This is a genomic window from Ensifer sp. 38_S197 (genome assembly GCF_056924495.1).
Genome location: NZ_JBXOVZ010000002.1, coordinates 2,811,895 through 3,254,843, shown reverse-complemented (window position 1 = coordinate 3,254,843; position 442,949 = coordinate 2,811,895). Strand labels below are relative to the sequence as shown.

General features: G+C 63.2%; 424 protein-coding genes, 2 tRNA genes, 7 pseudogenes and 3 riboswitches (2 of these 436 only partly in view). Of the genes and pseudogenes, 242 read left to right on the top strand and 191 right to left on the bottom strand.

Going from position 1 to position 442,949, the window contains the following annotated elements:
• Both AC1Z3V_RS28855 and ftsZ read left to right on the top strand, forming a co-directional pair.
• Nucleotides 1-220 carry the 3' portion of a glutathione S-transferase family protein gene (locus AC1Z3V_RS28855; RefSeq protein ID WP_429807057.1) on the top strand. The gene continues 389 nt to the left of window position 1, outside the view, so only the last 220 of its 609 coding nucleotides appear in the window; its start codon lies beyond the left edge, outside the window; it ends in the stop codon at nt 218-220.
• A 469-nt stretch (nt 221-689) separates the two neighbouring features.
• Entirely contained in the window at nt 690-1,724 is a 1,035-nt protein-coding gene (ftsZ, locus tag AC1Z3V_RS28850) for a cell division protein FtsZ (protein WP_483503214.1), read from the top strand.
• A 358-nt stretch (nt 1,725-2,082) separates the two neighbouring features.
• Here ftsZ and AC1Z3V_RS28845 read toward each other — a convergent pair whose 3' ends face one another.
• From AC1Z3V_RS28845 to AC1Z3V_RS28810, 8 genes are all read right to left on the bottom strand, one after another.
• Nucleotides 2,083-3,069 carry a transposase gene (locus AC1Z3V_RS28845; protein ID WP_483497889.1) on the bottom strand — a complete coding sequence of 329 codons (987 nt, stop codon included), beginning with the start codon at nt 3,067-3,069 and terminating at the stop codon, nt 2,083-2,085.
• A 390-nt stretch (nt 3,070-3,459) separates the two neighbouring features.
• The gene (locus AC1Z3V_RS28840; RefSeq protein ID WP_483503212.1) at nt 3,460-5,055 is read right to left on the bottom strand and encodes an ArnT family glycosyltransferase; all 1,596 of its coding nucleotides are present in this window, start codon (nt 5,053-5,055) and stop codon (nt 3,460-3,462) included.
• A 549-nt stretch (nt 5,056-5,604) separates the two neighbouring features.
• Entirely contained in the window at nt 5,605-5,982 is a 378-nt protein-coding gene (locus AC1Z3V_RS28835) for a hypothetical protein (RefSeq protein WP_483503210.1), read from the bottom strand.
• A gap of 424 nt (nt 5,983-6,406) precedes the next feature.
• On the bottom strand, nt 6,407-6,538 hold the full coding sequence (locus tag AC1Z3V_RS28830; protein WP_483503208.1) for a hypothetical protein: 132 nt from the start codon (nt 6,536-6,538) through the stop codon (nt 6,407-6,409).
• A gap of 490 nt (nt 6,539-7,028) precedes the next feature.
• Entirely contained in the window at nt 7,029-7,151 is a 123-nt protein-coding gene (locus AC1Z3V_RS28825) for a hypothetical protein (protein WP_429807068.1), read from the bottom strand.
• A gap of 282 nt (nt 7,152-7,433) precedes the next feature.
• Nucleotides 7,434-7,649: a hypothetical protein gene (locus AC1Z3V_RS28820; protein WP_483503206.1), complete on the bottom strand. Its 216-nt coding sequence runs from the start codon at nt 7,647-7,649 to the stop codon at nt 7,434-7,436.
• A 280-nt stretch (nt 7,650-7,929) separates the two neighbouring features.
• Nucleotides 7,930-8,580, bottom strand: coding sequence for a hypothetical protein (locus tag AC1Z3V_RS28815; protein WP_483503205.1), 651 nt, complete (start codon nt 8,578-8,580; stop codon nt 7,930-7,932).
• Between the two features lie 124 nt (nt 8,581-8,704).
• Nucleotides 8,705-10,987, bottom strand: coding sequence for a mechanosensitive ion channel family protein (locus tag AC1Z3V_RS28810; RefSeq protein WP_483503203.1), 2,283 nt, complete (start codon nt 10,985-10,987; stop codon nt 8,705-8,707).
• Nucleotides 10,988-11,456: 469 nt separating this feature from the next.
• Between AC1Z3V_RS28810 and AC1Z3V_RS28805 the strand changes: the two genes are divergently transcribed.
• On the top strand, nt 11,457-11,951 hold the full coding sequence (locus AC1Z3V_RS28805) for a nucleoside deaminase (RefSeq protein WP_483503201.1): 495 nt from the start codon (nt 11,457-11,459) through the stop codon (nt 11,949-11,951).
• Between the two features lie 341 nt (nt 11,952-12,292).
• Here AC1Z3V_RS28805 and AC1Z3V_RS28800 read toward each other — a convergent pair whose 3' ends face one another.
• Nucleotides 12,293-13,066, bottom strand: coding sequence for an SDR family oxidoreductase (locus AC1Z3V_RS28800; RefSeq protein ID WP_472955413.1), 774 nt, complete (start codon nt 13,064-13,066; stop codon nt 12,293-12,295).
• A 255-nt stretch (nt 13,067-13,321) separates the two neighbouring features.
• Here AC1Z3V_RS28800 and AC1Z3V_RS28795 point away from each other — a divergent pair, with 255 nt between their 5' ends.
• Entirely contained in the window at nt 13,322-14,224 is a 903-nt protein-coding gene (locus AC1Z3V_RS28795; RefSeq protein WP_483503199.1) for a LysR family transcriptional regulator, read from the top strand.
• Between the two features lie 185 nt (nt 14,225-14,409).
• Here AC1Z3V_RS28795 and AC1Z3V_RS28790 read toward each other — a convergent pair whose 3' ends face one another.
• Nucleotides 14,410-15,654 carry a lipase family protein gene (locus tag AC1Z3V_RS28790; RefSeq protein ID WP_483503197.1) on the bottom strand — a complete coding sequence of 415 codons (1,245 nt, stop codon included), beginning with the start codon at nt 15,652-15,654 and terminating at the stop codon, nt 14,410-14,412.
• 325 nt (nt 15,655-15,979) lie between these two features.
• Nucleotides 15,980-16,687, bottom strand: a complete 708-nt coding sequence (locus AC1Z3V_RS28785) for an SDR family oxidoreductase (RefSeq protein WP_483503195.1) — start codon at nt 16,685-16,687, stop codon at nt 15,980-15,982.
• Nucleotides 16,688-16,812: 125 nt separating this feature from the next.
• Here AC1Z3V_RS28785 and gcvA point away from each other — a divergent pair, with 125 nt between their 5' ends.
• Nucleotides 16,813-17,721, top strand: a complete 909-nt coding sequence (gcvA, locus tag AC1Z3V_RS28780) for a transcriptional regulator GcvA (protein ID WP_483503193.1) — start codon at nt 16,813-16,815, stop codon at nt 17,719-17,721.
• Between the two features lie 24 nt (nt 17,722-17,745).
• On the opposite strand, the gene AC1Z3V_RS28775 is transcribed toward gcvA, so the two are convergent.
• The 3 genes from AC1Z3V_RS28775 to AC1Z3V_RS28765 form a co-directional block, all read right to left on the bottom strand.
• Nucleotides 17,746-18,279, bottom strand: coding sequence for a putative immunity protein (locus tag AC1Z3V_RS28775; RefSeq protein WP_483503191.1), 534 nt, complete (start codon nt 18,277-18,279; stop codon nt 17,746-17,748).
• 63 nt (nt 18,280-18,342) lie between these two features.
• Nucleotides 18,343-18,603 (bottom strand): hypothetical protein, encoded by a 261-nt coding sequence (locus tag AC1Z3V_RS28770; RefSeq protein WP_483503189.1) that lies wholly within the window; start codon nt 18,601-18,603, stop codon nt 18,343-18,345.
• A 263-nt stretch (nt 18,604-18,866) separates the two neighbouring features.
• Nucleotides 18,867-19,520: a glutathione S-transferase family protein gene (locus AC1Z3V_RS28765; RefSeq protein ID WP_483503187.1), complete on the bottom strand. Its 654-nt coding sequence runs from the start codon at nt 19,518-19,520 to the stop codon at nt 18,867-18,869.
• A 285-nt stretch (nt 19,521-19,805) separates the two neighbouring features.
• Here AC1Z3V_RS28765 and AC1Z3V_RS28760 point away from each other — a divergent pair, with 285 nt between their 5' ends.
• The 3 genes from AC1Z3V_RS28760 (at nt 19,806) to AC1Z3V_RS28750 (ending at nt 22,071) form a co-directional block, all read left to right on the top strand.
• Nucleotides 19,806-20,180, top strand: coding sequence for a DUF7674 family protein (locus AC1Z3V_RS28760; protein WP_483503185.1), 375 nt, complete (start codon nt 19,806-19,808; stop codon nt 20,178-20,180).
• A 143-nt stretch (nt 20,181-20,323) separates the two neighbouring features.
• Nucleotides 20,324-20,806: a transcription elongation factor GreA gene (gene greA, locus AC1Z3V_RS28755; protein WP_483503183.1), complete on the top strand. Its 483-nt coding sequence runs from the start codon at nt 20,324-20,326 to the stop codon at nt 20,804-20,806.
• A gap of 236 nt (nt 20,807-21,042) precedes the next feature.
• Nucleotides 21,043-22,071 (top strand): DUF3095 family protein, encoded by a 1,029-nt coding sequence (locus AC1Z3V_RS28750; RefSeq protein WP_483503181.1) that lies wholly within the window; start codon nt 21,043-21,045, stop codon nt 22,069-22,071.
• Nucleotides 22,072-22,220: 149 nt separating this feature from the next.
• Here AC1Z3V_RS28750 and AC1Z3V_RS28745 read toward each other — a convergent pair whose 3' ends face one another.
• Complete coding sequence (locus tag AC1Z3V_RS28745; RefSeq protein WP_483503179.1) at nt 22,221-22,709, bottom strand: MarR family winged helix-turn-helix transcriptional regulator; 489 nt, start codon at nt 22,707-22,709, stop codon at nt 22,221-22,223.
• A 156-nt stretch (nt 22,710-22,865) separates the two neighbouring features.
• Between AC1Z3V_RS28745 and AC1Z3V_RS28740 the strand changes: the two genes are divergently transcribed.
• Nucleotides 22,866-23,261, top strand: a complete 396-nt coding sequence (locus tag AC1Z3V_RS28740; RefSeq protein ID WP_429807114.1) for an Ohr family peroxiredoxin — start codon at nt 22,866-22,868, stop codon at nt 23,259-23,261.
• Between the two features lie 119 nt (nt 23,262-23,380).
• Here the strand turns inward: AC1Z3V_RS28740 and AC1Z3V_RS28735 are convergent, their stop codons facing one another.
• Nucleotides 23,381-23,563: a nickel-binding protein gene (locus AC1Z3V_RS28735; RefSeq protein WP_483503177.1), complete on the bottom strand. Its 183-nt coding sequence runs from the start codon at nt 23,561-23,563 to the stop codon at nt 23,381-23,383.
• Nucleotides 23,564-23,769: 206 nt separating this feature from the next.
• On the opposite strand from AC1Z3V_RS28735, the gene AC1Z3V_RS28730 reads away from it, so the two are divergent.
• The 5 genes from AC1Z3V_RS28730 to dapA all read left to right on the top strand — a co-directional run bounded on the left by AC1Z3V_RS28730 (nt 23,770) and on the right by dapA (nt 29,546).
• Complete coding sequence (locus AC1Z3V_RS28730; RefSeq protein ID WP_483503175.1) at nt 23,770-24,720, top strand: hypothetical protein; 951 nt, start codon at nt 23,770-23,772, stop codon at nt 24,718-24,720.
• Nucleotides 24,721-25,030: 310 nt separating this feature from the next.
• Entirely contained in the window at nt 25,031-25,486 is a 456-nt protein-coding gene (locus tag AC1Z3V_RS28725; protein ID WP_429807126.1) for a (2Fe-2S)-binding protein, read from the top strand.
• A gap of 4 nt (nt 25,487-25,490) precedes the next feature.
• Nucleotides 25,491-27,644 carry a xanthine dehydrogenase family protein molybdopterin-binding subunit gene (locus AC1Z3V_RS28720; RefSeq protein ID WP_483503173.1) on the top strand — a complete coding sequence of 718 codons (2,154 nt, stop codon included), beginning with the start codon at nt 25,491-25,493 and terminating at the stop codon, nt 27,642-27,644.
• A 2-nt stretch (nt 27,645-27,646) separates the two neighbouring features.
• Entirely contained in the window at nt 27,647-28,288 is a 642-nt protein-coding gene (locus AC1Z3V_RS28715) for an Isoquinoline 1-oxidoreductase subunit (protein WP_483503171.1), read from the top strand.
• 343 nt (nt 28,289-28,631) lie between these two features.
• The gene (gene dapA, locus AC1Z3V_RS28710; protein ID WP_483503169.1) at nt 28,632-29,546 is read left to right on the top strand and encodes a 4-hydroxy-tetrahydrodipicolinate synthase; all 915 of its coding nucleotides are present in this window, start codon (nt 28,632-28,634) and stop codon (nt 29,544-29,546) included.
• A 30-nt stretch (nt 29,547-29,576) separates the two neighbouring features.
• On the opposite strand, the gene AC1Z3V_RS28705 is transcribed toward dapA, so the two are convergent.
• The gene (locus AC1Z3V_RS28705) at nt 29,577-31,028 is read right to left on the bottom strand and encodes a CYTH and CHAD domain-containing protein (protein ID WP_483503167.1); all 1,452 of its coding nucleotides are present in this window, start codon (nt 31,026-31,028) and stop codon (nt 29,577-29,579) included.
• 438 nt (nt 31,029-31,466) lie between these two features.
• Between AC1Z3V_RS28705 and AC1Z3V_RS28700 the strand changes: the two genes are divergently transcribed.
• The 3 genes from AC1Z3V_RS28700 (at nt 31,467) to AC1Z3V_RS28690 (ending at nt 34,473) form a co-directional block, all read left to right on the top strand.
• Entirely contained in the window at nt 31,467-32,573 is a 1,107-nt protein-coding gene (locus AC1Z3V_RS28700) for an endonuclease/exonuclease/phosphatase family protein (RefSeq protein WP_483503165.1), read from the top strand.
• A 2-nt stretch (nt 32,574-32,575) separates the two neighbouring features.
• Nucleotides 32,576-33,316 (top strand): NUDIX hydrolase, encoded by a 741-nt coding sequence (locus AC1Z3V_RS28695; RefSeq protein ID WP_483503163.1) that lies wholly within the window; start codon nt 32,576-32,578, stop codon nt 33,314-33,316.
• 239 nt (nt 33,317-33,555) lie between these two features.
• Nucleotides 33,556-34,473 carry a PhzF family phenazine biosynthesis protein gene (locus tag AC1Z3V_RS28690; RefSeq protein WP_483503161.1) on the top strand — a complete coding sequence of 306 codons (918 nt, stop codon included), beginning with the start codon at nt 33,556-33,558 and terminating at the stop codon, nt 34,471-34,473.
• Nucleotides 34,474-34,550: 77 nt separating this feature from the next.
• Here the strand turns inward: AC1Z3V_RS28690 and AC1Z3V_RS28685 are convergent.
• A tRNA-Lys gene (locus tag AC1Z3V_RS28685) sits at nt 34,551-34,626 on the bottom strand.
• A gap of 363 nt (nt 34,627-34,989) precedes the next feature.
• Here AC1Z3V_RS28685 and AC1Z3V_RS28680 point away from each other — a divergent pair.
• A tRNA-Lys gene (locus AC1Z3V_RS28680) sits at nt 34,990-35,065 on the top strand.
• A gap of 45 nt (nt 35,066-35,110) precedes the next feature.
• Here AC1Z3V_RS28680 and AC1Z3V_RS28675 read toward each other — a convergent pair.
• A complete protein-coding gene (locus tag AC1Z3V_RS28675; protein WP_483503159.1) occupies nt 35,111-35,368 on the bottom strand; it encodes a hypothetical protein in 258 nt (85 codons plus the stop codon).
• Between the two features lie 601 nt (nt 35,369-35,969).
• On the opposite strand from AC1Z3V_RS28675, the gene AC1Z3V_RS28670 reads away from it, so the two are divergent.
• Nucleotides 35,970-36,230: a DUF1127 domain-containing protein gene (locus AC1Z3V_RS28670; protein ID WP_483503157.1), complete on the top strand. Its 261-nt coding sequence runs from the start codon at nt 35,970-35,972 to the stop codon at nt 36,228-36,230.
• A 141-nt stretch (nt 36,231-36,371) separates the two neighbouring features.
• Here AC1Z3V_RS28670 and AC1Z3V_RS28665 read toward each other — a convergent pair whose 3' ends face one another.
• Nucleotides 36,372-36,623: a hypothetical protein gene (locus tag AC1Z3V_RS28665; protein WP_483504197.1), complete on the bottom strand. Its 252-nt coding sequence runs from the start codon at nt 36,621-36,623 to the stop codon at nt 36,372-36,374.
• On the opposite strand from AC1Z3V_RS28665, the gene AC1Z3V_RS28660 reads away from it, so the two are divergent.
• Nucleotides 36,529-37,014, top strand: a complete 486-nt coding sequence (locus AC1Z3V_RS28660; protein WP_483504172.1) for an Imm8 family immunity protein — start codon at nt 36,529-36,531, stop codon at nt 37,012-37,014. The two genes, AC1Z3V_RS28665 and AC1Z3V_RS28660, sit on opposite strands and share 95 nt — an antisense overlap.
• A 142-nt stretch (nt 37,015-37,156) precedes the next feature.
• Here the strand turns inward: AC1Z3V_RS28660 and AC1Z3V_RS28655 are convergent, their stop codons facing one another.
• Both AC1Z3V_RS28655 and AC1Z3V_RS28650 read right to left on the bottom strand, forming a co-directional pair.
• On the bottom strand, nt 37,157-37,423 hold the full coding sequence (locus tag AC1Z3V_RS28655) for a hypothetical protein (RefSeq protein WP_483503155.1): 267 nt from the start codon (nt 37,421-37,423) through the stop codon (nt 37,157-37,159).
• Between the two features lie 278 nt (nt 37,424-37,701).
• Entirely contained in the window at nt 37,702-38,679 is a 978-nt protein-coding gene (locus tag AC1Z3V_RS28650) for a glycosyltransferase family 2 protein (protein WP_483504171.1), read from the bottom strand.
• 269 nt (nt 38,680-38,948) lie between these two features.
• Between AC1Z3V_RS28650 and AC1Z3V_RS28645 the strand changes: the two genes are divergently transcribed.
• The 4 genes from AC1Z3V_RS28645 to AC1Z3V_RS28630 all read left to right on the top strand — a co-directional run bounded on the left by AC1Z3V_RS28645 (nt 38,949) and on the right by AC1Z3V_RS28630 (nt 41,387).
• On the top strand, nt 38,949-39,656 hold the full coding sequence (locus AC1Z3V_RS28645) for an FkbM family methyltransferase (protein ID WP_483503153.1): 708 nt from the start codon (nt 38,949-38,951) through the stop codon (nt 39,654-39,656).
• A gap of 130 nt (nt 39,657-39,786) precedes the next feature.
• The gene (locus AC1Z3V_RS28640; RefSeq protein WP_429807164.1) at nt 39,787-40,137 is read left to right on the top strand and encodes a hypothetical protein; all 351 of its coding nucleotides are present in this window, start codon (nt 39,787-39,789) and stop codon (nt 40,135-40,137) included.
• A gap of 262 nt (nt 40,138-40,399) precedes the next feature.
• Nucleotides 40,400-40,816, top strand: a complete 417-nt coding sequence (locus tag AC1Z3V_RS28635; protein ID WP_483503151.1) for a hypothetical protein — start codon at nt 40,400-40,402, stop codon at nt 40,814-40,816.
• Nucleotides 40,817-41,234: 418 nt separating this feature from the next.
• Complete coding sequence (locus AC1Z3V_RS28630; protein ID WP_429807170.1) at nt 41,235-41,387, top strand: entericidin; 153 nt, start codon at nt 41,235-41,237, stop codon at nt 41,385-41,387.
• A 150-nt stretch (nt 41,388-41,537) separates the two neighbouring features.
• Here AC1Z3V_RS28630 and AC1Z3V_RS28625 read toward each other — a convergent pair whose 3' ends face one another.
• From AC1Z3V_RS28625 to AC1Z3V_RS28615, 3 genes are all read right to left on the bottom strand, one after another.
• Nucleotides 41,538-41,942, bottom strand: a complete 405-nt coding sequence (locus AC1Z3V_RS28625) for a hypothetical protein (RefSeq protein WP_483503149.1) — start codon at nt 41,940-41,942, stop codon at nt 41,538-41,540.
• A 125-nt stretch (nt 41,943-42,067) separates the two neighbouring features.
• Complete coding sequence (locus tag AC1Z3V_RS28620; RefSeq protein WP_483503147.1) at nt 42,068-42,277, bottom strand: hypothetical protein; 210 nt, start codon at nt 42,275-42,277, stop codon at nt 42,068-42,070.
• The gene (locus AC1Z3V_RS28615) at nt 42,274-42,699 is read right to left on the bottom strand and encodes a hypothetical protein (protein ID WP_483503145.1); all 426 of its coding nucleotides are present in this window, start codon (nt 42,697-42,699) and stop codon (nt 42,274-42,276) included. The genes AC1Z3V_RS28620 and AC1Z3V_RS28615 overlap by 4 nt, the downstream gene beginning before the upstream one ends.
• Nucleotides 42,700-42,947: 248 nt before the next feature.
• On the opposite strand from AC1Z3V_RS28615, the gene AC1Z3V_RS28610 reads away from it, so the two are divergent.
• Nucleotides 42,948-43,196 (top strand): hypothetical protein, encoded by a 249-nt coding sequence (locus AC1Z3V_RS28610; RefSeq protein WP_483503143.1) that lies wholly within the window; start codon nt 42,948-42,950, stop codon nt 43,194-43,196.
• A gap of 358 nt (nt 43,197-43,554) precedes the next feature.
• Here the strand turns inward: AC1Z3V_RS28610 and AC1Z3V_RS28605 are convergent, their stop codons facing one another.
• Nucleotides 43,555-44,205, bottom strand: coding sequence for a S24 family peptidase (locus tag AC1Z3V_RS28605; protein ID WP_483503141.1), 651 nt, complete (start codon nt 44,203-44,205; stop codon nt 43,555-43,557).
• Between the two features lie 382 nt (nt 44,206-44,587).
• On the opposite strand from AC1Z3V_RS28605, the gene AC1Z3V_RS28600 reads away from it, so the two are divergent.
• The 7 genes from AC1Z3V_RS28600 to AC1Z3V_RS28570 all read left to right on the top strand — a co-directional run bounded on the left by AC1Z3V_RS28600 (nt 44,588) and on the right by AC1Z3V_RS28570 (nt 49,448).
• Nucleotides 44,588-45,358, top strand: coding sequence for a hypothetical protein (locus AC1Z3V_RS28600; protein ID WP_483503139.1), 771 nt, complete (start codon nt 44,588-44,590; stop codon nt 45,356-45,358).
• Nucleotides 45,279-45,815 (top strand): hypothetical protein, encoded by a 537-nt coding sequence (locus tag AC1Z3V_RS28595; protein WP_483503137.1) that lies wholly within the window; start codon nt 45,279-45,281, stop codon nt 45,813-45,815. The genes AC1Z3V_RS28600 and AC1Z3V_RS28595 overlap by 80 nt, the downstream gene beginning before the upstream one ends.
• Entirely contained in the window at nt 45,805-46,503 is a 699-nt protein-coding gene (locus AC1Z3V_RS28590; RefSeq protein ID WP_483503135.1) for a helix-turn-helix domain-containing protein, read from the top strand. Before AC1Z3V_RS28595 ends, AC1Z3V_RS28590 begins: the two co-directional genes overlap by 11 nt.
• A gap of 97 nt (nt 46,504-46,600) precedes the next feature.
• The gene (locus AC1Z3V_RS28585; RefSeq protein ID WP_483503133.1) at nt 46,601-47,206 is read left to right on the top strand and encodes a hypothetical protein; all 606 of its coding nucleotides are present in this window, start codon (nt 46,601-46,603) and stop codon (nt 47,204-47,206) included.
• A gap of 294 nt (nt 47,207-47,500) precedes the next feature.
• Nucleotides 47,501-48,337, top strand: coding sequence for a HipA family kinase (locus AC1Z3V_RS28580; RefSeq protein ID WP_483503131.1), 837 nt, complete (start codon nt 47,501-47,503; stop codon nt 48,335-48,337).
• Nucleotides 48,334-49,266, top strand: coding sequence for a hypothetical protein (locus AC1Z3V_RS28575; RefSeq protein WP_483503129.1), 933 nt, complete (start codon nt 48,334-48,336; stop codon nt 49,264-49,266). Before AC1Z3V_RS28580 ends, AC1Z3V_RS28575 begins: the two co-directional genes overlap by 4 nt.
• Entirely contained in the window at nt 49,263-49,448 is a 186-nt protein-coding gene (locus AC1Z3V_RS28570; protein ID WP_483503127.1) for a hypothetical protein, read from the top strand. The genes AC1Z3V_RS28575 and AC1Z3V_RS28570 overlap by 4 nt, the downstream gene beginning before the upstream one ends.
• 127 nt (nt 49,449-49,575) lie before the next feature.
• Here AC1Z3V_RS28570 and AC1Z3V_RS28565 read toward each other — a convergent pair whose 3' ends face one another.
• The 3 genes from AC1Z3V_RS28565 to AC1Z3V_RS28555 form a co-directional block, all read right to left on the bottom strand.
• Nucleotides 49,576-49,878 (bottom strand): cupin domain-containing protein, encoded by a 303-nt coding sequence (locus AC1Z3V_RS28565; RefSeq protein WP_483503125.1) that lies wholly within the window; start codon nt 49,876-49,878, stop codon nt 49,576-49,578.
• A 132-nt stretch (nt 49,879-50,010) separates the two neighbouring features.
• Nucleotides 50,011-50,148 carry a hypothetical protein gene (locus AC1Z3V_RS28560; RefSeq protein WP_483503123.1) on the bottom strand — a complete coding sequence of 46 codons (138 nt, stop codon included), beginning with the start codon at nt 50,146-50,148 and terminating at the stop codon, nt 50,011-50,013.
• A 365-nt stretch (nt 50,149-50,513) separates the two neighbouring features.
• Nucleotides 50,514-51,464, bottom strand: a complete 951-nt coding sequence (locus AC1Z3V_RS28555) for a hypothetical protein (RefSeq protein ID WP_483503121.1) — start codon at nt 51,462-51,464, stop codon at nt 50,514-50,516.
• Between the two features lie 306 nt (nt 51,465-51,770).
• Between AC1Z3V_RS28555 and AC1Z3V_RS28550 the strand changes: the two genes are divergently transcribed.
• The gene (locus AC1Z3V_RS28550) at nt 51,771-52,019 is read left to right on the top strand and encodes a hypothetical protein (RefSeq protein ID WP_483503119.1); all 249 of its coding nucleotides are present in this window, start codon (nt 51,771-51,773) and stop codon (nt 52,017-52,019) included.
• Between the two features lie 231 nt (nt 52,020-52,250).
• Here AC1Z3V_RS28550 and AC1Z3V_RS28545 read toward each other — a convergent pair.
• Together AC1Z3V_RS28545 and AC1Z3V_RS28540 are read right to left on the bottom strand one after the other, a co-directional pair.
• Nucleotides 52,251-52,745 (bottom strand): annotated as a pseudogene (locus AC1Z3V_RS28545) (ZIP family metal transporter); the annotation flags it as partial.
• Nucleotides 52,746-52,846: 101 nt separating this feature from the next.
• On the bottom strand, nt 52,847-53,428 hold the full coding sequence (locus tag AC1Z3V_RS28540) for a dienelactone hydrolase family protein (protein WP_483503117.1): 582 nt from the start codon (nt 53,426-53,428) through the stop codon (nt 52,847-52,849).
• A 193-nt stretch (nt 53,429-53,621) separates the two neighbouring features.
• On the opposite strand from AC1Z3V_RS28540, the gene AC1Z3V_RS28535 reads away from it, so the two are divergent.
• The 3 genes from AC1Z3V_RS28535 (at nt 53,622) to tnpA (ending at nt 55,927) form a co-directional block, all read left to right on the top strand.
• Entirely contained in the window at nt 53,622-54,704 is a 1,083-nt protein-coding gene (locus AC1Z3V_RS28535) for a D-alanine--D-alanine ligase family protein (RefSeq protein ID WP_483503115.1), read from the top strand.
• Between the two features lie 114 nt (nt 54,705-54,818).
• The gene (locus tag AC1Z3V_RS28530; protein ID WP_483503113.1) at nt 54,819-55,322 is read left to right on the top strand and encodes a BA14K family protein; all 504 of its coding nucleotides are present in this window, start codon (nt 54,819-54,821) and stop codon (nt 55,320-55,322) included.
• A 170-nt stretch (nt 55,323-55,492) separates the two neighbouring features.
• Entirely contained in the window at nt 55,493-55,927 is a 435-nt protein-coding gene (tnpA, locus tag AC1Z3V_RS28525) for an IS200/IS605 family transposase (protein ID WP_483500592.1), read from the top strand.
• Between the two features lie 370 nt (nt 55,928-56,297).
• Here tnpA and AC1Z3V_RS28520 read toward each other — a convergent pair whose 3' ends face one another.
• The 4 genes from AC1Z3V_RS28520 to AC1Z3V_RS28505 all read right to left on the bottom strand — a co-directional run bounded on the left by AC1Z3V_RS28520 (nt 56,298) and on the right by AC1Z3V_RS28505 (nt 58,333).
• Nucleotides 56,298-56,600, bottom strand: coding sequence for a hypothetical protein (locus AC1Z3V_RS28520; RefSeq protein ID WP_429807225.1), 303 nt, complete (start codon nt 56,598-56,600; stop codon nt 56,298-56,300).
• Between the two features lie 261 nt (nt 56,601-56,861).
• The gene (locus AC1Z3V_RS28515) at nt 56,862-56,993 is read right to left on the bottom strand and encodes a hypothetical protein (RefSeq protein ID WP_280137725.1); all 132 of its coding nucleotides are present in this window, start codon (nt 56,991-56,993) and stop codon (nt 56,862-56,864) included.
• Nucleotides 56,994-57,392: 399 nt separating this feature from the next.
• On the bottom strand, nt 57,393-57,563 hold the full coding sequence (locus AC1Z3V_RS28510) for a hypothetical protein (RefSeq protein WP_483503111.1): 171 nt from the start codon (nt 57,561-57,563) through the stop codon (nt 57,393-57,395).
• Nucleotides 57,564-58,153: 590 nt separating this feature from the next.
• A complete protein-coding gene (locus tag AC1Z3V_RS28505; protein ID WP_483503109.1) occupies nt 58,154-58,333 on the bottom strand; it encodes a hypothetical protein in 180 nt (59 codons plus the stop codon).
• Nucleotides 58,334-58,753: 420 nt separating this feature from the next.
• Here AC1Z3V_RS28505 and AC1Z3V_RS28500 point away from each other — a divergent pair, with 420 nt between their 5' ends.
• From AC1Z3V_RS28500 to AC1Z3V_RS28460, 9 genes and pseudogenes are all read left to right on the top strand, one after another.
• Nucleotides 58,754-59,143 carry a hypothetical protein gene (locus AC1Z3V_RS28500; protein ID WP_483503107.1) on the top strand — a complete coding sequence of 130 codons (390 nt, stop codon included), beginning with the start codon at nt 58,754-58,756 and terminating at the stop codon, nt 59,141-59,143.
• Nucleotides 59,028-59,831: pseudogene (locus AC1Z3V_RS28495) on the top strand (terminase large subunit domain-containing protein); the annotation flags it as partial. The gene AC1Z3V_RS28500 and the pseudogene AC1Z3V_RS28495, both read left to right, overlap by 116 nt.
• A 185-nt stretch (nt 59,832-60,016) precedes the next feature.
• A complete protein-coding gene (locus AC1Z3V_RS28490) occupies nt 60,017-61,549 on the top strand; it encodes a tail fiber domain-containing protein (protein ID WP_483503105.1) in 1,533 nt (510 codons plus the stop codon).
• 166 nt (nt 61,550-61,715) lie between these two features.
• Nucleotides 61,716-63,398 (top strand): hypothetical protein, encoded by a 1,683-nt coding sequence (locus AC1Z3V_RS28485; RefSeq protein WP_483503103.1) that lies wholly within the window; start codon nt 61,716-61,718, stop codon nt 63,396-63,398.
• Nucleotides 63,398-63,874: a hypothetical protein gene (locus AC1Z3V_RS28480; RefSeq protein WP_483503101.1), complete on the top strand. Its 477-nt coding sequence runs from the start codon at nt 63,398-63,400 to the stop codon at nt 63,872-63,874. Before AC1Z3V_RS28485 ends, AC1Z3V_RS28480 begins: the two co-directional genes overlap by 1 nt.
• A 25-nt stretch (nt 63,875-63,899) precedes the next feature.
• Nucleotides 63,900-64,748 carry a hypothetical protein gene (locus AC1Z3V_RS28475; protein WP_483503099.1) on the top strand — a complete coding sequence of 283 codons (849 nt, stop codon included), beginning with the start codon at nt 63,900-63,902 and terminating at the stop codon, nt 64,746-64,748.
• Nucleotides 64,745-64,948 carry a hypothetical protein gene (locus AC1Z3V_RS28470; protein ID WP_429807315.1) on the top strand — a complete coding sequence of 68 codons (204 nt, stop codon included), beginning with the start codon at nt 64,745-64,747 and terminating at the stop codon, nt 64,946-64,948. Before AC1Z3V_RS28475 ends, AC1Z3V_RS28470 begins: the two co-directional genes overlap by 4 nt.
• Nucleotides 64,949-65,068: 120 nt before the next feature.
• Complete coding sequence (locus tag AC1Z3V_RS28465; protein ID WP_483503097.1) at nt 65,069-65,326, top strand: hypothetical protein; 258 nt, start codon at nt 65,069-65,071, stop codon at nt 65,324-65,326.
• Nucleotides 65,313-65,687: a DUF1515 family protein gene (locus AC1Z3V_RS28460; RefSeq protein WP_483503095.1), complete on the top strand. Its 375-nt coding sequence runs from the start codon at nt 65,313-65,315 to the stop codon at nt 65,685-65,687. The genes AC1Z3V_RS28465 and AC1Z3V_RS28460 overlap by 14 nt, the downstream gene beginning before the upstream one ends.
• 107 nt (nt 65,688-65,794) lie before the next feature.
• Here the strand turns inward: AC1Z3V_RS28460 and AC1Z3V_RS28455 are convergent, their stop codons facing one another.
• Nucleotides 65,795-65,971: a hypothetical protein gene (locus tag AC1Z3V_RS28455; protein WP_483503093.1), complete on the bottom strand. Its 177-nt coding sequence runs from the start codon at nt 65,969-65,971 to the stop codon at nt 65,795-65,797.
• Nucleotides 65,972-66,079: 108 nt separating this feature from the next.
• Complete coding sequence (locus AC1Z3V_RS28450; RefSeq protein ID WP_483503091.1) at nt 66,080-67,111, bottom strand: GlxA family transcriptional regulator; 1,032 nt, start codon at nt 67,109-67,111, stop codon at nt 66,080-66,082.
• Nucleotides 67,112-67,228: 117 nt separating this feature from the next.
• Between AC1Z3V_RS28450 and AC1Z3V_RS28445 the strand changes: the two genes are divergently transcribed.
• Together AC1Z3V_RS28445 and AC1Z3V_RS28440 are read left to right on the top strand one after the other, a co-directional pair.
• Complete coding sequence (locus AC1Z3V_RS28445) at nt 67,229-68,245, top strand: alpha/beta fold hydrolase (protein WP_483503089.1); 1,017 nt, start codon at nt 67,229-67,231, stop codon at nt 68,243-68,245.
• A gap of 88 nt (nt 68,246-68,333) precedes the next feature.
• Nucleotides 68,334-69,299, top strand: a complete 966-nt coding sequence (locus AC1Z3V_RS28440; protein WP_483503087.1) for an MBL fold metallo-hydrolase — start codon at nt 68,334-68,336, stop codon at nt 69,297-69,299.
• Nucleotides 69,300-69,380: 81 nt separating this feature from the next.
• Here the strand turns inward: AC1Z3V_RS28440 and AC1Z3V_RS28435 are convergent, their stop codons facing one another.
• Together AC1Z3V_RS28435 and AC1Z3V_RS28430 are read right to left on the bottom strand one after the other, a co-directional pair.
• Entirely contained in the window at nt 69,381-70,493 is a 1,113-nt protein-coding gene (locus AC1Z3V_RS28435; RefSeq protein ID WP_483503085.1) for an NADH:flavin oxidoreductase, read from the bottom strand.
• A 1-nt stretch (nt 70,494) separates the two neighbouring features.
• Nucleotides 70,495-70,887, bottom strand: coding sequence for a RidA family protein (locus AC1Z3V_RS28430; RefSeq protein WP_483503083.1), 393 nt, complete (start codon nt 70,885-70,887; stop codon nt 70,495-70,497).
• Nucleotides 70,888-71,018: 131 nt separating this feature from the next.
• Between AC1Z3V_RS28430 and AC1Z3V_RS28425 the strand changes: the two genes are divergently transcribed.
• Nucleotides 71,019-71,942, top strand: a complete 924-nt coding sequence (locus AC1Z3V_RS28425; protein ID WP_483503082.1) for a LysR substrate-binding domain-containing protein — start codon at nt 71,019-71,021, stop codon at nt 71,940-71,942.
• Nucleotides 71,943-71,997: 55 nt separating this feature from the next.
• On the opposite strand, the gene AC1Z3V_RS28420 is transcribed toward AC1Z3V_RS28425, so the two are convergent.
• Nucleotides 71,998-72,288: a hypothetical protein gene (locus AC1Z3V_RS28420; RefSeq protein WP_483503080.1), complete on the bottom strand. Its 291-nt coding sequence runs from the start codon at nt 72,286-72,288 to the stop codon at nt 71,998-72,000.
• Nucleotides 72,289-72,759: 471 nt separating this feature from the next.
• Between AC1Z3V_RS28420 and AC1Z3V_RS28415 the strand changes: the two genes are divergently transcribed.
• The gene (locus AC1Z3V_RS28415; RefSeq protein WP_429807345.1) at nt 72,760-74,535 is read left to right on the top strand and encodes an SLC13 family permease; all 1,776 of its coding nucleotides are present in this window, start codon (nt 72,760-72,762) and stop codon (nt 74,533-74,535) included.
• Nucleotides 74,536-74,590: 55 nt separating this feature from the next.
• Here the strand turns inward: AC1Z3V_RS28415 and AC1Z3V_RS28410 are convergent, their stop codons facing one another.
• The 4 genes from AC1Z3V_RS28410 to AC1Z3V_RS28395 form a co-directional block, all read right to left on the bottom strand.
• Nucleotides 74,591-76,270 carry an aspartate:alanine exchanger family transporter gene (locus AC1Z3V_RS28410; RefSeq protein WP_483503078.1) on the bottom strand — a complete coding sequence of 560 codons (1,680 nt, stop codon included), beginning with the start codon at nt 76,268-76,270 and terminating at the stop codon, nt 74,591-74,593.
• Between the two features lie 225 nt (nt 76,271-76,495).
• Nucleotides 76,496-78,148: a bifunctional aspartate transaminase/aspartate 4-decarboxylase gene (locus tag AC1Z3V_RS28405; RefSeq protein WP_429807352.1), complete on the bottom strand. Its 1,653-nt coding sequence runs from the start codon at nt 78,146-78,148 to the stop codon at nt 76,496-76,498.
• Between the two features lie 50 nt (nt 78,149-78,198).
• On the bottom strand, nt 78,199-79,887 hold the full coding sequence (aspT, locus tag AC1Z3V_RS28400; protein WP_483503076.1) for an aspartate-alanine antiporter: 1,689 nt from the start codon (nt 79,885-79,887) through the stop codon (nt 78,199-78,201).
• Between the two features lie 437 nt (nt 79,888-80,324).
• Nucleotides 80,325-80,618, bottom strand: a complete 294-nt coding sequence (locus tag AC1Z3V_RS28395; protein WP_483503074.1) for a DUF1330 domain-containing protein — start codon at nt 80,616-80,618, stop codon at nt 80,325-80,327.
• A 216-nt stretch (nt 80,619-80,834) separates the two neighbouring features.
• A riboswitch (cobalamin riboswitch) is annotated at nt 80,835-81,050 on the top strand.
• A 105-nt stretch (nt 81,051-81,155) separates the two neighbouring features.
• On the opposite strand from AC1Z3V_RS28395, the gene AC1Z3V_RS28390 reads away from it, so the two are divergent.
• From AC1Z3V_RS28390 to AC1Z3V_RS28355, 8 genes are all read left to right on the top strand, one after another.
• Entirely contained in the window at nt 81,156-81,569 is a 414-nt protein-coding gene (locus tag AC1Z3V_RS28390; RefSeq protein ID WP_483503072.1) for a DUF1636 family protein, read from the top strand.
• A gap of 22 nt (nt 81,570-81,591) precedes the next feature.
• Nucleotides 81,592-82,398, top strand: a complete 807-nt coding sequence (locus AC1Z3V_RS28385; protein WP_483503070.1) for an ABC transporter ATP-binding protein — start codon at nt 81,592-81,594, stop codon at nt 82,396-82,398.
• The gene (locus AC1Z3V_RS28380) at nt 82,395-83,348 is read left to right on the top strand and encodes an ABC transporter substrate-binding protein (RefSeq protein ID WP_483503068.1); all 954 of its coding nucleotides are present in this window, start codon (nt 82,395-82,397) and stop codon (nt 83,346-83,348) included. Before AC1Z3V_RS28385 ends, AC1Z3V_RS28380 begins: the two co-directional genes overlap by 4 nt.
• 3 nt (nt 83,349-83,351) lie before the next feature.
• A complete protein-coding gene (locus AC1Z3V_RS28375) occupies nt 83,352-84,419 on the top strand; it encodes a FecCD family ABC transporter permease (RefSeq protein ID WP_483503066.1) in 1,068 nt (355 codons plus the stop codon).
• 129 nt (nt 84,420-84,548) lie between these two features.
• Complete coding sequence (locus AC1Z3V_RS28370) at nt 84,549-85,109, top strand: DUF924 family protein (protein ID WP_483503064.1); 561 nt, start codon at nt 84,549-84,551, stop codon at nt 85,107-85,109.
• A gap of 202 nt (nt 85,110-85,311) precedes the next feature.
• Complete coding sequence (locus tag AC1Z3V_RS28365; protein ID WP_483504170.1) at nt 85,312-88,050, top strand: mechanosensitive ion channel family protein; 2,739 nt, start codon at nt 85,312-85,314, stop codon at nt 88,048-88,050.
• A gap of 273 nt (nt 88,051-88,323) precedes the next feature.
• The gene (locus AC1Z3V_RS28360) at nt 88,324-88,602 is read left to right on the top strand and encodes a hypothetical protein (protein ID WP_173516883.1); all 279 of its coding nucleotides are present in this window, start codon (nt 88,324-88,326) and stop codon (nt 88,600-88,602) included.
• Nucleotides 88,603-88,949: 347 nt separating this feature from the next.
• Nucleotides 88,950-90,503, top strand: coding sequence for a caspase family protein (locus tag AC1Z3V_RS28355; protein ID WP_483503062.1), 1,554 nt, complete (start codon nt 88,950-88,952; stop codon nt 90,501-90,503).
• A 127-nt stretch (nt 90,504-90,630) separates the two neighbouring features.
• Here AC1Z3V_RS28355 and AC1Z3V_RS28350 read toward each other — a convergent pair whose 3' ends face one another.
• Nucleotides 90,631-91,356: a hypothetical protein gene (locus AC1Z3V_RS28350; RefSeq protein ID WP_483503060.1), complete on the bottom strand. Its 726-nt coding sequence runs from the start codon at nt 91,354-91,356 to the stop codon at nt 90,631-90,633.
• 205 nt (nt 91,357-91,561) lie between these two features.
• Between AC1Z3V_RS28350 and AC1Z3V_RS28345 the strand changes: the two genes are divergently transcribed.
• Nucleotides 91,562-92,323: an MBL fold metallo-hydrolase gene (locus AC1Z3V_RS28345; protein ID WP_483503058.1), complete on the top strand. Its 762-nt coding sequence runs from the start codon at nt 91,562-91,564 to the stop codon at nt 92,321-92,323.
• Between the two features lie 114 nt (nt 92,324-92,437).
• Here the strand turns inward: AC1Z3V_RS28345 and AC1Z3V_RS28340 are convergent, their stop codons facing one another.
• Entirely contained in the window at nt 92,438-93,847 is a 1,410-nt protein-coding gene (locus AC1Z3V_RS28340) for a DUF5939 domain-containing protein (RefSeq protein ID WP_483503056.1), read from the bottom strand.
• A gap of 170 nt (nt 93,848-94,017) precedes the next feature.
• Nucleotides 94,018-94,431 carry a nuclear transport factor 2 family protein gene (locus AC1Z3V_RS28335; protein WP_483503054.1) on the bottom strand — a complete coding sequence of 138 codons (414 nt, stop codon included), beginning with the start codon at nt 94,429-94,431 and terminating at the stop codon, nt 94,018-94,020.
• Nucleotides 94,432-94,622: 191 nt separating this feature from the next.
• On the opposite strand from AC1Z3V_RS28335, the gene AC1Z3V_RS28330 reads away from it, so the two are divergent.
• The 5 genes from AC1Z3V_RS28330 to AC1Z3V_RS28310 all read left to right on the top strand — a co-directional run bounded on the left by AC1Z3V_RS28330 (nt 94,623) and on the right by AC1Z3V_RS28310 (nt 99,693).
• On the top strand, nt 94,623-94,997 hold the full coding sequence (locus tag AC1Z3V_RS28330; protein ID WP_483503052.1) for a GFA family protein: 375 nt from the start codon (nt 94,623-94,625) through the stop codon (nt 94,995-94,997).
• A gap of 303 nt (nt 94,998-95,300) precedes the next feature.
• Nucleotides 95,301-96,374, top strand: coding sequence for a cyclic nucleotide-gated ion channel (locus tag AC1Z3V_RS28325; RefSeq protein WP_483503050.1), 1,074 nt, complete (start codon nt 95,301-95,303; stop codon nt 96,372-96,374).
• Nucleotides 96,375-96,561: 187 nt separating this feature from the next.
• Nucleotides 96,562-97,407, top strand: a complete 846-nt coding sequence (locus tag AC1Z3V_RS28320; RefSeq protein ID WP_483503048.1) for a response regulator — start codon at nt 96,562-96,564, stop codon at nt 97,405-97,407.
• 281 nt (nt 97,408-97,688) lie between these two features.
• On the top strand, nt 97,689-98,981 hold the full coding sequence (locus AC1Z3V_RS28315; RefSeq protein WP_483503046.1) for a GGDEF domain-containing protein: 1,293 nt from the start codon (nt 97,689-97,691) through the stop codon (nt 98,979-98,981).
• Between the two features lie 229 nt (nt 98,982-99,210).
• Entirely contained in the window at nt 99,211-99,693 is a 483-nt protein-coding gene (locus AC1Z3V_RS28310; RefSeq protein ID WP_483503044.1) for a VOC family protein, read from the top strand.
• Nucleotides 99,694-99,751: 58 nt separating this feature from the next.
• On the opposite strand, the pseudogene AC1Z3V_RS28305 reads toward AC1Z3V_RS28310, so the two are convergent.
• The 3 genes and pseudogenes from AC1Z3V_RS28305 to AC1Z3V_RS28295 form a co-directional block, all read right to left on the bottom strand.
• Nucleotides 99,752-100,350, bottom strand: a pseudogene (locus AC1Z3V_RS28305) (YdeI/OmpD-associated family protein).
• A 103-nt stretch (nt 100,351-100,453) separates the two neighbouring features.
• Nucleotides 100,454-101,404 (bottom strand): phosphatase PAP2 family protein, encoded by a 951-nt coding sequence (locus tag AC1Z3V_RS28300; protein ID WP_483503042.1) that lies wholly within the window; start codon nt 101,402-101,404, stop codon nt 100,454-100,456.
• Nucleotides 101,405-101,586: 182 nt separating this feature from the next.
• Nucleotides 101,587-102,591 carry a GlxA family transcriptional regulator gene (locus AC1Z3V_RS28295; RefSeq protein WP_429807409.1) on the bottom strand — a complete coding sequence of 335 codons (1,005 nt, stop codon included), beginning with the start codon at nt 102,589-102,591 and terminating at the stop codon, nt 101,587-101,589.
• 645 nt (nt 102,592-103,236) lie between these two features.
• Here AC1Z3V_RS28295 and AC1Z3V_RS28290 point away from each other — a divergent pair.
• Nucleotides 103,237-103,863: an imm11 family protein gene (locus tag AC1Z3V_RS28290; protein ID WP_483503040.1), complete on the top strand. Its 627-nt coding sequence runs from the start codon at nt 103,237-103,239 to the stop codon at nt 103,861-103,863.
• 120 nt (nt 103,864-103,983) lie between these two features.
• Here the strand turns inward: AC1Z3V_RS28290 and AC1Z3V_RS28285 are convergent, their stop codons facing one another.
• Entirely contained in the window at nt 103,984-104,187 is a 204-nt protein-coding gene (locus tag AC1Z3V_RS28285) for a hypothetical protein (protein ID WP_429807414.1), read from the bottom strand.
• 99 nt (nt 104,188-104,286) lie between these two features.
• The gene (locus AC1Z3V_RS28280) at nt 104,287-104,565 is read right to left on the bottom strand and encodes a hypothetical protein (RefSeq protein WP_483503037.1); all 279 of its coding nucleotides are present in this window, start codon (nt 104,563-104,565) and stop codon (nt 104,287-104,289) included.
• A 112-nt stretch (nt 104,566-104,677) separates the two neighbouring features.
• Between AC1Z3V_RS28280 and AC1Z3V_RS28275 the strand changes: the two genes are divergently transcribed.
• The 4 genes from AC1Z3V_RS28275 to AC1Z3V_RS28260 all read left to right on the top strand — a co-directional run bounded on the left by AC1Z3V_RS28275 (nt 104,678) and on the right by AC1Z3V_RS28260 (nt 107,256).
• Entirely contained in the window at nt 104,678-105,568 is an 891-nt protein-coding gene (locus AC1Z3V_RS28275; protein ID WP_173516868.1) for a LysR substrate-binding domain-containing protein, read from the top strand.
• A gap of 72 nt (nt 105,569-105,640) precedes the next feature.
• Nucleotides 105,641-106,288, top strand: a complete 648-nt coding sequence (locus AC1Z3V_RS28270) for a VIT1/CCC1 transporter family protein (RefSeq protein ID WP_483503035.1) — start codon at nt 105,641-105,643, stop codon at nt 106,286-106,288.
• Nucleotides 106,289-106,377: 89 nt separating this feature from the next.
• Nucleotides 106,378-106,827, top strand: a complete 450-nt coding sequence (locus AC1Z3V_RS28265; protein ID WP_483503033.1) for a VOC family protein — start codon at nt 106,378-106,380, stop codon at nt 106,825-106,827.
• Between the two features lie 192 nt (nt 106,828-107,019).
• Entirely contained in the window at nt 107,020-107,256 is a 237-nt protein-coding gene (locus tag AC1Z3V_RS28260) for a hypothetical protein (RefSeq protein WP_173421042.1), read from the top strand.
• 181 nt (nt 107,257-107,437) lie between these two features.
• Here the strand turns inward: AC1Z3V_RS28260 and AC1Z3V_RS28255 are convergent, their stop codons facing one another.
• On the bottom strand, nt 107,438-108,094 hold the full coding sequence (locus AC1Z3V_RS28255; protein WP_483503031.1) for a GntR family transcriptional regulator: 657 nt from the start codon (nt 108,092-108,094) through the stop codon (nt 107,438-107,440).
• Between the two features lie 263 nt (nt 108,095-108,357).
• On the opposite strand from AC1Z3V_RS28255, the gene AC1Z3V_RS28250 reads away from it, so the two are divergent.
• From AC1Z3V_RS28250 to AC1Z3V_RS28205, 10 genes are all read left to right on the top strand, one after another.
• Nucleotides 108,358-109,782 carry a M20 family metallopeptidase gene (locus AC1Z3V_RS28250; protein ID WP_483503029.1) on the top strand — a complete coding sequence of 475 codons (1,425 nt, stop codon included), beginning with the start codon at nt 108,358-108,360 and terminating at the stop codon, nt 109,780-109,782.
• Nucleotides 109,775-111,466 carry a M28 family peptidase gene (locus AC1Z3V_RS28245; RefSeq protein WP_483503027.1) on the top strand — a complete coding sequence of 564 codons (1,692 nt, stop codon included), beginning with the start codon at nt 109,775-109,777 and terminating at the stop codon, nt 111,464-111,466. The genes AC1Z3V_RS28250 and AC1Z3V_RS28245 overlap by 8 nt, the downstream gene beginning before the upstream one ends.
• Before the next feature lie 67 nt (nt 111,467-111,533).
• Nucleotides 111,534-112,379: a transporter substrate-binding domain-containing protein gene (locus AC1Z3V_RS28240; protein WP_483503025.1), complete on the top strand. Its 846-nt coding sequence runs from the start codon at nt 111,534-111,536 to the stop codon at nt 112,377-112,379.
• Between the two features lie 108 nt (nt 112,380-112,487).
• The gene (locus tag AC1Z3V_RS28235) at nt 112,488-113,207 is read left to right on the top strand and encodes an ABC transporter permease (protein ID WP_429807439.1); all 720 of its coding nucleotides are present in this window, start codon (nt 112,488-112,490) and stop codon (nt 113,205-113,207) included.
• The gene (locus tag AC1Z3V_RS28230) at nt 113,207-113,929 is read left to right on the top strand and encodes an ABC transporter permease (protein ID WP_429807442.1); all 723 of its coding nucleotides are present in this window, start codon (nt 113,207-113,209) and stop codon (nt 113,927-113,929) included. The genes AC1Z3V_RS28235 and AC1Z3V_RS28230 overlap by 1 nt, the downstream gene beginning before the upstream one ends.
• Before the next feature lie 2 nt (nt 113,930-113,931).
• On the top strand, nt 113,932-114,708 hold the full coding sequence (locus AC1Z3V_RS28225) for an ABC transporter ATP-binding protein (RefSeq protein WP_483504169.1): 777 nt from the start codon (nt 113,932-113,934) through the stop codon (nt 114,706-114,708).
• A gap of 71 nt (nt 114,709-114,779) precedes the next feature.
• The gene (locus AC1Z3V_RS28220) at nt 114,780-115,637 is read left to right on the top strand and encodes a transporter substrate-binding domain-containing protein (protein WP_483503023.1); all 858 of its coding nucleotides are present in this window, start codon (nt 114,780-114,782) and stop codon (nt 115,635-115,637) included.
• A gap of 110 nt (nt 115,638-115,747) precedes the next feature.
• Nucleotides 115,748-116,086: an ArsR/SmtB family transcription factor gene (locus AC1Z3V_RS28215; RefSeq protein ID WP_483503021.1), complete on the top strand. Its 339-nt coding sequence runs from the start codon at nt 115,748-115,750 to the stop codon at nt 116,084-116,086.
• A 60-nt stretch (nt 116,087-116,146) separates the two neighbouring features.
• A complete protein-coding gene (locus tag AC1Z3V_RS28210) occupies nt 116,147-116,614 on the top strand; it encodes an SRPBCC family protein (RefSeq protein WP_483503019.1) in 468 nt (155 codons plus the stop codon).
• Between the two features lie 368 nt (nt 116,615-116,982).
• Nucleotides 116,983-117,453 (top strand): BA14K family protein, encoded by a 471-nt coding sequence (locus tag AC1Z3V_RS28205; protein WP_483503017.1) that lies wholly within the window; start codon nt 116,983-116,985, stop codon nt 117,451-117,453.
• 337 nt (nt 117,454-117,790) lie between these two features.
• Here AC1Z3V_RS28205 and AC1Z3V_RS28200 read toward each other — a convergent pair whose 3' ends face one another.
• On the bottom strand, nt 117,791-118,102 hold the full coding sequence (locus AC1Z3V_RS28200) for a hypothetical protein (RefSeq protein ID WP_429807457.1): 312 nt from the start codon (nt 118,100-118,102) through the stop codon (nt 117,791-117,793).
• A gap of 463 nt (nt 118,103-118,565) precedes the next feature.
• Between AC1Z3V_RS28200 and AC1Z3V_RS28195 the strand changes: the two genes are divergently transcribed.
• Nucleotides 118,566-118,964, top strand: a complete 399-nt coding sequence (locus AC1Z3V_RS28195) for a hypothetical protein (RefSeq protein WP_483503015.1) — start codon at nt 118,566-118,568, stop codon at nt 118,962-118,964.
• 32 nt (nt 118,965-118,996) lie between these two features.
• Here the strand turns inward: AC1Z3V_RS28195 and AC1Z3V_RS28190 are convergent, their stop codons facing one another.
• The 14 genes from AC1Z3V_RS28190 to AC1Z3V_RS28125 form a co-directional block, all read right to left on the bottom strand.
• Nucleotides 118,997-121,069, bottom strand: coding sequence for an ASKHA domain-containing protein (locus AC1Z3V_RS28190; protein WP_483503013.1), 2,073 nt, complete (start codon nt 121,067-121,069; stop codon nt 118,997-118,999).
• A gap of 188 nt (nt 121,070-121,257) precedes the next feature.
• On the bottom strand, nt 121,258-121,596 hold the full coding sequence (locus AC1Z3V_RS28185) for a hypothetical protein (RefSeq protein WP_429807463.1): 339 nt from the start codon (nt 121,594-121,596) through the stop codon (nt 121,258-121,260).
• On the bottom strand, nt 121,593-121,952 hold the full coding sequence (locus AC1Z3V_RS28180; RefSeq protein WP_483503011.1) for a hypothetical protein: 360 nt from the start codon (nt 121,950-121,952) through the stop codon (nt 121,593-121,595). The genes AC1Z3V_RS28185 and AC1Z3V_RS28180 overlap by 4 nt, the downstream gene beginning before the upstream one ends.
• A gap of 42 nt (nt 121,953-121,994) precedes the next feature.
• On the bottom strand, nt 121,995-122,960 hold the full coding sequence (locus AC1Z3V_RS28175; protein WP_483503009.1) for a methyltetrahydrofolate cobalamin methyltransferase: 966 nt from the start codon (nt 122,958-122,960) through the stop codon (nt 121,995-121,997).
• A gap of 98 nt (nt 122,961-123,058) precedes the next feature.
• Entirely contained in the window at nt 123,059-124,150 is a 1,092-nt protein-coding gene (locus AC1Z3V_RS28170; protein WP_483503007.1) for a methylenetetrahydrofolate reductase, read from the bottom strand.
• Complete coding sequence (locus AC1Z3V_RS28165) at nt 124,147-124,749, bottom strand: methylenetetrahydrofolate reductase C-terminal domain-containing protein (RefSeq protein ID WP_429807471.1); 603 nt, start codon at nt 124,747-124,749, stop codon at nt 124,147-124,149. Before AC1Z3V_RS28165 ends, AC1Z3V_RS28170 begins: the two co-directional genes overlap by 4 nt.
• Nucleotides 124,742-125,044, bottom strand: coding sequence for a virulence factor (locus AC1Z3V_RS28160; RefSeq protein ID WP_429807473.1), 303 nt, complete (start codon nt 125,042-125,044; stop codon nt 124,742-124,744). Before AC1Z3V_RS28160 ends, AC1Z3V_RS28165 begins: the two co-directional genes overlap by 8 nt.
• 340 nt (nt 125,045-125,384) lie before the next feature.
• Complete coding sequence (locus AC1Z3V_RS28155) at nt 125,385-126,188, bottom strand: formyl transferase (protein ID WP_483503004.1); 804 nt, start codon at nt 126,186-126,188, stop codon at nt 125,385-125,387.
• 45 nt (nt 126,189-126,233) lie between these two features.
• Entirely contained in the window at nt 126,234-126,413 is a 180-nt protein-coding gene (locus AC1Z3V_RS28150) for a hypothetical protein (RefSeq protein ID WP_483503002.1), read from the bottom strand.
• 266 nt (nt 126,414-126,679) lie between these two features.
• Nucleotides 126,680-127,453, bottom strand: a complete 774-nt coding sequence (locus tag AC1Z3V_RS28145; RefSeq protein WP_483503000.1) for a pyrroline-5-carboxylate reductase — start codon at nt 127,451-127,453, stop codon at nt 126,680-126,682.
• A 183-nt stretch (nt 127,454-127,636) separates the two neighbouring features.
• Complete coding sequence (locus AC1Z3V_RS28140; protein ID WP_173516842.1) at nt 127,637-127,912, bottom strand: metal/formaldehyde-sensitive transcriptional repressor; 276 nt, start codon at nt 127,910-127,912, stop codon at nt 127,637-127,639.
• Between the two features lie 27 nt (nt 127,913-127,939).
• A complete protein-coding gene (gene dmeF / locus AC1Z3V_RS28135) occupies nt 127,940-128,929 on the bottom strand; it encodes a CDF family Co(II)/Ni(II) efflux transporter DmeF (protein WP_483502998.1) in 990 nt (329 codons plus the stop codon).
• Between the two features lie 237 nt (nt 128,930-129,166).
• Nucleotides 129,167-129,760 carry a hypothetical protein gene (locus AC1Z3V_RS28130; protein ID WP_483502996.1) on the bottom strand — a complete coding sequence of 198 codons (594 nt, stop codon included), beginning with the start codon at nt 129,758-129,760 and terminating at the stop codon, nt 129,167-129,169.
• 216 nt (nt 129,761-129,976) lie between these two features.
• Complete coding sequence (locus AC1Z3V_RS28125; RefSeq protein ID WP_483502994.1) at nt 129,977-130,597, bottom strand: DUF1638 domain-containing protein; 621 nt, start codon at nt 130,595-130,597, stop codon at nt 129,977-129,979.
• An 82-nt stretch (nt 130,598-130,679) separates the two neighbouring features.
• On the opposite strand from AC1Z3V_RS28125, the gene AC1Z3V_RS28120 reads away from it, so the two are divergent.
• The gene (locus tag AC1Z3V_RS28120; RefSeq protein ID WP_429807674.1) at nt 130,680-130,793 is read left to right on the top strand and encodes an entericidin domain-containing protein; all 114 of its coding nucleotides are present in this window, start codon (nt 130,680-130,682) and stop codon (nt 130,791-130,793) included.
• A 109-nt stretch (nt 130,794-130,902) separates the two neighbouring features.
• On the opposite strand, the gene AC1Z3V_RS28115 is transcribed toward AC1Z3V_RS28120, so the two are convergent.
• A complete protein-coding gene (locus tag AC1Z3V_RS28115; protein WP_429807494.1) occupies nt 130,903-131,601 on the bottom strand; it encodes a corrinoid protein in 699 nt (232 codons plus the stop codon).
• Nucleotides 131,602-131,936: 335 nt separating this feature from the next.
• Here AC1Z3V_RS28115 and AC1Z3V_RS28110 point away from each other — a divergent pair, with 335 nt between their 5' ends.
• The 6 genes from AC1Z3V_RS28110 to AC1Z3V_RS28085 all read left to right on the top strand — a co-directional run bounded on the left by AC1Z3V_RS28110 (nt 131,937) and on the right by AC1Z3V_RS28085 (nt 138,578).
• Nucleotides 131,937-133,511 (top strand): trimethylamine methyltransferase family protein, encoded by a 1,575-nt coding sequence (locus AC1Z3V_RS28110; RefSeq protein ID WP_483502991.1) that lies wholly within the window; start codon nt 131,937-131,939, stop codon nt 133,509-133,511.
• 107 nt (nt 133,512-133,618) lie between these two features.
• A complete protein-coding gene (locus AC1Z3V_RS28105) occupies nt 133,619-134,323 on the top strand; it encodes a ferredoxin (protein WP_483502989.1) in 705 nt (234 codons plus the stop codon).
• 182 nt (nt 134,324-134,505) lie between these two features.
• Nucleotides 134,506-135,057, top strand: coding sequence for a hypothetical protein (locus tag AC1Z3V_RS28100; protein ID WP_483502987.1), 552 nt, complete (start codon nt 134,506-134,508; stop codon nt 135,055-135,057).
• 84 nt (nt 135,058-135,141) lie between these two features.
• The gene (locus tag AC1Z3V_RS28095; protein ID WP_483502985.1) at nt 135,142-135,891 is read left to right on the top strand and encodes a phosphodiester glycosidase family protein; all 750 of its coding nucleotides are present in this window, start codon (nt 135,142-135,144) and stop codon (nt 135,889-135,891) included.
• Nucleotides 135,892-136,026: 135 nt separating this feature from the next.
• The gene (locus AC1Z3V_RS28090; RefSeq protein ID WP_429807511.1) at nt 136,027-136,554 is read left to right on the top strand and encodes an RNA polymerase sigma factor; all 528 of its coding nucleotides are present in this window, start codon (nt 136,027-136,029) and stop codon (nt 136,552-136,554) included.
• A gap of 2 nt (nt 136,555-136,556) precedes the next feature.
• Entirely contained in the window at nt 136,557-138,578 is a 2,022-nt protein-coding gene (locus tag AC1Z3V_RS28085) for a vWA domain-containing protein (RefSeq protein WP_483502982.1), read from the top strand.
• Nucleotides 138,579-138,894: 316 nt separating this feature from the next.
• On the opposite strand, the gene AC1Z3V_RS28080 is transcribed toward AC1Z3V_RS28085, so the two are convergent.
• On the bottom strand, nt 138,895-139,242 hold the full coding sequence (locus tag AC1Z3V_RS28080) for a hypothetical protein (RefSeq protein WP_483502980.1): 348 nt from the start codon (nt 139,240-139,242) through the stop codon (nt 138,895-138,897).
• A gap of 188 nt (nt 139,243-139,430) precedes the next feature.
• On the opposite strand from AC1Z3V_RS28080, the gene AC1Z3V_RS28075 reads away from it, so the two are divergent.
• The 3 genes from AC1Z3V_RS28075 to AC1Z3V_RS28065 all read left to right on the top strand — a co-directional run bounded on the left by AC1Z3V_RS28075 (nt 139,431) and on the right by AC1Z3V_RS28065 (nt 143,455).
• Complete coding sequence (locus AC1Z3V_RS28075) at nt 139,431-140,066, top strand: helix-turn-helix transcriptional regulator (protein WP_483502978.1); 636 nt, start codon at nt 139,431-139,433, stop codon at nt 140,064-140,066.
• 103 nt (nt 140,067-140,169) lie between these two features.
• Nucleotides 140,170-141,315: an aminotransferase class I/II-fold pyridoxal phosphate-dependent enzyme gene (locus AC1Z3V_RS28070; RefSeq protein ID WP_483502976.1), complete on the top strand. Its 1,146-nt coding sequence runs from the start codon at nt 140,170-140,172 to the stop codon at nt 141,313-141,315.
• A gap of 169 nt (nt 141,316-141,484) precedes the next feature.
• Nucleotides 141,485-143,455 (top strand): acyltransferase family protein, encoded by a 1,971-nt coding sequence (locus AC1Z3V_RS28065; protein WP_483502974.1) that lies wholly within the window; start codon nt 141,485-141,487, stop codon nt 143,453-143,455.
• Between the two features lie 202 nt (nt 143,456-143,657).
• Here the strand turns inward: AC1Z3V_RS28065 and bmt are convergent, their stop codons facing one another.
• The gene (gene bmt, locus AC1Z3V_RS28060) at nt 143,658-144,674 is read right to left on the bottom strand and encodes a betaine--homocysteine S-methyltransferase (protein ID WP_429807526.1); all 1,017 of its coding nucleotides are present in this window, start codon (nt 144,672-144,674) and stop codon (nt 143,658-143,660) included.
• 176 nt (nt 144,675-144,850) lie between these two features.
• Nucleotides 144,851-146,245, bottom strand: coding sequence for an O-antigen ligase family protein (locus tag AC1Z3V_RS28055; protein ID WP_483502972.1), 1,395 nt, complete (start codon nt 146,243-146,245; stop codon nt 144,851-144,853).
• A gap of 360 nt (nt 146,246-146,605) precedes the next feature.
• On the opposite strand from AC1Z3V_RS28055, the gene AC1Z3V_RS28050 reads away from it, so the two are divergent.
• Entirely contained in the window at nt 146,606-147,478 is an 873-nt protein-coding gene (locus AC1Z3V_RS28050) for a D-alanyl-D-alanine carboxypeptidase family protein (RefSeq protein ID WP_429807531.1), read from the top strand.
• Nucleotides 147,479-147,735: 257 nt separating this feature from the next.
• On the opposite strand, the gene AC1Z3V_RS28045 is transcribed toward AC1Z3V_RS28050, so the two are convergent.
• The 4 genes from AC1Z3V_RS28045 to AC1Z3V_RS28030 all read right to left on the bottom strand — a co-directional run bounded on the left by AC1Z3V_RS28045 (nt 147,736) and on the right by AC1Z3V_RS28030 (nt 151,908).
• Nucleotides 147,736-148,782: a quaternary amine ABC transporter ATP-binding protein gene (locus tag AC1Z3V_RS28045; RefSeq protein ID WP_483502969.1), complete on the bottom strand. Its 1,047-nt coding sequence runs from the start codon at nt 148,780-148,782 to the stop codon at nt 147,736-147,738.
• The gene (locus AC1Z3V_RS28040; RefSeq protein ID WP_429807535.1) at nt 148,775-149,686 is read right to left on the bottom strand and encodes an ABC transporter permease; all 912 of its coding nucleotides are present in this window, start codon (nt 149,684-149,686) and stop codon (nt 148,775-148,777) included. Before AC1Z3V_RS28040 ends, AC1Z3V_RS28045 begins: the two co-directional genes overlap by 8 nt.
• 293 nt (nt 149,687-149,979) lie before the next feature.
• On the bottom strand, nt 149,980-150,978 hold the full coding sequence (locus AC1Z3V_RS28035; protein ID WP_429807538.1) for an ABC transporter substrate-binding protein: 999 nt from the start codon (nt 150,976-150,978) through the stop codon (nt 149,980-149,982).
• Nucleotides 150,979-151,764: 786 nt separating this feature from the next.
• Nucleotides 151,765-151,908, bottom strand: a complete 144-nt coding sequence (locus AC1Z3V_RS28030; RefSeq protein WP_429807542.1) for a hypothetical protein — start codon at nt 151,906-151,908, stop codon at nt 151,765-151,767.
• A gap of 249 nt (nt 151,909-152,157) precedes the next feature.
• On the opposite strand from AC1Z3V_RS28030, the gene AC1Z3V_RS28025 reads away from it, so the two are divergent.
• Nucleotides 152,158-153,615 (top strand): cobyric acid synthase, encoded by a 1,458-nt coding sequence (locus AC1Z3V_RS28025; RefSeq protein ID WP_483502966.1) that lies wholly within the window; start codon nt 152,158-152,160, stop codon nt 153,613-153,615.
• Nucleotides 153,616-153,801: 186 nt separating this feature from the next.
• Complete coding sequence (locus tag AC1Z3V_RS28020) at nt 153,802-154,425, top strand: class I SAM-dependent methyltransferase (protein WP_483502964.1); 624 nt, start codon at nt 153,802-153,804, stop codon at nt 154,423-154,425.
• Between the two features lie 132 nt (nt 154,426-154,557).
• Here AC1Z3V_RS28020 and AC1Z3V_RS28015 read toward each other — a convergent pair whose 3' ends face one another.
• Entirely contained in the window at nt 154,558-155,385 is an 828-nt protein-coding gene (locus tag AC1Z3V_RS28015) for an oxidoreductase (protein WP_483502962.1), read from the bottom strand.
• Between the two features lie 186 nt (nt 155,386-155,571).
• Complete coding sequence (locus AC1Z3V_RS28010) at nt 155,572-156,591, bottom strand: helix-turn-helix transcriptional regulator (RefSeq protein WP_483502960.1); 1,020 nt, start codon at nt 156,589-156,591, stop codon at nt 155,572-155,574.
• Between the two features lie 245 nt (nt 156,592-156,836).
• Nucleotides 156,837-156,985: riboswitch (cobalamin riboswitch) on the top strand.
• A 445-nt stretch (nt 156,986-157,430) separates the two neighbouring features.
• Between AC1Z3V_RS28010 and cobU the strand changes: the two genes are divergently transcribed.
• From cobU to AC1Z3V_RS27980, 6 genes and pseudogenes are all read left to right on the top strand, one after another.
• Complete coding sequence (cobU, locus tag AC1Z3V_RS28005) at nt 157,431-157,955, top strand: bifunctional adenosylcobinamide kinase/adenosylcobinamide-phosphate guanylyltransferase (RefSeq protein ID WP_483502958.1); 525 nt, start codon at nt 157,431-157,433, stop codon at nt 157,953-157,955.
• A 3-nt stretch (nt 157,956-157,958) separates the two neighbouring features.
• Nucleotides 157,959-159,023, top strand: coding sequence for a cobalamin biosynthesis protein CobW (gene cobW, locus AC1Z3V_RS28000; protein ID WP_483502956.1), 1,065 nt, complete (start codon nt 157,959-157,961; stop codon nt 159,021-159,023).
• A gap of 102 nt (nt 159,024-159,125) precedes the next feature.
• A pseudogene (locus AC1Z3V_RS27995) lies at nt 159,126-159,799 on the top strand (cobaltochelatase subunit CobN); the annotation flags it as partial.
• An 84-nt stretch (nt 159,800-159,883) separates the two neighbouring features.
• Nucleotides 159,884-163,081, top strand: coding sequence for a cobaltochelatase subunit CobN (gene cobN / locus AC1Z3V_RS27990; protein WP_483504168.1), 3,198 nt, complete (start codon nt 159,884-159,886; stop codon nt 163,079-163,081).
• Nucleotides 163,082-163,241: 160 nt separating this feature from the next.
• The gene (gene cobO / locus AC1Z3V_RS27985) at nt 163,242-163,886 is read left to right on the top strand and encodes a cob(I)yrinic acid a,c-diamide adenosyltransferase (protein WP_483502954.1); all 645 of its coding nucleotides are present in this window, start codon (nt 163,242-163,244) and stop codon (nt 163,884-163,886) included.
• On the top strand, nt 163,886-164,311 hold the full coding sequence (locus AC1Z3V_RS27980) for an EamA family transporter (protein ID WP_429807562.1): 426 nt from the start codon (nt 163,886-163,888) through the stop codon (nt 164,309-164,311). Before cobO ends, AC1Z3V_RS27980 begins: the two co-directional genes overlap by 1 nt.
• A gap of 677 nt (nt 164,312-164,988) precedes the next feature.
• Here AC1Z3V_RS27980 and AC1Z3V_RS27975 read toward each other — a convergent pair.
• Nucleotides 164,989-165,774, bottom strand: a complete 786-nt coding sequence (locus AC1Z3V_RS27975; RefSeq protein WP_429807566.1) for a TSUP family transporter — start codon at nt 165,772-165,774, stop codon at nt 164,989-164,991.
• A 457-nt stretch (nt 165,775-166,231) separates the two neighbouring features.
• Between AC1Z3V_RS27975 and AC1Z3V_RS27970 the strand changes: the two genes are divergently transcribed.
• The 6 genes from AC1Z3V_RS27970 (at nt 166,232) to AC1Z3V_RS27945 (ending at nt 171,605) form a co-directional block, all read left to right on the top strand.
• Entirely contained in the window at nt 166,232-166,759 is a 528-nt protein-coding gene (locus tag AC1Z3V_RS27970) for a cobalamin biosynthesis protein (protein ID WP_483502951.1), read from the top strand.
• Between the two features lie 130 nt (nt 166,760-166,889).
• Nucleotides 166,890-167,729 (top strand): uroporphyrinogen-III C-methyltransferase, encoded by an 840-nt coding sequence (gene cobA / locus AC1Z3V_RS27965; RefSeq protein WP_483504167.1) that lies wholly within the window; start codon nt 166,890-166,892, stop codon nt 167,727-167,729.
• On the top strand, nt 167,726-169,027 hold the full coding sequence (locus AC1Z3V_RS27960; RefSeq protein WP_483502949.1) for a cobyrinic acid a,c-diamide synthase CobB: 1,302 nt from the start codon (nt 167,726-167,728) through the stop codon (nt 169,025-169,027). The genes cobA and AC1Z3V_RS27960 overlap by 4 nt, the downstream gene beginning before the upstream one ends.
• A complete protein-coding gene (gene cobD / locus AC1Z3V_RS27955) occupies nt 169,024-170,055 on the top strand; it encodes a threonine-phosphate decarboxylase CobD (protein WP_483502947.1) in 1,032 nt (343 codons plus the stop codon). Before AC1Z3V_RS27960 ends, cobD begins: the two co-directional genes overlap by 4 nt.
• Nucleotides 170,056-171,027 (top strand): adenosylcobinamide-phosphate synthase CbiB, encoded by a 972-nt coding sequence (gene cbiB, locus AC1Z3V_RS27950; RefSeq protein ID WP_483502945.1) that lies wholly within the window; start codon nt 170,056-170,058, stop codon nt 171,025-171,027.
• Between the two features lie 188 nt (nt 171,028-171,215).
• Entirely contained in the window at nt 171,216-171,605 is a 390-nt protein-coding gene (locus tag AC1Z3V_RS27945; protein ID WP_483504166.1) for a L,D-transpeptidase, read from the top strand.
• Between the two features lie 100 nt (nt 171,606-171,705).
• Here the strand turns inward: AC1Z3V_RS27945 and AC1Z3V_RS27940 are convergent, their stop codons facing one another.
• Nucleotides 171,706-172,443 carry a Crp/Fnr family transcriptional regulator gene (locus tag AC1Z3V_RS27940; protein ID WP_429807580.1) on the bottom strand — a complete coding sequence of 246 codons (738 nt, stop codon included), beginning with the start codon at nt 172,441-172,443 and terminating at the stop codon, nt 171,706-171,708.
• A gap of 303 nt (nt 172,444-172,746) precedes the next feature.
• Here AC1Z3V_RS27940 and hemN point away from each other — a divergent pair, with 303 nt between their 5' ends.
• The 8 genes from hemN (at nt 172,747) to AC1Z3V_RS27900 (ending at nt 180,924) form a co-directional block, all read left to right on the top strand.
• A complete protein-coding gene (hemN, locus tag AC1Z3V_RS27935) occupies nt 172,747-174,096 on the top strand; it encodes an oxygen-independent coproporphyrinogen III oxidase (RefSeq protein ID WP_483502942.1) in 1,350 nt (449 codons plus the stop codon).
• Nucleotides 174,097-174,211: 115 nt separating this feature from the next.
• The gene (locus tag AC1Z3V_RS27930) at nt 174,212-174,496 is read left to right on the top strand and encodes an acyl carrier protein (RefSeq protein ID WP_089044188.1); all 285 of its coding nucleotides are present in this window, start codon (nt 174,212-174,214) and stop codon (nt 174,494-174,496) included.
• A 115-nt stretch (nt 174,497-174,611) separates the two neighbouring features.
• Nucleotides 174,612-175,097, top strand: coding sequence for a 3-hydroxyacyl-ACP dehydratase FabZ family protein (locus tag AC1Z3V_RS27925; protein WP_173516803.1), 486 nt, complete (start codon nt 174,612-174,614; stop codon nt 175,095-175,097).
• A gap of 1 nt (nt 175,098) precedes the next feature.
• On the top strand, nt 175,099-176,301 hold the full coding sequence (locus AC1Z3V_RS27920; protein WP_483502939.1) for a beta-ketoacyl-ACP synthase: 1,203 nt from the start codon (nt 175,099-175,101) through the stop codon (nt 176,299-176,301).
• 12 nt (nt 176,302-176,313) lie between these two features.
• Nucleotides 176,314-177,597: a beta-ketoacyl-ACP synthase gene (locus AC1Z3V_RS27915; protein ID WP_483502937.1), complete on the top strand. Its 1,284-nt coding sequence runs from the start codon at nt 176,314-176,316 to the stop codon at nt 177,595-177,597.
• 278 nt (nt 177,598-177,875) lie between these two features.
• Nucleotides 177,876-178,904: a zinc-binding dehydrogenase gene (locus tag AC1Z3V_RS27910; protein ID WP_483502935.1), complete on the top strand. Its 1,029-nt coding sequence runs from the start codon at nt 177,876-177,878 to the stop codon at nt 178,902-178,904.
• An 11-nt stretch (nt 178,905-178,915) separates the two neighbouring features.
• Complete coding sequence (locus AC1Z3V_RS27905; RefSeq protein WP_483504165.1) at nt 178,916-179,845, top strand: lipid A biosynthesis lauroyl acyltransferase; 930 nt, start codon at nt 178,916-178,918, stop codon at nt 179,843-179,845.
• Nucleotides 179,846-180,213: 368 nt separating this feature from the next.
• Nucleotides 180,214-180,924 (top strand): PAS domain-containing protein, encoded by a 711-nt coding sequence (locus AC1Z3V_RS27900; protein ID WP_429807592.1) that lies wholly within the window; start codon nt 180,214-180,216, stop codon nt 180,922-180,924.
• A 131-nt stretch (nt 180,925-181,055) separates the two neighbouring features.
• Here AC1Z3V_RS27900 and AC1Z3V_RS27895 read toward each other — a convergent pair whose 3' ends face one another.
• Complete coding sequence (locus AC1Z3V_RS27895) at nt 181,056-181,556, bottom strand: hemerythrin domain-containing protein (RefSeq protein WP_429807595.1); 501 nt, start codon at nt 181,554-181,556, stop codon at nt 181,056-181,058.
• A 188-nt stretch (nt 181,557-181,744) separates the two neighbouring features.
• On the opposite strand from AC1Z3V_RS27895, the gene ccoN reads away from it, so the two are divergent.
• From ccoN to ccoP, 4 genes and pseudogenes are all read left to right on the top strand, one after another.
• Nucleotides 181,745-183,373, top strand: a complete 1,629-nt coding sequence (gene ccoN / locus AC1Z3V_RS27890; protein ID WP_483502932.1) for a cytochrome-c oxidase, cbb3-type subunit I — start codon at nt 181,745-181,747, stop codon at nt 183,371-183,373.
• A 13-nt stretch (nt 183,374-183,386) separates the two neighbouring features.
• Nucleotides 183,387-184,118, top strand: coding sequence for a cytochrome-c oxidase, cbb3-type subunit II (gene ccoO / locus AC1Z3V_RS27885; protein WP_483502930.1), 732 nt, complete (start codon nt 183,387-183,389; stop codon nt 184,116-184,118).
• 11 nt (nt 184,119-184,129) lie between these two features.
• Nucleotides 184,130-184,279, top strand: a pseudogene (locus AC1Z3V_RS27880) (cbb3-type cytochrome c oxidase subunit 3); the annotation flags it as partial.
• A gap of 88 nt (nt 184,280-184,367) precedes the next feature.
• Entirely contained in the window at nt 184,368-185,231 is an 864-nt protein-coding gene (gene ccoP / locus AC1Z3V_RS27875) for a cytochrome-c oxidase, cbb3-type subunit III (RefSeq protein ID WP_483502928.1), read from the top strand.
• 182 nt (nt 185,232-185,413) lie between these two features.
• On the opposite strand, the gene AC1Z3V_RS27870 is transcribed toward ccoP, so the two are convergent.
• From AC1Z3V_RS27870 to AC1Z3V_RS27855, 4 genes and pseudogenes are all read right to left on the bottom strand, one after another.
• Entirely contained in the window at nt 185,414-185,767 is a 354-nt protein-coding gene (locus AC1Z3V_RS27870) for a VOC family protein (protein WP_429807608.1), read from the bottom strand.
• Nucleotides 185,760-186,182 (bottom strand): SRPBCC family protein, encoded by a 423-nt coding sequence (locus tag AC1Z3V_RS27865; protein ID WP_483502926.1) that lies wholly within the window; start codon nt 186,180-186,182, stop codon nt 185,760-185,762. The genes AC1Z3V_RS27870 and AC1Z3V_RS27865 overlap by 8 nt, the downstream gene beginning before the upstream one ends.
• Before the next feature lie 64 nt (nt 186,183-186,246).
• Nucleotides 186,247-187,047 carry an AraC family transcriptional regulator gene (locus AC1Z3V_RS27860; RefSeq protein ID WP_483502924.1) on the bottom strand — a complete coding sequence of 267 codons (801 nt, stop codon included), beginning with the start codon at nt 187,045-187,047 and terminating at the stop codon, nt 186,247-186,249.
• A gap of 38 nt (nt 187,048-187,085) precedes the next feature.
• Nucleotides 187,086-187,231 (bottom strand): annotated as a pseudogene (locus tag AC1Z3V_RS27855) (sodium:alanine symporter family protein); the annotation flags it as partial.
• Between the two features lie 162 nt (nt 187,232-187,393).
• On the opposite strand from AC1Z3V_RS27855, the gene ccoG reads away from it, so the two are divergent.
• The 5 genes from ccoG to gndA all read left to right on the top strand — a co-directional run bounded on the left by ccoG (nt 187,394) and on the right by gndA (nt 193,524).
• Entirely contained in the window at nt 187,394-188,968 is a 1,575-nt protein-coding gene (ccoG, locus tag AC1Z3V_RS27850; protein WP_483502922.1) for a cytochrome c oxidase accessory protein CcoG, read from the top strand.
• Complete coding sequence (locus AC1Z3V_RS27845) at nt 188,965-189,477, top strand: FixH family protein (protein ID WP_483502921.1); 513 nt, start codon at nt 188,965-188,967, stop codon at nt 189,475-189,477. The genes ccoG and AC1Z3V_RS27845 overlap by 4 nt, the downstream gene beginning before the upstream one ends.
• The gene (locus tag AC1Z3V_RS27840) at nt 189,474-191,759 is read left to right on the top strand and encodes a cation-translocating P-type ATPase (RefSeq protein ID WP_483502920.1); all 2,286 of its coding nucleotides are present in this window, start codon (nt 189,474-189,476) and stop codon (nt 191,757-191,759) included. The genes AC1Z3V_RS27845 and AC1Z3V_RS27840 overlap by 4 nt, the downstream gene beginning before the upstream one ends.
• Nucleotides 191,756-191,914, top strand: coding sequence for a cbb3-type cytochrome oxidase assembly protein CcoS (gene ccoS, locus AC1Z3V_RS27835; RefSeq protein ID WP_034788403.1), 159 nt, complete (start codon nt 191,756-191,758; stop codon nt 191,912-191,914). The genes AC1Z3V_RS27840 and ccoS overlap by 4 nt, the downstream gene beginning before the upstream one ends.
• Nucleotides 191,915-192,093: 179 nt before the next feature.
• A complete protein-coding gene (gndA, locus tag AC1Z3V_RS27830) occupies nt 192,094-193,524 on the top strand; it encodes an NADP-dependent phosphogluconate dehydrogenase (RefSeq protein ID WP_483502919.1) in 1,431 nt (476 codons plus the stop codon).
• A 742-nt stretch (nt 193,525-194,266) separates the two neighbouring features.
• Here gndA and AC1Z3V_RS27825 read toward each other — a convergent pair.
• Entirely contained in the window at nt 194,267-195,265 is a 999-nt protein-coding gene (locus AC1Z3V_RS27825; RefSeq protein WP_483502918.1) for a chemotaxis protein CheB, read from the bottom strand.
• Nucleotides 195,266-195,504: 239 nt separating this feature from the next.
• Between AC1Z3V_RS27825 and AC1Z3V_RS27820 the strand changes: the two genes are divergently transcribed.
• Together AC1Z3V_RS27820 and AC1Z3V_RS27815 are read left to right on the top strand one after the other, a co-directional pair.
• The gene (locus AC1Z3V_RS27820) at nt 195,505-198,996 is read left to right on the top strand and encodes a chemotaxis protein CheB (RefSeq protein ID WP_483502917.1); all 3,492 of its coding nucleotides are present in this window, start codon (nt 195,505-195,507) and stop codon (nt 198,994-198,996) included.
• Nucleotides 198,971-199,420, top strand: a complete 450-nt coding sequence (locus tag AC1Z3V_RS27815) for a response regulator (RefSeq protein ID WP_483502916.1) — start codon at nt 198,971-198,973, stop codon at nt 199,418-199,420. The genes AC1Z3V_RS27820 and AC1Z3V_RS27815 overlap by 26 nt, the downstream gene beginning before the upstream one ends.
• Nucleotides 199,421-199,465: 45 nt before the next feature.
• Here the strand turns inward: AC1Z3V_RS27815 and AC1Z3V_RS27810 are convergent, their stop codons facing one another.
• The 3 genes from AC1Z3V_RS27810 to AC1Z3V_RS27800 form a co-directional block, all read right to left on the bottom strand.
• On the bottom strand, nt 199,466-199,654 hold the full coding sequence (locus AC1Z3V_RS27810) for a hypothetical protein (protein WP_483502915.1): 189 nt from the start codon (nt 199,652-199,654) through the stop codon (nt 199,466-199,468).
• 196 nt (nt 199,655-199,850) lie between these two features.
• Entirely contained in the window at nt 199,851-201,473 is a 1,623-nt protein-coding gene (locus AC1Z3V_RS27805; RefSeq protein WP_483502914.1) for an ABC-F family ATP-binding cassette domain-containing protein, read from the bottom strand.
• A 309-nt stretch (nt 201,474-201,782) separates the two neighbouring features.
• Entirely contained in the window at nt 201,783-202,841 is a 1,059-nt protein-coding gene (locus tag AC1Z3V_RS27800) for a LacI family transcriptional regulator (protein ID WP_429815922.1), read from the bottom strand.
• Between the two features lie 520 nt (nt 202,842-203,361).
• Here AC1Z3V_RS27800 and AC1Z3V_RS27795 point away from each other — a divergent pair.
• The 11 genes from AC1Z3V_RS27795 to AC1Z3V_RS27745 all read left to right on the top strand — a co-directional run bounded on the left by AC1Z3V_RS27795 (nt 203,362) and on the right by AC1Z3V_RS27745 (nt 216,127).
• Nucleotides 203,362-204,597, top strand: a complete 1,236-nt coding sequence (locus tag AC1Z3V_RS27795) for an ABC transporter substrate-binding protein (RefSeq protein ID WP_483502913.1) — start codon at nt 203,362-203,364, stop codon at nt 204,595-204,597.
• 190 nt (nt 204,598-204,787) lie between these two features.
• Complete coding sequence (locus AC1Z3V_RS27790) at nt 204,788-205,696, top strand: carbohydrate ABC transporter permease (protein ID WP_429815917.1); 909 nt, start codon at nt 204,788-204,790, stop codon at nt 205,694-205,696.
• Nucleotides 205,697-205,715: 19 nt separating this feature from the next.
• Nucleotides 205,716-206,639 (top strand): carbohydrate ABC transporter permease, encoded by a 924-nt coding sequence (locus AC1Z3V_RS27785; protein ID WP_429815966.1) that lies wholly within the window; start codon nt 205,716-205,718, stop codon nt 206,637-206,639.
• A 4-nt stretch (nt 206,640-206,643) separates the two neighbouring features.
• Nucleotides 206,644-207,738, top strand: a complete 1,095-nt coding sequence (locus tag AC1Z3V_RS27780) for an ABC transporter ATP-binding protein (RefSeq protein WP_483502912.1) — start codon at nt 206,644-206,646, stop codon at nt 207,736-207,738.
• A gap of 148 nt (nt 207,739-207,886) precedes the next feature.
• Complete coding sequence (locus AC1Z3V_RS27775) at nt 207,887-210,361, top strand: beta-mannosidase (protein WP_483502911.1); 2,475 nt, start codon at nt 207,887-207,889, stop codon at nt 210,359-210,361.
• 5 nt (nt 210,362-210,366) lie between these two features.
• Nucleotides 210,367-211,056: a D-lyxose/D-mannose family sugar isomerase gene (locus AC1Z3V_RS27770; protein ID WP_483502910.1), complete on the top strand. Its 690-nt coding sequence runs from the start codon at nt 210,367-210,369 to the stop codon at nt 211,054-211,056.
• Nucleotides 211,057-211,082: 26 nt separating this feature from the next.
• Entirely contained in the window at nt 211,083-211,844 is a 762-nt protein-coding gene (locus tag AC1Z3V_RS27765; RefSeq protein ID WP_483502909.1) for a sugar phosphate isomerase/epimerase family protein, read from the top strand.
• A 15-nt stretch (nt 211,845-211,859) separates the two neighbouring features.
• Entirely contained in the window at nt 211,860-213,038 is a 1,179-nt protein-coding gene (locus tag AC1Z3V_RS27760) for a Gfo/Idh/MocA family protein (RefSeq protein WP_483502908.1), read from the top strand.
• Between the two features lie 128 nt (nt 213,039-213,166).
• Nucleotides 213,167-214,195, top strand: a complete 1,029-nt coding sequence (mgrA, locus tag AC1Z3V_RS27755; protein WP_483502907.1) for an L-glyceraldehyde 3-phosphate reductase — start codon at nt 213,167-213,169, stop codon at nt 214,193-214,195.
• A gap of 275 nt (nt 214,196-214,470) precedes the next feature.
• Nucleotides 214,471-215,577: a TRAP transporter substrate-binding protein gene (locus AC1Z3V_RS27750; protein ID WP_429815896.1), complete on the top strand. Its 1,107-nt coding sequence runs from the start codon at nt 214,471-214,473 to the stop codon at nt 215,575-215,577.
• 136 nt (nt 215,578-215,713) lie between these two features.
• Nucleotides 215,714-216,127, top strand: coding sequence for a cupin domain-containing protein (locus AC1Z3V_RS27745; protein ID WP_483502906.1), 414 nt, complete (start codon nt 215,714-215,716; stop codon nt 216,125-216,127).
• A gap of 331 nt (nt 216,128-216,458) precedes the next feature.
• Here the strand turns inward: AC1Z3V_RS27745 and AC1Z3V_RS27740 are convergent, their stop codons facing one another.
• Together AC1Z3V_RS27740 and AC1Z3V_RS27735 are read right to left on the bottom strand one after the other, a co-directional pair.
• Nucleotides 216,459-218,279 carry a TRAP transporter large permease gene (locus tag AC1Z3V_RS27740; RefSeq protein WP_483502905.1) on the bottom strand — a complete coding sequence of 607 codons (1,821 nt, stop codon included), beginning with the start codon at nt 218,277-218,279 and terminating at the stop codon, nt 216,459-216,461.
• Complete coding sequence (locus tag AC1Z3V_RS27735) at nt 218,276-218,851, bottom strand: TRAP transporter small permease subunit (RefSeq protein ID WP_429815887.1); 576 nt, start codon at nt 218,849-218,851, stop codon at nt 218,276-218,278. Before AC1Z3V_RS27735 ends, AC1Z3V_RS27740 begins: the two co-directional genes overlap by 4 nt.
• Nucleotides 218,852-219,207: 356 nt before the next feature.
• On the opposite strand from AC1Z3V_RS27735, the gene AC1Z3V_RS27730 reads away from it, so the two are divergent.
• Both AC1Z3V_RS27730 and AC1Z3V_RS27725 read left to right on the top strand, forming a co-directional pair.
• Entirely contained in the window at nt 219,208-220,827 is a 1,620-nt protein-coding gene (locus AC1Z3V_RS27730) for a glycoside hydrolase family 43 protein (protein WP_483504164.1), read from the top strand.
• A gap of 124 nt (nt 220,828-220,951) precedes the next feature.
• Nucleotides 220,952-221,329 (top strand): RcnB family protein, encoded by a 378-nt coding sequence (locus AC1Z3V_RS27725; protein ID WP_483502904.1) that lies wholly within the window; start codon nt 220,952-220,954, stop codon nt 221,327-221,329.
• Nucleotides 221,330-221,631: 302 nt separating this feature from the next.
• On the opposite strand, the gene AC1Z3V_RS27720 is transcribed toward AC1Z3V_RS27725, so the two are convergent.
• From AC1Z3V_RS27720 to znuA, 3 genes are all read right to left on the bottom strand, one after another.
• Nucleotides 221,632-221,844, bottom strand: a complete 213-nt coding sequence (locus tag AC1Z3V_RS27720) for a hypothetical protein (RefSeq protein ID WP_483502903.1) — start codon at nt 221,842-221,844, stop codon at nt 221,632-221,634.
• A complete protein-coding gene (zigA, locus tag AC1Z3V_RS27715) occupies nt 221,844-223,046 on the bottom strand; it encodes a zinc metallochaperone GTPase ZigA (RefSeq protein ID WP_483502902.1) in 1,203 nt (400 codons plus the stop codon). The genes AC1Z3V_RS27720 and zigA overlap by 1 nt, the downstream gene beginning before the upstream one ends.
• A gap of 342 nt (nt 223,047-223,388) precedes the next feature.
• Complete coding sequence (znuA, locus tag AC1Z3V_RS27710) at nt 223,389-224,420, bottom strand: zinc ABC transporter substrate-binding protein ZnuA (RefSeq protein ID WP_483502901.1); 1,032 nt, start codon at nt 224,418-224,420, stop codon at nt 223,389-223,391.
• 182 nt (nt 224,421-224,602) lie between these two features.
• On the opposite strand from znuA, the gene AC1Z3V_RS27705 reads away from it, so the two are divergent.
• Genes AC1Z3V_RS27705 through AC1Z3V_RS27695 form a run of 3 tightly spaced genes read left to right on the top strand, consistent with a single transcriptional unit; the run spans nt 224,603 to nt 226,726 of the window.
• The gene (locus AC1Z3V_RS27705; protein ID WP_483502900.1) at nt 224,603-225,508 is read left to right on the top strand and encodes an ATP-binding cassette domain-containing protein; all 906 of its coding nucleotides are present in this window, start codon (nt 224,603-224,605) and stop codon (nt 225,506-225,508) included.
• Entirely contained in the window at nt 225,501-226,331 is an 831-nt protein-coding gene (gene znuB / locus AC1Z3V_RS27700) for a zinc ABC transporter permease subunit ZnuB (RefSeq protein WP_429815866.1), read from the top strand. Before AC1Z3V_RS27705 ends, znuB begins: the two co-directional genes overlap by 8 nt.
• Nucleotides 226,331-226,726 carry a Fur family transcriptional regulator gene (locus AC1Z3V_RS27695; RefSeq protein ID WP_483502899.1) on the top strand — a complete coding sequence of 132 codons (396 nt, stop codon included), beginning with the start codon at nt 226,331-226,333 and terminating at the stop codon, nt 226,724-226,726. Before znuB ends, AC1Z3V_RS27695 begins: the two co-directional genes overlap by 1 nt.
• Before the next feature lie 45 nt (nt 226,727-226,771).
• Here the strand turns inward: AC1Z3V_RS27695 and AC1Z3V_RS27690 are convergent, their stop codons facing one another.
• From AC1Z3V_RS27690 to AC1Z3V_RS27660, 7 genes are all read right to left on the bottom strand, one after another.
• Nucleotides 226,772-227,302, bottom strand: a complete 531-nt coding sequence (locus AC1Z3V_RS27690; RefSeq protein WP_483502898.1) for a gamma carbonic anhydrase family protein — start codon at nt 227,300-227,302, stop codon at nt 226,772-226,774.
• A 75-nt stretch (nt 227,303-227,377) separates the two neighbouring features.
• Nucleotides 227,378-228,064: a fumarylacetoacetate hydrolase family protein gene (locus AC1Z3V_RS27685; RefSeq protein WP_483502897.1), complete on the bottom strand. Its 687-nt coding sequence runs from the start codon at nt 228,062-228,064 to the stop codon at nt 227,378-227,380.
• A gap of 252 nt (nt 228,065-228,316) precedes the next feature.
• The gene (locus AC1Z3V_RS27680) at nt 228,317-228,523 is read right to left on the bottom strand and encodes a hypothetical protein (RefSeq protein ID WP_173516759.1); all 207 of its coding nucleotides are present in this window, start codon (nt 228,521-228,523) and stop codon (nt 228,317-228,319) included.
• A 323-nt stretch (nt 228,524-228,846) separates the two neighbouring features.
• Entirely contained in the window at nt 228,847-229,083 is a 237-nt protein-coding gene (locus tag AC1Z3V_RS27675) for a DUF982 domain-containing protein (protein WP_429815854.1), read from the bottom strand.
• 196 nt (nt 229,084-229,279) lie between these two features.
• Nucleotides 229,280-229,516: a hypothetical protein gene (locus AC1Z3V_RS27670; protein WP_483502896.1), complete on the bottom strand. Its 237-nt coding sequence runs from the start codon at nt 229,514-229,516 to the stop codon at nt 229,280-229,282.
• Between the two features lie 104 nt (nt 229,517-229,620).
• Nucleotides 229,621-230,013: a hypothetical protein gene (locus tag AC1Z3V_RS27665; RefSeq protein ID WP_429815849.1), complete on the bottom strand. Its 393-nt coding sequence runs from the start codon at nt 230,011-230,013 to the stop codon at nt 229,621-229,623.
• 235 nt (nt 230,014-230,248) lie between these two features.
• Nucleotides 230,249-230,371, bottom strand: coding sequence for a hypothetical protein (locus tag AC1Z3V_RS27660; RefSeq protein ID WP_429815846.1), 123 nt, complete (start codon nt 230,369-230,371; stop codon nt 230,249-230,251).
• 377 nt (nt 230,372-230,748) lie between these two features.
• On the opposite strand from AC1Z3V_RS27660, the gene dusA reads away from it, so the two are divergent.
• Together dusA and AC1Z3V_RS27650 are read left to right on the top strand one after the other, a co-directional pair.
• The gene (dusA, locus tag AC1Z3V_RS27655; RefSeq protein ID WP_483502895.1) at nt 230,749-231,846 is read left to right on the top strand and encodes a tRNA dihydrouridine(20/20a) synthase DusA; all 1,098 of its coding nucleotides are present in this window, start codon (nt 230,749-230,751) and stop codon (nt 231,844-231,846) included.
• 377 nt (nt 231,847-232,223) lie between these two features.
• Nucleotides 232,224-233,203 (top strand): annotated as a pseudogene (locus AC1Z3V_RS27650) (DUF4372 domain-containing protein).
• 147 nt (nt 233,204-233,350) lie between these two features.
• Here AC1Z3V_RS27650 and AC1Z3V_RS27645 read toward each other — a convergent pair.
• Complete coding sequence (locus AC1Z3V_RS27645; RefSeq protein WP_173516754.1) at nt 233,351-233,563, bottom strand: cold-shock protein; 213 nt, start codon at nt 233,561-233,563, stop codon at nt 233,351-233,353.
• Nucleotides 233,564-234,373: 810 nt separating this feature from the next.
• On the opposite strand from AC1Z3V_RS27645, the gene AC1Z3V_RS27640 reads away from it, so the two are divergent.
• Nucleotides 234,374-235,015: a DnaJ domain-containing protein gene (locus AC1Z3V_RS27640; protein ID WP_483502894.1), complete on the top strand. Its 642-nt coding sequence runs from the start codon at nt 234,374-234,376 to the stop codon at nt 235,013-235,015.
• Nucleotides 235,016-235,090: 75 nt separating this feature from the next.
• Here the strand turns inward: AC1Z3V_RS27640 and tyrS (AC1Z3V_RS27635) are convergent, their stop codons facing one another.
• Complete coding sequence (tyrS, locus tag AC1Z3V_RS27635) at nt 235,091-236,353, bottom strand: tyrosine--tRNA ligase (RefSeq protein ID WP_483502893.1); 1,263 nt, start codon at nt 236,351-236,353, stop codon at nt 235,091-235,093.
• 627 nt (nt 236,354-236,980) lie between these two features.
• Here tyrS (AC1Z3V_RS27635) and AC1Z3V_RS27630 point away from each other — a divergent pair.
• Both AC1Z3V_RS27630 and AC1Z3V_RS27625 read left to right on the top strand, forming a co-directional pair.
• A complete protein-coding gene (locus AC1Z3V_RS27630) occupies nt 236,981-238,084 on the top strand; it encodes a hypothetical protein (RefSeq protein ID WP_483502892.1) in 1,104 nt (367 codons plus the stop codon).
• A 437-nt stretch (nt 238,085-238,521) separates the two neighbouring features.
• On the top strand, nt 238,522-239,187 hold the full coding sequence (locus tag AC1Z3V_RS27625; RefSeq protein WP_483502891.1) for a uracil-DNA glycosylase: 666 nt from the start codon (nt 238,522-238,524) through the stop codon (nt 239,185-239,187).
• Nucleotides 239,188-239,195: 8 nt separating this feature from the next.
• Here the strand turns inward: AC1Z3V_RS27625 and uvrB are convergent, their stop codons facing one another.
• Nucleotides 239,196-242,267 (bottom strand): excinuclease ABC subunit UvrB, encoded by a 3,072-nt coding sequence (gene uvrB, locus AC1Z3V_RS27620; protein ID WP_483502890.1) that lies wholly within the window; start codon nt 242,265-242,267, stop codon nt 239,196-239,198.
• A 319-nt stretch (nt 242,268-242,586) separates the two neighbouring features.
• Here uvrB and AC1Z3V_RS27615 point away from each other — a divergent pair, with 319 nt between their 5' ends.
• A complete protein-coding gene (locus tag AC1Z3V_RS27615) occupies nt 242,587-243,537 on the top strand; it encodes a FecR family protein (RefSeq protein ID WP_483502889.1) in 951 nt (316 codons plus the stop codon).
• Between the two features lie 184 nt (nt 243,538-243,721).
• Nucleotides 243,722-244,471, top strand: a complete 750-nt coding sequence (locus AC1Z3V_RS27610; RefSeq protein WP_483502888.1) for a FecR family protein — start codon at nt 243,722-243,724, stop codon at nt 244,469-244,471.
• Between the two features lie 414 nt (nt 244,472-244,885).
• Here AC1Z3V_RS27610 and AC1Z3V_RS27605 read toward each other — a convergent pair whose 3' ends face one another.
• Together AC1Z3V_RS27605 and AC1Z3V_RS27600 are read right to left on the bottom strand one after the other, a co-directional pair.
• Entirely contained in the window at nt 244,886-247,057 is a 2,172-nt protein-coding gene (locus tag AC1Z3V_RS27605; RefSeq protein WP_483502887.1) for a CHASE2 domain-containing protein, read from the bottom strand.
• A gap of 6 nt (nt 247,058-247,063) precedes the next feature.
• Nucleotides 247,064-248,818 carry an adenylate/guanylate cyclase domain-containing protein gene (locus tag AC1Z3V_RS27600; RefSeq protein WP_483502886.1) on the bottom strand — a complete coding sequence of 585 codons (1,755 nt, stop codon included), beginning with the start codon at nt 248,816-248,818 and terminating at the stop codon, nt 247,064-247,066.
• Between the two features lie 169 nt (nt 248,819-248,987).
• Between AC1Z3V_RS27600 and AC1Z3V_RS27595 the strand changes: the two genes are divergently transcribed.
• Both AC1Z3V_RS27595 and AC1Z3V_RS27590 read left to right on the top strand, forming a co-directional pair.
• Entirely contained in the window at nt 248,988-249,143 is a 156-nt protein-coding gene (locus AC1Z3V_RS27595) for a hypothetical protein (RefSeq protein ID WP_429815803.1), read from the top strand.
• A 156-nt stretch (nt 249,144-249,299) separates the two neighbouring features.
• On the top strand, nt 249,300-249,845 hold the full coding sequence (locus AC1Z3V_RS27590; RefSeq protein WP_429815800.1) for a GNAT family N-acetyltransferase: 546 nt from the start codon (nt 249,300-249,302) through the stop codon (nt 249,843-249,845).
• A gap of 30 nt (nt 249,846-249,875) precedes the next feature.
• Here the strand turns inward: AC1Z3V_RS27590 and AC1Z3V_RS27585 are convergent, their stop codons facing one another.
• Nucleotides 249,876-250,319, bottom strand: coding sequence for a TIGR02594 family protein (locus AC1Z3V_RS27585; RefSeq protein WP_483502885.1), 444 nt, complete (start codon nt 250,317-250,319; stop codon nt 249,876-249,878).
• Between the two features lie 578 nt (nt 250,320-250,897).
• On the opposite strand from AC1Z3V_RS27585, the gene AC1Z3V_RS27580 reads away from it, so the two are divergent.
• Entirely contained in the window at nt 250,898-251,251 is a 354-nt protein-coding gene (locus AC1Z3V_RS27580) for a DMT family protein (RefSeq protein WP_429815794.1), read from the top strand.
• A 101-nt stretch (nt 251,252-251,352) separates the two neighbouring features.
• Here the strand turns inward: AC1Z3V_RS27580 and AC1Z3V_RS27575 are convergent, their stop codons facing one another.
• The 3 genes from AC1Z3V_RS27575 to AC1Z3V_RS27565 form a co-directional block, all read right to left on the bottom strand.
• Nucleotides 251,353-251,988, bottom strand: coding sequence for a TerC family protein (locus AC1Z3V_RS27575; RefSeq protein ID WP_429815791.1), 636 nt, complete (start codon nt 251,986-251,988; stop codon nt 251,353-251,355).
• A gap of 133 nt (nt 251,989-252,121) precedes the next feature.
• The gene (locus AC1Z3V_RS27570) at nt 252,122-252,655 is read right to left on the bottom strand and encodes a hypothetical protein (RefSeq protein ID WP_483504163.1); all 534 of its coding nucleotides are present in this window, start codon (nt 252,653-252,655) and stop codon (nt 252,122-252,124) included.
• 68 nt (nt 252,656-252,723) lie between these two features.
• Nucleotides 252,724-253,113: an acyl-CoA thioesterase gene (locus tag AC1Z3V_RS27565; RefSeq protein ID WP_429815789.1), complete on the bottom strand. Its 390-nt coding sequence runs from the start codon at nt 253,111-253,113 to the stop codon at nt 252,724-252,726.
• Between the two features lie 266 nt (nt 253,114-253,379).
• On the opposite strand from AC1Z3V_RS27565, the gene AC1Z3V_RS27560 reads away from it, so the two are divergent.
• The 8 genes from AC1Z3V_RS27560 (at nt 253,380) to AC1Z3V_RS27525 (ending at nt 261,314) form a co-directional block, all read left to right on the top strand.
• Nucleotides 253,380-255,194 carry a methyl-accepting chemotaxis protein gene (locus AC1Z3V_RS27560; protein WP_483502884.1) on the top strand — a complete coding sequence of 605 codons (1,815 nt, stop codon included), beginning with the start codon at nt 253,380-253,382 and terminating at the stop codon, nt 255,192-255,194.
• A gap of 376 nt (nt 255,195-255,570) precedes the next feature.
• Nucleotides 255,571-256,122, top strand: coding sequence for a Kazal-type serine protease inhibitor family protein (locus AC1Z3V_RS27555; RefSeq protein WP_483502883.1), 552 nt, complete (start codon nt 255,571-255,573; stop codon nt 256,120-256,122).
• Nucleotides 256,123-256,442: 320 nt separating this feature from the next.
• Entirely contained in the window at nt 256,443-257,699 is a 1,257-nt protein-coding gene (locus AC1Z3V_RS27550) for an extensin-like domain-containing protein (protein ID WP_483502882.1), read from the top strand.
• 608 nt (nt 257,700-258,307) lie between these two features.
• Entirely contained in the window at nt 258,308-258,640 is a 333-nt protein-coding gene (locus AC1Z3V_RS27545) for a metalloregulator ArsR/SmtB family transcription factor (protein ID WP_429815780.1), read from the top strand.
• A complete protein-coding gene (locus tag AC1Z3V_RS27540; RefSeq protein ID WP_483502881.1) occupies nt 258,637-259,044 on the top strand; it encodes a YeeE/YedE family protein in 408 nt (135 codons plus the stop codon). Before AC1Z3V_RS27545 ends, AC1Z3V_RS27540 begins: the two co-directional genes overlap by 4 nt.
• Nucleotides 259,041-259,523 (top strand): DUF6691 family protein, encoded by a 483-nt coding sequence (locus tag AC1Z3V_RS27535; RefSeq protein WP_483502880.1) that lies wholly within the window; start codon nt 259,041-259,043, stop codon nt 259,521-259,523. Before AC1Z3V_RS27540 ends, AC1Z3V_RS27535 begins: the two co-directional genes overlap by 4 nt.
• 106 nt (nt 259,524-259,629) lie before the next feature.
• Nucleotides 259,630-260,556, top strand: coding sequence for an ABC transporter ATP-binding protein (locus AC1Z3V_RS27530; RefSeq protein ID WP_483502879.1), 927 nt, complete (start codon nt 259,630-259,632; stop codon nt 260,554-260,556).
• Nucleotides 260,553-261,314 (top strand): ABC transporter permease, encoded by a 762-nt coding sequence (locus AC1Z3V_RS27525; protein ID WP_429815770.1) that lies wholly within the window; start codon nt 260,553-260,555, stop codon nt 261,312-261,314. The genes AC1Z3V_RS27530 and AC1Z3V_RS27525 overlap by 4 nt, the downstream gene beginning before the upstream one ends.
• 13 nt (nt 261,315-261,327) lie before the next feature.
• Here the strand turns inward: AC1Z3V_RS27525 and AC1Z3V_RS27520 are convergent, their stop codons facing one another.
• The 4 genes from AC1Z3V_RS27520 to AC1Z3V_RS27505 all read right to left on the bottom strand — a co-directional run bounded on the left by AC1Z3V_RS27520 (nt 261,328) and on the right by AC1Z3V_RS27505 (nt 263,854).
• Nucleotides 261,328-262,017, bottom strand: coding sequence for a permease (locus AC1Z3V_RS27520; protein WP_483502878.1), 690 nt, complete (start codon nt 262,015-262,017; stop codon nt 261,328-261,330).
• A gap of 92 nt (nt 262,018-262,109) precedes the next feature.
• Nucleotides 262,110-262,811 (bottom strand): retropepsin-like aspartic protease family protein, encoded by a 702-nt coding sequence (locus tag AC1Z3V_RS27515; RefSeq protein ID WP_429815767.1) that lies wholly within the window; start codon nt 262,809-262,811, stop codon nt 262,110-262,112.
• Entirely contained in the window at nt 262,808-263,029 is a 222-nt protein-coding gene (locus AC1Z3V_RS27510) for a DUF1289 domain-containing protein (protein ID WP_429815765.1), read from the bottom strand. The genes AC1Z3V_RS27515 and AC1Z3V_RS27510 overlap by 4 nt, the downstream gene beginning before the upstream one ends.
• Nucleotides 263,030-263,065: 36 nt before the next feature.
• Nucleotides 263,066-263,854, bottom strand: coding sequence for an adenosylcobinamide-GDP ribazoletransferase (locus AC1Z3V_RS27505; RefSeq protein ID WP_483502877.1), 789 nt, complete (start codon nt 263,852-263,854; stop codon nt 263,066-263,068).
• Nucleotides 263,855-264,067: 213 nt separating this feature from the next.
• Here AC1Z3V_RS27505 and cobT point away from each other — a divergent pair, with 213 nt between their 5' ends.
• Both cobT and AC1Z3V_RS27495 read left to right on the top strand, forming a co-directional pair.
• Nucleotides 264,068-265,084: a nicotinate-nucleotide--dimethylbenzimidazole phosphoribosyltransferase gene (gene cobT, locus AC1Z3V_RS27500; RefSeq protein ID WP_429815761.1), complete on the top strand. Its 1,017-nt coding sequence runs from the start codon at nt 264,068-264,070 to the stop codon at nt 265,082-265,084.
• A 329-nt stretch (nt 265,085-265,413) separates the two neighbouring features.
• Nucleotides 265,414-265,827, top strand: coding sequence for a diacylglycerol kinase (locus AC1Z3V_RS27495; protein ID WP_173516722.1), 414 nt, complete (start codon nt 265,414-265,416; stop codon nt 265,825-265,827).
• Between the two features lie 73 nt (nt 265,828-265,900).
• On the opposite strand, the gene petA (AC1Z3V_RS27490) is transcribed toward AC1Z3V_RS27495, so the two are convergent.
• Together petA (AC1Z3V_RS27490) and AC1Z3V_RS27485 are read right to left on the bottom strand one after the other, a co-directional pair.
• Complete coding sequence (petA, locus tag AC1Z3V_RS27490; RefSeq protein WP_483502876.1) at nt 265,901-266,470, bottom strand: ubiquinol-cytochrome c reductase iron-sulfur subunit; 570 nt, start codon at nt 266,468-266,470, stop codon at nt 265,901-265,903.
• Nucleotides 266,471-266,702: 232 nt separating this feature from the next.
• The gene (locus tag AC1Z3V_RS27485) at nt 266,703-268,238 is read right to left on the bottom strand and encodes a sensor histidine kinase (RefSeq protein WP_483502875.1); all 1,536 of its coding nucleotides are present in this window, start codon (nt 268,236-268,238) and stop codon (nt 266,703-266,705) included.
• A 173-nt stretch (nt 268,239-268,411) separates the two neighbouring features.
• Here AC1Z3V_RS27485 and AC1Z3V_RS27480 point away from each other — a divergent pair, with 173 nt between their 5' ends.
• The 3 genes from AC1Z3V_RS27480 to AC1Z3V_RS27470 all read left to right on the top strand — a co-directional run bounded on the left by AC1Z3V_RS27480 (nt 268,412) and on the right by AC1Z3V_RS27470 (nt 270,322).
• On the top strand, nt 268,412-269,137 hold the full coding sequence (locus AC1Z3V_RS27480; RefSeq protein ID WP_483504162.1) for a thermonuclease family protein: 726 nt from the start codon (nt 268,412-268,414) through the stop codon (nt 269,135-269,137).
• Complete coding sequence (locus AC1Z3V_RS27475; protein WP_483502873.1) at nt 269,130-269,768, top strand: uracil-DNA glycosylase family protein; 639 nt, start codon at nt 269,130-269,132, stop codon at nt 269,766-269,768. The genes AC1Z3V_RS27480 and AC1Z3V_RS27475 overlap by 8 nt, the downstream gene beginning before the upstream one ends.
• Before the next feature lie 65 nt (nt 269,769-269,833).
• Nucleotides 269,834-270,322: an Lrp/AsnC family transcriptional regulator gene (locus tag AC1Z3V_RS27470; RefSeq protein ID WP_173516716.1), complete on the top strand. Its 489-nt coding sequence runs from the start codon at nt 269,834-269,836 to the stop codon at nt 270,320-270,322.
• Nucleotides 270,323-270,332: 10 nt separating this feature from the next.
• Here the strand turns inward: AC1Z3V_RS27470 and AC1Z3V_RS27465 are convergent, their stop codons facing one another.
• The 3 genes from AC1Z3V_RS27465 to AC1Z3V_RS27455 form a co-directional block, all read right to left on the bottom strand.
• On the bottom strand, nt 270,333-271,043 hold the full coding sequence (locus AC1Z3V_RS27465; protein ID WP_483502871.1) for a DNA alkylation repair protein: 711 nt from the start codon (nt 271,041-271,043) through the stop codon (nt 270,333-270,335).
• Nucleotides 271,040-271,909, bottom strand: coding sequence for an NAD(P)-dependent oxidoreductase (locus AC1Z3V_RS27460; RefSeq protein WP_483502869.1), 870 nt, complete (start codon nt 271,907-271,909; stop codon nt 271,040-271,042). The genes AC1Z3V_RS27465 and AC1Z3V_RS27460 overlap by 4 nt, the downstream gene beginning before the upstream one ends.
• 208 nt (nt 271,910-272,117) lie before the next feature.
• Nucleotides 272,118-272,945, bottom strand: coding sequence for a methyltransferase (locus AC1Z3V_RS27455; protein WP_483502867.1), 828 nt, complete (start codon nt 272,943-272,945; stop codon nt 272,118-272,120).
• A 203-nt stretch (nt 272,946-273,148) separates the two neighbouring features.
• Here AC1Z3V_RS27455 and AC1Z3V_RS27450 point away from each other — a divergent pair, with 203 nt between their 5' ends.
• A complete protein-coding gene (locus tag AC1Z3V_RS27450; protein WP_483502866.1) occupies nt 273,149-273,874 on the top strand; it encodes a DUF2270 domain-containing protein in 726 nt (241 codons plus the stop codon).
• Between the two features lie 120 nt (nt 273,875-273,994).
• On the opposite strand, the gene AC1Z3V_RS27445 is transcribed toward AC1Z3V_RS27450, so the two are convergent.
• The 4 genes from AC1Z3V_RS27445 to AC1Z3V_RS27430 form a co-directional block, all read right to left on the bottom strand.
• Nucleotides 273,995-274,261, bottom strand: a complete 267-nt coding sequence (locus tag AC1Z3V_RS27445) for an usg protein (RefSeq protein WP_173516711.1) — start codon at nt 274,259-274,261, stop codon at nt 273,995-273,997.
• Between the two features lie 252 nt (nt 274,262-274,513).
• On the bottom strand, nt 274,514-275,344 hold the full coding sequence (locus AC1Z3V_RS27440) for an ABC transporter permease (RefSeq protein ID WP_483502865.1): 831 nt from the start codon (nt 275,342-275,344) through the stop codon (nt 274,514-274,516).
• A complete protein-coding gene (locus AC1Z3V_RS27435; RefSeq protein ID WP_483502863.1) occupies nt 275,341-276,144 on the bottom strand; it encodes an ABC transporter permease in 804 nt (267 codons plus the stop codon). Before AC1Z3V_RS27435 ends, AC1Z3V_RS27440 begins: the two co-directional genes overlap by 4 nt.
• 168 nt (nt 276,145-276,312) lie before the next feature.
• Entirely contained in the window at nt 276,313-277,095 is a 783-nt protein-coding gene (locus tag AC1Z3V_RS27430; RefSeq protein ID WP_429815730.1) for an ABC transporter substrate-binding protein, read from the bottom strand.
• Nucleotides 277,096-277,511: 416 nt separating this feature from the next.
• Between AC1Z3V_RS27430 and AC1Z3V_RS27425 the strand changes: the two genes are divergently transcribed.
• The 4 genes from AC1Z3V_RS27425 to AC1Z3V_RS27410 all read left to right on the top strand — a co-directional run bounded on the left by AC1Z3V_RS27425 (nt 277,512) and on the right by AC1Z3V_RS27410 (nt 283,835).
• The gene (locus tag AC1Z3V_RS27425; RefSeq protein WP_483502862.1) at nt 277,512-279,896 is read left to right on the top strand and encodes an OmpA family protein; all 2,385 of its coding nucleotides are present in this window, start codon (nt 277,512-277,514) and stop codon (nt 279,894-279,896) included.
• A 150-nt stretch (nt 279,897-280,046) separates the two neighbouring features.
• The gene (locus AC1Z3V_RS27420) at nt 280,047-280,790 is read left to right on the top strand and encodes a polysaccharide deacetylase family protein (protein ID WP_483502861.1); all 744 of its coding nucleotides are present in this window, start codon (nt 280,047-280,049) and stop codon (nt 280,788-280,790) included.
• Between the two features lie 53 nt (nt 280,791-280,843).
• Entirely contained in the window at nt 280,844-282,088 is a 1,245-nt protein-coding gene (locus tag AC1Z3V_RS27415; protein WP_483502860.1) for a tetratricopeptide repeat protein, read from the top strand.
• A gap of 145 nt (nt 282,089-282,233) precedes the next feature.
• Nucleotides 282,234-283,835, top strand: a complete 1,602-nt coding sequence (locus AC1Z3V_RS27410; protein WP_483502859.1) for a tetratricopeptide repeat protein — start codon at nt 282,234-282,236, stop codon at nt 283,833-283,835.
• Nucleotides 283,836-283,863: 28 nt separating this feature from the next.
• On the opposite strand, the gene mobB is transcribed toward AC1Z3V_RS27410, so the two are convergent.
• The 3 genes from mobB to AC1Z3V_RS27395 are packed head-to-tail and all read right to left on the bottom strand — an operon-like array spanning nt 283,864 to nt 285,972.
• Nucleotides 283,864-284,391, bottom strand: a complete 528-nt coding sequence (gene mobB, locus AC1Z3V_RS27405; protein ID WP_483502857.1) for a molybdopterin-guanine dinucleotide biosynthesis protein B — start codon at nt 284,389-284,391, stop codon at nt 283,864-283,866.
• Nucleotides 284,388-285,053 (bottom strand): molybdenum cofactor guanylyltransferase MobA, encoded by a 666-nt coding sequence (gene mobA, locus AC1Z3V_RS27400; protein ID WP_483502856.1) that lies wholly within the window; start codon nt 285,051-285,053, stop codon nt 284,388-284,390. The genes mobB and mobA overlap by 4 nt, the downstream gene beginning before the upstream one ends.
• Nucleotides 285,054-285,063: 10 nt before the next feature.
• Nucleotides 285,064-285,972 (bottom strand): DMT family transporter, encoded by a 909-nt coding sequence (locus AC1Z3V_RS27395; RefSeq protein WP_483502855.1) that lies wholly within the window; start codon nt 285,970-285,972, stop codon nt 285,064-285,066.
• Between the two features lie 409 nt (nt 285,973-286,381).
• Between AC1Z3V_RS27395 and AC1Z3V_RS27390 the strand changes: the two genes are divergently transcribed.
• The gene (locus tag AC1Z3V_RS27390) at nt 286,382-288,925 is read left to right on the top strand and encodes a methyl-accepting chemotaxis protein (protein WP_483502854.1); all 2,544 of its coding nucleotides are present in this window, start codon (nt 286,382-286,384) and stop codon (nt 288,923-288,925) included.
• A 307-nt stretch (nt 288,926-289,232) separates the two neighbouring features.
• On the opposite strand, the gene moaA is transcribed toward AC1Z3V_RS27390, so the two are convergent.
• Nucleotides 289,233-290,282 (bottom strand): GTP 3',8-cyclase MoaA, encoded by a 1,050-nt coding sequence (gene moaA, locus AC1Z3V_RS27385; protein WP_429815708.1) that lies wholly within the window; start codon nt 290,280-290,282, stop codon nt 289,233-289,235.
• Between the two features lie 206 nt (nt 290,283-290,488).
• Between moaA and AC1Z3V_RS27380 the strand changes: the two genes are divergently transcribed.
• Nucleotides 290,489-290,863 (top strand): gamma-butyrobetaine hydroxylase family protein, encoded by a 375-nt coding sequence (locus AC1Z3V_RS27380; RefSeq protein ID WP_483502852.1) that lies wholly within the window; start codon nt 290,489-290,491, stop codon nt 290,861-290,863.
• Between the two features lie 113 nt (nt 290,864-290,976).
• Here the strand turns inward: AC1Z3V_RS27380 and AC1Z3V_RS27375 are convergent, their stop codons facing one another.
• Complete coding sequence (locus AC1Z3V_RS27375) at nt 290,977-291,459, bottom strand: MarR family winged helix-turn-helix transcriptional regulator (protein ID WP_429815702.1); 483 nt, start codon at nt 291,457-291,459, stop codon at nt 290,977-290,979.
• Nucleotides 291,460-291,506: 47 nt separating this feature from the next.
• Here AC1Z3V_RS27375 and AC1Z3V_RS27370 point away from each other — a divergent pair, with 47 nt between their 5' ends.
• The 3 genes from AC1Z3V_RS27370 to AC1Z3V_RS27360 all read left to right on the top strand — a co-directional run bounded on the left by AC1Z3V_RS27370 (nt 291,507) and on the right by AC1Z3V_RS27360 (nt 293,978).
• Nucleotides 291,507-292,415 carry an alpha/beta fold hydrolase gene (locus AC1Z3V_RS27370; RefSeq protein ID WP_483502851.1) on the top strand — a complete coding sequence of 303 codons (909 nt, stop codon included), beginning with the start codon at nt 291,507-291,509 and terminating at the stop codon, nt 292,413-292,415.
• Between the two features lie 86 nt (nt 292,416-292,501).
• Nucleotides 292,502-293,110, top strand: coding sequence for a pyridoxamine 5'-phosphate oxidase family protein (locus tag AC1Z3V_RS27365; protein ID WP_483502849.1), 609 nt, complete (start codon nt 292,502-292,504; stop codon nt 293,108-293,110).
• A gap of 61 nt (nt 293,111-293,171) precedes the next feature.
• A complete protein-coding gene (locus AC1Z3V_RS27360) occupies nt 293,172-293,978 on the top strand; it encodes a M15 family metallopeptidase (RefSeq protein ID WP_483502848.1) in 807 nt (268 codons plus the stop codon).
• A 23-nt stretch (nt 293,979-294,001) separates the two neighbouring features.
• Here AC1Z3V_RS27360 and AC1Z3V_RS27355 read toward each other — a convergent pair whose 3' ends face one another.
• From AC1Z3V_RS27355 to fumC, 3 genes are all read right to left on the bottom strand, one after another.
• Nucleotides 294,002-294,646: a L,D-transpeptidase gene (locus AC1Z3V_RS27355; protein WP_483502846.1), complete on the bottom strand. Its 645-nt coding sequence runs from the start codon at nt 294,644-294,646 to the stop codon at nt 294,002-294,004.
• Nucleotides 294,647-294,820: 174 nt separating this feature from the next.
• The gene (locus AC1Z3V_RS27350) at nt 294,821-295,891 is read right to left on the bottom strand and encodes a GGDEF domain-containing protein (protein WP_483502844.1); all 1,071 of its coding nucleotides are present in this window, start codon (nt 295,889-295,891) and stop codon (nt 294,821-294,823) included.
• 190 nt (nt 295,892-296,081) lie between these two features.
• Nucleotides 296,082-297,473, bottom strand: a complete 1,392-nt coding sequence (gene fumC, locus AC1Z3V_RS27345) for a class II fumarate hydratase (RefSeq protein WP_483502842.1) — start codon at nt 297,471-297,473, stop codon at nt 296,082-296,084.
• Nucleotides 297,474-297,984: 511 nt separating this feature from the next.
• Between fumC and AC1Z3V_RS27340 the strand changes: the two genes are divergently transcribed.
• A complete protein-coding gene (locus AC1Z3V_RS27340; RefSeq protein ID WP_483502840.1) occupies nt 297,985-299,883 on the top strand; it encodes a L,D-transpeptidase family protein in 1,899 nt (632 codons plus the stop codon).
• Between the two features lie 46 nt (nt 299,884-299,929).
• Here AC1Z3V_RS27340 and AC1Z3V_RS27335 read toward each other — a convergent pair whose 3' ends face one another.
• Nucleotides 299,930-300,607 carry an HAD family hydrolase gene (locus AC1Z3V_RS27335; protein WP_429815679.1) on the bottom strand — a complete coding sequence of 226 codons (678 nt, stop codon included), beginning with the start codon at nt 300,605-300,607 and terminating at the stop codon, nt 299,930-299,932.
• A gap of 224 nt (nt 300,608-300,831) precedes the next feature.
• On the opposite strand from AC1Z3V_RS27335, the gene rpiA reads away from it, so the two are divergent.
• The 5 genes from rpiA to AC1Z3V_RS27310 all read left to right on the top strand — a co-directional run bounded on the left by rpiA (nt 300,832) and on the right by AC1Z3V_RS27310 (nt 306,250).
• On the top strand, nt 300,832-301,527 hold the full coding sequence (rpiA, locus tag AC1Z3V_RS27330; RefSeq protein ID WP_483502838.1) for a ribose-5-phosphate isomerase RpiA: 696 nt from the start codon (nt 300,832-300,834) through the stop codon (nt 301,525-301,527).
• A 122-nt stretch (nt 301,528-301,649) separates the two neighbouring features.
• Nucleotides 301,650-302,195, top strand: a complete 546-nt coding sequence (locus tag AC1Z3V_RS27325) for a DUF2059 domain-containing protein (protein WP_483502836.1) — start codon at nt 301,650-301,652, stop codon at nt 302,193-302,195.
• 192 nt (nt 302,196-302,387) lie between these two features.
• A complete protein-coding gene (gene gor / locus AC1Z3V_RS27320; protein WP_483502835.1) occupies nt 302,388-303,776 on the top strand; it encodes a glutathione-disulfide reductase in 1,389 nt (462 codons plus the stop codon).
• A 515-nt stretch (nt 303,777-304,291) separates the two neighbouring features.
• Nucleotides 304,292-305,665, top strand: a complete 1,374-nt coding sequence (locus AC1Z3V_RS27315; protein ID WP_429815668.1) for a class II 3-deoxy-7-phosphoheptulonate synthase — start codon at nt 304,292-304,294, stop codon at nt 305,663-305,665.
• Nucleotides 305,666-305,851: 186 nt separating this feature from the next.
• Nucleotides 305,852-306,250 (top strand): GFA family protein, encoded by a 399-nt coding sequence (locus tag AC1Z3V_RS27310; RefSeq protein ID WP_483504161.1) that lies wholly within the window; start codon nt 305,852-305,854, stop codon nt 306,248-306,250.
• A 4-nt stretch (nt 306,251-306,254) separates the two neighbouring features.
• Here the strand turns inward: AC1Z3V_RS27310 and AC1Z3V_RS27305 are convergent, their stop codons facing one another.
• The 5 genes from AC1Z3V_RS27305 to AC1Z3V_RS27285 all read right to left on the bottom strand — a co-directional run bounded on the left by AC1Z3V_RS27305 (nt 306,255) and on the right by AC1Z3V_RS27285 (nt 312,416).
• Nucleotides 306,255-307,172, bottom strand: a complete 918-nt coding sequence (locus tag AC1Z3V_RS27305; protein ID WP_429815666.1) for a hypothetical protein — start codon at nt 307,170-307,172, stop codon at nt 306,255-306,257.
• Nucleotides 307,173-307,365: 193 nt separating this feature from the next.
• On the bottom strand, nt 307,366-309,105 hold the full coding sequence (locus AC1Z3V_RS27300; RefSeq protein WP_483502834.1) for a TadG family pilus assembly protein: 1,740 nt from the start codon (nt 309,103-309,105) through the stop codon (nt 307,366-307,368).
• A 1-nt stretch (nt 309,106) separates the two neighbouring features.
• Nucleotides 309,107-309,529 (bottom strand): TadE/TadG family type IV pilus assembly protein, encoded by a 423-nt coding sequence (locus AC1Z3V_RS27295; RefSeq protein WP_429815662.1) that lies wholly within the window; start codon nt 309,527-309,529, stop codon nt 309,107-309,109.
• Between the two features lie 287 nt (nt 309,530-309,816).
• Nucleotides 309,817-310,365: a DUF1003 domain-containing protein gene (locus AC1Z3V_RS27290; RefSeq protein ID WP_483502833.1), complete on the bottom strand. Its 549-nt coding sequence runs from the start codon at nt 310,363-310,365 to the stop codon at nt 309,817-309,819.
• 119 nt (nt 310,366-310,484) lie between these two features.
• Nucleotides 310,485-312,416 carry an LTA synthase family protein gene (locus AC1Z3V_RS27285; RefSeq protein WP_483502831.1) on the bottom strand — a complete coding sequence of 644 codons (1,932 nt, stop codon included), beginning with the start codon at nt 312,414-312,416 and terminating at the stop codon, nt 310,485-310,487.
• Nucleotides 312,417-312,683: 267 nt separating this feature from the next.
• Here AC1Z3V_RS27285 and AC1Z3V_RS27280 point away from each other — a divergent pair, with 267 nt between their 5' ends.
• The 4 genes from AC1Z3V_RS27280 to AC1Z3V_RS27265 all read left to right on the top strand — a co-directional run bounded on the left by AC1Z3V_RS27280 (nt 312,684) and on the right by AC1Z3V_RS27265 (nt 317,693).
• Nucleotides 312,684-314,366, top strand: a complete 1,683-nt coding sequence (locus tag AC1Z3V_RS27280) for an NAD+ synthase (RefSeq protein ID WP_483502830.1) — start codon at nt 312,684-312,686, stop codon at nt 314,364-314,366.
• Nucleotides 314,367-314,440: 74 nt separating this feature from the next.
• Entirely contained in the window at nt 314,441-314,644 is a 204-nt protein-coding gene (locus tag AC1Z3V_RS27275; RefSeq protein WP_483502828.1) for a hypothetical protein, read from the top strand.
• Between the two features lie 85 nt (nt 314,645-314,729).
• Nucleotides 314,730-315,557, top strand: coding sequence for a TolB family protein (locus AC1Z3V_RS27270; protein ID WP_483502826.1), 828 nt, complete (start codon nt 314,730-314,732; stop codon nt 315,555-315,557).
• 594 nt (nt 315,558-316,151) lie between these two features.
• Entirely contained in the window at nt 316,152-317,693 is a 1,542-nt protein-coding gene (locus AC1Z3V_RS27265; protein WP_483502825.1) for a sensor domain-containing diguanylate cyclase, read from the top strand.
• Here the strand turns inward: AC1Z3V_RS27265 and AC1Z3V_RS27260 are convergent.
• Nucleotides 317,668-318,687 (bottom strand): LacI family DNA-binding transcriptional regulator, encoded by a 1,020-nt coding sequence (locus tag AC1Z3V_RS27260; RefSeq protein WP_483502823.1) that lies wholly within the window; start codon nt 318,685-318,687, stop codon nt 317,668-317,670. The two genes, AC1Z3V_RS27265 and AC1Z3V_RS27260, sit on opposite strands and share 26 nt — an antisense overlap.
• A gap of 104 nt (nt 318,688-318,791) precedes the next feature.
• On the opposite strand from AC1Z3V_RS27260, the gene AC1Z3V_RS27255 reads away from it, so the two are divergent.
• The 3 genes from AC1Z3V_RS27255 to bluB all read left to right on the top strand — a co-directional run bounded on the left by AC1Z3V_RS27255 (nt 318,792) and on the right by bluB (nt 321,994).
• On the top strand, nt 318,792-319,985 hold the full coding sequence (locus tag AC1Z3V_RS27255) for a phytanoyl-CoA dioxygenase family protein (RefSeq protein WP_483502821.1): 1,194 nt from the start codon (nt 318,792-318,794) through the stop codon (nt 319,983-319,985).
• 89 nt (nt 319,986-320,074) lie between these two features.
• The gene (locus tag AC1Z3V_RS27250) at nt 320,075-320,887 is read left to right on the top strand and encodes an SDR family oxidoreductase (RefSeq protein ID WP_483502819.1); all 813 of its coding nucleotides are present in this window, start codon (nt 320,075-320,077) and stop codon (nt 320,885-320,887) included.
• 105 nt (nt 320,888-320,992) lie between these two features.
• Nucleotides 320,993-321,204: riboswitch (cobalamin riboswitch) on the top strand.
• Nucleotides 321,205-321,250: 46 nt separating this feature from the next.
• Nucleotides 321,251-321,994 carry a 5,6-dimethylbenzimidazole synthase gene (gene bluB / locus AC1Z3V_RS27245; protein ID WP_483502817.1) on the top strand — a complete coding sequence of 248 codons (744 nt, stop codon included), beginning with the start codon at nt 321,251-321,253 and terminating at the stop codon, nt 321,992-321,994.
• On the opposite strand, the gene AC1Z3V_RS27240 is transcribed toward bluB, so the two are convergent.
• The 4 genes from AC1Z3V_RS27240 to AC1Z3V_RS27225 all read right to left on the bottom strand — a co-directional run bounded on the left by AC1Z3V_RS27240 (nt 321,951) and on the right by AC1Z3V_RS27225 (nt 327,299).
• Nucleotides 321,951-323,057: a DUF2865 domain-containing protein gene (locus AC1Z3V_RS27240; RefSeq protein ID WP_483502815.1), complete on the bottom strand. Its 1,107-nt coding sequence runs from the start codon at nt 323,055-323,057 to the stop codon at nt 321,951-321,953. The genes bluB and AC1Z3V_RS27240 overlap by 44 nt on opposite strands.
• A gap of 127 nt (nt 323,058-323,184) precedes the next feature.
• Nucleotides 323,185-323,829: an acyl-homoserine-lactone synthase gene (locus AC1Z3V_RS27235; protein WP_483502813.1), complete on the bottom strand. Its 645-nt coding sequence runs from the start codon at nt 323,827-323,829 to the stop codon at nt 323,185-323,187.
• A gap of 143 nt (nt 323,830-323,972) precedes the next feature.
• Entirely contained in the window at nt 323,973-324,707 is a 735-nt protein-coding gene (locus AC1Z3V_RS27230) for a helix-turn-helix transcriptional regulator (protein WP_429815623.1), read from the bottom strand.
• Between the two features lie 279 nt (nt 324,708-324,986).
• The gene (locus AC1Z3V_RS27225; RefSeq protein WP_483502812.1) at nt 324,987-327,299 is read right to left on the bottom strand and encodes an NADP-dependent malic enzyme; all 2,313 of its coding nucleotides are present in this window, start codon (nt 327,297-327,299) and stop codon (nt 324,987-324,989) included.
• A gap of 172 nt (nt 327,300-327,471) precedes the next feature.
• Here AC1Z3V_RS27225 and AC1Z3V_RS27220 point away from each other — a divergent pair, with 172 nt between their 5' ends.
• Both AC1Z3V_RS27220 and AC1Z3V_RS27215 read left to right on the top strand, forming a co-directional pair.
• Nucleotides 327,472-328,308, top strand: a complete 837-nt coding sequence (locus AC1Z3V_RS27220; protein ID WP_483502810.1) for a UDP-2,3-diacylglucosamine diphosphatase — start codon at nt 327,472-327,474, stop codon at nt 328,306-328,308.
• Between the two features lie 97 nt (nt 328,309-328,405).
• Nucleotides 328,406-329,626 carry an MFS transporter gene (locus AC1Z3V_RS27215; RefSeq protein ID WP_483502808.1) on the top strand — a complete coding sequence of 407 codons (1,221 nt, stop codon included), beginning with the start codon at nt 328,406-328,408 and terminating at the stop codon, nt 329,624-329,626.
• On the opposite strand, the gene dgcA is transcribed toward AC1Z3V_RS27215, so the two are convergent.
• Complete coding sequence (dgcA, locus tag AC1Z3V_RS27210; RefSeq protein WP_483502806.1) at nt 329,578-330,561, bottom strand: N-acetyl-D-Glu racemase DgcA; 984 nt, start codon at nt 330,559-330,561, stop codon at nt 329,578-329,580. The genes AC1Z3V_RS27215 and dgcA overlap by 49 nt on opposite strands.
• A 236-nt stretch (nt 330,562-330,797) precedes the next feature.
• On the opposite strand from dgcA, the gene AC1Z3V_RS27205 reads away from it, so the two are divergent.
• The 4 genes from AC1Z3V_RS27205 to AC1Z3V_RS27190 all read left to right on the top strand — a co-directional run bounded on the left by AC1Z3V_RS27205 (nt 330,798) and on the right by AC1Z3V_RS27190 (nt 335,038).
• A complete protein-coding gene (locus AC1Z3V_RS27205; RefSeq protein WP_483502804.1) occupies nt 330,798-331,946 on the top strand; it encodes an ABC transporter permease in 1,149 nt (382 codons plus the stop codon).
• A gap of 23 nt (nt 331,947-331,969) precedes the next feature.
• On the top strand, nt 331,970-332,779 hold the full coding sequence (locus AC1Z3V_RS27200) for an ABC transporter ATP-binding protein (protein ID WP_483504160.1): 810 nt from the start codon (nt 331,970-331,972) through the stop codon (nt 332,777-332,779).
• A 182-nt stretch (nt 332,780-332,961) separates the two neighbouring features.
• Nucleotides 332,962-334,332, top strand: a complete 1,371-nt coding sequence (locus AC1Z3V_RS27195) for an MlaD family protein (RefSeq protein WP_429815607.1) — start codon at nt 332,962-332,964, stop codon at nt 334,330-334,332.
• A gap of 88 nt (nt 334,333-334,420) precedes the next feature.
• Complete coding sequence (locus AC1Z3V_RS27190) at nt 334,421-335,038, top strand: ABC-type transport auxiliary lipoprotein family protein (RefSeq protein WP_483502802.1); 618 nt, start codon at nt 334,421-334,423, stop codon at nt 335,036-335,038.
• Nucleotides 335,039-335,044: 6 nt separating this feature from the next.
• Here AC1Z3V_RS27190 and AC1Z3V_RS27185 read toward each other — a convergent pair whose 3' ends face one another.
• The gene (locus tag AC1Z3V_RS27185; RefSeq protein ID WP_429815602.1) at nt 335,045-335,317 is read right to left on the bottom strand and encodes a BON domain-containing protein; all 273 of its coding nucleotides are present in this window, start codon (nt 335,315-335,317) and stop codon (nt 335,045-335,047) included.
• A gap of 155 nt (nt 335,318-335,472) precedes the next feature.
• On the opposite strand from AC1Z3V_RS27185, the gene AC1Z3V_RS27180 reads away from it, so the two are divergent.
• On the top strand, nt 335,473-335,649 hold the full coding sequence (locus AC1Z3V_RS27180; RefSeq protein WP_483502800.1) for a hypothetical protein: 177 nt from the start codon (nt 335,473-335,475) through the stop codon (nt 335,647-335,649).
• Between the two features lie 48 nt (nt 335,650-335,697).
• Here the strand turns inward: AC1Z3V_RS27180 and hemF are convergent, their stop codons facing one another.
• Nucleotides 335,698-336,609, bottom strand: coding sequence for an oxygen-dependent coproporphyrinogen oxidase (hemF, locus tag AC1Z3V_RS27175; protein WP_483502798.1), 912 nt, complete (start codon nt 336,607-336,609; stop codon nt 335,698-335,700).
• A 307-nt stretch (nt 336,610-336,916) separates the two neighbouring features.
• Between hemF and AC1Z3V_RS27170 the strand changes: the two genes are divergently transcribed.
• Nucleotides 336,917-337,177: a hypothetical protein gene (locus tag AC1Z3V_RS27170; RefSeq protein WP_173516665.1), complete on the top strand. Its 261-nt coding sequence runs from the start codon at nt 336,917-336,919 to the stop codon at nt 337,175-337,177.
• An 18-nt stretch (nt 337,178-337,195) separates the two neighbouring features.
• On the opposite strand, the gene soxR is transcribed toward AC1Z3V_RS27170, so the two are convergent.
• Entirely contained in the window at nt 337,196-337,666 is a 471-nt protein-coding gene (soxR, locus tag AC1Z3V_RS27165; RefSeq protein ID WP_483502796.1) for a redox-sensitive transcriptional activator SoxR, read from the bottom strand.
• A 76-nt stretch (nt 337,667-337,742) separates the two neighbouring features.
• Between soxR and AC1Z3V_RS27160 the strand changes: the two genes are divergently transcribed.
• Nucleotides 337,743-338,318 (top strand): NADPH-dependent FMN reductase, encoded by a 576-nt coding sequence (locus tag AC1Z3V_RS27160; RefSeq protein ID WP_429815589.1) that lies wholly within the window; start codon nt 337,743-337,745, stop codon nt 338,316-338,318.
• Between the two features lie 88 nt (nt 338,319-338,406).
• On the opposite strand, the gene AC1Z3V_RS27155 is transcribed toward AC1Z3V_RS27160, so the two are convergent.
• Both AC1Z3V_RS27155 and AC1Z3V_RS27150 read right to left on the bottom strand, forming a co-directional pair.
• Complete coding sequence (locus AC1Z3V_RS27155) at nt 338,407-338,868, bottom strand: tRNA (cytidine(34)-2'-O)-methyltransferase (protein ID WP_483502794.1); 462 nt, start codon at nt 338,866-338,868, stop codon at nt 338,407-338,409.
• A gap of 6 nt (nt 338,869-338,874) precedes the next feature.
• A complete protein-coding gene (locus tag AC1Z3V_RS27150; protein ID WP_483502792.1) occupies nt 338,875-339,447 on the bottom strand; it encodes a GNAT family N-acetyltransferase in 573 nt (190 codons plus the stop codon).
• Between AC1Z3V_RS27150 and AC1Z3V_RS27145 the strand changes: the two genes are divergently transcribed.
• The 7 genes from AC1Z3V_RS27145 to AC1Z3V_RS27115 all read left to right on the top strand — a co-directional run bounded on the left by AC1Z3V_RS27145 (nt 339,435) and on the right by AC1Z3V_RS27115 (nt 348,844).
• Nucleotides 339,435-339,872, top strand: coding sequence for a hypothetical protein (locus tag AC1Z3V_RS27145; protein ID WP_483502790.1), 438 nt, complete (start codon nt 339,435-339,437; stop codon nt 339,870-339,872). The two genes, AC1Z3V_RS27150 and AC1Z3V_RS27145, sit on opposite strands and share 13 nt — an antisense overlap.
• Entirely contained in the window at nt 339,856-341,709 is a 1,854-nt protein-coding gene (locus AC1Z3V_RS27140; protein WP_483502788.1) for an ABC transporter ATP-binding protein, read from the top strand. Before AC1Z3V_RS27145 ends, AC1Z3V_RS27140 begins: the two co-directional genes overlap by 17 nt.
• Before the next feature lie 120 nt (nt 341,710-341,829).
• Nucleotides 341,830-343,695, top strand: coding sequence for an ABC transporter ATP-binding protein (locus AC1Z3V_RS27135; protein ID WP_483502786.1), 1,866 nt, complete (start codon nt 341,830-341,832; stop codon nt 343,693-343,695).
• 369 nt (nt 343,696-344,064) lie between these two features.
• Nucleotides 344,065-344,643 carry a ubiquinol-cytochrome c reductase iron-sulfur subunit gene (gene petA, locus AC1Z3V_RS27130; RefSeq protein WP_173516657.1) on the top strand — a complete coding sequence of 193 codons (579 nt, stop codon included), beginning with the start codon at nt 344,065-344,067 and terminating at the stop codon, nt 344,641-344,643.
• Nucleotides 344,644-344,657: 14 nt separating this feature from the next.
• Complete coding sequence (locus tag AC1Z3V_RS27125) at nt 344,658-345,938, top strand: cytochrome b (RefSeq protein WP_483502784.1); 1,281 nt, start codon at nt 344,658-344,660, stop codon at nt 345,936-345,938.
• 32 nt (nt 345,939-345,970) lie between these two features.
• On the top strand, nt 345,971-346,840 hold the full coding sequence (locus tag AC1Z3V_RS27120) for a cytochrome c1 (RefSeq protein WP_429815569.1): 870 nt from the start codon (nt 345,971-345,973) through the stop codon (nt 346,838-346,840).
• A gap of 198 nt (nt 346,841-347,038) precedes the next feature.
• Entirely contained in the window at nt 347,039-348,844 is a 1,806-nt protein-coding gene (locus AC1Z3V_RS27115; protein WP_483502782.1) for an ATP-dependent nuclease, read from the top strand.
• 233 nt (nt 348,845-349,077) lie between these two features.
• Here AC1Z3V_RS27115 and AC1Z3V_RS27110 read toward each other — a convergent pair whose 3' ends face one another.
• Both AC1Z3V_RS27110 and AC1Z3V_RS27105 read right to left on the bottom strand, forming a co-directional pair.
• On the bottom strand, nt 349,078-349,500 hold the full coding sequence (locus AC1Z3V_RS27110; protein WP_483502781.1) for a VOC family protein: 423 nt from the start codon (nt 349,498-349,500) through the stop codon (nt 349,078-349,080).
• A gap of 329 nt (nt 349,501-349,829) precedes the next feature.
• Nucleotides 349,830-356,483, bottom strand: coding sequence for an apolipoprotein A-IV repeat region-like domain-containing protein (locus tag AC1Z3V_RS27105; protein WP_483502779.1), 6,654 nt, complete (start codon nt 356,481-356,483; stop codon nt 349,830-349,832).
• Nucleotides 356,484-357,022: 539 nt separating this feature from the next.
• Here AC1Z3V_RS27105 and AC1Z3V_RS27100 point away from each other — a divergent pair.
• Nucleotides 357,023-357,391 (top strand): Hpt domain-containing protein, encoded by a 369-nt coding sequence (locus AC1Z3V_RS27100; protein ID WP_483502778.1) that lies wholly within the window; start codon nt 357,023-357,025, stop codon nt 357,389-357,391.
• 225 nt (nt 357,392-357,616) lie between these two features.
• Complete coding sequence (locus tag AC1Z3V_RS27095; protein ID WP_173516650.1) at nt 357,617-357,937, top strand: 2Fe-2S iron-sulfur cluster-binding protein; 321 nt, start codon at nt 357,617-357,619, stop codon at nt 357,935-357,937.
• 534 nt (nt 357,938-358,471) lie between these two features.
• Here AC1Z3V_RS27095 and AC1Z3V_RS27090 read toward each other — a convergent pair.
• The gene (locus AC1Z3V_RS27090) at nt 358,472-359,101 is read right to left on the bottom strand and encodes a DUF922 domain-containing Zn-dependent protease (protein ID WP_483502776.1); all 630 of its coding nucleotides are present in this window, start codon (nt 359,099-359,101) and stop codon (nt 358,472-358,474) included.
• 107 nt (nt 359,102-359,208) lie between these two features.
• On the opposite strand from AC1Z3V_RS27090, the gene folP reads away from it, so the two are divergent.
• The 3 genes from folP (at nt 359,209) to folK (ending at nt 361,069) form a co-directional block, all read left to right on the top strand.
• Nucleotides 359,209-360,060, top strand: a complete 852-nt coding sequence (gene folP, locus AC1Z3V_RS27085; RefSeq protein ID WP_483502775.1) for a dihydropteroate synthase — start codon at nt 359,209-359,211, stop codon at nt 360,058-360,060.
• A 126-nt stretch (nt 360,061-360,186) separates the two neighbouring features.
• A complete protein-coding gene (gene folB, locus AC1Z3V_RS27080) occupies nt 360,187-360,555 on the top strand; it encodes a dihydroneopterin aldolase (protein WP_057248908.1) in 369 nt (122 codons plus the stop codon).
• Nucleotides 360,545-361,069: a 2-amino-4-hydroxy-6-hydroxymethyldihydropteridine diphosphokinase gene (gene folK, locus AC1Z3V_RS27075; protein ID WP_483502773.1), complete on the top strand. Its 525-nt coding sequence runs from the start codon at nt 360,545-360,547 to the stop codon at nt 361,067-361,069. Before folB ends, folK begins: the two co-directional genes overlap by 11 nt.
• 87 nt (nt 361,070-361,156) lie before the next feature.
• On the opposite strand, the gene AC1Z3V_RS27070 is transcribed toward folK, so the two are convergent.
• From AC1Z3V_RS27070 to AC1Z3V_RS27055, 4 genes are all read right to left on the bottom strand, one after another.
• Nucleotides 361,157-361,708, bottom strand: a complete 552-nt coding sequence (locus AC1Z3V_RS27070; RefSeq protein WP_483502772.1) for a hypothetical protein — start codon at nt 361,706-361,708, stop codon at nt 361,157-361,159.
• A gap of 207 nt (nt 361,709-361,915) precedes the next feature.
• A complete protein-coding gene (locus AC1Z3V_RS27065; RefSeq protein ID WP_483502770.1) occupies nt 361,916-363,004 on the bottom strand; it encodes a YcjF family protein in 1,089 nt (362 codons plus the stop codon).
• A complete protein-coding gene (locus AC1Z3V_RS27060; protein WP_483502769.1) occupies nt 363,001-364,497 on the bottom strand; it encodes a YcjX family GTP-binding protein in 1,497 nt (498 codons plus the stop codon). Before AC1Z3V_RS27060 ends, AC1Z3V_RS27065 begins: the two co-directional genes overlap by 4 nt.
• Before the next feature lie 130 nt (nt 364,498-364,627).
• A complete protein-coding gene (locus tag AC1Z3V_RS27055; RefSeq protein WP_483502767.1) occupies nt 364,628-365,143 on the bottom strand; it encodes a SixA phosphatase family protein in 516 nt (171 codons plus the stop codon).
• Between the two features lie 415 nt (nt 365,144-365,558).
• Here AC1Z3V_RS27055 and dksA point away from each other — a divergent pair, with 415 nt between their 5' ends.
• Complete coding sequence (dksA, locus tag AC1Z3V_RS27050; RefSeq protein ID WP_043614592.1) at nt 365,559-365,978, top strand: RNA polymerase-binding protein DksA; 420 nt, start codon at nt 365,559-365,561, stop codon at nt 365,976-365,978.
• Between the two features lie 129 nt (nt 365,979-366,107).
• Here the strand turns inward: dksA and AC1Z3V_RS27045 are convergent, their stop codons facing one another.
• Entirely contained in the window at nt 366,108-367,091 is a 984-nt protein-coding gene (locus AC1Z3V_RS27045; RefSeq protein WP_483502765.1) for a flagellar biosynthetic protein FliO, read from the bottom strand.
• Between the two features lie 268 nt (nt 367,092-367,359).
• On the opposite strand from AC1Z3V_RS27045, the gene cckA reads away from it, so the two are divergent.
• Nucleotides 367,360-369,984 carry a cell cycle histidine kinase CckA gene (cckA, locus tag AC1Z3V_RS27040; protein ID WP_483502763.1) on the top strand — a complete coding sequence of 875 codons (2,625 nt, stop codon included), beginning with the start codon at nt 367,360-367,362 and terminating at the stop codon, nt 369,982-369,984.
• A gap of 426 nt (nt 369,985-370,410) precedes the next feature.
• Here cckA and AC1Z3V_RS27035 read toward each other — a convergent pair whose 3' ends face one another.
• The gene (locus AC1Z3V_RS27035) at nt 370,411-371,340 is read right to left on the bottom strand and encodes a pseudouridine-5'-phosphate glycosidase (protein ID WP_429815533.1); all 930 of its coding nucleotides are present in this window, start codon (nt 371,338-371,340) and stop codon (nt 370,411-370,413) included.
• A 31-nt stretch (nt 371,341-371,371) separates the two neighbouring features.
• Nucleotides 371,372-372,319 (bottom strand): carbohydrate kinase family protein, encoded by a 948-nt coding sequence (locus AC1Z3V_RS27030; protein ID WP_483502761.1) that lies wholly within the window; start codon nt 372,317-372,319, stop codon nt 371,372-371,374.
• A 321-nt stretch (nt 372,320-372,640) separates the two neighbouring features.
• Between AC1Z3V_RS27030 and recA the strand changes: the two genes are divergently transcribed.
• Both recA and alaS read left to right on the top strand, forming a co-directional pair.
• On the top strand, nt 372,641-373,729 hold the full coding sequence (recA, locus tag AC1Z3V_RS27025) for a recombinase RecA (protein WP_173516638.1): 1,089 nt from the start codon (nt 372,641-372,643) through the stop codon (nt 373,727-373,729).
• A gap of 229 nt (nt 373,730-373,958) precedes the next feature.
• Entirely contained in the window at nt 373,959-376,622 is a 2,664-nt protein-coding gene (gene alaS / locus AC1Z3V_RS27020; protein ID WP_483502760.1) for an alanine--tRNA ligase, read from the top strand.
• Nucleotides 376,623-376,664: 42 nt separating this feature from the next.
• On the opposite strand, the gene AC1Z3V_RS27015 is transcribed toward alaS, so the two are convergent.
• A complete protein-coding gene (locus tag AC1Z3V_RS27015; protein ID WP_483502758.1) occupies nt 376,665-378,338 on the bottom strand; it encodes a SulP family inorganic anion transporter in 1,674 nt (557 codons plus the stop codon).
• A gap of 173 nt (nt 378,339-378,511) precedes the next feature.
• Here AC1Z3V_RS27015 and AC1Z3V_RS27010 point away from each other — a divergent pair, with 173 nt between their 5' ends.
• Nucleotides 378,512-379,363, top strand: a complete 852-nt coding sequence (locus tag AC1Z3V_RS27010; protein WP_483502756.1) for an AraC family transcriptional regulator — start codon at nt 378,512-378,514, stop codon at nt 379,361-379,363.
• Here the strand turns inward: AC1Z3V_RS27010 and AC1Z3V_RS27005 are convergent.
• Both AC1Z3V_RS27005 and AC1Z3V_RS27000 read right to left on the bottom strand, forming a co-directional pair.
• Nucleotides 379,360-379,944, bottom strand: a complete 585-nt coding sequence (locus AC1Z3V_RS27005; RefSeq protein WP_483502754.1) for a demethoxyubiquinone hydroxylase family protein — start codon at nt 379,942-379,944, stop codon at nt 379,360-379,362. The two genes, AC1Z3V_RS27010 and AC1Z3V_RS27005, sit on opposite strands and share 4 nt — an antisense overlap.
• A gap of 22 nt (nt 379,945-379,966) precedes the next feature.
• Complete coding sequence (locus tag AC1Z3V_RS27000) at nt 379,967-381,181, bottom strand: NADP-dependent isocitrate dehydrogenase (protein WP_429815515.1); 1,215 nt, start codon at nt 381,179-381,181, stop codon at nt 379,967-379,969.
• A gap of 278 nt (nt 381,182-381,459) precedes the next feature.
• On the opposite strand from AC1Z3V_RS27000, the gene AC1Z3V_RS26995 reads away from it, so the two are divergent.
• The 4 genes from AC1Z3V_RS26995 to AC1Z3V_RS26980 all read left to right on the top strand — a co-directional run bounded on the left by AC1Z3V_RS26995 (nt 381,460) and on the right by AC1Z3V_RS26980 (nt 386,915).
• Nucleotides 381,460-383,436 carry an FUSC family protein gene (locus tag AC1Z3V_RS26995; RefSeq protein ID WP_483502752.1) on the top strand — a complete coding sequence of 659 codons (1,977 nt, stop codon included), beginning with the start codon at nt 381,460-381,462 and terminating at the stop codon, nt 383,434-383,436.
• Between the two features lie 85 nt (nt 383,437-383,521).
• The gene (locus AC1Z3V_RS26990; protein WP_483502750.1) at nt 383,522-384,367 is read left to right on the top strand and encodes an RNA methyltransferase; all 846 of its coding nucleotides are present in this window, start codon (nt 383,522-383,524) and stop codon (nt 384,365-384,367) included.
• Nucleotides 384,354-385,199, top strand: coding sequence for a glutamate racemase (gene murI, locus AC1Z3V_RS26985; RefSeq protein ID WP_483502749.1), 846 nt, complete (start codon nt 384,354-384,356; stop codon nt 385,197-385,199). The genes AC1Z3V_RS26990 and murI overlap by 14 nt, the downstream gene beginning before the upstream one ends.
• Before the next feature lie 198 nt (nt 385,200-385,397).
• Nucleotides 385,398-386,915, top strand: coding sequence for a helicase HerA domain-containing protein (locus AC1Z3V_RS26980; RefSeq protein ID WP_483502747.1), 1,518 nt, complete (start codon nt 385,398-385,400; stop codon nt 386,913-386,915).
• Nucleotides 386,916-386,966: 51 nt separating this feature from the next.
• On the opposite strand, the gene AC1Z3V_RS26975 is transcribed toward AC1Z3V_RS26980, so the two are convergent.
• Entirely contained in the window at nt 386,967-387,302 is a 336-nt protein-coding gene (locus AC1Z3V_RS26975; RefSeq protein WP_483502745.1) for a cupin domain-containing protein, read from the bottom strand.
• 117 nt (nt 387,303-387,419) lie between these two features.
• On the opposite strand from AC1Z3V_RS26975, the gene AC1Z3V_RS26970 reads away from it, so the two are divergent.
• The 5 genes from AC1Z3V_RS26970 (at nt 387,420) to AC1Z3V_RS26950 (ending at nt 391,751) form a co-directional block, all read left to right on the top strand.
• Nucleotides 387,420-387,947: a MarR family winged helix-turn-helix transcriptional regulator gene (locus AC1Z3V_RS26970; protein WP_483502743.1), complete on the top strand. Its 528-nt coding sequence runs from the start codon at nt 387,420-387,422 to the stop codon at nt 387,945-387,947.
• Nucleotides 387,948-388,174: 227 nt separating this feature from the next.
• Nucleotides 388,175-388,792, top strand: coding sequence for a 30S ribosomal protein S4 (gene rpsD / locus AC1Z3V_RS26965; protein ID WP_429815498.1), 618 nt, complete (start codon nt 388,175-388,177; stop codon nt 388,790-388,792).
• Between the two features lie 173 nt (nt 388,793-388,965).
• A complete protein-coding gene (locus tag AC1Z3V_RS26960) occupies nt 388,966-389,913 on the top strand; it encodes a glutaminase (RefSeq protein WP_429815496.1) in 948 nt (315 codons plus the stop codon).
• A 132-nt stretch (nt 389,914-390,045) separates the two neighbouring features.
• The gene (gene ttcA / locus AC1Z3V_RS26955; RefSeq protein ID WP_483502742.1) at nt 390,046-390,930 is read left to right on the top strand and encodes a tRNA 2-thiocytidine(32) synthetase TtcA; all 885 of its coding nucleotides are present in this window, start codon (nt 390,046-390,048) and stop codon (nt 390,928-390,930) included.
• Entirely contained in the window at nt 390,927-391,751 is an 825-nt protein-coding gene (locus AC1Z3V_RS26950; RefSeq protein ID WP_483502740.1) for an inositol monophosphatase family protein, read from the top strand. The genes ttcA and AC1Z3V_RS26950 overlap by 4 nt, the downstream gene beginning before the upstream one ends.
• Before the next feature lie 116 nt (nt 391,752-391,867).
• Here the strand turns inward: AC1Z3V_RS26950 and AC1Z3V_RS26945 are convergent, their stop codons facing one another.
• From AC1Z3V_RS26945 to AC1Z3V_RS26925, 5 genes are all read right to left on the bottom strand, one after another.
• Nucleotides 391,868-393,160: a multidrug effflux MFS transporter gene (locus AC1Z3V_RS26945; RefSeq protein WP_483502739.1), complete on the bottom strand. Its 1,293-nt coding sequence runs from the start codon at nt 393,158-393,160 to the stop codon at nt 391,868-391,870.
• Between the two features lie 164 nt (nt 393,161-393,324).
• A complete protein-coding gene (locus AC1Z3V_RS26940) occupies nt 393,325-394,563 on the bottom strand; it encodes a multidrug effflux MFS transporter (protein WP_429815485.1) in 1,239 nt (412 codons plus the stop codon).
• A gap of 475 nt (nt 394,564-395,038) precedes the next feature.
• On the bottom strand, nt 395,039-395,377 hold the full coding sequence (gene grxD / locus AC1Z3V_RS26935; protein ID WP_173516619.1) for a Grx4 family monothiol glutaredoxin: 339 nt from the start codon (nt 395,375-395,377) through the stop codon (nt 395,039-395,041).
• Nucleotides 395,378-395,603: 226 nt separating this feature from the next.
• Nucleotides 395,604-395,852, bottom strand: a complete 249-nt coding sequence (locus AC1Z3V_RS26930; RefSeq protein ID WP_173516618.1) for a hypothetical protein — start codon at nt 395,850-395,852, stop codon at nt 395,604-395,606.
• A gap of 6 nt (nt 395,853-395,858) precedes the next feature.
• Nucleotides 395,859-396,092: a BolA family protein gene (locus tag AC1Z3V_RS26925; protein WP_057248940.1), complete on the bottom strand. Its 234-nt coding sequence runs from the start codon at nt 396,090-396,092 to the stop codon at nt 395,859-395,861.
• A gap of 301 nt (nt 396,093-396,393) precedes the next feature.
• Between AC1Z3V_RS26925 and AC1Z3V_RS26920 the strand changes: the two genes are divergently transcribed.
• A complete protein-coding gene (locus AC1Z3V_RS26920) occupies nt 396,394-396,849 on the top strand; it encodes an ester cyclase (protein WP_483502737.1) in 456 nt (151 codons plus the stop codon).
• Here the strand turns inward: AC1Z3V_RS26920 and AC1Z3V_RS26915 are convergent.
• Nucleotides 396,846-397,757, bottom strand: coding sequence for a LysR family transcriptional regulator (locus tag AC1Z3V_RS26915; protein WP_483502736.1), 912 nt, complete (start codon nt 397,755-397,757; stop codon nt 396,846-396,848). The genes AC1Z3V_RS26920 and AC1Z3V_RS26915 overlap by 4 nt on opposite strands.
• A 45-nt stretch (nt 397,758-397,802) precedes the next feature.
• Complete coding sequence (purL, locus tag AC1Z3V_RS26910) at nt 397,803-400,034, bottom strand: phosphoribosylformylglycinamidine synthase subunit PurL (protein ID WP_483502735.1); 2,232 nt, start codon at nt 400,032-400,034, stop codon at nt 397,803-397,805.
• On the opposite strand from purL, the gene AC1Z3V_RS26905 reads away from it, so the two are divergent.
• Nucleotides 400,021-400,188 carry a hypothetical protein gene (locus AC1Z3V_RS26905; protein ID WP_483502734.1) on the top strand — a complete coding sequence of 56 codons (168 nt, stop codon included), beginning with the start codon at nt 400,021-400,023 and terminating at the stop codon, nt 400,186-400,188. The two genes, purL and AC1Z3V_RS26905, sit on opposite strands and share 14 nt — an antisense overlap.
• Nucleotides 400,189-400,233: 45 nt before the next feature.
• Here the strand turns inward: AC1Z3V_RS26905 and AC1Z3V_RS26900 are convergent, their stop codons facing one another.
• Nucleotides 400,234-400,752 carry an acyloxyacyl hydrolase gene (locus tag AC1Z3V_RS26900; protein WP_483502733.1) on the bottom strand — a complete coding sequence of 173 codons (519 nt, stop codon included), beginning with the start codon at nt 400,750-400,752 and terminating at the stop codon, nt 400,234-400,236.
• Between the two features lie 155 nt (nt 400,753-400,907).
• A complete protein-coding gene (locus AC1Z3V_RS26895) occupies nt 400,908-402,326 on the bottom strand; it encodes an aminotransferase-like domain-containing protein (RefSeq protein ID WP_483502731.1) in 1,419 nt (472 codons plus the stop codon).
• Between the two features lie 82 nt (nt 402,327-402,408).
• Between AC1Z3V_RS26895 and AC1Z3V_RS26890 the strand changes: the two genes are divergently transcribed.
• On the top strand, nt 402,409-402,663 hold the full coding sequence (locus AC1Z3V_RS26890) for a DUF1127 domain-containing protein (RefSeq protein WP_483502729.1): 255 nt from the start codon (nt 402,409-402,411) through the stop codon (nt 402,661-402,663).
• A 147-nt stretch (nt 402,664-402,810) separates the two neighbouring features.
• On the opposite strand, the gene AC1Z3V_RS26885 is transcribed toward AC1Z3V_RS26890, so the two are convergent.
• The 4 genes from AC1Z3V_RS26885 to purC form a co-directional block, all read right to left on the bottom strand.
• Nucleotides 402,811-403,218, bottom strand: a complete 408-nt coding sequence (locus AC1Z3V_RS26885; protein WP_429815466.1) for a hypothetical protein — start codon at nt 403,216-403,218, stop codon at nt 402,811-402,813.
• Nucleotides 403,219-403,273: 55 nt separating this feature from the next.
• Complete coding sequence (purQ, locus tag AC1Z3V_RS26880) at nt 403,274-403,945, bottom strand: phosphoribosylformylglycinamidine synthase subunit PurQ (protein WP_173516609.1); 672 nt, start codon at nt 403,943-403,945, stop codon at nt 403,274-403,276.
• 170 nt (nt 403,946-404,115) lie between these two features.
• Nucleotides 404,116-404,358 (bottom strand): phosphoribosylformylglycinamidine synthase subunit PurS, encoded by a 243-nt coding sequence (gene purS / locus AC1Z3V_RS26875; protein WP_034794427.1) that lies wholly within the window; start codon nt 404,356-404,358, stop codon nt 404,116-404,118.
• Between the two features lie 17 nt (nt 404,359-404,375).
• On the bottom strand, nt 404,376-405,140 hold the full coding sequence (gene purC / locus AC1Z3V_RS26870) for a phosphoribosylaminoimidazolesuccinocarboxamide synthase (protein ID WP_173516607.1): 765 nt from the start codon (nt 405,138-405,140) through the stop codon (nt 404,376-404,378).
• A gap of 230 nt (nt 405,141-405,370) precedes the next feature.
• Between purC and AC1Z3V_RS26865 the strand changes: the two genes are divergently transcribed.
• Complete coding sequence (locus AC1Z3V_RS26865; protein ID WP_429815461.1) at nt 405,371-405,685, top strand: DUF1476 domain-containing protein; 315 nt, start codon at nt 405,371-405,373, stop codon at nt 405,683-405,685.
• A gap of 43 nt (nt 405,686-405,728) precedes the next feature.
• On the opposite strand, the gene AC1Z3V_RS26860 is transcribed toward AC1Z3V_RS26865, so the two are convergent.
• Together AC1Z3V_RS26860 and AC1Z3V_RS26855 are read right to left on the bottom strand one after the other, a co-directional pair.
• Nucleotides 405,729-408,263, bottom strand: a complete 2,535-nt coding sequence (locus AC1Z3V_RS26860; protein WP_483502728.1) for an EAL domain-containing protein — start codon at nt 408,261-408,263, stop codon at nt 405,729-405,731.
• Between the two features lie 204 nt (nt 408,264-408,467).
• Entirely contained in the window at nt 408,468-409,022 is a 555-nt protein-coding gene (locus tag AC1Z3V_RS26855) for an RBBP9/YdeN family alpha/beta hydrolase (protein ID WP_483502726.1), read from the bottom strand.
• A 259-nt stretch (nt 409,023-409,281) separates the two neighbouring features.
• On the opposite strand from AC1Z3V_RS26855, the gene AC1Z3V_RS26850 reads away from it, so the two are divergent.
• Nucleotides 409,282-410,097, top strand: a complete 816-nt coding sequence (locus AC1Z3V_RS26850; protein WP_429815453.1) for a DUF2189 domain-containing protein — start codon at nt 409,282-409,284, stop codon at nt 410,095-410,097.
• A gap of 106 nt (nt 410,098-410,203) precedes the next feature.
• On the opposite strand, the gene AC1Z3V_RS26845 is transcribed toward AC1Z3V_RS26850, so the two are convergent.
• The 7 genes from AC1Z3V_RS26845 to AC1Z3V_RS26815 all read right to left on the bottom strand — a co-directional run bounded on the left by AC1Z3V_RS26845 (nt 410,204) and on the right by AC1Z3V_RS26815 (nt 416,270).
• A complete protein-coding gene (locus tag AC1Z3V_RS26845) occupies nt 410,204-410,509 on the bottom strand; it encodes a PilZ domain-containing protein (protein WP_429815452.1) in 306 nt (101 codons plus the stop codon).
• A 257-nt stretch (nt 410,510-410,766) separates the two neighbouring features.
• On the bottom strand, nt 410,767-412,068 hold the full coding sequence (purB, locus tag AC1Z3V_RS26840) for an adenylosuccinate lyase (RefSeq protein WP_483502725.1): 1,302 nt from the start codon (nt 412,066-412,068) through the stop codon (nt 410,767-410,769).
• A gap of 62 nt (nt 412,069-412,130) precedes the next feature.
• Nucleotides 412,131-412,688 (bottom strand): hypothetical protein, encoded by a 558-nt coding sequence (locus AC1Z3V_RS26835; RefSeq protein WP_483502723.1) that lies wholly within the window; start codon nt 412,686-412,688, stop codon nt 412,131-412,133.
• On the bottom strand, nt 412,685-413,428 hold the full coding sequence (locus tag AC1Z3V_RS26830; RefSeq protein WP_483502721.1) for a DUF2259 domain-containing protein: 744 nt from the start codon (nt 413,426-413,428) through the stop codon (nt 412,685-412,687). The genes AC1Z3V_RS26835 and AC1Z3V_RS26830 overlap by 4 nt, the downstream gene beginning before the upstream one ends.
• A complete protein-coding gene (gene rpe, locus AC1Z3V_RS26825) occupies nt 413,425-414,102 on the bottom strand; it encodes a ribulose-phosphate 3-epimerase (protein ID WP_483502720.1) in 678 nt (225 codons plus the stop codon). Before rpe ends, AC1Z3V_RS26830 begins: the two co-directional genes overlap by 4 nt.
• A gap of 75 nt (nt 414,103-414,177) precedes the next feature.
• Entirely contained in the window at nt 414,178-415,185 is a 1,008-nt protein-coding gene (locus AC1Z3V_RS26820; protein ID WP_483502718.1) for a P1 family peptidase, read from the bottom strand.
• Nucleotides 415,182-416,270 carry a branched-chain amino acid ABC transporter substrate-binding protein gene (locus AC1Z3V_RS26815; protein WP_483502716.1) on the bottom strand — a complete coding sequence of 363 codons (1,089 nt, stop codon included), beginning with the start codon at nt 416,268-416,270 and terminating at the stop codon, nt 415,182-415,184. The genes AC1Z3V_RS26820 and AC1Z3V_RS26815 overlap by 4 nt, the downstream gene beginning before the upstream one ends.
• A 330-nt stretch (nt 416,271-416,600) precedes the next feature.
• On the opposite strand from AC1Z3V_RS26815, the gene AC1Z3V_RS26810 reads away from it, so the two are divergent.
• The 7 genes from AC1Z3V_RS26810 (at nt 416,601) to AC1Z3V_RS26780 (ending at nt 422,367) form a co-directional block, all read left to right on the top strand.
• Nucleotides 416,601-417,050, top strand: a complete 450-nt coding sequence (locus tag AC1Z3V_RS26810) for a flavin reductase family protein (RefSeq protein WP_429815951.1) — start codon at nt 416,601-416,603, stop codon at nt 417,048-417,050.
• A gap of 127 nt (nt 417,051-417,177) precedes the next feature.
• Nucleotides 417,178-418,107 (top strand): AAA family ATPase, encoded by a 930-nt coding sequence (locus tag AC1Z3V_RS26805; RefSeq protein WP_483502714.1) that lies wholly within the window; start codon nt 417,178-417,180, stop codon nt 418,105-418,107.
• Nucleotide 418,108: 1 nt separating this feature from the next.
• Complete coding sequence (locus AC1Z3V_RS26800) at nt 418,109-419,365, top strand: vWA domain-containing protein (RefSeq protein ID WP_483502712.1); 1,257 nt, start codon at nt 418,109-418,111, stop codon at nt 419,363-419,365.
• 24 nt (nt 419,366-419,389) lie between these two features.
• Nucleotides 419,390-419,722, top strand: coding sequence for an XdhC family protein (locus AC1Z3V_RS26795; RefSeq protein WP_483502710.1), 333 nt, complete (start codon nt 419,390-419,392; stop codon nt 419,720-419,722).
• 2 nt (nt 419,723-419,724) lie between these two features.
• Nucleotides 419,725-420,432, top strand: a complete 708-nt coding sequence (locus AC1Z3V_RS26790) for an XdhC family protein (protein WP_483502708.1) — start codon at nt 419,725-419,727, stop codon at nt 420,430-420,432.
• Nucleotides 420,429-422,045: an NTP transferase domain-containing protein gene (locus AC1Z3V_RS26785; RefSeq protein ID WP_483502706.1), complete on the top strand. Its 1,617-nt coding sequence runs from the start codon at nt 420,429-420,431 to the stop codon at nt 422,043-422,045. Before AC1Z3V_RS26790 ends, AC1Z3V_RS26785 begins: the two co-directional genes overlap by 4 nt.
• A gap of 4 nt (nt 422,046-422,049) precedes the next feature.
• Nucleotides 422,050-422,367 (top strand): TfoX/Sxy family protein, encoded by a 318-nt coding sequence (locus tag AC1Z3V_RS26780; RefSeq protein WP_483502704.1) that lies wholly within the window; start codon nt 422,050-422,052, stop codon nt 422,365-422,367.
• Nucleotides 422,368-422,434: 67 nt separating this feature from the next.
• Here AC1Z3V_RS26780 and AC1Z3V_RS26775 read toward each other — a convergent pair whose 3' ends face one another.
• From AC1Z3V_RS26775 to AC1Z3V_RS26755, 5 genes are all read right to left on the bottom strand, one after another.
• Entirely contained in the window at nt 422,435-422,866 is a 432-nt protein-coding gene (locus tag AC1Z3V_RS26775; protein WP_483502702.1) for an NUDIX domain-containing protein, read from the bottom strand.
• 8 nt (nt 422,867-422,874) lie between these two features.
• Entirely contained in the window at nt 422,875-424,383 is a 1,509-nt protein-coding gene (locus tag AC1Z3V_RS26770) for a DEAD/DEAH box helicase (RefSeq protein WP_483502701.1), read from the bottom strand.
• Between the two features lie 200 nt (nt 424,384-424,583).
• A complete protein-coding gene (locus AC1Z3V_RS26765) occupies nt 424,584-425,918 on the bottom strand; it encodes a M23 family metallopeptidase (protein WP_483502699.1) in 1,335 nt (444 codons plus the stop codon).
• Between the two features lie 102 nt (nt 425,919-426,020).
• Complete coding sequence (locus tag AC1Z3V_RS26760) at nt 426,021-426,848, bottom strand: ferritin-like domain-containing protein (RefSeq protein WP_483502697.1); 828 nt, start codon at nt 426,846-426,848, stop codon at nt 426,021-426,023.
• 8 nt (nt 426,849-426,856) lie between these two features.
• Nucleotides 426,857-427,324 (bottom strand): peroxiredoxin, encoded by a 468-nt coding sequence (locus tag AC1Z3V_RS26755; protein ID WP_483502695.1) that lies wholly within the window; start codon nt 427,322-427,324, stop codon nt 426,857-426,859.
• 408 nt (nt 427,325-427,732) lie between these two features.
• Here AC1Z3V_RS26755 and AC1Z3V_RS26750 point away from each other — a divergent pair, with 408 nt between their 5' ends.
• On the top strand, nt 427,733-431,125 hold the full coding sequence (locus AC1Z3V_RS26750; RefSeq protein WP_483502693.1) for a YhdP family protein: 3,393 nt from the start codon (nt 427,733-427,735) through the stop codon (nt 431,123-431,125).
• Nucleotides 431,126-431,278: 153 nt separating this feature from the next.
• Here AC1Z3V_RS26750 and tyrS (AC1Z3V_RS26745) read toward each other — a convergent pair whose 3' ends face one another.
• On the bottom strand, nt 431,279-432,532 hold the full coding sequence (gene tyrS, locus AC1Z3V_RS26745; protein ID WP_483502691.1) for a tyrosine--tRNA ligase: 1,254 nt from the start codon (nt 432,530-432,532) through the stop codon (nt 431,279-431,281).
• Between the two features lie 98 nt (nt 432,533-432,630).
• On the opposite strand from tyrS (AC1Z3V_RS26745), the gene AC1Z3V_RS26740 reads away from it, so the two are divergent.
• Together AC1Z3V_RS26740 and AC1Z3V_RS26735 are read left to right on the top strand one after the other, a co-directional pair.
• Nucleotides 432,631-433,758 (top strand): anhydro-N-acetylmuramic acid kinase, encoded by a 1,128-nt coding sequence (locus tag AC1Z3V_RS26740; protein WP_483502689.1) that lies wholly within the window; start codon nt 432,631-432,633, stop codon nt 433,756-433,758.
• A gap of 137 nt (nt 433,759-433,895) precedes the next feature.
• A complete protein-coding gene (locus AC1Z3V_RS26735; RefSeq protein ID WP_483502687.1) occupies nt 433,896-435,101 on the top strand; it encodes a GGDEF domain-containing protein in 1,206 nt (401 codons plus the stop codon).
• Nucleotides 435,102-435,166: 65 nt separating this feature from the next.
• Here the strand turns inward: AC1Z3V_RS26735 and AC1Z3V_RS26730 are convergent, their stop codons facing one another.
• A complete protein-coding gene (locus AC1Z3V_RS26730; RefSeq protein WP_429815396.1) occupies nt 435,167-435,844 on the bottom strand; it encodes an alpha/beta hydrolase in 678 nt (225 codons plus the stop codon).
• Between the two features lie 224 nt (nt 435,845-436,068).
• On the opposite strand from AC1Z3V_RS26730, the gene AC1Z3V_RS26725 reads away from it, so the two are divergent.
• The 7 genes from AC1Z3V_RS26725 to sufA all read left to right on the top strand — a co-directional run.
• Complete coding sequence (locus AC1Z3V_RS26725) at nt 436,069-437,235, top strand: cysteine desulfurase family protein (protein ID WP_483502685.1); 1,167 nt, start codon at nt 436,069-436,071, stop codon at nt 437,233-437,235.
• A 152-nt stretch (nt 437,236-437,387) separates the two neighbouring features.
• Nucleotides 437,388-438,857, top strand: a complete 1,470-nt coding sequence (gene sufB / locus AC1Z3V_RS26720) for a Fe-S cluster assembly protein SufB (protein ID WP_429815391.1) — start codon at nt 437,388-437,390, stop codon at nt 438,855-438,857.
• A 78-nt stretch (nt 438,858-438,935) separates the two neighbouring features.
• Nucleotides 438,936-439,691, top strand: coding sequence for a Fe-S cluster assembly ATPase SufC (gene sufC, locus AC1Z3V_RS26715; RefSeq protein WP_483502683.1), 756 nt, complete (start codon nt 438,936-438,938; stop codon nt 439,689-439,691).
• A 22-nt stretch (nt 439,692-439,713) separates the two neighbouring features.
• Nucleotides 439,714-440,994: a Fe-S cluster assembly protein SufD gene (sufD, locus tag AC1Z3V_RS26710; RefSeq protein ID WP_483502681.1), complete on the top strand. Its 1,281-nt coding sequence runs from the start codon at nt 439,714-439,716 to the stop codon at nt 440,992-440,994.
• A 130-nt stretch (nt 440,995-441,124) separates the two neighbouring features.
• Nucleotides 441,125-442,366: a cysteine desulfurase gene (locus tag AC1Z3V_RS26705; RefSeq protein WP_483502679.1), complete on the top strand. Its 1,242-nt coding sequence runs from the start codon at nt 441,125-441,127 to the stop codon at nt 442,364-442,366.
• 69 nt (nt 442,367-442,435) lie between these two features.
• Nucleotides 442,436-442,816, top strand: a complete 381-nt coding sequence (locus AC1Z3V_RS26700) for an SUF system Fe-S cluster assembly protein (protein ID WP_173516578.1) — start codon at nt 442,436-442,438, stop codon at nt 442,814-442,816.
• A gap of 95 nt (nt 442,817-442,911) precedes the next feature.
• Nucleotides 442,912-442,949, top strand: the 5' portion of a protein-coding gene (gene sufA / locus AC1Z3V_RS26695; protein ID WP_483502676.1) for a Fe-S cluster assembly scaffold SufA. 355 nt of this gene lie beyond the right edge of the window; 38 of the gene's 393 nt are visible here — the first part of the coding sequence; it begins with the start codon at nt 442,912-442,914; its stop codon lies off the right edge, out of view.

Sequence of the window (442,949 nt, the reverse complement as noted above, 5' to 3'; positions counted from 1 at the left end):
GGCCGAGCGGCTGGCGGTGCCGAAGAAATGGGGCTGGCTCGACGACGAGCTTTCGGATGGGCGGCCGTTCCTCGCCGGTGACGCATTCTCGATCGCCGACATCACCGCCGGCGTCACCGCCTGGCTCTGCGACGTCTTCGGCATGGAGATCCCGGCTTCGGCGAAAAACGTCCAGCGCTGGCTGGAGCGGGTGCGCTCGCGGCCAAGTTTTGAAGCTTAGCGGTTCAACAAGGGTAGGCGGACTTCGTCTGTCTGGCTCATGGGGAATGCCCCTCATCCGGCCTGCCGGCCACCTTCTCCCCGCGGGCGGGGCGAAGGAGACTCGCGGGCGGCCGCTCGCCCCACGTCGACGATTGTCGGTTGCGATGTCCGTCAGCAGCTCCCCGGTTGGCGGCGCAGCCGTGGTCCTCGTCCCCTCGCCCCGCCTGCGGGGAGAGGGTTAGTCCTCGGGTTGAACCCGGGGCCGATACGCCCCTTAGAGCTTTGATTGTTTGGCAGATTTGTTCATTCTGCGGCCGAGGTTTGGAGCCTGATTTACCGCCTTTGCGGCCCCGCTAAAATACTTATGTGGATAGCGCATACGTCCTTTTTTCTTGCCTTCTCCATGGCTTTTTTCAATTCCTAAAATAATAGCTGCCCGATTCGCCCGCCGTCGGCGCCTGCAGGGCGTCGGCTCTAGGAGACAAGCCATGAACGATTTCAAGAAGCCCACGATCACCGAAATGCGCCCGAAGATCACCGTCATCGGGGTCGGCGGCGGTGGCGGCAACGCCATCAACAACATGATCAACGAAGGGCTTCAGGGCGTCGATTTCGTGGTGGCGAATACGGACGCGCAGGCGCTCGCCATGTCGAAGTCGTCGCGCATCATCCAGCTTGGCGCCGCCGTCACCGAGGGCCTCGGCGCCGGCTCGCTGCCGGATGTCGGCCGGGCGGCGGCGGAAGAATTGATCGACGAGATCATGGATCATCTCGGCGGCACGCATATGTGCTTCGTCACCGCCGGCATGGGCGGCGGCACGGGCACGGGTGCGGCTCCGGTGATCGCGGCAGCGGCGCGCAAGGCCGGCATCCTCACCGTCGGCGTCGTCACCAAGCCCTTCAGCTTCGAAGGCAAGCGCCGCATGGAAACGGCCGAGCAGGGCATCGAGCGGCTGCGCGAGGCGGCCGACACCGTGATCGTCATTCCCAACCAGAACCTCTTCCGCATCGCCGATGCCAAGACCACCTTTGCCGATGCCTTCGTGATCGCCGACCGGGTGCTTTACTCCGGCGTCGGCTGCATCACCGACCTGATCGTCAAGGAAGGCCTGATCAACCTCGACTTCGCCGACGTCAAATCGGTCATGAAGGGCATGGGCCGGGCGATGATGGGCACCGGCGAGGCGACCGGCGAGGGCCGCGCGCTGAAGGCTGCGGAAGCGGCGATCGCCAATCCGCTGCTCGACGAAGTGTCGATGCGCGGCGCCAAGGGTGTGCTGATCTCGATCTCCGGCGGCATGGACATGACGCTGTTCGAGGTGGACGAGGCTGCGACCCGCATCCGCGAAGAGGTCTATGACGAAGCCGACATCGTCGTCGGCTCGATCTTCGACCGCACGCTCGATGGCACCTTCCGCGTCTCCGTCGTCGCAACCGGCCTCGATTCCGCCCGCTCGGCCAACAATGCCGCGGGTGCAGCCGCCGGCCAGCCCGCACCGGCGCCGACCCGCACCCTGCAGTAAGGCTTCATCGCCCCATATAAAAACAAAGCGCCATGCGTTGATCGGAACGCATGGCGATTTTTGTTGCTGCCCCTCATCCGGCCTGCCGGCCACCTTCTCCCCGTCGTGACGGGGAGAAGGGGCGGTGCGGCACGCGCGTCGCTCCCCCGCGCTCCGTTCGTGAAGGAAGGGCGGCGAGGGGTGCCATTCCCATATGCGCTAACTTAAGGGTTGTCTGACTGGGATGGCCGCAGCGAACTGGCTTTTTCGCTTTCGTGGCGGATCGCAAAGATGACGAATTATATCAGGCAAGAGCACGGAGATTTTCCTGCGCCGCAAGGGGCGTAAAATGGCTGCGAGGATTGTGCACTTCAGCAGCTTAAACAATCTCCAGAGCGAAGGTACTCTGGTTTTTTCCTGTGTCTTCCTCACAGGGGGGAGAGTCGAGAACCTCGTTCATGGTCTCGTCAATCATCAGCGCCAGGATCAGGTGAGCCATCAGCCAACTTCGGCCGAGGCGTTGATCGCGGGCTGGAAGCCTGTGTATGCCCAATCCGCTCTTGAGCCGCTTGAATGCAAGCTCGACCTGCCATCGGATCCGATAGGTTTGAAGGATATGTTCAGCACCCATTTCCTTCACAGGGATAGACGTCAGCAACATGACGAAGCCGGCCGCTGTCATGGTCATCGGTTGCATTTCTCCGTTGTTTCGGCGTCGCTGAAACCCCTTTCTGGCGACCCTCTGGGCCTTCTCGGTCGCCCCCGCGTTCTTACGCATGACAATGAGCCGAGCTTGGAAGATCGGCTTACCCCAACCTTTGCTTTTGCGCCCTGCATGCTCGACGAGAACGTCGATGTCGCAAGCCTCTCCGGGCTGCATCGGCTTGTAAATAGCGTCCCAATCCACCAGTTGACCATCCAGTGTTGTCAACCGTACGTTCGCCCAACCCGTGCGGACGATGAAGTCGCCTCCAGCCGAAACCACCTTTTCCAGCGATGGGGCGCGGGCATAGCCCCTGTCCCCGATAATGATGTCGCCTTGATGGATTGGAACGCGAGAGAAACCTTCGCCGCCATGAGCATCGGTGAGCTCCAGATGCGTGAAACGCGCAAGTGCAGGCTCGTATGTGGCATGAAGCCGAAAGTCCGTGCCAGCGCTACCGGGGCACGAGATCGAACTGCCGTCCGTGATACGTAAGCGGCGACCCGTCATCGAAGGGCTTGTTCTGGAAACGTTTGCGAGAAGAGCCCCCGCAATGCTTCCCAGCCACTCGGCTGACCCCCGAAGGCGTTTTAAAAGAGCGACATCGGAAAGCTTCGCCACATCGTTCAACCCCGCCCATGCGGCCGCCGAACGCAGGCTCATCCCGCCAGGACCATAGGCTAACGCCAGTCGCAGCAAAGTCGACGAATTACCGATGCAGCGACGCCGCACAAGTGCGCCCGACGCACGTGCTGTCGCCTCGAGGTCAATAACATTCGACAGTCTCGAGACCAGAGACTGCCAGTCCGTTTCGATGGAATCAGTTGCTCGCATCTCACTGAGGAATCACACAACGATTCCTCGTGTCGAGCCTTAAGTTAGCGCATATGGGGTGCCATTCCCTCTCCCCGCGAGCGGGGAGAGGGAAAGTCCTCGGGTTAAACCCGAGGAGAGGGGCAGAGCCAACCGGGAAGTTATCCGTCACGGCTGTTGCGATAAGCCACGCCGCGTTTCCATGAGGGCGCGTGCTGCGGTCGGGCGAAGCCCAGCCGTTCAATTCGACGCCGCTGCATTTACCCGCGGCGTCAGCCGATAGATCAGCATCGTGTCGTCGTCGACGACACGCTCGGCCGTGCGGTCGAGATGGGCGATCAGGCCCTTGTTGTATTCGAGGAACTTGCGCCGCTGCATGTCGCGGGCGTTCTTGGTGATGCCGAACCAGGTGGCGTTGCGGGCGCGCAGTTCCTCCAGCGCCTCGATCGCGTCGTCGTCCTCCAGCAGCATCGACCATTCGGTCTCGCCGCCGCCGAGCGGGAAGACCCAGCCGCGGCGGCGGCTGTAAAAGATCGCGACGGGATCGCCGATCGTCGGCGTCGCGGTGATGACGAGCTCGCCGGGGCGGCTGAGCTCGCTGAGCTTCGTGCCGAGCTTTTCGCCGTGGTCGGCATAGGGCGTCTTCATCAGTGAGAGGCCGGGGAGGCTGCCGCCGATGACGACGACGGCGGCGATCGCGGCAAGCCGCAGCGCACGCGTGAGGAACCCGCGTTCGCGGCCGATGCCGACGAGCAGGATCAGCCCGCGGCCGGCAAGTGCTGCCATCGGCACATTGAAGATATGGAAGTTCCAGGGGTTGGTCTTGATCTCGCGGGCGGCGAGGACATAGACGAGGGACGCGCCCAGCAACCAGACATGGAAGAACCAGGGCGCACGAGCGGAGCCCGCCTGCGTCTCCGCATCGCTTGCCGCCGGCGGCGCGGTCAGCAGCGCGATGCCCGCGAGCACGACCACCGGCAGGGTGAAGAGCCAGTTGCTGGCGATCTTCCAGGTGGCGGGAATGTAGAAGCCTTCGTCGAGGAACTTCGAAAGCCCGTCGCTCCAGAGATAGCCGCTGCCGGCGACATGGTAAGGCGGATAGTTGGTGCCGAGATAGTGCGCCCACCAGTAATAGCTGAGGATGAGCGCACCGGCGGCGAGGGCGACCGGCAGGATTGCCAGGAGGCGGCCAAGGCCGAGCTTGCCGCGCTGCTGCAGGATGGCGAAGGTCGCGTAGGTCATCGGCACGACCACCGCGATGCCCGGCAGCTTGGCAAGCACGCCCGTGGTGGTGAGGAGGCCTGCGACGATCAGAAGCGACAGGCGATCGCTCTGCAGATAGGCGACATAGGCCCAGGCGCCTGTCGTCACCAGCGCCAGCATGGCCGGATCCGGCAGGAAGGAGCGGTCGATCATTACCGCGCCCGGCATGATCGCCAGCAGCAGCGCCCCGGCATGGGCATGGGCCTCGTCCCAGAGCCGCGCGATCAGCCGATGCAGCGCGAGGACGCCAAGGACGCCGAAGGCAATGGCAACGAGCCGGCCCCAGGTTTCGTCCCAGCCGAAGGCGGCATAGAGAAGGGCGGTGATATAGGAGACGACCTGCAGCTCGCGGCCCTGATAGGAGGGGTCGGGTCCGGTCCAGCTTACCTCCGGAAAGAAGATGTTCCAGCTACGCAGGAAGAAATTGTCGGCCATCATCGCCGTACTCGCCTCGCGCCAGCTAAAGGCATCGACGAGCGGCTGCTGGACGTCATGCAGGCGGAAGAGGGCGGCGAGCACCAGGATCGCGGCGAGCGCCGCAGCATTCATGTGGCTGTGATCGAACCCCGACATATGCCTCCCCAGGCGCGCCGAACGACCCTGACGACGACCGCGAGCGGGACGGTGCCCTGCGGATGGCCTCGCCAGGCGCCGGCCGCTGCACCAGTCCAGAGCATCCCGCTTTCAAGTGAAGTCACCTGAAGCGGAAAGAGGCTCTGGAAACAAAGCGCTGCAGCGACCTGTGCGCGTCCCATAAGACGCGCGGCGCTGTCGGACGACTATAATTAAGTATTCGCTGATTGTCTTGGCGTGAAAAGCCGGAAACCGACACTGTTTTTCGGCCTCGATGCGGGGCCAAAACTAATCCCCGGCCTGTGCCGTAGCCCAAAGGGACAGCTTGTCGAGAAACGTGCCCGGTCCTATAACTTCAATATAAGCAAACTGCTGAGCGCGACGCTCGCAGTCGCAAGCTGCTTTCGACTTTGACCACGGATGTACTGGCACAAGTTTTGAGAGCGAAAGAAAAGGAAGGCCGGAGCCGCGCGCGCTCCGGCCTTTTTGTTGCGGCGGGGGGAGGTCGCCCCCTCTGCAGTCCGCAGGCGCGGCGCTTCGAGATTGCCGTCATCGCGGGAAGCGCGGTTTCCGCCGCTCGGCTTCCTCGAGCACCGAAAGCGGAAGACGGCCCAGGTTGATCTCCGCAAGCGTAAGCCTGCCGTCAATCACCACGGCAAAATAGCGCCGGCAGAGGTCCAGCGCCATCTCGGCCCGGCTGGAATAGGACGTCTCCTTGAGGTCCGACTCCTTGAATTCCGCTTCGACTTCCGGCACGCACATCTCTACGAATTCCCGCTCGGCACCGGGGCGCTTGCGCAGGGCGGCGATCCCCCACTCGTACCTGCCATAGCCGATGAGGGGATCAGGCCGGGGCGCGAACAGAATGATTGCGATTGCGCACAACAGCGCGACGGCCATGCCGCCGGCGACGAAACGAACGTTCATGATGGTGATCGTATAAATTGTTTATCCCGCTATTCTATCGCAACTTTACCGTTAGGCAAGGCGCCTGAATATCGCTCGCGCGTTGCGATCTTCAGCTTCGCTCCCTGCGCCTTAAGCCTTTGATCCTTCGCGATGCCGTCATCGCAAGACCGCAGCGCACTTCTGGGCCGACGGGGCGAGGAGGCGTGAACTTGGGCCGGTCGACCGCCAAGTCTCGCATGGTTCGCTTTCACGAATTGTTCCTCACCCATTTGGGCGAGGCGAGTGAGATGAGACCGCTTTCGTGCTTGGAGCGTTCCCTCATCGTTCGTCGCTTATTAGCGGTTGCGCAATTGGGCGCGACCAATTTCGCGCAGCGGGAGAGTGAGAGACGGGGGAAGAGAGAGACGGGTGCCGCCGTTTCGCCGGGAACCGTCCGCCAGGGTCACAGGCCCAGCACCCAGAAGAGCGCGCCGAAAACAAGGATGAAGGCGAGGACGGCGCCGATGAACCGCAGCATGCCGGTGTTGGTGTCGCGGGTGCCGACAAGACAGTACCAGAGGTTGTCATTGTTCACGTTGCAGCGCTCCGTCATGCGTGTTCCGGTTTTACCAGAACCAGCCGGAGATGGAAGCGCGAACCGGGGGACGGTTGGGAGCGCGCGGCAGCCGAAGACGTACTCCGGCTGCTGTCTGCCGGGACGGTCGGGAGCGCTTCCGGCTCCCGATCCGGGGATGGCCGCACCGGCGCTGCCGGCTACTCGACGGGAGCCTCCCTCAACTTCGGCAATGCGCAGAGGATGGCGTCCGAAAATGAGGTGGATTGCGCCGACGACGAGGGAGAGCGCCGGCAAGCCGCTGGTGATGAAAAGCGCTACCGCCATCGTGACGGCGATGATGGCGCGATACGCGTGCATGACGCGATGATTGCAAAAGACGATGGCGGCTGCAGGCCGGAATGAAACTTATGCGGGAGGGAAGGGTCGACTTTCGCTGTTGGCGATCGGGCGGTTTGCGCTGTTCCGCGTCGTCGAGAGCGGGTGGCGAACCGCTGCCGCGGGAGCGCGGTCAGAGGGCGGCGAGCTCTTCGGCCGTTGCGACGATCTGCGTGTTTCCGAGCGAATGATCGGCGTATTTGAACGCCAGGATGCTCATGACTGATGCGACGAGGGCTACCAGGACGATACGCATGCGGGCGCTCCAAGCTCTTCCTGCCTGACCATGTTCCTTCGTTTGGCCGGGCGGTGGGTTGAACCGGAAAGCCGATGCTCCCGGCCGAAAGGCCTTTGGCCTTTGTGAGCCTGTTCTAGCAGGGGAGCCGCGCGTCCGTTGTTCCCGCGGAGACAGCGAAGGGCGGCGCCTTGCCGTCGGATGCGCTTGTGATTTGCGGTGGTGGAGGGGGAGGATCGGTCGTGCCGGTTTCGACAGAATGCCGGGAGAACTCAGGGCGGCCAGCGCCGCCCCGAGCGAGGCTTAGCGGCCGTTGAACTCTTTTCCGCCCGGTGCGCCCTTGTTGCTCGACCTGACACCGGCGCTGCGGTTTGGTCCCCAGGCCAGTTCGACCTGGTGTTCCGTCTTGAGAACGGTCTTCTTTTCGGCCTTGGGCACGACAGCGTCGGCCTTGGGCACGGCGGCAAAGGCGGACGTCGCGAAGGCGAGCGATGCCGCAGCGGCAATGATGATTTTCATGGGGTATCTCCTCGGTTCGATCCACGCGCAGTAAGCGCGGGACCGCCTGGCCTAGCCGCATCGACGGCAAGGCGACATACGGCATCTGCCGTAGTTCGTGAGGAGGACGACCCGCGAAATTTCGGGATGGTTACGAAAGGGCTGAGGGTGGCGGCCGTAGGCGCGTGGTGATCCGTGACTGCGTTTTAATCAGGGCGACCAGAGGAAACATGCGGTTAGGGTTTCGCAGGCGGGTTCCGTGAAGGTTGCAGCCGGCGTCAGCGCCAGCCTGGAACCGTGGTTACGGTGCCTGGTAGCGCAACAGCAGCGTGCCGAGCCGTGGGTACCTGCGCAGGACCAACTCGATTGCGACGCCGCCATGGTCGCGACCCTCGAAGATGTCGACTTTCTCGCAGGTGCCGCAATATGTTCGGCGTTCGCCATAGCCAAGCGAGCATTCACGCTCGCGGCAGGTGATCTCAATTTCGTTTTTCCGCCTGCTCAGCTTGAAGGTCATCTTGCTTTCGGGGGACGGCGTGAACTCGCACGGCTCCCCGACGACACAGGCGACTTCGCCTGCCACGGGATCCTCACCGTCGAGCATCAGCGCATAGCGCAACGCGTAGGTGGGCGGTTCGGCGTGGACGGTGGCCAAGGGCAGAAGCGAACGGGCAAGGGCAGACAGGACAACAGATGGGGCGAGACGCATGGATTGCGTCAGGAGCATCATCGGTAGCAGCGACGACATGGCAGCGTCGGCAGGGTGCTGCAGCGCCTGAGCCTCGTCTGTGCGCTTGAGGTAATCCAACAATGATGCCGAAACTGTAGCGGGTGCTGCCAGCCTGATGCGCTTTTTACTTGCGCGGCCCTGCTTGACCTGATCGGCCCTGCCTCGTCGGCTTGACCAGCGAGATGACCCGCAGCTTTGCGGGCGTCCAACCAGTCGATCCATTTGTCGCGTTCCAACGGCAGCAAGCCGGATGGACGGTCGCTTCCATTGGGATCGTCGACCGTGAAACACATGCCCACTACAGCGCGACGAAGACAGGAAGTCTGTCGCCGCGCCGGATTGACCGTTACCCTTCCGCGTCCGCTGCCTCTGTCGCCACCGGCTTCTTCGCCAGCGCCAGGTTTGCCGCCGCGGCTTCTGCTTCCGCGGCACCGGCCGGGCCGGAACGGACGGTGACGGCGTTGGAGGCGAGGTCGAGGCCGGCTTGGCGAAGCGCCGACAGCAGGCGCTTCATCGCCTCGCGCTGGAGGATGCTGGGGTTGCCGGGCCGCGCGGTGAACTTGAGGCGGACGACGAGGGAGCTTTCGGTGATGTCCTGGATGCCTTGCATCTTCAGGGGCTCGAGGAATTCTCCGCCGATCTCCGGATCTTCCAGCATGGCGAGCCCGACCTTCTTGATGGTCTTGCGGATCTGTTCCGGATCGGCATCGCGCTCGAATTTCAGCTCGAACTTCACCGTGCTCCAGTCGCGGCTGTAATTGGTCACCGCCTGAAGCTGGCCATAGGGGACGGTGTGGATCTGGCCGTTCTGGTGGCGCAGCCTCAGCGAGCGCAGCGAGATGCGCTCGACCGTGCCCTTGAGCTTGCCGGTATCGACATATTCGCCGACGCGGAAGGCATCGTCGGCGATGAAGAAGATGCCGGAAACGACATCCTTCACCAGCGTCTGCGAGCCGAAGGAAAGGGCGAGGCCGAGCACGCCGAAGCCGGCCAGCAGCGGCGCGATGTTGATGCCGAGTGCGGAGAGGATGACGAGGCTGGTGACGGCGAAGATGCCGCCGAAGATGAGGTTGCGGACGAGCGGCAGGATGGTCGAGAGCCGGCTTGCCTGATGGGTCACCATCTCGTTTTCGCTGTCGCCGGGCAAGGCGACGCGGGCCGACGGGGCGAGGGCCTCGAAGCTCCGCCAGAGGAAGCTGCAGATCACCCAGGCGGCCACGATCGCAAGGCTGATGCGCTCGAGGATGACGATCCAGCCGACGGCGGCGGCCGTATCGTGCTGGATCATCACCGGGCGCCAGAGTTCGATGATGATGTGCAGGCCGATCAGCCAGGTGGCGCCGGCCAGCGCCGTCTGGATGCTGCCGGAGATCGCCGCATGCAGCCTGGAGGAGGCGGGCGTGCGCCGGCGCTCGGCCGCAGCCCCGGCCAGCGAATGGATGCCGAAGGCAAGGATCGGCAAGGCGAGCAGGATGATCTGCGTGGTGCCGCCGGCGAAGCTCCACGCCGCGCTGTTGGGGCTGCCGGCGACGATGACGGTCATCAGCCAGAGCACGATGGCGCTCAGGGCATAGAACTCCGGCACGCCGAAGGCGATGGCGCGGCGCACCGGGCCGGGGTTCTCGCCGGCAAAGAGCGCGCGAATATCGGCAGCACCCGCGATGAACCAGTGGAGCTTGACGAGCGTGAGGATGCTGACGCCGATCAGCAGCCAGCCGTCGGTGGCGGCAAGCTCCAGCCCGCGCAGGTGGGCGAAGCGCAGGCTGGCGCCGACGACGGCGCTGAGCGCGCCATAGACGGTGAGCATGGTGGCGTGGAAGCGCGGATGGGCGATGTCGAGCAGGCGGATCTCGGGCCGCGTCGGCGCAAAGAGGAAGCGGGCGCCGACGGCATAGACGGCCGAGACGACGGCGATGGTGATCAGGGCACGGGCAAGCTCGGCCGAAGCCGTGCCCGGCGTCAGGAACAGGCGAGCAAGGGCATGGGCGAGCGCGGCGAAGATCGCCAGATAGGCGATGTCGAAGCCGAGCCGGATCAAGGAGGCGCGCATGCGGTGCAGGAGGTCGACGACCTCGAAGGAGGCGCCGAACAGCCGATGGGTGAGAAAGCGGCTGGCGAAGGCGGCGGCCAGGCCGGCGACGACCGCAAGCCCGGCGATGGCCGCAACCGAGACGACCGACCAGCCTTCGGCGCGGATGCCTGCCGCAACGTCAGCCATGACGCGGGCGATGCCGGACATGCCCTCAAGCCCCATCTGCAAACCATTGAGAAACCGGGCAGAAAGCGTGCCGAAGGAGTCCTCCGGGTCGGCGGCTGGAGCGGCTTGCTGCGGCGTGCCGGCTGCCGGTGTCGCGGCGACGGCCGGTGCCGAGGCGGGGCCACTCTCCGATGTCGCCGCGCTGCCCGGCGTTGCGGCCTGATGTGTCGCGTCGCGCCACTCGACCGTGACCGGCCCGCCGGCCTTTGCGGCGGCGCGCAAGGTTTCCTCGATCTCGGCAGCACTTTGGCCGGGCGTGAGGATGACGGTGATCGGCGGTGGGGTGGTCTGGGCAGAAGCGGGCAGGGCGACCCCCAGAAGCAGCGCCAGGCCAATGAGCAGATGACGGCAGAAAAAGCGGATATATGCCATGAACTTCACCCATCGAGCCCCGTTCGCGCGCCATGCGCTGATAAGCATCACATTACACAACGTTCCAAAATTACAATCTATCTTGAAGGGTGCGGCGGATGAGGCGCGGCCCCCGTGATCAAGGCTTGCGCAGTCCGGCTGCAAGCGTGGCCAGCCCGATCGTCCGCTGGCGAGTGGGCGGCGTCCGGCGGCCTTGCTGACGGGGCCAAAGGGGGTCAAGATCGATCGCTGAAACCGGTTCATCGGGGGAATGCCAGATAACCGGCGCCGGGAAACCGGCAACTTTCCGCTGTTTCCTTTGATCGTAGCCGATTGAAGGACGGAACATGCAGCCATTCAAAGTGATACGGCGACCTTTGCGCCTCCGATAGCGCTCGGCGCCGCAGGTGGCGGAGAATGCAGGTACCCGCTTCGTTGCTGGGAAGGAACGGTGGCGAACGGGCGGCGACAATCCTCAGGAGCTGACGAAATGGCAAACACCAAACGGCCCTATGACGAGTCACTCTTGCGGAAGGCCTTCGATGTGGCGCGGCGTTCGCGCGAGGGCGGGGATCATCCCTTCGGCTCCCTTCTCGCAGACCGTGACGGCAATGTCCTGCTGGAACAGTGCAACGGCTACAGTTCGGAAGGCGGCGACCGCACGGCCCATGCGGAACGGCTTCTCGCCACGCGCGCCGGCAAGGCCTATGCCTTGGATTTTCTGGCCGAATGCACGATGTACACCTCCGCCGAGCCCTGCGCCATGTGCTCCGGCGCGATCTATTGGGCAGGGATCGGGCGCGTCGTGTTTGGCCTGTCCGAGCGGGAGATGAAACAGCAGATCGGCGCAAGCGAGGAAAATCCGACGCTCGATCTTCCCTGCCACATCGTGTTCGCCGCCGGCCAGCGCCCGACGGAAGTGGTCGGCCCCTTGCTTGCGAACGAGGCGGCGAAGCTCCACGAGGAATACTGGTCAAACCGCTGACGCCTTTTCGCCGGCCGCTCTCGGTCCGGTTCCGCTTCAATGCAGCAGCCATATGCGAACACTCCGCAGGATCGTGACGATCGGATCGATGGTTGAAGTCTGGCGGCGGCGTGACGACCGCAGGCGGGGAGAGGGGACGCGTCGAGGGCGCGGCCCGCTCATCCTTGCCCTCGATTTACGATTGCCGGAGGCGCCCCTCCCGAGTGCGGCGGGCGCCATTCCTCAGGGGCAGGGAGCGCGCCGCACGTTCCTTCGCCCTGCCTGCGGGGAGAAGGTGCCGGCAGGCGGACAAGGGGGCTTCCCCTCACCGTGGGGATGAGGGGCGAAACGCGCGAGCGCTTTCACTTCGTCGTGTAGCCGCCGTTGACGAGGATCGTCTGGCCGGTCATCCACCAGCCGTCGGAAACGAGGAAGCGGATATAGGGAACGATGTCCTCGATGTCGGTAAGGCCGGTCTTGGAGAAGGCCGAGAGCGCGGAAGCGGTCTTGTGGTAGGCGACGGCGTCGGCCCCTTCGGCCGGGTAGAAGAAGGGCGTATCCATCGGGCCGGGGCCGATGGCAGTAACGGAGATGCCGCGCTCGCCGAATTCCTTGGCGGCCGCCCGGGTGAAGTGCTCGACCGGCGCCTTGGTGCCGGCATAGGCCGCATAGAAGGGCGTGAAGGCGCCGAGCAGCGAGGTGACGAGCGTGCAGATCTTGCCGTTGTCGCTGACATGCCTGCCCGCCTCGCGCAGGAAGAAGAAGGCGGACTTGGAATTGACCGCGCTCATCTCGTCATATTCGGCCTCGGTGATCTCGACGAAAGGCTTCTTCAAGACCTTGCCGACGGTGTTGACGGCGATGTCGATGCCGCCGAGTGCGGCCTTGGCATCGGCAAAGAGCTTTTCGACATTGGCCGCGCTGGTGAGATCGCCCGAGAAGGCGTGGGCCGCGGCCCCGGCCGCCTTGATCGCCGCGACGGTCTCGTCCGCCGAAGATTTGGTGGCGGCGCTGTTGTAGTGGATCGCGACGCCGCGGGCGCCGTGTTCGGCGAGATCGCGTGCCAAGAGGCCGCCGAGGTTCTTCGCGCCGCCGGCGATGAGAACGGATTTACCTTTGATGCTGTGGTCTGCCATGGGTTTCTCCTGTTGTCGGCCGCTCGCGGGGCCGGGCTTTGAATGGGGCGGGATCAGAGCCGGGCGCGGCACACGCGCACCCTGCCTCTGGCGCGGCGCGCCCGTGTTTCAGATAGCGCGCGCCTTGCCGCCGCCCACGCGAGAGGCGGGCGCGACAGGCATCGCAGGGTTGAGAATATCGTCCGTCCCGCTGGTATAAAGGGCCCGTTCGTGACATGACTTGTCAGAACAGGCGAACAATGGGCGTGACCGTGCATGGACAGGATCGAGCTTTTCCGCATCTTCGCCCGCGTCGTCGAAAGCACGAGCTTTACCCGTGCTGCCGATACGCTGGGGCTGCCGCGCTCCTCCGTTTCGGCGGCGGTGCAGACACTCGAAACCCGGCTCGGCACAAGGCTCCTGCACCGCACGACCCGCAAGGTGGCGCCGACGCAGGATGGTGCCGCCTTCTACGAGCGCTGCCTGCGGCTGATCCAGGACGTGGAGGAGGCGGAGAACCTGTTTCGCCGCGGGGCTTCCGGTCCGGCCGGGCGGCTGCGCGTCGACCTGCCGAGCCGCATCGGCCGGCTGATCGTGGCGCCGGCGCTGCCGGAGTTCCTGGCGCGCTACCCCGGCATCGACATCGACCTCGGCATGACCGACCGGGCGGTGCACCTGATCGAGGAGAGCGTCGACTGTGCGCTGCGCGTCGGGCCGCTCGAGGATTCCAGCCTGATCGCCCGGCCGTTGGGCACGCTCCGGCTGATCAATGTCGCAAGCCCCGACTATCTCGCGCGGTATGGCACGCCAAGGACGCCCGCCGATCTCGCCGGTCATTTCGCCGTCAACTATGCCTCGCCCTCAAGCGGCCGGGTGGAGGACTGGGAGTGGATCGAAGACGGCGCGGCGCGCACGGTGAGCGTGCCGGGCCGCATCAGCGTCAACAGCGCCGAAGGCAGCATCGCCTGCTGCCTCGCCGGCCTCGGCCTCATCCAGATCCCGGCCTATGACGTGACCGACCACCTGAGGGAAGGGCGGCTCGTGGCGGTGATGCCCGATCATACCGCCGCGCCGATGCCGATGGCGCTGCTCTATCCGCACCGCCAGCATTTGTCGCGCCGGCTCAAGGTGTTCGCCGACTGGCTGGAGGGGCTGATGCGAGGGGTGATAACGGCGTGAGGGGATGTTCGATTCGGCGTTGCGCCCCGAGCCGCGAGGGCTACAGCCAGTCTTTACAGCGGCCTCGAGGACGGGCGGATCATGTGATCCGTCCGTCGGGTACGTTATGGCGGCGGTGAGCCGGGTGCTTTTGAGCGAACGCAATTCCGGGCGGAAAACCGCCTCAGACTTTTCCTGGAATTGCTCTAATTGAGAGTTGAGCAGGTGTTGGCGGGCTCTTTCCCTTCGAAGCGTTCGCCGAACCAGGCGGGCAGCGCGGCCGCCGCGACCGGGACGATGTTTTCGTGGTCCAGGCCAGGGCTCAAACGGTAGTCTACTGCGGTCGACTGGGCGCAGATATCCTGCACCACCCTACGGGTCAGGCTTTCCGGCACGGCATCGTCCTTGTCGCCCTGGAAGAAGACGAAGGGAACGTTGCTGACCGGGAGGAACTTGTCGTTTTCTTCGAGGCGGACCCGCCAGGGCTTGCCCGGCGCGAGGCCTTCCTGATTGGCAAACTCGGGCGTCGGATGGCCGGCGGTGGCGGCGGCGATGTCCCAGCAGCCGGCGCTCATCTTCTCGAGCATTTCAAGACCGTCGACGGAGAGCACGTCGCGCAGCTTCAGCTCGGGGTGGCCGACATTCAGGCCGGCCATGCGCGAGATGTAGTAGCCGCCGGTGACCGTGGTCGTCAGATCGTATTCGGTGAGGTCCCAGTGGCGGGAGGCAGGCGCAATCTCGCCGACGCCGAGAAGCTCAAGCTCCGGAGCGTATTGCTCCTGGAGATGTGCGACCCAGAGCGACGTCTGGCCGCCTTGTGACCAGCCATAGGTAGTGAAGCGGTTGCCGGCATTCGCGCCCGGGAATTTCAGGGCGACGCGGGCAGCATCGAGCGACGCGTGCGCCTGGGCCGGGCCGTTCAGATAGGCCGTTGCGCCGGGGGTGCCGAGGCCCTGATAGTCGCTGCCGACGACGACATAGCCGCGGGCCAGAAGGCCTTCGAGCGCGGGAATGCGCGGCCCATAGGCGCTGACGAGGCTGCGGCGCGACGGCGCACAACTATCCTGTGTGCCTGCCGTTTCATGGTTCCACAATACGAGCGGCCGTGGCCCGTCGCCGGCATGGTCGGGAATGTAGATCTCTCCGGAAACATAGGTGAGCGCGCCGTCTGCTCCCTCCGTCACGTAGATCAGGTTCCACCCCCGCGATCCCTCCGGAGCATCCTGCCGCGGCTGCACCCAGTAGATGTCGCCGCGCTTGGCATCAGCAGTAACCTCCGCCGGCACGTCGTCCCAGAAGGTCGAGCCTTGCGGCCCGTCCTTGATATCAGGGGCGAGGCTTTGCGCGGCAGCGCCGTTCAACCCCATCAGCGTAGCGGCCAGCATGAGGCCGGCGGTGAATGTCGTGCGCGGCCATGTCGGAGCCGGCGATTTCCGAAGAGAATTGAGCATTCATGTTCCTCCCAAAGATGCGTTCCGGAGAGCCGCTGGGGCTCTTCGCGACGCGACGGGAGAATGTTTCCTTCTTACTGCTATCGAGGACAAATGGGATTTAGCGGGCGCCACATAAGCGTCGGGTTATCAATCGCGCCATTGCCTTGCCGAAAGCGCGGCGACCGCAGTCGCGCTGCGGCTTCCGTTCGGAGGGCGCCGCCGGTGTCAGGCTGCGGCCGGGGCCGGCGGCCGCCGAACAGGGCGTCGGCTCGACGCCTGCGGACACGCCCCCCGCCCAAGGGCAGGGAGAGCTACGATGATCGTGCGCGGGCGCTGCCGCCCCTCACACCGAACGCGTGAGCCCGCCATCCACCTTAATGTTCTGGCCGGTGATGTAGCCGGCGCCGTCGGAGGCGAGGAAGGCGATCGTTGCGGCGATTTCGGCGCTGGTGCCGTAGCGCTTCATCGGCACGGCGTCGCGGCGCTCTTCGGTTGCCGGCAGGCTGTCGATCCAGCCGGGCAGAACGTTGTTCATGCGCACATTGTCGGCGGCGTAGGTGTCGGCGAAGATCTTGGTGTAGGAGGCAAGGCCGGCGCGGAAGACGGCGGAGGTCGGGAACATCGGCGAGGGTTCGAAGGCCCAGGCGGTGGAGATGTTGACGATCGAGCCGGACTTCTGCTTCTGCATGATCGGCGCGACGAGGCGGACCGGGCGGATGACGTTCATCAGGTAGACGTCGAGGCCGGTGTGCCACTGTTCGTCCGTGATTTCGAGGATCTGGGCGCGCGGACCGTGGCCGGCGCTGTTGACCAGCACGTCGATCCGGCCCCACTTTTCCATGGCCGCGTCCACGAGGCGCTTCAGATCGTCATTTACCTGGTTGGAGCCGGTGACGCCGATGCCGCCGAGCTCGGCGGCGAGCGCCTCGCCCTTGCCGGAGGATGACAGGATCGCGACCTTGAAGCCGTCGGCGGCGAGGCGCCTTGCGCTTTCGGCGCCCATGCCGCTGCCGCCGGCGGTGATAACTGCCACTTTTTCTACTACTGCCATGGTTCTATCCTCTCTCGTCGCATCCGGACTGGTGCCGATTGTGCTGGTATTGCACTTGAAATACCATCTCCGGGATGCAACGACGAAGCAGTTTCGCTTTCCTATGCCAGTAGAAAAACTATCGGATGATTGACGCACCCGGAAAGCTCCCTTCGCTGAATGGATTGAAAGTGTTCGAGGTGGCCGCGCGCCATCTGAACTTTCGGCTGGCGGCCGAGGAGCTTGGCGTCACGCAAGGGGCGGTGGCGCAGCAGATCCGCGGGCTGGAAGCCGAACTCGGGGTGAAACTCTTCGAACGGCTGCCGCGCATGCTGGCGCTGACGGGCGAGGGGCGCGGCTATATCGCCGATATCAGGCGCGCGCTCGAGATCATCGCCCGGGCGACGGATGGGCTGAAGCCGCAGCCGGTGCGGCTGACGATCAGCACCACGCCATCCTTCGCCTCCAAATGGCTGATCCCGCGCCTGCCGGATTTCACCGCGCGCCACCCGGATCTCGACCTGCATATTCTCGCGACCGACCGCATGTCGAACTTCCAGGCCGATGGCGTGGACCTGGCGGTGCGTTACGGGCGGCCGCCCTTCGGGCCGGGACTGGCGGTGGAACTGCTGTTCGAGCAGGAGATCGTCGCGGTCTGCAGCCCGATGCTGATGGCCGGCCGGGCGGTGCCCGAGACGGCGGACGAGCTTGCCGGCTACACGCTGCTGCACGACGCGCACAACTTCTGGCCCGAATTCATCGAGCGGCATTTCGGCGAGAGCCGACAGGCCTCGTTCAAGGGCATCAGCTTCAACCAGACCTCACACGCCATCGAGGCGGCGATCGCCGGCCAGGGGATCGTGCTCGCCAACGGCGATTTCGTGGCGCAGGACATCGCCGAAGGGCGGCTCGTCCGCATTTTCGCGGGGTCGATGTCCGGGCCTTCGGACTTCTATCTCGTCTGGCCGCGCTATCGCAAATCGCCGGCGCTCCAGACGGTCATCGCCTGGATCAGCGAGGAGGCAGGCAAGGGGCGCGAGCGGGCTCTGGCGTGATCTCCTGTTCCGCCACCGGGGCCGTCACCCCCGCAGGGCGGTATCGAGCCGGTAGAGCAGCGCGTGAAAGGCGCCCTTGCTGGGCTTGCGCCCCGGCATCTTGCGGATAATGCGCCGGATTTCGTCCGATGCGGCGGCGATCGCCCGGCGCAGTTCGGTTTCGATGGCCAAGGCTTCGTGTTCCTTGCCGAGCGAGAGCGCCTGGATGGCATAGGCGGCGGGACCAAGGATGTGGTTGATCTGATGCGGCGTTTCGATCGGGTGGGTGTAGGGCGCACCGGCGGCGGCGATGGCCGCGCGGGCGGCCGCCTTGGCGGCGGGATCGCTGACCGCGCGCGCCGCTCGTTGAGCGCCCCACGCGGCCTTGCGCAGATGGGCAGTGCGCGCGCCGCCTCCAGCAAAGGCAACAGCCGCAGCGATCGCCTCACGCGGGCGGTTGTCGCCCGGCGCGGCCGCCTCGTAGACCGGGAGCGCGCGTTCGGCCGAGAGCACCGCCCAGCGCGTGATGTGGCGCAGGTCGTCTTCGGTGAGCAGGGGCAGGGCGATGTCATCGTGCATGATTGAAGATCCTTGCGGCTGCGGCGGACGGCAACGTCTGGTTCGTGGCGGCGGCACGCGTTTTTACGAATTGGGAGGCTCCCAGGTGGTTCTCGCCGTGATGACGGTGCTGCCGCAAGGGCCGACAAGCGATGAGAACGACGCGTCGCCAAAGCTGACTTCCACCCGATAGAGGTGCAGGTTGTCGTGCGGATCGGCATCCTTCGGCCGCTGGAAGGACGGCTGCCAGATGGTCCAGAGGCCATCTTCGGCCTTCTTATCGGTGCTCGCCGGGGCGAAGGAACCTCTGCACGTCTTCGACCACGAGGGCCTTGATCTCTTCATCGGACAGATCGACATCACAGCCCAGCCCAGCCCAGCCCAGCCCAGCCCCGGCGGCAGGTAAGGGATCAATGCCATCAAGACGAGTGGCCGATCGATACCAGCAAGCCATAGAAGGTTAGAAGCACGCAAAGCGCAATCAGCAACCGCCGTTTGATCCCTTGTCCCATCGGTTTCCCGGTGCCTGCCGGCGGCTGTTGACGATACCCCGCATCTGGCAACGATGACGAAATCACTTGAAGTCGTACGCCTCTTGCGTTGGAGGTTTAACGCTCCCAGCCCGGCGAAAACGGAAAGCGCTCGGCCCACAGCGTCGCCAGCCGGGGATCGGCGTCGACGCGGCGGACGATGTCCGCGAGCGCAGGCGCGACCTCATAGAAGCGGCGCCGGCCGGGCGACCAGCGCGACACGGTCGCCACGTAGAGGTCAAGCACCGACAGGTCCTCGCCGAGGAGGTATTTGCCGGGCTGCAACTGTGCCCCCATCTGCTCCCAGCAGCGCGCGATGCGGTCGAACAGGCGCGCCCTGACGGCCGCGTGGTCCTCCTCCCGCTCGGCGACGCGCGCCGGGCCGTCGGCAATCCAAAAGAGGGCATAGATGGCCGAGGACACGAACATCATCCATCTGAGGAACGCCGGCCGTCTTGCGTCGGTCAGCGCCGGCGCCAGCCGGGCGTCAGGATAGGCATCGGCCAGAAAGATCAGGATCGCCGCACTTTCGGTCATCAATTCGCCCGTCGGGAGCGCCAGGGCTGGAACCTGCCGAAGGGGATTGATGCGAGCGAGCTTGTTCGCCGCCTCCTGTCCCTCCCAGGGGGCGGATTCCTCGACGCGATAGGGCAATTCGAGAAGGCTGAGCGCCGCCTCGATCGGAACGGAGCCCGAGCCTGACGCTCCAAAGACAACAAATGGTTCGGCCAAAGATTCTCTCCTCCGCATGTGGCAGCCTGGGCTCGATCCCTGCTGCTCTCATTCAATGCTCGGGGTTGTCGCATAGATCGTCGTCTTCGCGCTATAGGCGATTCGCTCGAATTTAAAAGGGAATCGTATATCGGGTCGGCGGGCGCGCAGACACGCTTATGGCCGCATGGGGACAGCCCATTCCGATACAGACCTCGGCTTGCAACAGACGCTCAATGCGGGCAGAACGACTCGATGCCAAAGGATAGTACCGACGCACCTTCGTTCGAGTTCGAGCGCTCGAACATGTTTGAGCCGCTTTTGCGGGCCGACCCGTCCTTTGGCGAAACATGGGTGGCGTTCCAGGACGACTACCGTGACGACGACGAGCCGCCGCTTTACCTGGCATTGGCGGAGCTTGCTCGTCACCTCATAGAGAATCTTGAGGCGGGCGACACGCTTCGTTTCGGGGCGGTCTTCGAAGTGGTCGAACGCTGGCACACCAGCGGCGACACCTATGTCAAAGAGGCGGCAACGGTAGGGCTTCTCGAGGACTTACAGAATGGAAACCTTCATCGCGGGACCAGCCCCGACGATTTTGTCCCATGGCTTGGGCCGGAAACTCTTGTCTGGTGGATCCGGGTTCGCGAATTCTGGGCTGATGGAAAACCGACCGCTTGAGCGCCTCTGGTGAGCGGAGGGACCGCCAGCGCCGTTCTTCTCACACTGGCTGAGCGAAAATGCGATAGAGTTGATCGGCCGGCGATGGACCGGTATTGGACGCGGCGCCGAAAGCCGATTGCAGTCAGACGGAGTTCTCAGGATTGAGCGTTGCCTTCACCAAGGAAGAAAGTGCCGAAACCGCCGCGGAAACCCTGTTGCCGGATCGCCCGATTTCGCCGCATCCGAACCTGGTGACGGAAGCCGGGCTGAAGGCGCTGGAGGCGCAGCTTCACGCGGCCCGCGTGGCCTACGAGGCGGCGGCGGCGGTCGAGGACGTCAACGAGAAACGCCGCCAGCAGGCGGGGCCCTTGCGCGATCTGCGCTATCTGAACGAGCGGCTGCGCACCGCCCAGCTCATGCCGGAGCCGATCTCGGCCGAGATCGTCGCCTTCGGCAGCACGGTCACCTTCAGCCGCGATGATGGCCGGGTGCAGACGTATCGCATCGTCGGCGAGGACGAGGCGGACCCCAAGGCGGGATCGATCTCCTATGTCTCGCCGGTGGCGCGCATCCTCATGGGCAAGGCGGTGGGCGACGTCATGAGCGTCGGCGACCAGGAACTCGAGATCGTCGCGATCGCGTAAAGCCATTCCCGGAAGAGATGAGGGCGAGGGTGGTTTACGCCCTGGCTGCGTCATTCCAGATGGTCGGGCCATCACTCAGGAGATGCGTCGACCTAATATGATCGCATGCGATTAAATTGCTTCCTATTGACATTGACGCGCATCGGCATTTATATCGCATCCGATTTAATGCGGTGGCATAGGTTGGCGGGTGGACGACATCGGCCGCGCCGGGCCCCGTCGACGAGGAAAAGCGCATGCATGATGGCGACGCCCGACACGCTCAGACTTATCGCGAGTTTTCGTGCGTGCTCGATCCCGAGGTCTACGAGCCGCTGCCCGGCGACTGGGTGATCGGGATCACCGATGTGGTGAATTCGACCGGGGCGATCCGGTCCGGGCGCTACGAGGACGTCAACTACACCGGCGCATCGGCCATTGCCGCCATCGGCAACGCCCGGGGCAATTTCGATTTCCCCTTCGTCTTTCGCGGCGATGGCGCGGCCTTTGCCCTGCCGCCGGAGGGCGCGGTGACTGCGGCCACGGCACTGCGGCAGGTCGCGGCCTTCGTGAAGGATCGGTTCGGCCTCGACCTTCGTATCGGTCTGCTGACGGTTCAGGAGATCCGCGCCAACGGGCAGGACGTGCGGATCGCCCGCTATGCTGCTTCGCAAGACGCCACTTATGCGATGTTTGCCGGTGGCGGGCTCAAATGGGCGGAACGGCAGCTCAAGAAGGGGCACTATCGACTGGCGCCGGACATGGATGGCGGCGAACCCGATCTCACGGGGCTTGCCTGCGAGTGGCGGCCGTTTCCGAGCCGGCAGGGCCAGATTCTCTCGCTGCTGGTCGAGCCCACCGACCGCGTGACGCCCGAACGCTTCGCGGCGCTGGCGAGAGACGTGATCGCTGTTTTCGACGAAGGGCCGCGGCAGTCGCATCCCCTGCCGGGCGAAATGGGCGTGCCGAAAGACGAGCGCGTGCCGATTGCACCCGAGCGCTGGGCAGGCGTTGCCGCCAATTCCGACTTTCGCAAATATGACGATGGCCTGCGCCTGACGGTGGATTGCGCGGCCGAACAGATCGATCGGGTGGAAGCGATCCTCGTTGCGGCGCGGGCGCGTGGCGAGGTCATCTTCGGGCTGCACCGGCAATCGCACGCGCTGATGACCTGCCTGGTGCCATCGGCCCGGCCGGATGCGCATCTGCACTTTCTCGACGGCGTGGATGGCGGCTATGCCAAGGCGGCGGAGATGATGGCGGCTACCTTGGCCGCAGCCGCATAACGGCAGCCTCTCAAAGAACGGCGGCAGTGCCTGCTGCCGAGCGACACTTACGTCTCAGGTGAGGGCGCCCGGCGAAACGGCATTCGCCGGAGCCGAAAAGGGGCGGCCATCGACGCCCCACGTGTCCATCATTGCCATCTCGCCCGCGTCTATGCCTTCCGCGATTCCGGCTGCGTCGAACGCAGAAGGCTGTCGCGCAATTTTGAAACCGACTGCTGGAGGACCGCGAAGTCGTCTCCGAGCCCGGTGGCCTCGATGAGCGCCGAACCCGGTTCCGCATCCACCAGTTCGCGGCCGGCCGGCGTGAGCGTGAGGCGCACCTGCCGCTCGTCGGCGGGATCGCGCCGGCGCTGCAGGTAACCCTCCGCCTCAAGCTTCTTGAGGATCGGCGTCAGCGTGTTCGATTCCAGGAAGAGCTTTTCGCCGAGCATGCTGACCGTCTGCTCGTCCTCTTCCGAGAGGGCCACCAGGGTCACGTATTGCGTATAGGTCAAGCCCAGCTTGTCGAGCAGGGGCTTGTAGGCGCGGCCGAAGGCGAGGTTTGCCGAATAGATCGCAAAGCACAGGAAGTTGGAGAGCTTCTTGCCGCCCTTTGCCGGCGTGGTCTCAGGGGCTTTCGCTGTCTTGGACGTAGGCATGGGGGTGTCCTTCTTTTTTCTCTTTCCGTATCTGCACTTAATATAAATCGCATCCGATTAAATCGCAATGGTGTTGACGCCGCGTCCGGCTTCATCTATATACATCGCATCCGATTGAAGCGGATGCGATTAAAAGCGAACAGAGAGGAAAATGACATGACCGAGAAGCTCCTTTTCACCGGCACGACCCACAATACCGGCGGCCGCAACGGCGGCACCGTGAGCCGCGACGGCACGCTGGAACTGAAGCTGTCGCAGCCGCATCCGGCTGCGGAAAACCTGTTCGGCGCCGCCTGGTCCGCCTGTTACATCGGCGCGATCGAGCTGGCTGCGCTGCAGCGCAAGGTCAAGCTTCCGGCCGGCCCCGAGGTCGATACCGAGATCGACCTGAACGTCAACGACGGTTCCTACTTCCTGCGCGCCCGGATGAACGTTCGCCTGGAAGGCCTCGACCGCGACGTCGCCCACGAAATCATCCATGCCGCCCACGAGATCTGTCCTTACTCCAAGGCGACGCGCGGCAATATCGACGTCGAGACCAATCTTGTCTGAGATCGCCTGAAAAATTCTCCTTGATTATCATCGGGATGTGCCGGACCTGGACCACCAGCCGCGGCGCATCCCGATACCTTCAGGTGTTCGGCGATATCGGACGGGTGTCGCTGACGATTTCACGCCAGATCGTCGGCGGCGATGCGAGCAACTTCGACAATGCGCTGCATCGGAAGTCGGGCCAATTCGGTTGCTTCCCTCACGCGCTCGGCGGACGGGGCATCGAGAAGGCAAAAAGACTTCTCCTCCGAGGGAACGAATGGCGAGCGACGGTAGCGGATGGGCTTGCCCTGTTGCGCCATCTCTGCGGTAACGGTTTCCGCACGGCTGGCGGGGGCGATGCTGCGATCTCAAACATCACCTTCGGAACATCCCGCCGGCGCGACAATCCCGATTTCGTGTGGACGAGACTGCGATCACACAGCTTCCCGCAAAAGCGCTTGTGAGAGCGGAATCACCGCTGAGGACGAGAATTGGCGCTCGGGGGGCAGACGGTACCGGATGATGCTTGTTCCTTTTCCAGCAGGAGCCGATCACGCTCTTCCTTGTGAATGGAAAAGTTGGCTTCAAAGGTCGCCAGCAATTTACTGGCGATCCCCGTGCTGCACCCGATTTCCTGAAGGTGGTCGATAATGCGGCGTTGGTTAGATACGTGCCGCGCGGCCTCTTCGACGTGCCTTTCGTTCAGGGCCAGATGCTTTTCAATGATCTCAAGGTCAACCATGCGGTCACCTCTCAAGACATCATTTCACCCCCGTCAGTTGTTACGCGGCACGGCAAGAGGCGCGCGACAACCAAGACAGGAGAGAAACGGCGGTCGCCCATCAAAGTTCCCCGCGAGGTCGGTTGCCTTATTGCCAGATCGGCCCATATTGGTCGTATCGTTGGGCAGTTCTACGGGCCCCATCGGCTGGAAGATAATTCGCGCTTTCGCCCCAGTTCAGGAGGTCGAGCGATGAATTCCACGGCCAATCCCAAGGCACTTCTTCCTCACGAAATGAATGAGATCGCGCGGATTTTTAGCGAAATCCTGAGCGAACGCGGGCTGCCGCGCGATTGTGAGGCGGCCGAAGCGATCGCAGCCCGCCTTATCAGTTGCTACCAAACGGGTATTCGCGAGAGCGGAGCATTAAAGTACACCATCGGTCTCGACCTGCGATCTGTTTCAACCGAAAATGCTGACATCGTCGACGCCGGAAGCCCTGAGGTTTCGATGCGGCAGATCGCAGGCGCTTCAGATAGCGAGATTGGTCCCGACGATCTCGAAATGCTCCAGCGCACTTTCGACCGCGTGTGCATCTGGTGCGACATTCCGCGCTTCGGGAAGCGGGCTGATCGATTGGCCCGCTCTCTGACGGATCAATTCCGAAAGGGAATGTCTGACGAGACGTCTCTGTTTGAACATGCGATGTGGCTGGAGCAGCGCTCCGACCCGAGCCGTCACCGCCCGGACGCGTAGGCACGCCGATCATTCTCTCCAGGTCAGCGACACGATCGAATGAGAGCATGCTAAGTTCTTGTGAAGCCAAGTGTTGGACGCACCGGGCTCGCGGCTGTCGTCCCCCCATTGGCGTTTCCGGACGAAGCCGGATGACGGCTCACACGCGGCGCTATAGGCGAACGGGCAGGGGAAATGCCACGCCAGGGGCCGCCGGCATCCAGCAATTATTCCACCTCGACCTCACAAGAATGTAATTTGGCCGATCGCCACCCTTGCTGGTATTTTCGCGCCTTCGCATGTACAGGGGACGGCTCCGGCCGGTGGACACATGCCTTACAATCTCACGGTCAATGGAAAGAACTATGCCGTCGATGTGGACGGCGATATCCCGCTGCTTTGGGTCCTGCGCGACACGATAGGCCTTACCGGAACCAAGTTCGGCTGCGGCATCGCCATGTGCGGCGCCTGCACGGTGCATGTGGACGGCCAGGCGGTGCGTTCCTGCGTGACGCCGGTTGCCGACGCCGCCGCAAAACAGATCACCACGATCGAAGCCATCGGCGACACGCCCGAGGGCAAGCGGGTGCAGCAGGCCTGGCTCGATATCGACGTGGTCCAGTGCGGCTACTGTCAGTCCGGGCAGATCATGTCCGCGACCGCGCTGCTCGCCGCCAATCCGAAGCCCAGCGACGACGACATCGATGCGGTCATGGCCGGGAACATCTGTCGATGCGGCACCTATCCGCGCATTCGCGCCGCCATCAAGCTGGCAGCACAGGGGTGATGAGATGTCCATCTTCGACAGGGCCAACCTTGCCTTATCGCGCCGCCAGCTTCTGATCGGCGCATCCTTGACGGGGGCCGGACTGGTGATCGGCCTCAGGCCGCAGCCGTCGGCCGCAGCCACGGAATCCTTCGCGCCGAACGCCTTCATCCGCATCCCGCCGGAAGGCAAGATCGCCTTCATCATGCCGTCGGTGGAAATGGGGCAGGGCATCTATACCGCGGTCGCCATGATGCTCGCCGAAGAGCTGGAGGTCGGCCTCGACCAGGTGGTGCTGGAGCATGCGCCCGCCGATCCCAAGCACTATGCCAATCCGCTGCTTGGCGACCAGATCACCGGCGGCTCGTTCGCCATTCGCGGCGTCTACGAGCAGATGCGCAAGGCCGGTGCCGCCGCCCGCATCATGCTGGTGAGTGCCGCGGCCGCCGACTGGGGCATTTCGCCCGACGCCTGCAAGGCAGAGGCCGGCCATGTGGTCGAGACCGGAGGCAGCCGGCGGGCCGCCTATGGCAGCCTGATTGCGGCGGCGGCATCGCAGGCCGTGCCGCAGGAGGTGCCGCTGAAACCGGCATCGAGCTACCGGGTGATCGGAAAGCCGGCGCACCGCCTCGACAGTCCGGAAAAGGTCAACGGCACCGCGAAGTTCGGCATCGACGCCCGGCCGGAGGGTGTGTCCTATGCGGCGATCGCGATCTGTCCGCATTTCAACGGCAAGCTCCGCGCGGTCGACGAGGCTCCGGCGATGGCGGTCAAGGGTGTCAGCCAGGTCGTACGCATCGACGAGGCCGTCGCGGTCGTCGCCAACAACACCGGTGCGGCGCGAAAAGGGCTTGCGGCGCTTTCGATCGAATGGGATCCGGGGCCAAGCGCCACGGTCTCGCAGGCGGAACTCGAGCGCCGGATGGACGCGGCGATCGACGGTGAGGCCTTGCGGCACATCCATGAGGGCGACGTGGCGAAGGCCGAGGCCGAGCACGGGCCGGTGCATGAATTCATCTACCGCATGCCGATCCTCACCCATTCCGCCATGGAGCCGATGAACTGTACGGTGCATGTTCGCCCCGATAGTTGCGAGGTCTGGGTGGGAACCCAGATCATGGGGCGGACGAGACAGGTGGCCGCCGAGGTCACCGGCCTGCCGGTCGAAAAGGTCGTCGTCCACAACCATCTGCTCGGCGGCGGCTTCGGCCGGCGGCTCGATGTCGACGGCGTGATCCTGGCGACGAAGATCGCCAAAGAGGTCAACGGCCCGGTGAAGGTGACCTGGAGCCGCGAGGAAGACATCCGCCACGACTGCTATCGCTACCTCAACTACAGCAAGGTCACGGCGACGCTCGGTCCCGACGGCCTGCCGGTTTCCTGGCGTCACCGGGTCATCGGGCCCTCTGTCATGGCGCGCTGGATGCCGGCCTTTACCAAGGACGGCATCGACCTCGACCAGATGGCCGGGGCAGAATCGCCCTATCAGATCCCCAACCGGTACACGGACTTCGCCCGCCACGAGGCGCCGGACGGCATGCTGACGGGCAACTGGCGCGGCGTCGGGGCGACGCGCAACATCCCGCCGATCGAAGGCGCCATCGATGAACTGGCCAACGCCGCAGGCATCGATCCGCTCGACTATCGAAGGCGGCTGCTGCAGCACAAGCCACGGCTTCTTGCCGCGCTGAACCTCGTCGCCGAAAAGGCCTCCTGGTCGACGGCGCTTCCCGAAGGCAAGGGAAGGGGCATCGCGCTCACGGAGGACTTCGGCAGCTTCGCCGCGATGATCGCCGAGGTCAGCATCGGCGAGGACGGCCGGTTCCGGACGGAGCGGATCGTCTGCGCGATCGATTGCGGCCAGGTGATCAATCCGGACACGGTGGAGGCACAGATCCAGAGCGGTGTCGTCTATGGCCTGAGCGCCGCGCTCTACGGCCGCATCACCGTCGAAAACGGCGCCGTGGTCGAGGGCAATTTCGACGATTCGCCCGTCCTGCGCATTCATGAGACGCCGCCGATCGAGGTGCACATCGTGCCGAGCACCGAGGCGCCCGGCGGCATCGGCGAGCTGGGGACGCCGGGTGTGGCGCCGGCGCTCATCAATGCGATCCATGCCGCGACCGGCAAGCGGCTCAGGACTTTGCCGATCGGCCAGACCGATCTCAGGAGGGTGTGACCGTGACCAAGCGAACGCTCGCCCTATCGCTTGCCGCCGCTCTCGCTGCGGCCGGTCTCGTTGCCGCCCTTGCGCCAATCACCGGTTATGCCGAAACATCCGGTGGCGGCCCGCTGAAGGCGGCCTCCGAATTCTCGTCGATCGCCGATGCCAAGGAGCGCTCGAAGGCGATCTTTGCTGAAGCAAGCCGCGTGCTGACGCATCCGCGCTGCATCAACTGCCATCCGGCGACGCGGAGCCCGACCCAGGGCGAGGACATGCATCCGCATGTGCCGCTGATGATCGCGGCCGACAGTTCGATGGGGCCGGCCGGCCTTGCCTGCAGCACCTGTCATGGTGCGGAGAACCGCGGGATCGTCGGCAGCCGTCTTAAATCCATTCCCGGCAACGCCCATTGGCAACTGGCGCCCGAAAGCATGGCCTGGCAGGGCCTCACCGTCGGCGAAATCTGTCGGCAGGTGAAGGACACGGAACGCAACGGCAACCGCTCCCATGCCGATCTCATCAAGCACATGGGCGAGGACCACTTGGTCGGCTGGGCCTGGCACCCGGGCGAGGGCCGCAGCCCGCCGCCCGGGTCTCAGCCGGAGTTGGCCGCGCTGATCGCCGCCTGGGTGGATACGGGTGCGGAGTGCCCGGACTGAGCGGCAGCTCATGTCCGGACTGAGCCGCAGCTCATGTCCGGAGTGAGCGGCGTCTGAGATCGCTGAGCCGTTTCGCGGCGTGCGGCAAGCTCCGGCCTGATGGATGCTGTCGCCTGTCGGTCGATGCCTCCCGTCGCGGCTTGACAAAGGTCCGGGACTGTTCGACCTTCGCGCCATGACCTGCCGCCTCGCCAAACTGACGACCTCGAAAAAAGCCCCGTGCCCGGGGCTTTCGGTCGTTGCGCGCAGAGCATAGCAAGCACAAGGATCAGATCGACCCCGCCGGTTCGGACGGGGTTTTTGCTTGCGCTCCGTCTCCGGTCCTTTGAAGGAGATGGAATTCATGGAAACCACAGGTTCAACATGGCCGTCGGCGCTTGGTGGTCTCTGGCTGCCGCTGATCACGCCCTTTCGCGACGGCGAACTCGACGAAGGTTCGCTGCGCCGGCTCGTAAAGCACTATGCCGGCGAGCCGATCGACGGCTTCATTCTCGGTGCGACCACCGGCGAGGGCATGGCGCTCGACGAGGCGGAATGCGAGCGGCTGGTTGCGGTCACCCATGAGGCGCTGTCTGCGGCGGGCCGGCGCATTCCGGTCTATTTCGGCCTTTCCGGCAGCGATACGCTGAAGACGGTGAAGGCGCTTGCGCGGACCGAGGCGTGGGATGTCGCGGGCTATCTGATTGCCTGCCCCTATTATACGCGGCCGTCGCAGCGCGGGCTATTCGCCCATTTCTCGGCGCTTGCCGACGCCACCGGCCGGCCGATCCTGATCTACAACATTCCGTACCGGACCGGCGTGAACCTCGGCAACGAGACGATGCTGCAACTGGCGGAACGGGAAAACATCGTCGGCGTCAAGGATTGTTCGGCGGATGCGACGCAATCCTTCGATCTGCTGCGCCACAAGCCCCGGGATTTCGCGGTGCTGACCGGCGAAGATCCGCTGTTCTACACGGCGCTGACGCAAGGGGCGGAAGGCGGGATCACGGCTTCCGCCCATGTGCAGACGGCAGCCTTCGCCGCTGTTCGCAACAGGCTGATAGCCGGCGATCAGGCCGACGCGCTTTCCGACTGGCAGCGTCTTGCCGATCTGCCGCGGCTGCTGTTTGCCGAGCCGAGCCCGGGGCCGATCAAGCACTGGCTCTGGCGTTCAGGGCTGATCGACAGCCCGGAAATGCGCCTGCCGATGGTGCCGGTGAGCGACGGGCTGGCAGCACGGATCGACCAGGCGATGGCGGCGCAGCGGCAGGGGTAGCCACGCCATCGGGCGCGAGGGGGCCGATAGTCACCGCCAGAAGAGCTTGGCGTCGATCACGTCGTCGAGCGCGTTCTGCGCGTGGTCGATCAGCCTGTCCTTGTCGGTGTGCACGACCAGCGTTTCGGCGTCCGGGTGATCATCGAGGCCGATCTCGCCGAGCACCAGCGGCCCGGAGACGAGATCGTTCAACGTGCCGAGCCGGCCCTGCAATGCGGTCATGGCATCGATGAAGCGCTTGTAGCGCCTCGCGCCCCGCTTGTCGTCAAACAGTGCGGCAAAGAACTCGGCGGCATAGCGCAGTTTCTTCGCATCCTTGCGGGCCTCGTGCCGCTGCTCGTCGCTGACCTTGGCGAGCGCGCGGCCGTGCTTCTTCAGCTTCCGCCGCGCCCGGTCGAGAACGGATTCGGCAAAATCGGCCACCGGCCGGTCGCGAAGCTCGGCGGGCGGCGTCGACAGGTAGTCGCCGCAGTGCAGCCATTGCTGGAGATCGAAAAGAAGCGCACGGCCGCGTCCGCTGTCGAGCGCCTCGAAGGCTTCGGCATAGCGGGCGGCGCGCGCCGTCTTCAACTGGTCACGCAATTCCGGCTCCGGGTCGCGCGTCAGGAGAACATCGACGTCGCGGGCCTTGCCGAGGACGCCGGCCAGCCATTTCAGCTCACCCTTGATGCGCTGGCTCTCTTGGTCGCCGAGCAAATCCTTGTAGAGCGAGATGGCCGAGCGCAGGCGGCGAAGGGCGACGCGGGACTGGTGCAGCGCCTCCGGGTTCCGGCGTTCACGCAGCACGTCCTCGTTCAGGCGGTAGTGCCTAAGACAGGCAAGCGCGATGGTGCGGAAGCTCTTCGTCACCCGCATCTCGCGGTCGAGCTCGACCGGCTCCGCCTTGAAGACGACCGGCTGGGCGTCGATCAGGTGGAAGCCGCGCTCGGCCTTGGAAAGAACGCCGAAGCGGACGGGAACGATCGCCTCGATGCGGCGGGCGAGGGTGAAAAGCGCCTCAGGATCGCCGTCCTTCAGCTCAAGTTCGATCTCGCCGACGGCGGTCTGGCGGCTGCCCGCGGTGACCATGCCGCGGTCGAGCACCGCTTCGATCCTCGTGCCGTCCTGATCGACCTCCCAGGTGCTGCGCTCGACCTCGACGGTAAAGTGCGGCTCCAGGTCGTCGGGCTCCAGGCCGAACTCGGCGGCAAGCGGGGTGGTGCGATCGACGACCGGCTCGTCGGCGGAAAGCGGCTGCTCCCATTCCGCACGGGCAAAGACCGAGGCGCCGGGGCCGGTCGCCTTGATCGTCTGGATGCGCGCCGCGCCGATCGTGCGGATGCGCAGCGTGAAGCCCGACTGGTAGAGATCACGGCCGCGGGTATCGAAATAGACGGACCGTTGTTGCTCTACCCGCGCCGACTCCCCGAGGAGGCGGGACTCGGCGAAGCGGGCGAGATCTTCGGCAGAGAGCTCGAGCTTGAGTTCGATTTCCGTTTTCAAACCATCCTCCATGAGCGCAGGGGCGATGTACCCAACCCCATTTGAGCACAATGGTTCATGGTTTGAATGACATGGATCATATGGCGCGAACCTTGGGGCCGCCGGAAATCTCTCTTACGGAGATGTAAGTGCGCGGCGAGCGAAAGTCCGGCCCGACATTTGCGGCCCAGCAACTGATTGGAGTGCCGCAATTCCGGACGGAAAACCGCTTCGCACTTTTCCTGGAATTGCTGTTTGTAATACCGCAATTCCGCACGGAAAACCGTTTCACACTTTTCCTGGAATTGTTGTTTGTAATACCGCAATTCCGGACGGAAAACCGTTTCACACTTTCCTGGAATTGTTGTTTGTAATGCCGCAATTCCGGACGGAAAACCGTTTCACACTTTTCCTGGAATTGCTTTAAGCTCCCGGCATTTCATGCCACGGAATTGATAAATGTCGCTTCGCCTTGCCACCTTCAACATCGAAAACCTGTTGAGCCGCTTCGATTTTTCCGGTTTTCGCAACCAGCTCAAACAGGATCGGGTGCTGAGGCTCTTCGACGTGAAGAGCGAGGCGGAATATCAGCGGCTGGAGGAGGCGCGCACCATCGCGCATACGGATGATACGCGGCAGATGTCGGCCTTGGCGATTGCCGATTGCGACGCGGATATCCTCTGCCTGCAGGAAGCCGACAACATGGCCTCGCTGCAGGCCTTCGAATACAACTATCTGTTCCGCATGGTCGGCAACGGCTACCGGCAGAAATACCTGATCGAGGGCAATGATTCGCGCGGGATCGACGTCGCGGTGCTGATGCGCGAGGAGACGCGCGACGGCCAGCCGATCGAGTGCCTGGACGTGAAGAGCCATGCGGGACTGACCTATGAGGATCTCGACCTCTTCAACGACCAGATCGCGCTGACCAACCGGCCGGCCGACCGCATCTTCAAGCGCGATTGCCTGGAACTGGATCTCAGGATCGGCGGGCGGCCGCTGACGCTCTATGTCGTGCATTTCAAATCGATGGGGCCGGCGCGCGAAGGGCTCGACGGCCGGCAGGCGACGATGCCGCTCCGCGTGGCCGAGGCAAGCGCCGTGCGCCACATCATCGAAAGCCGCTTCGGCCGCGGGCGCACCGCCGACAAGATGTTCGCGATCTGCGGCGACATGAACGACTACCAGGAGAAGGTGAACATTCTCGGCGACCGGCGCAACGGCTACCAGTTCGTGCCGCACGAGGAGGAGACGAGCTCGCTCGACGTCTTCAGCCATGACGGCTTCGTGGAAAACCCGATGCTGCGGCGGCCGGTGATGGATCGCTGGACGCTGTTTCACAGCCGCGGGCCGCAGGAGCGCCATCTCTGCCAGCTCGACTATATCTGGCTGTCGCCGGCGCTTGCCAAGCGCAATCACGCCCAGGTGCCCGAGGTCATCCGCGGCGGCCAGCCCTTCCGCACAATCTTTCCGCCGGGGCTGGAAGTGGAGCGCTACCCGCGCACCGGCTGGGACCGGCCGAAGGCGTCGGATCATTGCCCCGTGGCCATTACGCTGGACGTGTGACCATGGGCGCTCTTGAAAGCAATACGGCGCTCTGGCCGGCCGAAGGCGTCATCATCCCGATCGACGACGTCGAGATCCGCGTCAACGGCGCCGCGCATCCGTTTCATCTTGGTGAGGTCGAGCGCGCGCAGGAGAACTGGCAACGGGAAATCGCCGCCAATCCGCATCTCTTCGATGGCCGCATGGTGCTGCAGCGGGCGCTCAGGATCGAGGACGGGCGGATCCGCGGCGAGGGGCACGTCGTGCCCTATTCGACCTTTCTCTGGTGGCGGAAGACGCGGGCCGAGGGTGCCTTCCATCTCTTTGCCATGCCGGCGATCCTGTCTTCCGACGGCGCCTTGATCCTGGTGCGCATGGGCTCGCACACCGCCAATCCGGCCCGCGTCTACAGTCCCTCCGGTTCGCTGGAACCCGAGGATATCGTCGACGGGCGCTGCGACATTGCCGGCAACATCCGCCGCGAGGCGCTGGAGGAGACAGGCATCGATCTTGCGCTTGCGACAGTCGAGCCCGGCTATCACCTGTTGCACATGGACCGCGCCGTGACCGTCATCCGCGTCTACCGCTACCCGGAAACGGCCGCGGCGCTGGTTGTGCGCGTGGCGGCGCACATTGCCGCCGATCCCGAGCCGGAGATCGACGAGGCGATCGCGATTTTCGGTCCGGACCCGGGCGCCTACAACTATCCGCCGTTCATTCCACCCATTCTGGAGTGGCTGTTCTGGCGAGAAACGTCGCTCTGATTTTGAGTCAACGGGGCGTGATACCCCTTTGTATCTGTGAGCCAATAGCCTTTGCCGCCCGACTGGCGCTGGGCGGCGGCTGCGCGCCGGTCGGGTGCCGCGAAGGCAAGAAGGCGCCTCGGCACATCCGCGGTTAAAGAAATCGTGATTCGCGCCGAACTGTGTACCGGTGCTCTTAAGCCTTGCCGCACGCGTCACGACGTTGCAAAGTTTCGAGGTATATTCGCAAGGGGACATGAATGGCGCTGAGCTACGCGATCTACGACGTCTTCACCGACAGGCGACTCGAAGGCAATCCACTGGCTGTGGTCTTCGGCGCCGACCGGCTGGACGACGGGGCGATGCAGGCGATCGCGCTGGAATTCAACCTGTCGGAAACGGTGTTCATCCGCCGGCCCGGCGGCGCCGCGCATACGGCGAAGCTCAGGATCTTTACCCCTGGCCAGGAACTGCCCTTTGCCGGACATCCGACGGTTGGCGCGGCGATCGCGCTTGCCGAGGCGCAGCACGGCGCGATCGAGGAGGGGATCGACCTCGTGCAGGTGCTGGAGGAGAAGGTGGGGCCGGTGCGTTGCGCCGTCCGCCTCAAGCCCGGTGCCGCGAGCTTTGCCGAGTTCGACCTGCCGCGCAAATCGGTGCGGCTCGATGCCCGCTTCGACCGGCAGGCGATCGCCGACGCACTGAGCCTGAAGCTCTCGCAGATCGGCTTCGAGAACCATGTACCTTCGTTCTGGAGTGCCGGCGCCCCCTTCGTGATGGTGCCGGTGCACGACGTCGCGACGGTTTCCTCGATCGAGTTCGATTCGCTGCGCTGGGAACAACTGACGCCGATGGCCGAGGGGCGGCTGGCATCGGCCTACGTCTATTGCCGTGGCGGCGTGAACCACACGGCACGCTTCCATGCCCGCAAGTTCGGCCCCGGCGCCGGCAGCCTTGAGGACCCGGCGACCGGCTCGGCCGTGGCGGCTCTCTCCGGCGCCATCCATTATTTCGACCAGTTCGTCGACGGTCATCACCCCGTGCTGGTCGAGCAGGGGGTGGAAATGGGACGGCCGTCCTTCATCCACCTGCATCTCGATATCACCGGCGGGGAGATCAGCACCGCCCGTATCGGCGGCCATGCGGTGAAGATCGCCGCGGGCGAACTCTATGTCTGAAGGCGTGGAGCCGTCATTAGAGGCGTGGAGTCGTGCGTCTTGGAAATTTCAGCTTAATCAGCGCTTTAGGAGAAATTTGGTGGGTGATCACGGGCTCGAACCGTGGACCCGCTGATTAAGAGTCAGCTGCTCTACCAACTGAGCTAATCACCCATCCGCGACCGCTTCGGAGTGTCCCGTCGCTGTCGTGAGGGGGCGTATAAAGGCGTTCGATTGGCTTGTCCAGCGCCTTTGTGAAAATCTTTTGAAAAATTTCTTGGGGCCGGCGAACTCGCTGTGGAGAAGGCGGCATCCCTCCGCGGATGCACGTAACAGGAGAGGCGTGACGAAAGACGGGCGAACAACGGCCGCTTTGATCTGGGCGGCCGCTTCATCGACGTGCGCTGATCGCGCAGCCAGGTGAAAGCAAGGGCAAGCGATCTCCGAGCCAGATGGAAACGGCTGTGAGTTATAGATGCGCGACGCAATTACCCTCTTGAGTGTCATCAAGTCGTGCGCTAAAGCGGCGCCACGGATGGGTGATTAGCTCAGTTGGTAGAGCAGCTGACTCTTAATCAGCGGGTCCACGGTTCGAGCCCGTGATCACCCACCAGATTTCTCCTAAGCGCTGAATAAATTTCGCTCATTTCGGAGCTCGTCAGTGGACGAAGCGTGGGCTGATATTGGTGAGAAGCATCACCACCTTGTCTTCTATCGCCTGGCAGTTGCTTTCATAGACGAGAGTCAGAGGCTCATCCGACATCGCGTGCTCTCTCAGTTCGTCACGCGTGATCACGGCGACGCCATAGGCCGCCATCAGGTTGTTGAGCGCCAGGAACCTCAGCTCTGAAATCTGTTTCCGATGCCTTGGCAGCCGTAGCATGAGCCGCGCCCGACCGATCTTCTCGAAGTCCATCGATTCACCTCGAATGCCCTATGAAGGGTAGTGTCCCCCACAACCAGGCAGGTGGCAACAGACGGCGGCCGTGTTTCTTCAGGGGCAATGCCCTTTGGCGGCGAGGCTCGTTGCGAACCGGGCAGGGGCGCTGAAGCCATTGCCGGCGGGTCGGTGACGATGTCGACGATCGAACCTGCGGCCACGGGGTGCCGAAGAGCGGCAGCCCGGATGGTCACCGGTTTTGCCGCGTGACGCATGACAGGGCCGTAACCACCACCTGTTGCTTCCGTGCAACAGGTGTTTCGTCATTCCGGCAGTCTGCGATTGTGGTCTTGCCCGGAAAGTAAGCTTGTGTAATTTTCGCCAAATCGGAGCTCAAACTAGAGGAGGCATACGATGAATCATAATTTTGTGCAGATGCTCGCCTCTGGTGGAATGGCTTGCTCGTCTCGACGACCACGCCATAATTCTCTGGGTTACTTTGGCGCATAAGCGCGACCCGAGCTCTGCCTTTTCGTATTTTCCATTTTGACTTGATGTGACCGGTTTCCGGAACGCGATTCCGTGTCCGCGCGCATCTATAATCTAGAGGACCCGGCCGCTCGCGGCGGGATCAATCATGCACGAATTGCAACTTCGCTCCGCCGGCGCCTTGCCGGCGATCATGGACGACCTGTTTCGAACGTTCGGCTTCCGCCGCACGGTCGGCGCTTTCCTCGTTGCTGCCTGGAGGCGTCGCCGGACGCTCAACCAGCTCAGCCATCTCTCCGACCGCATGCTTCGCGATATCGGCGCGGAGGAAGTGGTGAAGAAGCCTGAGATAGCCGACATTTCGCTTTGGCAAATGCCGGTCGGCTATCCGGTTGCCAGGCACAACTGAGGCCCGCCCTGCAGCGCCGCACGTCTTATCAGACGCGCAAAGGTCGCTGTAGAACTTTGAGCTGCTGCATGTCTTTGTCCTTGATCGAAGTCGATTTAAGGAGACATGCAGCAGCAGGCCTCTTCCCTCATCGATCAAGGCTCACGATTCGGGGTGTCCGGACCGCGGATCCTCCTGATCCGGCGCAGCCGTCGCCGATTGCCGTTCGGCGGCGAGCTTGGCGGCGCAGTCGTGCCTTATCATCGCGGCGGCGAGGTTCGCCCGGCCGGTACCGGTCGCTTTGGCCTTCGCCGCCGCCATGTCCCTGCACCAGTTTGCATCGAGAACCTCCTCCGGGATGTGCGGCATGCAGGACGACAGAAGCAGCAGCGAACAGAGGAAGACGGCGCGCATTCGGGGCTCCATTGGCGGGTGCCGGATTCATAGCATCGGCAAGCCGGAAGAGAACAGGGCAGTGACGCTGACGGACAGGTTTGTGCGGCGCGCGCTCTCTGCCGGTCCACACGGACCGCCGGTCGACCTCGAAGTCTTAGAGCACGATGCGTCAGGCACGAGGGAAGACGCCTGGGCGGAGTCTTTTAGTGTTTGGGTCGTCACCCCGAACAACAGACCTCGCAGAACCCCGGACACGCGATACATCGAGGTCCCGCGATATAGTTTCCCTGTCCTTAGGGATCATGTGACCAAGGCGATCGCGGCTTGCCAGCGCGACACCTGGGAGGAAAGCCTGAAAGAACTGCGCAAGCGCTTTCCTTGGGAATACGAACCCCGTCGATCCCGATGAGGCACGGCACCTTTGGTGGCTTGCCGACAGGGCCGGCGCATGGCCGCCGGGCCGCGATTACGCCACGGCGTCCCGGCCGTCTTGTCTGATGCGACCACCCGCTGCCGGCCGGTGCGGCAGGGGTGGTCGCGTTTTAGGGCCGTTACTGGCTGGTAGACGGCTGCGTTGTTGACGGCTGCGTCGTGGACGGTTGGGTCGTCGACGGCTGGGTGGTCGACGGCTGCGTGGTCGAGGGCTGAGTCGTCGACTGGCCAGGCGTTGCCGGCTTTTGTTCGGTCGTCGAGGGTTGTGTCGTCGTCGTTGCCGGCGCGGTCTCGGTCGCTTGCTTGGCCCCCGGTTTCAGGAACACGACGCCAAGAACGATGAGCACGATCACAACCACGATGCCGATGACTGTGTTTCGATTCATGCAGGCTTCTCCTCAGGTTAAGTGCCTCAGAGCTGTAAATGGAGCGGTCGGTCGAATTATCAACGGCCAAGCTCGCGGGTCGGTTGAAAAACCAGCGATGCGGCTGCACGGCGATCGGGCGCCCGTTTAGCTCACGATCAAAGGCATTGCCGGAAGCGGCGCAGGTTTAACGCTTGCCGCCGGCGGCGCCCTTGGGCGCCGCGCGTCTTATGAGACGCGCAAAGGTCGCTGTAGCACTTTGATTTGCTGCATGTCCTTGTCCTTAAATCGAGCTCGATCTAAGGAGACATGGAGTAGGGCACGGGGGTGATGAAACCGAGCCGCAGCAATTGCTTCGAACCGCCGAATTTCACCGAGGATTGGGAAAAGAGCTGCAGCGCGCCGGTGCTGGCGAGCGCTTGCGTCATCTTTGCATAGGCCGCCGAGCCATCGAAATATTGTCCGTCGGCAACGGCGTCCTCGAAGACCTTTTCGTAGTCGGCGAAGAACTTGAAGTGCAGGAGAGCGCCGAGCACAGGGGCGAAGTTGCGCTGATAGGGCAGCGGCTGATGGATGCTGGCGCCGAAGCGACAGTTGCCGTCCCAGAAGATCAGCGGATACTTGATCAGTTCCAGGTCCGCGTCGAATTCGCGGTGGCGTGCGCCGCCCTTGACGGTGATGGCGCGCCGGGTCGTCGCCAGCGAATAGCCGCGGCTGTCGAAATGATCGGCGATTTCCCAGGGCGCGCGGGTTTTGAGCTGACTGACGTCCGCGGCGCCGAGATCTATCGGATACATGTCCAGCATCGGCGCCGGCAGCCGCGAAATCTTCAGATCCTCCAGCGCATGGATGACCGACCACAGCGTGCGGCTCTCGCACTCGTCGTAGATCAGGAATTCATCGGAATCGACGTTCACGTACCAGCGGTCGTCGCCATAGAGCTGAAACAGCACCTCCCGCCAGAGGCGGCCGCGCCGGGCTTCCCTGTAGCGCAGCGCAGACGCCCACAGGTCGACATCGGGCTGGCCCAGCAGATATTCGCGCGTGCCGTCGGTCGAAACGTCGTCGACGCAGATGAAGCGGGTAACGCCCAACGACCGGTAATGCGCAAGAAAGCCGGGCATCAGTTTGGCGTCGTTATGCGTGAGGAAGACCAGCGGAAGATCATCGGGATAGAGCGAAGTCTGCCCGTGCGGGCTGACGCAGCGCAATTCGACGTCGCGGCTCGCCGACCGTTCGCGCCGCTCCACCTTGGCCGATTCATACCAGGTGATCAGACGATCGAACAGGTTCCGGTCCGCGATCATCTCGGCGTCGGATCGATCCCTGAAAGGATAGGTAATGTCTTTCATTCCGATTCCGATAAGTATTCTTCATGCATAATATAGCGGGGGCTTAGATCAAAAACGCCGGTGAAGCAAATGCGGAACGCCGTGGTTCCGGGTGTCGCGGCCGGCGGTGCATCAGATGTCGAGAAGATGCAAACCCTCTTACGCCGGGCGCAAAATCGTACTAACTGGCGGTGAGTAGATCCTTGGGACAGAGCATGAAACGCCTTCTTCGTTCGATCCGGAAGAAAATCCGCTATCTTACCAATGCACGCACGGTGACGATCGATGGCATCCGGCTGGTGTCCGACGAGGCGCGTGCTCCGGCCGTCGTGCGCGACCTGATGTACCGCGAGGTCTACGAGGACACGGAGCGCAACATCCTGCTTCGGCTGCTGAAGCCCGGCTCGAAGGTGCTGGAGGTCGGAACCGGCGTCGGCTTCATCGCGCTGCTTGCGGCAAGGACCTGCGGCGCTTCGAACGTGCTGACCTATGAGGCCAATGCGACGCTGGAGCCGCTGATCCGCGAGAACTTCCGGCTGAACGGCATCGAGCCCACCTTGCGGCTCAAGGCGATGACGGCCGACGGGCGCAAGATCTCCTTCTTCCGCAGCGAGAACATCATTTCCTCCAGCGCCTATGACCGCCAGCTTCCGGGCGCGAAGGTGGAGATCGAAAGCGACATCTTTTCCGAGGTTCTCGGAACCTATCGTCCCGACGTGCTGATCATGGACGTCGAGGGCAGCGAGGACGAATTGCTGCGCGTCGCCGATTTCGGCTCGGTCAGGGATATCCTGGTGGAACTGCACCCGCATATCATCGGCGAGGCGAAGGTCGAGGAATTGAAGGCGATTCTCGCGGCCAGGGGCTTTCGGCAGGGCGAGACCGACCGCAAGACCTTCCATTTCCACCGGAATCGCGCTTGAAACCAGCCGATTTCCCACGCCGCGAACGCGACCGCGCAACTTTTTGGCGGGTCGTTTGTTACTCCTGCATTCATGTTCACGTCGCTAACCTTGGGGTCCACTCAACGGGTAGCGAGTGGAGGAGAAAGATATGACACACACAATCAGCAAGATTCTGGCCATGGCCGTGATCGCCGCGGGCGCCGTTACCGCGCTGCCTTCGGTATCGCCGGCGCAGTCCCTGGACCTTTATATCGGCCCGCGCGGCGACAACGGCGATTATCGCGACTACCGCCGCTATGACGACGAGGACGAGTACTATAGACCGCGGCGCGGCTGCAGCCCCCGCCAGGCCATCCGCCGCGCCTATGGCTACGGCATGCGCGATCCCGAGATCGCCGGCATGAGCCGCAACCGGATTGTCGTCGAAGGCATCGGACGGCGTGGTGAATACGCCAGGATCGATCTCGCCAACCGCGGCGGTTGCCCGCGCATCCGCTAAGGCGCCTCCTTGTCGCGACCGCGCACCCGCCGCGGTCGAGGCGCTGTCGAAAATTCCGTGCCGCGCAAGCATGCGCGCGATGCCTTCGTTCGCGATGCAGCAACTGAAAGTGCTACTGCGACCTTTGCGCGGCTGATAGGACGCGCGGCGTTGTAGGCGGCGGCGTGATGCCCGTGCCCGGCCCAGTGCCCGGCTAAGGGCGATGCGGGAAGGCTGCCGATCGGTTCACTTGCGCAGGGGCAATGTGCTAAAGCGTCCGCCGATGATCACTCCGGCCTCTTCGATATCCACGCCGCTCGGCGAGCGCGCCTGCGGCACCTGCACGCTTTGCTGCCGGCTGCCCGATATCGACGCGTTGGCGAAGCCGGCGAACGACTGGTGCCGGCATTGCATCGACGGTGAGGGGTGCCGGATCTACGAGCAGCGGCCGCAGCTCTGCCGCGATTTCCTCTGTCTCTGGCGTACGGATGCGGCGCTGGGTGACGCCTGGGACCCGGCGCGCTCACGCATGATGATCTATCGGCAGGGGCCGCAGATCACCGTTCTCGTCGATCCGGATTTTCCGGAAATCTGGAAGCAGGCGCCCTATGCCGAGACGCTGCGGCGCTGGGCGCGCGAGGGCGACGGCGGGCAATATGTCATCGTCTTTGTCGGCGACGCCGTGTTCAAGGTCGAGTGACCTGCGGTCACAGGCGGCCGAAAAAGAGAGCCCCGCACGAGGGCGGGGCAAGCAGGCACCCAAAATGGCTCGGGGTGCGGGGAAGCGCAGTCCAGAAAGAACGTACTGCGCGGTACGGAAGCTAACGCGCTTCCGCCCGCCGGGGGAAGGCCTGATTCGGCGATTCCGGTACGCTTGCCAAAATAAATCCCGAGACGGGGCGCGGCGCGGCTATAGCCGTCGCGCTCGTCTTTCGCCGCACCCCGTTTTGAGCAGGACGATTGACTTTGTCATGCCGTGCCGCATTTCCGCTCCTGCATGTCTCCTGAAATCGACCCCGATCCAAGGACGAAGACAGGCAGCAAATCAAAGTGCTACGGCGACCTTTGCGCGGCTGATAAGACGCGCGGCGCCGTGGGAGAGACCGACAGAGACGATGATGTCAAAGACGATGCTCATGGTTCTCTGCCTGGCGCTTCTTGCCGTGACCGCCTGTGGCAACACGGCGCGCGGTTTTCGCCAGGATAGTGTCGAGACCGGCCACGCACTCGACGACGCGACGCACCGGGTGCTGAAGTCGACCTCGAAATAGGGCGCGATGCGGGAAGGGACACTTCCGCCCGTTCTGCATTGACCTTCCGCCTTCGAGCGGAATCGCTTGAAAGCGGAAAGATGCCCTGGAATCAAAGTGCTAGAGCGGCCTTGCTGCGTTCGTCCGAACGCATGGCGCTCTGGTCCGGCGTTATCGCGGCCGCAGTGCGCTCGGCTGGGCGACCGTTTCGCCGCTCGAAAAGATCACCACGGCAAAGAGCAGTACGCCGATGAAGGCGACGATCGAGGCGGCGGCGACGACGGGTTCGATCTCGGGCCTGCCGGTAACCATCAGATAGAGCGACGGAACGAGCACGCCGACGCCCGAGGTGTAGACGTAATACTGGATCATCGCCAGCCGGCGCTCGGCCTTGGCCGGGTTGAGCGCATAGTAGATGCCGAAGATCGCCATCGTGACCCAGCCGAGCAGGTTCGTATGGGCGTGCGCCGGTGTGGCGGCATGATCCTGGCTGATCGCCATGTGCAGACCGATCGTCAGGCCGATGATCAGGAAAATGATTGCGGTCTTGAAATAAAGATGGGCAAGGCGCGGCATCGAATCTCTCCTCTTGTGCTCCCCGCCCGCTTTATTAGCATTTTTGCAAATTAATGATGATTGCCAAATTTGGGTATTTTGCCCGGTCGCGATTGTCGCGAGCGGATCTGGAGCGCCGTCATGTCTCATGAGATGCGTGGCCCTCCGGGAGGCCGGGCGGTTGCTGCCGCCAGTTCGGCGCGCTTGCGCGTGGCCATGTCGTTGAAAGCGCTGAGGTTCAGGCGCTGCAGATAGGCCGATATCGCGGCTTCCACGCCATACTCGTTGCCGCCTTCGGCTTCCCAGAAGGCTTCCATGGCGGCGAAGAGGGCGGATTTGTCGAGCGCCGCCGTCATCCGAGATCGCACCCGAACTGCTGGCGATGGTTGAGCGTGCCGTGCGCGGCCTGGCTGTAGGGTGGCCGTTGCGCTGCGAAATCCGCGCACCATCGTTCCCAGGCGTCGGAGGTGCGGACAAAGGCCGGCAGCTTGTGTTCCTCCGCGGGGGTCTGGTCGTAGCCGTCGAGCCAGGCGCCGGCGACCGTCTCGGTGACGTCCTCGCCGTGGAGCGCGTCGAGATCGAAGCGGATCAGCCTTACGACATGCTCGCCATCATGCGTCCGGAGCCAGTCGGCAGCGGTCCTGCAGGTGGTGCCGACGGTGTCGGTTTCCTCGCAAAAATAGCCGGCGCCGAGCGTCATGACGGCGAGAATGATCTCGCGTCCCTGAAGGAACGGCGCGGTGCCCCTCATGGTGTCCGCGATCAGCACGTCAGGCATCCGTCACCTCGGTCCGTTCGAGGGGCGCTCAGGCGGCCCTTGCGGGCTGCCGTCGGTCCCTCCGGTTTCGTCTTTGCCGGAATATAGGAAAATTCCTATTTGTCGGTCAATAGGAAAGGTGCGGCCGGCAGGAATTTTCTTCGCGGCCGCGGCGGCGAATTGTCGATAGGCGATTATTTGTTCTTGTTTTGTTCTGTCGATTGCGCCACCTTGGGGCCGCCATTCCAGGTGGCGGAAAGGAGCATGGGATGATCACCTATTTCGTCGTTCAGAGCTTCACGCTGGGGAGCCGCGGGGCGCTCATTGCCGACAATCCGGTGCAGGCAACCGCGGCCGAGCAGGCGGTGCGGCTGGCCGAAAGGCTGGCGGCAACCAAGGTGGGCGTCGTTGCCTTCAGCCGCTCGGGCGATCTTGCGACCGGGGACTTCGAGGACGCCACGGTGCTCTTCATGTCGGGTGACTTGCCGATGGAGATCGAGGAGGGGATGGCGGCGTGAGGTGCCGCGGCGGGACGGCTATGAAGTGTTGGCGTACGGAGCTGGTCCCGTCGGACTCTGCCAATATCGCCGTCCAGAGCGCCGTGCGCTCATGGCGGGGATCCGGCCACGCGAAGTCTTTCGCGTGAAGGAACTCTTTCGCGCCGTCGATGCGGCGCTGCCGGATGCCTGTGACAAGCACAGGAACGAGGGTGGTTTTGACAGGCGCCATATTTCCCGTCCCTGTCGGCGACAGGCGGCGGCCAGGTCCGGTCGCTTGTCGTTTTTCTCCGGTGCGACCATCGAGGTTCGCATCATTTTGCCGGGGAGCGACATAACGCCTTGAACAGGCGGGAATATTTCCGCTCTTGGCTTGCGGCTATCGGGCGCTGTATTTGCCGACGACCCGGTGGCAGAAGGACCACTCGACCCGACTCTCGGTGAACTCCAGGAAGGGGTTGTACTGCCTGAGCGTCCATTCGCGGTCGTTGAAGGAGACCAGCCGCTTGATGATCGCTTCGGCGTCGTTGGCGGGCGGCACGTGATAGAGCACCACGTCCTTGTCGCGCGCCGGCGGCAGATGCGGGTGGACGAGCGCCATGTCGCCGGGTTCATAGGCCGGGATCATCGAGCTGCCGGTCAAGTAGATGCCGTAGGCGCCCCTGACGCCTTCGAGCACCGAGGGGCGCTTGACATATTCGACCGCATCGAAGGTGACGATGACGTGGCCGTCGCCGCCTTGCGCGGCGGCGAAGATCGGCAGGTCGCGATGGCCGACGAGCTGTTCGCCGGGCACGATCTGCGGCGCGAAGCCGGGCGCGCGCCTCGGGGACGCCTCGCCGGCGGCCGGTGCGCCCTGGATCAGGTCGATGATCGTGCGGGCGTCGCGCTCGCGCAGTTCCCGCGGCGTCTCGCGCTCCACGAACTGCTGGATATAGGCATGGTTCTTCGCGATCGCGATCGACAGATCCTTGTAGGTCGTCTTCTTCGCTTCGACTGCTTCCCGGATGAGGCGGCGCAATTCGTCCATGGCACTGGCATCCCAGATTCCGTTTCTGACGTCCAATAGGAAATTTCCTCTTGATGAATGTAGGAAATCCTACTACGAATAGGATGTCAACGGAAATGAGCGGCTCGCCAGCGGCGGCGAGGAAATAGCTGCATTGGCGCGCAAGGAGCGCGATGGAATGGCCGTGCCAGACGGAGCGGCCAAACGCGAACGCATGGGAAGAAGGCATGGTGCAGGACGGTCTGGAAAGGGTTGCAGGGCAGGGCGCGCTTGCCCGGGAAGGTGAGAGCAGTGGTGCCCTGCCGGTTTCGCTGCGGCCTCGTTGCGACGCTGCCGTTTCGGCAGGTGGCGGGGCAGTCGCGGCCGCATGCCGGCCGACCCGGCCGAGCGGGGAGTAGCGACCATGCGCATCACCGCGATCGTCGAAGCCTTGGTTCAGTCCGGTGCATCGCCGGAGATGATCCTTGGCGCCGTGCGCGCCGCCGAAGCGGGACAGCAGTCGGAGCTCGAGCGGCGGCGGGCAAACGATCGCGAACGGCAGCAGCGTCATAGGGCGCATGTGACGTCACGCGATGTCACGGCGACCGGTGCCGCCCCCCTCTCTGATAAAGAAAACTCCCCCGCACCCCCTAAAGAAACTAACTCTCCCGACACGACTCCGGCCGGGGGCGGCGATCAGTCCCGTCTTCACCGGGAAGAAGCCGATGCGCGGGCCTCGCGAGGCCAGCGCAGGGCCAGCCGGTTGCCCGCGACCTTCGAGCCCGACTGGGACTTCGCCGCCGGGCTCGGTTTCGGATCGGCCGAGGCGGCGATCGAATTCGACAAGTTTCGCGACTACTGGACCGCCAAAGCCGGCCGCAATGCCACCAAGCTCGACTGGGCGGCGACGTGGCGGAACTGGATGCGCAATGCCGGCCGGCCGGCGCTTCCGCCCCGCGCCGCAGGCCGGCCGGGCGCGCGGGACCCGGCCGGTGATGCCGGACCGCCGCGACGCGGCTCTCGCCAGCAGGCGCCACCGCACGAGACCGCCTTTGCCCGCCACCAGCGGGAATGCAGGCAAGCCATTGAAAACGAACTCAAAGGAAAGCGAGACAATGACGCATTCGGAGATGATGACCTTGCCGGCGGAGGCCCGGCTCTCGACCTTGAGCCGGGAGATTACCGCGCTCACTGAACGGCTGGCGCCGGCAGGCGAGACGGCGGTGCTGCGCAGCCTCGATGCGATGCAGACGGCCGGCATGACCGTGCCGCAGGGGATCGAGCCGAGGAAGATGCTTGCCGTCTACCACTATGCGCTCGCCGGCGTGCCGGGCTGCGGCCTCGCGGCTGCGACGCAGAAGCTGATCCGCGGCGCCTATGCCGCCAACGCCAACGTGCTGCTCGGCACGATCCCGAAGCCGCCGGTGCTGGCGGCACTGGCGAGGGCGGAGGCCCTGACCATGCGGGCGGAGCTTGCCCGCAAGCGCGAGACGGTCGCCGCCCTCGATAGCCTGAATGGCGGCCGTTCGGAGGCCAGCCGCGCCCGTGTTCGCGCGCGGCTTGAAGCGTTTCGCCAGATGCATGCAGCAGCCAAGGCCGCCAGCCAGACCGGAAGCGCGCCTGCAACCAGGGAGATCCACCATGCAGCCTGAGGCAGCGGAATTGGCAACGGGAGAGGCGGCCGCCGGCAGGGCCGCGGGCAATGGTGCGGCGACGGCGAGGGCGGTGCCCGGGGCGGACGGCGCCGCCGCGGCCGGTGGTGCCGCTGCCGCCGGCAGGGTGCGCCGGCGGCGCGGTGGACAGGAGCCCGGCGCAGGCGCCCCGGAGAGGCGGAGGACGCCGGCGGACGACACGACCGGAGACGGGGCGGCGGGGCCGGGCGACGCGCATGCCGAGGGGTTGACCGGGACGGTCGCGGCCGGCGGCGAGGCGGCACCCGCCGCGAGCCTGGAGGACCTCGCCGGTATCGTCGCGGTTCAGGTGCGGGCGCAGGTGCGGCGGATCGCGGAGCTGGAACTGGCGCTCGCCGACGCCGAAGCGCGGCTTCTCTCGCAGGCGCGGGTGATTTGCGGGGCGGCGGATGCGGCGGGCGGCGATCTCTTCAGCCGACGGCCGGTGCGCGAGATCATCGAGGACGTGCTCGGCGCCTATCCCGGCGTCACCTGGGAGGAGATCATCGGCGTCGGCCGCGAGCGGCGCCTGGTCGAGCCGCGCCATCGCTGCATGGCGGCAGTCTACGAGGAGCGCAAGGATCTGTCGCTGCCGGCGCTCGGCCGCATCTTCCGCCGCGACCATACGTCGGTGCTGCATGCGGTCAACAGGCGCGGCGCCAGCCGGTAGCGGCAACCTTTTGATTTTTAATGATCTTGCATCCGCGCCGGGCCGGGCGATGCCGGCCGGCGGCCATGATGACCGAATGAAACGAGGAAACGACACGATGACATCCAAGGCAGAACGCATCCGCATCAAGCGCGCCAGCCGGGCCGGACGGCCGCGCAAGGCCGATGTGGCACGCTATCCCGGCGGGCAGATCAAGCACGGCGAGACCGAGCGGGAGGTACGCTCGGTGGCGCTCGACGCGCGCAAGCGCCTGCATTTTTCCGGCAGGCGCGACGTCGACGTTGCCAGCCCCTTTGCCGGCTACACGCTCGGCCGCATGTTCCTCGACGGCAAGCTGACGGCGCATGAGCGCGAGGCCGGTGATGAATATGCCCGGCAGATGGCGCGCTATTACAGCCTCACGGGCATTCCCTTTCCGAGCGTCAGGGCGCAGTCGCTCTTCAGCGTCAGGGGCTTTGCCGGCGAGACCAGCGCCGAGCGCGCCAGGAGCGCCCGCCAGGCGGCGAACCGGATGATGGAACTGGAAGGCGTGCTTTTGAGACTCAAGGACGGACCGCAGGTGAAAACGACGGTCTTCAACGTCTGCATCATGGACTACGAGATGCTGCGCACCATGCCCGAGCCGCAGCTTGCCTGGCTGAAGCGCGGGCTGACCGAACTGCACTGGCACCTGGGGCTGTCGCGGGAGAAGGAGGTGGGGTGATGGAGACGCAAGTGGAACAGGTGAACACAGAGCGCCATGGACGGCATCGTGCTGAGGTTCATTCAATTGCCCACCACCTCTCTCCGCCTGGAGAGAGGCTCGCGATTATCAACTGCCATGACGTGCATAGGGAATTGGATATGATGCAAGTGCTAAAGAGATTGGCAGGAATCGGCAAACTCGTTGGAATGAAGATGTTCAACAATCTTCAACTTTAACGTAGTTTCAAAATAAGACTCGCCTAAACCGTAGATTGGGATCTTTACTGGGGTCAAATGTCGCGCAGAGGGGGAGATGTTGTCTGATTCCAGTTATGGTCGGTCTGGTTCCGATTGGTGTGTTGGATTTGCTCGCGTTCTTGCAGGCGCTGCCTCATTCAAGGATAGCGGTATAGCCAACATTAATGAAACCTATCGTGGCCAAATTTATACATCGGATCACGAAACTCGATTTGCCTTTATCAAGGACATCCCAGCCAGGGAACTGGCCAACGAGATCATGGGAGCTACGGCCGCTGCAGCCTTAGGCTTGCCAGTTCCGCCCGCGTATCTCGCTTTCGTTCCTGAGGGAAATCTTGAAGTCAAGCACGCCCCAGCCATCGAGGGCGGGCACGTCTTGTTCGCAAACTGCGACGTCGACTCACCGTCGGTAGCCAGCATCGTTAAGAGGACAGCGAGTTCACCCGCCCTGGTACGCAAGATTGTAGAAGTCCTTTTAGGTGGTGATCTTGCAGGAGTTTACGAATTTGATACATGGAGCGCCAACGTTGATCGCCACCCTGGCAACATTCTCCTGTCGGGAAGTGGATCGTTTTGGTTGATTGATCAAGGCTACTGTTTCTCAGGACCGGCTTGGACCCCTTCTGATCTGATCGCATCCGCTCCATTCACCAATCGGCTCAAAGAGTGGGTGACGCCGTATCTGTCGAAAGAAGAAGTAGACCAGCTTATGGCTGCCACTGGTGAGATTTCCACAAAGGCGGGGAAACTTGATCTCAGAGATGTCGGCACGCGAGGACGAATTCCTGACTTAATCGGAGAGGAGGATTTCGATGCGCTCTTGGCGTTTTTGATCGGCCGAATTCCAGAAGTAAGACGACTGACGGCTGATGCCCTGGGACGACTGATATGAGCATATTAGACAAGAGAGTTTTCCCTCAACCCCGAAGCGGATTTTTGCGGGCAAGGCGGGCGCCAGTTATATTTCGTCCCATCATCGGGTCGGTTGAGCAGTTGATCATCGGCGCAATTGCATACGATGGTCAGTGCGCCCACCTGGAGCGTGCTAATCGCCTTGAACGATTGCACTGCTTCTACAATGACCATGCTGTCGGGGCGATCCTGGCAATCGAGTTGGCGCTTGACGAACTCGATCTAGATTTGACGACGGATCCCTCCTTGGCTGCGGGGAACTACCTTCCTGCTATGTCAGGCTTGGTGATCGGTCCGTCGCACGATGCAGAAGGCGTATCTCTTGAGACTATCGCTTCGTCGTGGCTTGCTGGGATGTCATCGCTGTATGTAACGGAAGTGTCTGACGGTGGGTTAATGCCGTTGACAACAGCGATGCGCGATATCGAAGAGGTCCCGGTGTTTGACCGCGCCTCTGATCGGCTAGGTCAGTTGTTGCTTGACTACATTGGTGTGAAGCAGCCTAAGCTTGTTGGCGCGTTCAGTGAAGAAATACGAGCGCACGCCAGCCGTCGAAGGGGCAGCGCCCATAAGGTGTTTATTGATTTCTCCGGCTCTAAGATCGTAGCGAATTTCGGCATCCTTTCCACTAGCGGCTATTCTGTTTCGATCGATCGGATCAAGCGCAGAATGTGGGACCTGAAAATTTCTCGTGATGGTGAGCGAACTAGTTTGTTATGCCGGAACCATGAAATGCTCGTCCAACATCCCCCCGAAACTGATCCTCAATTAACACAGCGACAAATTGACAAGATTATGGAAAGTGTCCGCGAGCTTGAAATGCAAGCCGATCAGGAAGAAATTCGCTTCCGACCTATGACAACTATTGACCAGATCGGTGACCACTTGTTGAAAAGCGAGGCGGCGTGAGGAGCCAGTGCTCCTGCAATGTATACAGGGGCGACGGCTTCAGGGACATCGTCTTCAATGTCTGCATCATGGACTATGAGATGCTGCGCACCATGCCCGAGCCGCAGCTTGCCTGGCTGAAGCGCGGGCTGACCGAACTGCACTGGCACCTGGGGCTGTCGCGGGAGAAGGAGGTGGGGTGAACCCCGCCTTGCTTGCGCGGCGCCACGGCGACGATTTCCTCTGCAAGGGAGCGGGCCGGCCGAAGCGTTCCGGGGTCGAATCCGGGTCTTGCGGGAGGTTTCAGCGAGGCGGGCCGGCCCGGCGCCATCAGCGACCTTGACCGGGCGAGGCGTCCAGCAGCGTGATGCCGAATTTCGACGATGCCGTGCGCAGTCGATCAAGCTCCTCGGGCGTCGGCGGTTCGGCCGCTTCGCCTGGCGCAAGTTCGCGGCCGGCCTCTTCCAGGAACCGGTCGAAGATCGCCGGCGTGCCGATCAGAATATAGCGCGCCGGCCGTCGGCTGATATTGATCAACTGGTGCGGCACCCCGCGCGCGAGAAAGATGCTCTGGCCGGCGGCCAGCCGGTGCGGGGTGCCGTCGATCACCGCCGTCATTTCGCCCTCGAGCATATAGACGATTTCATCGTCGCCTTCGTGTACATGGATCGGTGTCCTACAGCGCCGCGCGTCTTATCAGAGACGCGCTAAGGTCGCTGTAGCACTTTGAAGTGCTGCATGTTTTTGTCCTTTAATCGGCTACGATTAAAGGAAACATGCAGTAGTGTCGCCGCCGCTGACATTTTCAAAGAGGCAGAACTGGCCCTTGGTCTGGCTGCCGGCAAGCAGGCGTTTCATGACGACGCCGGCGAGGATGAATTCTCTCGTGTCCATGCTGCTCATCGCAAACATCCTTTCGCATGCTTGCCGGGGCGCTCGGCTGCAGTTTGAAGACCTGCGGCATGGTTCCATGAACAGGAGGCGAGAAGAGGACCGGAGGGCCAAGAATTTGCTCGGCGGCGGCGATGTCTGCGCAGTCCGCCGTCGCGGCCGCAAGGATCGAATGCGGAGCGGGCGGGGACGCTCGGCTCGGCCGGCGGCCAGTTCTCAGGCGCGGCGATGATTGCCATCGCCCTGTTCCTGCTCGTGACGGAGCTTCCGAAAATCTGACCGCAACGCAGGCCGGACTACCTTACGGCAAGGTTCGCTGCAGTGGTTCGTGGTGCCGGATGTTTTTGTCCTGGACAGGACTGAGGGAAGCCCCCCAATCAGGAGGCGAGTGCCAGCTTCTGTTCGCGGGCGATGCGAGCGTCGAGTTCCTTGAGGCGTCCGGCGATGCCGCGATCGTTCGGCCGCAGGGCCAGGGTGTGTTCCAGCAGGCCACGGGCGGCTGCGAGTTCGCCGTCGCGGATGTGGCGGTTGGCGCGGTGATAGAGGAAGTTGATCCGCTCCACCAGCGAGAAGCCATGGCCGACGCGGGCATGGAGGCGATCGGCCAAGGCCGGGTGGCGGGCGATGGCCGTGACGGCGATCTGGTAGGGGCGCATGGGCGCGTCGACCCGGGCGCTGCGGGCAAGGGTGCGCAGGCCGGCGCGGTCGTCGGCGCGGCAGGCCTCGATGAGCGACAGCGCGCGGGCCGTGCCGGTGAAGGCCCGCACGGTGCCGTGGCCGGTCATGTGCACGGGCACGAGGTGCGTCTCCGCCTGCAACTCGGCGATCCGCTCCGCATGGCGGCGGTCGACGGCGTGGAACGGATCGTAGAAGAGAAAGGCGCGGCCGGCGGCGTGATCGGGCGCGATGCCCATATTGCCGTGGAGCTCCGGCGCGAAATGGCGGCTGAAGCGGCCATCGAAGGGGACGGCCTGGGGATCGATCGAGACCTGCGGGCAAAAGGCGATGGCCGTGGTGGCATTGAAGCGCCGGCGGTAGCGGAGGGCGGCATAGCCACCCTGGGAATGGCCGTAGAGGATACGCTCGGGTGCTGCACGCAGGATCGGCGCCGCGGCCTCGACCGCCTTGACCATGCTTGCGGCCGGAAACCAGTTGGGCCGGCGGCTGATGAAGCCGAGCGCGGCGATATCCGCCTTCTCGCAAAAGCGCTGGCCCCAGTAGCGGCTGCCGTTTGCCTGGATTTCCATTTCGTTGAAGGTGATCAAAAGATAAGGCGAGGCGCCCGGGCGATGGATGACCTCGAGGTTTTCGTCCGAATAGATGAGCACAGTGAAGCTCCGAAATAATTTCGAGATTGAAAGTAGTATAGTTGTAATTTCAACCCGAATTTATGCCCGCCGATAGTGGTGTCGACTATACTTCAATTTCCGCACGGAATTCCAGATACTGGAGGTTTCTTTGCGCGCTTATTTGAACGGACAAAGGATGTTCTCGTGGTACAAAACTGGCTCTTGGTACCCGGTGAAAGGCCCGAGGCGAGCGGTCGCTAATCGACCTGATACTGAACAGTGATATGCTGGAACGGCGCGGTCCAAAGGCGACTGCCCCGACTTGAGCAGCGGAGAGCATCAGGGATGCAAGAAATGGTCGGACCAAACGGCGTTCTTACGAGTGTGTTCGGAATTAGTGTCTTTGTACCGGCGTCGCTCTTCATTATCCTGATCGGGTATATTGTATTGAAAGACCTGCCTCTTATGGACAAGCAGGGGCGGTATCTCAGTTATTTCTTCACCCACAGAAAACGAGAGGCAAAGGTTCTGGCCGCAACATGGGTGATTGCTTTCTGCTTCTTCGTTACAACATGGTTTCTATCAACGCTTTAGCAGCCTCGGAGCACATACTGGGGTCGAGAGCGGCATCTCGTTTCCGGCACCAAGTGGCGGGGTTTCACCGGCGCCGAGGCTCGGCCCCGCAGCGGCGGGTAAGCAGCGCGGCTTCCCCCTCCGTCGACTAAGGCGCGTCGCGATCTTTCAGATTCGCTCGTTGCGCTTTAAGTCTTTGATATTTCGCATGTCGTTACCGCAAAACCGCTGTGCACTTTTGCGCGACATGCTTTAGATCTTCACCAGCATCGCCGTCGTGTACGTGAAGGCGACGCCGACGGCCATGCCGGCCATGACCGGCATGGTCAGCAGCGCTTTCAGGCGTCCTTCATAGCTCCGGGCCATCGATGCGGCGACCGCGACGATCACCTGCAGGATTGCGCCGGCCCCGATCGCGAGTGCGAGCGCCGACCAATGCGGGGCGTAGGAGAGGCTGCCCAGCCACATGCCGAGGACAGCGGGTCCGCCCGCCAGCAAGGCCAGGGCGCCGAACCGCCAGAGCGGCGGTCTTGCCTTGAGGATCGGCGCGGCGATGGCGATGCCTTCGGTGATGTTGTGCAGGGTGAAGCCCATCACGAGGAAGGTTCCGAGGCCGGCTGCGCCGGCGGCGAAAGCGGCGCCGATGGCGAGGCCTTCGCCAAGATTGTGCAGCCCGATGCCGAGCGCGATGTAGGTGGCGAGCGCGAGCCCGCTCGGCCGTCCCTCCCGCCGCGAGATGGCCATCACGCAGGCGCCCTACGGTGCCGCGTGTCCTGCCGGACGCACGAAGGTCGCTGCAGCACTTTGACTTGTTTTGGGGCTGCCGGTTACGGGATCGGTTTCGTTGCTCAGACTCGGTCGAGGAACGCCAGCACCCGTTGCGTCAGCAGCTTGGTGGCCTCCGCGTCGTAGGAGGGCAGCGAGCTGTCGGCGAAATAGTGCTGGTCGCCGGGATAGAGGAACAGCGCGGCATCCTCGGCCTTTTCGACGAGTTCGCGGGCTGCGTCGATGTCGCCTTCGCCGACGAAGATCGTATCGTTGTCCATGCCGTGGATCTGGACAGGCACGCGTTGCGGCCAGGGGCCGAAGGACCACTGGCCGCTGATCGGAATGCAGGAGTAGAAGAGCAGGGCGCCACGGGCGCCGGGCCGGGTCTGCGCGAGCTTCTGCGCCGGCAGCACGCCGAAGGAGAAGCCGGCATAGACGAGGCCTTGGGGAAGCGTCTCGGCGAGGCGCACGCCGCGCTCGCGCATCTCGTCGAAGCCAACCTCACCGACATAGGCGACGCCTTCCTCGATGCTCTCGAAGGTGCGCCCCTCGAAGAGATCGGGCAGGTGCACCGTGTGCCCGGCGGCCCGGAGTTCGTCGGCGAAAGCGTGCATGCCCGCGGTCAAACCCTGGGCGTGGTGGAAGAGCAGGACCTCGGCCATCGACAGCTTCTCCTATTCAAAATTGATCTGGCGTTCCAATTTCATGTCGCCGCCTTTGGGGGGCAGGCGGCGTTGCGAGTGCTTGAGAAAATTTTCCTGTCGCAGCGATAGCACATTTCCTTGACGTCTTGTTGCCATCTTCGACCGCTTCCTTGCGAATCCGCATTGGCCACGTTTCTGAAGGAAAGATGTCATGACAGGGAAGCTGCGTATTGCCGTGTTGTTTGGCGGCCGCTCGGCGGAGCATGAGGTTTCGCTGATGTCGGCGCGCAACGTCGTCGCCGCGCTCGACCGCAGCCGCTACGAGATCGTGCCGATCGGTATTGCCAAGGACGGGCGCTGGCTGCTCGTCGAACTTGAAAACGGCGAGCTGCCGCCGGCCATTCCGGCGGCGGGAGCGCAAGTTGCGCTGATCCCGGGTGGCAAGGGGCGGGCGGTGACCATTGCCGCCGACGGAACACAAGGGCTGCTGCCGGCCGTCGACCTGATCTTTCCGGTGCTGCACGGGCCGTTCGGCGAGGACGGGACGGTGCAGGGCTACGCCGAGACGGCCGATATCGCCTATGTCGGCTGCGGCGTTGCGGCCTCGGCGGTGGCGATGGACAAGGCGCTCGCCAAGCGGCTGCTTGCGGCCGAGGGGCTATCGGTCGCCCGCGCCATCGCCCTTCACCAGGGGGATGGCTATTCCGGCGAAACGATCCTGGAAACGTTGGGATTGCCGGTCTTCGTCAAGCCGGCACGGCAGGGTTCATCCGTCGGCGTCAGCCGGGTCGACAGCCTCGAAGGGCTTCAGGCTGCGCTGGACGAGGCGTTTCGCCACGACGACAAGGTGCTGATCGAAGAGTTCGTGCAGGCCCGGGAGATCGAATGCTCGGTGCTGGAAGACGCCAAGGGCGGGCTCACCGTGTCGCGGCCGGGCGAGATCATCCCGGCCGAAAGCCACGGTTTCTACAGCTACGACGCCAAATATGTCGATGCGGGCGGCGCGATCGTGAAGACGCCGGCGGATCTGGCCGAGGAGGTGAGCGCGCAGGCACAGGAGATGGCGGAGCGGGCCTTTCGGGCGCTGGCCTGCGCCGGCATGGCGCGGGTGGACTTCTTCCTGCGGCCGGACGGAAGCCTTGTCATCAACGAGATCAACACCATTCCCGGCTTCACCAATATCAGCATGTACGCCAAGGCGCTTGCGGCAGACGGCATCTCCTACGGCGCGGCTGTGGAAACGCTGATCGCGCATGCGCTGACGCTGCGTGGGACGCAAGCGCAGCGGCCGTGAGGCGCCTGCAACCGCGCCTTCTGGTTGAGTTTGCACATTAGAATTTCCGCATTCATTGCGGGTTCACGTCATTCCGCGAAACTGGCGCCTGTTTCCAAACGGACAGGTGATGAAATGAAGAAGATTGCCATCGTCGTAATGGCGGCGGTTACGGCTCTTTCGGGTATCACGCCGGCGAACGCCGTGCCGGCTGTTGCCATCGAGCGGGTGCAGAAGAGCGATGTCGAACTGGTTCGTGACAGACATGGTAACGGCCACGGCTGGGGCCATGGCGGATATCATCCGCGCTGGCACGGTCGGTACGGGTCCTATCGCCCGGGCTACCGGCCGGGATGGCATGGCGGCTACCGTTATGGCTACTACAACGGCTACCGCGGCTATCGCTACGAGCGCTACGGCTATCGACGCCACTATGACGGCTGGTGGTATCCGCTGGCGGCCTTCGGTGCAGGAGTCGTGATCGGCGGCGCCATTGCCGCTCCGCCACGCCGGTACGAGCCGGGCGTGAGCCAGCGTCATGTCGACTGGTGTTATGCGCGCTATCGCTCCTACCGCGCCTACGACAACAGCTATCAGCCCTATGGCGGCCCGCGCCAGCAGTGCTACTCGCCCTATTGATCGAGGCGAAGTAGTCAGAACAGGGCCCGCCGGTCGTCGCGACCGGCGGGCTTTTTTGTAAGCAAAGTAAACCTCCACCTCCGGTGGAGGACTGGACGGGTTCTACATTGTGATTGAGAGACCTCCGTGCTTGGACCGCTAGGCTGGCCGAGACATAGAACGGAGGTTTTATGGATGAACGATCGCAATCACACGCGACATGGGACTGCAAATACCATGTGGTCTTCGCGAGTAAGTACCGAACGAAACGTCTTTACGGTGACGTGCGACGTGAATTGGGTGACCTTTTGCATCGGCTTGCTCTGCAAAAGGACTGCCGGATCGAGGAAGGGCATCTTATGCCCGACCATGTGCATATGCTGATATCGATCCCGCCGAAATATTCGGTGTCGCACATTGTCGGCTTCTTGAAGGGCAAGACCGCCCTTTACGTGGCCAACAAATACGCCCGCAAACGGCGCTACAAAGGGTATCACTTTTGGGCGCGAGGGTACTTCGTCTCAACGGCTGGCTATGATGAGCAGGTCGTCAGACGTTATATCCGCAATCAAGAAAAGGCCGACAAAGCTTCCGACTTTGCCGACCTCTTTAACCGTAGCTACTAACTTATAGCAAAACCGCTTCTAGCGGTTCAAGCGCAGCGTTTCAAACCTCCACCTCTGGTGGAGGTTATGACTTGTTGGGGCTTGCAAGCCGGCTAAATCACCCCTTTGCACCTTACGCTTGATGCGTCGCATGCCGTGATCCAAAGCCGCTGTGCAGTTTTGCGCGACAGGCCTTAAAGCGCGCCGCGATCTCGCTCCTTTGTTTTAAGCCTTTGATATTTCGCCTGTCGTTATCGCAAAACCGCTGCGCACTTTTGCGCGACAGGCTTTAAAGCGCGTCGCGATCTTTCAGATTCGCTCCTTGCTTTAAGCCTTTGGTATTTCGCATGTCGTTACCGCAAAATCGCTGCGCACTTTTGCGCGACAGGCTTTAGCGGCTGCTTTTCGGAAGTTCTTCGTCGAAGCGGGTCTTTTCGCGCGCCGGGTCGTCGTCGATGATCTTCTCCTCGCGGTCTTCGGGCAAGGCGTCATCCGGCTTCATATTGGCCTCGTCGCGGCTCGGAACGGGCGGCACCCGGCCCTGATCGGCCGGCGGCAGGTCGTCGCCCTCCGGCATCTGCTCGGCCGGCACGGGCGGAATCTTGCCGATGGGGGCGCTGCCCGGCTCGGCTGGCCCGGGCCCGTCTTCCGGTGTCTGCCTGAGATCCCGTGATTTCGGGTGCGGCTTGCTCATCCTCGCATCTCCTCGGCTGATCCTTGTTCAAGGAGTAAGGCGAGGGGGCGGGAAAGGTTCCGATTTCAGGGCGAGTGGCAAGCCCTGTTGCCTGCGGGCATCAAGACCTGCAGCAGTGCAGGGACTGCGCGTGCCACGGCTGCTCGGCGGGGACGGGTCTGAAGCAGGTCGCGATCTTCCGGATTCGCGCCTTGGCCTTCACGTCTTTGATTTCGCATGTCGTTATCGCGAAGGCGTCTGCGGACTTTTGCGCGACAGGCGTTAGAATTTCAACCGCGCATCGTCGTGCTCGGGAGGTCGGTGCGCATCCTTGCGGCGCATTCCGTAGGCAAGCGCGAGCCCCAGGATGGCGGAACCGACGACGATGGCGGCGAGTGCGAAGAAATTCTCCATGGTATTTTCCTCCCGAGGGGAAGCTTAACACAGAATGCGCGCAAACAAATGGCGCGGCACCGAGATTGCGCGTCATAGTTACTCAACGCGTTTCGGCGCCGGAGGTTCAATCGACAGGCGCCGGGGCGCCGCGCCGGGAGGCTCGGCGCCGGGCGCTTCGCTCCGTCAGGCGCGGGGTGAACATAGGCAATCTGCGATCGGTGCCGCCCGTGCAAGGGCGCGGCCTGTGCTTCAAGTCCTTGATGGTTCGCATGTCGTCATCGCAAGAACCGCTGCGCGCTTTTGCGCGACAGGCTTTAAAGCGCGTCGCGATCTTTCAGATTCGCTCCTTGCGCTTTAAGTTTTTGATATTTCGCATGTCGTTATCGCAAAACCGCTGCGCACTTTTGCGCGACATGCTTAGTAGCCGGAGCTTCCGCCGCCCTGGCTCATGCCCTGGGCGCCGCCTTGCATGCCCTGGCTTCCCTGGCTTGGGGCAGGGGCGGTGTTGCGACTGGCCTGGTCGCTGGTGCAGCCGGCGAGCGCGGCAAGCGCCGCGAAAATCACAACAATCAGGTATCGTGGGGTCATGGAACCCTCCCGTCGTCGTGGGAGCGACCCTTGGCCGTCTCACCATCGAACCGGACACGGCACGCTCGGCCCCGGCAGGAGATCCGGGAGACCGCTGGGCACCGGGCGACGTCGCCGATTGCCACTATATCACCAATCGAAGGGGCGTGCCGGGGAGGCGGATGGGCGAGCGCTGCCACCGAAATGAAGCCGGCCAAGAAAATGAACATAACGAGAACAAATTTTGTCCGGAGGGCTTGCCAAGCGTCAGGATACGGGCTAAGGATATTACAGGCTGGCCGTTTCGTCATTGAAGCGGCCTTTTTGATTCCAGGCCGAGCGGCGCTCGGGACATGGCGCAACGGTGTGGTCATCACCGATCGTTACTTTGCAGGTCTACGTGGAAAACAGGCTGGCGCTCGTCACGCTTCCTGTTTGGCGATCTTGCCGGAAACGGCGCGGGCAGGTTCGGGGCGCGGGCGCGGCTGCCCGATGCTGCGAAGCCAGCGCGAGGCCTCTTTCGGGTCGCGCTCGATGCCGAGACCCCTTTGATAGATGGTGACGAGACGGGCTTGCGCGGCGGGATGGCCCTGGCGGGCGGCCTGCCGGTTCTAGTGAAGCGAGGCGGCGTAGTGTTCCTCGCTGCCGTCGTTGAAGTAGATTTCGCCGAGTTTTGCCTGGGCCTCGACATTGCCCGAGGTGGCCAGTTCAAGCAACCTGGGCGAGATATTCGCTGCGGAGGGCCGTGGGGCGAAAATGGTCTTCAACTTACTGAACGCGTTGCGGATCATCTGACACCTGTTGCATCCATCGCATGGTTCCCGCGGCGGGACTTCCAGACTGACAAACTATTAAAAAATTGAACTACTTTGGCTCTTTCCCGGCTGTCGCCTGCGCAGCATCGGCACACGTCATACATTTCCGCCGGCAAGGCCCGAGGCAGGCGACCCGGCGCGATCCATTGATGACGTAATACAACCTGAAGTCAAGTTTGCTGGCGTGACATCGGGCGTGACACCGGCAATTTTCTGTGAGCTGCCGTCACGCTTGGCGCGGCCATTCGCGACGCGTGCTGCCGGCGCTTGACGATTGCCAAGTGGAAAGTGCCGGCTGCTGCAGGCGCCAAGGCAGGGGCGCTGGCCGACGGTCAGGCCCGTGCCATCTCGGTCAACGCCGTGCAACGGGTACATTGACCGAGCGGAGCAAATCCCATGACGAGCAAACCTGCCAAGGACCCGAAGACGGGGCGCTTTCTGCCGCGTGCCGATCGCGCCGGCGCGGTCCCCCGGCCACGCGCCCGCAAGGCGGTGCGCACCAGGCTGGGCGAGCTTTTCCTCGAAGACATGCTTTCGGCCTGGGAAGCCCGAGGGGCGGCGGCGATCCATGCGCTGATCGAGAAGAACCCGCATGATTTCCTCAAAGCCGTGGCGGCGCTGATGCCGAAGGACGTGACCATCAATCCAAACCAGATCGGCGAGATGACGGATGAGCAACTTCTCGAGCGGATCCGCAAGCTCGACCAGACCATCAGGCCTTTCCTTGCTGCTCAGGGAGCGGATGGAGCTGGCGATGGAGATCGGGCGGCGGCAGAACACGAATAGGCTGCGCTATTACCGGCCCTATGCGAAGCAGACCGAGTTTCATGCGGCCGGCGCCCGCTTTCGCGAGCGGCTGTTCATGGCCGGCAACCAGCTCGGCAAGACGCTGGCCGGTGCCGCGGAAGCGGCGATGCATCTGACAGGCGACTATCCCGAATGGTGGGCGGGCCGACGGTTCGACCGTCCGATCACGATGATCGGCGGTTCGGAATCGCACGAGCTGACACGCGATGGCGTGCAGCGGCTGCTCGTCGGCCCGCCGATGAGCGAGGAGGACTGGGGCACCGGCTATCTGCCGAAAGCAGCGCTTTCCGGCTGGACCCGGCGTTCCAGCGCCTCCGGCGCGCTCGACAGCGTGACGGTGCGCCACGCCAGCGGCGGCACTTCGACGCTGCTTCTGAAAGCCTATGAGCAGGGCCGGGCGAAATGGCAGGCGAACACGGTGGACTATGTCTGGTTCGACGAGGAGCCGCCGGAAGACGTCTATTTCGAAGGCATCACCCGCACCAATGCGACGGGTGGCTCGGTCGCCGTGACCTTCACGCCGCTGAAGGGCATGAGCGCGGTCGTCGGCCGCTATCTGCTGGAGCCTTCCGGGGACCGGACCGTGGTGACCATGACGATCGACGATGCCGAACATTATACGCCCGAAGAGCGCGCCAAGATCGTCGCCAGCTACCCGCTCCAGGAGATCGGCTGCCAAATGGTCGTGCTCAGGGTTTCCGAGCGCAATGCCGGCATGATCGCGATCGCCGAACGGTTCGGTTTCACGCCGCACCGAATTCCCCGCCTTCGCGGGCGGGACGAAGCGGAAATCATCTTCACACTCACGGACAACGAATGGCGGGCGCACCCCGCCAACCAGAGGTAGGCACCATGGGAAAACCCAAAGCTCCTAAGCCGCCGGACCCGCGCGAGACCGCGGCGGCGCAGACCGCGACCAACATCGGTACCGCCATTGCCAATGGCACCCTTGGCAATGTCAACCAAGTGACGCCGGACGGCAGCCTGACCTATTCGCAGACGGGCAGCACCAAGTGGAAGGACCCGTCGAGCGGCGCTTTCTACGACATTCCCACCTGGACGGCGACGCAGACGCTTTCGCGGGCACAACAGGCGATCAAGGACCAGACGGACGCCGCCGAAAAGAACATGGCGACGCTCGCCAACAGCCAGTCGGCACGGTTGCACGATCTGCTGGGGCGGCCGCTCGATCTTTCCGGCGCACCGGCGGCCGGCAACCCGAACGCAATCAACCTGCCGCAGTATCAGCAATACGCTCCCGGCCCGGCGCTGCAGACGACGCTTCCCAATACGGGCAGCGCTCAAGGAGTGGTCGCCAACGCCGGAGCGATACAGACCTCGCTTGGCAATGCGGGCGACATCAGGCGCAGCTACGAGACGAACTTCGACACGAAGCGTTATGAGGATGCGCTGATGGCGCGCATGAACCCGCAGCTTGACCGAGACCGCGCGGCGCTGGAGACACAGCTTGCCAATCAGGGCTTACAGCCAGGCTCCGAAGCCTATAACCGGGCCATCGATCAGGCAAACCGGCAGGCGAATGACGCCCGCTTCGGAGCCATTCTCAATGCCGGGCAGGAGCAATCCCGGCTCGTGGGTCTTTCGCAGCAGGCAGCGGCCTTCGAGAACGCGGCACAGCAACAGGCCTACGGCCAGATGCTGCAAAGCGGCCAGTTCGCCAACCAGGCGCAGAACCAGCAGTACACCCAGAACGCCAACAACCTTCAGCTGGCAAATGCCACCCAGCAGCAGAATTTCAACCAGGCGCTCGCCGCTGCCGGTTTCAGCAATGACGCCTTGCAGCAGATGCATCAGAACAACCAGTCGACGACCGCCGCCAACAACGCGCTGAAGGATCAGAGTTTCAACGCGCAGCAGGCGCAACTTGCGGCACAGAATGCGGCGCGGGCGCAATATCTCAACGAGATGTATGCCCAGCGCAACCAGCCGATCAACGAGATATCGAGCCTGCTTTCCGGCGCCCAGGTGAGCAACCCGAATTTCGTGCCGACACAGGGGCAACGGATCGAGCCGGTGGATTATGCGGGGCTGGTGCAGAACAAGTATCAGGGAGAGCTGGATGCCTATCGAACGCGCCAAAGCGCTGCCAGCAGTGCGCTCGGCAATCTATTCGGCATGCTGCCCTTTGGCAAGAAGGTCTCGGACCGCCGCCTCAAGAAGGACATCACGCGGGTCGGCACGCTCGACGGGCATTCGCTCTACGAATACCGCTACAAGGGCGAGCCCGGGGGTGGCCCGAAACACCTTGGCGTAATGGCGCAGGAGGTGGAGAGGATCCGTCCCGATGCCGTCAGCCGCGGGGCCGACGGCATTCGCCGCGTCGACTATGGCCGGCTCTTTGCCGCCGGACGGAAGAAGCGATAGGGCGGCCGATCCAGGCCTCTTCGCCGTTAGCCTCCGATAGGCCGGCACGCTGCCGCAACAAGGCGCGCGCCGCGGGCCGGGGCGCGCCTGCGCGTAGCACCGCGCATTCCATCGATATCAGGAACAATAGGGAAGCTTGCGACCCGCACTTCCATGGAGACAAGCCATGCCCAGAACAGGTGGCGTCTATTCACCCCCCGCCGGCACCAAAGGTGTGCCCAATACCACGATCCAGAGCGTGCCCTACAACACGCTGATCGACGACCTGACGGCCGACGCCAACGCGCCGCGCCCGCTGACCGCGGGAGGCACGGGAGCAACAAGCGCAAGCGGCGCCCGGACGGCTCTCGGCCTTGAGATCGGCACCAATGTCCAGGCGCAGGACGCAGGCCTGCAGTCGATTGCCGGTCTGACGACAACGCCCAATCAAATGCTCTACACGACGGGGACGGACCTCTATTCGACGACGGCACTGACACCATTCGCCAGGACCATCCTCGACGACGTGGATGCGGTGTCGGTGAAAACGACTCTCGGGCTGGCGGCGGTAGCCTCGTCTGGATCCGCGAGCGACTTGGCCTCTGGCACGCTGGCGGACGCGCGGCTGCCGGGGACGATGTCGGGTAAGACGTTTAACGGAAGCGTGATAGTGTCGTCCGCGGCAAGCGCTGCGCTAACCTTGAATGGCCCTAGTACGAACGGAATTGAAATGGGGCGAACGGACGGTACGGCTACCAACACCTACATAGATTTCCATTCGTCAGGGAACAACATCGACTTCGATGCACGCATTTTAGCCTCAGGAGGAAATGGTTCCATTGGCCAAGGCGGATTAACTGTCACCGCTCAAGGAGGGGGGCTTACCCTGGCCGGAACCCCACTTTCAGGGACGTCAGCGTATTTTTCTGGTACATCGATAGCTCAAGACGTCCTCTCCAATGGCTCGATGCAAATCCGAAACAACGGTAATCGCGTATTTTGGTTGATGAACGCCTCGGGTATCAACCGTGCCGCGGTCTTCCACGACAATGGCAGCGAATATGTAGGCATTAATCTCTACAATGCCTCGGGCTCATTTGTTAGGGCTTTGCAGATTTGGCAGGCTGGCGAGTTGACGTGGAACGGAACTAACTTCGTAATTGAAGGGAACGGTTCCACTTCTTGTCAGCTGCGGATGAATGTCGACACGGATAGTCAATACCGCTTTATTGGCACTAATTCCAATGAGCTTTACATCCAGAGATCCTCAAATAATTTCGGCAGCGCCACCACACTATTGCGCTGGGATAATAGCAACGACGCGTTCTTCTCCAGAGACATTTACGCGAACCGTGTAGTTTCGAGCTCCTCGGGCTTTGGCACCAATTTTGCTGTTGGTGACGATGTTTGGATTGGTGACATCAACGTTGCCAACCATATGAAAATTAGCGGGCAACAAGATGGAGCCAAGGGATTTGTCCGCTTTGGCAGCAGCGCCAATGCCCTTGGTGTGGATGGAACCACTTCTGTAGATAGATTAATCTGGGGTTCGTGGTTACTTCAGAGTGACGGGAATCAGTATTTACCCTTTCTCGGTAAATGGATGAACGTTGCTTTTGACGAAAAGGCCACCGTCTACACCGGTTCCAACCAGGACGAGACAAACTTCCCCGTTGGCCATTCTGTGCTCTGTTACTCAAACGGTACGCGAAACCGGAACCAGGGGTACGCCACTTACCTCTCCACTGCCGCCTATCAATACACCTTGGATGTCGGGGCGAGCTCTCAGTTGGGCGGGACCTGGCGGGCGCGCGGGCAGATCACCTATTCCAGTGGCAATTCCATGGTACAGATGCAGAGGACTGCGTGATGGCGCTTTCGTTGAATGAGGTCTATTCCGTTCAAAAGACCAGGGAAGACGGCGTGTTGCTGGTCAAATGCAACATCACCGATCTGCAGGATGCGGTTTACGATTGCGATTATGTATCGCGGCCTGAAGATGGCTTTGGTCTCAATCCGACCATCCGCAAGTGGCTCGACGACAACCGCGATTTTCCGGTCGCCGACTATGTTCCCCCGACCGATGAAGAGAGCCGGCGGGTGATGCCGTCGCTTTCCGCGCGGCAATTCCGTCTCGGTCTCGTCGGCGCGGGCGTTTCGCCCGAGGCGGTGGCAGTCACGATTGCCGCCATGCCTGCGGGCACCGAACGGGACAGGGCACAGATCGAGTGGGAATATGCCGAGACGTTCCAGCGCGGGCATCCGCTCGTCGCGACGATTGCGAACGGGCTCGGTCTGTCTGAGCTGCAGGTCGACGCCCTGTGGCTCGCGGCGATCAATCTCTAGGCACTCTTCACAAGACAGGTGACTTATGAATCGGTCGGTATTCTTTGCCGCTCTCCGGCGACGGGGCAGCGCGGCACTCGGCAGACCTTTTTCTGCGCAGCAAGAGAGGGGCGCCGAGGCGATCATCGAGGAGGCGCGGCGCCGCGGCGTCAGCCTTTGCCATCTCGCCGCGATACTCGCAACCGCCTATCACGAGACCGGCGGCTCCATGCAGCCGGTTGAGGAAAACCTCAATTACACCGCGAAGCGGCTCACGCAGGTGTGGCCCGCTCGGTTCCCGACGATGGCGAGTGCCGAGCCTTACGCCGGCAAGCCGCGAAAGCTCGCGAACCGGATCTATGGCGGGCGGCTCGGCAATATCGAGGCCGACGATGGGTGGCGTTATCGCGGGCGCGGTCTGGCCCAGATCACCGGCAGGGCGAACTATGCGAAGTTCGGTGTCGCGGCTGTCCCCGATCAGGCGAATGAGACGGCAACGGCGGTGCGCATCCTGTTCGACGGCATGGCGGAGGGCCTTTTTACCGGCAAGCGGCTTGCCGACTTCGACACGGGCGAGAGTCTTTCCGAGGCTGCGACCGGCTATCGCTATGCGGCATCCCGCGTGATCATCAACGGTGATATCCGGGAAAATGGTCCAAAGATCGAGGCCTACGGCAGGGCATTCGAGGCGGCGTTGCGTGAAGCCGGATATGGCCAGAGGGGCCAGGAAAAGGCGGGCTCGATCGAGCCGGGTGTCGTCGTCGTGCTTCGGCGCGGAAAATCGGGGTCGGGGGGCAAAGGTCAAGGCGACAGCGCCGCTTTCAGGTCCATTGGCAAGACTTTCGAACGCCTTGCCGCCGCAATCGTTGCAATTGTCGCGAGGTGGGCGAAATGAGCGCCGTGGTGATCCGCATAGTGTTGCGCTACGGCGCGGGCTTGCTTGTTGCGAAGGGTTTGCTGGCGCCTGAAACCGGTCCGGCGCTGGCCGATGATCCTGACATCCAGATGGTGGTGGAGGTTGGCGTCGGCCTGGTTGCCGGCGTGTTCTCCGAAACCTGGTATGGGCTGGCACGACGTTTCGGCTGGGCGAAATGATGCTGTCCTGGCTGAAGCTACTCCTCGGCGGGCTGTTGCTCGCCGGTGTCGTCTGGCTCGTCCACGAGATCCGTGCGGACGGTGCCCGTTCTCTCGCCATCCTCATCGAAAGGCAGAACAATGACGCTCAGAGCCGCGCTGGTGAAAGGCGCCTTGATTACGATTCCTGCCTTGATTCAGGCAGGTTGTGGAACTTCGCAACCGGCCAGTGTTCCGGGCCTGCGGGGCGTGGTCGGAACTGATCTCGTCGGCGCGCGCGGTGCGACGCCTGCGGATCAACACCGGATCGACCGCACGGCCGTCGGGCTTTGCGCGGCGGAAATCTGGACACGGGCGGAATGCGCCCGGCATGGGGAGCGCGCCGATGTCCGCAGTTGAAATCGATGTAGCCGTTCACCGCCAGCTCGGTGAATTGGTTGCGGGCATGCGCGGCTTGCAGGAATCCATTCGCCGGATCGAAGAGGGTGCCCGGCGCGCGGAAGACAAGACCGCGACAAGCCATGCCAACGTGCATTTGCGCATGGAGCAGCTTGCCGATCGGGTCGGCGAACTCGAGGCGTCGGTCCTGGCAATCGGTACGGACGTCGCGGAGATGAAACCGGTGACCGACGACGTCAGGCGCTGGAAGCTGATGGGGATCGGCGCACTGGGCGTCACCGGCATTGCGGCGATGGCGCTGGGCGTCAGCTTTGCCGAAGCGATCCGCCGCATCGTCTTTGTCGTCATTGGCAAGGGATGAGGGCTCGAGCGTCTGAACTGAACGAGCACGAAAACGCCGCGCGCCCCCTTGGGCGCGCGGCGTTTTTTGCGTTTCGATCGCGCCTAAAGGCCCACGCGTTTCGCGTCTCAGGCGGTGTCAGCGAGGATCTGGCGCCTATCACGCATGACCAGCGTGGCGATGAAGAAAGCCTGGACGAGCAACAGGGCATAGGCGGCGAGTATGACGCCGCAGGGTACGACAAAATTCAGCTGCGGTGCGCCGCCGAGGATGACGGGCACGCTCCAGGAGACGATCGGAATCACGCCGCATCCCATCAGCGCGTCTTCGCGGCGGGTTTGGCGCCGGCGAGCAGCATCGAGCCAACCTGCTGGCGGACGACGAGGATGGTCCGGCGGGGACGCGAATGTCGATCACAGCGCAGGCAGTGCGTTCGACGCGCCAGCAGCCATTCGCCGGGCGCCGTCCGACACGGAGAAGCGCAGGCGGTATTCTTTCGGCGAAAGGCCGAGGATCTTGCGGAAGATCTTGCGATAGGCGTTGGTGTCGTCGTAACCGCTCTGCCAGGCGACCTGCTCGATCGACAGATGCGAACGCTCCAGGAGGTCGCGTGACTTGGCGATCCGCAGCCGCTGGCAATATTCGGTGGGATTGAAACCGGTCGCCTTCTGGAAACGGCGCAGAAAGGTGCGGTCGCCGAGCCCGGCGCGCTCCGCCATCATCTGCAGCGTCACGCCTTTGGTGTTGGTGCCGTGCAGCCAGTGCTGAATCTTGAGGATGACGTTGTCGCCGTGGTCGAGCTTCGGCGCGAAGACGCTGTAGTAGCTCTGCTCGCGCGCGCCGGGGTCGATGATCATGAAGCGCGCGGTCGCCAGCATGACATCGGTTCCCAGGAACCGGTCGACGAGTTTCAGCCCGAGATCGATCCACGCCATCATGCCGCCGGCAGTGATGATGTCGCCCTCGTCGATCAGCAACCTGTCGGTGTCGACGCGGATGTTGCCGTAGCGGCCGGTGATCAGATCCTGGTGCGACCAGTGCGTGGTGATGGTGCGGCCGGCCGCGAGGCCGGATTCCGCCAGCAGATAGGCGCCGCCGCAGACGGAACAGATCGTCGTGCCGCGCTCATGCTGCTCCCGCACGAAGGCGGGCAGGCCGGCGATGCGATCGCCGACCGGCAGATCGGACAGCGTCGGGGGCAGGATCAGTGCCACCAGGCCCGAAGAGGGACCCTGGTGGGTGTCGCGCGATTTCGACACCGAGCCGTCTTCCTGAAGCTTCCAATGGCTGATTCGGATCTGCGGAGCATCCACTCCGCTCTGTTCGGCCGACTGCATGCTGGCCACCTGGAACATGTCGGTCAGGCCGTGGATCGCCGACATCAGGGCGCGCGGATAGACGACGATGCCGATCTCCGCCGGTTCGTTTTCCGGTCGTTTTGTCACTTCTGCCCCCATCGTTGTCAGGTTTGCCGGTCGAGAGGTTAGGGCCGCCGATTTATCAATTCAACCATCGCTTCCACGGAATGGAAGCCGGGCAACAGAGATCAAGAGGCGAGGACAATGACGCAGGCAAAAGCAGTTTCCACGAGCGTTTCCGGTGGCCTTTCACGGCGCACGGTTCTTTCGGCGGCCTTTGGTGCTGCCGCTACCGCCGCCGCGGTCAGCGCAACGAACACGCCGGCCAAGGCCGCATCCACAACCGCATCAACCGCCGGCGTCTCCGGCACTGAGGGAGCAAAGACCATGGGCAGCCGCATCACCACCCGCGATGGCGTCGAGATCTACTACAAGGACTGGGGGCCGAAGGATGGTCCGGTCGTCGTGCTCAGCCACGGCTGGCCGCTGTCGTCGGATAGCTGGGAAGCGCAGGCGTTCCATCTCGCCAACAATGGCTTCCGTGTCATCACCCATGACCGCCGTGGCCATGGCCGCTCGTCGCAGCCCTGGGACGGCAACGACATGGATCATTATGCCGACGATCTGGCCGATCTCATCAATGCGCTCGATCTCAAGGACATCTTCCTCGCCGGCTTTTCGACCGGTGGCGGCGAGATCAGCCGCTACATCGGCCGCCACGGCACGAGCCGGGTCGCCAAGGCCGGGCTGATTTCGGCGGTGCCGCCGCTGATGGTCAAGACCGAAGCGAACCCCGGCGGCCTGCCGAAGGAGGTGTTCGACGGCCTGCAGGCGGCGAGCCTCAAGGATCGTTCGAAGCTCTACCGCGATATCGCCGCCGGCCCGTTCTTCGGCTTCAACCGTCCGGGCGCGGTTGCCTCTCAGGGCATGATTGACAGCTTCTGGCTGCAGGGCATGATGGGCGGTCACAAGAACACCTATGACTCGATCGTTGCCTTCTCGCAGACCGACTTCACCGAGGACCTGAAGAGGTTCGACGTGCCGACCTTGATCATCCATGGCGACGACGACCAGATCGTACCGATCGACGCGGCGGCACGGGCGCCGAAGAAGCTCGTCCCGCATGCCGAACTCAAGATTTATGCCGGCGCGCCGCATGGCATCACCGACACCCACAAGGACCAGCTCAACGCCGATCTCCTGGCCTTTGCCAAGGCATGACATCGCCGACCGGTGTCGCCGAGTGCGGCACCGGTCGATTGCCAAACGCGTCCAGATCCCCGAATTGCTCCAGCCAAGGACCAGAGCCATGACCGCCTCCCACACTCCTTCTGACGCTTTCCGCATCGACCGTCGCGAATTCCTGGCGGGCTCCAGCGCGCTTGCTGCTTCACTTCTGCTACCGAAGGGCGGCTATGCCGCCGATGTCCATCGCCTCCAGCATGGCAATTTCGACATTTCCGTCGTCAGCGACGGTTTCCTGATGCTGCCTGTCGAAATCGTGTTGCCGGATGCCAAGCCCGAGGAGCGGCCGGACATCATGCGCCGCCTCGGCGGCACGCCGGAACGCGCGCCGTTTCACACCAATATTCCGGTCATCCGCACCGGCAATGACCTGATTGTGGTCGACGACGGCTCGGGCACCCATTTCCAGGAGAGTGCCGGCAAGCTTCACGCCAATCTCCTGGCGGCCGGCATCGACCCGAGCCAGGTGACGAAGGTGGTGCTGACGCATGCCCATCCCGATCATGCGGGCGGCACCGTCGGAACCGATGGCAAGCTCACCTTTCCGAATGCTCAGTACTTCGTCTCGGGGGCGGAATGGCAGTTCTGGACCGATCCGAATTTCGAGAAGGTGATGCCGCAGGTGCTGCATGGTTTTGCCAAGGGCGCGCAGCGCGACCTTTTTGCCGTTCAGGACCGGCTGACCCTGGTCAGGCCCGGCGACGAAATCGTCAGCGGCATGCAGGTGCTCGACACGCGGGGCCACACGCCCGGCCACATCTCGCTCCAGCTTTCAGGCGGCGACGGCGCCGGGCATGAGGGCCTGGTGATTACCGGAGACGCCGTGACCAGCAATATCGTCTTCTTCGAGCATCCCGACTGGCATTTCGGCTTCGACACGGATGCGGAGCTGGCCTTGAAGAACCGCAAGGCGCTGATCGATCGGGCGGCATCGGAGAGGTTGGCGCTGCTCGGTTATCATTGGGCCTATCCGGGCATCGGGCGGGCCGAGCGCAGCGGAGCTACTTATCGCTTCGTGGCGGCGTCGTAGCCGTTCGGGCCGGCCACTCTTTCAGAGCAGCGATAGGAGCCACGGGCGCGTCTTCCAGGAGACACGCCCGTCGCTCCATTGTCAGAGAGCGAGCTCGCTGTCCTTGATGTCGCTGATCGGCGCGAGGAACGGCAGTTCGAACGGGCGCAACTCGCGGCGCTCGGCGGCGAGCCGCGGCCAGTCGGGATTGACGAGCGCGCCGCGGCCGAGCGCGATCATGTCTGCCCCCGCTTCCATCACCGCTTCGGCGCGCGAAAGATCGTGCAGACTGCCATTCGCAATGAGGAAGAGACGCGGCGCGTGGCGACGGGCAAGCGCGACGAGCGAGGCCTCTCCGCCCTCGAAGGCCGGCTGCCAGGCTTCGAACTCGGTCACGTGCACGAAATCGGCCGGGCTCCCGGCCAAAGCGTCGAAGACCCTCGCGGCGCCCTGTTCCCGTTCCGTCCATTTGTGCCGGAAGTCGTTGACCTTGCCCTGCGAGATGCGCAGCCCGAGCGGCACGGAAGGGCCGATCGCCGCGCGCACCGCCTTGAGGACCTCGAGGGACAGCCCGAGGCGCTCGACGATGTCGCCGCCCCAGCGATCGGTGCGCCGGTTTGAGAAGTCGGTGAAGAACTGATCGAGCAGATAGCCGTTGGCGCCATGGATCTCGATGCCGTCGAAGCCGGCGACCGCGATCGCCAGGCGAGCGGCATTGGCGAAGCCCTCGATCGCTTCGGCAATCTCGGCCTCGCTGATCTCGCGCGGCAAGGCATAAGGGCCGTCGCCGTGGTAGCCGGTCATCTGGGTGCCCGTCGGGCGGATGGCCGAGGGCCCCACCGTATCAGGACGATGGGGATTGCCCTGTGCCAGCGCGCCGCCATGCATGAGCTGCGCGAAAATGCGGCCGCCTTCCGCATGGACCGCGTCGACGATTGGGCGCCAGGCAGCCGCCTGTTCCCTGTCGGTCAGGCCGGGCTGGTCCCTGTAGGTCTGGGAATAGGCCTTGTCGGTATAGATGCCTTCGGTCGTGATCAGGCTGAAGCCGCCGCGGGCGAAGCGTTGGTAATAGCTGAGCATGCGTTCGCCCGGGACGCCGGCGGCCGAAGCGCTGATGCGGGTCATCGGCGCGACCGACAGGCGGTTGGTGAAGTCGAGCCCCTTGAGGGTGATCCCGGTGAAAACGGGAGACGGAAGGATCTGTGGCGCGTTCATGTCAACGGTCCCCGTCGAGCGCGATCGCTTCGATCTCGATCAGTGCCTGCGGCGAATAAAGCGAGGAGACCTCGATGATGCTGTCGGCGGGGTAGGGTGCGGAAAACCACTTGCGTCGGAGTTCGATGATCTTTCCGAAATTCTCCATGGAGCGCAGGAAGATCGTGACCTTGACGATCCTGTCGAGCCCGGAGCCGGCCGCCTTCAGCGCGCGGTCGAGGTTGCGGAAGGCCTGATCGGCCTGGCGGTCGAAGTCGCCTTCGCCGACGAGCGCGCCGTCGTCGCCGATCGCCGCCTGGCCCGAAATGAAGACGAAGCCGTTGGCCTTGATCGCCTGGGAGAGCAGGAAGGGTGCGTAGTGATCCGGCTTGGTGACGACCTGTTCGAGAGACATGACTTGTCCTTTCATGCTTGAGATTTTCTCAGCTCGGCGCTGTTGCCTTGGCTGTTGCAGGAAATATGCTGGGCTGAAGTCAGGCTGACAAAGGACGATTCCTCAGCCGATAGATGAGCTGAATTCATCCATTGGAGGGGAGTGCGATGAGAAAGCTGCCGCCGCTTGGCGCCCTGCGGGTCTTCGAAGCGGCCGCCCGCCGGTTGAGCTTCAAGCTGGCCGCCGAAGAACTGAATGTTTCGGCGACTGCCGTCAGCCACCAGATCCGACAGTTGGAGGAATTGCTGGAGGTCAAGCTCTTCGAGCGCGAGACGCGACAGGTGAGGTTGACGGCTGCCGGAAAGATGCTGTTTCCGGTGCTGCGCGACGGTCTCGATCGTTTCGAACAGGCGATTGCCGACGTTCGCCGTCAACAGGCGGGCAAGGTGGCGCGTCTCACCTCCACCGTCGCCTTCGTCGCCAAGCGGTTGGCGCCGCTTGCCGGCTCCTTCCGCGAAGCCTATCCGGACTGGACGCTGAGGCTCGACGCCTCCCACCGGACGGTCGATCTGGAAGCGGATGCCGATGCGGCGATCCGTTTGGGCGGCGGCGACTATCCGGGCCTCGTCATCGAACCGTTGTTTGCCGATCGTTTCGCCCCGGTCTGTACGCCACGGCTGGCACCGGCGCGTGCCGCCGATCTCGGACACATGACGCTCATACACTACGACTGGGGAACGCTGCGCCGCCACGATGCCCGTGCGCCGGTGTGGCGGCACTGGCTGGAGCAGGCTGGCATCGCAAATGTCGATGCCAGCGCGGGGCTATCCTTTACCGATGAAATCCATGCCGTTCAGGCTGCGGTGGCCGGGCAGGGCATTGCCCTGCTCAGTCTCACGCTGGTGGCGGAAGAGCTTGCCTCGGGCATTCTCGTCCAGCCTTTCGAACTGACGCTCGAGAGTGACCGCTACGATCTCGTCTATAGCCCAAGGATGGCCGACCGGCCGGCCACTCTTCTGCTGCGGGCCTGGGTGCTGGCCCAGTTCGGCGGGGGAGACTGCCGCTCCCTGCCGTAACGATATTTTGCATGTCGTTATCGCAAAACCGCTACGCAATTTTGCGCGACACGCCTTAGTCGTCGAAGAGGAATTCCGGCTGCCAGCGCCGGCTGGTCAGGCGCAAGGACCGGTCGGGTTCGATGATGTAGGTCTCATAGACCTTCCGGCCATAGGGATCGATGAACTGGTGCGGCACGATGCTGCCGACCGGCGCCTTCTTCAGCTTGGTGCGCGGCTGGCCGCCATAGGTGATGCTACCGGGGATCGGCTCGAGATTCGTCGAATAGCCGTAGTAGCTCGAGCCGCCCGCGGTGCAGCCGCTGAGAAGCAGAACGACGGTGAAGGCGGCAAGGGCGTGTTTCATGGCTGCGATCCTCGAATTGCGGGGGCGCTTGTTGCGGAAGGCGCAGGCAGGTTCCTTGCCTTCGGACGGATTGCGGAACGCGCTGCAACGCTTTGATCTATTGTACAATTTCCTGATGCAAATCCAAGAGTGGGCAATCATGTCGGCAGCCATGGGTTTCGGCGGCGCCGACCTTGGGCGGAGCGTCGGACGAGACAGATCTTCCGCAGGCGCAGACGGTCGGAAACGTGGCCGCAGCGCGCCAACACCTCCTGCCGGGATTTGGCGCCGTGATCGCTCCAAGCGTCCTGGCGGTGGCTGCGGCGGTAACGGGTGAATTTCGCCTTCGTACCCAGATTTGTCGCTGAGCCGAATTCCGGTCCGGGGAAAGATGCGTTACTTCTCGCGTGAACGTTCCGGCGGGTCGTGCGTTTCGGCTTCGTGCCTTGCTCATTTCTCCGTCCGTCCCTTCCTGTGTAGACCGGGTACTGCATGACCGCCGAACAGTCTCTCGCGTTTATCGTCATCGGCGCGATGATGGCCTTCTTCATCTGGGGCCGGTTTCGATATGACGTGATCGCCTGTTCGGCGCTGATGCTGGCGGTGGCCGTCGGCATCGTGCCATTCGATCATGCCTTCGACGGTTTCAGCGACGATATCGTCATCATCGTCGGCAGCGCGCTGATCGTCAGTGCCGGGGTGGCGCGCTCAGGCGTGGTGGATGCGGCGATCCAGCGGTTCCTGCCGAATATTTCGTCCGTGCGGGCGCAGCTTGCGCTGCTGGTCATTACCGTCACCGTGCTTTCCGCCTTCATCAAGAACATCGGGGCGCTCGCGATCATGCTGCCGGTCGCCTTCCAGTTTGCCCGGCGGTCGAACGTTCAGCCCTCCGCCTTCCTGATGCCGATGGCCTTCGGGTCCTTGATCGGCGGATTGATGACCCAGGTCGGCACCTCGCCGAACATCGTCGTTTCGCGCGTTCGCCAGGAACTGACCGGCGAGAGTTTCAGCATGTTCGATTTCACGCCCGTCGGCGCGACCCTGGCGCTCATCGGCTGCATCTTCCTGCTCTTCGCCTATAAGCTGGTGCCGCAGCGCACCAGCCAGCAGGTCTCCGTGCAGCAGGCGATCGAGATCACCGACTATACTTCCGAGGCCGTCGTCGCCGCCGGCTCGCCAGCGATCGGCAAGCCGCTCAGCAACCTGGTCAAGCTCGGCGACGGCGGTGCCGTCGTCGTCGCCATCTTCCGTCGCGGCCTGCATCTGGCGCCGCTGCCCGATATCAAGCTCGAAGCCGAGGACATTCTGCTGTTCGAAGGTGGCCATGCGGCGCTGGATCGCATCGTTTCCCAAGCCAAGCTGAAGATTGCGGGCGACCGTTCGCCCAATGGTCGCGAAAAGGCCGGGTCCGAGATCGAGGCGATCGAAGCGGTCGTCGGCAGCGGCTCGCCGCTCGAGGGCATGTCGGCCCAGCGGCTGGCACTCTTCAACACGCACAACATCAACCTGCTCGCCGTCAGCCGCCAGGGCGAAAGGCTGAAGCAGCGGCTCGGCAGCATCCGCTTGAGGGCGGGCGACATCGTGGTGCTGCAGGGCGCGCGGCACGAATTGACATTCTTCCTGCAGGATTTCGGCTGTCTGCCGCTGGCCCAGCGCGAGATCCTGCTCGGCACCAGGCGCAAGGCGCCGCTGCCGATCCTCGTTCTCGCCGCCGCCATGGGCTCGACCGCGGTCGGTCTCGTGCCGGTACCGATCGCCTTCTTTGCGGCCGCCCTTGCCATGGTGGTTCTGCGCATCATTCCCTTGCGCGATTTCTACCGCTCGATCGATGGGCCGATCCTCGTCATGCTGGCGGCGCTGATCCCGGTCAGCGATTCCCTGCGAACGACAGGGGGGACGGAGCTCATCGCCCAATGGCTCGGCACCGTCGCCGCCGGCTTGCCGCCTGCGGGCGCGCTGACCCTGATCCTGCTTGCGGCGATGGCCGTAACGCCGTTTCTCAACAACGCCGCCACGGTTCTCGTCATGGCGCCGATCGCGGCCAGCTTTGCCGGGGCACTCGGCTACAGGCCGGAAGCCTTCCTGATGGCGGTCGCCATCGGCGCCGGCTGCGATTTCCTCACGCCCATCGGCCACCAGTGCAATACGCTCGTCATGGGGCCGGGCGGCTATCGCTTCAGCGACTATCCGCGCCTCGGCCTGCCGCTTTCCGTCGTGATCGTCATCGTCAGCGTGCCGACGCTGATGATGGTGTGGCCGCTGCGGTAGTTTCCTTACCTCACGGCAGCCCGGCGCCGAGCATGCCGCCTCGGGGCCGTTCACCCTAGCCGAGAACTGTGACGAGCACCGCCCCCCAGAGCGCCAGGAGCACGTTGCCGATCGCGTAGCCGAGGCCATAACCCAATGTCGGCACCTGGCTTCCGGCACTTTCCTGTACGGCGGCAAGCGCCGGCGCCGAAGTTCCGGCGCCGCAGCAGGTGCCGGCGAGCACGCCTTCGTTCATGCGGAACACCCAGCGGCCGAGCGCGAGCGCCGCGAGGTGGGAAATCAGGCAGATCAGGAAACTGGCGATGACGAGCGCCGGGCCGGACTGGACGAGGCCCGTGACGAAGCTCGGGCCGGCCGAGATGCCGACGCAGGCGATGAAGGCGCAGAGCCCGACGCTGTCGAAGAACCAGAGCGTTGCCTCCGGCACGAAGCCGAAAGTGCGCCGGACCGAGCGCAGCCAGCCGGCAACGAGGCCGGCGATCAGCACGCCGACCGCAACGCCGAGGCCGATTTCCAGCGCTCCGAGTTTCAGCGCAGGTATGCCGATGAGGCCGCCGAGGAAGATGAAGACGCCGACATAGACCATGTCGGTCGCAGTCGTCTTGCGATCGGCATAACCGAGCACGGCAGCTACGTCCTCGACATGGCGCTTGGCGCCGGCGATCGACAGCACGTCGCCCCGGCGGACCGTCAGCCCGGGGAAGATCGGGATCGGCTGGCCGGCACGCAGGATGCCGCGCAGGAAGACCGAGCGCGCTTCCGGCTGCTGCTTGAGCTGCCACAGGCGTTTGCCGGCGACATCCTTGTTCGTCAGCACCACGTCGAGAATTTCGACCGGAATGTCGAGAAGTTCGCGATCGTCGACCTCGGTGCCGATCCGGCCCGCATAGTCGACCAGGAAACCGCGAAGGCCCGCGACCGCGATGATGTCTCCGGCCTGCAGCCGTTCCTTCGGGGCGGGGGAGATGATCTCGTTGCCCCTGCGGATCTGCTCGATATAGGCCTTCTGATGCTCCGGGACCTTCGCTTCTGCCTCCGCGACGGTCAGGCCCACCAATGTGTCGGCAATCGCGAAGGCGCGCGCTTCGATTTCGCGGCGGGCGGTGTCGCCGCGGTTATGAGGGGCGATGTTGAGCTCGGCTTCGAGTTCGGCGCAGGCTTCTTTCAGGCTGCGGCCGAACATGCGCGGTGCGAGCTGCGACTGGATGAGGATGGCGGTGACGACGCCGACGAGATAGGCGACCGCAAAGCCGGTGGCCACGGCGGATTCGAACTGGCTGGCGGCTTCGGGTGTCGGTGCCGTCTTGCGGAAGGTATCGATCGCGACGCCGACGGTCGCCGATTCCGTCGCCCCGCCCGCAAGCACGCCGGCGGCCGTGCCGAGATCGAAAGCGAAGAAGATCGAGAGAAGGATCGCGGCCGCGAGGGCTGCGACGCAGAGCGCCACCGTGACGGCGATCTGGGGCAGGGCATCGGCATTGAGACTCTGGAAGAATTGCGGGCCGGTGCGGTAGCCGATGGCGAAGAGGAACAGCAGGAAGAAGGCCTGCTTCACGTCGTTGGAAAGTTCGGCACCCGTCTGGCCGATGAGCACGCCGGCCAGCAGGCAGCCGGTGACGGCGCCGATGGTCACGCCGAAGATGGTGATCTTGCCGATCGCATAACCGATGCCGAGCGCGAGGAACAGCGCAAGCTCGGGATGCGCCCGCAGGATGCTGAACAGGTGATCGATCACGCGGCGTCTCCTCCCGACTCCAGGCCGAAGCGGCGCTTCAGCCCGATGATGCGCTGCTCGACTGCCGGCAGGATCCCGCCGGAAAATCTGGGTGTGGCTGGACTATAGGGCGTCTGCTTCCGCCCGACTGCATGTTTCCTTCTGCAGGACAGAACATGCAGCGTTCAAAGAGTTGCGCCGTAGGGGGAGGCGGCCGGCCACGGACTGGTCGGCCGCCTCGATCGGTTAGCTGATCTTCAGACCCTTGGCGGCCTGGTAGGTCTGGACGTAGCCGCGGGCGACCGAGCGCACGGCGCGGCCGATCTGCGAATAGGCGTCGTCATTGAGGTTGGCGAAGGAAACGCGCGCCGACCAGCTTGGCGCATCGAAGCCGGAGCCGTTCAGGAGAACGATGCCGTGGTCCTCGGCCAGCCGGAAGGGAATGTCGAGCGGGTGGATATTGTCCTTCACCCAGGTGACGACATCCTGCCCGACATATTTGCGCAGCCAGAATTCGAAATCGATGATGCCGTAATAGTGGTCGAAATAGATGCCCGGATTGGACTCGACCCCCATGCCCTCGATCAGGTTCCAGAAACGCTTGACGCAGATGGCGATGCAGGCCTTCTGATAGGCCTTCTCGACGTCCATCAGTTCCACCAGGCTGAAGAGCGTCATCATCACCTGCTGGGGAAGCGAAAGGCCGGCGGTGTGGTTCAGCGCCACGTCGCGGCTGTCGGCGACGATGCGGTCGATGAACTTCACCTCGCGCGGCTTCGGCGTCATCGCCTTGTAACGCTTTTCGAGAAGCTCCTGGATCGGCTCGGGATGCGCCTTGATCCGCTCGTCGAAGATATTGTCCTGAGCCACCGCGACGACGCCGAGGCGCCAGCCGGTGCAGCCGAAATATTTCGAATAGGAATAGACGCCGATGGTGTTGCGCGGCAGATGGCCGAGCAGCGACTGGAAGCCCGGAACGAAGGTGCCGTAGACGTCGTCGGTGAGGATGATCAGATCGGGGCGCTTGTTGTTGACGAGGTCGACGAGGCGCTTGATCGAATCCGGATCGAGGGCGACGGCGGACGGATTGCCGGGGTTGACCAGGAACAGCGCCTTCACCTCGGGGTTTTCCAGCGCCTTGATGTCCTCGTCGGTGAACTGGAAGCGGTCTTCCTGCTCGGCGCTGACATTGATGGTCTTGAGCGTGTAGTCCTCGAGCTGCGGCATTTCGAGGTAGGGCGTGAAGATCGGCGTGCCGAGCGCGATCGTGTCGCCGGCGTTGAGGATGCGGGCGTTCTTCAGCGCCTTGAAGATGTAGCACATGGCGGCGGTGCCGCCTTCGACCGGGTAGAGGTCGAACTTCACGTCCGGCCGGTGACCGGCGCACATCGCCCACATCAGATATTCGTGGGTGATGATCTCGTTGTGGTGCAGCGCCCGGTCCGGAACCGGATAGTTGTCGCCGATGATCGAGTCGGTCAGTTCGTGGACGAAGGCATCCGCGTCGAAGCCGAAGGTGGTGATGGCGTAGTCGACCGCGCTTTGGAGGGTCTTTGCCGGCGGAACGCCTTCATCCTCATCATCAACGTCGGCCGTCACCTGCAGTTGTTTCTTCACCCATTTCTGGAAGCGCTGATGCGCGCCGTCCTGGGGCGGCATGCCGGCGACGCCGGCCTTCGGGTCGTAATAGGCGCGCTTGGCTTCCGTCAGCGCGAACTGGCCGAGCAGGAAGAAGGCTTCGCGGGCGCGCGTCGCCGTCCAGTTGGGGTTGCCGCGGCCGGCGTTGAGGAAAGCTTTGGCGGATTTCTGCGAGCTCGATTTGGCGAGCTTGATCAGTTCGTCCTTGATCTCGAACGGGCTGAGGTCGGAAATGCTGTCGTAGAAGTTTCTGTCCAACATGATCCACTTCCCTGTGAATTATGAACGATGGTTTGGTTTTCGGACCCGCCTCAGGCGAGCATGATGACGATGACGAGGCCGAAGATGGTGAGCAGCGTGTTGCCGATGGCGTAGGGCATGCCGTAGCCGAGCGCCGGCACCTTGCTCTTGGCCGCCTCCTGGATCATGCCGAGCGCTGCCGTCGTCGTGCGGACGCCGGCGCAGGCGCCGAACAGGATCGCCGGGTGGAAGCGGAAGACGAAGTGGCCGATGAGGACGGAAGCGATCATCGGGATCGAGGTTGCGACCACGCCCCAGATGAAGAGCGAGATGCCGACCTCCTGCAGGCCCGCAACGAAGCCCGGGCCGGCGCCGATGCCGACGACGGCGATGAAGATGTTGAGGCCGAGCGTATTCATCAGCCACAACGCCGGCGAGGGGATCCGGCCGAAGGCGGGATAGGTGGTGCGCAGCCAGCCGAGCACGAGGCCGGCAAGCAGGGCGCCGCCGGACGTCGAAAGGCCGATCGGGATGCCGCCGATCGTCAGTGTCAGCGCACCAATCATCGCGCCGATGAAGAGGCCCCAGCCGAGGAAGGCGATGTCGGTGGTTTCAACCGGACGGTCGGCAAAGCCGAGCGCCTTGATCGCCGCTTCGACATGCCGCCTGGCGCCGCCGATGGTGACGATATCGCCCCGTTCGACGGTGGTGCCCGGCAGGACCGGGATCTCGACCAGCGAGCGCACGATCTTGCGGGCATAGACGCCGCGCGCCCAGTCCTCGGTGCTGACGTCGGCAAGCGTCTTGCCGGCGAGCGCCTTGTTGGTCACGTAGACGTCGACGACCTCGGCTTCGGCGTTGAGGAGTTCCTTGTCCTCGACTTCCGTCAGCTTGGAATCCAGGTTCTCGACAAGCAGGGCTCTCCGACCGGAGAAGGCGACGACGTCGCCCGGCTGCAGCACGGTGTTACCGTCCGCCTCGATGATCTCGTTGCCGCGGCGCAAGCGCTCGACATAGACGCGGATGCCGGGAAGCAGGTTCCTGACCGGCGTTCCGGTGAGGCCGCTCGCCTGATCGATGCGATAGGCCCGGAGCCCGAAATCGTGATAGGCGCGGGTGATGCCCGGCTCGCTGTTTTCGGAGCCGCCGCCGAGCTTTGCCTCATATTCCTTGCAAGCCGCCGGAAGGTCGATGCCGAGAAGCCTGGGCCCGAGCTGGGCGAGGATGATCGCGGAGCCGATCGTGCCCCAGATATAGGTCACCGCATAGGCGATCGGGATCTGGTCGGCAAAGGTCTTGGCCTGCTCCGGCGTCAGCCCGAGCGAATTGATCTGGTCGGTCGCAACGCCGATCGCGGCCGAGATCGTCTGCGAGCCGGCATACATGCCGGCGCCGTAGCCGAGCGGCAGCCCGGCGATCAGCGCGCAGAGATAGGGAACGATGAGGCAGAGCACCAGGACGGAGAGCGCAAAGGCGATCTGCTTCGGACCGTCGGTGCTCAAGCCCCGCACGAATTGCGGGCCGACACCGTAACCGACGGCGAACAGAAAGATCAGGAACAAGGTGGATTTCAGGTCACCGGAAACCTGGATGCCGAGCTGCCCGATGAGAACGCCCGCAAGAAGCGTGGCGGTGACGTTTCCGAGATTGAAGCCCGCGACCTTGATGGGGCCGATCAGGAAACCGATGCCGAGGGCGAGGAAGACGGCAACGGGAGGATAGGTCCGAAGCGTCTCGACGAAGAAGTCAATTGGGTTCACTGCCATCCCCTGTAGAAAGTTGAGTTGCCATCACTTCATTTCGGGACTTGCGCGGCTAGGTTGATTTTCGGTGGCTTGTCGATGCCCGATGCTAGCCTCGTGAATTGTCGCTTCGGCTGCTGGTTTTCTCAACGGCCATAGGGTTACGCGGACGTAACGTACGTTAAACTTCGGGGATTTCGGGCGCAGTGCGGGGCGAAGCGGGGGGCGCGGCCGCGCTTCTGCTCCGATCCGCGGGCGCGCCGCGTCGCGGCAAATTTCGCCGGTTATTCAACTCTGATGTTGCACTCCGTCACGTCAGCTCGTGACGGAAACACATGACGAACGGCCCATGTCGATGGATCCGGAGCACATGGCCCGGCAGCGGCTACATCCGTGCGCCGCGAAGCTCGACGTGACGGTAAAGGCTGGCGTTTGCGGCAGTCTTGCGCTCCGCTTCAGGTGGCGACACCTTCCAGCGTCATGATCCGTGTCTTGGCACAGCGCTCGCGGATCGTCTTCAGGCGTTGATATTCCGGCGATTGGTACCAGGAGAGCAAGGCCTGCATGTCCGGGAACTCGACGATGACGAGCCGGTGCGGCTCCCAGTCGCCCTCGAGGACCTGGGTCGCGCCGCCGCGGCCGAGATAGCGGCCACCATAGCGCGCCTCCGTCGCCGGCACTTCCTGGATGTATTGTTCAAACGCCGCGGCATCCGTGATTTCGACATCCGCGATCAAATAGGCCGCCATGACAGAGCTCCTTTCCGCGCAAGCCAAAGATCAAGGATACGCCATTCGTGCCCCGCCAGCGATGTCCTTGCCCCGGAGAAAGCAGCTGAAGGGCTGACCGCCAATTTTCGCATTGATCTTTGTAATGTTATTTTATAACAGTCCCGCATGACGAAACGCCGCATGTTGATAGATCCGGAGCCCATGCCCCCAGCAGTTGTTTCATCCAGCGATTCATGCGAGGAAGGCGTTGATGGTGCTGCATCCGCGGAAATGCGGAAGCGGCTGAAAAGGGAACACGGAACGGACGACCCTGACGGGACCGAAACCGTGGCTGCCCCCGCAACTGTGAGCGGAAAGCGCATTCACACCATGTCACTGGCGACAAGCCGGGAAGACGTGGATGCGCCGCGACCCGCGAGCCAGGAGACCTGCCATCGAACCGATCAACCACAACGGACGGGGTGTTCCGATGGAAAAGAACTGGCTTCCAAGCGACGGTCATCCGTCGTCCTGCCGTTTCGCCATCTCTTGCCGTCAGTCCCACGGAGAGAGAACATGGCCGAGACGACTTCCCGACAGCACAAGATAACGGTCTCCACCGATTGCCGCTTTACCGGTGGCCCGTGCATGCCCGGCGCCGAGCTCATAAAGCGTCTCAACCGCAGCATTGCCGCGCTCGGCGAGCCGCTCGGTCGCGATTTCTCGATCGCCGGCACGGTCTGCATGGCGGCCTGCACGCGACCCTGCACCATCGCCTTCCAGGCGACGGGCAAGGCGACCTATCTCTTTGGCGGCATTACGCCAGAGGAGGATATCGACGATCTCGTCCGCTTTGCCGCCGCCCATGCCGAGCGCGGCGACGGCATGGCGCGTGCCGCTGACCGGCCGCGCGGGCTTGAAGGCAAGACGCTTGCCCGCATCCCGGCGGCGATGCTCGTCTCCGAAGACGTTGCGGGCCACTTCCAATGACAGCGCGGGGAGGGATGAGACCATGACCTGCACGGCAACAGGAGCCGCACTTCGCGTCGAGGGGCTTTGCTGGGGGCCGCGCCCGGGGCTGAAGCTGGTCGACGGCATGGACTTCGCGATCGAGGCGGGCAGCCGGCTTGCGATCCTCGGGCCGAACGGGGCGGGCAAGACCTCGCTCCTGCGCTGCCTTTACCGGGCGGTGCAGCCGAATGCGGGCCGTATCAAAATCGGCGGCGTCGACCTCTGGTCGATCTCGGCGCGCGAAGCGGCAAAGACGATCGCCGTCGTGCTGCAGGAAATGCCCGGCGATTTTCCCTTCAGCGTGCGCGACGTGGTGATGATGGGGCGTATCCCGCGGCGGGAAGGGCTCAACGGCTGGACCGACACGGACCGCGAGCGCGTGCAGCATGCGCTCTCCCATCTCGATCTCGCCCATCTCGCCGGCCGCCAGTTCTCGACGCTCTCGGGCGGCGAAAAGCAGCGGGTGCTGATCGCCCGGGCGCTTGCCCAGGAGCCGCGCATCATCATCCTGGATGAGCCGACCAACCACCTCGACATCCGCCACCAGCTTGAAATCCTCGAGCTGCTGCAGACGCTGAAGCTGACGATCGTGTCGACGCTGCACGACATCAATCTCGCCGCCGAATTCGCAACCGACGTGGCGATCGTGACGGCGGGGCGCCTGACCGCCTTTGGAACGCCCGAGGAAGTGCTGAGCCCGCGGGCGCTCTCCACCGCCTTCGGCGTCACCGCCACCGCCCACGGCACTGCCGCCGCCGGCAGTGCGCGCTTTTCCTTTTCACTTCCTCGACAGGGATCCATTTCATGAAGATCAATATTGCCTCCTCTACCTTCCTGTTTCTCCTCGCCGCCGCCACGCCCGCGCTCGCCTATCCGGTCACGGTCAAGAGCTGCAACCGCGAGGTCACCTTCGATGCCGCGCCGAAACGGGCGATCGCCAACGACGTCAATCTGGTCGAGATGATGCTGGCCTTGAAACTGCAGGACCGCATGGTCGGCTACACCGGCGTTTCCGGCTGGAAGACGCTGGATGAAAAGCTGCGCGAGGGGGTGAAGGAACTGCCGGAGCTCTCGGAGAAATATCCGACCAAGGAAGTGCTCCTCAACGCCGATGCCGATTTCTTCTTCGCCGGCTGGAACTACGGCATGAAGGTCGGCGGCGAGGTGACGCCCGAGACGCTGGCCCCCTTCAAGATCAATGTCTACGAACTCACCGAGTCCTGCGTCCATGTCATGGCCAGGGAAAAACCCTCGATGGACGACATGTTCGTCGATCTGCTCAATCTCGGACGCATCTTCGGCGTCGAGGATCGGGCCGAGGCGCTGGTCGCGGGTTATCGCAGCCAGCTCGCCGAGATCGCCAAGGCCACTGCCGGCCGCGACAAGCCGACCCGCGTCTTCGTCTATGATTCCGGCGAGGAAAAGCCGTTCACCTCGGGCCGTTTCGGCATCCCGACGGCGATGATCGAGGCCGCCGGTGGCACCAACATCATGGACGATGTCGACAAGAGCTGGGTGGAAGTCTCCTGGGAGCCGGTGATCGATCGCAATCCGGAGGTCGTGGTCATCGTCAACTACGGCGAGGTGAAGGCCGAGGACAAGATCGCCTACATGAAGAACAATCCGGCCTTTGCCAATGTCGATGCGGTCCGGAACGACCGCTTCGTGGTGCTCGATTATGTCGAGGCGACGCCGGGGCCGCGCAACGTCGACGCCATCGCCCGGCTCGCCAAGGCCTTTCACGGCGAAGGCTTGTAACCGATGCTGGCCGAGGATACGTCGTCTGGTCCCGTTGCCGTTTCGCGGGTCGCTCCCGTTCGGGCGATCCGCGGTGGGGTCGGATTGTTCGCGGCCCTGCTGCTGCTTCTCCTCACCGTGACCGCGGGCGTGTCGCTCGGCTCGGCGCCGATCCCGGTCACCACCGTCTGGTCGATCGTCGCAAGCAAGCTCGCGCCCGGCAGTATCGAGGCCTTCTGGTCGGCAGGCCGCGAAAGCATCGTCTGGGACGTGCGCCTGCCGCGGGTCATGCTGGCGGGGCTCGTCGGCGCCGGCCTGGCGCTGACCGGCGCCGTGCTGCAATCGGTCACGCGCAATCCGCTCGCCGATCCGCATCTGCTCGGCGTCTCCTCGGGCGGCGCGCTCGGTGCGATCGTCGCGCTGCTTCACACCGGAATGATCCTCGGTCTTCTCACGGTGCCGCTCTTTGCCTTTGGCGGCGCGCTTCTGGCAACCGTGCTGGTCGCCTTCGTTTCCCGCGCGCTCGGCACCAGCGCCGATCGCCTGGTGCTCGCCGGCGTCGCCGTCGCCTTCGTGCTGACGTCGATCGGCAACCTCATGATCTTCCTCGGTGACCCGCGGGCGACCCACACGGTGATCTTCTGGATGCTCGGCGGCCTTGGCCTCGCGCAATGGCCGCACCTCGTCTATCCGGCGCTGGTGCTCGTCGTCTCGCTTGGCTGGCTGGTCATTCGGTCGCGCGAGATCAACGCGCTTGCCATGGGCGACGAGACGGCGACGACGCTCGGCATTCCCGTGCGCCGCTTCCGCCTGACGCTCTTCATCGTCACCGCGCTCCTGACCGGGGTGATGGTGGCCTTTTCGGGAGCGATCGGCTTCGTCGGGCTGATGGTGCCGCATTTCGTGCGGCTCTTTGCCGGCAGCGACAATGTCCGGGTCATCCCGCTCTCGGCTTTCTTTGGCGCCTTGACGCTGATCATGGCCGACCTCGCGGCCCGCGTCATCATGGCGCCGGAGGACATGCCGATCGGCGTCGTCACCGGCATCGTCGGCGGCATCGCCTTTGTTGCCATCCTCACGCGGCGCGCGTAAGGCGTGCATCGACATTGGGCGTGCGTGCATGGACATGGACCGGTCCGCGCCTATGTCTTAGCGCATGCATGGCTGCCGATCCGGCCTCGAAAGGGGCGGGACGGGCAGAAGAGGGGCACGAGGAAGCAAATGACGAAGGAAGTTGAAATCTGCACGCCAGAGGACGTTTTGAACTTCTGGTTCGGCGAGCTCAGCTATGACGACTGGTTCACGGTGAGCAGCGAACTGGACGACGCCTGCATTCGTCGGTTCCAGGCATCGCACCTGGCGCTCGCCCGCGGGGTGAGCGAGATCTGGCGGGCGACGCCGGAGAACCGGCTGGCGGCGATCATCCTGCTCGACCAGATGCCGCGCAACATGTATCGCGGCACGCCGCTGGCCTTTGCGACCGATTGCCTGGCGCTGCACGAGGCGAAGCTCGCCGTGGGCATCGGCGCCGACATGGCGATCAGGCCGGAGGCGCGCGCCTTCGTCTATCTGCCGTTCGAGCACTCGGAAAACCTGACCGACCAGACCATGTCGGTGAAGCTTTTCACCGAACTCGGCGACGCCGACTATCTCGACTATGCCATCCGCCACCGCGATGTGATCGAACAATTCGGCCGCTTCCCGCACCGCAACGCCTTCCTGGCCCGCGTCTCGACGGACGCCGAGCTTGCCTATCTGGCACAGCCCGGCGCCGGTTTCTGACGAAAAATCCGGCGTCGGTGCGCAATTGGCGGCGGCTTTTGCATCTTTCCGCCGTCTTTCGTATTCACATCGCATTGTGATGACCACTGACGCGATTCCGCATCACGGGTCTCAACCTGCAAGGATCTTGAAATTGCGTTCTGTCGGAAAATTGCCTGCCATTCTCCTCTGCCTGCTGGCGCTTGCCGCCACCGGTCCGGTCATGGCGCAAAAGCCGACGCAGCCGGCACAGGCGACGGGCCAGAACGCAGCACAGCCGGCACAGAAGGCGGCGCCCGCTCAGTCCGGCCAGAACGCCGCCCAGCCGGCCGCCAAGACGGCGCCGGCGCAGGAAGGTGCGCAACCCGCTGACAATAGTGCGACTCCCGGCGCTGCCGCCGAGCCGGCCGCGACGACCGCCCAGCCCGCGCAAACGGCAACGCCGCCCGCCGGCGAGCCGGTGCCGGCCGATGCCGCGCCACCGGCTCAAACCCAGGCGACCGAGCAGCTCGCCAAGGCCGGCGAAGAGCTCAAGCGGCTGACCGACCTCGTCGACAAGGCGAAGGACGACGATACCGCGCTTGCGGAACTGAAGGTGCAGGTCGATGCGCTCTCGAAACAGATCATCGGCGTATCGGTCTCGACCCGTCCGCGCTTCGACGAGATCAAGGCGCGGCTCACCGAACTCGGCGATCCGCCGGGCGAGGGGCAGCCGCCGGAGGCCGACATCGTGTCCGCCGAGCGCAAGCGGCTCGTCGCCGAGCGCGGCGCCATCAACGCGCTGACCGGCGAGGCCGAGGGGCTCTCGGTGCAGTCGACCAAGCTTTCCAACGCGATTACGGCCACGCGCCGCGCGCTGTTTTCGAACACGCTGCTGAAGAACACCGAAGTCTCCGGCACCATGTTCAACGATGCCCTGTCGGCGACGGCCGACGAGACCCGCGTGCTCACCCGCAGCGTCACGAGCTGGCTGAGCTTTGCCTGGAACTACAAGCGCGTGCAGTTGCTGACGGCGCTGTTCCTGTCGCTGCTGGCGGCGCTGGTCTTCCTCGCCGGCAGCCGCAGGCTCTTCCGCCCCTGGATCCAGCACGATATCACCGACGAGGAGCCGAGCTACTTCCGGCGTCTGTCGGTGGCCTTCTGGTCGACCATGATACCGACGCTGGCTTCCGCCGCATTCGCCGTGTCGAGCTTCTTCTTCATGCGCTCGTTCAACGTGCTTCGCTCCGACATCGAGCCGATCGTCGCGATCACGCTCGGCGTCAGCGTGGTGGTGTTCTTCATCACCCGGCTTGCCCAGGCGGTGCTTTCACCGAGCGATGCGCGCTGGCGGCTGGTCCGGGTCTCCGACCGCGGCGCCAGGATGCTGATGGCCACGATCTTCGCCATGGCGCTGGTCAACGGCCTTGATTATCTCTTCGGCGGCATCAGCGAAGCGCTGGGCTCGCCGGTGGTGCTGACCGTCGTCAAGAGCTTCGTCGCCTCGATCGTCATCGGTGTCATCATCATGGCATCGGCCTGGATCAAGCCGACGCTCCGGCAGGACGATTCCTTCGAGGCGCATGGCCGTTCCTGGCCGCGGATCGTCTCAGTCGGCCTTCTCCTGATCGGCGCCTCGCTGATCATCTCGGCGGCATCGGGCTATGTCGGCCTCGCGCGCTTCATCGCCACGCAGATCATCATCACCGGCGCGATCCTGGTGACGATGTATATCGGCATCCTCACCGGCCGGGCGGTGGCCAAGCAGAACGCCTTCGCCGAGACCGCCGCGGGACGTTATCTCGAGCGGCGCTACAATCTCGAGCAGGTGGCGCTCGATCAGATCGGCCTCGTGGCGGGCCTCAGCATCTATGCGCTCGTCGTCCTGTTCTTCATTCCGCTGATCCTTTTGCAATGGGGCTTCCAGATCGCCGATATCGAGGCCTGGGCCTATCGCGCGGTCACCGACATCAAGATCGGCTCGATCACCATTTCGCTGGTCGGCATTCTCGCGGGCATCCTGTTCTTCGCGCTCGGCTATGCGGTTACCCGCTTCGTCCAGCGCTGGATCGACGGCAACATCATGGCGCGCAGCCGCGTCGATGCGGGCGTGCGCAACTCCATCCGCACCGGCATCGGCTATACCGGCGTCGGCCTTGCCGGCCTCATCGGCCTGTCGGCGGCGGGCATCGATCTCTCCAACCTCGCGCTCGTTGCCGGTGCCCTCTCGCTCGGCGTCGGTTTCGGCCTGCAGAACATCGTCTCGAACTTCGTCTCGGGGCTCATCCTCTTGGTCGAGCGGCCGTTCAAGGTGGGCGACTGGATCGTCAGCGGCACGACGGAAGGTTTCGTCAAGCGCATCTCGGTGCGCGCCACCGAGATCGAGACCTTCCAGCACCAGTCGATCATGATGCCGAACTCGCTGCTGATCAACGCGTCGGTCGGCAACTGGACCCACCGCAACAAGCTCGGCCGCTCCGAAATCGCCGTTACCGTGACCTATGCCAGCGATCCGCGTCGGATCATGGAGCTGCTTTCCGAGATCGCCGCCGCCCATCCGATGGTGCTGAAGAATCCGTCGCCGAGCGTCGGCTTCACCGCCTTCGGCGACGAGCGCATGACCTTCGAGCTCAGGATCTACGTCGCCGACGTCTTGACCGGCGGCGGCGTGCGCAACGACCTGCGCATCTCGATCTATGAGCGCTTCCGCGACGAAGGCATCGGCGAGCCGTTCCCGGTGAAGATCGAGGACGTGCCGGTCGAGAACCAGACCGGCATCGAAAGCGACGAGCCGGAGAAGGTGGGCGAGCCGAAGGGCGCCACGTCCGCCGAGGCAAGGGCGTCGGCGGAGGCAGGGGCGCCGGCCAGGACGACCGCTTCCGGCAGGAAGACCGCCTCCGCGGCGCCGCTCGACGAGGAAGGCGAGGTGGAAGAAACGCGCAATCGCCGAAGCGCCGGCCGCCGCGCGAATCCAAACCGCTGATAAACGGCGCATTCACGGCCTATTCAGCCAGCCCAGGATAAAAAGCATGCAATTCTTCCGGTGAGCGCCTACAGCGCCGCGCGTCTGATCTGACGCGCAAAAGGCCGCTGTAGCGCTTTGATTTGCTGCATAATTTCAATTCTCAAATCGATTTCGATTTAAGAAATTATGCAGTAGGCTGGCACCGGCTGAAGAGGTGGCCGGCGCAGCGTCGCGAGACCGACGGGGCGGCTGGCTCGGCGAGAGGGGCGGCGCGTCGGGCGCCGATGGGCGATGAAGAAATTTGTGATTGCATTGCTTTCCGGCGTGCTTGTGGCCGGCGCGCTGGCTGCAGAAGCGGCATCGGCCGCGACCGTCACGAACAAGGACGGCGAGACCGCCGTGCTGGTCGTCGTCGAGGGCGAAAGCCGCATGGAAGTCGCAATCGCATCCGGAGCGACGGAAATGATCTGCCCGAGCGGCTGTTTCGTGACGGCGCCGAGCGGCGACCGCATCGGCCTGCAGGGCGACGAGAATGTCGAGATCGTCAACGGCAACGTCGTCGTCAAGTAACCCTCCATCCTACGGCAACGGTGCCAGGGCATCGCGCCGTTGCCGGGCAGCGTCCAGGCTCCGTGCGCGCGGCCTAAACGCGTCGCGATCTTTCAGGTTCGCCCTTGCGCTTTAAGCCCTTGATATTTCGCATGTCGTTATCGCAAACCCCCTGCACACATGCGCGACATGCTCTAATCCCATTGGATGATTGAATGAAGCGCTCGCCTCGCGCGTCATGGCAATGAAGCGAGGGCAGGGCTCTGAAGCCGCCGCCTTACGTTGACACGATCCAATGCAGGTAGCACGCTCGGCCATGGGGCCAACGCCGACCGTCCTGGTCGGTTGCGCATTGCCGGAGGGGAGCCATGCCGTTCCTTCGCATCGCCTTGTCCGTTCTGTTGGTACTTTGCGCCTCGCAGGCGCTGGCCGAGAAGCGCGTGGCGCTGGTCATCGGCAACTCCGCCTATCAGCATGTGGCGCCCTTGCCCAATCCCGGCAATGATGCCGCAGACATGGCGGCAAAGCTCGAAGGGCTCGGCTTCGAGGTGGTGCATGGCACGGATCTCGATCTTGCGGGTGTTCGGCGTGTGGTTCGCGATTTCGCCGGTCGGCTCGACGGTGCCGATCTGGCGCTGTTCTTTTATGCCGGTCACGGTCTCCAGGTGGACGGCGAAAACTATCTGGCGCCTGTCGACGCCAAGCTCGCCTCGCATGTCGACCTCGATTTCGAGGCGGTACCGATGAACCTGATCCTGTCGGCAATGGAGCGCAGCACGCGGATCAACCTCGTCTTCCTCGACGCCTGTCGCGACAACCCGCTCGCCGTCAACCTCGCGCGTTCGATGGGCACGCGCTCGGCCTCGGTCGGCCGCGGGCTTGCCAAGGTCGGCACCGGCATCGGCACGCTGATCGCCTTTGCCACCCAGCCCGGCAATGTTGCGCTTGACGGCAGCGGGCGAAACTCGCCGTTCACATCCGCACTGCTCAAGCATCTCGGCCAGCCGGGGCGCGACATCACTCGCGAGCTGATCGACGTGCGCCGCGACGTTCTCGCCGCAACGGGCGGCAAGCAGGTGCCTTGGGACAATTCCTCGCTGACCGGCGAGGTGGTGCTGAAGCCTGGCGATGACGGCAAGCCGGCACAAGTCAAGGAGCCGGCCACGGACCAGGCGGCCGAGCTTGCCTATTGGGAAACGATCAAGGATGCGACGGACCGCGATCTCTTCGACGCCTATCTGCAGCAATATCCCTCTGGCGCCTTCGCTTCGCTGGCGAGGGCCAAGATCCGGATCATCGAGCGGGGTTCCACCACACAGGATGGCGCGACGGCGACGCCAAGTGGCGAGGCGGTGGCGGCCGTTGATCCGACTGCAGCCGAGGCGGGTGCCGACGATCGCGCACTGGCCCGCTCGGTCCAGCAGGAGCTGAACAGGCTCGGCTGTCGGGCCGGCAGCGAGGATGGGGTCTGGGGCGCCGGCAGCCGCAAGGCGCTGGAAGCGTTCGCCAAGTACGGCAAACTCGAACTTGCGACGCTCGACCCCTCCGGCGACGTGCTCGAACGCCTGAAGGCCGAGAAGGAGCGGGTGTGTCCGCTCGTCTGCGCGCGCAACCAGGAGGCAAAGGGCGGCCGCTGCGTGACGACCCGGCGCGAGGCGAAGCTGCCGCAACCGAGTGAGACCCAGGGCTCCACCAAGACACCGACGAAAAGCACCGGCACACGAACGATCATCCCGCCGGCCGAGCTGCAGAAGAAGAGTTTTGCCAATTGCCCTGCCAATGCGGACGTCGCTTTCCGGCAGATGTTCGCCCGCGGGTCGGGACACGGGAGGACGACGATCACCGCGACGCATTCCTGCGGCCGCGCCTTTGCCTGCCACCGGGCGGCGAGGGGGCAGCCGTGGGACTGCGGCTGGCGGTGAGAGGAAAGGTCTGCGGTGGGAGAGATCTTCGGCGGGCGACATCAATCACTGATTGGCTCAGGCAGGATGTCCGACCGTCGACCGGCGGGCCTTGGTCTCAATGTTGGCCGGGTTCGCCAACGCCCGCTCACGCTTGGCTATTCGGCCGCTCCATGTCGAGTGGTCCGTCGGACTTTTCGCGACTGCTGCGAACGACGCCGGTGGAGGCCGCAATCAACAGCGCCAGCGGCAGGCTCGGATAGAACGTGAAAAACTGCAGATAGCTGACGCCGCGCTGTAGCCACCGTCTGACGCTCAGCCCCGACAGTCCGAAAAACGAATGCCAGAAGTGAAGAAGAAACTCGATAAGGCCGATCGCCATCATAAAGATCAACAGCCACGACCACAGGCGGTAGGCCATTGAATAGTGGCCCGTCATTGGCCCGGTTGGATCGCGCACTAGGCAAAGAGTGACGCCGGCGATCAATGCGGCGACGAACGAGAAGGGCGGTTGCACGTATAGGCCGGTCGCAAAAGCCACTCCCCAATGCGATCCGAACACGATGCCGAAGGGGAGGTCGGCCAATACAAGAAGCGCGATGTAGGCGCCGATTTTGCCCGGCATCCCCGCTGACCTTGCTCGCGCGATCGAAATCGTTGCGATGGATGCCGCGAACAGCAGGTAGGCGAGTGGCTTCAGATAGACGCCAAGGACGACGGCCAGCGCACCCGCGGCGCCCGGTATTGCGCTGGCGCCGGAGCTGTGAACGAGGGCATAGACCAGGAAGGGGAAAGCAAAGGTGAAGCCAAGCAGCAGTCCAAGTCGGAGCCCCCACGCACGTCCATATCTTACGCCGCTGATAGTGCCTTGCACATCCATTCTCCTGTCAGTGATCTCGCGGGTAGGTTAGAATGGTGGGATTAAGGCGGCCTTCAAACTGTGGTTGCAATTTTAGGTTTCATGCGCTTGGTCGCGTCAACGCGATCCTGAAAGCTGCGGCCGTGTCCGACTTTCGGGCCTGAAAATCGCCGCGACTTTGGCAAGGATCGTCGGCAGCTACCGGCAGAAAGAGGCTCCCATGAAACTCCAGCTTATCCGCAACGCTACCCTCAAGCTCGACTATGCCGGGCACACGGTGCTCGTCGATCCGTTCCTTGGGCCGAAACACAGCCTGCCGTCCTTTGCCGGGCGGTCCCCCAATCCGCTGGTCGAACTGCCTGTCGCGATCGACGAGATCCTCGCGGGTGTCGAACTCGTCATCATCTCGCATCTGCATGAGGACCATCTCGACGATACCGCCAAGGAGCGGGTGCCGAAGGGCCTGCCGATCTTCTGCCAGCCGGGCGACGAGGAAGCGATACGTGCAGCCGGATTCCGCGACGTCACGCCGCTCTCCGGCAAAGCCAGTTGGCAGGGCCTGACGCTGACCCGGCGCGATGGCAGCCATGGGCTTGGTCCTGTCGTCCAGGACATGGGGCCCGTCATCGGTTTCAGCCTCGAGGCGAAAGGCGAACCGACGGTCTACTGGGCCGGCGACACGGTCTTCTATCCGCCCGTCGAGACGACGATCCGCGAAACCAGGCCGGACATCATCGTCACCCATTCCTGCGCCGCGCGCTGGAACGGCGATCTCATCGTCATGGATGCCGAGCAGACGATCAAGGTCTGCGAGATGGCGAAGAACGGCATCGTCATCGCCGCGCACATGGAGGCGCTCGATCACGCGACGCTCAGCCGGAGAGAGCTCAGGGCAGCCGCCGATGCCCATGGCATCCCCTTGACGAAACTGGTGATCCCTGATGACGGTGAGGTGCTGACGCTGATACCGCCGGTGGTCTGAAGCGCGGCGCGATCTCTCGGTTTCGCGCCTTGCGCCTGAACTGTCGCCTATCGCACAAACCCGCTGCGCAGTTTTGCGCGACGGGTCTCGCGCAATTCCGAAGAGCCGCCGGGTTCACGGGATCGAAAATATGCTGATCTCGTTGGTGATGCCGCGTAGCGCGACATTGTGCGACTGCGGATTGAGGCCGCGATCGCTGAGGAGGTTCGAGGCGCGCGGGTCGTCGAGCACGGAACTGGTGGCGAAGATCTCGCGCGAGCTCGCGAGATGCTGGACGCGCGAGGCGATGTTGACCGTCTGGCCGAAATAATCCTGGCGCTCGTTGAGGCTGACGGCGATGCACGGTCCCTCGTGAATGCCGATCTTCAAGAGCAGATCCTCGGAGCCCCGATCCTCGTTCAACTTGCGCATCGCGTCGCGCATGCGCATGGCCGCCGCAACCGCCCGATCCGGTGTCGGGAAGGTTGCCATCACGGCATCGCCGATCGTCTTGACCACGGCGCCGGCTTCGGCGGCAACGATCTCGTTGACGACGCTGAAATGGGTCTTCACCAGATCGAAGGCCGCGAGATCGCCGACCCGTTCGTAAAGCTCGGTGGAGCCGCGCAGATCGGAAAAGAGGAAGGTGAGGCTGGTGATCTTCAGCCTTTGGTCAACATCGATCGTGTCGGTGCGGTAGATATCGCGGAAGGTCTGGTTGGAAAGCAGCCGCTTGGCCGTCAGGAACGGCCGGCGACGGCCGAGGATATCGTGCAGGGCGTCGTTGGCGGCGCACACCGAGGGCAGGGTGCGGACATCCGTATGGTTTTCCACCTGGATGCGCAGCGGTCCCGGCTGCATGGTCAGCGCCTCGTCGTGGCGATGGCCGCGATCGAAGACGAGCGACAGGGTGCGCCGCTCCTTCGTCGGCTCGCCCTTGACGTCGATGAACTGTGCGGCATGCGTTACCGGTTCGAAGATGATGATGAACTCCGCCGGCAGTTGCAGCGAGATGACGGCCTTTTCGCCGGGCGGCAGTTCCAGCGCCTCCAGCACGAAATCGTCGATCCTGGCTTCGTAGTCCTCTTCCGGCAGCTCGATGCCGGAGCCCCAGTAGATCTGGCGGAAATATTCGAAGGGCGGAAGCTCGTGCGGGCTGTGGGCCCCGATATGGCGCACCCGCGGGTTCACGGTGAAGGTGACCTCCACCATCTCGTCGAGCGTCGGCTCATAGCCGGCAGCGCAGAGCGAGCAGGTATAGGTGTCGCTCTGCACGGTCTTCAGCGAGGTATTGGCGTCGAGCACGCCGCCGCAGCCGGGGCAGAGCACGTTCCAGGAGAGTTCGAAGAGGCCGAGGCGGGACGCGTGCAGGAAAGCGGCGATCGTCCTTTCCTCGTTCAGCCCGTGCTCGGCGGCGAAGGCCAACGCATTGACGCGGCAGAGCTTGCGGTCCGGCGCTTCCCGAACAAAGCGCTCCAACACGTCGGCGATCTCAGGCTGCACGGTTTGGCGCAGCATGTCGAAGAGAGGCTGAGCTTCACTCATGGCGGTATCCTACACTGAAAAGACCGGCGGGGCAGCCGGTTTGTCGGGGTAGGTTCGGGTGCCGGAGATGGGCGCGGGCCGCCTTTGCCGTCGCTGCAGTCCGCCTGGCGACGAGGCCAATGAGGAGCCTCGCCGCGCAGGGTCCATTCCGCGGTCGAAGAAGACGTGCTCTACGCCGCCTTCCGGTCGCGGCCGAAGGGATCGCCGCGTACCGATTCCGTGTGCAGCGCGGCCACCCATCCGCCGTTCTCGCGGATCCAGGTCGTGGCGTCGGCGGCCTTCAATGTCAGGGGCTGCCCGTCGACCTCCATCTCTTCGGTTACCGTGTAGGCGATGACGGCCACGTCCTCCCGCGGAAAGATGACGCTGACGTCGTCGAGCTGGAACGATCTGAGGCTCCAGGAGCCCTCGGCCTGCTCGGCCATCCGGCGGTAGTCGTCCCGGCTGAGCACGGCTGCACCTTGCGCACCGACGACGATCGACCGTTCGGGCAGCATCGCCACGGACGCCTCGGTATCCTTCTCCATAATGGTTCGCCAGAATTCCTGTTCGAGGTCGATGATCTCCTGTCTTTCGGCATGCATGTTCGCGTCCTCCATCGGAATACCCGCAGAAGACGTGGAAAGGCGAAAAGTTCCCTGCCGACACCAGGCCTGCGGGACCAAGCACGGCATCGCGCGCTGAGATCGCTTTAAAGACCGCCGTTGCGGGAACCCAACGCCCGCGTGCGTCGTTTCCCGGTCTGACATCAGCCGTTGCGCGACAGGATAAGGTCATGACGATGCTCTCGGGAAAGTGCCTTTGCGGCCAGGTGCGGGTTTCGGTGCACGGTGACCCAATGCGGGTCGGTATCTGCCACTGCACCGACTGCCGGCGGGAAAGCGGCTCGGCCTTCACCTTCTATGGCATCTGGCCTGCCGATCGCTTCGAACACACCGGCGAGACCTCGGTGTTCCAGGGGCGCCGCTTCTGTCCCCGTTGCGGTTCGCGCGTCTTCTCGGCCGACGACCAGGAGGCGGAAGTCAAGCTTGGCATCCTGTCCGAAGCGCCGACGCCGCTTGTGCCGAGCTACGAGCTCTGGATCAAGCGCCGCGAGCCATGGCTGAGGCCCGTCGAGGGAGCCGCGCAATACGAAGAAGACCGGATATGAAGGCAAGCGCCTGCCTGCGTCTTGCGAATACCGGCGCTCTGGTCCTAATCGTTCGGGTGCCGAACGACATTCCATGCCGGAGAAGTCGGCGGGGCTTATCTGCGCCTGCCGGATACGGAACGGCATCTTGTCGACGGCGGACATTGGCTCTTAGAGACGCGACGAAGCGGCCGAACGGATGCGCGTTTCCATTTTTCGCTTCCCTTAAATGAGCATCGATTCAAGAGTAGGATTGTGCTTTAGATCAAGGCGTTGCTGCGGTGCCGCGTTGCGTGTGAAGTCGCGGGCTGCTTGGGGGAGTGTATGTCGGCACGGCCATTGTTGAGGATATCGGACGTTGCCAATGGCCTTTTGGCGGCGGCGGGTCTCATCGTGGTTGCCGCGCTGACCGCGCCGAACTTTGGCGCCGGCGCGCGGCTTGCCCTCGAGGGGTTCCTCGCCGGTATCTGGGCCGTCTATGCGCTGCAACTGGCCGACACGCTGGTCGCGCTGCGGACGAAGGACGGTCGTGCGACGATGTCCGAAATCACGATCGATCTCCTGGCCGTCATCGTTCCGCTTGCCGGCTTCCTCCTTGCCGGCCCGAAGGATCAGAGCCTTTATTGCGGCATCTGGCTGTTGAAGCCGCTGCGCCATTCCACCTTCTTCCGGCTGCTGGGCCGGGTCGTGTCACGCGCCGCCCCCAGTCTCGTCGGCGTCACCTCGCTCTTCGGCATCGTCCTCTTCGGTGCATCGCTGATCGCCTATCTCATCGAGCGGGATGTCCAGCCGGACAAGTTCGGCAGCATTCCCCAGGCCATGTGGTGGGCGGTGGTCACGCTTTCCACCACCGGCTATGGCGACGAGATCCCACAGACGCTGGCCGGGCGGGTGCTCGCCGGGCTGGTGATGATGAGCGGCATCGGCATCTTCGCGCTCTGGGCCGGCATTCTCGCCACCGGCTTCTTCGAAGAGGTGCGCCGCCAGGATTTCGTGCGCAATTGGCAGTTGGTGGCGGCGGTGCCGCTGTTCCAGAAGCTCGGTTCGGCCGCCTTCGTCGAAATCGTCAGGGCGCTGCGCCCACGGGTGGTGCCCGCCGGCGCCGTCATCTGCCGCAAGGGCGAGGCGGGCGACCAGATGTACTTCATCGTCGAGGGACGCGTGAGCATCGCCACACCTTCGCCGACACCGGTCGAGCTCGGCCCCGGCAGCTTCTTCGGCGAGATGGCGCTGATTTCGGGCGAGCCACGATCGGCGACCGTCAGCGCCGCCACGGAGGTCTCGCTGCTGTCGCTCTATTCGGAGGATTTCCAGATGCTGTCGAGCAGCAATCCGGAGATCGCCGAAGTCATTCGCAAGACGGCCGAGGCGCGGCGCGGCCAGACACCCAAGGGCTGACGGTAGTGCTGCGCCGGGAGCGACCGCGAAGTCCATCCCGACACCCGACGGCGTCATTTCGCCGGCCGCCCATTAACATCAGAGAAAGCCTTTCTCCTCTAGCATGGCGGCTGCAAGTTACAGTGACTTTGCGGGCATGAGGAACGCTTGGGCGCTGTAGGGGGACACTCTTTCACATAGGCGTTCAATGTCGTTTTTTGGCATTTCCGGAATGTACTATTCCGGCGAATCCCTTGGCGAGCACCGTATCGTGCTGGCCGAGGACTCCAACCTCTTCTCGTCGATGGTCTCGAAGCGGCTGAAAGAGCTGTTCGACATCGATGTCATCGTCTGCCGCGACTATGACGACCTGCAGTTTGCCGTCGAAAACGCGACTTTTCCGGCGTCGCTCGCCATCTCCAACATCAACCTCCCGGGGGCGGAGAATGGCGAGGCGCTCAACTATCTGATCGACATGAGCGTGCCGACCATCGTCTTCACCGGCTCCTTCCAGGAGTCGACACGCGAGAAGATCCTCGCCAAGGAGATCGTCGATTACGTCATCAAGGACAGCGTCTTTGCCGTCGACATGCTGGCGGAATCCGTCTGCCGCTTCCTCACCAACCACAAGCACCACGTGCTGATCGTCGATGACAGCCCGACGGCGCGCGCGCTGCTGACGACGCAGCTCAAGCGCTACAATTTCCGCACCAGCTCGGCCGACAGCGGCGCGGCTGCGCTCGAACTTCTCAAGAACAACCCCGATATCGGCCTCGTCATTACCGACTACAACATGCCCGATATCGACGGCTTCGAACTGACGCGGCGCATCCGCGGTTCCTATGGACCGCATCAGTTGCGCATCATCGGCGTCTCGTCGTCCACCAACCGGCTGCTGTCGGCGCGCTTCCTGAAAGCGGGCGGCAACGACTTCGTCGTTCGTCCTTTCGTCAACGAGGAATTCTACTGTCGCGTCAACCAGAACCTGGACACGCTGACGAAGATCCGCACGCTCAGCGAAAAAGTAAGGGTTCCGGCGCAGACTTCTGCCTGATACGAGAAATAATCCCCAAAATATTATGGCAAAGGGCGCGAACTCCCGCGCTCAGGTTGCTGCATTAACGAAATTGCAATCCGATCGGTCTTCAATCCGCCGCAGCAGGAGCGGGGAGCCCGGTCACACCAGATCACGCCGGCCAAAGGGCCGGTGCGGCCGGTGACGGGGTTTATTCACATATCAGGAGCCAGCGTCACCCCTTGGGGGAAGCACGCCTGCGGCTCGAGAGGGGTTGCAGGGACGTGAGATTGCGCCGCACGCCGGGCCGGGTGAACTCTGTGCAAAAGCACAGCGACAAGCGCATGCTGCTTGTCGAAGACTCCCGGATGTTCGCGACGGCGCTGAAATACGGACTGGAGTCCGTCCACGGCATCCGCGTCGCCCATTGCAACTCGCTTGCGGCGCTCAAGCAAACGCTGGAACAGGCGCCGGAAAGCTTCTCGCTTGCGGTGCTCGATCTCAACCTGCCGGATGCGCCCAATTGCGAGGCGCTCGAATTCGTCCTTGAAAATCAGGTGCCGGCCGTCGTCTTTACCGCGGCCTTCAACGACCATACGCGCGAAGAGATCCTGTCGCGCGGCGTGCTCGATTGCGTCATCAAGCACCAGCCGGAATCGATCAACCTTTTGATTGGCGCCGTCGACCGGGCGCTCACCAACGGCAAGACGACGGTGTTGCTCGCCGATTCCGATGCCGCCTCGCGCAGTGAACTTGTCGGTATCCTGAGAAGGCAGCGGATCTCCGTCTGCGAGGTCGCGTCCGCGGCCGACGCGCTGCAGGTGCTCGACAGCGGCGAGGCGGTCGATCTCGTCGTCACCGATCTCGATCTCGCCGACATGTCCGGTGCGTCACTGCTTGCCGAAGTGGAGCGCCGGCTGGGCGACGGCGCGCTGCCGGTGATCGGCCTTTCCGACAGCGGCGACAGGCGCGCCGGCGCCCGGTTCCTGGAGGCGGGCGGCACCGACTTCATCCAGAAACCGTTCCTCGAAGCGGAGTTCAACGGCCGCATCGCGCAAGCCGCCGGCGTGCAGAAGCGCCTGCAGACCCTGCAGCGGCAGGCGGCGAGCGACTACCTCACCGACCTCTACAACCGCCGGCATTTCTTCCTCGCCGGTCCGCGCCTGGTGGAGCAGTGCCTGAGGCGCGGCGAGCCGACCGCGATCGCCGTGCTCGACATCGACCATTTCAAGCGGCTCAACGACACCTATGGCCACGAGATCGGCGACATCGTGCTGAAGCACGTGGCCAAGCGCCTGGCGGCGCTGGTGGGGGAGGAACACCTGCTCGCGCGCCTCGGCGGCGAGGAGTTCGGCATTCTCTTCAACGGCTGCGACGTACGGCGCGCCTTTGCCTTTTGCGATGCGCTGAGATTGGAACTGGCGAAATCGCGGATCGTTGCCGACGACGAGGAACTGACGATCACCGTCTCGATCGGGCTTGCCACCATCGAGACGGCAGAATCCTTCGAAAACTACCTGCACGCCGCCGACCAGTTTCTCTACATGGCGAAACATGCGGGCCGGAACCGGGTGATCTCCGAACTCGCGCTTCTCGACGCGCTGGCGTCCTAAAACCACCACGCAAAAGTGCGTAGCGGTTTTGCGGTCACGACATGCGCCAAGTCAAAAACCTGAAGCGCGGGAAGCAAGACTGAAACTTCGCGACGTGTTTCAGGCCCTCTGACGGAACCGTTGGGCCGCCGTCACGAAAAATCCATCGCCCAACCTGTCGGCTTGGAACGAAGTCGAACGTCCTTCGGTTACCCGCGCATGGTCAAGCGGGACGAAGAGGAGCCGACGCATGAAGAATGTTGTTTCTAATCTCTGGTTCGAGAAGGAGGCGCGCGAGGCGGTCGAATTCTACGTATCGCTCGTTCCCAATTCGGCGATCACCCGCATCGCCACATTGCCGGCCGAGAGCCCGAGCGGGCCGCCCGACAGCGTCAAGATCATCGAGTTCACGCTCGGCAAGCAGGAATTCCTGGCGCTTGAAGCCGGGCCGCTCGATCCATTCAATCATTCCTTCTCGATCATGATCCAGTGCGACACCCAGGAGGAGATCGACCGGCTGTGGAACGCGATCCTCGAAAATGGCGGAGAACCCGAGCAATGCGGCTGGATCCGCGACCGCTGGGGCCTGTGCTGGCAGATCGCCCCGCGCGTGATGGGCGACATGATCGCCCATTCCGACCGCGTGCGCGCCAAGCGTGCGGCGGAGGCCATGCTCGGCATGATCAAGCCCGATATCGCCGAACTGGAGCGGGCGTTTCACGGTCAGGTTTAAGAATCGGGAGTGGCTGTCCCGACCGTCATGACGGCGCGTGATGGCCGGGGCAGCCGCTTCACTTCCGTCCCTGCGGATAGATCGTCTCGCCGCGCTTCAGCATCTCGACGAAAGTCTCGATCTTCTTCTTGCGGCCGGCCTCCGTCTTCATGTTGTGGGTGCGGAAGGCAAGCGCGAAGCGGTTCTGCTCGCTCAGCTTGGCGAGCATCGCCTTTGCCAGCGGTTCGGCGTCGATCGCCGCCTGCAGGTCGTCGGGAATCTTCAGGTCCTTGCCGCTGGCATAGGCGCGGTCCCAGCGTCCATCGGCCTTGGCGGCGTCCACCTGGCGCAGGCCGTGTTCCGTCATGCGGCCTTCCTTGACCAGCCGCGCGACGTTGTCGACGTTGATCTTGCTCCAGATGCTTTTCCTGCCGCGCGGCGAGTAGCGTTGCAGGAAGCTCTTGTCGTCCAGCCCCTTGCGCACGCCGTCGATCCAACCCCAGCAAAGCACCACGTCGATCGCCTCCTTGGGCGTGATCGAGGGCAGGCCGGAACTACCTTGTGGATCTTGATCCAGACCTCGTCCTCGCTCCGGTGATGGACGCCGAGCCAATCGTAGAAGCTCTGGAAGTCCTTGAATTCGTGGACCTTTGCGGGGTCGATCTCAACCGGTGCCATCAGCGACGTGCTCCTCGCGTTTTGGACGTGGCAGCCATTCAACCGAAAATGAGCCGGCGTGCAAGCGGCGGTTGGCCGCGGGCAGGATCAACTCCCTGCTTCATCATCGGGCGATCGCCGACGCGGCAGGGGCCGGTCCGGACAAGCTCGGCAACTCCCGCCGCGACGGGCTCGTGACATATGTGACCGCGCCGATTGCGGCGAGAGCGACCGCGACCCCGGCGATGACATCGACGGCGTAGTGACTGCCTGCAGGGATCGCGGAGAAGCCCATTGCGAGGTTCAAGAGCAGTGCGGGATAACGAAGCCAGATCAGTGGCCACAGCGCCCAGGCGCAGAGGACTGCGACGGCCGCATGCACCGACGGAAATGTGACGATACCCATGCTTTCCTTCAGCCGCCACACGAAGCCGGGATCGTTGCGCACCGCGTGGAACTGCTCAAGGAAGAAATACCCGTAGGTGGCGTCGATGTGTTCGAGGCTGCGCGCATCGAACTGGTAGTGGGAATAGGTCCCAAGCGCCGGGAAAGAGATGGAGACCGCGCTCGACAGGAAGCATAGCAGGCCGTAGGCGGCGACCATCTGATAGGCTCTTACGTGTTTGCCGGCCAAGGCGAGCAGCAAGGGGAAGATCAGAAGCTGCAAGGCGAAGGAGCGATAGGCCTTGTTCAGCGCCTCGGCCAGCAGCGGGTGCTGATCGATCCAGCCCATCATCGCGGTCCAGTTGACCCCAAGCGACCGGTCCCACCTGGAAAGCTGGAGATCGGCAAGCGGGAAATTCATCCAGGTGGCGAGGTAGGTCGAAAGCGTGATCGGGACGATGAGCAGTACGCCGAAACCGCAACATTCGATCGCCGTTCGAAGGGTGTAGAATTTGAAGCGCAGGGCAAGGACGTCCGCCGCAAAGATGATGGCTGCCAGGACCGCGACGCCGTAGGGCCATTCTTCAAAGTTTACCGGAAAGCCGGCGACGGATGCCGTGAGCAAAAGTGCCGCATAGGAAAAGACCGTTTCCGCGATCAGGAACAGACGAGGCTCAAGAAAATCTCTCATAAAAAACTCCGCACCAGCAGGGGCGGAGATTAGGACGTTCCTGGTTGTGTTTTCGTAAATTATTTTCTTAGGGTTGCGCAGGCGAGCGTGTCTGTCTTCGCCCTTGCAAGTTATCGGCGTCGATGTCGCGAAAATACTGAAGGGCGGATTGCTCCGCCCTTCAGCCTGTCTCTATCAGGCTGTTACCGCGCCATCTGCAGCGTCAGCTTGCGGTCGGCGCGCTCCTGCTGGGGCGAGCGGTTGTAGAGTTCGCGATAACACTTGGAGAAGTGCGAGGCGGAGACGAAGCCGCAGGCAACGGCCACCTCGACCACCGGCATCGACGACTGGATCAGCAGGTGCCGGGCACGATCGAGCCGGATCTCCAGGTAGTAGCGGGCCGGTGACCGGCCCATTTCCTGGCGGAACAGCCGCTCGATCTGGCGGCGCGAAAGGTCTGCGCCCTCGGCGATTTCCAGAAGCGACAGCGGCTCGGCGAGGTTGGCTTCCATCAGCTCGATGATCGACAGCACCTTGGCGTTCTGCACGCCGAGGCGGGCGCGCAGCGGTAGGCGCTGGCGGTCATGCGGGCCCCGCACGCGGTCGGTCAGCGCCTGCTCGCAGACGCGGTTGACGAGGTTCTCGCCGAAGTCCTGGTCGATCAGGTTCAGCATCATGTCGAGCGAGGCGGTGCCGCCGGCGCAGGTGTAGATGTTGCTGTCGATCTCGTAGAGGTCGGCATAGACTTCCGCCTGCGGGAAGCTTTCGGAGAAGCCCGGCAGGTTTTCCCAGTGGATGGCGCAGCGCTTGCCGGTCAACAGGCCGGCCGAAGCCAGCACATGCGCGCCCGTACAGAGGCTGCCGACGGCGACGCCGCGGTTATAGACCTCGCGCAGCCAGGCATTGACCGACTTGTTGTTGAAGTCCTCGACATAGATGCCGGAACAGACCAGCACCATCGATGGGCGGTTTTCGCCGCCGAGGAACTTGCGTTCGTCGGCCAGCGACGAGTTGACCTCGAGCGCGATGCCGCTCGACGACAGGACCTTTTCGCCGTCGGTCGAAGCGAGGCGCCAGGTATAGGCCTCGTAGCCGAGCATGCGGTTGGCGATGCGGAGCGTTTCGATCGCCGCCGAAAAGGGCAGCATGGAAAAGTTCGGCACCAGGAAGAAGACGAGAGAACGCTTTTTGGTCAGTGGCTTGTTCATGAGGCTTCCCATGCTTGGCGATGCGGGTATATTCGTCGCTTGGAAGATACTGTTCGGCTTGTCTATTTGCGACATTGACATGGAAAGCCGCGACCGCAAAGTGATTTCGCATTGCGACATCGGGCGGCAAAAGGCGGTTCGGTGGATCTTTCAGGCTTTTGTAAGGAAAGCGACAGTTTTTCCAGCGCTGCTGACGTTATCTGACAAGAACTGCCAGAGATACGCAATAATCGCAATACGCGCTCCAGGGTTGTGTTTGCCGATTGCGACGTTTTCGCTGCGGAAGCGGGGTGTCGGTATGAGGCAAGTCGCGCTCCGCCGGTCATGATTTGGACTTGCTGCAACGACAACCCGGACCCGCGCCAGCGGATCAGCCAAAGACGCTCTCAGCCTGTCCTTGGGTCCCCGGCGCGCGGATCGAAAGCAAATCGCCGACTTGGGATCCTCAATTCTTCAATCAGACCGGGTCTTGCGTAGGCAAGACATGCATTGATTGTATTAGCAAATGTTAAATGGTAGTGATTGTTGTCGCATGCAATCACCGGTCGGTGGCGCTGCCTTGGAGCACCTCACGGCTTGGTGCCGCGTCTCGTCCGGAGTGTTGCTCGTGGCGTCTCTGAAACATTCGGGCGGGGGCATGCCGGTATGGCGCAATCGAAAAACGTCCAGGTCTGGGTCAGCCGCGCCTTCATGGACTCAACGCGGATAAAAGGGTTTACCGCTGATCCGCTGCCGACGGGGATGAGCCTTGGCCAGATGGCCGAATTGAACCAAGCGGGCGAGCGGATGTCCGCCGAGCATTTCCCAAAGGAGATCTTCGCCGAATATCCCGACAAGAAGGAAAAGAAGCAGGCGGATCTCGTGCTTGCCGCAGGCGCGGTCGTGGTTTCGGCGGCCTGTGCCGATATCCTGCGGCAATTCGATCTCGGCCATTCCTCGCTCTATCCGATCAAGCTTTTTCAGCATGACCGCAAAACGCCGGTGGAGGGCGAGTATTTTTGTCTCAATATCGGCGAGCGCAAGGATGCTTTCCTGCGTGAGTATTCACAGAAGGTAATTGAATACGGTATTGGCGGTTTCAGGATGTGGCCAGATCTCCAGGACGACGAGGTCGCCGTCAGCGCGACGGCGCGCAACGGCGCGGATTTGTGGGTGAGCCCGCCCTTAAAGCGAATATTCTTTCTGAGTGATCGGCTCACCCAGGCGCTGCGAGCGGCAAAAATGGGCAGGGTCTTCGGCTTCCGCGCCTGCCGGATTTTCGAGTTGAACTGATCGTCGCGGCCAGGCCACGCTCTCGAAAGGTGCCGCTCCAAAGAAAAAGGCACCGCCTTCTCGGCGATGCCCTTCATTCAATCCGGCTGCTCGGCTGCCCCAGGGCAGCTGACGCATCCTTCATTGTTCGCTCTTATGCACCGCATCGTCGACCGACGGGAAGCCGATGTCCTTCAGCGTGTCATAGGACAGGTTTTCGAGCGCCCGTTCCTGGCGGTGACGCTTCCACGCCGCCCAGGCACGGACACGCAGGTTGAAGAGACCCGGAAGGGACGAGTGGGAGGATGCCCGTTCCGAGGCCGATGAAAAATGGATGTTGGACATTTCATGGCTCCTTCTGAGTGTCTCAGCAGGTCGCGACCATGACGCTATCTATGGCGCAACCTGATCTATCATTCCAACGAATATGTTTGATGCCTTTCATCAAACATGGTGATTGATTAGCGGGTCTGCAAACATCACGTCGTCGCGAACCCTCTGGGGCAGTTTGGCCAGTTCGCGCCGGGCTTCCACCCGATTTCGGGCGATCTGCCGTTCACGTCTCTGGCGGATAACGCCGTCGAGTACGGCGATCATTTGGGTAAGGGCGGTGAGGACCATGTCGTTGCTCCTGCTATACCCCCTTTCTACCATTGTCTGCGAAGCAGCACTGTTACGGAGGGAACTGTTGGGCGTGGTGATAACAAGCTGGGCGGCGGACATGGGTTTCTCCTTCCTTCGTCGTCCTTGAGCTTGACTATCGGGCATCGGTGATGTTCAATCAAACGAAATGAAGTGAACCAATCTTTCAGTTTTTCTGATCGAGGATGCCGCCATGAACATGATGATGCGCCACGCGCTTCCGCTTCTTGAAATGGACGTGCTGAAGACCTTCGTCGCCATTGCCGAGACCGGCAATTTCACCACCGCCGCCGAGACCGTCTACCGCACGCCGTCTGCCGTCTCGATGCAGATCAAGAAGCTTGAGGAGATGCTGAGCTGCACGCTTTTCCTGCGTGACGCGCGCTCGGTGACCCTGACGCCGAAGGGGGAAACGCTGCTCGGCTATGCCCGCCGGCTGCTGTCGCTCAACAATGAAACGGTGTCGCGTTTCCTGCTGCCGGACATGAATGGCGTCGTGCGCGTCGGTGCGCCCGAAGATGTCGGCGAGCGCATCCTGCCGGAGGTGCTGAAGCGTTTCGCAGAGTCCTATCCGAACGTGACGATCGACGTATCGATCGGCATGAGCAACGCCATGCGCAAGAAGGTCGACGAGCATCGGCTGGACATCGCCATCTTCAACAGCCTGACCGAGGGAACGCCGAAAAACGGTGAAATCCTGATGCAGGAGAAGCTGGTCTGGGCCGGCGCCAAATGCGGCAACGCCCATCTCAAGGATCCGCTGCCGGTATCGATGTGGGAGGATGGCTGCGTCTGGCGGGCCGATGCGGTGGAGAAACTGTCGCGCGCGGGCCGCAAGTTCCGCATAGCCTTTCTCAGTGCCTATACGACCGGCCAGCGCGCCGCCGTTCTTGCCGGCCTCGCGATCGCGCCGCTGCCGCGCTACCTCGTCCAGGGCGAAATGGTGCAGCTCGGCGAGCGCGACGGCCTGCCGGATCTCGGCCACTACAATATCGGCCTGCAGGTGATCAATGATGCGCCGGCGCCGGTGCTGGCGGTGGCCGACCATGTGCGTGACGCCTTCGCCGAACTGCAGATGCAATAGGGAGGCCGCATGCGGTTTGTCGTCTCCCGAGCGCTGCCAGCAGCCCTTCCGCCTCTTGGGAGACGCTGAGCCTTGAGCGAGCAACCGCGCCCCGTTCTCGATCCGATCAATCGCCTCTCGGAGATCATCTTCGGGCTGCTGATGGCGCTTTCCTTCACGGGGACGATGAGCACGGTCACGGGTAGTGAGGGCGGGGTCAATGTGGTGCTCGCCGCCGCCTTCGGCTGCAACATCGCCTGGGGCATTGTCGATGGCGTCATGTATGTGCTGACGACGGCGGTCGAGCGGGTGCGCCGCCGCGGCTTTCTCGACGCTCTCCGGCGCGAGCCGCTTGATCGTGCCCGCGAGATGTTCCTGGAAAGCCTGCCCGACGACGTGCGCCGTGTCTCTTCGCCAAAGGAAACGGAAGCGTTGCTTTTGCGGGTGAGGGCACTTGCATCCGACCCCAGGCACCGGGCGGTCGCCGGGCATGACGTCAAGGCAGCCTTCGCCATCTTCCTGCTCGTCGTCACCTCGACGCTGCCGCCCAGCATTCCATTCCTTTTGATCGACGATGTCGCCCTGGCCATGCGCGTCTCCAACGGGGTCGCGCTCGTCATGCTCTTCGTCGTCGGCGCGCGGCTCGGTCAATATATGGGCCGCAGCCCCTGGCCGATGGCCTTTGCGATGACGGCGATCGGTGCCGTTCTGGTGGCGGTGACCATCCTGTTCGGCGGTTAGCCTTCGCAGCAGGGCTCCTGTCGGTCGACGGCAGCCCCTTTTGCTTTCCCGGCCAGTCTGTACGATTGCCGCCTCACCAGGATCGCCACATGAAGCTTGCCCACATCAACTTGGTCGCCCGCGACGCGGATGCGCTCGCCGCGTTTTACGTGAACGTCTTGAAATGCGAGCCCCTTCGAGAGCCCAGGATGCTGTCCGGAGAAAAGGTGTCGAGGGGCAATGGCATTGCCAACTGCGAGATCTACACGATCTGGCTCAAATTCCCCGCAATCGACCGCCCCTTCCTGGAAATCCATGAGCACAAGATCATGCATGATCGGAGCCAGCCAAGGGTGAACGAGCCTGGCCTTGGGCACCTGTCATTCCAGATGGAAGATATTCGCGTTGCGCTGTCAGAGATCATTCAGGCGGGTGGAAGCCAGATTGGCGAAATCACGGACTTTGGGGCGGAGGATAAGCCGTATCTCATTGCCTATGCACGCGATCCCGAAGGAAACATTATCGAGCTTGAGCAGACCCGTAATGAGCCGGGCAGATAACGGCGTCTGGCGCGAAGCGGCCGTGCCGTCGCGACCGAGGGGCTGGGTTCCGGTTCGCTTCCGGGGCCCGCATTTTCGAACGCGGACGCGATGCTCCAATCCATCGTCACCCATTGACGTTGGCATTTTTCTTCACAATAGGGTCAAGCCGACGAATGTGGCGAGCGCCAGCCACACAGCAACAGGAGTGAAATCGTGAGCGAACCGACCGTAGCCGATGCAACAAACCGCATTTATGAATCGCTCCAGGCGGACAATGCCGACATCGACGTGCATATCGCGACTCTCAAGGCAGCGTTGACGCGGGCGGGTTTGAAAGAAGCCGTATTCGACCCGGCCAGGCTCGTGCAGAACAACCGTTCCGGCAGGAAGCTGATGCAGGCTTATTTTCGCCAGCGCGGCGTGACGGTGAAATTTTCGGCTTCGTGAAACCTTCCGATGACGTCAAAGGCGGCCCAGCATGACCGCTGACCCGATTGCCCTCGTTGAGGCCTGACAGCGGGCTTGGCCTTCGCATTCGAACTGAAGTGCCGCATCCGCTGTCGACTGCGACGGACCAGATGTGGTTGGCTGGCAGCGCCTGAAAGGCGAAGCGCCGAAAGGCAGACGCTCAGGCCTTGATCGGCACCTGGCGGATATGGATTTCGATCAGCCGCTTCAGCTCGGGGAGATCTCTCGCTTCCAGCGCATCGACCATCAAATGGTGCTCGCGTGCCGATTGCTCGATGCGCGCCCGTGTGCGCCATTGCGAGACCGGGGCTGACACCGTGCGCTGGCGGATTTCGGCGACGACGTCCACGAGCTCGGTATTGCCGGCAAGCATGAGAAGCGCGCGGTGGAAGGCGAGGTTGGCGTCGTAGTGCTCCATGATGGAGCCGCGGAACGACATTTCGTCGAAATGACGCGCGAGCCCGCGCAATTCGCTGATGGCCGCCGGCGTGGCATTGGCGATCATCCGGTCCGCAACGCCGGTTTCCAGGATCACGCGGATATCGCTGATCTCCCGCGTGCGCTGGTCGTCGAGCTCGTAGACCTGATAGCCGCGGTTCGGATTGTGCTGCACCAGCCGGCGCTGCGACAGGCGGTCGAGCGCCCGGCGCACCTCCGGCCGCGTGCAATCGTAGCGGCGCTCCAGGTCGATCTGCTTGAGCCAGGTGCCGGCCGGCAAAGTCCCGGTCAGGATGTCGTGCAGCAACAGGTCGGTGACGTCCTTCTTCTCCTCGGGCTTCTCCTCGGGCGCCAGCATTTCCATCAGATCGTCGCTCATCTCTGCCTTACACTCTCTTTCCGTCTGTCGCCGCCCGTTGCCGAAGCGTCTCGCACCACCCGTTGCCGCGGCGGAATTGGCTCCATTTTTGGAGAAACTATGATGCTGTCCTGAACAATTCAATGCGGAGACCGGCATTGCGCGCCGGCCATTCGTCGTTGTGCACATCGGTCGAAATGTTTCAGGAGCCTCTTGCGTATCCAAAAATGTTATCATAAATTGGCGCCAATTCTGGTTACTATTGTTGCGGAAGTCAAGAAACGATGAAAAACGCCGATGCCGTCTGGGACCTCCTCGAAGCCAAGCGCGAGCGGTTTTTCGCGCTCAGCGACCGGGTCTGGGATACGCCGGAAACCAACTACGAGGAGTTTCGCTCCTCGGCGGAGCATGCGGCGGTGCTGGAAGCCGAGGGTTTCCGCGTGTCGCGCGGCATCGCCGGGATGCCGACGGCGGTCATGGGCGAGGCAGGCGAGGGCGGACCGGTCATCGCCATCCTCGGCGAGTTCGATGCGCTGCCGGGCTTGAGCCAGGAGGCCGGTGTCGCGAAAGAGCGGCCGCTCTCCGAGGGCGGCAACGGTCACGGCTGCGGACACAATCTGCTCGGCGCCGGCTCGATGATGGCGGCAACCGCGGTCAAGGACTATCTCGCCGCCCATGGCATCAAGGGGCGGGTCCGCTATTACGGCTGCCCGGCGGAAGAAGGCGGCTCGTCCAAGGGGTTCATGGTGCGCGCCGGCGTGTTCGACGATGTCGATATCGCCATTTCCTGGCATCCCGCACCCTTTGCCGGCGTCAATAACCCGATCTCGCTTGCCTGCAACGAGCTCGACTTCCGCTTCAGCGGCCGCGCGTCGCATGCTTCGGCGGCACCCCATCTTGGCCGCAGTGCGCTGGACGCGCTCGAGCTGATGAATGTCGGTGTCAATTATCTGCGCGAGCACATGCCGTCCTCGGCGCGGATCCACTATGCGGTGACGGACACGGGCGGCAACGCGCCGAACGTGGTGCAGGCCCGGGCCAAGGCGCGCTATCTCGTCCGCGCCCGCAGCCTGCCGGAGCTGCTCGATCTCGTCGAACGGGTCCGCAGCGTCGCGAAGGGCGCTGCCCTGATGACCGGCACCACGGTCACGGACGTGATCGTCAGCGGCGACGCCAACCTGATCGGCAATACACCGCTGGAAGCGCTGATGCATCGTCAGCTCGAGCATCTGGGTCCGCCGCAGTTCGACGACGACGACCGCAGGATGGCGGCACGGTTTCAGGAGACCTTCACCAACGAGGATATCGCCTCTGCCTTCGAACGCTTCGGGCTGAAGCTGCGCCGCGGCATTTCCCTCTGCGACACGATCTTTCCGCCCGGAAACGGCGCCGGCACCCTCGTCGGCTCCACCGATGTCGGAACGGTGAGCTGGGTGGTGCCGACGGTGCAGATGCGCGGCGCAACTTACGCGATCGGCACGCCCGGCCATTCCTGGCAGCTCGTCGCGCAAGGCAAGCTGCCGGCCGCCCACAAGGGCATGGAGCATGCGGCCAAGGTGATGGCGAGCACGGCGCTCGAGCTGATCCTCGATCCGGAGCTCATCGCCGCCGCCAAGGCCGACCACGCGGCGAGACTGGACGGCACGCCTTTCGTGAACCCGATCCCGGACGATGTCGATCCGCCGCTGCCGGAGAAGCGCAATGCCTGACCTAGCTCAACCCGATCGAGAGCGGCTGGCTGGCCATATCGACGAGTTCGGCCGCCGCATCAAGCTCTCGGGAACGCCTGAGGAACTTGAGAGCTTCCGTTATCTCGAACGGGAGATGGCGTCCTACGGCTATCGCACGGAGCTTCTGTTCCACGACGCCTATATCAGTCTGCCCGGACAGGCTCGCGTCGAGGCAAACGGCGAAAACCTGCGCTGCATCACGCATTCGATGTCGGTTGCGACGACAAGCGACGGCATCCGCGCGCCAGTCGTCTATGTCGGCGAGGGCGAGGAGGCCGCCTTCGCCTCCGTCGATGTCAGAGGCAGGATCGTTCTTGTCGATGGCATTGCCACCGAGGAAGTGACCGCGCTCGCAAGCGCACATGGCGCCCTGGGCCAACTTCACATCAGCCCGAACGAACATCTCTACGAAATGTGCGTTTCACCGGTATGGGGCAGTCCCTCGCAGGTGACGCGGTCGAAGCTTCCAACGACGGTCGTTTGTACGATCGCGCGCGACGACGGCGCGAGGCTACGGGCGCAATGCCAAGCGGGCGAGATCTTGCTGGCGTCGCTTTGGGCGGATGTCGATACCGGATGGCGCAAAACGCCCATCCTCGTGGCAGAGCTGCCCGCCGAAAAGGAAGCAGGCGACGCGCCGTTCGTGCTGTTTTCCGGCCATCATGACACCTGGCACTACGGGGTCATGGACAACGGAGGCGCCAATGCCACCATGTTGGAGGCGGCACGGCTGCTCGCCGAGCGGCGCGACCCGTGGCGGCGGGGCCTCCGTCTCTGCTTCTGGTCCGGCCATTCGCATGGGCGCTATTCGGGATCCGCCTGGTATGCGGACGAATATTGGGACGAGCTCGATCGGCGCTGCGTCGCCCATGTCAATGTCGATTCGACCGGCGGCGAGGGGGCAAGCGTGCTTACCAACTCGGCTGTCATCGACGAGTTGAAATCCGTTGCGGCTGAAGCGGTCCAGGCGGTCAGCGGACAGCGCCATGCCGGTCGCCGCCACGGCCGCGCCGCGGACCAGTCGTTCTGGGGCGTTGGCATACCGTCGATGTTCGGCAGCCTCAGTCACCAGCCGCCCGGTCCCGTCAAGATGCTGACGGCGCTTGGCTGGTGGTGGCATACGCCGCACGACACGGCAGAGCACATCGACCTCGACAACCTTGAACGCGACACGGCGATCGTGCTGCACGTTCTGTGGCGCCTGCTGACTGCGCCGGTGCTGCCGCTCGACTACACCGCCTTCGCCGCTTCGATGAGGAAGGAACTGCTGGCCCTCCAGGACCGCCTCGGCGACCGCATGGACATCGACATTTTGCTTTCGCGCCTCGGTGCGTTCGAGGAAGCGGTACAGGCGGTGAGCAGGATGGCCGAGAGCGCCGGCGAGGACGCGCTGGAAGCGATCAACGGCTCTCTCATGCGGGTGTCCCGTCTGCTTGTGCCCCTCAACTACACGAGCGGACACCGCTTCAGCCACGACAGCGCCCTGCCGCACCCGGCCTGGCCATCGCTTGCCGGCCTGCGCGCGCTTGCCGACCTGCCACAGGGCTCGCCCGATCTGCCGTTTTATGCCGTGCACGCGCGACAATGCCGAAACCTCGCCGCACATGCCTTGCGGGAGGCGCGGGCAACACTGGCAGCCGCCGTCAAACACCACGCGCGCTGAAGGCGCGGATCGATCAATCGCAAAGCCAGCGACCAAAGGGCCTGGCAAAAAACAAGGGAACTGAAAGATGAAACGAAGCAGATTTATCGCCGCCATTTTCATGGCCGGCCTTTCCTTGACCGCCACGTCGGCGCTGGCCAAGGACTGGACGCATGTCCGGGTTGGGATCGAAGGCGCCTTCCCGCCATGGAATGCGCTTGATTCCCAGGGCCAGCTCACCGGATTCGACGTCGATTTGATCAAGGATGTTTGTACCCGCGCCAAGGTGGAATGCGAGTTGATGACGGGCGAATGGACCAGCCTCATCCCCAGCCTTAACGCCGGCAAGTTCGATCTCATCATGACGCTCGGCATCAACGAGAAGCGCAAGCAGGTCGTCGACTTCACCGTCCCCTATGCGAGCGGCGTCGCGACCTTCCTGATTGCCAAGGACGGACCGGTCGCCGAGCTGCCAATGACCGGCGAGCGCCTCAATCTCAACGATAAGGCGAAGGCCGATCCCGTCATGAAGTCGATCGGCGAAGCGCTTGACGGCAAGACCGTCGGCGTCGTGCAGTCGACCAGCCAGGAACAGCTCATCAACGCCTATTTCGGCAAGACCGTCACGGTGCGCGCCTATAAGACCTCCGGTGAACGCGATCTCGACCTCAAGGCTGGCCGCATCGATGCCGGGTTCGACAGCGGCGTCTATGGAACGTCGATGCTCGCCAAGCCCGGCAACGAGGACCTCGCCATGACCGGACCTTTGGTCAAGGGCGCGATGTTGGCAACGGAAGTGGCGATGGGCATGCGCAAGGGGGAGACTGAGCTGAAGACGAAGTTCGACGACGCGATCAAGGCGGCCGCGGCCGAAGGCGTTATTCGTGCGCTGTCTGAAAAATGGAGCAAGCTCGATCTTACGCCCTCGTTCTAACAATGGACCTGGGAGGGCGGGCCGCAAGGCCCGTCCGAGACCACTCAACGGACATCCAGCCATGAACAGCCAGTTATTCGAAGCATTTGGCCGGGGACCATCGTCTCCATGAGCAATCCCGGTTTCCTCGACATCATCAGCTTCGGGCCTGACGGCTGGGGGCCGGCGCTGGCCGCCGGCGCGTGGATGACGATCCTGATCGCGATCGCAGGTTTTGCGATCGGCGGCGTCATCGGCATCTTCGGCGCCTGGGCGAAGATCTCCGGCAGCCCATTCCTTCGCGGCTGCGCGGAGGCCTATACCACCGTCCTTCGCGGCATTCCCGACCTGCTGGTGATCTATCTCTTCTATTTCGGCGGCAGCGCCGTGGTGACGGCGGTCGGCCAGCTCTTCGGCCAGGAGGGCTTCGTCAGCTTTCCGGGCTTCCTTGCCGGTGCGCTTGCCGTCGGCATCACCTCCGGTGCCCAGCAGACCGAGGTCTATCGCGGCGCCTTTCGCGCCGTGCATCCGGGCGAGCTGGAGGCGGCAACCGCCTGCGGCATGGGGCGGCTCCTCAAATTCCGGCGCATCACCGCGCCGCTGACGCTGCGTCATGCGCTGCCCGGCCTCGGTAACGTCTGGCAGGTGGTGCTGAAGGAATCGGCGCTGGTCTCGGTCACCGGTGTCGTCGAACTCTTGCGCCAGTCGCAGATCGGCGCCGGGTCGACCAGCCGCCCGTTCGATTTCTTCTTCATCGCAGCGATGATCTATCTCGCGATTTCCACGGTCTCGGGCCTGGTTCTCCAGGTCACCGAACGCCGGTTCTCGCGCGGCGTCAGGAGGGGCTGATGGATATCCGGTTCGCTCTCGAAACCTTCTGGAGCCTGCTTGCGGCCCTGCCGCTGACGCTGGAGCTCGCGGCGACGTCGATTGCGCTTGGCTCGGTCCTGGCCCTGGGGCTTGCGCTTGCGCGTCTGTCAGACATTCTCGCGCTCGATCTCTTTGCCCGCGCCTATGTGTTCCTGTTCCGCGGAACGCCGCTGCTCGTGCAGATCTTCCTGATCTATTACGGTCTCAGCCAGTTTCCGGCCGTGCGTCACAGCATCTTCTGGCCGCTCCTTCGCGAGCCTTACTGGTGCGCGGTGCTGGCGCTGATGCTGAACACGGCCGCCTATGCCAGCGAGATCATCCGCGGCGGGCTGCTTTCCGTGGCTCACGGCCAGATCGAGGCGGCGCGGGCCTGCGGCATGGGACGCTTCATGATCTTCCGCCGCATCGTCATGCCGCAGGCGCTTCGCCAGGCGCTGCCCGGCTACGGCAACGAGATGATCTCCATGGTCAAGGCGACCTCTCTCGCCTCGATTATCACGCTGATGGAAATTACCGGTGTCGCCGCCAAGATCATTTCGGAGAGCTACCGGGTGATCGAGGTCTTCGTCGTCGCCGGCGTCATCTATCTCGCCATCAATTTCGCGCTGACCAGGCTCGTCGCCTTCGCCGAACACCGGCTGAACCCGCAACTGCGCCCGCCGCTGGCGATCTCTGCCGAACTCAAGGGAGAAGCCCATTGAACATGTCCGCCGCCGTCACCGCACCGGTCGCGATCCGCGTGCACGACCTCCACAAGAGCTTCGGTCCCGTCGAGGTCCTGAAAGGCGTGTCGCTCGACGCGCGCGAGGGGGAAGTGATTTCCATCCTCGGATCCTCCGGCTCCGGCAAGTCGACGCTGCTTCGCTGCATCAACATGCTGGAAGTGCCGAATTCGGGCACGATCGAGGTCGCCGGCGAGGCGATCCGGCTGAAGACGTCGAGCGACGGGCGCAGCCGCCCGGCCGATCAGATACAGGTGGATCGCATCCGCTCCGAGCTCGGCATGGTGTTCCAGAGCTTCAATCTCTGGTCCCACAAGACAGTGCTTGAAAACGTCATCGAGGCGCCGGTGCATGTGCTGAAGCGACCCCGGGCGGAAGCGATCGAGGAGGCGGAAGCGCTGCTTGCCAAGGTCGGCATCGCCGACAAGCGCAACCATTATCCCTCGCACCTCTCCGGCGGCCAGCAGCAGCGCGCCGCGATCGCCCGCGCGCTCGCCATGCGCCCGAAGGCAATGCTCTTCGACGAGCCGACCTCGGCGCTGGACCCGGAACTGGTCGGCGAGGTGCTGCGTGTCATGCGCGGGCTCGCCGAGGAGGGGCGGACCATGCTGGTCGTCACCCACGAAATGGGCTTTGCCCGCGACGTCTCGAGCCGCGTCGTCTTCGTGCACAAGGGCACGATCGAGGAGGAGGGACCGCCGCACGAAGTCTTCACCCGCTCCAAGTCCGAGCGCTTCCGCCAGTTCATCAAGAGTTGAAGTCTGCCGTCAACGGCAGGCGGGCTACCAACAACCAAAGCAATCAACATCCACAAAAGGGGAATGCTGTAATGAAGAAAACGACCGCAATCATCGCTTCGGCGCTTGCAGTTGCCGCGGGACTGATGTCCATGCCGGCGAAGGCCGAGGACAAGAAGTGGACGAAGGTGACGATCGCCACCGAAGGCGCCTTTCCGCCCTATAACCTCACCAAGGCCGATGGCACGCTCGACGGCTACGAGATCGAGCTCAGCAAATATCTCTGCGACCACATGAAGGTCGAGTGCACCATCATTGCTCAGTCCTTCGACGGTCTGATCCCGGCGCTCAACGCCGGCAAGTTCGACGCGATCATGGCCGGCATGTCGGCGACGGAGAAGCGCAAGGAAGTCATCGACTTCTCGATGTCCTACGGCAGCACCGGCCAGGCATTCGCGACGCTGAAGGGCGGCGAGCTCGAAACCCTGCCGATGAAGGGCGAACTCTTCTCGCTCGCCTCCAACGAAGCCGGCGCCCGCAAGGCGGTCGACGAGTTGAAGCCGCTCGTCGAAGGCAAGACCGTCGGCGTGCAGACCGCCTCGATCGCGGCGCGCTTCATCGACGAATACCTGAAGGACGTCGTCGAGGTGCGTGAATACAAGACGACCGAGCAGCACGACCTCGATCTCGTCGCCGGCCGTGTCGATTTCGTCATGGCATCGATGGGCTATCTGAAGACCACGGTGGAAAAGCCGGCCAACAGCGACATGGTCATCGTCGGCCCGCGCTTCCAGGGCGGCTTCCTCGGCGCCGGCAGCTCCGTCGGCCTGCGCAAGAGCGATCCCGAGCTGAAGGCGCTGTTCGACGACGCCATCGCCGCGGCGAAGGCCGACGGCACCGTCAAGCGCCTCTCCGAAAAGTGGTTCGGCTTCGACCTGACGCCGCAATAAGGCCTGACCCACCCTCAGGACCCAGGCGCCGCGCATTCCGCTGAATGCGCGGCGCTTTTGTGTCGGAAGCGCCGAGCTTGACTTTCATAAGTCTCCTCTTATGATAAGTCATGACTTATGAAGGAAAAGTACTGGCCGCGCTGGCGGATCCGACGCGAAGGGCGATCTTCGAGAAGCTTGCCAAGGGGCGCTCCTCGGTCGCCGACGTCGCCCGGTCCTTGCCGGTCTCGCAGCCGGCGATTTCTCAGCATCTGAAGGTGCTGAAGGAGGCGGGGCTGGTCAGCGACGAGCCGCTGGGCCAAAGGCGCATCTATTCGATCGATCCGGCGGGGCTCGGGCCGCTTCGGCAATGGCTGGACCGCTTCTGGGAGGATCAGCTTGCCGCCTTCAAGGCGCTGGCCGACAGCGACGAGGCTTCGGGAGCGGGGCCGAGGAGACCGGAGCGATAGCGCGGAAGCGATACGGTCGGCGCACGTCCACTGACATCGCGAGCAATGGGAGGAACGGACATGCATAGGATCGAGCCGGCGCCGGTGGTGAAATCCGTAACCGTCAGCGCGCCGCCGGAGCGCGCCTTCGAGATCTTCACGGCGCGCATGGGCGATTGGTGGCTGAAGACCCATAGCCTGACGGCGAGCGGCCAGAAAACGGTTGTCGTCGAACCTGCCGACGGCGGGCGCTGGTATGAGATCGGCACCTCGGGCGAGGAGAAGGAATGGGGGCGGGTGCTCGCTTACGAACCGCCGAAACGCATCCTCTTCGCCTGGCAGCTCAATGCCGACTGGACCTTCGATCCGGATTTCAAAACGGAGGTGGAGGTGACCTTCGAACCGACGGCCGAGGGTGGCACCACCGTGCGGCTCGAACACCGCGACCTCGCCAACTACGGCGCGAAGGCGGATGTGGCGCGTGCGTCGCTCGATTCCGAAGGCGGCTGGGCAGGGCTGCTCGGGGCCTTTGCGGCAAAGGCGGCGTGAGGTTTCGGCCGATTGATTTTGGCGTCGCCTCGAGGCGATTCGCGACCGAACTTGTTTCGGACACAATTGCTCCCTATATAGCCGCCATCGGCATTGCTGATGAGCGCTGAATTTTTCGCCGCTCGCAATTGCCGCGTCGCCTTAGACTTTTGACCACGGATGTACTGGCACTGGTGTGAGAGCGATGATGAGGAAGGTCGGTGCGGTTTCGCCCCGGCCTTTTTTGTTGGCCCCACTATGGAATGACGATCTTCATCTGGCCCTGCGCTCCCACCGCTTGTTCGACTCTGCGCCAAGCCGCGCACGTTCATCTGAGGTTCATGGCGGGTTCCGGAAAATGGCCCGACGAAAAACAGTTGGATGATATCATGAGAAGAATAGGTGCAGTCCTCGTAGCCGCCGCTACGGCACTGTCGGCGGTCTCGGCTGAGGCCGTGCCCATGTCTTCCGTTTCGGTGGGGCAGTCAGCTTCCCAGCCGGTCGAGTTGGTCCACCACAAGCCCGGTCATTACGGCGGCCCGCCGCACAAGCGCGGGTACAACGGCTATCGTTACGATGCAGGCCCTCGATACGGCTATTACAATGGCTACCAGGGTTACCGCTACCGTCGCGACGGATACCGTCGGCACAGCGACGGATGGTGGTATCCTCTGGCCGCATTCGGGGCAGGCGTAGTTATCGGTGGCGCGATCGCGTCGCCACCCCGCAGGGTCTATTCCAACGCGCCGTCAGCCCATGTCGAATGGTGCTATGACCGCTATCGGTCATACAGAGCCTACGACAACACTTTCCAGCCGCATTATGGGCCGCGCCAGGAATGCGTGTCGCCGTATTACTGAGGCACTCCCAATTGACGGCGGCCTACAGCGCCGCGAGTCTTATGAGACGCGCAAAGGTCGCTGTCGCACTTTGATTTGCTGCATGTCTTTGTCCTTAAGTCGAGGTCGATTTAAGGAGACATGCAGTAGGTTCGAAGCCTTGACGACCGTCGACGCGGTACTGTGATCGCTTTCATCCGCCGTCAGTCTGCCCCTTCGGCCGTGACGGCGGTTCAAAAGTTCCGGGAAGGCATGAACATCGGCGGGCGCCGTCCGCTGGCGCGGCCTTTCGAATACTCCGAGGGCGTGCTCGGTTCTGCAGGAGGAGCGGGGCCGGAAAGAGCGTCGCGGCCAGCCGCTACTTCGTCGGCGTCGGCCGCACCAGCGTGACGACGCGCGGCTTTGAGGGCGCATCCAGCCATTCGATCCACTTGTCCCGTTCCTCGATCGTATCGAAGAACCGCCAGAGCTTGTAATCTTCTTCGGTGGTCTGCAGCATCTCGCCGATCGAGACGAGCTCCATCGGCAGTTCCACCTCGTTGCCGTCGAAGCGGATGAAATAGATGCCTTCGGCGGCGGGACGAATGACCTGGCCGGTGCCGTAGGTGCCATCGGGATCGTCGACGGTGAAATACATGCCGGTCAGAGTGTCAAAAATCTTGTCGTTCATGGGTCTTGGGTGCCAGTTCAAAAGATGCGGTTCATCAGACCGTCGCTTGCTGCCGGAATTAAGGCAAGCTGAAATCTCCAGTATCCACGTCTGCTGAAGGGTATGCGGCCCCGGGCATCTGCCCCTGAGGCTATCTGGTGCAAGCGCCCGAGCCTGGAGCGGCCCGTCGTTGGCGCCTCTCACTCATATCAGCCGGACATGGCGCTGGGCATAGAAGAGCCGCGACGGTATTGAACACGCTCGCGATCTTCTGACGTTTGACGGCAAGCCGTTCCAATAGGTTTCCGTGATGATCGGCGCAGCAACCGCCGCAATGACCCTTGCTAGAGCCGATGGGGCATAAGTTGGTGAATTGATGTGACCTCAACCGCAGGTGCAGGTAAGCTGACCGAAAGAGTTGACAGCATTACGACTTCAGAGAAACCGTTTCGCTTGTCGACTGAGGCAGCGCGCAAGAGTCACCATGCAAGTATTGATACCGCCGGAAGCTTTTCCCAACATTGGGTCAGTGGCAAATCCCGTTGTGTTCTATGACGGGCTCAATGCCTTTGTATGCTATGAAACCTCTCCCAGCGCGGGCGGTGGCAATGTCGTGCTCAGGTTCGGCGACGTTATCGACTTCCGAATCACGCCGATGAATGTCGATGCACTGCCGAAGTGCAGATATCCAATCCGTCCTTGGGAGTTCAATGAAGTCGTAGGTAGTGAGGAGGCGGACAAATGGAAGGTCCTAAATCCGCGACTATGGCTCATATCCTTTCACGACGTCACGATCGAAATTCTGTTCGAGACAGTCTCACTCGATCTGCGCGACGAACGAGGCGGGCCATTGCGCAGGACGCTGATGAGCGCCCTGCGATGATGGTCTGAGGACTGCGGCTTCGCCGTCCCCCATTACTCCCGGCTTCTCCGCCGCCTGCGCCCGCCCCCTTCGCCATCGTCGGCGCTCATCTTGCGCTCCGGCAAAGTCACCACCGTCGAAAGCTTCGGGAAGGCGTCGACCTTGTTCGGCAGTGCCATGGCGTTGACGAAATGCTCCTGAAATTTCGATTCAAGCGCCGTCTCTATCTTCTCGATTTTGCTGACGGTTTGCTCGATCTCGCGGCGGTGGCCACGGTTGAGCAGCGCCATCAGCGCGCCGGTGCCGGCGGCGTTGCCGACGGCCTTTACCTCGTCGAGGTCGCAGTCCGGGATCAGGCCGAGCACCATCGCGTATTTCGGGTCGATGAAGGAGCCGAAGGCGCCGGCGAAGCGGATGGTGTCGACGTGGTCGACGCCCTGCTTTTCCATGAGCAGCTTGATGCCGGCGTAGAGTGCGGCCTTGGCGAGCTGGATGGCGCGGATGTCGTTCTGGGTCACCGTGATGCGCGGCTCGCCGTCATGCAGCAGGTAGGAGAAGGTGCGCCCGTTCTCAATGATGCGCGGGCTTCTCGCTGCCATGGCGCCATCGACGACGCCGTCCTGCGAGATGATGCCGGAGAGATACATCTCCGCGACGATCTCGATGATCGCCGAGCCGCAGATGCCGGTGACGCCGACGGAGGCCGCAGCCTCGGCAAAGCCCTCCTCGTCCGACCACTTGTCGACGCCGATGACGCGGAAGCGCGGCTCCAGCGTTACCGGATCGATGCGCACGCGCTCGATCGCGCCCGGCGCGGCGCGCTGGCCCGAGGAGATTTCCGCACCTTCGAAGGCGGGGCCCGTGGGCGAGGAGGCGGCGACGACGCGGTTCCTGTTGCCGAGCACGATCTCGGCATTGGTGCCGACATCGACGAGCAGCATCATCTTGTCCTGGCGATAGGGCCCTTCGGAAAGCGTGGCGCCGGCCGCATCGGCGCCGACATGGCCGGCGATGCAGGGGAGCATATATAGCCGGGCGCCGCGGTTGACGTCGATCTCGAGTTCATGCGCCCAGTATTGCAACGCACCGGAGACGGCGAGCGCAAACGGCGCCTGGCCGAGTTCCGTCGGGTCGATGCCGAGGAACAGGTGGTGCATGATCGGGTTGGCGACGAAGACCATGTCGAGAATGTCGTGACGGTCGACCTCGCCCTCGGCGCAGACCTTGCCGATCAAGCCGTTGACCGCCTCGCGCACGGCCTTGGTCATCGCCTCGCGCCCATCCGGGTTCATCATCACGTAGGAGACGCGGCTCATCAGGTCTTCGCCGAAGCGGATCTGCGGGTTGGAGGCGCCCGAGGAGGCGGCGATGCGGCCCGAAAGCAGCGACACCAGATGCATGGCGATCGTCGTCGAGCCGATGTCGCAGGCCACACCATAGGCCTCGTTCTTCAGGCCCGGCCAGAGGCCGACGATGAAGGGGCGGGAGGAGTCCATGTCGCGGTGGATGGCGGCGGTGACGGCCCAGTTGCCCTTGCGCAGGATGGTCTGCACCTGCGGGATCAGGTGCGGCGCGATCAGGAGGTCCTTCCAGCCCCAGTCCTTCTCCAGCATCACCTTCAGCCGGTCGAGGTCACCGAGCGGCTTGTGCATGTCGGGCTCGTCGACCTCGACATAGCAGAGCTGGACGGCGGCATTGCGCTCGATCACCCGGTCGGTCGCGGCCTTGCGCACAACTTGAGCGTTGATGACGGTGTCCTGCGGCACGTCGACGACGAGATCGCCGAGGATCTGGGCGGAGCAGGAAAGCCGGCGGCCATCCGGCAGGCCGCGGATCTTCTCGTAACGCTCTTCCTTGGCGCCCTTTGCCGAGATGTGCTCCAGCGAGGAGACGATCTTGTGCTTGGCGAAATTGCCTTCCTGCACCTCGATCTGACAGCGGCCGCAGGTGGCGCGCCCACCACAGACGCTCTCGACATAGACGCCGAGCTTGCGCGCGGCATCGAGAACCGGCGTGCCAACCGGGAAGCGGCCGCGCTTGCCCGAAGGCATGAACAGCACGAGAGGTTCCTTTTGCGCGGCTTCGGTCATGTTGGTCTCGATCTCGGAAGTGCCTTCGATGCGCATGCTTCAAGTCTTTCGTCAGGTCCGCCCTTTCCAGAGTGAAGCACCGGTAAGGTGATTCATCTCGCGAGCGAAGCATGGGTAAACGGTTTCAGACTGCACCGGAACGCCGCCCGATAGTTGTCCAATCCCGACATGGAACGATCTCAAAGCATCATTTCAGGTGGTGATGGCGATGAAGGATAAATTGCTCACGGCTTCGTGCGCGACAGACGCCTCGCGTTGCTGCGCACCCGCTTGCCATAGGGCCTGAGTGCCGCGGATGCAATCGCCGTTCCATGGCCCGATGCCGTGCCGCCGGTCATCAGCCGCATGGTGTTGTCGAAGGCGGCCTTCCAGAGCGCCACATTGACGGCAACGACGCTCTCGGCGGTCGCAGCGATTTTCTCGGAGATCATGCGATGAAGCTCGGTCACATCCTGCGACTTGCCGGTGAGCGCCGCCATCTGCATCTCCTGCAGGCGCACGGCGATGACGAAGGGCGCTTCAAACCAGAGGGCTGCGGCATCGAGGCGAAGGCGGCGTGTCATGGTGATCTCCACTTTGCGTTGGCAGATGGATGAACCGATGTGCGTTGCCACGGCGCCCCGGCAAGTTTCGCGACTGCGATTGACCAGGCAAACGCGGCCGCCATTGAGCCACGGGCTACCCAGGAGAGGGTCTTGTTGACCCGCCCCTCGGGTTCGAGTTTTCCTGTGGCGCACGCCAGGGTCAGGATCGAAGAAACCGCGACCCAGGCATACATGACAGGTAAGAAGTAAGTCTTGGAGGCAACGATAAACCTGTCGAACTCGGCCGCGCCGTCAAGGATGAGATTTCTGGTGACAAAGACCACGAGCACAAAGATGAGAAAATAGCGCAGAGCATAACCGTATGCATATCCCATACCCTGCTATCCTTTCAGATTGGCCCGACATCGAGCGGCAAGCTACTCGCTTGCCGCCCCGCCACCGGTGCGGGCCGCACGACCGCCGCGACGTCCGCCGGAGGCGGCAGCCACAGGTGCGGCCGCAACAACGTGGCCGCCTTCGGCAGGCTTGTGGTCGCGGTAGGTCTTGATCCAGTGGGTGCAGTTCGGGTCGGTGCCGTTCAAGACGTTGGCGGCGCGCACCGCTTCCATTTCCTGCGGGCGGCAGGGGTTCATGATCGCCGAGGTCATGCCGGCGCCGATGACCATCGGAATGAAGCCGGCGTTGATGCCGTGGCGGTGCGGCAGGCCGAAGGAGATGTTGGAAAGGCCGCAGGTGGTGTTGACCTTCAGCTCTTCGCGCAGACGCCGAAGCAGCGCGAAGACCTGCTGGCCGGCGGTGCCCATGGCGCCGATCGGCATGACCAGCGGGTCGACGACGATGTCATGCGGCTTGATGCCGTAGTCGGCGGCGCGCTCGACGATCTTCTTTGCGACGGCGAAACGGACATCCGGATCCTCGGAAATGCCGGTTTCGTCGTTGGAGATGGCCACGACCGGCACGTCGTACTTCTTGCAGAGCGGCAGGATCGCCTCGAGCTTCTCTTCCTCGCCGGTGACGGAGTTGACGAGCGGGCGACCCTTGGCGACCCGCAGGCCCGCTTCGATCGCGGCGGTGACCGAACTGTCGATCGATAGCGGCACGTCGACGAGGCCCTGGACGATTTCCAGCGTCTTGACCAGCAGCGGCGGCTCGGTCTCGTTCGGGTTGACGGCGGTGACGCCGGCATTGACGTCGAGCATCGTGGCGCCCGCGGCAACCTGCTCCAGTGCATCCTTGATGACGGTGTCGAAGTTGCCCTCGATCATCTCGGCGGCGAGCTTCTTGCGGCCGGTCGGGTTGATGCGTTCGCCGATGACGCAGAACGGCTGATCGAAGCCGATGATGATCTCGCGGGTGGCGGAAGCGACGATGGTGCGGGTCATGCGGGGTCCTTTGTCCTGAAGCGTCGGGCTATGTAATCACGCCCTTGAAATCGATGATAGGCGTCGAATGGCCGGCGCCGATTTTGTCTGCGATCTGGTCAGTGCGGATGATGAGCCGCAGCTTCGGCCATCTGCTGCTGGTTTTCTTCCTTGCCCTCGCGAATCTGCTCCAGGCGCTCGGCAACCAGCGCGTCGGACGGCAGCGTCTCGCGCTTCCAGGGCTTGCGGCCCTTCAGCACGCCCGATTCATGCACGATCTCCGCGACATATTCTTCCTGACGATAGGCCATCACGTGGATGCCGGAGACGCCTTCGATCTCCTTCACCTCGTTGATGATGTCGATGCAGAGCTGCTTGCCTTCCTTCTTCTGGTCCTGGGCGCCTTCGAGGCGGGTAATGACACTATCGGGAATATGGATGCCCGGCACGTTGGAGCGGATCCAGCGGGCCGTCTTGGCCGACGCCATCGGCCCGACGCCGACGAGGATGTAGCATTTCTCGTGCAGGCCGAGGTCGCGTACCTTCTTCATGTATTCGCGGAACATCGGCACGTCGAAGCAATACTGGCTCTGGACGAACTGGGCGCCGGCCTCGATCTTCTTGGCCAGGCGATAGGGGCGGAAGTCGTAGGGCGGGGCGAAGGGGTTGATCGCGGCGCCTAAGAACACATGCGGCGGCGTCGTCAGCTTGCGGCCCGAGAGGAACTTCGCGTTGTCGCGCATGATTCGCACGGTTTCGAGCAGCGACATGCAGTCGAGGTCGAAGACGGGCTTGGCGCCCGGCTGGTCGCCCGCCTGCACGCCGTCGCCGGTGAGGCACATGATATTCTGCACGCCCATGGCGGATGCGCCGAGCACGTCGCCCTGGATGGCGATGCGGTTCTTGTCGCGGCAGGCGATCTGCATGATCGGCGCGTAGCCCATGCGGGTCAAAAGCGCACAGATGCCGACGGAGGACATGTGGCAGTTGGCACCCGATGCGTCGACCGCGTTGATGCCGTCGACCCAGCCGTCGAAGATCGCCGCGCGCTCGTAGACGTCCTGCGGGTTGGCGCTGTCTGGCGGGTTGAGCTCGGCGGTGACGGCGAATTCGCCGCGGCGCAGCACGCGCTCGAGGCGGCCGCGCGAGGAATGGCCGGGCAGGGGATCGAGCGGCGCGCCGGGATCATGGGGATTGATGTCGGGGCTCATGCCTGGCCTTCCTTTGATGCCGCTTCACGGCGCGCTGCGGCTTCCGCCGTCACGCGCAGCCAGGACGAGGTTTCGCGCAGCGACTGGTTGACCGGCTTCTGCACATTCATGATCGCGTTGCCCTTCACCATGTTCTGCGAGCCCTTCCAGGCCTGCACCCAGACGCAGGGCATGTCCGGCTCGACCTCGCAATTGCCGTTGGCGCGAACGCCGCCGCAGGGGCCGTTGCGCAACTGCTTCGGACAGTTCATCGGGCACGACATGCCGGTCGAAGACAGCGCGCACTGGCCGCACATGCGGCAGTCGAAGAGGAAGCCCTTGACGTGACGCTCGACGAAGGTCACCGGCCGCTCCACCCGGCCATAGCCAATGGCGTTCCACAGCGGGTGAAGCAGCAGGAACATGTCGGCGAAGCGGTTGTAGAACCATTCGAGGAAGCGGGAGTTGCGGACCGCCCAGAGGCGGACCGTATATTTGTGGCGCGAGCGGCGGCTTGGCGAAACCCCGGTCGGGGTATAGGCGCCGGTCGCGGCCTTGGCGGCAGGCGCGGCATTACCCTTCATGATTTTCGGCTCGCCCGCAGGCTTGGCGTCAGCCATTGTCCCGGCCTCCGGCTTTGACGAGCGCGACGAGGCGCTCGCGGTCATAGGCGGCTTCGAGCTCCGCAGCGGCGCTATCGGCCTCGGCGTCGAGATCATCGGAGACCGGCACCGGATCGGCCTTGCGCCACTCGGCCAGATAGTCATCGGTTTCGGCAGCGCCCGTGCGCATGGCGCACATGTCGATCGCCTCGGTGAAGCGCAGCGAGAGCTCGCGCTTCGCCGTCGTGCGGCCCTTCTTGATGATGACCTGGGCCGGAATGTCGCGCCAGTAGACGATAATGCGATCTGCCATCGGGTGTTGTTCTCCTCCCCCTGCATGTTTGCTTTGATCGGAGCCGATTAAAGATCAAAACATGCAGCACTCCACAGTGCCACAGCGACCTTTGCGTGTCTGACAGGACGCGCGTCGCTGTAGGTGCGACAATGCGCATGTACAGGCTTCCGGGCTAATCTCGCCACGACGTCGGATATGTCCAAAAACGACGCTGGCGCAGAAGCCATATCAGACGCCCTGGGAGCGGTGCGCAAGTGGCGGTTGACGCTTGGCACGGCGACGTTCGCAATCAGGGCGGATTGCCCGCAGTTTCAGGCTTTTAGGTCGCAGCCGGCCGACAGGATCGCAGGGAATCCGTCTACCAGATACGCCGCGTCAGACCGTTCCACACCCAGGTCCAGATCGGTGGATGAAACCATTGCCGTGACGGACCTGCGACATCGACAGTCCGCAGATTTCCGGCAAGCGCATCCGCGACCGCGGCAATCGCGATCTCGGTGGAGGCGGCGGTCTGCAGCAGCGGATAGGTGTGCATCGTATCTTCAGGCGCGGGTTTCTGGCGCGACTGATAGAGCACGCCGCCGGTATCGACGCCCGCATCGACCAGATGCACGGTGGCGCCGAAATTCCCCGCGTCGCCGTTGACCAGCGCCCAGTAGCCGCCCATCAGCCCGCGATAGGCGGGGTTGATGCCGGCGTGGAAATTGATGACCGGGCAGGGGATCGCGGCAAGCGTCGCGGCCTTCAGCATGCGGCAACTGATGAGAAAGACGACATCGGGTTCGAGCGCGCGAAGCTGCCGGACGGCTTCGGCATCGTTGATCGAGGGGACCGGTTTGACCGGGAGCGACGGATCGGGCGTGCCCGAAACCTTATAGGTGGCGAGGATCTCTTCCGCCCGTTTGCGGGTGAAGCGCTTGCCGAAGCGCGAGGCGATCATGGTGGCAAGCTGGCCGAGCGCAGTCACCCAGCCGAGCTTGCGGGCGCGGCGGCGCAGGAAGAGGCCCTTCGGTTCCGGCTGCTCCTCGATGACGGTGACATCGGCAAAGCGTGCGGCCAGCGCATTGATCATGATCCACGGATTTTCGCCACCCGCCGTCACCACGACGATGTGGTCCGGGCGCTTGCCCGCGGCTTGATTCTGGCTGGCGATTTCGGTCATGGCGGCCCCGCGGGTGAACAAGGCCACAGATATGAAGGTTTCCCGTTACCGCCGGCTTAACCGGTTCCAGTACCACTCGGCAACGCCGCCGCCGAGCACGACCAGAGCCACGCTCTCGACCATCTTTATGTCGTCGGCCAGGTTACAGACCTCGCCGACCAGCAGCGCAAGAAGCATCCCGCCGGCGCATCCGATGGCGTAGGGCATGTAGTCGAGGAATTTCACCGGTGCCTCCCGTCTCATCATGCAGCCATTGCGTGCTGAGATGAAACGTAGGGTAGCGCAAATATGCGGTTTAGGAAGGCCTATTTATCGCGCGAAGGGGCGAGCCTGTCGAGACCGCGCGCCGGATCGTTCAGGTCGAGCTGCCCCCTCTTCTCGGGTTCAACCCGAGGACTAGCGCTTTCCCTGCAGCCGGGGAGAGGGGACGTGGCTGGATCGCAGCGTTGTCAGGTAGAGTTTGCCGGGACTGGGGAGGGCGCGCTGTTGCCTCACGATGCTGCAGTAATTCGCCGGTGAATACCCCCGAGACTTTCCTTGAACCGCTCGAACGTCCCATGCTCCGTCAGTTCGCGCAGCACCTGCTCGTTGATGCCGCCGCGCGTCGCATAGTCGGCGGCCAAGTGTGCGAAGCTGGCATCCGGCGTTGCCTCCGGCGCCTGACCCAGAGCCCCAAACAGGGAGGCGACATAGTCGCGGCCTTTCGCGTCGTCGACGCCGTGATCCTTCAGCCAGCCATGGATCGTTTCGAGATATTTGAAGTAGCTGGCATAGGTGGCGGTCGCGACGCTCAGGGCATCGAATTCACTTTCGCTCGCAACCTCGATCGCCTTGCCGAGCCGACCGAAGAACGCCGCGATTTTCGGGTCCGGCGGGAAGATGATCGTCGGCCCCTGGCGGATCGCGATCATCGGCATCGGCAGGGCTTTGGTCACCCGCTTCACCGGACCGATCATGGCGGCGATCTCGTCGCAGGAGAAGGTCGCGATCAGGCTGATCACATGATGATCGGGCCGGAAGCGCAAGTCGGGCAGGACGTCGCGGGCAATCTGCGGCCGGACGGCGAGCATGATGGTGTCGCAATCATCCAGCACTTCCTGATTGCCGGCGGCAACGCGCACATCCGGAAACCGGGCAGCAAGGCCTGCCGCGATCTCTTCGTTGCGCGGCGAGAGCACGACCGCCGTGGCTTCGCCCGGAAGCGATTTGAGCCCCGTCACGATCGCCGAGGAGAGGGCGCCGGTGCCGATGAAGCCGAGTTTCATGGGATGTCCTGTAGCTTTGGTGCGTTGCCGGCGCACAATAGTGCTCGGCGCCCCGGCGGCAAGTCATGGCGATTGGCTTGCCCACAATCCTTTGCCGTCGCGGCGAGAACCCCGGCCCTCACGATCGGCCGCAGAATTCCGCGGCGTTCAGCGGCCGCATGCGCGTCTTCGCGCCGTGCATGCCTATTTCATATAGGCGCGCACCACGTCCACCAGTTCCGCCGCCGCTTCGTCGCGCTCCTTCTGCGACAGGTCGGCCGCGGCCAGATGCATGTGGATGTGGTCTTCGACAACTTCCGCCATCAGCCCGTTGACCGCACCGCGGATGCCGGCAATCACCTGCATGACCTCGGTGCAGCCCTTTTCTTCTTCCAGCATCCGTTCGACCGCCTCCATCTGCCCCCGGAGCCGGCGGACCCGGTTGATGAGTTTCTGTTTTTCACGGATGGTATGGGTCATCGGATACTCCGGTTTCGGGCGCCGTCGCTATGCGGCCCGTGGTTCCACCTCCACCGTCACATGCGACAAATCGTGAATGGCGGCAAGCTTCTCGCGATAATAGGAGGGCGCCCGCGGGTTGTCGGCGACAATCGAGACGATGGCGCCGTGGTGGCCCGGCCCGAGCTGCCAGACGTGCAGATCGACGATCTCGGCATCTTCCCTGGCGACGATCTCTCCGATTTCCTCCGGCAGCTCCTCGCCTTCGGGGATGTAATCCAGCAAGGTTGCGCCGGTGTCGCGGATGAGACCGAAGGACCAGCGCGCAATGACGATTGCGCCGACGATGCCCATCGCGGGATCGAGCCACAGCCAGCCGTAGATCGCGCCCAGGCCGAGAGCGGCAATCGCGAGAACCGAGGTCAGCGCGTCGGCGAGCACGTGCAGATAGGCAGCCCGCAGGTTTCGATCCTGTCCGCCATGATGTCCATGGTGATGCCCGTGGTGATCGTGGTGGTGATGGCTGTGATCGTCCTTCAGCAGCCAGGCGCAGACGAGGTTGACGATGAGGCCGGCGACGGCGACGAGTATTGCCTCGCTGAAATCGATCGTGACCGGCGCGTTGAGGCGGCGCAGGCTTTCCCAGCCGATCAGCAGCGCGATGAGCGCCAGCACGATGGCGCTGGAGAATCCGGCGAGATCGCCGAGCTTTCCGGTGCCGAAGGTGAAGCGGCGATTGTTCGAGTGCTTGCGCGCATAGAGATAGGCGAGCGCGGCGATCAGCATTGCGGCCGCATGGGTCGACATGTGCCAGCCGTCGGCAACGAGCGCCATCGACCCGAAGACCTCACCGGCCGCGATCTCGATCACCATCATCGTCGCGGTGACGGCGATGACGATCCAGGTCCGCCGCTCGTTGCGCTCGTGATTGCCGCCGAGGAAGACGTGGTCATGGCGCGCCGCGAGCACGCGCGCCTCGTCGTGCGAATGCGCGTGGTGCCCATGATGGTGATGATGGTCGTGTGGGTGATTGCTCATGCCGATGTCTCCAATATGATATAGGGGGGTACCCTATTTTTAGGCCGGCGTAAAGCGCTCGTCTTCTCTATCGTTCCGTCGGCGATCGTTGTCGGCGGGAAGAGGGAGCCGGCACATTTGGAGCCGCGGTCGGCCTTGGAGCGGGATGCGCTCACATGCGTTCTCGCCGCCGCTCTGGCCCTTTGTTTTTGCCGCATTTGTGCGACGTCAGGTGTTTCCACCTGACTGCAAAATGCTCTAACCGGCTCCGCCGAGAGCGATGGCCGAGCCCGTAAACGGCAGGACCCGCTTGTAGCCCATAGGCGTCGGCTCGATCTGTGTGGCGGCGGACGTGCCGAATTGCGTGATGCCCACGCCGAGATACTCTGCCAGATCGTGGCGACGCCCGCCGAAATCGAACGAAGCGCTTGCGATCAGGCGGGCCGAAAACACATTGGTGCCAAACAAGGCTGCCGTCGTCCCGCCAATAGTGTCAGAGAGCGTGGTGCCGACCACAAGGCTGGTCCGCCGGAACGTCGCGATGCATTCGCCTTCTGCGAAGGAGGCGGGGTCATCGAAAGTTCCTCGCGGCTTGCGCTGCAGGTAGAGGGAGAACTCGCCGACGGGGTCGAGCCCGAGGGACAGCGCGCCGTTTGCCATCCCCTGCGCCTTGAAAGGCCTGGCCGCGAAGGTGAAATGCGCCGTTGTTTCGCCCGGCTCACCATCGAAGATCTCGGCATCAGGCAAAGGCAGGTGCAGGAAGTAACCGTAGTCGGCCAGCGTACCGTCGTTCGCCTCGTAGAAGCGACCCGTGGCATACCAGGCGAGTTCGGCAGGAAACAGTGCGCTCATGGCGAGTAATCCTGTGGTCGGCGGTGGAGTTGCGGCCAGCAGGTTGTGCAGCTTTTTCGAGCGAGCGGAAAGGTCCGCCGTGGCCCGCGTGCCGCTGGAAGGCGCTATTCAGCCGACAGCGTAAACACGCGCCGGCAGAGTCGGTGAATATTGGCCCTCTTTGCGACACGGCGCGCCATGGAATGACACGGCGCAGGCGACCCGCACGCCGTCGCCTCACGCCCTCAGAAGCGACGTCGCGAGATCGCCATAGCCGGTGAAGCGGTATTCGTATTCGAGCCCGAGATAATCGGCAGCCTTCTTCGCCTTTTCCTGCAGGGCCGGATCCTCCTGCTGCGAGAGATAGACCAGCTTGCGGTAATGGCCGAAATACATGTCCCTCAGTTCCGGATGCCGGTTGAGGCCGAGCGGTTCGATGACGAAGGCCTCGAACTGGCGGGCGAGGAAGTCGGTCAGGAAGAAGGCGGTGATGTCGTCGTCCCAGCGGCGGGCGAAATCCGCGTTGCCGACAAAGAAGGAATAGCAGTGCGGGCCGGGGATGCGCTCGACCTTTTCCTCCTCGCACAACCGGTCGAGATGGCCGCCGGTGCCGCAATCGGCATAGGCGACGAAAATGCGCTCGAAGCCTTCGGCGCGCGCCTTGGCGATCGCGTCACGAATGCCTGGCGTGATCTTTTCGGGCGTGTTGTGCCAGATGGCGGGCAGACAGTTGAGGTCGATGTGGGAGAGACCGTTTGCCTCGCAGATCGCCAGGATTTCACGCGCGATGGCGCCACAACCGATCACGTGAACTTTTTTCGGTTGTGCAGGTTCTTTTGACGGCGATAATTTTTCCATCTTGATTCCACTTGGCTATGCGGGAAGGAACCTGACCATGAAAGTAAGAAACCTCGCCATCGTCGGCGCCGTTCTCGTTGCCATGGCAACGCTGAGCGCCTGCGGCAACACCATCCGCGGCATTGGCAGGGACACCGCAAATGCGGTCAACGCGACGCAGGATGCCGGCCGCAGCGTGGCGAAGGCCGCCAACTAAAGCGGTGCCCGTCACCTGACGGCGCGCCGTCAACGCATTCACTATATAAGAAAGCCGGCCGCAGATTTCACTTCTGCGGCCGGCTTTATCAATTCGGATGACCCGAAGCTCAGCCAGCCGCCAGGCGGTTGTGCTTGCGCTTCATGAAGTCCTTGGCGGTTTCGACGGCGATCGCCGCGTCGCGGCAATAGGCGTCGGCGCCGACGGCCTTGCCGAATTCCTCGTTCAGCGGCGCACCGCCGACGAGAACGACGTAGTCGTCGCGCATGCCCTTTTCCTTCATCGTGTCGATCACGACCTTCATATAGGGCATGGTGGTCGTCAGCAGCGCCGACATGCCGAGAATATCCGGCTGCTCGCGCTCGATCGCTTCGAGGTAGTTCTCGACCGGGTTGTTGATGCCGAGGTCGACGACATCGAAGCCGGCGCCTTCCATCATCATGCCGACGAGGTTCTTGCCGATGTCGTGAATGTCGCCCTTGACGGTGCCGATCACCATCTTGCCGAGCTTCGGTGCGCCGGTTTCGGCGAGAAGCGGGCGCAGGATCGTCATGCCGGCCTTCATGGCGTTGGCCGACAGCAGCACTTCCGGCACGAATAGGATGCCGTCGCGGAAGTCGATGCCGACGATGCGCATGCCTTCGACCAGTGCCTGGGTCAGGACGTCGTAAGGTGTCCAGCCGCGTTTGAGCAGGATGCGGGTCCCGTCCTCGATTTCCTCCTTCAGGCCGTCATAGAGGTCGTCGTGCATCTGCTGCACGAGTTCTTCGTCGGAAAGGTCCTCGAGAATGATTTCATCGTCTGCCATATTGGGGTTCCTCGGTTCCTGGCACGGTCGCACGAAAATTTCGGGCGCGTCCATCAATCCATAGCGTTCGATTTCTAAAAATCTGTTTTCGAAAGCGACGTCGCATATGACAAAAAGCGACGGGAGGGCAGGTTCTTTTGACCCCTGCATATTCTTAACAAAAACAATATATTCGCGCCACGCGGTTTTTAGCGTCGTGGGATCGCTTCTCGGTAGTGTTCGAGTTGCGCCACTCCTTGGCGCATTGAGACCCGCAAGGACCCCGATGCTTGGTAGCATTAGGGCCAATCGATGCTTGAAGGCGCAAGAAGTGATGCGCGGGAGAGGAAAAGCGAATGAGCGACGTGACAGATCAGGGCGCGGGTGAAGGCGGCGGCCGCCGCGCGCGTGGCGAGGGACGGGGAGCGGCGGCACGGCGTGCGTCGCGCACCGGCGGCGGTCCGGGACCGTCTCTGCCCTATATCCAGCGCAAGATTCGCGAATATGAGGTTCTCGACGAGGAAGGCCTGCAGCTCATCGAGCGCAATGCCGACACGATCCTTGAAGAAATCGGCATCGAGTTCCGCGACGACGCCGAGGCGCTCGAACTCTGGAAAGAGGCCGGCGCCGACGTACGCGGCCAGCGCGTGCATTTCCCCAAGGGGCTCTGCCGCGAACTGCTGAAGACGGCACCTGCCGAATTCACCTGGCACGCCCGCAACCCGGAACGCAGCGCCCAGGTCGGCGGCAAGGCGACGATCTTCGCGCCGGTCTACGGCCCGCCCTTCGTGCGCGACCTCGAGGGCAACCGCCGCTATGCGACGATCGAGGATTTCCGCAATTTCGTGAAGCTCGCCTATATGGCGCCGTCGATGCATTCGTCCGGCGGCACGGTCTGCGAGCCGGTCGACATCCCCGTCAACAAGCGCCACCTCGATATGGTCTACAGCCATATCAAATATTCCGACAAACCCTTCATGGGCTCGGTCACCGCGCCGGAACGGGCGGAAGACACGATCGCCATGGCAAAGATCGTCTTCGGCGACGACTTCGTCGAAAACAACTGCGTCACGCTGAACCTCATCAACGCCAACTCGCCGATGGTCTTCGACGAGACCATGGTGGGCGCGCTGAAGGTCTATGCCCGCCATAACCAGGCCTGCGTGCTTTCGCCCTTCATCCTCTCCGGCGCGATGAGCCCGGTGACGGTTGCCGGCACGCTGACGCAGATCCTCGCCGAAGTTCTCGCCGGCGCCTCGTTCACCCAGCTCATCCGCAAGGGTGCGCCGGTGCTCTTCGGCACCTTCGCCGCCTCGATCTCGATGCAGTCGGGCGCGCCGACCTTCGGTACGCCGGAGCCGTCGCTCGTCTCCTATGGTGCGGCCCAGCTCGCCCGTCGCCTGAAGCTTCCCTTCCGTACCGGCGGCTCGCTTTGCGGCTCCAAGGTTCCGGATGCGCAGGCAGCGCACGAATCGGCCAACACGCTGAACATGACGCTCTTGGCCGGCACCAATTTCGTGCTGCATGCGGCCGGCTGGCTCGAAGGCGGTCTCGTCTCTTCCTACGAGAAGTTCATGATCGACCAGGACCAGCTCGGCATGATGCAGAAGATGGCCGAAGGCGTGGACCTCTCGGAAAACGCCCAGGCGCTCGACGCGATCCGCGAAGTGGGTCCGGGCAGCCACTATCTCGGCTGCGCCCATACCCAGGCAAACTTCCAGACCGCCTTCTATCGTTCGCCGCTTGCCGACAACAACTCCTTCGAACAGTGGGAAGTGGAAGGCGAGAAGCGGATCGAGCAACGCGCCAATGCGCTCGCCCGCACCTGGCTGGAGCATTACGAGGCGCCTTACCTGGATCCGGCGATCGACGAAAAGCTCAAGGCCTATATCGCGAGCCGCAAGGACTCGATGCCGGACGCTTTCACCTGAAAGGCTCCCGAGCGCGCCAGGGAGCAAGGCGGAGCGGCGCAGGTGGCCGACATGATCCAGAAGGAGGTCTGGCGCCCGCATTACGAACACCAGGGGCCGAAACCGAAATGACGGCGCCTTCCGCGACAGCGGACAAGCTTATCGAGATGGTCCGTGCGGCGCTGGCGCCGCACGGACTTTTTTTGCGTGGAACGGTGAACTTCTCCTCCGCAGAGGCAGCGCCGCTGCTTACCGATGGGCGGCGGGCGGCAAGCGTGCTGCTGATCGGCAATATCGGCGGCTCGCTCTGGCAACCCTTCAGCGCCTGGCGGGATGGCCTGCCGGATCGCGGCGGTGCCGATCCGCTCGACACCTGGTCGAAGGCGGTGATCGGGCCGATCGCCGCAGAGTGCGGGGCGAGCGCCTATTTCCCGTCGGATCCGCCCTGGCAGCCGTTCCAGCAATGGGCGATGCGGGCCGAGGGCCTGAAGGCGTCGCCGCTCGGCATCCTCATCCATCCGCGCTACGGGCTCTGGCACGGCTATCGCGGCGCGCTCGGGTTCGAAATGGCACTGAGCGACACGGGCGAGCGCGCGGAGGCGTACCCTTGCGATCGCTGCGTTGAGAAGCCCTGCATCTCGGCCTGTCCGGCAGATGCGCTTGGCGATGAGCACTTCGATGTCAGCCTCTGTCGCGGCCATCTCCGCTGCGAGGCGGGCAGGGCTGGCTGTCTCGCGACAGGCTGTCTCTCGCGTGATGCCTGTCCTGTCGGGCGCGCCTATCGCTATCCACCGGAACAGCTCCGTTTCCATATGGCGGCGCTCGAGCTTTGAACGGAAACCATATGCGGTTTTCTGCCGGCGTCTCGATTTCACGCATGAGACGCGACCGCATTGCCGTCTTTGCCCGCAAAGATGGTGGAAATCTCCAAAATGACTAAAATTGGAGATGTCTTGGAAAGATAATATTATCGAATTTACACCGATCTGGACGGCGTGGCGTTGGAGTCCATCGTATGAGAGGCAGCCCAGTCGTATCTGTGAGCAACTATCCTCCGCACCTCTCGCGCGAGGAGGTGGAAGCGCAGATCTCCCGTCTCGACAGTATCCACGCCGCAAACAGCCAGATCCTCGAGGATGCCATGAAGCGCCTGCTGGCGATCGGCGCCGGCCACGCGGCCGTCATCGCCGCCTGCGTCGCGGGCTTCGATGCGCTGGTCGACCGGTCTGTCCTCGGCGGTGACCTTCTTCCCGATGCGATCGACATTCTCCGCAAGATCGCGTTGACCGTCAGCGCCCTTGGCCTGTTCTTCACCTTCCTGGCGATCGGCAACAATTTCAGCGAGGTGCAGAAGGAGGCGAAACGCCATGCGGTCAAGCTTGCCACGACGCTCAGGGAAAAGCGGCTCTTGCTTTCCCTGTCGCAGGACGTGCTCAACCGCGACCCCGGCTCCTATGTGCTGATGGGCGTCGGCGGGCTTGCCTGCCTGTGCGTGATCTTCGGGCTGGCGGCCGCCGCCGGATGCTTCGGCCTCGTCATGGCCATGGGGCTGCTTGCGGGCGGCTGACGACTGACGCCGTTCGGTGGCGTTGCGCCAGAACCGCCGCAATCTCCGTCATGCTTGACGGCTGATTCGATTGGACCTTTTGCCATGCCGCTTTTTCCCAAACCTTTTCTCGTCGGCGCCGTTCTCTCCGCCGGTCTTGCCGGGCCTGCGCTCGGCGCCTGCCGCGACGTCAGCCATCTTGGGCAGGATTACGTCGCCTGCAGCTTCGATCCGGCGACAAGCGATATCCGTCTCTACAACAAGGACCAGGCGGGCGTGCCCTTCCGCTCCTTCCGGGCGCTGTCGCTCGAACTGCGTCACCGTGACGAATACATGGCCTTCGCGATGAATGGCGGCATGTATCACGAGGATCTGTCGCCGGTCGGCCTCCACATCGAGGAGGGGCGCGAGCAGGCGCCACTCAACACCAATACCGGCTGGGGCAATTTCCACCTGCTGCCGAACGGGGTGTTCTATGTCGGGGACGGCAAGGCGGGGGTGATGGCGGCGGATGCCTATCGCGACGCCGGGATTGCCCCACGTTTCGCCACCCAATCCGGGCCGATGCTGGTGATCGACGGCAAGCTGCATCCGCGTTTCCTGCCCGATAGCACCAGCTTCAAGACCCGCAACGGCGTCGGCGTGACGGCCAAGGGGGAGGTGGTCTTCGTCGTCTCGAAACGGCCGGTGCGGTTCCACGATTTCGCGACGCTCTTCCGCGATGCGCTCGATTGCCCCAATGCGCTGTTTCTCGACGGCACGATTTCCAGCGTCTATGCGCCGGAGATCAACCGCCATGACCGGCTGTTTCCGCTGGGGCCGATGATCGCCGTCGTCGGGAAATTTCCACGCTGATGTTCTTTTGGTGCGGGATGCGGGCGGATAACCGCAGGCGCCGTTCCTGATCCCGCCAAAAAATTTTCTCTTCCACCCAAGGAATGGTTTGCCTGCAACGTCTAAGGTTCAAATGAGGTGAGGGCGGGCACGGATTTGGACGCTGAACTCGTCGAAAAGGCGGTGAACGGAGACCGGCGGGCCTTTGGCCAGCTTGTCGAGCGGCACTATGATTTTGTCCATGCGGTCGCCTGGCGCTGGTCCGGCAATGTCTCGGATGCGGAGGATATCGCCCAGGAGGTGTGCCTGCGTCTCGGCAGCGCGATCCGCGGCTTTCGCGGCACCAGCCGGTTTCGCACCTGGCTCTATACGCTGACGCTGAATGCCGCGCGCGACCACAAGAGACGGCAGGCGCGCGACGACCGGCGCATGCAGGCCTATGCCAGCGAGCAGGCGACGACGGCTGAGCCCGAAAACCCTGATGAGGAGCAGCGCGAGGCGCTCTGGGCGGCGGTGCGGGAACTGCCTGAAAAGCAGTGCGACGCGGTGTTGCTCGTCTATGCCGAAGGGCTGAGCCACGCGGCTGCGGCTGACGTGCTCGGCTGCTCCGAGGCAACCATATCCTGGCATGTGCACGAGGCGCGCAAGCGCCTCAAGACATTGCTCGGCAAGGAGGCAGTGTGACCATGAGCGACGATTTCGAAAAGCTTGGCGGGCTCAAAGCGCCGAAGGCTTCTCCGGAAGCGCGTGCTCGCGCGCTCGCTGCCGCCATGCAGGCCTTCGATGAGCAGCAAAAAAATGCGACCTCCACCCAAGGATCGGTCCGGCCGGTTCGTCAAAGCTCCATCTTCAACCGGATATGGAGCCCCATCATGAACCGGAAACTGCTTGCCGGATCGGCACTGGCAACCCTTCTCGTCGTGCCCGCCGCGGCCTTTCTGACGCTCGAACTGACGCGCAACGGTGCGCCCTTCGGCGAGAGCGCGCAGGAGATTGCGCTGAAGGAAAAGCCGAAGCAGGAAGCGGAACCGCAGGCGGCTGCGAAGAAAGCGGCCGCCGAACTCGCGCGCCAACAGGAAGCGAAAACCGTGGAGGCGCCGGCCGCTATACAGGCCGAGCGCGAAGCAGCAGCGTCCGCGGAAGCCGACGCGCTCGCAAACAGCATGGCGAGCGACCGTGCCGCCCCGCTCTCTGCCGTCGATGCCGTGCAACCGCAGATGACCTATCTGCCTGCACCCGCCGTCCAGGACGAACTGCTCGCCGCGCCTGAGGAAAACCGCGAGCGCTTCGGCAAGGCCGAAAGCAATCCGGTGAAGAGCGTTGCCACCGATCCGGTCTCGACTTTCTCGATCGACGTCGACACCGCATCCTATGCCTTCGTGCGCCGCTCGCTGATGGAAGGACAGATGCCGGAGCGCGATGCCGTGCGCGTCGAGGAGATGGTCAACTACTTCCCCTATGACTGGCCGCGGCCCGCAACCGCCACCGAACCTTTCAAAGCGACGGTGACGGTAACGCCGACACCGTGGAACGGCGGCACGCGGCTGATGCATGTGGCGATCAAGGGCTATGACGTCGTGCCGGCAGAGGCGCCGAAGGCAAACCTCGTCTTCCTGATCGACGTTTCCGGCTCCATGGACGAGCCGGACAAGCTGCCGCTGTTGAAGGGCGCCTTCCGGCTGCTCGTCGAAAAGTTGAAGCCCGAGGATACGGTCTCGATCGTCACCTATGCCGGCAATGCCGGAACGGTGCTGGAGCCGACCGTGGTCAAAGACAAGGCGAAGATCCTTGCAGCCATCGACACCTTGCAGCCCGGCGGCTCGACCGCCGGTGCCGAAGGCATCGATGCTGCCTACGCTCTTGCCGAGAAGGCTTTCGTCAAGGGCGGCGTCAACCGCGTCATGCTGGCGACGGATGGCGACTTCAACGTCGGCCCGTCGAGCGACGAGGACCTGAAGCGGCTGATCGAGGAGAAGCGCAGGAGCGGCATCTTCCTTTCGGTGCTCGGCTTCGGCCGCGGCAACTACAACGACGCGCTGATGCAGACGATCGCCCAGAACGGCAATGGCACCGCCGTCTATATCGACACACTTGCCGAAGCGCAGAAGACGCTGGTGGAGGAGGCGGGCTCGTCGCTTTTCCCGATCGCCAAGGACGTCAAGCTGCAGGTGGAGTTCAACCCGGCGGCGATCGCCGAATACCGGCTGATCGGCTACGAGACGCGCGCCCTCAAGCGTGAAGACTTCAACAACGACAAGGTGGATGCCGGCGACATCGGCTCCGGCCACAGCGTCACCGCGATCTACGAGGTGACGCCGAAGGGCAGCCCGGCGGTGCTGAACGACGACCTGCGCTATGCGACGGCCGATAAACCGGCAGCAGAAGCAAGCCCGCATGGCGGCGAACTCGCCTTCCTGAAGATCCGCTACAAGAAGCCGGATGGCGATGCGAGCGAGTTGATCACCACGCCGGTGACTGAGGCCAATGCGGTGCCGTCGCTCGCCGAGGCGCCGAACGACGTCCGCTTCTCCGTCGCGGTTGCGGCCTTTGGGCAGAAGCTCTCAGGCATGACGGCCCTGGCCGACTATTCCTACGACTCGATCATCGACCTGGCCGCCGCTTCAAAGGGCGCCGATCCGTTCGGCTATCGCGGCGAGTTCGTCAACCTCGTGCGGTTGGCGAAGGGGCTTGGCGGATCCAGGAATTGAGGGCGGGATTTGGGCCATGCGGATTTGCCCCTCATCTACGCGGTGAGGGAAGCCCCTCATCCGCCTGCCGGCACCTTCTCCCCGCCACGCGGGGAGAAGGGACCAAGTGGTGGCGGTTTTGCCCATCGCGAAGGCTGAGATTGAATGATGCCTAAGGTTTGTCACTGGAGGGTGCGCCCAGCGGCTCTCTCCCCGCTTGCGGGGAGAGATGTCCGGCAGGACAGTGAGGGGCATTTGTCAGGCTGCCCGCGTGGAGGGGCAACCACCCTTTCCGTCATCAAGTCAGATTGATTGGGCGATCACATGCGCCCGTGCGTCAAACCTTCGGAAAGGCGCGCTCCAATCCGCCGGATTTCGAAAGACCCGCCTTGAAGGCCTGGTAGGCCGCGTGCTGGCTGGAGCGGCCGGCTTCCGTCAAGCGCATTTGCAGGCGCGCCGGCGCTTCGCTGCCCAGCCACTGGCCGAGCTTTTCCAGTTTCAGCGAGTTGAGGAACCTGGCTTCGGAGGCAAGGTCGAGGTGACGGTAGAGGCCATCCATCAGGCGCTCGTCCTGCTCCGGGTTTTCCATCAGCAGGCGCAGGAAGGACTGGTCCGCTTCGCCGAATGCCCCAAGCTTTTCGGCAACAGTGTCGCGGTCGGGAAAGGAGGCTGGGCCGGCGTTCATGTCAGTGTCACCCCGTCTGCGTTTTCGACCGCGCGGCGCGTTCTCTGAGGCGCACCGGTCGCTGAACGAATCTCTTTGTCATCGGGGATAGGGCAGCGGCCATCGGTGCGCAAGCTGTGACGCATATGCTGAACGTGAACAATTTGTCTAATGTTGACAATAAATCCAAATCCAGCAATAAGCGGCCCATGATCATCGCGCCCGCCTTCACCTCCATCCTCGCCATGCATGCGCCAACGGCGGCTGCGATTAGCGCCTTGCTCTATCCGCATGGAGAGGTCGTGTTGCATGATCTGAAGACCGGTACGATCGCAGGAATCTGGAACTGTTTTTCCGGGCGCGCGGTCGGCGAAGATTCTCTGATCGAGGAAGAGTTTGCCGCGGTCGGCAGCGCCGACGCCGTGCTCGGCCCCTATGAAAAGACCGGCGCGGATGGCCGGCGCTTCAAGTCGATCTCCGCCGTGCTGCGGGACGGGACGGGCGAAGCGGTCGGCCTGCTCTGCATCAATTTGGACATGTCGATGATCGATACGGCGGTGAAGCTGCTTTCGGCCTTCGCCGGCGCCGAGCAGCCAAGGCCGCAGGCGTTATTTTCGCGAGACTGGCGCGAGGAGATCAATGCGACGCTGCATGGCTGGCTGAAGGAGCGGGGGCTGGCGCTCTCCGCCTTGAAGCGCAGCGATCGCGTCGCGCTGGTGGCGGCGCTCGAAGAACGCGGACTGTTCCAGACGCGCAATGCCGTCGACCATCTTGCAAGCCTCATCGGCGCCTCGCGCGCCTCGATCTACAATTACCTCGCTGCAGCACGCGGCGAGGCACCCTGATCGAAACGCATGCATTCCGGACGGAGACCGCTTTGTGGCTCTCCGGAATTGCCTGACCCATAACCGTTCGCGGGCGCCTCAGCCGCGAGAGGAGGAGATTTCCATGACGACCTTGCCCGATTTCCGGCTCGAAACCCATTTCTCCCGCTGGGAATTCAATGCGCGCCACCACATGACCGCGAGCGACAGCCAGACGATGAGCATGCGCGACCTGCTGGCGCTTGCCGATGAGGAGGATCGCGGCGCCTGGGAAAACATCGCGCTCGGCTATACCGAGACCTACGGCGCACCAGCGCTTCGGGAAGCGATCGCCGCCACCTATGAGGGCCTTTCGGCTGCCGACATTCTCTGCTTCGCCGGCGCGGAGGAGGGGCTCTATTGCGCCATGCTGGCGCTGCTCGGGCCGGATGACCATGCGATCGTGACGGTGCCCAACTACCAGTCGATGGAAACTTTGCCGGTAACGATCGCCGGCGCCGTCACCGGTGTGCCGCTCCGACCGGAAAACAACTGGCGGCTCGATATCGCCGATGTGCGCGCGGCCTTGCGTCCCAACACCCGGCTGATCTGTGTCAATTTCCCCAACAACCCGACCGGCGCCATCGCCGACCAGGAAACGTTCCGGGCGCTGGCGAGTCTCTGCGCCGAGCGCGGCATCCATCTCTTCAGCGACGAGGTCTATCGCGGCCTCGAGCGCGATCCCGCGCTGCGCCTGCCGCAGGCGGCGGAACTCTTCGAGCGCGGCATTTCGCTGAATGTCATGTCCAAGGCCTATGGGCTTCCGGGCCTGCGCATCGGCTGGATCGCCTGCCGCGATCACGCCTTGCTGGAGCGCATGGAGAAGATGAAGCACTACCTGTCGATCTGCAATTCGCGTCCGTCGGAAGTGCTCGCGACGATCGCGCTCAAGGCTCGCGCGACGATCCTCGACCGCAACCGGGCGCTGGTCGCCAGCAATCTGGACAAGCTCTCGGCCTTCTTCGCCGAGTTCCCGGATCTCTATGAATGGCGGGCACCGGATGGCGGCTGCGTCGGTTTTGCCCGCTATCTCGGCGCGGACGGCGTCGAGACCCATTGCCGGCGGCTCGTGGAGGAAGCGGGCGTTTTGCTGCTGCCGTCGAGCCTCTTCGTTTCGGATCTCCTCCCGGTCGCGACCGATCGCTTCCGCGTCGGCTTCGGCCGCAAGGATATCGAGATCGGGCTCGATGCCTGGCGTCGGCATATCGCCGGGCTCCGGGCATCGGCCTGACGCCGCAGCAGGCGGACGGATATCTCCGCGGCGGCATGCGGTCGCCGTGGTGCCGGCCGGCGGCCGTGCCCCGAAATTGCGCGAATGTGGATATAAACCGGTGGCAATGGCCCTGCCGTTAGGGTCAAGTTAACGAGCGGCTGCTGCCATCGGATGTACTCCCCTGTTGATGCGATATAGACCCGAAATCGATGGACTGCGCGCGCTCGCCGTGGTTCCAGTTCTCCTGTTCCATGCCGGTTTCGGCCTCGTTGCCGGTGGTTTTGCCGGCGTCGACGTCTTCTTCGTCATCAGCGGCTTTCTAATCACCTCGATCATTCACCGCGAAATCCGCGACGGCAGCTTCAGCGTCGTCGCCTTCTACGAGCGGCGAGCCCGCCGAATCGCGCCCGCGCTGCTGCTGGTTTGCGCCGTCTCTATTCCCTTCGCGCTGATGTGGATGCTGCCGGAGGAGCTCAACAATTTCGGCAAGAGCCTCTATGCGGTGAATTTCTTCGCCTCGAATTTCCTGTTCTGGGGGCAGACGGGCTATTTCGCGCCGAGCACCGAGCTGATGCCGCTTCTGCATACCTGGTCTCTGGCGGTCGAGGAGCAGTTCTATCTCGTCTTTCCGCTGCTCCTGCTTGGCGTGCGCCGCGCGTCGGCGGCAACAGCCCTGAAGGTCGTGCTGGCTCTCGTGGCCTTGAGTTTCGCCATGACGCAGCTTCTGGCACGCGCCGATCCGGCCGCCAATTTCTATCTCCTGCCCAGCCGTTTCTGGGAGCTCGGCGTGGGTGCGGCTCTGGCGCTTGTCAGCGCCGAGAGGCTCGATCTGGCAAAGGGGCGTCGCGAAGTGCTTTCGGCGCTTGGCCTGGCGGCGATCGTCGCGAGCTATCTCTTCGTTCCGCAATCCGCCTTCTTTCCCGGCTGGACGACGGTGCCCGTGGTGCTCGGCACGGCGCTCGTCCTTGCCTTTGCCCGCGGCGATACCGCCGTCGGCCGGTTGCTGTCGCTGAAGCCGCTGGTGGCGATCGGCCTCATCAGCTACAGCCTCTATCTCTGGCACCAGCCGGTCTTTGCTTTTGCGCGGCTGAGGGCGATCGACGGCATCCCGGCCGGCGGTTATGCGCTGCTGATCGCGCTGTGCTTCGCGCTGGCCTATCTTAGCTGGCGCTTCGTCGAGCGGCCCTTCCGCAAGCCCAAGCGCTTCGGGCGTGCCGCTGTCTTCGGCGCGACGCTTGCCGCCGGGTCGACGGCGATCGCACTCGGCTTCGGCTTCGATGGCTCGGACGGACTGGTCGCCAGGAACCGCGCGCTCGCGGAGTTGACGCGGCCGAGTGTCGGTCTCGGCAAGAAATGCGATGCGGTCGCCGATCTCAGATGCGCCACCAGCCCGAAGCCCGAGGTCGCGGTCTGGGGAGATTCCTTTGCCCGCCACCTCGTCGACGGCGTCATCGCCTCGAAGCCGGACGTGCGGCTGGTGCAGCTTGCCAAGAACAATTGCGGCCCCTTCCTCAATATGGCGCCGGTCGTTCCCCGGCTCGGCCGCAACTGGCCGCGGGATTGCGTGCGTTACAACGACGATGTCCGCCGCTTCCTGCTCGCCAACCGCTCGATCCGCTATGTCGTTCTCTCCTCGCAGCTCAGCCAGTATCTGCAGGAGGAAACCGTGCTCGTCGACGGCCACAAGGAGGTGCCGTCGGGAACGAGCGTCCTCAGCGAGGGCCTGCGAGAGACGCTTGCCTGGCTGAAAGCCAATGGCTTCGAAGCTGTCTTCGTGGCACCGACACCGCATGACGGGCGCGATACGGGCCTCTGCATCGCCAGGACCCGGCTGCTCGGCCAACCGGATCAACGCTGCGAGCCGGCGCTGAAGGACGTGCGCAAATATGACCGAGACGTGCTGAAGGTCGTCGCCGATATCGCCGACGAATATCCGGTCGTCAGTTTCATGAGCTATCTCTGCGATGCGCATAGCTGCAAGGTCGAGGACAGGGGCGTGCCGCTCTTCGAGGACTTCGGGCATTTCTCCGAGCAAGGCTCTCGCCAGATGGGGCGCGCCTTCGACTTCTACCGTTCCTTCGTCGCTGCGGCGGAGAGCGATGTTTTTTCGTGGCGTCGGCCGGTCGGTCCCCCGGCCTTCGACAGCGCCCGCCTCTGACGGCGCGCACCGTCGCCAAGCGCTAACCATCGACCCCAAAAGCAAACGCCCCGGATCATGCGATGCCGGGGCGTTTGCTGGTTGATCTGCCTTGCTACTGCATGTTTCCTTTAATCGTAGCCGATTAAAGGACAAAAACATGCAGCAATTCTAAGTGCTACAGCGACCTTCGCGCGTCCGATAAGACGCGCGGCGCTGTAGGTCAGGCGCGGCGGCTACGGCGCTCGCGGCTCGGCGCGGCGGCCGTTTCGTTGGCGGTCTTGTTGCGCAAGGGGCCGATCTTTTCGATGATCAGATCCAGCGTCGGGCGTTCGCGGCGCACATGCTCGTCGAGTGCGACGCGCATGGCCGCGAGGTGACCGCAGGTGGTACCGCAGCAGCCGCCGATGATCCTGGCGCCGGCATCGGCCGCCAGGCGCACATATTCGGCCATCAGCGGCGGCGTGCCGGAATAGTGAATCTCGGAGCCGCGGAATTCCGGAATGCCGCAATTGCCCTTGACGATGACGGTCGCCTCTGGGGCGGCTTCCGTCATGTCGAGCAGCGAGGAAAGGATGTCGGAAGCGCCGACGCCGCAATTGGCGCCAACGGCGATGGGGCCGTTGCCGAGATCGCTGGCGACACCGTGGATATCCTTGGGATGCAGGCCCATCATCGTCTTGCCGGCGGTATCGAAGGAGCCGGTGTAGACGTAGGGGAGGCCGACCTTGGCGGCCGCTTCCGCGGCGGCGCGGATTTCGTCCGGCGAGGACATGGTCTCGATCCAGGCGACTTCGGCGCCACCGGCCTTCAGGCCCTCGATCTGCTCGACGAAGGCTGAAACGGCATCCTCATAGGAAAGCGCGCCGAGCGGGATCAGCAGCTCGCCGGTCGGACCGACGGAGCCGGCGGTGATGACCTTGCGCGGTGCCTTGTCGGCCACGGCGCGGGCGATCTCGGCGGCGCGCTTGTTCAGCGCATGCACGCGGTCGTCCGCCTGGTGCAGCTTCAGGCGATGGCGGGTGCCGCCGAAGGTGTTGGTGAGGATGATGTCGGCGCCGGCGTCGACGAAGTCCTGGTGCAGCTTGGTGATGTTCTCCGGCTTCGTCTCGTTCCAGAGTTCCGGCGCTTCGCCGGCCTCGAGCCCCATGGCGAAAAGCGAGGTGCCGGTGGCGCCATCGGCGAGAAGAATGCCTTTTTCGGCAAGCAGAGCGGAGAGCACATTGGATGCTGCGGTCATCGGTTTTTCCCGGCTAGATCACGATGATGTTGGGTCGGGCCAACCCAAGATCATAAACGTGATCGGTTCTAGTAAGTCCGAGCGGGACGCGGGCGGAAAACCGCACACACTTTCCTCGTCCCGCTAGGAACGAATAACAGTAAGATATAAAGATATCTTTATGTCTTGGCAAGCGTTCAGCGCTGGGAGGTTGCCGCTTGCGCGCGCATGCTCATGCGGCCGGCAAGGCCAAGCCCGAAGACGGCGAGCGCCGTCAAGAGCCACATCGGATCGGCGCGGTTGAGGAAGAAGCTTTCGAGCATGGCGTTATAGGTCATGAAGATGACCACCATGACGCAGAAATCGGCGAAGATGCGCGCCTGCGGGCGGCGATAGGCGCGCATATAATCGAAGAGCGGCTTGATGAAGAGGAGCGCCGTCATGAGGATGCCGCCCGGCACGCCGAACATCAGCACCGCGTCGAGATAGCTGTTGTGGCCGGTGACGATGCCGCGCACATCCCAGCTCGCCTCGAAATTCGCTTCCATGCCCATGATGACCGGCGACAGCCAGAAGCTTGCATAGCCCTGGCCGAGCCAGGGGCGCTCGGCGATGCTGGCGCTGGCGAATTTCCAAATGTCGTCACGGCCGGTGAAGGTCGCATCGTCGATCAGCGCCTTGGTGAGCGATAGCAGCGTGTCGGAATAGATGCTGCCGAGGGTCAGGCCGAAGACCAGGGCCGACATGGCGAGGTGAGCGAGAATCATCAGGCCGGGGCTGCGCATCGCGCGGCCGGCAAAGACGAGGCCGATTGCGATCGGCAGGAAGCCGATCGTCGTCTTTGACCCCGTATGCAGCACGAAATTGGCCGCGAGCAGGGTGATCGCCCAGCCGCGCAGCGGCGCCCCCGCGCGCAGGCAATAGACGCCGAACATGCAGAGAATGGAGAAAACCGGCGCCGAGACGTTCTTGTGCAACAGATGCCCGCGCCAGAAGCCCGCATGCCAGGGTTCGTCGCCGAAGGCGGAATGAATGGCGCGATCCGGCGCCACGAAGAGCGCGGCATAGTCGATCAGGATCAAGAGCAGAATGGCGTTGGCGCCGGCATTGACGAAATCCCGTTCGCTGCGCGGCAACACCAGCACGCCCGCCACCATGATCATCGCGATCAGGCTCAGCGTCAGGCCGCGGGCAGATGCGGCCGGATCGTAGGATTGCAGGCAGGAAAGATAGGCGACCGCGAAGATCGCGATCCAGCTTGGCGAGACCAGGCGGGCCAATATCCGCCTGTCGACCGCAAGCAGCATGGCGAAAAGATAGACCGCGCCGAGCACCAGGTAGCCGACCTGGTTGATGATGTTGCCTTCGTTGGCCGCGTTCGGATCGGTCTCGACCGCGCCCTGGAAGGGGATCAGCGTGAAGACGATGAGGAACAGGCCAAGGCCCGAGAGCAGCGCGGCAAGACCCTGGACGAGCTCGGCCAAGCCGGCGTCGAAGGCCGCCGGCACCCGCTGGCGCGTCGTGGAGTGGTCTGCCGTGGCTGAGTTCGAGTGCATGGCGGCGCCGAAACGGGTGAAGGTCAGATGCCGCAACGCGGGCGGTATCGTCGATTGCGGCTCCTAGTCCGACACCGCCCGTTCAGGGCTGGCCGGGCAGGGAGGCCGCCGTCACCTTGGCGCAATCAGGTTAAACCTCGGTGAAACGCCCAAGGACCTGCGCGCATCTCGCTTGGGGCCTCCGGCGTTTGAAGATCCGATATTTGCGCGCCGATTGCCGCAGGTGCTTGCCGCGCCGTCTTCATACCCGTAAAAAGGTGGGACCCGTAAAAAGGTGGGGAATATCTCGGCCGTGGAAAACGCGGCCGTTGCCGTGTTCTGCGGCATGCCTTCCATAATTCGATCACGATTTTCGTCCCGAGGTCGTTCGATAGCGTCGAAACGAGAAAACACGATATGCAGTCCCTTATCCGTATGGTCGCGTCTGCCGCGGTCTCCGTGAGCCTGCTGCTTGGCAGCGTTTCCTTTGCTGCCGCCGGACAGGCGCATTTTGTCGTCAATGCCGAGACCGGCTCGATCCTCGAGGCCGACAATGCGGACGAACTGAACTTTCCGGCATCGCTGACGAAGATGATGACGATCTATCTCGCCTTCGAGGCGCTGAAGAACGGCACGCTCAAGTGGGACCAGAAACTGACGGTGTCGGAACATGCCAACGGCCTGGAGCCGTTCAAGCTGGCGGTCGGCGCCGGGCGGCAGATCACCGTGCGCGAAGCCGTCTTGGGCATGGTCGTGCTTTCGGCCAATGATGCCGCCGTCGTCATCGGCGAGACCCTTGCCGGCAACGAGCCTGCCTTCGGCGAGATGATGACCCGCAAGGCCAAGGCGCTCGGCATGAGCCGCACGGTCTTCAAGAATGCCAACGGCCTGCCGGACCCGGCCCAGGTGACGACGGCGCGCGATATGGCGACGCTGGGTCTGGCGCTGATGCGCGACTTTCCGGAGGAGTTCCAGCTCTTCGCCAACAAGACGATCGAGTTTCGCGGCATGAAGCTGCGCGGCCATAACAACGTGATGAAGCGCTATGAAGGCGTCGACGGCATCAAGACCGGCTATACGGACGCGTCCGGCTACAATCTCGTCACCTCGGCCAAGCGCGGCGGCACCCGCCTCGTCGCCGTCGTCATGGGCGGCAAGACGGCGCAATCGCGCGACAACGACATGATCGCGCTGCTCGACAAGTTCCTGCCGCCGAAGCAGGACGCGAGCGCCGCAAGCGTCGTCGAACCGGTGGCAGCGGCAACGGCAGCGACCACAACGACGAACTGATTTCTCAACGGATGATGTGAGGCTTGCCCCTCTCCTCGGGTTTAACCCGAGGACCAACCCTTTCCTCGCAGGCGGGGCGAGGTGACGAGGACTGCTGCAGGCCGCCCCCTGCTGGGCAGCCGTCAGAAACGGCTATGTGCGTAAGCTGTTGGGTGCCGACAGTCAGTCGGGTGGCTGCATAAGACCGTGATTTTGATTGGTCCGCGAGTCCCTTCTCCCCGTCAGAACGGGGAGAAGGTGCCGGCAGGCGGATGATCTTACGCCGCCGCGCGATCCTCATGGCTCGTCGGCGTGACCATGGCGGCGATGACCGTGGAAAGGTCGAGCGCGCCGATCGGACGGCCATGGGTGTCGACGACATGGGCGCTCGCGACGCGGGCGGCGGTCATCGTGCGCGCTGCCGCTTCCAGCACCGTGCCGGCCTCAAGCGGCACGCCGTCGGCATTGCCGGACAGCGGACGCATGATCGTTTCGACGTTGATCACCCGGCCGCGGTTCACTTCCTTGACGAAGGCGGTGATGTAGTCGTCGGCCGGCGAAAGCACGATCTCCTGGCCCGTGCCCTGCTGCACCACCCGGCCATCGCGCAGGATGGCGATCTTGTCGCCGAGGCGCAGCGCCTCGTCGAGGTCGTGGGTGATGAAGACCACGGTCTTCTTCAACTCCTTCTGCAGGTCGAGAAGCACGGTCTGCATGTCGACGCGGATCAGCGGATCGAGCGCCGAATAGGCTTCGTCCATCAGCAGGATGTCGGCATCGTTGGTGAGCGCGCGGGCGAGGCCGACGCGCTGCTGCATGCCGCCCGAAAGCTGGTTCGGATAGTGGTTCTCGAAGCCCTTGAGACCGACGCGTTCGATCCAGCCGCGGGCGCGTTTCTCGCTTTCCTTGCGCTCGATGCCCTGGATTTCCAGGCCGTAGACCGTGTTGTCGAGCACGGTACGGTGCGGCAGCAGCGCGAACTTCTGGAACACCATCGCCGTCTTGTGGCGGCGAAATTGCCGGAGGTCGGCATCGTTCATCTTGCAGACGTCGACGCCGTCATAGAGCACTTCGCCTGCGGTCGGGTCGATCAGCCGGTTGATATGGCGAATCAGCGTCGACTTGCCGGAGCCGGAAAGCCCCATCACCACCATGACGCCGCCGGCGGGCATGGAGATGTTGATGTCCTGCAGGCCGAGCACGTGGCCGTGCTTCTCGTTGAGCTCGGCCTTGCCCATGCCTTTCTTGACGGCGTCGACGAAGTCGCCGCCGCGGGGGCCGAAGATCTTGTAGAGGTTCTTCACCTCGATTGCATGACTAGCCATGGATAACCTCCGAGTGCTTTTGCAGCCGCTTGCCGAAGGCCTGGCTGGTACGGTCGAAAATGATGGCGATACCGACGAGGGCAAAGCCGTTGAGGAAGCCGACGGTGAAGAACTGGTTGGCGATCGCCTGCAGCACGTTCTTGCCGAGGCCGCCGACGCCGATCATCGAAGCGACGACAACCATCGCCAGCGACATCATGATCGTCTGGTTGATGCCGGCCATGATGGTCGGCAGAGCCAGCGGCATCTGCACGTTCTTCAGCTTCTGCCAGCCAGACGAGCCGAAGGCGTCGGCCGCTTCCAGCACTTCCTTGTCGACGAGGCGAATGCCGAGATTGGTGAGCCGGATCATCGGCGGCACGGCATAGATGACGACCGCGATCAGCCCCGGCACCTTGCCGATGCCGAAAACCATGACGACGGGGATCAGATAGACGAAGCTCGGCATCGTCTGCATGACGTCGAGGACGGGATTGACGAAGGCTTGCACCCGGTCCGACCGCGCCATGAGGATGCCGATCGGAATGCCGATCAGGATCGATATCAGCGTGCAGACCGTGACCATCGCCAGCGTGATCATCGTGTCGTTCCAAAGCCCGACAAGGCCGATGACGATCATCGACAGCGCCGTTCCGATGGTGACGGCGGTGTTGCGGCTGCCGAAATAGACGATCGCGATCATGACAGCCAGGATCACGATCCAGGGCGAGCCGACGAACAGGCTTTCGAGATAATTCAGGAACCATTGAAGCGGTTGCACCACCGTATCGATGGCGTTTCCGTAGGATCGGACGAAGCTCTTGAAACCGTCGTCGACGGTCTTGCGTGCCAGGCGGATCGTGCTGTCGTCAATGGCAGGGAACTTGCAGAGCAAAGCTGGCAAGACACTGCAGATGGATGCCATATGTTTCCCCTTCTTGGCCGGAAGTCTTTTATCGAGCCGGCTGCGTCTCGGCATCGACTGGCGTCGATTCCTGCGCACACTTTGGGTGGCCTCTTCGGGCCCGGCTTTTAGACTGTGTCAGCGAAATGTGGCGCCCGCTTTACTGTTTGCGACGCGGACGGTCATGCTTCGCCGCCTCTGGAACGACGCGCGCTCGAACGGAACCCGCAAGGGCGCTGCATTGTTCCGTTCCGCAGGATCCTGCGGAACGGAAAGGCGGCCGTCATCGACGGCGCGCCTGCCGTCATGGCGTGTCAGAGCGCCGCCTTGACCTTCTCGGCCACTTCCGGGCTCACCCACTGCGTCCACATATCAGGGAATTCCTCGAGGAAGTGCTTGGCCGCATCCTCGTTGGTGCCCTGGTTCTGGTCCATCCAGGCGAGAACCTTGTTGACGGTGCCGTTGTCCCACTTGCGCGCCTTGACGTAGTCCATGGCGACGCTGGCCTTTTCGGCGAAGGACTTGGTCACGACCGTGAAGACGTCCGAGACCGGGTAGGAGTTGACTTTCGGGGCCGGGCAGTCCGGAACGGCCGTGCACGCGTCCCATTCGGCCTTGTCATGGTCGACGCCGAAGGAGAGGCGGGTCATGTCGTATTTGCCGAGGATCGCGGTCGGCGCCCAGTAGTAGCCGAGCCAGCCGGTCTTCTTTTCGAAGGCGTTGGCGATCGAGCCGTCGAGGCCGGCGGCCGAACCGGTGTCGACCAGGACGAAACCGGCCTTTTCCGCATCCAGCGCCTTATAGAGATTGGCGGTCGAAACCTGGCAGTTCCAGCCGGACGGGCAATTGTGCACCGCGGCCTTCGTCGGGTCTTCCGGCGCCGGGAAGAGCTCGGGATGCTTCAGCGCGTCCTGTACGGTCTTGATGTCCGGGTGCGCGTCGGCGAGGAACTTCGGGATCCACCAGCCTTCGACGCCGCCTTCGCTGAGGATCTTTGCGGCCTCGATCAGCCGGCCTTCCTTGATCGCCGCGTCGAGGGGCGTGCGCACGGCGTTGACCCAGAGTTCCGGCGCCATGTCGGGCTGCGCCTTTTCGTTCATCGAGGCGAAGGTCGGCATGGTGTCGCCGGTGACCAGCGTCACGGTGCAGCCGTAACCGTTTTCGAGAATGAACTTGTCCACCTGGGCGGCGACGCCGGCGGAGGCCCAGTTCATTTCGGCAATGCTGACTTCACCGCATTCCGCGGCCTGCGCGGAACCCGCCAGGGCATAGAGGCCCGCGGCGAGAATGGTGGAAGCGAGGAGTTTCTTCATGTTGCAAGACCTCCCAGTCTTTTTTGCAGCCAATATCCAAACGGGAATCCACGGCGGATGCTCGACATCCTCCGTCACCCGGAGCAACTGTGCAGCCTGAAGGTTCGGCATCAAACAAGCCAAGGTTCACCCTTGCTGCGGACGGTGTGGGAGTTCTTTTTCAGCCCTGGCCGCGGAACCCTGTCGCCAGCCAATCTCCTCTTATACCGCCAGCCAAGCCTAAGTATTCTCGCTGAGAAATCAACCTCTTCAATCGGAAGGTCGGGTCGCGGCCATTTCTCGCGCGTTCTGTCTGCGACATGGCCGAAGGGCGTTTTATGAGCGTGGGAAAGGCCGAATTTAAGCAATAGCGACAATTCCTGCCGCAAAAGAAGGCGCTATGCACCGCGCGATCGGGAAGCCTGTCGAGATCCTGACTTTTCCTATCGCGATTGCGCCACGGAGATTGTCGCGCATGTCGCGAAAAAAAATCAAAAAAGGCCGGAATTCATCTTTGATTAAATCCTCAATAACCATCCGGTAACGATGTCCAGCTAATTGTTCTTCTGCGGCGGGGGAACTGCCGCGGGTCCGGATCAGGTAGAGCGTCCCGGGCTTCGAGCGAACCTTCGGTGCGTTACTCCGAAGTGACCAGGTGTTTTTTGGCGGCCGCATCCCTCTGTCGAGGTTGATGCGGCCTTCGCATTTCTAGACCAGCGCCGCCATAAAAAAACCGCCCCTGATGGGGCGGTGCGAGGCTGCTCTGGGAGGGGAGCTCCGAGGGGCGAAGAATGCCCGGTCGCGGGATCAGCCGACGTTCGACGTGCGAATGACGCCGAGCGGGCCGAAGGGAGCGTCGACCAAGAGGTTACGCACGCGCGATTGGCTGTTCGGAACCTTGGAGTTCCAGGCGATCTGGACGAAATTGGGCTTGCTGAAAATGTACAGCATGGACGTGAACCTTGAGAGGCCGGAGGCCTATCCTCCGGGGCTTGTTGTGCTGGCGGTGATATAGGTGTGCGCCGCAAAAAAATGAATGCCAAACTCGCCATGCCATGTCGCATTTTGGCTATCGGTCGCGGCGCTTTCGACAAGCCTTGCGACGGCGCGAAACATTGCGTGAACGCCTTGGCTCGATTGCGGCGAAAACGTGTCGAAACAGACCTTTGCCGCTGAGCGTTTCAGTGTTACCGATGGCCCATGACACGCAGGATCATGTTGCAGGGAACCGGCTCGGATGTCGGAAAATCGGTACTGGTGGCGGGGCTCTGCCGGCTCGCTGCCAACCAAGGCTTGAAGGTCCGCCCGTTCAAGCCGCAGAACATGTCGAACAACGCCGCCGTTTCCGACGATGGCGGCGAGATTGGCCGCGCGCAATGGCTGCAGGCGCTCGCCGCCCGCGTGCCGTCGTCCGTGCACATGAATCCGGTGCTCCTGAAGCCACAGTCCGACGTCGGCAGCCAGATCGTCGTCCAGGGCAGGGTGGCCGGCCAGGCCAAAGGCCGGGAGTATCAGGCGCTCAAACCCAAGCTGCTTGGCGCGGTGATGGAGAGCTTCGAGCAGATTTCGGCCGGCGCCGATCTCGTAGTGGTCGAAGGCGCGGGTTCGCCGGCGGAAATCAACCTCAGGGCCGGCGACATCGCCAATATGGGCTTTGCGACCCGCGCCGGCGTGCCGGTCGTGCTCGTCGGTGATATCGACCGCGGCGGGGTGATCGCCTCGCTCGTCGGCACGCATGCGATCTTGCCCGAGGAAGACCGGCGCATGGTCACCGGCTATATCATCAACAAGTTCCGCGGCGACGTCACGCTGTTCGACGACGGCATTGCCGCCGTGAACCGCTTCACCGGCTGGCCCTGCTTCGGCGTCGTACCATGGCTCAAGGCGGCGGCACGATTGCCGGCGGAAGATTCGGTGGTGCTGGAGAAACTGGCGCGCGGCGAGGGGCGGGCATTGAAGGTTGCGGTGCCGGTGCTGTCGCGCATCGCCAATTTCGATGATCTCGATCCGCTCTCGGCCGAACCCGAGATCGATCTCGTCTTCGTGCGGCCGGGCCATCCGATCCCTGGCGACGCCGGCCTCGTCGTCATTCCCGGGTCGAAATCGACGATCGGCGATCTCATCGACTTCCGGGCGCAGGGCTGGGACCGCGATCTCGAACGCCATGTGCGCCGCGGCGGCCGGGTCATCGGCATTTGCGGCGGCTACCAGATGCTCGGCCGGCGCGTGACCGATCCGCACGGCATCGAAGGCGGCGAGCGGGAGGTCGAGGGCCTGGGGCTGCTCGACGTCGAAACCGAGATGGCGCCGGAAAAGACCGTGCGCAACAGCCGCGCCTGGTCGCTGGAGCATGGCATGGCGCTTGAGGGCTACGAGATCCACCTGGGCAAGACGCAAGGCGCGGATTGCGACCGGCCCTCCGTGCGCCTCGACGACCGAGCTGACGGCGCGCTTTCGGCCGATGGTCGGGTGATGGGCACCTATCTGCATGGGCTGTTTTCGAGCGACGCCTATCGCGCAGCCCTCCTGAAGAGCTTCGGCATCGAAGGCGGCACAAGCAACTATCGCCAATCGGTCGATGCGGCGCTGGATGATGTGGCGGTCGAGCTGGAGGCGGTGCTCGATCGGCACTGGCTGGACGAGTTGCTTGGACGCTAACCGGACGCCTTGTCGCGGTCGTGCCGAGCGAGCAGTGAAGCGCCGGGGTGGGCGGCACAGCGGCGGAAAGCCACACAGCTTTCGCTTTTCCGCTCTACTGCATGTCTCCTGAAATCGACTTCGGCTTGAAGTCGTCGACAAGGAAAGAGAGTTCGGCAGCCGCCGTGCAGAGAGGCAGGTGTTTCAATGCAGGACGAAAACACGCGGGCGCACTGGGATCATGCCTATCAGACAAAAGGCGAGGCCGGGGTTAGCTGGTTCGAGGATACGCCGGCGATTTCCCTCGATCTCATCCGCAGGCATACGGCAATCGCTTCGTCGTCGCTGATCGATATCGGTGGTGGCGCCTCGCGGCTGGTGGACGCATTGCTTGACGAGGGCATGAAGGCGATCACCGTGCTCGACCTGTCACCGGCGGCCCTTGAGACGGCCAAGGCAAGGCTTGGGTTGCGGGCCGATGAGGTGCGATGGGTTGCCGCCGATGTGACCGGGTGGGAACCGGATCAAAGCTACGACATCTGGCACGATCGCGCCGCCTTTCACTTCCTGAACGAAGCGGAGGACAGGGCCGCCTATATCGAGCGGCTGACGGCGGCCGTGGCGCCCGGCGGGCACGCGATCATCGCCACCTTCGCCCCCGACGGCCCGGAGCGCTGCAGCGGCCTGCCGGTGGTGCGCTACGACCCGGCGACACTCGCCGCGGTGATCGGGCCGTCGTTCCGGCTGGTCGAGCATATCGAGCACCAGCACAGGACCCCGTGGAACTCGAGCCAGGCCTTCCAGTTCAGCGTGCTGGAGCGGGCCGGGTAGTTGGGGGCGGCGCAAAGGCGCTGGCGACTTGCGAAAGCAATGTTCGGGGCGGTGACGGGCGCTGAGAGGTCGTCCTTGGCGTGAGCCGCGATAATCTCGCATCGCGCCAAGGGCTCTATCGCTTGGTGCCGATCAGCGGACGGTCCACAGGACCATGCGGTCGAACGCACGATCGCCAAACCATTTGCGGGTATTGATCATCATATTGGCGAATTTGCCGGCGGCATAGCGGGTCTTGGGTTTGCGGGCCTTCACGGCCTTGGAAACCACGTCCGCGATGACCTGCGGCGACGAGCCGCCGCCGTCCTTGTAGCTGTCGGCGGTGGCCTTGGAGACCTTCTTCGCCATTGCGCCGTAAGGGGTATTGCCCGAGAACCTCATCATCGGGCCCTCCATCACGTTGGCGAATGCGGTCTGGATGATGCCGGGCTCAACGACCACGACGTCGATGCCGAACTGTTGCAGTTCTAGGCGAAGGCAGTCCGACAGGCCTTCCAGCGCATGTTTCGAAGCGTGATACCACGCACCCAGCGGGGTGTAGATTTTGCCGCCCATCGAGGTGATGTTGATGATCTTGCCAGCGCGCTTCTCGCGCATGTAGGGCACCAGATCCTGGATCAGCGCGGCGGCCCCAAACAGGTTTACGTCGAACTGATAGCGGGCCTCGTCGAGAGGCACGTCTTCGACCGACCCATAAAGCCCGAATCCTGCATTGTTGACCAGCACGTCGACGCCGCCGAACGTCTCAGTGATCTCGGTCACCGCGGATTTCCGGCTGGCCTCGTCAGCGACATCCAGCGCGACGGGATATGCACCGAGCGCCTTCAGATCGTCCATCTGCTCCACCCGGCGGGCGGCGACGACGACGGTCAGACCATCCTTGATCAGCTGCTTTGCGATGACCTTGCCCATGCCCGAGGATGCGCCGGTGACGAGAGCGGTTTTCTGTACGTTTGCCATGATCTTCTCCAACCTTGCGGGCGTCGTGCCCGTTGTTCGTTGGAGATCAATCTGGCCTGCCGCACGAATTTCTTCAAAATCGCTTTGTGCCAATCAACTATCGGAACGCGCCAAATCCCTATCTCCTGGCGCATATGCAAAACGGAAGCCGGATCGCACCCGTTTCCCTGATCCTGATCGGACTTCTCAGTGCGCCACCATTCCCCGCGCTTCGGCCGGCGTCATGCCGGTCCAGCCCTGGAAGGCGCGATAGAAAGAGTTCGGCTCGCGGTAGGCCAGGAGATAGGAGATTTCCTCGACGTTCAGCCCGTCTTCGCCGAGATAGTGCATCGCCAGTTCCGCGCGGGTCGATGCCAGCACCGTCTGGAAGGTTTCACCTTCCTCCTTCAATTGCCGTTGCAGGGTGCGTTTCGACATGGCCAGCCGCCTGCACATCGCCTCGATATTGGCCTCGCCCGACGGCAGCATGTCATGCAGAACCCGCTTTGCGCGCAGCACGATGGGAGTGTCGGTTTCATGTGCCTCCATCTCGCGGCGCAACTTTTTCTCGAACTCGGGCCAGGATTCCTCGTTTTCGGTGATCAGCGGCAGATCGGCATCTTCCTTGCGCAAGGAGAGGCGCGCTCCGCCGCCAAGGTCCGGTTCACAGCCCAGGAATTCCAACACGTCCTCGCCCAGATTGGTCAACTCGGGCAGTTGGACGTGCGATGGCTGGATAAATTCCGCGGTGTAACAGCGGGCGGATTCCAGGAGGTAGAGGGCCTCGAACCAGACCAGTTGCGGCGGGGCCGGAACAGCCGGGTCCACCGAACCGATCTCGATATGCAGGCCGCTGTCATCCTCGGAGACCTCCAGCTTCATCGGCCCCATCAGCGGTTTGAACACCGACAGGCGCTGGAACCCGATGCGCACGTCCGGCGAACACGAGAAAGAGAACATTGCCGGTGTGAACGGTGCGTGGGCAAAGAGCTTGCTCAGATAGAGCGGCAGATCGGGCCGGTCAGCCTCGGCTTCGATGGCGCGCCACAGGGCGAACACCTGGGCGGGCGTCAGGCCCTTGCCCTCGTTGCGAAGAATATCACGCGGCAGCCCGGCCCGGCGCAACGCCTGTTCGGCGGAGATTTTCAGCAGCTTGGCCACCTGGGTGATGGATCTGGCCACGGGATAAAGGCGGTTTGACATGGTCGCCTGCAATTTTGAGTTCATTATTCCCCTCTTTTCTGCACATGGGAATACGGACGCGCCAGAGCTTGATGGCATATTGGCACATTCTGATAGTGCTTTGGCGCAAGATGAGAGCGAAAAGACGTACCGGGTGAAAGCTCAGGCGGATGCGCTATCCTTTAGGGCGTACTCCGGCCCGCCCATTCCGTGCCGACAAATCGTCGCGCGGCGCAACGAGGCCGGGGAGGTGTCGCAAGCGTCGATTGACTTTGCCCCGGCCGCTTCCTAATCATCAGGTGTTGGATGGTTCCCCCTCGTCGTGGCGATGCGGGGGAATAATTGGGAATGTGACGGATGGACCCAAATCGGGCATCCTTATCGCAGCCGACCCCGCGACTGTAGAACGGTCAGGGTTCGCCATCGGGCTCGGAGCTTAGGCTTGCCGTGCGATTGCATGGGGCAATCGCGGCAATTCGGAAACGAGCCGGAAAAGCCACTGGCGTGGCATCGTGATCAGCCGGGTTGGACGCCTCTTCTTCTACGAATCGTCCGCCTTTCACGAGACCGCCCACAGCGCCCTCGCGTCGGAGACGACGTGCAAAGGTTCGCTGTGGCACCGGAAAGCGCCGGGAAGGTGAGGCGGGCCGCTCGGGTCCTGACATCGGAACCTCGCCCTTACGGGCGAGGCGATGCGGGAAGCCGTGACGCCGTGAGCCAGGAGACCTGCCATCCGGCATGGGCATTCCGCCCGAGGAGACCCGCGGTCTCCAACGCCATCACGGAGGTTGTTTTGGCTCACAGATATTTTCCCGACCGCGCCGCCGGCGCGCCGAACGATTGTTGCCAGCTGCCGCTGACCGCGGCGTGTTGAGGCGGCGGCGATGAGCATCTCCAGCGCCGGACCCGTTCTGGTCCTCGGTGGCGCCCGTTCCGGAAAATCCAGCTTTTCCGAGAAGCTCGTCGAAGCGTCCGGGCTCACAAAACATTATGTCGCGACCGGCCGCGCCTGGGACGACGAAATGCGCGAGCGGATCGACCACCACAAGGCCCGCCGCGGCGATGGCTGGACGACGCATGAGGAGCCGCTCGACCTCGTCGGCATCCTCAACCGCATCGATGATCGCAATCATGTCGTGCTGATCGATTGCCTGACGCTCTGGGTCACCAACCTCATGCTCGAAGAGCGCGACATGGCAGCGGAGTTCGCCGCCCTTGCCGCCTACCTGCCAGAGGCGCAAGCGCGTCTCGTCTTCGTTTCCAACGAGGTCGGCCTCGGCATCGTGCCCGAGAACCGCATGGCCCGCGATTTTCGCGACCATGCCGGCCGTCTTCACCAGATCGTTGCGGAGAAATCCGCTGAAGTTTACTTTGTCGCGGCCGGTTTGCCGCTGAAAATGAAGGGTTGATAAATGACCACTGCGAAGGCCAGCCACGGCAAGATCCCGGCGACCGTCATCACCGGCTTCCTCGGCGCCGGCAAGACGACGATGATCCGCAACCTATTGCAGAACGCCGATGGCAAGCGCATCGCGCTGATCATCAACGAGTTCGGCGATCTCGGCGTCGACGGCGACGTCTTGAAGGGCTGCGGTGCGGAGGCCTGCACCGAGGACGATATCATCGAGCTTACCAATGGCTGCATCTGCTGCACCGTCGCCGACGATTTCATTCCGACCATGACCAAGCTGCTCGAGCGCGAGAGGCGCCCGGACCATATCATCATCGAAACCTCGGGTCTCGCCTTGCCGCAGCCGCTGGTCGCCGCCTTCAACTGGCCGGATATCCGCAGCGAAGTGACCGTCGATGGCGTCGTCACGGTGGTCGATAGCGCCGCCGTTGCCGCCGGCCGCTTTGCCGACGATCACGACAAGGTGGATGCGCTGCGCGTCGAGGACGACAATCTCGATCACGAAAGCCCGATCGAGGAGCTCTTCGAGGACCAGTTGACCGCCGCCGACCTCATCGTCCTCAACAAGACCGACCTGATCGACGCCTCCGGCATCAGGTCGGTGCGCGAGGAAGTGGCCTCCCGCATCAGCCGCAAGCCGACGATGATTGAGGCGAAGAACGGCGAAGTCGCCGCCGCCATCCTGCTCGGCCTCGGTGTCGGCACGGAAGGCGAGATCGCCAACCGCAAGTCGCACCACGAAATGGAGCACGAGGCGGGCGAGGAGCACGACCATGACGAGTTCGACAGCTTCGTCGTCGAGCTTGGTTCGGTCGCTGATCCGGCTGCCTTCATCGACCGCCTGAAAGGCGTGATCGCCGAACACGACGTTCTGCGCCTCAAGGGCTTTGCCGACGTGCCCGGCAAGCCGATGCGCCTGCTGATCCAGGCGGTCGGCGCACGCATCGATCAGTATTACGACCGCGTCTGGGCGGCCGGCGAAAAGCGCGGCACGCGCCTCGTCGTCATCGGCCTGCACGACATGGATGAAGCGGCGGTGCGCGCTGCGATCACCGGGCTCGTCTAGATCATTCCTTGAGTGAAATGATCTAACGTATTGAAATGATGCAATTCCGGACGGAAGTCGCTTTCGGCGTTTCGTTCGGGATTGCCCGAACGGACAAAACGAATGCATCTGCTTCTCGCCCAGAAAGGAACGATCGCCGACGGCAACGAGGCTATCGACCTAGGGCAAACGCCGGCCGACATCCTGTTTTTCTCGGCCGCCGACACCGAGCTTTCCTCGATCGCTGCCGCCCACGGCCGCCGCGACGGCGGTCTCAGCCTGCGCATCGCCAGCCTCATGAGCCTGATGCACCCGATGTCGGTCGACACCTATGTCGAGCGCACGGCGCGTCACGCGAAGCTTATCGTCGTTAGGCCGCTCGGTGGTGCCAGTTACTTCCGCTATCTGCTGGAAGCCTTGTATGCGGCCGCCGTCACCCACCGCTTCCAGATCGCGGTGCTGCCCGGCGACGACAAGCCGGATCCGGGGCTTGAGCCGTTCTCGACGGTTGCAGCGGACGATCGCCAGCGACTCTGGGCCTATTTCACCGAGGGCGGCGCCGACAATGCCGGCCTGTTCCTCGATTATGCCGAGGCGCTGGTGACAGGTGCGGAGAAGCCGCAGCCGGCGAAGCCCTTGCTCAAGGCCGGCATCTGGTGGCCGGGCAGGGGCGTGATCGGGGTTTCGGAGTGGTTGCGGGTAGTTGGTGGGGATGCGGACGCTCGTTCCGCTGCGGGCGGAGAGCGTGAGGCGCGTTCCGGGCAAGCCGATCTGCCCATTCGCAGCAAGTCGAGCGACGTAACTGCCGCGTTTGCATCTACAGTCAATCTGAATTCTGGATCGAGCGCTCGCCCCAAGCCAATCTCCCCCCCGTGGGGGAGATGCCCGGCAGGGCGGAGGAGGGTAACGCCTCCACAAACGCGACGGTCGCCATCTGCTTTTACCGCGCCCTTGTCCAGAGCGGCGAGACGCGGCCGGTGGAGGCACTGATCGATGCGTTGGCGCAGGAAGGTGTCCGCGCACTGCCGATCTTCGTGTCGAGCCTCAAGGATGCCGTCTCTGTCGGCACGCTGCAGGCGATCTTTGCCGAGGCGGCGCCCGACGTGGTGATGAACGCCACCGGTTTCGCCGTTTCCTCGCCGGGTGCCGACCGGCAGCCGACCGTGCTGGAATCGACCGGCGCGCCGGTGCTGCAGGTGATCTTCTCCGGCTCGTCGCGGGCGCAATGGGAGACGTCGCCGCAGGGGCTGATGGCGCGCGATCTCGCGATGAACGTGGCGCTGCCGGAGGTCGACGGCCGCATTCTTGCGCGGGCCGTCTCCTTCAAGGCGGCGTCGATCTATGACGCCAAGGTCGAGGCCAATATCGTCGGTCATGAGCCACTTGAAGATCGTGTGCGCTTTGCCGCAAGCCTCGCCGTCAACTGGGCGAAACTTCGCCGCGCCAGGCCTGCCGAGCGCCGCATCGCCATCGTCATGGCCAACTATCCGAACCGTGACGGCCGCCTCGGCAATGGCGTCGGGCTCGACACCCCAGCCGGTACCGTCGAGGTGCTTCGCGCCATGGGGCGGGACGGTTATGCCGTGGGCGAGGTGCCTGATGATGGCGACGCGCTGATGCGTTACCTGATGGCCGGCCCGACCAATGCGGCGAGCCGTGACCGTGAGATCCGCGAACGTATTTCGTCAAGCGATTACAAGGCCTTCTTCGATTCGCTTCCGAAACGGATTCAGGATGAAGTCAGTGGCCGCTGGGGCGCGCCCGAGGCCGATCCCTTCTTCCTCGACGGCGGCTTCGCCCTGCCGCTCGCCCGCTTCGGCGAGGTTGTCGTCGGCATCCAGCCGGCGCGCGGCTACAACATCGATCCGAAGGAAAGCTACCACTCGCCGGACCTCGTGCCGCCGCACGGCTATCTCGCTTTCTATGCCTTCCTGCGCCAGCAATTCGGTGCGCAGGCGATCGTGCACATGGGCAAGCACGGCAATCTCGAATGGCTGCCGGGCAAGGCGCTGGCGCTGTCGGCGACCTGTTATCCCGAGGCGATCTTCGGGCCGCTGCCGCATATCTATCCCTTCATCGTCAACGATCCCGGCGAAGGAACGCAGGCGAAACGCCGCACCAGCGCCGTCATCATCGACCACCTGACGCCGCCGCTGACGCGGGCCGAATCCTACGGGCCGCTCAAGGACCTGGAAGCGCTCGTCGACGAGTATTACGACGCTGCCGGCGGTGACCCGCGGCGGCTCCGGCTCTTGAGCCGCCAGATCCTCGACCTCGTACGCGACATCGGCCTCGACAGCGACGCCGGCATCGACAAGGGCGACAGCGACGACAAGGCGCTGGAAAAGCTCGACGCCTATCTCTGCGACCTCAAGGAAATGCAGATCCGCGACGGCCTGCACGTCTTCGGCGTGGCGCCGGAGGGCCGGCTGCTGACGGATTTGACCGTGGCGCTGGCGCGCGTTCCGCGCGGCCTCGGCGAGGGCGGCGACCAGAGCCTGCAGCGGGCGATCGCCGCGGATGCGGGGCTCGCCTTCGACCCGCTCGACTGCGTCATGTCGGACCCATGGACCGGCCCGAAGCCATCGATCCTCGCCGATCTGTCCGACGCCCCCTGGCGCACCGCCGGCGATACGGTCGAGCGGATCGAGTTGCTGGCCGCAGATCTCGTTGCGGGCGAACAGACCTGCCCGGAAAGCTGGGCCAGCACCCGCGCCGTGCTCGATGAAATCGACACCCGCCTCAAGCCCTCGATCTCCGGCTCCGGCTCCGCCGAAATGGTGGGCTTCCTCACCGGCCTCGATGGCCGCTTCGTCGCGCCCGGTCCCTCCGGCGCGCCGACCCGCGGCCGCCCGGACGTGCTGCCGACGGGGCGCAATTTCTACTCCGTCGACAGCCGCGCCGTGCCGACGCCGGCGGCCTATGAGCTCGGCAAGAAATCGGCCGAGCTCCTGATCCGCCGCTATCTGCAGGATCATGGCGAATGGCCGTCCTCCTTTGGTCTCACCGCCTGGGGCACAGCGAACATGCGCACCGGCGGCGACGATATCGCCCAGGCGCTCGCGCTGATCGGCGCCAAGCCCACCTGGGACATGGTCTCGCGCCGGGTGATGGGCTACGAGATCGTGCCGCTCGCCGTGCTCGGGCGGCCGCGCGTCGACGTGACGCTGCGCATTTCCGGTTTCTTCCGCGATGCCTTCCCCGACCAGATCGCGCTCTTCGACAAGGCGATCCGCGCCGTCGGCGCGCTGGAAGAGGATGATGCCGACAACATGATCGCAGCGCGCATGCGGGCGGAGGCCCGGCGGCTGGAGGCGGAGGGCCTGGACGCCACGGAGGCGGCCCGTCGCGCCTCCTACCGCGTCTTCGGCGCCAAGCCCGGGGCCTATGGCGCCGGCCTGCAGGCGCTGATCGACGAGAAGGGCTGGGAAACCAAAGCCGATCTCGCCGAGGCCTATCTCACGTGGGGCGCCTATGCCTATGGCGCCGGCGAGGAGGGCAAGGACGAGCGCGATCTTTTCGAGGAACGCCTGCGTACGATCGAGGCGGTGGTGCAGAACCAGGACAACCGCGAGCACGACTTGCTCGACAGCGACGATTACTACCAGTTCGAAGGCGGCATGAGCGCTGCTGCCGAACACTTAAGCGGCGCTCGGCCGGTGATCTACCACAACGACCATTCGCGGCCGGAAAAGCCGGTCATCCGTTCGCTGGAGGAGGAGATCGGCCGCGTGGTCCGGGCGCGCGTCGTCAATCCCAAGTGGATCGATGGCGTCATGCGCCACGGCTACAAGGGCGCGTTCGAGATTGCCGCGACGGTCGACTACATGTTCGCCTTCGCCGCGACCACGGGGGCGGTGCGCGACCATCATTTCGAGGCCGCCTACCAGGCCTTCATCGTCGACGAGCGCGTGGCGGACTTCCTGCGCGACAAGAACCCGGCCGCCTTTGCCGAGCTTGCCGAACGTTTCCTAGAAGCGATCGACCGCAATCTCTGGACCCCGCGCTCGAACTCGGCGCGCTTTGAACTGGGCGCCATCGGCAGTACCGCAACCCGGCTTCGCGCCGGCAACGAATAGGGCGGTTCCGGGCTGACGGTTTTCCGTCCGGAATTGCTTGGAAGCAAAGACCTGGTTCCGTTTCGCTGTTCAGTGCAAGGCGGAACTGAACGGAGACGGGATGAGGAAAAGCGTATGCGGTTTTCCGCCGGCATCCCGCTGATTTGATGAGGGAGTGATCATGAGCGACGAGACGACAGCAAGCGGCGAAGCCCCGGCCGAGAAGGATGATGCCCGCCACGCCATGAAAATGGCGAAGAAGAAGGCGGCGCGCGAAAAGATCATGGCGACGAAGACGGACGAGAAGGGCCTGATCATCGTCAACACCGGCAAGGGCAAGGGCAAGTCGACCGCCGGCTTCGGCATGATCTTCCGCCATATCGCCCACGGCATGCCCTGCGCCGTCGTGCAGTTCATCAAGGGGGCCATGGTGACCGGTGAGCGCGAGCTGATCGAGAAGCATTTCGGCGATATCTGCCAGTTCTACACGCTCGGCGAGGGCTTCACCTGGGAAACGCAGGACCGCGCCCGCGATGTGGCGATGGCCGAGAAAGCCTGGGAAAAGGCGAAGGAACTGATCCGCGACGAGCGCAACTCAATGGTGCTGCTCGACGAGATCAATATCGCGCTGCGCTATGATTATATCGACGTCGCCGAGGTCGTGCGCTTCCTGAAGGAGGAAAAGCCGTACATGACCCATGTGGTCCTGACCGGTCGTAACGCCAAGGAAGATCTGATCGAGATCGCCGATCTGGTGACCGAGATGGAGCTGATCAAGCATCCCTTCCGCTCCGGCATCAAGGCGCAGCAGGGCGTCGAATTCTGATGAGCCAGAGCTGGCAGTTCTGGGCGCTGCTTTCGGCGGCCTTTGCTGCCCTGACGGCGATTTTCGCCAAGGTCGGCGTCGCGCAGATCAATTCCGATTTCGCGACGCTGATCCGCACCGTCGTCATTCTTTTGGTGCTCGCCGGCATCGTCGCGGCCACCGGTCAGTGGCAGAGGCCCTCGGAAATCCCCGGTCGCACCTGGCTGTTCCTGGCGCTGTCGGGCCTGGCCACCGGCGCCTCCTGGCTTGCCTATTTCCGCGCGCTGAAGCTCGGCGATGCCGCGCGCGTGGCACCGATCGACAAGCTCTCGATCGTCATGGTCGCGATCTTCGGCGTGCTCTTCCTCGGCGAGAAGCTCAACCTTATGAACTGGTTGGGCGTCGTTTTCATTGCCGCCGGTGCGCTGCTTTTGGCAGTGTTTTGAACTTGCCACCACCGTGCCGATCAGCGCGGTCACCATGCCGACCTGATCGCCAATGCGCTATCGATCAGAGCCTGCGATCCGATCTTCTCGAGAGTATTCGGCATCGAGATGAAGCGCCTGCTGGAGGCATTGGGGATGGCGATGAAAGGCTTCTTGAGAAGGCGCGCGTTCTCGTGCCGGAACGAGGCGGAATGCGCCTGTTATCCGGCGGCGTGATCGGCCCTTGAAGGGACTTCTGGAAGCATGCATATAGATGCTCCACATGGTTTAGATCGCGGGTGAAGCTTGAAGACCGTTGCTAGAGTTGCGTTTGCCGTCGCATCGCTTTTGCTAATCACATCATGCAGTGAAACTGGCTCATCCCAAACGACCAGGACCGGCGCATCCGTCGTCGAGAAGGCGGAGAAAGCAAAGGCGGCTCCGACGCCAAAGCTGAGCCGAAAGCAACGGGCCGCGGCCGAAGCCGAGGCAAAGGCGCGTGCTGAAGCGCGCAGCCCTCGGCAATGCAAGACCCCCAAACAGATATGTGGCTACGGCGCGGGGCCGGCAGGCGAAGAATGCTCATGCTGGTCAACCACAGGCGCGCCCGATGTTGGCCTGACAGTCAAGTGAGTGACGTTCGCTGAAGCCGCGGCATCTCGTTGCGGTCTCTGCGAGCCGGGAACGCGCGCCTGACCTCAAAGCCCCAGCCAGATCCTGAGGGGATGCGACGGATCTGCCAGCAAGCGGACGGCAAGCGCGATCGAAACGATGACGAGCAGCGGCTTGATGATCTTGGCGCCCTTGGCCATGGCATAGCGCGAGCCGACCTGGGCGCCGAGGAACTGGCCGAATCCCATCATCAGGCCGACCTTCCAGAGGATGGCGCCGAAGAAAAGGAAGACGCCGAAGGCGCCGATGTTGGAGCCGAAGTTCAGGAACTTCGTGTGCGCGGTCGCCTTCAAGACGCCGAAACCGGCGAGCGTCACGAAGCCGAGCATGAAGAAGGAGCCGGTGCCAGGGCCGAAGACGCCGTCATAGAAGCCGATCAGCGGTACCAGCGTCAGCGTGAACACGAAGGGCGTGACGCGCCGGTGCTGGTCAACATCGCCCATGTTCGGCTTCAGGCCGAAGTAGATCGCGATGGCGATGAGCAGGAAGGGCAGCACCGCCTTCAGCACGTCACCCGGAACGACGGTCGCGAGCAGCGCGCCAAGCACTGAGCCCGCCGCCGACATCAGCGCCATCGGCAATTGCTCCCTGAGGTCCACATGTCCGCGCCGCGCATAGGAAAGGCTTGCCGAGCCGGAGCCGAACAGCGCCTGCAGCTTGTTGGTGCCGAGTGTCTGCAGCGGCGGAATGCCGGCGATCAGCATGGCGGGAATGGTGATCATGCCACCGCCGCCGGCGATCGAATCGATAAAACCGGCAATGAAGGCGGCAGCGAACAGGAAGGCGAGCAGGTGGAAGGCGAGATCTTGCACGGGAGGGACTCAGGAGGGGCCGGTCATGAGAGGCTTTTCCGCCTTGTGTCAGAGCCGGGCGCGTTTTGCAAAGCCTTCTGTTGCGGTGCCGCCGCGGGTGCAGCTCGCAAAAGAGCAAAACGCCAAGGATTCAAAACCTTGTTCTGAGTCGCTGTGTTTTCGGATGGAGGCGCGGCGATAGAGCGACGGCCGGAAGAGGCTGTCATCGCGATAGAGTGTGTAGGTAGCCGTCTTCGCCAATCGCGACATGACGATGGCGCAATCCGGTTTGACCGGCCTCACGTGCTTCGGTAAAAATGACGGATATGCGACGGCGTCCGCTTGGCGGACTGAAAGAGCGTCCGGTGCGGCCGACCCAGGCAGGGGGCCTTCAGCCGGTGCTGTCCAGATCGGCCCGGAACAGTCTGTTCCAGCCGGCGCTTCGTTAAGGAGAACCGACGAAGGGAGCCGGCCACCGATGGCATCGGTTAGCGGACCAAAGCAATTCCAGCAAAAGTGCGCAGCGGTTTTGCGTCCGGAATCGCGTGAAGATAACGCGCTGGCCGAGACGACGAAAGAAGAGGCCGGGCTGGTGCTCGGGCTCGGCTGCGAGCGGCGAACGCCGGCCGAGGAAGTGATCGCGCTTGCCGAGCGCGCCTTGGCTGCCGCCGGTGCGGCGCCTGCGGATCTCCGGCTGGTCACCTCGCTCGACGCCCGCGCCGAGGAACCGGCGATCCTGGCGGCGGCGAAACATTTTTCCGTTCCGGCGGCATTTTACGATGCGGCCACCCTGGAAGCCGAGGTTCATCGGCTCGCCAACCCCTCCGAGATCGTCTTTGCCCATACGGGCTGTCATGGCGTTGCCGAGGGTGCCGCCCTCGTCGGCGCCGGGGAAGAGGCCGTGCTGATCGTGCCGAAGATCGTCTCCGCGCATGCGACGGCGGCGCTTGCCGGCCCACGGGGAGACGGGGCGGCGCGCGTGCCGGCTGCGGCCGAGGTCGTCTGATGGGCGCTTATGTTGTTGAATTGAATCAATCTTTTGTCCGGGTTTTCTCTAAAATGGAATCCGGTTCTTCGCAGATCGAGTTAGGGGCACCGGCAGGCGGTGCCGGTATACAGGGTGGGCAGCACGAATGATCGACGACCTCTTTGCCGGATTGCCGGCGCTCGAGAAAGGTTCGGTCTGGCTCGTCGGTGCCGGCCCGGGCGATCCCGGTCTCTTGACCTTGCATGCGGCCAATGCGCTGCGCCAGGCGGACGTGATCGTGCATGATGCGCTGGTCAACGAGGATTGCCTCAAGCTCGCGCGGCCGGGTGCCGTGTTCGAGTTCGCGGGCAAACGCGGCGGCAAACCGTCGCCGAAACAGCGCGATATCTCGCTGCGCCTGGTCGAACTCGCGCGTGCCGGCAACCGGGTGCTGCGCCTGAAAGGCGGCGACCCCTTCGTCTTCGGCCGTGGCGGCGAGGAGGCGCTGACGCTCGTCGAACATCGGATCCCGTTCCGCATCGTGCCCGGCATTACCGCGGGCATCGGCGGGCTTGCCTATGCCGGCATTCCCGTCACCCACCGCGAAGTCAATCACGCGGTCACCTTCCTCACCGGCCACGATTCCTCCGGCCTGGTGCCGGATCGCATCAACTGGCAGGGGATTGCCAGCGGCTCACCCGTCATCGTCATGTACATGGCGATGAAACATATCGGCGCGATCACCGCCAACCTCATTGCCGGTGGGCGCTCGCCGGACGAGCCGGTCGCCTTCGTCTGCAACGCCGCAACGCCGGAACAGGCGGTGCTTGAAACGACGCTTTCGCGCGCTGAGGCCGATGTCGAGGCTGCCGGGCTGGAGCCGCCGGCAATCGTCGTCGTCGGCGAGGTGGTGCGGCTTCGGGCGGCACTCGACTGGATCGGCGCGCTCGACGGGCGCGAGCTTGCCGCCGATCCCTTCGCCAATCGCATGCGCAGGAACCCGGCATGAGCGGGCTGCTGATTGCAGCACCTTCGTCGGGCTCGGGCAAGACGACGGTGACGCTTGGGCTGATGCGCGCGCTGAAGAAGCGCGGTGTGGCAATTGCGCCAGGCAAGGCCGGGCCCGATTACATCGATCCCGCCTTCCATGCGGCGGCAACGGGCGAGCCCTGTTTCAACTACGATCCCTGGGCGATGCGCCCGGAACTGCTGCTTGCCAATGCCTCACAGGCCGCCGCGGGCGGCCGCATGCTGATCGTCGAGGCGATGATGGGGCTGCATGACGGTGCCGCTGACGGTTCGGGAACGCCTGCGGATCTCGCGGCAACGCTCGATCTTGCCGTCATTCTCGTTGTCGATTGCGCCCGCATGTCGCATTCGGTCGCCGCACTCGTCCGCGGCTACGCGGATCACCGCAGCGATATCCGGGTGGTTGGCGTCATCCTCAACAAGGTCGGCAGCGATCGGCACGAGAAGATGCTCTGCGATGCGCTGGAGCGGGTGCGCATGCCGGTGTTCGGCGTGTTGCGGCAGGACAGTGCACTTCAACTGCCGGAGCGTCATCTGGGCCTCGTGCAGGCGGGCGAGCATGGAGCGCTCGAAGGCTTCATCGAGGCTGCCGCAGCGCGGGTCGAGGCGGCATGCGACCTCGATGCCATCAGCCGCGCTGCGGCGGTCTCTCCACGCGGACCGGCCGCGAATATCGAGCGGCTGCGCCCTCTCGGTCAACGCATCGCCGTGGCGCGCGATATCGCCTTTGCCTTCTGCTACGAGCATCTGCTGTTCGACTGGCGGAGCGCCGGCGCCGAAATCTCGTTCTTCTCGCCTTTGGCCGACGAGGCGCCGGCTCCGGCCGCCGACGCCGTCTACCTGCCGGGCGGCTATCCGGAGCTGCATGCGGGGCGCTTAAGTACGGCTTCAACCTTCCGTTCCGGCATGCATTCGGCTGCCGGACGGGGCGCCCGGATCTTCGGCGAATGCGGTGGCTATATGGTGCTCGGCGAAGGGCTTGTCGCCGCCGATGGTGCACGCTACGACATGCTCGGCCTGCTGCCGCTGACCACCAGTTTCGCCGAGCGCAGGCGGCACCTCGGCTATCGCCGGGTCGTGCCCGTCGACAACGCCTTCTTCGATGGACCCATGACGGCGCACGAATTCCACTATGCGACGATCGTCGCCGAAGGGGCTGCCGACCGGCTGTTTGCGGTCAGCGACGCGGCCGGCGACGATCTCGGCCATGCCGGGCTGAAACGCGGCAACGTCGCCGGATCCTTCATGCACCTCATCGACATGACAGGTGCGCCATGAGCGTCGGAACGAGCGCACCGATCGTTCACGGCGGCGGCATCACCGAAGCCGCAGCCCGCTTTGGCGGCCGGTTCGAGGACTGGCTCGATCTTTCGACCGGCATCAACCCATGCCCGGTTGCTTTACCCGAGGTACCCGAGCGCGCCTGGCATCGGCTGCCCGACCGGCAGACGGTCGATGCGGCGCGGCTGGCAGCCCAGGAATACTACCGCACCCATGGCGTGCTGCCGTTGCCCGTGCCCGGCACGCAATCGGTGATCCAGCTTTTGCCGCGTCTCATGCATGAAAACGGGAAGACGCCGGCAAGCAGCCGCGTCGCGATCTTCGGGCCGACCTATGGCGAATATGCCCGCGTGCTGTCGGCGGCCGGCTTTGCCGTCGATCGCGTCGACAATGCCGATGCCGTGAGCGCCGCGCATGGCCTGGTCATCGTGGTGAACCCAAACAATCCGACCGGCCGTGCCTTCGCCGCCGCCGATCTTCTGGAACTGGCCGCGCGGCAGCGCGCGAGCGGCGGACTGCTGCTGGTCGACGAGGCCTTCGGCGATCTGCAGCCGGAACTGAGCGTCGCCGGCCATGTGCGCGGCGAGGATAACCTCATCGTCTTCCGCTCCTTCGGCAAGTTCTTCGGGCTTGCCGGCTTACGCCTTGGTTTCGTCGTCGGCAGCGAGCCGGTCCTTGCTGCATTCGGTGATTGGCTTGGCCCCTGGGCCGTTTCCGGTCCGGCGCTGACCATCTCCCGCGCGCTGATGCAGGGCGATACGGCAGCGATTGCGGCCGGTATTCGCGAACGGTGCGCCGGCCTCGATGCGGCGCTGGATGGGGCAGGGCTCAAGCGGATTGGCGGCACCGGGCTTTTCGTGCTGGTCGAGCACCCAAGGGCCGCTCTGCTGCAGGAGCGGCTCTGCGAGGCACATATTCTGACCCGCAAGTTCGACTATGCGCCGACCTGGCTCAGAATCGGTCTGGCGCCGGATGCGGCAGGTGACCGGCGGCTGGCAGATGCGCTTGCCCGGATGGAACTCTGAATGTCCAGCACCATCCTTCTCGTCCTCGCGCTGGCGCTGGTGATCGACCGTCTCGTCGGCGATCCGCACTGGCTGTGGGCGCGCGTGCCGCACCCCGTGGTCTTTTTCGGCAAGGCCATCGCCTTCTTCGATGACAGGCTGAACCACGAGGATCTGGCGGATGGCGCGCGCAAGTTTCGCGGCGTCGTCACGATCGTGCTGCTGCTCGCCGTCAGCGCCTGGCTTGGCCACCTGCTGCACCGCCTGTTCGCCACCTTCGGCCCGCTCGGTTTCCTGCTGGAGGCGGTGCTGGTCGCCGTCTTTCTGGCGCAAAAGAGCCTGGCCGATCATGTCCGCCGCGTCGCCGCGGGCTTGCGGCAAGGCGGGCTCGAAGGGGGGCGGAGCGCCGTTTCGATGATCGTCGGCCGCGATCCGAAGACGCTCGACCAGCCGGCGGTCTGCCGCGCGGCGATCGAAAGCCTCGCCGAGAACTTCTCCGACGGTGTCGTGGCGCCGGCCTTCTGGTATGCGGCCGCCGGTCTGCCCGGCCTGCTCGCCTACAAGATGCTGAACACGGCCGACTCGATGATCGGCCACAAATCGTCGAAATATCTGCACTTCGGCTGGGCCTCGGCGCGGCTCGACGATCTCGCCAATCTGCCGGCAGCAAGGCTCTCGATCCTGCTGGTCGCTGCCGGCGCGCTGATCCACCGTGGCGCGCGCGCCGCCAAGGATGCGCTTGTTGTGGCCCTTCGCGACCACGGCCTGCACCGCTCGCCGAATTCCGGCTGGCCGGAAGCGGCGATGGCCGGCGCGCTCGACCTGCAGCTTGCCGGCCCGCGCATCTATGGCGGCGTCAAGGTCAGCGAGCCGATGATCAACGGTCCGGGGCGCGCCGTTGCGCGAAGCGAAGATATCGATGCCGGCATCGCCGTATTCTATGGCGCCTGCACGGTGATGACCGTTGTCGTTCTGGCCGTCGCGCTGATTTGATCGCGTCGGCGGCGCCCGTCCTGCGAAAACGAGTTTCGCGTTAACACTTTGCTTTCCATATGTATTAAGATTGCCTCATACTCGGCCGGTTATTCTCTTCGGATGTCTGGTGCCACCGGCAAGTATTGCCCTCCCGGAGAGAGCGAAGCATGCGGAATGCGCTTTTGACCGTGCTCGTCGCCGCCTTGATGCAATTTTACGTTCAACCGGTGAACGCCGCCAATCTCATTGCCGATATCAGCCTGTCCTCGCAGACCATGACCGTGACGCAGAACGGCATCGTCATGTATCGCTGGAAGGTGTCCACCGCCCGCAGGGGCTATGTCACGCCGCGCGGCAGCTGGAAGGCAAAATGGCTCTCGCGTTACCATCGCTCGAGCAAATACGACGACGCCCCCATGCCCTTTGCGGTGTTCTTCAATGGCGGTTACGCCATTCATGCCACCTATGACATCAAGCGGCTCGGGCGCCCGGCATCGCACGGCTGCGTACGGCTGCATCCGAACAACGCCGCCGAGTTCTTCGCACTGGCGCAGCAGCACGGGTTGGCGAATACGCGTATCGTCATCACGCGCTGACGGCTCGGCGTTGCCCGTGCTGTTTCGTCCGGTTCGCTGATGGGTAATCCCGCTCAAGAAAATAGAGTACGGGGAGCAGCGTCGCGACGCCGAGCGCCGCTCAATCGATGCCGGCCACATCCATCAGCCGGTCAAGGCTCGGCACGGTGACGTGGCGGCTGTTTTCGATGCGGATGACGTTGTCCTTGCGCAGCTTGGTGATCTGCCGGCTGACGGTTTCGATTGTCAGGCCCAGATAGTCGGCGATGTCGGCGCGGGAGAGCGGCAGGTCGAATTCCTTCGCGGTTCCGTGTTCCGGATCGATATGGGTGGCGATGATATAGAGGAAGCTCGCCACCTTCTCCTGGGCGGTCTTGCGCCCGAGCGTCAGCATCCAGTCGCGCGCCTCGTCGAGCTCCTTCAGTGCCTGCTCATGCAGCCGGTGTTCGAGACCCGGCGCCTCGGAAACGAGCCGCTCGATGACGTTGCGCGGGAAGCAACAGATATCGGTGTCGACGGCGGCTTCCGCCGTGAGCGCGCTTTCGCGGGTGAAGGGGCGGCCCATGAAGTCGGGCGCGAACTGCAGGCCGACGATCTGCTGGCGGCCATCGGCCAGGACCTTGCTGAGCTTGACGACGCCGCTGATGATGTTGGCGTAGCTGTCGGTCGTTTCGCCCTGGCCGACGACCTCGCGGCCGGGCTCGATGCTGCGGCGGGTCGAGTGGCGGCTGAGGTCGAGCAACTGATCCGGGGTGAGCGTTCCGCAAACGCCGCCATGACGCGCCTCGCAGGCCACGCAGACGGCCGGAATGTCCGAGTTATGGATATCCTTGCGGCGATGTTCGTTCACGATCTGCAATTCTTTCTACCTGCATGTCGTTGCTCTTACAGCGCCGCGCGTCTCATGAGACGCGCAAAGGCCGCTGTGGCACTTTGAAGTGCTGCCTGTTTTTTCCTTCAAGGAAGCATGCAGCAGGATGACCAAAGAGGATGCGGGTGGTTAAATCAAGAGTTGACAGGTGCTAATTCCGAAAGCGCGAAACAATGTCTCATGCTGACTTGCGCATTGTCAATTTTAACGTGTTAATTCGGCGACTTGATCAAAATCAAAGGCGTCTTCGCGCATCCGCCCTATGCCATCGCCATGACAGCGGAGAGACCGATGGAAGACGCGCTTATCCTCAAATATGCGGGCCCGGTGCCGCGCTATACCAGCTACCCGACCGCCCCGCATTTTTCCGAGGCGGTGGGCCCTGCGGACTATGAAAGCTGGCTCGATGCGATCGGCCCGGGTGAGGCGATTTCGCTTTATGCCCATGTGCCCTATTGCGACCGGCTCTGTTGGTTCTGTGCCTGCCACACCAAGCAGACGCTCCGCTACGATCCCGTCGCAACCTATTTGCAGGGCCTGCATCGCGAGGTTGCATCGGTCGGCGGGCGGGTGAACCGTGAAGCCCGGGTAACGGCGCTGCACTTCGGCGGCGGTTCGCCGACGCTCGTCCGGCCGGAGGACATGATCGCGCTCAAGCGCATCTTCACCGATCACTTCACCTTCGCGCCGGATTGCGAGGTCAGCGTCGAGATGGATCCGAACGACCTCGACGCGGCGCGTCACGATGCGCTGGCGGCGATCGGGATGACACGGGCGAGCTTCGGCATCCAGGATTTCGACCCGGTGGTGCAGAAGGCGATCAATCGCATCCAGACCTACGAGCAGACCCGCAATGCGATCGAGGCATCGCGGGCGAGGGGTGTCAGCTCGGTCAATTGCGACGTCCTCTATGGGCTGCCGTATCAGAGCCTTTCGTCACTGGAGCGGACGATGGAGGCAGTGCTGACGCTCGCGCCCGATCGCGTCGCGCTCTTCGGTTACGCGCATGTGCCGTGGATGAAGACGCACCAGAAGATGATCCCGGACGAGAGCCTGCCCGGCGTGATCGAGCGTTTCGCGCAGATGAGCCGGGCGGCCGACATGCTGCTGTCGGCCGGCTACGAGGCGATCGGCATCGACCATTTCGCAAAGTCCGAAGACAACCTGGCGCGCGCCAGCCGGGAAGGGCGCCTCCGCCGCAATTTCCAGGGCTATACGGACGATGCGGCGGAAACGCTTGTTGGCCTCGGCGCCTCGGCGATCGGCCAGTTCCGTCAGGGCTATATCCAGAACATGCCGGCTGCCGGCGAATATCTGCGCCATGTGGAGCAGGCAGGCATGGCGGCGGTACGCGGTTATCGCTTCACGCCGGACGACCGGTTGAGAGCAAAAGTGATCGCCGACATCATGTGCCGTTTCGCCTTCTCCTTTGACGAGGTCGAACGGGCATTTCCGGGGTTGGCCGGCGCGGTGATCGAGGAGGCGCGGCTTTTCCGGGCGCGCGACGCCGACCGGCTAACGATGATCGAAAACGGTGTCTTCAGCCTCACCGAACGCGGACGGCCCTTTGCGCGATCGGTGGCGGCCGCCTTCGACGCCTATCTCGGCAATGGTCGCGGGCGGCATTCGGTCGCTGTTTGAGGCGTAAGCCTGCAACACCGGTTTTCAATTCGCGAACGGTTGCAATCAAGGCCATTGGCTTTTGCGGCGCATTTACCTATAGGATCGCCGAGACTCGACTTAAGTTACTAGAGGTATGCGCGTGACAGCTACATTCGACAAGGTTGCCGACATCATTGCGGAGACGAGCGAGATCGATCGCGAGACGATCACGCCGGAAAGCCACACGATCGACGATCTCGGCATCGACAGCCTGGACTTCCTCGACATCGTCTTCGCGATCGACAAGGAATTCGGCATCAAGATCCCGCTCGAGCAGTGGACGCAGGAAGTCAACGAAGGCAAGGTCTCGACCGAAGAGTATTTCGTTCTGAAGAACCTCTGCGCCAAGATCGACGAACTGCGGGCTGCCAAGGGCTGATCGGGCTTTCGCCCAAGCCTTGCCGCACCAATTCCAATGCCGCCCGTCGCGCCCCGCGCTTGACAGGCGGCATTGGCGTTTTTACTTGAGCCCGAAACGAACAGGGTGAGCCTCCATGCTCCTTGAATACTTCCAGATGATCGATCGTGTCGAAACGGTCGATCTTTCGGCTGGCCGGCTGACGGCGCGGTCCGTCGTTCCCGAGAAGAGCCCGGTGTTCGAAGGCCATTTTCCAGGTTACCCGCTGGTGCCGGGCGTGCTCCTGATCGAGACCATGGCGCAGGCCTCCGGTTTCCTGGTGCTCGCCGCCACCAATTTTGCCGCCATGCCCTTCCTGATGTCGGTCGACGGCGCCAAGATGCGCACCTTCGTCGAGCCCTCGGCCGAACTCGAGATCGAGGCCTTCCTCGAGCATGAGGGTTCGGGCTTTGCCGTTACCAAGGCGAAGATCACCTCGGCCGGCAAGAAGGTCTGCGACGCTCAGCTCAAACTGAGGACGATGCCGTTCGATCAGGTTCCGCTCGGCGATATCGTTCGCAAGCGGGCCGAGGAACTGGGCCTGATGGCGGCTCTTTCGGCGACAGCCGGTTCGGAGAAGTAAGATGACCAAATCCGCAAACGACGTTGTCATTACCGGCGTCGGCATCGTCACCAGCCAGGGCGTCGGCGTCGAACCGCATCTGGCCCTTTTGAGCGCCGACGCTTCGCCGGCGGTGCGCGTCGAGACCGAGAAGTTCAGCCCCTATCCGGTGCATCCGCTGCCGGAAATCGACTGGTCGCAGCAGATCGCCAAGCGTGGCGACCAGCGCCAGATGGAAAACTGGCAGCGCCTCGGCGTCTTCGCCGCCGGCCTGGCGCTCGATGATGCCGGTCTCAAGGACAATCTCGAAGCCTGCGGCAGCATGGACATGATCGTCGCTGCCGGTGGCGGCGAGCGCGACATCAACGTGGACTCGCTGATCGTCGACGAAGCGCTGAAGCGCAACGATCGCGAACAGCTCCTCAACGAAAAGCTGACCACCGAACTGCGCCCGACGCTGTTCCTCGCGCAGCTTTCGAACCTGCTCGCCGGCAACATCTCGATCGTGCACAAGGTCACTGGTTCGTCGCGCACCTTCATGGGCGAGGAAGCGGCCGGCATCTCGGCGATCGAAACCGCCTTTGCACGTATCAAGGCCGGCCAGTCGAGCCATACGCTCGTCGGCGGCGCGTTCTCGGCCGAACGTCTCGACATCATTCTCCTGATCGAAGCCATCCAGGGCCACGCGCTCGGCGACTGGCACCCGATCTGGTCACGCAAGGCCGAAAACGGCGGCGGCATGATCCTCGGTTCGGTCGGCGCCTTCCTGGTGCTGGAATCGCGTGAATATGCCGAAGCCCGCGGCGCCCGCATCTATGCCACCATCGATGCGATCGGCGGCGACCGCGGCTCGCGTGAAAGCGGCAAGCTCGAAGCCCGCCTTGCCGATCTCGCCAAGCCCGCCGAGAAACTTGACCCGGCTTCGACCGTCGTATTCTCCGGTACCTCCGGTTTCCATGATCTCGTGGCATGCGAGAAGGCGTTTCTCGAGGCGAATCTGGCCGGGGCGCCGGTGCGTGCCTATGGCGGCCTCGTCGGCCACAGCATCGAGGCGCAGTTCCCGCTCGGCCTGGCGCTCGCGGCATTGTCGCTGGGCGAGGGTGCCAAGGTGCCCGCCTTCGATGCCGGCGCCGAGAAGCCGATGACGGCAGCGGCGAAGAGCGCCGTGGTCACCACCATCGGCCATTCGCGCGGCGAAGGCGTCGCCGTCCTTTCGGCGGAATAACAGGAGCGGACCATGAGCAACGCTTACAAGGATCATCTCGGCCGCCCGATCATCGCCATTACCGGCATGGGCGTCATCACCTCGCTCGGCCAGGGTGTCGAAGACAACTGGGCAGCACTTTCGGGCGGCGTCTCGGGCATCCACAAGATCACCCGTTTCCCGACGGAGGGCCTGAACACCCGCATTTCCGGCACGGTCGACTTCATCGACATCCCCGCGAACAATGCCGTCGAGCGCTCCTATGCCATGGCGCGTGAAACCACGCTGGAAGCGCTGGCGCAGGCCGGCATTTCCGGCGACTTCAACGGCCCGCTGTTCCTGGCCGCCCCGCCGGTCGAGCCGGAATGGAGCGCGCGCTTCGAGCTTGCCGACCGTTCGCCGCCGTCGGAGCGTCCGGGCGACGCCTATAACCGTTTCCTCGCCGCCATGCGCCAAAAGGCCGATCCGGTGTTCCATGAGGCCGTGCTCTTCGGCTCGATCTCGGAACGCCTTGCCGATCGCTTCGGCACGCGCGGCCTGCCGGTCACGCTGTCGACCGCCTGTGCCTCGGGAGCCACCGCGATCCAGCTTGGCGTCGAGGCGATCCGTCAGGGCCGCACCGATCGTGCGCTGACGGTCGCGACCGATGGCTCGGTCAGCGCCGAGGCACTGATCCGCTTCGCGCTGCTTTCGGCGCTTTCCACCCAGAACGATCCGCCGGAAAAGGCGTCGAAGCCCTTCACCAAGGACCGTGACGGCTTCGTCATCGCCGAAGGTGCAGCGACCCTCGTGCTCGAATCTCTGGAAGCAGCGGTCGCCCGCGGCGCCCGCGTCTACGGCATCCTGAAGGGCTGCGGCGAGAAGGCCGACCTCTTCCACCGCACGCGCTCCTCGCCGGATGGTGGCCCGGCTATCGCGACGATCCGCGCGGCCCTTGCCGACGCCGGCATCGACGAAAACGGCATCGGCTACATCAATGCCCACGGCACCTCGACGCCCGAGAACGACAAGATGGAATACCTGTCGATGTCGAACGTCTTCGGCGATCGCCTGCCGTCGATCCCGGTCTCGTCCAACAAGTCGATGATCGGTCACACGCTGACGGCGGCGGGTGCGGTCGAGGCGGTGTTCTCGATCCAGACGATGCTGACCGGCACGCTGCCGCCAACGATCAACTACCAGAACCCCGATCCGGCGATCGTGCTCGATGTGGTGCCGAACGTGAAGCGCAGCCAGCAGGTGACTGCGGTGCTGTCGAACTCCTTCGGCTTCGGCGGCCAGAACGCCAGCCTCGTGATGACTGCCGAGCCGGCTTGAGCCTTTACGAGGACAAGGCGCATCAGGCGTTACCCCCCTCTGCCCTGCCGGGCATCTCCCCCACAAGGGGAGATTGGATGTGGCACCGTCTTGCTTATCAAGGGACGCTGAGTGCGGATCCCTCTATTAAACCGATTGGCTTGCCGCGGGTCGATCTCCCCCTTGTGGGGGAGATGGCCGGCAGGCCAGAGGGGGTGCAGCGCCACTCTCCCAATGTGTATATATGCCAGTCAGCACGGCCCAGCCGCTCGACTAGATAGAGATTTAAAGGAAGAACCATGCGCGCCCTGCAACTGCTCGATGACCGCAAACTCGAAATCACCGATATTCCGGAACCGGAAGCGCCCGGCCCGGGTGAGGTGACGCTGCGCGTCAAGGCGGTGGCGCTCAACCATATCGACGTCTGGGGCTGGCGCGGCATGGCCTTTGCCAAGCGCAAGATGCCGCTCGTCATCGGCGCGGAAGCATCCGGTGTCGTCGACGCGATCGGTCCGGGCGTTTCGAGCGTGCTGCCGGGCCAGCTCGTCTCGATCTATGGCGCGCGCACCTGCGGTCTCTGCCGCCCGTGCAAGGAAGGTCGCGACAACCTCTGCGAACATGTCGGTGGTGTGCACGGCTTCCACCTCGACGGCTTCGCGCAGGAAAAGATCAACCTGCCGGCGCGCCTGCTGGTGCCGGCACCTCCGGGCGTCGACGCCGTCGGCGCAGCCCTTGCTCCGGTCACCTTCGGTACCGTCGAGCACATGCTGTTCGACAATGCCAAGCTCGAGCCCGGCGAAACGATCCTCGTTCATGCCGGCGGCTCCGGCATCGGCTCGGCGGCTATCCAGCTCGCCAAGAAGATCGGCTGCACCGTCATCACGACGGTCGGCTCTGACGACAAGATCGAGAAGGCCAAGGCGCTCGGCGCCGATCACGTCATCAACTACCGCACCGACCGCTTCGAAGGTGTCGTGCGCAAGCTCACCAAGAAGAAGGGTGTGGACGTCGTGTTCGAACACGTCGGCAAGGACACCTGGGCGGGCTCGATGCTCTCGATGAAGCGCGGCGGCCGTCTCGTCACCTGCGGTTCCACCTCGGGCGTTTCCACCGACATGAACCTGATGATGCTGTTCCAGCAGCAATTGAAGCTGCTCGGCTCGTTCGGTTGCCGCATGGAAAACATGGCGAACGCCATGCAGAAGATGGCCCGCGGCCTGGTGCATCCGGTCATCGATACCGAGGTCGGCCTCGACGAGATCGACCGGGCACTGGAGCGCATGGAATCGCGCCAGATCTTCGGCAAGATCATCCTGAAGATGGATTGATCGACGTGCGCATGCTGATCACACGGCTGGTGCTGGCGGCGGATCGTGCCCGGCAGTGGCTGATTGCGCAGGTCGTCTTCCTGCTGCTGACGGTTTTGAAGATGTTTCCTGCCGACGGCGCGATCAACTTCATGGATCGCGCGGTGCGCTTCATCGGCCCGAAGACCGGGCGGCACAAGCTGACGCTGACCAATCTGCGCAATGCCTTTCCGGAAAAGAGCGAAGCGGAGATCGAGGAGATCGCGCTCGAAAGCTGGGGCAACATGGGCCGCATGGCGGCCGAATACGTGTTCCTCGACCGTCTCTTCGATTTCGATCCGGAGCGCACGACGCCGGGTCGGGTCGAAGTGTCGGGCATTCCGCTGTTCCTGGAGCTTCGCGACAATCCGCGTCCCTTCATCGTCTTCACCGCGCACAGCGGCAATTTCGAGATGTTGCCGGTTGCCGGCTCTGCCTTTGGTCTCGACGTGACAGTGCTCTTCCGCCCGCCGAACAATCCCTACGTGGCCGAGAAGGTGTTCAAGTTCCGCGAGGAGCGCATGGGCAATCTCGTGCCGTCGCATGCCGGGTCGTCCTTCGCGCTCGCCCGCCAGCTCGAACGGGGCCTGGGTGTCGGCGTTCTCGTCGACCAGAAGTTCCGCAAGGGGCTGAAGACCAAGTTCTTCGGCCAGGACGTGCAGACCAATCCGCTGCTTGCCAAGCTCGTCCGCCAGTTCAACTGCGAAGTCTATCCCGCCCGCTGCATCCGGTTGCCCGGCGGCCGTTTCCGGCTTGAGCTCGAGCCGGCGATCGCGATCCCGCGAAAGGCAGACGGCAATGTCGACGTCACCGCCACGGCACAGGTGCTGAACGACAAGGTGGAAAGCTGGGTGAGGGAATATCCCGGCCAGTGGCTCTGGTATCACGACCGCTGGCACATCAAGCGCTACCTCAAGGACTGATTCCCTTCCGCTCAATCAAGCGCGCTTGAGCCTGCTTCAGGGCGGCTTTGGGGATTTGGCGCGCCCGGACATAAGGCCCGGCGGTCGGCACTTTCGCCGGCCCGCCAGCGGCAGCGCATGCCGATTTTGTTTTGAAAATGCTTCAAAAGGTTAAGTTTTTCTTTCTGCTGTTGAACGCTAACGCAATGAGTGTAAACTCAACGTTGTCTCGCGAGGGGAAGACTGCAAGCGCTTTGGATGACCGGAGCGGTGCGGTTTTACGCGGAAGTAGTGGGGGAAGCATCAAAACTAGATCAGTGTCTGCAGCATCAACGCCTGTCTTGTAAGTGCATCGAAGCGGCTCTGCCGTGGGGAATTGGGGTTTCGAATTGAACGCACTGATTGAGCTGTTCTGGTTCAAGTATTCGCAGCTACAGTATGCCGTACGTACGGCAGACGAGCATTTGATCGGCATTCTGGATCGCGAACTGGATCCGATCCTCAGATCCGTCTACGACGAGAAGGCGGTGAGCGTCGAAGACGCCCGGCTTCAGTTCCAGTTCCTGATCGACATCCTGCGGGTCGAGGCCGACGACATCTCCTGCGTACTCCGGCACTCGCAACTGCTGCAATCGCTGATCAACCGCTATTTCGCGGCGACCGGCGCGGAGAAATTCGCCGACCTCCAGCTCGAGCGGCTGCCGGCCCAGCCGAGCAAGGGCAGGGCCGATGAAGGCCTGCTCAACGAGGCGATCCTCGACAGTTTCCCGGATCGCATCGCGGTGATTACGCCGGATTACCGCTATCTCTACACCAACCCGCGCAATGCCGAGCATCTGGAGAGCCGCCCGATGGACCTCATCGGCCGGCATATCGTCGAGTTCATCGGCATCCAGCGCTTCGAGCAGCGGGTGAAATCCTATCTCGATCGCTGTTTTGCGGGCGAGGTGGTCGACTATACCTTCGCCAAGACGGTCGATGCGCGCACGGTCGTCGTGCGCTGCCGGCTGACGCCGTGCATGTCCAGCACCGGCAAGCTCATCGGCGCGATCCTCGTGATCCAGGAACATGCCGACCGTCGCCGCGCGATCGCGGCCTGACGCGTCTTCATTCCAGAAACCGTCATGCTTGACCTTGCCAAACGGTCGAGCGTGTTCTGGAATGAAGAAGCGCGACCGCAGTACGGTCGCGCCCAAGCCCGCTCTCAAGTACTTGCCTGTCCCTGGCGCCTTCACTCGGCCGGCGAGGTGATGGCGCGCAGACATTCCCGCTCGAAGCCGACATGCCGCCTAAGGCTCGTAAAGAAGCCGCGCAGCATGTAGCCGGCCGTCTCCGCATTGACCGTTTGGTCGGCGGCGCCGAGGCGCTCCAGCATTTCCGTCAGCTCTTCCGCGAAGCACTCGTCTTCGCAGTGCTCGTATTTCAGCCGCTCCAGCGTCGCGCCGAGCGTCGGGTCGCCGCGGAAGGTGCGCTCGATCCACGGGAAGACCAGGCTTTCCTCGCCGGAATGCAGCTCGCGGATCAGCGGCTGCAGCACCTTAGCGGCATAGACGCATTTCTGCCGGTCGATTTCCGTGGGCAGGCTGTCGGCGATTTCCTCGAGGCTGTTGCAGAGCGCCAGTTGTTCTTCATGCGCCCGGGCGAGCCAAGCGAAGGGCTCGGCCACCGGAACGGGGTGGGAAGGCGGCTCGGGCCGGCTCCGGATTCGTCCATCCTCAAACGTCTTTTTCATCGGCATCAAACGCCAGCTCCCAGGGCGCTCCCTATTGTTTGCCGAGGATGATGCATACGAGGCGCTCCAGCCTTGATCTGAATCAAGGCCGGGCTGCCCCGATTCTGACACTTTCCGGCAAGCTGCAGTGACGTGCCTCGTTCAGGGCGTGTCTCCGCGTGCGATTGGACCAAGTTGGGGACCCAACCATGAAATACACATTCGAGATGATCCTGCTCGGGGTCGGTGCATTCCTGGCGCTTGTCGGCGCCGGCTTTGCGCAGGACCGGCACTTTGAAGCCCATATGTGGGTGCTGTTCGTCGTGCTCCTCGCCGGCACCATCATGCTGATGCGACGCATCGAGTTCAGCCCGGTTTCCGCGGGCAGGGCGCCGCCACCGCCACCGCAGTCGGAATATTTCGACGAGGTGGTCAAGTATGGCGTGATCGCCACCGTCTTCTGGGGCGTCGTCGGCTTTCTCGTGGGCGTCGTGGTTGCGCTCCAGCTCGCCTTTCCGGACCTCAACATCGAACCCTGGTTCAATTTCGGCCGCATGCGGCCACTGCACACCTCGGCGGTGATCTTCGCCTTCGGCGGCAACGCGCTGATCGCGACGTCCTTCTACATCGTCCAGCGCACCAGCCGCGCGCGCCTCTTCGGCGGCAATCTCGGCTGGTTCGTGTTCTGGGGCTACCAGCTCTTCATCGTCATGGCCGCCACCGGCTACCTGCTCGGCATCACCCAGTCGAAGGAATATGCCGAGCCGGAATGGTACGTCGACCTCTGGCTGACGATCGTCTGGGTCGCCTATCTCATCGCCTTCCTCGGCACGCTTCTGACGCGCAAGGAGCCGCATATCTATGTGGCCAACTGGTTCTACCTCGCCTTCATCGTCACGATCGCGATGCTGCACATCGTCAACAACCTGGCGGTACCGGTCTCCTTCGTCGGCTCGAAGAGCTACTCGGCCTTCGCCGGCGTGCAGGATGCGCTGACGCAATGGTGGTACGGGCATAACGCCGTCGGCTTCTTCCTGACGGCCGGCTTCCTCGGCATGATGTATTACTTCATCCCCAAGCAGGCCAACCGCCCGGTCTACTCCTACCGCCTGTCGATCATCCACTTCTGGTCGCTGATCTTCATGTACATCTGGGCGGGTCCGCACCACCTGCACTATACGGCGCTGCCCGACTGGGCGCAGACGCTCGGCATGGTCTTCTCGGTCATGCTGTGGATGCCCTCCTGGGGCGGCATGATCAACGGCCTGATGACGCTGTCCGGCGCCTGGGACAAGATCCGTACCGATCCGATCATCCGCATGATGGTGATGGCCGTCGCCTTCTACGGCATGGCGACCTTCGAAGGTCCGATGATGTCGATCAAGACGGTCAACTCGCTCAGCCACTATACCGACTGGACCATCGGCCACGTGCATTCCGGCGCGCTCGGCTGGAACGGCCTCATCACCTTCGGCGCGATCTATTACCTCGTTCCGAAGCTGTGGAACCGCGAACGCCTCTACAGCGTGCGCATGGTCAACTGGCACTTCTGGCTCGCGACCCTCGGCATCGTCGTCTATGCGGCAGTCATGTGGGTCGCCGGCATCCAGCAGGGGCTAATGTGGCGCGAGTACGACGACCAGGGCTTCCTCGTCTATTCCTTCGCGGAATCGGTCGCGGCCATGGTTCCCTACTACGTGCTGCGTGCCCTTGGCGGCGCACTGTTCCTCTCCGGGGCTCTGCTCATGGCCTTCAACGTAACAATGACCATCCTCGGCCGCCAGCGCGACGAAGCTCCGATCTTCGGTGCGACGCCCGCGCTGAAAGCTGCGGAATAGGAGGGCATAGACCATGTCCATTCTCGACAAACACGCTTCGCTGGAGCGTAACGCCACCCTGCTGCTCGTCGGCTCGCTGCTCGTCGTCTCCATCGGCGGCATCGTGGAAATCGCGCCGCTCTTCTATCTCGAAAACACCATCGAGAAGGTGGAAGGCATGCGGCCCTATTCGCCGCTGGAGCTTGCCGGCCGCGACATCTATGTGCGTGAAGGCTGCTATGTCTGTCACAGCCAGATGATCCGCCCGTTCCGCGACGAAGTGGAGCGCTACGGCCATTACTCGCTGGCAGCGGAATCCATGTACGACCATCCGTTCCAGTGGGGCTCCAAGCGCACCGGGCCGGATCTTGCCCGCGTCGGCGACCGCTATTCCAACGAGTGGCACGTGCAGCACATGACCGAGCCGCGCTCGGTGGTGCCGGAATCGGTTATGCCGAGCTACGCCTTCCTCAAGGAGACGCCGCTCGACGTAAACAACATCGCCATGAACCTGAAAGCCAACAAGGCGGTCGGCGTTCCCTATACGGACGAGATGATCGACAACGCGCTGGCCGACATCAAGGCGCAAGCCGATCCGAACGCCGACACCTCGGGCGTCGAGGCGCGCTATCCGAAGGCCAAGCTCGGCGACTTCGACGGCAACCCGCAGAAGCTGACGGAGATGGATGCGCTCATCGCCTATCTGCAGATGCTCGGCACGCTGGTCGACTTCTCCACCTACGACGACACCACCGGCTACCGCTAAGGAGAACGCAGATGGAAACCTATACGGCCATGCGCCAGTTCGCCGATAGCTGGGCGCTGCTTGCCATGACGCTCTTCTTCCTCGGCGTCGTTGCCTTCATCTTCCGGCCCGGCGCCAAGAAAGCCGCCGACCAGGCCGCAGCCATCCCCTTCGATCACGATGTGATCGAGACTCAAAAATCAGAGCGGCATGCGGGCGGAAAACCGCAGCACACTTTTCCTCATGCCGCTCGTAAGGAGGATTAATAGAATGGCGGACAAACACGTCGACGAAATCAGCGGCGTCGAGACCACCGGCCACGAATGGGACGGTATCCGCGAGCTCAACAACCCGATGCCGCGCTGGTGGGTCTATACCTTCTACGCGACCATCGTCTGGGCTGTCGGCTACATGATCGTCTATCCGGCGGTACCGCTCCTGACCGACGCCACCAAGGGCGTGCTCGGCTATTCGAGCCGCGCCGAAGTCAGCGCGGAACTCGCCAGCGCCAAGGCGGCGCAGGCCGGCAACCTCGAGAAGATCGCCTCGAGCTCGCTCGCCGAGATCATGGCCGATCCGCAACTCCAGCAGTTCGCCATCTCCGGCGGTGCCTCGGCCTTCAAGGTCAACTGCGCCCAATGCCATGGCTCGGGTGCGGCCGGTTCCGCCGGCTTCCCGAACCTGAACGACGACGACTGGCTCTGGGGCGGCAAGCCTGAGGAGATCTACCAGACGATCGCCCACGGCATCCGCTACGATGGCGACGGCGAGACCCGCGTTTCGGAAATGCCGTCGTTTACCGAAATCCTGCAGCCGGAAGAGATCAAGCAGACGGCGGCCTACGTCGTCAGCCTCACCGGCACGCCGTCGGACGTCTCGATGGTCGAGCCGGGCAAGGCATTGTTCGAAGCCAACTGTGCGTCGTGCCATGGCGCCGACGCCAAGGGCAACCGCGAGTTCGGCGCCCCGAACCTGGCTGACGCCTTGTGGCTGAAGGGCGAGGGCGAGCAGGCGATCATCGCGCAGATGAAGGCGCCGAAGCACGGCGTCATGCCCGCCTGGCTGCCGCGCCTCGGCGACACCACGGTCAAGCAGCTTGCCGTCTTCGTGCATTCGCTGGGTGGCGGCGAGTAAAGCTCGTCGGCACTGAGGAAGGGGCTTCCCCTTACTGTCCCGCGGACATCTCTCCCCGCTTGCGGGGCGAAGATGCCGGCAGGCGGATGAGGGGTAGCCCTGATCGTCAACCAAGAAATGGCCGCGTCGAAAGACGCGGCCATTCTCATTCCAGCGCAGCGGGGCGTGGACGGGCCTACTTGTTATCGTGCCGACCAGACCGCCAGCTCGTAACCATCCGGGTCGGCGAAGTGGAAGCGGCGGCCGCCGGGGAAGGAAAAGATCGGCTTGACGATCTTGCCGCCCGCCTTGTCGACACGGGCCTGTGCTTGCTCGAGGTCGTCGGCATAAATGATGACCAGCGGTCCGCCGCTGCCGACAGGGCCGGTGGTCGTGAAGCCGCCGGTCAGCCGGCCGTCCTGGAACTCGCAATATTCCGGGCCATAGTCGGTGAAGGTCCAGCCGAAGGCGCCGCCATAGAAGGCCTTGCTCGCAGCGATGTCGGCGACGTTGAATTCGACATAGTCGATGCGGCTGTCGTTGCCCTTGTTACCCATTTTTCACCCTGTCTTTTTCGGATTCCATGAGAGATTTCAAAGTGGCGAGATCCTTCGCCACCCAACCGGCGTCGCCGGCAAATTGTTCCGCGCTCATGCCCGGCTGGCGCAGAAGCGTGAACATCACCTCCGCTCCGTCGCCGTTCGGCACGACGCGCAACGCGTTGTTGACCTCGGTGCCATCTGCAAGCGTGACGAGATGATCGACGACGCCGAAGTCGTTGTCGGGGGCAAAGCGCACGCGCGCATCGCCAAGCGGTCCCGGCGCCAGCCAGTCCTCGCCGTCACGCGTCAGGCCCGACGAGAGGCCGGAGGCCCAGCGGTGCATGTTCTCGTGCTTGGCCATGAAGGCATAGACCTCGCGCCAGTCGCGGTCGATGGTGGTGTGAACGATCTTCGCTTCCAGTGTTGCCATGCTTGGTTCTCCTGAAGGCGGAATTAGCACGGGCGAGCGCGCCGGTCTTGAACGAAACGGCCAGTCAGGCGGCCTGCCGCTGGCCGCCAAGCTGGCGGCGGATTTCCGCAGGCGAAAGCGACGCCAGCTCCCTTGTCTCGCGCGAAAGATGCACCTGGTCGGCGTAACCGGCATCGAGGGCGAGGATGCCGAGGCTCACGGACGGTTCGCGGCGGCAGGCTGCAAGGAAGCGTTGCAGGCGGAGAATGCGGTCGAGCGTCTTGGCGCCATAGCCGAAATGCTCGTGGCAGCGACGGCGCAGCGTCCGTTCGCTGGTGCCGGTGGCTGCGGCCAGCGACCGGATTGGGTTATCGGAGGAATCATGATTCTGCTGGAGGTAGGCGAGGCAGGCGGCAACATCGCTCGATGGCGGCGCAACCGCTGGCAGACGCTGCAGCACGGCCTCCGCCAGGATGTCGGCGTGGCGTGTCGAATCCGGCGCGTCCTGAAGCCTTGCGTCGAGTTCGCGCCCGGCCTTGCCCCAGAAGGCGTCGAGCGGGATGATTTCACCGGTGATCTCGGAGAGCGATGTGCGCAGGAAGGACGCGGCGACGCCCGGCCGGAAGCGCAGACCGACGACCTTGGCGCCGGCGGCGATCACCGGAAGGGCGGCAACCCGGTCGGGGCCGGCGACCACGAGGCCGCGATCCGACCAGAGGATATCGACGCAGCCGTCGGGCACGACCGCGATCGGCGCGGGCGCTCCCGACGGCATCTGGTGGCTCCAGAGGCATTCGACATGGCGGCCAAGCGCTGGGGGCGCGGCACGCTCGCGATAGATGCCGTGCTGCTTTGCAAGCGTCAGCGGCTCGTGGGAGCCGTCCATGCGATATCCTCCGCGCTTCGGCTCGTGCCGATTCCCTCTTCGCGCGATCTGGTCTCGCCGTCGATCCGGCCCCGCAGCTCAGGCAAGCCGGCGGCGTGGAACACCGGATCGAGACCCTGCCGCCGCTCGGCGAAATAGTCCTTCGTCAGTTCGGCATGGTACCGGAGAGGAGCAGGATGGCAATCCGCCGCGTCGAACATGGTGGGGATGCGCTCCGACGCCCACCCTGGACCTTTCGCCGCATGCTGGCGCTTTGGCCCGCAAACTTGACACAGATCAACGTTTTCGGCGGCCAAATCGGGCAAAACGTGATGCAATACATGACATATCCGGGGATTTCCCACAAATGAGCCCTCATCCAGCCGCAAATCCTGCCTCTGTCGAACGACATGAGGCCGAACCGGTCAATGCGGCGCATGTGCGCAAGCCGCTTTACGAAAAACGCAAGAAGATCTTCCCGAAGCGCGCCGAGGGCAGTTTCCGCCGCTTCAAGTGGCTGGTGATGCTGGTGACGCTCGGCATCTACTATCTGACGCCGTGGATCCGCTGGGATCGCGGCGCACATGCGCCCGACCAGGCGGTGCTCGTCGATCTCGCGGCCCGGCGCTTCTATTTCTTCTTCATCGAGATCTGGCCGCAGGAATTCTTCTTCGTTGCCGGTCTGCTCGTCATGGCCGGCTTCGGCCTGTTTTTGGTGACGTCGGCCGTCGGGCGCGCCTGGTGCGGCTATACCTGTCCGCAGACCGTCTGGGTCGATCTGTTCCTGGTGGTCGAGCGCTTCATCGAGGGCGACCGCAATGCCCGCATGAAGCTCGATGCCGGACCCTGGACGCTCGACAAGATCGGCAAGCGCGTCGCCAAGCATTCGATCTGGATCCTGATCGGCATAGCTACCGGCGGCGCCTGGATCTTCTATTTCGCCGATGCGCCGACGCTGCTCAAAAGCTTCGTTTCGCTCGAAGCGCCTGCTGTCGCCTACATGACTGTCGGCATCCTGACGGCCACCACCTATGTCTTCGGTGGCCTGATGCGCGAGCAGGTCTGCACCTATATGTGCCCGTGGCCGCGCATCCAGGCGGCGATGCTGGATGAAAACTCGCTGGTCGTCACCTATAATGATTGGCGCGGCGAGCCGCGCTCGCGCCACCAGAAGAAGGCGGTGGCCGCCGGGGAGGCCGTCGGCGACTGCGTCGACTGCAACGCCTGCGTCGTCGTCTGTCCGATGGGCATCGACATCCGCGACGGCCAGCAGCTCGAATGCATCACCTGCGCGCTCTGCATCGACGCCTGCAACGGCGTCATGGACAAGCTCGGCCGCGAGCGCGGGCTGATCTCCTACGCGACGCTGAACGATTATGCCTCCAACATGGCGCTCGCCACCAATGGCGGCACGACGGCCATCGACCCGAGCCGCGTTCGCAACGCCGACGGCGGCTTCTCCGACAAGGTTCGCCATTTCAACTGGAAGATCGTCTTCCGCCCGCGCGTGCTGCTCTATCTCGGCGTCTGGACGCTGGTCGGCATCGGTCTGCTCTATGCGCTCTTGTCGCGCGACCGGCTGGAACTCAACGTGCTGCATGACCGCAACCCGCAATTCGTCGTCGAATCCGATGGCTCGGTGCGCAACGGCTACATGGTCAAGCTCTTGAACATGATCCCCGAACAACGCACCATCACCCTCGCGATCGAGGGCATGCCTTCGGCGACGATGCGCCTTGCCGGCCATGCCCCGGGCGACGGCCGCACCTTCGCTGTGGGGGTCGATCCGGACAAGGTAACAGCGGTCAAGGTCTTCGTGACCCTGCCGAAGGACAAGCTTGGCGAAGCGGCCGATGGTTTCAGCCTGATCGTCGAGGATCCGTCGAGCCACGAGCGCGACGTCTACAAGGCCAACTTCAACAGCCCGGGAGCCGCGAAATGACAATGAATCAGGCAGGGGCGAAACAGGCAAAGGCGCCGCGCCCCTTCACCGGCTGGCACATGCTGGGCGTCATGGTGCTGTTCTTCGGCACGATCATCACTGTCAACGTGATCATGGCCTGGAACGCCAGCCATAGCTGGAGCGGGCTCGTGGTGCAGAACACCTATGTCGCGAGCCAGCAGTTCAACGGCAAGGTGAAGGAGGCGAAGGCCTTTGCGGCGAGCGGACTCGACGGCAAGCTCGCGATCGAGCCGGGCGCGCTGCGCTATACGCTGACGCGCCAGGGCAAGCCGGAACTGACCGCCGACAAGGTGGTCGCCATGCTGAAGCGCCCGGTCGAGGAGCATGAGGATGTGACCGTCGAGATGGCGCATCAGGGCGAGGGCGTCTTTGTCGCCGCCGCGGCTCTCAAGCGCGGCCAGTGGATCGCCGACATTACGGCGACCAAGGGCGATACTGTCGTCTATCGCCAGGCGATCCGCTTCATGGTGCCGGGAGAGACCCCATGAGCTGCTGCGCTCCCGGGACCGAAATGGCTCTGGAGATCGACAGGGCCGGACAGGGGCTGCCAAGCTCGGAAGAGCTGTGGCTGACGAGCCGGTCGCTCGGCGGTGGGCTGCGCCAGACGGATCTGAGCGTGCCCGGCGTGCATTGCGGCGCCTGCATCACGACACTCGAGGGCGCCTTGAAAACGCGGCCGGAGGTCGAGCGGGCGCGTGTGAACCTTTCGTCGCGGCGCGTGTCGATCGTCTGGAAGGAAGAGGTCGACGGCGCCCGCACCGAGCCGCGGGAACTGGCGCGCACCATTCGCGCCCGCGGCTATGAGACCCACCTCTTCGCGCCCGGCGAGGAGGACGGCGACCAGACGCTGAAGAAGCTGGTGCGCGCCGTCGCGGTCTCGGGCTTCGCCTCGGCCAATATCATGCTGCTTTCCGTCTCCGTCTGGTCGGGGGCGGAGGCTGCCACGCGCGATCTCTTCCACTGGATCTCGGCGCTGATTGCCGCCCCGACGCTGATCTATGCTGGGCGCTTCTTCTATGCGTCCGCCTGGAACGCGCTGAGACACGGCCGCACCAACATGGACGTGCCGATCGCGCTGGCGATCACGCTCTCCTTCTCGATCTCGCTTTACGAGACGATCACCCACGGCACCCATGCCTGGTTCGACGGCACGGTGATGCTGCTCTTTTTCCTGCTTATCGGCCGCACGCTCGACCATATGATGCGCGGACGCGCCCGCTCGGCGATCAGCAGCCTCGCACGGCTTTCGCCGCGTGGCGCTATGGTGCTCGATGCGCAGGGCGGGCGCGAATATCGCCCCGTCGACGAAATCAAGCCGGGCGAAAAGCTGGCGATATCAGCCGGCGAGCGCATCCCGGTCGATGGCCGCATTCTCACGGGCGCCAGCGATCTCGATCGCTCGATCGTCAATGGCGAGAGCGCACCGGCACCGGTCAAGACCGGCGACACCGTCGAGGCCGGCACGCTGAACCTCACCGGACCGCTGACCATCGAGGCGACGGCTGCGGCGCGCGACTCGCTGCTCGCCGAAATCATGGGGCTGATGGAGGCCGCCGAAGGGGGCAGGGCGCGCTATCGCCGCATCGCCGACCGCGCGGCGCAATATTATTCGCCGGCGGTGCATCTGCTCGCGCTTTTGAGCTTCATCGGCTGGATGTTCGTGAACGGCGACTTTCACCACGCGATGCTGGTCGCGGTCGCGGTGCTGATCATCACCTGCCCCTGCGCGCTCGGCCTTGCCGTGCCGGTCGTACAGGTCATTGCCGCCGGACGGCTGTTCCAGAACGGCATCATGGTCAAGGACGGCTCGGCCATGGAGCGGCTCGCCGAGATCGATACCGTGCTGCTCGACAAGACCGGCACGCTGACGGTGGGCGAGCCGCGCCTCATCAACGGCCAGGAGATTCAGCCTTCCAAGCTGATGATAGCAGCGGGCCTCGCGGTCCATTCGCGCCACCCGCTGGCGATGGCCATTCATGACGCCGCGAAGCTTGCACCTGTCATTGCCGGCGAGATCAGGGAAATTCCCGGTGCCGGCATCGAGGCGCACACGGAGGCGGGCGTCTACCGGCTCGGCAGCCGCGCCTTTGCCTGCGGCGATGCCGGCGAGGCGAGCGGCCAGTCGGAAGCGATCCTGTCGCTTGATGGCCGCGAACTCGCCTGCTTCCGCTTCGAGGACCGGCTGCGGCCCTTCGCCCACGAAAGCATCGAGGAGCTCGGCCGGCTGGGTCTGGCGACAGGCATCCTCTCCGGCGACCGCGCGCCTGTTGTCGCAGCCCTTGCCCGGCGGGTCGGCATCGAACGCTTCCAGGCGGAGCTGACGCCGCGCGGCAAGGTCGATGAGTGCGCGGCTGCCGCCGAGGGCGGTCACCGCGTGCTGATGGTCGGCGACGGCATCAACGATGCCCCGGCGCTGCGGGCTGCGCATGTGTCGATGGCGCCGGCAACGGCGGCGGACGTCGGCCGCCAGGCGGCGGATTTCGTCTTCCTGCATCAGGGGCTCAATGCTGTGCCAATGGCGATCGACACGTCGCGCCGGGCCGGGCGGCTCATTCGCCAGAATTTCGCGCTGGCGATCGGCTACAACGTGATCGCGGTTCCGATCGCGATCCTTGGCTATGCGACACCGCTGATTGCGGCCGTTGCCATGTCGACCTCGTCGGTGATCGTCGTTGCCAACGCCTTGCGTCTGCGCGCGGCGACCGGCAATGTCGCCGAGGCAGCCGGTGAGACGGCAGCCGTCACGCTGCGGCTCGAGAGTGCCTCATGAATACGCTCATCTATCTCATTCCCATCGCGCTGTTTCTGGGCGGCATCGGCCTTGCCGCCTTCCTCTGGGCGCTGAAGAGCGGCCAATATGAAGACCTCGAAGGCGCGTCCTGGCGGGTGCTCGACGATGGCGACGGCAAGCCCGAAAAGAAGTGATTTTGTCAGTAATCGCTTGTCCTTAATCGATTTGAATGCCAAAACAACCTCCGCCGTCGCTTCTCGCGCCAGGGCCTTCGACAGAGCCCGCCACGAGAGGGCGAAGTTCAATTCGAAGGGCCGGCTCTGACGCGCTTATCCCGATCGCGCCCGGCACTTCTGTCCAAGGAGGCAATCACGTGTCACAGGCGGAAATCGGCCTAATCGGTCTCGGCGTCATGGGCTCGAACCTGGCGCTCAACATCGCTGAAAAGGGCAACAAGATCGCGGTGTTCAACCGCACCGTCGAGGCGACGCACAAATTCTACGCGGAGGCCGGCGAACTCCAGGGCCAGATCGTGCCCTGCGACACCATTGAAGCGTTTGTCGCCGCCATCCGTCCGCCGCGCCCGATCATCATCATGATCAAGGCCGGAGAGCCGGTCGACCAGCAGATGGAAATCCTCAAGCCCTATCTCGCCAAGGGCGACATCATGATCGATGCCGGCAACGCCAACTTCCGCGACACGATGCGCCGCTTCGAGGCGCTGAAGGATTCCGGTCTTACCTTCATCGGCATGGGCGTTTCCGGCGGTGAGGAAGGCGCGCGTCACGGTCCGTCGATCATGGTCGGCGGCACGGAAGAGTCCTGGAAGCGGGTCGAAAGCGTGCTGACCTCGATCGCGGCGAAATACGACAACGACCCCTGCGTTGCCTGGCTCGGCGAAAACGGCGCCGGCCACTTCGTCAAGACGATCCACAACGGCATCGAATATGCCGACATGCAGATGATCGCCGAAATCTACGGCATCCTGCGCGACGGCCTGAAGATGTCGGCAACCGAAATCGGCGAGGTCTTCGGCGCCTGGAACAAGGGCCGCCTCAACTCCTACCTGATCGAGATCACCGAGAAGGTGCTGAAGGCGGCCGACCCGCTGACCGGCAAGCCGATCGTCGACATGATCCTCGACAAGGCCGGCCAGAAGGGCACCGGCAAGTGGTCGGTGATCGAGGCGCAGAACATGGGCGTGCCGGCGACCGGCATCGAGGCCGCGGTTGCCGCGCGCAGCATCTCCTCGATGAAGGACGAGCGCGAGGCGGCCGAGAAGATCCTCGGCCTGCCTCAGGTCGGTGACTTCCAGGTCACCGACAGGGGCGCCTTCATCAAGGATCTCGAAAGCGCGCTGCTCGCCGCCAAGATCGGCGCCTATGCGCAAGGCTTTGCGGTGATGTCGGCGGCGTCGAAGGAGTTCGGCTGGAACCTGCCGATGCCGACGATCGCCAAGACCTGGCGCGCCGGCTGCATCATCCGTTCGCAATTCCTCGACGAGATCACCACCGCCTTCACCAAGGCGCCGGATGCCGCCAACCTGATCGTCACCCCGGCCTTTGCCGCCATGGTCAAGGAGACCGACGGGGCACTGCGGCGCGTCGTCTCGGCGGCCGTTCTCGGCGGCCTGCCGGTGCCGGCGCTCGCCTCGGCGCTCGGCTATTTCGACAGCTACCGCCGCGGCCGCGGCACGGCCAACGTCATCCAGGCGCAACGCGACTTCTTCGGCGCCCACGGCTTCGACCGCGTTGACGGCGCCGACAGCCACCACGGCCCGTGGGGCAGTGGCCTCAACGGCTAAGTCTGACGAGCCGTTTTAAACGGGGTGGTCTTGGCTGCCCCCGGACTGCCGACAAACCCGTCGATTTTTCGGCGGGTTTTGTTTTTGTTTGTGGGGCGCGACGAGCGAAGATGGCCGGTCGGGCATGAAGGCACAAGCGCGGTGGCTTGGCTCATGCCAGCCCCGCCCGGCCGCACGCATGTGCTCGCTTTGTTGCGCCGGTCCCCAGGGGAAAGAACGGCGGCGCTTCGATGTGCAAAGCGTCGAGGGTTGCGGCACGAGCTTCGTCCGATCGGAACCTTGTACCCCTCCGAACGGTTCTTCCATTGAAAGCGCGAGGACGAACCTGTGACCGAGAACCCTACCGCTCCACCGAAGCCAGGCAGCCCCAAAACCGGACCCTCCCGACGGCGCGCTCACCAGGAAGGGGCGCCGAAACCCAACGACGACAAACATCCGCCTCGCGACACAAGGGAGGCTCCAGCGGCCAACCCGAACGGGCAGCCGCCCGATGATCCTCGCCGCGCGCCGAAGGATGACTGAGCAGTTGCGAGCTTTGGTCGATGCGCCCGAGGCGGCACGACAGCTTTTGCGGAGGCCCGCCAAGGAGACTGGATTGGGAGGAGAGTCCTGGGCCGGCGAACAATCGTCCTGGATGGCAAATTCGCCAATAGGTCGTCTGCAAGGACCCACGGCCTTGCCGGACGAGATTGAAAGAAAATTCAAGGCACCCGCAGTTCTGCTTTCTCGACCGGGAAAAATCTCAGCGCGAGACGGGAGCGGAAAATCCTTCGGCTAACCCCCGTCGCAGGATCTCGGCATAGCCCCGGCTTTCTTCTGCCCGCCGCTCATTGGCGGTCGCAGCAGCCGTTCGCCCGCTCTGGCGGGCATCCTCAGCCATTTTCTCGCTAAGTGTGATGCGTTCCTCAATGACGCGGAGCGCCATCCGTATTGCCCCTGTTACCGATTCATCCTCCCTCGAAGCAAGCACGTCTGACGTGAAGGCATGACCGACCTGACAGCGAAACCTCAGGGGAGGCGAGGATTTGATTTGCGAAAGAACGCCCCCGCACGAGGGACAGGACAAAGGCACAGCTTCCGCGATCTCGGCGATGGCATTCGTCCCTGATTGGCGACCGAGTGCAATGTCGATTTCCAGCTTGATGTCGTCTGCAACCGGCGGTGAGGGGCCCGCGGGTTCGCCGGCGAGCTTGACCAGGAGGGCAGGGAGATCGGCAAGGGGCGCGCGATAGTCGACGTCCGTTGCCGCCAATGCCCCGAACGGCATGTCGGGGGCCTCCGCATCCGCGGGATTCTGGATGATGGCGACCCCGCCGCAACGCTTCAGATCGGCCAGACCCGCAGCGCCGTCGTTTAACATCCCCGAAAGAATGAGGCCGATTGACTTGGCTCCATATGTAGCCCCGACGGATCGAAACAGAGGGTCGATGGCCGGCCGTGCGAGGTTCTCCCGCGGACCGTTGCCAAGACGGATCAAGCCCCGACATATGATCAAGTGATGGTCGGCCGGCGCGACATAGGCATGCCCGCGTTCGATCGGCTCACCATCGACCGCTGTCGTCACGGGAATTCGTGCGCGCTCCGCGAAGATGCCGGCAAGCAGATTGTTTCCCCGGGCGCCGACGTGAACGGCGATGAAAACCGTAGGAGCGAAGCCGGGTGGCAACTCCGCAAGCAATTGCCTTATGCACGCAACCGAGCCCGCCGACCCGCCTATCGCTATGAAACTGCGGGTGCCCATCGCGGCTTCTCCTTCATGGTCCAAACTCGTGACGTGAGAATTTGTTCTCAAAAATCTGCGAATAGGGAAACTTTCCCAAATCCGCGTGGCGTCGGCTTGGTCGCTGCTATAAGGATTGCGCCGGTCGAGCGTACTTAGGTGTAGAATGCTCGACCGTTGGGGTAGTGAAAATCGCACTCTATGTCATAGATAGGGCGTGAGCCGCACGCGGCGCTGGGGCGAGCGTCAGGAGGTGAAGCATGGACAAGGAACTAGACCTTCCGATCGTCGCCATTGGGGCTTCGGCAGGCGGCGTCCAGGCGCTTCAGGCACTCTTCGATCAGATGGCCGACGATACCGACGCGGCATTCGTGATTATCGTTCACCTCGATCCTGAGCACAGGAGCGAGCTCGCCAGCATACTGTCTGCGCATACGGCAATGCCGGTCATGCAGGTTGACACCCAGGCGCCGCTCAGGGCCAACCACGTCTACGTCATTTCGCCAAACAGGCGCCTCAAAATCGAAGACGGTACGATTGCCGCGCTGCCCTATGAGGAAAATTACACGCGGCGCGCCCCAATCGATCTCTTCTTGAGGTCGCTTGCCGAAGACCACGGGCCAGCCTTTGCGGTGATCCTCACCGGTGCGGGTGCTGACGGTGCCCTAGGCGTGACCGCCATCAAGGAAGCCGGCGGGATCGTGCTGGTACAAGATCCGAACGATGCCGAATACGCGTCTATGCCGCGCAGCGCTATCGACACCGAGGCCGCTGATTTCGTGCTGCCGCTTCCACAGATCGCCGACCGACTTGTAGAGTTGCTCGCGCTGCGGGATCAGCTTCCGTCACGCTACGTCCGTTCGGGCGACGAGGATTGGCTTGGAAGAATCCTGGCACATGTGCGGGTGCGCACGGGCCACGACTTCTCGCAGTACAAGCGGGCGACGATTCTGCGTCGCATTGCGCGGCGCGCGCAGGTCACCCGCAAGGAGACTCTTGCCGAATATTACGCGCATCTGCGCGATACGCCCGAGGAGTCCCAGGCGCTCTTTACCGACTTTCTGATCTCGGTCACCATGTTCTTCCGTGATCAGGCCGCATTCCAGTCACTGGCACAGAATGCAGTTCCGCAGATTTTCGATGCCAAGGAAATGGGCGAACGAATTCGGGTCTGGGTGCCGGGCTGCGCGACGGGAGAAGAGACATACACGATCGCCATCCTCTTGCTAGAGGAAGCCGCCCGGAGAGACCTTTCACCGGAGATTCAGGTGTTCGGCTCCGATCTGGACGACCGAGCATTGGCAATCGCCAGGGAAGGCCGATACCCCGTGACGATCGAGAGCGACCTTTCAGAAGAGAGATTGCGCCGGTTCTTTCAGCGCGAAGGCGAGCACTACCGGGTGCGTCGCGAGCTGCGTGACACTGTCATGTTTGCCAGTCACAGCCTTCTTCGAGATCCGCCCTTTTCGCATCTGGATATGATTTCCTGCCGTAACCTGTTGATCTACCTCGACCGGCAGCTGCAACAGCAGGTTTGCAACACCTTCCACTACGCGCTCAATGCCGGCGGCTTCCTCTTTCTCGGGTCGTCTGAAAACGCCGACCACCCGGCAGGTCTCTTCCGCACCGTCGACCGAGAAGCCCGGATCTACCGCTCGCTTGCAAGCAGCAACGACCGCAGACCGGCATTGCCGGTCTTGCTTGGCCCACACCACACTGCCGAGCGTGCGCCGATCTACACGCGTACTCCGTCAGCGGGCGGCAGCATCAGCGATGTCGCGCTCCACCGACAGATGCTTGAGAAGATCGCCCCACCGAGCATGCTGGTCGATGAAGGTCATCGCGCCATCCACCTATCTGAAAATGCCGGCCGGTTTCTTCGTCCGTCCGGTGGGCCAGTCAGCACCGACGCGACCGATCTCGTGCGCGAAGAGTTCCGCTTCGACCTGCGGGCCGCTTTGCATAGGGCGTTCGAGCGCAACGAAGCAACCTTGAGCATGCCAATCCTCGCGCAATTGGAGGGACATCAGCACCGCGTCTACATCCAGGTCAAGCCGGTCATTCAGGGCAGCGATCCAACGCGCCACGTTCTGGTTCTGTTTATAGAAGGCGAGCCTGTCGAAAAGACGGACGAGATTTTCTCCGAAAACGTCGATGACAGACCGGCGACGAACCAGACGATCCGCCAATTGCAGGAGGAACTGCAACTCGCCCAGAACCGTCTACGGGTGACGCGGGAGGAGTCCGAGGCTGCAAACGAGGAATTGCGCGCTGCAAACGAGGAGCTCCAGTCGATGAACGAGGAATATCGTTCAACCGCTGAAGAGCTCGAAACGAGCAAGGAGGAATTGCAGTCGATCAACGAGGAGCTTCAGACCGTCAACAACGAGCTGAAACTCAAGCTCGAAAGCGTTTCGCGCGCCCACAGCGATCTGCAAAACCTCATGGCCGCGACTGATGTCGCGACGCTCTTTCTCAATCCCTCATTGCGCATCAAGCGCTTCACGCCGCGGCTTACCGAAATCTTCAACGTCACACAGAACGATGAAGGACGGCCGATCACCGACTTCACACATCAGCTTGACTATGAGGGCCTGGCGGACGATGCGCGTTCCGTCCTCGAGAACCTCGCGCCAGTGGAGCACGAGGTCAAAAGCCGGAACGGCAGATGGTATCTCGTGCGGATACGCCCTTACCGGACGATCGACGACAAGATCGACGGCGTCGTTGCCACCTTCGTCGATGTCACAGAACGGCGCCGCGCCGAAGAGAGCGCAAGGGAAAGCAAACAGCGGCTTGAGCAAGCCTCGCGACTTCTCGAGCTTTCGCGCTCGCCGATCTTTGTCTGGGACTTCGACAACGGCATAATGCAGTGGAATCGCGGCAGCGAGGAACTCTACGGCTACTCGCGCGACGAAGCTCTCGGTCGCAGAAAGGACGAGTTGCTGAAAACCGAAGTTCCTGACTCGTCGTTCGAGCAACTGCGCCAATCGCTGCTTGCGACCGGCCACTGGAGTGGCGAATTGCGCCACACGACGAAATCGGGCCAGGTCCTGACGATCGAGAGCCAGATCGAGTTGCTTCCGCTCGGCGATCGGCGGCTCGTACTCGAAAGCACTCGCGATGTCACGGATCGAAAGCGGTGGGAAAAGCGCCGGCAGCTGCTCGTCAACGAGCTTAGCCATCGTGTCAAGAACACGCTTGCGGTGGTCCAGTCGCTTGCCCGTCAATCCCTGCGCGCGGCAAGCTCCAGCGACGAGTTCGTCGAGCGTTTTGAGGGGAGGCTCTCAGCCTTGGCCAACGCCCACCAGTTGCTGTTCCAATCGGAATGGAGCGGGGCGGAGCTTGGTGCACTGGCCATGAGCCAGCTCAATGCCTACGGCGCCGACAAGAAGAAGCTGCAGATCAAAGGCGCACCATTTGAGTTGCCACCCTCGCTTGCTACGCCTTTTGGCCTGGTCCTGCACGAGCTTGCCACGAATGCTCTGAAGTATGGAGCGCTCAGCACCGAAAATGGGCGTGTCAAGCTGAGCTGGAAAAACGGGAACAACGACCGGGAGTTGATTGTTGTTTGGGAAGAGAGCGGCGGACCGCCGGTCAAGGCGCCGGGCAAGCAAGGATTTGGCGGCGTGGTGATCGAGAAAAGCCTTCCGGGCGCCACGGTAAACCGAGAGTTTCGTCCTTCCGGCTTGATCTGCACGCTCGAAATCGAGCTTCCGGAGACCCATGATGACGACGGCGGGGACAGATAATGAAGGGGTGCTTCGAGGTACGAGGGGTCTTGTTGTCGAAGATGAGCTGTTCATCGCTCTCGACATCGAAGCGGCGCTGCAAGAGGCTGGCGCCGACGTTGTCGGGCCATTTTCCGAGTTATCAGATGCTGTAGCCGCAGCCGGAAATGAGACGCTGTCCTTCGCGATCTTGGACATTCGGCTCGCGCGCGTAACCACGCAGCCCGTTTGCGATTTGCTCACAGAACGTGGGATTCCGTTTCTTTTCTACAGCGGGCAACCATTGCCTGAAGCAATGGCGGCACATTACGGGCAAGTTTCCTTCATCGACAAACCTGCGAGGATGGCCGACCTCGTGCACGCGGCGAAGCTGCTTTTGCCTGTCTCCGGAGAAAGAAGTGACAAAGCGGAAAAAAGTGACAAAGCGCCCAAGGCGACTAGCTGAAGCTCCAGAAGCCTTGAAACGGTTTTCCGCCGCAATATTCGGTCATTAACCGATCGTCGAAACGGGCGTCGATATCCCCGCCGAACCGGGACCGCTCGAGGGGCCCGGATTGGAGCATGACTTGATCGGCAACACGGCGAAGAGCGAGGCGATCATCAATGAAATGATGATCAGCAGCAGCCTGTCGGTGAAGGCGGCCCGAAAAATTTGCAGCACATAGTGCTTGGTCTTCATGATGCCCACAGGCTTTCATCGTCACCAGCAAACGATGGCGGCAACGCACCGTCGGCACCTCAGCATCACGGTCCATGAGACGCGCGAAGCCCCCTGACGATGCGTTGCCTGCGTCAATAGGATAAACCGCTGGCAGCCGAGATGGTTCCGGAAAAGCGCCGGGCTTGGCGAAAGCGGCGCGCGGGCAGGCTGAGGCTTAGCTCCTGAGCCCCGGGGCCTCCTGGCCGGTGCGGGCGACATATTCGGTATAGCCGCCGCCATATTGGTGGATGCCTTCGGGCGTCAGTTCCAGCACGCGGTTGGAGAGTGCGGCGAGGAAGTGCCGGTCGTGCGAGACGAAGAGCATGGTGCCTTCGTATTCCGCCAGCGCCCTGATCAGCATTTCCTTGGTGTCGAGGTCCAGGTGGTTGGTCGGCTCGTCGAGCACCAGCAGGTTCGGCGGATCGAAGAGCATGATCGCCATCACCAGGCGCGCCTTCTCGCCGCCGGAAAGCACGCGGCACTTCTTCTCGACATCATCGCCGGAAAAGCCGAAGCAGCCGGCAAGCGCGCGAAGCGGCGCCTGGCCGGCCTGCGGGAAGGTATCTTCGAGTTGCTGCAGTACCGTGCGGTCGCCATCGAGCAGGTCCATGGCGTGCTGGGCGAAGTAACCCATCTTGACGCTGGCGCCGAGGGTGACATTGCCTTCGTCCGGCTCAGTGGAGCCGGCAACGAGCTTCAGCAGAGTGGACTTGCCGGCGCCGTTGACGCCCATGATGCACCAGCGCTCGCGGCGGCGCACCATGAAGTCCAGCCCCTCATAGATGCTGCGGCTGCCGTATTTCTTGTGCACGCCCTTGATGTTGATGACATCTTCCCCGGAGCGCGGCGCCGGGCGAAATTCGAAGGCGACCGACTGGCGGCGCTTCGGCGGCTCCACCCGGTCGATCTTGTCGAGCTTCTTCACGCGGCTCTGCACCTGGGCTGCGTGCGAGGCGCGCGCCTTGAAGCGCTCGATGAACTTGATCTCCTTGGCAAGCATCGCCTGCTGGCGCTCGAACTGCGCCTGCTGCTGCTTTTCGTTCTGGGCGCGCTGCTGCTCGTAAAAACCGTAGTCGCCGGAATAGGCGTTGAGCGAGCCGCCGTCGATCTCGATAACTTTAGTAATGATGCGGTTCATGAACTCGCGGTCGTGCGAGGTCATCATCAGCGCGCCGTCGTAGTTCTTGAGGAAGTCTTCGAGCCAGATCAGGCTTTCGAGATCCAGGTGGTTGCTCGGCTCGTCGAGCAGCATCACGTCGGGCCGCATCAGCAGGATACGCGCGAGCGCCACGCGCATCTTCCAGCCGCCCGAAAGCGCCGACACGTCGCCGTCCATCATATCCTGGCTGAAGCTCAGGCCCGCCAGCACTTCGCGGGCGCGACCCTCGAGCGCGTAGCCGCCGAGCTCTTCGTAGCGCGCCTGCACCTCGCCGTAGCGCTCGATGATCGCGTCCATCTCGTCGAGACGATCCGGATCGACCATGGCAGCCTCGAGCTCGTGCAGCTCGGCGGCGACTTCGCTCACCGGACCGGCACCGTTCATCACCTCGGCAACGGCGCTGCCGCCGGCCATTTCGCCGACGTCCTGGTTGAAGTAGCCGATGGTCACGCCCTTATCGACGGCGACCTGGCCTTCATCCGGCACTTCCTCGCCGGTGATCATGCGGAAGAGCGAGGTCTTGCCGGCGCCGTTCGGGCCGACGAGGCCGACCTTTTCGCCGCGATTGAGCGCGGCGGAAGCTTCGATGAACAGGATGCGGTGGCTGAGCTGCTTGCTGATGTTTTCGATACGGATCATGTCTGCGGTAGCCTGAAGGGAGGAGAGGGGCGCATTTGCGCCGAAAATGTTGCCCCGGCCTGTCGCAGGTTTCTGCGTCACAAGCAAGACAGCAAGGGTGTTTCCGCGTCGTTTGACGACGCCCATGACAAACTGTCGCTGGTCGACGACAGAGGGGCAAGCCGTCTCCCAGATCCTCATTCCTGTGCCTGTCACAGGAATCCAGTCAGGCCCAAGTCCTTGGGCCTAGGACACTCTTCCGCGCCGCGGACGCGGCGCTGCTGGATCCCTGTGACGGGGCACAGGGATGAGGGTGGAGATGTATTCGGCTCAAGCTCGCAAACCGCGGATGATCGGCGGCTGGAACTCCGGCTGGCTGAGGCTCTGCAGCGTCTCCGGCGGCGCGCCGTCGATATGGCCGATCACGGCCTTGGCGAGCTCCCGGCCGGCGACGCGGATGTCCTCGTACATGGTCATGACCTCCGGCCGCAGCCAGCGCAGGAAGTCGCTCGGGACCTTCGAGACCATGTCGCAGTCCTCCGTCAGCTTCTTCTTGGCCATCTCCAGGCCGGCGATCAGCGCGATCGCGCCGGAGCCGCTGCCCGAGACGATGCCGTCGGGCGCATCCTCGGAGCGCATCAGCACTTCGAAGGCGTCACGGATCTCGACGAGCGAATGGTCGATGTTGGTCTGGTGAAAGCCGACCGCGTCCGCCTGAAAATCGCGCAGGCCCCGCTCGAAGCCGGCGCGCATGTGCGAATAGAAGGTGAGGTGGGGAGGCGGTTCCAGAAGCACGAGCCGCCGACGGCCGCGTGCCACAAGCTTGCGCACCGCCTCATAGGCGAAGCGCTCGTTGTCGAAGTCGTGATAGGGGTGGACGATCCCCATCTCGGTGCGGCCGTGGGTGACGAAGGGCAGGCCGCGCTCGGTCAGAAGCGCCACGCGCGGGTCGTGCGGCTCGGTGCGCGAGATGATCACGCCGTCGGCGGCGCCCGTGTCGAGAATGTAGCGGATCGGAGCCAGCGCGTCCTTGACGGCGCTATAGGGCGTGACCACCAGATGATAGGGCGTGCCGGCGAGGATCTCGGTGATGCCGACGACCATCGGGCTGGTGATGCCCATGATCTCTTCCTCCAAGGTCAGCACCAGGCTGATGACATTGGTCTTGCCGGTCCGAAGGCGCACGCCGGCGCGGTTCGGCTGATAGCCGATCTGCTTGGCGACGAGGCGCACGCGCTCCTTGGTTTCCGCGCCGATGTCGGGCGCATCCTTCAGCGCCCGCGACACCGTGGTGATGCCAAGTCCGGTCATGAAGGCGATCGTCTTCAGGGTCGGCCGGCCACCGTCCGGCGGCGGCGTCTGCGGCCTGTTTTTCGTCTTGCTGTCCATTGCCGTCACCCGCCCATTCTCTGCCCGCCCGCTGCCGGCGTTGTCCGTCCGGCAGCGAACCGCGTCGGTTCAGCCCTGTCCACTGCTGCCCGCCGCGTCACTTCATCGCCTTATATACGAAAAGCAGCGAGCGGCTATCCTGCTTCGGATGGAGCGAATTGCTTCAAATCTGTAACGATACAGTTGCGATGTCGAGCATTTTTGTTGCTGCGCTGCGAAAGATGAAGCGGTCTGGTTGAATCTCGCTTTTGGCGGCATGCGTTTTGCCCAAGATGAGTGAAGATTGTCGACCTGGCCTATGGCGTGTCATTAAAATGTAGTTATATCAGTTATTTATGTTGATTGTACTTGTGCAATGAGGGGTTCGGAGCTGAGTGCAAAGCGCTTTGGACGCCCGATGTCACATGCACGCAATAGATGTTTTCCAAGATTCTGTTTAAATCGATTGTGGTGGGTGTTGCGTCCTGTAATCGATTGCATTAAGTTTTTTACGGTAACGTTACAGTGAGGGAGGAGACTCATGAATTTACGTTCTTTCGCCGTCGTGCTTTCGGCCGCCGTGGCCCTGCCGCTCAGCGCAGCCAATGCTGCCGATCTTGAAGTGACCCATTGGTGGACGTCCGGTGGTGAAGCTGCCGCGGTCGCGGAACTGGCCAAGGCCTTCGATGCGACGGGCAATCACTGGGTCGATGGCGCGATCGCCGGATCCGGCGGCACCGCCCGCCCGATCATGATCAGCCGCATCACCGGCGGCGACCCGATGGGCGCCACGCAGTTCAACCATGGCCGCCAGGCGGAAGAGTTGGTCCAGGCCGGCCTGATGCGGGACCTGACCGATGTCGCCACCCGCGAGAAGTGGAAGGACATCATCAAGCCGGCGAGCCTGCTCGATTCCTGCACGATCGACGGCAAGATCTATTGCGCGCCGGTCAACATCCATTCCTGGCAGTGGCTGTGGCTGTCGAATGCCGCCTTCAAGAAAGCCGGCGTCGACGTGCCGAAGAACTGGGATGAATTCGTGGCGGCAGCGCCGGCGCTGGAAAAGGCCGGCATCGTGCCGCTTGCCGTCGGCGGTCAGCCCTGGCAGGCAGCCGGCGCCTTCGACGTGCTGATGGTCGCAATCGCCGGCAAGGACACCTTCCAGAAGGTCTTCGGCGACAAGGACGAGGAAGTGGCGGCAGGCCCGGAAATCGCCAAGGTCTTCAAGGCTGCCGACGATGCCCGCCGCATGTCGAAGGGTACCAATGTCCAGGACTGGAACCAGGCTACCAACATGGTCATCACCGGCAAGGCCGGCGGCCAGATCATGGGCGACTGGGCGCAGGGTGAGTTTGCTCTGGCCGGCCAGAAGGCCGGAACGGATTACACCTGCCTGCCGGGCCTCGGCGTCAACGAGATCATCTCGACCGGCGGCGACGCCTTCTACTTCCCGCTCCTGAAGGACGAGGAGAAGTCCAAGGCGCAGGAAGTGCTCGCATCGACGCTGCTTGATCCGAAGACGCAGGTTGCCTTCAACCTCAAGAAGGGCTCGCTGCCGGTGCGCGGCGACGTCGATCTCGCCGCCGCCAACGACTGCATGAAGAAGGGCCTGGACATCCTTGCCAAGGGCAATGTGATCCAGGGCACCGACCAGCTGCTTTCGGCCGACAGCCAGAAGCAGAAGGAGGACCTGTTCTCCGAATTCTTCGCCAACCCGTCGATCACCCCGGAAGACGCGCAGAAGCGTTTCGCCGAGATCATCGCCGCGGCGGAGTAACCGCAACTGCCTTGGCCGGCCTCGTAGAGGAGGCCGGTCAAAGCCTCCCATCCGGCATGGCGTGAGCGTGCCGAGAGTCCGCGCGTGATGCGTTCGCGGCTCCATGGGAGTGGTTGTCGCCCTGATGAGGCAAGGCGCCTGAAAGCGCTGCCCATCGTCCGAAACCCATTGCAGTTCCGGAGGAACAAACATGGCAGGCTACAGTGAGGGTTCGGGCCGACCGAACCAGTGGCTGCGGAACCTGAATGCGAAGATTGCCTCCGTCCCGATGATCCTGACGGCCGTGGTCATTTTCCTCGGCGGCACGATCTGGACGGTCGTCTATTCCTTTACCAATTCCAAGCTCTTGCCGCGGCTCTCTTTCGTCGGCCTCGATCAGTACGAACGCCTCTGGGCGGCGCCGCGCTGGCTCGTCTCGGTCGAGAATCTGGCGATCTACGGCATCTTCTCTTTGATTTTCAGCCTGGTCATCGGCTTCGTGCTGGCGGCGCTGATGGATCAGAAGATCCGCTTCGAAAACACCTTCCGCACCATCATGCTCTACCCCTTCGCCCTGTCCTTCATCGTCACGGGTCTGGTCTGGCAATGGTTGCTCAATCCGGAGTTCGGCATCCAGTCGGTTGTGCGCTCGCTCGGCTGGGAGAGCTTCACCTTCGACCCGCTCTACAATTCCGACATCGTCATCTACGGCATCCTGATCGCCGCACTCTGGCAGGGCACAGGGCTCGTGATGTGCCTGATGCTCGCGGGCCTGCGCGGCATCGACGAGGATATCTGGAAGGCCGCGCGCGTTGACGGCATTCCCATGTGGAAGACCTATCTCTTCGTCGTCATCCCGATGATGCGCGGCGTCTTCATCACGACGCTGGTCATTATCGCCAGCGGTATCGTCAAGGTCTACGACCTGGTTGTGGCGCAGACGAGCGGCGGTCCGGGCATCGCCTCGGAAGTCCCGGCAAAGTATGTCTACGACTACATGTTCCAGGCGCAGAACCTCGGCCAGGGCTTCGCCGCCTCGACCATGATGCTCATCACCGTCGCCATCATCATCGTGCCTTGGGCCTATCTGGAATTCGGGGGAGGGCGCAAGCGTGTCTGATATCGTTGCTTTCAATTCGGTGGACGAAGAGGCCGTGGCCCAGGCGCAGACGGACCGCGTCGTGGCTGGCCCTCGCGGGCGGAAACCCCGCCGGGCGCTGTCCTCACGCAATATCGTGATCTACGGCACGCTGATCGTCGTGGCGCTCTATTACCTGCTGCCGCTTTACGTGATGGTCATGACCTCGCTGAAGGGCATGCCGGAAATCCGCCTCGGCAACATCTTCGCCCCGCCGGTCGAGATCACCTTCGAGCCCTGGGTCAAGGCCTGGGCGAGCGCCTGTACCGGGCTCAACTGCGACGGCCTTTCGCGCGGCTTCTGGAACTCGGTGCGCATCACCGTTCCCTCGACGATCGTCTCGATCGCGATCGCCTCGGTCAACGGTTATGCGCTCGCCAACTGGCGCTTCAAGGGCGCGGAACTGTTCTTCACGATCCTGATCGTCGGCGCCTTCATTCCCTATCAGGTGATGATCTACCCGATCGTCATCGTGCTTCGCGAAATGGGCATTTACGGCACGCTCACCGGCCTCATCATCGTGCACACCATCTTCGGCATGCCGATCCTGACGCTGCTCTTCCGCAACTATTTCGCCGGGCTGCCGGAGGAACTGTTCAAGGCGGCGCGCGTCGATGGCGCCGGCTTCTGGACGATCTACTTCAAGATCATGCTGCCGATGTCGCTGCCGATCTTCGTGGTGGCGATGATCCTGCAGGTTACCGGCATCTGGAACGACTTCCTCTTCGGCGTCGTGTTCACCCGGCCGGAATACTATCCGATGACCGTTCAGCTCAACAACATCGTCAACTCGGTCCAGGGCGTGAAGGAATACAACGTCAACATGGCGGCGACGATCCTGACCGGCGCCGTGCCGCTCGTCGTCTACTTCGTCTCGGGACGGCTTTTTGTCCGCGGCATCGCCGCCGGCGCAGTGAAAGGGTAACAACATGCAAAACGTCAGCGTATCGGTCAAAGACCTGTCGTTGAGCTTCGGTGCCGTCACTGTGCTCGACACGCTCAACCTCGATATCAAGGATGGCGAGTTCCTGGTGCTGCTCGGCTCGTCGGGCTGCGGCAAGTCCACCCTGCTCAACTGCATTGCCGGCCTGCTCGATGTCAGCGACGGCCAGATCTTCATCAAGAACAAGAACGTCACCTGGGAGGAGCCCAAGGACCGCGGCATCGGCATGGTGTTCCAGTCCTACGCGCTCTATCCGCAGATGTCGGTGGAGAAGAACCTCTCCTTCGGCCTGCAGGTTGCGAAGGTTCCGAAGGAGGAGATCGACAAGCGCGTGCGCCGCGCCGCCGAGATCCTGCAGATCCAGCCGCTCCTGAAGCGCAAGCCCTCGGAACTCTCCGGCGGCCAGCGCCAGCGCGTGGCGATCGGCCGGGCGCTGGTGCGCGATGTCGACGTGTTCCTGTTCGACGAGCCGCTCTCCAACCTTGATGCCAAGCTGCGCTCGGAGCTGCGCGTCGAGATCAAGCGGCTGCACCAGTCGCTGAAGAACACGATGATCTACGTCACCCACGACCAGATCGAGGCGCTGACGCTTGCCGACCGCATCGCCGTCATGAAGAGCGGTGTGATCCAGCAGCTCACCGATCCGATGACGATCTACAACGCGCCGGAAAACCTGTTCGTCGCCGGCTTCATCGGCTCGCCGTCGATGAACTTCTTCCGCGGCGAACTGCAGCTTCGCGACCAGCGCGCCTACGTCCACGTCAACGGCGTCGATTTCGACGTGTCCGCCTATCCGTCACGCGCGCCGTTCGTGCATGGGCAGAAGGTCGTTCTCGGCCTCAGGCCAGAACATGTGCGTGTCGACGAGGTGGCGGGCGGCGCAGCGGCCTCGCATCGTGCAGTCGTCGATATCGAGGAGCCGATGGGTGCCGACAACCTCTTGTGGCTGAAGCTCGCCGGGCAGTCGATGTCGGTGCGCATCGCCGGCCAGCGGCGCTATGCGCCGGGTACGGCCGTGACGCTTTCCTTCGACATGGGCGTCGCCTCGATCTTCGATGCGACGAGCGAGAACCGCATCTAGCTGCATGTCGCGCAAAAGTGTGAAGCGGTTTTGCGGAAACGAGATGCGCGGACGTAAAGAATAGGGGGTGGCGCCGGGCGGAACTGCTGCCCGGCCGATCCCGACAATGACTGTGCCGGCGTTGCCGGTCGACCCGTGGAATACGATAATGCTTTCTCAGGACTACACCCGAAACGCCATCCGTCTCGATCTCGCAGGCGATTGGCAGCTCTCTTCCGTCGACCACAGCCACACGCTGACGATGGCGTTGCCGGGCGACGTGCACTCGGCCTTGCTGAAGGCTGGCGCGATCGACGACCCCTATGTCGGCCGCAACGAGAACGACGTGCAGTGGGTGGCGCACAAGGACTGGGTGATCGAACGCACGGTTATGGTCGCAGCCGATGACCTCTCGGGCTACTGGTATCTCGACCTCGAATACCTCGATACGGTTGCCTCGGTCTTCGTCAACGACCGGCTGGTGCTCGAGGCGGACAATTGCTTCCGCCGCTATCGGCCGGACGTCTCAAAGGCGCTCGTCGCCGGTGAGAACCGCATCCGCATCGCGCTACGATCCTCGATATCAGAAGGCGCGCGGCGTCAGGCAGCGCAGCCCTTTTACGTGCCCTATCATCCCGGCAATTCGCCGATCGCCAACGGCAACATGCTGAGGAAGCCGCAGTGCCATTTCGGCTGGGACTGGAACCTCGCGATCGCGCCGCTCGGCGTCTATGGGGAAATCGCCCTTTGCCGGCTGGAGATCGCCCGCATCGAGCATGTCACGACGAAGCAGGTCTGGCTGGAGGATGGTGTCGTCGACCTTGTGGTGACGGTGACGCTCTTTGCCGATGCGGCCGGCATCGTGCCCATACATTTCTCGCTCGACGATGATCGCGAGCGGCTGGACTGCGCCGTCGGCAAAGGGGAGACGCGCATCACCCATGTCTTCACCGTCGCCAAGCCGAAGCGCTGGTGGCCGGCGGGCAGCGGCGAGCAGCACCTGTCCGTTCTGAACGTCGAAGTGCCGCAGGAGCAGGTGACCCGCCAGATCGGCTTCCGCACCATCGAACTGCTGACCGACAAGGACGAGGCCGGCAGCCGCTTTGCCTTCCGCGTCAACGGGCGCGAGATCTTCTGCAAGGGCGCCAACTGGATCCCGGCCGATGCGCTGGCGTCACGGGTGACGCGCGAAGGCGTCGAGGACCTTTTGACCTCGGCCGTCGACGCCAACATGAACATGATCCGCATCTGGGGCGGCGGCTTCTATGAGCCGGACTGGTTCTACGATCTCTGCGACCGGCTCGGTCTCATGGTCTGGCAAGACTTCATGTTCGCCTGCAACCTCTATCCGTCGACCCCGGATTTCCTGGAGAATGTCGCGGCCGAAGTGGACTATCAGGCCAAACGCCTGTCGACCCATCCGTCGATCGCGGTCTGGTGCGGCGATAACGAACTCGTCGGCGCGCTCACCTGGTTCGACGAGCCGCGCAAGGATCGCGACCGCTATCTCGTCTCCTATGATCGGCTGAACCGCACGATCGAGGTGGCGCTGAAAACCGCACTTCCCGAAGCGATCTGGTGGCCGTCGAGCCCGGCGTCCGGCTATCTCGACTTCGGCGATGCCTGGCATGCCGATGGCTCCGGCGACATGCACTACTGGTCGGTCTGGCACGAGAACAAGTCCTTCGACAATTATCGCAGCGTGCGCCCGCGCTTCTGCTCGGAGTTCGGTTTCCAGTCCTATACGTCGATGCCGGTGATCCGGCAGTTTGCGGCGGAAAAGGACCTCAACATCGCGTCGCCTGTCATCGAGAGCCACCAGAAGAACGTCGGCGGCAACGAGCGCATCGCCGGCACGATGTTCCGCTACTTCCGCTTCCCCAAGGATTTCCCTGCCTTCGTCTATCTCAGCCAGATCCAGCAGGGGCTGGCGATCCGCACCGCCGTCGACTATTGGCGCTCGCTGAAGCCCCACTGCATGGGCACGCTCTACTGGCAGCTCAACGACACCTGGCCGGTCGCGTCCTGGTCGAGCCTGGATTATGGCGGCAGCTGGAAGGCGATGCACTACATGGTCCGGCGCTTCTTCCAGCCGGTATCGGTTGCGGCGATCCCGTCAACCGACGGCAAGGAAATCGCCTTCTCGATGGTCAACGACACGGCCGGGCCGGTAACGGTCGAGCTGCAGACCTTCCTCGTTTCGCTCGACGGCAAGCGCACGCCGCTGACGGCAGCCGCCGGCACCTGCAGCCCGGATCGCGCAGCAACGCTGGTGACGATCGCTGCTTCCGATATTCCCGCCAACAGCCTGCTGTTCTGGTCCTTCGAAGCGTCGAACGGGATGCGCGGCGAGGGGCATCACGTCAACGGCACCTACAAGGCGCTCGATCTTCAGCCATCCGGCCTCACGCTCGATGTCGCACGATCAGGCGAGGGCGCTTTCGACGTCACCGTCAAGGCGAGTGGGCTGGCGCTGCATGTGATGATCGAGGCCGACGTCGCCGGCCGCTACTCCGACAATGCCTTCGACCTTTCCGCCGGCGAGGCGAAGGTCATCCGCTTCACGCCGAAGGTGCCGCTTGGCGCAGGTGATCTCCCACGCTTTGCCGCCTTCGATCTCGAATCCTGCCAGGGAAAGGGTTGACCGCCATGAAACGCAGCCACGTTAACGATATCATCGCCAAAAGCGATGCCTTCATGAAGAGCTTCGGCTTCACGCTGCCGCCCTTTGCCTATTGGTCGCCGGAGGAATTGAAGGCGCGTGTCGCCTCCGACAGCCCGACGATCTTCGATGCCCGCCTCGGCTGGGATATCACCGACTACGGCAAGGGACGCTTCGACGAATTTGGCCTCGTGCTCTTCACGCTCCGCAACGGCGATGCCTCCAACCTCAGGACGGGGCAAGGCATGGTCTATGCCGAGAAGCTGATGATCACAGCCAAGGGCCAGGTCAATCCGCTGCACCGCCACGCGGTGAAGACCGAGGACATCATCAATCGCGGCGGCGGCGCGCTGGTGCTGCAGATGTACAATTCCAGGCCCGACGGTTCCGTCGACGAGGAAAGCGATGTCGTCGTTGCCACCGATGCGCGGCTGCGCACCCTCAAAGCCGGTGATTTGCTGAAGCTGAAGGCTGGCGAAAGCGTCACGCTTTTGCCCGGCAACTGGCACGCCTTCTGGGCCGAAGGCGCCGACGTGCTGATGGGCGAGGTTTCGACCGTCAACGACGATCTCACCGACAATTATTTCCGCGAACCCGTCGGCCGCTTCTCGGCGATCGAGGAGGACACGGCACCCACCCACCTGCTGGTGTCGGATTACGACACCTGGCTCAAGTGATCCCAAGACCAAACGAGGAGGATTTCATGAAGGACGTCAGTTTCCAGCTCTACAGCGCCCGCAATTTCCCGCCTTTCGCCAATGTGCTCACGGCGCTCGGTGAGGCCGGCTACAGCCAGGTCGAAGGTTATGGCGCGCTCTATGCGGCGCTCAGCGACGCGGAGATCGCGAGTTTCAAGGAAGGGCTCGACAGCAACGGCCTGGCCATGCCGACCGCCCACTTTGGTCTCGACATGCTGGAGAGCGATCCGGCCCGCGTGCTCGAGATCGCCAGGGCGCTCGGCATCAAGGCGATCTATTGCCCCTACCTGATGCCCGACCAGCGCCCGACGGATGCCGCCGGCTGGCGCGCCTTCGGCGAGCGACTGCAGAAAGCCGGCAAGCCCTATCGCGACGCCGGGCTGATCTTCGGCTGGCACAACCACGACTTCGAATTCGCAGCGCTTCCCGACGGCAGCATCCCGCAAGATCTGATCTTTGCGGGCGGACCGGATCTTTCCTGGGAGGCCGACATCGCCTGGATCATCCGCGGCGGTGCCGACCCGATCGCCTGGATCAAGAAATATGGCGACCGCATCACCGCTGTGCACGTGAAGGACATCGCGCCGGCGGGCGAGAAGAAGGACGAGGATGGCTGGGCCGATGTCGGCGAGGGCACCGTCGACTGGAAGGGCCTGTTCCAGGCGCTTGCCTCCACCAAGGCCCGTTACTTCATCGCGGAGCACGACAATCCGAGCGATTTCAAGCGCTTCGCCAAGCGCTCGCTCGCCTCCATCCAATCCTATTGAGAAGCAGGTTCATCCATGACCAAGGAACTTGGCGTCGGCATCATCGGATGCGGCAACATCTCCACCACTTATTTCCGGCTCGCACCGCTCTTTAAGGGCATCAAGGTTATCGCTTGCGCCGACATCAATCCGGCGGCGGCCGAGGCGCGGGCGGCTGAATACGGCGTCGAGGCGCAGAGCATCGAGGCGCTGCTGGCCAATCCGGATGTCGATATCGTCGTCAACCTGACGATCCCCGACGCGCATTTTCCGGTATCGAAGGCGATCCTCGAAGCCGGCAAGCACGTCTACTCCGAAAAGCCGCTGGTGCTTTCGCTGGAACAGGGCGAAGAACTGCGGACGATCGCCAAGGCGAAGGGCCTGACGGTCGGCTGCGCGCCGGATACCTTCCTCGGCGGCGCACACCAGCTTGCCCGCAGCACCATCGACGCCGGCAAGATCGGCCGGGTGACCTCGGGCACCTGCCACGTCATGAGCCCGGGCATGGAGATGTGGCATCCGAACCCGGACTTCTTCTTCCTGCCGGGCGGCGGACCGATCCTCGATCTCGGGCCCTATTACATCGCCAACCTGATCAACCTGATCGGGCCGGTGAAGCGCGTCGCCGCCCTTTCCTCGATGGCCAATCCGACCCGTACGATCACCAGCGAGCCGCGCAAGGGCGAGGTGATCCCGGTCAAGACCCCGACCAACATCCATGCGCTGCTGGAATTTGAGAACGGCGCGACGATCACGCTGTCGGCAAGCTGGGATGTCTGGTCGCACCGCCATGCCAACATGGAGCTCTACGGCACCGAGGGTTCGCTCTACGTGCCCGATCCGAACTTCTTCGGCGGCAAGGTGGAAGCAAGCGGCCGCGACAAGAATATCCAGCCGCTGGAACCCTGGGATCACCCCTTCGGCATCGAGAACCAGGAGCACCCGCAGGGACCGATGGCGAACTACCGCACCGCCGGCCTTGCCGACATGGCGCTGGCGATCCTCGAAGGCCGCGATGCCCGTTGCTCGCTCGACCGCGCGCTGCACGGCGTCGACGTGATGGTGTCGATCCTGAAGTCGGGCGAGGAGGGCCGCTTCATCGAGCTTTCCACCACCTGCACCCAGCCGGCCGCTCTCGGCATCGAGGAGGCGAGGGCGCTGTTGCGCGAGACGGAGGAAGAAATATCGGGAAATCGCGTCGCTGCCGCTTCATAGCGACGGCGGACAGGTTTAGACCTTTGTGAACTGAGGTTTCCGTTGCGGCCAACCGCTACGGAAACCGTTTCATTTTCGAGGGTGGCGGATAGGGCCGCCACCTGTACCCGATCGCGGAGGATTGTGCGATGACCTGGCTACCGGCGGAAAACCGCTACGACACCATGAAATATAACCGCGTCGGGCGCTCCGGCCTGAAGCTGCCGGCGATCTCGCTGGGGCTTTGGCACAATTTCGGCGGCGACACGCCGCATGACCGCAAGGTCGACATGTGCCGCACCGCCTTCGATCTCGGCATCACCCATTTCGATCTCGCCAACAATTACGGCCCGCCTCCGGGCTCGGCCGAGACCGCCTTCGGCGAGATCATGCGCACGGACTTTGCTGGCCTGCGCGACGAGCTGATCATCTCCTCCAAGGCCGGCTACGACATGTGGCCCGGCCCTTACGGCGAATGGGGCAGCCGCAAATACATGATCGCTTCCTGCGATCAGAGCCTGAAGCGCATGGGCCTCGACTATGTCGACATCTTCTATTCGCACCGCTTCGATCCGGATACGCCGCTCGAAGAGACCTGCGGCGCGCTCGACCATATCGTGCGCTCGGGCCGGGCGCTCTATGTCGGCATCTCCTCCTACAATTCGCAGCGCACCCGTGAAGCGGCGGCGATCCTTAGGGATCTCGGCACGCCGTGCCTCATCCACCAGCCGAGCTATTCCATGCTCAACCGCTGGATCGAGGATGACGGCCTGATCCATACGCTCGAAGATCTCGGCATCGGCTCGATCGTCTTCTCGCCGCTCGCGCAAGGGATGCTGACGACCAAGTACCTCCAGGGCATTCCGGCCGACAGCCGTGCGGCGCAGAACCACTTCCTCAAGAAGGACTTCATCCGGCCGGAGATCATCGACAACATCCGCAAGCTGAACGGCATTGCCGAAAAGCGCGGCCAGACATTGGCGCAGATGGCGCTCGCCTGGGTCTTGCGCGGCGGCCGCATCACCTCGGCGCTGATCGGCGCCAGCCGCTCCGAGCAGATCGTCGATTGCGTCAAGGCGCTGGAGAACGACACGTTCACGGCAGACGAACTGGCCGAGATCGATCTCTATGCGCGTGAGGCGGACATCAACCTCTGGGCCAAGTCAGCGGAGCTCTAAGCTCTGCTGAAAACATTGATTTGCCTGCATTTTAGGCAAAATCCCGGGCTTTCCGGCGCATTAGACAAAAGTCGAATAGGTGCCGGAAAGCGGCTTCTGGACATGCCTTGGTGTTTCTGTAAGGTGCGGGCATGCCCGTCGATAGCGGCGCCGATTTGCGTCGTTTTGGCAGGTTAACGAGGAGGAGCCACCTTCGTCCGGGAAGGGGCAGGGTGGATTGATGGGTGGTAGCGCTGATCGCGGCCGCCCTTTTGGCGAGAACTAGGGGAGGAACCATGGATCGCCGTTCATTTATCAAAAACGCGAGTCTCGGTGGGCTTGGTGCGGTCGCCGCCACGGCACTCGCATCGCCGGCCATCGCGCAATCAAACCCGAAGATCAACTGGCGCCTGGCATCGTCGTTCCCGAAGTCGCTCGACACGATCTACGGTGGCGGCGAAGTGCTGTCGAAGTACGTGTCGGAAGCAACCGACGGCGCCTTCCAGATCCAGGTCTTTGCTGCCGGCGAAATCGTTCCCGGTCTGCAGGCCGCTGACGCGGCTGCTGCAGGTACCGTCGAAGCCTGCCACACGGTCGCCTACTATTACTGGGGCAAGGATCCGACCTGGGCGCTGGGTGCCGCCGTTCCCTTCGCGCTCAATGCGCGCGGCATGAACGCCTGGCACTACCATGGCGGCGGCATCGACCTCTTCAACGAATTCCTCGGCACGCAGGGGCTCGTCGGCTTCCCCAACGGCAACACCGGCGTGCAGATGGGTGGCTGGTTCCGCAAGGAGATCAAGACGGTCGCCGACATGCAGGGCCTGAAGATGCGCATCGGGGGCTTCGCCGGCAAGGTCGTCGAAAAGCTCGGCGTCGTGCCGCAGCAGATCGCCGGCGGCGACATCTATCCGGCGCTCGAAAAGGGCACCATCGATGCCGCCGAATGGGTCGGCCCCTATGACGACGAGAAGCTCGGCTTCTACAAGGTCGCGCCCTATTACTACTACCCCGGCTGGTGGGAAGGTGGCCCGACGGTCCACGCCATGTTCAACAAGGCGGCCTTCGAGGGCCTGCCGAAGAACTACCAGTCGCTGCTGCGCACCGCCTGCCAGGCGACCGACGCGAACATGCTGCAGAAGTACGATTACCTGAACCCCTCGGCAATCAAGCGCCTGGTGGCTTCCGGTGCCAAGCTCAGCCCGTTCAGCGCCGAGATCCTTTCGGCCTGCTTCGACAAGGCGAACGAAGTCTATGCCGAAATGGAAGACTCGAACCCGACCTTCAAGAAGATCTGGGACTCGATCAAGGCCTTCCGTGGCGAATACTACCTCAACGCCCAGATCGCCGAATACAACTACGACACCTTCATGATGATCCAGCAGCGCGGCGGCAAGCTCTAAGCTTCCGCTCATTGCAGACAGGTCAGGAGCCGCTCGCAACATCCGTTGCGGGCGGCTTTTTCGTTTGGCGGGATCAACCGGCGAAGATCGCGATTTCGTGGTAGGGTTGCGGCCTCAACGGAGCGGAGGAGCAGCCATGCCAAGTGAAGGCCAATCGCTGGTGCTCGGACCCGACGCGGGCCGGCGGTACGACATGGGCGCCATACAGGCGGTCTTCAAAGCCGATGGGCCGGAGACCGAGGGACGCTTTTCGATCTCGGAATGGTGGCTCGAGGCCCGGCACGAGGGGCCGGGCGCCCACAAGCACGACGACAATGACGAGATCTTCTACGTGATCGAGGGAACCGCCAGCATCCTCGTCGGCGAGACCTGGCACCAGATGGCCAAGGGCTCGCTCTGTGTCATCCCGCGCGGGACGATGCATGATTTTCGCAACGAGAGCGCCTCGCGCATGGGCCTGCTCAACGTCTTCGTCGGTGGGCCGTTCGAGGAGATGATGCCCATGATCGTCGATTGGTATCGGGAAAACCCGGCCAAGCGGCTCGACTGAGCGGAATATCTATCCGGAGGAACCTGTCAGCAAATGAAGACGGCGGCTTTCTGGCAAGCGGGCATCCCCTTCTCCTTCATCCTCGCCCTTATGGTGGGATCCAGCGGTCGGGTCAAAAGGCTCTAGTCAGCCCAAGAACTTGGGCTGACTAGATTCCCGTGACAGGCACAGGAATCTTGGATAGCGCCCGGGCTTGCCCCCGCAAGCTGCGATGATCAGATATGCCTTTCCCGGCAGCCTGACGGCGGCGCCGCAAGGGGCCATCTCCGGGGGGACCGCAAGCTGAGAGGGCGGCCCGTGGGGCCGCCCTCTATTTGCGTGCCTGTCCGCTCTACTTGAACGATGGCGGCTGGCTGAGGTCGTTTGAAGGTGCCGTTTGCGGCTGGGCACCCGTGCCGCCAAACGAAGGCGGCTGGCTGAGGTCGTTCGACGGAGCCGTCTGCGGCTGGGTGCCGCCACCCTGGTTGGCCGGCTTCTGGTCGAGCGGGCTGCCGCCCGGAAGCTGCAGGCCGCCGGGCAGGCCGAGGCCGCCGCCGGGGGCAAAGCCCGGCACCTCGATCTTGATGGTGTTCGGATCGACGCCAGCGCCGGTTCCCTTGTAGTGCATGACCATCTGCGGGAACATGATCGTCAGCGCCACCATCAGGATCTGGATGCCGACGAAGGGCACGGCACCCCAGTAGATCTGCCCGGTGGTGACCGGCTGTATCGTCTTGCCGGTGATCTTGTCGAGATAGGGTACCTTTGCCGCGACCGAGCGCAGGTAGAACAGCGCGAAGCCGAAGGGCGGGTGCATGAAGCTCGTCTGCATGTTGATGCCGAGCAGCACGCCGAACCAGATGAGGTCGATGCCGAGCTTGTCGGCGGCGGGCGCCAAGAGCGGCACGATGATGAAGGCAAGCTCGAAGAAATCCAGGAAGAAGGCCAGGAAGAAGACGAGCATGTTGACGGCAATGAGGAAGCCGACTTCGCCGCCCGGCATCGCCGTCAGCAGGTGTTCGACCCAGATGTGGCCGTTGACCCCGTAGAAGGTGAGCGAGAAGACGCGCGCCCCGATCAGGATGAACAGCACGAAGGCCGATAGCCGGGTGGTGGCCGTGAGCGCGCCGCGCACGACGTCCATGTGCAGCCGGCCCTTGGCCGCAGCCATGATCAGCGCGCCGACCGCGCCCATGGCGCCGCCTTCCGTCGGCGTCGCAATGCCGAGGAAGATGGTGCCGAGAACGAGGAAGATCAGCGCCAGCGGCGGAATCAGCACGATGATGACCTGCTGGGCGAGCCGCGACATCGCATTGATCTTCAGATTCTTGTCGGCAAGGGCAACGACATAGATGAAGGCGACGCCAACCGTTGCACCGAGGATGTCGGCGTTCTCGCCCTGGGTCGGGGAGAGGTAGACGTGGGCGGCATAGGCGATGCCGGCTGCGACCGCAAGCGCGATCGCCAGCGAGGTGACGCCGGAACCCAGCGTGCGCGCTTCCAGCGGCAGCGCCGGCATGGAGTCACGCTTCAGGATCGTCATGATCAGGATGTAGATCATGTAAAGGCCGGTGAGCACCAGACCCGGGATCAGGGCGCCGGCATACATGTCGCCCACCGAGCGGCCGAGCTGGTCGGCAAGAACGATCAGGACGAGCGACGGCGGGATGATCTGGGCGAGCGTGCCCGAAGCGGCGATGACGCCCGAGGCGACCTTCCGGTCATAGCCGTAGCGCAGCATGATCGGCAGCGAGATCAGGCCCATGGCGATGACCGAGGCGGCAACGACGCCTGTCGTGGCGGCCAGCAGCGCGCCGACGAAGATCACCGCATAGGCAAGACCGCCGCGGATCGGGCCGAAGAGCTGGCCGATCGTGTCGAGCAGGTCTTCGGCCATGCCCGATTTCTCGAGCACGATCCCCATGAAGGTAAAGAAGGGGATGGCGAGCAACGTGTCGTTGGACATCACCCCCCAGAACCGGTCCGGCAGCGCGTTGAGCAGCGGCCAGGAAAGGTTGATCGAGTCGGACAGCGGCGCGAGCTCGACGCCGACGATGAAGAACAGCAGGCCGTTGGCGGCGAGCGAGAAGGCGACCGGGTATCCCAAAAGCAGGAACACGATCAGCGACGCGAACATGATCGGCGCCAGGTTTTCAGCGATGAATTCGATCATGGACGGGTCTCCGGAGACACGGCATCGTCAAGCGGCGCATGGGTCGGCACATAGGGTGTCGGGTCCTCCATGTTGCCGGTCATGATCGCGATCTTCTTGATGATCTCGGATACGCCCTGAAAGGCGAGCAACAGAAAGCCGACGAGCAGGATGGCCTTGGCCGGCCAGATGATCAGGCCGCCGGCCGAGGAGGAGACTTCACCCGAGACGTAGGACATCTTCACATAGGGGAAGAGGTAGTAGAGCACGAGCAGCACGAAGGGCATCAGGAACAACAGGTGTCCCAGCAAATCGATCCAGTGCTGCACGCGGCGCGAAAACTGGCCGTAGACCACGTCGATGCGGATATGCTCGTTCTGGCTCAGCGTGTAGGCGGCCGCGAACATGAAGGCGGCGCCGAACAGGTACCATTGCGCCTCGAGCCAGGCATTCGACGACATGTTGAAGATTTTTCGGATCACGGCATTGCCGGCGCTGACGAGCACCGCGGCCAGAATCAGCCATGAAACGCTCTTTCCGATGAATTCCGTAATCGTGTCTATTAATCGGCTGAAGCCGAGCAAAGCTCTCATCGATTTCCTCCCCGCGATGGCTTTTTATGGTTGTTGTGCCAAGCACAGCCAGAGTGCCGATTTCAAGCGCGCGTTCAAGTCCAAGGCGTGATTTTCCCGTGTAGTTCGGCCGCCTCCGACTAAAGTAGAATGCGCCGTCCCCGCGCTCTGCTCATTGTTTGTGCAAACCCGTTCCGCCTCGTCGGTCCGAGCATCGGCGGACGGTTCAAGGCAGCGCGTCAGCCGCTCGAATCGGTGTGGAAAGACGGCCACAGAGGGCGGGGCGCGTGTTTTACTGCAACGTTGCAGTCTTGAAATTGTATGATTTTTGAGATCGGATGCGCCCACCAACCGAGGACGCCGAAACCATGACCGCCATGATCCGCAACCCGATTCTCAGGGGATTCAACCCCGACCCTTCGATCTGCCGCGTCGGCGACGATTACTATATCGCGACCTCCACCTTCGAATGGTATCCGGGCGTGCAGATCCATCACTCGCGCGACCTCGTGAACTGGCGGCTCGTTCGCCGCCCGCTGGAGCGCGCCAGCCAGCTCGACATGCGCGGCAACCCCGATAGCTGCGGCGTCTGGGCGCCGTGCCTCTCCTATGACGACGGGCTGTTCTGGCTGGTCTATACCGACGTCAAGCGCTTCGACGGCAACTTCAAGGACGCGCACAACTACATCGTCACCGCGGAGGCGATCGAGGCGACCTGGTCGGACCCGGTCTACGTCAATTCCTCCGGCTTCGACCCCTCGCTTTTCCACGACGACGATGGCCGCAAGTGGTTCCTCAACATGCAATGGAACCACCGCACCGAGAGTTTCGGCGGTTCGCCGAAGCATCCGGCCTTCGACGGCATCTTGCTGCAGGAGTGGGACGAGCGCACACGCAAGCTCGTCGGTCCGGTGAAGAACATCTTTGCCGGCTCGCCGCTCGGCCTCGTCGAGGGCCCGCATCTCTTCAAGAAGAACGGCTGGTACTATCTGACGACCGCCGAGGGCGGCACCGGCTACGATCATGCCGTCACCATGGCGCGTTCGCGCACTATCGACGGCCCGTACGAGATGCATCCGAACACCTATCTGATCACGTCGAAGGATCATCCGGAAGCGCCCCTGCAGCGCGCCGGTCACGGGCAATATGTCGAGACGCCGGACGGCCAGGCCTATCACACGCATCTTGCCGGCCGGCCGTTGCCGCCGCAGCGGCGCTGCACGCTCGGGCGCGAGACGGCGCTGCAGAAATGCGTCTGGCGCGACGACGGCTGGCTCTATCTCGAAAGCGGCGGCCCGGTGCCGGAGGTACTCGTGCCGGCTCCGGCTGCGGTGGAGCAGCTACCGGAAGAAACCGTCGTGGAGACGGAGTTCGACGAGGGCGTCCTTCCGATCGAGTTTCAGTGGCTGCGCACGCCTCAGCCGGAGCGGGTCTTCTCGCTCGACGCGCGGACCGGACATCTCACGCTCTTCGGACGGGAGAGCATCGGCAGCTGGTTCGAACAGGCGTTGGTGGCGCGCAGGCAAGAGCATCATTCCTTCCGCGCCGAAACAGCGGTCGAGTTTGTGCCCGAAACCTACCAGCAGGTTGCGGGCCTGACGCATTACTACAACCGCCACAAGTTCCATGCGCTTGGCGTAACGTGGCACGAAACGCTCGGGCGGGTGCTGACGATCCTTTCATGCCCCGGCGATTTCCCGCATGGGCGGCTGGAGTTTCCCGTCGGCAGCGGTATCGCCATTCCAGAGGGGCGGATCGCGCTTGCCATGGAGATCCGCGACAACGACCTGCAGTTCTTCTGGCGGGAGACGCGCGCCGAGGATTGGCACGCAATTGGCCCGGTTCTCGATGCGGGCGTGGTCTCGGACGAGGGCGGTCGCGGCGAACATGGATCTTTCACCGGCGCCTTCGCCGGCATGTTCGCCTTCGACACTTCCGGCGCGGGCAGGGCGGCGGATTTCGGTTACTTCCGGTACATAAGCCTTGCGGCAGACTGATGCTTGTTCATTAGAAAAGACAAATAAGTATCGGATATCATTACGTATTTGTAATGCATAGCTTCATATTCGGTTCAGGAAGCGGGGCCTAATTTCCGGGTGTAGACAACGAAAGGACACCCGAATGAAACGTCTCCTGATCGCGCTCGTCGCCAGTTCCGTTCTGATCACGCCGGTCGCAGCACTTGCCCAGCCGGCAGGATCCTTCGAGGTGGCGCAGAACTATGACCGCTCCCGCCGCCCTGTTGATCGTCACGTCGACCGCCACGTCGACAAGCACGTCACGATCGAGAAGCGCGTGATCGTCAAGAAGAAGGAGCGCTGGGCGCGCGGCCATCGCCTGACACCGGCCGAACGCCGCCACATGGCGCAGGTGCGCGACTATCGCTATTACAAGCTGCGCCCGCCGCCGCGCGGCCAGCAGTGGGTGCGGGTCGACAACGACTTCCTGCTGATCAGCCTGGCGACCGGCGTCATCGTCGGCCTGGCGAGCGCGCGATAGGTATCATTTGCTGGCCACGGGGCGCTGGTTTCGCCATCCCTTGCTGCCGCCAGGAAAGACATCTCTGTCGTTCAGAGGATGCCAGTGGACCACTGGCATCAACCAGGATCTCCCTCTTCTCTGTTGCTTGTCACAGAGATCCAGCCGCCGTGCGTCGGCACGGCGAAAGATTCCGAGACAATCGGAGCTTTCTCGCGCCGCCGACGCGGCGCGGCCGGATTCCTGTGACAAGCACAGGAACGAGAGAGGTTTTTCCAACTGTTGCGTCTCGGCAAGGACGTCAGCGTGCATTGTTTAGGCCCTCACGTGGCGCGCACCATAGCCATTCCGAGGGCAGGCAATCTTTCCCGCTCTCCAAACAGCAGATGTTCGATCGCACCCATTGGCTCCAGCACCGCTTCGTCGCCGGGCGTATCGCCGAAGAACGGATCGAACATCGGCACTGGCCGCCCCGCGGCGTTCAGCGCCATGCATATGAAGCGCGTCCGGCGCGGGGCGGGCGCAGTCTTGGCCATCAGGCGGCCCGTGGCGACCAGTTGGCGAAGGGATCGGCGAGATCGCGCCAGCGTTCCGGGCGGAAGCTTTCGTCCATCAGCAGGCAGGCGTCGAGCTCGGCGCGAAGCTCTGCCTCGTTCATCGGATCGGCGCCGATGAAGACGATCTCCTGCCGGCGGTCGCCCCAGACCGGATCGATATAAGGACCGACCGCCTTCAGGAAGCCGGGATCGCGCGGCCATTGTTCCTTCGGCACCGCCGACCACCAAAGGCCCATCTTGCCGGTGCGCACCAGCGGTCCCGCCTGGCTGATCTCGCCGACATAGTGCGGGCGGGTCGCGAGCCAGAAGAAGCCCTTGGCCCGCAGCACGCCCGGCCAGGAGCGATTGAGGAAGGCCTGGAAGCGCATGGGGTCGAAAGGTCGGCGGGCGCGATAGACGAAGGAGCGGATGCCGTATTCCTCCGTTTCGGGAATATGGTCCTTGAGGCCGTTGAGTTCCTTGTACCAGAGCGGATGCTGCTCCGCCTTCACAAGATCGAAGCGGCCGGTTCCAAGCACGTCGCGCAAGCCCACCTTGCCGAAATCGGTTTCGATCAGTCGCGCGTCCGGGTTTAGGCCGACGATGATCTTGCGGGCGGCATCCACCTGCTCGGGCGTGGCGGTGCCGATCTTGTTCAAGACCACGACATCGGCAAACTCGATCTGCTCGACCAGAAGGTCGACGAGCGTGCGCGTATCGCCGTCGCCTGCGGACTCGCCACGATCGGCAAGGAAATCGAGCGAGGAATAGTCCGCAATCAGGTTCACGGCATCGACCACCGTCACCATCGTGTCGAGGCGAGAGACGTCTGCAAGGCTCTCGCCGTCCTCGTCGCGAAAGTCGAAGGTGGTGGCAACGGGCAGGGGCTCGGAAATCCCGCTCGATTCGATCAGCAGATAGTCGAAGCGGTTCTGTTCGGCGAGGTTGCGCACCTCCTTCAGGAGATCGTCGCGCAGCGTGCAACAGATGCAGCCATTGGTCATTTCCACCAGCTGCTCTTCCGTGCGCGAGAGGTCCGCGCCACCATCGCGTACCAGCGCCGCGTCGATGTTGACCTCGCTCATGTCGTTGACGATGACGGCGACACGCAGGCCGTCACGGTTGGAAAGCACGTGGTTGAGCAGCGTTGTCTTGCCGGCGCCGAGAAAGCCGGAGAGAACGGTGACAGGGAGCTTTTCCATCGAATATTCCCTTATGTTATATCGTTACAACGATGTGTGAAAGAAACGGCGGGCACGATGGCCCGCCTGATACGAGAGTGCGGCGTTTGGCGTTCGATCTTCCGGCCTGACCCCGTTTGCCAGGCAACCGGATCGTTGTCGCAACCTCTCCGTTGCCTGTGGTTGACCTTTTCTCTCGTCATCCTCGGGCTTGACCCGAGGACCCAGTCGTCGGGTGCGAATCCATGGCCGGTTTTGTGGCCGTCGCGCCCGCAGGACTGGATGCTCGGGTCAAGCCCGAGCATGACGGAGGTTGGGGACGACGGACGCGGACGCCCGCCGATCCCGTCTTGGGAGGACGGGTCAGCTTGCCGAGGCGAGGCAGGTCTTCAGCGACGTGCCGATACCTTCCATCATCTGGAAGTAGAGATCCGGGCCGGCGTCGAGCGTGCCGGCTTCCGGGTCGAGCGTGCCGGACTTCGCCGGCGTTCCTTCGATCACCACGTTGATCAGCTTCGGCTCGAACTGCGGCTCGGCAAAGACGCAAGTGGCGCCCAGCTCCTTGATCTTGGCATGGATCTCAGAGAGCCGCTCGGCACCCGGCAACACCTCGGGGCTGACGGTGATTGAGCCGGCGACGCGGACCTTGTAGCGATGCTCGAAATACTGGTAGGCGTCGTGGAAGACGACGAAGGGCTTGTCCTTCACCGGCGCCACGGTCTCCGTCAGCTTGGCGTCGAGCGCGTCCAGTCGCTTGTTGAGTGCTTCGAGATTGGCCTTGTAGGCGCCGGCATTGTCCGGATCGGCTGCGGCGAGCGTCTTTTCGATCTCGGCGGCCATCGCCTTGGCATTCATCGGGTCGAGCCACATGTGCATGTCGGTATCGCCGTGGCCGTGGTCGTGGTCGTGCCCGTGCGCTTGGGCCGCTTCCGGCGCTGCGGCGTGATCGTGCTCCGCTTTGCCTTCCGCATGCTTGTGGCCTTCCTCTCCGTGGCCCTCGTCGCCATGACCTTCTTCGCCATGGTCATGGGCTTCGAAGGCGCCGCCCTCGCGGAATTTCAATTTCTCGATGCCAGGTGCTTCGCTGAGTTCCACCACCTTGGCGTCGCCGCCGAGTGCATCGAGCGGCTTGTCGAGAAAGGCTTCGAGGCCCGGTCCGACCCAGAAGACCACCTTGGCCGCCTGCAGGGCCGAGGCGTTCGAGGGCTTCATGTTGTAGGTGTGGGGGGAGGCGGCGCCCTCGACGATCAGCGACGGCTCGCCCACACCCTGCATGATCGAGGCGACGAGGGAGTGGATCGGCTTGATCGAAACCACCACATTGGGTCCGGCCGCCGCAGCGGGTGCGGCAAGCAGCATGGTGGAGGCAAAGAGCAGGGCGGATGTCGATTTCATCGGGTTCTCCGGGCTTGATTGGCGCCTCTGGTCGCAGCGACCAGGCACGCTTCGGGCATGCAATGCTTCACTCCGACTGGCCTTCGATGGCCTTGAAGTCGGCATGTAATGTTATTACATCAATTGCGTTATGCTATAACGTGTGCGATAGCCAGTGGCAACCATCAACCCGGAATTTTTTCATGCTGAACTTCCGCACCTCAGAAACGCTGCCGCTGGTCAATCTCAGCAATGCCGGCGTGCGCCGCAATGGCCGCTGGCTGGTGCGTGGCGTCGAGTTCTCGATCAGCCCGGGCGAAATCGTCACGCTGATCGGGCCGAACGGCTCGGGCAAATCGACGACGGCGAAGACGGCGATCGGCGTGCTCAAGCCGGACGAGGGCTATGTCGAACGCAAGCCGGGCCTCAAGGTCGGCTATGTGCCGCAGAAGCTCGCCGTGGACTGGACGCTGCCCTTGACGGTGGAGCGGCTGATGACGCTGACCGGGCCCTTGAGGGGCCGGGAGATCGAGGAGGCGCTCTCGGCGACGGGCGTGCTGCATCTGGCCAAGTCCGAGGTGCAGCATCTTTCGGGCGGCGAGTTCCAGCGGGCGCTTTTGGCGCGCGCCATTGCCCGCAAGCCGGATCTGCTGGTGCTCGACGAGCCGGTGCAGGGGGTGGATTTCAGCGGCGAGATCGCGCTCTACGAACTGATCAAGCAGATCCGCAACCGCACCGGCTGCGGCATCCTGTTGATCTCGCATGATCTGCATATCGTCATGGCGGAGACCGACACCGTCGTCTGCCTGAACGGCCACGTCTGCTGCCGCGGCACGCCGCAGGCCGTCAGCCAGAGCCCGGAATATCAGAAGCTCTTCGGACGTCGGGCCGCCAATACGCTTGCCGTCTACAGCCATCACCATGACCACACCCATCTGCCTGATGGCCGCGTCCTGCATGCGGACGGGTCGATCACCGAACATTGCTTCCCCGGCGATGGCCATCACCACGACGAAGAGCAAAACGTACACGACCACGGCGAGGATTGCGGCTGCGGCCACCATACGCGGCTGCACGGTTATGAGCAGAAGGAGAAGCGCGATGCTTGATGATTTCTTCGTGCGCGCGCTGATTGCCGGCATCGGTATCGCCGTCACGGCCGGGCCGCTCGGCTGCTTCGTCATCTGGCGGCGCATGGCCTATTTCGGCGACACCATGGCGCATTCGGCGCTGCTCGGCGTCGCGCTGTCGCTGCTTCTCGAACTCAACCTGATGCTCAGCGTCTTCATTGTCGCCGCCGTCGTCTCGGTGCTGCTGCTCTTCCTGCAGCGGCGCGGCGCGCTGTCGACCGATGCGCTGCTCGGCATCCTCTCCCATTCGGCGCTGTCCTTCGGCCTGGTCATCGTCGCCTTCATGACCTGGGTGCGCATCGATCTTGTCGGCTTCCTCTTCGGCGACATCCTCGCCGTCTCGGAATCCGACATCGATATCATCTGGGGCGGCGGCATCCTCGTCGTCTTCGCCATCGTCTATCTCTGGCGGCCGCTCTTGGCCTCCACCGTCAATCCGGAGCTGGCGGAGGCGGAGGGGCTGCAGCCTGAGCGCGCGCGGCTCTTCTTCATGCTGCTGATGGCACTGGTGATCGCGATCGCCATGAAGATCGTCGGCATTCTGTTGATCACCTCGCTGCTGATCATTCCGGCCGCCACGGCGCGGCGCTTCTCGACCTCGCCGGAGGTGATGGCGGTGCTCGCCTCCGTCATCGGTGCGCTTGCCGTTACCGGCGGACTTTTCGGTTCGCTGCACTGGGATACGCCGTCAGGACCGTCTATCGTCGTTGCCGCGGTTGGGCTTTTCGCTCTGAGTTTGTTGCCGATCGGCCGCCGCCCGATCGAGGCAGCGCATCATTCCACGCCCGGAGGACACCACTGATGGCTACCCCGCTACTGACCAAGAACCAGACGCTGGTGATGGATGCGCTCAGCCATTCCGAAGGGCCAATGAGCGCCTATACCATTCTCGACAAGCTCCGCGACCATGGCTTTCGCGCGCCGCTGCAGGTCTATCGCGCGCTCGACAAGCTGCTCGAATACGGTCTCGTGCATCGGCTGGAGAGCCTGAACGCCTTCGTCGCCTGTACCTGCCCGCATGATCACGAGCACGATCATGGCGTCACCGCCTTCACCATCTGCGAAGGCTGCGGCCAGGTGACGGAGTTCCACGACGCGGTGATCGAGCAGCGGCTTTCGACGCTGACGCGGGCGCAGAGCTTCAAGACCGAGAAGACCACGATCGAGATCCGCGGCCATTGCCCGAGCTGCGCGTAAGTTCGGGCTGCCTCGACCGGGACGGAGCCGCTCCCCCGCTTGTTTTCAATCCAGCCGGCTGAGGTCGGCGGCGTAACGCCGCCAGTTCTTCACATAGTGCGCCGACGAGCGCTTCAGGCCCTCGACGGCCGCGTCGTCCAGCGTGCGGATTGCTTTCGCCGGCGCGCCGACGATCAGCGAATTGTCGGGGAATTCCTTGCCTTCGGTCACCAGCGCATTGGCGCCAACAAGGCAGTTGCGGCCGATCTTGGCGCCGTTGAGCACGGTCGCGCCCATGCCGATCAGCGAGTTCTCGCCGATCGTGCAGCCATGGATGATGGCGCCGTGGCCGATGGTGCAGCCTTCGCCGATCGTCACCGGAAAGCCGGGGTCGACGTGGATGACGACGTTTTCCTGGATGTTGGTGCGGGCGCCGATCCGGATCGGCTCGTTGTCGCCGCGCAGTGTCACGCCGAACCAGATGCCGACCTCGTCGCCGATCTCGACCTGGCCGATGACATTCGCGTCCGGCGCCACCCAGTAGCTGCCGTCCGATGGAGTCTGCGGGCGAAGCGATCCAAGGGCATAAAGCGGCATCGGCAGATATCCTTCCTGTCGTCTGAATAATGCAAGGCCGGGAACAGCGCGTCAGCCATTCCCGGCACAGTTCCGCTAAAGGACGTGCACGGCAAGGGCCGCGACGCCGTCGACGCCGCAGGTGACCTCGTCGCCGCGCACCACGGCACCGACACCCGACGGCGTGCCTGTCATGATGACATCGCCGGGGGCCAGCGTGAACAGCTTGGAGAGCTCGGCGATGATCTCCGGCACCTTCCAGATCATCTGGTCAAGATCGCCCTGCTGGCGCATTTCGCCATTCACTTTCAGCCAGATGTTGCCGTTGACCGGATGTCCGATCGCTTCGGCCGGCGTGATCGCCGAGACCGGGGCGGAATGTTCGAAGGCCTTGGCTGCCGCCCAGGGCTTTCCTGCCTTCTTGGCCTCGGCCTGCAGGTCGCGGCGGGTGAAGTCGATGCCGACGGCATAGCCGTAGACGCAATCCAGCGCGTCCTCGACGGCGATGTCGCTGCCGCCGCGCTTCAGTGCCACGACGAGTTCGACCTCGTGATGGACATCGGCAGTCAGCGGCGGGTAGGGGAAGGTGCTGCCGGCAGCAAGCAGGTTGTCCGGATTCTTCTGGAAGAAGAACGGCGGCTCGCGGTCCGGGTCGTGCCCCATCTCGATGGCGTGGGCGGCATAGTTGCGGCCGACGCAGTAAACCCGGCGAACCGGAAAGCCGACCAGGCTGCCTGATATCGGCAGCAAAACGGGAAGCGGAGGAGGGATGATTGTTTCCATGATCGTCCGGTCTTGGGCGTCCATCTGTCTCAAGCGACAGGAAGGCCGCTGCGCATTTCATGTACGCTCGCCGTCGACCGATAGCGGTTTCAAGCGAGGCGGAGAAGAATCCGGACGTTACTGCATAAATCCGCGAATCGGAATCGATCCGAAGAAAAATAAGACGAAGGATCGGGTGGAGGTTTCGGCATGGGCGCGCCCGGACGGGCGCGCGTGATTACGGCATCCGAAAGGGTGCCGTGAGCGGCAAACTCAGGCGCACTGTGCGTAGGCCTGAAGCTGATCTCGGGTCAGGAACCGCCCGTCCGAGCGCGAATTGAGCTCGGGATGGCTGTATTCCAGACTGGGAACCTGGGGAAGCTCAAGCGCCTGGCGCACGGTCATGATGCCGACGTCACGGCGGCCACCTTCACGCTTCACGCTGACTTCAACGATGCGATAGAGATTGCTCTCGCTCATATGTTCTCTCCCGTGTATCGTTTTTTTTGAATTCCCTTGTGGGGATTAAGCGCTCCGAAATTGGTTTTTGTGAGGCACCTCAGAATATAGACCAGAGAAATGAAGGCTTCACGACAGAAATCGGGCCGTTTCTGGAAAAATCATGCGTGGTTGGGCGATAATGCGCCGAAACGATGCAATTCTTGAGCAAATGCTCAATATCTGAGCCATCCCTCTTTTGTCATCGGGTACGCGGCTTCAACGAAAAAATGGTAGCTTGCGCTCGCCGATGGCGAACGTTCGCCACCCGGGGGCGGCGAGATCCAGTCCGGCGCGGATGCGCCTCAGTGCGTGCCCAGTTCGGCTTCCTCGGCCGCCGAGATGAACAGCTTTCGCGCTTCCTCGGCCGTGCGGCGACCATCGATCGCGGCGCGGCAAGCACTGCGGGCGGCAACATAGAACGGCCCCCGGCGGGGCCAATGGTCGGCAAGGCAGGCGAGCGCGTCTGAGGGGCCTTTGACGGTGCGGCAAACACCGCCAACAAAGTCGAGCTCGATCGGCTGTTTCCAGACTAATTGCATGCGTCTCCTCCTCGAGATCATCTCAATGAACGTCGGCATCGCGGCTGTCGGCCCCTGGCTCCTCTCAAGTGGCGTCGGCAGTCGATCTTGCTAATGTAGCGCAGGAGGACGGATTTGTAAGCAGCTTTTCCGTGTTTGTACGGCCGGATGCAAGCGCAGGCCGTAGGCTCTGATGCCGATGACGGATGTGGCAGGCCTAGCAGGAAGCGTATCGCTGCAGGCGCTCGGCAAAGGCGCGGCCGGCAACGAGCAGGCGCATCTCGTCGGTGTTGCCGGCGAGATAGTCGTCGATCAGCATCCGGGCATGGCGGCGCGCCCGTTGGCCGTCGCGCGCCCAGCCCTGTTCAAGGCAGAGTTCGTCGAAGACACGCTGCAGCCGCTCCATGTCGCCCTTCGACAGGGCAAGGCATTGTGTCGCTCGCAAAGGGGCCACCTGTTCCTCCCGCAGCACCGAGTTCCCCGGCGCGCACTATGGCAGAACGCCACCGAATTGAACCCCTTGGGAATGAGGGGTCTGCCGGTCTCGGAGCTTGTCAGTCAGGCCGCCGGTACGACACGGTCGACCTTGGTGCGGCGGCCGCCTTCTTCGATGCGGTAATAGTCGGAGCCGATCAGGGCGTACTGGTCGCAACGCCGGCCGCCGTCCTCGAAGGTGATGCAGACCTCGTCGCCGGTGATCGTGTAGGTTCCGCCGTCACGCACTTCGTAGTCGCGATAGCCGTAACGGCCGTCGGCGAAGAAGGTGGAGTTGACGCCGTTGAGATTGTAACGCAGCGTCTTGCCGACGAGGAAGGCCTGCAGCGCGTCGCCGGACAGCGTCGGCACCGAGGGGGCGGCAGGTCTCGGTGTTGCGACGTCAGGCGCCTCCAACTCCATCGACTGGCATCCGGCCAGTAGAAGCGTGAGCAGTGCCGCGATCGCGCGTTTCATGCCGTCCGTCCTTGTTTCTGTCGGTAACGTTGCAGGAGCCAGCGGCTCTCGCGCGTCAAACCACAGCGCCGCGCGTCTAGTCAGATGCGCAAAGGTCGCTGCAGCATTTGATTTGCCGCATGCCTTAGGCCCTAAATCGAGGTCGATTTATGGAGACACGCAGTAACGCGCGGCGCTCTAATCGCCTCCAGGGGCACCTGTCAACCCCGCTGAACACGGGCGGGCGGGGCAGCCTTCAGAAGAAGTTGCCGGCCACCGCCGCAGCGACCGTGGCAGCCAGCGCTGCAAGGACGATTGCTGCACCTATGACGGTCGCTAGTGTTCGCCGGCGCCGTGCGCCGCTCCAATCGTAGCTCATGTTTTCGCTCCGACGACGATCATGTCGAAACGGGACAATCGGCGATTCTGCTTAACAAAAGGGAAACCATGGCCGCTGGCCGTCGAGGTGGCCTCGGGGATACCGGACCATGTGCAATTTCACTGCACAGAAAGTGACATCAATTGACTGTCGACCGCGGGAGACGATTTCGCGGTCGGCAGTGCCGCCCCATTCGCCGCGACCGGATGCGGATTCCGGCATGGGAACGCCATCTCGCATTCTCAGGTTTTACGCTGTATAAGGCGCCGTCCCGCATGGGAGCTTTGGCGCCGGGCGGCGCCACTGCAGCAGATCCGCCGCGAGTGCTACATTGTGGCACCGGCGCGCACAGCCAGAATGACGAGAGTTGACCGAGCATGGCAGAAGGCCGCGCACAGCCCGAAAACCCGGGCAATCGCCACTATTTCAACGCACCGGTCTTTGCCGTGGCGCCTATGATCGATTGGACGGATAAGCACTATCGGTTCTTCGCGCGGCGGCTGTCGCAGCATGCGCTGCTCTACACGGAAATGATCGTCGCCGAGGCGATCCTGCGTGGCGACCGGCAGAGGTTGCTCGGCTTCGACCTCTCGGAGCATCCGGTTGCGCTGCAGCTTGGCGGCAACGATCCGCGGAAGATGGCGGAGGCGGCCAAGATTGCCGAGGACTTCGGCTATGACGAGATCAACATGAATGTCGGCTGCCCGTCGGACCGGGTGCAGTCCGGCACGTTCGGCGCCTGCCTGATGCAGGAGCCGGAGACGGTGGCGGCCTGCGTTGCGGCGATGAAGGCGGCGGTCAAGATTCCGGTCACCGTCAAGTGCCGCATCGGCGTCGACGACCAGGATCCGGAAGTGGCGCTGAGGACGCTCGTCGCGCAGGTTGTGGCGGCCGGCACGGATGCCGTCTGGGTGCATGCGCGCAAGGCCTGGCTGCAGGGCTTAAGCCCCAGGGAAAACCGCGAGATCCCGCCGCTCGACTATGATCTCGTGCATCGGTTGAAACAGGAAAATCCCAATCTTTTCATCGGTATCAATGGCGGCATTCAGACGTTGAGTCAGGCGCTTGAGCAGGTGCGGCATCTGGATGGCGTCATGCTCGGCCGTGCGGCCTATCACGACAGCGCCATGCTGACGGCGGCCGACGGGTATTTCCCGCATCCGCTGACGGGGGCGGCACCGGCGGCGCAGGAAGCCGGTGCGTTCTCCGAGCGCGGCCATCGCCTCGATCTCGATTTCTGGGCCGATGTCCGCGACGCGATGGCCGACTACGCTGGCGCACATATCGCCAATGGCGGTCGACTGATTCATGTGACGCGGCATATGGTCGGCCTGTTCCAGGGCTGGCCGGGGGCGCGGCGCTATCGCCAGCTTCTTTCGGCCGATGCCACCCGCAAGGGCGCCGGGCCGGAGGTGATCCACGCTGCCTTCGACGCCGTGTTCGAGGCGACGGCGGCCAAGCAGGCGGCGGAGTAGGGCGGCGACGCGAGCAGATCGCGGCGATTGCTACTGTATGTTTCCCCGATCGTTGCGGAGGGAACGCAGCGATTGAATGTGCGATGGCGATCTTTGGTGTCTGCAGCGCTGCAGAGTGTTCGAGGTAGGGCGGCAAAAATCTCTCCACTCGTCATCCTCGGGCTTGACCCGAGGATCCATCAAGCTGCGCGGTTGAGGCACAGACATTGCCGCGTAGAAGGATCGGCGCGCCTGGCTCTGGATGCCCGGGTCGAGCCCGATGCTCGGGTCAAGCCCACTGCTGTCCGGTTTAAATTTGTGGACAAGGCACATGACATTGATTCTACTTGGTTTCAGACGTTTCGCGGCGTTCTGGACACAAGCAGGGGATCAATGTCATGCGGCATGAGAATAGCGTTTTTCATCAGCTTCAACAGCATGTTCCGTGGGCGGTGTTCGACCGGCTTGTGGATGAGCACAAGGCGGACCACCGGGTGCGCCGGCTAACGACGAAGAGCCAGTTCTTGGCGCTCCTGTTTGGTCAGTTTTCGGGCGCAACAAGCTTGCGCGAGATCGAAGCCGGGCTTCTGAGTCATGAGGCGCGGCTTTATCACGTCGGTGGGCGCGGCGTAGCGCGTGCCACCCTCGCTGATGCCAATGCCCGGCGTCCGGCAGCCCTGTTTGCCGACCTGTTTTCCCACATGGCTGCCACCACCAGCCGAAGGACCCGCCGTCATATCAGCGACACCGTGCGCCTGCTCGATGCCACACGCGTCCAGGTCTCCTCGTTATACGGCGGCTGGGCCGACGTGATCGGCGGCAAAAGAGCCATCAAGTTGCACGTCTGCTATGACCCGCTAGACGACGTGCCCCTCGACATGACGCCGAACAGCCCGCCGACCAAGCCGAGGGCATCCTGTCCGACAGGATCGGGCTTTTGCCGCAGCGCCTGGCCAGGTCGCGGAGCAACCCTTTCAAGGACCCGGTGCGCGAGATCGCTGTGCGCATCGATACCGGTAAGGTCATTCGGCTCGTTACCAACGATCTCGACGCACCGGCCAGCGAAATCGCCGCACTTTACAAGCAGCGTTGGCAAATCGAGCTCTTCTTCAAGTGGATCAAGCAAAACCTGAAGATCCGTCACTTTCTCGGAACCTCAGAGAATGCCGTGCGTATCCAGATCTTCATCGCTCTCATCGCCTATCTGCTCCTGCGCAGGGCGCAGGCCTGCCAGAACGACATCACCCAACCCCTCGCCTTCGCAAGGCTTGTTCGTCTCAACATCATGCATCGCAGATCCATCAACACGCTGCGAAAGCCCAGACCGGCAGTGCAACCTGATCTACGCCAAATCTCTTTGCCGCTGTCACTCAGTTAAACCGGACAGCAGTGGGTCTTGCCCGAGCATGACGGAGGTGGGCAACTGCCTCCCCCTATCTCACGGAGGATCTGCAGCCCCCCAAACGAAAACGGCGCCCCTTGCGGAGCGCCGTTTCCAAATGAATGTCCGACTGGACGATCCGGCTTAGGCAGCCTGGATGTTGACGGCCTTCGGGCCCTTGCCCATGCGGTCCGGCTCGGTGTCGAAGGTGACCTGCTGGCCATCCTTGAGGGTTGCGAGACCAGCGGCCTGAACGGCGGAGATGTGTACGAACACGTCCTTCGCGCCGCCTTCCGGCGTGATGAAGCCGAAGCCCTTGTCCTGGTTGAAGAATTTTACGGTGCCCTTGGTGGCCATGGAAGAAGTCCTTTTCCTTCAGTCAAATTGCGTTGCCCGCGCCCCCCTGGGGGATGTGGGCATGTCGTCTTCCGCTTGCAAGCGGAAAGGCGTCGAGTGGTCACGATATCGGGGAAAAGACGTCTACGGTGCCGATGCCGGCGGTCCCGGCATGGAGCCAGGCGCAGGTGAAAGTCCAGTCTCCGGGATAGAAATCGCCCGAACGGCGCAAGAATTGACAGGATTTGCAGAAAAAGGCAAGCGCCTTGTATGCCGCGCGAAGGCGCGGAGCGTCTGTCTTTGCAAGGCTTTGGCCCGTTTTCGCCGCTTCGTTCACCGCCAGGCAGAAAAATCGGGGACGGTCCGTTTCTCGACACAATTTCGTCCCGAGCTCGACCGAACGTGCGCGCCGCCGAAGGGCCGCTTGTGGATCTCGGCGGAGGATGTCGTGGCGCCTGGCGTCGTGCGGGAGGCTTGGCTCTCGGGGTGGGGCTTGCGCATCCCCCGGGATAAGGCTTGCGCATATCCGGGATAACGCGCAGGCTTTACCGAAGGTTGGTTTCGTCTTCGCTCACGATGGCGTAGCCAAGGGGCCGGGGCGACGCGCCGTTTCGGGTGGCCGATGACGGCGCATGCGGAATCGGACGAAGGGCGGCTGCCCTGGACGATTGTCGTCTGCAAGGGGTGGTTGATCGTCACAAGGCGGGGCAAAGTTTGCCGACGCCGGACGAACGGCCGAAATGGCCGGACGACTTGTCGCCTTGGCCGGACGACGATGTCGCCTTGGCAGGACGATGGCCGGCCAGACTGAGGCGAGATATCGCCAGGAGAATGCGCCGGCCGGCTCTGCCGGGCGGCGGGAGTGACATACGGAGAGGGAAAGCGTTGATCGACCCTTACGAATTGCTTGGACTGGAACGCGACGCCGACAATCAGGCGATCCGCAGCGCCTATCGCAAGGCGGCGAAGTCGGCGCATCCGGATTCCGGCGGCGATCCCGAACAGTTTGCGCGGCTGCAGGTGGCCTATGAACTGCTGAAGGATCCGGTCCGCCGCAAGGTCTATGACGACACCGGCTACGATCCGCAGCTCGCCGACCCGCGCGATCTCAAGGGCCTGATGATGCTGGAGACGCTCGTCAACGAGTTCATCCTCGACGAGCGCGAGCCGGGCACTTTCGATCCGGTCGCCGCCATGCGGCGCAAGCTCTCCGACGATATCGTCAAGAGCCGCTTCCATATCCTCGAGCTCGAGCGCCACCGCGCCCGCGTGCGCAAGCACTTGGACCGCCTCGGCCGCCGGCCGGAAACCGACGTGCTCGGCTCGATGCTGCGCGCCCGTTCGCGGTCGATCGCCGAGGCGATCAAGAACACCGATGAGCAGATCAAGACGATCGAGCAGGCCTACGAGATGCTGGAAGGCTACAGCTACGAGCTGGAGGCGCTGGAGGTGAAGGCGCACGCGGCGGAGTAGCGTGGCATCGATTCAAGACAATCTGACGTCGCCCAACACCTGTGCCGGGAACCACCAGTTCCCGGCCAATATGTTTCAGGTCACGACTGCATGGCGTTTGCGGCCAAAGGAGAGCCGTAGGGGAAGGGTGTTGGCCTTTATGATCGCCTCAATATCTTCCACGACTTCGCCGTCGATGCGAATGCCGCGACCGGATATCGCCCGCCGCGCCTCGCTCTTCGAGGACGCCATTCCGGCCCGGACGAGCAACTCCACCAGGCCGACTCCATTCGCGCGTTCTTCGTCGCTGAGCCTGACAGTTGGAAGCCCCTCGGCGGCTTCTCCCGCGCCAAAAGCCTGCCGTGCCGTCGCCTGCGCCCGCCGTGCTGCGCCGGCACCATGCACCAGAGCCGTCACCTCGTTGGCGAGGCGTTCCTTCACCGCGTTCAGCGCCGCGCCCTCGGCATGTCCGAGGCTTTCGATCTCGTCGAGCGGAAGATCGGTGAAGAGTTTCAGGAAGCGCACCACATCGGCATCCTCGGCGTTGCGCCAGAACTGCCAGTAGTCGTAGGGCGACAGCCGATCCGCATTCACCCAGACGGCGCCGGCCGCGGTCTTGCCCATCTTGACGCCCGAGGCGGTGGTGAGCAGCGGCGTGGTCATGCCGAAGACCGCTGCGCCCTCGATGCGCCGCACCAGGTCGACGCCACCCACGATGTTGCCCCACTGGTCGCCGCCGCCGAGCTGCAGCCGGCAGCCGGTGCGGCGAAACAGTTCGAGGTAATCGACCGCCTGCAGGATCATGTAGTTGAACTCGAGGAAGCTCAGGTTCTCCTGCTGCTCCAGCCGCGTCCTGACGCTGTCGAAGGAAAGCATGCGGTTGACGGAGAAGTGCTTGCCGACGTCGCGCAACATGTCGATCCAGGCCATCCGGTCCAGCCAGTCGGCATTGTTGACCATCAGCGCATCGGTCGGCCCGTCGCCAAACGTCAGCAGCCGCTCGAACACCTTCCTGATACCGGCGACATTGGCTGATATCTCCTCCTCCAACAGCATTGGCCGCGCTGCCGCGCGAAAACTCGGATCGCCGATGCGCGTGGTGCCGCCGCCGATCAGCACGATCGGCTTGTGGCCCGCCTGCTGCAGCCGACGAAGCGCCATGATCGGCAACAAATGACCGACATGCAGACTGTCCGCCGTCGCATCGAAACCGGCATAAACAGGGACGATGCCGGTCGCGAAGGCGCGGTCGACACCCTCAAGGTCGGTCACCTGGTTGACATAGCCGCGCTCGACCAGCGTCCGGGTGATCGCCGAACGCGGCTGGAAAGGGTCGGTGGGACTGTCGGAATGTGTCATTGGAGCTCTCCATGGCATGGCCGCCAGGGAGCACTGAACAAAACAAAGCCGCCTGACGGCGGCTTGTTTCAAGGCATGATCGAAACGCGCCGCTCCCTATGGAGACGTCGCATAATAGATGGCAGCGATGAGCGCGGTCTTGATCATGAGGGTGGTTGTAGCGGGGAATGGGGGAGGCGGCAAGGGGGCGGGGCGGGTTCGCCTAGACTGGCAGCTTCAGTCGCCTGAAGTCGATGGTTGAACGAGAAGCTCAGCAACTAGGCCAACTACCGTCGGGCCATCTCTCTATAACAGCAAGACTTATCGGAAGCCCTTCCTAAAACCGCCCTTCGTTGATCGAAGCGCTGCAAATGCGTTCATGGGGATAGGGATCTGGGAGAGGGTGATACAGCACAGGTTCGCAAACGATCGGTTGCCATTTCGCCATGTCCGCTGAAGCATCTACCGGCTCACAGCGGCTCGTCCTGAGGTTGTTTTTCTTGCTGTGGATCACTTAAGCTTATTGTACCGTTTTGATTGGTGATTCGTTGAAAAGTTTGGCAACGGATTAGGAACAGCACGGCATTTCACGGGCGTTACTTCAGGCGCCAAACTGCCGCCTAGAAAGTACCGAATTTGGAGCGCGTCATGTCAGCCGATGATGAGCAGTTCGTAGAAAGTAACGACGAAGCAACTCAGGCCTCCAAAAAGACGGCGCGTTTGGAAGCTCGGCCGTTTCCACGCAAGGCACTGGCCGACGCTTTGAAGGTAGTTCATGCGATAAAAGACAATAACGCAGGCAAGCCCTATCCCCCTCAGCAAATAGCTGACGCTATCGGCAGGAAGCCCAGATCCTCAGAATTTGGCGTGATCTTGTCCGCAGCGCAGACTTATGGGTTGACCGAGGGCAACACCCGCGGCGCTACGGTTTCTCTTACGGATCTTGGACGAAAGATCGCGTATCCTAAGAATCCGGAAGATGAACAGGATGGTAACTTTCAGGCGTTTAATAAGGTTGATGTTTTTAGAAATGTATTTCAGCACTACGAAAACAATAAGGTTCCAGAAACAAAATTCTTTAAGAACACCCTTGTAGCAGAATTCAAGATAAATGAGAGCTATGTAGACGAATTCATCGAGATATTTGAAGGTAATTTGCGCTTTCTTGGCATAAATATGCGCGAAAACCTATCGTACAAGCATGTTTCCTCGTCTGAAAAGCGTTCTGCTGAAGCAGTGTCCGATCGCGACAATGTCAACATCGTACGGTCCGGCCGACATAGAGCTTTTGTAATTATGCCCTTTGTTGAACGAAACCCGGCTCGGTCGGAGGGTTTCTTCCGGGAAGTATACCGCTCCCTCATCGAGCCCGCAGCGAAGGCGGCCGGATTTGATGTTGATTGGGCGAACAAAACCGGATCGGATATAATACAGTCGACGATCATTAACGAGGTTCTCGATGCCGACCTCCTCATTGCCGACCTTAGCGATCACAATCCGAACGTTCTCTTTGAACTAGGTCTACGTCTCGCGAATAACAAAGGGCCAACGGCGTTGATCAAAACTCAAGATACTGGACGATTGTTCGATGTTGATAATCTCGTCCGTGTGTATGAATATAAACAGACGCTTTGGAAATCTTCCCTTGAAATTGATATTCCAAATCTCGAGGAGCATATTAGGGCGACTTGGGATAATCGTGACAAGAACGAAACGTACCTGAATATCCTGAGGAAGCGTTCCGAGGTCTAAAGCACAAATCAGATCTAGAAGGCCGACGGACAGGTCGTCCAGGGTGTTTTTGCGGAACATTGGGCGCTCGGTGCCGGTGCCCGCGCGCATGCCGTCGAAGGAGGGGTTCTGGAAGTGCCTCTCGGACGATCTCCCCCCTTATAGGGGAGATGCCCCGATAGGGGGGCATCTTGGCGGCGACAGAAGGGGTACCCCCTCTGTCCTGCCGGACATCTCCTTCACAAGGGGGAGATTGCGCTGGGCTCGCCCTTGCCGGGCAGCTTGCACTCGGACATCATTGCTGGCTGCCAAATGAAAACCGCTGCTGCATGTTTCCTTTAAGCCGATTAGAGGACAAAAACATGCAGCAGTTCAAAAATGCCACGGCGACCTTTGCACGTCTGATAAGACGCGCGATGCTGTAGGCTTTGCGGGAGAGCCGTCAGGTTGGGCTCGGTATGAACGCCATCGAGCGATTTGTTAAGCGGGTTTCAAATGTAAGGTTTGAGAATTGCTTCAATCCTTATGCGGATACTTGTCCCGTTCATGACCAGCAATCGGCGCCCGGCATACGGAGGAACAATCTTACGCAGGTCCTGCTCGCCCTCGCTGCGGCGCCTTCAGTGGACGTTTGGGTCGGTCGGGACTTGGGTTACAAAGGTGGTCGCCGCACGGGCGTTGCCTTAACCGACGAATATTGCCTCGATACCTACGCTTCCCATCTGAAGCTGAAATCACTCCGCCGTGCCACCAAAGGGCCCGCCGTGAGGGAACGAACGGCGTCGAACATCTTTCGCATATTGGCTAGAGCCGATGTGCCGATCATGACCTGGAATGTCTTTCCGTTGCATCCCCATTCCGGCGAGGATCCGCTTAGCAACCGTCATCACACGAGAGAAGAAGCTGAGCTTGGATTTACGTTCCTGCAGGAACTCTGCGTCTTGCTTGACCCGCGACAGATCGTGGCCATTGGCGACGACGCAGCCAAATGGACTGGCAAAATATCATCCGAGACCATCCACGTTCGGCATCCAAGTTATGGTGGCCAGGCGGAGTTTTTAGAACAGATGCGTTTGCTCTACCCGATGGCGGGAACGAAGGGACGGCAGGCGCAGCGGCGTTAGGGCGACGATCACCGCCCCGGCCGCCCCGTCTTCCCCTTCGTCCGTCCCTTCTGCCGCTTTTCCTCCGCCGGGTCCTCGTAGGAGCCGATGCCTGGCTTCGCCCGGGTGAGGATCGGTTTTTCCGGCACGTGGCCGGTGACCGGCTTTTCGGTGCGGCCGACGGTCATTTCGTCCAGGGTATTTTTCCTGAACAGCGACTGGTCCGACTTGCGGCCGGGCGGGGTGGCGACGTCGCGGCCCATTTCGTCGAGGTCGGGCTTGCGGAACAGCGGGCGCTCGGTGTCGGTGCCCGGGCCCATGTCGTCAAGCGAGGGTTTCTGGAAGAGGGATTTTTCGTCGGTGGGCTTGGATCCTGGGGTCGAGTCCGAGGATGACGGAGAGGACGGGGACGCTGATGAGGAGGTACCCCTCCGGCTCTCCTGCGACTTTGCCGAGTCCTTGCCTTTCCCTGTCGTGCCTTCGGCGCTTCGCGCCTCTTCCCGCGCCAGCGGGTCGTCCATCGCTGCCAGTTCGGCGGCCTTGAGGCGCTTGATCTCGTCGCGCAGGCGCGCGGCCTTTTCGAAGTCGAGGTCGGCGGCGGCGTCGCGCATCTGTTTTTCCAGCGCGTTGAGATGGGCCTGCAGGTTGTTGCCGACGAGGTGGCCGCCGTCGGCGAAACCCTTGCCGGTGACGCCGGAGATGTCGGCGCGCACGTGGTCCTTCTCGTAGACCGAGTCGAGGATGTCGGAGATCTTCGCCTTCACCGATTCCGGCGTGATGCCGTTGGCCTCGTTATAGGCCATCTGCTTCTCGCGGCGGCGGCCGGTTTCCTCCATCGCCCGCTGCATCGAGCCGGTGATGGTGTCGGCATAGAGGATGACCTTGCCGTCGACGTTACGGGCGGCGCGGCCGATGGTCTGGATCAGCGAGGTCTCGGAGCGCAGGAACCCTTCCTTGTCGGCGTCAAGGATGGCGACGAAGCCGCATTCGGGAATGTCGAGGCCTTCGCGCAGGAGGTTGATGCCGACGAGCACGTCGAAGGCACCAAGGCGCAGGTCGCGGATGATCTCGATGCGCTCCAGCGTGTCGATGTCGGAGTGCATGTAGCGCACGCGAATGCCCTGTTCGTGCAGGTATTCGGTGAGGTCTTCGGCCATGCGCTTGGTGAGCACGGTGACGAGGGTGCGGTAGCCGGCAGCCGCCGTCTCGCGGATCTCGCCGAGCACGTCGTCGACCTGGGTCTTGGCCGAGCGCACTTCCACCGGCGGATCGATGAGGCCGGTCGGGCGGATGACCTGTTCGGCGAAGACGCCGCCGGCCTGTTCCATCTCCCAGGCGCCGGGGGTCGCCGAAACGGCGATCGTGTCCGGGCGCATGGCGTCCCATTCCTCGAAACGCAGCGGGCGGTTGTCCATGCAGGAAGGCAGGCGGAAGCCGTATTCGGCCAGCGTCGCCTTGCGGCGGAAGTCGCCGCGATACATGCCGCCAATCTGCGGAATGGTGACGTGGCTTTCGTCGATGAAGATCAGCGCGTTGTCGGGGATATATTCGAACAGCGTCGGCGGCGGCTCGCCGGGGCGGCGGCCGGTGAGATAGCGCGAATAGTTCTCGATGCCCTGGCAGGAGCCGGTCGCTTCCAGCATCTCGACATCGTAGCGGGTGCGCTGCTCCAGCCGCTGCGCCTCCAACAGGCGGCCGGCCTTTTCCAGCTCGGCGAGGCGATGCGCCAGCTCTTCCTTGATCGCCTTGATGGCGCCGTTCAGCGTCGGGCGTGGCGTCACATAGTGCGAGTTGGCGTATATCTTCACCGATTTCAGGTCGCCGGTCTTCTGGCCGGTCAGCGGGTCGAACTCGGTGATCGCGTCGATCTCGTCGCCGAACATGGAGATGCGCCAGGCGGCATCCTCCAGGTGGGCCGGGAAGATCTCGATCGTATCGCCGCGGACGCGGAAGGAACCGCGCTGGAAATCCATGTCGCGGCGCTTGTACTGCTGCGCCACCAGGTCGGCGAGCAGTTGCCGCTGGTCGAGCCGGTCGCCGACATTCATCTGGAAGGTCATGGCGGTATAGGTCTCCACCGAGCCGATACCGTAGATGCAGGAGACCGAGGCGACGATCACCACGTCGTCGCGTTCGAGCAGCGACCGCGTCGCCGAGTGGCGCATGCGGTCGATCTGCTCGTTGATCGAGGATTCCTTCTCGATGTAGGTGTCCGAGCGCGGCACATAGGCTTCCGGCTGGTAATAGTCGTAGTAGGAGACGAAATACTCGACCGCGTTGTCCGGGAAGAAGTTCTTGAACTCGGAATAGAGCTGCGCGGCCAGCGTCTTGTTCGGCGCGAGGATCACCGCCGGGCGCTGCGTCGCCTCGATCACCTTGGCCATGGTGAAGGTCTTGCCCGAGCCGGTGACGCCGAGCAGCACCTGGTTGCGCTCGCCGGAGGAGAGGCCCTCGACCAGATCGGCGATCGCCGTCGGCTGGTCGCCCGAGGGCTGGTAGTCGGTCACCATCGTCAGCGGCACGCCACCTTCGGATTTTTCCGGCCGGGCCGGGCGGTGCGGCGTCCAGAGCTTGCCGTCCTTGAACAGCGGATTGCCGCTCTCGATCAGCGCCGCCAGCGCTTCCACCGTGGCGGTGACGCCGGAGGTGGAGGTCAGCTTGTCGGCGTCCTCCAGCGACACGTCGAGGCCGGCGACCGGATTGAGGCCGGCGGCGGCGCGCGTCTTCGGATCGGTCGAGCCGCCCATCGAGGTGCCGCGCGAGGTTCTTCCGCTCGCGCTGCCGGCGCTCTGCGCCTTCGCTCCGCGGGGGCCTCGCGTCAGCTCGGACGCCCGTTCGGGCTTGCGGCCTTCGGCCGACTTGTCGTCGCCCCGGGCCGCCTTGGAGGCGGCGATCTCCACCGTCTTGCGGTGCTTGCCGGCCTTGGAGGCGATCTCGCGCTGGCTTTCGAAGGTGGAGGCCTCCGCCTCGGCCTCGAGCTGCTTCACCCAATCGGAGACGTTGCCGCCGAGCGGCGTGCCTGAGAGCGGCGCCTGCGGCGCTTCTTCGAAACCGGACGGAGTGGAGGGCTTCGGCGGGGCATTCTTCGGAGATTTGATCATGCGGGGGAATATGGAGAGAGTCCGGGCGAAAGGAAAGGGGCGAGGGAGTACAAAACGGCAACATTCGCGCCTCTTCGGTCGCCAGATGGCAGGCGAGACGGCGGAGGCGGAGCGTCGAGTTCGCGGCAAGGTCGATGCCGAATTCGCGGCGGCCATCGATCGAACCGGCGCCGGCACGGAGTCGCCCATGGCTTGTACCCGTTCAACCGCGCGGCGCCGGCTTAACTCTTACGGTTGTGACGTGCCGTTGCGTTACCCCGATTGGGCGACAAGACATAAATCCCGGTCACGTGATAACAATAACACTTTGGAGGGTGCCATGTTCTGCCTGCGTGGTGCCGCACTCATCGCGTTTTACGTCGCGACATGCAGTCCAACCATCGCCGCCGAACCCGTCGGCCAGGCGGTGCAGATCCGGACGGCGGTCAGCGGCGCGCGTGGTCCGATCGCGGTCAAGGACCCGGTCTACAAGGACGACCGGATTTCGACGTCGAAATCCGGTCTCGGCCAATTCGTCTTCCAGGATGGCACCAAGCTTGCGGTCGGCTGGGGCTCGTCCGTGGTCATCGACAAGTTCGTCTATGACGATGCCAAGTCGGTGAAGAAGCTGACGATCATGGCCGCCAAGGGCACCTTCCGCTGGATCAGCGGCAAATCCGGGCATTCGGCCTATGAAATCGTCACGCCGGCCGGGACGATCGGCGTGCGTGGCACCGCCTTCGATTTTTATGTCGGCCGCGACGGCACCACCGCCGTCGTGCTTTTGAGCGGTGCAGCGAATTTCTGTGGCCCCGGCGGCTGTCGGCAATTGACGCAGCGCTGCGACTGCGTCGTCGCCAAGCCGGGCGGCGGCATCAGCGATCCGAAAAGAGTCAGTCGCAATACTTTGAAATCACTGGGCAATGCGCAAGCTCTGCCTTTCCTCTCCGGTGGGCAACGACTGTCCGGAGCGCTGGGCTGGGCGGGGGGCGGCTGCAGCCTGGCGGCGGCGATCGAAGAGGATCTCGAACGCCAGCCGCTGACTGTGAAGCCCCCCGCTGTCGAGCAAGAAAAGCCGCGCGAGGAAAAACCGAAGCCCGAGGAGAAGCCGCACGAACCGGAGGAAAAACCTCAGAAGCCCGTGCAGGAAGAAGGCTACCGCAATCGCCACTGGGAGATGAAACATCCGGATATCCGCGGCGAGGACGCCAACCACAAGGATGTGCTCGAACATGCCAACGGCCACCAGAACAACGGGCGTCAGAAGGAGCGCAGTCATCACAATGACTGACGAAGCCTGCAGGCCGCCTGGCGCCTGGTCCTTTGCACGCCGCTGCATGCCTCCAATTGCCGCGACCGGGCTAACGGCGATGACCGCCTAACTCTTACGGTTGTGACGGGACGCTCCGTTATCCGATTGGGCGACAAGACATAAATCCCGGTCACATGATAACAATGGCGCTTTGGAGGGTGCCATGTTCTGCCTGCGTGGTGCCGCACTCATCGCGTTTTACGTCGCGACATGCAGTCCAACCATCGCCGCCGAACCCGTCGGCCAGGCGGTGCAGATCCGGACGGCAGTCAGCGGCGCGCGTGGTCCGATCGCGGTCAAGGACCCGGTCTACAAAGACGAGCGGATTTCGACGTCGAAATCCGGTCTCGGCCAATTCGTCTTCCAGGATGGCACCAAGCTTGCGGTCGGCTGGGGCTCGTCCGTGGTCATCGACAAGTTCGTCTATGATGACGCCAAGTCGGTGAAGAAGCTGACGATCATGGCCGCCAAGGGCACCTTCCGCTGGATCAGCGGCAAATCCGGGCATTCGGCCTATGAAATCGTCACGCCGGCCGGGACGATCGGCGTGCGCGGCACCGCCTTCGATTTCTATGTCGGCCGCGACGGCACCACCGCCGTCGTGCTTTTGAGCGGTGCTGCCAATTTCTGCGGCCCCGGCGGCTGCCGGCAATTGACGCAGCGCTGCGACTGCGTCGTCGCCAAGCCCGGCGGCGGCATCAGCGATCCGAAAAGAGTCAGCCGCAATACCTTGAAATCACTGGGCAACGCGCAAGCCCTGCCTTTCCTCTCCGGTGGGCAACGACTGTCCGGAGCGCTGGGCTGGGCGGGGGGCGGCTGCAGCCTGGCGGCGGCGATCCAAGAGGATCTCGAACGCCAGCCGCTGACTGTGAAGCCCCCGCCGTCGAGCAGGAAAAGCCGCGTAAACCGCTGATACCCGGGAAGCAGCGCCAGGAACAAAGGCAGCGGCAGGAACAGAACGGACAGGGTCAACGGCAGCGGCAGGAGCAGCGCCAGGAACAGGAACAAGGACAGGGCAGCCAGCGGCAGTCCCAATCGCAGCGGCAGGAGCAGGAGCAAGGACAGGGCCAAGGTACGCAGCGCCAGGAGCAGGAACAGCGGCAGGAACAGTCGCAGCAGGGCGGTGGAACCCAGCACCAGGAACAGAGCCAAAGCCAAAGCCAGAATTAGGTAATCGGCGAGCGCATGAGCCGCAGGCTGGATTGGCAGCGTCGAGAGTGTGGCAACAACGAACCGACAATAAATCAAAGGTTTGCCGAGATAGTCGAGAGTTTGAGTCGAGGTCGCCTGGGTCGGACGGAAACCATCCGCGGCGCCGCGCCGTCGTTCACTCCGCCGGGCGCTTGGCGTCCTCGGCCGGCGTTTCGGCGAAATGCTCCGATCGGCGCGAGATCCTCGCGTAGAAGCCGACCAGTCCCGGCGCCAGGGCGGCAGACTTCAGCTTTGCCGCATTGATGATGCTGCGGCTCGAGGTTGCGCGCGTTCGCAGGACCGTGACGAGCCGCTCATGCAGGCGCCGCAATTCCGCGAAGGCGGGCGAGGCGGCAAGGCTTTCGTCTCCGGCGACCGCGAAGAGCCGGGTGCGTGTCGTCTTTCCCTTGAGGCCCAGGCTCCCCGCATCCAGCAGCGCGCAGGCCGACAATGCCTCGGCGGTCGCTTCCGACACGAGCACGTCGAAATTGACATCCTTGCAGGCCGCTTCGATGCGGGCGGCAATGTTGACGGTGTCGCCGACCGCCGAATAGTTGAAGCGGGTTTCGGCGCCCATGTTGCCGACGCAGGCAAGCCCGGTATGGATGCCGATGCCGATCCGGACCTCGTGGCCGGCGCCGAAGCCGAAGGCGTCCTCGGCATTCAGCCGGGCCAGGGTCTCGCGCATGCCGAGAGCGGCGCGCAGCGCCTTTTGCGGATGGTCGACGACATCGACCGGGGCGTTCCAGAAGGCCATGATGGAATCGCCGATGAACTTGTCGAGCGTGCCTTCATTGGCGAGCACATGGCGGCTGAGCGCATCGAGCAGCGTGTTGAGGAAGGTGACGACCTCGGTCGGCGTCATGCGTTCGCTCATCTCGGTGAAGCTGCGCACGTCGACGAACATCACCGTCAGTTCGCGGTCATCGCCGCCGAGGCTCAGCGCGTTGCGTGTGTGCTCGATGCGATAGAGCAGCGACGGCGACAGATAGCGCCCGAAGGCCTGGCGGACCTCGCGCCGCTCGCGATCCGTCACCAGGAAGCGATAGGCGGTGGCGGAAAAATGGGTGATCGAGGCGGCGAGGATCGGCGCCAGCGGATCGAAGAGCAGCCCGCCATAATAGAAGGCCAGCCAGGAAGCCGCGAGCGCCAGCGCCGTGACCGCAAGGCCGCAGACGAGCGCCACCACGGGGCTGACGAAGGTGGTGAGCAGCACGAGCAACGTCCCGGCCAGCGCGATCGAGAGGATTTCGAGCCCGTCGGCCCAATCGGGCCGCGAGAGATAACGGCCGGAAAGGATCTGCTCGACGATCTGGGCGTGGATGGAGACGCCGGGCACGTTCTGGCCCAGCGCCGTGGTACGCACGTCCTGCAGCCCGGCAGCCGAGGTGCCGATGAAGACGATGCTGCCTTCGATCGCCGCGCGAACGTCCGGCGACGACGCGTCGTCCGTGAGGACCCTCCGGGCGGAGATGTAGCGCTCTGTCGTATCCGGCGTGACGTAGAGCCAGAGTTCGCCGGTCGAGGTGAGCGGCACGACGAAATCGCCGATCTTGACGGCGGTAAGGGTGTTGGCGACGTTGGGCGCTCCTGCGAGCACATAGGTCGAGGCGCCCTGCGCCACCCGCAGCGCTTCCAGGGCGAGGCTCGGATAGAATTGCTGCCCGTCGCTCAGGAACAGCGGCGCAGCGCGAACCACCGCGGAGGAGGAGCCGGGATTGAGGCTGATATGGCCGAGGCCGGCAGCGTTGGCTTCGAGCTGAGGCCTCAGCGGTGTGGCGGCATGCAGGCGCGGCGGCGCCTCGGCGGCACTTTCGCCGGTGAAGGCGAAACCGGCCTTGACCGGCGGCAGGTAGCTGCCCTCGTTGGTGAGGCCGAAGCCGAGCACGATCGGCTTGTCGAGGATCGCCTGGGCAAAGATCTCGTCATTGTCGGGCAGGGTCGCGACGAAGGATGGATCGACGCCGCCGACGTCCCGCACGACGGTGCGCGGCGACAGCCGGTCCGGCTCGGCGAAGAGCACGTCGAAGGCGATTGCCGCAGCACCCATCCCGGTCAACCGGTCCGTCAGCTTGGCAAGCCGGTCGCGCGGCCAGGGCCATTGGCCGAATTCGCGCAGCGAGGCCTCGTCGATGTCGATCACCTTGACGGGCATCGCTTCGAAGCTGCGCGGCGCGATGCGCTGGTATTCGTCAAAGGTGACGTCGCGCGCCTGGCGAAGAAGCTGCGGATCGTGGGCACGCAGGACCGTGAAGACTGCCACCACCGCAAGGCCGATGAGAACGCCGAACAGCTGGGCTCGTGTCATGGCGGCCTACGGGACGATCGGCAGGCCCGCCTTGACGAGCCCATCGTTGAAATGTGCGTGGTCGGCGGGATCGGCATAAGCGGTGAAGAAACGCCAATAGCGCGGAATGTCGCTCGGCGCGTTGGCAATCACTTCCGGGAAGAGTTTGCGAGCCTCCTCGATGCGGCCCAGTTGGCCGAGGCAGGTGATCACCACGACCAGGCTGAAATAGGTGCGGCGCAGCAGTAGCGCCCGTTCGGCGTGGTGCAGCGCTTCGTCATAGTTGCCGAGATGGTAGTGGGCGATCGCGATGCGGCTGAAAAAGAGATAGGTCAGTGGGTCGTGGGGGCTGAGCCTGAGCGCCGTATGCAACGGCCCGAGCGCCTCTGTGAAGCGGCCGACATAGATGCGTGCCCAGCCGAGCGCCATATGGGCGAGGGCAAAATTGGGGTTGAGATCGATCGCCTGTTGCGCTTCCGCGACCGCGGCATGCGGCCGCTGGGCGGCGAAGTTGGCGAGGCACATGACATAGTGGCAATAGGGATCGTGATCTTCCAGCACGACTGCACGCGCAGCTTCAGCCTGCATCTCGGCGCTGTCGCGGTCGATATCGTCGCTGAAGCCGAAATAGCAACGCGCAAAAAGCGAGCGGGCGAGCATCATGTGGGCCCGGCCGAAATCGGGATCCAGGGCGATCGCGCGCCGCTGCCACTCGACGGCCTCGTTGAAGTGCGCGGCGGAGTCCTGCGCATTGTGCAGCAACGTGCCGCGCATGTGGCATTCATAGGCGTCGAGATTGTCGCTGCCGCGTAAGAGGGCGCGGCGGTTTTCGCCAATCAGGATCTCCGGCTCGATCGCCGCGACGACATGTTGGGTGATCTCGTCCTGGATGGCGAAGAGGTCGGCGAATTCGCGCTCGTAACGCTGTGCCCAGAGATGGATGCCGGTTTCGGCCTCGATCAACTGTCCGGTGACGCGGACGCGCGAGCCTGCACGGCGCACGCTGCCTTCGACGATGTAGCGCACGCCGAGATCGCGGCCGATCTGTTTGACGTCGACGGCGCGACCCTTGTAGGCGAAGGAGGAATTGCGGGCGATGACGAAGAACCAGCGGTAGAGCGAAAGCGCCGTGATGATGTCCTCGGTCAGACCGTCGGCGAAGAAGTCCTGTTCGGGATCGCCGGACATGTTGACGAAGGGCAGCACCGCGATCGATGGCTTGTCGGGCAGGGCAAGCGGCATGCCGGACAGATCCGGTTTCATGGGATCCTCGTGCCAGTCGACGCGGTGCACCAGCACCGGGCGCGGTATGTTCTTCAGCGCGCGATCGCCAAGCCGGTGTACGGGAAATTCCAGTTTGCCGACGATCTGCTCGTGCAGCGCACCGGAGATGCAGATGTCGGTCGGCTGCGCGACCTGCTGCAGCCGCGCCGCCACGTTGACGCCGTCGCCGAGCAGGTTGCCGCCGTCAACCACAACGTCGCCAAGATTGAGGCCAATGCGGAACTGCATGCGCCGTTCAGGCGCGAGATCGGCGTTTCGCCGCTCCAGATTGCGCTGGATCGCTACTGCCGCTCGGACCGCTTGCACGGCGCTCTGGAACTCGGCGACCAGGCTGTCGCCGGCCGCGCCGAAGATGCGACCCCCATGCTCGTTCACGAGGCGCGAGATCGTCGCGCTGTAGGTGGCAAGCGTTGCGAGCGCGCCTTCCTCGTCGGCCGCGACAAGGCGACTGTAACCAGCGACATCGGCAGCAAGGATTACGGCGAGCTTCCGTTCCAAGAGGGCAGCCCCTCCCGCGGCATCTTGTCAGAAGAAAGATGAGCGTAACTTAAATTAGAAAAGCCGAGAAGTATAAATCACCCCGATTTGTGTCCATTGCTGGGCCGGAGGCGCAAAAAGCAACCCATGGGGCTTCTACGGCAGATTGTGTCCGGCGGAGCCTATGGGCGTGGAGATTGTGCAAGTTTCGCATTTCAGCAACCGTGACGGCTACCTTTCGGCAGCGCGGGCGGCCGAAACCGCCCGCGAGGGTGGTGCCACGATCGCCGCGTTGGCCCAGGCGTCCCTGGCCGGCGCCGCCGATCCTATCCGCAGCGGAGCGTGACCGCTGTCGAGCCGGCAGCCGCGCTTCAGGCGGCGATCAATGCCAACGCCAACCAGCGATATCACCTTATCCGGCTAATGATTTGCGGAATTTGAGAGCGCCGCAGCGATCCTTGCGCGTCTTTTAGGACGGACTGCGCTATAGCATGCCGGCATCATGACCCTGATTCGACCCACACGTGAAGAAGACGCGGCCCTGCTGCCCGACATAGAGCGATCCTCCGGTGAGGTGTTCCGGACGATCCCCGATCTTGCCTGGATCGCCGACGACGACGTGCAATCGGCCGAGGCGCATCGTGAATTCCTGCGCACCGGGCTTTCGGTCGTGGCGGTCGATGCCGATGACCGGCCGATCGCCTTTCTATGCGCCGGCGTTACCGGAGATGCCATGCATATCTGGCAGCTTGCCGTCACCGCCGAGTGCCAGGGGCAGGGGCTCGGGCGCAGCTTGATGCTGGCTGCGATCGCGCATGCGCGCGTGACTGCGCTCGCCGCGGTGACCCTGACCACGTTCCGCGATCTTCCCTGGAACGAACTCTTCTACCGCAAGCTCGGCTTCGCGACACTGGCCGCAGACGAACTCGATGTCCGGCTCGCGCAGATCCTGGCGAATGAGGCAGCACACGGCTTGCCGCCGGAGCGGCGTTGCGCCATGCGGCTTGCGCTAGGACATGCACCGGCGGTCCGGAAAGCCGGGCACTGAAAAGGCCGGGTTTCGTGGCTTGCGGAGACGCTACCGCCGGACGGCGACGACCTGGCCGCGCGCGAACTGCGAGACCCTGACGCCGCCGGACTGATTGCCGCCGATCAACTGAGCCGTCGACTTCGAAAGCGCGGACAGGACGCCGACGTGGTAGCCGCGGCCGGTTCGCACGACGACGATATCGCCGGCTCGCGCATAGGCGAGCTTGACCGGCGCGCCGAAATGCAGCCACGAGCGGGCAAAACCGAAGCTTTGGGGCGGGTTGCGTCCGGCCTTGCGGGCAATCATGCCCATGAAATGGCCGCACCAGGGGGTCCGTGCCGGGTTGATGCCGAGCGCTGCGCGAAGGGTCTTGTTGTTCTTGATCTCGTGCAGGCCTTTGTATTGCTGCGCCTGGGCAAGCATGCCGGCGCTGGCAAGAGTTGGTGGAAGGAGCGCGACATAGGCAGCCGCAAGTAACGCCAGGACCTTCATGGTCAGGTCTCCTTGACATGTTGCTGGGTGCGAACGGTCGGGGCGGCCTGGCGAACGCCGGCATGGCACCCGGTTGCTCAACTGTTTCCAATGTTCCCTTGGGAAATTTCGGCGGACATGCGCGTGCCCAGCGTCTGATACGCAGCATCGGCGTGTCGGCGAACCGCGCTCAACGCGGAGCCAACTTCACGGCAACCGCCGTTTCGAAGTGTGGTATTCCCCTGCCTGTCCGTCGGACAGTCGAGCGACATTGCGCATGCGCCAGTACAAAATTGTGGCAAAACCCGTAAAAATATGGGGCGATGGTTGCTATTTGCCGGAAAAAGTGCCGTTTCGCTGTCGATTCGCCACTCTGGCCAGCCGAAAGATGTCATTTCGGCAGTCTCTACGACATGTTGCCTTTGGCCGAAACCGATCGAAGGGCATGCGGCAGTTCAAGGTGTTGAAGCGATCTTTGCGCGTCCAACAAGACGCGCGGCGGCGCAGGGCATCGCGTGCCGGCGTAAGGCTTCGGGGACTTGCATCCGCACGGGACGACGGCGCATGTTCGGCCCATGATTCGCAAGCCGAGGTTCTCGATGTCCTTCACCCTGTCTCCGGCCTATCTCTGGCCAGTCCTTCTGCTCCTGCTTTCCAACGTCTTCATGACCTTTGCCTGGTACGGGCATCTGAAATACACGTCGTCACCGCTCTACATGGCGATCGTGGCAAGCTGGGGCATCGCCTTCTTCGAATATTGCCTGGCGGTTCCGGCCAACCGTATCGGCGATCAGGTCTATTCAGCGGCGCAGTTGAAGACGATGCAGGAGGTGATCACGCTCCTGGTCTTCGCCGCCTTTTCGGTGTTCTGGCTGAAAGAGTCGATCGGCTGGAACCATCTCGTCGGTTTCGCCCTGATCGCGGCCGGCGCTTCCTTCATCTTCAAGGGCTGAAGGCGCCAATCATTGCGGCGTCCGAACGGCCGCAAAAGAAAAAGGCAGGGCACGGGGCCCTGCCTTCCACTGCATAGCGGCTGGACCGTTACGGTCCGGTGCTAGACCATCGACGCCACGACCGGCGCCAGATGCGGCCAGACCTCGACGGAGCCGCGATAGATCATGTCGAGCGCGACATAGAGGATGATCGCCAGGCCGACATAGGCGATCCAGTGATAACGGTTGAGCAGCCGGGCAATGAAACCGGCGGCAACGCCCATCATCGCGATCGAAAGTATCAGGCCGACGACGAGGATCGTCGGATGTTCGCGGGCGGCGCCGGCAACGGCGAGCACGTTGTCAAGCGACATCGACACGTCGGCGACGACGATCTGGATGGCCGCCTGCATGAAAGTCTTCTTCGGCGTGTCGCTCGCTTCACCGCTTTCGCCGGCGGCGTTGGCTGCCTGCTGCTCGCGGATTTCGCGCCACATCTTCCAGCAGACCCAGAGAAGCAGGATGCCGCCGGCCAGCAGCAAGCCGATGATCTCGAGGAGTTGCACGGTAACGCTGGCGAGCGCCACGCGCAGCACGGTTGCCGCGATGATGCCGACGAGGATGACCTTCTTGCGCTGCGCCGTCGGCAGCCCGGCCGCAGCAAGGCCGATGACGACGGCGTTGTCGCCGGCGAGAACGAGGTCGATGACGATGACTTGCAGAAGCGCTGCCAGACCGGCAGCGGTAAAGATTTCCATGATGCGACAGTCCCCCGACGTGCCATGATGCGATTGAAATATGCCTAACGGATAAAGCACCGCCTCGCCCTGGGATCAAGGGCTGAGGCGCGCGGCTTGGCGGAAAACCTTCGTAACCACTCAGATCGCCGTCTCAATCGAGCAGGTCGAAGGCTCGATACATCCACAGGAGCTGATAGGCGACGGCGACGACGACGAAAGCGGCATGAAAGCGCCGGTTCGGCGTCCAGGCGGCGGCTATGCAGCAGAGGATATAGGCGGTGTTGCGGGCGGGGTATTCGAGACCGTAGGAGGCAAAATACTGTTTGCCCTTCAGCGCGGTATCGACGAGGTCGACGGCGAAGGCGAGTGCCAGGAAGGCGAAGAACCAGGCCCTTCGCGACATGAAATAGTGTTCGTAGTCGCTGTAGTCATCGAGCGTCGTCGGGAACAGCATCACGCAGAGGAAGAAGAAGACGCAGCAATAGAGGATGACGAACAGGTAGACGCTGACGTCGATCACGGCCAGCGAATGCAGGTGGAACTCCCACCACCAGAAATGCACCAGGAAGACGAACATGAACAGGACCCAGCCGAGGTGGATCCAGTAGACGCGCGTCTTGCCGGGATGCTGTACGAAGAGCGCCAGCCCGCTGAGAAGTCTCGCCAGGCTCAGGCTGACGATCATGCCCATGACGGTGCGGATATGCGGGAAGATTTCCGGGTTGGTCGGAACCGGATCCAAGGCGGCCGCTCCTATTCCTCCGGCGGTACCGGCTTCGGCTTGCCGTGCTCGTCGAGCGCGACCATGACGAAGATCGCGTCGGTCACCTTTTCCATCAGATGCGAGAGATAGCGCTGCGCCCAGGCCTCGACCTTGAGGGTCATGGAGGTGCGGCCGACCTTCACCACATCCGTATAAATGCAGAGCGTGTCGCCGATCTTGACCGGCAGGGCAAAGGCCATTTCCTTGACCGCCGCCGTCACCACGCGGCCGCGGGCGCGTTCCGCGGCGCGAATGCCGCAGGAAAGGTCCATCTGCGCCATCACCCAGCCGCCGAAGATATCGCCGGCCGCATTGGCGTCGGCGGGCATGGCGAGTGTGCGCAAGGTCAGTTCGCCGGTCGGTTTGGTCTGTTCGGTCATGCCGCCTGTCTCCCTGTTGGATGGAAGATGTAACCCGAGCGCACTTCTGGAGGGAAGACCGGTGCCGCACAATTGCCGGCTGCCAGACCGTCCTATTAGACTTTCGCATGGGCTGATTGAGGATTGTCAATTTTAGGGATCGGTTGTTAGGGGCTTTGCAAAGACCTCCCTCTATTCTGCAGGCTCTTGGAGGGCCATCGGTGATGCCGGTGGCGCCAGGATCCGAAGGGGCGGCGCGCGAGCGCCGAAGGGGCAGGGGATTGGCAATGAAGAAATTCAGGATCTCGGCGCGTCTCTACGCGCTGGTGGCGTTTGCGCTTTTGACCATGGCAGCGGCGCTGACCTTTGGTCTGTTCCAGGCGCAGGACAAGCTCGTCGGCGAACGCAAGGCGATGCTTTCGGCAATGAACGAGAACGCGATCGCGGTGTTCGACGCCTATTACAAGCAGGAACAGGCCGGCACGCTTTCCCGCGAAGAGGCGCAGAAGCGCGCGCTCGAGGCGATCAAGGCGATGCGCTACCAGGGCAGCGGCTACTTCTGGATCAACGACATGCATCCGACGATGGTGATGCACCCGATCAAGCCGGAGATGGACGGAACGGATCTTACGGGCAACAAGGACGCCAACGGCAAGCATCTCTTCGTCGAGTTCGTGAAGACGGTGGAAAAGAGCGGCCAGGGTTTCGTCGACTATTATTGGCCGAAGCCGGGCGCCGATGAGCCGGTGCTGAAATACTCGCACGTGGCCGGCTTCAAGCCCTGGGGCTGGGTGGTCGGCACCGGCGTCTATGCCGATGATCTGGCGGCGATGTTCCGCGAGCGGGCGTGGCAGGCCGCCGGCATCCTCGCCGCCGCCGCTCTTGCCATTCTGATGGCGGCACTTGCGATCGTGCGTAGCGTCGTCAAGCCGGTCGAGAAGCTGAAGGCCTCTATGCGGGCGATTGCCGATGAGGACCTTTCGACCGAGGTGCCGGAGACCGACCGTGGCGACGAGATCGGTCAGATGGCCAAGGTGCTGGTGGTGCTGCGCGATTCCGTCCGCGAACGGCTGGAACTGCGCTCGCGCGAAGCCGAGCAGCAGGATCGGCTCGATTCCGAGCGCCGCGGCAACGAGCAGCGCCAGCGGGCAACGGCGGAAGCGCAGGCGGATGCGATGGAGACCGTCGGTGCCGCGCTTGAGCTTCTCGCGAGCGGCGACCTGACCGCCGAGATCGGCCCTATCGCGCCGGAATACGGCAAGCTGAGAGAGGACTTCAACACGGCCGTCGCAGCACTTCGGGATGTCATCAGTTCCATCTCGCACTCGACCGAGATCGTCACGTCCAGCGCCGGCGACATTTCGGAAGCGGCGAACAATCTCTCGCGCCGGACGGAGCAGCAGGCGGCCGCGCTCGAAGAGACCGCTGCAGCCCTGGACGAGATCACCTCGACGGTCCGCCACGCCGCCGAACGGGCGAACGAGGCGCGCGACATGGTCAACGAGACCAAGGCGAGTGCGGCGAAATCCGGCGGCATCGTGCGCAACGCCATCGATGCCATGGGGCGGATCGAGGGGTCGTCCGGCCGGATCGGCCAGATCATCGGCGTGATCGACGAGATCGCCTTCCAGACGAACCTGCTGGCGCTCAATGCCGGCGTCGAGGCGGCGCGGGCCGGCGAGGCGGGCCGTGGCTTTGCCGTTGTCGCGCAGGAAGTGCGCGAGCTGGCGCAGCGCTCCGCGGGAGCTGCCAAGGAGATCAAGGACCTGATCGGCGCGTCGGTGCGCGAGGTCGGGGCCGGGGTCGAACTGGTTCGTTCGACGGGCGAAGCGCTGTCGGAGATCGAAACCCTGGTCAACCGGGTCAACGAGCAGGTGGCTTCGATCGCGACCGCCGCCCGCGAACAGGCGACCGGGTTGCAGGAGGTCAACGTCGCGGTCAACAGCATGGACCAGATGACCCAGCAGAACGCGGCGATGGTCGAGGAGACGACGGCCGCAAGCCAGACGCTGGCTGCCGAGAGCCGGGAACTGAAGTCACTGCTGGCGAAGTTCCGGCTGCGGTCCTCGGCATCGCCTTCGGCCTACGGCCGCGCCGCCTGAGCACGATAGCCGAGCTTTGAGCAAGACCCGCGTGGCATGCCGCGCGGGTTTTGTCTTGATTGCAAGGCGAGGCGGCCTTCCGCCATCCATCCGCACTCCGCGCCGAAGCCTCGAACGAAAGCGCATCGACTGCGCCGTTGGACCAGCGAGGCTGGGTCCTCAGTGCAGGCCCGCGGATGACGAAAGAGACGCGCGCCGTGGCGCCCAACTGGGTTTGGCCCCAGGAACATGGCGGGGCCGGCATGCGTTCGATTGCCGTGCAAAGCGGGATGCTCAGCCTTGACCTTACGATAGCCGCGGATAGATACGCGAAATGCGCGAGGTGTTTGACGGGGCGTCGCTCCGGTTGCCGACCGCTTCTTTAGAGGGGATATCCATGGCACTTCTCAAACGTCTTCTGACGCGCCCGGTCGCCGCGCTGATGCTGGCGCTCGGGGTTCTCTCCGCCTGTACCGTCGTCGTCGACGAGCCGCGCCCGGGCCCGCGGCCGATCCGTCCGCAGGTTTGCACGATGGAATACGCGCCGGTTTGCGGTGAGCGCGGCAATCGCCTGCGTAGCTTCCCGAACGCCTGCCAGGCCCGCGCCGACGGCTTCAACGTCGTCCATCGCGGCGAGTGCCGCCCTGACAACCGTCCGCCGGCGCGGCCGCCGCAGGCCTGCACCATGGAGTACATGCCGGTCTGCGGCCAGCGCGGCCGCAACACGCGGACCTTCCCCAATGCCTGCCAGGCGCGTTCTGAGGGCTTCCAGGTGATCGGCCGCGGCGAATGCCGTCGCGGCGACGATCGCCCGTCGGAAGGGCAGTTCTGCACCCGCGAATTCGCCCCGGTCTGCGGCCAGCGCGGCGGTCGCATGGAAACCTTCCCGAATGCCTGCGAGGCCGGCGGTGCGGGCTTCCGGGTGGTGCATCGCGGTGAATGCCGCTGACATCCCGGGGATAGATTGCTGAAAACTCGAAGCCCGCGTCTGACGAAGACGCGGGCTTCTTGTTGTCTGCCGTCGGCCGGAGCGGAGCGCCTTACACCCTCGTTTACGGGTGTCGGCCGCAAGGCTTCGTTTACCGTATTTGAATAAAATGCTTCCGAAATCAGGTCTTTCGGCTGATGTGCCCGGTTTGCGACACAGGCGAAAGCCAGCAATTCGAAGTGCTGCAGCGAGCATTGCGTGCCGGTTGGCGCGCCGCTGCAGGGGCGGCGGGGTGATGATGGCGGTCTTTCTTGATCGCCCTAAGGAAGGCGCAGTTCGGTATGGCGTATGTTACTCGTCTCCATCGCCCGCTGACGGCACTCGTTCTGTCGCTATCGCTCGTCGCCTGTTCGACCGACGACGCGCTTTCGCCACCCGGCCGCATCGATGGCGGCTCGCGGGTCGGTTCGATCGGCCCGGTCCCGGTCGATGCAGTGCCGCAAGAAGAGGTCGCCGCCTATCCTGCCGCAGCATCCGCTTCGACCGGCAACGGCAATCCCGGCTATGTTGCTCCCGCACGGGCGGCGCCTCAGAAAACGCGGGGCACGCTGCCGATGATCGATAGCGACGAAGCGGTTTCCTCCGGCGCCCAGCCGGCGAATGCGGGCTCGACGGCCATTCCCGATGAAGGTGTCAACATGGATGCCATGCTCGGTGTCGAGCAACCGGTCGTCGGCCTGGCGGAAGAGCAGAGCAATGAGATCGCCGAGGGCAATGCCAGCCAGCCGGTGGTCGGCGGTATCGGCGAGGAGAACGTACGCCAGCTCGGCGGAGCGTCCGGAGCCGCACCTCCGGCCGAAGCCAACCTCGGCTACGATCCGGACCTGCCGCCGCTCTCACCCGAGAGGGTCGCCGCGGAAGAGGCACAACGCGCAAGGGCGATGGAAGAGCAGCGCGCCATGCAGCGAGCCCAGGAGCCGCAGCAGGTCGCCTTCCTGCCGCGTGTGCGCAATCCGATGTCGGCGCCGGATTACACAGGCGAAATGCCGGCCTCGGAGATCGCCTGCCGCCAGCGCCTGAAGAAGCTCGGCGTCGTCTTCCGCGACATTCCGCGCATCAGCGACGGACCGTCCTGCGGTATCGACTATCCGATCGAGCTCAGCGGTCTCTCGGGCAATATCGGCGTGAAGCCGGCGGTCAAGCTCAATTGCGAGGTGACGGAAGCCTTCGCCAAGTGGGTGAAATACGAACTCGCGCCATCGTCCCGCTATCGCTATTGGTCGGGCGTCAAGACCATCAAGCCGCTCGGCGGTTATTCCTGCCGCACGATGAATTCGCGCCGCGGCAACCCGATGTCCGAACACGCGCGCGGCAACGCCATCGACGTTGGCAAGTTCGTCTTGAAGAACGGCAAGGAGATCGATGTCCGCAAGAAGGGCTTCTTCGCCTTCCGCGAACGCGGGCTCCTGAAGGCCGTGCGCTCCGATAGCTGCAAATATTTCAACACCGTGCTCGGCCCGGGCAGCGACCCGTTCCACAAGGACCATTTCCACTTCGATCTCAGGACGCGCAAGACCGGTTATCGTCACTGCGACTGACGTTGGGAGCCAAGCTGGGAAAAAAGAGGCCGGCGGGGAGGCCGGCCCAACGACCGGAGCAAAAAGGGGGAGGCTCCGGCGTGCAAATCACGAGCGCAAATCAAAGGGCGATATCGCGCCGCGCGAGCAAATTGCTCGAAGAGCATCACCGTTTCGTGACAGGGGAACGGGATAGCCGACGATTCATTTGCAGATATTTCGCCGGATAACGGTCGACGCCTGCGTTCGCGCCGGCGGCGAACCGGCGTCGAAGCACCAGTATCCGGTGTGCGGGCCGTCGACCGCGAGGCGTCATCGCAGGTTCCTGTTTGTGGTCACTATACCACAAGTTTTATGGTTGCCCGAAATCGTCTGGACGGTTGCCCCAAATATGGCGTTTTGCCCTTTGCCGGGGTCGCGTTGTAACGATATGAATTTTCTATATGATTTGACAGTCAATGGACAGGTGCCCGGTACTAGCGATGGTAACGTGCTTTTTGTTTCGTCTGGTTAACCAATAAGTAATACGATATTATACTATTTGATATAACAATCATGGATAGTGGTCCGGCAAACCACAGCAAGCATTGGGGCTCCACTCACTCCTAGGGCAACGACAGGAGGAAGCAATGGGAACTGTTATGCAATTTCCGGGGGTGCGCGCGGATATGGCCGCGCATGCCGCCGAAGTTTCGAAAATCCTGAGAACCCTCGCCAACCGAAATCGACTGTTGATCGTGAGCGCCTTGCTGGAGGGCGAGCACTCGGTGGCGGCGCTCGAAGAAAGCCTGAGCATTCGCCAGCCGACCCTCTCGCAGCAATTGACGGTGCTGCGCGATGCCGGCATTGTCTCGACGCGTCGGCAGGCCAAGCAGGTGTTCTATCGGCTGAGCCACGACAAGGTGGCGCGTCTGGTCGGCGCGCTCTATCAGATCTTTTGTCGGGATGGTTCCAGGACATGAATGAATACGGGAATGCGCTGGCGGGCGGGCTGTTGATCGGCCTTTCGGCAGCGATCCTGATGGTGGCCAATGGCCGTGTGGCCGGGATAAGCGGTATCGCCGGACGCCTGCTGCAGGGGGTGCAGGCCCCCATCGGCGCATTGTTCGTGCTGGGACTGATGGCGGGACCGCCGCTCTTTCGTCTCGTCTTCGGCGCCTGGCCCGAGGTGACGGTCACGTCGTCCTGGCCGCTTCTGCTGGCTGGCGGGCTGTTGGTCGGCTTCGGGTCCCGCATGGGCTCCGGCTGCACGAGCGGCCACGGCGTCGTCGGCCTTGCAAGGCTGTCGCGACGCTCGATCGCTGCGGTTGCCACTTTCATGGCCGCGGCGATCGTCACGGTCTTCGTCATGGGTTTGCTTGGATGAACGGCGTTTTCTTCCGTCTCGCGACGACGCTCGTCTCCGGCCTCGTTTTCGGTTTCGGCCTTTCGCTGTCCGGCATGCTCGATCCCGCGCGCGTGCGGGCGTTCCTGGATATTGCCGGCAATTGGAACCCGAGCCTCGCCTTCGTGCTCGGCGGCGCCGTTTCGGTTTCCGCGCTCGGTGTCCTGCTGACGCGCCGGCTCAAGCGGCCCTTGTTCGATGAAACCTTCCATTTGCCGGACAATCAGATCATCGACAGGCGACTGATTGTCGGCTCGGCAATCTTCGGCATCGGCTGGGGGCTGGTGGGGCTGTGCCCGGGCCCGGCGCTTGCCTCGCTGTCGCTCGGTCTGCCGGCGACGATCCTTTTCGTGGCGGCGATGGTTGCCGGGATGCTCATCCATGACCGGCTGGTGGCGCGCAGACCGTCTCGAATGAGCGGCGGCGCCGGGGCGGAGACCCGCCTGTCACAGCCGCATTGACAAAGCGTCACCTTGTTTTTTCCATAGGGCAGGCTGCAAATCGCGATCAATTGCCCCATATAGGCGAAACCTGCCGACTTCGCCTCCCGCATCCGGATAAGCTTTCATGGCGCCCATCGTTTCCGTTTCCAATCTGTCGAAGACCTATGCCTCGGGGTTCCAGGCGCTGAAGGGCGTCAGCCTCGATATCGAGGAGGGCGAGATCCTGGCGCTGCTCGGGCCGAACGGCGCCGGAAAGACGACGCTGATCTCGATCATCTGCGGCATCGTCAATCCGAGCGGCGGAACGGTGACGGTCGGCGGCCATGACGTGGTGAGCGAGTTTCGCAAGACGCGGGCGATGATCGGGCTCGTGCCCCAGGAACTGACCACCGACGCCTTCGAGACGGTGTGGAACACGGTCTCCTTCTCCCGCGGCCTGCACGGCAAGAAGCCGAACCCGGCCCATATCGAGAAGGTGCTGAAGGATCTGTCGCTGTGGGACAAGAAGGACAACATGCTGCGTGAGCTCTCCGGCGGCATGAAGCGGCGCGTGCTGATTGCCAAGGCGCTGTCGCACGAACCGCGCGTGCTCTTCCTCGACGAGCCGACGGCCGGCGTCGACGTCAACCTGCGCAAGAGCATGTGGGACGTGGTCGAGCGGCTGCGCGCCTCCGGCGTCACCATCATCCTGACGACGCATTACATCGAAGAGGCGGAGGAAATCGCCGACCGCATCGGCGTCATCAACGGCGGCAAGATCCTGCTGGTCGAAGACAAGGTGGCGCTGATGTCGCAGCTCGGGCGCAAGCAGTTGCGGGTCGATCTCGCCAATCCGCTGGATGACGTTCCCGAAACGCTGTCGAGCTACAACCTGACGCTCGAGGGCGATGGGCACTGTCTGATCTACGATTACGACACGAGCGCCGAACGCACCGGCATCACCGCGCTGCTGGCGGCCTTGGCCGAGGCCGGGATCCGGCTCAAGGACATTTCCACGCGGCAGAGCTCGCTGGAAGACATCTTCGTCGAAATCGTGAGGACAGGGCGATGAACATCGAAGCGATCAAGTCGATCTATTTCTTCGAGATGGCCCGCACCCGGCGCACGCTGCTGCAGAGCGTGGTGTCGCCGGTCATCTCCACTTCGCTCTATTTCATCGTCTTCGGCGCGGCGATCGGCGGGCGCATCCAGCAGATCGACGGCGTTTCCTATGGGGCCTTCATCACCCCCGGGCTGATGATGCTGACGCTGTTGACGCAGTGCATCGGCAACGGCTCCTTCGGCATCTATTTCCCGAAATTCACCGGCACGATCTATGAGGTCCTGTCCTCGCCGGTCTCGATGGTCGAGATCGTGCTCGGCTATGTCGGTGCGGCAGCGACCAAGGGGATGATGATCGGGACGATCATCCTGCTAACGGCTTCGCTGTTCGTCGACCTGACGATCGCCCATCCGTTCGTGATGATTTTCTTCTTCGTGCTGACGGCGATTTCCTTCAGCCTGTTCGGCTTCATCATCGGCATCTGGGCCAAGGACTTCGAGCAGTTGAACCTGATCCCGATGCTGGTGATCCCGCCGCTCGTCTTCCTTGGCGGCAGCTTCTATTCGGTCAAGATGCTGCCGCCCTTCTGGCAGGCGGTCAGTCACTTCAACCCGGTGCTCTATCTGATCAGCGGCTTCCGCTGGAGCTTCTTCGAAGTTTCCGACGTCAACCCGATCTTCAGCGCCGCGATCATCCTCGTCTTCCTGACGGCCTGCATGTCGATCCTCGCCTGGATCTTCCGCACCGGCTACCGGCTCAGAAACTGACGGCCATCCGCTGTCAGAGTGCCGGCAGCGGCACGGCTCCACTCGCATAGGCGATGATGACGCTGGCAACGGCCATCGCAAGCAGCGCCTGAAGGATCGTCACGACGACTTGGAGAAGCGACCGCATCGCGGAAAGCCCGAGGTCCGCCATGAACCAGCGTGTCTCGGCGACGACATACCAGCCGATCGAGACCACCACGAAGACGGCGCCGACGGGCGTGAAGGCGTTGTGCCCGGCCATCAGCAACTGGCCGCCGAGGCTGATCGCGAAAGCGAAGGGCGCGGTGACGTAGCACTGGCTGAAGAAGGGCGGGCGCAGCGTGTCGCGCGTCAGCTTGGCGCCCTTGTTGCGCAAGAGCTTCACCGCCATCAGCAAAGGCAGAATGCTGAAGGCGACGGCCCGAAACATCAGCAGGTTGGAGTCGGAGGCAAGCAGCGACGTCGCGGTCCAGGGAGCAGCCTGCCTGACGAGGCCGAGTTCCATTCCGTGTGCCAAGAGCAGTGTGATCAGCAGAAAGAGCGGTGGGCTCAGCGCGTCCGAATATTGCTCCGGCAGATCGTCGCCGAGCTCGACGTCGGCGTAGCGCATCATGGCCTGCGGATGGCGGAGCGTGCGCCACATGGTCAGCGGATAGAAAAGCAGCCAGCAGACGAGCTCGTAGAGAAGCTCTTCGATCGACTTCAGCAGTCGCATGAAATCCATGAGGCGCCCCTCGCATCAGTGGTTTCGTCTCTTGGCCCGACGATCGGCGCCTTTGAACAGTCCTCCGCCGTGCGTTCTGCACCAGCGACGCTCTAGTCGCGCAGGCGCAGCTCGTCGGTGCGCATCTGTAGCATCTCGAGCGTCGACAGGAAGCTCATGCCGAGCAGGCTCTGGTCGAGCCGCCCCTTGGCGGCGACCGTTGCGCCGATGTTGCGACGGGTGATCGGGCCGACGGAGATTTCCTCGAGCATGACGGGTGCTGCCTGCGCTCGGCCATTGGCCGTCAGGACGGTGACGATATAGCTGAGGTTTTCCGGATCGAGGCCGATGCGCTCGGCATCCTCGTAGGTCAGCGCGATGCTGCTGGCGCCCGTATCGACCAGCATGCTGATGTCCTTGCCGTTGACGGTCACGCCGGTCTCGAAGTGCCCGTTCAGCATCTTGTGCAGCACCACTTCCTGCTGGCCCTCGCTGTCGGTGATGACGGTCGCGCGGCCGGGAACGAGGCCGGCGAGCAGGCGATTGCCGAAACCCTGCAGTTCGAAGCGGTAGACATAGGCCGAGACGAGGGCGAGCGTGATGAGGAGCCAAATAGCGACCTGGCGCAGCCCTTCGCCGAAGCGGCGACGGCTTTGCAGAATGCCGGCGCCGATCAGCGTGGCGATGGCGCCCAGCGACACCAATTGGCCGAAATCTTCATTGGCAAGGCCCATGGTGCGGCCCGCATCGTGGTTGACGATCAGCAGAATGAGACCGATGGCCAGGATCGAGAGCAGAATGGCGAGACGGGTCATGCTTGGCCGCGTTCCCTCGCCAGGCGGCTGCGGCGGGTTTCGCGCCGGGGCTTGCGTTCGACCGTCTCGAGCCGGTCGGGCAATGTGGTCATGATCGCCCGGCGTTCGGCGTCGGTGTAGAGCGTCCAGCGGCCGATTTCATCCCGCGTTCGGCCGCAGCCGAAACAGTAGCCGGTCTTGTCATCGATCGAACAGACGAGAATGCAGGGAGATTCCATGGCCTTGCTCTATTTTTCCCTGAATATATCGATGTTTCAGACCGTCAGCGCAAGGGTGCCGAGCACCGCGATTTCGGTGAGTTGCTGCGTCGCGCCGATCGTGTCGCCCGTATGTCCACCGATCTTGCGCGTCGCGACCCGGCCGAACCCTTTGACGGCGACGAAGAGGGCGGCAATCGTCGCGATCAAGCCAAGGGCCGGGACCTTGGCGAAATAGAAAAGCAGCATGGCTGCAATCAGTCCGGAGCCGAGTGCGAAGCGCGCGGCGGCCGGGTCCGGTACCCCGGCGGAAGCCGCAACGCCGCCGCTGCGGGCTGGCGGCAGGCTTGACCAGTGCCAGACCATGGCGGCGCGGCTGAGCGCCGCGACGCCAAGGATCGCCATGCCGGCGCCGAGCGGCGTGAAGAGCGGCAGGATCGAGGCCAGCGCCGAAACGCGCAAGCCAAAGGAGAGAATGAGCGCGACGGCACCATAGGTGCCGACCCGGCTGTCCTTCATGATATCTAGTGCTGCGTCGCGGTCGCGACCGCCGCCAAAGCCGTCGGCCGTATCACCGAGCCCATCCTCATGCAGCGCCCCGGTCAGCAGCGCCTGGAGAGCGATGACGACGAAGGCGGCAAAAAGCGAACCGACCTGCAGCGCGTACATCGCGCTGGCAGCGGCAGCGGAGGGCAGGACGATCACGATGCCGGCAAGGGGAAAGGCGCGCACGGCCCGGTTCAGCCGTCCGTCGTATCCGACGAAATGACGTCCCGGCATGGGAATGCGGCTCAGGAAGCCGATCGAGCGCGCCACGTCGTCACAGAAATCGCCCACAAAGCCCATTGCCCCTCCAAAGATCTACCCCCCAGCCGCATTGCAGATGTCACGGCGGCCCGCAAGTGAGGGCATGACGAGCGCGCCGGATCGCGGTGCGTCGAATCGTCCATCGCGTGACGGATCATGCTCCGGCGACGTGGATTGGCGCAAATGTCGTTGCCCGAAAATTCGACGCCCTCTATGAGGAGCGTAGATTCACGATATGCAAGGATATCCAGCATGAGTGCCAGCGGCCTGCCGTTTGATGATTTCCGCGAATTGCTGCGCAACCTGCCGGGGCCGGATTCGGCAGCGCTGGTTGCGGCACGGGAACGGGACGCACAACTGACGAAACCGCCGGGCGCGCTCGGACGTCTCGAAGAAATCGCCTTCTGGCTCGCCGCCTGGACCGGCAAGGCGCCGGCGGTCAATCGGCCTCTGGTGGCGATCTTCGCCGGAAACCACGGCGTCACCCGTCAGGGCGTGACGCCGTTCCCGTCGTCCGTCACTGCGCAGATGGTCGAAAACTTCGCCGCCGGCGGCGCGGCGATCAACCAGATCTGCGTCAGCCACGACCTCGGCCTCAAGGTCTTCGACCTGGCGCTCGACTATCCGACCGGCGACATTACCGAGGAAGCTGCGCTCTCCGAACGGGATTGTGCTGCGACCATGGCCTTCGGCATGGAGGCGATCGCCGGCGGCACGGATCTGCTCTGCATCGGCGAAATGGGCATCGGCAACACGACGATCGCGGCCGCAATCAATCTCGGCCTCTATGGCGGCACGGCCGAGGAATGGGTCGGTCCGGGTACCGGTTCCGAAGGCGAGGTGCTGAAGCGCAAGATCGCGGCTGTCGAGAAGGCGGTGGCGCTGCATCGCGATCACCTTTCCGATCCGCTGGAGCTGATGCGCCGCCTCGGCGGCCGCGAGATCGCGGCGATGGCGGGTGCCATCCTCGCCGCCCGCGTGCAGAAGGTGCCCGTCATCATCGACGGCTACGTGGCGACTGCGGCCGCGGCGATCTTGAAGGCGGCCAATCCGTCGGCCCTCGACCACTGCCTGATCGGCCATGTCTCGGGCGAACCGGGCCATATCCGCGCGATCGAGAAGCTCGGCAAGACGCCGCTGCTGGCGCTCGGCATGCGGCTCGGCGAGGGCACGGGGGCCGCACTTGCCGCCGGCATCGTCAAGGCAGCGGCTGCCTGCCACAGTGGCATGGCGACCTTCGCGCAGGCTGGCGTCAGCAACAAGGAATAATCGAGATACGGCCGGCTTTCGCAGCAAAGCCGGCCAATTGCTGTCCAAAGCCTGTCGCGGGCGCCATTCCCGCGCATGGCGGGCCTTGATGGTCACGTGCTTCTCGCCTATCCAAAGCGCACATGCAGCCCTAACTATGGTCTGACAGCGCCGCGCGTCTCGTCAGACGCGCGAAGGTCGCTGCAGCACTTTGAAGTGTTGCATGTTTTATCCCTGGATCGGAAAGGATCTACGGATACATGCAGCAGGCCGCCGCAACCGGGAACGCCTTGCATTCGCCTCATTCACGATGTCGAAGCAAGCGCAGTTTCAAGCCCTGTCGAGAAGAAATGGACGCCAAGAACACCACGCACCGCATTGGCCAGACGAGTCCTGTCGAGAAGCAGACCGGCATTCGCCATCTCTTCGCAGCCGCCAGCTATTCGCTGGGTGGCGCGAAACGGCTGATCAGCGAAGCTGCTTTCCGCCATGAGTTGATCGCTTTCGGCATTGCCATGGTTGCCTTCGTCATCGTCGGCGCGACCTTCTTCCAATTCGTGGCGATGGCGATCCTGTTCCTGCTGATGATGGCCTTCGAGGCGATCAACACGGCGATCGAGGAGATCGTCGACCGCGTATCGCCGGAAATCTCGGAAATGGGCAAGAACGCCAAGGATCTCGGTTCTTTCGCCTGCCTCTGCCTGATCATCGCCAATGCCGTCTATGCCGGTTACGTCGTGATCTTCGACGGCTTCATGAACTGAGGCGACACATCCCGCAGCGAAACCTGCGCTTAGTTAGAGCGTCCTTTGTACGTTCGTCTGGACGCACGGCGCTCTAACCGATCTTGATGACGGTATCGGAGATAAACGTCATCGGCGGTATCGCCAGATTCTCCGGGGCGGGACCCTTACGAATGCGGCCGGCCGTGTCGTAGTGTGAGCCGTGGCAGGGGCAGAACCAGCCGCCATAGTCGCCCGACTGGCCGAGCGGGATGCAGCCGAGATGGGTGCAGACGCCGACCATCACGAGCCAGTTCTCTCGGCCCTCTCCGGCCGAACGCGCAAGATCGGTGGCCGGCTGGTCCTTGGGAAGATTGGCGTTACGCGCCACCGGGTCCTTGAGCTCGTCCATCGCGACCGCCTTCGCCGCCTCGATCTCCTTGGGCGTCCGGTTGCGGATGAAGACCGGGCGGCTCCGCCACTTGAGCGTCATCGACGCTCCCTCCTCAAGCGAGGCTACGTCGACCTCTATCGAGGCCATCGCCAATGTCGAGGCGTCAGGGTTCATCTGGTCCAAGAACGGCCACGAAGCGCCCGCCACTCCGACGGCGCCGGCAATACCGGTGGAGAGATAGAGGAATTCACGCCTTGTCGGCTCCCTGGTTTCATCAGTGAATATGTTCATGCCACAGCGCTCCTTCCGTCGCGCCACGCGGTCGAGCGACATGGCCCTGGCGAGGGGCAGAAGGGACGTCCGACCTTCGGCTATCGTGATTGCGATGCAAGCGTGGCGGTATCCGACCTTAATCTTGCAATTTTATCCTTAATTCGCTCCGGAATTAAGGTGTGCCTTGCAGTGGCGCTGACGGCGCCGCGCGCTTTCGGCGGCAAGCATGAATTGCTTCAGCGCATGGGGATCAGGCGAAACTCTTGCGACGGCGGACCGGGGCCGCCACGTCCTCGACCGGCGGCAGGCTTTCAAGCACACGGCGGGCCGGCAGGATGGCGATCGCCTCCGTGCCTTCCCGAAGCTTGGAGCGCAGGATGAATTCGCCATTGTGCTTGGCGAGAATGGCCTGGACGATCGGCAGGCCGAGGCCGGTGCCCTGTTCGGCGCTCTTGATCGCGATCGAGCCCTGGCCGAAGGCCGATAGAACGATCGGGATTTCCTCCTCGGGGATGCCCGGACCATTGTCCTTGATCGACAGATATTGTCCGCCGCCAGCGGTCCAGCCGCACTTGAAGGTGATTTCGCCGCCGGCATTGGTGAACTTCACCGCATTCGACAGCAGATTGAGGATGACCTGCCGCATCGACTTTTCGTCGACCCAGACCGAGGGCATGCCAGCTTCGAACTGCGAGTGGATGGTGATGTTCTTGGCGCGCGCCCTCAACTGCACCATGCCAACGCAGTCCTCGGCAATCTCGACAAGGCTGACTGCGTCCTCGTTCAGATCGTAGCGGCCGGCCTCGATGCGCGACAGGTCGAGGATTTCGTTGATCAGGTTCAGCAGGTGTTCGCCGGAACGATGAATATCGTTGGTGTATTCCTTGTAGGTCGGGTTGCTGAGCGGGCCCAGGACTTCCGTCGACATGACTTCGGAAAAGCCGAGGATGGCGTTCAGCGGCGTGCGCAACTCATGCGACATGGATGCCAGGAAGCGCGACTTGGCGAGGTTCGCTTCCTCCGCCCGGCGCCGCGCTTCATCCGACATCGATTTTGCCACTTCGAGCTCGGCGATCAGATCGTCCTTCTCCGATTGAACCGAGAGAATGTGGACATTGGCGCGGTTCATGCGGTCGGTCATGACCACGAGGAAGAGCAGAGACAGCGAAATGATGCCGGTGAGGCCGATATAGGTCTGATTGCCCGTCGTCAGCGAGACGAAGGCCAATGCGGCGATCACGGGTGTGAACGTGCACAGCAGGGCATTGCGCAACAGGAATGTGCCCATGGCGGTGACGGCGAGCGCGAAGAGCAGTGCAGTGCCGACGAAAAAGCCGAGGCGGACATCGCCGCAGGTCGCGCAATCCTGAGCAACGAGGGCCGCCCAGCAGAGACCCATCAACACCTGGGCGAGCAGCAGGCGCCGGCGCCAGACCGGAACCTTTTCCGCGCTGATGTCCTTCTTGCGGGCCTTCCTTGCCAGCACGAGCGTCACCGCATGCGCCGAAAGGGTCATGACCGCCCAGAGGACGATGCTGAGATTGCCGGAGAGATAGACCCCGACGGCGGCAATCAGGGTGACGAGCACCGGGACGGCAATGGCGCCATGCAGGACGGAACCGATGTAAAGATTGAGCATCTCGCGCTCGAAGCCCGAAGGCGCGGACGAGCCCGCTTGCAGCCGTTCGCGCGTCGCGCGGACCGTCCTCGAAACGGCCTTGTTTCGATGGTTTCGCGACTTGTCGACAATGATCTTATCTGTCGAGGTGCTGGCGGCGATACTCATGCTCTTATGCGAAGGTTATGGTTTCCTTGCAGTCTAGTGAGCAATCCTTAAGAAGTTGCTGCCGGCCGTGAAGGATTCGACAACCATTGTGGCGCGGGGGTGTCTTTCGGCCGAAAGCGAGAGCCGGCGCATGAGATTTCGCCTCCAAGCTTTTGGAATCATGTGTATTCATGATGCGCCCCGAGTGTGTTGGGAACGCGCGTAACGATCGAGGTGCAGGAAACGTGAAATCGAGCCGGACGAGATACCGCTTCACCGGCGGGCGAGGCGGAGGCCCTGTGGGCCGATCGCGACCGGCCGGCCGTGGCGGGATGCGCGTCGGGTGGATCTTTCTTCTGATCCTTTCGATCGGCGCCTACTTCGCCGACAAACTGCCGGTGGCGGAGCGCGCGGCAACTGGCGAGGCGCGTGGTCTCGCCACGGCAAGCGACGGCGACAGCCTTCGCCTTGATGGCAAGCGCATCCGCATCGAGGGGATCGATGCGCCGGAACTGGACCAACGCTGCGAGCGCGACGGCGGGACGTGGGATTGCGGCCGTGAGGCGCGTGATCGCCTGAGAGCGCTGATTTCGGCGGGCGATGTGCGCTGCCGCTTCCATGGACGCGACCGCTACGGTCGCGACCTTGGGACCTGCGAGGCAGGCGGGCGTGATGTCGGCCGGGAGATGGTGCTCTCCGGCTACGCGGTCAGTTACGGGCGCTACCAGGTGGAAGAGGCGCGGGCGGAGAAGGAGCGGCGCGGCCTTTGGGGAGGCGAGTTCACGGCGCCGCAGGAATGGCGCCGGACGAACGGCCATCCGGACGAAGGCCCGCATCTGGTCGACGGGTGGCTGGAGACGATCAGGGGCTGGCTGCTGGAGCGCCTGACCGCATTGTTTGCGAGTATTGGTGATGTCTGAGAACGGTCTCCCGGACCTGGAGCGGCTGCGGGCTGCGATTGCTGCCTGCCGCATCTGTCGCGACAGCCCGATGCGCGGCGATGACGACCGGCTGCCGCATGAGCCGCGACCGGTGGCGGTGATCTCGACGGCCGCGCGCATCCTGATCGCCGGGCAGGCGCCCGGACTTCGCGTGCATGACAGCGGGCTGCCCTTCAACGATGCGTCCGGCGATCGGCTCCGGCAGTGGCTGGGGGTGGACCGCGAGGCCTTCTACGATCCGGGGAAGTTTGCGATCGTGCCCATGGGCTTCTGCTTTCCGGGTTATGACGCCCACGGCAGCGACCTGCCGCCGCGCCGGGAATGCGCGCCGTTGTGGCGGCAGCGGGTGATGGATCTGATGCCGCAGGTCGAGCTGGTGCTGGCGATCGGCCACTATGCGCAGCGCTGGCATATTGGTCCGGACTGTCCGAAATCGATGACCGAGACGGTGAAGGATTGGCGGCGCTACGCGCTGCGCAATAGGGATCCCGCCATTCTGCCGCTGCCGCATCCGAGCTGGCGCAACACCGGCTGGCTGAAGCGCAATCCCTGGTTCGAGGCCGATGTTCTGCCGTTCCTGCGGGAGCGGGTGATTATGCTCACGGCCTGAAACAATTTTCTTTATCTTCACCAATTTCGCGCTATAGAGGGAAAAATAATTCGAGAGGGACTTTCATGGACCGCCTAGACCGCAAAATCCTGCGCCTGCTGCAGGAGGATTCCACGCTGGCCGTTGCCGACCTTGCCAAGAAGGTGGGACTTTCGACCACACCGTGCTGGCGGCGCATCCAGAAGATGGAAGAGGATGGCGTCATCCGCCGTCGCGTCGCCCTTCTCGATCCGGTGAAGATCAACACCAAGGTCACGGTGTTCGTGTCGATCCGCACGAATTCGCACTCGATGGAATGGCTTCGCCGTTTCTCCGAGGTGGTCTCCGAGTTTCCCGAGGTGGTGGAATTCTACCGCATGAGCGGTGACGTCGACTATCTGTTGCGCGTGGTCGTGCCGGATATCGCTGCCTATGATGCATTCTACAAGCGCATGATCGCCAAGATCGAGATCCGTGACGTCTCCTCCGCCTTCGCCATGGAGCAGATCAAGTACACGACCGAGCTTCCGCTCGACTACATGGTGATCGATCAGGCGAAATCCTCCGAGGACTGAGGCGCCTGCGCTAACGGGCTGGGCTTTGACCGAGGCCGAGCCGTGCGAGCACCTTGTCGCTCCTAAGTTCGCGAACCGCGTCCTTGCCCGTCCAGCGGGCGGCGCGGTTCGTGCTTGCGGCCAGGCGTTCCGCGAGCGCCAGTGCCGGATCGTGGCAGGCGGGATTGCGCTTGCCGATCTGCCTGAGCGCCCAGTTGACTGCCTTCTTGACGAAATTCCGCTCGTCGCCTGCGTGCTTTTCGATCAGCGGCAGCCAGCTGAGGAGCGTCGCGTCCGGTTCCTTTTTCAGGTGGACTACGGCGGTTGCAATCATCGCAAAGGCGATGCGGCGGACGAACTCGCGTTCGTCGGCGGCGAATTCCGGGATCAATTCGCGCTCGAAGCGGGCGGCGACGAAAAGGTCGGCAACGGTGTCGACGACTTCCCAGGAATTGCAATCGTCCGCCCAGCGGCGCGCCTCTTCCAGTGTCAGCACGGTCGGCTCGGCCGTGAAGGCGGCCAGGATGCGCGCCTCGCGGATGCCGGACTGCCAGAGTTCCAGCGCGCGAGGGTGATCGGCTTTCACCTGCCGCCTCACCTTGTGCAGCTCGACATTGGAGAGGCCGAGGGCGGCATCGGTGACGATGCCGAAGCGCGCCATGCCGGCGACATTGCCTTCAGAGCCAAGGGACCGCAGGTGAGCGATGATCTCGTCTGCGGTCGAGGACGGGCCGAGGCTCATTTTTCGAGGCGGGCGAGCAGCGAGGATGTATCCCAGCGGTTGCCGCCCATGGCCTGAACGTCGCCGTAGAACTGGTCGACGAGGGCGGTCACGGGCAGCTTGGCGCCGTTGCGGCGGGCTTCTGCCAGCACGATATCGAGGTCCTTGCGCATCCAGTCGACCGCGAAGCCAAAGTCATACTTGCCGGCGTTCATCGTCTTGTGGCGGTTCTCCATCTGCCAGGAGCCGGCGGCGCCCTTGGAGATGACGTCGACGACCTTCTCGATATCGAGCCCGGCCTTCTTGCCGAAGTGAATGCCTTCGGCAAGCCCCTGGACGAGGCCGGCGATGCAGATCTGGTTGATCATCTTGGTGATCTGTCCGGCGCCGGCCGGGCCCATCAGGCCGACCATGCGGGCAAAGGCTTCAATGATGGGCTTGGCACGATCGAAGACCGGCTCGTCGCCGCCGCACATCACCGTCAGCACGCCGTTTTCGGCGCCGGCCTGGCCGCCGGAAACCGGCGCATCGATGAAGTGGGCGTTGCGCGCCTTCGCCGCTTCGTAGAGTTCGCGGGCGACCTCGGCGGAGGCGGTGGTGTTGTCGATGAAGACGGCGCCCGCGCCAAGCGTTTCAAAAGCGCCGTCCTTGCCCGTCGTCACCGAGCGCAGGTCGTCGTCATTGCCGACGCAGGAAAAAACGAACTCGGCGCCGTCGGCCGCTTCGGCCGGCGTGCGCACCGCGCGGCCGCCGAACTCGGCGGCCCATTTCTCGGCCTTGGCGAAGGTACGATTGTAGACCGTCAGCTCGTGTCCGCCGCGGACCTTGAGGTGGCCGGCCATGGGATAGCCCATGACGCCGAGACCGATGAATGCGACCTTTGCCATTTTTCGAATACTCCCATTGCTTTCGCATTGGTGTAGCCGATGGCGCGGATGGGGAAAAGAGCGAAGGGAGGCATCATTCGATGCTCGCCTGTAGCGACGCGCGCCATTCAAGACGCGGAAGGGACGCTGTAACGCTTTTAATCTGCTGCATAATTTTATCCTCAGATCGATTTCGATTTGAGGAATTATGCGAGCGGCCTGAGATCAATCAGGGCTTGAAGCGGGCGATCACCAGATGGCCGGCGATCGGTTCGCCTTCTTCCATGCGCACGGTGATGTCGCCGACCTCGACGATCTCGAAGCCGGTGGCCGCGAGACGGTTGCGCAGGTAGCTTTCGGCATGGGCGAAGCGCTGGTGCGGACCGACCATGAAATCGCGGCCGCCGAAGGTTTCGGCCGGCAGCGTCTCGCTGGAGAAGATCAGCAGGCCGCCGGGCACCAGATTGTCGACGGCGCCGAAGAACAGCGCCTCGAGCGCGCCCATATAGGGAAGCACGTCGGTCGCGACGATCAGGTCGAAGGGCTCGTCGTCATTGTCGTCGAGATAATCGACGGCTTCGGCGACGTAGAGCGTCTCGTAGAGATCCTTCTCATGCGCAATCTCGACCATGTTTTCGGAGAGGTCGACGCCAGTGATATCGTCAGCCATGTCGCGGAGCGCACCGCCGGTAAGGCCCGTGCCGCAGCCGAGATCGAGCACGCGATCGAACGGGCCGAGTTCGAGTGCCTGCAGCCGCTGGCGAACGAGCAGGGGTACGCAATAGCCGAGCTGATCGACGAGCACGTTGTCGAAGACCTCGGCATGCTGGTCGAAGAGCGTGGCGACATAGGCGTCAGGCGCCTTCACCGGCGTCTCGCCGCGCCCCATCGAAGCCAGCCGCACGGCAGCGCCGCCGTGGTCTTCCGGGTCGAGCGCCAGCACTTCGGCATAGGCGTCCGCAGCGGCATCGAAGTTGCCGGATTTTTCCAGGGAGAGGGCGCGGTGATAGGCTTCCGCCAACGCTTCCTCGTCGATTTTCGTGCTCTTCTGGGTCATCGCCGCTTCTTACGTCCGCAAAGGGACTTTGGCAATCACCGTCGGCGATCGTTTACCGCGGCCGCTCACGCATGGATTGCGAAAAGATACAGAAATTTAGCCCTTTCGAAGGGAAAAAACGGCGACGCGTGGGGCAGCGGGATTTATCGGGCGGAGGAATGGAGTCATCATCATAACCATAAGAAAACATGGGAGGAACGCCAATGTCCGCCGAACTTGGTCCATTGGTGATAACGACGGAGATCAAGGAGCCGAAGGGGCCGCCGCTGCCGCAGTCATCGCAGGAGCAGATCAACGCAGTCGTGCATTATTACCGCGGCGAATTGGGCCGCATGGCCGGCTGGCGCGATCGCATCGACCGGACTTCCAACTGGGCGATCACCGTCGCCGCCGCGCTGCTCTCCGTTTCCCTGTCGACCCCGTCGTCGCACCATAGCGTGCTGCTCTTCGCGATGCTGCTGATCACCCTGCTGCTGCTCATCGAAGCGCGGCGCTATCGCTTCTTCGATGTCTACCGGGCGCGCGTCAGGCAATTGGAGCGGGGGTATTTCGCGCAGATCCTCGCACCGGACGGAACGCCGAACCTCAACTGGGCGGTGGCGATCGCCAAGAGCCTGCGCAGGCCGGCCTTCCTGATGAGTTACCGTGAGGCCGTCTGCCGGCGGCTGCAGCGCAACTATTGCTGGATGTATCTGATCCTGCTGCTTGCCTGGACGCTGAAGATTTCCTCGCCGAAGATCTCGACCAATGGCGAGCCCTTCGGCCACGTGCGCTCCTGGGCCGATGTCGCCCAGAATGCGGCGCTTGGTCCCATATCCGGCTGGCCGGTGATCGTTGGCGTGTTGCTGTTCTATGCGCTGGTGCTCTACGGCTCGCTGCACAGGGAGCCGGGCGAAGGGGAATTGGCGCATGGGGAAGTGCATGTTTGAGGGCGCGTCGCCTGGAGGGGGCCTGAACGCCTGCGCCATCGCGGTAGTCCAGGCATGCCGATTGCAATGCGGGTAGCCTGACCGAACGGCCACTTAGGCTCATCAGTTTCGGCCGGCGGTTCAGTGCAGGATGAACTCGCCCTTCAGCGCCCGCCATTCCGTTGCCGAGATCAGCTTGCGGTGCACATAGCGCACCGAATGCAGCGGCCCATCCAGTTTTTCCTGCCAGAATTTCAGGAAGCTGCGCATCTCCGGAAAGTCGGGCGCGATGTCGTAGTGCTGCCAGACATAGGTCTGGAGGAAGGTCGGATGATCCGGCATGTGATAGAGGATCTGGGCCGTCGTCAGGCCATAGCCCTTAAGCTGAAGTTCCATCTCGTTTGTCATGAGGACCTCACTTCTCTCAAAGGTGGTCTCTATGATGAAACGCTTGATTTCTTAATCAAGGGCTAATGTTTGCCCCGAAATGAAACTTTCGTAGAAATAACAAAAGCTTGGCAGCACCTTGCGAAGAGTGCTGCCAAGCTTTTCCGGTGGTGACTTGCGGACCTAAAGCGCATCGCGATCTTTCAGATTCGCTCCTTGCGCTTTCAGTCTTTGATACTTCGCATGTCGTTATCGCAAAGCCGCTGACAAACTTTAGCGCTTGAGGTGACGGGTCAGCCGCGCTTCCAGCAGGCTCCAGATGTTGCGCAGGATCTCGACCATGATCAGGTAGAGAATGGCTGCCCAGATATACATCTGGAAGTCGAAGGTGCGCGAGAAGGCGTAACGGGTTTCGCCCATCAGGTCGAAGACGGTGACGATCGCGACGATCGCCGAACCCTTGATCATCAGGATGATTTCGTTGCCATAGGGGCGCAGCGCCACGATCATCGCTTGCGGCAGGATGATCTTCCAGAAGGCGACGCGCTCGGGCAGGCCGAGGGCGGCGGCACCTTCACGCTGGCCGCGCGGCACGCTTTGGATCGCGCCACGCAGAATTTCCGCCTGGTAGGCTGCGGTGTTGAGCGTGAAGGCGAAGAGCGCGCAGTTCCAGGCATCGCGGAAGAACCACCACAGGCCGACCGTTTCGAGCTGCGGGCGGAAACTGCCGAGGCCGTAATAGATCAGGAAGAGCTGCGCGAGCAGCGGCGTGCCGCGGAAGAAATAGACATAGCCATAGGCGAGCCACGACCAGAGCCTGTTCTTCGACATGCGGGCAAAGGCGATCGGCAGCGACAGAATGGCGCCCAGCACGATCGAGATCGAGACCAGCATCAGCGTGACGCCGAGGCCGGAGAGGAAACGCGGACCGTATTTCGCGAACTTCTCCGGGTCCCAACCGTTGACGACGGTCAGGAAGATGCCGACGCCAAGTGCGAGCCAGATGCCGAGCGCAACGCTGCCGACGAAGCGGGATAGCGTATAGGGTTTTGGCGGAACCGGAGGCGGGGCCTGCGGCGGGATCATCGTTGCAACAGCGGTCATCGGCCCATCTCCGCACGTTTGGTCCAGCGTTCCAGATTCGCAAAGACGATCGAGGATATCATCGCGAGGATCAGGAAGAGCACGCAGGCCACACCATAGAATTCAAAGGCTTGCTTGGTCACCCGGGCGGCGACGCCGGTCTGGCGCAGGATGTCCGTCAGGCCCACGACCGAGACGAGGGCGGTGTCCTTGAGCAGCGCCATCCAGAGATTGCCGAGACCGGGCAGCGCGATGCGCACGAGTTGCGGCAGGATGATGAGGCGCATGGTCCTGTTGCGATGGAAACCAAGGGCGTCGCCGGCCTCGTACTGTCCGTGCGGAATGGCCTTGAAGGCGGAGAGCAGCACTTCCGAACAATAGGCGGAGAAGACGACGCCGAGCGCGATCATGCCGGCGAAGAAGGCGTTGATCTCGACCGGGCCCCCGTAGCCGAACGTCCCCAGCAATTGCTGAACGAGGATCTGCAGGCCGTAATAGACGATGAAAAGCGTCAGCAGTTCTGGCAGCCCGCGGAAGATCGTCGTGTAGACATTGGCGGCGAGCCGCACGGTGCGCTCTTCGGACTGCTTTCCGAGAGCGACGAAAAAGCCGATCAGCAGGCCGACAGGCAGCGTCGCGATGGCAAGGCTCGCGGTCACGACGAAGCCGTAGGCAATATCGTCGCCCCAGCCCGTGTCGCCGCAGGCCAGCAAGGTGCCGGGCGCCAGCCAGCGAAAGACCCCGACCGGGCCACAGAATGGATCGACGATCGATCCGATCCAGGAGAGGATGGAATAGAAGCCGGCAAACAACCCGCTCATGTCAGAAGTTTCCCCTTTGCGCCGTTTTTGTGTGTATCGATCGCGCTGTGTTTTAGGCTCTTGTCAAACAAAAACGGCGGAAGGGCAAGCCATCCGCCGTTGCATTTTTCGCATGAACTGACGTTTCTCCGACATGATTCACTAGGAAATCGCGTCGGAGCCCGTCAATTAGCTGCCATAAACGTCGAACGGGAAGTACTTTTCGTTGATTTCCTTGTACTTGCCGTTGGCGCGGATCGCTTCGATCGCCTTGTTGAATTTTTCGCGCAGCGCGTCGTCGCCCTTGCGCACGGCAATGCCGGCGCCTTCGCCATTGATGACCGGGTCGATCGGCAGGGTGCCAAGCAGCTTGCAGCAGGCGCCGTCAGCCGTCTTCAGCCATTCGGAGAGCACGACGACGTCGTCGATGACGGCGTCGATGCGGCCGTTGGCGATGTCGAGCTTGTACTCGTCAGCGGTCGGATAGAGCTTAATGTCCGCACCCTTCATATGCGCCTCGGCATAGTTGGAGTGGGTGGTGGAACCCTGCGCGCCGAGCGTCTTGCCGGCAAGCGCTGCCTCGGTCGCCTCGGTGATCGGCGAATCCTTCGGTACGACGATGGCCGGCGGCGTGTTGTAGTATTTGTTGGTGAAGTCGACCTTTTCCTTGCGCTCGGCGGTGATCGACATGGACGCGACGATGGCGTCGAACTTCTTGGCGATCAGCGCCGGAATGATGCCGTCCCAGTCCTGCGTGACGAAGGTGCATTCCGCCTTCATTTCCGCACACAGCGCCTTGGCGATGTCGATGTCGAAGCCCGTCAGCGTACCGTCCGCTTCGAGGTTGTTGAAGGGCGGGTAGGCGCCTTCCGTGCCGATAACGACCTTTTCGCCGTCGGCCATGGCCGAGCCTGCCATGAGCACGAAAACGGCAGCCGATGCGGCGGCTGCCAGCCGTCTGGAAATACGCATGATAGTCCTCTCTGTTGGTCGGCGCCCGGTCTTTTCTTCTTCACGGACACCAATTTCGACCGGGGCGTTTGCCTCCGGTTGCGGCGATATTCGTACTCTTTCCCTGTAAAAATCAACAGGAAAGCGAAGGTGCTCACTGCGAATCGGATTTCGACCGCAGATTGCGATGGCGACCCTCGCAATGAACATGAACGACGCGTTCAGCGGCGGTTAATCTTGCCTGCGTTAGCCCTTATCAAGGAACCGGCGCGTGGTTCGGCTTTTGCGCGTGACGGCATGCGTCGCGGGCAACACAAAAAAGCCGGAACCTTGGGTCAAGGCCCCGTGAGCATTCGCGTACGCATCATTCTTCGGCGTGTCATAGAGCGGGAAGAGGATGCGGGACCAGGACCTCCCAGGAAGAGGAAGGAAGACAAATGTCGATTCGATCCAAACTGTTTGCGACCGTCGCGCTGCCGGTGCTGTCGGTGTCCGTCGCGGTTCCGCCCGCCGTCGCCGATAGCCTGATGAAGCCATTCGAGGTTGCACAGGAGGGCGGTGGTCAGTCCGACGAAGAACTGCTGCTGCAGAAGCAGCGCCAGGCCGAGGAAGAGGCTGCGCGTCAGGCGGCCGAACAGCAGAGGGCCGCTGAAGAGGAAGCCGCTCGCCAGGCCGCCGAGCAGCAGAAGGCTGCGGAAGAAGAGGCAGCCCGCGCGGCCGCCGAACAGCAGAAGGCTGCTGAAGAAGAAGCTGCCCGCCAGGCCGCCGAACAGCAGAAGGCTGCGGAAGAAGAGGCAGCCCGCGCGGCCGCCGAACAGCAGAAGGCTGCGGAAGAAGAGGCGGCCCGTGCAGCCGCCGAGCAGCAGAAGGCGGCTGAAGAGGAGGCTGCCCGCGCAGCCGCTGAGCAGCAGAAGGCGGCTGAGGAAGAGGCTGCCCGCGCGGCCGCCGAGCAGCAGAAAGCTGCGGAGGAAGAGGCTGCCCGTCAGGCCGCCGAACAGCAGAAGGCCGCCGACGAGCAGAAGGCTGCCGACGAGCAGAAGGCTGCGGAAGAGCAGAAGGCTGCGGAAGAGCAGCAGAAAGCCGCTGAACAGCAGAAGGCCGCGGAGGAAGAGGCTGCCCGTCAGGCTGCCGAGCAGCAGAAGGCGGCTGAAGAACAGCAGAAGGCTGCCGAGCAGGCTCAGCCCCGCGACTGTGTCGTTCCGGAAGGTCAGGACGCATCCACCGCATGCCCGCCGGAAGGGGGCAAGGCGGCGCAGCAGCCCGCGACCACTGAGGAGCAGAAGGCCGGCGAGCAGCCGCCCGTGACGGAAGAGCAGAAGGCAAGCGAACAGCCTGCGCCGACCGAAACGGCGCCAGGCACGGAGCAGCAACCCCAGACGGGCGAAGGCCAGCCTGTGCCTGGCGCTGAACAGCCTAAGACCGGCGAAGGCCAGCCTGTGCCTGGCACGGAGCAGCCGCAAACCGGCGAAGGCCAGCCGGTCCCGGGGACTGAGCAGCCGGCGACCGCCGAGCAGCCGCAGGTGCAGCAGCCGGTTCCGGAAGTGGTCGACACTCGCACGGAAGAAGAGAAGGCGAAGATCGCCGAAGACCCGGCGGCGACCGACGAGACCGTCGTTCTGCCGGTCGAAAACGGTGCGGCCGTGCTCGACAGCGACAAGGATGCCGACAATTCGGGCGGCAACCAGGCGCGCGAACAGCGCCAGAAGCTGCGCGAGGAGTTGCGCGCCAAGGAAGAAGACGCAGCGCCGCCGGCGGACGATGCTGCAGCCCAGGCTGCAATTGCCGCCGAAATCCCGGCCGACCTGCCGCAGAAGATCGAGGCCAACCTCAACGAAAAGGGCACACGTGTCGACGAGGCGCCGGTCTTCGTGGTTCCGGAGACGACCAACATCGTCAACAACACCGTCATCAACAACACGGTGATCAACAACAACACGACCGTCAACAACATCACCAACAACGTGACCGAGGTGAAGGTCGTCGAGCAGGTCGACAACCGCGTGATCCTCGGCGTCGGCGACCAGATCTTTGTGCGGGGCGACGACCGTCCGCGCCTGCGTCACGATGCGGAAGAGACCTACTACGATCAGCTTCCGCGCGGCCGCACCCGCGAAACCATCCTGCGCCCAGGCGGCTACCGGATCGTCACCGTCTACAACCGTTACGGTGACATCCTGCAGCGCTCGCGCGTCGACCGCGACGGCAACGAGTACCTGATGATCTATGCTCCCGAGCGTGACGAAGGTCCGCGCCCGGCGATTATCGACGTCGGCTACGAACTGCCGCCGATGCGCCTGCGCATCCCGGTGCGTGACTATATCGCCGACGTTTCGGACGACCCTGATCGCGACTACTACGAGTTCCTGGCCGAGCCGCCGGTGGAGCCCGTCGAGCGCGTCTACACGATCGACGAGGTCCGTCACTCCGCCCGCCTGCGCGACAAGGTTCGTCGTGTCGACCTCGACACGATCACCTTCCCGACGGGCAGCGCCGAGGTGTCGATGTCGCAGGCCAAGACCATGCGCAAGGTCGCAGCCGCGATGGAGAAGATCCTTGCGAAGGATCCGGGTGAAACCTTCTTTATCGAAGGCCACACCGATGCCGTCGGTTCGGACCGCTCCAACCTCGTGCTTTCGGACAAGCGCGCCGAATCGGTCGCGTCGCTGCTGACCGAGGTCTACGGCATCCCGCCGGAAAACCTGGTGACCCAGGGCTACGGCGAGCGCTTCCTTAAAGTTCGCACGCAGGAAGCCGAACAGCAGAATCGCCGCGTCACCATCCGCCGCGTCACGCCGCTGGTCCGCCCGGTCGCGCAGCGCTAACAAAGCTTCGCGCAGCGCTAACCGAGTTTCGCCGAGCGCTGATCAAGCTTCGGGCAGGACTGCCCGGCTACATCCAGGAAACCCGCCTCGCAAAAGGCGGGTTTCTGTCGTTTCAAAGATCTGCCACTTTTTTCGCTTCCCCGGATTGCCATGAAAGCCGCTGCACTCCCATTTTTCGCCTTCGCCCTGCTCGCACACTCGGCCAGCGCGGCGTCCGGCCTCGTCGAGCCGGATCTGCGCCTGCCGACAAACCCGGATGGCAAGGGAGCGGCGCCGCGTGTGGCCCTGACGCTCGATGCCTGCAGCGGTGCGACCGACATGCGCATCCTTGGCACGCTCATCGAAAACCGCATCCCGGCGACGATCTTCGTGACCGCGCGCTGGCTGAGGCGCAACGGCCTCGTCGTCGAGGTGATGAAGGCCCATCCGGATCTCTTCGAAATCGAGGATCACGGCGCGATGCACGTGCCGCCGATCGACGTGAAAGTCTCCGTCTATGGTCTGGCGGCGGCCGGCTCCGCGGCAGCGGTCGCGGCCGAAGTCGACGGCGGAGCGACGGCGATCAAGGCGCAAGGCCTGCCGGCGCCGCGCTGGTTCCGCGGCGCGACCGCCAAGTATACCCATTCGTCGATGGGCCAGATCCGCGCGATGGGGTATCGCATCGCCGGCTATTCGGTGAACGGCGACGGCGGTTCGCTGCTCGGCGCTGCCCTCGCTGAGAAGCGCATCCGGGCAGCCAAGGACGGCGACGTCATCATCGCCCATATCAACCAGCCGACCCATTCCGCCGGCGCCGGCGTCGCGCGCGGCATCCTCGACCTCAAGGCGAAGGGCTATAGCTTCGTCCGGCTGAACGATATTCCGGACGAAACGGCCGTCGGCGCGACGAACTGACGGCCGATAGAGGCGCGTGCGGCGAATGTTCGCGTCTTCCCGGCGGTTCGCCAATGCGCAAGGCGGATCGACTGTTGCGTCTCTGTCGAAGGGAAATCCGATGGCGAATCAACTCTTCGTTGCTTAACGTTCCCCGAATGCGTTGCCATCGGGAGGAATGGATGAAACCCGCCGTTTTCGGCCTTGTTGCCGCACTTGCGCTCGGCACGTCATTTTTCCCGGCGCTCGCAGAAATGCCCCCTGTCCCGACAGAGCAGGACCGAGTGCTTGCGGAGAACGGGGACATCTACGCGCAGTTTCGCATCGCCTGGGCCTACTTCACCGGGAAAGGCGCCAAGCAGGATGATGCCGAAGCGTTTCGCTGGTTCCAGAAGTCTGCTGAAGGCGGCAACGTGCCGGCGCAATATAATCTGGCAGCAATGCTGATGGAGGGCCGCGGCGTGGCCCGAAACGAGGTCGATGCCGTCAGGTGGTTCAGGCGGGCCGCCGAGAGCGGGCATGCCATTGCCCAGTACGAGCTGGCGCAGAAGTATTTCAAGGGCGAAGGCGTCAAGCCAAACATTGAAGAGGCGCTCCGCTGGTACCGCCTTTCGGCGGCGCAGAAGTTTCCACTGGCGCAATTCAAGCTAGGCTTACTCTACGCCACGGGGCAGGGCGTTTCGCGCGACGACGAAGTTGCGGCGCGCTGGTACCGGAATGCTTCCGAGGGCGGGTATGCGGCTGCGCAATTCAATCTCGCGATCATGTACCTGCAGGGGCAGGGTGTGGCGCAGGACCGGGCCGCTGCTTTCGATCTGTTCAAACAGGCGGCGGAGAACGGGGACAAGACGGCGCAGCTAAACGTTGGCCTGATGTATGTGAGCGGGACAGGTGTCGCCGAGGATCAGGTGGAAGCAGCACGATGGTTCCGAACTGCTGCCGATACGGGTGATGCCGCCGGTCAATACAATCTGGCGCTAATGTATAGTGATGGCCGCGGCGTAGAGCGTGACGCGAAGGAGGCGGTGCGGCTCTATACGCTCTCGGCAGAGCAAGGCTACGCGCTGGCGCAACACAATCTCGGCGTCGCCTATGCGACCGGCACCGACGTGGACCGTGACCCGGCAGCGGCCTTCGGCTGGTTCATGAAGGCAGCTGAGCAGGGCCACGCCAAGGCGCAGTTCAACGTCGCGCAGGCCTATGTCGAGGCGAACGGGGTCGACAAGGATCTGAAAGCGGCGGCGTTCTGGTACGGCAAGGCAGCGGCCCAGGGGATGTCCGAGGCGCAACAGGCTCTCGATGCGCTGCCGAAAGACTGACAGCGACCATTTTCCCGCATGACCTTCAAATGAGGCGGTTAACGGCCGCTGCTCGACGCGTTGAAGCCGTCTGTCGAAATCGGTTTTCCGTTGAAGGAACCTCGCCATAGGATTTTTCCGCGTAGCGGTAGCCTGGGAGGTGTGGATGAAACGTGTCGTCTTCGGGCTCGTTGTAGCCTTGATGTCGTCGGTATTTTCGTCGTCCGCCCGCGCGGATGGCGCGGCTCCGGCACTGCCGCCATTCGAGAAGGTGCTGGAGCGGGCCGAAGACGGCGATGTCCAGGCGCAGGTCGATCTCGGGATGCGCTACCAAACCGGCGAGGGCGTTGGGCGCGACTTCCTGAAGGCGATCGGCTGGTACCGGAAGGCGGCCGAGAGCGGCGATGCGAAGGCGCAATTCCACCTCGGCACCATCTATTTCAACGGCGGCGAAGGCGTGAAGCAGAACTACGAGGAGGCCGGACGATGGTTTCGGTTCTCCGCCGAGCAGCGCGTTCCGGAGGCTCAATATAGTCTCGGGGTTATCTACGAACAGGGGCTGGGCGTCGCCAAGGACGATGCGCAAGCCTTCGCCTATTACCGGTTGGCGGCTGAACAAGGCTATGCGGCAGCCCAGTTCAATTTGGGCTTTCTGTACCAGCAGGGGCGCGGTACGCCGCGCGATCCGGCCACAGCGTTTGAGTGGTATCGGAAAGCATCGGAACAAGGCCTGGTTGCGGCCATGCACAATCTGGCGATCGCCTATTTTCAGGGCAGCGGCACGCTGAAGAATGACGCGGAGGCCTACCGATGGACGTCGCGAGCCGCGGTCGCCGGGGAGGCGCGTGCCCAGTACAATCTCGGCTTCATGTACGAGAAAGGTGTCGGCGTGGAACGCAACATGGCCGAAGCGCTGCGCTGGTACCTGCGTTCCGCCGAGCAGGGATATGTCGATGGGCAAGCGAATGCCGGCCGGCTCTATTTCAACAGCGAGGCGGGGCGGATCGACGCCCAGGAGGGACTTCGCTGGCTTCGCCCGGTTGCAAACGCCGGCCACAAGGACGCGCAAAATTTGCTCTGCGGCATTTACGTGCGCGCCTTCGGCGTCGGACGCGATGATCGAGAGGCGGTGAACTGGTGCCGCAAGGCGGCCGACCAGGGCATGGTTGCGGCGCAGGTGGACCTCGCCACCTTCTACATGCTCGGCCGCGGCGTCGAAAAGGATCCGGCGGCAGCGTTTGACCTCTATCTGAAGGCGGCAAAGCAGGGAGATGCCAAAGCCCAGTTGAACGTCGGCCTCATGTATCTGAAGGGGGCCGGCACGGGAGAAAACTACGCGGAAGCGCACCACTGGTTTCTGACGCTGGCTGACCGCGGCGATCCCCGCGGCCAGTTCAACCTGGCGGTGATGTATGCAGGCGGCCTGGGCCTTGAGAAGAACCTCAAGGAAGCGGCGCGGCTTTATGAGCTCGCGGCCAATCAGGGCTACGCCCTGGCGCAGTTCAATCTCGGCGTGGCCTATCTCAATGCCATCGGCGTGGAAAAAGACGCTGCGGCTGCCGCCAGATGGTTCCGTAAGGCCGCCGAGCAGGGAAATGCCGACGCGCAACTCAATCTCGGTATTGCCTACGCTAGGGGAAATGGCGTGGAGCAGAATCTGGCATCGGCCGCCGAATGGTATGCCAGGGCAGCGAAACAAGGGATGCAGAAAGCGCAGCAGTTGCTCGACGGGCTGCCGCAGGAATATCGCGACGCCAGGAAGCCTTGACTGCCGGCCTCTCGCCCGTGCCCCTTGGTTAGGATGCGGCGTCCTTGCGCTCGAGACCTGTGACCTTTTCTACGAAGTCGGCGATCGCGTTCGTGTCATCGAGGTCGAAGACAGGCAGTTCGCTATCGGAAACCGGGTGATCGGCCGCGATCGCGCAGATGTGCGGATCGGTGGGAGCCAGAGGCTCGCGGTTTGCCGATTCCAGCCGGCGGGCCTCGATCTTCGGGATCGGTTCGCGCTTGTAGCCCTCGACGAGCACCAGATCGCAAGGGGCGAGCCGCGCAAGGATGTCCTCGAAGCTCGGCTCCGGCGCACCGCGCAATTCGTGCATGATCGCAAAGCGCGTGCCGGAGACGATGGTCACCTCATGGGCGCCGGCCTCGCGGTGGCGGTAGCTGTCGGCGCCCACCTTGTCGATGTCGAAGTCATGGTGCGCGTGCTTGACGGTGGAAACCACATAACCGCGCTGCGTCAGTTCGCTGACGAGCCGCACCATCAGCCCGGTCTTGCCGGAGTTCTTCCAGCCGGCGATGCCGAAGATCTTCATGGCGCTCATGCTTTGCTATCCTCGAAGAAGCTCAACCATTCCCGCGCCTCAGCGAGATCCTCAGGCGTGTTGATGTTGAAGAAGGGATCGAATGCGCCTTTCGATGTCATCATGACAGGAAAATCGACCGTTACCGAGGCATGGCGTTCGATGAAGGCACGGACGCGGCGTTTCGGGTCGTTCGTCAGCCAGGTCTCCAGATCGTCAGCGAGCGCGACCGGCCAGAGTGCGAACAGCGGATGCATCTGGCCGGCGGATGCCGCTACGGCAATCTGTTGACGTTCCGTCAAGGCGCCGGCCAGTCGTGCGACGAGATCGTCCGGGAAGAAGGGCGTGTCGGTCGGAACGGCCACGACGTGGGTTGCTTCCGGCGTGGTTGCCGCCGTGTGACGCATGGCCGTCAGCACGCCGGCAAGCGGCCCGAGAAAACCTGGAACCGTGTCGGCAATGACGGGGATATCGCCGACAATCGCGTCCGCTGGTTCGGCATTGAGGTTGACCGCGATGCTCGTGACCTGCGGTCGCAGCCGTTCGACGATGCGCGAAAGCATCCCTTGGCCGCCGAGTTGAAGGTCGGACTTCGGGCTTCCCATGCGGCGCGACAATCCACCGGCGAGGATGACCGCTGGTCGCGGCGCGCTGATTAACGATGGGTCTCTTATCTCCGGCATCGGGATGCTCCTATTCGAGCGGGTCGGTCAGCGAGCGCTGGGCGACAGCTTTCCTGCCGCGCCGCGTCTCGCGATAGAAGGTGTAGAGACCGGAGCCGATGATGACCGCGACGCCGACCAGCATCCAGGTATCCGGCACTTCCGCAAAGAAGAAGATGCCGATGGCGATCGACCAGATAAGGCTGGTGTAGCGGAAGGGGGCGATGACCGAGATGTCGCCGGCGCGCATCGCCAGCACGATCGTCTGGTAACCGAGCATCAGCAGGATGCTCGCGGCGGCGATGTGGCTGAGCGTCGTCGCCGACATCGGCTGCCAGCCGCCCATTGGCTGGATGAGCACGGCGCCGACGAAGGTGGTGACGAGGGAGGTCGATACGGTGATGTAAAGCGACGGCACCTCATGGCCGATGCGGCGGGTGCAGAGATCGCGCGTTGCCGTGACGAACACGCAGGCGACGACGGTCAGCGCCGCCGGAGTGAAGCCCTCGGGGCCGGGTCTGAGCACAATCAGCACGCCGATGAAGCCGGCGATGATCGCCGTCCAGCGCCGCCAGCCGACCGGCTCGCCGAGGAAGAGCGCGGCGCCGAGCGTTACGGCCAGGGGCAGTGCCTGCATGATCGCCGAGGCGTTGGCAAGCGGGATCTGGCCGAGGGCGGAAATATAGGTGACCGAGGCCAGCGCCTCCATGGCGATGCGCAGCAGGATCACCGGCTTCATGAGGGTGCCGAGCGGCCGGAAGGCACGAAACTGCCAGGCGGCGAGCACGACCATCGCGGTCGTCAGCAATCCGCGCACGAAGATGATTTGCCCCACATTCATCGCGCCGGTGACCGATTTGACGAGCGCGTCGTTGCAGGAGAACGTGACCATTGCCAGGCACATGAACAGAATGCCGCGGAAATTGGTGGAGGCTTGCATGCTTGCTGTCCTGCGGCGCCGGCGAGCGGGTCGCTGCCGACGGATGGGGAGGCGAATCCACGGGATGGGATCGCCCAATGTTTAAGCATTGGCCGCGGTCTTGTGCAAACGGGTTCGCATACGCCGGCCGTTTTTCTTTCAGGGCAAGTAGAACGGTTCGAAACGGCCGCGGCTGAACGCGAGCTTATTCGCGGAATCTTAAGTTTCGCTGCCTATCGTCGCCACAATTCCGCATCCATTCGCATGACGCGATCGGCGGGGTGGCGCCGCAGTAAACCTTGCAGGGTGGCCATTCCAGGGATGTCTGCCGAGGCTTGGGAGAGCCTGCGGCAATCGTCCCATCGGTGTTCCCACCAAGAAAAGCCGCCGCGCGGGCCTGCTTCCCATAAGAATAATTCAGGGGTGCGCAATGTCTTTCATCGATCGCCTGCTGCAACGCTTGCGGATCGTCACCAAGGTTCTGCTTTTCGTGGTTCCGCTGGTGGCGCTGATCGCCGGTATTGGTCTCATTGGCTTCTTCACTGCCCGCACGCTCAACGGCCATATGACCGTGACGCGCGAAACCATCAACAATCTCTCGGATTTCCAGGCGCTGCGCAGCGCGCTGCAGGCCTTCTCGGATGCGCCGAGCGAGGAAACGAAAACGGCACTCGCGGGTGAGATCGATGAGCAGGAAAGCGGCGTGAAGGCGCTCGACAGCCTGCTGACGCGCGATCAGGACAAGGCGGAGATCGCGTCCGTTCTGGCGCTGGGGGAGGCGATGCGCGGCCAGGCGGAAAAGCTCTGGGCGACCAAGCTCGAACGGGATCAGGTGACGGCATCCCTGCAAGCGGCACTCGCCGACATGACCGAGCAGGGCAACGGCGCCTATAAGCAGATCGATTTCATCCGTAAGGAATCCGGCGAGAAGGAAGCCTTTGCCAAGGCGCTTCTGTTCGACGCTGCCGCCTATCAGGGCCTCGCTGAACGCATCAAGAAGTTCCGCCTGCCGGTAACGATGGCCGTCAATCCGGATGCCAAGATCGACCAGGCCGGCAAGCTGCTGCCGCATCTGCTGAAGCAGATCGACGAGGCGGAAAAGATCGCCTCGGAAAAGGTGCAGGCGCCGATCGCCGAAGTGAAGGATCAAGCGCTCAAGGTTCAGGCGATCCTTGCCGGCGCCGAGGACAGCGAGGCGAAGAAGAACGCGCTGGTACCGATTCTCGGCAAGTTCTCCAAATATGAAGCAGACTTTGCCAAGGAGGCGGCCAAGAATTCGGACACGGCCGCCAAGCGCTTCGTCGGCATGGATGCCGAGATCTCGCAGCTCAAGACCCTGATCACGCTGATGGGCGACACCTTCAAGGGGCTCGACAGCACGCGGCTGCATATCAGCGAGCTGCATCGCAAGCTCGATGCGGCCGGCCGCGAGCCGGTCATGGCCGACATCGAGGCGGTTCGCGGAACGGCGGCCAAGCTCGGCGAACTCGGTGGCAAGAACGCGGCTCTCCGTGACCTGCCGGTCAAGCTCGGCCCCTCGCTCGACGACATCGCCAAGGACACCGCAGCGCTGATCGACGTCGGCAGCCGCTGGCAAGCGGCGAAGGCGGAGGCGTCGGCGCTCGTCGCTGCCGCCAGCACCACGCTCGAAAGCTTCGTCAGCAGCGCACAGGAAGCCGGCAAGGTCGACAGCCAGCGTTCGGCCGACGTTTCGATCGTCGCCATGATCGCCGGCACGCTGCTTGCGATCATCGGCGGCCTGATGCTGGTCGAAACCCTGCGTGGTCCGCTGAAGCGGGTGACCGAAACGATGACGCGGCTTGCCAGCGGCGACCTCGATGTCGCCATCGAGGGCCGCAACCGCGGCGACGAAATCGGCGATATGGTGCGCTCCGTTGCAGTGTTCCGCGACAATGCCGTCGAAAACGTGCGGCTGGGGCGCGAGGCGGAAGCGGCACGCGCGCTTTCGGCCGAGGAGGAGGCGCGCCGCGCCGCGGAGCGTGCCCGGGTCGAGGCCGAGCAGATGCAGGCGCTGAATGCGCTTTCAGACGTTCTGGCGGCGCTTGCCGACGGCAATCTCGAGGAAGGCATGGCCGAGGATCTGCCCGCCGATTACGTGATCATGGCGCGCACCTACAACAATGCAGTTGAGGCGCTGCGGGCGACGCTTGCCGACGTGCGTGTCGTCACCGGCGAGATCACCGGCGGCACCGGCAACCTTGCGTCGTCGGCCGACGACCTGGCGCGCCGCACCGAGCAGCAGGCGGCAGCGCTCGAGGAAAGCTCGCGCGCGCTTCGGCAATTGACGGAGATCGTTCGTGCGACGGCGGAAAGCGCGCGCAAGACGACCGTCTCCGTTGGCGAGACCAATACCTATGCCAAGCATTCCGGTCAGGTGGTGGCCAAGGCGATCGATGCGATGGCGGAGATCAACCGCTCGTCGGAAAAGATCGGCACGATCATCGGCGTTATCGACGAGATCGCCTTCCAGACCAACCTTCTGGCGCTGAATGCCGGCGTCGAGGCGGCGCGGGCGGGCGAGGCGGGCCGCGGCTTTGCCGTCGTGGCGCAGGAAGTGCGCGAGCTTGCCCAGCGTTGCGCCGGTGCGGCCCGCGAGATCAAGGGGCTGATCTCCGTGAGCTCGGCACAGGTGAGAAGCGGCGTGGCTCTGGTGCAGGAAACGGGCGATGCGCTCACCGTCATCAACAGCCACATCACCACGATCCACGAGCTCGTCAGCAACATCGAGGCCTCGGCCGCCGACCAGTATACCGGCCTCAACGAGGTGAATTCGGCCGTGCACGAGGTGGAACTGATCACGCAGCAGAATGCCGCGATGGTCGAGGAAAACACCGCCGAGATCCACGGGCTGCGCCGGCAGGTGGAAATGCTCAACGAGAAGATCGAGCGCTTCCGCACCGGTACGGACGGCATCGGTGGGCAGGCGCAGGGCCGTCGCAGCTACGCGGCTTAGGTTTTGGCTCGGCCTTGGGTGCGACGATCAATCTTTGAAGGCGACGTCGTGCGGATCAGCCCGTCTCCTCGGGTTTAACCCGAGGACTAACTAACCCTCTCCCCGCAGGCGGGGCGAGGGGACGTGCCCAGCGCGCGGACTTTACCTGCAATCGCCGTTGCGCGTCCACATGCGCACTCTCCGATGTGACGCTGCGAGAGAATGAGGCGGTGCCTCGTATATCCTTCTCCCCGCTTGGCGGGGAGAAGGTGCCGGCAGGCGGATGAGGGGCGCCTGCCGGCTGTCATTTCCAGGAAGTTCTGAAAGCTCAGCCGCCGGTGACGCTCATGTGGCGGGCGACGGCGGGGCGGTTGTGCTCCCGGTCGATGATGAAGTCGTGGCCCTTTGGCTTGCGGCCGATCGCTTCGTCGATCACCTGGCTCAAATAGGCATCGTCGTCGGAGGCGCGGAGCGCCGTGCGCAGGTCGGCGGCGTCGTTCTGGCCGAGGCACATGTAGAGCGTGCCGGTGCAGGTGAGGCGGACGCGGTTGCAGCTTTCGCAGAAGTTATGCGTCATCGGCGTGATCAGGCCGAGCCGTCCGCCGGTCTCGGCGACTTCGACGTAACGCGCCGGGCCGCCGGTGCGATAGGGAATGTCGGAGAAGGTGAATTGTTCTTCCAGTTGCCGGCGCATCTCGGAGAGCGGCATGTAATGGTCGGTGCGGTCTTCTTCGACCTCGCCCATCGGCATGGTTTCGATCAGCGTCAGGTCCATGCCGCGGCCGTGGGCCCAGCGCATCAGGTCGGGGATTTCCGCGTCATTGAAGCCTTTCAGCGCCACCGCATTGATCTTGACCTTGAGGCCAGCCGCCTGGGCCGCATCGATGCCTTCCATCACCTTGGCGAGATCGCCCCAGCGGGTGATATGGTGGAATTTCGCGGGATCCAGCGTGTCGAGCGAGACGTTGATGCGCTTGACGCCGCAATCGACGAGCTCGGTTGCATATTTCGCAAGCTGCGAGCCGTTCGTGGTCAAGGTCAGTTCGTCGAGCCGACCGGCCTCGATCTCCTTGCCGAGCTCGCGCACCAGAAACATGATGTTCTTGCGCACCAGCGGTTCGCCGCCGGTGAGCCGAAGCTTGCGCACGCCCTTGGCGATGAAGGCGGAACAGAGCCGGTGCAATTCTTCGAGCGTCAGAAGATCCTTCTTCGGCAGGAAGGTCATGTGCTCCGCCATGCAATAGGTGCAGCGGAAATCGCAGCGATCGGTGACGGACACGCGCAGATAGGTGATCGCTCGACCGAAGGGGTCGATCATCGGAGCGGTTTGCTGCTCGATCGGCATGGCGCCGATTCTGTCTATCGTGGCTGTGTTCAAGCGTCTTTCTCCCAGCCCTTTCAATGTCGTTGCTGAGAATGGTCGCGTCAAGGCGCATACTGTCGCAAAGTGTTGATCGGAAGAGCGGGGTAATTCACGCGGCAATGCGGTGCGTCACTTTATCCCTGGGCCGGAATCGGTTTGAAGATGAAATAGATGGCGAAACAAGGCACTGCCTTTGCAGCCCAGAAACAGGAGCAGGCAATATGAGTGAAATCTGGCCGACGGAACTGCGTGTCTCCAAGGATCGCCATCGGCTTGTCATTACCTTCAACGATGGCACATCCTTCGATCTCTCGGCGGAGATGCTGCGGGTGCTTTCGCCGTCCGCCGAAGTGCAGGGACACGGCCCCGGGCAGCGGGTGACGGTGCCCGGCAAGCGCAACGTGCAGATCATTTCCGTGCAGCCGACCGGCAATTATGCGGTCCGCATCGGTTTCGACGATTTCCACGACACCGGCATCTTCACCTGGAGCTATCTGCGTGAACTCGGCGAGAAGGGCGAGGAGCTGTTCGCCGCTTACGAGCAGGAACTCGCCGACAAGGGCATGTCGCGTGACAAGGCGGAGAAACCGCGCTGACCATTACAGCGCCGCGCGTCTTATCCGACGCGCAAAGGTCGCTGTAGCACTTTGAATGCTGCATGTTTTTGTCCTTAAATCGGTTCCGATTCAAGGAAACATATTGCGGTACGTTAGGCCAGTTCGCCTTCTTCCTTGAGCAGAATGCCGATCAGCCGCTCCATGGACTGGGCGACGATCATGCATTCCTCGATCGGTGCGCCCACCATCGATTTCTCGATCAGCGCCGTGTGGATTTCCATGGCCGCCTCGGTCAGCGTGCGCCCCTCCGGCGTCAGCGACAGCCGCAGCACCCGTTTGTCCTTCTCGTCACCGCGGCGCAGGATCAGCCCGCGCTTCTCCAATTGCGGCAGCAGCATGCTCATGTTGGAGCGGCCGACCAGCAGCTTGCGGGCCAGCTCCTGCTGCGAGATGCCATCGAACCGATAGAGATTGATCAGGATGTCGAGATGCGGCGGCTTGATGTCGAGATGGGCGATCTCGCGCGTCAACGTCTGCTGCATGAGCTGGCAGGCGCGCGCCACGGCGATCCAGCTACGGAAGCGGGGATGGTCCCAGGGAAAATGGTGTTCGTTCGTCACTTGATTTTTGTTCAACGTTGTACAATTATGTTCAGCATTGAACATAATAAGAGATTCCCACTATGGCATCCTTTGCGATCAAGGTCATCCGCCACGCGCTGAAAGGCGTGGCAGCGCTCTCGCCGGAGACGGCTGGCAGCCTGGCTTTCAAGCTTTTCAGCGTCACACCCGGGCGAAAGCCGAAAAACGCCAAGGAAAAGGCGGCACTTGCCGCGGCAGAGCCAGTGATCGCCAAGGCAAAACCGGTGACGCTCTCCTATGCCGGCGGCTGGGTACTGGCGCGGCAGTTCGCGGCGCCGCATGGTGCGGCAAACGCCAAGCGCATCCTGCTCGTGCACGGCTGGGGATCGCGGAGCGACTACCTCGCCGCGATGATCGATGGCTTGGTCAAAGGCGGCGCCGAGGTGGTGACACTCGACTGGCCGGGGCATGGCGGTTCGCCGGGACGGACGCTCACCATGCCCGCGGCGGTCAGGGCGATCGATGCCGCCTGGCGGCATTTCGGCAATTTCGACGTCTGCGTCGGTCATTCCTTCGGCGGCGCAAGCCTTGCCTGTGCGGCGGGCGGCATCGTCTGTGACGTGCGCAGCCATGTGGCGAAGAAGCTGGTTCTGATCGGCGCGCCGAGCGAGATGACCTGGCTTTTCAAGGGATTCGGGAAGGTTCTTCGCCTAGCGCCGAAGACGCAGGCTGCCTTCGAAGGTGTCGTCGAGCGTCTCTCCGGCCGCCGGCTCGAGGAATTCGACGCCGCGCGGATCATCGGCATCCTGGCCGTGCCGACGCTGATCATCCATGCCGAGGACGACAAGGAGGTCGCGGCCGATCATGCGCGCCGCTATGCAGCCGCAGGGCCGAATGTCGAGCTCCATTGGGCAAACGGCCTCGGCCATCGCCGCATCGTTTCGGCCGCCCCCGTGATCGCGCGGATCAACGCCTTCATACACGCGGAAGATCAAAAAGCAGCCGCCTGACACTTTTTCGTTGCTGCCGTCATCAGACTGTCATGCTATCGGTCGAAGGGTCGCTTTGGCGGGATCTTTCGGTATTGGAGGACGGCATGTCGGTCATCACCTCGGTCGAGGAACTCAACGCGCTCTATGGCGGTGTCAGCGAAGCTTCGGTGGCCAAGGTCACCAGGACGTTGACGGCGGAGTATCGGCTGATGATCGAGGCTTCGCCCTTCTGCGCGCTCGCAACCGCCGGGCCGGAGGGGCTCGATTGTTCGCCCCGTGGTGACGACGCTGGCGTGGTTCGGATCGCCGACGACAAGACGGTGCTGCTTCCCGACTGGCGCGGCAACAATCGGGTCGATTCGCTTGCCAACATCGTGCGCGATCCGCGCGTGGCGCTGATGTTCCTGATCCCCGGCTCGAACACGACGATGCGCATCAACGGCACGGCCGTCGTCAGCATCGATCCGGCGCTTACCGATAGCTTCGAGGTCGACGGCAAACACCCGCGCAGCGTCATCGTCGTGACCATCGGCGAAGTCTATTTCCAATGTGCGCGCGCGGTGATGCGGGCGCAGCTCTGGAACCCCGACCGTTTCCTCGATCCGGCAACGCTGCCGACGCCCGGCACGCTGCTGAAGGCTGCCAAGGCGGATTTCGACCGCGAAACCTATGACCGCGAATGGCCGGAGCGCGCCGCCAAGACCATGTGGTAGGCTGCCGTCAGGGCTGGCCCGTACGGTCGCCCATCAGCGAGGCGCGTGGGTGGAGGCGAGGGTGCGGCGGCAAGGTCTGACAGGTGCATCTGCCATCCTCTTCGCGCTCGCTCCCTTGGCCGACATGGCGACGGCTGCCGAGCCCACGCTTTCGGAGAAACTGCGCCTGCTGGCTGCAGCCTATCCTGAAGCAATCGAGCGGATCGACGCCAATACCCTGATCCTCAGCGACGGCGGGCCGCCGCTTGAGATCGACGACGGCAGGAAGAAGAGCCACGCCGAAAAGCTGGCCGCGGCCGATGTCGAGGACAGCCTGTCGCAAATTTATCCGCTGGGTGCCTGCGCGAAACCACCGGCCGTCGATTTCGAACCTGGACGCATCCGCAGCGAGGCGCTCCTGAAACGGCTCTACGGCGGCACGGCCAAGGCAGTGAGCCAGAATCTCGTCACCGTCGATTGGTTCGGCGAGCGGCTGCGGGTCACGCGGAAACACGGCGCCGCGGAGGCACTAAAAGCGGTCGCCGCCGACCTCTCGCCGCATGCCGGCCTGAAGCGCTATCTCAGCCCAAGCGCCGGCACCTTCAACTGGCGGCCGATTGCCGGCGCCGCCACGCTTTCGGTCCATAGCTTCGGTGCGGCCATCGATCTCAACACGGAGTTTGCCGACTACTGGCGCTGGGCCGGGAAGGCGAGTGGCGGCGCGCTGCGATATCGCAACCGCTATCCGCTCGATATCGTCGAGATTTTCGAGCGTCACGGCTTCATCTGGGGTGGCCGCTGGTATCATTTCGACACGATGCACTTCGAGTACCGGCCGGAGCTGATTGCGATCGCGCGGGACGCGGGGGCTGATGCCTGCGGCCGCTAACCGGTGAGGTTTTTGCCACAAGCTCAATCGCGAACGATGACCGTGGCGCCGATCTCGACGCTGGCATAGAGGTGTTCGACATCCTCGTTGGCCATGCGAATGCAGCCGGACGACATCGCCTTGCCGATCGACGATGGCTGGTTCGTGCCGTGAATGCGGTAGATGGTGGAACCGAGATACATGGCGCGTGCGCCGAGCGGGTTGTCGATGCCGCCCCTCATGCTGGCTGGCAGGATCTTGCCCTTCTTCGCCTCGCGGGCGCGCATTTTTTCCGGCGGTGTCCAGGTCGGCCATTCTGCCTTGCGGCTGACCGTGTTGGTGCCAGTCCAAAGGAAACCGCTGCGGCCGACACTCACGGCATATTTGACCGCAACGCCGCCACCCAGGACGTGGTAGAGACGGCGCTCGGAATTGTCGACAATGATCGTGCCCGGGGCCGCTGCTTCGTTGAAGGCAACCAGTTCGCGCGGGATCGGCGACTGGCCGACGTCGCGGCGCGCGGCTTTCGACTTCGCGCCGCTTTTTGACAAGATCTGGAGCGAACTCGTCTTGACGGCGGCGCTGTCGAGCGAAGCGACGGTGATCGGCGCGTCGTCCGCGGCTTTCGCCGACGTGGTGACGGCTGCAAGGAAGCTGGTGGCGATCAGAGCTGCGAGAATGGTCTTCATGGTGGTCCCCTCGGTAGCGGGAACCGCCCGCGCCTGTCCTCGCGCGGTTGTTCCCCGTTGAGGAGAGTTCTAGCGGTTGTGGCGAAAAGCGGGTGTTTCCAAAGGAACGCGGCTCTCAAACGCAAATGGCGCCTGGGATGGGCGCCATTTGTAAGTGTAGGGCCAGGATATGGATCAGCGCCGGTAGATCAGCCAGTTGCGACCGGATTCCTTGCGCATGCCGTCCTCGAAGAGAACGGTCTTGTTGCGCCCGCCATTCTTGGCCGAATAGAGCGCGATGTCCGCCTTGTTGTAGAGATCGACAGGGTCTTCGGCCGCCGTCGCCATGCAGACACCGACGGAAAGCGTGATCGGGCCGTAATTGACACCGGTCTTCGAGTTCCGGAAGGGCGTTGCCGCAAGCACGGTGCGGATGCGATCGGCGATCTGCAGGCATTCTTCCTGGGTGCTGTCGCCGAGGATGATGGCGAACTCCTCGCCGCCGGTGCGGGCCACGAAGGCCTCGCGGCGCAGGTTGGCGCGAAGCACGCCGCCGACAGTCGCGAGGATCTTGTCGCCGACCGGATGGCCGAAGGTGTCGTTGACCTTCTTGAAATGGTCGATGTCGGCAACGAGCAGGCCGGTGAAGTTCTTGAGATGCTCGCTGTTGTAGACCGCGGCCAGATTGTCGTCGAAGGCGCGGCGGTTGGCGAGGCGCGTCAGCGAATCCGTGTTGGCGATGCGCTTGTACTCGTCGAGCTCCTGCCGGATGACCTCCATCTCGAAGGATTTCTGCACGACCGTCTGCACACGCTCCTTGCCCTGGCTCATCGTCTCGGCCGTCGCTTCGGTCAGGATGCCGATCGCATGGCGCAGGATATCGGCGCTGGAAGCGCTCTTGCTGATGATGTTGACATAGGCCTCGTCGAGAACCTTGTTGTAGTTCTCGAGCGCGTATTGCTCATCCTTCAGCAGGGTGACGAGTTCGGCAAGCTTGGCTGCGAGCGTGGTGTGGGCGCGCTCGATGCCGGTCGGGCGGTGGATATGGCTGAAATATTGCGCGCCGATCGCGTCCAGCTCTTCCTGGGTCGCGCGGCTGCCGAGGGCCGCAAGCTCCTTCGAGAGCTGCGGGTTGGAGCCGAGATAGGCTTCGTAATAGAGCTCGTAGTTGCGGGGGATAGGCGCCACACCCATCATGCGCATGGCATGGGTCACTTGCGCTGCGATATCGGGCGTTTGAGCTTTGCCCGAGTTTGCCGTTTGCATGTGCAAATCCCCTAATATTAATCACTGCTTATGGGTTATGATTTTTAGGGGCAAATGATTTGCGAAGTCTTAATATTTGCCGCCGCCGCGCACCGCCGTTCGATCGATTGCGGCCGTTTCGCCGACCTATCCTTGCGTTTGCGGCTTGTAGCCACGGCGCCGGTGAGGCGCCGTGGTGTGTCAAAATGGATCAGGCCGGGCTGATCATCGTCTCCGGGCGCACGATCGCGTCGAACTCTTCGTTCGTCACGTAGCCGCCGCCGACGGCTTCTTCGCGCAGCGTCGTGCCGTTCTTGTGCGCGGTCTTGGCGATCTTGGCGGCGTTGTCGTAGCCGATCTTCGGGGCAAGCGCGGTGACGAGCATCAGCGAGCGGTCGAGCGCCGCCTTGATGTTGTCTTCGCGTGCCTCGATGCCGACAACGCAGTTGTCGGTGAAGGATACGGCCGCATCGGCGAGCAGTTGCACCGACTGCAGGAAGTTGTAGGCCATCAGCGGGTTGAAGACGTTGAGCTCGAAATGGCCCTGGCTGCCGGCGAAGGTCAGCGCCGCGTGGTTGCCGAAGACCTGGACGCAGACCTGGGTCAGCGCCTCGCACTGGGTCGGGTTGACCTTGCCGGGCATGATCGACGAGCCTGGCTCGTTTTCCGGCAGCGACAGTTCGCCGAGACCGGAGCGCGGGCCGGAGCCGAGGAAGCGGATGTCGTTGGCGATCTTGAAGAGGGCTGCGGCGGTCGCGTTGATCGCGCCATGGCTGAAGACCATGGAATCATGGGCAGCGAGTGCTTCGAACTTGTTCGGCGCCGAGGTGAAGGCGATGCCGGTGATCTTGGCGATCTCTTCGGCGACCTTCTCCGCAAAGCCGACGGGCGCGTTGAGGCCGGTACCGACGGCCGTGCCGCCCTGGGCGAGTTCGCAAAGGCCCGGGAGCGTCATCTCGATGCGCTTGATCGAGGAAGCGACCTGGGCGGCGTAGCCGGAGAATTCCTGGCCGAGCGTCAGCGGGGTCGCGTCCTGGGTGTGGGTGCGGCCGATCTTGATGATATGGTCGAAGGCCTTGACCTTGGCTTGGAGCGCCTGGTGCAGGTGCTTCAGCGCCGGCAGCAGGTCATGGATCACCCGTTCCGCGCAGGCGATGTGCATCGCCGTCGGATAGGTGTCGTTCGACGACTGGCTCATGTTGACATGGTCGTTTGGATGAACCGGCTTCTTCGAGCCCATGACGCCGCCGAGCAGTTCGATCGCCCGGTTCGAAATCACCTCGTTGGCATTCATGTTCGACTGGGTGCCCGAGCCGGTCTGCCAGACAACGAGTGGGAAATGGTCGTTGAGCTTGCCGTCGATCACTTCCTGCGATGCCTTGACGATGGCATCGGCGATGCTCGAATCCAGACGGCCAAGCGCCTGGTTGGTGCGGGCGGCAGCCTGCTTGACGATGCCGAGCGCCCGGACGATCGAGGCCGGCTGCTTTTCCCAACCGATCTTGAAATTGCCGAGCGAGCGCTGGGCCTGAGCGCCCCAATAGCGGTCGCTTGCCACTTCGATGGGGCCGAACGTATCTGTTTCCGTGCGCGTCGATGTCATCGTGATACCTGCCTTGATCATGCGGTTCATGAAGCCTGGGCGAGGGGGGCCGCGCGGCGGATCTCCCCAGGTGCCGGGCCTCTCTCTGCCCCGCCTGCCGAAGCTTGTAAAGGGGCGGGGCGCGGCTTGCCATGCTACAATCGTTTGAAACGTTGCGGTGCAACAAGGCGGCCCCGGGGCGAGCGTGATTCGCGCGCTTCCGGCTCGCTGGCGCCGTTGTGATGTTTCGGTCACAGGCGCGGTGTTCTTTTCGGGCGACGATCGGCCATTGCGGCCGGCCCATGATCTCCTGCTGAAATAAAATCCATGTGGATCAAACTTTTATCCCCCTTCGAACGTTATGGAATCGAGGCGTTTGCTGGAAGGAAGAAGAAGGATCCAGGTCGATGTTCGCGGGCGCGTTTCCTTTTCATTCACCATCCTTTTCTATAACTTTCAGTGCACGAGGGCGTGGCGAGAATCTGGCTTCAGCCGAATTCGGCGACAACGCGATACGGGGACGTAGTTTCATATGAGAGTAATTAAGACGGCAGCGATCGTGGCGCTCATGAGCGGCTGTGCGATCGCGACCATAGATGCGCGGCCGGCTTCGGCCTTCTCGCTCGCCGATTTCATCCGGGCTGGCAGAAAGAAGCCGGATTCCGCCGAACAGACTCAGCCAGCCCAGCCGCTCCCCGGCATGGGCGGAATGATCGATCCGCAGCAGAACTTGGCCGCCAGGCCGCTGCCGAAGGTGACCGGGCCGAAATACTATACCTACAAGGCCGAAGCGCTGCGCCGGATCGCGACCGACAAGCTGCTCGACCCGGTGGTGACCGGCTCCGTGCGCAACGGCGCACTGCCGCCCATGCTGCGCATGCCGCTTGCCGATGCGCGGCAGTTCCTTCCGGAAATCAACGTGCGTGCCGCGGGCGACGTCGCAAAGGCGATCGAGGCCCATTACGGCGCGCGCATGGATTACATCTGGATTGGCGCCGAGGGCGTGAATGCCAAGGCGAAGGCGGCGATCGCCGTTCTCGCCGATGCCGCCAAGGTCGGCCTCGATCCGCAGGATTATGCCGTCAGCGTACCGGCCGACAGCTTCGATCGTGGTGACATGATCGCGCGGGAAAAGGAGCTGCTGCAGTTCGAAATCGCGCTGTCGGCGGCAACGCTGACCTATGCGCAGGACACGGTGCGCGGCCGCATCGATCCGAACAAGATCTCCGGCTACCACGACTTCAAGCGCAAGACCGTCGACCTCACGTCGCTTCTCGACAAGCTGTCTGCGAGCGCCGACGTCGCCACGCTTCTCAACGACCAGAACCCGAAGAGCGCGCAATTCGCAGCACTCTCCGTCGAACTGGAGAAGCTGAGGGCGGAAACGGGCGCCGAGCAGCGCGTCGAGATCGCGCCCGGCACGCTGCTGAAGCCGGGCCAGAGCAATCCCGAACTCGCCAATATCATTGCCGGCATTCGCCTCAAGGGTTCGGAAGCGCTGAAGGCCGAACACGCGGCGGTTCTTGCCGCCTATCAAGGCACGCCGGAATACACGCCGGAACTGGTCGCGGTGGTCGAGACCTTCCAGAAGGAGCACGGGCTGAAGGCCGACGGCGTCGTCGGCCAGGCGTCGGTACGCATCCTGACGGGCGGCGACAGCGTGGCGAACAAGATCAACAAGCTCGAAATCGCCATGGAACAGGCGCGTTGGCTGCCGGATGGCCTCGGCGACCGCTACGTCTTCATCAATCAGCCGGCCTTCACCGCCACCTATGCCGACCAGGGCGCCGAGCAGTTCTCGATGCGCGTGGTCGTCGGCTCGAAGACGAACCAGACCTACTTCTTCCAGGACGAGATCCAGACCGTCGAGGTCAATCCGTATTGGGGCGTGCCGCAGTCGATCATCGTCAACGAGATGCTGCCGAAGCTCAGGAGCGATCCGAACTACCTCGATCGCATGGGCTACCAGGTCGAGATCGGCGGGCGGCCGGTTCCGTCGGCGTCGGTCAACTGGAACGGCTCGACCGCTTCGATCGCCGTGCGCCAGCCGCCGAGCAGCGACAATGCGCTCGGCGAGCTGAAGATCCTGTTCCCCAACGCGCATGCGATCTACATGCACGACACCCCGTCGAAAAGCTTCTTCAAGCGCGACAACCGGGCACTCAGCCACGGTTGCGTGCGGCTTGCCGATCCGCGCCGCATGGCGGCCGCCGTGCTCGGCACGAGCGTCGAGGATGTCGGCAAGGAGATTGCCGACGGCCGCAACAAGGCGCTGCAGGTTCCGGTGAAGGTGCCGGTTTATGTCGCCTACTTCACGGCCTGGCCGAACAAGGATGGCGTCGTCGAATATTTCAACGACGTCTATGAGCGCGACATGTACATGAACCGCGCCCTTGACGCGACGCGAGACGCCCGCAGGGCCGAAGGCTAAGGCATAAGAATGGAAAAGGCCGCGTCGAGCGGCCTTTTCTTTGCGACTATCGGGCTTCGAGCAGAGCCGAGACCAGTTCCGGCGTTAGCTCATCGAAATGGCCGATGACCTTCGTCGGCTCGAGGCTTTCGACGGGCACGTCGGAGTAGCCGAAAGGAACCGCGATCGACGGCACCGCGGCATTGCGGGCGACGAGGAAGTCGTTGAGGCTGTCGCCGACCATCACCGAGCGTTCGGCCAGGCCGCCGGCATTGGTGACGGTTCTCAAGAGATGCTCGGCATTCGGCTTGCGCACTTCGAACGTGTCGCCGCCGGATATCGCGGCGAAGCGTTCGATCAGTCCCAGGCGTTCGAGCAGGCGCTTTGCCAGCTTTTCCGGCTTGTTGGTGCAGACCGCCAATTTGAAACCGGCGCCGGAGAGGCGGTCGAGTGCGTCGATGAGGCCCGGATAGGGCAGCGAATCGCCGGGCATCGAGCCGTGGTAGAAATCGACGAACTCCTTGAGCTGCCATTCCAGCACGTCTTCAGCGAGCGGCTTTTCCCGGAGCGCGAAGGTGCGTTCGATCATGGCGCGTGCGCCGTGGCCGACGAGGTGGGTCAGGTCGGCATAGCCGACCGGCGCGATGCCGGCCTGGGTCACTGCATGGTTGAGGCTCGCGACCAGGTCCGGCGCGGTATCGACAAGCGTTCCATCGAGATCGAAGACGACTATGGGAGATGACACCGAAAAACCTCATGGCACCGGAAACGTTGCCGTTCGGGTAGGCGAAGTGACGGCAGAATGCAATGGGGAGTACACCTCGCAAGCGGTGCGGATTCCTTGGCGGCAATTTCATTTTGACTTTTGTTTGCGTCGCCGGGCGTGTAAGTGTCTCAGCGGAAAACGGGCGCGCGGTTCGCAGTTTGGAGCGAAGCCGTCCGTCGGCATTACAAGGGAGCGACTGGCGCATGGACGCCCGCGAAATGAAAATCAAAGCCGCGGCTGCGGCTCTGGAATATGTCGAAGACGGCATGCGCCTCGGCATCGGTACCGGCTCCACCGCTGAGGAATTCGTCCGGCTGCTGGCCGAGAAGGTTGCGGCCGGCTTCCACATCGAAGGCGTTCCCACTTCGGAGCGCACGGCGCGGCTCTGCCTCGAACTTGGTGTGCCATTGAAGTCGCTCGACGAGTTGCCGGAACTGGATCTGACGATCGACGGCGCCGATGAGGTTGATGGCCGGCTGCGGCTGATCAAGGGCGGCGGCGGCGCGTTGCTGCGTGAAAAGATCGTCGCAAGCGCCTCGAAGCGCATGATCGTGATTGCCGACGAATCGAAGGTCGTCGACGTCCTCGGCGCCTTCAAGCTGCCGATCGAGGTCAACCCCTTCGGTCAGGTGGCAACGCGGATCGCGATCGAGAAGGTCGCCGCGCGCCTCGGCCTTTCCGGCGAAATCGCCGTGCGTCAATCCCATGACGGCGCCTTCAAGACCGACGGCGGGCACCTCATTCTCGATGCATCTTTTGGCCGTATTCCTGATGCAGATGCGCTCGCGGGAGAGCTGAATGCCATTCCCGGCGTCGTCGAGCACGGGCTTTTCATCGACATCGCGTCGCTGGCGATCATTGCAGGGCCGGAAGAGGCACGCATTCTGACTGCGTCCTGAACCGGCTCCCGACAGCCCGCACCGGGCTGGGAGCGGCAAAGACAAACAGGTTTCCATACATGCGGGCCTGGCGGCGGCAATCGCCCGGGCAGCATGCGACAAACACAGGAGCAAGGGTAAAAATGAACAAACTCGCAGGTCTTGTCCGCACATTCGCTGCCACCGCGGTTCTGCTTTCCGCATCGGTACCGGCGGTGCAGGCCCAGGACGTCTCCGAAGAGCAGATCAAGGCGGCGCGCGCGACGATCGCAGCGCTTGGCGTCACCAACAGCTTCGACAATATTCTGCCGAATCTTGCCGAGCGGCTGAAGAACACGCTGATCCAGGCATCGCCGAACCATCAGGAACTGATCACCGCCACGGTTGACGACAAGGCTCTGGCCCTTGCAGCCCGCCGCGCCGACCTCGAAAACGAAGCGGCGACGATCTACGCCAAGACCTTTTCGCTGGAAGAGCTGAATGCGATCACGGAATTCTACGGCTCCGCCGCCGGCAAGAAGCTCCTGAACGACGGTCCGATCGCTTCGCGCGAACTGCTCAAGGCCGCCGACATCTGGGCCGCGGGCGTTTCCCGCGACCTGACCCAGGAAGCGACCAAGTCGCTCGACGCCAAGGTTGGCAGCACCCAGCCGGCCGCCGAGGGCGCCACCCAGCAGCCGGCGCAATAATCAAGCGCGCCGGCGCCATTCATCACGTTTCAAGGAGCCCGGAGCGATCCGGGCTTTTCTTTTGCCTGGGGGCACCACTATATGTGGCTGCGGCCCGGTCCTCGGCTGGGCGCGACCGGCTGCCGGACGCGAGATCGTTTGGCCAGCTTTCCATTTCGCCAATCCGGCCCGCTTGCTTTCAGGAGACTGCCCATGCCCGCATTCGACTATGACCTCTTCGTAATCGGTGGCGGGTCCGGCGGCGTCAGGAGCGGGCGCCTGGCGGCGAGCCTCGGCAAGAAGGTCGCGATCGCGGAGGAGTTTCGTTATGGCGGCACCTGCGTCATCCGCGGCTGCGTGCCGAAGAAGCTCTATGTCTACGCGTCGCAGTTTTCCGAACATTTCGAAGACGCCGCCGGCTTTGGCTGGTCGGTCGGCGAGAGTCGGTTCGACTGGAAGAAGCTGGTCGCCGCGAAGGAACAAGAGATCACCCGGCTCGAGGGGCTCTATCAGAAGGGGCTGAACAACGCCGGCGCCGAAATCCTGCATACGCGCGCCGAACTCGTCGGCCCGAACACCGTTCGCCTGCTCGACAGCGGCAAGACGGTAACGGCGGAGCGGATCGTGATCGCCGTTGGCGGTCATCCGACGCCGCATGATGCGCTGCCGGGACACGAGCACTGCATTTCCTCGAACGAAGCTTTCGATCTTGCAGAACTGCCGAAGTCGATCCTGATCGCCGGCGGCGGCTACATCGCCGTCGAATTCGCCAACATCTTCCACGGCCTCGGCGTCGAGACGACGCTGATCTATCGCGGCAAGGAAATTCTCTCGCGCTTCGACCACGACCTGCGCCGCGGGCTGCACGTGGCCATGGAAGAGAAGGGCATCCGCATCCTCTGCGAAGACATCATCCAGTCGGTCACCCTCGATGCCGACGGCAAGCGCGTCGCGCACACGATGAAGCACGGCGACATCGCCGTCGACCAGGTGATGCTGGCGCTTGGCCGCGTGCCGAACACGAAGGGGCTCGGCCTCGAAGCGGCCGGTGTGAAGACCGATGAACGTGGCGCCATCGTCGTCGACGCGTTCTCGCGCACCAGCGCGCCCGGCATCTACGCGCTTGGCGACGTGACCGACCGCGTGCAACTGACGCCGGTCGCGATCCATGAGGCCATGTGCTTCATCGAGACCGAGTACAAGAACAATCCGGTGTCGCCGGACCACGACCTGATCCCCACCGCCGTCTTCTCGCAGCCGGAGATCGGCACGGTCGGTCTGACGGAAGAAGAGGCGGCGCGCCGCTTCGACGAACTGGAAGTCTACCGCGCCGAATTCCGGCCGATGAAGGCGACGCTTTCGGGCCGCAAGGAAAAGATGATCATGAAGCTGGTCGTCAATGCCGCCGACCGCAAGGTGCTTGGCGCCCATATCCTCGGCCACGACGCCGGCGAAATGGCGCAGTTGCTCGGCATCTCGCTCAAGGCCGGCTGCACCAAGGACGATTTCGACCGGACGATGGCGGTGCATCCGACGGCGGCCGAGGAACTGGTGACGATGTATTCGCCGTCCTACCGTATCCGCAAGGGCGAGCGGGTCTGACCGCCTCGGGCGGATGCACCTGCAAACCCTCCCGGAAGTCCACCTGTCGCGCGCCTGTTGCGCCGACGGTGGGCATGCGCCGGGATGCAAGGGCCTCCTGCCGCGGGCCGGAAGTCGCCGGGCGCGATTGATGAACGATCTGTCGTCCATCTCGTCGCCGTTTCTGCGCAGAGAGGGCGGCGGTGCGTTGGCGCTCCTATCTCGTTGAAACTGCGCACATTTCTTTCGATATATCGCCTTGGCTTTTCTGAAGTGTGCGTTGCCCGGACATATCCTTGCGCCGGATGTGTCCTGCAACGCAATGAATTCTGGTAGGATGGCTTTCCAAGCGTTTCCTTAACGTCTATAAGCCCGCATTCCGCGGCGTTTCCGCCCGGGGCCGGCAAAGAGGCCGGGCTCAGCGTCCGGGCAGGGCATGCGGATGTGAGTGAAATTTCCGAATACCGGGCGGCCGCCTTCGGCCGTCAGGGCGCGACCCGCGCGGATGGATCCGCGGCAGACAACAGGTGAACGAAATGGCACAGACTTGGACTCCAAACAGCTGGCGGCAGAAACCCATCCAGCAGGTGCCGGACTATCCGGACCTGGCAGCGCTTGAGGCGACCGAAGCGCGCCTCGCGAAGTATCCGCCGCTGGTGTTTGCGGGTGAAGCGCGCCGTCTGAAGAGTGCCCTTGCCAATGTCGCCGAAGGCCGCGGTTTTCTGCTGCAGGGCGGCGATTGCGCCGAAAGCTTCGCCGAGCACGGCGCCGACACGATCCGCGACTTCTTCCGCGCCTTCCTGCAGATGGCCGTCGTCTTGACCTTCGGCGCACAGCAGCCGGTGGTGAAGGTCGGCCGCATCGCCGGCCAGTTCGCCAAGCCCCGTTCGTCGGGTGTCGAGAAGCAGGGCGAGGTGACGTTGCCGTCCTACCGCGGCGACATCATCAACGGCATCGAGTTCACCGAGGAAGCGCGTATCCCGAACCCGGAACGCCAGATCATGGCCTACCGCCAGTCGGCCGCAACGCTGAACCTTCTGCGCGCCTTCGCCATGGGCGGCTATGCCAACCTCGACAACGTGCACCAGTGGATGCTCGGCTTCGTCAAGGACAGCCCGCAGGCGGAACGCTACCGCAAGCTCGCCGACCGGATCTCGGAAACCATGGACTTCATGAAGGCGATCGGCATCACCTCGGAAAACCATCCGAGCCTGCGCGAAACTGACTTCTTCACCAGCCACGAGGCACTGCTGCTCGGCTACGAGCAGGCGCTGACCCGCGTCGATTCGACCTCGGGTGACTGGTACGCCACCTCCGGCCACATGATCTGGATCGGCGACCGCACCCGCCAGCCCGACCATGCGCACATCGAATACTGCCGCGGCATCAAGAACCCGCTCGGTCTCAAGTGCGGTCCTTCGCTGACGGCCGACGGCCTGCTCGAGCTGATCGACATTCTGAACCCGGCCAACGAAGCCGGACGCCTGACGCTGATCTGCCGCTTCGGCCATGACAAGGTGGCCGAGCATCTGCCGCGCCTCATCCGCGCGGTCGAGCGCGAGGGCAAGAATGTCGTCTGGTCCTGCGATCCGATGCACGGTAACACGATCACGCTCAACAACTACAAGACCCGTCCGTTCGAGCGGATCCTGTCGGAAGTCGAGAGCTTCTTCCAGATCCACCGCGCGGAAGGCACGCATCCGGGCGGCATCCATATCGAGATGACCGGCAACGACGTGACGGAATGCACCGGTGGTGCACGTGCGCTTTCCGGTGACGATCTTGCCGACCGCTACCACACGCATTGCGATCCGCGCCTCAATGCGGATCAGGCGCTGGAACTGGCGTTCCTGCTTGCCGAACGCATGAAGGGCGGCCGCGACGAGAAGAAGATGGTCGTCAACGGCTGATCTAAATCCATGGCATCGTTCAGGTTTTCTGAACGTCGCTTAGGAGTTTTGAATTTGACAATGCCGGGCCGGCTCTCGAAGCTGGCCCGGCATTTTCGTGTCTGGAGCAGGAAGCGGCGCGCGTGACCGTGCTGCCGCTCTCACCTCATGGCAGGATGACGCATGACGATTGCGCTTGGGGGGACAATGCCGGACGTTCACAAGGGAAACTGCCTTTGCGGAGCAGTGCGCTTTGCTGCGCACGGTGAGCTGCGCGAGCTGATCTATTGCCATTGCAGCCAGTGCCGCAAGCAGACCGGCCTCTACTACGCCGCGACCAACGTGGAGGATCGGAACCTCGAGGTGGAGGGGGCGGAGAACCTCACCTGGTATCGGGCAAGCGAGACCGCCAGCCGCGGCTTCTGCCGCCGTTGTGGATCGGCCCTTTTCTGGAAGGCGAATGGGCTGGACTATACCTCCATCCTGGCCGGTGCCTTCGAGAAGCCGACCGAGCTGAAGGGCGGCTATCACATCTTCTGCGAAGACCAGGGCGACTTCTACGAAATCAGCGACGACTTGCCGAAATATGCGGCCGGGCGCGGCTGAGCGTTCACTCCTGTGTATGCTTCGCGCGCCGAACCGCCTGTTCGAAGCCGTTGGCAAGGCCGGCCATCTTGATCGACTGCCACTGACAATATTCGTCTAGCAGGCGTTCGCTTAGCCAGAAGAGCCCGCGCTGGCGCTCATCGGCGCGACCGATGAGGCCCGCATCCTGGGCGCGGGTGAAAATACGCCTGATATGCGTGTTCGAAATCATGTAGTGCGTGGCGAGCTCCGAGAGGCTGGCTTCGAGCCAGACCTTGCCATCGACGGGATCGAGACTTTCCGGCCGCGACATGAGGTCGTCCAGCAACAGGCCGCCGCATTCGGTCCAGACGAAGGCGGCCACGGCTTCCGGTGGCTCGCTCCAACGTTGGTCGGCGAGCAGCAGGCGAGTGGCGATCGGTTGGGCGCGCTCGAAGATGGTCCGATCCGCCTCGACGCGCTGGACGCGGCCCTTGCCGTCGAAGCGGTCGAGTGTGGCCATCTGGCTCATGAACCAGCGCAGCATCGCCCCTTCGCTGGTTTCGGTCGGCTCCAGGGGCCGCACCTTCTTTCTGGCGCGACCGCCATCGACATCACGAAGCAGCTTGTAGGTCAGCAGCTCGGCGATGAAGGCGGCAGCGGTGTTGCGGCTGGCGCCGCCCATTTCGTGCATGAACTTCAGGAGGCGCGCGGTGGTGATGCCGGTCTCCGGATTGGTCGGATCGCGCTCCAGGTGCAGCGTGTAGACGGCCTGGCTCAGTGTCCATTTCTGGTGGGAGGCGACGAGGCGGCCGACTCGCGGGAAAATATCAAACACGGACATCAGATCCCGACCGCTCGCCTGAAGTATCGTCCGGAAGTTCGGATGATTGCGAAAATCCTCTGCGGTGAAGGCAAGGGCACCAGCTTGCGCAAGCCCCTCATGCTCTGCCACGACACGCATTTGCTGCGCTCACCCCCATGCTTGCGCGGCGCGCCGGATGCTTGAATTTCAAGTTGCCCGGTCGCCAATCGCCACTCAGCCTCACCCCTTATAGTAGGAGTAGCTTGCGCTTAACGTGTGGACAACCGATTTTGTTCAAACGGGGCATCTGACGTTCAACCGTCAGGCGCCCCGTTCGACTGCTGGATCTCGATCACTGCACCAGCACGGGCGGCTGGCACTTGACACCGGTGACGCGCACATCGGCTTCGCCGACCCGGACGCCAACGAGCAGAAGCAGGTTGTAGAGCAGGTCGTCGACCGGCTTGGTGACGCCACCCAATGTCTGCGCCAGTGCCTGCTGGACGACCGTCGGGCTGCCGAGCGTCAGGAGCAGAACCTGGATGTTGAGATCGAGATTGTTGAGCAGCGTTTGGGTCGTGGAGGTGAGGATATCCTTGGTGGAGACGCTCTTGATCGATCGAGCGGCAATCTCGGACGGGCTGAAGTTCAGGCGTGAGGCCTTCAGGTTTTGTGCCTCGACATGAGCGAGCGCATCGATCTTGACGACGAGGGCATCGACGACGCGGGCCCTTTGCACGCGGGCATCGGACGAGAAGTTCGACAACACCGTCGGATCGACGTCGCCGATGGCGATCTCGGCAATGCCCGGCACCGCATCGACGCTGACCGCTGCGTTTTCCGGGGTGCCGCCGTAGCAGCGAATGTCGGCAAGCTTCGCCTCGGCATAGGCGAGTTCGACGTAGATCGGCAGTCTGATGCGGATGCCGGCGAGAGCCGCCAGGCCATCGACGTTGACTTCGACGGCGAGGCGGGTTTGTGCGGTGCGGACGGCCGCGCCCGGCGTTCCGAGGCGATGGCTTGGCGTTTCGACCGGCGGCTCGCCGATCGCGAGCTTGACCTTGGCAGAAGCGATGCCCGGAAGCCCGGTCACGGCGTTGAGCGCGATCTGTTTCTCGCCATTGGCGATCGCTGCCGCCGCGGAGACGATCTGCAGCGCGCTGACCTTCATCGCCCAGTCGGAACCGGCATCGATCTGCAGGCTCTTCTTCGGATCGAGGTTGAGGATCTGCGCCAGCGTCACGGTCTTTTTGTTGTTTGAGGTCGAAAGCTCGATGCTCTTCAGTGCCGCCGTCACGGTTCCCGAGAGACCCTGGACGAGCCGCATCGAGGAGAGCAGTTGCGGCATGGTCAGATTGGCCTTCAGCACGTCCTCATAGGAGGCCGCGGTCAGGTTGAGCTTTGTCGCGACGATCTTCAGGAAGGGCTGGACGTCGATATCGGCATTGATGAGCGCCTCGTAGTCCATGACCTTGAGGGAGATGGTCGTGCCGAGCATCTGGCCGAGGATCGAATTCAGCAGTCCGTCGTTCAGGCTGGCGAGGCGCGAACCGACGGAGAAGGCGGCAATCTTGGAGCTCGCCGCCGTGCCGACGACGCTGAGATCCGGCGGCGCGCTGAACAAGGAGGCAAGGAAGATCTCCCCCTTCTTTTCCAGCAGGACCTGCACGGCATCGGTCGGTGTCGCGTCTTTGACGAAACGCTGCCCGGCATCGACCGAGGGGTCGGGGACATAGCGGCCGCGGTTCAGCGTCGCGACACCATCCACCTTGCCCGAGCCGACATCGCTCAACGGCAGCACCTTGCCGTCGACCGTCATCAGTCCGCTCGGCGTTGCCACGGCATAGTTGAGACCGTTGTCGGAGAAATGATTGAGCACGGCCTTCTCGGCCAACGCAATGTTGGCCGCCGCCGCGATCGCGGCAAGGTCGACCGTCGACTGCATCTCGCGTTTCTGCACGGTCAGATAGCCGTAGTCGATGCCGAGCCCCATGGAGGCGACGACCAACGGCATGACCAGTGCGGCGGAGATGCCCACATTTGCGTCCGGTGATCGGAGCAGCCTGCGCAGTCGCGTTGAATTCCACGACATGTCAGACCCCTCCCACGCGAATGGTTGCAAAGCGCTCGATCTGGCTGCTCGGCATCGCGAATGTGAAAAGATTAAAAATCGGCAGGTCGGCGGCGTCGTACTTGATCCGAACGGTGAACTGGTTGGTGTTGTTGGCGTCGTCCTTGACGGTCACGACCATGCGAGAGGATTTGATGAAGGCCTGGTCCATGGTCGTGCGCTGGATATAGTCGGTCGCGAGGCGTTCACGTTCACTTTCCGACAGTCCAGCGATGGCTGTGCGCGCGGCATCGGCGGCGATCTGCTGTATGGAATGGGCTGTGCTGAGATAAATGCCGTAGGCGATCAAGGTCAGCACGCAAAGGAAGAAGAGCGGCGCTATGATTGCAAATTCGATTGCAGCGGCGCCGTCTCGGCCGCCTAGAAGGCGCTTGAAGTTGGACATTGCAGCATCTCCGCGTACCCACGTTGCTGTATTTTTTCGAATGTCCCTGCACCCGTACGATGCCCCTCAAACGTTAATTTTTTCATACCCCGATAAGTTGTTAAATCCGCGCATATTTCGCGAATGTTGCAAAAAATATATTTTCAGTTGAATTAGTGTTTATGAAAATTAGCGCGGTTTACCGGCCCGAAGCAGACGGATGGCCGATGGGCAGATGGCAACGAAACTGATCCGCCGGGCCGTATTTCGCCTCGCGCCAGGGAGCGGATCATGCGTGTCGGGTGCGTTCAATCCTGGCCGGGTGCTGAACGGTATTGTTCGAGCTGTCGGTTGAGGGTTGCGACGTCGGCGCGCAGTTCCGAAATCTCGCGCAGCAACACGTCGTCGACCTTGTGGTGCAGGGCGATCAGTTCGACTTCCGCTTTCAGATTGACCTCATAGTCCTTGGATGCGGCGAAGCGGTCGCGTTCGGCCTGGCGGTTTTGCGACATCATGATGACCGGCGCCTGCAGCGCGGCAAGCATGGAAAGCACCAGGTTGAGGAAGATGTAGGGGTAGGGGTCGAACGCACCGGTGATGAGCAGCACGGAGTTCACGAGGACCCAGCAGACGAGGAAGCCGCAGAAGCCGATGATGAAGCTCCACGAACCGCCGACGCGGGCGATGCTATCGGCAAGCCTGTCGCCGAAGGAAAGCCCAGCCGTAAAGGCGGCATGCGAATCGGTGGCAAGGGTGCGCCGATCGCGGGCGTGCGCAAGAATGCGACGTTCGATTTCGCCAAGCTCGTTCAGCGGCTTGCCGAAAAGCTGTTTTGATATTTCGTTGAAGTGCGGCATGGCGATCTCCGGTGTTGGCCGGAAGCCAATCTAGAGCGCAGGGGCCGCAAGGAAAATCAGGCGGGGTCGGAAAAAATGCGGAGAGCCGGAGCGGATTCAGCCGGTCGGGCTCTCATGGATCAGTGGGTTTCAGCCGCGCCGGCGAAGAGCTCGGCGTGGGACTTGAAGAACCGGTCGGTCGAGAAGCGTTTTCCGAACATCATGTCGTGCTGCAGGAAGCGATAGTCGCGCAGCAAAGCGGGCACCTTCGGCTGGCGCGACCACTCGGCGACTTCCTTGCCGTTCTTGCGGATCAGCATGTAGCGGTCGACGACGCGGAACTGGTCGTGAACCTTGCCGAGGAACCCGGTGTAGTAGGGGTGCTCGTAGCCGGATTGCTTGAGGATCGTGTAGGAGAGGAGGGCCGGGCTGATGGTGCCGACATTCTTCTTCGGTCCGGTCTTGTTCGACCAGACGACCAGCGGCGTTTCATGCTGCGCCTTCATCTGGTCCTTGGAACCTTTGCGCTCCGCGGTGATGCCCTTCATGAAGCCGGTATTGGTATAGACGGTGTTCAGCGGCGGCAGGTGGTCGCCGAAGAGCACGATGATCGTTTCGCGATCGCGCTTCTTCGCCCAGTCCATCAGCTTCTTCAGGCTGTCGTCGGCTTCCTTAATCCCTTGCGAATAGGTGGCGAGCACCTGGCGGTCGCTTTCCGGTAGGTCGCCTTCGATCTTGATGGTGTTCTTCGCGTAGCGGTTCGCCTCATAGGGACCATGGCCCTGGAGCGTGACGGTGAAGAAGAAGAACGGATCGTCCATCGCATCGGCCTGGCGGATGATCTCGTTGGTCAGTGACTCGTCCGAGGCGAAGATGCCGCGTTTCTGCATCGGCGGCATGTTCTCCTCCGACTTGAAGGTGTCGAAGCCGAAGGCCTTGTAGACGGCGGTGCGGTTCCAGAACCAGCTCTGGAAGGGGTGGATGGCGCGCGAGACGTAGCCTTCGCCACGGAAGAAGGTGGCAAGCGACGGGATCGGGTTGCGGATGTACTGCTGGTACGGAATGCTGCCATAGGGCAGGAAGGCGTTGGAGAAGCCGGTCAGCGCCTCGAACTCGACATTGGCGGTCATGCCACCGAATTCCGGCGAGAAGACATTGCCCGACTGCATCTCGCGGATCGTCGGCATCGGATCGGGTGAGAGCTTGACGTTCGGCAGGCGGGTCGGATCCCAGAAGGACTCGCTCATCAGCACGATGACGTCGGGCTTGCCGCGGTGCGAGGTGCCGGCCGGAAGCGGCTTCACCGGAATGCGATCGATGGCATCGGCCATGTAGCCGGCGGGCGCACTGACATTGGCCATCGGCAGATTGATGGCGAAGGCGAGTGCGAAGCCGTTGTGCTTATAGTTCTCGGTCTGGTCCCACATGATGGGGATGACCTTCAGGCGGTCACGGATCCAGGAGAACTGGTTGTAATCCATGATGTTCCAGAAGGCGACGAGCAGCGGCAGCGCGAAGGCGAGCCGAGCCACGCGCTCGCGCGTCGTCAGCTTGGGGAAGGTCCGCCAGGCAAAACGCAGCAAGAGCGCGATTGCGATGACCCCGGCGACGAGGCCGACGGCGATGCCGACGGCGGTCCAGGGCCGGTCCTTCACCAGCACCGGCATCAATTCCATGATCTGGCGGCCGAACAGGAAATCTGTCGGATAGAGCGGGTCGGACAGGAAGACCTGCTTCTGCTGGCAGATGACGGCCGGTATGATGGCAAGCGGCGCCATCACCACGGCCGACTTGTGCTCGCGGCCGAAAATGCCGTCGATGGTGAGCAGGACGAGGAAGAAGGCACCGACCGTCGTCAAGGCCGGACGTGTGGGGTCGAGGAAATAGGCGACGGTATCGGACATCGACTGGCGCACGACCAGTTCGACGACGAACACGAGAGCAGATGCGAAGAAAAGGGAGAACAATGCGCTGCGGGCGCCCGCGAGCGTCTTGGCGTGCCGCGCGGTGAAGCCGGGTCTATCGACATAGACGCGCGAGCCTCTCGCGACCGCGGAATCGATACTGGCCAATATATTCTCCAATTCACAAATGTGTCGTGTAACTGTCATACGCTCGTCATTTTGAACAGGGGATGAATGGTTTCTTAACGGGAGTTGGGAACAGCTTTCCGCCGCGTGACGGTGCTGCAACTACCCCCGATAAGAACCGGGAAAGACAGAATTTTTCGGATTTTTTCGTCTAGCGGCGATTGCCTGTGGGTATTTTCCCGCGGATTGCGCTAAAGAACACTGCGAAAGCCAGATGCAATCGCTCAGAAGAGATCGACAGGCCCGCTCATGACCGCTCACAAGACCGCTCCCTCGCTCCTCCGCATCGCAGTCGCCCAGCTCAATCCGACGGTGGGTGACATTGCCGGAAACCTGGCCAAGGCCCGTGAGGCGCGCGCTGATGCAGCGCGCCAGGGCGCCGATCTCCTGCTTCTGACGGAGCTGTTCATCTCCGGCTATCCGCCGGAAGATCTGGTGTTGAAGCCAGCCTTCCTGAAGGCCTGCTACCAGGCGATCGAAAAGCTGGCGGCCGAGACGGTCGACGGCGGTCCGGGCGTCATCATCGGCTTCCCGCGGCAAACCAAGATCGGGCGGCACAATTCGGTGGCAGTGCTCGACGACGGCAAGGTCATCGCGGTCCGCGACAAGGTCGATCTGCCGAACTATGGCGAGTTCGATGAAAAGCGCGTCTTCGACCAGGGCGAGATGCCGGGTCCGGTGAATTTCCGCGGCGTGCGCATCGGCATTCCGATCTGCGAGGACATCTGGGGCGATCTCGGCGTTTGCGAGACGCTGGCCGAAAGCGGCGCGGAAATCCTGCTGTCGCCGAACGGCTCGCCCTATTATCGCGGCAAGGTGGACGTGCGGCATCAGGTGGTGCTGAAGCAGGTGATCGAGACCGGCCTGCCGATGATCTATGCCAACCAGCTCGGCGGCCAGGACGAACTGGTGTTCGACGGCGCGAGCTTCGCCTTCAATTCCGACAAGTCGCTGGCCTTCCAGATGAGCCAGTTCGAAGAGGCGATCAGCATCGTCGAGTGGAAGAAGGGCGAAAACGGCTGGCACTGCGACAGCGGGCTGAAGTCCCGCCTGCCGGAGCGGGAGGAGGCGGACTACCGCGCCTGCATGCTCGGCTTCCGTGACTACGTCAACAAGAACGGCTTCAAGAATGTCGTGCTCGGTCTTTCCGGCGGCATCGATTCGGCGATCTGCGCCGCACTGGCGGTCGATGCGCTCGGCGAAGAGCGGGTGCGCACCGTCATGCTGCCCTATCGCTACACCTCGCAGGAATCACTGAAGGACGCCAAGGATTGCGCCGCGGCGCTCGGCTGCCGCTACGACATCGTACCGATCTCAGAACCGGTCGAAGGCTTCCTGAGCGCACTCTCCGACATGTTCGAGGGAACCGAATCCGGCATTACCGAGGAGAACCTCCAGAGCCGCACGCGCGGCACGATCCTGATGGCGATCTCCAACAAGTTCGGCTCGATGGTGGTGACGACGGGCAACAAGTCGGAAATGTCGGTCGGCTATGCCACGCTCTATGGCGACATGAATGGCGGCTTCAATCCGATCAAGGACCTCTACAAGATGCAGGTCTATGCGCTGTCGAGCTGGCGCAACACGACGGTTCCGCCGGGCGCGCTGGGTCCGTCGGGCATCGTCATTCCTGAGAACATCATCGACAAGGCGCCGTCGGCAGAGCTTCGCCCCAACCAGACGGACCAGGATTCGCTGCCGCCCTATCCGGTGCTCGACGATATTCTCGAATGCCTGGTCGAAAAGGAGATGGGTACCGACGAGATCGTGGCCCGTGGCCATGACGAAGCGACGGTTCACCGGGTCGAACACCTGCTCTACATCGCCGAATACAAGCGGCGGCAGTCGGCGCCGGGCGTCAAGATCACCAAGAAGAATTTTGGCCGCGACCGCCGCTACCCGATCACCAACCGCTTCCGCGACCGGGGATAGACGGTGAGCGCCTTCGGCGAAGGGCGGGACGGCAGCACGGCGGTCCCGAGTTCACGGACGAGGAGATCCGGCTGATGCGGCTGTGGTCGTTGAGCGACGTTTCCGCTGCCGGGCAGCTTTCGGCACAGATCGGCTATTTCGCGACACCGGCGGTCTTCGGCATCCATGGCCTTGCAACCGGCAGCGCCGTCATCGTCGACGTTGCCTTCGTCTGCATCCTGCTGCTGTTGGCCCGGGGCCTCGTCTCAAGCTGGCGGGAGCAACGTCATCCATCGTGACGCAGCCGGTCTGCGCCAAGGTTCTGGCGACGTTGCGAGCGGGTGGAGAACGCAAATAGCTGCTTCACCGCGGCGGGAGAACGGTATGCGCAGTTCCATCGAAACCTATGACATCGTTACCGGCGAAACACGCGTCGTCTGGCAGACGGATCGGCTGGTCGAGGCGCCCAACTGGTCGCAGGATGGCACGCACCTCGTCATCAACGGCGATGGCCGCCTTTATCGCCTCGGCTTCGACGGTTCGCAGCCGACGGAGATCGACACCGGCTTTGCTACGCTCTGCAACAACGATCACGGCATCTCGCCCGATGGCGGCACGATCGCGATCAGCGACAAAACCGAGTTCGGGAAATCGGCGATCTACCTGCTGCCGGCCGAAGGCGGAACGCCACGGCTCGTCACCCGCAACCTGCCATCCTATTGGCATGGCTGGTCGCCCGATGGACAAGAGGTGACTTATTGCGGCATCCGGGACCAGATCTTCGACATCTACACGATTTCGGTCGATGGCGGCGAGGAGAGGCGCTTGACCCACGGGGAAGGGCGCAATGACGGGCCCGACTGGTCTGCCGACGGGGAATGGATCTATTTCAACTCAAGCCGCACCGGCCGCATGCAGATCTGGCGCGTCCGTCCCGATGGCAGCGATGTCACGCGGATCACCGACAGCCCCTATGGCGATTGGTTCCCGCATCCGTCGCCCGATGGAAAGCATCTGCTGGTGCTTTCCTATGACGGCGACGTCTTCGATCATCCGCGCGATCTCGATGTCCGCCTGCGGCTGATGGATATGGATGGCGGCAATGCGCGCGTGCTGTTCGAGCTCTTCGGCGGGCAGGGAACGATGAACGTGCCCAACTGGTCTCCCGCCGGCGACCGCTTCGCCTTCGTTCGTTATCAGCCGGAAAGCTGAGGGCGCTGCTGCAGAGGCGTTCGATCGGATCCAGGGAAGAAAACCTGCAGCAATTCAAAGTGTTACGGCGACCTTGGCGTCTGCCAGGACGCGCAGCAGCCGCTGGATATCTTTGCGGCCGCATCCTTTGGAATGGTCGAACGCGTTGCCGAAATTCTCGATCGGCAGCCGGAGCTTGTCGAGGTCGCTTTCGGGGGGGGGCGCGGCTGGCCGGAGCCGCAGCAGGCTGGATGACGCCGTTCGCTTTCGTCGTGGTCAACGGGCAGGCAAACGTGGTCCGGCTTCTGCTCGAGCGCGGTGCGAATGCGGGCCCGCGCGGTCGCGCGGCCGTGACCCGATAGGCGATTGCGAATATGGGTGCGCGGGGTGGCGCCTGCCCTCCCATAGGTTTGCCTGCGACTGCTGATTGTCGGTCGGTTTGTCTATCGATTCAGGTGGTTGAAATCGTTAAGTATTTCAACACCAGCTTATTTAAGCCAAACTTCTAATTTGGTCGCTAGGGTGCCGGCGTATCGGCTGCCATCGCCGGGCATCGCGCTTGCAGGAGCGCCAAAATGCTCGCCGTGGCCGGTGCGGACGAGGGGGACTGGCGTAGTGGACAAGACGTTGCGGTTGGCGAAGCGGAGGAGAACGGTCTGGGCGATTCATGCCGCCTGTACCCTGGTCGCCGTCCTGATCATAGCGAGCCTCATCTTCGTTCTCGATCGGTCGGTCGCCGAGGCGGATCGCTTCGGCCTTTCGGCGGAGCGGCGGCTGGTGGCAAACGAACTGCGCCACCAGATGGATGCGGTCGTCCAATTCCAGGCGCAGCTCTCCTTCTGGGACAAAACCTACCAGGAACTCGCCAAAGGACACGTCAGCGACGCCTTCGTTGCGGACGAGATGTCGGGCTGGCTGTGGGAAGACTACGGGTTCTCCTGGCTGATCTTCACGGATCGCGACCACAACGTTTCGACGGTGTTGAAGGACGGCGTTGCGGTTTCGAGCGAGGCGGCCCGTGTTCCGCTCGAGGCGGTGGACGATCTGCTCGACGAAGCCAGGCGCCGCTACGATAACGCGCTCAGAAACAATCACGGCTCCTATGTGCTGGATGTCGTGACACCGGACCCGCAATCGGTGATGCCGGCCGTGCCCGGAATTCACGCTGTGGACTTGCGTGAGATCGACGGACGCATGAGCGTCGCGGTCGTGCAGGCGGTAATCCCGGAAACGCTGGCGATACCGGCGGAGCGTCGCGCGCCCGTGCTCATAGTTTCGGTGCGGCCGGTGACGCCGAAGATGATGCGCGAGATCGCGGCGCGGCTGGGTATCGGTAGACTCGCCTTCGTGCCGCTCGCAGCGAGGCCGGAGGGCAGCGTCTATGCGTCCGTCGGGCGCTGCTCCGACGCATCCTGCCTCGTGGCGGCGTGGATGCCGAAGTCACCGGGCGGGTTCGTCCGGGCCGAGTTGTTGCCGAGCGTCATCGTAATGGCGATCGTGGCGGCGCTACTGATGGCCTTCGTCGCCCTGCGCTTCTCGTCGCTCTTTGCCGCCTTGCAGCAGAGCGAGGCGCTCAACCGGCATCTTGCCAAGCACGACCGGCTGACGGGGCTACTCAACCGCAGCGGTTTCGACGACATGCTGGCGGCGGCGCTATTGAAGGCAAAAACGCACCCGTTCACGCTCGTCTATGCCGACCTCGACGCGTTCAAGGCGGTCAACGACCGCCATGGTCATGCGGCGGGCGACGCCGTTCTGGTCGCCATGGCCGAGCGCTTCCGGAACCGTGCCGGCCCCAAGGGTACCGTCGCACGGCTCGGCGGCGACGAGTTTGCCATTGTTCTCGGCGAATGCAGCGAAGCCGAGGCTCGCGGGCTTGCGGCCGGTCTTGTCGCCGATGCGCAGACTCCGGTCGGGTTCAATGGCCAATTGCTCGTCGTCGGCGGCAGCGCCGGCATCGCCTTTGCGCCGCGCCACGGGCTAACCGCACGCGCCCTGCTGCTGGCCGCCGATGAGGCGCTCTATCTCGCCAAGCGGCGCGGCCGCAATCGCGTCGAAACGGCTGACGACACGGTCCTGCCGGGCCGAACCTCCGGCAATCAGCTCGTCCCCGGACCGAGTGGCGATCGTCCTACTCCGGCACGTTATAGGGCGTGATGACCACGACTGCCGAAAGCTGAGGGCCGACCGCGCCAGACGAAGCGCGGCCGTGCAGCATGATCGTGCGAAATGCCGTGCGCGCGTCGGTCTTCAGATCATGGTGCAGAACGAAATGAATGCGCCGCTCGCGCAGCAGCGCCAGATTGTCCTCGTCGAGGTCGTGGGCGACGTAGAGAGCGCAGCGGCGGCCGAGCCGGTCGAAGGCGGCCAGCACCGAGCGGTTGCCGCCGCCGATGGAATAGGCGGCATTGATGTCAGGGTTGGTGGCGAGTGCCGCATCTGCCAGTGCACCGGTTTCGCTGTCCCGCCCATGGCCCTCGCTGATCTCGACGATCCGGATCGTCGGGTAGCGCTGGCGCAGCACGCGGCGAAAGCCGATTTCCCGCTCTTCCTCGCCGCGGAAGCGGCCGCTGGACAAGGTGACGAGCACGGTCGCCGACGCGCCGGCGAAGCGCTCGCCGATGAGATAGGCGGCCGTTTCTCCGGCTGCCCTGTTGTCGGCGCCGGCATAGGCGGTTCGCTGGGAATGGGGCAAGTCGGTCACCAGCGTGACGATGGGGATGCCGCTCGTCTCGAAGCGCGCCACGGCGCCGACGATCTCGGGCACATCAGGCGCCTTGAGAACAAGCCCGTCGGTTCCCCGCAGCCGGATGCGGTCGAGCAGTTGGACGATCTCCTGCGGGCGCATTGTCTCGGCGAAATGGAAGCGGCAACGAAAGCTTGTCGGCGCCAGCGTCATCGCTTCGCCCTCGAAAGCCCGCCGCACCGCGTCGGTAAAACGTTCCGGCGCCTCCATCACGATATCGATCGCGAACTTGCGGCCCTGGACGTCGAGCCCCGCCTGCTGCTTCTCCAGCTCTTCGATGGCCGCGCGAACCCTGGCGATGGTCTGCCGCCGTACGCCGTGGCGTTCGTTGAGCACGCGATCGACGGTCGCAGTGCTGAGGCCGGCCTGAAAGGCGATGTCCTTGACCAGAAACGGATGGGCCATCGCGCCAACTCTCCTGATGGATTTTTGATGGATTCTTGCCCTATATCATGTTTTGCCGCCGCCTATGTTCGTGCTCATCAAGATGTTCCAGGGGAGGAAACGGGATGAAGACCGACAACGGTGCGAGGCAGCGGGTGGAGCGTGTCTGGCTCACGGAGGAGGCCTGCGATATCGAGGCGTTCCGGGCGGAAGTCGAACGGCGCACCAACCTGGCCGACTATCCCTATGCTTCAGGCTGCGACAAGAACGTGCTCGTCTACAACAGCGCCGACCTGATTGCCGCCTGTGACAATGCCGAAACGCGGCGAGCGGTGCTTGCCGAAATCTGTGAAGCGCTGGCAACCGGCCCGGGTGTGGCGGTCTTCAAGCGCGCCTTCGCCGATACGGCCGCAATCGACGTCGCGAGCGCCGTCTTCGACGGGATCATCGAGGAGCAGCATCGCAGCAACAGCGGCGGCGGTGATCACTTCGCCAAGCCCGGCGCCAACGATCGCATCTGGAACTCGCTGGAAAAACACTGCCTGAAGGCGCCCGAGAATTTTGCGGCCTACTATGCCAATGCGATCATAGCGCTCGTCAGCGAGGCCTGGCTCGGGCCGAACTATCAGATGACGGCGCAGGTGAACCGCGTCAATCCGGGCGGCGCGGCGCAATCGGCACACCGGGACTACCATCTCGGCTTCCAGACCTCCGCGGTTATCGAGCGATATCCGGTTCATGTGCACAAGCTTTCGCCGATGCTGACGCTGCAAGGCGCGGTCGCCCATTGCGACATGCCGCTCGAAAGCGGGCCGACGCTGTTCCTGCCCTATAGCCAGACCTATGTGCCGGGCTATCTGGCGCTCAACCGGCCGGAGTTCCGCGCCTATTTCGACGAGCACCACGTGCAGCTTCCGCTCGAAAAGGGCGATGTCGTCTTCTTCAACCCTGCGCTCTTCCATGCCGCCGGCAACAATCGCTCCGCCGATATCCGCCGCGTCGCCAATCTCCTGCAGGTGTCCTCGGCTTTCGGTCGGGCGATGGAGACGGTCGACCGGCTGACGATGAGCGCGACGCTCTACCCAGCCTTGAAGACGTTGCTGGCGAAGGGCAAGCTGACCGAGGCGGAAGCCGCCAACGCCATTGCATCCTGCGCCGAGGGCTATTCGTTTCCGACCAATCTCGACCGGGATCCGCCGCTCGGCGGCCTGGCGCCGAAGACGCAGGCGCAGTTGATGCGCGAGGCACTGGCCGCGGGAACGAGCGAGCAGGACTTTCAAGCGGCACTCGATGCACAGGCACGGCGCAAGCTGAGCTGACGGTTCAGTCTCACATTTGACGGGTTCCCGATGCGCTGCGCTCGGGGCCCGTACCTGTTTCACACGATCATTTCCGAGGGAGGAATTCGATGAAAGGACAGATGCAAGGCAAGATCGCCATCGTCACCGGTGGCACGCAAGGACTGGGCGCAGCGATTGCCGGCCTTTTCGCCGAACGCGGCGTCGCTGGCATCGTCATTTGCGGGCGCAATGCCGCCAAGGGGCGCGCGAAGGCGGAGGAAATCGGCAAGGCCAGCGGCGCGAAGGTCGTCTATGTCGAGGCCGATCTTGAAAAGGTGGAGCACGCGCGGAAGGTCGTTGCCGCCTGCGATGCGGAGTTCGGCCGGGTCGATGCGCTGGTCAATGCTGCGGCCATTACCGATCGCGGCACGATCCTCGACACGACACCGGAGCTCTTCGACCGGATGTTCGCCATCAATGTAAGGGCGCCCTTCTTCCTGATGCAGGAAACGGTGAAGGTGATGCGGCGCGAGCGGACCGAAGGCACGATCGTCAATATCGGTTCCATGTCGGCGATGGCCGGGCAGCCCGTCATCGCGGCCTATTGCGCGTCGAAAGGGGCTCTCGAAACGCTGACCAAGAACACGGCCTACGCGCTGTTACGCAACCGCATCCGCGTCAACGGCCTGAATATCGGCTGGATGGCATCCGAAGGCGAAGATCGCATCCAGCGCGAGTTTCACGGAGCCGCCGCGGACTGGCTCGAAAAGGCGGCCGCCAGCCAACCGTTCGGCAGGCTCGTCGATCCGGTGGAGGTGGCGCGCGCCTGCGCCTATCTTTCTTCGGCCGAATCCGGGCTGATGACCGGATCGATGATCTGCTTCGACCAGTCGGTCTGGGGCGGCTATGACGGTTCGCCGCATCCGGTGGCGCCGCTTTAGATCACGGTGATCGATCCTTATAAGTAGAGCGGGATGCGGGCGGAAAACCGCCGGCACTTTTCCTCATCCCGCCCTGACGGGTGCTTGTCTTTCCCAGGCGGCTGTGCCCTTATGGCGCCGTCAGGTGCCCGCGCGAGCGGGAGAATCGGGAATCCGGTGTCATTCCGGAACGTGCCCAACGCTGTGACGGGGACGGTTGCCTCTCGAAGTGCCTTGAATTGATTCAAGGTTTTGCCACTGGATCTTCAAGCGATCTGGGAAGGTGGGGCGACCGGTTGAACCGAAGTCAGAAGACCGGCCTGGCGAGATAGACCGAACCCCGCGTGGACGGCGGGAGGTTTTCGCATTGTTGGGGATCGAACGATGCTGACTGAACCGAAGGGCGGCCTTGCGGCTGCCGGTGCCTTTTCGCTGGAAGAGCGGGAGGCCGTCTACCGCGCCATCGAAACACGCCGCGACGTGCGCGATGAATTCCTGGACAAGCCTTTGCCCGACGAACTGGTGAAGCGGCTGCTGACGGCGGCGCACAGCGCGCCGTCCGTGGGTCTCATGCAGCCCTGGAACTTCGTGCTGGTGCGGGCGCCGGAAACGCGCGAACGCATCTGGCAGGCCTTTCGCCGTGCCAATGACGAGGCGGCGCTGATGTTTGCGGAGGAGCAACAGGCCAAGTATCGATCACTGAAGCTCGAAGGCATTCGCAAGGCGCCGCTCAGCATCTGCGTCACCTGTGATCGCACGCGCGGTGGCGCCGTCATTCTCGGCCGCACGCACAATCCGCAGATGGATGTCTACTCGACGGTTTGCGCCGTGCAGAACCTGTGGCTTGCGGCGCGCGCTGAAGGGGTCGGCGTCGGCTGGGTCAGCATCTTCCACGAGGCGGAAGTCAAGGCGATCCTCGGCGTCCCCGATCATATCGAGATCGTTGCGTGGCTCTGCCTCGGCTATGTCGATCGTCTCTATCAGCAGCCCGAGCTGGCGGTGAAAGGATGGCGCCAGCGCCTGCCGCTGGAAGAACTGGTCTTCGAGGAAGGCTGGGGAACTGCAGCGACGGATCGTACCGACATCAATTCTGGACCGGTTGATAGGCCGGTCCCTTCGGGTGCTTGAGGTCGATCGAGGTTTCTTCGTTGGGCAGGAAGGTCGGGCCGACGACGCGCACCTTGTTCTTGGATGGGTCGTATGGGCGCTCCTCGGGCGGCGCCTTAGCGGTCGTGGCATCTGCCGGTTTCTTGGTTTCGATGACCACGATTGACGACTGGTCATCGCCGGTCATCGTACCGGTCGCTTTCGGCGAGGTCGCGGCCGTCTGCGGTATCTGGCAGCCGCACATGCCGGGTTTGCTGATGCCGCGGGTGCGATAGGCGAAGGCATTGGGCATTTCGGTATAGGGCCGGCCGGTCACGGCCGAGACCATCTGTTCGCTCTCCTCCGTGTTGAGGTCGTGGAAGTAGAGCTCCGTTTCGGCGCCAGGGCAGCGCGCCCGGCAGGCCTGTTCGTCACGCGGGAAGTCGGCGGGTGTCGCATCCGAAGAGATCGGGAAGAAGGCGCCGTCGCAGGTGCGCACGCACATGGTCCGCAACGTCCCGCGATAGTAGCCGTCCTGCGGCGCATAACCGTCTTCGCCCTGCCCAAGCATTGGCCCGTAGGCGTCGTCAGGCGGCAGATCGGCGATGATGTTGCGGTGCGTCTCCGGCTCTTCGGGTTCGACGCTCGCAAAATAGTCGCGGTCGCTGTAGCAGCCGTTGATCTCGAGCGCGGCGACGATACGGCGACGGGTGTCTTCGCTGCCGCCGGCGACGATCTGCTCACGCTCCGATTTCAGCATGCGCAGGTTGTCTTCCATCTCGGCGATGAGGCTGTCGAGCTCGCTGCAGGTGTCGGGGTCTCCGCCGTCGAAGGTGGCGACGCTGCCGCCACCGCAGCCCGCGCGCCGGCGATCGTTCTTCGCCCGGCGCAACTCGATGTTCTGGCGTGAGATGGCGCTGGCATAGTCGCGGGCGTCGGCATTGCTGGCGACGATGTCGGACATTTGCGCAAGCCGGGTGTTCAGCCGGTCGCACACGGTCGATGCCAGCGAAGGGTCGGCACCGACCAGGGCCAACGGCACAAGCGCCGCAACGACGTGTTTCAAGCGCGGGAACACCAGCGAGGTCTCTTCCTGCTGCCGCACGATGCCGGCCTTCGGATATGGGCGGCTACCGGCGGCAATTCCTGTTTCAGCTCCATCATAGAGCTTGTCGGTGATCGTGCAACGACAAGCGGCGGTTTGCGTTAACAGGTCCGGCCGGCCGATGCGCTCAGGCGGCGCGGGCGGTTTCCAGCGACATCGGGCGTTCCAGAACACTGCCTTCGATGGCAGCAACGGCCTTCATGCGCTGAAGCAGGTTCTCGTTCACTTCCCAGGCGACGGCAACGGCGAAGACCGAGCCGATGCGATGCGGTTCGGCGATGCGCTCGCCCGGGCATCCCATGCGGCGGAACATGCGTTCCAGGAACACGTCGGTGACCGTGACGATATGGCTGATGCCGGAGGCGAGACCGAGCTCGCCGACGCCGCACATCAACTCGGCGGCCGCGACCGTGACCTGATTCGATGCGCGATCCTGCGAAATGTCGGGCTCGATGCAGAAGCGGCTCGATTCCCAGACCGAAGCGCTGCGGATTTCCGGGTTGTCGCCGAGCAGGATCGGGAAAGTATCGTCCAGCATGTTGGGGCCGAGCGTCGGAAGCAGCCTCAGTGCGCCGCGCAGGCGACCGGTATCGGGGGCGTAGGACAGCACGTAGAGCGGGTTCGCCTTGTCGTAGTTGTCGATTTCCCACTCACCGTCGGTCTGAACATCCCATTTCAGGAAATCGTGAAAGACGCGCTTGCGCAGCCGGAACATCTCGTCGACGGCCTGCGGGTGCTGTGCGCGGGTCTTTCCGTTCAGGATCCTGATCATCTTTTTCTCCATCCTTGTTTTGGGATGGGCGGATGCTGTCAGGCTGGCGACGGTCGCGTAACTGTCGGTAGTGACAGTTTAAATCGGTGATATTTCCCACTAGATTTCGAGGGGTTTTGGGAGGGGCCTTGGCGCGGCCGGCGTCAAACGGTGGGGATCAGCGCATGGCGCACGGCCTGGGCAACGGCCTGCGTATTGGAGACGACATTCAGCTTGCGCCTCGCATTGGTCATGAAGAAGCGCACGGTACGTTCGGAAATGCCGAGAATCGTGGCGATTTCCCAATAGCTCTTGCCGGCGGCGGCCCAAGTCAGAACCTCGGTTTCGCGGCCGGTGAGGCGCTCGCGCGCCGAAAGCGCTCCGGGCATTGCGGCGTGCTCGAGCATTGCGGCATGGAAGAGGTTGGCGGCGAGCTGGAAATCGCGCAGATGCTGGCGCCGATAGGCCGTCCATTCGTCGGCCGGCATGTTGACGTTGAGGGCAAGCAGCGCCATGCGGCCGGCTGGCGAAGGCAGCGGCAAGGCGACGCCTTCGGTCGAAAGGCCGATCTCCTGCGCCGCCTGGAACAGGGGCTCGCAATCCGGAAAACGATGCCGCGCCATCGTCCACTCCACCGGGCGGACGCCGCCAAGTGCGAGTTTCAGGATGGGATCGATTCGATGAAGGCTGCGCGACCGGTAGATTTCGGCCGCATAGGCACCGAAGGTGTGATGCAGGCGGCAGATCTTGAGCTCGTCGGCGTAGGGCTCGGCTTCAAGGTACAGGAGATGAGCGATGCGGAAGGTCCGGCGCATCAGCGTAAAGAAATGAGCGGGCTCGACACAGCCCCCGCATTCCAGGATTTCCAGCATGTCGAGGACAGCCTGTTGCTCAGTCATGCCACAACACCGAATCTCGTCCGAGGTTGCAGCATGGTTAGGGGTTCACCTTTTGTCCAGCGCAAACTTAGCTGTTTAGTGTGCAATACCAGACATGCAATTTCTGATTGGCGGTTTTCCCGACTGGTCTGCCCGAGCGGGTGGCAGAGGATGATTCCTCTGTGATTCCCGGACGATAGCGCGCCGCGCGCGATTGCGCGACGCCTGGATATGGCATTGGGGGCGCCGGTCTGGCGCCCGGTATCCGCGAAGATCGATGGCGATCTCCGCGGCTTCATATCAACCCGGATGGCTGGCTTCGACGACCGCGAGGGCCGCCATGTTGACGACACCGCGCGACGTGACCGAAGGCGAAAGGATGTGTGCGGGCAGCGCCGAGCCGAGCAGGATCGGGCCGACATGCAGGCTGTCGGTCATGGTCTTGACGACGCCGAGCGTGATGTTGGCGGCATCGAGATTGGGGAAGACCAGCAGGTTGGCTTCGCCCGGCAGGCTGCTGTCCGGCATGACGCGCTGGCGCAGCGCTTCCGAGATTGCCGCATCGCCGTGCATTTCACCGTCGACTTCGAGGTCGGGCGCGAGTTCCCGCACGAGCTGGAGCGCCTTGCGCATCTTGGTGGCGCTTTCCGAATCGCGCGAACCGAAGTTCGAATGCGAGACGAGGGCTGCACGCGGCGTGATGCCGAAGCGGCGGATTTCCTGTGCCGCCATGACGGTGGTCTGGGCGATTTCCTCGGCGCTCGGGCAGTAGCTCACATAGGTATCGGTGAAGAAGGTGGCGCCGCGCTGCGAGATCAGCAGGCTGAGCGCGGAGAAGTCGAGCACGCCCTCGCGCTTGCCGATGATCTGCGAAACGTCGCGCATGTGGCGGGAATAGCGGCCCTCGACGCCGCAGATCAGCGCATCCGCTTCGCCGCGCTTGACGGCCAGCGCGCCGATCACGGTCGTGTTGGTGCGCACGATCGTACGGGCGGCTTCCGGGATCACGCCCAGGCGGCCGACGAGCGAGAAATAGTCCTCGACATAGTCGCGATAGCGCGGATCGCCTTCGGGGTTGACCACTTCGAAATCGACATCGGGACGGATGCGCAGGCCGTAACGGCGCAGGCGCGTCTCGATGATCTGCGGACGGCCGATCAGGATCGGGCGGGCCGTGCCTTCTTCGAGAAGAACCTGGGCGGCGCGCAGCACGCGTTCGTCTTCGCCTTCGGCAAAGATCACGCGGTTCTTCTGGGCGTTCTTCGCCGCGGCGAAGACCGGCTTCATGATGAAGCCCGAGCGGAAGACGAAGCGGTTCAGCTTGTCGAGATAGGCGTCATAGTCCTGGATCGGACGGGTGGCGACGCCGCTCTCCTCGGCCGCCTTGGCGACGGCCGGCGCGATGCGCAGGATGAGGCGCTGATCGAAGGGCGAGGGGATCAGGTAATCCGGGCCGAAGACCGGGGTCTCGCCGGAATAGGCGCGGGCGGCGACGTCGGACGGCTCCTCGCGGGCAAGGCCGGCGATGGCGCGGACTGCCGCCATCTTCATTTCTTCGTTGATGGTGCTTGCGCCGCAATCGAGCGCGCCGCGGAAGATGTGCGGGAAGCAGAGAACGTTGTTGACCTGGTTCGGGAAATCCGAGCGGCCGGTGCAGATCATCGCATCCGGACGGGCGGCACGGGCAGCCTCCGGCATGATTTCCGGCGTCGGGTTGGCAAGCGCCATGATCAGCGGCTTCTCCGCCATCTGCACCAGCAGTTCCGGCTTCAGCACGCCGGCTGCGGAAAGTCCGAGGAACACGTCTGCGCCGGCGATGCTGTCGGCAAGCACGCGGTTGTCGCTCTCCTGCGCGTAGACGGACTTCCACTCGTCCATCAGCACTTCGCGGCCCTTGTAGACGAGGCCTTCGAGGTCATGCACCCAGATGTTCTCGCGCTTGGCGCCAAGCGTCACGAGCAGGTTGAGACAGGCGAGCGCGGCGGCACCGGCACCCGACGTGACGATCTTCGCCGTGGCGATATCCTTGCCCGCGAGTTCGAGGCCGTTGAGGATGGCGGCTGCGACGATGATGGCCGTTCCGTGCTGGTCGTCATGGAAGACCGGGATCTGCATCTTTTCGCGCAGGCGACGCTCGACCTCGAAACACTCGGGCGCCTTGATGTCTTCGAGGTTGATGCCGCCGAAGGTCGGTTCGAGCGCCGAGATGACATCGACCATGCGGTCGATGCTCGAGGCATCGATCTCGATGTCGAAGACGTCAATGCCGGCAAACTTCTTGAAGAGAACTGCCTTGCCTTCCATGACAGGCTTCGAAGCCAGCGGTCCGATATTGCCGAGGCCGAGCACGGCCGTGCCGTTGGAGATAACGGCGACCAGGTTGGCGCGGGCGGTGAAATCCGCGGCGGTTTCCGGGTTGTCGCGGATGGCGATGCAGGGGGCGGCGACACCAGGCGAATAGGCGAGCGCCAGGTCACGCTGGTTGCCGAGCGGCTTGGTGGGCTGGATTTCGAGCTTTCCCGGGCGAGGGTAACGGTGGAAGAAAAGGGCCTGCTGGTCGATGTCGCCGCTGGCCGGACCGGTTTGGGATTTCGTTTTGTCGCCCGTGTTCATTCTCTCGCATTCCTCATTCGTGGTCGTGCCTTTTGGCATGAATTCGGAACGAGGTACAGTTTTGCCGTATCGATTTTGACGGCCAGATGGGCGGCAAGGCGCTCATGTCATCTTCCTGAAACACGAGTCTGGTTTTCACGGGGGCAGAAAGCGTAACCCAGACGAGGCTGGCATGACGGCGCAGCAAGACAACTCCGTACGAAAGCTCAGGACGTTGTTCATCTCCGACGTCCATCTCGGGTCGAAGGCCGCCAAGACGGACTTCCTTCTCGATTTCCTGCGGTATCATGAAGCGGAGACGATCGTGCTGGTCGGCGACATCGTCGACGGTTGGCGGCTGAAGCGCAGCTGGTACTGGCCGCAGAACTGCAACGACGTCGTGCAGAAGCTTCTGCGCAAGGCACGCAAAGGCGCCCGCATCGTCTACGTCCCCGGCAATCACGACGAATTCCTGCGTGATTTTCCCGGCGTACATTTCGGCGGCATCGAGGTGGCGCAACGCTACCTTCACGAGGGCGCCGACGGCCGGAACTATCTGGTGCTCCATGGTGACGAGTTCGATGTCGTGGTGCGCAATGCCCGCATGCTCGCCTATCTCGGTGACTGGGCCTACGACACGGCGATCGCCATCAACATCGGCCTGGCCGCAATCCGCCGCCGCCTCGGCATGCCCTATTGGTCGTTCTCTTCCTGGGCCAAGCTTCAGGTGAAGCATGCCGTCAACTTCATCGGCGAGTTCCAGAAGGTGGTTGCCGACGAGGCCCGTCGCCACGATGCGCAGGGCGTGATCTGCGGGCACATCCACCACGCGGTCATCGAAGACATCGGCGACATCCGCTACATCAATACCGGCGACTGGGTGGAAAGCTGCACGGCGATTGCCGAGCATCATGACGGGACGATGGAACTCATCACCTGGCACCAGATGCGTGGCGGCGCCGTTGAAAGCGAAGCCTCCGGCGAAGCCGACAAGCTGCTTGCCCAATTGCTGACCCAGCGCGCCGCCTGATCGGAGAGCGACAGTTCGGCTCCTGTCGCGAAAACTAGGTTATGGCGAGGCCTGCCGGGGCTGTGCTAGAGATCGGGTACAGCCATCAGGTCAGCCGATGATTCCCACCTCAGCGCCCGCATCCGTGGGCCCTCCGCCGCGCCATTTCGCGCTTCGCATCGCCTTGCTCTTCTGCGCGCCGCTGATCGTCAACGGCTTCGCCATGCCGTATTTTCCAATGTGGTTGAGCACGCTCTCGATGACCGACTTCGAGATCGGCGTCGTCCTGGCGCTGCCGATGTTCGTGCGCGTCATCACGGCGCCGATCGCGGGCGTCATCGCCGACCGCCTCGGCGAGCGGACGATCGTGCTGATCTGGTCCGGCTTCCTGTCGCTCGCGACCGCACTGGTGCTGTTCTATTTCCGCGACTTCTGGCCGGTGCTGGTCATCTACACGCTGCAATCGGCGGTCTATTCGCCCTATGTGCCGATCGTCGAGGCGATTGCGCTCTCCGGCGTCCGGCGCTGGGGCTTCGACTACCCCCATATGCGGCTCTGGGGCTCGGTCGCATTCATCGGTGCGACGATGCTCGGCGGCTGGATGGTCGGCATTTTCGGCAGCGACATGGTGCTGCCGGCGATGGCGATCGGCTTCGGCCTGACGATCGCCATGGCCTATGCGGCGCCGCGTGTCGGCAAGCCGCGCCGGCCGTCGCCGATCACCGCGCTCACCGAGCCGCCGCCGAAGTCGCTCAAGCAGCTCGACCTGCAACTGCTCCTGATCGGCGTGACGCTGGTGAACGCCAGCCACGCGATGCTGTTCGCCTTCTCGGCGATCTACTGGCAGCAGATCGGCTACAGCGGCACCGAGATCGGCCTGCTCTGGAGCGCGGGCGTGGCGGCCGAAGTCACGATGTTCATCTTCGCCAAGGCGATCAGTCGCCGCTTCAGCGTGTGGGTGATGATCCTGTCGGGGTGTTCGCTTGCGGTGGTGCGCTGGATCATTTTCCCGATGAATCTCGGCTTCAGCGGCTATTTCGTCCTTCAGTGCTTCCACGCCTTCACCTACGCGATCATGCACACCGGCATGCAGCACAAGCTCGTCGAGCGGGTGGTGGAATCCCAGGAAGCGTCGGCCCAGGGACTCTATTTCTTCTACACCGGCATCTTCACCGCGATCTTCACCTTCCTGTCCGGCTATTTCTACGCCTGGTACGGCGTGAACGGCTTCTATTCGATGTCGGTCGTCGCCTTTGCGGGTTGCTGCTTCGCGGTGACCGCCTGGTATCTTCAGCCCCAGAGACGCGGCTCCGGGGGGAAGACGAGCGAAGCCTCGTAGCGCAGGCCGGGTGTGCGATCTTCGGCGAGCAGCAGCGGCCCGTCGAGGTCGACGAAATCAGCACCCTGGGCGACGAGGATCGCCGGGGCCATCGCCAGCGAACTGCCGACCATGCAGCCGACCATGACCTTGAGGCCGAGGGCTGCTGCCTGATCGCGCATGCGCAGCGCCTCGGTGAGGCCGCCGGTCTTGTCGAGCTTGATGTTGACCGCGTCATAGCGGCCGACAAGGGCGGCGAGGTCCTCGGTCGCGTGCACGCTTTCATCCGCGCAAATGGGGACGGGGCGGGCGACCGTCGCCAGCGCCTCGTCGCGCCCGGCCGGCAGCGGCTGCTCGATCAGGTCGATCCGTTCCTCGGCGCAGATCGCGAAGTGGTAGGCGAGCGTTTCGGGCGTCCAGCCTTCATTGGCATCGAGAATGATGCGGCTCTCCGGTGCGCCGGCCCGGACAGTGCGGATGCGGGCGGCATCGTCCGATGTGCCGACCTTGATCTTGAGAAGCGCCCGGTGGGCGTATTTCGCCGCCTGTTCGCGCATGGCATCCGGCTCGGCGAGCGACAGCGTATAGGCGGTCGTCAATGCGTCGGGTGAGGCTATGCCCGCAAGCGCATGAACAGGCTTGTTTTTCTGTTTGGCTTCCAGATCCCATAGGGCACAATCGACGGCGTTTCGCGCGGCACCCGGTTTCATCTGGCGCTGCAGTTCGGCACGGGTCAGGCCGCTTTCGATGCGCGGGCGAACGGAAGCGATCTCGGCCAGCACCGAATCGATCGTTTCTCCGTAGCGGCCGTAGGGCACGCACTCTCCGGAGCCGGTGTGGAGACCATCGCTGATTCGGCAAGTGACGACGCTTGCCGTCGTCTTGGAGCCGCGCGAGATCGTAAAGGTGCCTGCAATCGGGAAATGTTCCACTACGGCATCGAGGGAAAGTGACATGAAAGCGTCTCCGGCGCGCAATCTGAGGGTCCGACATCGCCGCCAACCGAACGTGCGGGTGACAGCCACGGTGCGAGCCGTTATGACGGTGTAAGGATTTACGAATCTTTACAGCGCCGCGTCCGTGGGACACGCAACGGTCGCTGTAACACTTTAGGTCTGCTGCGTTATTTTGTCCTCAAATCGATTCCGGTTTAAGGAATTATGCAGTCGCAAATCAGGAAAACCGAAGCCAGGTGACGCCATCCGCCCGCAAGCTTACCGCCGATGTTGCGCTGGCCGAAAGTGCCGGCGGGCGAAGCTATGTCTTTACCGGCGCCTGGCGGCATGAAACCGCCGAAGCGATGGCAGCGAAGCTCGACGGACTTGCAAGCAAAAGCGACGGGGTCGCGCAGTTCGATCTTTCCGGCGTGACGGCAATGGACACGGCCGGCGCGTGGATCATCCGGCGGTTCATGACCCGTATTGCCGGTCCGTCGCGGGATGACATCCATTTCGCCGAGGGCGGGCAGCGCTATGTCGAGCTGATCGATGCCTTGCCGGCGGAATTGCGCGCGCCCGAGAAAGGCAGCGAGCGGCTGCCGCTGTTCCAACGCATTTTCGCTCCGGTCGGCGAGGTGATGGTCGCGACCTGGGACGACGTCGTCGCGGCGATGTACATCCTCGGTTCCGCGGTGCGCGGCGCCCAGCTCAAGCTGGGGCGGCACAGCGGCGTCTCGCCGGCGGCGATCGTTCATCAGATCGACCGGATGGGCGTGATGGCGGTGCCGATCATCACGCTGATGTCGTTCCTGATCGGTGCGATCATTGCGCAGCAGGGCGCGTTCCAGCTCCGCTACTTCGGCGCGGAGGTCTTCGTCGTCGATCTCGTCGGTATCCTGCAATTGCGTGAAATCGGTGTTCTCCTGACGGCGATCATGATCGCCGGTCGTTCCGGCAGCGCCATCACCGCCGAAATCGGCTCGATGAAGATGCGCGAGGAAGTGGACGCGCTGAAGGTGATGGGACTGAGCCCGATCGGCGTTCTCGTCTTTCCGCGCCTCGTCGCGCTCACCGTCGCGCTGCCGCTGCTGACGATCATCGCGAACTTTGCCGCCTTGACCGGCGCCGCCCTGGTCGCCTGGGGCTATTCCGGCATCACGATCCCGACCTTCCTTGCGCGCCTGCAGGAAGCGGTCGATTTTTCGTCCGTCGCGGCCGGCATGATCAAGGCACCGTTCATGGCGCTGATCATCGGCGTGGTTGCGGCCGTGGAGGGGCTGAAGGTCGGCGGCAGTGCCGAATTGCTCGGACGTCACGTGACCTCTTCGGTGGTCAAGTCGATCTTCGTCGTGATCCTGATCGACGGGCTCTTCGCCATGTTCTACGCAGCAATCGATTTCTGAGGCGAGGAACAGCCGTGAGCGCAATCGAGAAACGACACGAAGAAGACCAGGCAACGGAAGCGAACGGCCGCGAGTCCGTGCTTTCCGTCCGCGACCTGACGGTGGGCTTCGGCTCGAACATCGTGCTCGACAAGCTGAACCTCGAAATCTACCGCGGCGAGATCCTCGGTTTCGTCGGTGCTTCCGGCACGGGCAAGTCGGTGCTGATGCGCACCGTGCTGAGGCTGCTGGCGAAACGATCCGGCAAGATCGAGATCCTGGGCGCGGACTACGACAAGATCACCGAAGCCGAGCGTATCGCGCTCGACATGCGCCTCGGCGTTCTCTTCCAGCATGGCGCGCTCTTTTCGGCGCTGACGGTGCGCGAGAATATCCAGGTACCGATGCGTGAATATCTCGACCTGCCGCAAAGGCTGATGGACGAACTGGCGCGGGTGAAGATCGAGCTTGTCGGCCTGGCGCCGGAAGCGGCGGAAAAATACCCATCGGAGCTTTCGGGCGGCATGATCAAGCGCGCCGCCCTTGCTCGGGCCCTGGCGCTCGATCCCGACCTGGTTTTCCTGGACGAACCGACCTCGGGCCTCGATCCGATCGGGGCCGCGGAGTTCGACGAGTTGATCGCCAAGCTGCGCGACACGCTGGGACTGACCGTGTATATGGTGACTCACGACCTCGACAGCCTCTTTTCCGTCTGTGACCGCATCGCGGTTCTCGGCAAGAAGCGGGTTCTGGTCGAGGGGACCGTCGAAGACATGCTGGCCTGCGATGAACCCTGGGTGCGGTCCTATTTCCGTGGCAAGCGGGCTCGATCGATCGTGCGCCACGATCAATGACCGGAGCATGCTTGCGCGCAAGCGAATGGCTTGATGCGGAAAGATGCGCCGGAAACGAAGTGCAGCAGCGTTCTTCGGGCGTCAACGAACGAACGGCGCTTGAAAATGAATGCGGTTTTGGCGCCAAGGCGTCGAGATCGGAGGAAGAGCCGGTGAAGCGGCCACGAAGGTAGTCGGTACGAATGGAAACGAAAGCGAACTACGCCATTGTCGGTTTCTTCACGGTGTTCGTGATCGCGGCCGCCTTCGGCTTCGTCTACTGGATGTCACAGTACGGGCGCAGCGGCGAGATGGTCGAACTGGTGGTCAACATTCCGGGTTCCGCGAACGGCCTCTCCGTCGGCTCGCCGGTGCGCTTCAATGGCATCGCCGTCGGTACGGTGCGCAATCTTGCGATCGATGCCAATGATCCGCGCTATTCGATTGCCGTCACCGAAGTCTCGGTCGACGCGCCGGTGCTGCGGTCGACCAAGGCGACGCTGGAAGTGCAGGGGCTGACGGGCGCCGCCTATATCGAACTTAGCGGCGGCCGCAAGGGCGACGAGAACATCCTGAAGACCGCGATCGAAAAGGGTACGCAGGCGCGCATCCTTGCGGATCAGTCGAGCGTCACCAGCCTGCTGGCGACCGCCGACCAGATCATGGACCGCGCCAACAACGCGATCAGTGACATCCAGGGCTTCGTGACCGACGTGCGCGGCCCGCTGACGACAACGATCGGCAATGCGGAGAAGTTTTCAACGGCGCTCGCCAACAATTCCGGCGCGATCGATGACTTCCTGCAGAGCGTGACGGAGCTTTCCGGCTCGGTGAGTACCGCTTCGAAGAAACTCGATTCGACCTTGGCGTCCGCCGAGACCTTGGTGAAGTCCGTCGACCCGAAGAAGATCGATCACATCGTCTCCAACGTCGAGCAGATCAGCAACGATCTGAAGGCGGCCTCAGGCGGCGTCTCCGAAACGATCGCCGCCTTCCGGCGCACGGTCGAAACCTACGATCAGTTCGGCAAGAACGCCCAGAAGACGCTGGCGCGGGTCGATACGCTTGTGGCCTCGGTGGACAAGAACAAGGTCGAACTCGTCGTCGACGACATCACCGCAGCGACGGCCGATGCCCGCAGAACCGTTGCGAATATCTCTCAGTTCGCGTCGAAGATTACCGCGCGGCAAGAGGACATCGACCGTACGATCACCGACGTTACCGAACTGGCGAGCAAGCTGAACGCCTCGGCCAACCGGGTCGACAGCATTCTGGTCAAGGTCGATGGTTTCCTCGGCGACGCGGATGCGCCGTCGCTTTCGGCCGAAGCACGCACGACGCTCGAATCCTTCCGCAAGGTTGCCGACAATCTCAACGCGCAGATCGGGCCGATCGCCGAAAACCTTCGGCGCTTCTCGGGTTCGGGCCTGCGCGATGTCGAAGCGCTCGTCACCGATACGCGGCGCACGGTGCAGAGCCTGGAAAACACGATCTCCACTTTCGACAAGAACCCGCAGCGGCTTCTCTTTGGCGGCGAAACAGTAAAACAATATGATGGCCGCACGCGGCGCTGAGTCGGGGGCGGCAGGACCGGTGTGGGGCCAGGCGGTGTGCTTTCGATCAAGGGCGCGCCAAGGTGTGTGGGACAAAGGTATTGGCAGTATGAATTTTCCGGGGCTGGTTGGTTTACGAGTAGCGGGAGCGCGGCGCTCCGCCCTGATTTTCATGCTGGCAGCCGGGCTTGCCGGATGCGGCACGCGTGCCGCCGTCAACGACACCTTCAGCCTTTCGGCTTCGCCCGTTGTCGAAGGACGCGCGTCGACCGGCAAGCAGATCCTTGTGCCGGAGCCGACGGCGGTGAAGGCGCTCGACAGCGACCAGGTCGTCGTCCGTCTGTCCGGTTCCGAGCTGCAATATCTCTCCAAGGCCCAATGGAGCGACCGGCTGCCGAAGCTGGTGCAGGCGAAGCTCGTGCAGGCCTTCGAGGACACCGGCAAGGTCGGCGGCGTCGGCAAGCCGGGCCAGGGGCTGGCGATCGATTATCAGGTGATCACCGAAATCCGCGCCTTCGAGGTTTCGACGGAGGGTGCCGATACGGCTGTCGTCGAAATCTTCGCGAAAATCCTCAACGACCGCAACGGCACGGTGCGGGCGCAAAAAGCGTTTCGCGCCACGGCCGGCGTCAAGGGCGCCGGCAATCCGGCCTTCATCAAGGCGATGGACCAGGCCTTTGCCGGCGTCTCCGCCGAGATCGTCAGCTGGACACTGGGCACCATCTGACGCCCGTTATTCAACGCCGGCCGTCTCGATACGGTTGATCACTTCCGCAACGCCTTGCATGTGCCTTGCCGCCTCTTCGGCGCGGATAACTTCGGCTGCGGTTGCCACGAAGCCGGCGAGTATGATCGTATTGCCTTTGGCGGTCACCGTGATGTCGGCGGCATCGAGGCCGGGCGCCACCGCCAGGAAATGGGCAACGCGGCGCTCCAGTTCCGCCGGGTTGTCCGCGGCCTGCCGCTCCGGCTCGTCGCCGTAGAATGTTCGCTTCTTGAAGATCATCGCATCCACCTTGCTCAACGCAGGGGAAACGTCGGATGCCCACGCTTTGTTCGCCTGTTTCATCCGAAACAGCGGGAAATCCTCAGCCGTGCCATGTGTCTCTGCAAGCGACGGGATCTGTCGCGGTCACGAACGGCAGGCAGGGGACATATTCGATGCGCGGCTCTTTTTTCGCCATGGCTCTGGCGATAGCGATGACACTTGCCTTCGGCATGCCGGCCCAGGCCGAAAACTACAGCTATGGCCAACGACTGAGCTGCGTCGTCAAAACCGTGAAGACCTACGGCGCCTATGGCAGGGTCATCCTGAAGAAGGCGCGTGTCTGCGGTTAGCGTGTCGAGAGCGGATCGCGCTTGGCGAACCGCTCTCAAATCTTGCCTTTATGGCCAGCGCACCACCGGCGGCAGGGACGACAGGATCGACTCGACGTTGCCGCCGGTCTTCAGGCCGAAGATGGTGCCGCGGTCGTAGAGCAGGTTGAACTCGACATAGCGACCGCGCCGTACGAGCTGCTCGTCCCGGTCTTCTTCGGTCCAGGGCATGTTGAAGTTGGTGCGGACGATCTTGGGGTAGACGAGGGCAAAGGCCTTGCCGACGTCGCGGGTGAAGGCAAAATCCGCATCCCAGCCGCCCTGTTCCTCGGACGAATGCAGCCAATCGTAGAAGATGCCGCCGGTACCGCGCGGCTCGTTGCGGTGCGGCAGGAAGAAATAGTCGTCGCACCACTTCTTGAACTTGGCGTGGTCGGCAACCGCATGACGGCTGCAGGTGATTTCCATGGCGCGATGGAAGAGCTGCGTGTCCGCGTCGGTCATGACGCGGCGGCGGTCGAGCACCGGCGTCAGGTCGGCGCCGCCGCCAAACCAGTTGCTCGTCGTCACCACCATGCGCGTGTTCATATGCACGGCCGGCACGTTGGGGTTCACGGGATGGGCGATCAGCGAAATGCCGGACGCCCAGAAGCGAGGATCCTCCGCTGCACCCGGGATCTGACTGCGGAATTCGGGCGAGAACTCGCCGTAGACGGTCGAGGTGTGGACCCCGACCTTTTCGAAGACGCGGCCCTCCATCATCGACATGCGGCCGCCGCCGCCATTGCCGTCGTCGCGGCTCCAATCCCTGCCGACGAAGCGCCCGGGCGCACGATCGGAGAGAGGACCGGTCAGGTCATCCTCGATCGCCTCGAAGGCCGCGCAGATGGTGTCGCGCAGCCCTTCGAACCACGCACGCGCCTCCGCCTTCTTCTCTTCGATATCAGCAGGGAGGCCTGGGGGGAGTTGCGGTCGTTCCATGGAAAATTACGTCCTGTTGGCGGGTTTCCCGATGAAATTCCGCCGATTCGATTGAAGTCGCCACAGTTCATACTTTCGCGCCGATGGCAACGCCGGTCCAGCGCCTCGGGCGGTCTGTCGCGCCACGGCGCCGTGTGTCTCGCAAGACGGGCAGGGCCGCCATCACGGTCAAGACTGCTGCATCTACCAGCGCCAATCTAAGGAATACATGCAGCGACAGTTTGGCCGTACGACGAAGCCTGCCGCCGAACAAAGCCCTGGCAAAGCTCAAGCGCCGTCACTATCTTAGCGCTTAGAGGTATAGCCCATGGCAAGAATACCTGCAGGCCCGCCGCTCGATGGTTTGCGACGGCAGATCGCCCGGCATCGCCGGGACAATCCGACACGAGGCGATAGCCTTTTCGTGCGGGAAACCTTTCGGCTCAATCGCAGCGCCGCCCGAGCCAAGGCACGGGAATGGTTCGATACCTGGCCGAAGGCCGCCTATTGGACCGAGGTCGAAAGCTGGCGGCAGCTCGAGGGCGACGAGATCGAGTTCACCATGCGCCGCCTGCCGTCTGCCGACTAGCCGAGTTCGGTCGCGCTCTCAGCCGTGGCTATCGTCATCCATGAGCCGCGGACCGGCGCCTTCCATCGACAGCACGTCGTGCGGGTTGCGCAGCGGACATTCACGCAGCGACAGGCAGCCGCAGCCGATGCAGCCCGTGAGGTGATCGCGCAGGGCCATCAGGCTGGCAATGCGTTCGTTCAGTTGCTCGCGCCAATTCTCGGACAATCTGCCCCAGTCTGCCACCGTCAGCGGACGATCGTCCGGCAGCACCGACAATGCGTTCTGAATTTCAGCCAGGGGGATGCCGGTGCGCTGTGCCACCTTGATGACCGCGACGCGCCTGAGCACGCTGCGCGGATAACGGCGCTGGTTGCCGCGGGTGCGGTTGCTGCGGATCAGGCCCTTGGCCTCGTAGAAGTGTAAGGTGGAGACCGCGACGCCGCTGCGTTCGGCCACTTCGCCGACTGTCAGCTCGCGGCGCAATTCGCCGCTCTTCACAATTGTCATAATCGCTATTGACCTCAACTATTGTTGAGGTTTTATAGCATTGGCTCCATGACGTCGACAACAGGAGCTTGATCCCATGACTGAGAAAATGACCCTTGCCGTGATCTATGGCAGCGCGCGCCAGGGTCGCTTCTGCGATACGGTCGCCAACTGGTTGATCCGCGAGCTTTCGGCTTCCGAGACCTTTACCCTGACGATCATCGACCCGGCGCGGCTCAGGACCTCGCGCGGCCTTGGTGCCGCGGTCAATCCGGGCGAGTGGCTGGAACGCAAGATCGCCGAGGCCGATGCCTTCATCATCGTCACGCCCGAATACAATCACGGTTACCCGGCCGCGCTGAAGGAGCTGATCGATTCGGTCTACGAGCCCTGGCACGCCAAGCCGGTCTCCTTCGTCTCCTATGGCGGCGCCTCGGGCGGCATTCGCGCCGTCGAGCAGTTGCGCCAGGTTTTCGGCGAGTTGCATACGGTGACGCTGCGCGATGGGATCACACTCCCCAAGGCTTGGTCGAAGTTCGACGCCGCCGGCAACCTCTACAAGCCCGAGGAACTGCGTGCGCCGCTGTTCCTGATGATGGACCGGCTGACCTGGTGGGCGCGCGTTCTTAAACAGGCGCGCAAGAGCGCACCGTACAACGAGGTGGCAGCGTAACACGCCGAGAGCCATGGAGGGGCGGTACCGCTTCTGCGGCGCCGGCTGCGGCCAACAGCCAGGGCAGGAGGTAGCAATGCTTACGCCATCAGGCTGGAGAGACCTGCCGTATCGCTTCGCCGGCGATCATCGCGGCGGAGATCGCGATGTTCAGCGAGCGCTGGCCCTCGGCCATGGGAATGAGCACGCGGCCGTCGGCGCGCTCGTGCATATGGTCGGGCACGCCGGCGCTTTCCCGGCCGAAGAGCAGGATGTCGTCCGGACGGAACGCGAAGCGCGTATAGGGCAGGGCGGCCTTGGTCGAGGCGAGCACCAGCCTTCGGCCGCTTTCCGCCCGCCACGCCTCGAACCGCTCCCAGTTGACGTGACGGGTGAGCGCGACCGAAGCGATATAGTCCATGCCGGCGCGCTTCAGGTTGCGGTCGGAAAGGTCGAAGCCGGCCGGCTCGATTACGTCGACGGAAAGCCCGAGGCAGGCGGCAAGACGCAGGATCGTGCCGGTATTGCCGGGAATGTCGGGCTGGTAGAGGGCGATGCGCAGATTGCTCACGTCAGGTCACTCGTTTCCGGGGGCATCGCGCCGCGCATCAAACTCCGCAGCCAGGATACCCATCATGATGTCGTCGTGCCATTCACCGTCGATCAGCGCCGACTCGCGTTCACGACCCTCGATCGAGAATCCGGACTTGAGATAGGCGGCGATCGCCCGCTCGTTGAAGGCGAGAACCCTCAACGAGACCCGATGAAGGGCAAGTTCATCGAAGGCATAGGCCAATACCCGCTTGGTGACCGCAGTGCCAAGACCCTTGCCGAGGCGCCCAGGATCGAAAATGCCAATGGCGAAGCTCGCGCGCCGATCAGCGTGATTGCTGTTGTCGAGCCTGACTTCACCGACAAGGCCGTCCTGGTCGATGATCCAGGCAGCCGGGTGTGCCGCGATCCGTGCGATCCAGGCGGCTGCCTCGCGGTGGCTGAAGAGGCCGGGGAACGCCCTGCCTGCACCGAACATCCGGTAGATATCCGGATCGCGGCCGAGCCTCAGGCGCGCATCCACATCACCGTCACGAGGGCGCCGAAGGACAAAGCCGACACCTTGAAGATCAGGAGGCGTATCCGATGAAGCGTTCATCCCTGTTCTCCGCTGCGAAAAGTCCGCCACTGCTTGCTTTTGCGGTCGCTCATTTTGCCGGCGCTAATCTGTGCCGAAACGGCAACAGATCCGCGTACGATGAAAAATTGTGCAAGAAACAGCCTGCGACAATCTGGCATGCCGCCGCGAATAAGGGTAGAGATCAAGCCTCTTCAACGCGAACCGACGGAGGCAAACATGAATGTATTGATGTTGACACGCCTTCCTGGAGTAGTGGGCCACCGTTTGGCCTGACCGGTTCCGCGACCTATCTTTTAACAGATCGACGCGCTTCCGGGACTCCGGAAGACGAAGCTCTCTTTCGGGCTGCATTTCCGGACCGACTTTTTCATCCTAAGAACGCGGGGAAACCCGCTTTCCTTCAAAATACTCTGAAGGAGCAATGCAATGTTTGGCTGGTTTGAATCCCGCCTCAATCCCTATCCGGCGGAGGAGCCGACGCTCCCGCCGAAAAGCCTTTTCGGCTTCTGCTGGCATTATTCCAAGCCGGCCGTGCCGTGGCTTCTCATCATGTCCGTCTGCACGATGCTGATTGCCATCGGCGAAGTGGCGCTGTTCCAGTTCCTCGGCAACATGGTCGACTGGCTGTCGAGCGCCAACCGCGAGACTTTCCTCCAGGCCGAGGGCGGCAGGCTCTTCTGGATGGGCGCGCTGGTGCTCATCGGCCTGCCAGGTCTCGTCGCCCTCGACTCGCTGGTCATGCACCAGGTGCTGCTCGGCAACTATCCGATGATCGCCCGCTGGCAGATGCACCGTTATCTCCTACGCCAGAGCATGACCTTCTTTGCCAACGAGTTTGCCGGACGCGTGGCGACGAAGGTGATGCAGACCTCGCTTGCGGTGCGCGAAACGGTGATGAAGATCCTCGACGTCTTCGTCTATGTCGTCAGCTATTTCGTCACCATGCTCGCGGTTGTGGCGACCGCCGACTGGCGGCTGGTGATCCCGCTCGCCATCTGGCTCGCGATCTATATCTGCATCGTCGGCTATTTCGTGCCGCGCCTGCAGAAGATCTCCAAAGAGCAGGCCGATGCGCGCTCGATGATGACCGGCCGGATTGTCGACAGCTACACCAATATCGGTACGGTCAAGCTCTTCTCGCATGCGGGGCGGGAGGAAGGCTATGCGCGGGATGGCATGGACAGCTTCCTTGACACCGTGCATCGCCAGATGCGCAAGGTGACGCTGTTCCACATCCTGGTTTACGCCAACAACAGCGTCGCGCTCTTCGCCATCGCGGCACTCGGCATCCATTTGTGGCTGACCAGTGCCATCTCCGTCGGCGCGATCGCGATCGCCGTCGGTCTCGCCATGCGCATCAACGGCATGTCGCAGTGGATCATGTGGGAAGTCTCGGCGCTGTTCGAGAATATCGGCACGGTCTATGACGGCATCGGCATGATGACCAAGGCGCACGACATCGTCGACGAGCCGGATGCCAAGGCGCTGAAGGCGGACAAGGGGGCGATCGCCTTCGACAACATCCGCTTCCACTACGGCAAGGCCAAGGGCGTCATCGATCACCTGTCGCTCGACATCAGACCCGGCGAGAAGATCGGTCTGGTCGGCCGCTCGGGCGCCGGCAAGACAACGCTGATGAACCTGCTGCTGCGCTTCTACGATCTCGAGGAGGGCGCGATCCGGATCGACGGCAAGGATATCTCCACCGTCACCCAGGACAGCCTGCGCGCCCAGATCGGTGTCGTGACGCAGGATACCTCGCTGCTGCACCGTTCCATTCGCGACAACATCGCCTACGGCCATCCGGAAGCGGACGATGAGGCGATCATCGCGGCGGCAAAGAAGGCGAATGCCTGGGACTTCATCCAGGGCCTCGAGGACAACCAGGGCCGCAAGGGACTGGACGCGCAGGTCGGCGAACGCGGCGTCAAGCTCTCCGGCGGTCAGCGGCAGCGCATCGCGATCGCGCGCGTGTTCCTGAAGGATGCACCGATCCTGATCCTCGACGAGGCGACCTCGGCGCTCGATTCGGAAGTCGAAGCGGCGATCCAGGAAAACCTCTTCGCGCTGATGGCCGGCAAGACGGTGATCGCGATCGCCCACCGCCTGTCGACGCTGACGGAGATGGACCGGCTGGTGATCCTCGAAGCGGGCCGCATCGTCGAGACGGGTTCACACGGCGAACTCGTCGCCAAGGGCGGCCTTTATGCCGATCTCTGGTCGCGCCAATCCGGCGGCTTCATCGCCGACGACGTCGAAAAAGAAGAGGCGGCGGAGTAAGATACCTGTGGCCCGTCGTTCGAAAGAGCGGCGGGCTGCGGTCTTGGACGTTACGTATTTGTAATCAGCAATTGCGTTGAAACCGATTGCTGTTGCCGCCGAACCGCCTATATCGGAACAATGCTCAGCGCCATCGTCAGCCTTTTCGAGAACTGGATCAAGCCGTTCGCGCCGCGCGAGCGCCTACAGCCGCCTAAATCGCTCTGGGGTTTCGCCTGGTTCTACGCCGGCCAGGCAAAGGGACCGTTCATTGCCATGGCCGTGCTCGGCGGTCTCGTCGCCATGCTCGAAGCCGGCCTGTTCTATTTCGTCGGACGGCTCGTCGACGTTCTCGACACGGTGAAGCCCGAGGCCGGCTGGAGCGGCCTGATCGCCGCCAACGGGCCGGAACTCCTGTTCATGCTGCTGACGGTTATGGTGTTCCGCTTTGTCGCGGTGTCGCTGGCCGCGCTCGTCGAAGAGCAGTCGATCATCACCGGCTTTCTCAACCTGGTGCGCTGGCAGTCCTATGTGCATGTGGCGCGCCAGTCGCTCACCTTCTTCCAGAACGATTTCTCCGGCCGCATCGTCACCAAGGTCTGGGCCGGCGCCCAGGCGACGAGCGATCTCATCGTCTCGCTGCTGCAGGTCGTCTGGTTCATCGTCATCTACACGGCTTCCACCATGGCGCTGATCGCGCAGCTCGACTGGCGTCTTGCGGCGATGGTCGCCTTCTGGATCGTCGTCTTTCTGTCGCTTGCGCGCTACTTCGTTCCGCGCATCCGCAAACATGCCCGTGACACGGCCGAAATGGCATCGATGCTGAATGGCCGCATGGTCGATGCCTATTCCAATATCCAGACGCTGAAGCTCTTCGGTCGCGACGAGGAGAACGATCGCTACATCCGCTCCGGCTTCGATCGGTTCCAGGGGGCGGTCATTCCGTTCACGCGGCTGCTGACGGCGGTGCGTGCGTCGCTGGCGCTGCTTTCCGGCCTGATGATCACGGCCATCGCCGTCTATTCGATCCACCTCTGGCTCGGCGGCGCGATCAGTTCCGGCGCCATCGCCTTCACGCTGGCGCTGGTGCTCCGGCTCAACATGCTGCTTGGCCGCATGATGACCCAGTTCAATGCGATCATGCGCAACATCGGCACGATCCAGAACTCGGCCGAACTCGTGTCGCAGCCGATCGGTCTCGTCGACCGGCCCGGTGCCGCAGAGCTTGCCGTCAGCAAGCCGGAGATCCGCTTCGAACACGTGCGCTTCCATTACGGCAAGGGCGAGCGCGTCATCGACGACTTTTCGCTGATCGTCCGTCCGGGTGAGAAGGTGGGTATCGTCGGGCGCTCCGGCGCCGGAAAATCGACCCTGGTCAATCTGCTGCTGCGCTTCTACGACCTCGAGGGCGGGCGGATCCTGATCGACGGGCAGGATATCGCGGCGGTCACGCAGGAGTCCCTGCGTGCCCAGGTCGGCATGGTCAGCCAGGATACCTCGCTGCTGCACCGCTCGATCCGCGACAACATCCTGTTCGGCCGACCCGATGCAAGCGGGGAGCAACTGATTGCCGCCGCGCGCAAGGCGGAAGCCCACGACTTCATTCTCGGTCTGCAGGACCAGCGCGGCCGCAAGGGGTTCGATGCCCATGTCGGCGAGCGCGGCGTCAAGCTTTCTGGCGGTCAGCGGCAGCGCATCGCGATTGCCCGGGTGATGCTGAAGGACGCGCCGATCCTCGTGCTCGACGAGGCGACCTCGGCGCTCGATTCAGAGGTCGAGGCGGCGATCCAGTCCAACCTCGACCGGCTGATGCAGGGCAAGACAGTGCTCGCGATCGCGCACCGGCTTTCGACGATCGCAGCGCTCGACCGGCTGGTCGTCATGGACAAGGGGCGGATCGTGGAGGAGGGAACCCACGCGGAGCTCGTCGCCCGCGGCGGGCTTTACGCAGGCCTCTGGTCGCGCCAATCGGGCGGATTTCTCGCCCGCGACGAAGCGGCGGAGTAGGGCGCCCGTCGAGCGCTTCCACACCCACTCGATCAGCCTGAATTCACCCTAACCGGCGAGCGTCAAGTCCTTGTGCCGATTGGCCGCGCTTTTCCCCGCGACAATCTGCCCACATCCCCTTGTCAAGGCTGGACATAATTTGCGATCAAGCATAGAACGCGCCGGATTGACGGGGAATCTGTGTGCCGTGCGCGCGCAGAATTTTTCCGGATTCTGGTGCCGACGTCGTGTTTGCAGCCGCAAGACGACGGGGGCGACAGCACTATGAATAGGGCGTGGTTCCTTGACCTGGATCAAGTCGCAAGGGGCAGGAATTTCGCCGGGGGCGGATGCGGTTTCCGCAATATTGCGTGAGAGGATGGTTTAGCCGTGAGCGAACACGACACTTCAAGCGAGGCCTTGGGCGAGCCCACTCGCCGCGATTTCCTTTATCTGGCTACCGGTATGGCAGGCGTCGTCGGCGCCGGTGCTGTCGCTTGGCCGTTCATCGACCAGATGCGTCCGGATGCATCGACGCTCGCGCTCGCCTCGATCGAGGTTGACGTTTCGAGCCTGCAGCCCGGCATGTCGCTGACGGCGAAATGGCGCGGCAAGCCGATCTTCATCCGCAACCGTACGGAAAAGGAAGTCGAAGAGGCAAAGGCCGTCAAGCTCGACGAGCTGAAGGACCCGGTTGCGCGCAATGCCAACCTTCCGGCCGAAGCACAGGCAAGCGACGTCGATCGCTCTGCCGGCGAGGGCAAGGAAAACTGGATCGTCATGATCGGTTCCTGCACCCATCTCGGCTGCGTGCCGCTTGGCCAGGCCGGTGACTTCGGTGGCTGGTTCTGTCCCTGCCACGGTTCGCACTACGATACGGCCGGCCGCATCCGCAAGGGTCCGGCGCCGGAGAACCTTCACGTGCCGACCTTCGCGTTCGTTTCCGACACAGTTATCAAGATCGGTTGAGGGGACTACTGATAATGAGTGCTGAACATTCAACCTACACGCCGACGACTGGCATTGAGAAATGGGTTGATTCCCGTCTGCCGTTGCCGCGTCTCGTTCACGATAGCTTCATCAGCTATCCGGTTCCCCGGAACCTGAATTATGCCTACACCTTCGGTGCCATGCTTTCGGTCATGCTGGTCGTCCAGATCCTGACCGGCATCGTGCTGGCGATGCACTACGGCGCCGACACGGTCGTTGCCTTCAATTCCGTCGAAAAGATCATGCGCGACGTCAACCACGGCTGGCTGCTGCGCTACATGCATGCCAACGGCGCATCCTTCTTCTTCATCGCCGTCTACCTGCACATCGCCCGCGGTCTCTACTACGGCTCCTACAAGGCGCCGCGCGAAATCCTCTGGATCCTCGGCGTGGTCATCTATCTGCTGATGATGGCGACCGGCTTCATGGGTTACGTTCTGCCCTGGGGTCAGATGTCCTTCTGGGGCGCGACCGTTATCACCGGCTTCTTCACCGCATTCCCGCTGGTGGGCGAGTGGATTCAGCAGTTCCTGCTCGGCGGCTTCGCGGTCGACAACCCGACGCTGAACCGCTTCTTCTCGCTGCACTACCTGCTGCCCTTCATGATAGCCGGCGTCGTCGTCCTGCACATCTGGGCGCTGCACGTCACCGGCCAGACCAACCCGACCGGCGTCGAAGTCAAGTCGAAGACCGACACCGTTCCCTTCACGCCCTATGCGACGCTGAAGGATGCGCTCGGCGTCTCCGTCTTCCTGATCGTTTACGCCTGGTTCGTCTTCTATATGCCGAACTTCCTCGGCCACCCGGACAACTACATTCCGGCTGACGCGCTGAAGACGCCTGCCCACATCGTTCCGGAATGGTATTACCTGCCGTTCTACGCGATGCTGCGCGCCATCACCTTCAACATCGGCCCGATCGACTCCAAGCTCGGCGGCGTTCTGGTGATGTTCGGCTCGATCCTCGTCCTGTTCTTCCTGCCCTGGCTCGACACGTCCAAGGTCCGCTCGGCCGTCTACCGCCCGTGGTACAAGCTGTTCTTCTGGATCTTCGTCGCCAACGCCATCATGCTCGGCTGGCTCGGCTCGCGCCCTGCAGAAGGCCTCTACGTCGTGATGTCGCAGATCGGCACGCTGTACTACTTCGGCTTCTTCCTCGTCGTCATGCCGGTTCTCGGCCTGATCGAAACGCCGAAGCGCATTCCGAACTCCATCACCGAAGCGGTGCTGGAAAAGAAGAATGCCAAGGCGCAGCCGGCCGCCGCGCGCGCCTGATCAGAACAGCGATTGATAAGGAACCCACAACAATGAAAAAGCTTGTTACAGGCATTCTGTCACTCGCTGTCGTCGCTGGTCTCGGTCTCGGTGCAGCAGTCGCCGAAGAGGCGAAGGGCGGCGAGGAGCATGCCGGCGGTACGCCTCACTATCCGATCCACAAGCCGGAACAGCAGGAATGGAGCTTCGCCGGCCCCTTCGGTCACTATGACAAGGGCCAGCTTCAGCGCGGCCTGAAGGTCTACACCGAAGTCTGTTCGGCATGCCACTCGATGAACCTGGTGGCCTTCCGTACGCTCGAAGACCTCGGCTACTCGGAAGCGCAGGTGAAGGCGTTTGCGGCGAACTACGAAGTTCAGGACGGCCCGAATGCCGAAGGTGAGATGTTCACCCGCAAGGCTCTGCCGTCCGACCACTTCCCGTCGCCCTTTCCGAACAAGGAAGCGGCCGCGGCTGCGAACAACGGTGCAGCGCCACCGGACTTCTCGCTCATCGCCAAGGCGCGCGGTATCGAGCGCGGTTTCCCGCAGTTCATCTTCGACATGTTCTGGCCCTACCAGGAAGGCGGCCCGGACTACATCCACGCGCTGCTGACGGGCTACCAGGATCCGCCGCAGGGCGTCGAAGTCGCCGAAGGCACGCACTACAACCCGTACTTCGCCAACGCTGCCGCTCTGGCGATGGCTCAGCCGATCTCCAACGACCAGGTCACCTACGACGACGGCACGCCGCAGACGGTCGACCAGTACGCCAAGGACGTTGCCTCGTTCCTGATGTGGGCGGCCGAGCCGCACCTCGAAGAGCGCAAGCGCACCGGCTTCATGGTCATGGTGTTCCTGCTGATCTTCACCGGCCTCGTCTACCTCACGAAGAAGTCGGTCTACGCCAACAAGGAACATTGACCAGATGCCGGCTTAAGCCGGCGCTGATCGAGACCCAGCAAGAGGCCCCGGTTCGTCCGGGGCCTTTTTCGTTTTGGGGGTATCTGATCGCTGTACCTACTGCCGGGGCGGAAGATCGAAGACACGGAACCATGCAGCATTGCGCGTTCAGTACAAATCTGGATAGAGGTGATTGTCGTTACAACTAGGGTTCACCTAATGTACATCTCGGCCGTTCGACTGCTTAACGAGGCAAGTTTTCAAGATACCGGAGAGGTCAAGTTCGGTCCAACGCTGAACTTCATTGTCGGGCAAAACAACACCGGAAAGTCAGCGTTCCTTAAGTCGCTCGCCAGCGTATGGTCCCCGAATCCGTTTCGTGACGACAAGATTTTCAGGCACGAACAATTGGTCGCACCAGAGCAACATCTGAAGGTCAAGTTTTCGGGACCCGAACTTCTGGGAGCGTGGCAACGACGCGGAGGAGGGATCACTTGGAACTCCACCAGGGGGGAGCAAGCGGTGAGGCAGGCCGTCACCGAATTCTTCTCCTTGTCCGCTTGGGTGCCCGATCTCACACGCTCCGACGCTTTTTCCCGGATAGTGGATCCGCCACACAGTAGAGAAGGAGGTCAGGGGTTCGGATTCAGTGCGGGCCCGGAAGGACCGAAGTTCACCGGCTATGGGCAATACGGTGAACTTTCAACAATTCTGGATACTCGGTGGGGCGAAGCTGTTTTTCTGTTCAATGCCCAGCGATACAACGTTGGCCTCTGCAACATTTCAATGCCCGAGCGCTTGCAGTCAGATGCCGCCAACCTCCCTGCCGTCCTAATGCGCCTGCAGGGTAATCAGGGGGACGTCTTTCGAACCTTGGTGCAGCATATGAGGGACATCTTTCCTTCGGTTAAAAACCTCAGTGTTACAAGCCCGAACGCCAGCCAACAGCTAGAGATTTTGGTTTGGCCAGTCGTTGAGCAACTACACCGCGAGATCAGTACCAGTCTCAATGAGAGCGGGACGGGGCTTTCTCAGGTCTTGGCTATCTTAACTGTGGCGATGACAATGACAGAGAGCATCATTCTCATCGATGAGATTGGTAGTTTTCTGCACCCCTCCGCAGCTAAGAATCTGGTTCGCATTCTTGAGACGCACTACTCTCAGCATCAATACATCATCACCACGCACTCTACCGACGTTCTTACCTCCTGTTCACCGTCAACCGTTCATTTGGTTCAGAAGACGGACTTCACCTCCTCAATCACTCCAATCGATCTTCAGAAGGTCTCTGACTTGCGTGGAGTTGCCTTTGAGTTGGGTGTGTCCATGGCTGACGTGTTTGCGTCGCAGCACGTGATATGGGTCGAAGGTCCCACGGAGGAAATTTGCTTTCCGTATATTTTCGAAGAGACACGCGAAGACACGGCTGAGGAGCGACGTGCGATATCGCCACAGTTTGTAGCTGTTGTGGCCACTGGAGATTTCACCGCAAGGCGCAACCGGCACGAGTTGGTGTTCGATATATACGATCGGCTGAGCCGGGCCTCTGCAGCCCTGGCCGGTGCTGCCACGTTCGCTTTTGACAGAGAAGAGCTGAGTGAAGAACAAATTGCCGCACTCCGGAAGCGTGCCGGCGAGCGACTGCGCATTTTGCCCCGGCGGCACTTCGAGTGCTACCTACTGTCTCCCCGAGCAATTGCTTCGGTTATGAACTCTGCGTTGGAGGGAGATCCTGTTACAGCAGAAATGGTCAGCAATTTTCTCGGTGAAAACGCTGATCACGCCAAGTTCAAGGCCGAGGACGAGTGGACCGGTGCGCTAGATGATGGGGCGTGGCTGGCTAAGGTTGATGCAGCGCGGCTCCTGGAAGCCACGTTTTCGGAGTTAAGTGAGGCTCGCTTGAGTTTCAGCAAGCGGCAGCATTCCTTCTTGTTGCTGAAAGCGATCATGGAAAACGACAGGGCATTGATTCACGAACTCATCACGTTCGTCCATGAGCTCGTGGAGCTTGCGAGGGCCGGTTAACGTTTCGCCAAGGGTGCTGTTAGGTTTTTTCGCGGAAGCAATCTGCCGCGTGTTGTCCGCACATCGAAAACGATCCCATCTCGCGATGGGGTTGTTGTATCCTCCCGATGTCGCGGCCGCTTAGCCGGAGCGCCTAACGGCGTGGGCAAGCATCGTACAGACCTCGCCGGTATCCGACGCCAAAGGTCCGGGTGATGGGCTTGTCCGCATCGCTGCGGGCGCCACACGAGCTTTCAATCCGCGACGATCCATTGCGGGTTCCAGGCGATCTCCCAAAGGTGGCCGTCGGGGTCGTGGAAGTAGCCAGAATAGCCGCCCCAGAAACGTTCGCGTGCGCGATCGGTAACGATCGCGCCGGCATCTTCGGCCTGTTTCATGACAGCGTCCACCTCCTGCCTTGAATTGACGATATGTCCGATTGACACGGCGCCGAGGCGCGCCTGCGTCGGGGATATCTTTGCGTCGTTGGCAAGCGAAGCCGCGGGAAAGAGCGCCAGTATCAGGTCGTCGCCCATGTGGAAAAAGACCACTGCGCCGTCCTCGAATTCCTGGCCGATAATTCCCTGGGTCGGAAGCCCCATGCCGTCGCGATAGAAGGCCAGTGACCTTTCAAGGTCGTTTACCGCGAGCGTGAGGACTTTCAGCCGTGGTTTCATACCCGCCTCTCGATCTACTGTTTCCTTTAATCGCAGCCGATTAGAGGACAAAAACATGCGGCAGATCCAAGTGCTGCAGCGGCCTTTGCGCGTCGGAAAGACGCTCGGCGCTGTAGGCGAAGGCATTTCCGCACCGGCCGCACCAACCCCTTCCGGGACATTATAATGCAGGATGGTTGCCTTTTCGCTGGAGGATCGAGCTCGGAAGCAAGGATATGGGCTTAGCCGCCCCGATCAGTACTGCTCGATCAGGATTGGCATCGTGGGCATGCGAAAACGGCCCCGTTTTTGACGGGACCGTTCACGAGATAACCTTTGATTTCCGCCGCTTAGCTGAAGCGGCCGGCGGCGTGGGCGAGCATCGTGTAGACCTTGCCGGTATCCGACGTCAGGTAGGTCTGGGTGATGCGCTTGTCCGGGTCGTTGCGGGCAACGTCGGCGAGCAGCTTCTCGAAGTCGGCGATGTAGCGGTCGACGGCGGTACGGAACTCCGGCTCGCGGTCGTACTTGCGCTTGATCTCGTCGAAGGTCTGCTGGCCCTTCAGCGTGTAGAGGCGACGGGTGAAGACGTCGCGCTCGCCGCGCTGGTAACGGCGCCACAGTTCGACCGAGGCATCGTGATCGATGGCGCGGGCGATGTCGACCGACAGCGAGTTCAGCGACTCGACGACGTGGCGCGGATTGCGGCTGTCGCCGGTGCGGGCCGCAGGCTGCGCTTCGGCCGGGCGCTGCGGCGCCGGCGAGGGCGCCTCTTCGCGCGATGCCGCACGCAGCAGATCGCGCATCCAGCCACCACCTTCAGCAACCTCGCTGGTCACCGCCTGCGACGGAGCGGGCTGGCGAATGGCCGGCTGCTCGATGCCGAGGCTTCCGCGCAGCGCCGGGGCCGGTTCCTGCCGGGCCGGCTGCTGCACTACGGGCTGTTGAGCGACCGGCTGAGGCTGAGCGACCGGCTGAGGTTGAGCGGCCGGCTGCTGCGGCTGGGGCGCAGGCTGCTGCTGCACCGGACGAGAGACCGGGGCGGCGGGCTGCTGACGCAGCGGCTGGGCGACTTCGAGCTGCGTCGAGGACTTGCCGATGATGTCGGACAGTTCCTGCAGCGCCTTGATCTGTTCGCCGACAGCGCGACGCATGACCGCCGCATTTTCCTTTGCCTCTTCCGGCAGGTCAAAGGCGCCGCGCTTCAGTTCTTCGCGGGTCATGTCGAGTTCCTTGCGGATCTCGCCGGCCGAGCGACGGATTTCGTCGGTGGCACCGCTGAAGCGGCCAATCGCCTCGTCGATCGCCACGCGAACCGCGTCGCGCAGTTGGCCGGCAACGCCGTCGGACTTCTTGCCGCTCTCGGCGAGCATGCGCTCGATGTCGGACACCGAGGCCGCGACGCTGCCGCGCAGACGCGAGGCCACTTCCTTGGAGCGTTCCTCGGCATTGGCGAAGGCGCCTTCGATCGATGCACCGGCATCTTCGCCGATTTTGGCGATCGCCTGGCGCAGGGCTTCCGACGCGCCGAGCGCACGGCCCTCGACCGAAGAGAGCGTCTTGTTGACGTCGGCAAACGAGGTCTCGACGCCGGAGCGAAGCGTATCGGCGATCTGGCGCGAGCGCTCCTCGGCCCGGCTGAAGACTTGCTCGACCGACGCACCGGCTTCGTCGCCGGCCTGGGCGAGCGTGTTGCGCAGCGCTTCGGCAGCCTCGGCCGCGCGCTGTTCGGCGCTGGTCAGCAGGCGACCGACATCCGAGAAGGATTGCTGGATACCGCTGCGCAGGTTGCCGGCAACGAGGCCCGAACGCTCTTCGGCGCGCTGGAAGGCGCCATCGACGAAGCCTTCGAGCGCACGCATGGTCCGTTCGATCTCTTCCGAGCGCTGGACGAGGCCGACCGAAAGGGTGCGCAGCGCATCCTGCCGCTCCTCGAGCGTGCTGACGAGGTTCGATTGGGCAGCACCAAGCAGGTCGGACGCCTGGCTCAGCACCTTCGAGTGATCCTCGAAGCGGCCGACGATGCCGCCGATCTGCGACAGGGTCGAGGCGGAAATGTCGGAAAGCTTGTCGACCTTGCCTTCGATCAGGCGGGTCGAGGTCGACAGCATGTCGGAGGCCTGACGGGTCGATTCCGATACGCGGGCGATCGTCGATTCCAGACGCTGGTCCATTTCGCCGAGGTTGTTGCTCGCCTGGTCGATAACCGTGGCGATCGCGGCGTTGTTGTTGGCGAGCTGGTCGATCAGGCCCATGGCGGTGGACTGCAGACGGTTCTCGACCATCTTCATCGCCTTTGCCGTTTCTTCGGCGCGGTGCGAGATCGCGTTCAGCGTTTCGCCGGTGCGCTCGGCAATGGCGTTGACGAGGGCGGCGTTTTCCGCACGCAGGCGGTCGGCGCTTTCCTGGGTCATGGCGGCAATGCGCTCGGCGGCCTCGCGGCCGGTCGCGGCATATTGGTCGATGACCGGGCGGGCCTGCTCGTCGATCAGGCGCGACAGTTCCAGCGAACGGCCGGCGAGCATCGAGTTGAGCTCGCGGGTGCGGTCGTCGAGCGTGTTACGGATCGCTTCGCCACGGGCTTCGAGCGCCTTCTCGGTGCTGGCGAGGCCCTGGTGAATATTCTCCGCGTGGCTGGCGATCTGGCTGTGCGTGGCCGCCAGCCGTGCCGTTACCGTATCGGCCGCGTCGGCGATCGAACGGGCAAGATCGGCGTGACGCGCTGCGGTAGCGGCAGCCTTCTGCTCGATCGTATCGGCAAGCTCCGCATGGCGGGCGGCGGTTGCTGCTGCCGTCTGGTCAATCGTGTTGGCAAACTCGGCCTGGCGGGCGGCAAGCGCCGAGGCGAAATCGTCGCCGGCCCTGGAGAGGAGCTCGGCGGAGCGTGCTGCTTCCGCGTCGATCTCCCGAGCGACATCGCTGACGGCGCCGCGAAGCGTGGTCGCGAGACCAGCAGCCTTGCCTTCGATGCGTGCGGCCTCTGCGTCGAGCTCCTGGGCGACTTCGCCGACCGCGCCGCGAAGCGTGGTCGCAAGCCCAGCAGCCTTGCCTTCGAAGCGCGCGGCTTCGGCGTCGAGTTCCTGGGCGACATCGCCGACCGCGCCACGAAGCGTGGTGACGAGACCGGCGGCCTTGTCCTCGATGCGGACGGCTTCCGCGTCGAACTCCTGGGCCACGTCGCCAACGGCGCTGCGCAGATTGCTGACGAGATCGCTGGTCTTGCCTTCGAGGCGGGAGGCTTCCGCGTCCAGATCCTGCGTTGCTTCGTTGACCGCACCGCGCAGGCTGCTGACGAGCACGGCGGCCTTGCCCTCGATCGTGCGGTTGACGTTTTCAAGGCCGATGTTGAGGGCACGATCCATTGTGCCGAGGCGCTCGGCGATGTGCTCGGCACCAGCTTCGATGGCACCGGTGATCCGGCTTGCCGCCATCTCGCTCATGCGATCGATGTCGCCCGCCCGGTCGCCGAGGCTGTTGGCGATCCGCTGGCCGGCGCCATCGACGATCTCGTTGACGCTGCCGACGCTGTCGCGGACCCGTTCCTCAAGCGAGCTGAGGCTGACTTCCAGGCGCAGGCCGGTATCGTCGACCAGGGCGTTGACGTCGTTGACGCTGCCGCGGATGCGATCCTGCAGGGCACCAAGGCTGTTTTCGATGAGAGTGCCGGTGTCGCCGACGACCGAACCGACGCTGCTGACGCTGCCACGGATCCGATCTTCCAGCGCATTGAGGCCGCTTTCGACGCGGGCCGCGGCATCGTCGACGACGGAGCCGACATTGGCAACGCTACCGCGGATGCGGTTTTCAAGCGCGCCGAGATTGCTTTCGATGCGGGCGCCGGTGTCGTCGACAACCGTGCCGACATTGCCGACGGTGTTGCGAATGCGATCTTCGAGCACGCCGACGCGGGTTTCGATATGCATGCCCGTTTCGTCGACGATCGAGCCGATGGTGCCGGCGCTTTCGCGCATGCGCTCCTCGAGAGAGCCAAGGCTCGTCTCGATGCGCAGGCCGGTGTCGTCGAGGCGGTCGTTGATGCCGTTGATCGACATGTCGACGCGGTTGGTCAGGCTGTCGGCCGCCAGGCTGATCTGATTGGCGGTTTCGGCCAGGCGCTCGGCAATATTGCCGGTTGTCGAGCGCATGCGGGCTTCGAGCGCTTCGCCGCTGCGGTCGATGACGCCGGCAAGCGCAGACTGGCGCTCATCCAGCGACATTTCGAGCATGCTGGCGCTGGTGGCAAGCGTCGTGGCGATTGCGGTCGACTGATCGGCCAGCATGCCTTCGAGCTGATCGCGGCCCTGGCCGACGGCGAGGTTGATGGCGTCGATGCGGTCGTCCAGCGTGGCGCGGATCTGTTCGTGCGTCGACGACAGGGTATCGCGCAGGTGCTCGGCGCGGCCGCTCAGCGTCTGCTCGATTTCGGCTGCCTTGCCGGCGAGCGAAGCGGTCGCTTCGGTCGTGCGTGCCGTCAGGGCATCGGCGATGTGCGCGCTGGTCTCGGTCAGCGTGTCGGAGATCTTGCCGACGCGATCGCTGAGGTCCTCGGCAATGCGGGCGCTCGTCTGGGTGAGGGTGTCGGAGATCTGGCTGACGCGGCCGCCGAGGTTTTCGGCGATCGTGTTGACGCTCTCGGAAAGCTTCTGCTCGATATCGCCGACGCGGTCGGTCATGGTTTCGGCGACGGCCGTCGCGCGGAACGTCAGGCTGTCGGCCACGTCTTCGGCGTGGCGGCTCAGCGTGTTGGCCATTTCATTGGCGCGAGACGACATCGTCGAGGTGATGGCGGCGGCACGTTCGGCGAGCACGCCATCGAGAGCCGAGGTCTGGCTCGTAAGCGCTTCGGAGATCGCTTCGCCACGTTCGGACAGAACGCGCTCCAGCCGATCGGCTGTGCCGCTGACGGCGTTGTCGATCGAGTCGGCGCCCATGGACAGGATGGTCGAAAGGGCGAGCGTGCGCTCGGAGAGCGTGTTGTCCAGGCGGTGCTGGCTGGCAGCGATCGCGCTGGTGATCTCATCCGTCGAGCCGCTGAGCGTCTGTTCGATGCGGGCGTGGGCGGCGTGCAGGCCGTCGACGAAGGCGGCGGTGCGGGTATCCAGTCCCTCGGTCAGGCGCTGTTCGCTGGTGGTGAGCGCGCTGGCGAGCGCGTCGGCGCGCTGGCCGAAGCCGCTCTCGATGCGCTCCTGCGCCTGCGAGAGGGCGCCCATGAGGCCGCCGGTCTTCTCGGAGAGAACGGCATCGATGCGGCTGTGGGCATCACCGACCAGGTTGCTGAGTTCCGAGGTGCGGCTGGCGAGCGTCTCCTCGATGAAGTCCTGGGTCGCGCCGAGCGTCGTCGCCAGCGTCAGCGACTGATCGGAGAGAGCAGAGCCGATCTTCTCGATGCTGCTGTCGAGCGCGCCGCCGATCGCTTCCGAGCCGCCGGAGACGGTCTCGTTGATGCGGTGCAGGCTTTCCATGAGCTTGGTGTCGAGCATGCTCGCACGCTTGTCGAAGGCGGAAGCAAACTCGTGGAAGCGCTCGTCGAAGGCGGTCGCGAGCTGGCCGACGGTGGTCTGCAGCTTCTCTTCGAAGAAGCCGCCGCGCAGGTCCAGATCCATGATCGCATCGTCGGCGCTGGAGCGCAGGCTCTGGCGGAAGCTTGCGCCTTTCTCGTCAAGCGTGGCGTTGAGCGAGGCGAGGACGTCATCGAGGCCGCCGGTGATCGCCTGCTGGCCGACACTGAGGCTTTCATTGAGGTCACGCGTGCGGGCGATCAGCGTCTCGTTGAGCTGGCGCGCACGGTCGTTGAGCGCCGCGTTCAGCCGCTCGGTGCTGGCGTCGAGCGAGGAGGCCCGTGTCTCGAACTGGCTGAGCAGGTCTTCGCCGCGCTTCGTCAGCGTCTCGCTCAACTGGTCAAGCCGGGTATCGAATTCGGTGCTGAGGCCAAGGCCGGCGGCAGTCAGGCCGGAAAGCAGCGCATCCGTGCGGGACGACAGCATGGTGCCGATCGACTGCAGGGCGCTGTCGGACTTTTCGCTGAGGGCTGCGGCGCGCGTGTCGATCAGCGAGGCGAAGGCTTCGCCCGAAATGGCAATGCGCGAGGCGATGTCGTCGCTCGCCTGTTCCAGGTCGTCCTTCAGCTTGCTGTGGGCGCCCGATATCGCCGAGCGGATACGCTCCGAATGACCGATGATCGCTTCACGCTCGAGGCCGAGTTCCTGGACCAGCGTGCGAACGCGCAGTTCGTTTTCGCTGTAGCTGCGCTCGAGCGCGTTGACTTCCGAATGCACCAGCGTTTCGAGCTCGGTGGCGCGCGCGATCGTGCGCTCGATACCCTCGTTCATGGCCGACACTTCGCGGCGAACGGCCTGGCCGACGGTCATGACGCGATCGGCTGCAGCCGTTTCGGGCTCGGCGAGGCGCAGCGCGACCTCGGCCATGGACCGGGCGGCGTTGCGCAGTTCCTGCGCACGGGCGATCATGATGGCGAAGGAGAAGAAGAGCATGACCGGCAGCAGGATGCCGATCGCGACGCCAATGGCGCCCGGCGTCGCAGCGAGATCGCTCAGCGAGCGGATCTGCCAGATTTGCGGCCCATAGAGCAGGTTGGCAATGCCGAGGCCGGCGATGGCCCAGATGACCGACACCAGCGCAGCAACCCGGATCGCGGCGCGATTGGAACGCACGTCAAGCGCGCGCAGCATCGCAGCCGGCGATCGGCGACCGTCGTCGTTGGCGGCGGAAAGGGCAGGGGATTTCGGCGCAGGTTCCGGTGCGAGCGTCTTGGCCGCTTCGGCACCGCGCGCGGCGCGGGATGACTCCGGTTGAGACTTCGCTCTTTTATTCTGATCGGGCGCGTGCGCCTGATTGCCGGGCTGAGACACATTTTCCTCCGGATCATCCAAGGAAGTCTTGTCGTTCGGGCTCGAGTTAAGCTCGTCGAAATCGATCTTCAGGGCAGCTTCCAAAGCCTGGAAGGCCTTTTCGTCGATTGACTCATTGCTCTTTTTCGTCGCCATAGGGATACGCCTCATTACCTTTTGCCAGCGACAACACTGCCAGCGCTCGCGCACAACGGGCGGGCCGGATTTCTTCCTCGCGGGCTGTGACGGCAAGATACGCGCATCGGATCTACGCAATACCCTACTGATCACACACTGCATTGCCTCGACGGATAGTCACATTTGTGGCCGAAAGGGACCACGTGTTGAGCTTATCCACCGGAACGGTTGCCATTTTCGCACGTAGGCAAGTTCCTAAGCGTATCGTAGTGACACATTAGCTGGGTTCTTACAATTAAGAGCGCTTGGGCTTAGTTAAAATCCTAATGAAATCTTAATGCGATAACGGTGCCAAAGCCAGAAAATATAAGGAAATCAGCCGGTTTAACGGCCGTTAACCATTTTCCCAGATTCCTGCCCATATTGCGCCCCGATTTAAGCTGATAGCAGCCCGCCGCCGCAAAGGATGAGTATCTGAGTTTGCGCGTGTAGGTGGCCTCGACATGGCGACACCGAAAACAAGACCAACATACAATAAACAATAGGGAATTTGGCTCATGGCGGCCCTCAGGATTGCCTTCGAAGCTCCGGACACCCCGGGAAACTCTGCCGCTGCCGGCAGGAAGCCGATCGACTTCGCCCATCTTGCGGCGCAGACGATGGGTGACAAGGCGCTGGAAATCGAAGTGCTGCAACTTTTTGCGCGCCAGGCGCGCCAGGTCATGAAAGAGATCGTGGAGGGCGAAAGCACGCTTCGCGCTCAGGCCGCCCACCGGCTGAAAGGTGCGGCGCTTGCGGTTGGCGCCGTCGACGTCGCCAGCATTGCCGGCGCGATCGAGCAAAACCCGGCAGACGCATCGCTTTCCGACACGCTTTCGGCCGCCGTGCTTGAGGCCGAGCTCTTCATATTGAAGCTTTGCCGCTAATCCAGCGGCCCGATGGGGCGAGCGGAAGCGGAGAACGCATCCCAACCGCCCCACATTTCAAGAATGCGGCCTCGCGCCTGGGCGCGCGAGGCGCGGACTGACGGCCGTTGTTGACTGGCCGGCGGATTTGTTGGAAGAACTTCCACTGAATTTGCGCCCGAGCGGCGTGCGTTCTGAAAAGGCTTTGCGCCTTGCCAGTCCCAGCAGTTCATTCCGGAAAGAGACATGACAAAACTTACGATCGTTGCCTTTGACGGCGCGCGCCATGAACTTGATGTCGAAAACGGCTCGACGGTCATGGAAAACGCCGTTCGCAATTCGGTTCCCGGCATCGAAGCCGAATGCGGCGGAGCCTGCGCCTGCGCGACCTGTCATGTCTATGTTGACGATGCCTGGGCGGCGGCCGTCGGCGCTCCGGAAGCCATGGAAGAAGACATGCTGGATTTTGCCTATGACGTGCGACCGACGTCGCGGCTTTCCTGTCAGATCAAGATGAACGATGCACTCGACGGTCTCGTCGTGCATGTGCCGGAGCGCCAGGCCTAAAAGCGCGCCGCAATCTTTCGGGTTCGCGCCTTGCGCTCGTGATGTTTCGCATGTCGTAGTCGCAAGACCGCTGCGTATTTGCACGCGACATGCGCTCCACGCCGCCCAGCGCGGCTTTCCAATTCATGATTGACGCGCAAAAAAAGCGCCTCGCCGGTCGTTGGACAAGCGAGGCGAGGAGGGCGCATCGCTAACAGATGAGGGAGGGGACATCTGCAGCACCAAGACACGCCAGGAGAACCCATTTTGGCCCCGCTGTTCGGTTTTCTTCTTTTTAATATTGAACAACGTCGCCTAAACTTAAGTAACGGCAACATTTAAGCTCTTCGCACAACTACTGCGCCGCGCTTAACCCGCTCGTTCAGCGGAGGCTAGTCTTTACGCTGGCCCCTCGCTCGATGGTTTCAATATAGATGAGTCGGTGGCCGGCAGCCATCGTTATATTTCACCAATAAAATACTGTGGGTATTGCCACTGAAATCACGCTGGGCCCGACTATAGTCAGGCTCTTCTTCAGGGGCTGGGCGTGGCGACCTATTGTTGCGTTTTCTTCAGCGTTTCGAGCCGGTACTGCAGAAGCCGGATCATGCGTTTGTCGAAATTCGCAGCCTCGGTGCGATCGAAGCGCGCCTGATCCTTGTCGTGCGCCTCGATTGCCGCGGCACTGACGCGCGCCACGGTTGCCTGCATGCGTTCACAATCCGCTTCCGGCTTCAGGGCGAGGAACGTCTTCTCCATGAGGCGGGCGTGGTTGCGGGCGATTTCCGCGTGCCGCTCCTCATGGCGCTTGATGTCGCTCGAAAGCGTATCCCAAACGAGCGCCAGATCCCGGCCGGCCTGGCGTCGATATTTCCAGCGCGGCAGGATGATGCGGGTGCTGAGCGTCACCCGTGCCGAGCCGACTGCACAGCGACCGCCACGATTGACGTAGGTGATGGAGCCTCCGAACTTGATGCGCGTAGCGCCCGGGTGGCGCGCACCGGTGGTTTTCATCATCGGGCCGCCGGCGGAGAGCGCCTTGTCGAGTTCCTCCGCAGTCCGGCCGCCGATCGTGAAATAGGAAAAGCTCTTGTTGATCACGGTTTCGCCCGACGCAGCGCTGAGGGGGGCGGCGACCAGGAGAGCGAGGAGGGCGGCTTTGAGCGGGACGCGTACTCGGGACATCAATGCGTGGTTCTCTTCAGTTGAACTTCAATCAAGCTTGGGGCATAGCCACGACCGGCGCAACAGCAAATCGAGGGCTCTCGGCCGAGGACGGATCGTGAGGGAAAATGACTTACAATCCATTTCAGAAATTTAGCTGGAAGCTGGCCCATGGGCGCAGCCTCGAACTCGGGCCGCGTGGCGTTTTGATGGCGATCGTCAATGTTACCCCGGATTCTTTTTCCGACGGCGGGCGTTTCATCGATGCTGTTGCAGCGGTGGCGCAGGGCGTGCGTTGCCTGCAGGAGGGCGCGTTGATCCTCGATATCGGCGGTGAATCGACGCGGCCGGACGCGGCAGCGGTCAGCGCCGAGGAGGAGCAGGCGCGCATCCTGCCGGTGATCTCCGCGCTCAGCCGCGAGATCGATGCGTTGATCTCCGTCGATACCTACCGGGCCTCGACGGCTCGGCTTGCGGTCGAGGCAGGCGCCCATATCGTCAACGACGTGCACGGCCTGCAGCGCGAGCCGGATATCGCCGCCGTTGCCGCGGATACCGGAGCGGGGCTCTGCATCATGCATACCGGGCGCGACAGGCAGAAGCTTGCCGACGTGATCGACGATCAGTTCCATTTCCTCGATCGATCGCTGGAGATCGCGGCCGAAGCCGGCGTGAAGCGCGAGCAGATCGTGCTGGACCCGGGATTCGGCTTTGCCAAGGATACGGACGAGAATCTCGAGCTCATGGCACGATTTGCCGAATTGCACCGTTTCGAACGTCCATTCCTGGTCGGAACGTCCCGGAAGCGTTTCATTGGAGCGGTGAGCGGACGCGAGGCGGCCGACCGGGATGTGGCGACGGCGGCGACGACGGCGTTGTTGCGGGCTGCGGGCGCCTCGATTTTCCGTGTACATGATGTCGCAAACAGCAGGGATGCGTTGGCCATGGCCGATGCTATGCTGAAGACCAGAGCGGGATGAGGACAAGCGCATGCGGCCCTTCGCCCGCATCCGCCTGCAATTTACAAGAATAGATTACGTCACGATTTTAGGTCGGCTCGACCCAAAACCAGCGTGATCCCAGAATAGCCGATGGGACGGAAAAGCATGAGCCCGACTTACACGATCACTCTCAAGAATTGTGCCTTCTTCGCGCGCCACGGCGTCTTCGACGAAGAAGAGCTCCTCGGGCAGCGTTTCTTCGTGGACGCCGAGCTCGAAGTCGAGCAGGGAACGGCGCTCGTCGATGATTCGATCGAAGACACGGTCCACTATGGCATCGCCTTTCAGGAGATCGAGCGCATCGTCACGGGGCGCCGCCGCTACCTGATCGAGGCGCTGGCGCTGGAAGTCGCAAAGACGCTTTGCGTGCGGTTCCCGCAGATCAAACGCGCCAAGGTTTCGATCCGCAAGCCGAATGCACCCGTACCTGGCGTGCTCGACTATGTCGAAGTGACGGTCGAACATGTCGTCTGAGCCGGACTGGCGGGTCGCCACACTCGGCCTCGGCGGCAATCTCGGGGATCCGCGCAAGGCCATGGCGGCAGCGCTTCAGGCGCTCGATCAGCGCACCGACTGCGTCGTCAGGGCCGTGTCGCGGCTCTACCAAACGCCGCCATGGGGCAAGACCGACCAAGCGTGGTTCTTCAACGCCTGCGCCGCGGTCGGCACGACCTTGGAACCAGAGGCCTTGCTCGACACCTGTCTGGACATCGAACGTTCGATGAAGCGGGTGCGTGACGAGCGCTGGGGACCGCGGACGCTGGATATCGACGTCCTGACCTATGAAGGCGTGGCTCAGACAGAAACACGACTGGAGCTGCCGCATCCCAGGATGACGGACCGGGGCTTCGTGCTGATGCCGCTCGCCGATATCGCCGCCGACATGCCGGTTCGCGGACGCACGGTCGGCGACTGGTTGCGCGGGGCGGATGTGACCGGTATCGAGGTCGCCGACGGCGACATGACCTGGTGGCGCGCCAATTCCTGACCGATCCGGTTCAGTCGACGAGCTTTCCCGAAACAGCAAAGCCCCGGCGAAGACGACCGGGGCTTTGTTTTTTGGCTGTGCCTGGAGTTACTTGATCGAGCCGACAGCGATCGTGTCGACCTGGCGGTTGAGGCTGACGCCGATAACCGGGACCATCGTCTCCTCGACCTTGACGGAGATGGTGATGTTCATCGTCTGGTCGTCCTGAAGGCGGGCGATCATGGCACCGTTCAGCTTCTTGCGGTTGATGCCGACGACGACCTTGTCCTTGGCGACGTTGCCGGAAACGATATCGAGGCCCTTGCCTTCGGCGCCGTCGAGGAACTTGCCCGTATAGCTGTTGCCCTTGCTGGTGATCAGCGCCGACATCGGCTGCTTGAATACGCCGACGCGGCAGAAGCCGTCGAGCTTGATGCCCGTGTCGTCACCAGCGACCGGTTCGCCCGAGAGGTCGCAGGTGAACTTGGTGCCCTTGTATTTGCCGGCGACGATCTCGCCCGGACCCTTCCACTGGCCGGCGACCTTCTCGAAGAAGGCCTTGTCCTTGACGCCGGAAGAGGCCGGCGGCGCAACGCCGACGGCAGCCGCAAGCGCGATGGCGGCAGTGCCGCGGGCGATCAAAGAAGGGCGCGAGAACATAAACGATCCTTGATGGGTCAACGTCCGAAACTGGAAGCCACATTTGCGCGGAAATGGTTAATGGAGCGTTTCCGAGAGGTGGCTATCAAGGCAACTTTGTGGCCGTGACGCCGATTATGCACTGAGCTTTCGGGCCCACCAAGGCCAACTGTCGCAGGTTTTCTGCAAACCTGTTGCAGGACTCCGCCGGAAGGCCGGGAAGGCGGTTCAAGCGATTCGATCTCCGCCTTCGCTGCCGGTGCGCCCGGCACCGGGGCTCAAGTCGGCGAGAAAGTCGCCGATACCCGGGCGTTTCAAAGCGCGGAACGGCATGGGACGGCAGAGATCCATGGCCGCTATGCCGATGCGCGCGGTCATCAGGCCGTTGATGACGCCTTCGCCAAGACGCGCCGAGAGCTTCGAGGCGAGGCCGTGGCCAAGCACCTGCTGGATGAGGCTATCGCCGGCGGCGATCGAGCCGGTGACGGCAAGGTGGGCGATGACATCGCGCATCAGCCTCAGCAGGCCGAGCGTGCCGGGGCGACCGCCGTAGAGCTCGGCCATGGCGCGGATCAGGCGCGCGGACTCGTAGAGCACATATCCGAGGTCGACGAGGGCGCGTGGGCTGACTGCCGTGACGATCGAGACGCGCTTGGAGGCGGCAAGGATGAGACGGCGCGCCTCGCGGTCGAGCGGGCTCAAAAGCTCGCGCTCGGTAAGCTCGATCAGATGCAGTCCATCGATGATCTCGCCCTCGGTCTCCTTCAGCCGCGTGCGGCCGCGTGCCGTTCGCGGATTGCCGGCCAGCAGATGCACGAGCTTCGTCTGCGCCGACCGTGCGAGCTTGGTGTTGCCGGAGGTCGCCGCGGTCTCCGTATCCGCCTTCAGCCTCTGGATGGCGGTGAGCTGCATCATGCCCGAGAGTTCGCGGGCAAAGACGATCAGCAGCGCCAGAAGTCCGATCGCGACGACCGCGAGGGCCGCGTAACCGAGCCAGTCGGCGCGGGTGAAGAGATCGCGCAGCAGCCGGTCGACCCACAGGCCGGCGGCAAGCGACAGGATGATGCCGAGGGCGCCGACCGCGATCTTGCCGACCGACAGACGGCGCTTGCGCGGGGCCGCCTCCGGGAGTGTCAGCGCCTCGACGGCCAGCGTGGTCTCGCGGAACGGGTCTTCCGCATCGGGCGTCAGCACGACGTTGTCGTCGAAGCTCGCAGGCGAACGCGGCGTGCGCGCCTGAGGTCCGGGCTGAACGGGCTTCTCCTCTTCCACCGAAAAGGCGCCGGGTCGGCGGCGGCCGTTGCTATCGTCACTCATGCGAGCCGGTCTCCGAACAGAAATTGCATGGCCCGGTCGAGGCGGATATGCGGCACCGACAGCTTTAAGCCGCCACCGGTTTCTTCGAGATGCGGCGGACGGAAGCGAACGAAGCTAAGCTCCGGCAGCGGGTGGGCGCTGTCGACGAACGTCGTCCCGCCGGACTGCATCTCGATCGCTTTGAACAGCACTTCAGGATCTTCCGGCAAGTCACCGGGAAATATCGCAGTTTTCTTTTCGCCGTCAAAGATTTCGCCGTTGATCTTCTCACCGGCGATCGGCGTGCCAACGATAACCGGCAGCGTGTGGCCATCGTGGTTGACGGTTGCTTCCCGGGTCGCCCTGACCGAGGCGAGCGCCATGACCTCGAGGCCGGCGCCACTCATGCCGATGCTCTCGGCCGCGCGATCGACCAGGCGTGCGGCGATGCGCTCCAGCCGGTCGTGGCTTTCATGGTGGAGATGATCCGCCTTGGTTGCCGCGATCAGCACCTTGTCGATCCGGCGTGTCAGGAAGGACGAGAGCCAGTTGTTGGTCCCCGGGCGGAAGCAGGCGAGCACGTCGGCCAGCGCCTGCTCGAGATCGAGCAGCGCCTCCGGGCCGTTGTTGATCGCCTGCAGCGCGTCGACCAGCACGATCTGGCGGTCGAGGCGTGCAAAGTGCTCGCGGAAGAACGGGCTGACCACGTGTTTCTTGTAGGCCTCGTAGCGCCGCTCCATCATCGCCCAGAGCGAACCCTTGGGTGCGCGTCCGTCGGGAAGATCGGGAAGTGGCGAGAAGGTGAGCGCCGGCGACCCTTCGAGATCGCCCGGCATGAGGAAACGACCAGGCGGCAGGGTCGAGGGGGATCGTTCGTCCGCCTTGCAGGCTCTGAGATAGCCGGTGAAGCTCTCGGCAAGCCGGCGGGCGCTCGCCTCGTCGGCAATAGCCGTCGGCCCTGCGGAAGAGGCCAGCGTCAGCCATTCCGCCGAAAAGGCGCTCCGGCTGGCGGCGCGGGCGCGCGCCACGGCGTTGTTGCTGAACGCGCGGAAATCCTGCGCCAGCAGCGGCAGGTCGAGCAGCCATTCCCCGGGGTAATCGACGATATCGAGCGACAGGCGGCCCGGTGAGAACAGTCGGTTCCAGCCGCTGGCGCTCTCATAGTCGAGCGTGATGCGCAATTGCGAAATGGCGCGGGTCGAATCCGGCCAGATGCGATCGCGTACCAGCGCGGCAATATGATCCTCGTATTGGAAGCGCGGTACGGCATCGTCCGGCTGCGGTTCGAGCCTGACCCTCGAGACCCGCCCGGAGCGCACCGGCTCGAACACCGGCAGGCGTCCGCCGTTCAGCAGATTGTGCACCAGCGACGAGATGAAAACGGTCTTGCCGGAGCGCGACAGGCCGGTGACGCCGAGGCGGATGGAGGGGTTGACGAGGCCGGAGGCTCGATCGGCCAGATTGTCGAGCGCAATCAGGGCGTCGTCTTTGAAGCTGGTCAGGTTGGGCGCCAAATCTTGCTCTTTCTTGCGGCGTATGTACGTGGGTCGTTCTTCCGCCGCCGTCCGGCAGAACTGTCGCACGCAGGCAGCCACCGCGATATAGGCAATATTTCCCCGGCCGCAACGAGGCGTGGCAAATCTTCTATTGGTTCGGCAGCAGGATCGAGACCAGTGTCGCCGTCTCGCCGTCTTCCGGCGCGGCTGCCGGCAGATCGAGGATCGAAAGCCCCGCCGGCGGATAGCCATGGGGCATTGCCTCATGCGCGGCGTCGTCGCCGATCAGCCGGTAAAGCAATTGCTCGATCATCGGATTGTGCCCCACGAGCATTAGGGAATTCAGGTGCCGATGAGCGTCGATCAGATCGAAATAGACGCTCATCGGACCCGAATAGAGTGCGTCGATATAACGGATATCGAGGTTTTCGCTGACGGTGCGAAAGAACGGTTCGGCGGTCTCCCGGCAGCGCACGGCCGTGGAGCAGAGGATGCGTTCAGGGCGGATACCCCGGTCGGCGGCAATCTGCGCCAGCCGTTCCGCATCGACGTAGCCGACATCGTCCAGCGCCCGGTCGAAGTCCCGTTGCCCGGGCAAAGCCCAGCCGGAGCGCGCGTGCCGCAGCAGGTAGAGGCGAAGGACCTTGGGGGCGCTGTCTTGCATCGAGCGGTTTCCGGTGGCTGCCTGTTGCTTGTCGCGACAGGGGTCGAATGTGGTTGGCGGGGCAGCTTTCGCGTCGTCCGGCCGACTTTCACCTTTTCCCGCAGGGATCGCAAAGATCAAGCTACCGGCCGCATTTTTCCGGGGATCGGGGCGCTGCTGCGCTTTGCCGCGGTCGCGATCAGACGATCCAATGACGCAAACACATCAGCCTCACTTTTCAGCGAGGTCCGCCGAATGCAACGGTAGCCACAAGCAGGAAATCAAGTTCCAATCTGTAATTTTGATGAAATATTCGTCAGTTAGCCTGAATCGCGAGCAATATTAAAATACCGTTGAGTGCCTGTTCCGAGGCTTGAATCACGGCTTCCATAGGTCTATACACCGCCGCAATGAGATGTTCTTCAGGAGAATCGCGTTGAGTGAGAAGATCGATCTTAGTACCTTTGTCCTTTCCGAGGACGAGGAATTCATGAATGCCAACCACCGGGCGTATTTCCGGGCCAAGTTGAACGCTTGGAAAAACGACATCCTTCGCGAGGCACGCGAGACACTGGATCACTTGGCGGAGGAGAGCGCCAATCATCCCGATCTCGCAGACAGAGCTTCTTCCGAAACAGATCGGGCTATTGAGCTCAGGGCCCGGGACCGCCAGCGCAAGCTGATCTCCAAGATCGATGCGGCGCTGCAACGGCTCGACGAAGGCACCTATGGCTATTGCGAGGAAACCGGTGAACCGATCGGCCTGAAGCGGCTGGATGCACGCCCAATCGCAACCCTGTCGATCGAGGCGCAGGAGCGTCACGAGCGTCGGGAAAAGGTCTACCGGGACGAATAGGATATCCGGCTTTCGGAACTGTCTGAAAAAAGGCGCGGGTCAAACCGCGCCTTTTTCTTTGGTCCGAATGCACGCCAAGCGCGGACGTTTTCGCGTGATGTCGAACGACGACACACCTGAGAACGGAAGCTACGGCTTCCGGCCGGCCGAGATATCGGCCAGCATGCGGTTCATCTCTTCTTCGATGGTCGGTTCCCTGCGGCCGCCGTCGGCACTGGGCGTGCCAAGCATCGGCTCCTGCCGGCCGGATGGCGTCAGGGAGCGGCTCTCCGGGGCGACCATGCCCGAGGCGGCAACCGGACCCTGACCAAGGCGCTGGAGGTCGCCGCTGATCTCCGCATCAAGCAGGCGCTCGAAGTCCGTGAGCCCGGCTGTCGGCGCCGGCTGCGGCTGTTGGACGGAGGGGACCGGGCGCTGCACCTGCATGGGCTGCGACGGGATTGGCTGCGTCTGGACCTGCTGAGCCGCCGCAATGGGCCTGTCCAAGGATATATCGAAGTTTGCCTGGGGTGCCGAAGCGGTCGCCACGGCCGGGCTCTCCTGGGACGGCTGCACGGACGGACGGACAAGCGGACGCTGTTCAGCCGCGACCCCGGGGGCCGCTACCGGGCGCTGCTCAGCGACGACGCGCGGCGGCGCGGCCGGCTCGATACGGGTGGCCGGTTGTTCTTGCGGTCGGGCAACGGGCTGCACCGGCGTGACCGCAGCGACGGGCTCGGATTGAGGTGAAGGTGCCGTTTGCTGCGGAAGCTCCCTGGCTGCCGGTCGGCTCTCCACTCCCGTCGGCTCAGCAACTTTGCGTTCCGCAACGGGCGCGCGCTCCTCGGCGCTTCCGATCCGGCTCTCGATGACGATATCCGTCGGACCGCCGATCATGATCAGATGTTCGACATCGTCGCGGCGCACGAGGACCAGACGGCGGCGGGTGTCGACGGCGGCGGCATCGAGCACGGCAAGCCTGGGCTGGCGGTTCTTGCCGCCGCGAATGAAGGGCGAGGAGGGGCGGTTGCGCATGATCCAGAGCACGATCACGAGGCACAGAAGTCCGATCGCGACGGCTGCGGCGGCAATGACGAACCGGCTGCCGTTGTCGGCGATGATCGTTTCCATCATAGGCTGAACTCCTTCTGCCTTTCGAGTGCCAGTATTTGACGGCTTTTTTCGGGCTCGGACAAGGACTTCGCCGACATTCCCTGTGAATTGGCGGCAATGCTTCCGCCGAGGTGCTTTTTGCTGTTATCTCTGATTGTTAAAGATGATTCTTGTCCGAGTGATCGAGGGCGTGTCGGGAATGGCCGATTTCGCCCGGCGGATCTTGCGGATGCCGGCCGGAAGGGCTGGGCCGCGCCGGCGCGCGGCGCCGGCCGCATAAGAGGACCCGATGACGAAATTGCGGCAGTCAGGCGACTACCAGATGCCGGTTGTTGACCGTGGCGTCAGGCCGGGCACCGTGCTGCGGATCGTTCTGCTCGCGATCGTCCTCACCGTATCGGCCATCGCCTTCGTGATCTTCAAGAACGAGATGGACAACGAGATCGTTCTCGGCATCCTCGGCGTTCTTGCCATGGTCGGCATCTTCTTCCTCGTTTCCTCCGTCATCGGTTTCATCGAGGTCATGCCGCAGTCGCGCCCGGACGAGCTGGCACGCGCCTTTCTCGATGCGCATGAGGACGGCACCATCGTCACCGACCGCAAGGGCCGGATCATCTACGCCAATGCGGCCTATGGCGCCCTGACAGGTGCCAAGAGCGCCGCCGGCATCCAGTCGCTCGAAACCATCCTGTCGCGCAACCGCGAGGCGACGGAGGCGATCTACCGGCTGACCAACGGTCTGCACGAGGGCAAGCAGGGGCACGAGGAATTTCGCCTGCTGAAGCCGCTAGCGACCACCACCTCCAGCGGTTCCGGCGCCCATTGGTTCCGCTTGAAGGCGCGGGTGCTGCCGCTCGAAGACAACGCACGCAATCCGCTCTATCTCTGGCAGATCGCCGACATCACGGCGGAGCGCGACGATCAGGAGCGCTTCTTCAAGGAGTTGCAGAACGCGATCGACTATCTCGACCACGCGCCGGCCGGCTTCTTCTCCGCCGGGCGCAAGGGCGAGATCTTCTACATCAACGCCACCTTGGCCGATTGGCTCGGTATCGACCTGACCAAGTTCCAGCCGGGCTCGATCAGCATCGGCGACCTGGTGGCCGGCGAGGGGCTGACGCTCGTCCAGGCCGTACAGGCCGAGCCCGGCCTGAAGAAGACGAAGATGCTCGACCTCGATCTGCGCAAGATGAACGGCCAGAGCCTGCCGGTGCGCATGATCCACCGCGTCTCCTCGACGCGCGACGGGGCGCCTGGCGAAAGCCGCACCATCGTGATGTCGCGCGAAGGCGGCGAGGACAACGAGCAATCGGCGTCCAGCGCAGCCATGCGCTTTACCCGCTTCTTCAACAACACGCCGATGGCGATCGCCTCGGTCGACGGCAATGGGCGGATCCTGCGCACCAATGCGCCGTTCCTGAAGCTCTTCTCCGGCCTCGTCTCGCAGGACGACGTCGAGCGCGGAGCGCTGATCGAGGCCGTGGTGCACGAGAACGAGAAGGGCCGCCTGCACGAGGCGCTGGCAGCCGCGAAGGATCGGCAGGGCGACATCGCGCCGATCGATGCGCTGCACCCGACGGACGGAGAGCGTCACTTCCGCTTCTACGTCAATGCCGTGATCGACCAGAGCGATCAGTCGCCGGAGGAAGCGGCGATCATCTATGCGCTTGAAATCACCGAGCAGAAGGCGCTCGAGAACCAGATGGCGCAGACCCAGAAGATGAATGCTGTGGGCACGCTCGCCGGCGGCATCGCGCACGATTTCAACAACGTGCTGACGGCGATCCTGCTCTCGTCCGACCACCTGCTTCTGTCGGCCCGCCCGGCAGATCCGAGCTTTGCCGATCTCATGGAGATCAAGCGCAACGCCAACCGCGCCGCGGTTCTCGTGCGGCAGTTGCTTGCCTTCTCGCGCAAGCAGACGATGCGGCCGACGGTGCTCAACATGACGGATGTGATTGGCGACCTGCGCATGCTGGTCGACCGCATGACCGGAACCAACGTCAAGGTCGAGGTCGATTATGGCCGCGATCTTTGGCCCGTCAGGACCGATCTCGGCCAGTTCGAACAGGTGCTCTTGAACCTGGCGGTCAACGCCCGCGACGCCATGCCCGAGGGCGGCACGATCACGCTTCGGACGCGCAACCTGCCTGCCGCCGAGGTTGCGGCCTTTGGACGACGCGAGTTGCCGGACGAGGATTTCGTGATGGTCGAGGTCGCCGACCAGGGGACCGGCATCCCGCCGGAGATCCTCGACAAGATCTTCGAGCCGTTCTTTACCACCAAGGAAGTCGGCAAGGGCACCGGCCTCGGCCTGTCGATGGTCTATGGCATCGTCAAGCAGTCGGGTGGTTACATCTATCCGGAATCGGAAGTCGGCAAAGGCACAACCTTCCGAATCCTGCTGCCGCGCCACGTTGAGGCACAGGCTGCGACCGAAGGGGCCGAGGCGGCGACCGTAACGGCGGAGGCCGCACCAGCGCCGGTGGCGCAGGTGGCTGCGGTACCGATGGCAAAAGCCGAGGAGCCGGCGGATCTCACGGGAGATTCAGCCGTCGTTCTGCTCGTCGAGGATGAGGAGGCGGTGCGCCGCGGCGGCAAGCGCATGCTGGAAACGCGCGGTTACACGGTCTACGAAGCCGGTTCCGGCGTCGAGGCGCTCGATATCATGGATGAGCTCGACGGTGCGGTCGACATCGTCGTTTCTGACGTGGTGATGCCGGAGATGGATGGGCCGACGCTTCTCAGCGAACTCAGGAAGAAGTATCCGGACCTGAAGTTCATCTTCGTTTCCGGCTATGCCGAAGACGCCTTTGCCCGCAACCTGCCGGCGGATGCCAAGTTCGGCTTCCTGCCAAAACCGTTCTCGCTGAAGCAGCTTGCGGTCGCGGTGCGCGAGATGCTGGACTCCTGAATTAGGGCCGCAGATCCAAGGGGCGATCCGGATCGATGCTGAGATGCTCCCACCTTTAGCCGGATGGGACACAGTCGCCTTTCTGTCTTAGCCAAGGCGCGTCACCTGCGGCGCGCGTTGCCGACCAGCCGGGAGGAAGGTCGGCGATCTAATCAAGATCAGGGTGAAGATCGACGACCTCGGACATCGCGACCACAGAGCGCGTTCGCCATGTCGATCGGTGCGCCGTCTGTAAACGCCCAGGAGTGATCGTCTTCATAATCTGTGGCGGCGAGAACCGAGTGCCGCGATCACCGAGCGGCAGGCAACGCAGGCAACACCAGGCGCCTGATCAAACTTCCAACGCATACTGAACCTTCGCCAATGTAAAAGCCCGGCGCTTGCGTGCCGGGCTTCTTAATTTATCCGCGTTTTTGCGGAAAGAAGTTACTTGGCGTTCAATGCGACCGCGATCTCGCCGGCGAGCCGCGCATTGTTCTCGACCAGCGCGATGTTGGTCTCGAGGCTGCGGCCTTCGGTCATGTGGAAGAGATTGTCGAGCAGGTAAGGCGTGACGGCCTTGCCGGTGATCTCGTCGCTTTCGGCATTGTCGAGCGCGCGGGCGATGTAGATTTCCATCTCTTCGCGCGGGATTTCGCTTTCTGCCGGGACGGGATTGGCGACCAGCATGCCGCCGTCGACGCCGAGCAGCTCGCGCATGTTCTGGAAGTTGGCGATCGCCGCCGGGCTGTTCAGCATCAGCGGGCTCTTGAGGCCGGAATCGCGCGACCAGAAGGCCGGGAAGACTTCGCTGTCGTAGGTGACGACGGGTACGCCGCGGGTTTCCAGGACTTCGAGCGTCTTCGGGATGTCGAGGATCGCCTTGGCGCCGGCGCAGACGACGATGACGGCGGTGCGGGCGAGTTCGTCGAGGTCGGCGGAGATGTCGAAGCTGAGTTCGGCGCCGCGATGCACGCCACCGATGCCGCCGGTCGCAAAGACGCGGATGCCGGCGCGGGCAGCGGCAATCATGGTCGCGGCGACAGTGGTCGCGCCGGTGCGGCGTTCGGCGATCGCGAAGGCGAGGTCGGCGCGCGAGACCTTCATCGCGCCCTGGGTCTTCGCCAGTTCTTCGAGCTTGGCGTCATCGAGGCCGATATGCAGCACGCCATGGATGACCGCGATCGTCGCCGGCACGGCGCCCTGTTCACGGATGATCGCTTCGACGCTGCGGGCCATGTTCAGGTTGCCCGGATAGGGCATGCCATGGGTGATGATGGTCGATTCCAGCGCCACGATCGGCGCGCCACGCGCCTTGGCGGCGGCGACCTCGTCGGAAAATTCCATCGGCAGGGAGGGAGAAGCGGGTTTGGTCATGGTCGTTCCTTGGGAGTTCTAGTGGCAATTGTCATGACAGCATTTGGGGCGCCGGCACAAGGGTCAGCGCCTGTTCGAGATTGGCCGCGGACATCTCTTCGGATGCGGCCAAGGGAGAGCGCAACGTGATTCCGGCGGCTGCGATGCCGTGCCGCAGGCATTCGGCAAGATCGCGGCCGGCGAGGCGCGCGGAAAGGAAGCCGGAGGCAAGCGCGTCGCCCGCCCCGGTGACATCGGCAAGTGCGGGAAGCGCCGGCGGAACGGCAACGCAGGCGCCATTGTCGTCAAAAGCAACGACCGCGCGGCCGCCGCGCGTCACGACACCGCCCTTGAGACCCAGGCTTCTCAGCAACGACGGCCATTCCTCCGCCTCGGCCGTCTCCTTGCCGGTCAGCGCCCGTGCCTCGGCTTCGTTCATGAACAGGACCGAGAGGTGCGGGAGGCACGGCCGGTAGCGGATGACCTTGGCGGGCGACACGGCGATGCCGGCGACGAGGCGCCCGTTGCCTGCGGCCGACTGGGCGAGTGCCGCGATCGTTTCTTCCGGCAGGTTGGCATCCGTGAGCACGAGCTTGCTCGCGGCGATGACATCGCGGAACGCGCGGCGTTGCAATTGCCGCGGCGAAAACAGCCGGTAGAGCTCCATGTCCGCGAGCGCGATGACCAGGTTGCCGTCGTTTTCGAGGATCGCCGTGTAGCTCGGCGTCTGGCGATCGAGAAAGGTGAGGGGGCTGTCGATGACGCCGGCGGCGGCCGCAGCAGCCGTCACCATTTCGCCGGCGGCATCGCCGCCACGGGTGCTGATCATGCGCACCCCGTGGCCAAGGCGTGCAAGGTTGCGGGCCGCGTTGAAGCCGCCGCCGCCGGCCTCCTCGAACCAGGTGCCGGGATTGCTGGAACCCGGTGCGGTCGCGCCCGATATCCGGCCGCGCCTGTCGATATGCGCACCACCGAAAACGGCGATTTCAGCTTCCGTCATGAATGTTCCTCTGCTTGGCCGATCGGCCGAAAAATCTGTTGGCTTTCTGCAATGGCCGAGGCGCGAATTCCAAGGGACCGGTGCGTCCGGTGTCTCCGCCTCAGGCGAATCGGCTCAGCCTTGCCGGGCAGGTTCGAAGGCGTGGCGCGCGCATTTCAGAACCTATGGTTTCAATCCGTGAACATGAAAAGAACGAAACCAAGATAATGATTGTTTTTCAATGTGTTGTCCTGCCCTTGCAAATACGGAACAAAACATGTACAAAAACTCCTGCGGCGGCTTCATTGCCTCGGTAGCTTCAATAACCTAAAGGTGGACCAAATGGCACAAAACTCTTTGCGGCTCGTAGAGGACAAATCGGTGGATAAAAGCAAGGCACTTGAGGCGGCACTTTCCCAGATCGAACGATCGTTCGGCAAGGGATCGATCATGAAGCTCGGTGGGAAGGACAGCATCATCGAGATCGAGACGGTATCGACGGGTTCGTTGAGCCTCGATATCGCGCTCGGCATTGGCGGCCTGCCGAAGGGCCGCATCATTGAAATCTACGGCCCGGAAAGCTCGGGCAAGACGACGCTGGCGCTGCAGACCGTCGCGGAAGCACAGAAGAAGGGCGGCATCTGCGCCTTCGTCGACGCCGAACACGCGCTCGATCCGGTTTACGCCCGCAAGCTCGGCGTCGATCTCGAAAACCTCCTGATCTCGCAGCCGGACACCGGTGAGCAGGCGCTGGAAATCACCGACACGCTGGTACGCTCGGGTGCGATCGACGTGCTCGTCGTCGACTCGGTTGCAGCGCTCGTGCCGCGCGCCGAAATCGAAGGCGAAATGGGCGACAACCTGCCGGGCATGCAGGCCCGACTGATGAGCCAGGCGCTGCGCAAGCTGACCGCTTCGATCTCCAAGTCGAACTGCATGGTCATCTTCATCAACCAGATCCGCATGAAGATCGGCGTCATGTTCGGTTCGCCGGAAACCACCACCGGCGGCAACGCGCTGAAGTTCTACGCTTCGGTTCGCCTCGACATCCGCCGCATCGGCTCGGTCAAGGAGCGCGAAGAGGTCGTCGGCAACCAGACCCGCGTCAAGGTCGTCAAGAACAAGATGGCGCCTCCCTTCAAGCAGGTCGAATTCGACATCATGTATGGCGAGGGCGTATCGAAGACCGGCGAACTGGTCGACCTCGGCGTCAAGGCCGGCATCGTCGAGAAGTCGGGCGCCTGGTTCTCCTACAACAGCCAGCGCCTTGGCCAAGGCCGTGAAAATGCCAAGCTGTTCCTGCGCGACAATCCGGATCTCGCCCGCGAGATCGAGATGGCGCTTCGCCAGAACGCCGGCCTGATCGCCGATCGGTTCCTCGAAAACGGCGGCCCGGAAGCGGACGACGGCGACGAGGCTCCCGAAGCGTAAGCCGCTGCGGCCCACGGAAGCTGCCAGGAAACCGGTCGTCCCATGGCGGCCGGTTTTTTGCTGCCGTCTGGACAGTATGGTACGTGAACGATAAAAGCCTTTGGTTCCGGCGACCGAGGGCGTTGGAGGGCGCAGCCATTATGGGTGGCTGCGGGGTTTAAGGACAACGGCTGATGGCGCGGCGATGGCTGCGGCCGGGCCGGATTTGGTGCTAAGAATAGGACGCAAGATGAGCGGCGTGAATGAAATCCGGTCGACCTTTCTCGACTATTTCCGCAGGAACGGTCATGAGGTCGTGTCGTCGAGCCCGTTGGTGCCGCGCAACGACCCGACATTGATGTTCACCAATGCCGGCATGGTGCAGTTCAAGAACGTCTTCACCGGGCTGGAGCAGCGTCCCTATTCGACGGCCGTGACCGCGCAGAAATGCGTGCGCGCCGGCGGCAAGCACAACGACCTCGACAATGTCGGCTACACCGCGCGCCATCACACCTTCTTCGAAATGCTCGGCAACTTCTCCTTCGGCGACTATTTCAAGGAGCGCGCGATCGAGCTTGCCTGGAACCTGATCACCAAGGAATACGGTCTCGACCCCAAGCGGCTGCTGGTCACCGTCTACCACACCGACGATGAAGCCTTCGACCTCTGGAAGAAGATCGCCGGCTTCTCCGACGACCGCATCATCCGCATTCCGACCAGCGACAATTTCTGGGCCATGGGTGATACCGGCCCCTGCGGTCCGTGCTCGGAGATCTTCTATGACCACGGCGACCAGATCTGGGGCGGACCGCCCGGCTCGGCCAATGAAGACGGCGACCGCTTCATCGAGATCTGGAACCTCGTTTTCATGCAGTACGAGCAGGTCACCAAGGAAGAGCGGGTCGATCTTCCGCGTCCGTCGATCGACACCGGCATGGGTCTCGAGCGTCTGGCCGCCGTCCTCCAGGGCGAACACGACAACTACGACATCGACCTTTTCCGCGCGCTGATTGCCGCTTCGGAAGAAGCAACCGGCGTCAAGGCCGAAGGTGACCGTCGCGCCAGCCACCGCGTGATCGCCGACCACCTGCGTTCGTCCGCCTTCCTGATCGCCGATGGCGTGCTGCCGTCGAACGAAGGCCGCGGCTACGTTCTGCGCCGCATCATGCGCCGCGCCATGCGCCACGCCCAGCTGCTCGGTGCGCAGGATCCGTTGATGTGGAAGCTCTTGCCGGCGCTCGTCGGCCAGATGGGCCGAGCCTATCCGGAGCTGATGCGCGCCGAAGCGCTGATTTCCGAAACGCTGAAGCTTGAGGAAACCCGTTTCCGCAAGACGCTGGAACGCGGCCTCAACCTCTTGTCCGACGCCTCGGCCGACCTTTCCGAAGGCGACCAGTTCAGCGGCGAGACCGCCTTCAAGCTTTATGACACCTACGGCTTCCCGCTCGACCTGACCCAGGATGCGCTGCGAGCCAAGGGCATCACCGTCGACACCGACGCCTTTTCGGCAGCGATGGAACGGCAGAAGGCCGAAGCCCGCGCCAACTGGGCCGGTTCCGGCGAGGCTGCGACCGAAACGATCTGGTTCGAGCTCAAGGAAAAGCACGGTGCAACCGACTTCCTCGGTTATGACACCGAGACGGCCGAAGGCGTGATCCAGGCGATCGTGCGCGATGGCGCTGTCGTCGCTTCCGCGGCCAAGGGCGACACCGTCCAGGTGGTGCTCAACCAGACGCCGTTCTACGGCGAATCGGGCGGCCAGATGGGCGACACCGGTACGATCACCACCGAAGGCGGCAAGCTCACCGTGACGGATACGCAGAAGCGCGGCGAGGGGCTTTTCGTCCACTACGCCGTCGTCGTCGAAGGTTCGGTCAAGACGGGCGACGCCGCCCAGCTCGACGTCGACCATGCGCGCCGCTCGCGCCTTCGCGCCAACCACTCGGCAACCCACCTGCTGCACGAAGCGCTTCGCGAAGTGCTCGGCACCCACGTTGCCCAGAAGGGCTCACTGGTGGCACCGGAGCGGCTGCGCTTCGACGTTTCGCATCCGAAGCCGATGACGGCGCAGGAGCTGAAGGTCGTGGAAGAAATGGCCAACGAGATCATCGTGCAGAACACACCGGTGACCACGCGCCTGATGAGCGTCGACGATGCGATCGCCGAGGGCGCCATGGCGCTCTTTGGCGAGAAGTATGGCGATGAGGTCCGCGTCGTCTCGATGGGCCGCGGCATTCACGGTTCCAAGGCCAACCGGCCTTACTCCGTCGAGCTCTGCGGCGGCACGCACGTGTCGGCTACCGGTGACATCGGCCTCGTTCGCGTCGTCTCGGAAAGCGCCGTCGGCGCCGGCGTTCGCCGCATCGAGGCGCTGACCGGCGAAGCCGCGCGCGCCTATCTCAACGAGCAGGACGAGCGCGTGAAGACGCTTGCCAACACGTTGAAGGTTCAGCCGGCCGACGTGCTCGGCCGCGTCGAGGCGCTGCTCGACGAGCGCCGCAAGCTGGAACGCGAACTGACCGAGGCGAAGAAGAAACTGGCGCTCGGCGGTGGCGGCGAGGCGGGTTCTGCCGATGCGGCCCGTGATATCGCGGGCGTTCGCTTCCTCGGCAAGGTCGTCTCGGGCGTCGAGCCCAAGGACCTGAAGAGCTTGGCTGATGATGGCAAGAAGAGCCTCGGCTCCGGCGTCGTCGCCTTCGTCGGCGTTTCCGGCGACGGCAAGGCGAGCGCCGTCGTGGCTGTCACCGACGACCTGACCTCGAAGCTCAGCGCCGTCGACCTGGTGCGCGTGGCCTCTGCCGCCCTCGGCGGCAAGGGCGGCGGCGGACGCCCGGACATGGCGCAGGCCGGCGGTCCGGATGGCGGCCGCGCGGCGGAGGCCATTGAGGCCGTCGCGGTAGCGCTGGCGGGCTGAGCGTCCAGAGAACCATGAAAAGGGCGCTGCGGGCGCCCTTTTTTATGCCGCCTTTTCGCTTGCGGCCTTTTCGCTCCGGATGGTCTGGAGCGCCGCCGCGACGGAGGGGCGCATCAGAACCCGCGGCGGCCGGACGTCATGCTGGTAGAGCGTGCGCCGCACCTGTGACCTGGCGCCCGTGATGATGAATCGAACCCCCGTCCTCTCGGCTTTCCGCAGCGTTCCCTCGATGACGTTGGCGGCGGTCGAATCCATGAAAGGCACTTCCGAGCAATCGAGGACGAAGTTTTGCCGCTGGTCGGCGATGCGGTCGAGGACGGTACCGACGGTTGCGGCCGAGCCGAAGAAGAAGATGCCGGATATCCGATAGATCACCGTATCCGGATCGTCGGCGATGAGGGGATGTTCCTCCTCGCTGTTCTCCAATTTGCCGGGCGCCAGCGGTTTGGTTTCACCGATGGAGATGCTCTTTGCCATGCGGTCGATGAAGAGAACCGCGCCCAGCGCGAAACCGATGACGATGCCTTCCGTCAACTCGCGGAAGACGACGATGAGGAAGGTCGCGAGCAGCACGACCGCGTCGCCGTAGGAGGAGCGCAGCAGCGCCATGAAGGCCGGCTTCTCGATCATGTTCCAGGCCACGATCGCGAGCACGCCGGCAAGCGAGGCGAGCGGGATATAGCTCGCAAGCGGCGCCGCAAGGAGCATGAAGAGCAGCAGAAAGACGGAATGCAGCATGCCGGAGACCGGGCTGGTGGCGCCGGCCCGGACATTCGTCGCCGTTCGCGCGATCGTGCCGGTGACGCAGATGCCGCCGAAGAGCGCGGAACCGATATTCGCGATGCCCTGGGCGATCAACTCGACGCTGGAGCGATGCCTGCGCCCGGTCATGCCGTCGGCAACGACGGCCGACAACAGCGACTCGATCGCGCCGAGCAGTGCGAACGAAACCGCGTCCGGAAAAACGGCCGTTGCCTTTTCGAGCGAAAGCGGCGGCAAAGCGGGAAGCGGCAGGCCGCGCGGAATACCGCCGAACCGCGTGCCGATCGTTTCTGCCGGGAGTTGCAGGAGCGCGACGAAGGCCGATGCCGCGGCCACGGCGATCAGCATGCCGGGCCAATGCGGTCTCAACCGACGCAGGCCGAGAATGATGCCGATGGTCAGGCCCGCCGTCAGCACCGCTGCCCCGTTGACCGTACCGGCGGCGTGGGCGAGGACCACGACCTTGTCGACGATCGGACCGGGCTCGGGGCCGGCGAGCGTCAGACCGAAAAGGTCGCGCAACTGGCTGGCGAAGATGATGACGGCAATGCCTGCGGTGAAGCCGACCGTGACGGGGTAGGGTATGAACTTGATGTATTGCCCGAGCCGGAGATAGCCTGCCGCAATCAGCATGATCCCGGCCATCGCCGTCGCGAGCAACAGGCCGTCGAGGCCGTGCCGGGCACCGGTTGCCGCAACGAGCACGATGAAGGCCCCTGCCGGACCGCCGATCTGCACCCGGCTGCCACCGAGAAGCGAAACGAGGAAGCCGCCGACGATCGCGGTATAGAGTCCGCGGTCGGGCGTCACCCCCGAGGCGATCGCGATCGCCATGGAGAGCGGCAGTGCGACGATCGCGACGGTCAAACCAGCGAGCGCGTCTGCCTTCAAGCGGACAAATCCATATCCCTCCGCAAGAACGCTGACCGTTTTCGGAACAAGAGAATCGGGCATCGGACTCTCCAGAGGCACCGCGTTGGCTGGAACAAACATGGCGGGCATGCTCAGCCTATCTGAGTCGCGATGCGGCACAAGCGGGCGCGGCAGAGGTCCGCAGGATTTGTCAAATCGATCTGTGATTTGAAGGGTTTCGAGCGAAACGCGAGAGTTTCGACAGGGAGCACGACATGGGTGACGATACATGGGCAATCTACGAGAGGCGGCTCCACCGCGTCTCGGCGTATATTTACGCGCATCTCGACGGCGATCTCGAGCTCGATCGTCTTTCCGAGATCGCCTGCCTGTCGCCGCATCATTGGCACCGGATCTATCGGGCCGTTCATGGCGAGACGCTGGCGGCTACGGTGAAGCGGCTGCGGCTACAGCAGGCCGCGGCCGATCTTGCCCAGTCCGATCTTCCCGTCGAAGCGGTCGCGCGACGCTCCGGCTACCCCAATCTCCAATCCTTCAATCGCACCTTCAAGGCTGCCTACGGGTTGCCGCCGGCGCGCTACCGCAAGGAGGGCAGCCATGTTGCCTTTGAAACCGCCTCAACGGAAGGAATTACGGATATGTATGAAGTCACTCTCAAGGACATTGACGCCTTCGACCTCGTCGGCGTCGCCCATAACGGCTCCTATATGGAGATCGGCAAGGCGTTCGAGATGCTCTACGGCACCCTGTTTTCGCGCAAGCAGTTCCGGCCGGACATGGAAATGATCGGCATCTATCTCGACGATCCAGAACTGGTGCCGACGGACAAGCTGCGTTCCTTCGCCTGCGTCAGCGCTCGCACGCCGGTCCCGGTGGAAGCGCCGCTGACGCCGCAGCACCTCGACGGCGGCCGCTATGCCGTGCTACGCCACAAGGGTCCCTATGCGGATATGCCGAAGGCCTATCAATGGCTCTACGGCACCTGGCTGCCGCAATCGGGCCGCGAGATCCGCGACAGCCTGATGTTCGAGAAATATCTCAACAATCCGCGCGAGGTTCCGCCGACGGAATTGTTGAGCGAGATCTATTTGCCGCTCAAGAGCTAGTTGGATTTCGCTCGCCGCAAGGCTGCGGCCATGTGCGAGGAAGCGCCCCAGGTCGAAAGCCAGATCAACACATAGGTGGCAAGGGAGATGGCGGCGCGCAGCGAGTCCGCCAGCACGTCGCGGTCTGCCAACTGGGCTTCCGCGTGATGGAGATGAGCCAGTTCCTCCTCGCGGATCGACAGTATGAGGGCGTGAAGCTCGGCGTCCTTGTCGGCGAGGAAATGCAACTGGTCGTCAAGATGGCGATGCACGGCGGCTTCCACGGCTGCCGTGCAGGCCCATATGCCGCGGCGGCCGAAGAGTGCCGTCAGGAAACCGAGGACCGAGCCGCCCCAGCTCCAGAACTGCATGACGCGGCAGGGGCGGGAGTTTCTCAAAGGCATGGCCCCTCGAAACAGCGCACAGTGCTCGATCTCGTGGCCGAGCATTTCCGACAGCATCGGAACACAATCGGGATGGAGCCTGCGCGCGACCGCGATCTGGGCCGAATAAATACGGATCGCGCCGAATTCCCCGGCGTGATTGACCCTGACGATGCGTGCGATCGTCAGGGCGTTGCGCGGGGAAATCGGCGCGATCATTTTTAGGCCCTGTCGCGCCTTATCAGGCGGCCATGGCCTTCTTCAGGTTCTCGTCGATCTTGTCGAGGAAGCCGGTGGTCGAGAGCCACGGCTGATCGGGACCGATGAGGAGCGCCAGGTCCTTGGTCATGAAGCCGGCTTCGACGGTATCGACGCAGACCTTCTCAAGCGTGTCGGCGAACTTGGCGAGCTCGGCATTGCCGTCGAGCTTGGCGCGGTGGGCGAGGCCACGGGTCCAGGCGAAGATCGAAGCGATCGAGTTGGTCGAGGTTTCCTCGCCCTTCTGGTGCTGGCGGTAGTGGCGGGTAACCGTGCCGTGGGCCGCTTCGGCTTCGACCGTCTTGCCGTCCGGCGTCATCAGAACCGAGGTCATCAGGCCGAGCGAGCCGAAGCCCTGGGCAACGATATCGGACTGCACGTCGCCGTCGTAGTTCTTGCACGCCCAGACGTAGCCGCCGGACCACTTGAGAGCGGAGGCAACCATGTCGTCGATCAGGCGGTGTTCGTACCACAGCTTCTCGGCCTTGAACTTCTCGGCGAATTCTTCGTCGAAGACCTTCTGGAAGATATCCTTGAAGCGGCCGTCATAGACCTTGAGGATGGTGTTCTTGGTCGAGAGGTAGACCGGAACCTTGCGCTGCAGGCCGTAGTTGAACGAAGCGCGGGCGAATTCGGTGATCGAATCGTCGAGGTTGTACATACCCATGGCAACGCCGGCCGACGGCGCGTCGAAGACGTCGTATTCGATTTCCTTGCCGTCTTCACCGACGAACTTCATCGTCAGCTTGCCCTTGCCGGGGAACTTGAAGTCGGTGGCGCGATACTGGTCGCCGAAGGCGTGACGGCCGACGATGATCGGCTTGGTCCAACCCGGAACCAGGCGCGGAACGTTCTTGCAGATGATCGGCTCGCGGAAGATGACGCCGCCGAGGATGTTGCGGATCGTGCCGTTCGGCGACTTCCACATCTTCTTCAGCTTGAATTCCTCGACGCGGGCTTCATCCGGCGTGATGGTGGCGCACTTGACGCCGACGCCGTGCTTCTTGATCGCGTTGGCGGCGTCGACCGTCACCTGATCTTCGGTGGCATCGCGGTTTTCGACGCTGAGGTCGTAATATTCCAGATCGATGTCGAGGTAGGGATGGATCAGCTTGTCCTTGATGAACTGCCAGATGATGCGGGTCATCTCATCGCCGTCGAGCTCGACGACCGGATTGGCGACCTTGATCTTTGCCATGAATATGCCTCGTAGCTTATGCGGGACAGCGGGAGCGATGTCCCTTCCTCTCTGAAAAATCCTGTGCCCTATAGCACTCAGAACCGGCAAGGCAAAGCATGCTTGGCCGAAACTTTGGATGGGCGCGAAGGCTTCAGTCGACCGAGGGTTCGGCAATGCTTTGCGGGGGCATCCCAGGACGTCATCGGCCTTGCAAAGATCGCTTCTGTCGTTATGCAGGAAGGAACCGGCGAGGCGGCGCCCGTTTGAGGCGAACGCAGACAAGCAAAAGGCGTCCGATGGCATTTCGCTCCCGCGTGCGTGACTGGCTACTCGCCAACGATCCGGCTTTCTCCCGCCTGCGGCAGGCCTCGCGCATTACCGCGACGATCGTCGTTTCGGTCCTGATCCTGATGGCAGTTCACTACCTGATCGTGCCATTGCCGCCGGCGGCCTATGGCCTTGCCGCATCGCTTTCGATTGAAGGCGGGCTGGCAGTCCGCGACCGCACCGTGGCCGGCCAGCGCCTCACGCGCATTATCGCCGTTCTCGTCGGCGTTTCGATGATCTGGCTCGCCTCGTTGCTTGAGGAGTATCGCTACCTCTCGGACGTCGTCTTCCTGCTGATCGTCTTTCTCGCCGTCTACGGCCGATCCTTCGGTCCCCGCGGCTTTGCCGTCGGCATGTTCGCCTTCATGTCCTACTTTACTGGCGCCTACCTCCGGCCAACCGCCGACCAGTTGCCGGCATTGTTCTTCGGGGCGGCCGTATCCGCGACGGTTGCGCATCTCGTTCGCACCCGGTTGCTGCCGGATGACCGCTACCGTGACCTGCTGCGCGCCGCGGCGAGCGTGCAGCGTCGTGTCGACCGCATGCTTCTCGAATTGGCGGAGATTGCGCGCAAGCCGGTTCTTTCCGAAATCGATCGGCGGCGGCTGCTGACGGCGGAAGAGCGACTGAAGGAAGCCGTGCTGATGGCCGAGAGCTTCATTCCGACCGAGAACCGACGGCCGGAGCCCGAGCCCGGAGTCGCGTCCGCCGATCTCGTCGTCAACCTCTTCGACCTGCATCTCGCCGCTGAAAGCGTCATCGTCGTGAGCTTCCAGTCGATGCCGCCGCCGGCGCTGGTGGAGGCGATGCTGGCGCGCGACGGCGGACGGATCGACGAGGAGATAGCCCGGCTTGGCGACACCACTCCACGCCGACAGGAAACGGTGAAGGCGCTGCTCTGGCTTCGAAACGTCCGGCAGAGGCTCGCCCGCCGCTTGGCGAAGTTGACACCGGCCGATCTCGAAGAGCCGCCGGCACAACCAAGTGGCTCGGCAACCCGATGGAAACCGTCGTTTGCCGACCCGGCGCTGAAGGCGGCGATCCAGATCACGCTTGCCTCCGGCATCGCCATGGTCTTCGGACTGATGCTGTCGCGCGAGCGCTGGTTCTGGGCAGTGCTTGCGGCGTTTCTGGTTTTCACCAACACGCGCTCGCGCGGTGATACGGCGGTGAAGGCGCTGCAGCGCTCTGCCGGCACGCTCTTCGGTATCGTGGTCGGCATCGTCGTCGGCGCGCTGGTTGCGGGCAATATCTATCTCGTCTTGCCGCTGAGCGCGCTTTGCATCTTTCTCGCCTTCTATTTCCTCGCGGTTTCCTATGCGACGATGACGTTCTTCATCTCCGTCGTTCTGTCGCTGGTCTACAGTCTCATGGGCGTGCTGACCCCGCATCTCCTGCAACTTCGCCTCGAGGAAACGATGATCGGCTCGATCGCCGGTGCTGCTGTCGCCTTCGTCGTGTTTCCGACCCGCACCCGCACGACGCTCGATGCTGCGGTCGCAACCTGGTGCGACGAACTGACGGGCCTGCTGCAGGCGGCGAGGGACGGAGCCTCGGGGTTGGTGCTCATCACCCGATCGCAGGCGCTTGATCGCGCCTATCGCGATCTGGCGTCGGCAGCGAAGCCGCTTGGGCTTCCCTGGCAACTCGTCACCCGGCCTGGCCATGTTCGTCAGGCGCTGGCGATCTTTTTGGCCTGCACTTATTGGGCGCGGGTCTTCGCGCGGCGCGTCGGCACGGATGCCGAACCTGAAGGCGCCGCCTTCAAAGAGGAAATCGAGGCCAATCTCGACCTCGTCCAGTCGGTTCGCGATAAGGCTTCGGCCTATTTCTACCAAGTCGGCCGGATCGGCGGGCCGGTCGATCGCCACCTGCCGATCTCGAGGGATGATGCCGAGCTTGGCCTGGAGATGATCGGGGTCTCTCTCAACCGTCTTCACCTGTAGCTGCACGGCCCAGACCCAAGCCGGACTTTAATTTCGCCGGCTTTTGTGCAAGGGAAGCGCCGAACGAGAGGCAAAGGCTAAGGAAATGGCAGGCACGAACAGCGAGCGCGAACTTCTGGCGGAAGGACCGGCCATCATTCTCGCCTATCCGCAGCTCGGCGAAAACATTGGCATGGTCGCCCGCGCGATGGCGAATTTCGGCCTGGCCGAGCTTCGGCTCGTCAATCCGCGCGATGGCTGGCCGAGCGAGAAGGCGCGTTCTGCCGCGAGCCGCGCCGATCATGTCATCGACGCGGCCAAGCTTTACGGTTCGCTCGAAGAGGCGATCGCCGACCTCAATTTCGTCTATGCGACGACGGCCCGCGACCGCGACGGTTACAAGCCGGTGCGCTCGCCGATCGTTGCCGCGCGCACGCTTCGCCAGCGCTTCAGCGGCGGCGAAAAGATCGGGATCGTCTTCGGGCGCGAGCGCACCGGACTTACCAACGAGGAAGTCGCGCTTGCCGACGAGATCGTGACCTTCCCGGTCAATCCGGCCTTCGCATCGCTCAACCTCGCCCAGGCCGTGCTGCTGATGTCCTACGAGTGGATGAAGACCGGCATGGAATCGGAGGACCAGACCTCGTTCCAGGCGATCGAGCAGCGACCGGCGACCAAGGAACATCTGCAGGGCCTCTTCGACCATATCGAGGATGCACTCGATGCGCGCAACTATTTCCGCTCCGCCGACAAAAAGCCGAAATTGGTCGAGAACCTGCGCGCCGTTCTGACCAGACCATCCTTTACCGAATCGGAAATCCAGGTGCTGCGCGGCGTCATTTCTTCGCTCGACCGGTTCACGCGGGAAAACCCGCGCGGCTCCGGCGCTCCGAGTGATCACAGCAGGGGCGAGCACGGCAGGAAAGCGCGGGACAACGGTGACAGCGAGTGAACTGAAACCTATCCTCGTCTTCGACAGCGGCATCGGCGGCTTGACCGTGCTGCGCGAGGCGAGGGTGCTGATGCCCGAGCGGCATTTCATCTACGTCGCCGACGATGCCGGCTTTCCCTATGGCGGCTGGGAAGAGGCGGCGCTGAAGGAAAGAGTGATCGCACTCTTCGGACGGTTGCTTGCCGAGCATGATCCGGAAATCTGCGTGATCGCCTGCAACACCGCCTTCACGCTCGTCGGCGCCGACCTGCGCGCAGCCTATCCGCAGATGACCTTCGTCGGCACGGTGCCTGCGATCAAGCCGGCGGCCGAGCGCACGCGCTCCGGCCTCGTTTCGGTCCTGGCGACGCCGGGTACCGTCAAGCGAGCCTATACGCGCGATCTCATCCAGTCCTTTGCCAGCCAGTGCCACGTGCGCCTCGTCGGCTCGGAGAACCTCGCCAAGATGGCGGAGGCCTATATCCGCGGCGAGAAGCTGGACGACGAGACGGTGCTTGCCGAAATCGCCCCGTGTTTCGTCGAGATGGACGGCAAGAAGACCGATATCGTCGTGCTCGCCTGCACGCACTACCCCTTCATGGCGAACGTCTTCCGCCGGCTTGCACCCTGGCCGGTCGACTGGCTGGACCCGGCGGAAGCGATTGCCCGGCGCGCTCGTTCGCTGGTGCCGCTGCCAAACGGTTTCGAACCGCTGAACGGGCAGGACCCGGCGATCTTCACCTCCGGCAAGCCTGATTTTGCAACGCGCCGGCTGATGCAGGGCTTCGGCCTGACGGTGATGCCGAATGCCACCGTTGACGAGCGGGTTGGACAGGTCGAAGCGATCAGCTAGAAAGGGATCGCGAGTAACGATTTTCACGCGCGTATTCCCTGTGGGTTTTCTGTGCCGGCGGCACGATTTTCCGGGAAACCGTGCTAGGTGTCGCCTGATCGGCGGTCTCCATATGACCGCGAATCAGTCCAGAGCATTTCAAACGTGAGCAGCGATTTTGCGTCCGGAAATGCGCGAGCGTAGCGCGAAGAGGTGGAAATGAAGGTCGGCATCGATATGGGAACGACGTCCGAAGGGACCTCGGCCTCGCTCGATATCGAGGAGCTTCTGGCCACCCGTCTCCTGGTGCAGGGCAATTCCGGCTCGGGCAAGTCGCACCTTTTGCGTCGGCTGCTGGAGCAATCGGCACCCTGGGTGCAGCAGTGCATCATCGATCCCGAAGGCGATTTCGTCACGCTTGCCGACAAGTTCGGGCATGTGGTCGTCGAGGGAGAGCGGACCGATGCGGAACTGATCGGCATTGCCACCCGCATCCGCCAGCACCGCGTTTCCTGCGTGCTGTCGCTGGAAGGCCTCGATATCGAGCAGCAGATGCGCAATGCCGGCGTTTTCCTGAACGCGATGTTCGATGCGGATCGCGAATATTGGTATCCGGTTCTCGTCGTCGTCGACGAGGCCCAGATGTTTGCGCCCTCGGTTGCCGGCGACGTCACCGAAGAGGTGCGCAAGATCTCGCTCGGCGCCATGACCAACCTCATGTGTCGCGGCCGCAAACGCGGGCTCGCCGGCGTGATCGCCACGCAGCGCCTGGCGAAGCTTGCCAAGAACGTGGCGGCGGAAGCCTCCAACTTCCTGATGGGCCGTACCTTCCTCGACATCGACATGCTGCGCGCGGCCGATCTGCTCGGCATGGACCGGCGCACGGCGGAAATGTTCCGCGACCTGAAGCGTGGCTCCTTCGTGGCACTCGGCCCTGCGCTGTCGCGCCGCCCGCTCAAGGTGACGATCGGTACGGTCGAGACGTCGGCCCGTTCGACAAGTCCGAAGCTCATGCCGCTGCCGGAGGCGCCGCAGGACGTCGAAGATCTGATCTTCACCCCGGATCCGGACGAGTTGACGCGACCGATCATGCGCCGCACGGTTGCACCGCCGCGTCCGACGACCGACATCCTCGCAGAATTGTCGCGCCCGCGACCGGAAGCGGCGATCCCGATCGAGCCGAAGCCGGCTCAGCCGGAATTGACCGCCGAAGAGAAAGAGAACCTTCTCGACAGCGTCTTTGCGGAAATCCTCGCCAATCCCGAGGCAGCCTTCCGGCCCGATGCGGAACTGTTCCAGGATTTCCTGGTGCGCTGCCGCATACGCCGCCTGCCGTCCGGAGCAGCACTTTCCCTCAGCGCCTTCCGTCGCAAGATGGCGGTGGCGCGTTCGGGTGTCGACGCGGAGACGGCAGCGACCGGGACCTGGACGCAGGCCCTACAGCTCGCCGATCGTGTGACGGAGGATCTTCAGGCCGTGTTCCTGATGATGGCGCAGGCTGCTGTCCGCGGGCTGCCATGTCCTTCGGACGCGATGATTGCGCGCGCCTACGGCACGCATTCGGCCCGTCGCGCGCGCCGTCTGCTCGGCTATTTCGAAGAGCACGGGCTGATCGTCGTCCATGCGGATTTTTCCGGCAAACGGATCGTTGCCTTTCCGGATCTCGGCAGCGAAACCGCGCCGGGCGACGCGAACGGGCCCGATATGGCGAATACGACAGCCACGGCCGCCGAGTAACCCCGCGCTGTCTCGTTCTTTGGGGCGTTGGCGAAACGCCGACGGCAAGCGCTAGAGCCAGTTTTGAATGACCCTGTCGGACGCATGGATGCAGGTCATCTGCAACCGGCTGGTGCCGGTATTGACGAAACGGTGCGGCGTCTCCGGATCGACGACGATGATGTCGCCGGCCTTACCCATGATCTTTTGTGTGCCGACGGTGAACTCCGCTTCGCCGGAGTGGACGATCCAGGTTTCCGGATAGGGATGCACGTGAAGGGCCGGCCCTTGGCCTGGCTCCGCGTCCATCAGGAACAGCGAAATCGGGGTGCCGTATTGCCCGCCTTCAAACAGGATCGTCCGGTTGGGGCTCTGCTTCTGCTCTGCACGCGGAATGACATGAAACATGTTGGCCTCCATCTCCGGCCGGGTTGGCTTCCTGCTGCGGATGAACTATCTTCACAAGAAGATATTATTCAAACTATCTTCTCGTCAAGATATGTTGATGGGATGCCGGGGTGAGCGATGCAGAACGGGAACGAGGCGACTGATCATGTCGACCGCTTGCAGGCGCAGTGGGCGCGGGAATTGCCCGATCTCGACACCGAGCCCATGACGATCCTGGGGCGGGCCTACCGGCTCTCCAATCTGGTGCGTCCGTCGATCGAGGAGACCTTCGCCGCCTTCGGCCTCGACCGGGGCGAGTTCGACGTGATCTCCACGCTGAGACGATCCGGTCCGCCCTACCGGCTGACGCCGACCGATCTCTATACGTTTCTAATGATTTCCTCGGGCGGGCTCACGCACCGGCTCGACCGGCTGCAGAAGGCCGGGCTGATCGTGCGCGAGCGCTCAGCCTCCGATGGCCGCAGCAGCGTCGTCGGACTGACCGAGAAGGGAATGGCGCTTGCGGAAGCGGCGATTCGTGCGGATATGACCAGCGAAGCGCGGTATCTCGAAGGGCTGAGCAAGGAGGACCGCGCCACCTTGGCTGAGCTCCTCAGGAAACTGCTCGTCTCGCTGGAGCGGGCAGACGCTGTTGATCCGGCTTGAACGAATGCCGGTTGCCACGATTTCGTTTGACAAGAGGGGCCGGACCCACTAAAGCCGCCCCAACGCCGGGCAGAAATGTCCGGTGTTTCATTTGACATGTCCCGTGGTTTCTCCGTCAGCGTGATCGTGAGAAACCTGTCAGAACCCCGAAAATGGGTTCAGAGGAGGGCGTGTTTCCTTGATCCGGTTTGGAAACAGACCGGTGTAACTATTTGAAAGGAAATGCGATGAGCAAGCGCGAATCGTCCAAGTACAAAATTGACCGCCGTATGGGCGAAAACATCTGGGGTCGTCCGAAGTCCCCGGTCAACCGCCGCGAATACGGCCCGGGCCAGCACGGCCAGCGCCGCAAGTCCAAGCTCTCGGACTTCGGTGTACAGCTGCGCGCCAAGCAGAAACTGAAGGGCTACTACGGCGACATCCGCGAGAAGCAGTTCCGCGCGATCTTCGCTGAAGCTTCCCGCCGCAAGGGCGACACCCCGGAAAACCTGATCGGCCTGCTCGAGTCGCGCCTCGACGCGATCGTCTACCGCGCCAAGTTCGTTCCGACGGTCTTCGCTGCCCGTCAGTTCGTCAACCACGGCCACGTCAAGGTCAACGGTGTCCGCGTCAACATCGGTTCCTACCGCTGCAAGCCGGGCGACGTCATCGAAGTCAAGGAAAAGTCCAAGCAGCTCGTGACCGTTCTGGAATCGGTTTCGCTCGCTGAACGTGACGTTCCGGACTACATCGAAGCCGACCACAACAAGATGGTTGCGACCTATGTCCGCGTTCCGGTTCTCTCCGACGTTCCGTACCCGGTCGTCATGGAACCGCACCTGGTCGTCGAATTCTATTCGCGTTAATCCGGGGCTTACGCCTTGTGACGTTTCGAAAACCGCCCGGAAACGGGCGGTTTTTTTGTCGGCGGCGATCACTGTCAGATGCTGCTGTCCTATTTCGGAGGTAGCCGCCGCCCTCCGATGTCTCAGCGGTTTCGTCGCTTCGATCCGAACGCGATGCAGTGAGAGGAACCCGGATGCCCGAGCAGAACATGCCGCAGGACCTGCAGGCGATCATTGAGGATATCCATCAGGAGCTGAGCCCAAGGTTCGGCCAGGGCAAGGTTGCCGACTACATCCCGCAGCTCGCGCGCGTCGACCCCAAGCATTTCGGTATGGCGATCGTAACGACCGATGGCAAGGTGCATCGGGTCGGCGACGCGGAAGTGCCGTTTTCGATCCAGAGCGTCTCCAAGGTCTTCACGCTGACGCTGGCGCTCGGCAAGCACGGCGAGAACATCTGGCACCGTGTCGGCCGCGAACCGTCCGGCTCGGCGTTCAATTCGATCGTCCAGCTCGAGCAGGAAGGCGGAAAGCCGCGCAATCCCTTCATCAATGCCGGCGCCATTACCATCAGCGACCTGATCCTCGCCGGTCACACGCCGCGGGAGCTGATCGGCGAGATCGTGCAGTTCGTCCGCTATCTGGCCGACGACGACCAGATCGTCATCGACCACGAAGTGGCGCGTTCGGAGACGGCCACTGGCTTCAGGAACGTCGCGCTCGCCAATTTCATGCGCTCCTTCGGCAAGCTCGACCATCCGGTCGACCACGTGCTCGGCGTCTACTTCCACCATTGCGCCCTGGCGATGACGTGCAGCCAGTTGGCCAAGGCCGGCCTGTTTCTGGCGGCCGGCGGCAGCAATCCGCTGACAGGTCACAACGTCGTCTCGCGCCAGCGGGCACGACGTATCAACGCGCTGATGCTGACCTGCGGCCACTATGACGGCTCGGGTGATTTCGCCTATCGCGTCGGCCTGCCCGGAAAGAGCGGCGTCGGCGGCGGCATTCTGGCGGTAGCACCGGGCAAAGCGTCCGTTGCCGTCTGGTCGCCGGGCCTCAACGAAAACGGCAATTCGCTGCTCGGCTCACTGGCGCTCGAAATGCTCGCGGCGCGCACCGGCTGGTCGGTCTTCGGGCCCTAGAACCCGCTCCGTCGCCGTCAGTCGCTTCATCCGGCCGATTTCCCTTGATCTTGACGGCCGGAGCGGGCAAGTGCAGGCCCAAGATTTGCCGGGCGCCGGTTGCGCCCGTGCCTGCCGCACAGGATCCCCGCCATGGACCTTTCGCTCAACGCGTCGCAAGACCAGGCCGAAACCGCTTTCGATGAGGGCGCGATCGACGTCGACACGCATCCGCTTTTCGGCCGCATGCCGTCCTCCGTCTCGTTCAACAAGCTGCGCAAGCGACTCCTTCGCCAGACCCGCCAGGCGCTCGACGATTTCGGCATGCTGAAGGGGGCGAAGCGCTGGCTGATCGGCCTTTCCGGCGGCAAGGACAGCTACAGCCTGCTGGCGCTCTTGATGGACCTGCAGTGGCGCGGGTTGCTGCCGGTGGAACTCATCGCCTGCAATCTCGACCAGGGGCAGCCGAACTTCCCGAAGCATATCCTGCCGGAATATCTGCAGTCGATCGGCGTCAAGCATCGCATCGAGTACCGCGACACCTATTCGATCGTGAAGGAGAAGGTGCCGACCGGCGCTACCTATTGCTCGCTCTGTTCGCGGCTGCGCCGCGGCAATCTCTACCGCATCGCCCGGGAGGAGGGTTGTGACGCGCTGGTGCTCGGCCACCACCGCGAAGACATTCTCGAAACCTTCTTCATGAACCTTTTCCACGGCGGCAGGCTCGCCTCGATGCCGGCAAAGCTTCTCAATGACGAGGGCGACCTGATGGTGCTTCGGCCGCTCGCCTATGCGGCCGAGGACGATCTCGCCAAGTTCGCGACCGCCATGGAGTTTCCGATCATCCCCTGCGACCTCTGCGGCTCGCAGGACGGCCTCGAGCGCAACGCGATGAAGGCGATGCTCGCCGACATCGAGCGACGCATGCCCGGCCGCAAGGACACGATGCTGCGCGCACTCGGCCATGTGAACCCGTCGCATCTGCTCGATCCCAAGCTGTTCGATTTCCTGTCCCTCGCTCCGGAGCCCAAAGAATGAGCCATTCCGTCGATATCGCCGGCCTTGCCAACCTCATGCAGGAGGCGGCAGTCAAAGAGATCCTGCCGCGGTTCCGCAATCTCGGGGCAGACGATGTCCGGATGAAGTCGGAAGCGATCGATCTCGTGACCGAAGGCGACGAGGCCGCCGAGCGGCTGATGAAGTCGCGCATCGAAGAGGTGGCGCCGGGCGCTCTGTTCGTCGGCGAGGAATCGGTCGCGGCCGATCCGGCCCTGCTCGACAAGCTCGCCGATGCCGATCTCGCCGTGGTCGTCGACCCGATCGACGGCACCTTCAACTTCGCCGCTGGCCTGCCGCTCTTCGGCGTGATGGCAAGCATCGTCTCGAAGGGTGAGACGGTCGCCGGCATCATCTACGATCCGCTCGGCAACGACTGGGTGATCGCGGAGAAAGGTTCGGGCGCCTGGATGTGCCGTCCGGATGGATCGCAGGAGCGTCTCTCGGTCACGGCCGGCGTGCCGCTCGAAGCCATGGTCGGGGTTGCGTCGACAGGCTTTTACAAGCAGGAAGCACGGCGCGAAGTCATGGCCAATATGGCGAAGGTCCGCATGGCCACCAGCTACCGCTGCGCCGCCCACGAGTATCGCATCTTCGCCGCCGGTCACATTCACTTCCTGATGTATCAGAAGCTGATGCCCTGGGATCACCTGGCGGGAACCTTGATCTCGCAGGAGGCCGGTGCCTATGCCGCCCGCTTTGACGGATCGCCCTACCTGCCGGCGCATCTCAACGGCGGACTGCTGCTCGCGACTGACAAGGAAAGCTGGGAGATACTTCGCCGCGAGGTCTTCACGGTCTGATTTCAACAGCAATGTTGAAACAAAGGGCCCGCCGGGATCGCTCCGGGCGGGCCTTTTCATGTCATGCGGCGACTACAGCGGTCTTCGCCCGTCTCAAGAGACGCGCGGCGCTGCAATTACATATGGCCGCCACCGTGATCCATGGCGACATCCTTGTCGCCGGGATGGGTGAAGAGCTTGCCCTTCTCCGCCCACAGCGTCGCCAGGATCGTCAGGATGCCGAAGAGCGCGAAACCGCCGAGGAGCGGCTGCAGCGTGCCGTTGAAGAGCTGGCCGACGGCGCCGCCGATCAAAGCTCCGCCCGTGGTGGAGACGAAGCCGGTGATCGCCGTCGCCGTACCGGCGAGGTGCCCCATCGGTTCCAGGCTGATCGCGGTGAAGTTCGTTGCAATCACCGCAAAGAACATCAAGAGCACCGAGAACATCAGGTAGCTGACGACGAAGGCCGGCGTGCCGGAGAGCGACATCACGAAGCCTGCGACCGAGATCAGCGTGAAGAGGATCATCGCGACGTGCGAGATGCGGCGCATGCCGAAGCTGCGGACGAAGAAGCCGTTGGCGAAGTTCGCGACCGCAATACCGCCCGCCGTGCCGGCGAAGGCGATCGGCAGCCAGTCACCGAGGCCGTAGACCTCGCCGAAGATCTGCTGAACCGTGACGATGTAGGCGCAGATGACCGCGGTGAAGAGCGTCATGCCGATCATGTAGCCGCAGGTGATGCGGTTGGTAAGGACGGTCTTGAAACCCGATGCGACGGCGCCGACAGAGAGCGGCATGCGCTCTTCGCGGGGCAAGGACTCCTTCATGCGGGACAGGGCCCAGACGAACAGGACCGCGCCGATGACGCCGATCAGGATGAAGATCCAGTGCCAGTTGGCATAGAAGATCACGAGCTGGCCGATCGACGGCGCGACGATCGGCACGATCATGAAGACGATCATGACATAGGACATGACGCGCGCCATCTCGCGGCCGCCGAAGCAGTCGCGCACGATCGCCATGGTGGTGATGCGGATTGCGGCAGCACCGATGCCCTGGATGAAGCGCAGGGTAAGCAGCGTCTCGAAGCTTTCGGTGAGGGCCGCCGCAAACATTGACATGGTGAAGAAGGCAAGGCCGCCGAGCAGCACCTTGCGGCGGCCGAAGGCATCGGAAAGACTGCCGAAGAAGATCTGCGAAATGCCGAAGCCGAGGAAGAAGACACCGATCACCAACTGGCTGTCGTTGGTGCTGGCGACGTTCAAGGACTGGCCGATGGCCGGCAGCGCCGGCAGCATGCTGTCGATGGCAATCGCAACACTCGCCGTCATGACGGCGATGGTGATGATGAATTCGAAGAGGCCCATGTTGAGGCGCTCTGCCCCGGAAACTCCGTCGATATGTTCGGATCGATTGGTGATGGTGGACATTGGGAAACCCGTAAATTCAATCTTGGAAAAGTCTGGCTTGGAAAAGACTGGCCGGCTCGACTGCATGTTTCCTGGAACCGTCCCCGATGAGGACAAAACACGCAGAATTTCAGGGTGCTACAGCGGTCTTTTCGAGTCTGACGAGACACGCCTCGCTGTAGCGATCAGCCGGCCGGCTGATGGTGTGGTTTGAAGAGCTTGCCGCCTTCGGCGATGAAAACGAAAACGAGGCCGATTACGGCGACGGTGAAGTAGCCGGTGGCAAGAGGTGTCGCCGTTCCATCGAACAACTGGCCGATGAAAGCGCCGATCACGCTTCCTCCGATCGTCTGCATGAAACCGAGTACCGAGGAGGCCGTGCCGGCAACGTGGCCGAGCGGCTCCATGGCCATGGCGTTGAAGTTCGGCGCGATCAGCCCGAACTGGAACATCGTGGCGCAGTAGAGGACCACGAAGACCGGGAAGGGCAGCGGCGCATAGAGCGAGGCCGACATCCAGACGAAACTCGCCAGCGTGAAGCCGATGAGCGCCGCATGGGACAGCGGCCGCATGCCGAAGCGGCGAACAAGGCGGGAATTGGTGAAGGAAGCGACCGCCATCATACTGGCAAATGCCGCGAACACAAGCGGAAACCACACGCCAAGGTCGTAGACGCCGACGAGCACCTGCTGCGCAGAATTGATGAAGCCGAAAAGCGCGCCGAGAATGACGGAGGTCGCAAGCGTATAGAGCAGCGACAGCCGGTTCGTCAGCACGATGCGGAACCCGCTGAGGATGACCGACGGCGTAAAATCGCGGCGATGGGCCGGATCGAGCGTCTCGCCGAGTTTTGAGGAGACGATCGCAATGTTCATCACCGCATAGAGCGCGACGACGACGAAGATCATGTGCCACTCGGCAAGGCTGATGATGAGCTGGCCGATCGAGGGGGCGATGACCGGCACGATCATGAAGACCATCATGACCAGCGACATCACCTCTGCCATCTGCCGGCCGCCATAGACGTCACGGACGATCGAGATGGTTATGACGCGCGTGGCCGCAGCGCCAGCGCCCTGTACGAAGCGCAGCGCCAGCAGGAGGCCGAAGCTCGGCACGATTGCGATCGCCAACGCACAGACGGCGTAGAGAATGAGGCCGGCGAGAAGCGACGGCTTGCGCCCGAAGCGGTCCGAAAGGGGGCCGAAAAATAGCTGCGCCACGCCCATGCCGAGCAGATAGGCGGTGATGATGTATTGCCGCTCATTTTCAGAGGCGACGCCAAGGCTGGCGCCGATCTGCTGCAGACCGGGCAGCATGATGTCGATCGAGATCGCGTTGGTCGCCATCAGCATCGCCATCAGCGCGATGAACTGAGATTTGCTGAGGCCCGGCAGGGCGTCGTCGTTGGTCGTGCTTGTCATTTTCAAAAAGTCCTAACGGCGCACGGGGCGCAAGCGGAACAGGTTGGTCCGGAGCAGATCCGGAAAGAAGAATGCCGGTTGGCGTCATGCCGACTGGCGTGTCAAATCTCGAGCGCGGGCAGCCGGGGCGATTTGAAACCGCACGGACCGTGCCGGCATGAAGCAAGGGAAGCGTCGAACGGCAGGGACCGGACTTTCCGGCGCCAAAGGGTGAGGCGAGAACCCCTGCAGGCAGCTTATGCCGAACGATCGCAACCGATTCATGACAGGCCGGATCTCCGGCCCTTCGCTCCACATTCGAACGCTGGAATGCGTTCATGAAGGAAGCACGCTCTGAACGTATCTTGGGGGCACCTGCGCGAACCGCACGCGCCTTCAGAAGGACGACGAAAATTAGTCAATCCGTAAGTACGGCCGGAATCAAAAAAGGCGGTTGCCCGCCTTCTCCGATGGATCGGGACGAGGCGTCCTTAGATCAGGCGACGGCGCCCTTGACGGCAATGCCCTGTGCCTCGAGGTGCGACTGCAGCTCGCCGGCCTGGAACATTTCACGCACGATGTCGCAACCGCCGACGAATTCGCCCTTGACATAGAGCTGCGGGATCGTCGGCCAGTTGGAGTAATCCTTGATGCCCTGACGCAGGTCCGCATCGGCGAGCACGTTGATGCCCTTGTAGTCGACGCCGATGTAATCGAGAATCTGGACCACCTGACCGGAGAAGCCACACTGCGGGAACTGCGGCGTACCCTTCATGAAGAGTACCACATCGTTCGTCTTGACTTCGTTGTCGATGAATTCGTGAATTCCGCTCATCTTGTCTTCCTTCCTGCGCCGGCTTCAAGGGCCGGATATCGATTGGGTCTTAGATAGCATGCATATCGGTGATTTTCACCACCCAATCGCAACAAATATTGATGGTCCTCAAGATGTGGTTTTATTACCACTACGGCGCCGCGCGTCTTATCAGACGCGCAAAGGTCGTGATTTGCTGCATGTTTTTTTCCTTAAATCGCCTACGAACTAAGGAACCATGCGGTAGTCAAGCGGTGCGGCGCCGGGTCTTGCTGCGGGCCGCAGCCGTTCGACGACGGCTGACCTGTTTCTTGGCCGGTTTGCGAATGGCCGCCTCGAGGATATCCCCGAGGATGCCCCCGCCGGCGGACGAGGTTGTCCGTGCCCGGCGCTTTGTCCGCTTGGTCGAAGTCCGCTTGACGCCGGTCTTCTTGAGGATTTCCTTCAGCGCGCTGTCGACGACTCCGCTGACAAGTTCCTTGATCAGATCAGCCATGCCGGCTCACTCCGGCGCGCTCGTCTGCAGGGCGAGGGCGTGCAGAACACCCCCCATGTTGCCCTTGAGCGCATTGTAGACCATCTGGTGCTGCTGCACGCGGGTCTTGCCGCGAAACGCTTCGGCCACGACTTCGGCGGCATAGTGGTCGCCGTCACCGGCCAGATCGCGGATCGTGACCTTGGCACCGGGAATCCCGGCCTTGATCATGTCTTCGATGTCGCCTGGTGTCATGGGCATGATACGCCAACTCCTTGTTTTTCTGCAGCGCCGGCCGCGTCGCTGGCACCGCTCCATACTATCAGGGAACCACGATTCAGGGGCGAAACGCAAATGCTGAATCAGGTGAGCAGCAACGAGGTGTCGACGGCAATCGATGTTCTGCAAATCTGCAGAGGGTCGCTGCGACAAAGCTGATAGCAGCGAAATGCAGGTTCCTCTCTAATGCGCGACGGGGCGGCGAGACGAGGCGAAAAACCGTTGCCGCCCCTCGTTTCAATAGCGCCCGCGCCGATGTGCCGGGCTCCAGCAGGGAGGTCACATGCCACGAGATCAGACGAACCGGGCGACGGTCGAAGCCTATGTGCAGGCGATGAATGCCGGGGACATCGAGGCGCTGCGCCCGCTCTTTACCGTCGACGCGGAGATCCAGGGAGTGGTGGGCGCCGGTGCCTTCGATTTTGCGGCACGCGTCTGGCACGACCTTCATCGTGGGCTGAACATGAGGCTGGACGTCCTGTCCATGGTCGCCGACGGTGATACCGTCGTGGTTCGCCTGCGCGAAAGCGGCAAATGGACCGGCCCGTTTCTGGACTTCAAGCAACCGACCGGTCGGTCCTACGAGCTGCAGGCGATCGAATGGTTCGATTTCCGCGACGGCAAGATCGCCCGGCGTTGGGGCGCGCGGGACGGCGGCTCGCAGGCGCGGCAACTGGGCTTTCCAGGCTCGGCGAGCCATTGTCCGGCCGCAAAGGAGGAAAGGCCAGAAACCGCCTAGGCCCTTGGAGCGGGGCGGCCCTCGAACCGGTGGCGGACGGCTTCGAAGCGAGCCGTCACCGCTTCGCGAAACAGCCGCACGTGCGGGCTCTCGCGCAGGCTTTCGTGATAGAGGAGCCAGATATCCGAACGGGCCTCGAGTTCGGGAATGGGACAGCGCAGCAAGTCGTCGTCCTCGGAAGCAGCCCAGCACGGAAGCGGGCCGACAGCGACCCCGGAGCGGACCGCCGCGATCAGATTGGGCACGGAATTACAGTGGATCCCGACCGGGGCGTCGGGTGCCGCTTTCCGCAAGGCGACGAGAGGCCCCAATCCGGCGAGACCGCCGGTGCCGCCGACGATCTCATGTCGGCCGAGGTCGGCGATGGTGCCGGGCAAGCCGTGGCGCGCGGCGTAGGATTTGGCACAATGAAGCGCCCACACACTGGTCGCAAGCCGGCGCCGCACGATGCCCGGCTCTTCCGGGCAGGAGCCGACGCGGAGCGCCACATCCACTTCACCGCGCGAAAGATCGAGCCGGCGATCATCGGCGATCAGTTCAATGGACAATGACGGGTGCCGGCTGCGCAGTTCGAAGACCAGCGGCGCCACCACGTCGATCGCAAGAATCTCCGTCGTGGTCACGCGCACGGTTCCCGCGATCGCCCGGCTCCACCCGCGAGCTGTGTCGGCCAGGATCCTGGCGCCTTGCTCAACCTGTTCGGCGAGCGCGACGGTCGCTTCCCCGCGCTCCGTGAGGCGATAGCCGTTCGGGAGACGCACGAAGAGGGCCAGGCCGAGACCGCGCTCGAGCGCATCGATCCGGCGAGCGACGGTCGTCTGATTGACCCTGAGGCTACGCGCGGCGGCAAGCGTGGAGCCGGTGCGCGCCACGGCGAGAAAATATTTCAGGTCGTTCCAATCGAACATGGCGCGTCCGGAAAAATCGCCCGCCGTGATGGCGCTGTTCCTGTCTCAGTTCTCCGGCGCGAGGTCGCCCTGCATGAATTCCGGGAACCAGGCTTCGTGGGCGGCACGCAGATCTGTGACCGAAACCGCCCTGGCGTCGCCGAGCTTGACGGCATCGCCGCCGGTCTTGCCAATGACCGGGAGCGAGACGCCGGCGGCCTTCGCCCGTGCCACAACCGCGTCGAGCGCGCCGGCAGCAACCGTCACGACATAGCGGCCCTGGTCTTCGCCATAGAAGGTGGCAATGGGGTCGTGGCCGGCAACCGTATCGACCGTAGCGCCGATGCCCGAGGCCATCGCCATTTCGGCGACAGCGAGCGCCAGGCCACCCGACGAGCAGTCGTGCACGGCGGTTGCGAGACCATCGACGATCAGGCCGCGGACGAAGTCGCCAACCTTGCGCTCGTGGGCGAGATCGACATGCGGCGCCGGACCTTCGGTGCGGCCATGAACGTCACGCATGTAGACCGACTGGGCGATATGGGAACCGAGACCTTCCGGCGCGCCGGCGAGCAGGATCGTCTCGCCTTCCGCCGCAAAGCGGATGCGCGCCATCTTCGACCAGTCCTTGATCAGGCCAACGCCACCAATCGTCGGAGTCGGCAGGATCGCCTGGCCGTTGGTCTCGTTGTAGAGCGAGACGTTGCCGGAAACGATCGGGAAATCGAGCGCCGTGCAGGCTTCGCCGATGCCTTTGATGGCATGGACGAACTGGCTCATGATCTCCGGCCGCTCCGGGTTGCCGAAGTTGAGGTTGTCGGTCGCGGCGAGCGGCAGCGCGCCGGTTGCCGTCAGGTTGCGCCAGCACTCGGCGACGGCCTGCTTGCCGCCTTCGTAAGGGTCGGCTTCGACATAACGCGGCGTCACGTCGGACGAGAAGGCGAGCGCCTTGGAGGCGTGGCCCTCGACGCGGACGACGCCGGCGTCACCGCCGGGAAGCTGCAGCGAATTGCCCTGGATCAGCGTGTCGTACTGCTCGTAGACCCAGCGGCGCGACGAGTTGTTGGCCGAACCGACGAGCTTGACGAGCGCATCGGCGACGTCGGCAGCCGGAATGTCGTTGGTTGCCAGCGGCGCGGGGGTCTTCGCCGGGGTCCAGGGGCGGTCATATTCCGGGGCCTGGTCGCCCAGTTCCTTGATCGGCAGATCAGCGACCTGTTCGCCCTGGTGCAGGATGCGGAAGCGCAGGTCGTCGGTGGTCTTGCCGACGATCGCGAAATCGAGGCCCCACTTGACGAAGATCGCCTTGGCAACCTCTTCCTTGGCGGGCTCCAGCACCATGAGCATGCGCTCCTGGCTCTCCGACAGCATCATTTCATAAGCGGTCATGCGCTCTTCGCGCACCGGCACCTTGTCGAGATCGAGCTCGATGCCGAGGTCGCCCTTGGCACCCATTTCGACGGCGGAACAGGTGAGGCCGGCTGCGCCCATGTCCTGGATGGCGATGACGGCGCCGGTCTGCATCAGTTCGAGGCAGGCTTCGAGCAGGCACTTTTCGGTGAAGGGGTCGCCGACCTGAACGGTCGGGCGTTTCTCTTCGATAAACTCGTCGAATTCGGCGGACGCCATGGTCGCGCCGCCGACGCCATCACGGCCGGTCTTGGCGCCGAGATAGACGACCGGAAGCCCGACGCCTTCGGCCTTGGAATAGAAGATCGCGTCGCTCTTGGCGAGACCGGCGGCGAAGGCGTTGACGAGGATGTTGCCGTTGTAGCGGGCGTCGAACTCGACTTCACCGCCGACGGTCGGAACGCCGAAGGAATTGCCGTAACCGCCGACGCCGGCAACGACGCCCGAAACCAGGTGGCGGGTTTTCGGGTGATCCGGCGAGCCGAAGCGAAGCGCGTTCATCGCCGCAACCGGGCGCGCGCCCATGGTGAAGACGTCGCGCAGGATGCCGCCGACGCCGGTCGCGGCACCCTGGTAGGGCTCGATATAGGACGGGTGGTTGTGGCTCTCCATCTTGAAGACGACGCAGTCGCCGTCATCGATGTCGACGACGCCGGCGTTTTCGCCCGGGCCTTGGATGACGCGCGGTCCCTTGGTCGGCAGCGTGCGCAGCCACTTCTTCGAAGACTTGTAGGAGCAGTGTTCGTTCCACATCGCCGAGAAGATGCCGAGTTCGGTAAAGGTCGGCTCGCGCCCGATCAGGCTCAGGATGCGCTCGTATTCGTCGGGCTTCAGCCCGTGCGATACGATGAGGTCCGGGGTGATGGGGCGGGTGTTGGAAATCGTCATCGTCGACCGTCAAATCCTTCGGGCGGCGCGCAATCCACTTACGAGGAATATGGCGCGTGCGAACCGCAACAGAAACAGGGGGCGCTTTGCGGCTTCTTTAGCCTATGCTGCGGCGCGGCGCGACAGAAAAATACGGGCGATCAACAGCGGCTGACGCCCGTAGAGAGAGCTTTCCAGAAGGCTCGTGCGGCAGCCAGCGTCAGAACTTGTAGCCGAGCGCGAGGCCGGCGCGTGTCAGGCCATTGTTCGGACCGTCGCACAGATTGGCATGCGAAGCATGTTCCACGGTCGCCGAGACGTTCCAGTGCTCATCGAGACGGACGCCGGCGGCGGCGTATTCGCGGAAGAGGAAGCGGCAGCCGAGCTGGGGCCCGGAACCATTCGGATTATCGAGGTCGCCGTCATGAACCGTGCCGCCGGCGCCGAACTCGACGAAGAGGCGCTTCGTCATGTCGAAGGTCCAGCTCAAACCGGCATAGGCCTGATTGACACCGTTGGACGAGGTCGCAACCGCTGCGCCCGCGTGGATGCGAGGCCGCAGCAGCTTATCGCCGAAGTCGGTCGCCCCATCGACGTCGAGCGGATCGAAATACACGGTGAACGACGGAAACACTCCGTCCTCCTGCTTGTCGCCGGCGGCGATCGACGTTGTGACGCCGAAACGCATTTCGTCGAAAACGCCGTCCGCGGCAAAGGCCGGAGCGGCGAAGGTCAACATGGTCGTAGCGAGAAGAAGATATGCAATGCGAGGCGACGAGGCGGGGCTGAACGGTAGCGGCATGCGGAATCCTTACAAGCGAATCATGTGCGCAAAACTGCTAAAGTAGTATGTTGCTCAACCTTGCCCGAAAGTCACCCCGTGGATTTCTATAGTCACTCGAAACTGTCGTAACCCGCGCGCCCGCTGTCGAGCAGCCGCTTCAGCGTCTGAAAACCCACTCTCACCTGGACCCGGTCCGGCGGTGATGAAAAGCCGATGCGAATGCGGTGGAAAACGCGGTCGGTGCGTCCGGCTTTGAACTCGTCCTCGTCATCGACGAGCACGCCTTCCTGCAGTGCCGCCTGCTTGAAGGTGCCGGAGAGCCACGGATCGGGCAACTTCATCCAGAGGAACGGAATGCAGGGGTGCGAGGTGAACTCGATGCCCTCGAAGATTTCGCGGGCCATCGCCTCGCGGGCGCGCACCTCTTCGATGCCCTTGCTCCGCAGGATTGCGGCCGAACCGGAAAGCACGAGCCGGGCGCAAAGCTCAGCCAGGATGAACGGCAGGCCGCCACTCACCATCTTGTGCGCAATGCGGATACGCTGACTGAAATGCGGAGGGCAGGCGACCCAGCCGCCGCGAACACCGGCAGCCACCGACTTCGAAAGACCGCCGACCAGAAAGGTGCGTTCCGGCGCAAGCTCGGCCAAGAGCGGCGTCTGGTCACCGGTCATCGCGCCATAGAGATCATCCTCCACAAGCCAGACACCGTATTTGCGGGCGATGTCGGCAATCGCCTGGCGGCGGGCAAGCGGCATGACGGCGACGGTCGGGTTCTGGGCGCTCGGCATCAGGAAGGCGAGCTTCGGATGCTGCTGCGCGCAGACGCGCTCGAAATCCTCGGGGATCATGCCGAACTCGTCGGATTCGACCAGCGTCGTGCGGCGGCCGACCAGGCCGGCGCTGCGGCTCACCTGCGAATAGGTGAGCGTCTCGAAGGCAATGCGGTCGCCGGGTGCCGTGACCGCAGTGATGACGGCCACGACGGCCGCATGGGCACCGAGCGTCGGCACGATGTTTTCCGGCTTCGGGCGGAAGCCGCCGCGCGCCAGCCACAGGCAACCCGCCTCGAACCAATGGTCCGGGAAGTTGCGTGCGTAGCTTGCGATGTCCGCATGGTGGTCATTGCTGATCTCGCCGAGCACCTCGCTCAAGACCGCGCCTTGGCCGATATCGGGTGCCGCCGTGCTGTCAAATCGCAATTTGCCGGCAGGTGCGACGAGCGGTCTGGTGCCGGCAAGCGAAGTCGTCAGCGGATCCGCCTGTTCCGGCGGGCGGCTCTCGGGATGATCAAGCACATAGGTGCCGCGTCCGACTTCGCCGCTCACCAGTCCGCGTTCGCGCACGATGTTGTAGGCGCGCCCAATCGTACCGATTGTCACGCCGATATCGTAGGCGAGGTTGCGCTGGGGGGGCAACTTGGCGCCGACGGGGAGGGCGCCACTGCCGATTGCGTGTTCGATCTGGTCGGCAATCCGCGCATAGAGCGGACCGTGACCCTGCTGAATGTCCGGAAGCCAATTTGTCATAGTGACAATTCTTTAGATTACAGCGCGAAATATGTCAATTATCACCAATGCAACGATAGCAATCGCTACATTGGGGTTATCAATGAGTACAATAGATACAATTTGTTTGTCCCGCCCGGGTGCGAAGTCCGTCGAGTGCAGCAGCGCATTGCTGGGCGGCGACTATCCGGAACAGCGCGAGAGCGTGTTGAAGCGGCTTTGGGGTCTTTATTGCGCGTTGGCGGCGAAGCGGCGCGGCCGTCTGGCGCTCGGGGAAATGAGCGACTGGCAACTTAGAGATATCGGCGTTTCCGCGAAGGATGCGCGCCAGCAGTCGATCGTGCCGTTCTGGCGCTGAGAATGTCGCGCGAACCTGCGAAGCGGTTTTGCGACAACGACGCGCGCTCCCCCTATCGGATCGGAACCACGGCTCGGCGATACGCCAAGGGCCGGCGCCCACTGAGGACGGCCGGCCCCGGGATCGATTCGACAATTCGGCTTGGAGCTACTTGCAGCCCTGTCCGCCGGCGGCCCAGCGCTTGATATCGGTGGCCATGCGCGTACCGACCGGTTCGCTCATCAACGGCCCGAAGGCCTGCAGGCGCGCCGGGTTGCCCTCGGCCTGGATGACGGCGAGCGGCCGGGCTTCCGGCGACTTGCGCGGCACGATCAGAACGCGGGGACGGCCGGAGAAGGAATTTAGCTCCGGCGCCAGGCGATAGGACTTGAACTCGGAATCGCCCGATTTGAACCAGCAGCTATTGGCGCCAAGCGCCACGCGCTCCATCGTCGGCAGCGCAGCCGTGTTCGGGCTTGGCGCCGGCGGCTTTGGCGATTGGCAAGATGCGAGTAGCGTCAGGCCAAACGTCGCGCAGGCGAGGCTGGTCAGGCGTCCAGGGAAGAATGAAGGCATCGACGGTCTCGCTCGCATTAGGGGATGGGTCGGATGCCTTCTATCAGCCGGATGGTTAAGCGGCGATTACTTCGAGCGCCGATGCGAAGAGACCGCGGCCGTCGGAGCCACCGTGTGCGGCTTCGATCAGGTTTTCCGGATGCGGCATCATGCCGAGCACGTTGCCTCCGGCATTCATCACGCCGGCGATATCGTTCATCGAGCCATTCGGGTTGGTGCCTTCGGCATAGCGGAACACCACCTGGCCGTTGCCTTCGATCGTCTTCAGCGTCTCGGCATCGGCAAAATAGTTGCCGTCATGGTGGGCGACCGGCGAGCGGATGATCTGGCCCTTCGAATAGGCGCGGGTGAAATCGGTCTCGGCATTGACCACTTCGAGCTTGATCTCGCGGCAGACGAACTTGAGCGAGGCATTGCGCATCAGTGCGCCGGGCAGGAGGCCGGCTTCGACGAGGATCTGGAAGCCGTTGCAGACGCCGAGAACCTTGACGCCCTTTTCCGCCTTGGCCTTGATCGCCTGCATGACCGGCATGCGCGCCGCGATCGCGCCACAGCGCAGATAGTCGCCATAGGAGAAGCCGCCGGGAATGACGATCAGGTCGACGTCCGGAATGTCGGTTTCCGTCTGCCAGACGGTGACCGGTGCCTTGCCGGAAATCTTGGTGAGGGCCGCGATCATATCGCGGTCGCGATTGAGGCCCGGAAGCTGGACGACGGCTGACTTCATATCTCTGTCTCCGTTAGCGGCGAGATGTCATCTTGATGCCGCGCCCCAGAGAGCCAGGCACCTTCTCCGACGAAAACAGCAGCGCTCCCTGAGGCGCTCGTGCTGCTCCGGCGGTGCTTAACGTCTGGTTCCGCGCCTGAAAGCGCGGAACGATTTCGATGCCTGATCGATCAGGCGAACGAGATGCTGTAGTTCTCGATCACCGTGTTGGCGAGCAGCTTTTCGCACATGGCCTTGAGGTCTTCCTCGGCCTTGGCCTTGTCTGCGGATTCGATCTGCAGATCGAAGACCTTGCCCTGGCGAACCTGGCCGATGCCGTCGAAGCCGAGAGCGCCGAGAGCGCCTTCGATTGCCTTGCCCTGCGGATCGAGAACGCCGTTTTTCAGCGTCACGGTTACACGTGCCTTGATCACTTTGATTTTCCCCGAAGTTATTTCACCAGAACCGGACCGGTGCCGCGCACGGGTTCGTTCTCGTTCATGATGCCGAGACGGCGGGCGACTTCCTGGTAGGCCTCGACGAGGCCGCCGAGGTCGCGGCGGAAGCGGTCCTTGTCGAGCTTCTCGCGAGTCTCGATGTCCCAAAGCCGGCAGCTATCCGGCGAGATCTCGTCGGCAAGCACGATGCGCATCATGTCGCCCTCGAACAAGCGGCCGCATTCGATCTTGAAATCGACGAGCTGGATGCCGACGCCCAGGAACAGGCCCGAAAGGAAATCGTTGATGCGGATGGCGAGCGCCATGATGTCGTCGAGTTCCTGGGGGCTTGCCCAGCCGAAGGCGGTGATGTGCTCTTCGGAGACCATCGGGTCATCGAGCGCGTCGGCCTTGTAGTAGAACTCGATGATCGAGCGGGGCAGAACGGTGCCTTCCTCGATGCCGAGGCGCTTGGCCAGCGAACCGGCGGCGACGTTGCGCACGACGATCTCGAGCGGGATGATCTCGACTTCCTTGATCAACTGCTCGCGCATGTTGAGCCGGCGGATGAAGTGCGTCGGAATGCCGATCTTGTTGAGATGCGTGAAGATGTACTCGGAAATACGGTTGTTCAGCACGCCCTTGCCGTCGATGACGTCATGCTTTTTCTTGTTGAAGGCGGTCGCGTCGTCCTTGAAGAACTGGATGAGCGTGCCCGGCTCCGGACCCTCATAGAGGATCTTGGCCTTGCCCTCGTAGATACGGCGGCGACGATTCATGGATTCTGTCTCTGTGGTTGTTGGCGCTCTTGGGTCGCGCTCGTGGAATATCTCCCGGGCTCCATAGCTGAAAAGAACGGAATTCACAATCGGCGTATCTTTCCGTCCCCCTGATTTGCAGAGGGTAGCATGAAAGTCGCGAAACCCGAAAAGGACGCAATTCAGTTTGACCTCCATTTTGGTTATGGCGATAACTATCTAAGGCACCGAATTCTCAGGGAGATCATTTGATGACCACTATGCAGGATCGCGAAAAAGCCTTCGAAGCGAAGTTTGCGCTGGACGAAGAACTGAAGTTCAAAGCCGAGGCGCGTGGCAACAGACTGCTTGGTCTCTGGGCTGCCGGCCTGCTCGGCAAGCCCGATGCCGAAGCCTATGCGACGGAAGTGGTGACCGCCGACTTCGAGCGTGCCGGTCACGAAAAGATCATCCGCAAGCTCAAGGCGGATTTTGACGCCGCGGGCGTTGCCCAAACGGAAGAGCAAATCCGCAAGCGGATGCTTGAGCTTCTCGCCGAAGCGATCCAACAGATACAGAACAGCTGATAGACAAGCGCGCCCGCGGCGACCGCACGGCCGTGCGGCTGGGTTACTTGTCGGCTTTGCCGAAGACCGGCTTCCATCCGCGCCGCAGGCGCCGCTCAAGCTCCAGACGATCCATCGGTCGGGCCAGCGCATAACCCTGCAGCACATCGCAGCCGAGATCGCGCAGCATCGCTGCATGCTCCCAGGTCTCGACGCCTTCGCCGACGACCTCGATGTTGAGCGAGTGGCCAATGTCGATAATTGCGCGGACGAGCTTTGCCTGTTTCGCACTCTCCGTGATCGGTCCGACCAGCGCCCGGTCGATCTTGAGCCGCGCCGGGTTGAGATTGAGCAAGCCGATGATCGAGGCGTGTCCGGTGCCGAAGTCGTCGATCTCCACCTCGATACCAAGAGCGCCGAGGGCCGAGATCGTCTCGGCGATTTCATCCTCCGGATCGTCGAGGAAAATGGATTCGAGCAATTCGAACGAGAGCACGCCAGGTGGAATCCGCAGATCCCGCAGGTCGGCGATCAGACCGGGATCGCGCAGGCGCGGCGACGACATGTTGACCGAAATCTTGGGAACGGCGAAGCCGGACTGCCGCCAGGACTGAAAGTCGGCATAGGCAAGTTCCACGACCTTGCGGTCGATGGCCGGCAGGACATTGATCTCCTCCGCGACCTTCAGGAAATGGAAGGGCGTGAGCACGCCGCGTTCGGGATGGTTCCACCGCACCAGCGCCTCGACGCCGGTGATCTCCAGCGAATTCGCATCGAACTGTGGCTGGTAGTAAACCGTGAACTGCCCTTCCTCGATCGCCAGGCGGATGTCGTCGCCGATCCGCTTGGCTGTCAGGATCTGTGTCTGGATCTGCTCGGAGAAGACTTCGACACGGTCGCGGCCGAGGCTCTTTGCCCGGTAGAGTGCGATATCGGCATTCATCAACAACTGCTTCGCATCGAAATCGTCGTGCCCTTTCCAGGCAATGCCGATGCTGGCGCCGAGGCGGCAGAGCTGCCCCTCATAGCGGATGGGGCGACGGAAGGCGTGCACGATGCGCTCGGCAAGCTCGGAGAGCTGCGGCAGATTACGGCCGCGGCGGCACAGAATGACGAACTCGTCGCCGCCGATGCGGGCAATGAAATCGTCGTGGCGCGCATGCGCACGCAGGATGGCGGCCGCGTGGGTCAGCATGGCATCGCCGGCCTGATGCCCGAGCGTGTCGTTGATCTGCTTGAAACGATCGAGATCGATATGCAGGATGGCATTGACCGCGACGTTCTCCGCCAGCATCTGATCGAGGTAGCGCCGGTTGGGCAAATCCGTCAGGTAATCGTGCAGGGCGTTGTATTCGATCCTTGTCCGTGCCTGCTCGAGCTCGCGGTTGCGTGCCTCGGCGGAGGCCTGAGCCTGGCGCAACTCCTCCTGCAAGGCGATGTCTTCGGTGACATCCCAGTTCGCCCCGATGAGCTTCCGCGTTCCGAGATGATCGACATAGGTCGCGGCATTGGAGCGGATATGCCGGATCGAGCCGTCCGGCCGCACGATCCGAAAGGCATTGCTGTAGCGCTTGCCGGAGGCGATACCTTCGATCGTCCGAGCGATGACCTTGTCGCGGTCATCGGGATGCAGCATGTTTTCCCAGGCCTCGGAGCTCGGCGGCCCGTCGCCTGGATCGAGGCCGTAGATCTCGAACATGCGCTCGTCCCAGTCATCGCGCTCAGCGTCGAGGTTGAAGTCGAACACGCCGATCTTCGAGACGTCGAGCGCGAGCCTCAGACGGCGCGAGACCTCTTCGAGCCGCGCCTCCGCCTCCTTGCGGGCGGTAATGTCCGTGTCGGTGCCGATGATGCGGCTGGGCCTGCCGTCCGGCCAATAGGCAACGGACGCACCGCGGCTCTCGATCCAGACCCAATGCCCGTCCGCGTGGCGCTCGCGGTACTCGAAAGTATTGTATACCGCCTCGCCGGAATCCTGCCGCTCGATTGCGGCCCGCACATGCGCGCGGTCGTCGGGGTGAACGTTCTGGATCCAGGTCTCAAGGGTTCCGTCGACCTCGGCCTCGTCAGGCAGGCCACGAATCCGCTTCCAGGTGTTGGAGTAAAACAGGTTCCCGGTTTCGAAGTCGTGGTCCCATACGCCTTCAAGCGCGCTGTCGAGCGCATATTTCCAGCGGGTCTCGTCATTGCGCAGGCCGGCGATTTCGTCGACGAGATCATGGACCGGGAGCATCAGCAGGAGAAAGGCGTCCTGTTCGCCGAAAAGCACGGGCGACCAGGAGACGAGCATCGGCAGCGGGCCGGAGGGGCTTTTGAAGCGGAGCGTCATGGACGAGGTGGCCGCCGGCGGCAACACATCCCGGCCCGGCAACAGGGGCCGGTCTTCATCCAGCACGAGATCTCCGAGGAGGGCTTTCCGCAGCGAAGCCGGCGTCCTTAGCAGCAGTTCGCCGGCGCGCGCGTTGGTCGTTACGATCCGCCCCAGCTCATTGGCAATGATTGCCCCGGCTGGCAAGCGCTCCAGGGCGGCCTGCGTGAGGACATCCAAATTCGCCGGCGCACCACGCGCACCTTTGGTGAGACCTTCGTTGACGGCCACTTATCCCATATCCAGCCTTTGCGGCCGCAAATTCCAAGGCGGTGAGGCCCGGAAATCAGGCTGCAAATCAAGATTCGACAACGCTCGACGCTCCTTTGAGGACGAGTCGCGCTGCCATGCCGACCGATGATGACTGCGGACAATGAACGTCGGATTAATGGGAAGTTGCAGGATTAAGGGCCGTCAACCAGTTCGCCTGAAGAATCAAGGCTTCAGGCGGCTCAGGAACTGGGCAAACACCATCGTCCCCTCCGGCCACGGGCCATGCCCGGACTCGGTGTTGATATGGCCGGATTCGCCAGCGTCGACGAGCAGCGAACCCCAGGCATTGGCAATATCGTCGGCGTGATCGTAGGAGCCAAAAGGATCGTTGCGGCTCGCGACCATCAGCGACGGGAACGGCAAGGGATCACGCGGATAGGGGCCGAACGTCATCAGATGTTTCGGGCGGATCGTCGGATTGGCCACATCCGGAGGTGCGACGAGGAAGGCGCCGGCGATCGGCTTGTTGATATGGGGCAGGGCGTGCACAGCAGTTGCGACGCCAAGCGAATGGGCGACGATGACGACCGGCTTCTCGGCGGCGTTGACCTCTTCGATCATACGCGCCACCCAATCTTCGCGCACGGGCTTTGCCCACTCCGCCTGCTCGACGCGGCGCGCGGTGGACATCTTGCGCTCCCAGCGAGTCTGCCAGTGCTCCGGTCCGGAGTTGGTGTAGCCAGGGACGATGAGGATATGGGCGTCGGATACTTTCATGGTGGCCGCGATGTGGCGCTGAAAGCGACCGAAGTCAAGGCCCGCAACGTCGCGTGCCTTTTGAGAGGCGCTATGGCCGCAGCAAGATTTCGAAATGCTGCATGCTTGGTCCCGAAATCGGCGACGATCCGACGAAACATGCGGCAGGCGACAGCGCCTTCATTTTCTGTATAATCGGCATGACGGTCGCGGTTGGTGCGACTTTGTTCCGTCGCATCGCTGTTCCGTGGCCGCTCTGGTTCGTTGAGGAGTGTGAGCCATGACAACATTCCATGTTCTGTCGGGGCCGGACGCGAGTGTCGCCCACCCCGGGATAAAGAAAATTGGCGTCTCGGATGTGTTCGATGCCTTGCGTCTCGGATTCGAAGATTTTCGCGAGAAGCCGTCGCATTACGTCTTCCTTTGCCTGATTTACCCGATTGCCGGCGCGGTGCTGATCACCTGGAGCGCGGGCGCGAACATGTTACCGCTGCTTTATCCGCTGGTGTCGGGCTTTGCCCTCATAGGCCCCGTCGCGGCGATCGGCCTTTACGAAATCAGCCGACGGCGTGAACTCGGCATGGACTATTCATGGCCGCATGCGCTTCGCTTGCATCGCTCCCCGGCCTTACCATCGATCATGGCCGTCGCTGCCATGCTCTTCGTAATCTTCATCGTTTGGCTGCTGGTAGCCCAGGCGCTCTACGTACAAATCTTCGGAGCCGAACCGCCGGCTTCGATCGTCGCCTTCTGGAATGGCATCATCGGTACCGAGCCGGGTTGGAACCTGATCCTCGTCGGCAATGCCGTCGGCTTCGTCTTCGCCGTCATCGTGCTGTCGACGACGGTCGTATCCTTCCCGTTGCTGATCGATCGTGACGTCGGAGCCGTCGCGGCAGTCGAGACATCGATCCGCGCTACCCTGGTCAATCCGGTACCCGTTGCCCTCTGGGGCTTCATCATCGCGGCAGGCCTGGTGATCGGATCCATCCCGATCTTCGTCGGCCTCGCCGTCATCATGCCGATCTTCGGCCATGCCACATGGCACCTCTATCGCAAGATGGTGGAACCCGGTCCGCGCGCCCGTACACGATAGGCCCGGCGCCGCCCGGCGAAGGCCGACGCAACCTCTCAAAGCGAAAAGCGCCGCAGGTCAATTGACTTGCGGCGCTTGACGGCGTTGGCGTCGACCGGTCTCCGGTCTAGCGAAAGTGCTTGTAGTAGGAGGATATCTGGGCCGCCGTGTTGGACGACAGGTTGAGCTTGATGCCGATCTTGTCGCCGCGGTACCAGCGCACCATGCCGGTCAGGAAGCCCAGTTCTTCGCTCCGGATCGTCACTTCCTGCCCGGTTTTGGCGCCGATGTCGAAATAGAGCTGGAAGCAGATGCCTTCGTCCGAAAGGTCCTTGACGACGCCGTTGCTGGACCCGGTCTTGCAGGTAACCATGCCGGTGATCTTCGTCTGTGTGCGTATACCCGTACGCTCGGTGCCGTCCTTGTAGGCCATGTGATCCTCGAAGCCGGTTTGACAGGCCTACAGCGCCGCGCGTCTTATCAGACGCGCAAAGGTCGCTGTAGCACTTTGATTTTCTGCATGTCTTCGCCCCAAATCGAGATCGATTTGGGGCGAAGACATGCAGGAGATCGTCACACACGATCACTGAACGTCGCGCTAAAAGAAATGCCCGCATTTGAGCGATCTGCGCCAAATGCGGGCATATTCATCAGATGCAACGCGGGCGCGTGACCCGGGAGCTGTCAGGCTCAGCCGAAGACGCGCTTGAAAATCGTGTCGACGTGCTTGGTGTGGTAGCCAAGATCGAACTTCTCGCGGATATCCTCCTCGGAGAGCGCCGCACGGACTTCCGTATCGGCCAGCAGTTCTTCGAGGAAGTCCTTGCCCTGTTCCCAAACCTTCATGGCGTTGCGCTGCACGAGGCGGTAGGCATCCTCACGCGAAACACCGGCCTGAGTCAGCGCCAGCAGCACCCGCTGCGAATGGACGAGACCACGGAACTTGTTCATGTTCTTGATCATGTTCTCGGGGTAGACGAGCAGCTTGTCGATCACGCCGGTCAGGCGAGCAAGCGCGAAGTCGAGCGTCACCGTCGCGTCCGGTCCGATCATGCGCTCGACGGAGGAGTGCGAGATGTCGCGCTCGTGCCAGAGGGCGACGTTTTCCATGGCGGGTACCGAGAAGGCGCGGACCATGCGGGCAAGACCGGTGAGGTTCTCGGTCAGGACCGGGTTACGCTTGTGCGGCATTGCCGACGAACCCTTCTGGCCCGGCGAGAAATACTCTTCGGCTTCGAGGACCTCGGTGCGCTGCAGGTGACGGATTTCCGTTGCCAGGCGCTCGATCGACGAGGCGACGACGCCAAGGGTCGCGAAGTACATGGCATGACGGTCGCGCGGGATGACCTGGGTCGAAACCGGTTCCGGCTTCAGGCCGAGCGCCTTGGCGACGTGTTCTTCCACGCGCGGGTCGATGTTGGCGAAGGTGCCGACGGCGCCGGAGATCGCACAGGTGGCGACTTCCTCGCGCGCGGCCAGCAGGCGCTGCTTGCAGCGATCGAACTCGGCATAGGCAAGCGCCAGCTTGACGCCGAAGGTGGTCGGCTCGGCATGGATGCCGTGCGAGCGGCCGATCGTCACCGTGTCCTTGTGTTCGAAGGCGCGACGCTTCAGCGCTTCGAGCAACTTGTCGAGATCGGCAAGCAACAGATCCGTCGCGCGGACGAGCTGCACGTTGAAGCAGGTGTCAAGCACGTCGGACGACGTCATGCCCTGGTGGATGAAGCGGCTGTCCGGGCCGACGAATTCGGCAAGGTGCGTCAGGAAGGCGATGACGTCATGCTTGGTGACGGCCTCGATCTCATCGATGCGCGCCACGTCGAAGGTGGCGGCGCCGCCCTTTTCCCAGATCGTGCGGGCTGCATCCTTCGGGATCACGCCGATTTCGGCAAGTGCATCGCAGGCATGGGCCTCGATCTCGAACCAGATGCGGAACTTGGTTTCCGGCGACCAGATGGCCACCATTTCCGGACGGGAGTAGCGCGGGATCATGGGCTTTAGCTTTCGTCATCAGTGGAGGTTGGCCGTGCCTCTAGCAAAGATAGCCGTGAAGCTCAACGCCATTGGCGCCGGCCTTTTGCCAGCCACAGGCTGACGCCGACGAGTATAGCACCGCCGAGGGGCAGATAGAGGCGAAGCCCCAGCACCAGAAACTGGTAGAAAGCGATGAGCGAGGTGAAGGCGAACTGGAAAAACCAGATCCTGCTGCCGGCAGGCGCATGCCATTGGGCGTAGAACTGCCGGTAGTCGAGGGCATAGAGCATTGCCGTCATCGCGACGGTGCCGACCGACAGGAAGAAGAGGTAGGCCGCAAAACGTGTTTCGGGCCGGCGCCCCAGGGCTGCCAATCGGGCCAGCAACAGCGATGGCGCCCAGGCCAGAAGCGCCCCGGAGCCGAAGATCAGTAGCAGCTCGGACAGATGAAACGTGAGGGCACGCTCGCGCAGCCAGAGGCCGAACCAGGCCGCAAGCACCATGGCGGCGCCCCAGAGCGGCGCACCGATGACAAGCTCCCGCATTGTCGGAAGGGATTGCGCGAGCCGGCCTCGCTGCAGGGCGCCTCGCGGCACCAGATCTGCTTTTGCCTCGACGCCGGCGGCCGCGTCGTTCATTTCGCGATCCGGGTGGGGATCGCGATCCAGCGCCCATCGGTCGTGCCTTCGAAGCCGAGCGACTTGACGAGAACCATGACGACATGGGTCTCGGAGCCGTCGTCATTCCTGTGGGTGACGGCGCCGCCGACCTGATAGCCGGTCGGGCAACGGCGGCTCTCCGGTATGCGGCTATCGTCCTGCAGGACGTCGGTCGCCGGCGTGCCCGCCTTCATCGTCATCGACAGGCGAAAACCTTTGACCTCCTTGAGGAAGTCCTTGCAGATGCCTTCCGGCTCGAAGGTCTTCTCTTCGAGCGCCACCGAATAGGTCTCGCGGAACCCTTCGTCGGCCGCAAAGGAATCGTAAGTCAGTGCCAGCGGCTTGGCGTTCGCCTCGGTGATCGGATTGAAGGCAGCAAGCAATCCGGGTGCGTCGGCCAGCCGATAGGCGTCGATCAAGGGTGCCGCGCGGCGGCGGGCCTCGTGACGCGCCTTGGAGAGCGGACTGCCATCCTCGCGGCCGACGGCACGCACCGGCGCACCCGGCAAGAAGCTGTCGTTGCGCGTGTCGATCACATAGATGGTCGAATAGGGAAAGCCGGAGCCGTCCTGAACACCGTACTCTTCGAAGGCGAAGACATTGCCGTCGGCCGAAAAGCCGATCAGCTGGAGCGCGGCATAATCGCCCGCTAAAGCCGGCGCTGCGACTGCCGCAGCGCCCGCGAAAAGCACGCCGGATACTGCCGCGCGTGTCTTCATCGATAGGCCTTCTCTGCCGGCGTGCGGATCGCCTCGATCGCCGTGCGATAGGCGTCGACGGAGCCGCCCTTGAAGATCGCCGAACCGGCGACGAGGACGTTGGCGCCGGCGCCGGTGGCAATGGCCGCCGTATCAGGCGCAATGCCGCCATCGACTTCGATCTCGATCGGACGGTCGCCGATCATCGCCTTGATGCGGCGGATCTTCTCAGCCGCGGCGTCGATGAACTTCTGTCCGCCAAAGCCTGGGTTGACGGTCATGACGAGGATGAGATCGACCTGATCGAGCACGTATTCGATCGCGCTTTCCGGCGTTGCCGGGTTGAGCGAGACACCGGCCTTCTTGCCGAGCGAGCGGACGGTCTGCAGCGAGCGATGAAGATGCGGGCCCGCTTCGGCATGCACGGTCAGGATATCGCAGCCCGCCTTGGCGAAGGCTTCGAGGAACGGGTCCGCAGGCGAAATCATCAAGTGGCAATCGAAGGTCGCGTCGGTGTAGCGGCGCAGCGACTTGATCACATCGGGCCCGAAGGTGATGTTCGGCACGAAATGACCGTCCATGACGTCGAGGTGGATCCAGTCGGCGCCGGCATCGACGACGTCGCGGACTTCCTGTCCGAGCTTGGAGAAATCGGCCGCCAGGATCGACGGGGCAATGCGGATAGGATGGGTCATGGCGCACTCCAGCGTGTTTTCCGCGCAATAGCACCGGCGGGCCGCGCAAACAACATGTCGGCGATCAAAGCCGCGTCAGGCGCCTTGCGACCAGGAACGCATGAGGTCGTTTTCCGCCGGCGTCGCATCGTGCACGCCACGGGCGATGGCGCGTGCCATGGTCGACGCCGCTATCGCGCCGAGGTCGATGAAATCCTCAAGCGTCGGGGTCTTGCCGCTGGCGCCGGTGGCAAGCGCGAAGATCAGATCGCCGTCGAGCGGCGTGTGCGCCGGCCAGAGGCCCCGGGAAAAGCCGTCATGGGCGGCAATTGCCAGGCGCTTCGCTTCGGCCTTGGTGAGCACGGCATCCGTCGCGATCACGGCGATGGTCGTATTCGCCGCCGCGGACTGTCGGTCGCGGAACTTGATGCGGATGTCGGCGGCGTCGGCGGGCAGGGGATGCGGCAGGCCGAGCGCACCGAATTCGCCGTCCATCTCGAAGGGCGCGGACCAGAAGTGCCTGCCGTCACCAACGGTTGCCGAGCCGAGTGCGTTGACGGCGACGAGCGCCCCGATGGTGATTCCGTTTGGCAGAACGGTTGACGCCGAGCCGAGACCGCCCTTGAAGGTGGCGGTCAGGGCGCCGGTTCCAGCACCCGCGGTCCCGGTTGCGAACGTGGGGCCGGCGCGACGAACCGCCTCGAAGCCGAGCTCGCGATAGGGCGGGTAGCGTCCCCAATCCTTGTCGCCGCCATTGATCAGGTCGAACAGGATGGCGGTCGGCACGATCGGTATCCGGTGCGGACCGACGGCAAAGCCACGGCCCATTTCTCTGAGCGCTGCCTGGGCCCCGGACGCGGCGTCGAGGCCAAAGGCCGAACCACCCGAGAGCACGAGGGCGTCGACCGTCTGCACCGTATTGTGCGGGTCGAGCAGATCGGTCTCGCGCGTTCCCGGCGCACCGCCCAGCACCTGAACCGCAGCCGTCGCCGGCGGGTCGCAGACGATGGCGGTGACGCCGGATTTCAGCCGGTGATCCTCGGCATTGCCGACCGTCAGGCCCGCGACGTCGGTAATCAGGTTCAGCGGTCCGGTACGCATCATTGGGCGGTTCCTTCAGCGGGCGCCGGCGCGAAGCGGCCGCCTTGCCACTGCATCAGGTGATAGGGATTTTCGGCGCGCTCGTGCTGCGCGTTGAAGGCGATGGGGCCGAGCACGGTCGGGTAGGGTCCCTTGGCGAATGCGTCGAGCAGGGGCTTGTCGTCCTTCTCCGCCTGGTCCTTGGCCTGCTCAAGCAGGGAGACGGCGGCAAAGGCCGGCAAGACGTAGCCATCCGGCTCGGTTCCGGCGGCGCGGAGCCCATCCGCGACCGGCTTGCCCTCCGGCGACTGCGATGCGTCCGGCAGGGTTACCGCAAGCACGCCATCGGCGAGCGGCACCGTAAGATCGGCGGCGTTCAGCGCGTCGCCGCCGAGCAGAGTGAGGTTCGCGCCTTCGCCCTGCGCATCGCGCGCGATCACCGCCGTGTCCTGTCTATCGCCACCGGTAAAGACATGTGTCGCGCCGCTCTTCACCAGTCGCCGTACCAGGCTGATCTGCTGCTCCTGAGCGGGCCGATAGGTGTCGGCGAAGACCGGGGTCAGCCCTATGTCGCCGAGCGCGGAACGGACGCTCTCGACCAGTTCCCTGCTGTGGATCGTGCCGTCGTCGATCAATGCGATCGGCTTGCCCTTCCAACGTTGAACGATGGCGTCGACGATGCTCGAAGCCTCGGCGTTACCGCTCGGCGCAAGGCGGAAGAGCGGCCATTTCTTCTTCAGCGCATCTTCCATCAGGATGTCGGAACGCACGCTGAGAGTGATGGCGGGAAGGCCTGCTTCGGCGAGTGCCGGAAGCGTGGCGTCCAGGCTTTCGGTGCAGAGGAACCCAATCGCCGCTTCGGCGCCGGCCGCAAGCAGCGCCTTCGTCAGCGCTTCGTTGCCGGCTGTCTCGCAGGTCTCGGGAATGACGACGATCTCACTGCCGCGATCACCGGCCTGGAACGCGGCACCATCGATGATCTGCTTGCCGAGAAGCGCAAACGGACCTTCAACCGGCGCTACGACCGCGACCTTGATACCGGCTGCCGCGGCAGGTGCGGCCTGTACCAGTCCGGCCACGACAAGGCTGGCGACGATCGATCGAAGCATTCACTTTCTCCGCTGCCGCATTTTGCCGGATCGGGAGGGATCCTGAACCCACGGCGAGCCCAAATATTGCCTTATCCGTGCCGGTTACCACGGGCGCGCGGCACGGTAGTGGCCGCATGTTTTAAGGATGTGCCCTGCCGCGTCAAAGGAAAAGATGTGACTTCGGATACGGATGGCACTATCCGCGTCGCAACCATGTCGCAGATCTGCAAGATTCTCCTTGCAGCGGGTTTCATATTTCCCGGTACTGTCTATGTATGTGGCTGACTTCGCTCGGAGAAAGAAGTGTTGGACAAGACCAGGCTGGACCCCATCAGTTTCCGCGACGCGATGAGTCGCCTGGCCGGTCACGTGCAGATCATTACCGTGGCCGACGGCGCCGAGCGGCGCGGTGTCACCGTCACCGCATCCTGCTCCGTGTCCGACAGTCCGCCGACGGTTCTTGCCTGCCTGAACGGCGCCAACCCGCGCAACGAGATCTTCACGCGCAGCGACAGTTTCGCGCTCAATCTGCTTGGCGACGAGCATCGCGCCGTGGCACACGCCTTTTCCGGCCGTGACCAGCTCGACATGGAACTGCGCTTTGCCCTTGGGCGGTGGACCAAGCTGACGACAGGCTCTCCGATCCTCGCCAACGCGATCGCTTCGTTCGATTGCCGGCTCATCGAAGTGAAGACGATCGCCACGCATCTGGTACTCTTCGGCGAGGTCGTCGATGTCGCGATCGGGCCGCCGCGGCCGCCGCTCATTTATGTGGACCGCGGATACCACTCGCTATAAGTTTTACGTGGCGAGATTTCGTGCCCCATCGAGACATGAGAAGATCGCCGTAAGTCTTTGAGTTTGCCGGGCGAATTCATTCGCTCGCCAACATCGATCGATCGATTCGAGCCGTCGTGGAGGAGACATGGCGACACAGGCGACAACAGGCCTGCCGCAGTCCATCGAAGAGACGATGACGCTTCTGGAGGCGCACGACTATCTCGCCGGCACGGCGCTTGCGACCGTGCTGTTTCTCGCGCTCAGGATGAAGCGTCCGCTGTTTCTCGAGGGCGAGGCCGGCGTCGGCAAGACCGAGATCGCCAAGGTTCTGGCAAAGGCGCTCGATCGGCCGCTGATCCGGCTGCAATGCTACGAGGGCCTCGACGTCGCCTCGGCCGTCTACGAATGGAATTATCCGGCACAGATGCTGGAGATCCGCCTGTCGGAAGCAGCCGGCAAGGTCGACCGCAAGCGCGTCGAAAGCGATATCTTTTCCGAACGCTTCCTGATCCGCCGCCCGGTTCTCCAGGCAATTTCCTCCAATGCGGGCCGCGCACCTGTCTTCCTCATCGACGAGCTCGACCGGACAGATGAAGCCTTCGAGGCCTTCTTGCTGGAAGTTTTGTCCGATTTCCAGGTCACGATACCGGAACTCGGCACGATCCGGGCGGACGAACCGCCTGTTGTCATCATCACGACCAACCGCACGCGCGAAATCCATGACGCGCTCAAGCGGCGCTGCCTCTATCATTGGGTCGATTACCCCAAGGCAGCGCAGGAGCTGGAAATCATCCGCCGCAAGGTTCCCGGCTGTAACGCGACACTCTCGCGGGAAGTCATCGCCTATGTGCAACGGCTGCGCACGATCGATCTTTTCAAGAACCCGGGCGTCGCCGAAACCATCGATTGGGCAACGGCGCTGACGGAGCTCGACCGGCTGGCGCTGGATCCGGAGACGATCGCCGACACGCTCGGAACGTTGCTCAAGTACCAGGACGACATCGCCAGGATAGAGGGGGCCGAAGGGCGCAAGCTGCTCGCCGAAGTCAAGGCGGAATTGCTGGCGGCGGGCTGACATGGAAGAGCGGGAGCAAGACAGGGATGGCGCCATTCTCCCGCCGATGGGGGAAGGCGACGGGCGGCTCGCCGACAACATCGTCTTCTTTGCGCGGGCGCTGCGTCGCGCCGGCATCAAGATCGGACCCGGCGCGATTGCCGATGCCATCGATGCGGTGGCGCTGATCGGCATTGGCGACCGGGACGCCTTCTACGCCGCGCTGCAATGTGTCTTCGTGAAGCGCCACGAGGACCAGCCGGTGTTCGACGAAGCTTTTCGGCTGTTCTGGCGCTCACGTGGCCTCGTCGAGAAGATGATCGCGATGATGTCGCCGCTGGCGCCGGAGCGTGAGAGCGAGAGGCAACAACGGCGGGCCGGTGAGACCCGCGTCAGCGATGCGCTGCTTTCCGGGCACGAGGTGGATCGGCCACCGCGTGACGAGCCCGAAATCGATATCGACGCGCGCTTCACGGTTTCGGGCCGCGAACTGTTGCGGAGGGCCGATTTCGCCCAGATGAGCGCCGCCGAGCTCGCCGAGGCGAAGCGCGCGCTTGCCGCGCTGACCCTGCCGATGGACAGGGTCGTCACGCGCCGTTTTCGTCCGTCGACGCGGCAGATCCGCATCGACCCGCGCACCACCATGCGCGACGCCATGCGTTTTGGCGGGGAACTGATCTTGCCGCGCTTCCGGGAGAGGCGTGTCGTGCACCCGCCGCTCGTCGTGCTCGCGGACATCTCCGGCTCGATGAGCCAGTACACCCGCATCTTTCTGCATTTCCTGCACGCGCTGACCGAGGAGCGGCGGCGGGTGCACACCTTCCTGTTCGGCACACGGCTGACGAACGTCACCCGCCAGTTGCGCAATCGCGATCCCGATGCCGCGATCGACGACTGCGTTGCCGCAGTCAGGGACTGGTCCGGCGGCACGCGCATCGGCGAAACGCTGCATGAGTTCAACAGACGCTGGTCGCGGCGCGTGCTTGGGCAAGGCGCCATCGTGCTGATGATCACCGACGGCCTCGAGCGTGACGACGTCGGCGATCTTGAAGTCGAAATCGACCGGCTGCACCGGTCCTGCCGGCGGCTGATCTGGCTCAATCCGCTGCTGCGTTTTGACGGCTTCGAGGCCCGTGCCCGCGGCGTCAGAGCGATGCTGCCGCATGTTGACGAATTCCGGGCGGTGCACAATCTTGAATCGATTGGGGAACTGGTGAAGGCGCTTTCCGGGCGAAGCTCCCGGCAGGCAGACCCGCGGCGGTTCCTTAGATCACGGTGATCGGTCCGGCGGGAGGGTGGCAAGATGCTGGCAGCTACAAATGTTCTGGATCCCCTCGATATCGCCGAAACCTGGATGAAGGAGGGACGCAAGGTGGCGATTGCGACCGTGATCGAAACCTGGGGTTCGGCCCCGCGTCCCGTCGGCAGCCATTTGGTGATCGACGGTGACGGTAATTTTCAGGGTTCGGTTTCCGGCGGCTGCGTCGAAGGCGCCGTCATCACCGAAGCGGCGGACGTGATCGCTTCGGGCGCGCCGAAGGTTCTCGACTTCGGCGTCGCCGATGAGACCGCCTGGCGCATCGGGCTTTCCTGCGGCGGCCGAATCCGGGTCCTTGTCGAACGGGTCGATGGTTAGCAATGGAACGGAGAATCCTCGAGGCACTCAATGCGGCGCGTTCGGCGCGTCGGGCCGCCGTTACCGTCAGCGACCTCGCCGGCGGCAGCAGCCAGATCTATCAGGAGGGCGATGACTGTCCCGACGCCTGGCGCGCCGCGGTCGGGCAAGCCCTGCAATCCGGCAAAGCCGGGATCGTGGAGACGGAGCAGGGCTCCTTCTTTCTCAACGTCTATTTGCCGCCGCCACGCATTCTCGTCATCGGCGCCGTCCATATTTCGCAAGCCTTGGCGCAACTGGCGCCGGTTGCCGGTTTCGACCTCACGATCATCGATCCGCGCACTGCCTTCGCAACGCCGGAACGCTTCGCAGGCGTCGAACTCATTGCCGAATGGCCCGAGGATGCCTTGAAGGAAAGGCCGCTTGATCGCTTCACTGCGCTCGTGGCCGTCACCCATGATCCGAAGATCGACGACGAGCCGACCCACGCCGCCCTTGCAGCGGGCTGTTTCTACGTCGGCGCGCTCGGCAGCCGGAAAACCCATGCGGCACGGGTCGAGCGGTTGCGGCAGGCCGGCGTTTCCGATGCCGACATCGGCCGCATCCGTGCGCCGATCGGCCTCGATATCGCGGCGGCGAGCCCGGCCGAGATCGCCGTCGCAATTCTCGCCGAGATCATCGAAGCGCTACGGCGCCGTGATACCAGCCAGATCAAAGGAGCGATTGCGTGAGGTTCGGGCCGGTCAAGACCAGCGAAGCGGAAGGAGCCATCCTGGCGCATGCGGTGAAGACTGATGAATCCCGGCTGGCAAAGGGCCACCGGCTTTCGTCCGCCGATGTCGCCACCTTGACCGCTTGCGGCGCGCTGGAAGTGGTCGTCGCGCGCCTCGATCCCGGCGACCTCATGGAAGACGAGGCCGCCACGCGCATTGCAGCGGCAATCGCACCCGATCACCTGCGTTTTTCCCAGGCGGCTACCGGGCGGGTGAACGTCTACTCCCGGATTGCCGGCCTCTTCGTCGCCACACGCGAGACCGTCGACCGCTTGAACCGCATCGATCCGGCGATCACGCTTGCCTGCCTTGCCGACCATGTGCCGGTGCAGGCCGGCGACATGGTTGCGACGATCAAGATCATTCCGCTCGCCGTCGCCGGTCGTTTCGTCGAGGAAGCGCAGAAGTTGCTGCGGAACAATGCGGCCTTCGAGGTGAAACCCTTCGCGGCGCGGCGTGCCGCCCTGATAGCAACTAAGTTGCCGACTCTGAAGCCTCAGGTGATGGACAAGACGAAAGCCATCCTGGCGGCTCGCCTGCGGCAATCTGGCAGCGAGCTACTGACCGAGCGGCGCGTCGCCCATACCGAGAGCGCGGTCGCCGCGGCAATCGACGAGCTGCAGGCGGATCATGACCTGCTGGTGGTCTTCGGCGCTTCCGCTGTCGCCGATCCGCAAGATGTCATTCCCGCAGCCGTCCGGCGGGCCGGCGGCATCGTCGATCACGTCGGCATGCCCGTCGATCCGGGCAATCTTCTCGTACTTGGCCGTGTCGGCGAGATCCCGGTGATCGGCGCGCCCGGATGCGCCCGCAGCCCGCGTGAAAACGGTTTCGACTGGATTCTCGACCGCATTCTCGCAGGCGAGTGGCCGAGCTTCGACGACATTACCGGCCTCGGCGTCGGTGGCCTGCTCAGCGAAATCCCGACCCGACCGCAACCGCGCGAAAAAGCAACGGAGTTGCCATCAGGGCCGATCGAGATCGTGGTTCTGGCCGCCGGCCGCGCCAGCCGCATGGGAGCGGACGGTGGACACAAACTGCTGGCGACCTTTGACCGCGTGCCGCTGGTGCGCCGCAGCGTCGAGGCGGCAATCGCAGCGGCACCCGGCAGGGTTATTGTGGTCACCGGCCACCGTGAACCCGATATCCGCGCCGCGCTGGAGGACCTGCCGGCGAAGCTCGTCTCGAATCCCGACTACCTATCCGGAATGGCCTCGTCGCTGACGGCCGGACTTTCGGCGATCGACGAGCGGGCCGCCGGCATGTTGGTGATGCTTGCCGACATGCCTGATGTCACCACCGACGACTTGCGCCAGCTCCTCGATCGTTATTCTGCCGAAGGCGGCCGTGCCGTCATTCGGGCAACCGCCGAAGGCCAGCGCGGCAATCCGGTCATCCTGCCGAGACAAACCTTCTCCGCCGTCAGGCAATTGGTTGGAGACGTTGGCGCAAGGCACATCGTCGAGAAATGCGGCCTGCCGGTCATCGATGTCGAGCTGGGTCCGGCCGCCCGCCTAGATCTCGACACGCCGGAGCAGATCGTGGCTGCGGGCGGTATCCTGGAGGAATGAACGCGTGGACAATGCTGCGATCGAGGAGATGTTCGAGACGCTTGGGCCGGTGACCATCAAACGGATGTTTGGCGGCAAGGGCATCTATTGCCAAGGCGTGATCTTCGCCCTCGAAGTCGATGGTGAAATCCTGCTGAAGGGCGACGAGCAGACGGCTCCAACCTTCGAAGCGGCTGGTTCCCGGCAATGGGCCTATGAGGGCAAGGGGAAGCCGGTGAAGATGCCCTATTGGAGCATCCCGGACGACGCCTTCGACGATCCCGACGAAATGGCCCGCTGGGCGCGACTTGCCTATGACGCGGCGCTACGGTCGAAAAAGTAGAGCGATCAGCCGCGGCCCACGCGTGCGGTCCGGTTCCAGCAAAACCATTGGCTCCGACAACGTCCGGCTAGGCGGTGGTGCCGCGTTCCGTCTTCCGCAGCGCTTCGACCGCGTCAGCCGCAAAACGTGACAGCGGCTGGGGCAGGGCATCAAGATCGAACCAGCCGAGAGCGGAGAGCTTGTGCGGCTCTGTAAGTTCAGGCTCGCCGACAAAATCCCGGGACACGTAGATCATCGAAATCCAGTGCTGGCGGTCAGCCTCGATCACCTGTTCGCTGAGGCACAGGAACTCGCTCGAACGGATCTTGAGGCCGCTTTCCTCTTCGGCCTCGCGCCGCGCGGCGACATCCGAGCGCTCCATGTGATCGACCTTGCCGCCGACGATATTCCAATGCTCGGCTTCCGGCGCGTTAACGCGCTTGTAAAGCAGGATCTTGCCGTCGCGCACGATCGCAAGTCCGCAGCCGAAACCCGGAAAATCGATGCCCGGCAGGCCCATGGGATCAATCAGGCCTTGCCGGCAATCAGCATGAAGGCGGGGATTTCGTCGCCGAATCCGACCGGGGTCGGGCCGTCGTCATAGTCGCGGCGGTGACGGTTGCGGCGATCGCGATTGTCGTCATTAGCAGGGTTCGATGCGCGCACCGGACGATCGGCGCGGTTGTTCTGTCCCTGCTTGTTTTCTGCGCTGCGTGCCGGTTTCACCGATTCCGCCCTTTCCGCGACTGTTTCAATTTCGGCCTCACTATCGGCACGCACGGTATCGGATTTATGATCGGGACGGCTTCTCGAGCCGCGATCCCCATCTTTTTTCCGGTCCCTGCGACCATCGCGGCCGCGATCACGCCGGCCGGTGTCGTGACTTTCCATCGGCTCGGGCAGATTGGAAAGGTCGCCGTTCAGCCATTCGACCTTCTGGCCGATCAGCTTCTCGATGGCGTCGGAGAACTTCGTGTCGCGCTTCGTCACCAGCGTGAAGGAGGCGCCCGAACGACCGGCACGGCCGGTGCGGCCGATGCGGTGAACGTAGTCTTCCGCATGGATCGGAACGTCGAAATTGAAAACGTGGCTGACGTCCGGGATATCGAGGCCGCGTGCGGCGACGTCGGAGGCAACCAGCAGCTTGATGTTGCCTTCCTTGAAGTTCGCGAGCATCGTCATGCGCGAACGCTGGTCCATGTCGCCGTGAAGTGCACCGACGGAGAAGCCGTGGCGGTCGAGCGAACGGAAGAGGTCGGCGACATCCTTCTTGCGGTTGCAGAAGATGATCGCGTTCTTGAGCTCGTCCTGGGCGCGAATCAGATCACGCAGCACGGCACGCTTCTCATAGTCCTTGGCATGCGCCGCGACGAAGCGCTGCGTCACCGTCTGCGCCGTTGAGGCCGGGCGGGCGACTTCGATGCGCTCCGGGTTCTGCAGGAACCGGTCGGCGAGCTTCTGGATTTCCGGCGGCATGGTCGCCGAGAAGAACAGCGTCTGACGCGTGAACGGAATGAGCTTGGCGATGCGCTCGATATCGGGAATGAAGCCCATGTCGAGCATGCGGTCGGCTTCGTCGATGACCAGGATTTCGACGCCGGTCATCAGGAGCTTGCCGCGTTCGAAATGATCAAGCAGCCGGCCGGGCGTGCAGATCAGCACATCGGCGCCGCGCTCGAGCTTGCGATCCTGCTCGTCGAACGAAACGCCGCCGATCAGAAGCGCGATGTTGAGCTTGTGGTTCTTGCCGTATTTGTCGAAGTTCTCTGCGACCTGGGCGGCGAGCTCGCGGGTCGGCTCCAGGATGAGCGTGCGCGGCATGCGGGCGCGAGCGCGGCCCTTTTCGAGCAGCGTCAGCATCGGCAGTACGAACGAAGCCGTCTTGCCCGTACCCGTCTGGGCGATGCCCAGAATGTCACGACGCTGCAGGGCCGGCGGGATGGCGCCAGCCTGGATCGGGGTCGGGATTGTGTAGCCCGCATCGGTGACAGCGGAGAGAACTTTTTGGCTCAGGCCAAGGTCAGCAAAATTGGTCAAAGGGAAATCTGTTTCCGTTCCGGTTCAATAGAACACTGATCGATCGATGGAAAACGCACGAGCACGTGGCCGCGCTCATAAGCTGAACGTCGCTGAAAGTCAAGAAATCCAGCACGTTGAAGCAGCAAAAGGTAAATAGTGGCGAATCTGTCGCATTTCTTGTCAAGCCGCGCAAGACCCGCGCACAGCGAAACGAGCGGTCAGTTCATGTAGGAGGCGAGCTTCCGGCTGGCGTCGAGAAACCGCATGGGATCCACCGCCTCGCCATTCAGGCGGATTTCATAGTGCAGGTGTGGACCGGTGGAGCGACCCGTATTGCCGGACTTGGCAATGACCTCGCCTTCCGTCACCTGGTCGCCGACCTTCACCAGGATCGTGGAGAGGTGTGCATAGCGGCTCGACACGCCGTTACCGTGGTCGATCTCGACCATGTTTCCATAACCGCCGGTCAAGCCGGCATTCGTCACGGTGCCGGGTGCGGCCGAGCGGATGCGCGTGCCGACCGTCGCGCGGAAGTCGATGCCGGCATGGAGCGCCAGGCGACCGAGGAACGGATCGAGGCGGTTACCGAAGTCGCTGGTGATGTCGCTCGCCGGCGAAGGATTGCCGAACGGCAGAGCGCGGACCTGCGCCCGCGTCCGCTCCAGTTCCAGAAGCGCCGTATCCAGGGCGGCCAGGGAACGGCCGAATTCGTCATCGGTTGCCGGTTCGACGAAGGGGCCGCCAATGCCTGTCTCGGAAGAGCCGGAGGACGCGGACGCCGGGACCATTTCCGCCACGTCGCTGACGGGCAGATCGACGCCGGTCCTCCCGACGATTGAGCGAATCGCGTCCGACGTCCTTGCCGCGCCATCCGTCAGTTGTTTCAGCCGCGCCATCTGCTCCAGCTCGACGTCCTTCAACGAGAGCGTCACCTTCGAGAAGATCCGGTCGGCACGATCGGAGGTCGATTCGCCCGCGTCGGGCGCCGCATAGGCGAGGGGGGTGGCACGAGCGGTGGCGGAGACCGAGGCGCTGTTCAGCCCCATCAGCTTCTCGATCGCCTTCACACCGCCGCTGCTCGCGTCGGCTCGCTTCTCATAGGCGAGAGGTTCGATCTCCGGAGTGTCGCTGCTTTCCGTCGTCAGGCCGGAATTTTCGGCCCTTTCGACCAGGGCGCCGAGCTTTCCGTTGCGGGAGGTCAATGCCATCTGCTGGCGCAGCAGCTTCTCGACTTTCTCCTCGACCACTTGCTGGTCGAGCAACTGACGGCTGGTGACGCGATCGACCTGCGCCCTAAGCGCCGTGATTCGATCCTCATATTCGTGCTGCATGCGCGCCTGGCGCGCAATCGTGCCGCCGATGAGATCGTCGCGCAGGACGAGGTAGGATGTGGCCGCGAGATAACCGATGCTACAGACGCCGGCGAAGGATACGGCGATTGCCGCCATCCAGGGACGAACCGTCATATGGCGGACCTTGTCGCCACTGGCCAATATTAGAACGTGATGTTCCTTGCGTTTTCCGAAGGCACGATTTGCCAAACGTCCAGACACCCGTTCTCTCCCGCCATGTGCGCGTTGCCTCGCATCACCTACAGATCATTACACTTCGTTAGGGTTAACAATTGGTTAGGCTGAGTGCAGCGCGCGATGCGGCTATCGGTTGGTCGAGGCGGTCATCGAGCGATAGAAGGACGGCGTCAGTCCGGCCTCGGCGCGGGCAATGTCGTTGAACGGCGCCTTCAATGGCCCACGGAAATTGGCGCGCACCAGCGCCTGGAAAGTCGCCGCCGGGTCCTTCTTCTCTCGGGCGCAGAGAAAGCGGAACCATTTGGCGCCGACGGCGACGTGGCCCTTTTCGTCCTCATAGATGACATCGAGCACCGCGGCACTCTCGAAGTCACCAGTTTCACGCATCTTCGCCTGCAGCGCCGGGGTCACGTCGAGACCACGCGCTTCGAGGATGAGCGGCACGACGGCAAGGCGCGCCGTCAGGTCATTGCGGGTATCGTGCGCCGCCTGCCAGAGCCCGTCATGGGCAGGCAGGTCGCCATAGTCCGCACCGAGATCGTTCAGTCGCTGGCGGACCAACCTAAAGTGCTTGGCCTCTTCGAAGGCAACCCGCATCCAGCCGTCGAAGAAGGAATTGGGCACCGGCTCCGTGGCAAAGCGGGCAACGATATCGAGGGCAAGGTCGACGGCGTTCAATTCGATATGGGCGATCGAATGCAGCAAGGCGATGCGTCCCTTGAGGGAACCGAGCGATCGCCGTTTCACCTGGGTCGGCGGGGTCAGCACCGGCTTGTCGGGCCGCCCGGGGCGGACCGGCACGGGTCGGTCGAGCGGCGAGCGCAGCGACAGGGTGCGACGCTGCCAGCGCCTGGCCGCCTCCTGCGCGAGCGCCGTTTTGACCTCGAGGTCTGCGGCGCGAATCGCTTCGACGGCACCCCCCCGCAGGCTGTGAAACACGGGCAATTCGGTCATGGCTTTCCTCAGAGGGCCTTTGCCGCGGCCAGGACCTCCTGGGCATGGCCATCGACCTTCACCTTTTCCCACACCCTGATGACGACGCCGTCGGCGCCGATCAGGAAAGTGCTGCGTTCGACGCCCATATATTTCCTGCCGTACATCATCTTTTCCACCCAGACGCCGTAGGCGTTCACGACCGCCTTTTCCTCGTCGGCGGCGAGCGTCACCGTCAGGTTGTGCTTCTTGGCGAAGCGGTCGTGCTTCTTCACCGAATCAGGCGAGAGCCCGATCAGCGTGATGCCGGCCGCGGCAAACTCGTCGGCAAGCTCGGAAAACGAGATCGCTTCCAGCGTGCAGGCCTGGGTATCGTCCTTCGGATAGAAGAACAGCACGACGGGGCGACCGCGAAAGGCGGAAAGCGAAATTGTACCGCCGCCATCACGCGGCAAGGTGAAGTCGGGAGCGACATCTCCGGGAGCGGGTCTTGCCATGATTAAACCTTCCTTCTGCCAAGTTTTGCAGACAATCGCACGCTACTGCATGCTTGCTTTGGCCGTCGCCGACGAATGGGCAAAACATGCGGTAACTCAAAGCGCTGCAGCGACCTTTGCACGTCTCTCAAGGACTTGCGGCGCTTAAGGGCATATCGAAAATCGTCGACTGCCGTCCAGCGCATTTGTGCTAGATTCGACGCTTTCGGACGGCACAGGCCGCTACGAAACGTTGCTGTCGCCCGCACGCGCGATTCCCGTTGTGGTAGCTTTCCACAGCAACTCCCGCGTTGCTTGGTGACTCGGCACGAGGACATGTGGTCTACAGGAAGCGAGAAGCGGCTGTCCCGAACACGAGACAAAGAGGACGGCGAACACGCTCGTATCGAACGGAGGACGTCCGCGCTGATGAGTGAGATCCGCGGCGAAAAAGTCGGCTTTCGCAAGAAAGACATCGTCGCGCTGCATGCGTTGCCTTCGGCGCAGGCTCACGATCCCATTATCGTGCACGCACCGCACAAGGGTTCTCCCTTGCGTCTGTGTGCCAAGATTGCCCTGTCCATATCGCTGCTTGCCTTCATCCTGGGTGCGATCCTCGTAACCGGGATCGAAAGCGGGATGATGGACAGCACGCTGAACGCGCGTGCCCGGACCGCCCTCAATGCCGCGCTCGGCAGTGCCTACCGCGCCGACGTCGGCAGCACGGTCGTGCGCATGACGGCAAGCGGCGCAATTGCGCTCAAGGCTCGGGAGGTGGCCCTCAGCGAAACGGCAACCGGTCAACCCGTCGCAAAGCTTCGTTCGATCTCGATCGCACTCGACCCGCTGTCACTGATGACGGGCCACATCGCCGTCTCCCGCCTGGAAGCGGAAGGTGGCGATTTCGATACCGGCCTGCTTCCACGGGGCGAACCGCTCGATCTTACCAAGATCCGGATCGCCGATGTTGGTGATGCTCTCGAGGCCCTGTTTTCCCATGTCGACCGTATGTCGCAGATGGCTGCAGGAAGAGGCAGCCAGACCGTAACGCTCTCCGACTTCAGCTTCTCAGTCGTCGGCGCCCGCAACCGCGTCGTTCCGGTCGTGGCCTCCGCGCTCGAATTCAGCCGGGACGCAAGCGGCTCCATGAGCGTGCAGGGCAGCGCCACCGTCGATGGCGTTGCCGTCGATATCAATGCCGATGCGCTTGGCCAAAAGGGGCACGTGACGGGCTTTGACGCGGCGATCACCAATCTGCCGCTCGCGCCGTTCTTCTATCACGGCAAGTCGGGTGCGGAGCAGGCCTTTGGCATCGACGCAACGGCAGGGCTGACGCTGAAGGCGACACGGGCAGCCGGGGAGGCGAAGCCGGATCTGCGCGTGGCGGTGCGGACCTCCAAGGGTACATTCCATGCGGGCGGCCTCGTCTCGACGCTCAATCCGTCGCAGATGGACATCGCCTATGATTTCGGGCGCGCCTCGGTCGAAATCCTGCCGTCGGTGGTCAAGATCGGTCGGTCGACCTTTCCGTTTACCGGCGCCGTCATGGACCTCGACAAACTCGCTGGCGTCACGGACAAGGGCTTCGCGATCGATCTTCTTCTGAAGAACGCCAGCTCGGCTCCGGAAGACGTCGCCGAGCAGCCGCTTACCTTCGATGCCAAGGCAAGCGGCCGGTTCACCTCGGATACTCACCGGCTGATCTTCGACCAGCTCGCCGTGTCGAGCCCTCTCGGCTCGATGTACGGTTCGCTTTCGGTCGCTTTCGGCAACACCTCGCCGCAGATCAGCTTTGCCGCGGTCAGCGATCGCATGGAGGCAACGGCGGTCAAGCAATTGTGGCCATGGTGGCTCGCCAAGGGCGCTCGCCGCTGGGCGATCGGCAACCTCTTCGGCGGCATCGTTACCAATGCGCGCATCGAAGTGTCGGTTGCCGAAGGACGAATTGCCAATAACGAGGGGGAGTTGAAGCTCAACGAGCAGGAGCTCAACATCAACTTCGACATCGACGACACCCGCATCAACATCACCGGCGAGATACCGCCGCTGCGCGACACCTCCGGCAAGTTCAAGCTGAGCGGCCAGCGCATGACGGTCGAGATCGGGCAGGGCATCGCCTATTTCCCGTCTGGACGGTCCGTGGCGCTGAATGGCGGCGATTTCATCCTTCCCGATGTCTACACCAAGCCGCTGATGGCGGAGATGAAGATCGAGGTTGGGGGTGCCGCGGACGCGATTGCCGAACTCGTCACCTACAAACCGATCCAGGCATTGCAAAAGACATCATTGCTGCCCGAGGACTTCAGCGGTCCTCTCACCGCGCTTGTCGGCGCGCGCTTCGGCCTGATCTCGGACCAGCACCCACCCAAGCCGCTGTGGCAGGTGGAGATGCAATTGGACAAGGTCAGCGTCAACAGGGCGTTCTACGGCCGGCCCGTTTCCGACCTCGTCGGGACGTTCCGGGTCGATAACCAGCAGGCCGTGCTCGATGCCGACGCGCGCCTGGAGGGCGCGAAGGTCAGCATCGCCTTGACGGAGCCGGTCGACAGCGATTCGAAGGTCAAACGCTCGCGTCAAATTTCGGGCATCCTGGACCAGGACGTCTGGCAGAAGCTGGCGCCGGGCCTGTCGAAGATCGTGTCCGGGCCGATCAGCGCCGACGTGACGATTGGCGATCAGGATCGTGTCGAGGCGAAGATCGGGCTCGCGAAGGCCGCTCTGTCCCTGCCATGGATCGGCTGGAGCAAGGGAGCCGGAATCCCGGCGGAAGCGCGCTTCACGGCGAGCAAATCCGACGACACCGTTGTCATCGACGATTTTGCCGTCGCCGGAGACGGATTCGGGGCACGGGGTGGCCTGCAGGTGGATGGCGGCGGACTGGTCTCCGCCCGCCTCGACAACGTCCGCCTGGCCCAGGGCGACGACTTCAGGGTCTCGGTCGACCGCCGCAAGGGTGGCTATACGGCGACGCTCAGCGGCGCGGCGGCGGACATCAGGCCGATCCTTGCGCAGATGAAGGCGGGGAGCGACCAGGGCCAGGGCGGAGGCGACGACATCACGATCAAGGCCCAGCTCGATCGCGTTACCGGCTTCAACGGCGAGGCGCTGTCGAACGTGAACCTGGTCTACGCCGAGCGCGGCAGCCAGATCGAGGATGTCAATCTTTCGGCGGTTACCGGCAGCGGCCAGGCGCTCGTCGCCCGGCTCGCCAAGGCCGGCGCCGACAACACGCTCGAGCTAACCGCTGGCGACGCCGGGGCGCTGGCGCGCTTCGCCGATATCTACCAGAACATGCGCGGCGGCCTGCTCAATCTGAAACTGCGTGATCGTGGGGGACGCTCCTGGCGCGGCAGCGTCGATATCCGCAAGTTCCAGCTCGTCGGCGAGCAACGCCTGCAATCGATGGTGTCGACGCCGACGGGCGCCGACGGGCGAAGCCTCAACCAGGCCGTTCGCCGTGACATCGACGTGAGTTCGGCCCGCTTCGAGCGAGGCTTTGCCCAGCTCGCCCTCGACCGCGGCGCGATCCGCGTCGATGGCGGCGTGTTGCGCGGTACCGATGTCGGTGCGACGTTCCAGGGAACGGTGCGCGACAATAACGGCATCATGGACATGACCGGCACCTTCATGCCCGCCTACGGCTTGAACCGCATCTTCGGCGAACTGCCACTGATCGGCGTTTTGCTCGGCAATGGCCGCGACCGTGGCCTGCTCGGCATCACCTTCAAGCTCAACGGTCCCTTCAATCAGCCGAAGCTGACGATCAACCCCCTGTCGATCATCGCGCCGGGCGTCTTCCGCAGCATCTTCGAGTTCCAATGAAAAAGGCCGGCGCACTGCATGTTCCTTAAATCGTCGCCGATTTAAGGACAAAACATGCAGCACTTCAAAGTGCTACAGCGACCTTTGCGCGTCTTACAAAGACGCGCGGCGCTGTAGGGCCGGCTCTTTGGATCGATCGTGGGATGCCTCGGCTTAGGCCGGGCGCACGAGGATGTGCTTCTTCTTGCCAAGCGACAGCTTGACGACATTGTCGGCGGTCACATCGCCGGTGCCGATCACGCGGCGCTCATCGCTGACAGCCTCGTCGTTGATCCTGATGGCGCCGCCCTGCACATGGCGACGGGCCTCACCATTGGACGCGGCGAGGCCGGCACGCACGATCAGCGTCAGCAGGCCCAGGCCCGCTTCCAGCTCGGCGGTCGGGATCTCGACCGAAGGCAGGTTTTCGGCCAGCGCACCTTCCTCGAAGGTCTTGCGGGCGGTTTCCGCGGCCTGCTCGGCGGCCGGGCGGCCGTGCAGCATGGCGGTGATTTCCGTCGCCAGGATCTTCTTGACCTCGTTGATCTCGGATCCGCCGAGCTTCGAAAGGCGCTCGATCTCCGCCATCGGCAGGGTCGTGTAGAGCTTCAGGAAGCGCGTGACGTCGGCATCTTCGGTGTTGCGCCAGTACTGCCAGAAGTCATAGGCCGACAGCATATCCGGGTTCAGCCAGATCGCGCCGTTGACCGACTTGCCCATCTTGGCGCCCGACGAGGTCGTCAGCAGCGGCGAGGTCAGCGCATAGAGCTGCTCACTGCCCATGCGGTGGCCGAGGTCGATACCGTTGACGATGTTGCCCCACTGGTCCGAACCGCCCATCTGCAGGCGGCAGCCGGTGCGCTTGTAGAGTTCGACGAAGTCGTAGGCCTGCAGGATCATATAGTTGAACTCGAGGAACGACAGCGACTGTTCGCGATCGAGCCGCATCTTGACGCTGTCGAAGGACAGCATGCGGTTGACCGAGAAGTGACGGCCGACATCGCGCAGGAATTCGAGGTAGTTGATGCCGAGCAGCCAGTCGGCGTTGTTGATCATCAACGCGTCCTTCGGGCCATCGCCGTAGGTCAGGTAGTTGGAGAAGACCGTCTTGATGCTGGCGATGTTGGCTTCGATCGTCGCGGGCGTCATCAGTTGCCGTGCCTCGTCCTTGAAGGATGGGTCGCCGACCATGCCGGTGCCGCCGCCCATCAGCGAGATCGGGCGATGGCCGGTCGCCTGCATCCAGTGCAGCATCATGATCTGGATGAGACCGCCGGCATGCAGACTCGGAGCGGTCGGGTCGAAGCCGATATAGGCCGTCACGGTTTCCTTCCGGAACAGTTCATCCAGACCAGACTCGTCGGAGATCTGGTGGATGAAGCCACGCTCGCTGAGGGTGTGAAGGAAATCGGACTTGAAACCGGACATAATCTGTCTCTCTTGCGGGGAAGTTTTTGAACGAACGGGCGTTTAGCACTGTTTCAGCGCATAATCACTCCAAAAGTGATTCTGGAAATGTTGACGGCATGGCACGGACAAGAACGGCAATCGGCCTGATGAGCGGCACGAGCATGGACGGCATCGACGTCGCGCTGCTGAGGACCGACGGCGACACCATCGTCGAGCGCGGCCCCTCTGCCGGCTTTGCCTATGACGCCCGCTTTCGCGATCGGCTGAAGCAGGGATTGGTCGACGCGAAAACGATCACGCAACGGGACCAAAGGCCCGGCGCGCTGTCGGAACTTGAGCGCGACCTGACGCTGCGGCATGCCGAAGCGGTCAAAGCCTTCCTGCAGCAAAACAACCTGCCGCCGGCGGATATCGACGTGATCGGTTTCCACGGCCAAACCGTGCTGCATCGCCCTGACGAGGCCCTGACGGTACAGATCGGTGACGGACCGCTGCTTGCCCGCGAGACCGGTATCGACGTCGTCTACGACATGCGCGCCAACGACATGGTGCATGGCGGGCAGGGTGCGCCGCTGATCCCCGCCTATCACGCCGCTCTGGCGCGTGGCGCAGCCGGCCTTGCGGCGCCGGTCGTCTTCGTCAACATCGGCGGTATCTCCAACCTGACCTTCATCGGTGCCGGCGAGACGCTCGTCGCCTATGACAGCGGCCCGGGCAATACGTTGATCGATCAATGGGTCGAAGCCCATGCCGGCATTCCCTTTGACCAGGGCGGCATGGTCGCGAGCGAGGGGGCCGTTCTTCCCGATCTTGCAGAGCGCTACCTCGCCAATCCGTTTTTCACCGCGAAACAGCGCCGCTCGCTCGACCGAAACGATTTCGTGCCGCCGTCGGGAAGCGACGCGGGCCTTGCCGACGGCGCCCGGACGCTTGCCCATGTGACCGCGGCCGCGATCCTCAAGTCGGCCGGACACCTGCCGCAGCGGCCATCCACCTACGTCGTCTGCGGCGGGGGCCGCCTTAATCCGGTGATCATGCGCGATCTCGCGGCGCTCGCCGAGGCTGAGGGCGCTACGGTTCTGCCGGCGGAGGACGCCGGCTTCAATGGTGATTCCATGGAGGCAGAGGCCTGGGCGTACCTTGCCGTCCGCTCGCTGCAAGGGCTGCCGCTGACCTATCCGGGAACGACCGGTGTCCGCCAGCCGGTCACGGGTGGAAAACAAGTCGCCAGACCTCTTCGCTGAGAGGTCCGAAACAGTGTTTAGGCTATCCACCGAACGGATTAATCAAATTTTCGCATCGGCCAATTAGCATCGGCAGCCGCTACCGTCGGAGGTGGCGAAGGCGGCTTGCCCGCAATACGAAGGTTTCGGGTTCTTCGATGGGTGGTGCGATTTCTCTGCTGGCTGTGAATTTCATCATTGCGCAGATTTTCACGGTCGCATTCCTCACCATCGCCGTGAAGAGCCGTCAGCGTTCCGCGGCACTGTGGTGTGCGGCCGGTTTTGCCGTCGCCTCGCTTTCGGCCGTTTGTGAAGCGATCATTCCCTTCTCGTCCACGCCACGGCTCTTCGCCATCGGTGCTTTCGCCTCTGTGCTCGGCGGCTTCTGCCTTCTGCGTTTTGGTCTGGGCCGGTTTTATGGGCTTCCGGTGCGCTGGACCGTGCTTGGCGCGTGTTTCCTCGCCGGCGTCGCGCTGGACGTGGCAATCTACGACCTGCCGCGCGGCACCTGGCAGCACGCCATCCCCTACCAGATGCCTTTCTTTCTGATCCAGGCGTGGACCGCATCCGTGGTAATCCGCGCGGGACGCCGCTCCTTTTTCGACCGGGTGCTCTTCGGGCTGTTGGCGTTGTCCGCGGCCTATTATCTCTTGAAGATCTATGCCGCCGTTGCCGCCGGCTCGGGCGCCACCGCCCAGGATTATGTTTCGAGCTCGTTTGCGCTCATTTCCCAGGCACTTGGTGCGATGCTGATCGTTGGGGCGGGCCTGGCCATGCTCGGCGTCATGGTCAAGGACATCGTCGACGACGCGCAGGCCCGCTCGGAAATCGATCTTCTTTCGGGGCTCTACAATCGTCGCGGCTTCATGGACCGCGTCATACCGCTCTTGCATGCACGCGAGACCCAGACGCCGGGCACGCTGATCCTCGCCGACCTCGATCGCTTCAAGCTGGTCAACGACACCTACGGCCACCTTGCCGGCGACGAAGTGATCCGCCATTTCGCGCGGGTGCTGATGGACGTCATGCCGAACCGTGCCGTGGCTGGCCGCCTCGGTGGTGAGGAGTTCGCGGTGTTTCTGCCCTGTACGGAGCTGTCGGAAGCGCGTGTCGTCGCCCATGGCATGCGCGCCGCCATCATGTCCCAGCAGATCGCCGGCCTGCCCGAGGCGGCGCGCGTGACGGCAAGCTTCGGCGTCACGGCCGCCGGTAGCGGCGAGACGCTGGATCCCGTGATGCAGCGCGCCGACAAGGCGCTCTACGCGGCCAAGGCAAACGGGCGCAACCGGGTCGAATGCGGCGAGACGCCGACTACGGTCGTCAATCCGTCCGTACCGCAGTGGGTCTGCCGCCCGCAAGGCTGACCTGAAACGAAAAGAGCCGCGCGTTCCGAAGAACGCGCGGCTCTATTGTTCAATCTCTCAAGCGATCAGCGAATGCGCTTGGCGGCCGGTTCCGGCGTCAATTCGCCATTCAGGCGACGGTCGAGGTAGTCCTCGCATTCCGACATCAGGCCTTCGACCTGCCCGTTGAAGAAGTGGTTGGCGCCGGGAACGGTGCGGTGGGTGATGAGAATGCCCTTCTGGGCTTTGAGCTTCTCGACGAGACCGTTCACGTCCTTCTCCGGCGCGACCTTGTCGGAATCGCCGTTGATGATCAGGCCGGACGAGGGGCAGGGCGCCAGGAACGAGAAGTCGTAGATGTTCGGCTGCGGCGCCACGGCCATGAAACCCTCGATTTCCGGACGGCGCATCAGCAGCTGCATGCCGATCCACGCGCCGAAGGAATAGCCGGCAACCCAGCAGCTCTTCGAATCCGGATGGAGGCTCTGCACCCAGTCTAGTGCGGACGCCGCATCCGACAGCTCGCCGGCGCCGTGGTCGAATTCACCCTGGCTGCGCCCGATGCCACGAAAGTTGAAACGGAGCGTGGTGAAGCCGCGCTTCTGGAACATATAGAAGAGTTGGTAGACGATCTGGTTGTTCATCGTGCCGCCGAACTGCGGATGCGGGTGCAGGATGATGGCGATCGGCGCGCTCTTTTGCTTCGAAGGCTGATAGCGGCCTTCTAGGCGGCCAGCGGGTCCGTTGAAGATGATTTCGGGCATTGGCTCTCCGGGAGTGTTCCTGGTTCGAATCTTGGTTTCAGATCGCGATCAGTCTTGACGAAAGCAGTCAGCTTTTCTAAAACCTAGTTTAGAACCGTTCAAAACTTCTGTGCGGGCATTCCGCCTTGTGCTTCGTCTCATAAGGCAAGCGACGCGGAAAATTCAAGGAAAATGCATCGCCAGAGGTTGCCGGGTCGCAGCCTGTTGTTCTAGCGAAGGAAATCATGTCGGGTTCGCGCATCTACATGGACTGGAACGCCACGGCGCCGCTTCTTACCGAAGCGCGCGAGGCCTGCCTGTCGGCGCTCGACCTCGTCGGCAACCCTTCTTCCGTCCATGGCGAAGGCCGCGCGCTGCGCACGCTGATCGAAAACGCCCGCCGCGATGTGGCCGCCCTTTGCGGGGCAAAAGCGGCAAGCGTCATCTTTACCAGCGGCGCGACGGAAGCGGCCAACCTGGTGCTGACGCCCGATTTCCGCATGGGCCGCACGCCGCTCAAGATCGGCCGGCTCTATGGTTCGGCGATCGAACACCCGGCAGTGCGCGAAGGCGGACGCTTTCCGCCCGAAGCCGTTTGCGAAATCCGGGTGACGCCTGCCGGCATTGTCGATCTCCAGGCGCTTCGTGAATTGTTGACGGCACATGACCGCCAGCTTGGCCTGCCGATGGTTGCCGTCATGCTGGTCAACAACGAGACCGGCATCATCCAGCCGATCGGCGAAGTCGCCGAGATCGTTCGCGCCCATGGCGGCGTTCTCGTCGTCGACGCGGTGCAGGCTGCCGGCCGCGTGCCGCTTGCTATCGAAGAGATCGGCGCCGATTTCCTCATTCTCTCCTCGCACAAGCTCGGTGGCCCGAAGGGCGCCGGCGCGCTGGTGGCGCGCGGCGAGGTTATGATGCCCGCACCGCTGATCCGTGGCGGTGGACAGGAGAAGGGGCACCGTTCCGGCACCGAAAATTCGGTGGCGATCGCCGGCTTTGCCGCAGCCGCACGGAAGGCCGGCGAAGGTGTCGGCCAGCGGATGAGCGCGATTGCCGCGTTGCGCGACAAGCTTGAAAGCGAGATGCTGGCGGCGGCTGCCGATGTGGTCATTCACGGCCGTGACATTTCGCGCGTTGGCAACACGATCTTCTTCACGCTTCCCGGCCTGAAGGCAGAGACGGGGCAGATCGCCTTCGACCTCGAAGGCGTCGCGCTTTCGGCGGGATCGGCATGTTCGTCCGGCAAGGTGGGGCAAAGCCACGTGCTGACGGCGATGGGCTACGATCCGCGCCAGGGCGCGCTCAGAATTTCGATTGGCGAGGCGACGACGGCGGCTGAAATCGAACGTTGCGCCGCCGCTTTCGCAAAGGTAGCAGCAAGACGCCGGGCGCCGGGACAGGCGGCTTGAGGCGGGACGATGGGACGAAATTGCGGAAAAGCAATTTTCCGCTTGGCAAACAGGGTGAAAAGCGCCTTTTAGCCATTACATAAGCGGTGCGCCACGTTCGCATCGTGTTGACAAGCTGCCGGACCTTGGATCCGGCGAGATTGGAGAACGACATGCCTGCCGTGCAGGAAACCATTGATCAGGTCCGTCAGATCGACGTCGACCAGTACAAATACGGCTTCGAGACGCATATCGAGGTCGAGAAGGCGCCGAAGGGCCTTTCGGAAGAGATCATTCGCTTCATTTCGGCGAAGAAGAACGAGCCGGAATGGATGCTCGAGTGGCGTCTTGGCGCCTATCGCCGTTGGCTGACGCTCGAAGAGCCGACCTGGGCCCGTGTCAGCTATCCGAAGATCGACTTCAACGAGATCTACTACTATGCCGCCCCGAAGGGCACGACGGGTCCGAAGTCGCTCGACGAAGTCGATCCCGAAATCCTCAAGGTCTACGAGAAGCTCGGCATTCCGCTGAAGGAACAGGAAATCCTCGCGGGCGTGCAGAAGTCGAAGATCGCCGTCGACGCCGTCTTCGATAGCGTCTCCGTCGTCACCACCTTCAAGGAAGAGTTGAAGAAGGCCGGCGTGATCTTTATGTCGATCTCCGAGGCGATCCGTGAACATCCAGACCTCGTGCAGAAGTATCTCGGCTCCGTCGTTCCGACGACCGACAACTACTATGCGACGCTGAACTCCGCGGTCTTCACCGACGGTTCCTTCGTCTACGTGCCGAAGGGCGTGCGTTGCCCGATGGAACTTTCGACTTACTTCCGCATCAACGAGAAGAACACCGGCCAGTTCGAGCGTACGCTGATCATCGCCGACGAGGGCGCCTATGTGTCCTACCTGGAAGGCTGCACCGCACCGCAGCGCGACGAGAACCAGCTTCACGCGGCCGTCGTCGAGCTCGTCGCGCTCGATGATGCCGAGATCAAGTATTCGACGGTGCAGAACTGGTATCCGGGCGACAAGGACGGCAAGGGCGGCATCTACAACTTCGTCACCAAGCGTGGCGATTGCCGCGGCAAGAACTCCAAGATCTCCTGGACGCAGGTCGAAACCGGTTCGGCGATCACCTGGAAATATCCGTCCTGCATCCTGCGCGGCGACAATTCGCGCGGCGAATTCTATTCGATCGCGGTCTCGAACGGCCACCAGCAGATCGATTCGGGCACCAAGATGATCCACCTCGGCAAGAACACGTCGAGCCGAATCATCTCCAAGGGCATCGCTGCCGGCGTCTCGGAAAACACCTACCGCGGCCAGGTTTCGGCCCACCGCAAGGCCGAGAACGCCCGCAACTTCACCCAGTGCGACTCCTTGTTGATTGGCGACAAGTGCGGCGCGCACACCGTGCCCTATATCGAGGCGAAGAACTCGACGGCACAGTTCGAGCACGAGGCGACCACGTCGAAGATTTCCGAGGACCAGCTTTTCTACTGCCTGCAGCGCGGCATTCCGGAGGAAGCGGCGATCGCACTGATCGTCAACGGCTTCGTCAAGGAAGTGATCCAGGAGCTGCCGATGGAGTTTGCTGTCGAGGCGCAGAAGCTGATCGGCATCTCGCTCGAAGGCTCGGTCGGCTAAGGCCTTGAACTGAATATTGAATGGCGCGCACCGCGTTTGCGCGCGAACAGACATTCGCTTCCCAAGAGGACGATAGAAATGCTTGAAATCAAGAACCTGCATGCCCGTATCGCCGAAGACGGCACCGAAATCATCCGTGGCCTGAACCTGACCGTGAAGGCCGGCGAAGTCGCTGCCATCATGGGCCCGAACGGCTCCGGCAAGTCGACGCTTTCCTATATCCTCTCGGGCCGCGAAGACTATGAAGTCACCGAAGGCGACATCCTCTATAACGGCGAGAGCATCCTGGAGCTCGACGCTTCCGAGCGTGCGGCCAAGGGCATATTCCTCGCCTTCCAGTATCCGGTCGAAATCCCCGGCGTTGCCACCATGCAGTTCCTCAAGGTGGCGATGAACGAGCAGCGCAGATATCGCGGCGAAGACGAACTGACCACGCCGGAATTCATGCGTCGCGTCAAGGAAGCCGCAGCCGAGCTTAAGATCGCTCCGGAAATGCTGCGTCGTCCGTTGAACGTCGGCTTCTCCGGTGGTGAAAAGAAGCGCGCTGAAATCCTGCAGATGTCGCTGCTCGAGCCGAAGCTGTGCGTGCTCGACGAAACCGACTCCGGCCTCGACATCGACGCGCTGAAGGTCGTCGCCGACGGCGTCAACGCGCTGCGTTCGCCGGACCGCGCCGTCGTGGTCATCACCCACTACCAGCGCCTGCTCGACTACATCGTTCCCGACACCGTGCACGTGCTCTACAAGGGCCAGGTCATCAAGTCGGGCGACAAGACGCTGGCGCACGAACTCGAAGCCAACGGCTACGCGGACATCATCGGGGCCGCGGCCTGACGCCTGTTGAAGGAGTGTTCGAATGAATATGCAACAGGCAATCAAGATGACGGCCGCCGAAACGGCGCTCGTCGATGCCTATACGACGCAGATCGGCGATCTGCCGGGTGACGGCTCGGTGCTTTCGGTGCGCGACACGCTGGTGCACGAACTCAAGACCGCCGGTCTGCCGACCCGCCGGGTCGAATCCTGGCACTATACCGACCTGCGGACGCTGCTGCGCGCCGTCCCGGACGCCGATCCGACGGCCTTTGCCGATCGCGTCGACGCGCTGGTTCCGGGCTCGACCGTGCTTTCCGTCCGCAACGGCCGCGCCGAGGTCAAGGGCAGCCTGCCTGAAGGTGTGACCGTGCGTTCCTACGTCGACAGCCTGCTCGACGGTTCGGCTGCAGCCGGCCTCGCCGTGCTCGGCTTTGATGACGCGATCGGCCGCATCAATGGCGGCCTCGTTCGCGGTGGTCTCGAAATCGACGTTGCCGCTGAAACGGCGCTCGAGGACCCGCTGGAAATCCAGCTGGTGCAGAGCCTGGGCCAGGCGCATACGCGCTTCCCGGTGACCTTCGGGGCGGGCGTCAGGGCAACGGTGATCGAGCGGCATCTTTCAACTGATGACGCCGAAAGCTTCGTCTCGTCGGTCAGCGACGTGACGCTTGCCGAAGATGCCGATGTCATCTGGATCATCCTGCAGCAGCAGGGCGCTGCCGATACCCATCTCGGCCAGATCCGCTTCGATCTCGGCAAGAACGCCAAGCTGCATCTCTTCGTGATCAATGCCGGCGGCAAGCTGGTGCGCCAGGAGATCCACGGCAAGACGAGCGGCGAGGGCGCGGATTTCAAGCTGCGCGGCATCAACCTGCTCGGCGGCGAAAGCCACACGGACGTGACCTTCACGCTCGGCCACAACGTGCCGCACACCACCTCGACCGAGATCATCCGCAACGTCGTCTTCGATCGCGCCAAAGGCGTTTTCCAGGGCAAGATCCTTGTCGCCAAGGACGCCCAGAAGACCGACGCGAAGATGGCGTGCAACACGCTGCTTCTCTCCGACGATGCCGACCTGTCTGCGAAGCCGGAGCTGGAGATCTTCGCGGACGACGTTCAGTGCGGTCACGGCGCAACGGTTGCCGACATCGATCACACCCAGCTCTTCTACCTGATGGCGCGCGGCGTGCCGGAGAACAAGGCGCGCGCAATGCTCGTCAACGCCTTCGTCGCCGAGATCGTCGAAGAGCTGGAAGACCACGAAGCGGTGGTCGAGGCACTCGAAGACGTCATTTCGACCTGGCTCGACAAGCACGCCTGAGCGGCTCCTGCGTAATTCCTTAATTCGGCATCGATTTAAGGATAAAATTATGCAGCGGTTCAACAAGTTACAGCGAGCTGGCGCGTCCTGGAAGACGCGCTAGCGCTGTAGGGCAATTGGATTGAAAGACATGGAACACTCTGTACCGGTGCCCGCCTACGACGTCGAAGCGATCCGCAAGGATTTCCCGATCCTGTCGCGAACCGTCTACGGCAAGCCGCTTGTCTATCTCGACAACGGCGCATCGGCGCAGAAACCGCAGGTGGTGATCGATGCGGTGGCCCATGCCTATGCCAACGAATATGCCAACGTGCATCGTGGCCTGCATTTCCTGTCGAATACGGCGACGGAAGCCTATGAGGCAGCGCGCGAGAAGGTGCGTCGCTTCCTGAACGCCCCTTCGCCCGACAACATCATCTTCACCAAATCCTCGACGGAAGCGATCAACACCGTCGCCTATGGCTATGGCATGCCAAAGCTCGGCGAGGGCGACGAGATCGTGCTGTCGATCATGGAGCATCACTCCAACATCGTTCCCTGGCACTTCATCCGTGAGCGCCAGGGCGCCAAGCTCGTCTGGGCGCCGGTGGACGATGACGGCGCGTTCCACCTCGAAGATTTCGTCAAGTGCCTGACGGACCGCACCAAGCTCATCGCCATCACCCATATGTCGAATGCCCTTGGCACCGTGGTTCCGGTCAAGGAGATTTGCCGCATCGCCCGCGAACGCGGCATCCCGGTTCTGGTCGACGGCAGTCAGGGTGCCGTTCACATGCCCGTCGATGTCCAGGATATCGATTGCGACTGGTACGTGATGACCGGCCACAAGCTCTACGGTCCGTCCGGCGTCGGCGTGCTCTACGGCAAGATGGATCGGCTGAGGGAGATGCGGCCGTTCCTCGGCGGCGGCGAGATGATCGAGGTGGTGACCGAGGACTACGTCACCTATAACGATCCGCCGCATCGCTTCGAGGCCGGAACGCCGCCGATCGTGCAGGCGATCGGTCTCGGATACGCGCTGGACTACATGGACAAACTCGGCCGCGCAGCGATTCAGGCACACGAGGCCGACCTGACCGCCTATGCGCGCGAGCGTCTTTCGGCCGTCAATTCGCTGCGGGTCTTCGGCAATGCGCCTGACAAGGGCAGCATCTTTGCCTTTGAGATTGCCGGCATCCATTCGCACGACGTATCGATGGTGATCGACCGCGCAGGCGTCGCCGTTCGCGCCGGCACCCATTGCGCCCAGCCACTCTTGAAACGCTTCGGTGTTACCTCCACATGCCGTGCATCTTTCGGCCTCTATAATACAAGGGCCGAAGTGGACGCGCTGGCGGACGCGCTGGAGCATGCGCGCAAATTCTTCGACTAAGAAATTGATAAAAGGTTCAAAGAGTTCTCGGAATTTTCTGAACCAAAAGAGAAAGCCCAGGAGGCCGATATGAGCCTTGATGCTACGGAAGAAAAGGTCGATGTTCGCGAGGGCATCGTGCATTCGGCAATCCCGGCCGAGGAACTGGCGCGTCTCAGCGACGATATCATCGCCGCATTGAAGACCGTCTACGACCCGGAAATCCCGGCCGACATCTTCGAACTCGGCCTCGTCTACAAGATCGACATCGAAGATGACCGGATGGTCAAGATCGACATGACGCTGACCGCGCCGGGCTGCCCGGTGGCCGGCGAAATGCCGGGCTGGGTCGAGAATGCCGTCGGCGCCGTCGAGGGCGTATCGGGCGTCGAAGTCTCGATGACCTTCGATCCGCCGTGGACACCGGACCGCATGTCCGAGGAGGCACAGGTCGCGGTCGGTTGGTACTGAGCCGGCTGCGTATTGATCCGTCAAGGCACGGATACTACATTTGATTCTGTAAGGCGCCGGGCCTTTACCCCGGTGACGACAAGGAGAATGAGCCCATGGGCTTTGCCGTTATGAGCCTGACCAATGCTGCCGC

What these genes read in the sequence shown, in the direction of transcription:
- ftsZ (WP_483503214.1), top strand. Translation starts at nt 690, where the DNA reads ATGAACGATTTCAAGAAGCCCACGATCACCGAAATGCGCCCGAAGATC.
- AC1Z3V_RS28845 (WP_483497889.1), bottom strand. Translation starts at nt 3,069, where the DNA reads ATGAGCCTGCGTTCGGCGGCCGCATGGGCGGGGTTGAACGATGTGGCG.
- AC1Z3V_RS28840 (WP_483503212.1), bottom strand. Translation starts at nt 5,055, where the DNA reads ATGTCGGGGTTCGATCACAGCCACATGAATGCTGCGGCGCTCGCCGCG.
- AC1Z3V_RS28835 (WP_483503210.1), bottom strand. Translation starts at nt 5,982, where the DNA reads ATGAACGTTCGTTTCGTCGCCGGCGGCATGGCCGTCGCGCTGTTGTGC.
- AC1Z3V_RS28825 (WP_429807068.1), bottom strand. Translation starts at nt 7,151, where the DNA reads ATGCGTATCGTCCTGGTAGCCCTCGTCGCATCAGTCATGAGCATCCTG.
- AC1Z3V_RS28820 (WP_483503206.1), bottom strand. Translation starts at nt 7,649, where the DNA reads ATGAAAATCATCATTGCCGCTGCGGCATCGCTCGCCTTCGCGACGTCC.
- AC1Z3V_RS28815 (WP_483503205.1), bottom strand. Translation starts at nt 8,580, where the DNA reads ATGGATCGACTGGTTGGACGCCCGCAAAGCTGCGGGTCATCTCGCTGG.
- AC1Z3V_RS28810 (WP_483503203.1), bottom strand. Translation starts at nt 10,987, where the DNA reads ATGGCATATATCCGCTTTTTCTGCCGTCATCTGCTCATTGGCCTGGCG.
- AC1Z3V_RS28805 (WP_483503201.1), top strand. Translation starts at nt 11,457, where the DNA reads ATGGCAAACACCAAACGGCCCTATGACGAGTCACTCTTGCGGAAGGCC.
- AC1Z3V_RS28800 (WP_472955413.1), bottom strand. Translation starts at nt 13,066, where the DNA reads ATGGCAGACCACAGCATCAAAGGTAAATCCGTTCTCATCGCCGGCGGC.
- AC1Z3V_RS28795 (WP_483503199.1), top strand. Translation starts at nt 13,322, where the DNA reads ATGGACAGGATCGAGCTTTTCCGCATCTTCGCCCGCGTCGTCGAAAGC.
- AC1Z3V_RS28790 (WP_483503197.1), bottom strand. Translation starts at nt 15,654, where the DNA reads ATGCTCAATTCTCTTCGGAAATCGCCGGCTCCGACATGGCCGCGCACG.
- AC1Z3V_RS28785 (WP_483503195.1), bottom strand. Translation starts at nt 16,687, where the DNA reads ATGGCAGTAGTAGAAAAAGTGGCAGTTATCACCGCCGGCGGCAGCGGC.
- gcvA (WP_483503193.1), top strand. Translation starts at nt 16,813, where the DNA reads ATGATTGACGCACCCGGAAAGCTCCCTTCGCTGAATGGATTGAAAGTG.
- AC1Z3V_RS28775 (WP_483503191.1), bottom strand. Translation starts at nt 18,279, where the DNA reads ATGCACGATGACATCGCCCTGCCCCTGCTCACCGAAGACGACCTGCGC.
- AC1Z3V_RS28770 (WP_483503189.1), bottom strand. Translation starts at nt 18,603, where the DNA reads ATGAAGAGATCAAGGCCCTCGTGGTCGAAGACGTGCAGAGGTTCCTTC.
- AC1Z3V_RS28760 (WP_483503185.1), top strand. Translation starts at nt 19,806, where the DNA reads ATGTTTGAGCCGCTTTTGCGGGCCGACCCGTCCTTTGGCGAAACATGG.
- AC1Z3V_RS28750 (WP_483503181.1), top strand. Translation starts at nt 21,043, where the DNA reads ATGCATGATGGCGACGCCCGACACGCTCAGACTTATCGCGAGTTTTCG.
- AC1Z3V_RS28745 (WP_483503179.1), bottom strand. Translation starts at nt 22,709, where the DNA reads ATGCCTACGTCCAAGACAGCGAAAGCCCCTGAGACCACGCCGGCAAAG.
- AC1Z3V_RS28740 (WP_429807114.1), top strand. Translation starts at nt 22,866, where the DNA reads ATGACCGAGAAGCTCCTTTTCACCGGCACGACCCACAATACCGGCGGC.
- AC1Z3V_RS28735 (WP_483503177.1), bottom strand. Translation starts at nt 23,563, where the DNA reads ATGGCGCAACAGGGCAAGCCCATCCGCTACCGTCGCTCGCCATTCGTT.
- AC1Z3V_RS28725 (WP_429807126.1), top strand. Translation starts at nt 25,031, where the DNA reads ATGCCTTACAATCTCACGGTCAATGGAAAGAACTATGCCGTCGATGTG.
- AC1Z3V_RS28720 (WP_483503173.1), top strand. Translation starts at nt 25,491, where the DNA reads ATGTCCATCTTCGACAGGGCCAACCTTGCCTTATCGCGCCGCCAGCTT.
- dapA (WP_483503169.1), top strand. Translation starts at nt 28,632, where the DNA reads ATGGAAACCACAGGTTCAACATGGCCGTCGGCGCTTGGTGGTCTCTGG.
- AC1Z3V_RS28700 (WP_483503165.1), top strand. Translation starts at nt 31,467, where the DNA reads ATGTCGCTTCGCCTTGCCACCTTCAACATCGAAAACCTGTTGAGCCGC.
- AC1Z3V_RS28695 (WP_483503163.1), top strand. Translation starts at nt 32,576, where the DNA reads ATGGGCGCTCTTGAAAGCAATACGGCGCTCTGGCCGGCCGAAGGCGTC.
- AC1Z3V_RS28690 (WP_483503161.1), top strand. Translation starts at nt 33,556, where the DNA reads ATGGCGCTGAGCTACGCGATCTACGACGTCTTCACCGACAGGCGACTC.
- AC1Z3V_RS28675 (WP_483503159.1), bottom strand. Translation starts at nt 35,368, where the DNA reads ATGGACTTCGAGAAGATCGGTCGGGCGCGGCTCATGCTACGGCTGCCA.
- AC1Z3V_RS28670 (WP_483503157.1), top strand. Translation starts at nt 35,970, where the DNA reads ATGCACGAATTGCAACTTCGCTCCGCCGGCGCCTTGCCGGCGATCATG.
- AC1Z3V_RS28660 (WP_483504172.1), top strand. Translation starts at nt 36,529, where the DNA reads ATGTCCCTGCACCAGTTTGCATCGAGAACCTCCTCCGGGATGTGCGGC.
- AC1Z3V_RS28665 (WP_483504197.1), bottom strand. Translation starts at nt 36,623, where the DNA reads ATGCGCGCCGTCTTCCTCTGTTCGCTGCTGCTTCTGTCGTCCTGCATG.
- AC1Z3V_RS28655 (WP_483503155.1), bottom strand. Translation starts at nt 37,423, where the DNA reads ATGAATCGAAACACAGTCATCGGCATCGTGGTTGTGATCGTGCTCATC.
- AC1Z3V_RS28645 (WP_483503153.1), top strand. Translation starts at nt 38,949, where the DNA reads ATGAAACGCCTTCTTCGTTCGATCCGGAAGAAAATCCGCTATCTTACC.
- AC1Z3V_RS28640 (WP_429807164.1), top strand. Translation starts at nt 39,787, where the DNA reads ATGACACACACAATCAGCAAGATTCTGGCCATGGCCGTGATCGCCGCG.
- AC1Z3V_RS28635 (WP_483503151.1), top strand. Translation starts at nt 40,400, where the DNA reads ATGATCACTCCGGCCTCTTCGATATCCACGCCGCTCGGCGAGCGCGCC.
- AC1Z3V_RS28630 (WP_429807170.1), top strand. Translation starts at nt 41,235, where the DNA reads ATGTCAAAGACGATGCTCATGGTTCTCTGCCTGGCGCTTCTTGCCGTG.
- AC1Z3V_RS28625 (WP_483503149.1), bottom strand. Translation starts at nt 41,942, where the DNA reads ATGCCGCGCCTTGCCCATCTTTATTTCAAGACCGCAATCATTTTCCTG.
- AC1Z3V_RS28620 (WP_483503147.1), bottom strand. Translation starts at nt 42,277, where the DNA reads ATGACGGCGGCGCTCGACAAATCCGCCCTCTTCGCCGCCATGGAAGCC.
- AC1Z3V_RS28615 (WP_483503145.1), bottom strand. Translation starts at nt 42,699, where the DNA reads ATGCCTGACGTGCTGATCGCGGACACCATGAGGGGCACCGCGCCGTTC.
- AC1Z3V_RS28610 (WP_483503143.1), top strand. Translation starts at nt 42,948, where the DNA reads ATGATCACCTATTTCGTCGTTCAGAGCTTCACGCTGGGGAGCCGCGGG.
- AC1Z3V_RS28605 (WP_483503141.1), bottom strand. Translation starts at nt 44,205, where the DNA reads ATGGACGAATTGCGCCGCCTCATCCGGGAAGCAGTCGAAGCGAAGAAG.
- AC1Z3V_RS28600 (WP_483503139.1), top strand. Translation starts at nt 44,588, where the DNA reads ATGCGCATCACCGCGATCGTCGAAGCCTTGGTTCAGTCCGGTGCATCG.
- AC1Z3V_RS28595 (WP_483503137.1), top strand. Translation starts at nt 45,279, where the DNA reads ATGACGCATTCGGAGATGATGACCTTGCCGGCGGAGGCCCGGCTCTCG.
- AC1Z3V_RS28590 (WP_483503135.1), top strand. Translation starts at nt 45,805, where the DNA reads ATGCAGCCTGAGGCAGCGGAATTGGCAACGGGAGAGGCGGCCGCCGGC.
- AC1Z3V_RS28585 (WP_483503133.1), top strand. Translation starts at nt 46,601, where the DNA reads ATGACATCCAAGGCAGAACGCATCCGCATCAAGCGCGCCAGCCGGGCC.
- AC1Z3V_RS28580 (WP_483503131.1), top strand. Translation starts at nt 47,501, where the DNA reads ATGTTGTCTGATTCCAGTTATGGTCGGTCTGGTTCCGATTGGTGTGTT.
- AC1Z3V_RS28575 (WP_483503129.1), top strand. Translation starts at nt 48,334, where the DNA reads ATGAGCATATTAGACAAGAGAGTTTTCCCTCAACCCCGAAGCGGATTT.
- AC1Z3V_RS28565 (WP_483503125.1), bottom strand. Translation starts at nt 49,878, where the DNA reads ATGCTCGAGGGCGAAATGACGGCGGTGATCGACGGCACCCCGCACCGG.
- AC1Z3V_RS28560 (WP_483503123.1), bottom strand. Translation starts at nt 50,148, where the DNA reads ATGAGCAGCATGGACACGAGAGAATTCATCCTCGCCGGCGTCGTCATG.
- AC1Z3V_RS28550 (WP_483503119.1), top strand. Translation starts at nt 51,771, where the DNA reads ATGCAAGAAATGGTCGGACCAAACGGCGTTCTTACGAGTGTGTTCGGA.
- AC1Z3V_RS28540 (WP_483503117.1), bottom strand. Translation starts at nt 53,428, where the DNA reads ATGGCCGAGGTCCTGCTCTTCCACCACGCCCAGGGTTTGACCGCGGGC.
- AC1Z3V_RS28535 (WP_483503115.1), top strand. Translation starts at nt 53,622, where the DNA reads ATGACAGGGAAGCTGCGTATTGCCGTGTTGTTTGGCGGCCGCTCGGCG.
- AC1Z3V_RS28530 (WP_483503113.1), top strand. Translation starts at nt 54,819, where the DNA reads ATGAAGAAGATTGCCATCGTCGTAATGGCGGCGGTTACGGCTCTTTCG.
- tnpA (WP_483500592.1), top strand. Translation starts at nt 55,493, where the DNA reads ATGGATGAACGATCGCAATCACACGCGACATGGGACTGCAAATACCAT.
- AC1Z3V_RS28520 (WP_429807225.1), bottom strand. Translation starts at nt 56,600, where the DNA reads ATGAGCAAGCCGCACCCGAAATCACGGGATCTCAGGCAGACACCGGAA.
- AC1Z3V_RS28515 (WP_280137725.1), bottom strand. Translation starts at nt 56,993, where the DNA reads ATGGAGAATTTCTTCGCACTCGCCGCCATCGTCGTCGGTTCCGCCATC.
- AC1Z3V_RS28510 (WP_483503111.1), bottom strand. Translation starts at nt 57,563, where the DNA reads ATGACCCCACGATACCTGATTGTTGTGATTTTCGCGGCGCTTGCCGCG.
- AC1Z3V_RS28505 (WP_483503109.1), bottom strand. Translation starts at nt 58,333, where the DNA reads ATGATCCGCAACGCGTTCAGTAAGTTGAAGACCATTTTCGCCCCACGG.
- AC1Z3V_RS28500 (WP_483503107.1), top strand. Translation starts at nt 58,754, where the DNA reads ATGACGAGCAAACCTGCCAAGGACCCGAAGACGGGGCGCTTTCTGCCG.
- AC1Z3V_RS28490 (WP_483503105.1), top strand. Translation starts at nt 60,017, where the DNA reads ATGGGAAAACCCAAAGCTCCTAAGCCGCCGGACCCGCGCGAGACCGCG.
- AC1Z3V_RS28485 (WP_483503103.1), top strand. Translation starts at nt 61,716, where the DNA reads ATGCCCAGAACAGGTGGCGTCTATTCACCCCCCGCCGGCACCAAAGGT.
- AC1Z3V_RS28480 (WP_483503101.1), top strand. Translation starts at nt 63,398, where the DNA reads ATGGCGCTTTCGTTGAATGAGGTCTATTCCGTTCAAAAGACCAGGGAA.
- AC1Z3V_RS28475 (WP_483503099.1), top strand. Translation starts at nt 63,900, where the DNA reads ATGAATCGGTCGGTATTCTTTGCCGCTCTCCGGCGACGGGGCAGCGCG.
- AC1Z3V_RS28470 (WP_429807315.1), top strand. Translation starts at nt 64,745, where the DNA reads ATGAGCGCCGTGGTGATCCGCATAGTGTTGCGCTACGGCGCGGGCTTG.
- AC1Z3V_RS28465 (WP_483503097.1), top strand. Translation starts at nt 65,069, where the DNA reads ATGACGCTCAGAGCCGCGCTGGTGAAAGGCGCCTTGATTACGATTCCT.
- AC1Z3V_RS28460 (WP_483503095.1), top strand. Translation starts at nt 65,313, where the DNA reads ATGTCCGCAGTTGAAATCGATGTAGCCGTTCACCGCCAGCTCGGTGAA.
- AC1Z3V_RS28445 (WP_483503089.1), top strand. Translation starts at nt 67,229, where the DNA reads ATGACGCAGGCAAAAGCAGTTTCCACGAGCGTTTCCGGTGGCCTTTCA.
- AC1Z3V_RS28440 (WP_483503087.1), top strand. Translation starts at nt 68,334, where the DNA reads ATGACCGCCTCCCACACTCCTTCTGACGCTTTCCGCATCGACCGTCGC.
- AC1Z3V_RS28435 (WP_483503085.1), bottom strand. Translation starts at nt 70,493, where the DNA reads ATGAACGCGCCACAGATCCTTCCGTCTCCCGTTTTCACCGGGATCACC.
- AC1Z3V_RS28430 (WP_483503083.1), bottom strand. Translation starts at nt 70,887, where the DNA reads ATGTCTCTCGAACAGGTCGTCACCAAGCCGGATCACTACGCACCCTTC.
- AC1Z3V_RS28420 (WP_483503080.1), bottom strand. Translation starts at nt 72,288, where the DNA reads ATGAAACACGCCCTTGCCGCCTTCACCGTCGTTCTGCTTCTCAGCGGC.
- AC1Z3V_RS28415 (WP_429807345.1), top strand. Translation starts at nt 72,760, where the DNA reads ATGACCGCCGAACAGTCTCTCGCGTTTATCGTCATCGGCGCGATGATG.
- AC1Z3V_RS28405 (WP_429807352.1), bottom strand. Translation starts at nt 78,148, where the DNA reads ATGTTGGACAGAAACTTCTACGACAGCATTTCCGACCTCAGCCCGTTC.
- AC1Z3V_RS28395 (WP_483503074.1), bottom strand. Translation starts at nt 80,618, where the DNA reads ATGGCGGCCTATTTGATCGCGGATGTCGAAATCACGGATGCCGCGGCG.
- AC1Z3V_RS28390 (WP_483503072.1), top strand. Translation starts at nt 81,156, where the DNA reads ATGGCCGAGACGACTTCCCGACAGCACAAGATAACGGTCTCCACCGAT.
- AC1Z3V_RS28385 (WP_483503070.1), top strand. Translation starts at nt 81,592, where the DNA reads ATGACCTGCACGGCAACAGGAGCCGCACTTCGCGTCGAGGGGCTTTGC.
- AC1Z3V_RS28380 (WP_483503068.1), top strand. Translation starts at nt 82,395, where the DNA reads ATGAAGATCAATATTGCCTCCTCTACCTTCCTGTTTCTCCTCGCCGCC.
- AC1Z3V_RS28375 (WP_483503066.1), top strand. Translation starts at nt 83,352, where the DNA reads ATGCTGGCCGAGGATACGTCGTCTGGTCCCGTTGCCGTTTCGCGGGTC.
- AC1Z3V_RS28370 (WP_483503064.1), top strand. Translation starts at nt 84,549, where the DNA reads ATGACGAAGGAAGTTGAAATCTGCACGCCAGAGGACGTTTTGAACTTC.
- AC1Z3V_RS28365 (WP_483504170.1), top strand. Translation starts at nt 85,312, where the DNA reads ATGGCGCAAAAGCCGACGCAGCCGGCACAGGCGACGGGCCAGAACGCA.
- AC1Z3V_RS28360 (WP_173516883.1), top strand. Translation starts at nt 88,324, where the DNA reads ATGAAGAAATTTGTGATTGCATTGCTTTCCGGCGTGCTTGTGGCCGGC.
- AC1Z3V_RS28355 (WP_483503062.1), top strand. Translation starts at nt 88,950, where the DNA reads ATGCCGTTCCTTCGCATCGCCTTGTCCGTTCTGTTGGTACTTTGCGCC.
- AC1Z3V_RS28345 (WP_483503058.1), top strand. Translation starts at nt 91,562, where the DNA reads ATGAAACTCCAGCTTATCCGCAACGCTACCCTCAAGCTCGACTATGCC.
- AC1Z3V_RS28340 (WP_483503056.1), bottom strand. Translation starts at nt 93,847, where the DNA reads ATGAGTGAAGCTCAGCCTCTCTTCGACATGCTGCGCCAAACCGTGCAG.
- AC1Z3V_RS28335 (WP_483503054.1), bottom strand. Translation starts at nt 94,431, where the DNA reads ATGCATGCCGAAAGACAGGAGATCATCGACCTCGAACAGGAATTCTGG.
- AC1Z3V_RS28330 (WP_483503052.1), top strand. Translation starts at nt 94,623, where the DNA reads ATGACGATGCTCTCGGGAAAGTGCCTTTGCGGCCAGGTGCGGGTTTCG.
- AC1Z3V_RS28325 (WP_483503050.1), top strand. Translation starts at nt 95,301, where the DNA reads ATGTCGGCACGGCCATTGTTGAGGATATCGGACGTTGCCAATGGCCTT.
- AC1Z3V_RS28320 (WP_483503048.1), top strand. Translation starts at nt 96,562, where the DNA reads ATGTCGTTTTTTGGCATTTCCGGAATGTACTATTCCGGCGAATCCCTT.
- AC1Z3V_RS28310 (WP_483503044.1), top strand. Translation starts at nt 99,211, where the DNA reads ATGAAGAATGTTGTTTCTAATCTCTGGTTCGAGAAGGAGGCGCGCGAG.
- AC1Z3V_RS28300 (WP_483503042.1), bottom strand. Translation starts at nt 101,404, where the DNA reads ATGAGAGATTTTCTTGAGCCTCGTCTGTTCCTGATCGCGGAAACGGTC.
- AC1Z3V_RS28295 (WP_429807409.1), bottom strand. Translation starts at nt 102,591, where the DNA reads ATGAACAAGCCACTGACCAAAAAGCGTTCTCTCGTCTTCTTCCTGGTG.
- AC1Z3V_RS28290 (WP_483503040.1), top strand. Translation starts at nt 103,237, where the DNA reads ATGGCGCAATCGAAAAACGTCCAGGTCTGGGTCAGCCGCGCCTTCATG.
- AC1Z3V_RS28285 (WP_429807414.1), bottom strand. Translation starts at nt 104,187, where the DNA reads ATGTCCAACATCCATTTTTCATCGGCCTCGGAACGGGCATCCTCCCAC.
- AC1Z3V_RS28280 (WP_483503037.1), bottom strand. Translation starts at nt 104,565, where the DNA reads ATGTCCGCCGCCCAGCTTGTTATCACCACGCCCAACAGTTCCCTCCGT.
- AC1Z3V_RS28275 (WP_173516868.1), top strand. Translation starts at nt 104,678, where the DNA reads ATGAACATGATGATGCGCCACGCGCTTCCGCTTCTTGAAATGGACGTG.
- AC1Z3V_RS28265 (WP_483503033.1), top strand. Translation starts at nt 106,378, where the DNA reads ATGAAGCTTGCCCACATCAACTTGGTCGCCCGCGACGCGGATGCGCTC.
- AC1Z3V_RS28255 (WP_483503031.1), bottom strand. Translation starts at nt 108,094, where the DNA reads ATGAGCGACGATCTGATGGAAATGCTGGCGCCCGAGGAGAAGCCCGAG.
- AC1Z3V_RS28250 (WP_483503029.1), top strand. Translation starts at nt 108,358, where the DNA reads ATGAAAAACGCCGATGCCGTCTGGGACCTCCTCGAAGCCAAGCGCGAG.
- AC1Z3V_RS28245 (WP_483503027.1), top strand. Translation starts at nt 109,775, where the DNA reads ATGCCTGACCTAGCTCAACCCGATCGAGAGCGGCTGGCTGGCCATATC.
- AC1Z3V_RS28240 (WP_483503025.1), top strand. Translation starts at nt 111,534, where the DNA reads ATGAAACGAAGCAGATTTATCGCCGCCATTTTCATGGCCGGCCTTTCC.
- AC1Z3V_RS28235 (WP_429807439.1), top strand. Translation starts at nt 112,488, where the DNA reads ATGAGCAATCCCGGTTTCCTCGACATCATCAGCTTCGGGCCTGACGGC.
- AC1Z3V_RS28230 (WP_429807442.1), top strand. Translation starts at nt 113,207, where the DNA reads ATGGATATCCGGTTCGCTCTCGAAACCTTCTGGAGCCTGCTTGCGGCC.
- AC1Z3V_RS28225 (WP_483504169.1), top strand. Translation starts at nt 113,932, where the DNA reads ATGTCCGCCGCCGTCACCGCACCGGTCGCGATCCGCGTGCACGACCTC.
- AC1Z3V_RS28220 (WP_483503023.1), top strand. Translation starts at nt 114,780, where the DNA reads ATGAAGAAAACGACCGCAATCATCGCTTCGGCGCTTGCAGTTGCCGCG.
- AC1Z3V_RS28215 (WP_483503021.1), top strand. Translation starts at nt 115,748, where the DNA reads ATGACTTATGAAGGAAAAGTACTGGCCGCGCTGGCGGATCCGACGCGA.
- AC1Z3V_RS28210 (WP_483503019.1), top strand. Translation starts at nt 116,147, where the DNA reads ATGCATAGGATCGAGCCGGCGCCGGTGGTGAAATCCGTAACCGTCAGC.
- AC1Z3V_RS28205 (WP_483503017.1), top strand. Translation starts at nt 116,983, where the DNA reads ATGAGAAGAATAGGTGCAGTCCTCGTAGCCGCCGCTACGGCACTGTCG.
- AC1Z3V_RS28200 (WP_429807457.1), bottom strand. Translation starts at nt 118,102, where the DNA reads ATGAACGACAAGATTTTTGACACTCTGACCGGCATGTATTTCACCGTC.
- AC1Z3V_RS28195 (WP_483503015.1), top strand. Translation starts at nt 118,566, where the DNA reads ATGCAAGTATTGATACCGCCGGAAGCTTTTCCCAACATTGGGTCAGTG.
- AC1Z3V_RS28190 (WP_483503013.1), bottom strand. Translation starts at nt 121,069, where the DNA reads ATGCGCATCGAAGGCACTTCCGAGATCGAGACCAACATGACCGAAGCC.
- AC1Z3V_RS28185 (WP_429807463.1), bottom strand. Translation starts at nt 121,596, where the DNA reads ATGACACGCCGCCTTCGCCTCGATGCCGCAGCCCTCTGGTTTGAAGCG.
- AC1Z3V_RS28180 (WP_483503011.1), bottom strand. Translation starts at nt 121,952, where the DNA reads ATGGGATATGCATACGGTTATGCTCTGCGCTATTTTCTCATCTTTGTG.
- AC1Z3V_RS28175 (WP_483503009.1), bottom strand. Translation starts at nt 122,960, where the DNA reads ATGACCCGCACCATCGTCGCTTCCGCCACCCGCGAGATCATCATCGGC.
- AC1Z3V_RS28170 (WP_483503007.1), bottom strand. Translation starts at nt 124,150, where the DNA reads ATGAGCCCCGACATCAATCCCCATGATCCCGGCGCGCCGCTCGATCCC.
- AC1Z3V_RS28165 (WP_429807471.1), bottom strand. Translation starts at nt 124,749, where the DNA reads ATGGCTGACGCCAAGCCTGCGGGCGAGCCGAAAATCATGAAGGGTAAT.
- AC1Z3V_RS28160 (WP_429807473.1), bottom strand. Translation starts at nt 125,044, where the DNA reads ATGGCAGATCGCATTATCGTCTACTGGCGCGACATTCCGGCCCAGGTC.
- AC1Z3V_RS28155 (WP_483503004.1), bottom strand. Translation starts at nt 126,188, where the DNA reads ATGACCGAAATCGCCAGCCAGAATCAAGCCGCGGGCAAGCGCCCGGAC.
- AC1Z3V_RS28145 (WP_483503000.1), bottom strand. Translation starts at nt 127,453, where the DNA reads ATGAAACTCGGCTTCATCGGCACCGGCGCCCTCTCCTCGGCGATCGTG.
- AC1Z3V_RS28140 (WP_173516842.1), bottom strand. Translation starts at nt 127,912, where the DNA reads ATGACCCATACCATCCGTGAAAAACAGAAACTCATCAACCGGGTCCGC.
- dmeF (WP_483502998.1), bottom strand. Translation starts at nt 128,929, where the DNA reads ATGAGCAATCACCCACACGACCATCATCACCATCATGGGCACCACGCG.
- AC1Z3V_RS28130 (WP_483502996.1), bottom strand. Translation starts at nt 129,760, where the DNA reads ATGAGCGCACTGTTTCCTGCCGAACTCGCCTGGTATGCCACGGGTCGC.
- AC1Z3V_RS28125 (WP_483502994.1), bottom strand. Translation starts at nt 130,597, where the DNA reads ATGGAAAAATTATCGCCGTCAAAAGAACCTGCACAACCGAAAAAAGTT.
- AC1Z3V_RS28120 (WP_429807674.1), top strand. Translation starts at nt 130,680, where the DNA reads ATGGCAACGCTGAGCGCCTGCGGCAACACCATCCGCGGCATTGGCAGG.
- AC1Z3V_RS28115 (WP_429807494.1), bottom strand. Translation starts at nt 131,601, where the DNA reads ATGGCAGACGATGAAATCATTCTCGAGGACCTTTCCGACGAAGAACTC.
- AC1Z3V_RS28110 (WP_483502991.1), top strand. Translation starts at nt 131,937, where the DNA reads ATGAGCGACGTGACAGATCAGGGCGCGGGTGAAGGCGGCGGCCGCCGC.
- AC1Z3V_RS28105 (WP_483502989.1), top strand. Translation starts at nt 133,619, where the DNA reads ATGACGGCGCCTTCCGCGACAGCGGACAAGCTTATCGAGATGGTCCGT.
- AC1Z3V_RS28100 (WP_483502987.1), top strand. Translation starts at nt 134,506, where the DNA reads ATGAGAGGCAGCCCAGTCGTATCTGTGAGCAACTATCCTCCGCACCTC.
- AC1Z3V_RS28095 (WP_483502985.1), top strand. Translation starts at nt 135,142, where the DNA reads ATGCCGCTTTTTCCCAAACCTTTTCTCGTCGGCGCCGTTCTCTCCGCC.
- AC1Z3V_RS28085 (WP_483502982.1), top strand. Translation starts at nt 136,557, where the DNA reads ATGAGCGACGATTTCGAAAAGCTTGGCGGGCTCAAAGCGCCGAAGGCT.
- AC1Z3V_RS28080 (WP_483502980.1), bottom strand. Translation starts at nt 139,242, where the DNA reads ATGAACGCCGGCCCAGCCTCCTTTCCCGACCGCGACACTGTTGCCGAA.
- AC1Z3V_RS28075 (WP_483502978.1), top strand. Translation starts at nt 139,431, where the DNA reads ATGATCATCGCGCCCGCCTTCACCTCCATCCTCGCCATGCATGCGCCA.
- AC1Z3V_RS28070 (WP_483502976.1), top strand. Translation starts at nt 140,170, where the DNA reads ATGACGACCTTGCCCGATTTCCGGCTCGAAACCCATTTCTCCCGCTGG.
- AC1Z3V_RS28065 (WP_483502974.1), top strand. Translation starts at nt 141,485, where the DNA reads ATGCGATATAGACCCGAAATCGATGGACTGCGCGCGCTCGCCGTGGTT.
- bmt (WP_429807526.1), bottom strand. Translation starts at nt 144,674, where the DNA reads ATGACCGCAGCATCCAATGTGCTCTCCGCTCTGCTTGCCGAAAAAGGC.
- AC1Z3V_RS28050 (WP_429807531.1), top strand. Translation starts at nt 146,606, where the DNA reads ATGCAGTCCCTTATCCGTATGGTCGCGTCTGCCGCGGTCTCCGTGAGC.
- AC1Z3V_RS28045 (WP_483502969.1), bottom strand. Translation starts at nt 148,782, where the DNA reads ATGGCTAGTCATGCAATCGAGGTGAAGAACCTCTACAAGATCTTCGGC.
- AC1Z3V_RS28040 (WP_429807535.1), bottom strand. Translation starts at nt 149,686, where the DNA reads ATGGCATCCATCTGCAGTGTCTTGCCAGCTTTGCTCTGCAAGTTCCCT.
- AC1Z3V_RS28035 (WP_429807538.1), bottom strand. Translation starts at nt 150,978, where the DNA reads ATGAAGAAACTCCTCGCTTCCACCATTCTCGCCGCGGGCCTCTATGCC.
- AC1Z3V_RS28030 (WP_429807542.1), bottom strand. Translation starts at nt 151,908, where the DNA reads ATGCTGTACATTTTCAGCAAGCCCAATTTCGTCCAGATCGCCTGGAAC.
- AC1Z3V_RS28025 (WP_483502966.1), top strand. Translation starts at nt 152,158, where the DNA reads ATGACACGCAGGATCATGTTGCAGGGAACCGGCTCGGATGTCGGAAAA.
- AC1Z3V_RS28020 (WP_483502964.1), top strand. Translation starts at nt 153,802, where the DNA reads ATGCAGGACGAAAACACGCGGGCGCACTGGGATCATGCCTATCAGACA.
- AC1Z3V_RS28015 (WP_483502962.1), bottom strand. Translation starts at nt 155,385, where the DNA reads ATGGCAAACGTACAGAAAACCGCTCTCGTCACCGGCGCATCCTCGGGC.
- AC1Z3V_RS28010 (WP_483502960.1), bottom strand. Translation starts at nt 156,591, where the DNA reads ATGAACTCAAAATTGCAGGCGACCATGTCAAACCGCCTTTATCCCGTG.
- cobU (WP_483502958.1), top strand. Translation starts at nt 157,431, where the DNA reads ATGAGCATCTCCAGCGCCGGACCCGTTCTGGTCCTCGGTGGCGCCCGT.
- cobW (WP_483502956.1), top strand. Translation starts at nt 157,959, where the DNA reads ATGACCACTGCGAAGGCCAGCCACGGCAAGATCCCGGCGACCGTCATC.
- cobN (WP_483504168.1), top strand. Translation starts at nt 159,884, where the DNA reads ATGCCCGGCAGGGCGGAGGAGGGTAACGCCTCCACAAACGCGACGGTC.
- cobO (WP_483502954.1), top strand. Translation starts at nt 163,242, where the DNA reads ATGAGCGACGAGACGACAGCAAGCGGCGAAGCCCCGGCCGAGAAGGAT.
- AC1Z3V_RS27980 (WP_429807562.1), top strand. Translation starts at nt 163,886, where the DNA reads ATGAGCCAGAGCTGGCAGTTCTGGGCGCTGCTTTCGGCGGCCTTTGCT.
- AC1Z3V_RS27970 (WP_483502951.1), top strand. Translation starts at nt 166,232, where the DNA reads ATGGCATCGGTTAGCGGACCAAAGCAATTCCAGCAAAAGTGCGCAGCG.
- AC1Z3V_RS27960 (WP_483502949.1), top strand. Translation starts at nt 167,726, where the DNA reads ATGAGCGGGCTGCTGATTGCAGCACCTTCGTCGGGCTCGGGCAAGACG.
- cobD (WP_483502947.1), top strand. Translation starts at nt 169,024, where the DNA reads ATGAGCGTCGGAACGAGCGCACCGATCGTTCACGGCGGCGGCATCACC.
- cbiB (WP_483502945.1), top strand. Translation starts at nt 170,056, where the DNA reads ATGTCCAGCACCATCCTTCTCGTCCTCGCGCTGGCGCTGGTGATCGAC.
- AC1Z3V_RS27945 (WP_483504166.1), top strand. Translation starts at nt 171,216, where the DNA reads ATGCAATTTTACGTTCAACCGGTGAACGCCGCCAATCTCATTGCCGAT.
- hemN (WP_483502942.1), top strand. Translation starts at nt 172,747, where the DNA reads ATGGAAGACGCGCTTATCCTCAAATATGCGGGCCCGGTGCCGCGCTAT.
- AC1Z3V_RS27930 (WP_089044188.1), top strand. Translation starts at nt 174,212, where the DNA reads ATGCGCGTGACAGCTACATTCGACAAGGTTGCCGACATCATTGCGGAG.
- AC1Z3V_RS27925 (WP_173516803.1), top strand. Translation starts at nt 174,612, where the DNA reads ATGCTCCTTGAATACTTCCAGATGATCGATCGTGTCGAAACGGTCGAT.
- AC1Z3V_RS27920 (WP_483502939.1), top strand. Translation starts at nt 175,099, where the DNA reads ATGACCAAATCCGCAAACGACGTTGTCATTACCGGCGTCGGCATCGTC.
- AC1Z3V_RS27915 (WP_483502937.1), top strand. Translation starts at nt 176,314, where the DNA reads ATGAGCAACGCTTACAAGGATCATCTCGGCCGCCCGATCATCGCCATT.
- AC1Z3V_RS27910 (WP_483502935.1), top strand. Translation starts at nt 177,876, where the DNA reads ATGCGCGCCCTGCAACTGCTCGATGACCGCAAACTCGAAATCACCGAT.
- AC1Z3V_RS27905 (WP_483504165.1), top strand. Translation starts at nt 178,916, where the DNA reads ATGCTGATCACACGGCTGGTGCTGGCGGCGGATCGTGCCCGGCAGTGG.
- AC1Z3V_RS27895 (WP_429807595.1), bottom strand. Translation starts at nt 181,556, where the DNA reads ATGAAAAAGACGTTTGAGGATGGACGAATCCGGAGCCGGCCCGAGCCG.
- ccoN (WP_483502932.1), top strand. Translation starts at nt 181,745, where the DNA reads ATGAAATACACATTCGAGATGATCCTGCTCGGGGTCGGTGCATTCCTG.
- ccoO (WP_483502930.1), top strand. Translation starts at nt 183,387, where the DNA reads ATGTCCATTCTCGACAAACACGCTTCGCTGGAGCGTAACGCCACCCTG.
- ccoP (WP_483502928.1), top strand. Translation starts at nt 184,368, where the DNA reads ATGGCGGACAAACACGTCGACGAAATCAGCGGCGTCGAGACCACCGGC.
- AC1Z3V_RS27870 (WP_429807608.1), bottom strand. Translation starts at nt 185,767, where the DNA reads ATGGGTAACAAGGGCAACGACAGCCGCATCGACTATGTCGAATTCAAC.
- AC1Z3V_RS27865 (WP_483502926.1), bottom strand. Translation starts at nt 186,182, where the DNA reads ATGGCAACACTGGAAGCGAAGATCGTTCACACCACCATCGACCGCGAC.
- AC1Z3V_RS27860 (WP_483502924.1), bottom strand. Translation starts at nt 187,047, where the DNA reads ATGGACGGCTCCCACGAGCCGCTGACGCTTGCAAAGCAGCACGGCATC.
- ccoG (WP_483502922.1), top strand. Translation starts at nt 187,394, where the DNA reads ATGAGCCCTCATCCAGCCGCAAATCCTGCCTCTGTCGAACGACATGAG.
- AC1Z3V_RS27845 (WP_483502921.1), top strand. Translation starts at nt 188,965, where the DNA reads ATGACAATGAATCAGGCAGGGGCGAAACAGGCAAAGGCGCCGCGCCCC.
- AC1Z3V_RS27840 (WP_483502920.1), top strand. Translation starts at nt 189,474, where the DNA reads ATGAGCTGCTGCGCTCCCGGGACCGAAATGGCTCTGGAGATCGACAGG.
- ccoS (WP_034788403.1), top strand. Translation starts at nt 191,756, where the DNA reads ATGAATACGCTCATCTATCTCATTCCCATCGCGCTGTTTCTGGGCGGC.
- AC1Z3V_RS27825 (WP_483502918.1), bottom strand. Translation starts at nt 195,265, where the DNA reads ATGGGCACCCGCAGTTTCATAGCGATAGGCGGGTCGGCGGGCTCGGTT.
- AC1Z3V_RS27820 (WP_483502917.1), top strand. Translation starts at nt 195,505, where the DNA reads ATGGACAAGGAACTAGACCTTCCGATCGTCGCCATTGGGGCTTCGGCA.
- AC1Z3V_RS27815 (WP_483502916.1), top strand. Translation starts at nt 198,971, where the DNA reads ATGATGACGACGGCGGGGACAGATAATGAAGGGGTGCTTCGAGGTACG.
- AC1Z3V_RS27810 (WP_483502915.1), bottom strand. Translation starts at nt 199,654, where the DNA reads ATGAAGACCAAGCACTATGTGCTGCAAATTTTTCGGGCCGCCTTCACC.
- AC1Z3V_RS27805 (WP_483502914.1), bottom strand. Translation starts at nt 201,473, where the DNA reads ATGATCCGTATCGAAAACATCAGCAAGCAGCTCAGCCACCGCATCCTG.
- AC1Z3V_RS27800 (WP_429815922.1), bottom strand. Translation starts at nt 202,841, where the DNA reads ATGGACAGCAAGACGAAAAACAGGCCGCAGACGCCGCCGCCGGACGGT.
- AC1Z3V_RS27795 (WP_483502913.1), top strand. Translation starts at nt 203,362, where the DNA reads ATGAATTTACGTTCTTTCGCCGTCGTGCTTTCGGCCGCCGTGGCCCTG.
- AC1Z3V_RS27790 (WP_429815917.1), top strand. Translation starts at nt 204,788, where the DNA reads ATGGCAGGCTACAGTGAGGGTTCGGGCCGACCGAACCAGTGGCTGCGG.
- AC1Z3V_RS27780 (WP_483502912.1), top strand. Translation starts at nt 206,644, where the DNA reads ATGCAAAACGTCAGCGTATCGGTCAAAGACCTGTCGTTGAGCTTCGGT.
- AC1Z3V_RS27775 (WP_483502911.1), top strand. Translation starts at nt 207,887, where the DNA reads ATGCTTTCTCAGGACTACACCCGAAACGCCATCCGTCTCGATCTCGCA.
- AC1Z3V_RS27770 (WP_483502910.1), top strand. Translation starts at nt 210,367, where the DNA reads ATGAAACGCAGCCACGTTAACGATATCATCGCCAAAAGCGATGCCTTC.
- AC1Z3V_RS27765 (WP_483502909.1), top strand. Translation starts at nt 211,083, where the DNA reads ATGAAGGACGTCAGTTTCCAGCTCTACAGCGCCCGCAATTTCCCGCCT.
- AC1Z3V_RS27760 (WP_483502908.1), top strand. Translation starts at nt 211,860, where the DNA reads ATGACCAAGGAACTTGGCGTCGGCATCATCGGATGCGGCAACATCTCC.
- mgrA (WP_483502907.1), top strand. Translation starts at nt 213,167, where the DNA reads ATGACCTGGCTACCGGCGGAAAACCGCTACGACACCATGAAATATAAC.
- AC1Z3V_RS27750 (WP_429815896.1), top strand. Translation starts at nt 214,471, where the DNA reads ATGGATCGCCGTTCATTTATCAAAAACGCGAGTCTCGGTGGGCTTGGT.
- AC1Z3V_RS27745 (WP_483502906.1), top strand. Translation starts at nt 215,714, where the DNA reads ATGCCAAGTGAAGGCCAATCGCTGGTGCTCGGACCCGACGCGGGCCGG.
- AC1Z3V_RS27740 (WP_483502905.1), bottom strand. Translation starts at nt 218,279, where the DNA reads ATGATCGAATTCATCGCTGAAAACCTGGCGCCGATCATGTTCGCGTCG.
- AC1Z3V_RS27735 (WP_429815887.1), bottom strand. Translation starts at nt 218,851, where the DNA reads ATGAGAGCTTTGCTCGGCTTCAGCCGATTAATAGACACGATTACGGAA.
- AC1Z3V_RS27730 (WP_483504164.1), top strand. Translation starts at nt 219,208, where the DNA reads ATGATCCGCAACCCGATTCTCAGGGGATTCAACCCCGACCCTTCGATC.
- AC1Z3V_RS27725 (WP_483502904.1), top strand. Translation starts at nt 220,952, where the DNA reads ATGAAACGTCTCCTGATCGCGCTCGTCGCCAGTTCCGTTCTGATCACG.
- AC1Z3V_RS27720 (WP_483502903.1), bottom strand. Translation starts at nt 221,844, where the DNA reads ATGGCCAAGACTGCGCCCGCCCCGCGCCGGACGCGCTTCATATGCATG.
- zigA (WP_483502902.1), bottom strand. Translation starts at nt 223,046, where the DNA reads ATGGAAAAGCTCCCTGTCACCGTTCTCTCCGGCTTTCTCGGCGCCGGC.
- znuA (WP_483502901.1), bottom strand. Translation starts at nt 224,420, where the DNA reads ATGAAATCGACATCCGCCCTGCTCTTTGCCTCCACCATGCTGCTTGCC.
- AC1Z3V_RS27705 (WP_483502900.1), top strand. Translation starts at nt 224,603, where the DNA reads ATGCTGAACTTCCGCACCTCAGAAACGCTGCCGCTGGTCAATCTCAGC.
- znuB (WP_429815866.1), top strand. Translation starts at nt 225,501, where the DNA reads ATGCTTGATGATTTCTTCGTGCGCGCGCTGATTGCCGGCATCGGTATC.
- AC1Z3V_RS27695 (WP_483502899.1), top strand. Translation starts at nt 226,331, where the DNA reads ATGGCTACCCCGCTACTGACCAAGAACCAGACGCTGGTGATGGATGCG.
- AC1Z3V_RS27690 (WP_483502898.1), bottom strand. Translation starts at nt 227,302, where the DNA reads ATGCCGCTTTATGCCCTTGGATCGCTTCGCCCGCAGACTCCATCGGAC.
- AC1Z3V_RS27685 (WP_483502897.1), bottom strand. Translation starts at nt 228,064, where the DNA reads ATGGAAACAATCATCCCTCCTCCGCTTCCCGTTTTGCTGCCGATATCA.
- AC1Z3V_RS27680 (WP_173516759.1), bottom strand. Translation starts at nt 228,523, where the DNA reads ATGAGCGAGAGCAATCTCTATCGCATCGTTGAAGTCAGCGTGAAGCGT.
- AC1Z3V_RS27675 (WP_429815854.1), bottom strand. Translation starts at nt 229,083, where the DNA reads ATGCAATTAGTCTGGAAACAGCCGATCGAGCTCGACTTTGTTGGCGGT.
- AC1Z3V_RS27665 (WP_429815849.1), bottom strand. Translation starts at nt 230,013, where the DNA reads ATGAAACGCGCGATCGCGGCACTGCTCACGCTTCTACTGGCCGGATGC.
- AC1Z3V_RS27660 (WP_429815846.1), bottom strand. Translation starts at nt 230,371, where the DNA reads ATGAGCTACGATTGGAGCGGCGCACGGCGCCGGCGAACACTAGCGACC.
- dusA (WP_483502895.1), top strand. Translation starts at nt 230,749, where the DNA reads ATGGCAGAAGGCCGCGCACAGCCCGAAAACCCGGGCAATCGCCACTAT.
- AC1Z3V_RS27645 (WP_173516754.1), bottom strand. Translation starts at nt 233,563, where the DNA reads ATGGCCACCAAGGGCACCGTAAAATTCTTCAACCAGGACAAGGGCTTC.
- AC1Z3V_RS27640 (WP_483502894.1), top strand. Translation starts at nt 234,374, where the DNA reads ATGCGCCGGCCGGCTCTGCCGGGCGGCGGGAGTGACATACGGAGAGGG.
- tyrS (WP_483502893.1), bottom strand. Translation starts at nt 236,353, where the DNA reads ATGACACATTCCGACAGTCCCACCGACCCTTTCCAGCCGCGTTCGGCG.
- AC1Z3V_RS27630 (WP_483502892.1), top strand. Translation starts at nt 236,981, where the DNA reads ATGTCAGCCGATGATGAGCAGTTCGTAGAAAGTAACGACGAAGCAACT.
- AC1Z3V_RS27625 (WP_483502891.1), top strand. Translation starts at nt 238,522, where the DNA reads ATGAACGCCATCGAGCGATTTGTTAAGCGGGTTTCAAATGTAAGGTTT.
- uvrB (WP_483502890.1), bottom strand. Translation starts at nt 242,267, where the DNA reads ATGATCAAATCTCCGAAGAATGCCCCGCCGAAGCCCTCCACTCCGTCC.
- AC1Z3V_RS27615 (WP_483502889.1), top strand. Translation starts at nt 242,587, where the DNA reads ATGTTCTGCCTGCGTGGTGCCGCACTCATCGCGTTTTACGTCGCGACA.
- AC1Z3V_RS27610 (WP_483502888.1), top strand. Translation starts at nt 243,722, where the DNA reads ATGTTCTGCCTGCGTGGTGCCGCACTCATCGCGTTTTACGTCGCGACA.
- AC1Z3V_RS27605 (WP_483502887.1), bottom strand. Translation starts at nt 247,057, where the DNA reads ATGACACGAGCCCAGCTGTTCGGCGTTCTCATCGGCCTTGCGGTGGTG.
- AC1Z3V_RS27590 (WP_429815800.1), top strand. Translation starts at nt 249,300, where the DNA reads ATGACCCTGATTCGACCCACACGTGAAGAAGACGCGGCCCTGCTGCCC.
- AC1Z3V_RS27585 (WP_483502885.1), bottom strand. Translation starts at nt 250,319, where the DNA reads ATGAAGGTCCTGGCGTTACTTGCGGCTGCCTATGTCGCGCTCCTTCCA.
- AC1Z3V_RS27580 (WP_429815794.1), top strand. Translation starts at nt 250,898, where the DNA reads ATGTCCTTCACCCTGTCTCCGGCCTATCTCTGGCCAGTCCTTCTGCTC.
- AC1Z3V_RS27575 (WP_429815791.1), bottom strand. Translation starts at nt 251,988, where the DNA reads ATGGAAATCTTTACCGCTGCCGGTCTGGCAGCGCTTCTGCAAGTCATC.
- AC1Z3V_RS27570 (WP_483504163.1), bottom strand. Translation starts at nt 252,655, where the DNA reads ATGATCGTCAGCCTGAGCCTGGCGAGACTTCTCAGCGGGCTGGCGCTC.
- AC1Z3V_RS27565 (WP_429815789.1), bottom strand. Translation starts at nt 253,113, where the DNA reads ATGACCGAACAGACCAAACCGACCGGCGAACTGACCTTGCGCACACTC.
- AC1Z3V_RS27560 (WP_483502884.1), top strand. Translation starts at nt 253,380, where the DNA reads ATGAAGAAATTCAGGATCTCGGCGCGTCTCTACGCGCTGGTGGCGTTT.
- AC1Z3V_RS27555 (WP_483502883.1), top strand. Translation starts at nt 255,571, where the DNA reads ATGGCACTTCTCAAACGTCTTCTGACGCGCCCGGTCGCCGCGCTGATG.
- AC1Z3V_RS27550 (WP_483502882.1), top strand. Translation starts at nt 256,443, where the DNA reads ATGGCGTATGTTACTCGTCTCCATCGCCCGCTGACGGCACTCGTTCTG.
- AC1Z3V_RS27545 (WP_429815780.1), top strand. Translation starts at nt 258,308, where the DNA reads ATGGGAACTGTTATGCAATTTCCGGGGGTGCGCGCGGATATGGCCGCG.
- AC1Z3V_RS27540 (WP_483502881.1), top strand. Translation starts at nt 258,637, where the DNA reads ATGAATGAATACGGGAATGCGCTGGCGGGCGGGCTGTTGATCGGCCTT.
- AC1Z3V_RS27535 (WP_483502880.1), top strand. Translation starts at nt 259,041, where the DNA reads ATGAACGGCGTTTTCTTCCGTCTCGCGACGACGCTCGTCTCCGGCCTC.
- AC1Z3V_RS27530 (WP_483502879.1), top strand. Translation starts at nt 259,630, where the DNA reads ATGGCGCCCATCGTTTCCGTTTCCAATCTGTCGAAGACCTATGCCTCG.
- AC1Z3V_RS27525 (WP_429815770.1), top strand. Translation starts at nt 260,553, where the DNA reads ATGAACATCGAAGCGATCAAGTCGATCTATTTCTTCGAGATGGCCCGC.
- AC1Z3V_RS27520 (WP_483502878.1), bottom strand. Translation starts at nt 262,017, where the DNA reads ATGGATTTCATGCGACTGCTGAAGTCGATCGAAGAGCTTCTCTACGAG.
- AC1Z3V_RS27515 (WP_429815767.1), bottom strand. Translation starts at nt 262,811, where the DNA reads ATGACCCGTCTCGCCATTCTGCTCTCGATCCTGGCCATCGGTCTCATT.
- AC1Z3V_RS27510 (WP_429815765.1), bottom strand. Translation starts at nt 263,029, where the DNA reads ATGGAATCTCCCTGCATTCTCGTCTGTTCGATCGATGACAAGACCGGC.
- AC1Z3V_RS27505 (WP_483502877.1), bottom strand. Translation starts at nt 263,854, where the DNA reads ATGGGCTTTGTGGGCGATTTCTGTGACGACGTGGCGCGCTCGATCGGC.
- cobT (WP_429815761.1), top strand. Translation starts at nt 264,068, where the DNA reads ATGAGTGCCAGCGGCCTGCCGTTTGATGATTTCCGCGAATTGCTGCGC.
- AC1Z3V_RS27495 (WP_173516722.1), top strand. Translation starts at nt 265,414, where the DNA reads ATGGACGCCAAGAACACCACGCACCGCATTGGCCAGACGAGTCCTGTC.
- petA (WP_483502876.1), bottom strand. Translation starts at nt 266,470, where the DNA reads ATGAACATATTCACTGATGAAACCAGGGAGCCGACAAGGCGTGAATTC.
- AC1Z3V_RS27485 (WP_483502875.1), bottom strand. Translation starts at nt 268,238, where the DNA reads ATGAGTATCGCCGCCAGCACCTCGACAGATAAGATCATTGTCGACAAG.
- AC1Z3V_RS27480 (WP_483504162.1), top strand. Translation starts at nt 268,412, where the DNA reads ATGCGCCCCGAGTGTGTTGGGAACGCGCGTAACGATCGAGGTGCAGGA.
- AC1Z3V_RS27475 (WP_483502873.1), top strand. Translation starts at nt 269,130, where the DNA reads ATGTCTGAGAACGGTCTCCCGGACCTGGAGCGGCTGCGGGCTGCGATT.
- AC1Z3V_RS27470 (WP_173516716.1), top strand. Translation starts at nt 269,834, where the DNA reads ATGGACCGCCTAGACCGCAAAATCCTGCGCCTGCTGCAGGAGGATTCC.
- AC1Z3V_RS27465 (WP_483502871.1), bottom strand. Translation starts at nt 271,043, where the DNA reads ATGAGCCTCGGCCCGTCCTCGACCGCAGACGAGATCATCGCTCACCTG.
- AC1Z3V_RS27460 (WP_483502869.1), bottom strand. Translation starts at nt 271,909, where the DNA reads ATGGCAAAGGTCGCATTCATCGGTCTCGGCGTCATGGGCTATCCCATG.
- AC1Z3V_RS27455 (WP_483502867.1), bottom strand. Translation starts at nt 272,945, where the DNA reads ATGACCCAGAAGAGCACGAAAATCGACGAGGAAGCGTTGGCGGAAGCC.
- AC1Z3V_RS27450 (WP_483502866.1), top strand. Translation starts at nt 273,149, where the DNA reads ATGTCCGCCGAACTTGGTCCATTGGTGATAACGACGGAGATCAAGGAG.
- AC1Z3V_RS27445 (WP_173516711.1), bottom strand. Translation starts at nt 274,261, where the DNA reads ATGACAAACGAGATGGAACTTCAGCTTAAGGGCTATGGCCTGACGACG.
- AC1Z3V_RS27440 (WP_483502865.1), bottom strand. Translation starts at nt 275,344, where the DNA reads ATGACCGCTGTTGCAACGATGATCCCGCCGCAGGCCCCGCCTCCGGTT.
- AC1Z3V_RS27435 (WP_483502863.1), bottom strand. Translation starts at nt 276,144, where the DNA reads ATGAGCGGGTTGTTTGCCGGCTTCTATTCCATCCTCTCCTGGATCGGA.
- AC1Z3V_RS27430 (WP_429815730.1), bottom strand. Translation starts at nt 277,095, where the DNA reads ATGCGTATTTCCAGACGGCTGGCAGCCGCCGCATCGGCTGCCGTTTTC.
- AC1Z3V_RS27425 (WP_483502862.1), top strand. Translation starts at nt 277,512, where the DNA reads ATGTCGATTCGATCCAAACTGTTTGCGACCGTCGCGCTGCCGGTGCTG.
- AC1Z3V_RS27420 (WP_483502861.1), top strand. Translation starts at nt 280,047, where the DNA reads ATGAAAGCCGCTGCACTCCCATTTTTCGCCTTCGCCCTGCTCGCACAC.
- AC1Z3V_RS27415 (WP_483502860.1), top strand. Translation starts at nt 280,844, where the DNA reads ATGCGCAAGGCGGATCGACTGTTGCGTCTCTGTCGAAGGGAAATCCGA.
- AC1Z3V_RS27410 (WP_483502859.1), top strand. Translation starts at nt 282,234, where the DNA reads ATGAAACGTGTCGTCTTCGGGCTCGTTGTAGCCTTGATGTCGTCGGTA.
- mobB (WP_483502857.1), bottom strand. Translation starts at nt 284,391, where the DNA reads ATGAGCGCCATGAAGATCTTCGGCATCGCCGGCTGGAAGAACTCCGGC.
- mobA (WP_483502856.1), bottom strand. Translation starts at nt 285,053, where the DNA reads ATGCCGGAGATAAGAGACCCATCGTTAATCAGCGCGCCGCGACCAGCG.
- AC1Z3V_RS27395 (WP_483502855.1), bottom strand. Translation starts at nt 285,972, where the DNA reads ATGCAAGCCTCCACCAATTTCCGCGGCATTCTGTTCATGTGCCTGGCA.
- AC1Z3V_RS27390 (WP_483502854.1), top strand. Translation starts at nt 286,382, where the DNA reads ATGTCTTTCATCGATCGCCTGCTGCAACGCTTGCGGATCGTCACCAAG.
- AC1Z3V_RS27380 (WP_483502852.1), top strand. Translation starts at nt 290,489, where the DNA reads ATGAGTGAAATCTGGCCGACGGAACTGCGTGTCTCCAAGGATCGCCAT.
- AC1Z3V_RS27370 (WP_483502851.1), top strand. Translation starts at nt 291,507, where the DNA reads ATGGCATCCTTTGCGATCAAGGTCATCCGCCACGCGCTGAAAGGCGTG.
- AC1Z3V_RS27365 (WP_483502849.1), top strand. Translation starts at nt 292,502, where the DNA reads ATGTCGGTCATCACCTCGGTCGAGGAACTCAACGCGCTCTATGGCGGT.
- AC1Z3V_RS27355 (WP_483502846.1), bottom strand. Translation starts at nt 294,646, where the DNA reads ATGAAGACCATTCTCGCAGCTCTGATCGCCACCAGCTTCCTTGCAGCC.
- AC1Z3V_RS27350 (WP_483502844.1), bottom strand. Translation starts at nt 295,891, where the DNA reads ATGCAAACGGCAAACTCGGGCAAAGCTCAAACGCCCGATATCGCAGCG.
- fumC (WP_483502842.1), bottom strand. Translation starts at nt 297,473, where the DNA reads ATGACATCGACGCGCACGGAAACAGATACGTTCGGCCCCATCGAAGTG.
- AC1Z3V_RS27340 (WP_483502840.1), top strand. Translation starts at nt 297,985, where the DNA reads ATGAGAGTAATTAAGACGGCAGCGATCGTGGCGCTCATGAGCGGCTGT.
- rpiA (WP_483502838.1), top strand. Translation starts at nt 300,832, where the DNA reads ATGGACGCCCGCGAAATGAAAATCAAAGCCGCGGCTGCGGCTCTGGAA.
- AC1Z3V_RS27325 (WP_483502836.1), top strand. Translation starts at nt 301,650, where the DNA reads ATGAACAAACTCGCAGGTCTTGTCCGCACATTCGCTGCCACCGCGGTT.
- gor (WP_483502835.1), top strand. Translation starts at nt 302,388, where the DNA reads ATGCCCGCATTCGACTATGACCTCTTCGTAATCGGTGGCGGGTCCGGC.
- AC1Z3V_RS27315 (WP_429815668.1), top strand. Translation starts at nt 304,292, where the DNA reads ATGGCACAGACTTGGACTCCAAACAGCTGGCGGCAGAAACCCATCCAG.
- AC1Z3V_RS27310 (WP_483504161.1), top strand. Translation starts at nt 305,852, where the DNA reads ATGCCGGACGTTCACAAGGGAAACTGCCTTTGCGGAGCAGTGCGCTTT.
- AC1Z3V_RS27305 (WP_429815666.1), bottom strand. Translation starts at nt 307,172, where the DNA reads ATGCGTGTCGTGGCAGAGCATGAGGGGCTTGCGCAAGCTGGTGCCCTT.
- AC1Z3V_RS27300 (WP_483502834.1), bottom strand. Translation starts at nt 309,105, where the DNA reads ATGTCGTGGAATTCAACGCGACTGCGCAGGCTGCTCCGATCACCGGAC.
- AC1Z3V_RS27295 (WP_429815662.1), bottom strand. Translation starts at nt 309,529, where the DNA reads ATGTCCAACTTCAAGCGCCTTCTAGGCGGCCGAGACGGCGCCGCTGCA.
- AC1Z3V_RS27290 (WP_483502833.1), bottom strand. Translation starts at nt 310,365, where the DNA reads ATGCCGCACTTCAACGAAATATCAAAACAGCTTTTCGGCAAGCCGCTG.
- AC1Z3V_RS27280 (WP_483502830.1), top strand. Translation starts at nt 312,684, where the DNA reads ATGACCGCTCACAAGACCGCTCCCTCGCTCCTCCGCATCGCAGTCGCC.
- AC1Z3V_RS27275 (WP_483502828.1), top strand. Translation starts at nt 314,441, where the DNA reads ATGCGGCTGTGGTCGTTGAGCGACGTTTCCGCTGCCGGGCAGCTTTCG.
- AC1Z3V_RS27270 (WP_483502826.1), top strand. Translation starts at nt 314,730, where the DNA reads ATGCGCAGTTCCATCGAAACCTATGACATCGTTACCGGCGAAACACGC.
- AC1Z3V_RS27260 (WP_483502823.1), bottom strand. Translation starts at nt 318,687, where the DNA reads ATGGCCCATCCGTTTCTGGTCAAGGACATCGCCTTTCAGGCCGGCCTC.
- AC1Z3V_RS27255 (WP_483502821.1), top strand. Translation starts at nt 318,792, where the DNA reads ATGAAGACCGACAACGGTGCGAGGCAGCGGGTGGAGCGTGTCTGGCTC.
- AC1Z3V_RS27250 (WP_483502819.1), top strand. Translation starts at nt 320,075, where the DNA reads ATGAAAGGACAGATGCAAGGCAAGATCGCCATCGTCACCGGTGGCACG.
- bluB (WP_483502817.1), top strand. Translation starts at nt 321,251, where the DNA reads ATGCTGACTGAACCGAAGGGCGGCCTTGCGGCTGCCGGTGCCTTTTCG.
- AC1Z3V_RS27235 (WP_483502813.1), bottom strand. Translation starts at nt 323,829, where the DNA reads ATGATCAGGATCCTGAACGGAAAGACCCGCGCACAGCACCCGCAGGCC.
- AC1Z3V_RS27230 (WP_429815623.1), bottom strand. Translation starts at nt 324,707, where the DNA reads ATGACTGAGCAACAGGCTGTCCTCGACATGCTGGAAATCCTGGAATGC.
- AC1Z3V_RS27225 (WP_483502812.1), bottom strand. Translation starts at nt 327,299, where the DNA reads ATGAACACGGGCGACAAAACGAAATCCCAAACCGGTCCGGCCAGCGGC.
- AC1Z3V_RS27220 (WP_483502810.1), top strand. Translation starts at nt 327,472, where the DNA reads ATGACGGCGCAGCAAGACAACTCCGTACGAAAGCTCAGGACGTTGTTC.
- AC1Z3V_RS27215 (WP_483502808.1), top strand. Translation starts at nt 328,406, where the DNA reads ATGATTCCCACCTCAGCGCCCGCATCCGTGGGCCCTCCGCCGCGCCAT.
- dgcA (WP_483502806.1), bottom strand. Translation starts at nt 330,561, where the DNA reads ATGTCACTTTCCCTCGATGCCGTAGTGGAACATTTCCCGATTGCAGGC.
- AC1Z3V_RS27195 (WP_429815607.1), top strand. Translation starts at nt 332,962, where the DNA reads ATGGAAACGAAAGCGAACTACGCCATTGTCGGTTTCTTCACGGTGTTC.
- AC1Z3V_RS27190 (WP_483502802.1), top strand. Translation starts at nt 334,421, where the DNA reads ATGAATTTTCCGGGGCTGGTTGGTTTACGAGTAGCGGGAGCGCGGCGC.
- AC1Z3V_RS27185 (WP_429815602.1), bottom strand. Translation starts at nt 335,317, where the DNA reads ATGATCTTCAAGAAGCGAACATTCTACGGCGACGAGCCGGAGCGGCAG.
- AC1Z3V_RS27180 (WP_483502800.1), top strand. Translation starts at nt 335,473, where the DNA reads ATGCGCGGCTCTTTTTTCGCCATGGCTCTGGCGATAGCGATGACACTT.
- hemF (WP_483502798.1), bottom strand. Translation starts at nt 336,609, where the DNA reads ATGGAACGACCGCAACTCCCCCCAGGCCTCCCTGCTGATATCGAAGAG.
- AC1Z3V_RS27170 (WP_173516665.1), top strand. Translation starts at nt 336,917, where the DNA reads ATGGCAAGAATACCTGCAGGCCCGCCGCTCGATGGTTTGCGACGGCAG.
- soxR (WP_483502796.1), bottom strand. Translation starts at nt 337,666, where the DNA reads ATGACAATTGTGAAGAGCGGCGAATTGCGCCGCGAGCTGACAGTCGGC.
- AC1Z3V_RS27160 (WP_429815589.1), top strand. Translation starts at nt 337,743, where the DNA reads ATGACTGAGAAAATGACCCTTGCCGTGATCTATGGCAGCGCGCGCCAG.
- AC1Z3V_RS27145 (WP_483502790.1), top strand. Translation starts at nt 339,435, where the DNA reads ATGAAGCGTTCATCCCTGTTCTCCGCTGCGAAAAGTCCGCCACTGCTT.
- AC1Z3V_RS27150 (WP_483502792.1), bottom strand. Translation starts at nt 339,447, where the DNA reads ATGAACGCTTCATCGGATACGCCTCCTGATCTTCAAGGTGTCGGCTTT.
- AC1Z3V_RS27140 (WP_483502788.1), top strand. Translation starts at nt 339,856, where the DNA reads ATGTTTGGCTGGTTTGAATCCCGCCTCAATCCCTATCCGGCGGAGGAG.
- AC1Z3V_RS27135 (WP_483502786.1), top strand. Translation starts at nt 341,830, where the DNA reads ATGCTCAGCGCCATCGTCAGCCTTTTCGAGAACTGGATCAAGCCGTTC.
- AC1Z3V_RS27125 (WP_483502784.1), top strand. Translation starts at nt 344,658, where the DNA reads ATGAGTGCTGAACATTCAACCTACACGCCGACGACTGGCATTGAGAAA.
- AC1Z3V_RS27120 (WP_429815569.1), top strand. Translation starts at nt 345,971, where the DNA reads ATGAAAAAGCTTGTTACAGGCATTCTGTCACTCGCTGTCGTCGCTGGT.
- AC1Z3V_RS27115 (WP_483502782.1), top strand. Translation starts at nt 347,039, where the DNA reads ATGTACATCTCGGCCGTTCGACTGCTTAACGAGGCAAGTTTTCAAGAT.
- AC1Z3V_RS27110 (WP_483502781.1), bottom strand. Translation starts at nt 349,500, where the DNA reads ATGAAACCACGGCTGAAAGTCCTCACGCTCGCGGTAAACGACCTTGAA.
- AC1Z3V_RS27105 (WP_483502779.1), bottom strand. Translation starts at nt 356,483, where the DNA reads ATGGCGACGAAAAAGAGCAATGAGTCAATCGACGAAAAGGCCTTCCAG.
- AC1Z3V_RS27100 (WP_483502778.1), top strand. Translation starts at nt 357,023, where the DNA reads ATGGCGGCCCTCAGGATTGCCTTCGAAGCTCCGGACACCCCGGGAAAC.
- AC1Z3V_RS27095 (WP_173516650.1), top strand. Translation starts at nt 357,617, where the DNA reads ATGACAAAACTTACGATCGTTGCCTTTGACGGCGCGCGCCATGAACTT.
- AC1Z3V_RS27090 (WP_483502776.1), bottom strand. Translation starts at nt 359,101, where the DNA reads ATGTCCCGAGTACGCGTCCCGCTCAAAGCCGCCCTCCTCGCTCTCCTG.
- folP (WP_483502775.1), top strand. Translation starts at nt 359,209, where the DNA reads ATGACTTACAATCCATTTCAGAAATTTAGCTGGAAGCTGGCCCATGGG.
- folB (WP_057248908.1), top strand. Translation starts at nt 360,187, where the DNA reads ATGAGCCCGACTTACACGATCACTCTCAAGAATTGTGCCTTCTTCGCG.
- folK (WP_483502773.1), top strand. Translation starts at nt 360,545, where the DNA reads ATGTCGTCTGAGCCGGACTGGCGGGTCGCCACACTCGGCCTCGGCGGC.
- AC1Z3V_RS27070 (WP_483502772.1), bottom strand. Translation starts at nt 361,708, where the DNA reads ATGTTCTCGCGCCCTTCTTTGATCGCCCGCGGCACTGCCGCCATCGCG.
- AC1Z3V_RS27065 (WP_483502770.1), bottom strand. Translation starts at nt 363,004, where the DNA reads ATGAGTGACGATAGCAACGGCCGCCGCCGACCCGGCGCCTTTTCGGTG.
- AC1Z3V_RS27055 (WP_483502767.1), bottom strand. Translation starts at nt 365,143, where the DNA reads ATGCAAGACAGCGCCCCCAAGGTCCTTCGCCTCTACCTGCTGCGGCAC.
- AC1Z3V_RS27045 (WP_483502765.1), bottom strand. Translation starts at nt 367,091, where the DNA reads ATGATGGAAACGATCATCGCCGACAACGGCAGCCGGTTCGTCATTGCC.
- cckA (WP_483502763.1), top strand. Translation starts at nt 367,360, where the DNA reads ATGACGAAATTGCGGCAGTCAGGCGACTACCAGATGCCGGTTGTTGAC.
- AC1Z3V_RS27035 (WP_429815533.1), bottom strand. Translation starts at nt 371,340, where the DNA reads ATGACCAAACCCGCTTCTCCCTCCCTGCCGATGGAATTTTCCGACGAG.
- AC1Z3V_RS27030 (WP_483502761.1), bottom strand. Translation starts at nt 372,319, where the DNA reads ATGACGGAAGCTGAAATCGCCGTTTTCGGTGGTGCGCATATCGACAGG.
- recA (WP_173516638.1), top strand. Translation starts at nt 372,641, where the DNA reads ATGGCACAAAACTCTTTGCGGCTCGTAGAGGACAAATCGGTGGATAAA.
- alaS (WP_483502760.1), top strand. Translation starts at nt 373,959, where the DNA reads ATGAGCGGCGTGAATGAAATCCGGTCGACCTTTCTCGACTATTTCCGC.
- AC1Z3V_RS27015 (WP_483502758.1), bottom strand. Translation starts at nt 378,338, where the DNA reads ATGCCCGATTCTCTTGTTCCGAAAACGGTCAGCGTTCTTGCGGAGGGA.
- AC1Z3V_RS27010 (WP_483502756.1), top strand. Translation starts at nt 378,512, where the DNA reads ATGGGTGACGATACATGGGCAATCTACGAGAGGCGGCTCCACCGCGTC.
- AC1Z3V_RS27005 (WP_483502754.1), bottom strand. Translation starts at nt 379,944, where the DNA reads ATGATCGCGCCGATTTCCCCGCGCAACGCCCTGACGATCGCACGCATC.
- AC1Z3V_RS27000 (WP_429815515.1), bottom strand. Translation starts at nt 381,181, where the DNA reads ATGGCAAAGATCAAGGTCGCCAATCCGGTCGTCGAGCTCGACGGCGAT.
- AC1Z3V_RS26995 (WP_483502752.1), top strand. Translation starts at nt 381,460, where the DNA reads ATGGCATTTCGCTCCCGCGTGCGTGACTGGCTACTCGCCAACGATCCG.
- AC1Z3V_RS26990 (WP_483502750.1), top strand. Translation starts at nt 383,522, where the DNA reads ATGGCAGGCACGAACAGCGAGCGCGAACTTCTGGCGGAAGGACCGGCC.
- AC1Z3V_RS26980 (WP_483502747.1), top strand. Translation starts at nt 385,398, where the DNA reads ATGAAGGTCGGCATCGATATGGGAACGACGTCCGAAGGGACCTCGGCC.
- AC1Z3V_RS26975 (WP_483502745.1), bottom strand. Translation starts at nt 387,302, where the DNA reads ATGTTTCATGTCATTCCGCGTGCAGAGCAGAAGCAGAGCCCCAACCGG.
- AC1Z3V_RS26970 (WP_483502743.1), top strand. Translation starts at nt 387,420, where the DNA reads ATGCAGAACGGGAACGAGGCGACTGATCATGTCGACCGCTTGCAGGCG.
- rpsD (WP_429815498.1), top strand. Translation starts at nt 388,175, where the DNA reads ATGAGCAAGCGCGAATCGTCCAAGTACAAAATTGACCGCCGTATGGGC.
- AC1Z3V_RS26960 (WP_429815496.1), top strand. Translation starts at nt 388,966, where the DNA reads ATGCCCGAGCAGAACATGCCGCAGGACCTGCAGGCGATCATTGAGGAT.
- ttcA (WP_483502742.1), top strand. Translation starts at nt 390,046, where the DNA reads ATGGACCTTTCGCTCAACGCGTCGCAAGACCAGGCCGAAACCGCTTTC.
- AC1Z3V_RS26950 (WP_483502740.1), top strand. Translation starts at nt 390,927, where the DNA reads ATGAGCCATTCCGTCGATATCGCCGGCCTTGCCAACCTCATGCAGGAG.
- AC1Z3V_RS26945 (WP_483502739.1), bottom strand. Translation starts at nt 393,160, where the DNA reads ATGTCCACCATCACCAATCGATCCGAACATATCGACGGAGTTTCCGGG.
- AC1Z3V_RS26940 (WP_429815485.1), bottom strand. Translation starts at nt 394,563, where the DNA reads ATGACAAGCACGACCAACGACGACGCCCTGCCGGGCCTCAGCAAATCT.
- grxD (WP_173516619.1), bottom strand. Translation starts at nt 395,377, where the DNA reads ATGAGCGGAATTCACGAATTCATCGACAACGAAGTCAAGACGAACGAT.
- AC1Z3V_RS26930 (WP_173516618.1), bottom strand. Translation starts at nt 395,852, where the DNA reads ATGGCTGATCTGATCAAGGAACTTGTCAGCGGAGTCGTCGACAGCGCG.
- AC1Z3V_RS26925 (WP_057248940.1), bottom strand. Translation starts at nt 396,092, where the DNA reads ATGCCCATGACACCAGGCGACATCGAAGACATGATCAAGGCCGGGATT.
- AC1Z3V_RS26920 (WP_483502737.1), top strand. Translation starts at nt 396,394, where the DNA reads ATGCCACGAGATCAGACGAACCGGGCGACGGTCGAAGCCTATGTGCAG.
- AC1Z3V_RS26915 (WP_483502736.1), bottom strand. Translation starts at nt 397,757, where the DNA reads ATGTTCGATTGGAACGACCTGAAATATTTTCTCGCCGTGGCGCGCACC.
- purL (WP_483502735.1), bottom strand. Translation starts at nt 400,034, where the DNA reads ATGACGATTTCCAACACCCGCCCCATCACCCCGGACCTCATCGTATCG.
- AC1Z3V_RS26900 (WP_483502733.1), bottom strand. Translation starts at nt 400,752, where the DNA reads ATGTTGACCTTCGCCGCTCCGGCCTTTGCCGCGGACGGCGTTTTCGAC.
- AC1Z3V_RS26895 (WP_483502731.1), bottom strand. Translation starts at nt 402,326, where the DNA reads ATGACAAATTGGCTTCCGGACATTCAGCAGGGTCACGGTCCGCTCTAT.
- AC1Z3V_RS26890 (WP_483502729.1), top strand. Translation starts at nt 402,409, where the DNA reads ATGAGTACAATAGATACAATTTGTTTGTCCCGCCCGGGTGCGAAGTCC.
- AC1Z3V_RS26885 (WP_429815466.1), bottom strand. Translation starts at nt 403,218, where the DNA reads ATGCCTTCATTCTTCCCTGGACGCCTGACCAGCCTCGCCTGCGCGACG.
- purQ (WP_173516609.1), bottom strand. Translation starts at nt 403,945, where the DNA reads ATGAAGTCAGCCGTCGTCCAGCTTCCGGGCCTCAATCGCGACCGCGAT.
- purC (WP_173516607.1), bottom strand. Translation starts at nt 405,140, where the DNA reads ATGAATCGTCGCCGCCGTATCTACGAGGGCAAGGCCAAGATCCTCTAT.
- AC1Z3V_RS26865 (WP_429815461.1), top strand. Translation starts at nt 405,371, where the DNA reads ATGACCACTATGCAGGATCGCGAAAAAGCCTTCGAAGCGAAGTTTGCG.
- AC1Z3V_RS26855 (WP_483502726.1), bottom strand. Translation starts at nt 409,022, where the DNA reads ATGAAAGTATCCGACGCCCATATCCTCATCGTCCCTGGCTACACCAAC.
- AC1Z3V_RS26850 (WP_429815453.1), top strand. Translation starts at nt 409,282, where the DNA reads ATGACAACATTCCATGTTCTGTCGGGGCCGGACGCGAGTGTCGCCCAC.
- AC1Z3V_RS26845 (WP_429815452.1), bottom strand. Translation starts at nt 410,509, where the DNA reads ATGGCCTACAAGGACGGCACCGAGCGTACGGGTATACGCACACAGACG.
- purB (WP_483502725.1), bottom strand. Translation starts at nt 412,068, where the DNA reads ATGATCCCGCGCTACTCCCGTCCGGAAATGGTGGCCATCTGGTCGCCG.
- AC1Z3V_RS26835 (WP_483502723.1), bottom strand. Translation starts at nt 412,688, where the DNA reads ATGAACGACGCGGCCGCCGGCGTCGAGGCAAAAGCAGATCTGGTGCCG.
- AC1Z3V_RS26830 (WP_483502721.1), bottom strand. Translation starts at nt 413,428, where the DNA reads ATGAAGACACGCGCGGCAGTATCCGGCGTGCTTTTCGCGGGCGCTGCG.
- rpe (WP_483502720.1), bottom strand. Translation starts at nt 414,102, where the DNA reads ATGACCCATCCTATCCGCATTGCCCCGTCGATCCTGGCGGCCGATTTC.
- AC1Z3V_RS26820 (WP_483502718.1), bottom strand. Translation starts at nt 415,185, where the DNA reads ATGATGCGTACCGGACCGCTGAACCTGATTACCGACGTCGCGGGCCTG.
- AC1Z3V_RS26815 (WP_483502716.1), bottom strand. Translation starts at nt 416,270, where the DNA reads ATGCTTCGATCGATCGTCGCCAGCCTTGTCGTGGCCGGACTGGTACAG.
- AC1Z3V_RS26810 (WP_429815951.1), top strand. Translation starts at nt 416,601, where the DNA reads ATGAGTCGCCTGGCCGGTCACGTGCAGATCATTACCGTGGCCGACGGC.
- AC1Z3V_RS26805 (WP_483502714.1), top strand. Translation starts at nt 417,178, where the DNA reads ATGGCGACACAGGCGACAACAGGCCTGCCGCAGTCCATCGAAGAGACG.
- AC1Z3V_RS26800 (WP_483502712.1), top strand. Translation starts at nt 418,109, where the DNA reads ATGGAAGAGCGGGAGCAAGACAGGGATGGCGCCATTCTCCCGCCGATG.
- AC1Z3V_RS26795 (WP_483502710.1), top strand. Translation starts at nt 419,390, where the DNA reads ATGCTGGCAGCTACAAATGTTCTGGATCCCCTCGATATCGCCGAAACC.
- AC1Z3V_RS26790 (WP_483502708.1), top strand. Translation starts at nt 419,725, where the DNA reads ATGGAACGGAGAATCCTCGAGGCACTCAATGCGGCGCGTTCGGCGCGT.
- AC1Z3V_RS26775 (WP_483502702.1), bottom strand. Translation starts at nt 422,866, where the DNA reads ATGGGCCTGCCGGGCATCGATTTTCCGGGTTTCGGCTGCGGACTTGCG.
- AC1Z3V_RS26760 (WP_483502697.1), bottom strand. Translation starts at nt 426,848, where the DNA reads ATGACCGAATTGCCCGTGTTTCACAGCCTGCGGGGGGGTGCCGTCGAA.
- AC1Z3V_RS26755 (WP_483502695.1), bottom strand. Translation starts at nt 427,324, where the DNA reads ATGGCAAGACCCGCTCCCGGAGATGTCGCTCCCGACTTCACCTTGCCG.
- AC1Z3V_RS26750 (WP_483502693.1), top strand. Translation starts at nt 427,733, where the DNA reads ATGAGTGAGATCCGCGGCGAAAAAGTCGGCTTTCGCAAGAAAGACATC.
- tyrS (WP_483502691.1), bottom strand. Translation starts at nt 432,532, where the DNA reads ATGTCCGGTTTCAAGTCCGATTTCCTTCACACCCTCAGCGAGCGTGGC.
- AC1Z3V_RS26740 (WP_483502689.1), top strand. Translation starts at nt 432,631, where the DNA reads ATGGCACGGACAAGAACGGCAATCGGCCTGATGAGCGGCACGAGCATG.
- AC1Z3V_RS26735 (WP_483502687.1), top strand. Translation starts at nt 433,896, where the DNA reads ATGGGTGGTGCGATTTCTCTGCTGGCTGTGAATTTCATCATTGCGCAG.
- AC1Z3V_RS26730 (WP_429815396.1), bottom strand. Translation starts at nt 435,844, where the DNA reads ATGCCCGAAATCATCTTCAACGGACCCGCTGGCCGCCTAGAAGGCCGC.
- AC1Z3V_RS26725 (WP_483502685.1), top strand. Translation starts at nt 436,069, where the DNA reads ATGTCGGGTTCGCGCATCTACATGGACTGGAACGCCACGGCGCCGCTT.
- sufB (WP_429815391.1), top strand. Translation starts at nt 437,388, where the DNA reads ATGCCTGCCGTGCAGGAAACCATTGATCAGGTCCGTCAGATCGACGTC.
- sufC (WP_483502683.1), top strand. Translation starts at nt 438,936, where the DNA reads ATGCTTGAAATCAAGAACCTGCATGCCCGTATCGCCGAAGACGGCACC.
- sufD (WP_483502681.1), top strand. Translation starts at nt 439,714, where the DNA reads ATGAATATGCAACAGGCAATCAAGATGACGGCCGCCGAAACGGCGCTC.
- AC1Z3V_RS26705 (WP_483502679.1), top strand. Translation starts at nt 441,125, where the DNA reads ATGGAACACTCTGTACCGGTGCCCGCCTACGACGTCGAAGCGATCCGC.
- AC1Z3V_RS26700 (WP_173516578.1), top strand. Translation starts at nt 442,436, where the DNA reads ATGAGCCTTGATGCTACGGAAGAAAAGGTCGATGTTCGCGAGGGCATC.